Source organism: Herbaspirillum sp. RTI4 (assembly GCF_034313965.1).
Classification (GTDB): Bacteria; Pseudomonadota; Gammaproteobacteria; order Burkholderiales; family Burkholderiaceae_D; genus Herbaspirillum.
Genome location: NZ_JAVIWQ010000002.1, coordinates 2,593,316 through 3,054,688 on the forward strand (window position 1 = coordinate 2,593,316; position 461,373 = coordinate 3,054,688).

A 461,373-nucleotide genomic window follows, 5' to 3' on the forward strand; every position below is an offset into this window, starting at 1 on the left:
CGAGAGGAAATTCCCCTATTAAAAGAAGTAGCGCCGGGCCATCTGAGCGCCTGCCATTTGAATGCGCCATAAGCTATTGCTGCAAGCCGTATTGATTGACCACCTTGTCCTTACCCACCTTGTCCCTATCCACCCCTATCCACCCTTATCCACCACCATCAAGGATGACGAACATGAAGAAAACTCTCCTCTCCAGCCTGCTGGCTACCGCGTTGCTGGTAGCAACTTCTGCCGGAGCGCAAACGCTCACTATCGGCTTTGCCGATCCTTTGTCGTCGCTTGATCCGCAACTCAATAACCATGCCGGCGACCGTTCCGTCGATCTGCATTTCTGGGATTTGCTGGTGGAAAATAATTACAACAAATTGCAGCCGGGTCTGGCGGCAAGCTGGAAAAATATCGATGCCAAGACCTGGGAATTCAAGCTGCGCCCCAACGTCAAGTGGCAGGACGGCAAGCCATTCACCGCCGACGACGTCATCTTTTCCTATCAGCGCGCACGCAATGTGCCGGGCAGTCTGGCGACTTTCGCCGGTTATCTGCGCACGGTCGAGTCGGTCACGGCCAAAGACCCGCTGACACTGATCATCAAGACCAATATCGCTAATCCCGACCTGCCGCTGAATCTGGCGTCGGTGCATATCGTCAGCAAGCATGTGGGCGAAAAATCAGCGACTGAAAATTACAACAGCGGCGTCGCCGTCGTCGGCACGGGTCCTTATAAATTCGTTTCCTACACGCCGGGCGACCGCGTGGTGATGGAGCGTAACAATGATTACTGGGGCGGCAAGCAGATCTGGGAAAAGATCAATTACCGCTATATCAATAACGCTGCAGCCCGTACCGCTGCCTTGCTGTCGGGCGATGTTGATGTGATCGACAAGGTGTCGGTATCCGATCTGGCGCGACTGAAAAAATCGCCGAACGTCAAGGTGTTCCCGTACAACGGCTTGCGCGTGCTGTTGCTGCAACCGACTTTCCATGAAGGTCCTAGCCCGTTTATTACCGACAACAATGGCAAGCAGCTCGACAAAAACCCCTTGCTGGACGTGCGTGTGCGCAAGGCCTTGTCGCTGGCAATCAACCGCAAGGCGCTGGTCGATCGCATCATGCAGGGCGCGGCGACCGAAGCCAATCAGTGGATGCCCGCCGATACTTTCGGCTATAACCCGGACATTAAAAACATCCCCAACGATGTGGCCCAGGCCAAGAAGCTGCTGACTGAAGCCGGCTTCCCGCAGGGCTTCAAATTGACGATCCATGTGCCGAACGACCGTTATCCGCAAGCACCGGAAACCATGCAGGCTGTGGCGCAATTCTGGACCCGCATCGGTGTCAAGACCCAGGTGGAAGTGCTGCCTTGGGCCTCCTATTCGGCGCGCGCCAACAAGAATGAGTTTGCTGTCAGCGTGGTGGCGTGGGGCAACGGCACCGGCGAAGCCAGTTATGCGCTGGTCAACGTCCTGACAACGGTGGATGCCAAGAAGGGCTTGGGCGCGTCCAACTGGAATCACTACAGCAACCCCGCCGTGGATAAGGCGCTGACCGATTCCACCGCTGAATTTGATGCAGCCAAGCGCGAGGCGATTCTGCGCGATGCGGCCAAAGTCGTTTCCGACGATGTCGGCGTGATTCCGCTGTATCACTATCAAAATATCTGGGCGGCGAAAAAAGGTCTGAAGGTAACCCCGGCCAGCAGCGACCGCACCACCGCGATGATGGTGACGCAGGACAAGAAATAATCGCCATGCCCGCCTTGAAAAAAGGGAGTCGCCATGTCCGTGCTTGAGGTCAGCGTCACGCCGGTCGATGCGCTGATCGACGTGCCGCGCCGCATTCTTGTTACCGGTGCTGTGCCGGGTGAACGGGTAGAGCTTGCCAGCGAGACCCTGCGTGGCGGCCATGTGTGGCGGAGCAGGGCGTGTTTTGTGGCCGATGCCGCCGGTTGCGTCGATCTGTCACAGGCAGCGGCGGTCGATGGCGACTACACCGGTGTTTCTGCGATGGGCTTGATCTGGTCGCAACGACCGCTGCGGGAAGGTTCGCGTGACTTGTTTCATGCGGATGTGGCGGAGCCGCTGCTGACGTCCTTATCCGCTAATGCCGTTACCAATACCGTTGTCGATACCGTTGTCGTAACTGGCAGCGGCAAGGCGCAAACCCGCATGGTGCAGCGTCTGTGCGCCGGGGGTGTCACGCGCAGAGAAGTGCGCGAGCAGGGGCTGGTCGGCACATTATTTTTGCCGCAGGGCAGGGGGCCGTTTCCGGCGGTGATGGTGCTCAATGGTTCCGGCGGCGGCATCAACGAGCCGCGTGCGGCGCTGTATGCGTCGCATGGCTACGCGGCTTTTGCGCTGGGGTATTTCAAGGCGCCGGGCTTGTCGGATTACATTTCCAACACGCCGCTTGAATATTTCCGTACCGGGCTGGATTGGCTGCGGGAGAAGGTCAAACCGCTGGGCGGGTTTGTTGCGCTGAGCGGACAGTCGCGCGGCGGCGAACTGGTCCTGCTGCTGGGAGCGACCTTTCCTGAGCGGGTGTCGGCGGTGCTGGCCTATGTGCCGAGCGCGCTGGTGCATAGCGGACAAAATGCAGCAGACCCGGCAATTGGTCGCAACGGGCCGACCTGGCTGCTCAATGGCCAGCCGCTGACGCATCAGTGGGAAAACAATCGTTACGCCAGCTGGGCGCCCTTCGATGAGGGTGCGCCGCCGCATCGCCATACGCTGGCCATGCTTACTGCGCTCAGTGACGTGGAAGCGGTAGCGCGGGCGCGTATTCCGGTTGAAAAAATTCAGGCACCGGTGTTGCTGTTGTCGGCCACGGACGATGGCTCGTGGCCCTCCAGCGTGTATTCAAAAATGGTCAGAGACCGGCTGGAGGAGGGCGCGCATCCGTATCCGGTCGAGTGGCATGACTATCAGGATGCGGGGCATTCGATTTTATTTCCCTTTGTGCCAACGACCCAGACTACCTACGTCCATCCGGTATCGAAACGCATCAGCACCAGTGGCGGTGAGCCGGCAGCCAATGCGGGCGCAGATCACGACTCCTGGCAACATGCGCTGGATTTTCTGAGGCATGCAGTAGAAGCACTGCAGTAGAAGTGCCGCCGTTGAAGCACTCAGTTAAAGCACTCAGTTAAAGAACGGCAGTAAAAGCACGGCAGTAGAAGTGCAGCAGTTAAAGAAGACCTCTCAAGAAAAAATAAGGAAACCCTATGACGACGCAAGTGGATTACCGCATCGGCAACGATGTCATCGACCAGCTGACCGGCCTGCAAGCCGACAGCAGTCTTCATGCTTTGCGCCATCTGCGCGAAAAAGTCGTGGTGGCGACGCAGGGCAGTTACGACACCCTATTCGATCCGGCGCTGGAAGACATCGCGCTGGATGAGCGTTTGCTGGTGGCCTTGTACGCCTGCCGTCTGAGCGGTGCGCATGTTCTTGCGGCGCATTACCGCAGTCGCCTGGAAGCAATTCCGGCTGGTGCAGAACAAGCTGACCCAGCACAACTGGCGGTCGCAGCAACGGGCGAGCCGGAACAACTGCCGCAGGGTCGTCTGCGTGCCATGCTGCTATTTACCCGCGCGCTGACGCAGCGTCCGGTCGAGGGCGATAAAGCGGCATTGCTGACCTTGCCCGCTGCCGGCATCAGCACCCCGGCCGTGGTGGCACTGTCACAACTGATCGCCTTCATTTCGTATCAGGTCCGGGTTCTTGCCGGTCTGCATGCGATGCAATTGGCAAATAATTAGTCTGGAGAAAATAAGATGAGCAATATCATTAAGTCGCATGGTTTTACCAATGAGGTATTGGACTGGCAAGCCTGGCTGGATGTGATTGATCTGGATAAGGCCAGCCCGGATCAGATCAAGGTGCTGGAGGAAAGTCATCCCAAGGCCAAGGTGTCGGACTATTACCTGTTTCTGGGGCATCAGCCGGACATTCTGCGTCAGCGTTCGGCGGCGTTCAACGCCATCATGTATGCGACGGGCGGCATGCCGCGTGCCGAGCGTGAACTGGGTGCATTGGTGGTTTCGCGGATTAACGGCTGCGTGTATTGCGCGTCGGTGCATGCCCAGCGCTTCGAGCAGCTGGCCAAGCGTAACGATACGGTGCAGCAGGTGTTTGATGATCCCTACACCGCTGGCACCGATGCCAGGGAACAGGCTATCGCCAGGTTTTCAGCCGAGCTGACCGATGCGCCTAGCGAGGTCGGCGCGGCCAGTATTGTGGCCTTGAAAGAGGTGGGGCTCAATGAGCAGGAAATCCTCGACCTGATTCATTCGGTGGCAATTTTTGCCTGGGCCAATCGCTTGATGTTGAATCTGGGGGAGCCGGTTTTTTGACGCCCTGGATTTCCAGAACTACGGTCGCGATTGGCATCCGGATTGCTCTTTGATTTCAGTCCCTGTTTGCAGTCCCTATCAATAAAAAAATCGATGCAGGAGTCGATGCAGAAATCCTTACCGTTCCACAAGCTTCCTGGGGGTTTGGTCTACTTTCCATAAAAAATCAAAAATAGTGCGGGTGAAGATGGCGGCTGGCCCGATATGCACGCTCTCCCAGGTATCGGTAGTTTGGTGATAGGTGGGAATTCCCTGTGCCTGACCAAATACCCGATTTTTAATCCCTAGCTTGCCAAAGGGGCCGGTGTCGTAGGAAAAAGTGGTTTTATTGTCGGGCGGATATTCATGTGAATACCCGTCATCGGCATCATTGCTTTCGCTGTCAAAATCGTCAAACCACGTTTTGGCGTAGTGGTTTAATTGGGTTTGCGTAAAGGTGCTCCACTTGTCATAACCGAGGCCGATCATATCGATGGAGATCATCAGCACGATGTTCTTATTCGGGAAACCCGGCAGAGGATGGTCGGCGTGGTACATGGATCCCATTTCACGCTGTTCTTCTGCGCCATACGCCACAAACATCAGGGTTCGCTTATTGGGTTTTTTGGCCACCTTCTGCCGTTCAAATGCGCGCGCCAGTTCCATGACTGCGGCAAGTCCTGACAAGTCGTCGTTGGCCCCCGGATAGGGAATTCCGTTTGGCGTACTGCCAAGATGGTCACGATGGGCACTGATGACGATGACTTCTTTCGACAAGATACGGTCGTTGCCAGGGATGATGCCAATGACGTTGCTGGTCGCCATGCGTTCACCATGGAGAGGATTCTCGGGGTTGTCGTCACTTTTGCCATCCGGCTCCAGGATGGTCGTGCTGAAACGCTGCAAATAACCCTCAGCCTGGGCGGGCAGCAAGCCTATGTTTTTAAATTCGTTGACGATGAACGCCAGCGACAGGCTATCGCCCGGTGTGCCCGGCAAGCGGCCTGCATATTTGGGACTAGCCAGCTCTTTCACAAAATTGCTCATTCTTTGGCTATTGATGTTCGCCTTTGGGGCGGCGTCGCGTGATGCAGATAGAAAACCGGTTTTTGTGATGTTCGCGGGACTTGCGTTAATTACATTAATTGCGCCGCAGGCGTCCAGACTCAAAGCAAAATTAGTGACCAAGGCAGCGGCCAGCACAGTTAATGCGCCGTGCGGTAAAGAATATTTCATGGGAATTCCTCGGGTATAACCTGCGTTTCATTTCGCGACAGGCGAGCTTGCTGGTGGACCGTCTACAGATCAGTCCTGTGCAAAACACGGTGTGAATGTAATGCGCCGTGGGAATATGCCGTGCGCTACCGGCCTGAATTTGCAGATATCGATTCAATATGGTGACCCACCGTGCCGAACCAAATTTGATCCCGGGTGGGGCGCTGCGTTTCTGAGTAGCAGCTACATTCGAGTTTACCAGACGAAGAGCGAAGAGATTCGTGGATTGTGTTGGTCTTCAGTCGGCTACGGTGATAAGCCGGTGGAAAGACCACGATTACGCCCCTGGAACTTACTCAACAGACGGTTATGAACGCTGGCGCATGCGCATTGGCCACGGCCATGATCGAGATCCCGATTTAAAGTGCAATACGACATTTCTATTTTGGGGAAAGCAGACATTATCATTTGGGGCCAACAATAAAACTACCTATAATTTGTATTATGTAAAGTCACTCTTTAAATAAAAGTAATTTTCCACGATAAACGTCCATTTGTGCAAATGGAACTTGCGGTCTCTACAATAATTTGTTCCTGCACTCTTTTGCGCATTACTAAAGTAACCCCGCCTGAAAATGGTTATCAGCGCAAAGTAGGAACCGAGCGGGAAAGATGTTCAACAACAAACTCAATTGGCGTAGCGCAGTTCAGTGCGCTACGCCCATCCGTTATTTCGCTTTGCCCATCGATTCCAGCATACGCACCGTCAGGTACAGTCGCGGCACAAGGCTGTCGAGATCGGCCCACTCATCCGACGAATGGATACGATCGCCGACGATACCCATGCCGTCGAGCACAACCGGTTTTCCTGTCTTCGGGTTGTAGGCAAAGCCGGCGTCGGTACCGTAGCGCATGGACACCGGCGTGATCGACTTGCCCAGTTCTTTGTAGATGCTATCAGCGGTGACGGCCAGCTGATCGCTGCCGGCGTTCTTACTGAACGGCGGACGGCGGTTTTCCACTTTGACGCTGACTTCAGTTTCGGGGATCAATTTCTTTAAGACGATTTTGTCGGCATCGACCTGAACGCGCTGCAACTCGCTCACGTCGGACATCCGCATGTCGGCCGTAGCGCTGGCTTTTTCAGGAATGATATTGACGCGGTCGCCGGCTTGGATCACGGTCCAATTGACCGTCGTGCCTTTGGCCGTATTGCCCAAGTCCTTGAGCTGGATGATCTGATTGGATAATTCAACCGCCGCATTGCGGCCTGCCTCCGGTGCCGAGCCAGCGTGGGATGCCCTGCCCTTGACGTCCAGATGCACGTAAGCGATGCCGTTGGTAGCGACGGTCACCACATCGGCTTCAGGCGGTTCAAACACCAGCACGTAGTCTTGCTCGGACGACAGTTTGGTAATCATGTCGCGAGAACCGAGCGAGCTTTTTTCTTCATCCGGGTTAAACAACACAGTCAAGGTTTTGTAATTACGGAAGCCGCGTTCACGCGCGATATCCAGCGCATACACAATCAGCAAGGCGCCACCCTTGGCATCGGCCACGCCCGGACCGAAAGCCTTATTGCCGACGATTTTGAAGGGCCGCTTGGACGCTTCGCCAATGCCAAACACGGTGTCGTAGTGGATCATCAGCATGATGTTCTTGGTGCCTGTGCCTTGCAGCTTGCCGATGACCATCTTGCCGGCAGCCGGTGGCGCGGCGACGATCTGAACACTGGCACCCACGGCCTTCAGGCGTTCGGCCAGAATCGATTCAACTTGCATCAGTCCCTTGGCATCGTCGGTGCCGGAGTCGATATTGACCAGGGTGCTCAGGTCTTTGACGAAAGCATCCTTGCGTGTTTGCGCCGCCTCTAGCAAGGTGCGATCAGCCGGGATGGTCTGGGCAAAGGAAACAGTGGACGTGGTGCAGCCCAGCGCGACAAACAGCAATAGCAGGTGATTCTTCATCATCGGTCTCTTAAAATTATAGGTTTAAAGGGAAATAATTCGGGGAGTAATTCGGAGGGTAATTCGATGTGACGGCACCATACCACCATAAAAGTAGATTCAAACGGAAAATGCATCACTGATCCGCATGTTGTTGCGGACGACGCCCTTGCTTTTCGTTGGTTGATGGCTTGTCAGATGAATGATTCAGTGAGCAAACGGCGTATTTTTCCTCGTTTTGCTCCAAACTGGTGAAGCATGTGCAGTGCGTGATCTCACTATTATTTCGCACACTGGCGCTCACTGAGGATACTGCGTCCCCGAGGGAAAACTGCGGGCGCGCCGGGCTGGATGCACGTATTGCCGCGCAACAGCATCCTCGCCCTGCATCCAGCGTGATTGCCAATGCAGCAGAAAGGCGGCGGCTAGTGACGGGTTATTCCAGTTGACGATGACGTTTTCGCTATTCGAGTGAGCGGCTGCCGTACTGTAATTAAAACTGCCATTCTGCACATGACGCTCATCGGAAATAATGTATTTATCGTGGTGAATCGCGTAGGTGGAAATGGTACGGATGGGGATCTCCGCCTCCACCATCATATTGATCGCCGCGATATTGGACGGGCCTCTGTTGCCCCTGTCGTCGACGACGAGGCGCACATCCACGCCGCGCTTTTTTGCGTCGAGTAAAGCTTTGACGACGGGCTGGGAGGTAAACGAATAAGCCGCCAGCCGAATGCTGCGCTCCGATGAGGCAATCACCCGCAGCACCAGAGCCTCGCTCCCCGCCTCGGGTGAAAACGCACTCTCCGTGCGCGCCGTTTCAGTGTCATTGTCTTGATATGAGTGATGCGGAACGCTGACGGAAAGCGGATCGAACAGGAGTGCTTCATTGCCCTTGGCCAATGCGCCGGATGCGGCAAAGACCATCGTGAGGGTGGCAAACAGGGATTTTATGGATAAGATTTTCATGGGACCGGATTATAAAGCCCGCGCCCCCTTCCCGATTGCATGTTGCGATGAACTGCGAGTCTGAAGAATGTTCAACCCAAGCAAACTCAAGCCACCCTCTCCTTGCCTGCATCGAATTCTGCATCCTTGCTCATTCAGACCTCCCCGGCCACCACGCCCAGCCTCGCGCAGAACGCCGCAATTCGATTAAAGACAGTGGTGCAATTTCAATTTTTAAAAATGCAGCCGGTGGCACTTGCAAGGCATGAATGATTGCCGCGCGGATCACTGCGGCGTGAGTAACGGCAACGACTTCATCCCCAGACTCCAGCCCATCCATCCACGTTCCTACGCGTTTCACTACGGCACTGAACGATTCACCACCATGCGGTGCCACATGCGGATTTTGACTCCATTCGGCCAGCGCATCCGGCTCATCGACGGCGATATCCGCCAAGCGTCTACCCAGCCAGCGCCCATAATCCATGTCCGCCAGTTGCGGCTCAATACGCGCCGTCAAAACCAGTAGCCGGGCAGTTTCTTGCGCGCAACTTGCCGGGCTGCTCAGCATCAAGGGCGCGCCCAATACCGGCATACGCGCACTCCACGCGGCGGCATCTTCGATACCTCTCTCGTCAAGCCGGTCATTCGCGGGAAATTTTCCGCTCCGCATCGCGGGCGTCGCCGCATGACTAATCAATAACAGCCGTGTTTGCATGTTGTCCTTTCAATGGATGAAGCAGTCAGCGCCGGTTGACGATAGGGTTCCTGAAACAGCATAAAAACGGCATGCGTATAATGGCCCGGTCCGAAGTGTGGAAGCCGGTGCAAATCCGGCGCGGTCGCGCCACTGTAATCGATTCGTTCTCGAACCGAAAGTCAGACCTGCACTTCGCCCTTCCCAGCGTGTCGCTCAACATTGATTGCACGCGCTGACTTTCCAACCATCATTGGGGCGCGCAACCCCGGGAGATCTGCATCGTGACTGCAACTGTTTTCAATCCGGCCGCCGAGCCGGTCGCTATTCCTGCAAGCGAATTACTTCCCTGGGTTATTTTCGGCAGCTTGTTGCTGCTCCTCGCACTGTATTTCGTCGGCGCCGAACAAGGCGCGACCTCGCTCATCTCCGGCATGTATGTGCATGAATTCATGCACGACGGCCGCCATCTCCTCGGCTTTCCTTGCCACTGACCGGGAGATCGACATGACAGGAAAACTTCTGCTGCGCGGGATGCTCGCGGGCATCGTGGCGGGCCTGCTCGCTTTCGGTTTTGCCAAAACCTTCGGCGAGCCGCAGGTCGATCAGGCAATTTCTTTCGAGGAAAAAATCAACGCAGACAAAGCCGCCGCACATGAGCATGCCCATGCGGTCGGTGAGGTGCATGAGCATGAGCATGAACACGGACTGGTAAGCCGCTCGACGCAAGCCGGTATCGGTTTGCTGACGGGCGTCGTCGTTTATGGAGCGGCTGTCGGTGGCTTGTTTGCGCTGGTGTTTGCCTATGCCTACGGCCGTATCGGAAAACTTGGGGCGCGGCCACTGGCGGCATGGCTGGCTCTGGCCGCCTTCGTAGCGCTTACCCTGGTGCCTTATTTGAAGTATCCGGCCAATCCCCCCTCGATTGGCGACCCGGATACGATCAGGTATCGCACCGGCCTGTACTTTCTGATGATCGCCATTTCGATTGCCGTCACGGCCTTTGCCTTCACAGTGCGACGCTATGCGGCCGCAAGAACTGGTGCATGGAACGGAACGATTATTGCCGGCGGCGTATTCATTGCCGTCATCGCCGCCGTGCAACTCTCGCTGCCGGAACTGAATGAAGTACCAGAGGCATTTCCTGCGGTGCTGCTATGGAAATTCCGTATCGCCGCCATCGGCATGCAAGTAATCCTGTGGACCGCTATCGGCGTGCTTTTTGGCTGGCTCGCTGAACGGCTTGAACGTACGCAAACCATCAAACGTCTGATTGGCAAACCAGCTTATTGAGCGGCTGAGCGACGATAAGAGAAAAAACGGCAAAGAGTCACGCACTGTCGTGGCTCTTTGCCAACATGCCTTACTGATCAATCGCTGAATTCGAGCGCATGCGTTTGCGCAATTCGAACTTCTGAATTTTGCCGGTCGAGGTTTTGGGCAAAGGCCCGAAGTAAATCGCTTTAGGCGTCTTGAACCCCGGCAGGATATTCCGACAAAACGCGATCAGCTCTGCTTCCGAGATAGTCGCGCCCTCCTTCAACTCCACGAAGGCGCATGGCGTTTCTCCCCATTTTTCATCGGGCTGGGCAACCACGGCGACCGCCAGCACATCGTGATGCCGGTACAGCGCATCTTCGACTTCCACGCTGGAAATGTTTTCGCCGCCAGAAATAATGATGTCCTTGCTACGATCCTTGATCTTGATATAGCCGTCCGCACTCATCACGCCCAGATCGCCGGTATGGAACCAGCCCCCGGCAAACGCTTCTTGCGTGGCTTTCGGGTTTTTCAAATAGCCCTTCATGCAGATGTTGCCGCGAAACATGATCTCGCCGATTTCCTCGCCGTCGGGACTGACCGCTGTCATCGTCTCGGGATTAAGCACTGCAATCGCACTCTGCAAGTGATAACGCACGCCCTGCTGCGATTTTTTAGTGGCGCGCGCCTCTTCCGATAAGCCGCCCCACCCTTCTTGCTCCGCGCAAATCGCCGCCGGTCCGTACACTTCAGTCAAACCGTAGGAATGGATCAGGTCAAAGCCCATTGCTTCTATCTTGGACAATACGGCCGGCGGCGGCGGCGCACCGGCAATCATGCCGCGCACCTTCACCGGCAAATCCTGACGCCAGCTTGCCGGCGCATTCGCCAGCGCCGCATGCACAATCGGCGCGGCGCAATAATGGCTGACATGGTGTTCCCGCATCAGATCAAACACCAGTTTGGGCTCGAATTTACGCAGACAGACATTCACTCCGGCGCGCGCCGCAATGGTCCAGGGAAAACACCAGCCGTTGCAATGGAACATCGGCAAGGTCCACAAATAGACCGCATGCTTGGGCAAATCCCATTCCAGAATATTCGATACCGCATTCAATGCCGCACCGCGATGGTGATACACCACACCTTTCGGATCGCCGGTGGTGCCGGAGGTGTAATTGAGCGCGATAGCTTCCCACTCATCGGCAGGCGCCTGCCACTGAAAGTCAGGATCGCCGCCGGCCAGCAGGCTTTCGTAATCGGTCTGTCCGAAGGGCGCGGCGTTGTCCGGGCCAAGCAGATCGTTGACGGCAACGATATACAAGCCGGGAATCTGTTGCGCCAGTTGCTTGGCCAGTTCGGCAAATTCAGTGTCGACCAGCAACACGCGGGCCTCGCCATGACGCAGCATGAAGGCGAGCGAATGCAGATCGAGCCGGATATTGAGGGCATTGAGTACCGCTCCCGACATAGGCACCCCAAAGTGCGCCTCCACCATCGCGGGCGTATTGGGCAACATGACGGCGACCGTATCGCCCTTTTGCACACCAAGTTGACGCAAGGCACTGGCCAGTCTGCGTGCGCGCAGATACGTCTCGCGCCAGTTCTGCCGCAAACTGCCATGCACGATGGCCAGACGCTCGCCATACACTTCCGCGCTGCGGGCAAGGTAATCGATGGGGCTGAGTGAGGCAAAATTGGCGGTGTTTTTGCCGAGGCCGGATTCGTAATCAACTGTCATGGTGCGGGGGTCTCCTGATGAACGCTGTATCCTCTGTTTAAAACAGGGCTTTTGTCGAGCGTATCACTGATACCTGCAGCGGGATGTCATTCCGGCGACAAGTGGGCAATCAGTCTCAATGTAAGTCCGTCAATCAATTCATTCCTCGTCTCTTCAATTGAGCAGGCAATACCGTAGAAAGCCATTTTGACTGACCACTTTTCCACATTTCAACGTTACGTCCAGCGTCAAAAACACCTTCTCCCCGATAGACAAAAAAACCTCCTGGCAGGCCTGACTTCCTCCTTCGCCCTGGTTCCTGAGTGCATCGCTTTCGCGCTGGTCGCGCATGTTCACCCGCTGATGGGACTGTACGGCGCGATGATTATCTGCACCGTTACCGCCTTGTTTGGCGGACGTCCCGGCATGATTTCCGGCGCGGCGGGGTCGATGGCCGTCGTCATCGTGGCGCTGGTGGTGCAGCATGGGGTGCAATATCTGCTCGCCACCGTCATCCTCAGCGGTCTGTTGATGTTGCTATTCGGCGCATTAAAGCTGGGCAAACTGATTCGCATGGTGCCGCACCCGGTGATGCTCGGTTTTGTTAATGGGCTGGCGATCATCATTGCCATGGCGCAGCTGGAACAATTCAAACAAGCCACGCCTCAGGGGGTGCAATGGCTGCAAGGGATGCCGCTACTGATCATGTGCCTGCTTGTCGCCGTGACCATGCTGATTGTCTATTTTTTGCCGCGACTGACCAAGGCCGTGCCGCCGGCGCTGTTAGCGATTGTCGGCGTGGCTCTGGCCAGCCAGCTGCTGCAATTGCCGACGCGCACCTTGGGCGATATGGCGCATATTTCCGGCAATCTGCCCTCGTTTCATCTTCCACTGGTTCCCTTCAGTCTGGAAACGCTGCGGATTGTGCTGCCGTATGCGGTACTGATGGCGCTGGTCGGCTTGCTGGAAACGCTGTTGACCTTCAATTTAACCGATGAACTCACCGAAACCAGAGGCCAGCCTAATCGGGAGTGTCTGGCGCTAGGTGCGGCCAATGTGATGTCTGGATTTTTTGGCGGCATGGGCGGTTGCGCCATGATTGGCCAAACCATGATTAACCTGAGTTCCGGCGGCAGGTCGCGCCTCTCGGGCATCACCAGCGGGGTCATGATTTTGTTATTCGTCTTGTTTCTATCGCCGCTGATCGAGCGCATCCCGCTGGCGGCATTGGTCGGGGTGATGCTGGTGGTGGCGCTGGAAACTTTTTCCTGGTCGTCTCTCAAGGTACTGGGCAAAGTGCCGCGGCACGACGCCATGGTGATCGTTGCCGTCACTATCATCACCGTACTGACCGATCTGGCCATCGCCGTACTCTGCGGTATCGTGATTGCCGCACTCAATTTCGCCTGGCAGCATGCCCACGACATTCGTACCGACTCGGATACCAGCCAGGAAGGTGAAATCACCTACACGCCGCATGGCACCTTGTTTTTTGCCTCCACGTCCCACTTTCAGGCGCTGTTCCATCCTCAAAATGATCCGTCCCGCGTGATACTCGATTGCCGCTATCTGCATTTCGCCGACCATTCCGCTATCGCCGCATTGGAAGGTTTGCATAAGCGTTACAAAAAAATCGGGACGCTCATGCAGGTCACGCATTTGTCGGAACGCAATCGATTGCTGTTGCAGCGTGCCGGGCTTGAAATAGCGTATCCAAGGTAAAAATAACTGACGATCCCCTTTTCAAGGCTTACGACTGAAAACGGGCTTGTCGATGCTATCCTCAAGCACCAAAAAACTTTCGCCCCCCATCAAACATGCGCTACTGGCGTCTGGCCCCCCTACCACCGGCAGGACAACTGGATCTTTCCCGAGTGACAGGACTGGTCGCGGCGATCGGAAATGCGGATTCCGGTTCACTGGCCACGGCAATATTGCAAATTTTGGGCGACGAGATATCGGTTTCTCAATGCACCATCTTCGCCTATGAGTTTGGTAATCGCCCCAGAACGGTGTCGGTTGCGGACTATCGCGGGGGGCGATTTTTACGCGATGTGGCCGATACGTACACCCGGCTGTTCTATGCGCTGGACGGAAATCAGCAGATACTTTCGGCGGCCAATCTCCGTCAGCCCGAATCCGCCATCCTGCTGCATCAGCAAACAGAAACCGATATTGAGCACGAAGGCTATCGCGCCGCCTGCTACCAGCAACCGAACGTGTCGGACCGCCTGGCACTGCTGGTGCAACCGGCAGAAAACATCTGGCTGTCCATCAACCTCTACCGGCATCGCGATCAGGGAAATTTTCTGCGCGGAGAAATCGCCTTCATTGAAGCACTTGCCCCTTTGATTACGCAGGCGGCAAAGCATCACTATGCGCTCTGCGGCCAATATCAAATGGGCATTCCGCAAATGATGCTGGCGCGCGTTCGTACGCTCTGCCCGCAACTTTCCAAACGTGAATTGGATGTCCTCCGTGGCGTGCTGGAAGGTCAGTCGGCACTGGAGATTGCGGAGACAATGGGCATCCAGCCGTCCAGCGTCGTGACGTATCAGAAACGGGCTTACCACCGACTCGGCATTTCCAGTCAGCGCCAGTTGTTTTCCCTCTGCCTGTCTTGCGGCAAAACCTGAAGCCTGTCCCCCAATTGGGGACAGCGCACTGTTTCTAACTCCCTATACTCTTTCTTTCGCTCCACATCTCTCCGCGCGCGCCATGCTGATCAATGCTGATCAATGCCGCCCCGAGAGTGCGCCGCGTTGCAAGCTGATCCGACATAGCCGCTGTTTTCTTCGGCCATCGGTTGAATATAAGGAAATGAAGATGCATCAACCCACGACGCAAGCCCGCCCTTCCCTCTATTACCGCTACCAGATTTTCCAGCCCTGGCTACCCTCGGCACATCCGGCGCAGGATCGCAAAAAAGTGGTCATCGTCGGTTCCGGTCCTGCGGGCATGGTGGCGGCACTGGAACTGGCCCGACTGGGTGTGCCCAGCGTCATTCTGAGTTCTGAACAGCAAGTATCCCAAGGCAGCCGCGCCATCGTTTTCACCCGTCGCTCAATGGAAATCCTGCAACAGGTGGGTGTAGCCGAGCGCATGACGGAAAACGGGCTTCCCTGGCGTTTTGGCAATTCCTACTACCGTGGCCAGCGGGTGTTTCGCATGGAAGCCCCGCACGATCCGGACGACCGCTTCTTTCCAATGCTCAACATCCAGCAGCAATTTATGGAGCAATACCTGTTGGAGACCTGTCAGGCCAGCCCTCTGATCGACTTCCGCTGGGGCAACAAAGTGACGCAGGTGGCGCAGGATTCCGAACTGGCGCGTGTGAGTGTCGATACCCCCGAAGGGCCGTACACGCTGGAAACCGATTGGCTGATCGCGGCCGACGGCGGTCGCTCCGAAATCCGCGCCGCCATGAATCTGAAGATGGAAGGTTCCTCTTACGAGGGCTTCTTCGTCATCGCCGATATCCGCATCGATCTGCCGCTGCCGACGGAACGTCTGGCTTACTTCGACCCCGATTGGAACCCCGGCAACACGATCCTGATGCACCGCGAACCGCATGGCATCTGGCGGGTAGACTACCAATTGCCACCTGGCGAAACGCCAGAAGAGGCGCTCAGACCCGAGTCGCTCAAACAGCGCATCGATGCTCAACTGGCCATGATCGGTCACGCCGGCGTGCCCTGGGAGATGGATTGGAACTCGGTCTATTCCGCCCGGAACCTGACGCTGCCGGATTACGTGCAAGGTCGCGTCCTCTTTACCGGCGATGCCGCTCACCTGCTACCGATTTTCGGCGTGCGCGGCGCAAACACAGCGTTTCAGGATGCGCAGTCGCTGGCCTGGCATCTGGCGTTTGTGGTCAAAGGACTGGCGAGCAAAAAGTTGCTGGCCAACCACAGCAGAGAGCGCGTCGGCGCAGCGCGTGAAATTATCGCTGAAGCGGGTAAAAGTACGCGATTCATGGCACCGCCCAGCCCGGGCTTTCGTCTGCTGCGCGATGCGGTGTTATCGCTGTCGCTGACAGAAGCCTTCGTGCGGCCGCTCTACCACTGGCGCACCTCGCGTCCACACGAGTATGCGGATTCGGCGCTCAATAGTCTGGGCGACGACAACGCCTTGTTCCAATCCGGCCCCGCCCACGGCGCGCCGCCACAAAATATTTGTCTGGGGTCCAACGACTTCTTGCTCGATCACTTGGGAGGGGGTTTTGATTTGCTGTATTTCACGCAAGCTGCGACGATTCCTGAATCCCTGCAACAGGTCGTGACGGCCATACGCGCTCGCGGTGTGCCGCTAAAGATCATCGCCATCGGCAACACCGAGCGCGTGGCCGGTGCCGATCTCACGCTGGCAGATGCCGATGGACATTTCCGCCAACGCTATGGTGTATCAACCAGCGGGGCCGCTTATCTGCTGCGTCCCGATCAGCACGTCTGCGCGCGCTGGCTGACGCTGGACGCCAATCGCCTGCAAGCCGCCCTGAACATCGCCCTGCCCCAGTCATAGGAGAACTTGATGAATGCCACCAACAACGCCACTAACAATGCGACCAACAACGCGACCAACAAGGCCCTGAGCATCCCCGATCTGGAAACGGTGTATGACGCACTGGCCACCGCCATTGATCAGGCCGGTCCCGACAAAGCCCAGCTATTTCTGGTGAAACTGGCTTTGCTCAACGCCAACGTCCTGGCTAATCCTGCGATTTTTGAGGCGCATATCAAAGCGGCCATGCGGGATCTGCATTGATTTTTTTGCGTGTATCAATGACGGCTACTTGCTCAATTTATGTCTCCAGGGGGGCCTTGCCAACGCGCTTTTTCGAGAAAACCTCTCACAAACCAAACATCAACAGGCCCTAGAACTCCATGCGCGGTGTAGCTTACAGCCCCTTGTTGAACACGGCCCAGACGTGAACCTTAGAGCCGCCACACAAACGGCAGGGGAAATACCCTTCTGAACGGCAGAATCACGGACACCGACGGCATACAGCCGCTACAGATAACGTACTGATGAGCGGCTGCGCAACGGAACAATCGGTACGCGGTTACTATAGGGCAAGTTACCAAAATAAATTTGATCAATCGGTCTGAAATTTCAGACTGGACCTCATAGTTAGTTGTGAACAACCGAAGGAGCAAGCCATGTCAAACGAAGCAAAATGCCCAATGTCAGGTGGCGCTGAAAGACACGCAATGGCAGCGGGACCGTCGAATGCCGACTGGTGGCCCAATCAACTGAAACTCAGCATCTTGCACCTGCACTCCTCTAAGTCCGACCCTATGGGCGAGGCGTTTAACTACGCCGAGGAGTTCAAGAGCCTCGACCTGGAGGCCGTAAAGAAAGACCTCTTAGCGTTAATGACTAACTCACAGGACTGGTGGCCGGCAGATTTTGGCCACTACGGGCCTTTATTCATCCGCATGGCGTGGCATAGCGCTGGCACGTATCGTATCGGCGACGGTCGCGGCGGTGCGGGAAGCGGTAATCAGCGCTTTGCCCCCCTCAACAGCTGGCCGGACAATGTGAACCTCGACAAGGCGCGTCGCTTGATTTGGCCGATCAAGCAAAAATACGGACGCAAACTATCATGGGCTGACCTGATCATTCTTACTGGTAACGTCGCTCTGGAATCCATGGGATTCAAGACCTTCGGCTTTGCCGGCGGGCGTCAGGACATCTGGGAGCCGGAAGCAGACATCTACTGGGGCGCTGAAAAAACGTGGCTGGCAGATGAGCGCTACTCGGGCGACCGCGATCTTGAAAATCCGCTTGCGGCGGTACAGATGGGCCTGATTTACGTCAATCCAGAAGGCCCTAACGGCACACCAGATCCGCTCGCATCAGCGCGGGATATCCGCGAGACTTTCGCGCGCATGGCAATGAACGACGAAGAAACGGTGGCACTTATCGCCGGCGGTCATACCTTCGGCAAAACCCATGGTGCAGGTGATGCCGCACTGGTGGGGCCGGCTCCTGAGGCAGCTGGCATCGAGGAACAAGGTCTAGGCTGGAAGAACAGCTTTGGCACAGGCAAAGGTGGGGACACGATCGGCAGCGGACTGGAAGTCACCTGGACCCGTTCACCAGCGAAGTGGAGTAACGACTATTTCTCGCACCTGTTCGATTACGAATGGGAGCTGACCAAGAGCCCGGCGGGTGCGCACCAGTGGAAGCCTAAGGGCAACGCGGGTGCCGGTACCGTGCCGGACGCCCACGACGCGTCGAAGCATCACGCACCATCCATGCTGACCTCCGACATTGCGTTACGGGTCGATCCTGCCTACGAAAAAATTTCCCGGCGCTTTCACCAAAATCCGGATCAGTTCGCAGAGGTGTTTGCGCGGGCGTGGTTCAAGCTGACGCACCGCGATATAGGCCCTCGCACCCGCTATCTCGGCCCGGACATTCCGGCAGAAGAACTCATCTGGCAAGACCCCATCCCTGCATTCAATCATGCATTGATTGATGCGCAAGACATTGCCTTGCTCAAGGGCAAAATTATTGCTTCAGGTCTGTCTGTCTCGGAATTGGTTTCGACCGCGTGGGCATCGGCGTCCACGTTCCGCGACTCCGACAAACGAGGGGGTGCAAACGGCGCCCGTATCCGTCTGGCGCCGCAGAAAGATTGGGAGGTCAACCAGCCTGTCCAACTGGCGACGGTCCTGAAAAAGCTGGAAGCGATCCAGAAGGACTTCAATGGCACACAGTCTGGAGGCAAGAAGATTTCACTGGCCGATCTGATCGTTCTAGGTGGCTGCGCAGCCATCGAGGCAGCCGCAAAGAAGGCTGGCCAAGATATAAGCGTCCCCTTTACCGCAGGGCGCATGGATGCATCGCAGGAGCAGACCGACGTAGACTCATTCGCCGTGTTGGAGCCGATTGCAGACGGGTTTCGCAATTACGTCCGTAAGGGCCTCGAAGGGTCGGCCGCTGAGTTACTGGTGGACAAAGCGCAGCTAATGACGCTGACCGCTCCCGAAATGACAGTGCTGATCGGTGGCCTGCGCGCTCTGAATGCGAATTTCGATCATTCCGCACACGGCGTGTTCACAAAGCAGCCAGGGACGCTGACCAATGACTTCTTCGTGAATCTGCTCGACATGAGTACGAAGTGGGAGAAATCTGCCACCGATGAAGGCGTGCTGGAAGGACATGATCGTAGCAAGGGCGAGCTCAAGTGGACGGGCAAGGTCGTTGACCTCCTCTTTGGTTCAAACTCCCAGCTTCGCGCCCTCTCAGAAGTCTACGCGTGCAGCGACTCGCAGCAGGTGTTCGTACGTGACTTTGTGGCGGCATGGAACAAGGTGATGAATCTGGATCGTTTCGACCTTGCGTGATCTGAGAATAGAGGCCTCTACCAATCCTCTATTTTGCAGCCCTAGCTGGATGTCTGTTGATTTTTGATTTTTGATTTTTGCTTTGATTTTCGAAGTCCGTTTCCCCCAGAACTGTGTTGGCACGGTGTAGAGCGTAGCCGGTGGTAGTTTCACCGGCTGCGTCATACGTTGCAGCCAACGCATTTTCTGGGGGAATTTTTTTTAGGGCAGACGACAAGCGTCGTCTGAAGCGCGACCACAATCCCACATGAACGGCTAACAGGTCTTGCTTTTTGCGACCAGATACGCATGACGTATCTGCTCAACCAGCCTTTCGAAAAGTGAAATTGATGCGTTGGCTTCCCAGCAAGGGATGCGGCTGATCCTTGAGCGGCAGGATGCCGTGGAAACGCAGCCGGTCTTCTCCGCCCCATACGACGACATCGCCATGTTGTAGCGGTATGCGCTGGCTTTTGTCAGCACGCGCATGTCCGCCGAAGAGGAAAACGGCGGGCATCCCCAAGGAGACAGAGACAATCGGTGCCGAAAAATCCTGTTCATCTTTGTCCTGATGCAAGGACATTTTGGCTCCAGGGACATAGCGATTGAGCAGGCAGGCATCGGGTTCAAAGTGGTCGAAGCCGGCGGCAGTTGCCGCCTCCTTTGCCAGCGAACGGAAGGAAGGCGGCATGTCCGGCCAGGGCAAGCCGCTAGCGGGGTCGGTTTCGGTGTAGCGATAACCGCGCCGGTCGGTGGTCCAGCCCAGACGACCGCAGTTGGTCAGCGCAACGGACATCGTGAAACCGCCGGGCGTGACCATGTGGCGACAAGGTGCCTGCTGTTCCACGGCCTCGATGGCCGGCAGTAATTGCGTCACATAGGGCAAGGCAAAACCGCGCAGCACGTAAGCGCCCGGGCCTATGCTGATCCGTTCATCGACAATTTCACTGGCAAACAAATCAAAACTCATCAATCTCTCACATAAAAAAAGCCGGCAACCATCAGGTTACCGGCTATTCATGCTGCCATGTTGGGACAGGGCTGCGCGAGCCAGGACTAGATCAACTGCGTTGTTATCTGCGCAATCAACTGTTGCGGTGCCAGCGCAATATCGAGGCGGAAACCGCGTTCGTCGTTTTCCAGCGGTTCCAGATCACGAAACTGGCTATCGAGCAGCGAGACTTTCATGAAATGCCCGGCCCGGCTGATCATGCGCGAAGCGATTAACTCGCGCGTGCCTTCCAGGTGGATGAAGACCAGCGCAGGATCGCCCTCGCGTAATAAATCCCGATAGCGCCGCTTCAGTGACGAACAGGACAGCACCAGACCGGTCCCGTTTTGCTGTGCGTTTTTGATTCTGGACTGGAGGCAAAGCAACCAGTCTTTGCGGTCGTCGTCGTTAAGCGGCGTACCGGCGGCCATCTTGGCGATATTGGCGGCCGGATGGTCGCTATCGCCCTCGATATAGGTAAGGCCTAGTGCCGCACCAAGCCGTTGCCCGATTTCGCTTTTGCCGCAGCCGCTGACTCCCATGACGATCCAACGGGTGGTCGAAGCGACTGTCCTGACTATCTGTTCATTCATTGTTGTCTCACATTCTTCATGCTATGTTAGCGCTAACATTGCCTCGCATTTTAATGTCGATCCAGTATTTGTAAAGCAATTTCAATGTCGCGGCGCAACAAAAAAGAAGGCAATTCTGGCACTTGCCTCTACGCTGTGAACTGCACTTGGTAAAAACCAGGAGCAATATCCACCCTGCCCAGGGAAAAGAACCTATAGTCATCCACTTTGCCGTTCTGCTACTACAAAGATTGATTATGCCGATTCGAAAATCTGCCCCGACGCAATCCAAAAGACCGACGCTGGCCGATATTGCCGCCCGTGTCGGGGTAAGCAGCATCACGGTCTCCCGGGCCATCAGTTCACCGCAGCTAGTGTCTGAAGAACTACGCTCGCGCATCGACATCGCCATCGCTGAACTTGGCTACATACCGAACCGGGCCGCGCGGGCGCTGGCACGCGCGCATTCGGACAGCGTGGCGGTCTTGATACCGTCGCTGTCGAATACCGTTTTCACCGATGTACTGGCCGGCGTACACGATGTGCTGCACGCCAACGGATACCGCACGCTGATTGGCAATACCCGCTATTCGCCGGAGGAGGAAGAAAATATCTTCCGCGCCTATCTGGAACATTCGCCGGACGGCGTGTTGCTGGCGAGTTGCGATCAAACGCCGATGGTGCAGCAATTGCTGCAACACACCCGCATCCCGGTCGTGCATATGATGGATTTGTCTGACCCGCAGTCGTGTTGCGTGGGATTGAATCAGTTCGATGCCGGCTACGCCATGGCAAGGCATTTATTGCAGCGCGGGTACCGTCGCATAGGCGCGCTCGGGGCGCAGCTGGACCCGCGCGTACTACAGCGACTCGATGGATATCGCACGGCATTGCAGGAAGCAGGACTGGCTTTTCCGAAAGGAGAAATTCTGGAAGCGATACCCTCCTCCATCGGGCTGGGAGTGGGCATGCTGGGAAGAATAGTGGAACAGGCACCAGAGTGCGATGCCTTGTTTTGCTGCAATGACGATCTTGCCCTAGGCGTGCTGTTCGAAGCGCAGCGGCGTCAGATTCGCGTTCCTGAGCAGCTGGCTGTAGCGGGGTTCAATGATCTGGCTGCGTCGGCGTGGAGCAGCCCTTCCCTCACCACGATCGCTACGCCTCGTTACGATATCGGCCATGCCGCAGCGACCATGTTGCTGCAAAAAATGCGCGGCGAGACACCGCCAGAATCCCACATCGACCTCGGATTCTCTCTCATGGCGCGGGAAAGTACCTGATGCGAATGGGAGGTTTTGATATCTCGAAACCTCGACGCATCGTTCCCCTGGCAACCTACCGGATCTTGCCCTTCTGCTCCGGCATCAGGATGAGCGAACAAGTCAGCCCACTCGCCAGCGCGCCGCAAAACCAGAAAAAGAAAAACCCCAATGTGTATACCGCATTGACTGTGGACGCATCGTTCGACATCGCCAGCTGGCGCGGATCGACCAGCGAAAAGAAACACCCTTCCGCAAAAATCGCCACGAGAAAAGAGGGCCACAAAATACGCATTAACAGTTTCAGCATGGCTTTCTCCTGATGGATATCCATATCAAGAAGGCAAATCTGCTTTAATGGCGACCGAGGTCACATGCGGCCACTTCCATATGCCCAACAAACGCCAGTCGCGCCGCTCATTTTCGATTTGCACGCGCCAGCGTGTCATTTCAAGCATAGGCAAGGCCGCAGTAAAGTTGCCATGCGCATCGGGAGTGATCGTGAATTGCAAATCCTTTTCCGGCTGCGAGGCATGCGCCAGATGGATCAGGATATTGCCGAGAACCGGGGCGCCAAAACTCAGAAATTTGCCATTCAATCGACCATCCGCAGCATCGTAATGCAGCTCAGCGGTCAAACTCAAGGCCGTCGCAGCGCGATCACGCGCCAGATCCTGATTGATCGCTTTGCCTTCCATGTAATAGTTATCCACCACCATCGCATCCTGACGTGAAAATGCCAGGTAAATGGTGAACGCACACGCAATCACTACCGCCAGCGGCCCGCCGATCAGCAACCATGGCCAGCGTTGCGCATACCAAGGTGGCGGTGCGGATTTTCTTTCGTTCAAGGTGCTTGTCACATTCATGAGGTCTCCCTTTTTATTTATGGCATTTTTGAGGCTAAAAATACGGCGCTTTCCGTGACATGCAAGCGAGGATCATCATCGGCTTGCAACACAAACGATATCTTGTTTGAACCTGCCTTGCCCTGCCCTCTTTTAACCTGCACCCGCACTGGTACTGCCCGTGAACTGGCACCGTCCAGCATCACCTCATCCGGCGTAGCCAGAACGATGGAATCAATGCCGGAAACCGAAATCCGATAACGATGTGGCGCTTCGGAAGTATTCATGATCTGCAAGCGGTAGACGTTCTCTATCATGCCGCCTTCGACTTCACGCCCGAAAGCACCGCGGTCGCGGATGACGTCCAGTTTGACTTGGGTGCGGAAAAACAGGCTACTAAAAAAGACAGAAATAATAATCAGCAGTAAACCAGAATAAATCAACACCCGTGGCCGCATGACATGGCGTCGGATTTGCGCAATCGACCAGCCTTCGGTCATGGCATGCTCACTGGAATAGCGAATCAATCCGCGTGGCGCACCGGTCTTGTCCATCACGCTGTTGCAAGCGTCGATGCAGGCGGCACAGCCTATGCACTCATATTGCAAGCCGTTGCGGATATCGATACCGACAGGACACACCTGAACGCACATCGAACAATCGATGCAGTCTCCCGGAGGGGGACTCGCTGCGGCGGTTGCAACGGCAGCGTTTACCGTTGCAGCCTTGGCAGGCGCATCGGTAACGCGACGCGCAGAACTGCGGGGTTCGCCACGTGCCGTATCGTAAGTAATGACCAGTGTGTCTTTATCCAGCATCGCACTTTGGAAGCGGGCGTAAGGACACATGTATTTGCAGACCTGTTCACGCAGCCAGCCAGCATTGCCATAAGTAGCAAATGAATAGAAAACAACCCAAAACCACTCCCACGGCCCAAGAGACAAGCCTGCCGCTTCCTGAAGCAGTGAACGTATCGGCGTGAAATAGCCGACGAAGGAAATCCCGGTCCATAAAGCAACCGTTCCCCATGCCGTATGTTTCGCGGTTTTTTTAGCGATTTTCTGTATCGACCACGGCTGACGGGCCAGCCGCATCCGGGCGCTGCGCGTGCCTTCGATGCGGCGCTCTATCCACAGGAACAACTCGGTATACACCGTTTGCGGACAAGCGAATCCGCACCAGACCCGCCCGGCAATCGCCGTCACCAGAAACAGGGCATAGGCGCAAATAATGAGCAGCACAGCCAGATAGATGAAATCCTGCGGCCACAACACAATGCCGAAAATATAGAATTTCCGCGCAGCCAGATCGAACAAAACTGCCTGGCGGCCATTCCACTGCAACCAGGGCAAACCGTAAAACACCAGCTGCGTCAGCCAGACACACAACCAGCGCAGGCTAGCGTAACGGCCGCTCGCTTCGCGCGGATAAATTTCTTCGCGCGAAGCGTACATCTTGATAACAGCAACATCGTCAGGAGCGGTCTTCATGAATGGCCGCATCCTGAACAGTTAAAAACACTCATTTTTGTGCCTCGGATCCCGGTTCGTTCGACAGGCTCCACACATAAGCTGCCAGCACATGCACTTTGGGTTCGCCGAGGAAATCCCTGAAGGCAGGCATCTTGTTGTTACGGCCGTTGCGAATCGATTCCATGATGATTTCCATAGGATTGTCCGCGCTGCCATGCAACCAGATATGGTCGGTCAGATTCGGTGCGCCCAAGGCCTGATTGCCGCGTCCATCGGCACCGTGGCAAGCGGCACAAGCGCCGAATTTGGCTTTGCCCAACACCGTCTTGACCGGATCACCCTCCACACCGGACAAACTGGCCACGTAAGTCGCCACGTTCTTGATGTCTTTATCGGAACCCAATGCTGCAGCCATCGATGGCATCACGCCGTTACGGCCCTCCAGGATGGAAGTCTTGATCGTTTCCGGTTCACCGCCATAGAGCCAGTCGTGGTCGGTCAGATTCGGGAAACCCTTGCTGCCACGCGCATCGGAACCGTGGCATTGCGCGCAGTAAGTCAAAAACATGCGCTCGCCCATCAGATGCGCCTGCGGATCGGCCGCGACGGTTTTCAAATCCTGCTTCAGATATTTGGCGAACAAGGGACCGTATTCGGCATCCGCTTTTTTCAATTCTTCCTGATAAGCGGTACTCGATTTCCAGCCCAGTTTGCCGGCATACGTTCCCAGTCCAGGATAGAGCGTGAGATAGATCAGCGCAAAAACGATAGTGATATAGAACAGCCACATCCACCAGCCGGGCATCGGTGTATTGAGTTCGGTGAGGTCCTCATCCCATACATGGCCGGTAGTTTTAACCGGAACGCCATCGGCATCCAGCTTGACCTTGTGCTTCGATTGCGACCACAGCAATGCGCCGCAACCGAAAATACTCACCAGCGTCAGGACGGTAATAAAGATATTCCAGAAACCGCTCGTAAAATCAGACATGGTGCTGCTCCTTCTTGAGCTCAGGACCGTCACCGTCGTCATCATCGAACGGCAGATGCGCGGCTTCATTAAAATCGTTATCGCGCCGCTTGCTGAACGCCCACCACAAAATGCCCACAAAAGTGACCAGGCTGATGACCGTCATCGTGCTGCTTGCATGCGTCATAATATTGTCGAGTGCCATGTCAGTTCCTCGTCTTGATCAGCGTGCCCAGCCCTTGCAGATAGGCAATCAATGCATCCTGCTCGGTCTTGTCCTGCAGTTCGGCCGGTGCCACACGGATTTCTTCATCCGTATAAGGAACACCCACACGACGCAGTGCTTTCATTTTCGGAATCACTTCCGCTGGCACCAGTTTATTGACCGACAACCATGGATAACCCGGCATGTTCGATTCAGGAACCATGTCGCGTGGATTATTCAAATGGATCTTGTGCCACTCATCGCTATAACGATCGCCAACACGCGCCAGATCGGGACCGGTACGCTTCGATCCCCACTGAAACGGATGATCGTAGACAAACTCACCGGCCACCGAGTAATGACCATAGCGTTCAGTTTCTGCACGGAACGGCCGGATCATTTGCGAATGGCAGTTGTAACAACCTTCGCGAATGTAAATATCGCGGCCGACCAGCCGTAAGGGCGAATACGGTTTGAGACCCGCAATCGGCTCGGTTGTCGAGCGTTGAAAGAACAGCGGCACGATTTCCACCAGACCGCCAACACTGACCACCAGCAACACAAGGGCAATCAGCAACCAGGGATTTTTTTCAATCCACTCATGGGAAAATTTCATTGTTCGTTCCTGTGGTTTAGGCGTTGGCAGACAACAGCGCGGGGATCGGGGCATCGACTGCCTTGCTGCCGCTCATCGTCTTAAAGGTATTGAAAGCCATCATCAGCATGCCGGACAAATACAACAGCCCGCCGCCGAAACGGATCACGTAATACGGATAAGTCGCTTTGACGCCTTCGACGAAGGTATAGGTCAGCGTGCCGTCGGCATTGACTGCGCGCCACATCAGACCCTGCATCACACCGGCAATCCACATCGAGGCGATATACAGAACGACGCCGATGGTAGCGACCCAGAAATGCAGGTCAATCAGCCGCACGCTCCACATTTCCTTTTTGCCGGACATGCGTGGAATCAGGTAATAGATCGAACCCATCGTGATGAAGCCTACCCAACCGAGAGCGCCGGAATGGACGTGGGCAATGCCCCAGTCGGTGTAATGCGACAGCGAATTGACGGTCTTGATCGACATCATCGGACCTTCAAACGTCGCCATACCGTAGAACGACAGCGAAACGATCAGGAATTTCAGAATAGGATCGGAGCGCAGTTTGTGCCAGGCACCCGACAAGGTCATGATCCCGTTGATCATCCCGCCCCATGACGGTGCCAGCAAGATCAGCGAAAACACCATGCCGATTGATTGCGTCCAGTCAGGCAGGGCCGTGTAGTGAAGGTGATGCGGGCCGGCCCACATATAAGTAAAAATCAGCGCCCAGAAATGGACGATGGATAAACGGTAGGAATACACCGGCCGTTCGGCTTGCTTAGGAATGAAGTAGTACACCATACCGAGGTAGCCGGCGGTCAGGATGAAGCCCACCGCATTGTGGCCGTACCACCACTGGATCATTGCATCCTGCACGCCTGAATAAGCGGAATAGGATTTCCACAACGAAGCCGGGCTGCTGGCGCCATTGACGACGTGCAACAAGGTGACCGCAATGATGTAGGCCCCGAAGAACCAGTTGGCGACATAAATGTGCTTCACGCGGCGCTTGACCAGCGTGCCGAAAAACACCACGGCATAGCTGACCCAGACAACGGCAATCAACAGCGAGATCGGCCATTCAAGTTCCGCATATTCCTTGCCGCGTGTAATCCCCAGCGGCAGAGTAATGGCGGCAGAGACCAGCACCAGTTGCCAGCCCCAGAAAGTGAACTCAGCCAGTTTGTCGCAAAACAAGCGTACCTGGCAGGTGCGCTGCACCACGTAATACGACGTGGCGAACAAGCCGCAAATACCGAAGGCGAAAATCACCGCATTGGTATGCAGCGGACGCAGACGCCCGTAAGTCAGCCACGGTATGTCGAAATTGAGCGCCGGCCAGGCCAGTTGCGCGGCGATGATCACGCCGACCAGCATCCCCACTACCCCCCACACTACAGTAGCGATCGTGAACTGCTTGACGATCCTGTAGTTGTAGTTCAGTTCTGTGTTCACAAATATTCTCCAGAATAATAACGACGACAGCTAAGAACCCGTTAACGATAAATTGGCATTCGCCACACCATTGTTAACAAGCCTCAATCACAATGACGCCCCGAGAGTAAAAGTTCGGCGCGTCTGCGTCCTTGATACATATCAAATTGACGACTTTCTTTTCAAACTTCGGGAACTTCTTTCTCAAAATCCTTCTTATCGGCTGTCACCGGCCTGTCATCGTCATGTAACAGACGCAAAGAAGGTCCCACCATGTCGTCGAACTGACCGCTGTCGGACATGGCAAAAAATACGCGGATGGCGATAAAAACGATGATGATGCTGAGCGGCACCAGAAGATAAAGAGATTCCATGATTAGCGCCCTTGCTCAAAAAGAGAATGCGCAGAAAGAGCGGCTGGCGCACTTGCCTCGTCTGGCGAAATGTCATCCCATTGATGCATCTTGGGAATGCGCCGTAAACGCAGCGCATTGAGTACCACGACCGCTGAACTGAGCGACATGCCTATCCCGGACAGCCACGGATTGAGCAAGCCAAAGGCCGCAGCAGGAATCGCAATCAGGTTGTACAGCGTTGCCCACGCCAGATTCTGGCGGATCACCCCGACGGTCTGCGTAGCCGTTTCTGCAACCTCACACAAAGTGGATAGCTTCCCGGACAAGAGTACGCAATCGGCATTCATCTGCGCCAATGCCGCCCCGCTCCCCATGGCAAACGACACGTCGGCCGCACGCAAAACAGCGGCATCATTGATGCCATCGCCGACCATCGCCACCACTGCACCGCTCGCTTGCAATGCCTGCACGTAGTTCAGTTTGTCTTGCGGCAGATGATCGCCCAGCGCGTGAGCGATACCTAAGCTGTCGCCTATTTTTTGCGCCACCATCTGCGCGTCGCCGCTCAATAAAATGACCGTTTTCCCCAAAGACCGGAAGTACCGGACCACCGCAGCGGCATCGGTCCGCACGCCGTCGGCCAGATCGAAACGCGCCAGCCAGTTCCCGTCACCACCCAGATAAATCGAGCTCATCTCGGCGGCAGCCGGATCACTGGTCGTTACATCAGCGACACCGGCAATCTCTGCGACGTAAGCCGCCCGACCCAACCGGTAGCGCACTCCCTCCAGAACGCCCTCGACGCCCTGACCGGCCACATGCTCCGGCGCGCTCACCAAACAATCCTGCACAGAAAGTTCGGTTTCACGAGCTGCCTGTGAAATGGCCGCAGCCAAAGGATGTGCGCTGGATGCCTCAAGCGCCGCAGCAATCTGCAAACAACGGCGGAACGCTGATGCCCCCAGAATCTGGGTATGGAGCAAGACAGGTTTGCCGGCCGTCAGCGTACCGGTCTTGTCGAAGACGATATGGGTAGCGCGATCCAGCGTTTCCAGCACATGCGATTGCACAATCAAAGCGCCCTGCCGCACCAGCCTGTCGGTCGCAGCGGCCAAGGCTGCCGGAGTGGCCAGCGATAAGGCGCAAGGGCAAGACACCACCATCACCGCAATCGCAATCGGCCAGGCACGCGCCGGATCAATGGCGTGCCAGACCAGAAATACCAGCACGGCAAACAGCAGCAAGACCGTCACAAACCACGCAGCGGCGCGATCGGCCCACATTGCCAGACGGGGCTTGCCCTGCCCTGAACGCTCAATCAGTTTGACCAGCACCGACAAAGTGCTCTTGTCCGCCGGACGACTTACCCGCACCGTGACCGGCTGGCTCACGTTGATCGCGCCACCCGGCAAATCAGCGCCGATAGATTTTTGTTGCGCCCGACTTTCGCCGGTCAGCAGCGAAGCATCAATGCTGGTCGCCCCTTCCAGCACCACGCCATCGGTCGCGATAGCGTCGCCGGGCCGGATCAGAATCACATCACCTTCACGCAACTGGCCGGCGGCAACTAACACCGTGTCGCGGCGATTTGGATAATCCGGCATCAGCAAGGCCGAAGCGGGCAAGGCCCGCTGCAAATCATCCAGCGCGGAAGCGGCTTTGCGGCGCGCCACCAGTTCCAGATAGCGACTGCACAGCAACAGAAATATGAACATCGTGATGGAATCGAAATACACGTCGCCGGCACCACGCAAGGTGGCATCAACGCTACCGAGGAAGGCCGCCGAAATACCCAGCGCCACTGGCACATCCATGCCGGGCATTCGATTTTTCAGCGCCACCCACGCGCCTTTGAAGAAAGGCTGGGCCGAATACAGCACCGCCGGCAAGGTCAGCAACAAGCCCGCCCAGCGCATTAAATCTTCCATGCTGCGATCCATGGTGCCGTCCGTTGCCAGATACACCGGCAAGGCATACATCATGACCTGCATCATTAACAGCCCGGCAATGAACAGGCGGCGGAACAAGGTCTTGCGCGATTGTTCCAGTCGCGCGCCATGCGTGACCGGATCGAAAGTAAAGGCGACATAGCCGATTTCTCGCAGCGCTTTCAGAATCACGCCCGACTGACACGTCGGCCGCGTCCAGCGCATCTGTAGCCGCTCAGTAGCCACATTCATATCGACCGACAGCACGCCCGGCAAACGCGCCAGTCGACGTTCAATCAGCCAGACGCAAGCGCCGCAGCGGATACCTTCAATGGAAAAAATGGCTTCATCGATACTCTCGCCAACTCCGGCTTCGGTCTGAGCTATGGCGTCGTCAAACAGCAATTCGGGCGGCACCAGCATCGCATCGCCAGCGGTCGCACCAAAACCGGTGCGGGTATCGTAATAATCGGCCAGCCCGTTATCGACAATGCTTTGCGCCACCGCCTGACAGCCGGGGCAGCACATGGGTTGTCGCTTGCCAGCAATCACTACCGTCCAGCGCATACCGGCGTCGGTATCGGTGCCAACAGCAGCATTGGCAGGAACCGGCAAACCGCAATGGAAACAGGCGCTCGTCATGGCGTTGTCTGCACGGACATGGGAGTAATGCACACCGCATCCATCCAGCTTCCGGGCAAGCCGTGCGAGGCACGCAACAATCCCAGCACACCAAAAATCACGATCACCAGTCCGCTAATGACGCGCACAGCACGCCGCTGCATCCAGCTTTTCAGGCGGGTACCGAGCATGCCCATGGTGATTAATGTCGGCAAGGTACCCAGACCAAATGCCACCATCACCGCCGCACCCGATACGGCAGTACCGCTCAACATGGCTGTTAGCAGCATGCTATAGACCATGCCGCACGGCAGCCATCCCCACAACACGCCGAGCGCCATGGATTTGGGAATGCTGTTGATCGGTAATAAGAAGCGGGTAAACGGTTGAATGTAACGCCACAACATGCCGCCGACGCGTTCGAGCTGGTTCAGTCCCTGCCAGATTCCGGTCAGATAGAGTCCAAGGGCGACCAGCAGTAAATTGACAAACCAGTAGGCCTCGACCTGAAACACGGCAATCCCCGTCAGGGTGCGTGCGCCCTGCAGAACCCCGCCGGCAATCGCCCCGGCCGTTGCGTAGCTGGCGATCCGTCCGGCATTGTAGGCAAGCACAGTCGGCAGATTTCCTCGGCTTGGGCGGGAGGAGTTCGTCGCATTATTAACCACCTTGATTGGTATGGTGCGCCGTGATGTGGCGCTGAAAGAAAATGCGCTGACAATGCCGCCGCACATGCCAACGCAATGCACGCTGCCGAGCAAGCCAATCATGAAAACCGGTAGCAGGCTCACTACATTCATGGCATACCGCCTCAGATGGTTTTGGAGTAACGCTGCTGCCCGGGTCCGATATTGAGATAGCGGTCAAACACCATACAAATATTGCGAATTAACAGGCGGCCTCGGGGAGTCACGGACAACCATTCGCCGTCAATAGTGAGCAGACCGTCGGCCACCAGCTCTTGCAAGCGCACCAGCTCCGTCGAAAAATAGGTGGCAAAACTAATCGGATACGCCATTTCTATGGACGTCATCGATAATTCAAAGTCACACATCAGCCGCTGGATAATCAGACGCCGGATCAGATCATCCATCTGCAAGCGGATACCACGCACGATAGGCAATTCGTTTTTATCGATCGCCTCGTAGTAGGCATCCAATGTCTTCGCGTTCTGACTGTAGGTAGCGCCGACGGCGCTGATGGCCGATACGCCGAACGACACCAGATCCGATTCTGCATGCGTCGAATAGCCCTGGAAGTTGCGATGCAATCGTCCCTGCTTTTGCGCGACGGCGAGGTCGTCGCCAGGCAGCGCGAAATGATCCATGCCGATATAGACATAACCCGCCTCGGTCAGACGGGCAATGCACAGCGCCATCATGTCGAGTTTGGTTACCGGCGCGGGCAAATCTTCATCGGCAATGCGCCGCTGCGGCTTGAACAGGTGCGGCAGATGCGCATAGTTGTAGACGGCAATCCGGTCTGGCGCGGCACGAATCACTTTCTCCAGCGTTTGCGCAATACTCGCCATGGTTTGCTTGGGCAAACCGTAGATCAGATCAATGCTGACCGAACGGTAACCGGCGTCACGCGCGGCGGCAATAATTTCCAGCGTCTGACTTTCCGGCTGCCTGCGATTGACGGCTTCCTGTACTTCCGGATCAAAATCCTGCACACCCAGACTGATGCGATTGAAACCCTGTTCGCGCAATCGCTGCACCCGTTCACGCGAAACCGTGCGCGGATCAACCTCAATCGAAAATTCGCCGATAGCATCGGGCGCAAACTGGAACCAGCGCCGCAGATGTTGCATCAACTCGTCCATTTGCACATCCGACAAATACGTCGGCGTGCCACCACCGAAATGCAATTGACCGATCTGGTTCATGCCGGCGAACAAGCGGCCTTGCATTTCTATTTCGCGTTTGAGGTAATCGAGGTAAACCACCGCCTTGTGGCGGTTTTTGGTCACAATTTTATTGCAGGCGCAGTAGTAGCAAACCGTGTCGCAAAAGGGAATGTGCAGGTAAAGCGACAAGGGATTGCGCGCGCCGCGCGCTTGTAAGCCGGCGACTGTCTGCAAATGGTCGCGATAGGAAAATGCTTCCGTGAAGCGATCAGCCGTCGGATAAGACGTGTAACGGGGGCCGGACTGACTGAGTTTGCGAATCATGTCCGCATCGAAGCGCACCAATGGCGCTAAGGGGAGCATCGCTGCCGGCAACTCGGAAACTACCATGTTCATTCTTTCTCAGGTGCCGGTCTGTGCCAGCGGTGGTGCAAGCAAAGATGTCGTGGTTTGCCGACCGTCAAAATCCAGCCAGCAGAGGCGGTCAAAGTCATACAGCTTGCAACGGCGTGCGGTATCGAAGTACCAGCGCCACGAAAATTTCTGAATCACGATGCGCCCCGGCAGCATGGTTTCGAGCAGCTTTTGCGCTTTCTTCAGCCGGTACAAAGGCACACTCATATCAACGTGATGCGCGGTGTGTTCCATGATGTGGTGCAAGGCTGTGCCCATGCCGTAATCGAATTTCAGATGCACGGTGGTTGAAACGAAGGGCTGCGACGCTGCCCATGCCGTCTTGTCCTGATACCAGGCAACATCGTCATGCGTGTGATGGACGTAGACCACAAAACCGATCATGGCTTTCCAGAAAAGCAAAGGCACGACAAAGCCCGTAACCAATATCAGCCATACCGACTGTCCGCTTTCGGCGGCAGCCCACACTAAACCGGCAACCCAGAGGACGGCGGCGGCGCTGACCAGTAATCCATCAAGTAAAAATTCGGCGCGACGCGTCGGCATTTGTTTTTTTGAAGGAAAGTACATCCGCTTCCACCACATTTCCAGCGTGTAATACAGACCGGGGGCCCAGCCGCTGCGATACAGGCGCTCCAGCCTTTGCCTCCATTTAGGCAGCGCCTGAAATTCCTGCAAGGAATGCGGCTGCCAGACGAAATCGAAATCTTTGACATTGGTGTAGCCGTGATGCACCACATTGTGTCCTATCGACCACAAGCTGTATGGCGTCAACGACGGCAGAAAAACCAGTCGGCCCAGCCAGGCGTTGAGCTTTCTGTGGACGGTAAAACTCTGGTGACAGGCATCATGTCCCAAAATAAAAAGCCGTCCGATTATGAAACCGGTAAGCATGCCCAGCAGCACTTTTCCTAACCAGTTAGATACCCACACCGTCGCTGCCAACGCAATCGAAAACAGGCAGAGATCAAGTACTACCAAGGACAAGGCAATCGGCGTGCTGCGCTCACTGATAGGTTGCGTCCAGGAACGGATTATTTTTCGATGCGGAATTGGTGCACCGGGCGGGACCGGTTGGAATTGAATAGTCGGCATTACGTAACAACCTCAGCAAAATAGGCGGCAACAAAGAAGAAGCAGAAAAAAATAAGCGAAGGGATAGGGATTTTAAAAAAGAAACCCCTTGGTCATAACGCTATGTAACCAAGAGGCTGGGATGCCGGAGCAGCATTCGATGCGGGACGCAGTTCCTGTTCAGGACGAACGACCAGTGCGTTTTAGAATCCGGATGCCCTGCTTCCTATACGAAGCAGGGCAATCAAAATGTCCGACGGTCTATTCTTTCTACTTAAGCAGAAGAACGTATCGAAAAATTCTGCCGGATGCCGACCACAGCCCTGCTTCAGCGGATGTGGCCTTTAGAACCGGTAGCCGACGCCAGCGCCGATCAGCCATGGATCGATCTGCACGCTGCTGACCTTGGCACCCGATGCGGCATAAACATCGCTGCCCATTTGGACTTTCTTCACGTCCACATTCAGCGACCAGTGACGATCCAGTTTGATATCCAGACCGGCTTGCAAAGCAGCGCCGATGCTGTTGCTCTGTAGCGTCATGCCACTTGCCAGGCTCACATTCGAAATGCGGGTGTAATTAAGACCGACACCAACATAGGGACTAAATGTTTCCTGCGGCATAAAATGGTATTGCATCAGCAAAGTAGGAGGCAATTGCTTGAACGTACCGATGCTGCCACCGTCCAGATAAACAGTATGCGTTTGTGGATAGGTCAATACCAATTCAGCAGCCCAGTTTGGCGTGAAGAAATAGCTGATATCGCCTTCAGGAATGGTCTTGGAGCTGATCGAAATCCGGTTTGGCGCGCCAACACCGCCCACCGCATCAGAACCGTTTGCAGGATTGATCTGCACTGCGCGCAAACGAACCAGCCACGGGCTCTCGGCATCGTCGGCAAAAGCAAGTTGAGGGGCAATTGCAGCCACAATCAATGCGACTAATGCGATATTCTTTTTCATTTTATTTATCAAACGGAGTGGGGACGGACGAAGCTTACTTGCGACGCATAGAAATCCTTTTGATGTGGATCAAAAAAAATTCAGCTTCCATGAGTACATCATTGCAGCATCGCATTGATGCTTCAGGTTCACACATCCCGCCAACGGCGGCATCGGCCATCTCGATGCCGCACATATCCTTATGAAAAAGCGTAAGCGTCCATCGCCAGAACGCCGTATTCATGGCTGGCGTGCAAGCGTTCCGATCGCACTAATCCACCTGCCGCACCCATCGCCACAAACAGCGGCAGCAGGTGCTCGTCAGTAGGATGATTGCGTTCGGCCGAAGGCGCCTGGGCGCGGTAATCGAGCAGCATGTCGAGTTGATTGTGATCGATCCGCGCTTTGATCCACTGATCAAATTCACTGACCCAGCCAGGGACTTCTGCGTCAATGCCTTCGCGCCGCAACTCATACAAATTGTGCGTCAGTGAACCAGAGCCAATAATCAATACGCCCTCTTCTCTCAATTTACTCACGGCCTGTCCTAGCTTCAGATGCTCGGCCGGCGAAGCGCCGCGCAGAATGGAAATTTGCACTGTCGGTATATCTGCATTCGGATACATCAGACTCAAAGGCACCCACGCACCATGATCAAGACCGCGTAAGGCACTGCGTTTCACGCTAAATCCCGCCTGTTCCAGCAAGTTCACTGCGCGGGCGGCGATATCGGGTGCGCCGGGTGCCGGATATTGAATCGCGAACAGCGCATCGGGAAAACCGCCAAAGTCATGAATGGTTTCCGGTTGCTCAGCAAAACTCACCGCAGGAGTGCCTATCGTTTCCCAGTGGGCAGAAAACACGACGATGGCGGTGGGCCGAGGCAATTGACCACCCAGCGCCAAAAGAAAGCGCCGCGCCGGACTGTCGCTGAGCGCCAGCATGGGAGAACCATGCGAAATGAACAGACTGGGTAACAAGGTGGTCATGGAAAATTTTCCTGAAAGTGAATTTGATATTGAATTGAATCGTAAATGGTGTGCTGATGCGAATTTACATCGTGCGATATCCAGACTCAGCCAATATTGTAGAGGGAGTAGCCGTCCTTTGTTTTATCCCCACTTTTCCCTGAGAGCCGTAAGTGGGAAATACGCAATTCAAAGGATTCGATAGATACATATTTTCACTCCATAAATATTCCACTTCCGAAATCAAGATGACATATATCCCATGTAAAATTACAATTAAATGATTTGGCCTTATTGGTCGTCATACCTGTTTTAAAGGCCGAGTCATTTGTCTAGGGTCTGTTGACGTTTCCCGAAAAAGGAATAAAGAGATAAATAAACCACAAAAATAGCCACTATTTCCTTTTTAAAAAACATATCCCGGGAGAAATCAACATGCTCTTTTCTACTTTACGCACCCGGCTTATCGCCATTTGCACGTCGATTGTCGTCCTCGCGATGCTGGCGGTTGTCGGCACAAATTTCATCACGACCAAGTCGCACGTCATGGAATCGCTCGACAATCAGACGAAAGAGCTTTCTCACAATCATGCGGCCATGATTGCGGAGTGGGTAAAAGCAAATAAAGCGGTTGTCTCATCAATCCGCCTGGCGGTGGATTCTCCGGAGCCATTGGCGGCCGTCAAGCAGGCCGAACAGGCCGGCAGATTTGATCTGACGTACATCGGCTATGCCGACAAGCACACCGTGTTTTCGCAGGAAAGAACCCGCGCTGCGAATTACGATCCGACAGCGCGCCCCTGGTATATCAAGGCGGCCCAGACCAACGGCCCTATCGTCACGGCACCGTATACCAGCGCCAGTACCGGCAAGCTGCTGGTGACGTTTGCCGAAGCCATCGGTGCGCCCGGCAGCGTCACAGCAGTGGTTGGTGCCGACGTGCTGCTCGATACGGTGGTGAAAAACGTCGTTGCGATCAAACCGACACCCAACAGTTTTTCCTTCCTGGTCGACAATACCGGCAAAATCATTGCGCATCCCGATGAAAAACTGCGGATGAAACCTCTGACCGATCTGGACCCGGCCTTGTCGGGAGCAAAACTCACCGATATCGAAAACACAGGAAACGATGAGCCGATTCGTTTAAACGGCCGCGATACTTTTTTGAATGTCACCAAGGTCGAAGGAACCGACTGGTTACTGGTAATCGCCCTCGACAAGAACGATGCCACCATCCCTCTGACGGCTTTACTGAAATCATCGGCAGTCACGGCCTTTCTTGTGATGTGCCTGGCCACTATTGCACTTGGCCTGTTGATTTCGACAGCGCTGAAAAGACTGCAACTGGTGCGTGACGCACTGGCGGAAATTGCCACCGGCGACGGTGACCTGACGCGTCGTCTGGATGCGGAAGGCACGGATGAGCTGGCCCAGATTGCCGTGGCGTTTAACCGATTCGTCGACAAGATCGCGACGGTGCTGCGAGAAATCCGTAGCGCCAGTGAATCCGTCAAAGGCGCGACCGGCGAAATCGCCGACGGCAACGCCGATCTTTCGGCACGCACGGAAGCGCAGGCCGGGTCACTGGAAGAAACCGCATCAGCGATGGAAGAACTGACGGAGCACGTCAAAAAGAATGCCGACAACGCCCGTCTGGCGCATCAACTATCGGGTTCCACATCGGAAGTTGCGACCAAGGGCGGCGTGATGGTGACGCAAGTGATTGAAACCATGAGTTCGATCAATGAGGCTTCGAAAAAAATTGTAGACATCATTGGCGTTATCGACGGCATCGCATTCCAAACCAATATTCTGGCCTTGAATGCCGCCGTAGAAGCTGCGCGTGCGGGCGAACAGGGGCGCGGCTTTGCCGTCGTCGCCAGCGAAGTGCGCAGTCTGGCGCAGCGTTCAGCAACGGCGGCCAAAGAAATTAAAATCCTGATCGACACCTCAGTATCGCGAGTGGACGAGGGCGGAACCTTGGTTCAACAGGCCGGCGAGACGATGACGCAGGTCGTGGAAAGCGTCAAACGGGTTAATCATGTGGTATCGGAAATTACGACTGCCAGCGCAGAACAAAGTCAAAGTATCGAGCAAATCAATCAGGCCATCGGACAAATGGACGATGTCACGCAGCAAAATTCCGCACTGGTGGAACAAGCTGCTGCTGCCGCTGAATCCTTACAGGAACAAGCCACGATGCTGGCGCACGCCGTCAGTACATTCAGGCTGGACGCGGCCGCACCGCATGGTGGCAGTGCAAGACTGGTCGAATCAGGCCATTGAAGAGATGGACGGCGTAACGCAACGCAATGCTGCGCTGGTAGAAGAGGCCGCCGCCGCCGCACAAAGCATGCAAGAAGAAGCGCGAAAATTATCGAATGCCGTAAGCATTTTTAAATTGGATGACGTGTATGCATCCGCTTTACTGCAGCCAAAACCTCTGGCAACCCCTGCAAAATTCACCACAAAAACGATCGTGCCGGGACAAAGAAAAGCGATCTCGTCTGCGGTCGAGAGAAAAGTGATCAACAAAGCAAATGAATGGGAAGAATTTTAACGCCAGCGACAAGCGCCCATCCGGGGCATAGCCATGAGCGAGGGGAAATATCGATGTTAATGTCATATCGGCCGCCCCCACTCACCTCATCGACTACCTTCATCCGTTCACGACACGGATGGCTGCCCCCAACTATCCTCGTACACCATGTCGGCCAAAGAAGCGCGTGCCGCCCATTTTTGTTCTTGCAGCATGGGCGCGGCATAAAACGCATCGACCGGTCCCAGGCATAAAACAGCAATCGGTTTCGCCCCTGTGGGCAGCGCCAGAAAATCTGCCAGCGCAGCCGGATCGAACAGCGATACCCAGCCCATGCCCAATCCTTCGCAACGCGCTGCCAGCCAGAGATTCTGAATAGCGCAGGCAGCCGAGGCGAGATCCATTTCGGGCAGCGTGCGTCGACCAAAAATATGTTGTTCACGACCCGGCGGAAGCGCCACCACCAGTACTTCTGCCGCATCCAGCACACCCTGTACTTTGAGCCGCATGAATTCATCTTCCCGCTCACCCATTGCGCGGGCCGTCAGAATGCGCTCCTGCTCGACCATACGGTGCAGCCCGATACGTCGTTCCCGGCTTTGCATGCGAATGAAGCGCCAGGGCTGCATGAGGCCTACGCTGGGCGCATGGTGCGCGGCTTGCAGCAAGCGTTGCATCACCTCTTGCGCCACCACGCCACCGCTGAAGTGGCGCATATCCCGTCGCTCATCAATGGCGCGATAAACAGCCGCTCTTTCTTCCGCAGAAAATGCCAGAGGTTCTGTCGCGGGATTGTTAGTGTCCATGCTTAGTATTCATGCTTGGTATTCATGCTTGGTATTCATGCTTAGTGTCCACAAACTGTCAGGTCTTGCTTACGTACCGCATGACGATGTGAGGTATCCCTGCATCCATGAACTGTGCGCCTTCCGCAACGAAGCCGTAGGCGGCATAGAACGCTTGCGCATGCCACTGCGCATTCAACGCAATAACCGCATCGCCGCGTTGCAAAGCGGCCTGCAACAAGGCTTTCAATACCAGCGCACCAATTCCAGACCCGCGTGCTTCTTTCATAACGGCCATGCGGCCAATATGACCGTCCGGCAGCAAACGCCCGGTCGCCAGCGCAACGCCGGCGGCATTGCGTGCGACGGCATGCAGACAGACCGCATCGAGCGCGTCGTTTTCCAATTCCACCGGCACATTCTGTTCCAGCACAAATACGGTGTGTCGAATCGCGCTGGCTTCCTGTTGCAAAGTATCCCAGCCGCCAAGGACCAGAAAGATGTCGCCCTTAGTCGGTGTTTCGCTGAAAATGCTCATGCCCAAATCTCCGTCGATGCACCTAGCAGCTTGCGGGTAATTTCCGAACTGCGCAGGTATTTGAAAGTGCCGCTCGATTTGGCAACCAGCTGATCGCCATTCCATAAGCCGGCGTCGCAAAAGCACATGGTGACGGAGCGATGCACAATCTGCGCTCTGGCCACCAGTCGATCACCCGGATGACCGCCCGGCTGGAGGAAACTGGTACTCATGTCCACGGTGGCGCAGGACTGTTCTTTCGATACCGCCGAACGCGCCGCTACGCCCATCGCCACATCCATCATGGTCACCGACAGTCCACCCTGCGCGACTTGCCAGCTATTCATATGATGCGGCAGCAACAGCAAGCCTAATTCAGCCTTGCCGTCACCGATCAGATCCACCTCGACCCCCAGCCAGCTAAGAAAAGGATTGCCCAGCGGAAAAGCGTCGGTAAAGGGAATGGCCATGGAGCCTCTTTCGGTGGCACTGTCCCGCTGCGTTGGCGGGACGGTCGGTTACGGTGGGATTACGGTGGGATTGCAGTGGGTTGTGGAGCTTGCAGCCGGGATCAGTCTTCGCAATCAAAGCACTTCGTAGTCAAAGCACTGACGCGCTTCGCGTACGGCGACGGCAAACGGCTTCATCGCGGCATGCTGCGGATGCGACGAATAAGCCGCAAGTGCCTCACGCGACACAAATTCCGAATAAAGCATGACATCGTAAGTGGCTTCCAGCCCCGGCTGCGCCAGCGCAGTTTCAAATTTCAACATGCCGGGAACGATGGCCGCGCAAGCATCCAGTTGTTCTTTGAACAAACGCATGTTGGTAGCCTTGTCAGCGCCTTCCGCATGCTCTTTCAGCTTCCACATCACAATATGCTTGAGCACCCTGAACTCCCGATCAACTGAACGCGCCATGATAAGCGAAAGCCGTACAGAACGTCGGCAATACCCCTTTCCGAGGGTTTGTTTTTCGTAAGCTTCTGTAAGTTTCAAGCAAGCGCTATGTAAGTTTCAGGCTGCACACTGGCAACGTGCCTAAAAAGGTGCGGATTGATGCAGAGCAAGCGCTGAGATCTACTACATAAAGAACCACTGATTAAGTTTAACGAGCGGCGCAAGCCCAAAACGAAGCGCTTAATCAGGGATTCCATAAATATAATTAAGGAGACAAGCATGGCGACAACTTCGGTTACCGCGGCAGATCGCGGCATTACGGCAGAAGAACGCAAAGTTATTTTTGCATCTTCTCTGGGAACCGTTTTCGAATGGTATGACTTTTATCTGTACGGCTCGCTGGCGGCAATTATCGCCAAGCAGTTTTTCTCCGGCACTGATCCCAATACCGGCTTCATTTTTGCCCTGCTCGCTTTTGCAGCAGGCTTTATCGTGCGACCGTTCGGCGCACTGGTGTTTGGTCGCCTCGGCGACATGATCGGCCGCAAATATACTTTCCTGGTAACGATCCTGATCATGGGGGCCTCGACCTTCATCGTCGGCATCTTGCCGAACTACAACTCCATCGGCATCACCGCTCCGATCATTCTGATCGTACTGCGCATCCTGCAAGGGCTGGCACTGGGCGGCGAATACGGCGGCGCAGCGACCTACGTGGCAGAACATGCACCGGCCAACAAGCGCGGCGCGTTCACTTCATGGATTCAGACGACCGCCACACTGGGCCTGTTTCTGTCGCTGCTGGTGATTCTTGGTGTGCGTACCGCGATTGGCGAAGAACAATTTGCCGACTGGGGCTGGCGCGTGCCGTTTCTGGTGTCGATCATTTTGCTCGGCGTGTCGGTATGGATTCGCTTGTCGATGAGCGAATCGCCTGCCTTCGTGAAAATGAAGTCGGAAGGCCGCACTTCCAAGGCACCGCTGACTGAAGCCTTCGGCCAATGGAAAAACCTGAAAATCGTGATCCTGGCGCTGGTCGGTCTGACTGCCGGTCAAGCAGTGGTTTGGTACACCGGTCAGTTTTATGCGCTGTTCTTCCTGACGCAATCGCTGAAGGTGGACGGCGCGACTGCCAATATCCTGATCGCCGTGGCATTGCTGGTGGCTTCACCGTTCTTCCTGGTGTTCGGTTCGCTGTCCGACAAAATCGGACGCAAGCCCATCATCATGATCGGTTGCCTGCTGGCGGCCGTGACGTATTTTCCGATTTTCTCAGGCCTGGCGCACTACGCTAATCCTGCGCTGGAAGCGGCATTGAAGAACGCTCCAGTCGTCGTTACCGCAGATCCTGCCACTTGCCAGTTCCAGTTCAACCCTACCGGCACGAAGAAATTCACTTCCTCGTGCGATATCGCCAAAGCCAAGCTGTCGGCGGCATCGGTGAACTATCAAAATGTCGTGGGTGCTCCCGGCTCCGTCGCCACCATCAAGATCGGTGAAAAAACACTGGTTTCGTACGACTCCGGAGTCCTGTCAAAAGAAGATGCTGCCGCCAAGGACAAGTCCTTCTCCAAGGAATTGGCAGATGACATCAAGGGTGCGGGCTACCCTACCAAAGCCGATCCGGCACAGATCAACAAGCCTATGGTCTTGCTGCTGCTGTTCATTCTGGTGCTGTATGTAACGATGGTGTACGGTCCGATCGCCGCCGCACTGGTGGAAATGTTCCCTACCCGGATCCGCTACACCTCCATGTCGCTGCCCTACCATATCGGTAACGGCTGGTTCGGTGGTTTGCTGCCAACGACCGCATTCGCACTGGTCGCGTACAAGGGCGACATTTACTACGGTCTGTGGTACCCGATCGTCATTGCCCTGGTCACCTTCGTCATTGGTACTTTGTTCGTCAAGGAAACCAAGGACGCCAATATTTACGCGGATGACTGAAACTGAAATTGCAAAACTAAAATTGTGTAACTGAAATTACGAAACTGAAATTGCATTAGACGGGAGGTAAGGCCGACGGCGCAAACGCAGCATAGCGGTTCGCCGCCGTAAAAAAGAGAAAGCAATCCGCGTTACTCCTGCGCACTGACCGGTCAAGCATTCCTTGACCGGTTTTTTTATGGGCGCATGTCATTGCGACATTGCACTGCCACCTTTTATTTCCATAGGGAAATCTTGCTTTATGACTCACCATCCACAGTACAATTTCGGTACAATTCGGCTCTGATTGCAGTCGCGCCCCCTGATTTTTGCCCGCCCGCCGCTTTCCACTAAAAATTACCAATAACGATCTCTCGTCAGTAAGACGAACTGAATTCCACGAATCACGCGCTGCTTAGTTCATTTAACTGCGCACTTACCTTCGACGACATGAAAACTCCCCTCAGAATCGGCACGCCGCTCTCCTCCACCGCTACCAAAGTCATGTTGCTGGGTGCGGGCGAACTGGGTAAGGAAGTCATCATTTCGCTGCAACGACTGGGTGTGGAAGTCATCGCCGTCGACCGCTACCCCAACGCCCCCGGTCAACAAGTGGCGCACCGCTCGCATGTCATCGACATGACCGACGGCGACGCGCTGGCCGCCCTGATCGAACTGGAACGCCCTGATCTGGTCGTGCCGGAAATCGAAGCCATCGCCACCGATATGCTGGTAGCGCTGGAGCAAGCCGGCAAAGTACGCGTCATCCCCACCGCGCGCGCCACCTCGCTGACCATGAACCGCGAAGGCATCCGCCGTCTGGCCGGAGAAACCCTGTCGCTGGCCACCTCCCCTTACCGCTTTGCCGATTCGCTGGAACAACTGATTACCGCCACACGCGAAATCGGTTTTCCCTGCGTCATCAAACCGGTCATGTCATCGTCCGGCAAAGGGCAAACCAAACTCGACGACGCCGGACAAATTGAAGCCGCCTGGCAGCACGCTCTCACCGGCGGCCGGGTCGATAGCACCCGCGTCATCGTCGAAGGCTTCATCGATTTCGACTACGAAATCACTTTGCTGACGGTGCGCGCGCTCAACGACAAAAATGAAGTCGCCACCTATTTCTGCGAACCGATCGGCCATATCCAGGTGCAAGGCGACTATGTCGAATCCTGGCAACCGCATCCCATGCATCCCGCCGCGCTGGATAAAGCACGCGACATCGCCCGCAAAATCACCGAGAACCTCGGTGGTCTCGGCCTGTTTGGGGTGGAGCTGTTCGTCAAAGGCGACATGGTGTGGTTCTCGGAAGTCAGCCCGCGTCCGCACGATACCGGGATGGTCACCATGGCCACACAGGTACAAAGTGAATTTGAACTGCACGCCAAAGCCATCCTCGGTCTGCCGGTCAATGTCGCGCTCAAAACACCGGGCGCATCGGCCGTCATTTACGGCCAGCACGACGCGGTCGGCATTGCCTTTGAAGGCGTCGCCGAAGCGCTGCGCGTGCCCGGTACCGACATCCGTCTGTTCGGCAAACCGGAGTCGTTCAAGCGCCGTCGCATGGGCGTGGTTGTGGCCAGCGGTGAAGATATCGAAACCGCACGCATCCGCGCCAAACAAGCTGTCGCCAAGATCAAGCCCATCACCGGCAATTGATTTGTACGGAGGCATCGGAGTCCTTCCGATGCCTCTCAGCAAGCCCTGGGAACGCTCGGTATAATGCAGCTTCCTCTCCTTCTTTCGTCTCCCCTCATGAACATGAAATTCGACGTTGCCATCATCGGCAGCGGATTGGCCGGTCTTTCCGTCGCGCTGCATCTTGCCAACACGCACAGCGTCGTCGTGATTTCAAAAGGGGAACTGCTCGATGGCGCGAGCAACTGGGCGCAAGGCGGCATCGCTGCGGTACTGGACTCGGGCGACAGCTACGACCAACACATCGCCGATACGCTAATCGCAGGCGGCGGTCTGTGCGATGAAGCCGCCACGCGCTACATCGTCGAACATGGCAAAGAAGCGATCCAGTGGCTCATCGATCAGGGCGTCCCCTTCACCCGCGACGACAGCGCGGAAATGGGCTACCACCTCACGCGGGAAGGCGGGCATAGCCAGCGCCGCATCATCCACGCAGCCGACGCCACCGGACACGCGGTACAGGTCACGCTGGAACAACTGGTTCGCACTCACCCCAACATCACCCTGCTCGAACATCACTGCGCCATCGACGTCATCAATGCCGCCAAACTCGATACCGACAGCGCGCCGCGCTGCGTCGGCGTCTACGTGCAGAGCGTCAAGGACGACAAAGTACTCGCCATCTCCGCCGGCCACACCGTGCTGGCCACCGGCGGTGCCGGCAAAGTGTATTTGTACACCTCCAATCCCGACTCCTCCACCGGCGACGGCATCGCCATGGCCTGGCGCGCCGGATGCCGGGTGTCCAACATGGAATTCATCCAGTTCCACCCGACCTGCCTGTACCACCCGTTCGCCAAATCTTTTCTGATCAGCGAAGCCTTGCGCGGCGAAGGAGCGCAACTCAAATTGCCGGCTGGTGCCGGTACCGCTGCCGGACAGCGTTTCATGCCGCAGCATGATGTGCGCGAAGAACTCGCCCCGCGCGACATCGTCGCCCGCAGCATCGACTTTGAAATGAAAAAGCGCGGCCTCGACCATGTCGACCTCGACATCAGCCACCTGCCAGCCGCTTTCATCCACGAACATTTCCCGACGATTCAGGCGCGTTGCCTCGAATTTGGCATCGACATCACCAAGCAAGCAATCCCGGTCGTGCCTGCCGCTCACTACACCTGCGGCGGCGTCCTCACCGACCTGCATGGCCGCACTGACCTGCCCGGCCTGTACGCCGTTGGCGAAACCGCCTGCACCGGCCTGCACGGCGCCAACCGGCTGGCCAGCAACTCCTTGCTGGAATGCCTGGTACTGGGCCGCGCTGCCGCGCTCGATATCGAACAACACCCTGCGCCGCCCACACCCGCCTTGCCCGCATGGGACGAAAGTCGCGTCACCGACGCCGACGAAGAAGTCGTGATTTCCCATAACTGGGACGAACTGCGACGCTTCATGTGGAATTACGTCAGCATCGTGCGCACCGACAAACGGCTGGAACGCGCCCAGCACCGCATCCGCCTGCTGAAAGAAGAAATCGACGAATACTATGCCCACTTCCGCATCACCCGCGACTTACTGGAATTGCGTAATCTGGTGGAAGTGGCCTCACTGATCGTCAACAGCGCGCTCTCCCGCAAGGAAAGCCGCGGGCTGCATTACAGCCGCGACTATCCTGAAACGCTGGAAAAGGCCGTGCCGACGGTGTTGACGCCGGATTGAGATAGGACGTTATCCGTCTGTGCGTCGCCGAACTGGTCTGCACCCTGTTCTGCATTCGATGCACAGACTTGTTGATGCTGATTTCGAACGAAAACTCAGCCTGTTTTTGACCTTCAGTCTTACTGTGAAACTGCCAGCATTGCCCGCAGTTGCTCCCGCGTCGGCAAGCCATCGCAGTCCCCGGGAAACTGCACCACCCGCGCGCCGATAACATTGCCGCGCGCAACTGCCTCCGGCAAACGCAATCCCTCCAGCAAGCCGCTAATCACGCCGACAGCAAAACCATCGCCTGCGCCGACTGTGTCCACCACTTTCTTTACAGGAATACCCGGTACGATGCCGCGCCCATCCTGATCGGCGAAATAAGCGCCCTCCGCGCCGAGTTTGATGACTACCTGTTTCGCCCCGCCCTCAAGATAAAAATCGGCAATGGCTTCCATGCTGTCGAGTCCAGTCAATAGCTGCCCTTCGGACAAGCCCGGCATAACCAGATCGGCGCTGGCTGCCAGCCGGTTCATGGTTGCAGCCATGACTTGCGGCGAAGGCCACAGACGCGGCCGCAGATTGGGGTCGAACGATACGCTACGTCCGGCCAGACGCGCCTGCGCCGCCATCTCGAACACCAGCTCGCACAAACTGGCCGATACGCCGGGACTGATACCGGTCAGGTGCAAATGGCGGGAAGCGGTGCAGTAGGCCTGTGGATAATCGGCCAGATTCAAATGACTGGCGGCCGAACCACGGCGAAAGTATTCGATGGCGGGATCTTTGCCGTCGGTTTCCAGCGTTTTCAGCATGAAACCGGTCGGGTGTTGCTGATCGGTCTGCACATGGCGGCGGTCGATGCCTTCGGCGTCAAGGAAGGCCAGCAGATGCTGTCCGAAGCTGTCGTTACCGACCCGACTGACATAGCCCACGCTCAAGCCTAAACGGCGCAGACCGACGGCAACATTGAGCTCGGCACCGGCGGTGGCGCGATGGAAATGCGTCGCTTGCGCCAGCCCGCCGGCTTGTCCGGCGATAAACAAGGCCATGGCCTCGCCCACAGTCACGACATCGAGCAAGGGGAGCGGACTCACATTACCGCCCCGACCTGCCACGGCAGAAATTCATTGTCGCCCAATCCGTGTTCTTCACTCTTGCTGTACTGGCCGGACGCGGTCGCCAGAATCAATTCGAACAACTGCCGCCCGGCATCGGCAATGCTGAGTTCGCCGTCCACGATGCCACCGCAGTCGAAATCCATATCCATGCGCATGTGCCGGAATAAGGCCGAATTGGTCGCCAGCTTGAGCGACGGCGTGGGCTTGCAGCCATAAGTGGAACCACGACCGGTGGTAAAGCAAATCACATTGGCCCCACCCGCGACCTGACCGGTGGCGGACACCGGATCGTAACCGGGCGTATCCATGAATACGAGGCCATGCGTACTGACCGGGCAGGCATATTCGACCACGTCCATCAAACCGGTACTGCCCGCCTTGGCAACCGCGCCCAGCGATTTTTCCAGAATGGTGGTGATGCCGCCGGCCTTATTGCCCGGCGAGGGATTGTTGTTCATGTCGCCGCCATTGATGCGGGTGTAGTGTTCCCACCAGCTCAAGCGCTGCATCAGTTTGTCGGCCACGGCTGGCGTAGCGGCGCGTGCGGTCAACAGATGTTCTGCGCCATAAATCTCGGGCGTTTCGGACAGGATGGCAGTGCCGCCGTGACGCACCACCAGGTCCACTGCCGCGCCCAGAGCCGGATTGGCGCTGATGCCGGAGTAGCCGTCCGAGCCGCCGCATTGCAGACCCACCACCAGATGGCTGGCGCTCACGGTGCTGCGCACAGCGCGATTGGCAAGCGGCAGCATGTCACGCAGGATGGCAACGCCGGCATCAATGGTTTCGCGCGTGCCGCCTTCGCCCTGAATCGTCAGTGACGCAAACAAGCCCGGCTCGCGCATGCCCAGCATTTCTACCAGCGGTGCAATCTGATTGACTTCGCAACCAAGTCCGACCAGCAAGACGCCGGCGAAATTAGGATGATCGGCGTAGCCGCGCAAGGTCCGTTGCAACAGCGCTATGCCCTCGCCGCCGCCCGACATGCCGCAACCGGTACCGTGCGTGATGGCGACGATGCCATCGACGTGCGGGAATTCGCTCAACACTTGCTCGTTAATCAGTTTGGCAATATGGCGGCACACGGTGGCCGAACAATTGACGCTGGAAATGACCCCCAGATAATTGCGCGTGCCGACCCGGCCATCCGCCCGCACGATGCCTTGAAACGTGGCACCGGGCTGCGTCAGCGTTACCGGTTGATAGGCACTGCCCACGCCGTGTGTAGCCGCCGACGGTACCATTCCCAGGTTGTGTACGTGGACATGCTCACCGGGCAGAATACCTTGCGTCGCCACCCCGATGATCTGGCCGTACTTGAGTACCGGCTTACCGATCTCCACCGCCTCCATCGCCAGCTTGTGGCCAGCGGGAATGGCGTCGCGCAGTACCAGCGGCTTGGCATTGATGGTCACGGTCTGTCCGGCGCTCAGCGCGATACGGGCAACGGCCACGTTATCGGACTCGCTCAGACGGATCAGCAGTTTGTTTTCAGTTGGCATGGTCAACATCCTTGGTAGGGAATTTCTAATGGAGTGGCGAGCGATTTAGCCTTGCTTATTGCTGCGCCAGCGCTGCCTGCAAGCGCGGCTGCAACAGTGCGGGCCGGACTTTTTCAGCCATCGCCACCACCGGGCCTAAACGACGCTGCTTTTTCTGCACATGATTTTGCGCAATATCAGCCAGTCGATGGGCCAGATAGGGATTGAGAAAGCGTTCGCGCAAATCGACCAGATAGGCCAGCGCTTGATCGCGCTCGCCCAGCGCCTCGAACACGGGCAGTATTTCCTCGTTCCACAGCGCTTCCAGATCGGCGCGCAATACGACATCTTGCATGGCCTGCGCCACCGTTTCGTCGGCGGCGCGCTGATCCTGTTGCCAGCGTTCGGCCAGATAGGTGTGTCCGGCGTTGAGCAGGAAAAGTTTGAGTCGTTCGTGCCGTTCCAGATCATCAGTCAGCACAATGGCAGCGTGACGGCAAGGCAACACCAGACCTTCCTGCTGTTCGATGGCCCACAGCGCGTAAGGCTCGGCAACGGCGCCCACCGGATACAAGGCTTCGGAAACAATGCGGTCGACCAGTGAATTGGCCCACACGCAATGCGTGCGCAGCCAGACGATGAAAGCCGCAGGCAAGGCCCATTCGCTGGCCAGGGTGCAGACCAGATCGCGCAAGGTGTCGCCGTTGCGTTCTATCAGTTCACAAGGAAAAATCGACAGCGGCACAGCGGCCTGGCGCTGCCAGCGGTGTTCCAGCAACACTAATAGTTTGGCGGGAAAGCTGCGCGGAACATCATGCGCATGGCCGATCAGACCGGCATGGTCTTGCGCATCGAGCTGATAGCCGCGATCCGCGGTGTTCGAGACGATCACCCTCACCTCCCCCGCCATTGCCTCCAACAGACGCGGCCAGTGAGTCACCGCCTGAACGGCTTCGCGCACGGCGTTGCAGGTGACGGTGGTGTCAATCTGCTGACCGCGCAACAAACCCCGGATGCGTACCGGATAACCGGTATCGGCGGCCAGCGCCGCTACCCGTTGCACGTTGGCCGGATTGTCGCTGGACTGCACCACCATGATTCCACCCAGTGCAGCACCGGCAGCATTATCAGCACCGTTGGCTAGCGCCTCGGAAACGAACAGATCAACGTGGGCCTGCAGAAAACGACTGGTGCCGAACTGGAGAATCGGCTGAATCGGCTGAATAGGCTGGCTCATGATGGACTTAGCACTCGATGATGGCCTTGACCACGCCTTGTGCGGGATCAAGCAGTTTTTGGAAATCGGCCGGCACATCGGCCAGATTCAAGCGATGCGTATTGAGCGCGGCGTCGGGAATCTGTCCGGCGCGCATGGCCTTGAGCACGGTCTCGAAATCTTCGACGGTGGCGTTACGGCTGCCCAGCAAGGTGGTTTCGCGCTTATGGAATTCAGGATCGGAAAAGCTGATCGTCGCACCCACCACCGAAATCAGGACATAAGTGCCGCCATGCGCGACGAATTTGAAGCCGCGCTCCATTGCCTTGGGATTGCCGGTCGCATCGAACACGACGTCGAAATAGTCGTTGTCGGTCAGTGCCGCCAGCTCCTGCTCATCGGCATCACCGATTTGCACGGCAGCATTCATGGCCAGATGCTGGATGCAAAAATCCAGCCGGTCGCGACGGGTGTCGAGCGCGGTGACAATACCGCCGCGCAGCTTGGAAAAAATCATGGCAGCCATGCCGATAGGGCCTGCGCCGACCACCAACACCCGCTGCCCGGTCTGCACGTTAGCGCGACGAACCGCGTGCGCGCCGATGGCGAGAAACTCCACCATCGCGGCCTGATCCAGCGTCACGCCTTCCGCTTTATGGACGAAGGCTTGCGGCACGCTGAGATACTCAGTAAATGCGCCGTCGCGATGTACGCCCAGCACCTGAATATGGGAACAGCAATTCGTCTTGCCCTTGCGGCAGGCCACGCAGACACCGCAGGTCAGATAAGGCATGACGTAGACCGTGTCGCCAGCGCTCAGAGGCGATCCCTCGGGTGCCTGTTCAACAATGCCGGACAGCTCATGACCCATGACGCGCGGGTAGCTGAGATAAGGCTGATTACCGGTAAAAATGTGCAGATCGGTGCCACACACGCCGACGCGCTTGACGCGCAACAGCACTTCGCCCTCGCCGCGTGGCGGTATCGGACGTTGCTCGGCACGCAAAATGCCCGGCGTTTCGCAAATGACTGTCAACATGCATGACTCCTTGAATTCGTTAGTAGGTTTTTAGAAACGGCTGATGAAGCACTTACGCCATCCTGCGTATGGGATTCGTTGCGTGTGATGCGTGCCACACTTCATCAGCGTTGGTTCCTCACATCAGCCGTGGAAACGCTTGAAAATTTTGACCAGATTGCCGTTCTCGTTGTTCTTGGCGACCCAGGCGTTGATCCACTCCTGCAGCTTGGTTTCGCCCTTACGCATGCCGACTCCCAGCGGGAAGCTTTGCATCACGAATTTGATTTCTATGCCGAGTGCGGGGGCTTTTCCGATCACCGTGTTAACGATAGAAGGCGAAGTGGCGAAAATATCGACCTGGCCGCTGGCAATTGCCGTGACCAGGGTGGCGTCATCATCGAAGCGGACAATTTGCGCGCCTTTGGCACCGTCGGTAGCGAGCCGGTCGTTGGTGGTGCCGCGTGCAGTGGCAACGCGTTTTCCGGCCAGATCAGCAAAGCTCTTGATGGCAATGGGCTTAGGTCCGGCGACCACGGCCTGAATCTGCGCATACGGCGCGGAAAAATTAATAACCTTTTCACGTTCCGGCGTGACCGACAGGGAAGAAATCACGATGTCGGCTTTGCCGGTTTGCAGAAACGGAATGCGATTGGCGCCCGTGGTTTGTACAATTTCCAGTTCCACGCCCAGATCCTTGGCCAGCAAACGGGCAGTCTCGACATCAGAACCGGTTGGCTTCATTGCGCCATCGGTGGTACCGAACGGCGGTGAGCCGAGGTCGATAGCGACGCGGATTTTCTTGGCGGCACGGACGTCATCGAGCTGGTCGGCGTGGGCGACGGTCGCCGCGCCGGCGAACGACATCAGGACAACTGCCGACAGAAGGCGGCGTGCAAATGGGGAACGCTTGATCATCATTTCATCTCCTTGGTTTTATGGATGGCACTGCTTTGATGGCAATGCTTTAGCTGCAACGCCTTAGCTGCAATGCTTTCACTGCCCTACTGAAAAACATACCTCACCGCTCACTGCGCGGCCTTGCTGAAATTAAAGTCCGCTGCCGACAAAATTGCGCAGCTCGGCGGTTTGCGGCGCATCGAGCATCGAGCCCGGGCCTTGCTCCCATACCTTGCCGCCATGCATGAAAATCACTTCGTCAGCGACCTTGCGGGCAAATGCCATTTCATGCGTGACGAGGATCATGGTCATGCCATCGGCGGCCAGTTTTTCCATCACGCGCAGCACTTCGCCGGTTAATTCCGGATCGAGCGCGGAAGTCACTTCATCAAACAGCATGACCTTCGGCGCCATCGCCAGCGAACGGGCAATCGCCACGCGTTGCTGCTGGCCACCGGACAACTGCGACGGATAAGCATCGGCTTTGTCGGCCAGACCGACCTGCGTCAAGACCTTGTGGGCGCGTTCGCGCAGTTCGGCACGTTTGCCCTTGAGTACCAGGCGTGGCGCGAGCATGATGTTTTGCTCGACGGTCATGTGCGGAAACAGGTTATAGCTTTGAAAAACGATGCCGACGTCGCGGCGTAGTTGGTGCAAGTCCAGTTGTGGCGAGGTGACTTCATGTCCGCAAACTTCGATGCGGCCGCTGTCGACCGATTCCAGCCGGTCGATGCAGCGCAAGGCTGTGCTTTTGCCGGAACCGCTGCGGCCGATGATGGCGACTACCGAGCCTTTTTTAACGTCGAAGGACACGCCATCCAGTACACGGACCGGGCCGAAGCTCTTCGAGATGGACTCGACCTTAACGATTTGCGACATTGAATTTCCTTTCGAGGCGGCGGCTCCAGACCGACAGCGGGTAGCACAGGGCAAAATACAAAACAGCGGTCAGCATGAAAATCAGGAACGGCTGGAAGGTAGCGTTGTTAATCACCTGCCCGGCGCGCGCCAGCTCAATGAATCCTATGGCTGAAGCCAGCGAGGTGTTCTTGACGATCTGCACCATGAAGCCCACGGTGGATGGGGTGGCGATCTTGAGCGCTTGCGGCAGGATCACATGGATCAGCCGCTGTCCCCAGTTAAGCGCCAGACATTCGGCGGCTTCGGCTTGAGTGCGCGGTACCGATTCGATGCAGCCGCGCCAGATTTCGCCCAGATAGGCCGATGAGTAAATGCTCAGACCGATAGCGGCGGCAGTCAGCGGTTCGATGTTGAGGCCCAGCGTCGGCAAGCCGAAGTAGGTCAGCGACAGCAATACCAGTAGCGGCGTGCCTTGCACCAGTTTGATATAGAGCATGGTCAGGTTGCGCGTGAAAGCGGGTCCGTAGACGCGCAGTATCGCGACGATGAAACCGAGCACGCCGCCGCCGACGAAGGCGATCAGCGACAGTCCCACGGTCCAGCAGAAACCCTGAAGCAGGAATTGCAATTGCGGTACGGTCAGTAAAGTCATGGCGGCCCCTTCAGATCGGCTGGCCGAGACGGCGGCGGCGCGGGAAGGCGAGGTAACTGGCGCACCAGAACATCAGCCGCATGATGAGCGACAGCACCAGATAGGCTGCGGCGACGATCAGATAAGTTTCGACCGAGCGGAAAGTATCCGACTGAATGCGGTTGGCAACGGCGGTCAGTTCTTCCGCTGAAATCTGCGAAGTGATCGACGAGGCCAGCATCAGCAAAACGTATTGGCTGGTCAGCGCCGGGTAGACCCGCTCGATAGCCGGCGGCAGCACTACATGCAGCATCACTTGCCAGCGCGACAGACCCAGACATTCGGCGGCTTCCAGTTGCCCGCCATGAATGGATTGAATACCGGCGCGCACAATTTCCGAGGTATAGGCACCGACGTTGATAATCAGTGCGGCCGTGGCAGCGGTAAAGGCGTCCACCTTGATGCCGACTGTGGCGAGTCCGAAATAGACGATGAACACTTGCACCAGCAAGGGGGTATTGCGGATGCTCTCGACATAAATCCCGCAGAATCGGGACAGCCAGACTGAACGGCCGGAACGCCCCAGTGCGCAAAATACGCCGAGCAAAAAGCCGAACACGGTCGCCGCTACCGACAAACCCAGCGTGGTCGCCGCACCCGCCAGAAAATCCGGCCAGTACGCCAGAGGCGCGCTGAAATCGAAGTCATACCGCATAGTTGGTCTCCCGGTTGGTCAAAACAGCCGGGTAAGGCCGCTTTGCCGTTTATTTTAATTGGCCTGACCAAGAATACCTTAAAATTGCGTATTAACACTATTTATTCAGCAAAAATTCTTTTATTTAGCCTAAACTAAGGGCTTCGGCCTGACCAATTTCGATTACTCTGGTCAGGCCAATACTGCTGTAATGTACCGAATTGAAGGAAAAACCTCATGCTGGATCAAATCAAACCGGTGGATACCCGCCGCCTGTATCAACAAATCGCCGATCGGATACGCGCACTTATCCTGGAGGGCAATTTCCCCGCCGGTGCGCGTTTGCCGCCGGAACGCGACCTGGCGCAGCAATTGGGAGTATCGCGACCATCTGTGCGGGAAGCGCTGATTGCTCTGGAGCTGCAAGGCAGCGTAGAAGTCCGAATGGGCGCGGGGGTGTATGTGTGCAATCCCACCGAACGCACGCCACAAACGACGGCGGCGATGGGCGAGAGTCCGATTGAGTTGATGCAGGCGCGCTCGGCGCTGGAAGGAACGGTGGTAATGCTGGCTTGCGCGCGCATTACCCCGGAGGGGCTGCTGTCGCTGCGTCGGGTGCTGGAGGAAATGCGTTCGGCGATTACACAAAATCGCCCCACCCTTCCCTACGACAGAGAATTCCACTTGCTGATCGCTGCGAGTACCGGCAATTCGGTGCTGGAGCGGCTGGTGCGCGAGCTATTCGATGAGCGCCACAGTCCGATTTCGTCGCAATTACGGGAGCGCACAGAAACCAGTCAGACATGGGACGCTGCGCTGGAGGAACATGAGGCGATTCTGGTGGCGCTGGAAAGCCGGGATGTGCTCAACGCACAAACAGCCTTGCGCTCGCATCTCAATGGATCGCTGAATCGCTGGGTGGAAAGCAATCGGCAGGAGTGGTCTTGAAAAAGACCTTGCCGTAGCTCGCAATGCGCCGAACATGGCGCATTACAGTATCAGGTCACCGGTGCCGGATTGAACAGGGTCAGTGCATTGTGCAGCTTCCAATGCTCGGCCCAGGTTTTTTTGCCGCTGGCGACGTCGAGCAGCATCTGGAACATTTCCCAGCCGACATCGCTGATACTGGCTTCGCCGGTGGCGATGCGCCCGGCGTTGATATCCATCAAATCATGCCAGCGACGCGCCAGATCGGAGCGCGTGGCGACTTTCAGGACCGGTACCGCGGCCAGTCCGTACGGCGTGCCGCGACCTGTCGTGAATACGTGCAGATTCATGCCAGCCGCCAGTTGCAGCGTGCCGCAGATAAAATCGCTGGCGGGCGTGGCTGCGTAAATCAGGCCCTTGCGCTTGAGTTTTTCTCCCGGTGCCAGCACACCGGAAATCACGCCGTTGCCGGACTTGACGATGGAACCCATCGCCTTTTCAGTGATGTTCGATAAGCCACCTTTTTTGTTGCCGGGAGTGGTATTGGCGCTGCGGTCGACGCCGCCTTTGCTCAGGTAAGCGTCATACCAGGCCATTTCACGAATCATTTCCTTGGCGACTTCGGCGTTCAGGGCGCGCGAAGTGAGCTGGTCAATACCGTCGCGGACTTCAGTCGTTTCAGAAAACATGACGGTAGCGCCGGCCCGGATCAGCAGCTCAGTCGCAAAACCGACCGCCGGATTGGCCGTCACTCCCGAGAAGGCATCGCTGCCGCCGCACTGCACGCCGACCACCAGTTCCGATGCCGGGCAAGTTTCGCGCTGGCGCAGATTGAGGGCGGCCAGTCGGATTTTTGCCATGTCCATGATCGAGGTGATCATCGATTCAAAGCCGACATGCTGTTCGTCCTGCAAGACAACGATGTAAGGCCCGTTCTGAATCGGGATACTGCCGGCCGGTAGCAGGCGCGCCGGTTGCAGTTTTTCGCAACCGAGGCTGACCAGCATGGCTTGCCCGCCGAAATTCGGATTGAGACTGATGTTGCGCAGCGTGCGAATGGGGATGATGGCATCCGGCGCGTCGATCGCGACGCCACATCCATAGGTGTGTTCCAGTCCGATGACGTCATCGACATTCGGATAATCGGCCAGCAGTTCCGCTTTGATGCGCTTGACGGCATGTTCGACCACGCCGGAGACGCACTGCACCGTGGTCGTAATGGCCAGAATATTGCGTGTGCCGACGGAGCCATCCGCATTTTTGAATCCCTGGAAGGTATAGCCTTCCAGCGGCTCTACCGGCGCGAAGTGGCGATTGGCAATCGGCAAGTTGACCAGTTCCCGCGCGGGCGCCATGCGCACCAGCGATTCTTCGACCCAGCTGCCCTGCGCAATATCGCGTACGGCATAGCCGATGGTGACGTCGTAGCGGGTAATGGCGGCACCTTCGGCTAAATCGACCAGGGCAATTTTGTGTCCCTGGGGGATACGGTCGAGCAGGACGAATTCCCCAGGGAATTCGGTTCCGGCAGGCAATCCGCCATCGTTGACGACAATGGCGACATTGTCGTTGGCATGCATGCGGATATACAGGGGCGCTGTACCTGCGGCTTGCGCGACAGTCGAAACCGGCGTTGTTCCCTTGCTCGATGTTTCCATTGTATTTTCCATTGTATTTTCTATTTTTCGCTTACTTTAGCTTTCGCTTACTTTAGCGGCTCGATCTTCATCGACATTCATAAACATTCATAGACAAGGGCCCCATGGTTTTATCTGACTGCGCTCTTATTTGTTTTATTATTGTGAGCAATACAGTACAAAAAAGCTGTGGCGGATATCATATGAACGCATTTCACCTAACCTCATATGTCATCGTACAACATGCTCCGAGTATAATCAGAATATGAAAACTCTGCAATCCATCTCTCATTGCGCTACTTATCCCACCACTCATGTCTGAAAATCACACCTCAACCGCCTCCACGCCCTCTGCCCCGCGCAAGAAACACCGCAATCTGGCTCAGGGCGTCGTCGCGGATATTTCAGAGCAAATCCAGAATGAGATCCTGAAGCCGGGAGACAAATTGCCGACCGAATCCGAAATCATGCGGATTCAGGGCGTCAGCCGCACCGTGGTGCGCGAAGCCATTTCCCACATGCAGGCCGCCAAACTGGTGGAAACCCGGCATGGCATCGGTACCTTTGTGCTGGAACCACCACCAGCGCAAGCCTTTGGCATCGATCCCGATACGGTCATCACCATGCGCGATGTGCTGGCGATTCTGGAGTTGCGCATCAGTCTGGAAACCGAAGCCGCTTATCTGGCCGCAAGCCGACGCAACGAACAGCAACTGCAAGAACTGCGCGCGGCTCTCGATGCATTACTGAACCATACCCCCGAGGACGGAGATGCCATCTCGCCCGATGTCCATTTTCATCTGCTCATCGCGCAGACGTCCGGCAATCGTTATTTCTACGACATCCTGCACCAGCTCGGCACCAACATTATTCCGCGCTCGCGCATTAACGCCGCCAAGATGACGCATGACGATCCTGCGGCCTATCTGGAGCGCGTCAATCACGAGCATGAAGATATTTTCAACGCCATCCTGCGCGAAGATCCTGAAGCAGCACGCGCCGCGATGCGTACCCACCTGAGCAATAGCCGCGAGCGTTTGCGACGGATTCAGGAATCGAACGAAATCAAGTCTTCGTCAGACAACACGCGCCAGTAAGGTCAATCCGGCTGCGCCAGGCTTGCACATTCACAAGTCATGTTGTACGATGACCGGTGATGTCGTCAGCGCTGCGTGTTGGCCGTACTAACCAGGTGAATATCCCATTCCTTCGATAGTGCGCCCCTCTCCGGTCGACTGACATCACGCCCAGGCATCCGGCGCCTCTGACCGGAAGCCGCCCCCATTTTCGATGCGCCACAAGCTCTCCTCCCGTTGCAAGACGGCAGGTCTTGCTGCTGCTTCAATCAACCTTCTGGAGAACCTATTGACCACGCCAACTCACGCCACTATCACCGGTGCCATGCTGATCGGAAAAACTGCCCACTTTGGTACTGAACGCCAGTTGCACGCCATCGACCCTTCCAGCGGCTTGCCTATCGAACCGCCATTCGGCACCGGCACCACAGCCGATACCGATACCGCCTGCACATTGGCCCAGCAAGCATTCGACAGCTATCGTGAAACGACGCTGGAACAGCGCGCCCAGTTTTTGGAGCAGATCGCCACTAACATCCTGGAAATCGGCCACGCCCTGATCGAGCGCGCCATGCAGGAATCCGGTTTGCCGCAAGCTCGCCTCGAAGGCGAACGCGGCCGCACCGTCGGTCAGCTGCGTCTGTTTGCCAAAGTCGTGCGCGACGGCCGTTTTCTCGACGCCACGCTGGATTCGGCACTGCCGGAACGCGCACCGCCACGGCCTGATCTGCGCTTGCGCAAAATCGGTCTGGGCCCGGTCGCCGTTTTCGGCGCCAGCAATTTTCCTCTGGCGTTTTCAGTCGCCGGCGGCGATACCGCTTCCGCACTGGCCTCAGGTTGCCCGGTAGTGGTCAAGGCGCACAGCGCCCATCCCGGCACCTCGGAACTGGTCGGTAAAGCCATTCAGGCGGCGGTTGCCACTTGCGGCCTGCATGAAGGCGTGTTTTCCTTGTTGTTCGGCGACGGCAACATCGTTGGTCAAACGCTGGTCAGCCATCCCTCCATCAAGGCAGTCGGATTCACTGGTTCGCGTCAAGGCGGCGTAGCACTGATGCGCGCAGCGGCGCAACGCAAGGAACCCATCCCGGTCTATGCCGAAATGAGCAGCATCAACCCGATGTTCCTGCTGCCGGATGCAATGGCCAACGGCGCACGCAAAATCGGCGCGGCCTTCATCGATTCCCTGACCATGGGCGCAGGACAGTTCTGTACCAACCCGGGTCTGGTGATTGCAATGGAAGGTGGCGATCTGACAGCATTCAGCGAAGCGGCCGGCGAAGCGCTGCAAGCCAAAGTGGCGGCAACCATGCTGACTCCGGGCATCCATGCTGCTTACACCAAGGGCGTAGAGCAACTGGCGGCCACTGCCGGTGTGCGTCTGCTGGCACGCGGCCAGGTCGCCACCGGCCCCTGCGGCGGTCAGGCAACTTTATTCATTACGGACGCGGCCACATTCCTGGCCACGCCTTCGTTGGAAGATGAAGTGTTCGGTGCTTGCTCGCTGATCGTCAGTTGCAACAACATCGCGCAATTCCGGCAAGTGGCGGAACATGTGGCGGGTCAGTTGACTGCCACCTTGTTCCTGACCGCTGCCGACCATGCCGCCGCCAAGCAGTTGCTGCCGGCGCTGGAACGCAAAGTGGGCCGCATTCTGGTTAACGGTTTCCCGACGGGCGTCGAAGTGTCCCACGCAATGGTGCATGGCGGCCCGTTCCCGGCAACATCGGACAGCCGCAGCACATCGGTCGGCGCTGCCGCGATTGATCGTTTCCTGCGTCCGGTCAGCTATCAGGATATTCCGGCAGATTTGTTGCCGGCATCGCTGCAGGATGGCAATCCGCTGGGATTGTGGCGCGTCATTAATGGCGATCTGGTTCAGGCTTGATCGTCGTGTTTGATCCCCGGGACTTGGCGTCCCGGATTTTGACCGCGCAATAGAAAAACGGGAGCCGATCATACGGTTCCCGTTTTTTTTTATGACGCTTGAGATTGTGGCGTCCGAATACTGCAACGCCATCCGCTCAGTGAGGTAATAGGCTGTGCGGCGTGTGGATATCTTTCATGGCAACGCGACGAGGCTGTGCCAAGTCGCCGTCGAGCTTGAAGACCTGCACCAGTTCGATCAGGGTATTGGCCTGATCCTGAAGCAATTTCGCTGTTCCGGCTGATTTCTCGACCAATACCGCATTGCGTTGCGTGACACTGTCCATCTCGATCACTGCGGAATTGACCTGCTCGATGCCCGAGGTTTGCTCACGCGAAGCGGCGGCGATTTCCAACACGGTGTCTGTCACCTTCTTGATGCCCGCCACGATGTCGTCCATCGTGTCCCCTGCCTTGTGTACCAACTGGGTACCGGTGGAAACCTTATCAACGGAATCGTCTATCAGCGATTTGATTTCCTTGGCCGCCGTTGCCGATCGCTGCGCCAGACTGCGTACTTCCGACGCCACCACCGCAAAACCACGACCTTGCTCACCGGCACGCGCTGCTTCGACAGCGGCGTTCAGCGCCAGAATATTCGTCTGAAAGGCAATGCTGTCGATGACCCCGATGATGTCGACGATTTTTTTCGAAGAGGCGCTGATTGCCTCCATCGTCAGCACCACATCTGAAACGACCGTGCCGCCCTGGGAGGCCACGGTCGAGGCCGCTGCCGCAAATTCGCTGGCGTTTTGCGCATGCTGCGCGTTATTTTTTACCGTGCTGGTCAGCTCTTCCATTGATGCGGCGGTCTGCTCAAGCGCACTGGCTTGCGATTCGGTGCGCGAAGACAGGTCGATGTTGCTGGTCGCGATTTCCGTCGCTGCCACATGGATTTCCTGCGCGCCTTTGCGCACTTGCGATACGGTGTCAATCAGGCCCTGTTGCATGCGCTGCATGGCGCTGTACAGACGGCCTATCTCGTTATTTCCAGTCTGGGCGATATGAGTGCTCAGATCGCCCAGGGCGACCTGATCCAGCAGCAATACGGCATGGCTCAAGGGGGTCAGGACAATTCTTTTCAGGCCGAAATGCGTCAGCAGAATCAGACCCAGCGCGAGCAGCAGGCCCACTGACACCAGTTCCTTGACCAGCGTGTATTCAAATTCCTTGCGATTGGTCTGTTCGCTTGTCAGCGCATTCACGTGCGCCTGGAATTTTTCCATGTTGGCAGAGTACAGGCTGCCGGTGGCGGTAACCGGACCATCGTTAAGGACGCTGAATGCGGCCGTATCGTCCGCACGCAGGGCTTCAATGGCTTTTGCGAGAGCCAGCGACATGGCTTGTCCCGATGTCACTACATTTTGCTTGAGGGTATTGTCCAGTCCTTCAAACGCTGGCTCATCAGCGAATGCCTGCAGTCCGGCGTTGTAACGGTCAAGAAAAGGCAGGCTGCGCTTGACTGAAAAATCCTTGGCGGCGATATCGTTTTTTTCTTTTAGCGATGCGTAGGCAGACAACAACACAACCCGGGTGCGCATCGCATTTTTGTAACTCTCGGTGATCTGAGAGGATTGCGCGCTTATCTGTCGCAGTAACAATGCTGAATCATTTGCCCTTCCCAGGGCCAGCACGCCGGCGGCTGCGCCGAATACCAGCATGATGGCGAAAGAAATAAGTACGGCGATCAAACTGGTTCTGATGGTGACGTTTTTCATTTTTGTCTTTTGTATTTATTAATTCCTATCATTATATATTGATGAAATACAACATTCCCTATTTCAACGTCGCGGTCATTCAGAACGGGGACGGCAAGGACTCCTTCGTCAATCAGTTCGCTTTGCGCTTGCGTCTACCGACAGCATCGGGTTGGATGTATTACCAGGTGCCGGTGCCCAGCGGGACAACGCTACATCGCACAACAGGCAGATCGTTGGGATTTATGCGGCGCTGTCCGGTAAGGTCGACAGAGGCTTGTATCGCTATCGTCATCTGATGAAAACCGTTTTCACACGACTCAAACACTATCCGGCCTTGGTCACCAGATTTGATCTACTGAAAAAAATGACCAGAGCGTCGTCGCCATTGCACGTGGCTTTCTATGGCGTCTCGGTGAAACGTCAACACGCCCTGCTCCCTTGCAAATTTTCAATTCATGTTGTACGATGACTGACTTCAAGTGAGCGAAATGCATGTGACGCCCACTTTTATTCACCCTTTCTATCGGCCAGGCACACCATGAACGCTCAAGAACTCAAAAAAACCCTCTCCTCCGGCTTACTCTCCTTTCCTGTCACCGACTTCGATGCCGAAGGTAATTTCCGCCCAAGCACCTACGCTGATCGCCTCGAATGGCTGGCACCGTACGGCGCGACGGCCTTGTTCGTCGCTGGTGGCACGGGTGAGTTTTTCTCGCTGACTCCGGCCGATTACAGCAACGTCGTTAAAGTGGCTGTCGATACCTGCCGCGGCAAAGTGCCTATCCTGGCCGGTGCCGGTGGCCCTACCCGTGTGGCGATCGCTTACGCGCAGGAAGCCGAACGTCTGGGTGTTCAGGGTATCTTGCTGATGCCGCATTACCTCACGGAAGCCAGCCAGGACGGACTGGTCGCCCATGTGGAAGAAGTCTGCAAATCGATCAAAATCGGCGTGGTGATTTATAACCGCAACGTCTGCAAACTCAATGCTGAATCCTTGCTGAAGCTGGCAGATCGCTGCCCTAACCTGATCGGCTTCAAAGATGGCGTGGGCGATATCGAATCGATGGTTACCATCCGTCGTCGTCTTGGCGATCGTTTTTCTTATCTGGGTGGCTTGCCAACTGCTGAAATTTTCGCCGCTCCATACAAGGCGATGGGCGTGCCGGTCTATTCGTCGGCGGTGTTCAACTTCATCCCGAAAACAGCAATCGAGTTCTACGAAGCCATCAAGAATGATGATTTTGCGACTTCCGAACGCCTGATCGACACCTTCTTCCTGCCTTACCTGGAAATCCGCAACAAGAAGGCTGGCTATGCCGTCAGCATCGTCAAGGCAGGGGCAACGATCATTGGGCATGATGCAGGTCCGGTCCGCGCACCGTTGGTCGACCTGAATGAAGAAGAGCGTGAACAACTGAAGGCGTTGATTGTGGCGCAAGGTCCTCAGTAACCAGGGCAATTGCGGCTTATTCTGTAATCTGACTAAGCTGATAATGCATCCCCTGCCAAGCAGATTCTCACAAGATATCCGCTTGGTAGGGTTAAACAGCGCGCGGGAGCGAACGCAGGTGGAACGTCACAGAGCGTTTTAAATCGTCTGCGATTGGGCTACGGCACACGCTCACCTCCAACTTCGTCGAGAAAAAAGCATATTCCGGATTTGATAAATAGTTCCAGAAATTAAGGCAATACCAATCAACCGTCTGAAATTTAAGCGTTTTGTGAAAGGTTATTCACCCCGTATTTTTTATCTTCTGGATACCCCATCCACAGGAGATCACTATGCCGAAACCCGTTACACCCCGCCTCTCCCCACACGTTCTTTTTTCTCTCCCCTCACTACCAAGCACGTCCAGTTCCACTTCGACCTCCTCTCCCATAACAAGTCATCTCTCAGCAGCGACTACCAGCCATGCGTTTTGTTCAACCGGCAGACAAGCGGCTCCCCTGCAACAAAACTCAATACGAATGGAAGTTGAAACATTTTTGCACCGTGGCGGCAAGCTCACGGTATTGGATGTCTCGACGGCGCCGAATAGGGTCCGGGTACCGCTCGATCATCCGGTAAGCGATATTCTCAACGCGCAAAACCAGGAGGTCTTTCGCAACACCGATGGCAGTTACGATTTAGCAGGATATGAGCGGTATGTGATTTTTTATAAGGCTTATCGGGAATTCTGCATCGGGCAACTCTCCCCGCAAAATTCGCCCTCCGCTCCCAACATGCTGACTGGCTGGAAATGGCCGAAGGTCGACCCGCAAACTGGCAAACCCGCGCTTAACACTCCTATCCTTACCCATCAAAATCCTTCCGATACCTTATGGGATATCAAGCAATCGGGCGTCAGACAAACATTTCTCTTTGCCGACGGCACGCTGGACGCCGAACGCTTTACCGATTGCGTAGATTTATTCGAGCAGTTTTCAGAGGATTATTTTTCGCTCTACCGAGGAAGCAGGACGATGAAAGCGACAACGTCTGCATTGACTGCAAACGTGCCGCCCGTATTGTCTCGCTGCCTACAACGATGCTGGAGCGCAATGAACTGCTTTGAAGATTGCCTTGGCGACCATCGGGCTAAACCACTCCCCATGACCGAGGCAAAATCAGAACAAAAAGGAAATCAGGCAACACTGCCGATGTCCATCGCCACTACAAGGTCAGCCAACCCACTTGCGGGCATTGCGGAACATGCGCATCCATGGCGAGTCCTCACCCCATGAATCCGGGTGCCATGACTGCGTGACGCTGCGAAATCCCCGCTCGGCATGCGGCATGAGTACCGTGAAACGACCATCCGGCGTGGTCACCGCCGTAATACCCTGTGGTGAACCGTTAGGATTATTCGGATACGCCTCCGTAGGCTGTCCGGCGTTGTCGACGAAACGCATGGCAACCAGCGCCTCATCGATGGCACCGGTTTGCGAGAAGTCGGCATAGCCTTCTCCATGCGCCACGACGATAGGGCTTTGCGTGCCGGCCATGTCCTGGAAGAAAATCGAAGGCGAGTCGAGTACTTCGACCATCGTGAATCGCGCCTCAAACTGCTCGGATTTATTGCGTGTGAATTTCGGCCAGGCCTGCGCCCCCGGAATGATCGATTTCAGATTACTCATCATCTGGCAGCCGTTGCAAATGCCGAGTGAAAAGGTATCGCCGCGCTGGAAGAAACGCGCAAACTGATCGGCCATGCCGGCGTGGAACAGAATCGTTTTAGCCCAGCCCTCTCCTGCTCCCAGTACGTCGCCGTAAGAAAATCCCCCCACCGCAATTACCCCGGCAAAATCATCGAGCCGCGCACGACCAGCGATCAGATCGCTCATGTGCACATCGACGGCCTCGAAACCGGATTTGTGCATGGCATAGGCCGTTTCAATATGCGAGTTGACGCCCTGCTCGCGCAGAATCGCTACCCGGGGACGGGCGCCGGTCGCAATGAACGGTGCGGCAATATCCTGTTGCGGATCGAAACTCAGACGGGCGCTCAAGCCGGTATCGGCAGTATCGAGCAGGCGATCGTACTCGGCATCGGCACAGGCTGGATTGTCGCGCAGACGGGCGATGCGCCAGCTGGTTTCGCTCCATACGCGATGCAATTTGCTGTGCGGCTGGCTATAAATGGTTTTAGCGTCACGCGTGAATTCAATCAGGCCGCGGGCGTCTGGCTTGCCGATAATGTGGCTGCAGGCACCCAGACCGTGACTGCGCAAGACGTTCATCGCTTCCGATTTTTCCGCTGCGCGCACCTGGATCACGGCACCCAGTTCCTCGCTGAACAAAGCCCGCAAGGTCATTTCGTTGCGCCGTTCCGAAACTTGTCCGGACCAGTTCTTGGCGTCGCCCCAATCGGCGGCGTGCTCGCTTTCCATCGTCAGAATATCCAGATTGACGACTAAACCGGTATGTCCGGCAAACGCCATTTCAGCCAGCGTCGCGTACAAGCCGCCATCGGAGCGGTCGTGATACGCCAGCAGCTTGCCTTCGCCATTCAATTGCTGAATTGCCGCGAAAAACGCTTTCAGATCATCCGCGCTATCCACATCGGGCGTGGCATCGCCCAGTTGTTGCAGAACCTGCGCCAGAATCGATGCGCCCAAACGGTTTTTACCCCGGCCAAGATCGATCAGGATCAGGGAAGTCTCACCCAAGTCCGTGCGCAGTTGCGGTGTCAGGACGCGCCGCACATCGTGTACCGGCGCAAAGGCCGAGACAATCAGCGAGACCGGCGACGTTACCGATTTGGCTTCTCCTGCGTCGTCCCATGTCGTGCGCATCGACAGCGAATCCTTGCCGACCGGGATACTGATTCCCAGCGCCGGGCACAATTCCATGCCGACGGCACGCACGGTATCAAACAGCGCCGCATCCTGCCCCGGCTGACCACAAGCGGCCATCCAGTTGGCTGACAGTTTGATGTCCGAGATATCGGCAATCGGCGCAGCAGCAATATTGGTGATCGATTCACCCACCGCCATGCGACCCGACGCAGCGGCATTGATCACAGCCAGCGGGGTACGCTCGCCCATCGCCATTGCTTCCCCGAGATAACCCTCGAAACTCATGGTCGTGACCGCGCAATCGGCCACCGGCACTTGCCACGGGCCGACCATCTGATCGCGCACGGTCATCGCGCCCACGCTACGGTCGCCAATGGTAATCAGGAAAGATTTGTCCGCCACGGTCGGCTGACGCAATACGCGCTCTGCCGCGTCTGCCAGATCGACGCCAGTCAGGTCCAGTACAGGGAATGTTTGTGGCAAACGGGTCGTGTCGCGATGCATTTTCGGCGGTTTGCCGAGCAGTACTTCCATCGGCATATCGACCGGGACGTTATCGTGCGCCGGATCGATTACTTGCAATTGACGTTCGGCGGTTGCCTTACCGACGACGGCAAACAGGCAGCGCTCGCGCTCGCACAAATAACGGAACAAGGGCAATTCATCCGGAGAAATAGCCAGAACATAGCGCTCTTGCGATTCGTTGCTCCAGATTTCCTTCGGTGCCATACCGCTTTCTTCCAGTGGAATTGTCCGCAGATCGAAGATCGCGCCGCGTCCGGCATCGTTGGTGATTTCGGGGAAGGCATTGGACAAACCGCCGGCACCCACGTCATGGATCGACAAAATGGGATTAGCCTCGCCCATTTGCCAGCAGGCGTTGATGACTTCCTGCGCGCGCCGCTCCATTTCGGGATTGCCGCGCTGCACAGAGTCGAAATCGAGATCGGCCGTATTGGCGCCCGTCGCCATCGACGACGCTGCACTGCCGCCCATGCCGATGCGCATGCCGGGGCCGCCCAATTGGATAAGCAGGCTACCGACCGGCAAACCCAGCTTGCTGGTATGTCCGGCAGCGATGCTGCCAATACCGCCGGCAATCATGATCGGCTTGTGGTAGCCGAATACTTGACCGCCGACATTTTGTTCGTAACTGCGGAAGTAACCCGCCAGATTCGGACGACCGAATTCGTTATTGAATGCAGCGCCGCCAAGCGGGCCGTCGATCATGATCTGCAAGGCCGAAGCGATACGGTCCGGTTTGCCATACGTAGAAGTGTCTGCGGCTGCGTCCGCTGTCGCGCGCGCCGTGGGTGGAACGGTCACGTCCACCGTGTTTTCCCATGAACGGCGTGCGTCAGGCAAGTCCAGAGCGGAGACCGTGAAACCCGACAAGCCTGCTTTCGGCTTAGCGCCGCGCCCGGTTGCGCCTTCGTCGCGGATTTCACCACCGGCACCGGTGGAGGCACCGGGAAACGGTGAAATGGCCGTCGGATGGTTATGCGTTTCCACCTTCATCAGGATATGGGTCAGCTCGTCCGAGGCCTGATACACATTGTCCTGTTGCTGCCCACGCGGGTAAAAGCGCGATACGGTCGCGCCTTCGATCACCGAGGAATTGTCGCTATAAGCAACGATGGTGCCCTTGGGATGCAACTGATGCGTGTTCCTGATCATGCCGAACAGGGAACGCTCCTGCGCTTGACCATCGACGGTCCAGTCGGCATTGAAGATTTTATGGCGGCAATGCTCGCTATTCGCCTGAGCGAACATCATCAGCTCTACATCTGTTGGATTGCGGCCGGCGCGGCCGAAGGCTTCAAACAAGTAATCGATTTCATCGTCCGACAGGGCCAGTCCAAGCTCGGCATTCGCCAATTCCAACGCCGCTTTGCCGCCACCCAGCATGTCGATGCTGGCCAGGGGCTGCGCGTCGAGTTCTCGGAACAAGCCAACAGCATTTTCTGGCTGCTCCAGCACTGACTCGGTCATGCGGTCGTGCAACAGAGCGATGACGGCCTGCACGCTGTCTGCCGTCAGTTTTTTTGCGCCACCCAACAGACCGGACTTGAGTTGCACGCGATAGACAATGCCGCGTTCGATGCGATGCACTGAGGCCATGCCGCAATTACGCGCGATATCGGTCGCCTTGCTGGCCCAGGGCGAAATCGTCCCGAAACGCGGGATGACGACGAATTGCCTCCCCTCTTCGCTGCCGACGAAGGGTTCGCCGTAGGTCAGCAAGCCGTCAAGCCGGGTACGGTCTTCGGTCGAGAGCGCTGCACTGCTATCGACAAAATGCACATAGCGGCCGGTAACGCCGGCAATGGCGGCGTCGATGGCTTGCAGTTGGGATAGCAGACGTTGGGTACGGAAGGCGGAAAGGGCATTGGAGCCCGGCAGAATCAGCATGGAGGAGATCACTCAAGGCGGTGCGGGAGGCTGTCGGATTAAGGTGATCGGATCGTAGCGATACGGTCTGATCCGACAAGTTCCCGAGGTAGGGTTAAATCGGAAACCGCGATTATACCGTGCCATCCCCGCCCCGGTACGGCGGCTTTCACCTGCCTCGTTTCCTGGCTCCGACAGGCGCCAGGGGCATTTTTGCCGAGGGAGGACTGCGGTTTGTTTGAAGAGCGCATAAAACGGGCCCAATTTGAATCAAAGGCAGCATGATTTAACCCGCACATAGCCCGTTTGCTCAGACATGGCGCGGGCCTCTGCAGCCCGCAATATGCGGCTCACTCAGGTTTCGATGTATCATGCTGCCCGCGACGGACAAACCCCCCGACCTTGCGCTGTAATGGCGCCCCACTACAAAATCGGTAACATCCGGCCGCTCATCGATAATATAAACAGTGACGCAAATTTCAATCAATCCTCTTTCTTCCATAGATAACGCAGCTGCGCAGTCGCCCATACCAATGGCTGTTCGTCCCTCTGCGGACGGCGTCGGCAGACGTATCGCCATCATTGGCGGCGGCCTTGGCGGCGTATGCAGCGCTTATTTTCTGGCGAGGGACGGGCACGAGGTAACTGTCATCGAGCGGCGCAATAATGTGGCTGAAGAAGCGACTCTCGGCAATTCCGGCCTGATTGCGCCCGGTGCGTCCATTCCTCTGGCAACGCCGGACATGGCGCGTCAAACCTTTTACAGTCGTTTCCGCGCAGAAGCACCGCTGCTCATGCCAAGAGGTATTGATCCCGCACTCTGGCGCTGGCTGCGTCAATGGCGGCTTGAATGCCAGCTCGAACACCATTTGAATAATAAAGAGCGCAGCACGCGCCTGGCGGCCTATGGCCAGAAAATGATTCATCAGTTGCAGCAGCGTTATGCGCTGGAACATGAAAATAATGCAGGCGTAGTGCGGATGTTCAGAACTACCCGCGAGCTGGAACTGGCTTTGGCGCAGCAGGAAGTACTGATGCGCCACGATATCCCGCACAGCCCTCTCAGCGCAGCGCAAATGGAATGGTTTGACCCTGCTCTGGCGGGTGGCATGCTGTTCGCCGGTGATGAATCCGGCAATTGCGTCTTGTTTGCCAAGCAGCTCAAAACAGCCGCTCAAGCATTAGGGGTGCAATTTCACTTTGGGAAATCGGTCAGCGCGCTGCGCACTGAATCGAATGGTGTGCGCCTTGAAATCGCTGGGAGCAATACAGCATTCAGTGCTGATGCCGTCGTCTTAAGTGCCGGCATGGAAAGCGCGACTCTGCTCAAGCCCTTGGGCATCCATCTGCCGCTCTATCCGGTGCAAAGCTATAGCGGATTGGTCAATATCAAAAATCCTGAATTTGCGCCCAAACACGCATTGATAGACGATCACTACCGGGTCTCCATTGCCGCCATAGGTAATCGCATCCGCATTGCCGGTGTGGCGGGGTTCGTCTCCCACAGCAGCGAAATCCATAAAAAAGCATTACGTACTATGCTCAAGGTTGCGCAGGACTATTTTCCAGATGCGGCCAACTACAACACGGCCCAATTCTGGAGCAACAGCTTTGCGTCTACACCTCATGGTCTTCCTCTGCTGGGCCCGACTGCGCTGACAGGTGTTTACCTCAATCTCGGGCATGGTGCCAACGGCTGGGCCAGTACGCTCGGCGGCGCCCGGCTGGTAGCCGACTGCATCTCGCGAAAAGACTTTGATATCAACGCCGAAGACTTGATGGCGGCGAGGTTGTCGCTCAACCCCAGATAACGCGACCTGCATCTGTTTTACTAAGCCACCCAATCAACGCATTGGCGGCCTTGCGTGGCGTGGCAGCACACTTTCCAAAGAAACGCTTCTTGCAAACGCCTATTGCAAACGCCTCTTGAAAATTAAGGCTCAACGAACCTCAGTGAAACCGCGAGGCCCGGAGCCATTTTCTGCTTGAATTATTTGTTTGCACCGGTCAAATGCACACTGATTCTGTCGTAATTTCCCTCTTCATCCACACTCGTAATGTCATACCGCCCGGTCTCTGCGAACTTGAGCATATAGCTCGCATCGGGAGCCGTATGGGCCATGAAACGCCCATTCACGATCCAGCTGATGTTGCTTTCCGCCCCACGCGTGCTCAGATTGACGGTAGGCATAGGCGCCCCTGCTGCCCGCCTTAGCCATTCGCCATCATCCAGCCCGATGATATGAATCGATACAACGTTTTTATAAAGCGAGGAGCAACGCGGCGACCAGCCTGGGGGCGTACTGCGCTCACGCAAGGCAGGAGAAATCCAAGGTAACAACGAGGACGGCCAGCGTGCCGTTTCAAATGCCGTGTAGGCTGAGGTAGTGCAATCCGGCATGACCCGTTTGCGACTCATGTTATCCACGTAATAGCTCATGCTGGCGGCAGCACCCTTGCCGGCATCCGGGAAGGTGGGCGGAGCCGCGCCATTGAGCAGCCAGGCATTCAGACGAATCGGACAAAGCGCGGCGCGCCTTTTATCCTCAATGTCGGCAATACTAATCCCCATCGGCCAGCATATGCTCTGCTGACTGACCGTCGCCGGAACCGGACGAGGCTTGGGCGTTCGCTGGTCTGGATTTGCCTCGAAAATGGACAGCAATAAGGGCGCGGCCACGTTGGCACCAAAAAATCCGGGATTAGGTGTCCCGTCAGGGCGACCAACCCATACGCCAACAGTGAAGCGATCATTCACACCGACCGCCCACGCATCGCGGAATCCAAAACTGGTACCGGTTTTGTAAGCCACCCCATGCGTATTGGCACGCAGTTCCACCGCACGCGCCACCTGACCGCCGCTCTCAAGAATATCTCGGATGATATAAGCGGCACCGTCGCTCATCATCCTGCGCTCCTGCAATGGTGCATCGGGCAACAAGCGCGGCTTGCCGCTCATGCCATTTCTTGCCAGTGAAGTGTAAGCTCCCACCAGATTTTCCAATGTGGTCGCAGCGCCTCCGAGAATGACAGAGAGATTCGGTGTCGCGCCGCGTGGAAAATCCAGTTTCAATCCGCCCTGCCGTAATTGCGCCACAAACCGATCCACGCCGAGTTGATTCAACACTTCCACCGCCGGCACATTCAATGAACGAATCAGCGCCTCGGACAAACCCACCGGGCCATTGAAATTTTCCAGGAAATTACGCGGCCGATAACCGCCAAAGGATTGGGGGGTATCCGACAGCAATGATTCCGAATGCACCAATCCCTGATCCAGCGCGAAAGCGTATAAAAAAGGTTTGAGCGTAGACCCGGGTGAGCGCGAGGCCTGTGCCATATCCAGATAAGCAAAGCGGCGCTCGTCGCCAAAGTCCGCGGAACCAGCGTAAGCCAGCACCTCCAGGGTATGGTTATCCACGACCAGAGCAGCAGCTGAAACACGCGCCGGAAATCCCCGCACCCGCTCCTGCAAGAGCAACTCCACAGTTTGCTGTATGTCCGCATCGATCGTGCCATCAATCCGCCGCGCCCCCGGCTTCATTCGCTTGACGCGCTCCGCATACAAGGGTGCCAGTAAAGGCTCGCGGACAGTCCTGGCGATCACAGGTTCGAGCATCGCATCGTCCACCTGCGCATCAGGCAAAATACCTCGCAATCTATTGAGCACTTTGTCTCGGGCCGACTGCGCGCGCGCCGGATAGCGGTCGGGACGCAACCTTGACGGTGATTGCGGCAATACCGTCAATAAGGCCGTATCCGCCAGCGTCAATTTCAGCGCTGACTTCCCTAAATAAGCGCGACTGCCCGCTTCCACGCCCTCCAGGACACCTCCCATGGGAACGTAGTTGACATACAAGGTCAGGATTTCGCGCTTCGAATAATGCAGCTCCAGCTGTAAAGCTCTTAGTATCTGTCGCAGCTTTCCGGAGGGGGTGTGCCGGGTATTGTCGATAATGCGCGCCACCTGCATCGTCAGCGTGGAACCACCTGAAATGACGCGCCCATTCCGCAACCATTGCCATACGGCACGCAACAATGAGAACGGATTAATTCCAGGGTGATAAAAAAATGCTCTGTCTTCAAAATACACCAGCGTATCAATGTACTGAGGTGCCAGATCCTGTAGCGTTACCGGATAACGCCACACATGCTCCTGATCCGGAAAAGCCCGCAACGGGGTACCGTCGCGCGCAACGACGAGTGTCGAAAAAGGCGCACCGCGGCCAGGTATCGGCAGAGGAAAAATACGGTCCAGAACGCCTATCAACAGCACGAATGCCGTCAACACCATCAAACCGTATTTGATCCGTCGGCTGCGCACCAGACAGCTTAAAAAACGTGCGCATCCTGGAGGGAGTATGAAAAGGCGAGCCATCTTTCCCATTTCCGATCAAGGCATTAGAAATTCAAGCACCATCCTTGGAGATGAGCGGCCTCGCCTTATCAGCGACGGAAGGCAATATTTCGATCACTGAAGCCTCCCCGCCGACACCGCGAAGCTGAGGTGCATACATATCTTCTGCATACACAGGCGGCAGAACGAAGCGGCCGGGCGTCACGACGCGAGCGCGATAAAACAGCGTAATCGCATTATTCCACCAGGTTCCAAGGCGTACTGCGGCAACGAACCGGTTGTCGCGGAACTCCGTATGGAGAATGCGCGAGTCGCTCATTGCTTCATGGGGACTCATACCGTCAATCGACAGCGTAGTGCCAAGCTCACCCTGGATCAGCTTAGTATTTTCAATTTCCAGTCCGGCCGGTATGCGATCAACCAACATCGTATTAGTCGCGTCGTAGGCACTCGATGCCGTCAGCCTGACCCATACCGTGTCCCCCACCTTCAGTTGTCTGTCCCCAAGCGGCGTGCCATCACTTCCAAAATAACGACGCGTCAGTTTGATGTCCCCTCCCGCAGGCGGATTTTTCTTTGGATAGCCGCTATTGCGGACCTGGACATAGAGTCGGCTCGGAGAAGTATTGTTAATTTGTATGCCGCCGTTGAGTTCGGCATACGTGATTCCTGGGTAAAGATGACCGTTTCCCTTCAGTTCACGTATCTTGCCGCCGGCATCAAGCTGCGCACTCCAGGAACTGGCCGGTGTTGCCTCCATTCCCCGCGCCGCCAGAAATAAAGCCAGCTGATCTTGCGTGGACAAGCCGCGCCCCTCTTTCATCAGTGCTGCGATACGACCCACCAGCCGACTGGCATTAGGTGCATCTGGCTTATGCTTCAATAACAGCGCATACGATAAGGCTGCATCACGCAGATCGCTGCCGTAATCGTGACTCCAGGCGCTATTGTTACGCGGCTTGTCGATGCCTTCCGCGATGGCTGTTTTAGAGCGCGCGGTATCGCCCATCAATTGCAATGCGATGCCAAGCTCGATCAGGGACAAGCCGCTAGTGGCGTTGGCACGTACCTCATACAACTGCCGCAGCGAGGCCAGAGGTGCCTGACGGTCCTGCGCCAAGACATACGCGCCATGCGTGAGCCCGGAAAAACTGTTGTTGCGACCTGCCCATATCTTTTCCCAGCGCTGACCAGCGTCATTGACTGGCTGCTTGATATGAAGCGAAGCGATACCGACCGGGAGTTGCTTGCTCAGAAATTCACTTGCCTTGCGATACATGGCGTCAGGAACTTCAAACCCATTGCTGCGCGCATCCTGCAAGAATCGGGTTGTGTAAGCCGAAAGCCAGTATTCATAAGCGGAAGCGTCGCCCCACAAGCTGAACCCGCCATTGGGCGCTTGTCGCGTAGCCAGACGTGCTATGGATTTTTCGATGATGGCAAGTCGTTGTTCTCGGCTAAAGGGTTTCAAGCCGTAACGACGGGCAGTTTGCTCATCAATAAACACATGCGGATAACTGGTGCTGATCGTTTGTTCCGTGCAGCCATAAGGATAGACAAGTAAATCGCTGATGGCGCTTCGTATATCCAAAGGCGTGCGGTCAGTGATCATTATTTCCGCTGATTCGGACCCGGGATACCATTCGGACGACTCCGCCGCAGTCTTAAGTTGCACGCTGGCACCTGGGTCAACGATGTGCAATGCCGTGATATTTTGTGGAGCAGTCGGCGCCTCTACCTGCAATTTGAACTGGCGATCCACACTCAGATTCTGCCCTGCCACCTGGACTCGTATTGTGTTTAATTGCGGCGCACCGCTTGCAGTCAGACGAAAGCGCAGCGTAGTTTTCCCCTGATTTGCGAGCGACAATTCCCGCTCCGCCTCCTGCAATTGCAAGCCACGCTCACCGCTGAGCCTGATTTTCAATTGCTGATTCGAGCCTGACATATTGTGCAGATCCAGGGCCAGCGTCGCGCTATCGCCAAGGTTGACGAATCGAGGCGTCGCCAATTCCACAATTAAAGGAGCGGCGACGGTCATTTCACGTTCCGCAGAGCCGAACCGGTCGGCACTGGAAACGACTGCCATCAATCGCAGCTTGCCATTAAAGTCGGGCAAAGGGAGTGCGATATCCGCTTCGCCATTGGCGTTCAATGCAACCGGTCCAGAAAAAAGATCAAGCAGTTTGACTTTTTGCGGCAAGCCCTTGGTTGGGACCATGGTGCTGGCATCACCACCAAATTTCAGCGTCCCTTTTTTTCCTGCCATTTTTTCAATCAGCCGACCGTAAATATCATGCAGATCGGCGCCATAGCGCAATTGACCGAAAAAATAGGCATAGGGATCGGGCGAGATGAAATTAGTGATGTTCAAAATACCCGTATCCACCGCAGAAACTGTCACCATCGCATTTTTGCCGCGGGCCGCCGGAACTTTTACTTTTATCTTGACGGTCGTTTCCGGGCGTACTTTTTCAGGGGCATCGATTTGCACGTCGAATTTTCGGTCGCTACGATCGAGCGGCAAATGAATCAGTCCCAGCGCCCGAGCCGGAGTAACGCGGTCATCGCCGGTACGCAGCACCATCACATTCACATACATATCTTGCCGACGCCAGGACGGATCAAGTTTCAGGTTGATGGTTTCTTCTTCATCGCCAATGCTGAGACGTTTCATCATCAACATCTTGTCGCCCTCTATCGACACAATGGCTTGCCCCTTGTGCGGTGAGTGGATACTCAAACGCACGGTGTCGCCATCCCGATACATGGGTTTATCGAGTTTCAATGTCACCAGATCGGGGCGATTGCCCTGTTGTTCACTTTGCTGCGCATTCCAGCCGGCGTAGAAATGGTAGCTTGCCAAGGCTGGACTGGCAGGGTCAGTGATCTCAACACGGTAGCGGCCGTATTTGACGGGCAGCTTCAGCTGAGATTTTCCGTTAGCCTCGGTATCGAATGTGAAGGTATGGATCAACTCATTGCCATCCGTATAGCCTGAGTGCCAGCCATGCTGATCGTCGAAACGCCAGTAATAATCCCTATCCTCGCGGTAAAGTCGCACCTGCAAGCCTTTGCCCGGCACAGGGTTTCCCAGGCGATTCACGCGAACAACTTCAAACTCCGTGAGCGAATCTGCATTGGCGTAAGTGCCATTGAATTTAGGCCGTACACCGATGAGTGTGTCGCCGGGCCATACGGTGCGCTCTATGCTGCGGATAACCGGACGTCCGCCAGTCTCAAGCAAACTCAGCGTGGCATATATCCTGATCGGCGAATGCGCTGTAAGCGCGGCATCGGTGTCAATATTTATCCTGGCATGTCCTTTACCGTCCAGAAATTGCTCTTCGATTTGTTCACGTTTTTTCAGTTTCTCGTCTTGTTCATTGCCAAAAACGAAGCCGGGAAATTTTTTATCAAATGGATTTAAATTACGGGCGTACTCAATCACACCCAGAAGCTTATTGCCTGATGCCGGAGCGCCATACAAATAATTCCCCTGCACTTCGACGTTAAAATTTTGTTTTACGTTGAGTAGGGCTTGCGGGCTGCTGAGATCCAGTTTCATCCTTTCCGGCATGAATTCTTCGACGGCGAAAGAATAAACACTGCTGGCTTGCTTTTCAGCGGGATCATGGCGTACTTCAAGCTGCCAGGTTCCTGTTGGCGCGTCTGGGGGTAACTCAAGGCGTTGGCGATAATAGCCGAGGTAAGCTGGATCCGGCTTCCAGTTGGAAAGAAATTGTTTATTGCCATCCGGCCGCCGAAGAATCGCCTGTATTGGCTGAGAAGCAATGGCCTTGCCATCCGCGTCGCGCGCCAGCACCGACATATCGAATGCCTCACCGGGTCGATATAAATTCCGACCGCTATAAGCAAATAATCGCGTTGCTTTATACGCATTCCCGCCAATGCTGTACTCTGACAAATCAAGTGCAGGCTCCTTCAATGCCAGCATAGAAAGATGCTCACCTTTTCTGGCCAAAACGATTTTAGCTTCAGTCGGGATAGTGGAAAAATTAGCGCGACCATCCCCATCCGTTTCACCGTGCGCAAGAACCTTTCCTTGCCGATCGACCCAGGAAATTTGTACGCCTGAAATCGCCTTGCCATTTGAAAGAGAGCTCACCAGTGCGTCGGCACTAGCGGGAAACATGCGCAATGAAAGACCGATATCGGATACATAAAAATACGTGGTCTGATATTCAGAACCGAATCTGCCTGGCTGGCTCATGATCGCGATGTAAATTCCCGGCTCTTTCAATTCCTTGACGTCTTCCACCGGCAGAAAAGTAACGCTTTGCTTATTAGTTTTTTGCTCAGTCAAAAATCGTCCCTGATAGACGCTGTCGGAAAGCTTGTGCAATGAATCGAGTTCCCATCGGCTCAGTAATCCTCGCAATGTGCGACTACGTAGCTCAGGTTCGGAGTCATCATCGCCGCGCTCTTGATCGCCGTCTTCATTGTCTGAATCAGCCGACTGTGCAGACTGTGCTGTCTTGCGGCGCTCTGCTATGACCATATCCAGAAAACGCGGTAACTGATCCGGCCGCACGCGCATGAACTGAACATCGACTTCCGGTACGTTAACCGTGACGACAGGCAAGCCGCCATTTTGTTTGGCCGGCAAAACCATGCCATTGCTGGCGAAATAATAAGCCGGTGAAATTTCCGCCGTTAAAATTGAGAATCGACTCTCACTCGCAAGTTTTTTCATGGATGCAGACGTCAGTGCATCACTCACTTGGACGACATAACGGGTCTGCGGTTTGATGTGCGGAAAATACAAGAGACGTGGATTGTCCCCCACCACCCAGGCACCATTGACGGCCTGACCTCCGGCAATAGAAATTGGCTCTGAGTCCTTACCCATGCCGACCTTTTCCAGTTTCTTTTCATCACCGTTCGCGCCCGCCATTTTCTCTGGCATCTGAAAAACCTGAATCAGTTTTTGATAATCGCGTTTGGGGTCTAGCGGCTGAGAAAACGTCAGGACTAAAGCGGGAGAGCCATCCAAATTTCTGTCGGCGGCATCGATCACTTCAAAGGGCGCATTAGTGTCTGTGGCACGAGAAAGATCATCTGTCTTTTTGGTACACGCAGACAAGAAAAAAAAGAGGAATGCACTGAGTATGGCTGCAACAAAGCTTGATCTGAAGATAGCACGCATACGCGACTTTCGGATAAAGGTGGAATGGGCAAATACCAAAAGAAAAAAGTGCATTGAAGTTATGAGAATTCAATGCGCTGTTGTTCAAGATTCCCACTTGCGGGAATCCTTGTAAAGCAAATAAACAGAAAGGAAAAAAAATGGTACGGCAATTCATTACAGAACTATTTGATCGCGTATTTGAATTGACCAATCTTGTTTGCCGTCACTTTTATTTTGGCAACACTGCGCTCTTCTGCCATCCCTGAAAGAATCGATCCGGCCATCTCTGGCAGGAGGCTGCCATTCAAAATGTGATCCACATTGCGTGCGCCCGAATCAACTTCAATGCAGCGTGACAACACCGCATCGACCAGCGTCTTGTCATAACTGAATTCCGTTCCGTGATTTTCGACAATACGTTTTTTAATACGCGCAAGTTTCAAATGGATAATGTCAGTCAGCACCGCATCTGAAATCGGGTAATAGGGAACCACTTTCATACGACCGAGAAATGCGGGCTTGAATACTTTCATCAGATGAGGTCGTATCGCAGCCTCAAGCACATCGATTGCAGGCAAATCCTTATCGGTCTTATTCAGACAGTTTTGCATGATCAGACCCGACGCTACGTTACTGGTGAGAATGATGAGGGTATTTCGGAAATCAATTTCTCGACCTTCCGCGTCATCAAGAACCCCCTTATCGAATACCTGAAAAAATAACTCCAGCACATCGGGATGCGCTTTTTCTACTTCATCCAACAGCACTACGCTGTAGGGTTGACGCCGTACCGCTTCGGTCAGCACGCCGCCTTCGCCATAACCCACATAGCCTGGTGGAGAACCTTTGAGTCCCGATACGCTGTGCGCCTCCTGATATTCACTCATATTGATGGTGATCAGTTTGCGTTCGCCGCCATACAGCGCATCTGCCAGCGCGAGTGCGGTCTCGGTTTTGCCAACGCCCGATGGACCGGCAAAAAGGAAAACCCCTTGCGGCTTGTTCGGATCATCCAGATTGGCACGTGCTGTGCGTATGCGTTGCGATATGGCTTCAATCGCATGGGGCTGACCAAGAACACGTTCCCCGATCAAGGCGTTAAGATTCATCACCGTCTTGATATCATCTCTCACCATTTTCCCCAACGGGATCCCGGTCCAGGCGGCAACGATGGCAGCCACCACTGCACCATCGACCTGAACCGGCACTAAAGGTGATTCCCCTTGCAAGGTCCTGAGTTCCTCCAGATATTTGCGCAGTGTTTTAGCAAGTTTGCTATCGGTGGACGACCGCTTGCCAGTTGAAATATCTGTAGCGGCACGCTGTTCCAGATCAGTACGGGCGCTCTGTATTTTTACGTTAAGTGCCTGTTCTTGTTCCCAGCGGAGACGATATTGAGCAAGCTCCAAAGCTAAATCAGTGAGCAAGCTCTGCAATTCCGACAGGCGCGCTCCATGTTGATTTCCAACACATTCCTCACGCTCCAACGAATGTAATTCGGCCTTCAATCGCGCTTCTTTTTTGATCAAATCGTCGATCAAAGCAGGCGTCGCGCTCTGCCCTAGCGCGACCCTTGCGCAGGCAGTATCAAGAATGCTGATGGCTTTATCTGGTAGCTGACGACCGCTGATATAACGATGAGATAACCGTACCGCCTCGGTAATCGCATCGTCGAAAATACGAACATGAAAATGCTTTTCCATCAGAGAAGCCATACCGCGCAACATAGCGCATGCCAACTCTTCGCTGGGCTCTTCCACTTTAACGACCTGAAATCGACGTGCTAGCGCAGCATCTTTTTCAAAATATTTTTTGTATTCACTCCATGTCGTCGCGGCAATCGTACGAAGTTCGCCCCGTGCGAGCGCCGGCTTGAGTAAATTCGCCGCATCGTTTTGACCCGCCTGCCCTCCGGCACCGATCATGGTGTGCGCCTCATCGATAAAAAGGATAATGGGTGTCGGATTTTTTCTTACTTCATCGATGATACTTTTAAGACGATTCTCGAATTCGCCCTTGACGCTGGCACCAGCCTGCAGCAATCCCATGTCCAGTGAATAGAGTTCAACTCCCTGCAATACCTCAGGCACATCCTTCTCAATAATACGTAACGCCAGACCTTCTGCCACCGCCGTTTTCCCAACGCCCGGCTCGCCGGTCAGTATCGGATTGTTTTGACGGCGGCGCATCAGGATATCCATAACCTGCCGGATTTCATTATCACGTCCGATGACCGGATCGATTTTTCCATCTCTGGCGCGCTGTGTCAGATGGGTGCTAAATTTATCCAGCGCGACTGTCTTCGACAAACCCGCTTGCGAACTGGCATCGTGGCAATTGCGCTCAGCCGTTCCATCAGACTCAATCGCATTTTGTTGTGAAAAACTATTTTCTTGCGAATCAATACACCATCGTTCGGCGTCGTGTTTAATCACGTTCTGATCGAATTTTTTAAATTGACTTGATGCTCGATAAGCCAGTTGCGCAAGATCTGGTTTTGACAACAAAGCCAACAACAAATGGCTGCTGCGAATCGGCGCAGAGGCGTGCTCCAGCGAAGCAATTAACCACGCATGCTCAAACAGCGTCGGAAGATGTGGAGAAAATACCGGGGTACGGGTATTGCCGGTTTTAAAGCGCGCAATTTCACTCCGAAGATCGTTTTCCAGTACCGAAATAGGGATGCCGCAATGTTGGGAAATCAGCGCGAAATCACATTGCGGCTGTTCAAGCAAAGCGAGAAATAGATGTTCTAAGTCGACTTCATAGTGTCCGCTTGCTACACAGATATTGGCGGCTCGCTCTGCAGCGACACGAATAGTGTCGTTCAGTTTATTAATCAATGTTTTGAGATTGTTGTACATGGAAATATTTATTGCTTGGGCTTGATCGAAATCCCGCTTACCGCTTTCCAGGGGCAGATCCGGTAGTGGAGATTTTTCATATGGAGATGACTATGCGACATCAAATCTGCAAAAAAGTAGATCGCAAATAGGTTATTTAAAACGGAGTGCTTTCAGTAGCAAGGAACGCATCCAATACGAGGAGTGATTTAAGGACCGTAGTAATTTATGCCATCAAGCACAGGGCCATTCTTAACCAGGTGTATGAAATTACTCACCACAACGCATTAGATATTTATTCCACTTCTTCATTTTTCCGACAACGGTCTTCATGCCCATCAAAATGGTGCTCGATTCTGGCAATGACTTTTGCATTTCCCGTGGCATCGACATGCACCTCAAGCAAATTATCCTGATCAGGCAGGACCACACCAGCAATCGGAATAGTGACTTTGTATAAAGGTTTTTTTAAATTATTGGCATCGTCGATGTTCATATTCCATTTGACGCTCACCGGTTGATCCGGTGCCAGACGACTACAACAGACGATGCCGCTTGAACCGTAAGGCAGAGTTCCTCCTCCTGCATAATGGTCATTCAAATAAACCTGGCTAACTGGCAGATCAGAATCATTGCAAACGAAGGTACTGACCAATACTTTTTCTTCCGATGGGGACGGCTTACAAGCACAGAGACACACTGTCATTAGCAAAATAAATACTCGGAAATACTTTTGGCTCTTCATCATCGTTGCTCATCCTGCAATAAACCCTGCAATATCCGGGAGAGACAGAAGAACTCCATAAGCGCCACCTTAAATGGCATGGATTTCATAACGGACATCCGTCCGGTCCGCTTGCGCAGGAGTACTTACGAGAAAAGTGTCCCAACCAAGCCGCCCTCCCTCTCCTTCAGAAGAGAGATGAATTCCCTGGACTTCCTTCGCACTAAGAATCAGTCGGATTTCATATTCCAGAATGCAGGCACTAAACATGGTGATGATCTTTTTTAGACTCCGCGCGGCCGATCCCCCTGGTAAAAAACTGATGAATTGTTTGCGCATAAGTGGGCCTATATGCATGCGTAAACGTAAATTCCGTTGCCACACTCTGGCACCAACCATCGCCACATGACCAAGTGTCGCGTTAGTAATGCCCAGTGATGTTTGCTGATCGTCAGGGACCATGTACCAATGACCGACAAATTGCTCAACTTCAATAGTGGCGTCGAAATATTCGCGAAGCACCTGCTGCAAATACGCTGCCGAAGGTGGGCGATGTCTTATCGCCGTAGAAAAATACGCGATCGATTCCTCGGATAAATCACCATCCTCTTCGCGAAACCGCTCTCTTAATGCATTCGAACCCATCCCCGACAACGACAACAACAACGCTAAAAAGCTGTCCTTGCCATCAACCCGATATTGAAACTCCAGACGATATTTTCGCCATGCCTTAAAAAAAAGAGTCACTCCCCTAGATGAAAATACATCCAGAAATGCACGCGGTCCGGCATCTTTTTCCAACAATTGATGCCGAGAAATTCGCTCTGTGTAATGCGCCGGCAATGTTCCATTGCTGCCCAAAAACCCGATGAATGGCGTTGTCAGTGAAATACTTTCAAGGTTTCTTTTTTGTATTAAAAGAGAAACAGATTCGGCAGAGTTAGCCGGCAATTCCGGGCTTATTGCTATCGATTCAATTTCACTGGCAGGAAAGCTAAGAGAAATAGAATTTTGAAATTTAATGCAATCAGCAATGGCTTCGTCATTGACCACACCATTTCGTCTGAGCCATAGTTCAAGCAACATGACTGCCTGAAAAAACTGAAAGCGGTGCGGTGCTTCCAGAAACCGCTGGATTACACTAGATGCGAATCGCCGCTGCGTGGTAAACATCGCACTATTTCCTCCCCTGTCCTTTTTGAGAAAATAACTAACTGGGTAAAGCTATTCGCATGGGCATATAGCCCAAAAAAACGATCGAGAATGTGTGTGAACACATGGATGCCACTTCCGATAAATCCTTCTTCATCCAGAGTGAGCCGAATTTCAATACCCCTTACCAGTGAAGCAAATGGATTTCCTCGCAGCCATGCGCTCGTCGACTTATGGTCGATACTGACCAATCCAGCCACCTGCCGATGAGAGGTTGCAGAACGTGGCAGGTCATAGAGAGAAAGGACTTCTTTGAGCGCATCCAATCCGCCTCTTGCCAGGGATAAATGATTGAGAGATAAATGTGAAATCAGACGCCAATGTGCTCCCCGTCCGCGCGTGAATCGGTACGGTTCGCTAGGTTTTCTTAAAAATCGGATGACGCCAAATTTTTCTTCGCCAGAAAGTGATAAATCCCCTCCCTCTAATCCATACGCCAAATAACTGGGCAAATCCCGATTAGTGCTGGTGACCTCAATACTGAGCGTACATTCACCGATTTCAGCAGGATTAAAGTCAATATCGACAATCGATATTTCAGTTTCATAACCAGGGCTTTTTTTTGCAACGGTGTCATCACGCCGCATCGCCCAATAATGACCATTACTCGCCGGAGTTTCACCATGTCGCAACGAGTAATAAGGTCGGAACTGACGAAACGATTCGCCCTCTGGGTTTTTCAGAACTTGCGTAACCGAATCGATTGAATACACCTCGAAGGCTGGAGCATTATTACCGTCTACGATGACCGAATAATTTGCAGTGGCATGCGTCAAAAGGACCGGACTTGCCACTTTCGGAAACAAATTGATCACGGGCGAACATCCGAGCAGAAAATTGTTAGCAGATAAGGTGCTGAGCATGCGAGCGACATTGGAATCAGACCGCAAGCCGGTCAGAGTGAGGTGAAGGGTGAACTTTTTTTCATCGACAGGAAGCACCCTACAAATGGCCTCTAAATCAATATCAAAAAAATTAAATTTTTCGGGATAAGAAAAATATTCAGTCAAAAGCCGATAGGCGGGATGCGACCTTGCAGGAAAATCAATCAAGGATTCATTTTCATTAAATCCGACCGCTTCTATTGGCAACGCAGGCAGCCCAACCCAACGCCGACTATCGGCCGCCTCAACATAAGCGCATACGGTATTCATGAATAACGCATCCCTGAGCCCAGCACAAAATGAAGGTTCACCGTCAATGAAAATGCGAACCTTCTTCACCCCCAGCTGAGACAATGCAACGGATACGTTGGCCGTTTCTAAGCTAATACTGATTCCAGAGCTCGTATCCGGAGGAAGAACAACCGTATCGGGCGGCATGGGAATCGCATCGAACCTCGCATGCGAAACTAATAGCGGCGTGACCGCAACGTCAAACGAAGTCCTGAATTTGCAAGCAACTCCATCGACGACGTGGGATTTCAACTGAGTCCCGCGTGGAATGATCGTTGTCTGTGTCACTTTCGATAAATCGTCACTTCCTGGTATTCGGACAATCGAACAAGATGGAAATGGGCGAAGATAGTGCGGATACAAAACCTCGAATAATGCCTCGGTAAACTCAGGATAATCGTCATCAAGTCGTTTTGAAGTGCGGGCATTAATCAAGGCAAACGACTGAATCATCCTCTCGATATGGGGATCTTCTGATACCTCGCCGGCCATGAGTAATCGGCCTGCAATTTTGGGATACCGCTCAGCGAACTTACGAGAATATCGCCTTAGGAAGCCGAGCTCTCGTTCATAGTATGGGAGTAGTTCGTCCAATTTATGCTTCCGTGCGTGAGTTGCGGCGCATTCTGCCGATGGAATACTGCAATGATGAGGGTTGTAGCACTGCGTCAAAACTCACCAGCTCTTGCGCCGGATGAACGACCAACCTCGCTGATATGACAAAATTAAGACGATTAATAGATCCATCTCGCAACTCCAGAGAAGCATTAACATTCTGTAAACGCGGCTCGTGACGGGCAATCCCTTTTTCCAAAGATTCACAAATAAGTCGGCGATCCCTCACGCTGGCCAAGCTTAGACCTGCAAAATCACTCAAGCCGTAAGTCAATATGGATTGGCAACACTCGTCAAATTTCCCTAATAGATCCGCTTCAATTACCGTGCGGGTATTGAGCATGGCTTCAAGATCACGAGCAACCGCATCCTTTAGCAAATCCATGGAAAATATGGAAATGGTTTCTGAGGCATTCGATACAGAATGTTGGCTCATCAAACGATCGAACAACCCTGGAGTAAAGCCTTTCATCAACAACCAATTCAATAAAAGTGGAAAAATATTAAAGCTCTCGACAAGACAAGCCACAACGATTTACTGCTGTGGCTTGTCCTATTCAAAGCGAATTAAATAATTTGGTTCTTCGGACATTTCTGTGGGTAAGGGGTACGCTATGGCGCAGGTTTAGCCAGGGAGTAGCGCAATGGAAGGCAAGGAGCTGTACCAGAATTTGTTGGGTTTGAATGAACCGTGGACGGTGGAGCGAGTTGATCTGGACATGGCGAAGCTGCATGTTGACGTGCACGTCGCGCACCCTGCCGGTACCCGGTTTGCGTGTCCTGACTGCGCGGCGTCGTGCACGGTCTATGACCATTTGGCGGAGCGTGTTTGGCGGCATCTGGACAGTTGCCAATTTCTGACGTACTTGCATGCCCGGCCACCGCGGATTTCGTGTCCCGAACACGGTGTGCGCCAAGTTGGGTTGCCGTGGGCGGAGCAAGGCAGTCGGTTCACGCATCTGTTTGAAGTGTTGGCCATCGAGTTGCTGCAGGCCGCCAACGTCAAACGCGCAGCGCAGATCCTGCGCATTAGCTGGGATCAAGCGTGGCACCTGATGGAACGCGCGGTATTGCGCGGGCGTGCGGCCAAAGGCGCCGCCGTGCCAAGACAGATTGGTATCGACGAGAAGGCGATTGCGAAAGGCCATCAGTACATGACGCTGGTGTGCGACCGGCAAGCAGCGACGGTGGAGTATGTCGGGGAAGGTCGTACCCAGGAAAGCCTGGCGGCGTACTTTGCCGCCTATAGCAGGGAGCAACTTGCTGGGATCGAGGCGATCAGCCTGGACATGTGGCCGGCGTACATCAGCGGCTGCAAAGCGCACGTTCCGCAGGCGCAGGAGAAGATGGTATTTGATCGCTTCCACATCATGCAGCATGTCGGCAACGGTGTCGATCGCGTGCGCAAGGAGGAACACAAAACACTGCTGCAACAGGGCGACGAAACACTCAAGCGCAGCAAGTACCTGTGGCTCTACAGCGCCGAGAACATGCCTGCAGCTGCACGCGCCAGATTTGATCAGATCAAGCACGGCAACTTGAAAACGGCCCGCGCCTGGGCGCTGAAGGAATCGTTGCGGGGGATGTGGGCTTACCAAAGCCTCGGCTGGGCCAAACGGTTCTGGAAGCGCTGGTATTTCTGGGCCACGCACAGCCGCCTGCCGCCCATGATTGAAAAGGCCAAACTGGTTGCCCGGCACTTGCCCAACATCTTGACCTATTTTAATCATCGCATTACCAATGCCGTCGCAGAAGGATTGAATTCGAAGATTGCAACTGTACAAAAACGCGCCTGTGGCTTCCGAAATCGTGACAACTTCAAGATCGCCATTTACTTCCATTGTGGTGGCCTTGATCTTTATCCGGCATCAGTGACCCACAGGAAAGTCTGTTGAACCAATAATTTTATTAGACGCCAGATCCCAGCCGCCTGAGGTGTTTCCACCGGAACCACCTCCCACTTTTTGCTGCGTGTATTTCCACTTGACCCTGGAATATTTCAGGCTGACACTTTCATTCAAAATATCGCCCTCGGCTACGTAGGGCGTGACATTAGATATCAGGATATTTTCCAATTCAATTTCAAAATATTTGATCCGTGAACCATTGCCATCAGCCCTCAGAAATTCAAATTTAGCTTTTGGAATTGTTTTCCCGGAGGAGCAATTTTGCAGTAAGAGCGGTGTTGCCAGATCAGCTTGTTTTAGCAGGACGATATCCCTGTGCTCACAACGCTCGGCTGTGTGGCCGCCACCGGTCGAAGAGGACGTTGATTTTGGTTGCAGCACCTCCCACTGAACTGACTTGCACTCAATCCAATCTTTATGAATGTCATCAGTGGACTCCCCTTTAATTCCTTCAATTTGCAGATAAACATCAATTGCCATACAGGTTCCTTTCAGGACGGGCGGTTAAGATTTGCTTGCTTTGGGTAACTCGGCAACCAAACGTAGGGAAACGGATAACTCATCAAGTTGGAAGTGCGGGCGAAGAAATGACACAGCGCGATATACGCCTGGTCGCCCCGGGACTTCCGAAACCTGAACAGAAGCTTCGCGCAAAGGGAATTGCGCTTTGGCCTCCTGGCTGGCGTTGTCATCTAACAGAACATATTGGGTCAGCCAGCGATTAAGGAAATCTTCAACATTAGAAGCCGCAGCAAAGCTACCGATTTTGTCGCGCATCATCGATTTCATGTAATGCGCAATACGCGAGACAGCAAAAATATACTGAAGCTGCGCGGACAAAACCGCGTTTGCATTTGCTGAATCAGTATTGTATTTTTTAGCTTTTTGGGTTGACTGAGCGCCAAAAAATGCTGCGTAGTCGGTATTCTTACAATGCACCAGAGAGATGAAGCCTAGATCACTCAATTCTTTTTCTCTGCGATCTGTAATGGCGATTTCAGTAGGGCATTTAAGCGCTACCTCTCCTTCATCGGTCTTGAAAGTGTGGGTAGGTAAATTTTCAACCAGACCACCGCCCTCCACACCTCGGATCGCGGCACACCAGCCATAATCTTCAAAAGCAGCGGTCAGTTTTGTACCGAAAGAATAGGCGGCGTTGCACCATAAATATTTGGAATGATCTGTGCCGTCGACATCCTCAACGAAGTTGAATCCTTCGACGGTCATACCATCATTAGGGTGAAACGGAAGCCTCCCCAGAAATCGTGGCAGGGTCAATCCCACATAACGGGAATCCTCGGATTCGCGGAATGACTTCCACTTTGCATATTCGACAGTTTCAAAGATTTTGGCTAAATCACGCGGTTTTCCCAATTCATCGAAACGTTCCAATCCAAAAAGTTCAGGGGATGCCGCACTAATGAAAGGAGCATGCGCCGCCGCGGCTATATGCGACATCTGATCGATGAAATACATGTCTTCCGGCTGGCGGGTAATGTCAAAATCACCGAGCAATGATCCAAATGGAGATCCGCCAAAAGTACCAAACTCTTCTTCGTACACTTTTTTGAAAATCGCACTCTGATCAAAATCTAAGGCCGATTGAAAATCTTTAACGAGTTCTTTTTTGGATACATTCAATACCTTTATTTTTATATTCCCACTTGTGGTGGAATTAAAAACCAGGTAGTGCAAACCAGTCCAGCTACTTTCAATTTTTTGAAATTCTGGGGCATGCAAAATGGCGCTGACCTGATCTGAGAGCAAGCGATCAAGTTCTGCAATACGAGCATCAATTGTCGCGGCAAGATTCTCGGAAACAACCACCGTCCCTTGCATCACCTGATTCACTAATTCCGAAATAAGGTCTTTTGCGCGACTATGTTCCGCGCTGGATTTGGCAATTTTGCTATGCTCAACAATCTGATCGAGCAAACCGGTTTCCATTGTCGACTGCTGCATGGTTTCCGAAATGTTCTGGGCCAATGACATGTCAGACTCCTTGATTGTTGGTTTGCTGTTTAAGAATTGCCAGCTGCTCAGTATTTTTGAGTACCTCACTCAAAAGATCTTCCAACTTTTCATTTCCCGCCAGTTTGTTACGTAAATCCGCTAGCTTGGTACGTGCCTCAAGCAATTTCTTTAGTGGTTCAACCTGCTGCACAATTGCTTCAGGACGAAAATCCTCAAACGATTTGAACTTGAGCTCCACCCCAAACTCACCGCCCTCCTCTGTCAAATGATTCTCGACACGAAAGACGGCTTTGGGTTCGATACCCTTCAGCACTTCATCAAAATTGTCATTGTCGACATTGATAAATTTTCTTTCCTTGAGCTTGCCTTGTGATACTTCCGACTTCCCGCCAAAGTCACCCAGCACGCCCATAACAAAAGGCAATTCCTTTTTTTCTATGGCATCGCCGATTTCTACGTCATATGTCATTTGCACTCTCGGCGGCCTGACTTTTTGAAGACGTTTTTGCGTACTTTCTCTTTTCGACATGAAAACTCCAGACATTGCTGCCAAATAGTTAAGTTCTGCGAACAGAACACATTCCTGAATAAATATTTGCTACAAAAACATCGATCGCTATCGAATTTTTTATTGCAAAGAACCGAACGGAGTTCCGTCCGAACTCGAATCCCCCGGAGACCCAGGCTTCCCCGGGGTGATTATTTTGCGAGGGCGCATAAGCTTTGGCCTTGGTGGCGGCTGCGGGATCAATACAGACTCCCCCAGACTTTCACGTAAAGTTTTAGCAAGACCCTGCGCTTCCACACGAATAGATCCATTCAGATCATTCTGACTGCGCAGATCATTGAGTGCCTTTGTAGACAGCCGTAGCCCACTTACCGCAACGATGCTGTTTGCAAGCTTATCTTTGGGATCTCGCTGCAAGCCCTCAAGCGCATAAGCGATCGCATCAACATAGTTATCCGAATCGAATTTCATTTGAGCCAAACGTATCCACGGTGCTTTTTCAGCAGGAAAGGCGACGGTCCCTGCTTTTAATACGCGCGCTGCCTTGTCAATTTGCCCAGATTTTTTCGCAGCATCAGCCTCTGCAATCACCCCCTCAATTTTTCCCGATGCAGGCATATTCCCAGCACAAGAATTAAGCAGAAGCATAATTGCCATGCCTGATAGAAACTTCATTTTCAATGAAACTATTAACCCCCAACTTCCCGTTTTTTTAAGGCGCATATATATCACTATCCAAACGTTAAAATTATAAACTTTTACTCAAGTTTCAATAACAACCAAGATAAATAATAAAAGTATTAAAGAATTTTTGTTAAATATCCAATTGCTTAAAGATCAAGATATGCGTGATATTATGCCGCCCAATTTCATATAAAAAACATCCGCAAATAATTTTAATATTTATATTTAGTATTAATACGCATATCAAATTTAATGCAAACTCAGATACCATTTAGATGCTTAAAAGTCTTTAGTATTAATACCTTAATTTTTATTTAAATTTTATAATGCAATTCCCACTTCATATTATTTTTTTATGTATGCTGATCATTAGTCTGAACGGCTGTACTTTTTCTGCATTAGGTTCTGCTGCCGGATCTGTTCTGCAGATGGCGGGTATAGCAAAGTCAGATATTCCCGACGCACAAAAGTCTCCGCGCACTATCCATATAAAACTGCAAGCGAGGAAAAATCTGAACTCTGACAGTAACGGGACTCCGTTTGCGCTGGTAGTGCGCATCTATAAACTCAGACAAGAAGGGCCATTTCTTCAAGCCGCTTACGAGATATTCACGATGCACTCAAAAGAAAAAGATGCACTGGGCGCCGATTTGATAGAAGTAAAAGAAGTCACTCTGGTCCCAGGACAGGATTATGAAATACAGGAAAAAGTTTCGAGGGATGCCAACTTCATTGGAGTCGTTGCTCTGTACCGCGCACCAGTACCAGAGCAATGGAAGTTATCCGTGCCAATCGATATCGCTGAAAAAAAGGGGATTTATATCAATGCACATGCATGTGCATTAAGTGTTGATGGGGGTGTAATTCCAGCAGCCAAAAAGATCGGCCGGCAAAATATCGGCCGGGCCTGTCAATAAAGAAAGCGCGTCTGATTTCTGACGCATACTATTCACTCAAAAATGGCACTATGAACACATCAAAAATTTTATGGGGCGAAGGTTTGTTTCTGCGGCCCCAGCATTTTCAACAACAAGATCAGTACCACGAAAAACGCCTGCACGAAATGAGCGTGGCTCTACATCCCTACGTGTGGGGTGTTCTATCCATGGAAATCGACGAAGAGGCGCTAAAAAACAGTTCACTACGCTTTCTCCGCCTGTCAGTCATTTTCCAGGACGGTGAAATTTACATGGCGCCAGAGCAAGACGCTCTGCCTGCTGCGATAGATCTGAGCAATCTACCGCACGATCATCCGACTATTACTTATCACATCGCCCTGCCCTATCTGAAAGATACGGGAGACAATGCTTCGCAGACCGCCGAATACAGTCATGCACACCGCTATACGCAAAGCAATACAGGTACTTGCGACCTGTTCACCAAAGCAGCCGAGGCGGAACTGAGTTTTCTCAAAAAATCGGTGCGACTGGTATCCGGACTGGATCCACGCGCCTCCCTGACACATTTCCCGATAACACGACTACAGCGTTGTGCTGGCAATGGATATGAAGTGGATCCGACCTTCATCGCCCCAAGCCTGTCCATTAAAAGCGCCCCCGGTATTCGCCGCCGCTTGCATCAATTAATGGATGCGCTCCACGCCAAAGTCAGCGCCTTGTACGGACACCATCGTGAACCGAGTAAAAACGTCATCGAATTTCGTTCCGGCGACACATCATCATTCTGGTTTTTGCACACGGCCAGTTCTGCCTACGCCTCGCTCGCGCATTATTACCATCACCAGGACTTCCATCCAGAGCGCCTGTTTCAGCAACTTCTTTCACTGGCAGGGGCACTGATGACGTTTTCTAAAACACATACACTGACCGATTTACCCATGTACCAACATGACGACCCCGGACCTTGTTATTCCAAGCTGGATCAAATCATTCGAGACTTGCTCGACACCGTCATTTCTTCACGTTATTTTTCAATCGCGCTTTCCCAGACTAAGCCCTGCTATTTGCATGGGGTATTGGATTCCGGAAAAATCAACGAAAAAACGGCGTTTTATTTGGCAATCGGCGCCGATATTCCTGCTCTTGAACTGGTAGAGACGGTGCCGACCATCGTGAAATTAGGATCACCGGAAGATGTCGACAAATTCGTGCTGTCGTCTATGCCTGGCGTCAAAATTTCACATATGCCCCAAGTGCCATCGGTCTTGCCCGTACGCCCTGAAACCTACTATTTTTCATTAGAGAGCAAGGGGCCTATTTACGACCGCATGCTGCAAGCGCAGTCGATCTCGATCTACGTCCCCAGCAATTTCAAAGACCCCCGGATTGAACTTTTCGCAGTTACATCATGAACCACACTACACCCTCTCTTTTAAACGACATGTCCGACCGGCATCACCCCAATAAGGTGTCAAAGCAAACCAACTCTTTGCTTGATCTTATGTACGACGGTTTTTATGCGGCTTTTTTACTTAAAAACGAATGCGCGCCTCAGGACCTTGAAAATCTGACTTCGCAAATCCGAAATTTTCTGATTGATTTTGAAAAAAGCGCAAAAAAAACGAATATTCACCCTGAAGATATTGATGCGTCCCAATATGCCTATTGTGCAACGGTTGATGAAATCATTCTCCATTCATCCTTTGAAATCCGCGATGTCTGGGCGCGTCGCCCGCTACAACTGCTTTTGTTTGGCGATCAACTGGCAGGCGAACATTTTTTTTCTCGCCTCGAAGATTTGCGCGCAAAAGGCAGCGCGCATCTGCCTGCGCTAGAAATATTTCATCTCTGTCTGCTCATTGGATTCCGAGGGAAGTATTTGATAGAAGGTACCGAGAAATTGAATTACCTGACAGCACGTCTGGGAGATGAAATAGCGCGCATGAAAGGAAAGAGTGTCGGCTTTGCACCGCACTGGGAACGACCTGATCAGGTGAGCAACAAACTGCGTAACGATCTTCCGCTATGGGTACTGTGTTCAGTATTCTCATTGCTTGGACTAAGTGCGTATTTCGCCTTAAATATGATGCTATCCAAAGCGACGATGACGAGTATCAGCGGATATGGCGACGTGGTTAAGCTGGCGCCGCGACCAGCAAACCTGAATATCACTCTCCCGTAATTTACAGTTACCGGGCTATCAAGGTTGCGATACGCATCGCGATCATTGATATGCCCACTCCACTGAGGCGTCGCAACTCGCGAAAAACATCAACCCGGATTGAAGCAAGGGACGATATGTCTATCTTTCACTCAATCCGGCTTGCCTTCGGCTCGCCACATTATTGCTATCACAGCCAACAGAGGGATATTTTTAATCAGCGAGGCCATAGAATCCAGTCCCCATTGTTGTAACAATAAATTCATCAATAGCGCACCACCAACGATCAGTATTATTTGGACGGGCCAGATCCAACTACGGTAATAAAACAAAAGTGCCAACCCGGTAGCAGCTTGGGCAATAACGGCAACCAGCACGATTTCGCCAAACCAAGATGTGCTGAGATTTGACGGATAAGCCCCGCTGACCCAAGTAGAAATAGCATTAAGAAGCCAGAAGAGTGCGAAGGCAGCTCGAAGAATAGGACTACCCCAGGAAAAAACAATACCCGTACGCTGTTCTCGATGCGCAAAGCTCGCAGGAGCTTGTAACGGACGTCCCAATAACGCAGTAACAGGCCCGGCATCCGCAGTATTGCTCCCATCTGCGCTTTGTATCAGCATCTGAAGAGAGTCTGGAGTCAATGCGCTACTCGGAATAATCGCAGCAACACGAGCAACAATTTTTGCAATAGGAGTGGGCAACGGAAGTACGATTGCAGGAGGTGCTTGTAGGCCATGACGCAATGCCGCAAGATAATTTCCCATGCTCAGAGCGACCGGACCAACGACGGCCATTTCACGCGGTACTGATTGCTTCATGAATACCAACTTCACCAACGCAGCAACCAGATCGTCCACATGAATAGGTTGAACCATGGCGTCATTAGCCATGGGCATCATCAGAAATGGCAACGTGGAGAAAGCGAGAAATAATTGACTTCCTGGACCATCCTCGCCGTACACAAGTGAAGGCCGAACGATCGTTGCGCTTAATGGCCGCTGGAGTAAGTCGTGTTCCGCCGCACCTTTGCTGCGCCAATATTCGGTCGATGCATCAACACCACTTCCCAATGCCGAAACCTGAATCACACGCTGAATGCCGCGGCTTTCACAGGCCGCGAAAAGTGCCACCGGCGCTGCGCGATGCAGCAGGTCAAAATCGCCACTGCGGGCTTCCCGGATAATACCAACGCAATTAACAACAGCATCGACATCATCAAGGAGTGGCAACCAGGCTTGCTCAGTCGTCATTTTGGAAAAATCGATTTGGTGATGATTTTTTCTATCGGCTACGGCGCGGCGACTGGCACCGACAACGGAACACCCCGCATTCTCCAGCGCAGTCACAAGATGGCTGCCGATCAGACCTGTAGCGCCGAGAACCAGAACATTCATAATACTTCCTTATCAATTACATAAAATTCAGAGGATTAATGTGACTATTCGTTCGCTTGGCAAACGGCATCCGACTCCCAACGTCCTGAACAAATACGCCAGCGACACAACTCAGCCTCCATCGGGCTCAGTTGTTTGCATCTCTGCAACAATTGCGCTGGCGACTCTCCCTGCTTTCTAACGGTCACATCATCCGATCCCTGCGAGGATTTAAGTTTACTGGGTTCAGATGATTTATTAACAGGTCCTTGTTTGCTTATCGGCACATCCTTTGGTTTCCCCAAGTCAAAGATGCTATCACTGTTTGAGACTAATGCCGCAAGGATGTTGACATCGCTATCCGCCGCCGGTCCCGTCGGAAATTTTTCAGTGCGGGGTTTCGATGTAGCAGCCTCTTTTTTTGATATTTCGGTTTTCTTTGGACTTGGTTGCGGCACATTTTTTGGGGAATTACCATCCGGCTGTTTTTTAGTACCGGACACAGACTTCTTTTTAATATCGTCTGGCATCGATGACGTATGTTTCGGTAGTCGTATGACTTTTTCCTTCTCTGACAAAGATGCTTTTAATGCGCTCTCAGGCGTCAAGGCAGACGTTTCTTGCTCAGTCACAATATCATTTTGAATAATGGCCGCTTGCCCGATGTCCGATAAATGACGATGATTGTCCGATTCAGCCACAGTGTCCGATAGAGGCGCGGATAAACCTCCGGTAAGCGAAGAAGCTGCAATGGCAGGTATTTCCGGCACAGATTCGGACCGCACCTCAGCATGTTCAGGATCTCCTCCTGACGCAAGCAACATAAGCACACCGACCACCAATACCAAAGCAACGACTCCGGAGATACGCCAGAGCGCGCGGCGCTTCAGCGATGATTTTTTACTGCGTACTGCATTCCCATCTAACGCACTCAGGATACGAGGACTATCTTTGCCACCGTGCGTTGATTGAATCAACAAATTTGGTTTAACAGAAGCAGCATGAGATTTTTCAGATGATTTCAAAACAGATTTCTCCATATTACCAAGCCATAAAATGACAGAAAAACTTATAAATTAAAGATTTAAGATTAAAGAAAATTAATAAGTACTAATTTTTAAAATGCCGAATATAAATGACACCTTATATTCTATTTTTATAATGATGATGCAATTTTTAAAAATAAACAAAAATAAATTTCACTTTGATACTCGTCTCATTCGCAATAATTTAAAAGTACTAGAAAATAGACGTAATTTATATTTAAAAATAAATTGATGAATCTTAATTCTTTCAATGACAGTCAGAATAATCTGTATTAATAAATTCATTGACTCTCTATAAGTGCTTTTAGTCATTTTTAGAAGACGAAACCTCACATGAAAATAAACTCGTGTTTTTACTCGTTATCAGCCTGTATTTTTTATTGGTGTGCGGCATCGTGTGGCTGCTGCTATTTCCTGTTGCGCGAGAAATTATTTGCGCAGTCCTCCGCAATAAATGGGAAAGACTTTGGAAGCTGGCAAGTAGCTGGATGGCGCGCAGAGTTACGTCGACAAACACGTTACCGAAAAGACTGCTTGCAACGTCTGCGAAAACATCCCGCTATCTGCAACAACATCGCCTGATATTTTTAATAGTGGCAGCAGTGATTATTTTCCCGCCACTGGCAGCATGGCTTTTCAGTGGGAAAAATATGGTTGTCAGCTATGAAGAGAGCCGGCTAGACGTCAACACACAAATAGCGGACTTATTGAAGGGCGAACAATTAGTTCCACCTCCGCCATTACCACCCGATATTTTCAGCACGCAGGAGGTAACGCAACTGCGACCGATGCTGGCTACGGCAAGCAGGAACTGGCAAGCGTTGGATGCCGATTTTACGCAGCGTTTGCTGCTGACATTCAAGATCATGCGAGAAAAACACGACTATGAAATGGTCATTATTGAGGGCTACCGCAGTCCTGAACGGCAGAATTCACTCGCCAAAATGGGAACAAATGTTACGAATGCAAAAGCCTTCCAGAGCTATCACCAGTACGGCCTGGCTGCCGATTCTGCCTTCATGCGTAATGGGAAATTACTTATTTCCGAAAAAGATCCATGGGCAATGCGGGGCTATCAACTCTACGGAGAAGTAGCCGAATCAGTCGGACTGCATTGGGGCGGACGCTGGAAGATGATGGATTTCGGTCATGTCGAATTGCGGAAGCCCGGAGTGATTGGAAAATAAAAAAACAAGCCCGAGCATCAATACATACGGCAATCTTTTTCTGATTACATTCATCACTGTCAGGGCGATCTTCAATAATCGTCCTACAGTCAAACAAACGACTTACTTATCTCTATGCAAGCATTCTGGAAATTATTGACTCATTCGCGCACATTGACTGCCATAGGTTGTGTTGCATTAGCAGCGATCTTATATCTTGGAGCGAGTAGCCTGGGTATTGGCATTATCGGAATAGTCATCATCCTATGCGCATGCATTGCTACAGGCGGGCTCGCATGGTGGTACGAGCGCTATCGCACCCGGCGCGATTCGGCAAATTTAAACGGCATGCTGGAAACTCAGGCCGAAACGGGCGCAGACAAACCGGATGTGAACGAGACCGATGCACTCCGCACACGCATGTTGAGCGCCATTTCGAGAATCAAAAATTCACGATTGGGAGAAAAATCAGGGGCAACGGCCTTGTATGAACTGCCCTGGTACATGGTTATCGGCAATCCGGCCGCCGGGAAAAGTAGCGCCATATCCAATTCCGGCCTGCATTTTCCATTGCAGGATAAAAATAGTCATATCGTCCAGGGTGTCGGCGGCACCAGAAATTGCGACTGGTTTTTTACCACGAATGGCATCCTCCTCGATACGGCAGGCCGTTACTCAGTGTCTGAAAAGGATCGCTCTGAATGGTTTAACTTTCTCGGACTATTAAAAAAATACCGTAGCCGCGCTCCTATCAACGGCATCATTATTGCGGTCAGCATTGCGGAACTGATCAGCAGTCGCCCCGAAGTTGGCGAGGAGTTAGCCAAGAATCTGCGTGAACGGGTTCACGAACTGACAGAACGACTGGAGGTCTATGCGCCGGTGTACATCATGTTCACCAAGACGGACCTGGTCAGTGGCTTTACCGAATTTTTCCAGGAAATGGAATTGACGGAACAAGACCGGGTCTGGGGCGCAACTGTCCCGTACAGCACTAAAAATACGCCTCAAGATGTTCTGGCACATTTTGATATGCATTTCGACCGCCTCTATGAAGGACTAAAAGAAATCAGTCTGGCCAACATGAGTTTTTATAATGGCGACCGCATGCCGCCAGCCATTTTCACCTTCCCGCTAGAATTTGCCGCCATCAAACCCGTGTTGCATACCTTCATGGCAACCCTGTTTGAAGACAATCGCTACCAATTCAAACCCGTCTTCCGTGGATTCTATTTCACCAGCGCAAAAAAAGAAGGCACGAGTTCGAGTACATCATCGGAACGCGTCGCGCATCGCTTCAATCTGAATGTGCAATTATTTAAATTACCGAAATTAGAATCCGAAGAAGACCCTGTGGAAAATACAACACCACACGGATTATTTCTGCGCAACCTGTTTGAAAAAGTCATCTTTCCCGATAAAGATTTGGTCAGGCAATATGCAAGTCGTCACAAGATGCGTTTGCGCTATGCCTTTTTTTTCGGTGCCGCTATTCTGCTAGGCCTGAGTCTCGCGGGCTGGAGTTGGTCCTACATCGGCAATCGTCAGCTGGCCGACAACGTGCAGGCCGATCTGGACAAGGCCATCAAATTGCAGGAAAAAAGACTCGACTTGCAATCGCGATTGGAGGCGATGGAAATTCTTCAGGATCGTATTGAGCAATTACAAAAATTCAATCGAAAGCACCCTCTTTCTCTTGGATTCGGTTTGTATCAGGGAGAACTTCTGTCGCAAAAATTGCGCGAAGAGTACTTCTCAGGAATTCGGGAAATCGTTTTAAAACCAGTCGCTTTCAATATTGAAACCTTCCTGACTGAAATGAACACGCATGCTGATGCCCTGCAACCGATGTCCCAACCAATGAAACAGGCGAACGGCTCCGCAACAGACTTTACGCAGGCCTCGGCAGCGAAAATTGATAGCGTAAGCAGAGTCACTACAGTCAATACGCCATCACCAACTCAAAGCCAGCAACCCTATACAGATGCGTCTCCGAGCAACGTCGAAGATGCCTATAACGCCCTGAAAACATATCTGATGCTGGCCGACAAAACGCGCGCTGAGTCTGGCCATCTGAACGATCAGATCACGCGCTTCTGGCGTGCATGGCTGGAAAGTAACAGAGGCAACATGCCGCGCGAGCAGATGATTCGTAGCGCAGAACGACTGATGACATTTTATCTTTCCCAAATTAACGATCCATCGTGGCCAACTATCGACAACCAACTGACTCTGGTTGACCAGTCACGCGACAATTTGAGGCGGGTAGTTCGTGGAATGGCGGCGCGTGACCGTGTCTATGCCGATATCAAGGCGCGCGCCTCGACACGGTTTCCCTCTGTCACGGTAAGCCGCCTGCTCGATGATCAGGACAAGGAATTAGTGCTGGGAAGTTATGCTATTTCCGGAGCATTCACGCGAGAGGCCTGGGAAAAATATGTCCAGGACGCGTTCAGAGACGCCGCCAATAAAGAATTACAAAGTGCCGACTGGGTTTTAAAAACCGCTACCAACGATGACCTGACGCTTGAAGGAAGTCCAGAGCAAATTCAAAAGGCACTGGTCATGCAATATAAGACCGACTATGCAAGAGAATGGCAAAAATTTGTCCAGGGCGTCAGCATCCCTGATCTTGTCAGTTTCGACAATGCAGTTAAAGCCATGAACCGTTTCGGTGATCCGTCAAGTTCACCGATTAACAAACTGGTCACGCAGGTCCATCAGGAAACTTCCTGGGATAACCCGACAAGTGGTGGTTCGGTTCTGCAACAGGCTTCAAGCGGTTGGGGTGACTGGTTCTCGCAAACGATATTACGAAGATCGCCCGCGCCTGTCGTCGTCAACACCACAAACACGACCACGACCGGATCGTCTCCCATGGGTCCCGTGGGAAAAGAATTTTCTGGCGTCGCCCGCATGCTCATGACTAAAGACAATAACGCATCATTGATGCGCGGCTACATGGACACCTTGTCCAAGCTGCGTACGCGCTTCAACCAGATAAAAAATCAGGGCGACACAGGCCCCGGTGCCAACCAGCTGATGCAACAAACATTAAATGGCAACGGATCAGAACTGGCCGATGCACTCAAATATGTTGATGAACAAATGCTGACAGGAATGAGCGATTCTCAAAAACAGGCCATACGTCCAGTCTTGGTGCGCCCATTGATACAAGCTTTTGCGGTCACTGTCGTCCCCACTGAAGCTGAAATAAACCGCACATGGCTGGCGCAGGTCTATGCCCCGTTCAAGGAAAAACTGGCAGATAAATATCCATTTTCAAGCAGCTCAAAAATAGAGGCGACCAGTTCAGAAATAGGTCAAATATTTGGCCCGGAAGGTAGCATCGCCAAATTCGTGAATGCATCGATGGGCCCGCTGGTGATTCGTCGTGGCGACGCATTAGCAGCAAAAACATGGGCAGATATGGGCATTCATTTATCACCCGCCATCGTAAGCAATTTTTCACGCTGGGTTGGCCCGCTGGGCGCCAATGGTGCGGGAGCCGCCGGCAATAGCGGCAGCGCACCCGCCGAAGCACAAACCATGTTTCAGATTCTGGCATTGCCAGCGTCGGGAACGCTGGAGTACACCATCGAAATCGACGGCCAGCAATTGCGCTATCGCAATACGCAGTCACAATGGACCAATTTTATCTGGCCGAACCCACAGGGCACGCCAGGGGCGCGTATCACCGCGGTCACGTTCGATGGGCGCACGATTGAAATCGCCAATCAACCGGGACGATTTGGTCTCGAACGCCTGATCAACAGCGCTACCCGGACCAAAAAAGACGGCACTTTTGAACTGAGCTGGAGCAACGAAAAAATCACGGTCCCCATTAATTTGAAAATTATCAGCAGTCCACAGGTCAGTGCCAAATCAGCCGATGGAAGCGTGCAGCAAAATCAAGGATTCCGCGGCATGGTTTTACCCGAAACTATCGTGGGTGCCATGCCAGAAGTCTCGCCGGCAAGAATCAATACGGGAGTACAAGCGCAATGAATTCAGGAGAAAAATTGGCTCATATAGCGTATTTTGGAAAAATTCCCAGTCGTGGCGACTTCATCAAGGCAACCGATAACCTGCCGCTGGTGACGATTCTGGATGAATGGCTGGCGCATGCCATGGAATTGCTGGCCACAGAGCCCCGCTGGAAAATTGCCTACGATGCGGCCATGCCTATGCATTTCGCCTTTGTCGGACCGCATAGCAAACGCGCTATTGCAGGACATCTGGTTGCCAGCCGGGATCAGGCTAAACGGCGTTTTCCCTTCCTGGCAGTTTGCACGGCCGAAGTCGAAGATCCGCTCGACTTCATCAACCAGAACCCTATGGCTTTTTCACGCCTATGGAGCTGGCTGGAAAGTCAGGTCGCGACAGTGCTTGCCGCTCAGGATCCTGCTGAATCATTGCGCCAATTAACTGTCACGGATATCCCCTTACAGTTGGGACCTGGCGCTTACCAGGCGGTGTATTCCGATTTCACCGAAATCCAGACCATGGGGTCATTGCAGCAACTACTGACCCATGCAGGATTCCCAGGGTCCTTGCGTCAGATGATATTGGCATTAGGAATACTGCTGCAACCCTTGCTGAATAATGCCGACCAGCGCCTTCAAAAAAATCTGGTGATCCCCCTGCCCGACGATCCGCTCTATAAAACCCTGACCGCCTCTTTTTTGCTGCACCTGATTACACCCTTCATCTTGCACGATCACTTTGAACTGGCGATCATCCTCACCCGGCTCGATGGCAAGTCGGTCATGATCATCGGCTTTAACGGCGCCTCGCCACGCACCCTGCAATCCATCATGGATAGCCAGATTGCCTCCGATAACCACATTTCCTTCGACGAGGCCAGTTGGGTAGAAGAGCCGGTCAGCCAGAATTCCCGCCTCCAAAAATTATCCAGCTATCTGGCGCAATCCGCCCTATCGTTAAAATCAGCTCATGATTCGTATCGTGATGCATTTATTGGAGCCTGATGCATGCGTCCCTACTCCCCCATTCTCTCCCCTATTTTCTCTCTCCTTCTGGCCGCCACGATCATGCCGCTGCTGAGCGTGGCGCAAAATATCGCCCCACCGGTCGCCATGCCCAAACCCGGACAGGTCCTCATCAGCGGCACCGTTCCCGATGAAGCCAGCAAGCAAAATGCGTTAAGCAAACTACAGGAAATTTATGGCGTCGACCGGGTAGTCGACCAGATTTCCATCGGCCCGGTAGCACTACCGGCCAACTGGAATACTTACGTGCAGAAACTCATCAATCCCAGTTTGAAATTAGTCAGCAGGGGACAGCTGGCCATCGATGGCAGCAACGTCAGTATCAAGGGCGAAGTCGACAACGAAATGCAGCGTCAACAAATTGCCAGCGAGATGGCAGGTAATCTGAATCCGACTTACACCATCAAAAACGGATTACGGGTGTCCGCGTCAGAACAAAACATCCTCGATCAAACCCTGGCTAATCGGACCATCGAATTTGAAAGCGGACAAACCACCATTACTGCGTCAGGAAAACGCATCCTGGATGAAATGTCCGCCGCTCTGTTGAAACTGCGGGGCAAAAAACTGGAAGTTATCGGCCATACGGACAATCTTGGACTGCGCGCCAGCAACCTTTCCCTCAGCAAAGCCAGAGCCGATGCAGTCAAAGAATATTTAGCCCAGAAAGGTGCCAATCCGGATGACATCAGCACCTCCGGTCAGGGTCCCGATCGGCCGGTCGTTCCCAACGATACCGTGGACGGACGTTCCCGCAACCGGCGCATCGAATTCAGAGTTGCACGTTGAGACCACTGAACGCGTCCAACGGTCATTACCCGCTGAGATTGATCCGGGCATTCGCTTAATCGGCAGCTCACTCGCTGGCTTAAGCGGGTTTAGTCGACCTTCATCCATGACGCTTTTTAAAATCACATGGCACCCCATCCCGGCTGTTGCCCATTTACACACGGAGAGCATCTATGCTGTCAATCGCCCATTTACTCAAACCCATCAGTCCGTCGCAAGCCTGCGGCACCGATCTGTCTTTTTCCAGTGACTTTGACGCCATCGTAGAAGCACGTCGCTTCGACGATGCCTCTCTTGATCAAGGCGAATGGGTCACCCAGATCAAAGAAGCAGACTGGCATTTTGTCGTCGACAACTGCGCCCGCTTGCTGGCTGACAAGACCAAAGATTTAAGGCTGGCAGTCTGGTGGACGGAAGCCAACGCCAAAATCCGTAATTTACGAGGATTGGGAGAAGGCTATCTTTTGCTGGCAGGGTTGAGCGAACAGTATTGGAATGATCTGCATCCTGTTCCCGATCCGGACGACCAGGAATTACGCGTGGGTAATTTGAGCTGGCTGCTGTCGCGCTCTGCTGGTCTGGTACGCGAGATGCCGATCACTGAAGGTCGCCATACCGGGTTTTCATCTATGCAGTTTGACGCCGCCAAACGTGCTGGCGACGAAAAAAAACTAGCGGAGATGGAGTCCGCCCGACGCAAGTCCTCCGCCGCGTTCTATGAATCCTTGCTCGCGGATGCGCATTATTGCCGCCAGGGTCTGCAACGAATGGAGCAAGCGATAGACGAAAAAACCGGTCAGGACGGACCGGGTTTTTCGGGCATCAGAGAGGCTCTGGAAGAGGTGATTTTCAACATTGGCCGTTTCGCACAAGAAGCCGGGATTGCCACCAATACCAAGAGGCCGGGTTCAGACCCCTCCGCGCCCGAGGCAGGCAAACCAGCTCCCGGCGCTCCTCAAGACGCGACACTGCATTCTGCCCGTACCGATGGAACAATCCTTAGCCGGAAGCAGGCATTGATGCAGTTGCGTCTGGTCGCCGACTTTTTCCGCCGGACTGAGCCGCATAGCCCCGTTGCCTATCTGGTGGAGAAAGCGGCGGACTGGGGCGACCTTCCTCTGCACAACTGGCTGCGTACAGTCATTAAGGATGGCGCAGCACTGGAACATGTAGAAGAATTGCTGGGCCTGAAAAAGACCAACTTGCCCGGTAATTAAACCTTGATGCAATTTCATGCCAACGCCTTTTTGGACACGCGATAAATGCATCTTCGGATAAGAACGAATAAGCCCGAATAAGCCTGAATAAGCACTGCAAACGTCGTCGGGTCACAGCGAGAAGCGCAGCTCTGAAATTGTACTGCGCGGCAGATTAATCATCGATTTTCTGGGGCCTGTCGCTGCATTTGGAGTACCCTCGGGCTTCTGAATCGAATCTGCTCTGGGGGATGCGCCACACGCATTCTCATTTTTCACAGGATGTGACATGCCGTTGCACTCTCTTTATTCTCTCTCGGAAATACGCGCCATCGAGCAGACTGCCGGTGCTGACCTGCCGCTTGATGCATTGATGCAGCGAGCGGGCCAGGCATGCGCCGAAACAGCGATGACTCTATGCGCCGAACTTCCATCCGACGCGCAACAAGCACAACGCATACTGATTCTGGCGGGACCGGGTAATAACGGCGGTGATGCGCTGGAAACAGCCTATCGTTTAAAAAAATCCAGTCTGGCGATCACCGTATTGCTACTAGGCGACCCGCTGAAATTACCTGCCGCCGCGCAAGCAGCATGGCAACGCGCCAGCGACGCTTCGGTAGAAATCGTGCAATGGACTGATCTCGATACGCAATTGCCGTTTATCCCCTCACTGGTCATTGACGGCCTGTTTGGCATAGGACTGAGCCGACCGCTGGAAGGCGCGGCGCGGGCACTGATAGTGCTAATCGATCAACTGCACTGTCCTGTCCTGGCAATCGATGTACCAAGCGGTCTTGATGCCGATACCGGCAGCGTAGTGGGTGGCAAGGCTGGCTGCGCCTTACGCGCTACGCGTACTCTCACCATGCTGGGAGACAAGCCGGGCTTGCATACCGGGGACGGTCCGGACTACTGCGGACATATTGAAGTGGCCGCGCTCGGACTGGACATGCAGCAATTCCCCGCTGCGCAAGCCTATTTGACTAGCAAAGAAATTATCTTCGACCACTGGCCGGCGCGCCGACGCAATTCGCACAAAGGCAGCTATGGCGACCTCATCGTTGTCGGTGGCGCTGATGGCATGAGTGGGGCTCCGCTGCTGGCCGCCCGCAGCGCTTTGTATGCGGGAGCCGGACGGGTATTTGCCGCATTTGCCGGTGCTGTGCCGGCATTCGACCCGGGGCATCCCGAATTGATGTGCCGCGACGCCCACACCCTGGATTTTTCCACAGCCACGCTGGTGATTGGCACAGGTCTCGGCACTAGCCGACATGCCGCCGATCTGCTCGTGCGCGCCCTGCATGCGCCAGGAGCGCTGGTAATTGATGCCGACGCACTCAACCTGATCTCCGGCGAACCCGGTTTGCAACACATTCTGTCAAACCGACGTAGCGCGACCATCCTCACTCCGCACCCGCTGGAAGCAGCCCGACTGCTCGGCTGGACTGCGGCAGAAATACAGAGCAAGCGACTGCATGCAGCGCGTTTGCTGACGCAACGCTTCAATGCCGTGGTGATTTTGAAAGGAGCCGGTACGGTAATCGCCGCTGGCAAAGAAGCGCTGGCCATCAATTCCACTGGCAACCCGGGATTGGCGACAGCCGGAACCGGCGACGTGCTAGCCGGCTTGTGCGGCGCCTTACTGGCACAGCATATGGAAGCACATGCCGCCGCTGTGGCAGCAGTCTGGCTGCACGGCGCGGCGGCCGATGCACTCGTTGCTCAAGGGATAGGCCCGGTGGGCCTGACTGCCAGCGAATTACCGGTAGCCATCCGACGCCTGCTCAATGAACGGTGAGCGCTAATCGGAACGATGGTGAAGAGTCTCTGATCTTGCGATTGCGCGGCAGAATCTCAGGAATGCACTTCTTGCCCTGACCTTGCGCGCCGACATTGGCCTTGATGAAGGCTTGTTGCATACGGTAGTCGGTATCTCTTCAGCGCCACAAAAACTTGCGCAACGGGCTGCTGGTCAGGTGCCTTGTCGTAGGCGGTGCAAGTGTGGAACGCTTAAACAAGACAGCGCAGGACAACAACGCGATCTTTTGCGCAAGTCCTGAGCAATCAAACCAGCCGACCTGCACCGATCGTGATGGTATGCGCGCAACGTGCCGCGGTGGACGTATCGTGGGTGACCAGTACCAACGTAGAGCCATGCTCCCAGTTCAGGTCGAACATGAGTCGGATCACCGCTTCACCGGTCGCCGCATCGAGGCTGCCAGTCGGTTCATCCGCCAGCAGCAAGGGCGCTTCCGTGACAAAAGCCCGCGCCAGCGCCACCCGCTGCTGTTCCCCGCCAGACAAATATTTAGGGTAATGCTTCAGGCGGTCAGATAGTCCTACCCGCGCCAGCATGTCCTGCGCCTTTTGCTTGGCTGCGCCATCTCCATTCAACTCCAGCGGCAGCATCACATTTTCCAGCGCGGTCAGATGTCCAAGCAATTGAAACGATTGGAATACGAAACCCAGTTGTCGCTTGCGCAGCACTGCCCGCGCATCTTCATTGAGTTTGAAAATATCAACGCCGTCAATCTTGACGCTGCCGCTGGTAGGCGTATCCAGACCGGCCAGCAAACCCAGCAAGGTGGATTTTCCAGAGCCGGAAGCACCGACGATCGCCAAAGTAGTGCCGCGCTCCACGCTAAAACTGACGCCCTGTAAAATGGTCAGTTCAGAAGCGCCGGCATCGTTCACTTTTTTTACCAGATTCACCACTTCGATGGCCGGAACGCTTGCTTCAGATAATGCAGAAAATTCAGAGGATTCAGACATGCGTAATAGTCAACTAAGTAGGTTGGAGAAGGTAGCAAACAGAATGCCGACATGGCGGCGCGCAGCGACGGGTCTGGTACTGGGATGTTTACTGGGCATGAGCGCAGTAGCGGCCCATTCTGCACCAAAAACCGTGCTTGTGCTTGGCGACAGCCTTTCCGCCGAATATGGTCTGGCCCGGGGTACCGGCTGGGTCAATCTGTTGCAGCAGCGCTTGAAGGCGCAAAAAAATGACGCCGTCGTCGTCAATGCCAGCATCAGCGGCGACACCACCAGCGGCGGCAAGTCCAGACTACCGGCATTGCTGGCAGCGCAGCGTCCGGCTATTGTGATCATTGAGCTTGGTGCGAACGATGCCCTGCGTGGCTTGCAGCTGAGCGACACGAAAACCAATCTGCTCGCACTGGTCGGCATGGCGCAGAAAGCCCATGCCAGAGTACTTTTGGTGGGTATGCAGATCCCGCCTAATTACGGCCCCGCTTACACCCGTCAATTTACTGCGGTGTTTCCAGCGGTAGCCAGTCAGACTAAATCCGCGCTGGCACCGTTTTTATTAGAAGGCATTGCCGACAAACCGGAGCTGTTTCAGGCAGATCGCCTCCACCCGCTGGCACAAGCGCATCCGGCCATGCTCAACAATGTATGGCCGTCCTTGCTACCACTGCTTAACGCGTCTCGACTTCACCAGTCTTGAGCGCGGTCTTCAACAGTTTTACTTTGGCCTTTTCCTTCAGCACCTGGATATAGGCCAGCATTTCCTGCTGCGCCAGGACGTTGGAAACCTCTTGCTGCTCGGCCTGACGGCGTGCAGCGTCAGGCGCAGTGGCCTGTTCGACTTTGCTGATGCGATAAAGTTTGTAGCTGCCGCTCGCGCCGCTGACACCCACATAGGCAGGCAACTTACTGACGTCAGCCTTCATCACGGCTAACAGGGATGGTTCATCCCAACCCTCTGCCTTCACGCGTGACACATTCTTGACGGCGCCGAAACCGCTGGCGTCATCTTGCTTTTTCAGTGCCGCCAGCTTGTCTTCTCCGGCCTTGACCGCCAGCGCAACTTCCTGCTCCCGCAAGACTTTTTCCTGTACCTGCGCACGGACTTCATCGAGACTACGGCGGGCGACTGGCTTATAGCTGACGATGCGTCCGGCAATCAGGGTATTGGCAGCGACTTCGATGGCTTCGGTGTTGTGCTTGCTCTTGATCGCATCATCCGTGAACAAAGCCGTCAGAAACTTGGAATTGTTATAAGGAGCCGCACCGGCAGAGGGATTAGGCAGGCGCGTGAGCTTGTCGGCAGTATGCAAAGTCAGCTTCAGCTTATCGGCGGCAGGTTGCAGACTGTCGCCCTGTTCGTAGACGGTATTGGTGAAAATTTCTGCCAGTTCCGTATATTTTTTCGACGCCAGTTGTTGCTTGATCGTCGCGGCAATTTCGCTTTTCACTTCTGCCAGCGGCTTGACTGACTCCGGTTTGATACCCGTCAGTTCAATGATGTGATAACCGAATTCGGAAGCAACCGGATCACTGATTTGCCCTTCTTTAAGCACACTGACGGCATCGTCGAAAGCCTTGACCATCATGCCCTTGCCAAAATAACCCAGATCGCCGCCCTGCACTGCCGAACCGGGATCTTGCGAGTTGGCTTTGGCCAGTGCCGCGAAGTCAGACGGCTTCTTGCGCAATTGCGCGACCAGCGAATCGGCCTTTGCCTTGGCGGCAGACTTGTCCGCAGCCGAAGCACCACTCTTGACCGTAATCAGGATATGGCTGGCGCGACGCTGTTCCGGGGTCGAATACTGCTTGGCATTTTGATCGTAGTAAGACTGCACATCGGCATCCGAGACCGACACTTGCGCTGCCACGGCGGCACTGTCGAGCACCAGATACTGAATGCTGGCTTGTTCCGGCAAATCGAACTGCTTGCCATTTTTTTCGTAGTAAGCCTTCAGCAAATCGTCATTGATCGTGACTTGGGAGCGAAAATCCGCCGCCTGTAAAGTCAACTCCTGAACGCTGCGTTCCTGCTCATTCAGATCAGACAAGCGCGCTGCCACGGTCTTCGGCGCAAATGTGCTGGCCTGAATCGCCGTATTGAGTTGTTGCAAACTCATGTCTTGCCGCAGGCGCGACTCATACATGGCCGGGGTCATACCCTGAGCGCCCAGCAACATCTTGTATTGCTCATTGTCGAAACTGCCGTCCGGCTTGACCAGCCCCGGAATGCCCAGGATGTTTTGCTGCAAGGTCTGGTCCGACACTGCCAGCCTGGCGCGTACCGCTTCGGCGGACAAGGCGCGTTGTCCGATCAGATTATCCAGCACGGCCCGTTTGGCTTCCGGCGTATCGAACATCTTGGCGTCGAACTGCTCACCGAACATATGCCGCAGACGATCAAGCTGCTGACGCTGCGCCGAATTCCATTCTTCCTGGGTAATAGTCTGTCCATCGACCTTCGCTACGGCATTGGCATCATCCGACATGCGGCTATAACCGCTCAGACCGACGAAAGCAAAAGAGGGAACAATCAACAGCAGCAACAAAAATTGCATCAGGCGCTGGTGGGAACGGATAAATTCAAACATGGTCAGCCAATCAAAACGGGTTGCGACGATAACAGTGTGAAAATCTGGGGCGAATCTGGGTATCAATCTGAATATGAATCTGCGCGCAAACTGCCAACAAAAAAGGCGAACATCCGTTCGCCTTTCAGATAAGTCGGCGCTTTGCCGCTCCGGCAAGCACCTCAGGTACTACCCGAGATCCTGGCCACGACATCCGCTCGCCATTATACACAGCCATGCAGGATGGCCGGGGCATAGCGACGCTCTATGGCGATTTGAGCCAACTTGAATTTTGAGACAAGGAATACGGAGCCGGCAACTCGCCCGGAATCACTCGCACCTAATCACTTGCACCTAATCACTCGTACTGAATCACTCATAGCGGCGCGCATCGTCAATGACCTTGCCATCATTGGGCAAACTGCCTCGCGCCACCAGCAAGACCTCGCCACGCAACTTGGTCAGATCGCGGATGCTATTCTCGATCGCCGACTTTATTTCAGTCACTTGCGTCTCCTGCGACGACAGCACATCGCTTTCGCAGTGCAATGTCATACGGTCATCGGCCAGCTCGCCGGACACCACCAGCCGCGCCTTGCCCACTTGCGGATGACGCCGCAGCACTTCCGCGATTTGCGCCGGGTGGACGAACATGCCACGCACTTTGGTCGTCTGATCAGCGCGACCCATCCAGCCCTTGATGCGCGTATTGGTACGACCGCAAGGCGACACCCCTTCCAGCACGGCCGACAAATCACCGGTCGCAAAACGAATCAGTGGATAGTCGGGATTAAACGAAGTCACCAGCACTTCGCCGACCTCGCCCGGCGCTACCGGCTGCCCGGTTCCGGGGCGCACGATTTCCAGAATCACTTGCTCATCCAGCACCATGCCCGGATTAACGCGCCCCTCAAACAGGGTTTCATAGGCAATATTACCTACATCCGCAGAGGCATACAGTTGCAGCACCTGCGCCACGCCATGTTCCTGCAACCAGAGCCGCAAGGACGGCGGCAATGCTTCACCGCTGACCAGCGCCCTTTGCAAGCTGCTGATATCCGCCCCGAGCTGAGCGGCTTTTTCGATAATCAATTTGAGGAAGGACGGCGTGCCGACATAGGCATCCGGTCGCAGTGCCGCGATAGCCTGCACCTGCAACTCAGTCTGCCCGACACCCGCCGGAATCACGGCGCAACCGAGTTTGGCGGCAGCGCCTTCGACCATGAACGCAGCCGGCGTGAAATGGTAGGAAAAGCAATTGAGGACAATATCTCCGGCTCCCAGCCCCAGCGCCGTCATCGGCGCAGAAAAACGCCACCAGTCCTCACCCCAGCCCTCGGGATCGAAAATCGGCCCGGGTGAAACGTAGAGACGACGCAACTGCCGGTGCGGCGTTGCATTCAACCCGCCGAACGGCGCTTGCTGCTGCTGCAACTGATGCAATTCCGACTTGCGGGTCACCGGCAATTGCGCCAGCGCCGCGCGGCTGTGGATATCGGCGGCAGGCACGCCTTGCAGTATCCGGCTCCAGCCGGGCGCAGTTTGCGCTGCGGCAATCAGAGCAGGCAATTGCGCCATCAGCGCCTGTTCGCGTTGCTGCGGATCGCGTGTTTGTTGCGGATTGAAAATGTCGGCCATGGCGGATTCGCGATGAAGGGGTAAAAAAACGGGAAAAACAGCAGAACTCAGGCCAGCCAGCGTTTTCTGCGTCGGTAAAATTTCATGTCGCGGAAATTCTTGCGCCCAGCGGACGACACGCCCAGATAAAACTCTTTGACGTCTTCATTACTGGCCAGATCGGCCGCCGCCCCTTCCATCACTACGCGGCCGTTTTCCAGGATGTAACCGAAATCGGCATAACGCAGCGCCACCATGGTGTTTTGCTCCGCCAGCAGGAACGAGACCTGCTCCTTGCTATTCAAGTCCTTAACGATTTCAAAGATTTCTTCAACGATCTGCGGTGCCAGACCCATCGACGGCTCGTCCAGCAAAATCATGGAGGGCTTGGCCATCATGGCGCGTCCGATGGCGGTCATCTGCTGCTCGCCGCCGGAGGTATAGCCGGCCTGCGACTTGCGCCGGATTTTGAGACGCGGGAAGTAGTCGTAAATCTTTTCCAGATCCTGACGAATCTGCGCCGCGCTCACCTGCCGCGTATAAGCGCCGGTCAGCAAATTTTCTTCGATGGTGAGATGGCCGAAACAATGGCGGCCTTCCATCACCTGAATCACGCCGCGTTTGACCAGATCGTTCGGCGTCAGCCGGTCAACCCGTTCGCCCAGATATTCGATGCTGCCTTTGGTAACGTCGCCCCGTTCCGCGCTCAGCAAATTTGAAATCGCTTTCAGGGTCGTGCTTTTTCCTGCGCCGTTCGCGCCCAGCAAGGCGACGATTTTCCCTGCCGGCACTTGCAGCGATACGCCCTTCAACACCAGAATGACATGGTCGTAAATGACTTCAATGTTATTGATGCTCAATGCATTGCTCATGGTAATTCCCGGTTCGCCCATCAACACTACCGGCGACGGCACTGCGCCCTCGCCGGCCACCACATTTACTCTCGCTTACTTCAGGCAGGCAGGCGTCATGCCCTTTTCTTTCGCATATTTCGCGGCGGATGCCTTGAACAGCGGATGGATCAGGTTCTTGTTGCCTTCAATCCAGTCGGACACCAGCACCCATTTAGTACCGTCCCATTGCTGAATTTTGACCTTGCCTGAGCCTTCATGGTTTTCACAGGAGGTCTTGATTTCCGGCAGCAAACCAGTCGCGCCGACTTGTTGCAGGCGGGCATTGGTAATGTTCAGATTTTCCAGACCCCAACGCACCTGTTCGCCGCTCATGACCTTGCCTTTGCCATACTTGGCTTGCGCAGTGCGGATCGCCTCGACCGTCGCCAGCGCCGCAGAAACGCCACGGTTATACAGACTGGAACCGACCTTGGCCTTGTCCTGCATATTGCCTTTGCCCGTGGTGTAGAGCACTTTCAGGATGTCGGTGATGACCGGCACGGAAGTCCCGGAAACACTCCAGGTCGCGCTCATGTAACCCTTGGCGGCATCGCCGGCCGGAACCGTGTCCTCTTCCGAACCCGCCCACCAGGAACCGATGATCTTGTCGCGTGCATAGCCGACTTTTTGCGCTGCCTTCAAGGCAGTCTGATTCATCACGCCCCAACCCCAGAAGATCACGTAATCGGGATTTTCCTGGCGAATGCGTAACCACTGCGCACCCTGCTCGTTGCCGGGATGGGCCACCGGAATTTCCACCACCTTGAATTTACCAAGTGCGGCTTCCGCTTCAATCGCCACAATCGGCTCCTTGCCATAGGCAGAATCGTGATACAGGTAAGCGATTTTCTTGCCGGCCAGCGAACCGCCGTTTTTATTCGCCAGGAATTTCACGATGGCGGAAATTTGCATCTGGTAGGTCGTCACCAGCGGGAACGCATAAGGAAAGACCGAGCCATCCACCGCATCGGTACGGCCATAGCCCATCATCAACAGCGGCACCTTGTCTTCGACCGATTTGTCGATCAGCGCGTAAGAAATCCCGGTGGCCATGGTGTTGATCGCCGTACCGTGGGTAATATTGTTTTTACCTTTCAAGCGTTCATAGCACTCCACGCCCTTGGCATTGTTGTATTCGGTCTCGCACTCTTCCCAGGACAGCTTGACGCCATTGACGCCGCCTTCCTTGATGTTGAGGTAATTCAGATAATCGACATAGCCGCCGTAATACGACTGACCGTTAGTACCGTAAGGCCCGACCCGATAACTGGGAATGGCAATGAATTGCTCGCTGGTCTGCGCCGCCGCAGGCAATGCGGAAACCAGTAATACCGCCGCGGTGGCGGCAGCGAGCATCAGTTGTTGTGTTGTTTTCATTTTTTGTCTCCATCCTTCACTAACATTAAGTGGATTACTGCAAAGTGCCGATTACTCATTACCTGTTACAAACTCAGTGCGGGAAAGGCCACAGCCGCAGCTTTTCCTTGGTGATCTGCCACAAGCGCGCCAAACCATGTGGTTCCACGATCAGGAAGAAAATGATCAGCCCGCCGAAAATCATCAATTGAATATGCGATACCGAGGCGTTGGTGAACGGCAGATGCAGCAGCGCAGCCAGCGGCGGCAAAACCTGATCCAGAAAAATTGGCAACAGCAAAATAAAGGCCGAGCCAAGGAAGGAGCCGAGAATGCTGCCGACGCCGCCGATGATGACCATGAACAGAATACGGAACGACAAATCCAGCGAAAAACCATCCGGCTCGACCGAACCCAGATAGCAAAACGCATACAGCGCACCGGCCACACCGCAATAAAACGAGCTGACCGCAAATGCCAGCAGTTTGGTTTTCATCAGAGGAATGCCGATCACCTCGGCGGCCACGTCCATGTCGCGCACCGCCATCCAAGCCCGGCCGGTGGACGAGCGCGCCATGTTCTTGGCCAGCCATGCCATCACGCACACGATTCCCAGCACGAATACATATTTTTTGACTGGCGAATTAATCGCGATACCGAAGAAATCCATTTTCGGTGTGCTGATGACGCCCGACGAACTATCGTTGGAAAACCAGGCAAATTTGGTCAATACCCACACCACGAAGAACTGCGCCGCCAGCGTCGCCACCGCCAGATAAAAGCCCTTGATCCGCAGCGATGGCAAACCGAACAACACACCGACTGCCGCCGCACAACAACCCGCCAGAATGAAACTCAGCACCAGAGGTATCCCTTCGATGCGCAACTGGAAGTTGTACGCCGCATACGCGCCTACAGCCATGAACGCTGCCGAGCCCAGCGACAACTGACCCGCATATCCAGTGAGGACATTCAAACCCATCGCCGCCAGCGCAAACACCAGGAAGGGAATCAGAATCGCAGAGAACCAGTATTCGCTGCCGGTCAGCGGCACCACGATGAAGGCCACTGCCAGCAATAAGGCCATGCCGATACGATCTTGCCGGATCGGGAAAATCTGGCTGTCGGCCCCATACGATGTCTTGAACTGCCCTGCTTCGCGATACAGCATGTGTGTCTCCGTGAATGAATTCTCTGCGTCCGGTTGACCCGGATCGTTGTGCTTACGCTGGGGTGAGGCTGGGTTGAGACTGGGTTGAGGCTGGGGTGGCGTTGACGAACGCTGCCTCAGACCCGATCAATGTGTCGCTCGCCGAACAAGCCCTCTGGCCGCACCAGCAAAAACAGCAGCGCGAACACATAAGGAAACCAGCCCTCAATACCGCCGAAGTTGCCGCCGAACAGGTCTTGCAGCACCGGCGGAATATAAATCTCGGCCAGTTTTTCCGACGCGCCAATAATCAGACCACCGACAATCGCACCGGGAATCGAGGTAAAGCCCCCCAGTATCAATACCGGCAAAGCCTTCAGCGCCGTCATGGTCAGAGCAAACTGCACCCCGTTGCGCGAGCCCCACAACAATCCCGCTACCAGCGCGACAAATCCGGCGACACCCCACACCACGGCCCAGATATGTTGCAAGGGAATGCCGAGCGACAAAGCCGCCTGATGATCGTCGGCCACGGCGCGCAAAGCGCGTCCGACCTTGGTTTTCTGGAAGAACAAGGCCAGCAGCAACACCAGCGCCGCCACCATGCCGGAGGCGAACAAATCGAATTTGGAGATGCCGATACCAATGCCGTCCATGATGGCGGCAATCGGCTCATCCACGATGCCCAGATTGATAGCGCGCACTTCGCCGCCAAACAGCAGAGGCCCCAAGCCTTCCAGGAAAAATGAGAGTCCGATAGTCGCCATGAACAAGGTAATGGCCGGCTGATTGACCAGCTTGCGCAAAACGAAGCGTTCGGTCGCCAATCCCAGTATCAGCATAATCACAAATGCGCCGATGATGGCGGCCCACATTGGCAGACCCTGATCCATCAGTCCGACCACTGCCAGCGCAGCGAAATACACCATCGCGCCCTGTGCGAAATTGAATACGCCGGATGCCTTGTAAATCAGGACGAAACCCAGCGCCACCAGCGAATACATCAGCCCGGACAACAAACCGCTGATCGCCACTTCAAAAAAGAATTGCATACTGGTCTCCGTGACGCTTTGAGAAAATGTAGCGGCGCGTACGTGGCCCCGCTATCGAACAAATTAACTTCGGAATTTTTTAATGGGAAGTACCGAGATAAGCCTTGATCACTTCCGGGTTTTGCATCACTTCCTCGGGCGTGCCATCGCCAATCTTTTTGCCGTAATCCAGCACCACGACCCGATCCGAAATATCCATCACCACGCCCATGTCATGCTCGATCAGGACGATGGTGGTGCCGAACTGCTGATTGACGTCCAGCACGAAGCGGCACATGTCCTGTTTTTCTTCCACATTCATGCCGGCCATGGGCTCGTCCAGCAGCAGCACCGAAGGTTCGGCCGCCAGCGCCCGCGCCAGCTCCACCCGTTTTTGTAAACCGTAAGGCAAGCGGCCGACCGGAGTTTTACGGATGTGTTGGATTTCCAGAAAGTCGATCACTTCCTCGACTTTGCGCCGATGTTCGAATTCTTCGTTGCGCGCCCGGCCCCACCAGAGGGCATTGGCCAGCACACCGCTGCGCATCTTGGTATTGCGCCCGGTCATGATGTTGTCGAGTACGGTCATGCCTTTGAACAAGGCGATATTTTGAAAGGTACGCGCAATGCCCTGTCGCGCAATCTGGCTTGGCCGCATGCCGCGCCGTTCCTGCCCGTGAAACAGGATGCGGCCTTGTTGCGGATGATAAATGCCGTTGATGACATTGATCATTGAGCTTTTCCCCGCGCCATTAGGCCCGATGATGGCGCGGATTTCATGCTCCCGCACATCGAAAGAAATATCGGTCAAAGCGTTGACGCCGCCAAACGAAAGGGAAATATTTTGCATGTCCAGGATGACTTCGCCGGTGCTGCGTCGGGCGTCTGGCGCGGCGACGTCCGGCTCGGCAGGGGCGACGGCTTCGCCGGCGGGAGGCAGCAGCTCCTCGTTCACATGTCGTTTCATAGTGGCATTCATATTGGCACTCATGCAGCGTTGGACAAATTGGCAAAAGTGCGTGCTTCGGAAATCCGCAGGGTGGCCGAAATCATGCCTTGCCGGCCATCTTCAAATTTCACTTGAGTCTCGATGTATTGCTCTGTTTTGTCGCTATGCAGAGCGTCGATGAGGACGGCGTATTTTTCAGCGATGAAACCACGGCGCACCTTGCGGGTGCGGGTCAGTTCATCGTCGTCGGGATCGAGTTCCTTGTGCAGAATCAGAAAACGGTGGATTTGCGAATCGGCCAGCAAGGGGTCGCGCGCCAGATCGGCATTGACCTTTTCCATACACTCGCAGACCAGCGCATACACGCTCTGATGCGCCGCCAGATCGGTGTAACCGCTATACGCCAGACCGCGCCGCTCGGCCCAGTTGCCAACGGCATCCAGATCGATATTGATGAAGGCGGTGCAGCGTTCCCGGTTATTGCCGAAAGCCACTGCCTCCTTGATGAAGGGGAAAAATTTCAATTTGTTTTCGATGTACTTGGGCGCAAACATCGCGCCACCAGCCATCTTGCCGACATCCTTGGCGCGGTCGATGATTTTGAGATGCCCTTCGCTATCGAAGAAGCCAGCGTCGCCGGTGTGGAAATAACCCTCCTGATCGATTGCTTCGGCGGTGGCATCGGGCCGTTTGAAATAGCCCTGCATCAGACCGGGAGAACGCACCAGCACTTCGCCGCTGGCGTCGATGCGCACTTCGACGCCCTGCATAGGACGGCCAACGCTGTCGAGTTTGACGTCGCCGGAAGGCTGCATGCAGACTGTGACGCAGGTTTCTGTCATGCCGTAGAGCTGCTTGAGATTGATGCCGAGTGAACGGTAGAAGTCGAACAGATCGGGGCCGATCGCTTCGCCGCCGGTGTAAGCCACGCGCAGACGCGACATGCCCAGTACATTTTTCAGCGGCCCGTAAATCAATAACTCACCGATCGCATACAGGATGCGGTCAGTAAAGGGGACGCCCGGTTTGCGGTCAAGAATGGCAATGCCGCTGCGTCGCGCAATCCGCATGCAGGTGTGAAACAGATGACGCTTGATCCAGCCGGCGTCTTCGATGCGGATCATCACTTGCGTCAGAATATTTTCGTAGATGCGCGGCGGCGCGAAATAATAAGTCGGGCCGATTTCGCGCAGATCGCTGGTGACGGTATTGGGCGACTCCGGGCAGTTCAGGCAAAACCCGGCGATGTGCGCTTGGGTAAAGGAGTACAAAAAATCGCCGACCCAGGCCAGTGGCAAGTAGCACAGCACATCGTCGCGTTCATTCAAGTGATCGAAAGCGACCAGTGTTTTCCCGGTGGCAATCATGGCCGCGTGGGTATGGCAAACGCCCTTGGGCTTGCCGGTAGTGCCGGAGGTGTAGAGAATGACGGCAATTTCGTCAGGATGACCGGCGGCAATTTCCCGCTCGAAAAAGCCCGGATGATCGTGGTCGTAGACGCGGCCCAGCTCCTGGATGGCGGCAAACGACTGCAATGCGGGCTGGTCGTAATTGCGCATGCCGCGTTCGTCGTCGTAAATGATGTGCGCGATGCGCGGCAGATTTTCGCGGATTTCAAATACCTTGTCGACCTGCTCCTGATCTTCGGCAATCACGAACTCGACTTCGGCATCGGCCAGCACATAGGCCATATCCGCTGCCGGAGCGTCCTGATACAAAGGCACCGGCGTGCCACCCAGACATTGCGCGGCCGACATGGCCCAATACAGTCGCGGGCAATTGTTGCCGATGATGGCCAGATGCATGCCGCGCTGAAATCCCAGCGCCGCCAGACCGCAGGCAAACGCACGGACTTCCGCCACCACTTGTTCCCAGCTGGTGGTTTGCCAGATGCCCAGATTTTTTTCGCGAAACGCCGGCCGCTGCGGCCGCGTTTGTCCATGCAACAGAAGCAGACGTGGCAATGTCTCCGCTTCTGGACGTCGTGTTGTCTCCACCATCGTCCCCACCTTTTATTTTATGGACCCAGTCTGGGCCGACTTACTTACGTTCCACTTACGCTTCTGCGTCGTGGCCGTCTGCTTTTATGGGATGATAGTAGTCGGTGGCGCTCCCTCGGGTTGTCATTTGACGGACAATTGCCCGACCTTTCGATATTGCGACGCATCATATGACCTTAGCTACCGACTTCACTTCCTCCCCCGCCCCTGATATTGCGCAGATGCTGGCCAAAACCTTATGGGCTCCTGCACTTGACGCCGCGCAACTTGCCCGCGTGCAAGGTGAGGTCGTCACGCGCCTGATTCCTTCCGGGCATTTTGTCTGTCGCAAAGGCGATGCGGTGACGCACTGGATAGGCGTGCATGAAGGCCTGCTGAAAATGAGCAGCGTGTCGCCGGAAGGAAAGCCGGTGTCTTTCGCTGGTATGGCGACCGGCGGTTGGTTGGGAGAAGGTTCGCTGCTCAAGGATGAGCCGCGCAAATACGATGTGGTGGCGCTGCGCGACAGTCAGTTGCTGTTCATGCCGAAGGCGACTTATTTGTGGCTGCTGGAAACCAGTATCGGCTTCAACCGCTTCATGGTGACGCAGCTCAACGAACGCCTGGGCATGTTCATTTCATTAGTCGAATACGACCGCATGCTGGAACCGGACGCCCGCGTGGCGCGTTGCCTGGCAGCACTGTTCAATCCGCATCTCAATCCCGGTATAGGACTGGAATTGCAGGTGTCGCAGGAAGAAATCGGCAATCTGTCCGGCGCTTCACGCCAGCGGGCCAATCAGGCGTTGCAGGTACTGGAACGCGCCGGTTTGCTGCGCGTCGATTACGGCAGCATCACGATTCTGGATCTGGAAGGATTGCGCCAGTTTCACTCATAAATTAGTCTTGAGCGGCGGCACAGGTTCTTCTTCGGGGATAGGCTCCGGCACCAGCTCCGGCGGCTCCTCCAGCGGCACGGGGGCATCGGGCAAGACAGGCGGCGCAGGCGGCATCAGCGGCGACTGCGGCGAGTCCTGAGGGGTGTGGAATAGATCGTTCATGACGTGGCTTTCATGGCGACAAACGATTGCCGGCGCTACAGCGACAACCCCCGGTTCCAGCACGCTGCACCGGGACCGGAAAGAATCGCTCAGACCGGATTCTGATGCGGAATCGGCAATTCCTGCTGGGCGGGTTCCAGCGGCGGGGTTTCGATGGGAGGCATTTCTTCGGGACGGTGCATACGACAACTCCTCAGTGAAAATCCTTACTCATCGATTTGCCGATACCGGACAACACGTCGATATCGGCAAGGGTTTAATGCGGAGACTGATCCTGCAAGCGCGTGATGGCATAGCCTTTTTGCTGAATCTGGATAATCAGATCGGCAGGGCTCAAGGTATATTTAGGCCGTTTGGCATCGGTGATATCGACCTTCTTTTCAACCGGTACCCAATCCGTGCTCGTCACTTCCTGCGGCAATGGTTTTTCTTCCGGCACGGCCAGGTAAGAATATAAGTTGCCACTTTCTGCACGCTTGTAAATATCCACTCTCATCATTTTTCCCCCTAAAAGGATTAACCAACAAATCGCCCTCATTACTGGCTGTCGCTACCCAGTGTACAGAGCAAAGGGCCGCAATAGCAAAAAGCCTATTGTCTGCCCACAACAATGTACGACATTGGCAGTAAGTACATAAGGGGCTATCGACTACAAGTCATGTAGGAATGCGGGAAGTCCCCTCTCAGTCCTGCCGCTTGAGCGTGGTCGTTACGATGTGTTGCGCCTGCTCAAAAATTTTGTCGAGATGCGCCTGATCGCGGAAACTTTCAGCGTAAATCTTATAAATATTTTCCGTGCCGGAAGGCCGGGCAGCGAACCAGCCGTTGGCCGTTTCTATTTTCAAACCGCCGAACGGCACCTGATTGGCCGGTGCGGTCGTCAGAATGCGTTCTATCTTTTCGCCTGCCAGCTCGGTCGAATCCACATCTTGCGGCGACAATTTCGACAGAATTTTCTTTTGCGCCGGCGTCGCTGGCGCATCCACCCGACCATTAAAAGGCGTGCCGAGTTGCTGCGTCAGTTCCAGATAGGTCTCGCCCGGATCGCGACCGGTGCGCGCCGTCATTTCTGCCGACAGCAACGCCGCCGTGATGCCGTCCTTATCGGTACTCCATGCCTGTCCGTCCTTACGCAGGAAACACGCGCCAGCACTTTCTTCGCCGCCGAATCCCAGGCTGCCATCGTGCAGACCATCGACAAACCATTTAAACCCGACCGGCGTTTCCACCAGCGGCCGGCCCAGCCGGGCGGCAACACGATCAATCAGCTGGCTGCTGACCAGTGTCTTGCCGATACCGGCATCGGAGCGCCAGTCAGGCCGATGACGAAACAGATAGTCGATCGCCACCGCCAGATAATTATTCGACGGCAGCAAGCCGCTGCTCTTGGCCACAATGCCATGACGATCATGGTCGGCGTCGCACGCAAAAGACACATCAAAACGCGACTTCATTCCGATCAGGCCCGACATGGCGTAAGGCGAAGACGGGTCCATGCGGATTTGCCCGTCCCAATCCTGCGGCACAAAGCGGAAAGTGGCATCCACCACCCGATTGACCACATCCAGATGCAGACGGTACTGATCCGCGATGCGCTCCCAATACGCCACGCCAGCGCCGCCGAGCGGATCCACGCCCAGCACAATGCCGGAAGAACGAATCACTTCCATGTCGATCACCGCTTCCAGATCATCGACATAGCGCCCCAGAAAATCGTAATGATGCGTCGTCGCGGCGCGCAGCGCGCCATCAAAGCTGATGCGGCGCACACCCGCCAGACGCTTTTCCAGATACTCATTGGCGCGCTGCTCTATCCAGCGCGTGACCACCGTATCGGCCGGGCCACCATTGGGCGAGTTGTATTTGTAACCGCCGTTGTCCGGCGGATTGTGCGAAGGGGTAATCACCACCCCGTCGGCCGCGCCGCTGGCACCCGGCGCGCGGCCACGGTTATGGCACAGGATGGCGTGCGACACCGCCGGTGTCGGCGTGTATTGCTTGCCCGCCGGAATCATGGTCGTCACCCCATTGGCCGCCAGCACTTCCATCGTGCTGGCAAATGCCGGCGTCGACAGCGCGTGCGTATCAATCCCCACAAACAAAGGCCCGTCGATATGCTGCTGCACGCGGTAATCGCAAAGCGCTTGCGTCATGGCCAGCACATGCCACTCATTGAAGCTGCGCTGCAGCGCCATGCCACGATGGCCGGACGTACCGAAAGCCACCTGTTGCGTAGGCTGATCCGGCTCTGGCTGCAAAGTGAAGTAAGCCGTGATCAGTTCAGAAATATCTACCAGCGCCGAAGGGTCTGCCAGTTTGCCTGCGTGTTCATGAATGCTGCTCATACCATGACGTCCATTTCAGAAAGAATAGGATAAAAAAAGGTATTATCCCTGAAGCCTGGAATAATCCTGCTGTGCAACCAAATTCAGAAACAATCCCCGCTTATCGGGAGAAAACTCCCGCTCATGAAAACCTTCCACTGCGACACTTGCGGCCAGCATGTCTTTTTTGAAAATGTAGTCTGCGAAAACTGCGGCAGCATGCTGGGCTACCAGCCCGATCTGATGCTGGTCAATGCCTACGAAGCCGCAATCGAAGCGGGAATCTGGCGCGGCATCAATCCTGCCAACGCCGGAAAAAAGTACAAGCAATGCAAAAACTACACCGAAATGCAGGTCTGCAACTGGATGCTGGACGCCGACTCACCCCATGAGCTGTGCGCCTCCTGCCAGCTCACGCAAATCATTCCGGAGCTCACCAATTCCAACAACCGGGTCTATTGGGAGCGACTGGAATCGGCCAAACGCCGCCTGCTCTACACGCTGGCCGAACTCAATCTGTTTCCGCCTTCCAAGGCCGACGACCCCGTGCGCGGCCTCGCTTTCGAATTCCTCGACAGCGTCCCCGGCGGCGAACCGGTACTGACCGGCCATGCCGACGGCCTCATTACGCTCAATATCGCCGAAGCCAATCCGGTCGTCCGCGAGCGCACCCGAGAGCAAATGCATGAACCCTACCGCACGCTGCTCGGCCACTTCCGGCATGAAAGCGGCCACTATTATTTCGACCGACTGATTGCCGGCACCCATTGGGAAGCCGGATTTCGCACCTTGTTCGGCGACGAACGGCTCGATTATCAGCAAGCGCTGGAAGCGCATTACGCCAACGGCCCGGCCGTCGACTGGAATCAGAACTTCATCAGCAGTTATGCCGGCTCCCATCCGTGGGAAGACTGGGCCGAGTCCTGGGCGCATTACCTGCACATGATCGATACGCTGGAAACCTCGCAAGCCTGCGGTTTATCCGCCACGCCGCAAAAAAATACCGAACCCCGGCTCGACCTCGCCGCCGCTGTCAACGCACCGCTGGTAGCCGATGTTGCTTTCGACAATCTGATAAAAAACTGGCTGGCGCTGACCTATGTCCTCAACAGCCTCAGCCGCAGCGTCGGCGTGGCCGACTCCTACCCCTTCATGCTGTCGCCGAAAGTGATTGAAAAACTGCGTTTCATCGACAGCATGCTGCAGGCGCAACGTCCGTAAGGATTGCTGAGATTCACGCAAGATCGAATCGCAGTAAATTGACCGGCAGCGTGGCAAAGACCTCGCTCAGAGGCAATCGATCCCCTCCCGCCATCGGTAATCCACTCTGAGTCAGTACGCTACGCCAGCTCCCTGCCCCGTGCAGTGCGGCTGGCAAGAGCAAAGCGCTGTTGCCCCACTGCGTCGGCGGAATCAGCGGCATGACGTCGTCGGCCGACATGGGTCCCTCCAGCACCAACCCAGCCGAAAAACGCGAAACCACCACCAGCGCCGCCGCCTCGCCCTGCCGTCGAATGAAGCCCAGCGCATGCCGCGCCATCGGCCCCACCACGGTCAGCGGCAGGTATTCTCCCTGCGCAAACAAGGACGGCATCTGCTGCCGATAAAGCAAGGCCGCCGCAATTAATTGCTGCTTGCAGAAACCCTCGCGCCAGCCGCGTAAAGTCATCACTTGCCCCTGTCGCTCCTGCAAGCTGCGCTGCCGCGCCGCAAAATCGACTGGCCGCCGGTTGTCGGGATCGACCAGACTGACATCCCACCACTCCGTACCCTGATATAAATCCGGTACACCCGGCGAACACAGTCGCAACAAGGTCTGAGACAAACTATTGAGCGCGCCCGCAGATGCAATTTCCTCCACGAAGGCACTCAGTCCGGCCAGAAATACATTCTCCGGATGCACTTCTAAAATCGCTTCCAGAAAATGTTGACAGGCCGCTTCATACGCCAGATCGGGCTGCATCCAGGACGATTGCTGCTTGGCTTCGCGCAAGGCTTTCTGCTGCCATTGCGCCACCCGCTCGCATAGTGCAGCAACCCCGGCGTGATCGCTGGCGTCCAGACCGATGGGCCATGCGCCGATCAAGGTCTGATACAGCATCATTTCATCGGTAGCGGAAATCCCGTCCACATCGCCAAAGGGACGCGTATGCACCGCATTCAACAGCCGCCAGCACTGCCATTGCGCATGCCAGCTCTCGGGAATCTGACTCAATACCGCCAGCCGCATGCGGGCATCTTCGCCGCGCTTGTGGTCATGCGTCGCGGTAGTCAGCATGGTCTGCGGCAGCCGCATCTGACGTTGGCTGGCCTGCGCATGGAAAGCCTCGACCGACAGCGCCAGTTGCGCCGGATCGGAGCCGACTTCATTGCGCGACAGCAAACGCCCATACCGATAAAACACCGTGTCTTCGGAAGACTTCGCTGCCAGCGGCGGTGTCAGTTGCTGAAAACGTGTCATCGCCCGCCAGCGCAAATCGGCGCTATGCTTGTCCTCGATATCGCTCGGTGCCGCCCCCCCAGCCATTGCTCCAGCAAGGCCAGCACCGGCTGATCCACCGGCAAAATGCGCGCAGCCGCCCGCTTGACTGCCGCGTCCATCACGCACTGATCGACCGCATCGCGGCCATGGACGTCCGCATAAGTGCGGTATAGCGGAAACGCCACCAGCAACTCGGTCAAGGTGCGATGAATCGCCATGAGCGAGGTATCCGCCGTCGCACCATCGGCCAGCGCCACAGCGTGCAGCGCCCGCACCAGTGCATTGAATTCACTGGCGAAATTGCTGCTCAGAAAACGACGTCGCACGTCCTCCACTCCAGTGGAACAAGACATCCCGCCACCGGTTTCCTGCCAGATCGCATTGAGTTCTGCCTCACCGGCGGCATCGTGCAGCAAAGCGCTGACCTGATCCATGAATTCGTAACCGGTCGTACCGTCAAGCTGCCAGCCGGGTCGCAACTCCTCCTCCGGCCCCAGAATTTTTTCCGCAATCAGATAAGGTGCGCGCAGCTCTGTGTGCGATTCTTTTGCACCTGCCGGTTGCGGCATCCGGGCGACAAGTTCCGCACGCAATTTCAGGCAATAGGCAGCAGGATCGGCCAGCCCGTCGATATGATCGATGCGCACGCCATCAATCCAGCCCGCCGCCACCAGCCGGAACAGAACCGCATGCATCGCCTCGAAAGCACCCTCCTCCTCGATACGCACGCCTGCCAGTTCGCTGACTTCGAAAAAACGTCGCCAGTTGATCTCATCCCCGGCATTGATCCAATGAGAAAGACAGTAATGTTGACGCGCCAGCAAATCCCGCAGCGCAGATGCTCCGTCAAGCAGCGCAGGAGAAAACGCGCTCAGGGCAGTTTCTATGGCGGCGAGTCCCGCTGGATTAGCGCTCAGCTCGCGCAATAAGGCGAAGGCACTGTCGGCCAGTACTTGCCGCTCTTCAATGCCGATACCCTCCACAATATCGAGCGACGCCAGCAAGGCCGGAGACAAGATCGACGACCCGGCCTGTTCGAGAACGTCGGCATAGTTATCGGGCGCGAGCGGAAAGCGTTGCTCGCCATAATCGAAAAAAAACTGTCCCAACCCGGCATCGAACACCAGCCGTATTTCTCCCGACTGCAAGACGTCCTCGTCACTGCGTCCCAGAAACGGCAGCAGCACCTTGCCGCGCAAGATGGTGTCGGGCGAATGCCAGTCGATATCGAACCAGCGCGCATAACGACTGGACGCGCCCCAGCGCAATACATCCTGCCACCACGGATTATGTCGTCCCACGCCCAGATGATTCGGCACGATATCGACAATCAGGCCCATGCCTCTGGCGTGCAGCCGCTCCACCAGTCGCTGCAAACCCGGCTCCCCGCCCAGCTCGGGATTGATGCAGCTCGGATCGACAATGTTGTAACCGTGCCGCGACCCCGGTTGCGCGCTCAGTATCGGCGACACATAAAAATGGCTGATACCCAGCGCGGCGAAATAATCGACCTGCGCGGCGGCATGGTCGAACGTGAATTCCTTATGCAATTGCAATCGTGCCGTCGCACGCAGCGTACTCATGCCGGGCTCTCTTTCCTGTAGTCCGACCCTGCATTCTGGGCGGAGGAAACACCGGAATGCCCCGACAGACTTTGCCGGACGCGCTGCACTGCCTTCAAGCGCGCCGCGCAAACGGAGCCTTGCAGCAAGCTCTCGACCTCGGGCAAGCGACGCCGCCAGTTGGGATGAACGCCCACGGTGCCGGGAAGATTCGGCTGCTCAGTCAAGCCGAGCAAATCTTCCAACGGCAACATCGCCAGCGGAGAAGCGCTACGCGCAACGAACACCAGCGCGGCATCTACCACGGCCGCGCTGTCTGCCGACGACAAAGGCGCATCGCCCGCTGCACAACCGGCCTGTACAAACGCCCTCCACAAACTGGCGCGTTCGGCGTCACGAACCTGACTGGCCTGCTCCAGACTCACACCCGGCTCCAGCAAATCCAGTGTGGCGCGCCACGCCAGATCCACCCCGCTCCACCAGCCGGCAACGGTGGGCAAATCGTGCGTAGTAGTGACGGCGATTGCCTGCGTCGACCATTGTTGCGGCGGCAAAAATACCTGCTGCGGTTTAGTCTGAAATTGGTGCTGAAAATTATGCTGAAGTTGATGCTGAAGTTGATGCTGAAACCACAGCACGCGCATACCGTACAAACCATCCTCGGCCAACTGATCGCCGAAACCGGCCGGCACCGTTCCCAGATCTTCACCAATCACAATCGCTTTATGCCGCCACGATTCCAGTGCAATCAGGCGCAGCAAATCACGCGCCGGATAGCGCTGATAAGCCCCGGCCGTGGCATCGCCGCCTTCCGGCACCAGCCACATCCGCGCCAGACCCAGCACATGATCGATACGCACCCCGCCGGCGTGGGCAAAACACACCCGCAGCATATCCAGATACGCCCGAAAGCCGGTTTGCTGCATGGCCCGCGCCGACTGCACGCCCAAGCCCCAGTTCTGGCCGCGGGTATTGAGCAGATCGGGCGGCGCGCCGACCGACAGGCCCTGAAGAATTTCCTCCTGATGCGCCCATGCCTGACTGCCGCCGTTATCCGCACCGATGGCCAGATCGGTAATGATGCCGACGCCCATGCCCACCGCCAGCGCATCTTGCTGCGCCTGCGACAAACCGCAGGCCGCTTGCCATTGCAAAAATTGGTGGAAGCGAATTTCATCCGCATGCGCCAGCCCGAAGGCCAGTGTCTCGGGCGAATCCGGCTGTCGATACACCTGCGGCCATACCCGCCAGTCACAAGGCAGATCAAGGTCTTCGGCGCGCAAATGCAGACTCAGCGCCTCGTACAAGGCGTGCGAGCGCAATGCCGCGCCACCGCGACGGCTGAATTCATCGAAGGCATCGAGTGCTTGCGCCGGTGCTTGCCGGCAGAATTTCTCATACAGACGACGCAGCAAAGCCAGCTTGTGCGGCGTTGCCCTGGCCCAGTCCAGCAAAGGTTCTTGTTCCAGTGCCGCGTGCAATGCGCACGCCTCCTCACCGGCTTCGGATAACACCTGCGCCAAGGCCGGCGCGCCCATCGCCGCAGCGGGATCGACATGCAAGGCATTGAGGAACAATCGACTCGACGGTCCATACGGACTGTAGCGGGAAGGATCGGCGGCGAACATCGCATGCACCGGCGAAATTGCCAGCGCCGTCGCGCCGTAGCCCGCGGCTTGCTTTACCAGCTTATCCAGCCCACCGAAGTGACCAATCCCGCCGTCGCCATGACTGCGCACTCCGTAGATCTGCGCCGACACGCCCCAATGGAAATCCCCCTGCGCCCCGGCCCGGATCGCATCCGCCACGCCGAAACAACGGCGCGGCGCGACCGCCAGCGTGAGTTCAAACAAATCCGTCTGCAAACGGTGATAACCGCATTCGTTGATGGCCGGCAGGTTAGCGACTTGTCCGGTGTCGTCCGCAAAACAACCATGCAGCAGCTGGCCCGAGGCCAGTTCCAGGCGGTAGTGCAGTCCGGCCAGTTGCGGTTTCGCGCCAAAACTGACCATCTCGCCCACGGTGGCGGTCATCAGTGGCGGCAAGGGACTGGCCGCCTCTTCTGCCGCCAGACGCCGCAAACTATCCTGACATTGCGCCTCGCTGCCGCAGGCCAGGCCCATCAGCGAAAGAATGGTGCGCAAGGATTCATCCGCAACTTGCTGCGGCTGATCGAAAGCGTCGATCCAGTCGCTATACAAACCGGCAGCCTGCGCCAGTCGCTGTAAATAGGGTTGTGGATTACGGCTCATTCCCTTCTCCCTTCGGCATCGGCTGCTTCCAGCAAAACCAGTATCGAATACGCCGGCAGATTGCCTTCGGCCAGCGCATCCAGTGTGCCGCCGCTGTCGAACAAGATCTCGGCTCCACGCAAACCAAGCAGATCGTCCAGCACTTGCGGCTGTGCTGCCGCCCCCAGATTGAGGGTGATGTTCAATACCGTACCGTCACCCAATCGCCAGCGAGCGTTGACTGCCGCGACTGCCAGCGCCTTGGCCGATAAGGACTTCGCATGCACCAGATGCGGCACGATGCGTGCCTTGCGGATTTCCAGCAAGCGCTGCGTCCAGCTGTGCCAGAGCGCATTTTCAGACGCATCGCTCGGTGTCCGATGGGGAATGGACGCCACGAAACTGGCCAGATTATTCACATCCGGCATGCGGTCGTTGACCGCCGTTGCGGCTAAATGCGGAAAGCGGGAAAACTCGCGGCGGCGACCCTCGCGCACCGCCTGCGCCAGCGCCTCATTGGCATGGTCGGTGAAATAGAAAAATGGCTGACGCGCTCCGAATTCCTCGCCCATGAACAACAGCGGAATCTGCGGCGACAGCAACAGCAAGGCTTGCGCCGCCCGTAATGCGGCCGGATGCGCCAGCGTTGTCAGTCGTTCGCCGCAAGGACGATTACCGATCTGGTCGTGGTTTTGCAAAAACAAGACGAAGGAGGTCGGCGGCAATTGCGCACTCGGTTCGCCGCGCGCCACGCCACCGCGATAGGCAGAGGGTTCGCCCTGATAGATAAATCCATCCCGCAAACAGCGCGCCAGTTTTTCAGCGGCATCCTCGGCAAAATCGCTGTAATAGCCGTCTTGCTCGCCGGTCAGCAGCACATGCAGCACATGATGGCCGTCATCGTTCCACTGCGCGTCGAAAGCGGTTTCATGCAACTTGCTGCGGTCGAGCAAATGCGCGGCATTGCCTTCATGTTCCAGCACCAGATGCAGATGCCGCGAGGCAGGAACCGACTCGTGCAGTCGGCGGCTCAAGCGCGGCAACCAGTCCTGCTCCCGGATCGCCTGCGCAGCGTCCAGTCGCAAACCGTCGAAACGATAATCGTGGACCCAGTGCAAGGCGGCCTGCATGAAAAAATTGCTGACTTCCGGTCGACTGAAATCGATGGTGTCGCCCCATTCGGTCGGCGCTTCCTGACTGAAAAAGGGCTTGGCATACAAAGAGAGATAGTTACCATCCGGCCCGAAATGGTTGAACACCACATCAAGGAAAACCATCATGCCCAGTCCATGCGCGGTGTCGATCAGGGCTTTCAATTCATCCGGCGTGCCGTAACTGGCGTGCGGCGCAAACGGCAACACGCCGTCGTAACCCCAGTTGCGCGAGCCGGGAAAATCCGCCACCGGCATCAGTTCCACCGCCGTAATGCCCAGCGCGGCCAGTTCCGGCAAGCGTTGACGCACACAGTCATAGCCGCCCATCGCGCCCACATGCAATTCATAAATGACCGTCTCATGCCAGGGAAGCCCCTGCCATTCAGGATGTTGCCAGACGTAGGCGCTGTCATCGACCACCACACTAGGGCCATGCACGTCATCGCGCTGCGCGCGCGAAGCAGGATCGGGCACCGTGACTTTCGTGCCATCGGTCAGGCTCAGAACGTAGCGATAGGCCGTCCCTGCACGGCAGACAGCTTCGACGGCAAACCAGCCGTCGGCATCGGGATCTTCCGGCATGGCGATATGCGCGCCGCCTTCGATATCGACCCAGGCAGCGCGTGCCAGCGGGGCCCAGAGGCGGAAATAGGTGCGATCGGGTGACAATAATTGCGCACCGAACGGTAAAGAATAAGAGAAATGCTGATTCATAATCTCCTCCTTGGGAGAGAGTGAGCCGTCGCCGCAAAAAATTAAATGCGGCTAGGGGGAAATGCATGTACGCCGAGAAAGTCTCTGAACAAGCGTAAAAGTCGACACTAAGGCCGACTGGAAAAGGGGCATAAACAATGCCGTTGCGATGGAGTGCGGCAAACCTCGCCGCCGGGTGAGTGCGCCGCGTAATCGCTTAATCAAGTGTCCCAGGTATTGTCTAATCATCATCGCGCCTCAAGGGTCGGTTGGCGAACACCATCACGCCGTGCGCCGGTACGGTGATGGAGGTCGTGGTGTCCGGCAGATGTCGCGCACTTTTTGCGGGGACACCGTTACCCAGACTGCTATCAAGCAATAAATGATGCGGCCGCGGCGGCATAGGAAAACTGAACTCAATCGGCGCGCTATCGGCATTGACGAACATCAGCACCAGATCGGTATTTCCCTGCCCCTGTCCCACTCCCGGGCCGGCGCGTTGTACCGCGATAGCACGCGCCTCCGGGTTGTCCCAATCGTCGTCCGACACCGGATCGCCTTTTTCATCGAACCACGCCACGTCGGGTATGCCCGGCGCTACCTCGTTCGTGCCATGCAAAAATCCGCCCGATTGCAGGACAGCGAATTCGCGCCGGATGGCCGTCAAGCGCGACACATAGGCAATCAGTTCTTTGCCGCGCGGTGTTTTGGCCTCGTTCCAGTCCACCCAGGACAGGGCGTTGTCCTGGCAATACGCATTGTTATTGCCGCCCTGCGTGCGGTGAAACTCATCGCCGGCCAACAGCATGGGCGTGCCTTGCGCCAGAAACACGCTGGCCAGCATGGCGCGCTGCACCTGATCGCGCACCGCCTGAATCAGAGGGTCGTCGGTCTCCCCCTCCACACCCCAGTTGGCGCTGCAATTATTGTCGGTACCGTCGCGGTTTTCCTCGCCGTTCGCTTCGTTATGTTTGCCCGCATAACTGACCAGATCGCGCAAGCTGAAGCCATCGTGCGAGGCGAGGTAATTGATCGAGGCCCAGGGCTTGCGGTGGCGATGATCGAACAGGTCGGACGAACCCAGCAGGCGACCGGCGAATTCGCTGCGCTGCCCGGCATCGCCGGCCCAGAAGCGCCGCATGCCGTCGCGGAATTTATCGTTCCATTCGGCAAAACCGGGCGGATGCTGGCCCAGCTGATAGCCGTCGGCACCCAGATCCCACGGCTCGGCGATGAGTTTCAGCTGCGACAGCACGGGGTCTTGCAAAACCGCCTTGAAGAAACCGGCATTCACATCAAAGCTCTGATGATCGCGTCCCAGCGCGGTGCTGAGATCGAAGCGAAAGCCATCGACATGAAAGGATTGCGCCCAGTAACGCAGCGAATCGAGTACCAGCTGCAACACGCGCGGATGACCCAGATTGAGGGTGTTGCCGCAGCCGGTGCTGTCGTCGTAATAACGCGCATCGTCGGGGGACAGATGGTAGTAACTGGCATTATCCAGGCCGCGAAACGACAGTGTCGGCCCCAGTTCATTGCCGCAACAGGTGTGGTTATAGACCACGTCCAGAATCACTTCGATGCCGGCGCTATGCAGACGTCGAATCGCCATGCGCATCTCATTGGGATCGCCCGCAGCCAGATACAGCGGTTCCGCCGCGAAAAATCCCAGGGTGCTATAGCCCCAGTAATTGCGTAGTTGGCGCTTGAGCAAAAAGGCATCCTGCGCGAAAGAATGCACCGGCATCAGCTCCAGCGTTGTCACGCCCAGCTTTTGCAAATGCTCGATGAAGCGCGGATTGGCGAGTGCGGCGAAAGTGCCGCGTTCAGGCGCAGCGATATCCTCACGCTGCTTGGAAATGCCACGCACATGCGCTTCATAAATCACGGTATTGGCCCAAGGCACCTGCGGCAGGGTATCGCTGCCCCACTTGAAATTGTCCTCAGTCACAACGGCCTTGACCATTGCCCAGGCGCTGTCGCGGCGATCGAAACTCAGGTCGGCGCGGGCAGAACGAAACCGATAGCTATACACCGCCTCCGCCGACCGGAGGGTACCGATCAGGCGCTTGGCGTAGGGGTCCAGCAGCAGTTTGTTGGAATTGAAACGATGCCCCTGCGACGGCTCATGCGGGCCATAGGCGCGATAGCCGTAGACCATGCCGGGAACGGCATCCGGCAGATAGCCGTGCCAGATTTCATCGGTGCATTCGGGCAGCGCATAGCGATGCAATTCGTGACGACCGCTGGCATCGAAAATGCACAGCTCGATTTTTTCTGCATGCGCTGAAAAAACGGAAAAGTTCACCCCCAAGCCATCCGAGCTTGCGCCCAGCGGCGCGGCCGATCCTGCTGATAAATGCGGCGGAAAGTTCATTGATGTCATACGGCGTTCCCTTTTCTAAAAACGGCGTGCGCTTGCCATTGCAAAACGATGGTCGACAGCGGCGGCAACAGCAGTTGCAGCGACGTCGGATAGCCATGTGAGGCGGTGCGTTCCAGCGCGACCGCGCCCTGATTACCCTGATTGCTGCCGCCGTAAATAGCCGCATCGGTATTGAGCAATTCGCGCCAGAAACCCGATTTGCCATTAATTTCCGGCACACCAATGCGGTATCCGGCACGCAGCACCGGGGTCATATTGACCACCACCAGCACCGGCGGCGCGGCGTCAATCCCACCCTCGCCATAGCGCAACCAGGCAAAGACGCTGTTGTGCTGATCGTCGCCCACCACCCAGCAAAAGCCCTCCGCCAGATCATCACTCTGATGCAGCGCCGGAACGGCAGCGTAGAGATGGTTCAGATCGCGCACCAGCGACTGCACGCCGCGATGACGCGGATCGTCCAGCAGTTCCCATTGCGGCGAAGCATCGTGGTCGAACTCCTTGTGCTGCGCCAGTTCACAACCCATGAACAGCAGTTTCTTGCCCGGATGCGTCCACATAAAACCCAGATAGGCGCGCAGATTGGCCAGTTTTTCGCTTTCATCGCCGGGCATTTTGCTGAGCAGCGAACCCTTGCCATGCACCACTTCATCGTGCGAAATCGGCAGCACAAACCGTTCCGAAAAGGCGTAGGCCAGCCCGAACGTGAAATCCTGATGGTGGTACTGCCTAAACAGGGGGTCGTATCCCATATAGCGCAGGCTATCGTGCATCCAGCCCATATTCCATTTATACGAAAACCCTAGTCCGCCCTGCTCTACCGCTGCACTGACGCCGGGCCAGGCGGTCGATTCTTCGGCGATCATCAGCACACCGGGACAGCGTTCCGCCACGGTCTGATTTAACTCGCGCAAAAAACTCACGGCTTCCAGATTTTCCCGACCGCCATACTTGTTAGACACCCATTCGCCCGATTTGCGGCTGTAATCGCGGTACAACATCGAGGCCACCGCATCAACCCGCAAGCCGTCGATATGGAAATGCTCCAGCCATTCCAAGGCGCTGGCGATCAGAAAACCGCGCACTTCATTGCGCCCGAGGTTGTAGATCAGCGTATTCCAGTCGGGATGAAAACCCTCGCGCGGATCGGCGTGTTCGTACAGCGCCGTACCATCGAACAGCGCCAGACCATGCTGATCGGCGGGAAAATGCGCCGGCACCCAATCGAGGATCAGCCCCAGTCCTGCGGCATGACACGCATCGACGAAACGGGCGAAATCCTCAGGCGAGCCGAAACGGGCGCTGGGCGCAAATTGCGACAGCGGCTGATAGCCCCAGGAACCGCCGAAGGGATGCTCCATCACGGGCATCAGTTCCAGATGGGTAAAGCCCAGTTCCCTGGCATAGGGAATCAGGCGCTCGCCCAGTTCATTCCAGTCCAGCGAACGATGACCTTGCTCCGCCATACGCATCCAGGAAGCGGGATGCACTTCGTAAATCGATAAAGGCGCATTGCGTGCCTGACGCTGCGGGCGTGCTGCCAGCCAGTCGTGGTCGGTCCAGTCGAAGGCGAGGTTGTCGGCCACGATCGAGGCTGTGGCCGGTGGTATTTCGGTAGCGCGCGCTACAGGGTCGGCTTTACGCGGCAGCAAGCTGCCGTCCGGCCCGAGCATTTCATATTTATACGCTGCGCCGGGGCCGATGCGCGGCAGGAAAATTTCCCATACACCGGCATTCGGTCGCAAGCGCATGCCATGCCGTCGCCCGTCCCAGGAGTTGAAATCGCCGACGACCGAGACGCGCCGCGCATTCGGCGCCCAGACGGCAAAACGGGTCCCCGCCACGCCATCAATGACCAGCGATTGCGCACCCAGACAACGGCCCATTTCTCTATGCTTGCCCTGCGCCAGCAAATGCAGATCGAAGTCGCTCAGCAGCAAACCGAAGGCATAGGCGTCTTCCGTCACTTGCGTGGTGAGCTTGCCCTGCGCATCGAGCCATTCCACGTGCAGCAGATAGCGTGCGCCACCGCTGGCTTTATCCGGCAGGCTAAGCGTGCCGGTAAATAAACCATCGGACGCGCCGCTGCTGTCCTCTTGCGATTTCAGGGTCGCCAGACGATGCGCGGGCTTTTTTGCAGAATGCACATGCACTGCCGCTGCGCCAGGCTGAAAGCTGCAGATGCGAACGTCATGCTCGCCATCTTTCTGCCGTATCGGGTGCGCGCCCAGCAAGGCGAAGGGATCGCCAAGATGGCCTTGCAGCAAGGCGTCGGTCAGCGCGGCCTCCACCGAAGCGAGCGATACGGTGCCAGGAGTTTTGATTGGCATGGATTATCCTTCCGCCGGTTCAAGGCCATCGAGCAAGCGTTCGACTATGCGTTTCATGCCACTCAGCGGCACCGGCAACCACGCAGGACGATGGGCGGCGTCATAGCAAATCTCATAGGCGGCTTTTTCCAGGATGAATAAATCCAGCAAGGCTTTCCGCTGCGCCATAAGAACATCGGAAACGGTGCTGAAATCCGTTTCCAGATATTTATAGTAGGCATCCAAAAAAGCCAACTGGCATAAGGGCGTGAACGACGCCAGCACGTTTTTCTTATGCGTCTGAGCGGCTTCGCTCAAGTCGGCCGGGCCTATGCTATTGGCAAACGCGGCGGCGTATTCGAACGAGCGCAACATGCCCGCCACATCGCGCAGAGGACTATTTTTTCCACGGCGCTGCTCCAGCGTGTGCGAGGGTTCGCCCTCGAAATCGATGAAATACACATCGCCGGAAGAAACCAGCACCTGACCCAGATGCAAGTCACCGTGCAAGCGGATGCGCAGGGAGCCGATTCCGGCAGTCGCCAGTTGCCCGATATGCCCTAATAACTCGGTGCGGCGCGCTGCCAGAGCTTGCGCAACACGGGCAGTTTCGCTGTCGGCCCAGTCCTGTGTGCTGTGCAGAATATCCAGCGCCGCATTGACTTGCGCACAGGCCTTGTCGGTCCAGTCGGCTGCATCGTCGATGGTCGCAATTTCAGGAGAAAACGCCGGATCATAAGTAGGACGTGATAACAGCGTGTGCAATTCACTGAGCCGTCGCCCCAGCAAGGCGGCACCATGCTCCAGCTCACCGAGGACACCGTCGCCATCGGCGTAATTCGCCAGCGTTGCATCGACCATGCCGGCATTTTCTTGCAGGATGGCGCGCTCCAGCGTATCGAGCGTCCATTGCCAGCCGTCGCTCTGGTTGTGAATGAATTGTTGCAACACCACCAGCGTGGTGGGCGTGCCATCGGCGGCGATGCGTTTGACTTCGCCCAGCGTGGCCGGGGTATTGGCATAGCCGTGTTCGGTCAGATACCGCCCCATTTCGATTTCAGGATGGATGCCGGTATGGAGGCGGCGAATCAGTTTGAGCATGATCTCGTCGCCAATGACGAGCGAACTGTTCGACTGTTCCAGGGAAATGCGCCGCATCGCCAGTTCCTGCGGCACTGTCATGACAGCAAAGGCATCGCTGGGAACAAAGTGCAGCACGCCGTCCTCGGTTGGCAGTTTGGTGCGGGCCATGGTCAGTTCCACCATGGTCATGGCAAACGAATCGAGCGTAAACGCATCGGTCAGCAAACCGATGTGACTGTTGCGACGAATCCGTGCCAGCGCCAGTTGCTGCGGCAAGGCGGTGACGGTGTCTTCTTCCTTGATAAAGCCCAGCGGCAGCAGATAACGCGCTGCCCCCTCCGCGCCCGAGGTTTCGATTTCGGTGAGCAGAATCGGCAATGCGCCGGGGAGTAATTTGGACAGCGGCAACACGGTGGCCAGCGCAATGTGCGCGTGCGCCGGTTTTTGCTGCTTGCCGGAAAACCAGCGCCGCTTGGGCAAATAGCTGGGCAGCACTTCCTGCTCCAGAATCGTGCGCGACGCGGCCTTGAGCATGTCGTCCACGCCTTGCCGGATCACCAGTGTGAACAGTTCCGGCAGCGGTTCCGGTGTCGGCGAGAACCAGGTCGGCATATGGGCTTCGATGGCCAGCGCAAACCAGAAAAATCCGTAGGGCGGCAAAGTCAGCAGGTAACTGCCCTGCCCGATTGGCGGGAAGGCAGTGCCACCCAGCATTTCGACCGGGATGCGGCCGGCGAAGGCCGACAAATCGAGTTCTACCGCCTGCGCACTCTGCGACACATTGGCCACGCACAGAATGGTTTCGACTGCGCCGGTGTGCGGATCGGTGAATTCGCGCAGGTAGGCCAGTATTTTGCGGTTGCTCGGGAACAGCAGTTTCAGTGTTCCGCGACCGAATGCCCGATGCTGCTTGCGCACGCTCAGCATGCGCCGCATCCAGTTCAGCAGGGAGTGACGGTCGCTGTTCTGCGACTCCACATTGATGACCTGAAAACCGTATTGCGCATCCATGATGGGAGGCAATACCAGCGAGGCCGGATCGGCGCGCGAAAATCCGCCGTTGCGATCAGGGGTCCATTGCATAGGGGTGCGCACTCCGTCGCGGTCGCCCAGATGGATGTTGTCGCCCATGCCGATTTCATCGCCGTAATAAATGACCGGCGTGCCGGGCATCGACAGCAGGAAGCTGTTGAGCAACTGAATGCGACGGCCGTCGCGCTCCAGCAGCGGTGCCAGACGCCGCCGTATGCCGAGATTGATACGGGCGCGACGGTCGGAGGCGTAGAAATTCCACAGATAGTCGCGTTCGGTTTCCGTCACCATTTCCAGCGTCAGTTCGTCGTGATTGCGCAGGAAGATGGCCCACTGGCAATCGGCGGGGATATCCGGCGTCTGGCGCAGGATATCGGTGATGGGAAAACGATCCTGTCGCGCCAGCGCCATATACATGCGCGGCATCAGCGGAAAGTGGAAAGCCATGTGGCATTCGTCGCTCTCGCCGAAATATTGCTGCACGTCTTCCGGCCACATATTGGCTTCGGCCAGCAGCATGCGATCAGGGTATTTCCAGTCGAGATGGGCGCGGATTTTCCTGAGAATGTCATGCGTTTCCGGCAGGTTCTCATTCGAAGTGCCTTCGCGCTCGATCAGGTAAGGCACGGCATCCAGACGCAGGCCGTCAATCCCCAGATCGAGCCAGAACGACATCACGCCCAGCACCGATTTGAGCACTTGCGGATTGTCGAAATTGAGGTCCGGCTGATGCGAATAAAAGCGATGCCAGAAATAGGCATTGGCCACCGGGTCCCAGGTCCAGTTCGATTTTTCGGTATCGAGAAAAATGATGCGGGTGCCGTCATAGCCCTTGTCATCGTCAGCCCAGACGTAGAAATCGCGGGCGGCCGAACCCGGCTTGGCCTTGCGCGCGCGCTGGAACCAGGGATGCTGGTCGGAGGTATGGTTGATGACCAGTTCGGTGATGATGCGCAAGCCGCGCGCATGCGCTTCGGCAATGAAACGACGGGCGTCGGCCATGCTGCCGTAATCGGGATCGACGCCTTTGTAATCGGCAATGTCATAGCCGTCGTCGCGCCGGGGCGAGGGATAAAACGGTAGCAGCCAGATGGTATTGACGCCCAGCCCGGAGATGTAATCGAGTTTATCGATCAGGCCCGCAAAGTCCCCGATGCCGTCGTGATTGGCGTCGGAATAGGATTTGATGTGGATCTGATAAATCACCGCGTCCTTGTACCAGAGCGGATCGTCGGTAAAGGCGATCTGCTTGGGTAACTTTTTGGCGCTCGGTTTTGCGCTGGATTTTGCGTTGGCTTTTGCGCTGGATTTTATGCGCGCCTGGGTGTCAGCCTGAGCGTGCGATGGCGCACTCTCCTCGTGCTTATCCTCAAGGGCTAGTGGCATGCCGGGGGTATCGATGCGTGTATTCATGGCCTCAGACTCCATTCGGTGTGATACGCCAGATCGCGTACGGTAATTCGTGCGGATGCAAAGTCCAGTTCTGAACCTTGCCGTGCCATTCAAAATGCTGTCCCTGCACCAGATCCTCGACCAGCAGCTTGCCGTGGTCGGGCAGACCGAATTCCCACAGCGGCAGCTCCAGGGCCGTGGTCTGGCTGGCATGTGGATCGAGGCTAATGGCGACCAGAATCACGTTATCGCCGAAACCGCCTCCCCCATCAGCGGCCGGTGTGCTCTTGGCAAAAAACAGCACCTTGCTGTTCGAGGCCTGATAAAAACGCAGCCCCAAATGCGTTTGCAAGGCCGGGTTTTCGATGCGCAAACGATTGAGCAGCGTAATTTCAGCAATGATGTTGCCGGGGGCCTGCCAGTCCCGGGCGCGAAGCTGGTATTTCTCGGAATCGAGATACTCTTCTTTGCCCTCCACGGCGGCGGCTTCGCACAGCTCGAAACCGCTATACATGCCCCACAAACCGGACAGCATGGTGGCCAGCGCGGCGCGAATCAGAAAGCCGGGACGACCCGCGCTTTGCAGGAAGCGCGGGTTGATATCCGGCGTATTCACAAAAAAATGCGGCCGGAAAAATTCACGCGCTTGCGGGCCGGTCAGTTCGCTCAGGTAATCGGTGAATTCCGCCTTGTCGTGACGCCAGGTGAAATAGGTGTAAGACTGCGAAAAGCCGATCTTGGCCAGGCGATACATCATCTTGGGCCGGGTAAAGGCTTCCGACAGAAAGATGACATCGGGATGCGCGGCGCGCACGCTGGCAATCATCCATTCCCAGAAAGGCAGCGGCTTGGTGTGCGGATTGTCCACACGGAAAACGCGCACCCCTTCGTCGACCCAAAACAAGATCACATCGCGCAGCGCCAGCCATAGACCGGGGATGGCATCGGCGGCATAAAAATCGACATTGACGATGTCTTCGTATTTTTTGGGCGGATTTTCGGCGTAGCGGATGGTGCCATCGGGAAGCCAGTTGAACCAGTCCGGGTGCGTTTGCAACCAGGGATGATCGGGCGAGCACTGGATCGCAAAATCGAGTGCGATTTCCAGTCCGTGCTGCGCAGCCGCTACTCGCAGGCGGCGGAAATCCTCCAGCGTGCCGAGTTCGGCGTGGATGGCATCGTGACCGCCGCTGGGATCACCGATGGCATAGGGACTGCCGGGATCGCCTGCGGCGGCGGTCAGTTGGTTGTTCGGGCCTTTGCGGTTGGTCGCGCCTATAGGATGAATGGGCGGGAAATACAGGGTATCGAAACCCATTGCCTGAATCGCCGGCAGACGCGCAATGACATCGTCGAAATTGCCGTGACGCACCGGATCGCCGCTTTGCGAGCGCGGAAACAGTTCGTACCAGCTGGAAAAGCGCGCCGCCAGCCGTTCGGCGTCGATGCTTTGTTCCTCGCTGCGTACCAGGAAGGGACGCAATTCGGGACGCAATTCGGCAGACAGTTCGGCATCGGCATCACTTTCGCTCTCGTCCTGCCAGACTTCGATGCAGAAGTAATAGCGACCCAGCCGCTTCAGCGGCAGACATGCCGCCCAGCGGTCATTGAGGTCTTTGGGTAGGGGCTGCATCGGCACCTGCTGCCAGTTTTTTTCATCGGCGGCGCGCCACAGCAAGGCAGCGGCCAGACGTCCGTGGCCATCCATCAGCAGGTCGGCTTGCACTTCCACGTTTTCACCCAGCACGCGCTTGACGGCAAAATTTCCGCCCTCGACAGTAGGCGTGATGTCTTCGATGGCAATGCGTGCGCCCCGCATGCCGCGCTCGACCTGTCGCCGTGGCCGCTTGGGGGCGGTGACGATAGGTGGCAAATGATGCAGCTTCAAGAAAGAGACGCTGGCGGCGGGCAACTCCATGCTCGGGATGGCAGGCATGGCGGCGGCATCGTCGCTCTCCGGGCGCAAGACTCTGCCCGCCAGACGCTCCTGCAAGTAGGGAGAGGTCAGCGTGAGCGGCTGCGTCAGCCAGGTATTGATGGCGATCAGCCATTCGTCGCCTTCGCTGTCGGCGCTCGGGGGATTGGTGCGCAAGAGCAAGGCGATGCCAGCAGCCTGATCCGTCAAAGGGCGCAGTTTTGCTGCACCCGCAGTCGGGCCATGCAAAGCCTGTAGCTGATTGGCAGAAACAATATCGTCGCGCAAATCAATATCGGCATGCAGACAGGCCGCTTCAAATTGCGCCGGGGTTTGCAAGGCGTCCGGCAGACCAGAGATGGCCAGCGGCTGCGTCAGGCCGTATTCGTATCCCATGGGAACGAGAATGCCGCTGCCGGTGGCGGCGGCCAACAGCAGCGCGCGCTGCGCGGCGTTTTTCCTCAGGACCGGGTCGTCGAGATTGTATTGACGCGATAAGCGCCGTCCGAACGGGTCTTCAGGAAAAACTACCGGCGCAGCCAAAGCGGCAATGTGCTGGCGCTCGCGGAAATACCAGCTGGCGTGAAAATCCCACCACGCAGCGGAAGAAAACATGGCGTCAAAGCCGCAGTCGGACAGGCTGTCGATTTGCAGCAGCGGCATGTCCGGCGTCCATGCCAGAAAAGTGCAGCATGGCTGCTGCTTGCGCAGTGCGACGGTCAGATGCGCCCATTGCAAGGGCAAGACCGCATCGTCCATGACGCAGCAAAATCCGGCGACACCGGCATCGAGCGCCGGGGTCAGCCGTTCCACCATGTCCTCCGGAAAACGCACGCCCGGGGTGGTCGGCTCCCAGCGCGGCAGTAGTTTGCCGTTACGCGCCTGGACCTGATGCGGCTCGGCTTGCATTCCTTCGATCACATCCGAGGGCACTGGATAAAACCCGTCGGGATAGCGATTGGCAATGGGATTGCCGGCATCCGACTTGTCGATACGCAATTCCAGCAGTACCCGCACATGATGGCTGGCGCATGCGATTGTGATCGCCTGCAATTGCGCCAGCGATAGCATCCCGCCGCCAGCGCGTGCGGAAAAATTACCGTCGCTTGCGGGCGCGGCGGCAATCAGCAAGTGGTCGAAACCGAGTTCGGCGCAGTGCGCCGCCAATGCAGGCCAGGCGGATGGGTCGATCAGTGCAGGGTCCGCGCAATAGATGCGCGGACTGTATGGGGTGTTCATCATGAATTACCTCTTGGAAGCGGTGTGTGCCGGGGACAAGGAGCGCCAGAGCCAGTGCAAAAACAAAATCACAACGTAAAACCGCAGCGCGAAATTACGTCGTGAAAAGATGTCGGGGCAGCGATGGAGGGCGCTCGCTGCAGCCGCCTGCTGGCGGCAACAGAAAATCAGGCGAAGTGGTAGTCGGGCAGCGAATCAAACTGCTGCCGGTGATGATCGGAAGCTTGCTTGGCGCGGTCGAACAGACGCTTGCTGCCTGTACCGGAAATCGCCGCATAGGCTTCGATGTAATTAGCGGTCGGGCCGTCCCAGCCGAAATCGGCGCGCATGATGTTGTCTTGTATGCGCTGCCAGTTGCTGGCGTTGGATTGGATTTCCAAGGCGCGATCCACTGCGGCCAGCATTTCCTGCGCCGTTTCGCCGTCGAACAGCACGCCGGTTGCCTCTTGCGGCGGGTCGCCGCTTTTGCCTGCGTCAATGATGCTGTCAATCAGGCCGCCGACCCGTGAAGCAATCGGCATGGCTCCGTAACGCATGGCGTACAGCGGCGTCAGGCCAAACGGCTCGAAGCGACTGGGATGCAGCAACATATCGCTGCCGGCATGCAGGGCGTGCGCGCGACGTTCGTCGTAGCCGATATGCACGCCGATACGGCCGCGAAAATGGTCTGCCAGTTCGAGAAAACCTTGTTCGTATTCATGCTCTCCCTTGCCGAGCACCACGATTTGCAAACGACTGTGGCGTTCCAGCATGGCGGGTACGGCATCGAGGACGACATCGACCATTTTCTGGTGCGACATGCGACTGCCTATACCCATGATGGGAGCGAAGGGATCGGTAGGGATGAGGCCGAACAGGGTTTGCAGGTCACGCTTGCAGATGCCCTTGCCTTTCATGCAGTCAACGCTAAAGTGGCGCGCAATCAGTTGATCGTCGGCCGGGTCCCACACTTCGGTATCAATCCCGTTGACGATGGCGCTGAGGTCTTTCTTGCGCAAATTCAATGCGTCCTCCATGCCGAAGCCGAATTCCGGCGTCAGGATTTCTCTGGCATACGATTCGCTGACGGTGGTGACGCGGTCAGCATAAGTGATCCCGGCTTTCAGAAAACTGAGCTTGCCCCAGTATTCCATGCCGTCGGCACCGAGCATGCTTTCAGGTATGCCCAGCTTCGGTGCCAGATTGATGTCGAAATTGCCCTGGAAGGCGATATTGTGGATGGTGAGCATGGTGCCGATGTGCTCCAGGCCGTGCAGTTTAAGCAAGGCGGGAATGAGGCCGGTATGCCAGTCGTTGGCATGCACCACATGCGGCGGCTCGACGGAAGTCTTGCCAGCGCAGACTGCCAGCGCGGCATGGGCCAGATCGGCAAAGCACAGGGCGTTATCGGTAAATTCATTGCCACTGTCATCCACATAGGGATTGGCCGTACGCGCTCTGAAGCGAGCGGTATCGACCAGAACGACGGGCACGCCCATGCCCGGCATGACGCCGCACAGCAGACGGCCGGGACCGCCGGGAAATTCCATATCGAGCGAGGCAGGCTGGAGGTTCCAGGCGTGTTCGAGTGCGGTGGCATAGCCGGGCATCATGACGGTTGCCTCGACACCGGCGGCGCGCAGCGCCAGCGCCAGCGCGGTAATGACATCGGCTAATCCGCCGGTTTTGATCAGCGGTACGGCTTCAGAAGTAACGATCAGGACACGTGGTTGCATGTTTGGCCTTCCATAACTTGTCTACCCCTCACTGGAATAGAGGCGCATGGCTTACAAGTTATAGAAATAATACGAGACCGACCATCGGACACTGGCTTGCATCCGCGTAGGACAATGCTTACCCCAGGGAAATAAAGCGATTTAGCGTAATTTTAGGCGGCGTTAGCAACCAATAAATACCTATTAAAGCGCCGCCCCCTAAGAAAGCCTACGAAGGATGTTGAATTGACCGCATTGTGAGAGCCTGTTGAAAACGCCAACAAACCCCTTTGGACAAGTAGCCTCGATTACGCCATCAGCGCTCTACGTGCGAGATAACCAGAGCGCGACTCCCCTGACGCAGCGGCCGCTGCGTCAATCTTGCGCAGGACGCGCGCCGGAAGCGTGATGTTCACGCGCTCAGCCTTATCCGACAAGGTAGACAAATCAACCGATACCGCAGCCCAAATCCAGCCTGAAAACTCAGACTTGGACTGAAGCGCACTGATTGACGAGGCTGCGGGAATAAGGCCACCGTCATCAATGACGGTTTCCAGCCATAGCTCAATGGCTTCTTTGGCGTTGTCGATCGCTTCATCTAAGGTGTCGCCCGCGGAAAAGCAACCGGGAAGATCGGGGACAATGACGCCATAGGCAGTGTTGCCTTTTTCGTTTCCTGGCTCAATAACAATAGGGTATTTCATGATTGACCTCTCATTTAAGGCCTGCTTGTTTCAGAAGTTTCTGAACTAGCCCTATGCCTAAGTCTTTCTTTGGATGCGGAACGGTAATATGGCCGCTGCGATCCGGATGCGTGTAAATGTGATGCGACCCCTTTACGCCACGGCGCACCCAGCCGTTTTGTTCCAGTCGCTTAATGAGGTAGGCGCTGTTCATGTGCGCATTATACACACTAGAAATAAGTGCTCAAGCGGCTTTCGTATCGATTGCTCGGCAAGCCTGCCCGCCGGTTTATGCTGCGTCTTGCGCCATCAAACGCGAAAGGCCCGACATGGCGGGATAAGGGGCGGTAATGAAATAAGTCGGAATCCGCGCCAGAAAGTCACCTGCGCGGCCGTGGGTCTCGAAGCGCTGGCGAAACGAGGACTGCACAAAGTAGTCCTGCATATGCGTCAGCACCCCGCCACCGATATAAATTCCGCCGCGCGCGCCGATGGTCAGCGCCAGATTGGCGGCGGCATTGCCGAGCATGCCGCAGAACAAATCGACCGCTTCCGCACTGAGAGGATCACGCGTGATATCGGTCGCCGTGCCGCGTCGCACCAGATCGGCCGTGGTCGGCACATCATCGTCAGACAGTGCCGCGCCTGGCTTGGCTCTCAATGCCTGATAGATGGTTTGAATGCCCGGGCCGGACAGCAGGCGTTCCTGCGACACATGCTCAAAGCGCCCCCAACAGTATTCCAGTACGGCGGCTTCCTCCGCATTGCAAGGGGAAAAACTCACATGCCCTCCTTCGCTATGCAAAGGACGCCAGCCGTCGCCGCACGGCACGAGTCCGCCCACGCCAAGGCCGGTGCCGGCTCCCAACACGCCGATGACCGCCGCTTCCTCGGGCGCTTGGCCGGTGCCGATCTGCCGGAACTCATCCGGTGCCAAGCCCGGCAAAGCCATTGCCAGCGCTGTAAAGTCGTTGAAAAAATGCAAGACATCGAAATCCAATTCCCGCCGTAAATCCTCAATGGAGAATGCCCAAGGGCGATTCGGCATGCTCAGCCAGTCGCCCTGCACCGCCGTCGCAATCGCTATTCCCCCATGCCGTACGTTGCCGGTCTGCCCGGTTTGCGCCAGATAGGCGGCGATGACTGCGCCCAGATCGGGGTAATCGTCGCAACGGAAAACAGCGATTTCAGTGCGACGGAATACTGCCGTTTCAATGCAAAACCGGGCAAAGGTGCCGCCGATGTCTCCCAACAGGCAGGGCCAGCGATCACCGTGGATGCGCTGCGGCCGGGTATCGGATGGCGAAGAGGAAGTCATGCTCATGGCGTTTGTCTCGTGTGATTTGCCTCACTTGATCAGGCAACGATGAGTAGGATGACGCCGGAAATCAGCGTCGCAAAAAAGGGAAAGTTACAGGGGAAGTGACAACAGGGGAATAGGGATGAGGCATCGCTCGCAGCGGAAATCTGCCTTGTCGCATACGCGATACGGGTCACTACCATACCCCCTTCGTTGTAAGTCCGCTTGCATCTACTTAAAGGACTGATGTTTTAGGGACTTTTAAGACGTGTTGACGTTTAGTTTGCGTTCACTCGATCGGTTCAAGGTCCGTCACTGTCAGCTTGCCGTTGTCGATGATGGCCCGAAATTTCACCTTGTCGCCGGGTTTTACCTTGTCCAGCAAGGACTTGTCTTTGGCGGTGAACACCATGGTCATGCCGGGCATGTCCAGGTTCTTGATGTCGCCATGTCTGAGCGTGATTTTTCCGGCGTCTTTATCGATCTTCTTGACCTCACCGTCGGTCATGTCGGCAGTGTTGCCGGCGATCTGCGCGGAGGGCTTGGCCTCGGGGGTCGCAGGCTGCGCAACGGCATTCAGCGGGAGGGTCGTCGCAATAAGCAAACCGGCTGTCAGAAAAATAGTAGGAATAGTTTTCATGTTGTGTCGATGGTTGATTGTGTCGATGGTTGATTGTGTCGATGGTTGATTGTGTCGATGGTTGAAATTGAAGAGAGTCGCCTCGCAGACCACCTCATTGGTAGCGATGGCTGCGAATGAAGTCAGAGTCAGAATCAGAGTCAGTGGTGTGTGGCTTCGTCCATTTTCTTGGATTCATGAACTGGCATCTTTTTGACCATGACCTTCACCGCGCCTTTCATTCCGGCGTCGTAGTGTCCCGGCTGCAAGCACGCGAAATCAACCTGCCCGGACCGGGTGAATTGCCACACCACTTCACCGCTCTGGCCGGGTGCCAGCGTGATCATGTTCGGGGAGGCGTGTTCCATCTCGGGGAATTTCATCATCATTTCGTAGTGTTCCTTCAGAGCGGCTTTAGTCCCCAACACTAATTCGTGTTTTACCTTGCCTGAATTTTTGACGACGAAGCGGATGGTTTCGCCCTGACTGGCTTGCACATTCGCCGGTGTGAAGCGCATGGTGTCGTTCATGTCGATATTGACTGTGCGAGTCGCTTTGGCTGCGTCGCCGGCGATGCCGATGGTCGACGTGGCATGGTCGTGATCGCCATGGCCTTCACCGGCGATTGCCAGAGGGCCCGTTGCTAACAGGGCGCACAGTGCGAATGTATGGAGGGTGCTGTTTTTCATCATTTTCCTTTCTAGGGGTGAATTAAATTTATATCGGTTCAGTCATTGGTTCAGTGGTCAGCATGGCCGACCGGTTTGCGCACCTTTACTTCGACGGGTGGGGAATCGGGTTGCGCGCGCGGCATGGTCTGCCCGCCTTTGGACTGGAAACGGGCCGGCTTGGCCAGCGCCCCGTTGTACTCAAAGGCCACCGTTCCCTGCGGATGCTTGAACCAGCCGGGGTCTTTGTAATCGCCCGGCTTCTGGTTTTTGCGCACTTTCAAGACGCTGAACATGCCGCCCATCTCCACGCCGCCAAAAGGCCCCTGGCCGGTCATCATGCGCGCCGTGTTGTCGGGAATGGGCATTTCCATCTCGCCCATGTCGGCCATGCCGCGCTCGCCCATCACCATGTAGTCCGGTACGAGCTGGGTGATTTGCTTGGCAATGCCGCGATGATCGACTCCGATCATGGTCGGCACTTCATGCCCCATCGCGTTCATGGTGTGGTGGCTCTTGTGGCAATGGATGGCCCAATCGCCCTCTTCATCGGCAAGGAACTCGATTTGCCGCATTTGCCCTACGCCGATATCGGCGGTGACTTCGGGCCAGCGGCTTCCTGTGGGAGTCGGCCCGCCGTCGGTGCCGGTTACGGTGAATTCGTGGCCGTGCAGGTGGATAGGATGGTTGGTCATGGTCAGGTTGCCGACGCGAATGCGTACCTTGTCGTTTTGTCGCACGTTGAGCGTGTCGATGCCGGGGAAGATGCGGCTGTTCCAGCTCCACAGGTTGAAATCGAGCATCGTCATGATTTTGGGCGTGTAGCTGCCCGGATCAATATCGTAGGCGTTGAGCAGGAAGCAGAAGTCCCGGTCCACCTCCTCGATCAGCGGATGCCTGGTCTTGGGATGCGTCACCCAAAATCCCATCATGCCCATTGCCATTTGCGTCATTTCATCGGCATGGGGGTGGTACATGAAGGTGCCGGGTCGACGGGCGACGAACTCGTAGACGTAAGTTTTTCCCGGTTGGATGGACTTCTGCGTGAGGCCGCTGACGCCGTCCATGCCATTCGGCAGACGTTGCCCATGCCAATGCACGCTGGTGTGCTCGGGCAAGCGATTGGTGACGAATACGCGCACGCGGTCGCCTTCGACCACCTCGATCGTCGGCCCCGGGCTTTGGCCGTTATAGCCCCATAAGTGCGCTTTAAAGCCGGGGGCCATTTCACGTTCCACAGGTTCGGCTACCAGATGGAATTCCTTGACGCCGTTATTCATGCGCCAGGGCAGCGTCCAGCCGTTGAGCGTCACGACCGGGTTGTAGGGGCGGCCGGTACGCGGCAATAGCGGCGGCATGGTGTTCGGAGACGCCTGACTGACCGGCTCCGGCAAAGCCGCCATCGCGACCTTGCTGACGGTGGCAGCGGCCACGGCGGCGGTCAGGGTACCCGCGCCGCGTAAAAAATGTCGTCTTGATTGCATGATTTTTTCCTTTAGTCGGTATTTTTAGTTGCTATTTTTAGTCGGCATTGCTGGCGGCCATGCTGCGGGTCGGTGGGTTGAGCTTGGGTTTGCCAATCAAGGCCATTTCCAGATCAGCCTCGGCTATCCAGAAGTCGCGCAGCGCTTCGATGGTGCTGTTGACACTGGCGACCTGTGCGCGGGCGTCGGCCAGCAAATCAAAGACGCCTATCAGCATGCCGTTGTAGCGAAGCTGGTTCTCTTCGCTGATGCGGTTTTTGATCGGCATAATTTCATCGCGGTAGTGGCGGGCAATGTCGTAGCTGGAGCGATAGCCCTGATAGGCTTCGCGCACTTCGGAACGAGCATTGATGGCCGTCTGTGCGGCGATGTTGAGCGACTGCATGTAAAGCGCTTCGGCCTTGGCGACCTTGGCCGTACCCCAATCGAACAGTGGCAGCTCGAAGGACACCTCATAACCCTTCTTGTAGCCGGCATCTGCCTTGCCTTCCAACATCCTTGTCGGCCCAAATTCCAGGACGTTGATGAAGCGCGTGGTCTTGGTCAGCCCCAGATTGTTAGCCAGCGCTTCGGTCTGCAAGCGGATTGCCTGTACGTCCAGCCGTTGCGTCATTGCCATTTGTTCCACATTGGGCAATTCATTGGGCGCTTGGGGCAAGTCGGGAAGACGCTCAGGCAGCGTAAACTGAGCTTGTTGCCCCCACAAACCAAGCAGACGGGTCAACTGCTCCCTGCTGGCGACGGATGCTTGCTCGGCACGCGCTGAGCCGAGTGCGGCATCGGCATAAAAACCTTGTTCGCGCGCCTGTTGCAGCTTGTTGAAATTGCCCACCTGCGCCATGCGGCGCGCCAACTCGGCGCTGGCTTCGGCCGCCCGGCGTACCTGGAGTGCGTAGCGTACCGATTGCTCTGCGGCCAGCGCGGTGTAGTAGGTCTTGCGCGTCTCGGAGGCCAGACGCAGCATTTCCAGACTGACCATGCGCTGCGTTTGCTCGAAGCGCCGCCGCTCTATGGCGCTGACTTGCGGCATCGTCACCAGCGAGAACAGGTTGAAGGTAATGGCCTGCTCGATCGAATATTCCCGTCCGTCCGGGCCTGACTGGCTGCCTCGCAACATGGCAAAACGGGGATTGGGCAAGCGCCCGGCTTGCACCAGATCGGATTCGCTGATGGCCAAATCGGCAAAAGCCGCTTGCAGGCCCCGGTTGTTCAATAGCGCCAGTTGCACAGCGGCATCGACGCTCAGCGGCTTGCTCAGTAATTCAGCGACACGCTGGGCAATGGTGTCCTGATCTGCATCTGACCTGGACCACATCACTTCTTTTTTTAGCCGCTCGCGGGCGGTAGTCGCAACGCTGTTGAAACCGCCGTCCTGACTGAAGGAGGCGCAGCCTGCCAGAAGGACGACGGCCAGACCGGAAATGGCGAGGCTCCTGGTGGACCTCAGAGTGCTATGCACGGCGCTCATTGTTGACCTCCTTGGTGTACCGCGTGGTCTTTCACCTGTGGCGTAGTAGGCGAAACCGCAGATTCGGTCGCCGCGTCAGGCTGGCCAGCTTCCCTGGCGTACACCCGCCAGCCGCCAATTTTTCCGGTCAGATCGTTGCTGTTTTTCCATGCCGCAACCGGCTCATCCCTCAGCGGCCGATAGCCAGTAAAGGCAGAGCGATAGGGAACTGCTTCAACGGAAAGCTCGGCGCTAAAGGGATCGGGCCGTAAGGGTTTTTTAATCTCAGTTGGGGTCTGCGCAAGGGCAAAGCTCGATGCCAGCGTCAGAGCGACCGGCACGACGCAGCGTGTCCAGCCATGGGGAATGAAAAATTGCATGAATACCTCGCGTGATCATGGTGAGTCCCCCGCACGTAATGCGAGCGGGAACGGCATGGCAACAACACGCAGCAACAAACGCGCAAAGCGCCCGGCTACATGTCGTCAGGCGAGGAAAATGCGGGGTGGTCGATCGAGGCGACCGCGATTAGCAGAGGGTTCTGCCACAGTCAGGGCGGGGAAATCCAGGGGCACGACAAGAGCGGCAATCACGATGGCCGGATTGGTGATGATGGCGGCACCTGGGCAGCAGGGTGTGCAGGTGCTGCACTTGTCCTGGAAGGTCTTGGATTTTTCTGGCGACGTATTGGCGTGATAGTCGGCGTGATAGTCGGTGCGATAGTCGGTGCGATAGTCGGCATGGTCTGTTGATACCTGCGCAACATCAGGCACTGACTTCATCATAAGCGCGTGACCCGGATGCCCCTGCTCGCACACAGCCATGTTCGCTTGCGCCATGCCTTGAAAGGACAGCGCAACGAACAGAAAGCAGGCCAGCAAAAAGCGCCAGGTTGGATGGGTCAACATTATTTCAGGCATAAATTGAATAAATTTGATATGCCATTTTCCACTGCATCCAAACCTTTCGTCAAGTTATTCGGGTGCAGAACAGCCGACATTTTTAATCATTTCTCCTGCTCCATTGCCTGTTAAACAATACCTGTGCGGCGGGGCAAGGCAGTAAGCCCGCCATCTGCGACGTCAAGCACCTTGCCGGCATACTTCCTGGAGGAAACACATGCGCAAATGCATTGCCCCCTGCCCACCAAGTCGGCTAGCATAGCGGCTTCGCGCCGCGATGCCGTTGCGTCCCACCCTACCCACCGCCCGCCCATGTCCCCAGACGATTACTGCCAGCAAAAAGCCGCCCGCAGCGGTTCCAGCTTTTATTACAGCTTCCTGTTCCTGCCCAAAGAGCGACGACGCGCCATTACCGCCTTGTATGCCTTCTGCCGCGAGGTGGACGACACGGTCGATGATATTGCCGATTCGTCCATTGCCCGCACCAAGCTGCATTGGTGGCGGCAGGAAATCGCCGCCATGCTGGCCGGTCAGCCTACGCATCCGGTGACGCGCGCGCTGCAACCGCATCTGACGATCTACGATTTGAAGGGCGAGCATTTGCAAGCCATCATCGACGGCATGGAAATGGATCTGGATCAGACTCGCTATCTGGATTACGCTGGCCTGCAAAAGTATTGCTGGCATGTCGCCAGCGCGGTCGGCATCTTGTCGGCCAGCATCTTCGGCGTGACGCAGCCGGCGACACTGGCCTATGCCGAAAAACTGGGGCTGGCGTTTCAGCTCACCAACATCATTCGCGATGTGGGCGAAGACAGCCGCAAGGGACGGATTTACCTGCCGGTCAATGAAATGCAGCAATTCAATGTCACCGCAGCCGATATCCTCAACGCCCGCCATAGCGAGAATTTCGAAAAGCTGATGCGTTTTCAGGCCGAACGCGCCGAGCGCACTTACGACGAAGCCATGGCGCTGCTGCCGAAGGCCGACCACCGCGCCCAGCGGCCCGGTCTGATGATGGCGGCGATTTACCGCACGCTGCTGGCGGAAATCGTCAGCGACGGCTTCCATGTCCTTACCCAACGTATTTCCCTCACCCCTATCCGCAAGCTGTGGCTGGCCTGGAAAACCTATGTGCGCGGTTAAGTGAAACCCACCTCGCGCCGCCACGTCGCCGTCCTCGGCGGTGGCTGGGCCGGATGCGCAGCGGCGGTAGAACTGACGGCAAACGGGCAGACGGTCAGCCTGTTTGAGGCAGCGCGTATCCCCGGCGGTCGCGCCCGCCGCGTCGATCTCGATGGCAACGCACTCGACAACGGCCAGCACATCCTGTTGGGCGCTTACGATGCCAGCCTGCGTCTGATGCGACAGGTCGGCATCGACCTTGATCAAGCCCTGTTGCGACTGCCCCTGCAAATGCGTTATCCACCCGCCGACGGCATCGGCATGACGCTGGTCGCACCACGTCTGCCTGCGCCCTGGCATCTGGCGGTCGGCGTTTGGCGCGCAGCAGGTCTGCGTCGCGCCGACAAACTCGCTCTGGCGCGTTTTTCCACTACGGCACGCTGGATGGACTGGCGGCTCAATGTCGATTGCAGCGTCAGCGAATTGCTCAATCGCTATGACCAGACAGCGACGCTGATCCGGCTGCTGTGGCGGCCTTTGTGTCTGGCGGCGCTCAATACCTCTCCCGAGCAAGCATCGGCACAGGTGTTCCTGCAAGTCTTGCGCGATAGTCTGGGCGGGCGACGCGCCGCTTCCGATATGCTGCTGCCGCGAGTCGATCTCAGCGCCCTGTTTCCCGAGCAAGCCATGCGCTGGATCGCGGCACAGGGCGGCGAAGTCGAGTATGGCGCAGCGGCCGTCAACCTGCGTGCGGAGGGGAAACAATGGCGCATAGGATTTCGCAACGATGCGCGCCCGGCAGTCGTGGTGGATGCCGTCGTCATCGCCACGCCGCCGGAACCGGCAGCGCTGCTGCTGGAAACGGCAGCAGAGGGTATTGCTGATCCAAACGTCCAGACCGCGCTGAACGCCATGCGCGGATTCGACTATCGCGCCATCACCACCTGCTACCTGCAATATGACGCAGACCTGCGCCTGCCCCACCCCTTCTATGCCCTGACGGATAACGTCGGGCAACAGGCACCGGGGCAATTCGTGTTCGATCGCGGTCAGCTGCATGCGGCACAGGCAGGCTTGCTCGCCGTCGTCATCAGCGATGCCGATACCAGTGCGCTTGCCGACCATGCGCTGCTGGCTGCCCATCTCGGACAGCAACTGGCGCAGGCTTTCGGCCAGCCGTGTCTGGCGCAACCGCGATGGAGCCGCGTCATTACTGAAAAGCGCGCCACGTTTGCCTGCACTCCCGGCCTGCAACGTCCCGGCCTTGCCACCGGCTTATCCAGCGTGGTGCTGGCCGGAGACTATGTCGCCAGTACCTATCCGGCCACGATAGAAACCGCTGTGCGCAGTGGCGTGGCGGCGGCGCAGGCATTGCTGGATAAGGCTCAATAAACAGCGGGGATGGCGAGTGAGGAGTCAATCCTGATTCGCTTGAAAAAACTTCACGCATTGCCGGAAACGATTCATCCACGCACTGGCACTTTTCACCTACACTTCAGCATCAAAAATTACATCCTCTACGGAGAAGTCCATGCCTGTCATCACCTGTATCGAAGATTTCCGCCTCCTGGCAAAAAAACGCGTTCCTAAAGCGTTTTACGACTACGCCGACAGCGGCTCCTACACCGAAGGCACTTATCGCGCCAATACCGACGATCTGGCCGCCATCAAGTTGCGCCAGCGGGTTGCCATCAATGTTGACGAGCGCTCCACCAAAACCACCATGATCGGGGAAGAAGTCACCATGCCGGTCGCCATCGCGCCGACCGGACTGACCGGCATGCAATGGGCCAACGGCGAAATGCTGGGGGCCATGGCCGCAGAGCAATTCGGCATTCCCTTCACTCTTTCGACGATGAGCATCTGCTCAATCGAAGATGTCGCCAGCGTCACGACCAAGCCGTTCTGGTTTCAGTTGTATGTGATGCGCGACCGTGGTTTCGTCAAATCGCTGATCGAACGGGCGAAAGCGGCCAAGTGCTCGGCGCTGGTGCTGACGCTGGACTTGCAGATTCTCGGCCAGCGGCATAAGGATCTGAAAAATGGCATGTCGGTACCGCCCAAGCTGACGCTGGCTACGGTGCTCGATCTGGCCACCAAGCCGGGCTGGGCGCTGCGGGCGTTGAGCGGCCGCAAAACCTTCGGCAATCTGGCCGGCCATGTGGCGGGTGGCGGTAGCGGCATTCAGACGCTAAGCCAATGGACTGCCAGCCAGTTCGATCCCACCCTGAACTGGGACGATATCGCCTGGATCAAGGAGCAATGGGGCGGCAAGCTGATTCTGAAAGGGATTCTCGATGTGGAAGACGCCAAAATCGCCGCCACTACCGGTGCCGATGCGCTGATCGTCAGCAACCACGGCGGTCGCCAGCTCGATGGTGCCATGTCGTCGATTGAGGCGCTGCCGGCGATTGTGGAAGCGGTCGGCGATCAGATCGAAGTCTGGTTCGACGGCGGTATCCGCAGCGGTCAGGATGTGCTGAAAGCGGTGGCGCTGGGGGCCAAAGGCACGATGATAGGCCGGGCGTTTCTGTACTCGTTGGGCGCGATGGGTCAGGAAGGCGTTACCCGCATGCTGCAAATCATGCAAAAGGAACTGGATGTCAGCATGGCGTTGACTGGCACCAAGGACATCAAAAATGTCGGGCCTGGCATTTTGATTGGCCGGTAATTGCGTGTTTGCTTCAACGCGATTTTGACGGATGGTGAGCCGAGATATATTGCCGGCTCACCACCGTCACAACGTGGAAAACGTCCGTCCGGCTTGCCGCCGGGTCCTTCGATACGGAGCTAACGCTCCTACTCAGGACGAACGGTGAATGCTTGTTTCAGCCGGATAGCGCCGTATTTCAATAAAAATCCGTTTCGGGTTATTTTTCCCGAACACACCACCCGCTCGTTCTGTCTCTCAGGACGAACGGTGAATGCTTGTTTCAGCCGGATAGCACCGTATTTCAATAAAAATCCGTTTCGGGTTATTTTGCCCGAACACACCACCCGCTCGTTCTGTCTGTCAGTTCATTTCACCTGAACACCTACTCCCCGTTCCACCTGTCAGCTTGTTCCCCCCAATACACCCCTCCTCCGTTTCGCCTGCCAGCTTGCTCCGCTGGAAGACACCCCCCCGTTCGTCCTGAGTAGGGATAAAGTCCAATATCGAAGGATATGGCGGCAAGCCGGTCGGATTCCAACATTCGCCATGACCAACTTTGCGTTAGTCCTATTATTTAAATTTTCTTTTTAAAATTTATTTATTTATATTATTTAATACGGATAACCATACTTGAACGATATCAATTAATTAATTATTTTTGTATTATTCAAATATAAAAATAATTAAAATATTATTTAATTGCATATTTAACGTCTTAATTAAATATAAATTCAATAAATAGAATTTATATGAGCATTAATAAAAAATAAAAATCAGCAACAAAGAAACTCCTCAGGCAGTCCCCTTTATATTCCCCATCTCACCCGAATTACCTTACTGACAAGCTCGACGGACATTTCATGCCTACCTTTTCCATTGCCTCCAGGCCGCACAGAAATCATCAACCCGCAAGAATACCCACCGTCACGCCCACCTCCGATGAGCACTTCGCCCGCCGGTTCCAAGGCAACTCAAGCGCCGGCTCTGTACGAAATTCCCCTGTCTTCGTCAGGCATCCGCCGTCGCGCGCACAGCGCCAGTCCGCGACAGTATTGCCTTGGGATAGCTTGTCACCGCTTCGGCAAGAAAAAATTCCGCACTCCGCGATGCCGCCGCTGAAAGAAAGCGAGCTGTCCCCGGCGCTTCAGGATCAGCTCAATCAGTTCACCGCGTCCTTTTTGAGCCCCTTGGCAAGTTATCTGAGCTCGCCACATCAGAAACAAAAAGAACTCTACTTTGCGTCAATGCTGGAAAAAGTCTGGTTCGCCCATTTCCCACAAATGTCGCAGGAGTTTATAGACGAACTCTGCAAGGCCTACCTCCAGCAGGCGGACAAGCATCACTGCGCCATACCATCCCACCCTGACAATGATGATCACCTTCAAATGTGGCGTGCGCTGTTCCAATTGATCTCGCAAAAAATTGCCAGAGAAACATGGCTGATGGTGAAACTGCTCAATAACCCGCAGCTCGTGCGCCACCCGCAATTGAGCCGTCACTTTTCACCTCCTTTGAAATACGTGCCGGACTCGCAGCGAGCCGCGCCCTTGAAAATGCAGCACACAGCCGAACTCGTGATGGCTGAAATGGACCGCCTAGCGCAAAACAGGGATCAGCTCGCAGCAGGCACGAGTAAAAATACCCATGGCGATTTGCGCGATTATCTTTTAGAGGAGGTCTGTCTAGACTTGCGCGAAGGGGTGTATTGCCTGGAAAAACTCACGCTCGACAAGGTCAAAACTCCGCAGGATTTCAGTCATTATCTTTTGCAGAGTACTTCCCCCGCATTGCACGACTGGCCCGGTACGCTGAAGCCATCTCAACCAAGCGACGCGACACCGTTGAAGCTGAATCGGCCACGCAATTGGGGATTATTTTTCCTTTACGCCGGGGGCGAACTTCCACGGGTCAATTGCAAGAGCGAGACGGCAGCCCCTATCAATGAACCGATATCTGCGATCCGCTCAGGATCGCCGACCTCATCAATGCAGAGTGCCCTGGATTACCTGCGCTCAGGTGCTGCCGCCATGTGGTCGGCCCTACCGGACTTGCCGGTGTTCCCGCCGTTGGCAGGAGCAACTGAAACGAATCCGCAATCAGCTATTGAGCATCCTGTTGAGCATCCTGTTGAGCATTCCCGTCTCAGACGAAGCCCGCCTTCAGGGGCGCTATGTGAAATGCCGCTCGCCAAAATCGAGAAAAAAAATCAGCCCGTCGATGGTTTGGCCAGATTCGATACGATTACTGAGAGCGCCTCCAAAGCCGCGCAATTCAATCACCTCCCCGGTTTAAAATCGCTCACTCACGCTGACGCACAGACAGCCTTGAAATTAGCTTTCGGCCCCCTGCTGAAAAAAAATGAGTACGTAAAATCATTCATCACCTTGCCAGATGACACCCTGGAATTTCGCATAGGAAGCAAGGGCGGAAGATATAAAAGATCACGCAAACTTGCCGTGGGACTGGATGGAAAAACACAGCTGATCGAGAACCTGCATCAAGACGCACCCAAATGGCTTGGTCGAGTCCAGGGAATCAATCGCGGTGGCAATTACCTCATGGGCGTCTATGGCGTCATCACCGGGGCAATAAAAACGCCGCAGGATTTCGGCGATTATCTCGGGCTCGCAGCGGACTCGGCGCAGGTGCTCGAAGACTCCCTCAGAATCGTCAAACACGTCGGCACCTGGATGGGAAAACATTTACCGTCAGCCAAACTGACCAGTTTTCTCGCTCCGGCCTCGGGCTTGATTAAATCCACCGCTGCGGCGATCGGCAAGGCCAGCGTGCTGCTGGCGCCGGTGTCCATCGCCTATTCAGCGAAGCAGATTTACGATTTATCGCAACGCCTGAATACGGAAACGCTGACCGAGGCAGAACGTGCAACGACGATTACCCAGCTTACCCTGGCCTCGACCAATTTGGCATTGAACACTGCCGCTATCGCGACAAGTGTGGCCGGTTATCTGGCAGCAACCAATGTGATAGGGTTTGTGATTTTAGGTGCGGCCGCCTTGGGATTGGGGGTCGAATACCTGGTGAAGTCAATTATGGAGTCGTCCGCAGAAGGAGTGGAAACGGCTGAAAAACTGGTTGCACAGTTAGATGAGTATAAAAAATCGCCATTAACTTTGATTCATGCAGCGGGAAATACCTCCTATTACGTCACCTCCAATCGGGTTCCGATTGAAAGAATTACGCCTGATGAGCAGGCCATCGTTACCAGGCTAGATAAAAGTGGCATCCGCGCTACTCATATAAAAGGGAAAACCTCCAGAAGGTTATGTACGCAGCGCAAATCGCCCAAGGAATTACGGGAAATCATTCCCTTTTTTGAAATAGCGCGTGTTGATCGAGAAATAAAATCGAATCTGACCAACGCCAACGCGCATGTATTTTTTGTCAATCTCCTTGCAGAGATTGACACGGAGTGGACGGACACCTCCACCCCGTTCTTTCAATGGCGTCAGGACGCGCCGCTGCTGACTCTGGATCGTCAATATTCCCATCCCTATTTTGAAAACAGATATGGAAATCACCACATATCCAACGCGTATATCGACTATCAGAACCGGACACAAACGCTCGATTACACCGACCACATCACCTATGTGATTCCGCCAATCCGGGAGGAAATGGCAGGGAAAATTTCTCTGCAAATCAATCTCGACACGTCGCCGGCACACGTATCGACGCTGGTTCTGACGCCCGACGTTCCCCTGCAGATCAACAGCCTTCACAGCGGCAATCTGCAAATTTACTTAAACGATCATGTGGCGCAAGAGAATGTCACCACGAGCAACTATGCAGGTGAATTTTTATTCATTGAACTGCAAGAAAATACCTTCACGGCCATCCGAAAGAAATTTTCTGAATCAGTCACGAAAGAACCGCGCTATGTAATCCGGGCTGATTCAGTCTCAAAAGATGTTGAAGTGGCTTTTCTTCACAATGATCTTTTGCATAGCCTGAAATGGAGTCAGGAAAAAAAGGAATGGACCAAGCAAACGATCGTATGGACGAGGAACGATGCGCCTTCTTCCATGCGGGAAGTGCCAGGCTATACCACGCTGAAGAAAGTGGATTTTCCTTTACCCGCAGGCGATTTATTAACAAAAACGGACGATCACAGCCTGTGGATCTATACCGAAACTGGCTTGTTGCCCCTCAGCGAAAAAAAGCTTTCCTCTTATCACCTGCTACAAAAGCGGAGTCAGGATATCGTCAAGCTGGAACAGGCACTGCATGCATTGCTTGAAAAAAATACAGAAATGGTCCTGTTTGATCCGAGTAAAGAAGATGGCCCGCTCATCGACTTGACTCCCAACGGCTTGATCAGTCAGGTCCTGGCCTATCCAATGAGCGACCCTTACAGTCAAATGCTTGCCACCCATGCGGCGCAAGGAAAATTCTTTTTACGATTAGTCCTCCCCGCGCTCATCGACATCGATCCGCTGAAGAACAAAGAAGGCTTGCGCGTCACTTTCAACGAGACCGATATTCGTCAATGGATGGAACCCCTTGTCAAAATAAAACAAGAACTGCTTCAGTTTGTGACGCAAGCAGAAATCGTTGACGAGAATCTGCACTCCCGGCTCACAGAGGATGGAAAAAAGGAGCTGTTTAAAATTACCCGACCAGAGGGCCTAAACAAAATAAGCAAGCAAGAAGTCGACGCTATCGTCGAGGATATTGCGCATGTCAGCGAAGTGGTGGAGATTCCCTGGCGCGATCATCTGGGCGATCATTACTCCTTCTATCTCTCCACAACGAAAGAATTGATACATGCGCCATTCGATCATGGCGCGCCCTTGAAATATCTGCACGCCTACCAGGGCCAACATTATTTCACCCGTGAAGGACACCCTGAAACCTTGCTGCGTCTGTCGGCCATCACCGCCGATATGGAGTCCGCTGAAATCGACAATATGGTGCATGGTGATTTATCAAAAATGCTGGCATCGGCAAATGGAAAATTCACGGTAGACGCGACCCAAGGCCCGGTCTGGCATGACGATCAGGACAATGAAATGCGCCCGCTTCCCGCCATGTCGTCGCCGCCGTTGCAGGGGAATTTCTGGCAGCTGCGCAAGGAACATGGCACCGAATTCTGGGAGGCGACGCAAGGCCGTCAAGCCAGCGCGGATGAAATTCCTCTGCTGACTGCCTGTCTGGGGAAAATGGATTTAGAGCAAGCCCGCGCGCAAATATCATCAGCACGCACCGGCTCCACACTGCTCAAGCCATTTGAAAAAACAGAACAATCGGCTGCCCCCTTATCGTGGCATTCCCCTTTCCATGAGGCGCTTGGCGAAGTCAACGATAAACAACGCATCATCAAAACGTATGCCCCGGATGCAAACGATGTGCCGCTTCTGGACCACACACTCGATGCGATCATTGATGTTTATGATCAACTGTCGAGAAATCCTCAGGTAAAAATCGGCAATACCCTTATCCGTCTGGAAAATAAGGTCGCGACGAAAGTGGGCATGGAGTTCGACCACTACGACGAAATGCTTCAGGCCATTCATCGGTATTCATCGGCAACGCCGCATGAAAAATTGGCATTCCTGAGCAATTTACCTAGGGCGGCAGTTCTCAAATTTTCCAGCAAAGAATCAGGCAAACCCGTTTTTTGGCTCCCCACTGAAAAATCTGCCGCCCAGTCCACAAAAATCATACAGACGTCTGCCGCCTTCGCGTACCTGGGCATGCAAGAGGGACACTTTCTTTTTTACGATCAAAAAAATAGCGGCGTCATCAAGTCTTATCAAACCTCCTCTCTGTCCTCTTTCAAAGTGGAAGCTCTGACCGGGAATGCAGGACAACACCAGATGGAGTCGGATTCAATTAGCTGGATCAATCTCTCTCCGCAAAATCTGGCGCAATTAGGCATGGCCGATGCAGTAGCGCTCGGCGATGGATTGAGCACGCCGGCCGGCATGGGCGTCAGACGCGTGGCAGACTCCGCGACAAGTCAGCCTACGACCTTACTGGAATTGACCTCCATCATCGATGAGGAAGCCTATGCTTACTATCTCGATGAAGTCAGTGGTCGGCTCAGCGAACTACGCGCCCCTTATGACGATGGCACGCTGACCTGCCTCGGTAAAACCGCAGCGGGTGAGTACAGGCTTTTACATCCGGCAAGTCAGGACATTGTGCGATTGACTGAGCAAGGACCCAAAATTGAGCGGTCCGGCTTTGACTGCGCTCCGGCAGGCAGCAATCCGTCGTTTGTGGCGCGGGACAGCGGCAACTACTTGACGGTAATGGATTCCACCCGCGTCCAAGGCCAATGGGAAAATGTCGTCGTCCCGGCTGAATTTAGCGGCACGCTTTCGCTGGAATTCTCACCCAATGGAAGCGGCGAATTACACATTGAAAACCTGCCGGCATGGACCGCACTTCCCGTCGAGAAAAATGCGCAGGGCCTGCGGCTGCGCAAGCAGAGCGGCGGAGAAATCCATCTCCATTGGAAAGAAGGCTGCACCCTCTTGTTGAATCAGGAAGAATTTTCCGATCTGACCACGTTGAGTCATTGGCTGTCTGCGTCAAGCAACAAGGTGTTGTCGAATATTCAACGCCCTATCAAGCTGTACGGCAACTATCATTCAGGAACAACACGCCATATTCCCTGGCTTGGCGGTCACCCCAGAGGCGGGAATCTGGCAATGGGATTTGTCGTCAGGAAGCAATTTTTTTGGGATGAAACCGCCGGTCACCTGCTCCTTAACTCAGAACGAGGATTGGGAACCGAAGAAGCAGCGATCAATGCCGACCGGGCAACGATAGCGCAGCTGGAGCCCCTCCGTTACGAAAGACGAATATTGGGGACCTTGTCTGCGTTGTGGAGTGCTATCGACCCAGGCTCCTCCCGCAACTGGCTTACTTTTGATCTGAGCCGACCCGGCAATACGGTGGAAATATGCAGAATGGATGAGGTAGATGCCTACCGGGTTTTGTTAGGAAACAATGCCACATTGACGATCCCTTCGACCTTCCTCGACATTCGCAACGACAGAGAGGTCGCCAGCACCGACATCATCGTAGACTTGCACGCTTTGCGGCAGGGGGAAACGGCCAGCATCGAATTGCGACCTGAACAATGGGCGCTGTCGCTACCCCATCCGATTGAGGATGAATCAGGCCGCACGATCATTGCCTGCAAAGAATATGGTCAATACAAGAGCAGTGATTGGAATGCCGCGGAGGGAGTACGTACCGATCACGATGCGCGTCTTATTTTGACACCGCCCGCCAACCAGGCCTTGTCTATCAAGCTGGAAAAACAGGGGCTTGCCTCCTTCCTCAAGATTCAAGTCTTGCCCAAAGAGATGCTGCCATCGGGCCTGCGGTTCAAACGCACGCTGCCCAACCAGAGTCCGGCATGTATTAATCTGCCCTCACCACAACTTGAGCGAAACAGGCCGCCCGATGCACCCGATGCAGGCGTGGCGATTACGCCAGAGGTGGTCACGCACTACACGCCTTTGGTGCAAACCATCCTCGATAATCCAGCGCTGGCCAATTTCAAAGTGATTGAGAACTTAAAAAAAATACCGAAACAAAATGTCCGGGCAGAAGCATTTCTGCGGACCATGTCCAATACGCCCGCGATGAGCAATGAACAGAACCTGATCAATATTGTGAAAAAACATCATCATGATATTTATCGTGGCGTTTTGGGCCAACAACTCAGTGGCAAACAAAACAAACTTTTTGATATTGAAGTTCTCTCTGCCCTAGATGAAATCAATAAAAAAGATATTCAGCCCATCAAAAATATTTTACAAAGGCAAAGGAAAGTCAATTTCGACAAAGTACTTTCTACGCTGAACGACATCAAAAATCCTGACAATACAAAAGCGGTGGAAACGGGCCAAATCAAGACCCGCAATTCCATGGTGGGAGGGAATTACCTGACCGCCGCACTGACCCGCCCGGACGGAAAGCAGAAAAAATATGTCTCGGTTTCCGGCGATCAGAAAGTGGATGTAATGATTGGAGAGGTTCATTATCTGGGCAAAGAAATCATGCCCAATGCACAAAATGCCAAAATATTTACCTTAACGACCAGCGATGGCAATCCCAGGAACGGCGATACGGAAGCAAAGTTGATGGTGCAGATTGAAAAGGAAATGAAAAATAGCGGGCCGAATGATCAGTTCGAGCTGGACATCTTTTCGACCAAAGACTCTTGTCCTTCCTGCACCTTGGCAATGACCTCTTTCAACCAACTCTATCCCAATCTGAAAATCAACCTATGGTTCAAGCGGCGATAGTGGATATCAGACGCAACAAATGACAGGAAAGCTGTTTCCCCCCGTATGATGCCAATCAAAGAAGCAAAGCAGACAAATGATGAATCGTATTAATGACATGAAGACAAAGACACCCTCACCTCACTTCGCACCGCCCCTTGACGCCAGCAAAGCTGAACGCTGGCTAGGCGAAATTGGGCTTGCGCAAAAAGACGTCGTCCATAGGCTGACATTGGAAGTCAGAAAAGCCGTCGATATCCTGCAAAAGAAAAACCCGGATGAAGAACAAGCAAAGACCATCCTGCTTGGAGCTTGCTACGATCTTTTTTATGGCTATCAATTCGATTTTCTTCCTCGCATCCGCTTCCATAATGATGAAGGAAAAATTGCGATTGAATTCGACCCTTTCGAGTGGACCATTCATATTCCGGCATTGCTTTACCAATCGCCAGAGCAGTTTTGTAGTGGCTTTTGCGCCGCATTGCGACAAGCGGAGCATTTGATTTTCCTGGTCTGTCTGGAAAAGGAAAGCGGCCTTGTCACGCTGGCAGAAATGGAACACCGTTTTGCTACGCGCGCCTTGCAGGTCAATATATGCCGCAGCGGTTGGGATGCCTGCTTGCCCCTTCCCGCTTCGGGTCGTGCAGAAATCCTCCCGATACTGCGAGAGTTGCTGGAAAAATACGGCGATTTCAACCACGTTCAGAACGACGGCGAAGGGGAGGGATATCGCATCATGTCCACGATTCCTGAGGTACTACGCAGAGATATCGCCATCACGGCACGCAAAGCGCTTTCAGCGCAATAAAGCCTGCCCAGCGATGGTGTGCATAGCCTCAGGGCCTGTTGATATTACCTTGTTGGAATATCAACAGGCCCTATAGGAATAGGGCTAATCGGAATAGGTGTGGTCAGAAATTCAGGATTTACGCAAAAGCCCGCTGGCGTTGTTATATCGCCAGCGGGCTTTTGCGTAAATCCTGACTAAAACAGAAATCTGCTGAAAGACGGATTATTTCTGAAATGCCTGCTGATGTTTCAATAGAATCGCAGCGATCCCTTTGAACTCGAATTTTTCTGCAAAATCGGCCGCCGTCATACCCAGCGCATTTTTCAGGCTGGCGTCAGCGCCTTCCTTCAGTAGCAATTCCACCGTTTTATCTTTGCCATTACGCGTCGCCATCATCAGCGGTGTAGTGCCGTTCGGCGATTCGGCATCGATGTAGGCGGAAGCATCCAGCAGCAGATCGACGATCTCCATATTGCCGCTGGCGGCAGCGTAATGTAGCGGGGTCCAGCCCGGCCGGTTAACTTCCACATCCTTGGCCAGCAGCGCCTTGACTGCCACCACATTCCCCTTGTAAGAGGCAATCATCAGCGCATCGTCCCCGTTGGCGGCCTGCGCATTGATGTCGATACCGGGCGTATCGAGCAGCAAGTTGAATACCTTCATCGAATCTTCGCGCAATGCGACGATCATCGCCGTTTCGTTGCGGTCCGCTTCCACCATGTTGGGGCTCAGGCCGCGCTGCATCAGTTCTTTGATCGTCGCAGGATCATCCAGACGGACCGCTTTGAAATAATCGTCGTAGGAACCTGCAGTAGCACTGCCCGGCAGGAGCAGAGACAACAGGATAGTGATCAGCGGTAAGACGGTGCGCAGAAGAGGGGTCGGCATAAGAGGGGTCGGCATAAAAGAAGTCGGCATAAGGGCGATCAGGCAGGTAATGCAGCAGGAGCAGGCGGCAAGCCGAACAAACGGAAAAAATTCTCGCTGGTGTGGCGGGCGACCACTTCGACCGGGATACCGCGCAAATCGGCAATACATTGCGCGACATGCATGACCAGCCCTGGTTCATTGGTCTTGCCCCGATGCGGCACCGGAGCCAGATAAGGCGAATCGGTTTCGATCAGCATGCGTTCGAGCGGAATATGGCGCGCCACATCCTGTAGCGCCTTGGCACTCTTGAAGGTGACGATGCCGGACAAAGAAATGTAGAAACCTTGCGCGATCGAAGCCTCAGCGACTTCCAGTGACTCGGTAAAACAATGCATGACGCCGCCGACGCCACCCGCTTCCGGCCCGGCACCCTCTTCCTTCATGATGCGCAGCGTGTCGTCAGCGGCTGAACGGGTATGGATGATGAGCGGTTTGCCGCAGGCCCGCGAGGCGCGGATGTGGGTGCGAAAACGCTCGCGCTGCCATTCCAGATCGCCTTGCAGACGGAAATAATCGAGCCCGGTTTCGCCGATGGCAATGACTTTAGGATGCGCCGCCAACGCGAGAAGTTGCGCCACGTCCGGTTCCGGTGTGTCTTCGTAATCGGGATGCACGCCGACCGAGGCGTAAATGTGCGGATAGCTTTCTGCTAACGCCAGTACCTCCGGGAAGGTCGGCAGATCGACGGAGACGCAAAGTGCGTGGCTGACCTGATTTTCGCTCATGCGGGAAAGTATCTCCGGCAGGCGGGCAAGCAGGTCAGGGAAATTGATGTGGCAGTGGGAGTCGATATACATAGGGGCGTATTGTACTGGTTGCTGATTTCCTGAGTTTGCGGCTTGCTTAAGCGTGATCCAGATCAAGATCGAGTCGCTTGCCCATGATAACCAGATCGCGTTCCACGCCATCCAGTGTGGCGACATTGGGCAAGTTGCCCCAGCGAATAAATCCGAAACGCTCGAACAGGCTCAGGCTGGCCACATTGTGACCAAAAATAAAGCCGAGCAGAGAATGCACCTTCAACACCGGGGCATGCGCAATGGCGGCTTGCATCAGATAACGGCCCAGCCCCTGACCACGCGCGTTCTGATGCAAATAAATCGACAGCTCGGCCGTACCGGCATAGGCAGGACGACCGTAGAAATCGGAAAACGAGAGCCAGCCGAGCAGCCCGCCGTCCGCATCGTCCACGACCCATAAGGGGCGGTGCGCGGGTGAATGAGCATCGAACCACGCTTCACGGGAGGCCACGCTGACGGGTTCCGTGTCGGCAGTAACTTCGCGGGAGGCGACGGTGCTGTTGTAGATCGCCACAATCGCCGGCAAGTCGCTGCGGGTGGCGAGACGATGACGGCCAGTGACGGCAAGCGAAGAAATAATCATCTCGACATTATTCCTGCTCAAACACAGCGACGTAATCGAGCAGCATGTCTTCGACAAATAATTTTGCCGAAAGCGGATGTGAGGCTATGGCGCTACGGTCATTGATGGCTTTGAGCGAGCGGGTCAGCGCCAGAGTATCGGCACGGTTGGCCAGTGCCTGCAATTGCTTGCGGTAACGCGGGTAATAACGCAGGATGCCGGTCGCTTTCAGCGACAGCAAATCGTAGCTCCAGCGCTGCATCCAGCCGACCAGTTCCGGCGCAGGGGTCTTGTGCAGCCGTTCCGCCGTTTTCAGCGCGCCGTCAATGCCGGGATGTGCGAGGTGCCGTAGCAGCTCCTCCATCACTTCATTACCGCCGGTTTGCGCCGCTGCGAGTGCCAGCAAAGGTGCGCCGCCCTGCTCTGCCAGCCATGCGTCGGCATCCTTGACGCCTTGCGTCTTGAGCCAGGCCAGCGCCTGCGCCGTATCGGGTGCATGCAAAGCAAATTTACGGCAGCGCGACAGTACCGTCGGCAGCAGCCGGTCTATCCGGTGCGTGACCAGCAAAAATACCGTAGCCGGAGGCGGTTCTTCCAGTGTTTTGAGCAAGGCGTTGGAAGCGGCGACATTGAGTGCTTCGGCCGGATATAACAGGACCACGCGCATGCCGGCGCGGTGAGTAGAGATGTTCATGAAATCGGCCAGCGCCCGAATCTGGTCGATCTTGATTTCCTTGGAAGGCACCTTGCTGACCTTGGCACCTTTTTTTTCTTCGCCACCCTCGGCATCGTCGGCGGCCATTTCACCGTCCAGAAATTCCGGGCGCACACGGCGGTAATCGGGATGGTTATGCTGGGCGAACCAGCCGCAGGAGCCGCATTGCCCGCAAGCATGACCGTCTGCGCGTGGCGCTTCGCACAACAAGGACTGGGCGAAGGCTTCCGCAAAATCGACTTTGCCGCTGCCTTCTGCGCCGTGAAACAGGATCGCGTGCGGCAAACGGGCGCGCATTTGCTGTAATTGCTGCCAGCTTTCCTGTTGCCAGGGAAGCAGTAAATCCGGGGATGATTCAGTCATTGCTGTTCCATGTTCATGTAGTTGCCTGATGGCGTCGACGCTTGATTGGGCTCAATAACAGCGGCTCAGATGCAGCGGCTCAATTACAGCACTGCAATCAGCGTTTGCAGATGGGCGCGCGTGGCATCCATCGATTGCGTGGCGTCGACGATGCGGAAACGCGCCGGAAATTGCGCGGCACGACGTAAATATTCGTCGCGGGTGGCAGAGAAAAACGCGGCATGTTCCTGTTCAAATTTGTCCGGTGTCCGTTCGGCATCGAGACGCGCCCGGGCGACCTCCAGCGGGACATCGAACAGCAGCGTCAAATCCGGTTGCCGATGCGGGTGAACCCAGCGCTCCAGCATTTCCAGTTTGTCCCGCGACAATTGCCGACCGCCGCCCTGATAGGCGAAGCTGGCATCGGTAAAACGGTCGGAGATCACCCAGTCGCCGCGGGCCAGCGCCGGTTCGATCACTTGTGCCAGATGTTCGCGTCGTGCGGCAAACATCAACAGCGCTTCCGTTTCCAGATGCATGGTTTGATGCAGCAGCAGGTCGCGCAAACTTTCTCCCAGCGCGGTACCGCCCGGTTCGCGGGTGGTCACTACCGTCAGGCCACGGGCGCGCAACAATTCGGCGACGAAGGGAATGTGGGTGGATTTTCCGGCACCGTCTATACCTTCAAAAGTGATGAATTTTGCCATTTGGATATGCTCGTTGCTTTCGGTTGTTGTTCTTTGTGCAAGCAGGCTCAAAGGGTCAGGGTCAGGGTCAGGTTCAGGTTCAGGGCCATAACGGACACATGGGTCATCGCTGATAGCGGTTGACTGCCTGGTTATGCTCATTCAGGTTGTCGGAAAAATGGCTGGTGCCGTCGCCGCGCGCTACGAAATACAGGGCGTCGGTTTTATCGGGATTAACGGCGGCGGCCAGCGAGGCGGCACCCGGCAAGGCGATCGGCGTCGGTGGCAGGCCGCGTCGGGTATAGGTGTTGTACAGGGTATCGTTTTGCAAATCGGATTTGTAGATCGTGCCGTGATAGCGATCGCCCATGCCATAAATCACCGTCGGGTCGGTTTGCAAGGGCATGTTCATTTTCAGTCGATTGGTGAAAACGCCGGCGACCAGTCCGCGCTCGGATCGGCGTCCGGTTTCTTTTTCCACGATGGAAGCCATGGTCAGGACTTCGTAAGGGGAACGGTAAGGCAGCGAGGTGTCGCGCCGGGTCCATGCTTCGGCGAGGCGTTTATTCATTAGCGCGAAAGCCTGACGATAGACCTGGAAGTCACTGGCACCCTTGGCAAACAGATAAGTGTCGGGGAAAAACAAACCTTCCGGAATAGGCGCAGTGCCGTCAGGAGCAAGTTTGGTCATCAGTTCGGCGTCCGACAGCGCGGCGCTATCGTGCTTGAGTCCCGGATGCGCGGCGATTGCCTGGCGCATTTGGCGGAACGTCCAGCCTTCGATGACGGTCAGCGCCTGCTGGGTAAATTCGCCGCGCACCAGTTGCCGCAACAGGCGCAATGGTGTGACGCCGGGTTTGAGCGTATAGCTGCCGGCCTTGATTTTTGCTGCCTCTCCGCTGGCGCGCAGAATTACCGTCAGCAGCAGCGGATTGATTGGCACACCGGCGTCGGCGATCTGCAGGGCTGCGCCGTAGACACCACTCCCGCCAATGATCGTAAATTCGATGGGGGCCTCGCCCTGCGCCAGAATCGGCTGCTGCACCCAGAACCATGCGCCCGCTGACAGCAAGAGCGCAATCGAGAATAAAAACAAGAGGAATTTTTTCATCAGAGGATAAATACGGCGTGTGCCTACGCTTTTTTGTGACGTCACTATAATGACAACTTAATGACCGATCATTTCATCGATGCCAGAACAACAGAATCGCAAAGGCACGCTGTCATGCAATGAAATGAACTACTGGGCTCCATGATAATCGCTGACGAGAAAGTCTCCTAATTTATGCTCGATTCATCTGTTTCCCCCTCCGGCTGGCTGGCTTTTCTGGCACAGCATGGAGCACATTTCGACAGCGCAACACCGGGACCGGCTTTGCTCGGTTTCGGTGACGATTCCTTAGTGCCACCGTCCGACCTGCTTGCGCCGCTGACTGATCTGGGTTTGCTCGCTTTCAGCGGCGACGATGCTGCCTCTTTTTTGCACAATCAGTTGACCAACGATGTCGAGCATCTGGGAACCAATGAAGCCCGCCTGGCCGGTTACTGCACGCCCAAGGGTCGCTTGCTGGCCAGTTTTCTGATCTGGAACAGCGCAGGGACGATTTATCTGCAATTGCCGCGAGTCATGCTGGCGGCAATTCACAAGCGCTTGCAGATGTTCGTAATGCGTTCCAAGGTCAAGATTGAGGATGTCAGCGACAGCATCGTCGCGCTCGGCGTGAGCGGTACGCGCGCGGCGCAGGTGTTGCAGCCGTGGTTCAGCGACTTGCCTGCCAGTCCTTACGACAAAATCGATAGCGATTCCGGTAGCCTGATCCGTTTGGCGGATGCAGATGGCGTGCCGCGCTATCAGTGGATCGTGACGCAAGAGCTTGCCATGACAGCGTGGCCGGCATTGACGGTGGAGTTGGCGGCTGCCGGTACGTCGGCATGGTTGTTAGGCGATATTCGTGCCGGCATCCCGCGCATCACCCCGGCAACGCAAGAGCAATTCGTTCCACAGATGATTAATTTCGAGTTGATCGGCGGCGTGAATTTTAAGAAAGGCTGCTATCCGGGACAAGAAATCGTGGCGCGCAGCCAGTATCTGGGGAAACTGAAACGTCGTGCTGCACTGGCAACGGTCGCTGCGCCGAACGTCGTCGCCGGGACGGAAATTTTCTCCAGCGCCGATACAGATCAACCTTGCGGCATGGTAATTAATGCAGCATTAAGTACAGCGGACATTTCAAGTTGCCTCGTTGAAATCAAACTGGCTGCCTGCGACGCCGGTACTGTGCATCTGGGGTCGGCTACCGGTCCGGTGCTGAACTTTGAACCGCTTCCTTACGCATTAACCGAACCGGCATGACCGGCGCCTACTTCCGCATGAGCCCGCGTCGGCTCAGGCCAAGCTGAGCGCGCCATGGATTTGTATATCTATTATCGTGTCGGGTTAGCGCAAACGCAGTTGATACTGGAGCATGTCAGCGCCATGCAAGCGGAGTTGCATCTGCAATCGGGCGTCATGGGGTCGCTGAAAAGGCGTCCGCTTGAACGCGATGGCTGCCAGACCTGGATGGAAATTTATCCGAATATGCCAGACAATTTCGAGTCGCTGCTGGAAGAGGCTGCTATTCGGCATCAGCTTCCGTCGCTGCTCTCCGGTGAACGTCATGCCGAACATTTTATGGACATTTCGCCATGTGTCTAATCGTTCTGGCCTGGAAAGTCATTCCTGGCATGCCCCTGGTTGTAGCCAGCAATCGCGATGAATTTTATGCTCGCCCAAGCAGTGCTGCAGGCTGGTGGGAAGATCAGCCCGATATTTACGCCGGTCGCGACCTGCAAGACGGCGGCACCTGGATGGGCGTGACACGCGAGGGCCGTTTTGCCGCGCTGACGAATTTTCGTGGTGAATCCGAGCACCGTACGGATGCGCCCAGCCGCGGTGCGTTGGTTGCCGCCTATCTGTCCGGCACGGCGACACCCCAAGATTATTTGCAAGAAATCGCTGCCGAAGCAGATCGTTATAACGGATTCAACTTGCTGTTGGGCGATCGCTCCAGCTTGTTCTGGTATTCCAATCGCGGCGAGGGTGATGCGCGTAATGGCCGCCCATTGGAAACCGGCGTCTATGGCCTATCCAATGCCCTGCTTGATACTCCCTGGCCCAAAGTCACGCGAGCCAAAGCTCAATTCGCCAGTCTGCTGTGTCAGGGCGCCCCTCCGGAAACTTACTTTGAGATGCTGGGCGACACTACCCGCGCCAGCGATTGCCGTTTGCCCGATACCGGCATAGGAATAGATCGTGAGCGCATGCTGTCTTCTGTCTTTATCCTGTCGTCCGATTACGGCACGCGCGCCTCGACTTTGCTCTGCGTCCCTGCGGTCGGACTGCCGTCGCTCATCGAACAGACAATAGACCCGCTTGCGCCGGAGTATCAGATACTCCCGACAACGGATCGGCATACGACGACGACCTGCAAGATGAAGGTGGATTACCGTTGAGCGCTGAAGTTTGCTTCTAAGGAGCGCTAAGGCCGCTGTTTTCGCTGGCAATGATGAGTGATTTGATAAGCGATGCTCATGCATTCGGGAATCGGCACTGAATCAATCAATGAAATGCCCATTAAAGAAATGACGCCATTACGCGCTCAGTTCTCTAGTGGGCATTTTTTATGCTGGTGAAGCGATTGAGGCTCGCCTGCACCATGCAGGCCGCCAAGGCGCATGCATGCGCCTTCCTTCGATTCTCGCCGTGAAAAACACCCCAGAGGTTGGATCGGTGTCCAATTTTTTGGATGCAGTTCAGTTCGCATTTGTCGTTGCAGATCGCGAACCCGACAGAAAATTGCGGGGCATCTACAAGGTCAAACGCAAGTTGCAATCGGTAACAAGATACGACATTGAAATCAAATCTAGCAATTCCGTCAGGTGCCACGAGATATCTCAACCAAAAAACCACGCCCACAAAACACCGATACAGCGTCGATCTCATTCCCCGAGATGAGCTTACTCATTTCCTATTAGCTGCTTCCGAATATTCTTCAATAGAGCCGCATCAACTGTTCGCAGGCGAAGGATTGGAAAATCCAGAGCAATCTTTCGATCCCCATAAGTCCCGCGAACAACGCATCGATCCGCATCGTGCTCGTCCTTGTCATAACTAACAAAGGTAAAGCCCTCAAATTCTTTGCAAATCACGGCAATGGCTTGATCAATGTTCAGCATAGTTCTCATTTCAGACTACTTGATGTTTAGTTGTTGCCTAAGTGATCGAGAGGTTATTGCTGCATCATAGACCATTCCGGAAATTGGCGGCTTTTCCTTGAAAGTGAGAATCGTCAAAACGGGAGTTGGAAAAGCTACATAGAAGGTTTGCCCACCGTATGTTTGAGCAGTTCCAGTGGCTCCAAATTTGTTTCCGGTGACGTTCATCGTGGTCGTCGTGGGCGTTGTGTAATTCATTCCATGACTTTGATCGGCAGAATCAACGATCACGAAATGCTTGAACCCTTGTTCGAGGGTCAAATCTGCCGCCCTCAAAAGTGCTAGGTCTGCCGCTTGGGACTTGCTTGTGTATCCATTAGCCTCAACTGTGATTTTGAAACTGTTCTCGCTAAGTTGAATGTCCTTATATCCACCACCGCCAAAATAGCTGTATGGCTGATACGAAGTTGAACACCCTGAGACGAATGCAACGAGAGCCAGAGCAAACAGTTTTTTCATTTTCATTCCCTTAAAAATACGATCAATCCCACTAACTACTTACTCCAATTGCAAATGATCTTTTGATCGCCTGCAACGACAATTCGCTTGACCTCATCGAGCGTAGGACTCGGAGACTTTAATCCCAAATTCTGGCGGTTCGGCATCGGGTCTTCAAAGTCTTTGTCGTTGATCCGCTGCTCTATGATTTTCACAAAGACAGTCAACGCATCATGATCGACAAGATGTTGCTTGAATTCAGTTGATGGGACATCGAGTTGAATCAAGATTGCCGAGTAATGCCCCGCATCCAAAACGGCCGCGATTTCACACGATTGAGCAACACCAATCAAGTAATCCGATGCGGTGGGAACTGGCGTTTTTTTCTCTACACCAGCACCAAAGATTTTTTTTAAAATTGTCTTCATATTCGCTTCTCAGAACTCAATGAGATTCAGGAGCTTCATCTGGCTAGGCAGCACATCGACTGCGATCTCATCGGTTGAACGCTTCTGCATTGGCATACCCGGAACATACACGGTTGAATTCACATTATTCAACTCGTGTCCCATAAATTGGCATCGAGTTTCAAGGTCAACCTTGTCTCTGAAAAACTGACCGTTGAGCGTCTTGCGTAGACCATGAATGGTGAAACCACGGTCGTTCATGCCGATTGAAGCCAGATGCGTGTTGAGCAATTTACGAACCGGATCAGACGCACCTTTGCCGTCCTCCCGCAGACCAAAACCGAACGACTGGTTTTTGCTGAGATATGCTTTCAAACGGTCCCAGAGCACTTGGGGAATTGGGACATTCCTCCTTCCTGCGGGGGTCTTGTCTTTTTGGACATTGATATATGGATGCCCATCTACCGTGGTTCTGAAATCTGCAACCGTGAGACTCGCCAAAGCCGTGATGCGAATGCCAGTGAGCAACGCAGCCACGGCAATCAGGTAGAAATTGGTTTCGCTTTGATTCAACGCTTTGAATTCTGGCCCACCCATGACTTGCTTGACTTCGTCGAGTTCATAGAACTTGTGCCCACCAGCATATTTTTGCTGGCGTGATTGCAAATTTCGTTCCGCTGCGGGGTTATCACCAGACAGATAATTGTGTTTCTTCCCGAAGTTGAACATGGACCGTATGGTCCCGATCTTCTTGTCAATCGTCGGCTCTATATTGCCTTTGTCGGCAAGATACTCAATGAACTCCGTAATCATGTCCTCATCAACTTCCCAAAGCAACGGAGTGTCGGCCCACTGCTCGAAATCGGTGAGTGTGCTTTCGTAATCTTTGAACGTCGATCTCTTGGTCGAGCCTTTGAGCTTTTTGTATTTCTCAAAAAGCTCCATGTAGGTCGTAGGTGGCTTATCCTTTTTGTCCCCGGTGGCCGTTCCCTTACGAATCGCCATGGCCGTTTTTTCAGTCGATGGGGGTGCTGGTCGAGACTTGGGGAAGCCTCCATCAATCATGCCAATGCGGTCAATGACCTCCATTGCTCGTCGATGATCTGCCTCATCGTTGGCCTCAATTTCGATATCCCCGACTTTGATTTTGTATTTGCGTAAATCCGCATCAAAGTCGAAATCTGACAGGTCAGGTCGGTCTCCCTTGGTAGCCATCTGTGCAGCCCTCAATAAATTGATGGCTCTCAGTGTAGCCACCTTGGGATTGGCGGTTTTGAGGGAGCGTTTGAACTGTCGGCCTGCAATGCGTGTGTGCAGGACATAGGTTCGGCCAAGGAAGTAGACAGGCAAGGTGAGCGGCATGGTTGCTACCAAAACTGCTACCAACCCGAAAAGCACGGATTGCGTGCCAAATGAAAAAACCGATGTAAATCAAAGACTTACATCGGTTTCCCATATGATGGCGGAGTGGACGGGACTCGAACCCGCGACCCCCGGCGTGACAGGCCGGTATTCTAACCAGCTGAACTACCACTCCTGGTTTATTTATTACTTGACTGGCTTCTTGGTGGGTGCTGAGAGGCTCGAACTCCCGACCTACGCCTTGTAAGGGCGCCGCTCTACCAACTGAGCTAAGCACCCGCACCTAATTAGCCCGACATCCACACCATGTCACTGATGTGGAAAGAGCGTTAGTTTAGCGCATCTTTCAAAGCTTTGCCAGGCTTAAATTTAGGAACCTTCGCGGCCTTGATTTTAATCGCCTCACCAGTGCGAGGATTTCGGCCAGTACGCGCTGCGCGCTTCCCCACAGAAAATGTACCAAAACCGACTAATGTAACGGTGCCGTTTTTTTTCAACGTGGTTTTCACTGCGGCGATGATGGAATCCAAGGCGCGGGTTGATGCGGCTTTGGAAATATCCGCAGATTTGGCAATGTGATCGATCAATTCGGTCTTGTTCACTTACGCTCCTTTTATTTATTCGAATAAGAGTGTAGCAAGCGCATGGCATGACGCCATGCCCGCTACTGCAACTGATAATGCAGATGAACTGCATCGCACATTAAACAAGCCCCCTATCGCACTGTCAAGCGCTTTACCCGGCAAGGTCTTACCTTCCTATCGGAAAGCACACAACAAACTGCGACATCAGTCGTAAACGAAAAAAAGCGTTCCGAAGAACGCTTTTTCTTTGCGGGAATTCCCTTCACGTCAATATAGCTATCAACTTAGTAAGGACCCCATAGCTGTCACTGAGTTAATGCTTGACGACGAGTGGGTCGCCACCTTCCAGTTTTTTTACAACGGCATTATCCAACACGATTTCATCTTCAGTCAGAGGCACTGGCTGCCGCTCTAAAGCGACTTCAAGTACTTTATCGATCCAGCGAACCGGAATGATTTCAAGCTTGTTTTTAACGTTATCAGGTATCTCAGCCAGATCTTTGACATTCTGCTCAGGGATCATGACCGTCTTGATTCCACCACGATGCGCCGCCAGCAATTTCTCTTTCAAACCACCAATCGCCAGAACTTCCCCACGCAAAGTAATTTCACCCGTCATTGCCACATCGGCACGCACCGGGATACCGGTAAATACCGATACCATTGCCAAAGTCATCCCAACGCCAGCGGATGGTCCATCTTTAGGTGTTGCACCTTCAGGAACGTGAATGTGGATATCGCTCTTTTCAAAAGCCTCATTCTTGATGCCCCATTTGGCAGCACGACTGCGCATGACAGTACGCGCGGCTTCGATAGACTCTTTCATCACATCACCTAAGGTGCCGGTTCGGATGGTATTGCCTTTACCCGGCATCTTGACGGCTTCGATGGTCAACAGCTCACCACCGACTTCAGTCCATGCAAGGCCGACAACCTGTCCAACCTGATTTTCTTTTTCAGCTACGCCAAAATCGAAACGTCGCACACCAAGGAATTTGTCAATATTGCGAGAAGTGATAGCAACTTTTTTCTCCTGCTTCTTCAGCAAGAGCATTTTGACAACTTTGCGGCAAATTTTGGAGATTTCACGCTCGAGTGAACGTACGCCTGCTTCGCGTGTGTAATAACGGATGATGTCCCGGATTGCGCTCTCAGCAATGCTGATTTCGTCCGCTTTCAGACCATTATTCTTGATCTGCTTCTGCATCAGGTAACGCTGTGCGATACCTGTTTTTTCATCTTCCGTATAACCGGACAAGCGAATGACTTCCATCCGATCCAGCAATGCAGGCGGGATGTTGAACGAATTTGACGTCGCAACAAACATCACATCGGACAAATCGAAATCGACTTCGATGTAATGGTCCGAAAACGTATGGTTCTGCTCAGGGTCCAGTACTTCCAGCAAAGCAGATGCAGGATCACCCCTGAAATCCGTTCCCAGTTTGTCAATTTCATCGAGCAGGAACAAGGGATTACGCACGCCGGCCTTGGACAGGCTTTGCAAAATCTTGCCCGGCATCGAGCCAATATAAGTCCGGCGATGACCACGAATTTCTGCCTCATCGCGCACACCACCTAAAGCCATGCGGACAAACTTGCGGTTAGTTGCTTTTGCAATCGACTGACCGAGAGAGGTCTTACCGACACCGGGAGGACCGACAAAACACAGAATCGGCGCTTTCAGTTTTTCCACGCGCTGTTGAACGGCAAGGTATTCCAGAATGCGTTCTTTTACCTTATCGAGTCCGTAATGGTCGCCGTCGAGTACTTTTTCAGCATTCGCCAGTTCATTATTGACCTTCGATTTTTTCTTCCATGGCAGTCCGACCAAGGTGTCGATGTAGTTCCGCACCACGGTAGCTTCAGCTGACATCGGCGACATCAGCTTGAGCTTTTTCAATTCGCTTTGTGCTTTTTCGAGCGCTTCCTTCGGCATTTTTGCCGCCAGAATTTTCTTTTCCAGCTCTTCCAGATCGGCGCCGTCTTCGCCTTCTCCCAGCTCTTTCTGGATCGCCTTCACTTGCTCGTTCAAATAGTATTCGCGTTGCGATTTTTCCATCTGCCGCTTAACACGGCCGCGGATACGCTTTTCCACCTGCAGAATATCAAGCTCACCTTCAAGCTGACCGAGCAAATGCTCATGCCGCTTGGCGACATTGAAAATTTCAAGAATGACTTGTTTCTGCTCCAGCTTGAGCGGCAAATGCGCGGCGATCGTATCGGCCAGACGGCCGGCATCATCAATCCCCGATAAAGAGGTCAGAATCTCAGGTGGGATTTTTTTATTCAGTTTGACGTACTGGTCAAATTGCTGAACGATGGTGCGACGCATTGCCTCCACCTCGGCACCAGTGCCCTGCTCCGATTCTATTGGGGTCAGGTCAGCGACAAAATGGGTATCGAGTTCGACAATATGATGAATCCGTGCGCGTTGCGCCCCTTCAACCAGAACCTTGACGGTACCGTCGGGCAATTTCAACATTTGCAGAATATTAGCGACGCAACCGATTTCGTAAATATCATCGGGAGAAGGCTCATCCTTGGCGGCGGCTTTCTGCGCTGCCAGCATGATGCTTTTGCCTTGCTCCATCGCGGCTTCCAGCGCCTTGATCGATTTTGGTCGTCCCACGAACAGGGGAATGACCATGTGAGGAAACACTACAACATCCCGCAACGGCAGCAGTGGCAGTTGGGTTTGTTCAGTAAGAGTAGAAGTTATCATGGCGTGCCCTATCAAAAATACTTGTTAATGATGTTGGCGCGAACAAGCAAAATACAAGCCCAAACTTCAATATAACCCGGCCTCCCCGGTTTGCAAAAACGACAGCATGTAAAACTTAGTCAACTTATCTGCTCCAAATTTTTCCACGGAAGCTGCCAAGACCTGAAGTCAGGCTATCGGGCGGACCTGAAAATGCAGCGCGCAAACGCTACATCTGCGTCAGGCTGCTCCGCCCGATACCTTTGGCTGCTCGTGGTAGATCAGCAGCGGCTTGGCACCGTTAGTGATGGTATTTTCATCAATCACGACCTTGGCAACATTTTGCTCGCTGGGCAATTCGTACATGACATCAAGCAAAGCATGCTCAAGAATGGAACGCAATCCGCGAGCACCCGTTTTACGTGCCAATGCCTTTTTGGCAATTGCTTGCAGGGCGGCAGGACGAATTTCCAGTTCCGCGCCCTCCATTTGCAATAGTTTGGAATATTGCTTGATCAAGGCATTTTTAGGTTCCAGCAAAATCTGAATCAGCGCTTCTTCATTTAACTCGTTGAGCGCAGCGATCACCGGCAAACGACCGACCAGCTCAGGAATCAAGCCAAATTTGACCAAGTCATCCGGTTCTGCATTGAGCAATACCTCACTGGCAGTCTTGACGGACTGGCTTTTGACATTGGCCGAAAATCCAATTCCGCTTTTCTCTGAACGCTCGGAAATAATTTTAGTGAGGCCATCAAACGCGCCACCACAAATGAACATGATGTTGGTGGTATCAATCTGAACGAAATCCTGGTTAGGATGCTTGCGTCCGCCCTGTGGTGGCACAGAGGCCATCGTTCCCTCGATCAGCTTGAGCAGCGCCTGTTGCACGCCTTCACCGGAGACATCACGCGTAATTGACGGATTGTCTGACTTACGAGAAATCTTATCGATTTCATCGATATAAACAATACCGCGTTGGGCTTTTTCAACTTCGTAATTACAATTTTGCAATAACTTCTGGATGATGTTTTCAACATCTTCGCCCACATAACCAGCTTCGGTCAGTGTGGTGGCATCGGCGATCACGAACGGCACGTTCAACATGCGCGCAAGAGTTTGCGCCAGCAGTGTCTTGCCGGAACCAGTCGGGCCAACCAGCAGAATATTGCTTTTTGCCAGCTCAACATCATCTTTCTTGCCGAGATGCTTGAGGCGCTTGTAGTGGTTGTACACCGCCACAGCCAAAATGCGCTTGGCGTTGGACTGCCCGATCACGTACTGATCCAGCAAGCCGCTAATTTCCTGAGGCGTCGGCAATTCCGACTTGGTGCCGGCAACTGCTTCGATGCTCGTCGCTTCATCACGAATGATGTCATTGCACAAGTCGATACATTCGTCGCAAACGAACACCGATGGGCCTGCAATCAGCTTTTTAACTTCGTGTTGGCTCTTGCCGCAGAACGAGCAATAAAGCAGCTTTTCACCAGTGGTAGATTTTTTATCAGACATAGGGACAACTATCAGTAGGGTTCAGGTTCGATCATACCTGCGAATCACGAATTCGTCTCGGCACGCAAAGGCTTGGCAGCAGTATGACATCACAGCCTCATGTCGCGGTCAGAATATTCTCCCCACGACACTTGCAATGCTGACAATACCGACGATTTTACCGAAAAAATAAAATGCCCGAAGTACCTACCTTCGGGCATGACAGCCTCGCATATTTTATGCAGGGATGCAGACTTTAGTGAATCAAACGTTCACGGCACCATTTCAGCCGCGATGCGTAAGCACCTTATCGATTAAGCCATATTCGACCGATTGATCGGCAGACATGAAATTATCGCGATCAGTATCTTTACCGATTTGTTCCAAAGTCTTGCCAGTTTGCTCGGCCAAAATAGTATTGAGCCGTTCACGCAGATACAAAATTTCCCGCGCCTGAATTTCAATATCGGAGGCTTGACCTTGAGCGCCACCCAGTGGCTGATGAATCATGATCCGCGAATTAGGCAAGGAAAAGCGTTTTCCTTTGGCACCTGCCGCCAGGAGGAATGCCCCCATGGAAGCAGCCAGACCGGTACACAAGGTCGACACATCTGGCTTGATAAATTGCATCGTATCGAAAATCGCCATACCAGCCGATACCGAACCGCCTGGGGAATTAATGTAGAGCGAAATATCCTTGTCTGGATTTTCGCTTTCCAGAAACAGCAATTGCGCAACAATCACATTGGCAGTGGCGTCGTTGACCGGTCCCACCAGGAAAATAACGCGTTCTTTAAGCAAACGCGAATAAATATCGTAAGCGCGTTCGCCGCGGCCGCTTTGCTCGATGACCATCGGCACCATACCGAGCATTTGCGTATCCAGTGCGGATTGGCCTTGCGGCAAACCGTATTGTGCTGTGAAACCTGTCATGTGCTTTCCCTCAATGTCGTCAGAATGATCCGCGAGAAAAGCGCGAATTGGCGAACGAGCTAATTAAGCTTGCGCCCGGTTGTTACCCATCAACTCATCAAACGCGATGGCTTTCTCGGTAACTTTCGATTTACTCAACACATACTTGACGACGTTTTCCTCTAAAACAAGAGCTTCAACTTCAGCCAGACGGCTGCGGTCGCTAAAATAGTACTTCAGCACTTGCTGTGGGTCATCGTAGCTTTGAGCGAAATCTTCGATCTGCGCCTTAACCTGGTCTGCAGTCGCTTCCAGTTTATTCACCTTAACAACTTCACCCAGAATCAAACCCAGACGAACGCGACGCTCGGCTTGGGCCGTAAACAATTCCTTAGGCAATTGCATATTCTTGGCGTCCATACCGCGCTGCGCCATGTCTTGGCGAGCCATTTCAGCCAGCCGCTCGACATCTTGCTCAACCAGCGCCTTAGGCACATCCAGCTCACAGGCCTTGATCAGCGCATCCATCACGCTGTCTTTGGTCTTGGCCTTGGTGCGCGAGCTCACTTCGCGTTCCAGATTGCGCTTGATATCTTCGCGCATTTTGGCCAGATCGCCGTCTTCCACACCCAGCGAACGAGCAAATTCAGCATCAACTTCAGGCAGATGCGCCCATTCGATGCGCTTCATGGTGATCGTGAAATCGGCAGTCTTGCCGGCGACGTCTTTGCCGTGATAATCGGCAGGAAACGCCAATGGGAATGTCTTGGCTTCGGACACTTTCAGTCCGGTAGCGGCTGCTTCAAACTCTGGCAGCATGCGACCTTCGCCCAGCACAAACTGATAGTCATCCGCTTTGCCGCCCTGAAATTCAACGCCGTCAATGATGCCGACGAAGTCAACCGTGACGCGATCGCCGCTCTTGGCAGCCGGATCACCACCGTCGCCGTGCGCACCCTGCTCGCCCTTGACGTGGTAATGCACACGTTGCTTGCGCAGGATATCGACGGTCTTGTCAATTTCCGCGTCAGAAACCGCGGCAACAGCTTGCTCCACTTCAGCAGCAGCCAAATCGCCGATGGCGACTTCCGGATAAATTTCAAAAGTGGCTTCGAAGGAAACGAAACCTTCTGGCGCGCCTTCGCTGGTCTTTGGCTCGATCTTTGGATAACCGGCTACGCGCAGGGTATTTTCGCTGGTCGCGTCGCTGAAAGCCTGACCAACCTTGTCGTTAAGTACTTCGCTTTCGATCTGATAACCATATTGCGCGGCAACCATCTTCATCGGCACTTTGCCCGGACGGAAGCCAGGTGCCTTGGCGGTGCGCGCGCGCACTTTCAGGCGTTTGTCCACTTCAGCCTGTACATCGGCCAGAGGAAAGGTCAGTGTGAGACGGCGCTCAAGTTTGCTCAAGGTTTCGACAGCTGTTGCCATGTGAATCGTCCAGAAATAATAGGGGAATTTGGTGGTGCGACAATGACTGGAGCGGCTCTAAGACCCGCGTCCCCCAACCCTGCCCTGTCGCGCTAAGTCCGCTATTTTATACGTAAAAAGACCTGCTTGCGCCAAAACTGTAACAGGCAGCCCTGCAGGAGCGCTTTATGCGGCATGTCAGCCCTTGGCCAGCAATGAAAAACGTGCCACCGATACCCCATTCACCTCGATGATTTCATGGAATACCGAGTGAGGCCTGATCCAGACTGAACCGTCGGCCGCTCTATAGACCACCATCGGCGACAGATTTTCCTCTAGCAAGGCATCGTACAAAAATTCGTAAATTCCGCCCTTGTAATGACGATAGAGAGTCATGGGTATGTCGTCCTGAAAAATGGCAATGGATTAATGTGGGTAATGCGACTGGCGGTGTGGCCCTGTTCCGACGAAAAATCGAAAATGCCACAGCACTTGATGTACAGAAGGGGACTTGCAGATAGAGACGGAGAGGGAATCGTCGGCTAATTTTGTTCAGCAGTGAATAGAATTCCACGCCGTGACAGTAGGAAACCGCTTGCCTGTGAAAATGATCTTGGTGCAGGTAGTCAGACTCGAACTGACACGACCAAAGTCGCAACGACCTAAACGTTGTGCGTCTACCAATTTCGCCATACCTGCAGTCAAGCCGGCTATTTTAACCATTCCACCGAATGTTGGGTAGTAAAATCTCTAGAGAAAAGGGAGGGGAATTGTCCGCCCGCTTTTACCGCACCAGCGTTCGTAGTTCCAAGCGCCATGTCGCACAAAGCGGAAGCCCGATAAAATCAAGCGCGGTTTGCGCCCAACTCACTTAAAGACGATTAGAGACGATTAGATACGATTAGAGACGAGTCCCAAGCCCAAGGCCGTACACTCCGATTCACCGATGCATGCCATGCAGATTCCACTCACTCCGTCTGCTAACGTACATTCCCTTACCGCACTTTCCCCCACTTTGCCGCCCATGCCCGTCGATCACTACGAAAATTTCCCCGTTGCCTCCGTCCTGCTCCCCGCGCATCTGCGTCCCGCCGTCAAAGCCATCTACGCCTTCGCCCGCACCGCCGACGACATTGCCGACGAGGGTGATGCCACCCCGGAACAGCGGCTGGCCTCTCTGCAAGCCTATGACATCGAACTGGATCGCATCGCCGTCGGTGCCGCAAGCAGCCAGCCACTGTTTCAGGCGCTGGCCGACACCATCCAGCAATATCGACTGCCGCTGGCACCGCTACGCGCCCTGCTCTCGGCATTCAGCCAGGATGTCAGCGTCACGCGCTATGCCAGCTATACCGACTTGCTCGACTACTGCGCCCGCTCGGCCAACCCGGTTGGTGTGCTGATGCTGCACCTGTATGGCGCAGCAACGGAACAAAACCTGCGTGAGTCAGACGCCATTTGCTCCGCCCTGCAACTGATTAATTTCGTGCAAGACGTCGCCATCGACTGGCGCAAAGAACGGATTTATTTACCGGGAGAAGACCTGCTGCGCTTCGGCCTGACACCAGACGATATCGCCCGAGGCCATACCGACGAGCGCTGGCGTGGATTCATGCAATTTCAGATCGACCGCTGCCGGACGCTGATGCTCTCCGGCGCACCGCTGGCATTGCGCCTGCCGGGACGCATAGGCTGGGAATTACGGCTGGTCGTGCAAGGCGGCTTGCGGATACTGGAACGCATCACCGCCGTTGACGGCGACATTTTCAACCAGCGCCCGCAACTGAGATTACCGGACTGGCTCATCATCTTCTGGCGCGCCACTCGCATGCGCCACTGAAGCCGACAGCCCGTACTTGCCAGTCAAAATGGACGAAAACCAGACCGACAAGTAGCAGAACGCCTATCTGATCAGCTTAGCAATTTAGCCGCCAGAGCAGCGCCAGCGCGGCTATTCGAAGGACGCCCCAGATGACTGGAAATAAAACGCCCCGCCTCCACCACGGCGTTCAGATCGACCCCGGTTTCAATCCCCAGTCCCTGCATCAGATACAGCACATCTTCCGTCGCCACATTGCCGGTCGCGCCCTTGGCGTAAGGACAGCCGCCCAGACCTGCTACCGACGAATGGTAAATCGTGATCCCCACTTCCAGGCTGGCATAAATATTGGCCAGCGCCTGACCGTAGGTATCGTGAAAATGAGCCGATAAACGCTCAATCGGAAACTCGCGGATCGCGCTTTCCATCACCGGGCGCACCCGGTTGGCCGTCGCCACACCGATCGTGTCGGCGATATCGATCTCATCGCAGCCAAGATCACGCAAACGACGCACCACGTCGGCCACTGCCTCAGTAGACACCTCGCCCTGATAAGGACAGCCAAACGCGCAGCTAAGCGCGCCGCGCAGCAACTTGCCATGACGCTTGGCCGCCTCCGCCACCGGACGAAAACGCTCAATCGATTCGGCAATCGAGCAATTGATATTTTTCTGTGAAAACGCCTCGGAAGCCGCGCCGAAGATCACTATCTCGTCCACGTTGGCCGCCAGCGCTGCTTCCAGCCCCTGCATATTCGGCGCCAGTGCCGAATAAATCGTGCCCGGCCGTCGCCGTATCCCGGCCATCACTTCGACCGAAGAAGCCATCTGCGGCACCCACTTCGGTGACACAAACGAAGCCGCTTCCACATTGACGAAACCGGCATCGCTCAGGAGATCGATCAACGCGATTTTGACCTCGGCGGAAATCGCCGTTTTTTCATTTTGCAAGCCGTCGCGGGGACCGACTTCAACGATTTTTACCTTGCTGGGAAGCGCCATAAAAAACTCCGGTAAGACAAACAAAATATAAAAAACCGCTGACTGTCTGCGGCAATAAAAAAGATTTACCTCTAGGCCCTACCCTATTCCTGATCCCACATCGCGTGCAGCAGATCACCTAAAGAAGCGGAGCAGCGTCGGCCAGACCGACACTGCCCCGTGGTCAAGCCTGTCCGGGGGCCTCAATGCTGCAACGGGCATCGATACCCGAAGCGCGTGGGCGCAGGCCGAGTTTATCCAGCAAGACACGGTCGTCATCCACCTCAGGATTACCGGTAGTCAACAACTTATCACCGTAAAAGATCGAATTGGCGCCGGCCAGAAAGCACAGGGCCTGCACCGCTTCGCCCATTTCGCGCCGTCCGGCCGACATGCGCACGCGCGCCTTCGGCATGGTGATGCGGGCAACGGCGACGGTACGCACGAATTCCAGCGGATCGAGCGCATCGATTCCGTGCAGAGGAGTGCCTTCCACTTGCACCAGATGATTGACCGGCACCGATTCAGGATAAGGATCCAGATTCGCCAATTGCGCAATCAGTCCGGCGCGCTGCAAACGCGACTCGCCCATGCCGACGATGCCGCCACAGCAGACCTTGATGCCGGCGTCGCGCACGCTGGAAAGGGTATCGAGCCGATGCTGATAATCGCGGGTAGAAATGATGTCGCCGTAAATTTCCGGCGCGGTATCGAGGTTGTGATTGTAGTAATCGAGGCCCGCCAGTTTCAGTCGATCTGCCTGACCTTCGCCCAGCATGCCCAGCGTAGCGCAGGTTTCCAGCCCCATCGCCTTCACCTCGCGCACCATTTCTTCCACTTTTTCCAGATCACGGTCCTTCGGCTCGCGCCATGCCGCGCCCATGCAAAAACGGGTCGCGCCATGCGCCTTGGCCTGCGCCGCTGCGGCCAGCACTTCTTCCAACGGCAGCATTTTCTGCGCGGTAACGCCGGTATCGTAGCGCGCCGCCTGCGGGCAATAGCCACAGTCTTCCGGGCAACCGCCGGTCTTGATTGACAGCAGCGTCGCCAGCTCGACTTCGCCAGCGTCAAAATTTTCGCGATGCACCTGCTGGGCGCGGAACAGCAAATCGTTGAACGGCAAATCGAACAAGGCCGCAATGGCCTCCAGCGGCCAAACGGCATCCGGCATGGTCAAAGGCTGGACAGCCGCTTGTGGTTGAAAGTGCATGGTTTGAGTCGTCATGGAGCAGTCCTTCTGTTCAAAATAGGGGAGAAAACACACCGGCGGGCCAGGCCGCCAGCGATGAAAAATCAATATGTGCAGCGGCCGCAGCCGCCGTCGGCACCGACAATCGGGGAACGCAACCGAGCAGCGGAGCCGGCAATCGTGTCGCCAGCGTGTGCAAGGTACCGTCCATGTGAGCCAGATCGGCATCAATCACATTCGCCACCCAGCCCGCCAGCGGCAAACCGCGTGCGGCAATCGCTTGCGCGGTCAGCACAGCATGATTGATGCAGCCCAGCCGCAAGCCGACTACCAGAATCACCGGCAGCGCCAGCGCTTGCGCCAGATCAGCGGTATCGACCTCGTCGTTGAGCGGCACGGCAAAACCGCCCACGCCCTCCACCACCACCACATCGGCCATCGCGCTCACCTGCGCATGGCAGTGCAGTATATGCGCAATGTCGATGTACTTTCCTTCGGCAGCAGCGGCAAGATGCGGTGCCGTGGCCTCGCGCATGAGATAAGGATTCATCCACGCAGACGGCACCGACACACTGGATGCTGCACATAATCGGCCAACGTCGTCGTTATGCCAGGCATCGTCACGCCATTGCGCGCCGGAAGCTACCGGCTTCATGCCGGCAGCGCGCACACCGTTGGCGGCAAGCGCATGCAGGAGCGCGGTGGCAATCAGGGTTTTGCCGATATCGGTATCGGTGCCGGCAATGAACCAGGAGGCAGAGGGACGCGGCGGCATCAGTCCTGCTCCATGACCTGAGAAAACACGGCGTGGGTGCGGGCGGCCAGCAAATCGACTTCGGCGTCATCCAAAATATAGGGCGGCATCAAATACACCGTACGGCCGATGGGACGCAGCAATAACTCCTGCTTCAGCGCCTCGGCGAAAAAGCGGCGGGAAAACCCGGCTGCCGCGGCCGAATCCGCCTCCAGCACCGCATCGAAGGCCCAGATCATGCCGCACTGCCGGAAATGGCGCACCCGGGCATCGTCCTTGAGCGGCTGCAACGCGGCCGTCAAACGCGCTGCCAGACGGCGATTAGCGGTCAGCGTCTGATCTTGCTCGAAAATCGCCAGCGTCGCCAGCGCCGCCCGACATGCCAGCGGATTACCGGTATAGGAATGCGAATGCAAAAATCCACGCCGCACGTCGGCGTCATAAAACTGCTGATAAATCTCGCTGCGCGTCATCACCAGCGATAAAGGCAGGTAGCCACCGCTGATGCCTTTGGACAGACACAGAAAATCGGGCCAGATGGCGGCCTGCTCGCAGGCAAAGAAAGTCCCGGTGCGGCCGCAACCGACAGCAATTTCATCGGCGATCAAATGCACCTGATAGCGGTCGCACAAGACGCGCACTCTTTGCAGATAGACCGGATCGTGCATCGCCATACCGGTAGCGCATTGCACCAGCGGCTCGACGATCAGGGCGGCGATTTTTCCTTCGCGCTGCTGAAACAGCAATTCCAGCGCATCGGCAGCGCGGTGTGCCACATCGGCCGCAGATTCGCCCGCCCCGGCCAGCCGCGCATCGGGCGACGGAACCACATGCACGGCGCGTAGCAACGGGCCATAGGCGTCGCGGAACAAGGCCACATCGGTCACTGCCAGCGCACCGATGGTTTCGCCGTGATAGGCCCCTTGCAGGCAAACGAATTCCTGTTTTTCCGACTGCCCCGCATTGCGCCAGGCGTGAAAACTCATCTTCAAGGCAATTTCTACTGCCGACGCGCCATCGGAGGCATAAAAACAATGCCCCAGCACATTGCCGGTCAGCGCCGACAACTGCTCCGACAAAGCCACCACCGGCTCATGCGTAAAACCGGCGAGCATGGCGTGTTCCAGCCGGTCGAGCTGATCTTTCAGCGCGGCGTTGATACGCGGATTGGCATGTCCGAACAGATTGACCCACCAGGAACTGATGGCGTCGAGATAGCGCTTGCCGTCGGTATCGTGCAACCACGCGCCGCGCCCATGACTGACGGCGATCAGTGGTGTCGTTTCATGGTGTTGCATCTGGGTACAGGGGTGCCAGACGCTGTGCAGACTGCGGCTGACCAGATCGGCGGGCGGAAGTGGCGTCATACGGATTCCTTGGCAAAATCACTGGCAGCCAACGCATGCAGCGCCGCCAGCAATTTCGCGACATGGTCGCTGGTGTGTAATGCCGACAAGGTAATGCGCAAGCGCGCCGTTCCCTTTGGCACAGTGGGCGGGCGAATCGCCGGCACCCAGATGCCGCGCACCTTGAGCGCCTCCATCAAGGCCACGGCAGTATGGTTGTCACCAACGATCAAGGCGTGTATCGCGGTTTCCGACGGCAGCAATTGCCACGGCAAGCCCTGCAGGCCAGCCGTCAGTTGCAGGCGTAGTTCCTGAATCCGGCGGCGTCGCCAGCTATCCCGGGCAATTACCCGCAGACTGGCGGATAAGGCGCAGGCCAGCGGCGGCGGCGTACCGGTTGTAAAAACGTAGGTGCGCGCCCGCTGCAATAACCACTCGATCACATCGGCCTGACCCGCCACGAAAGCGCCATGCACCCCCGCCGCCTTGCCCAAGGTGCCCATGTAAATGATCCGTTCCGAGACCAAGCCGCAATGCGACAGACTGCCGCGCCCCTGTTCGCCCAGTACGCCAAAGCCGTGGGCGTCGTCGATCAGCAGCCAGGCATCGTACTTTTCACACAGCGCCAGCAAGGCCGCCAGGGGGGCGATATCGCCATCCATGCTGAAAACGGCGTCGGTAGCGACCAACTTGCGTGTATGTGTGCTGCTGGCCAGCAGCCGTTCCAGCGCCGCGACGTCGCCGTGCGGATAACGTTTGATCTCGGCCCGCGACAGCCGGGCGCCATCGATCAGGCAGGCGTGGTTGAGCCGGTCGGAAAATACCGCATCGCCCACGCCGACGAGCGCCGGAATCACACCCAGATTAGCCATGTAGCCGCTGGAAAAATGCAGCGCGCGTGGCAGTTGCACGAAAGCGGCAAGTTCGTTTTCCAGCGCCTCATGCGCGCTGGAATGCCCGCTGACCAGCGCCGATGCGCCCGCGCCGATGCCGAATTGCGCCATGCCCTGCTGCGCGGCGGCGACCAGTTCCGGGTGGTTGGCCAGACCCAGATAATCGTTGCTGCAAAAGGCCAGATAGCGCTGGCCGTCGATGTCGAGATAGGCGTTCTGCGGGCTGCTCACGATACGCCGGGTGCGCAGCAAGCCTTGTTCCTTCAGTTGCGCCAGTGACGCATGAAAATCAGGCATGGGTGGATATCTCCGATGGGGGGCTTGCCAGCGCAAATTGCAGCGACAGCGTTTCCAGTCCGCGATAAACCGGATTGTGGTGCCAGACCGGCGGGGCCGTATCGCGCAATTGCAATAGCGGCAATCGCTGCATCAAGCCCTCGAAAGCTATTTGCGCTTCCAGATAGGTGAGCGTGGCACCGATGCAAACATGCGGCCCGTAGCCGAAGGACAAGTGATTACCTTCATTACGTGCGATATCGAGTCGGTCTGGGTCGGTGAATTTGTGGGGGTCACGATTGGCCGCGCCGATCAGGGGCAGCACCAGATCGCCTTTTTTCATGTGGAAACCGTGTAAATCGATATCGGTTTTGAGGCGGCGTCCGGTGTATTGCACCGGGCTGTCATAGCGCAGCAATTCCCGGAGCGCCGAGGACATCAAGGCCGGTTGCGCTTGTAGCTGTTGCCATTGGGTCGGGTGCTGTAGGAAGGCCAGCAGGCCGTTGCCCAGCAGATTGCGCGTGGTTTCGTGACCGGCGAACAAGAAGGTGCAGCATTGCGCCAGCAATTCCTTGGTGGTGATAATTTCTCCGTTGCGCTCGGCTTGGATCAGCAGACTAAGCAGATCGTCGCCCGGATCCTGCCGCCGTTGCGCAATCAGCGGAATGAAGAAGGCCTCCATCGCCACCAGCGCAGTCTGCGCCCGCCAAGCCAGTTCCAGCGTCGGCGTCGGGCTACCGATGAAGGCGGCAATCTCATCCGACCAGCCGACAAAATCGGCCTGTTCGCTTTGGTGGCAGCGATCGATTCCCAGCATGGCGGCAATCACCAGTGCTGGTAGCGGGCGGGCGAATTGCGCCATCAGTTCGCAGCCAGCTTGCTCCGGTTTTGCGTTGCTATTGGCGTTGGTGGTGGCGTTAGTGGTGGACTGATTCGTGATTTTATCGAGCAGGGTATCGACGATTTGCCTAATGCGCGGCGCCCATGTCTGCAAGCGGCCCGGCTTGAAACCCACCTGCATCGCTTGCCGCACCCGCGTGTGCTGCGGGCCGTCCATGAACAGCAGGGAGCGCGCGAAAATCCGTTTGAATTCGCGCAACTCGGCGCGTAGCTCTGCGCGGGAGCGGCCGATGCCGCTCTTGTTTGCGTCACTGCTATTAATCCAGCCCCCCGCCCGCTGCACCGAAAACCGGGGATCGCGTAGCGCCAGGGCCACATCGTCGTAAGCAGTCAACAGCCATGCGCCGCCGCAAAATTGCGTACTCCATTGCACCGGACCGCTCTGGCGCAAGCGGGCATATCCGGGGTAAGGGTCACGGTGTAGATCGCGTTCGGTCGTCAACGGCATCCGGTTCCAATCAGGGTGAAGATTTTGGCAAAGGCATCGGGGGTAGACATCAGGGGGTAGACGTTGAGCGCACGTCCTCCACGCCATACCGGCCAATGACAGCCGGCAGCGAGGGGCGAATTTTACAGAAATATTTGAGCGCAGCCGGAAATGCCGGCACTGGCTGCTTACATTCGGAAAATTCCGAAGCGGGTATCGGCAATCGGGGCGTTAAGCGCGGCGCTCAAGCCCAGCCCCAATACTTTGCGCGTATCGGCCGGATCAATCACGCCATCGTCCCACAGGCGCGCCGAAGCGTAGTAGGGATGACCCTGATGTTCGTATTGCTCGCGGATCGGTGACTTGAATGCGGCCTCTTCCTCTGCCGTCCACTGCCCGCCCCGAGTTTCGATGCCGTCGCGTTTGACGGTGGCCAGTACGCTGGCGGCTTGTTCCCCGCCCATGACGGAAATACGGGCGTTCGGCCACATCCATAAAAAGCGCGGCGCAAACGCTCTGCCGCACATGCCGTAGTTGCCGGCACCAAAACTGCCGCCGATGATCATCGTCAGTTTCGGTACGGCAGCGGTGGAGACGGCCGTGACCATCTTGGCACCATTGCGGGCGATGCCTTCGTTTTCATATTTGCGTCCGACCATGAAGCCCATGATGTTTTGCAGGAAAATCAGCGGGATTTTGCGCTGGCAGCATAGTTCGATGAAATGCGCGCCCTTGAGCGCGGCTTCAGAAAACAAAATGCCGTTGTTGGCGATAATCCCTACCGGCATGCCATGCAGATGGGCGAAACCGCAAATCAGCGTGGTGCCATAGCGGGCTTTGAATTCGTCGAAGCAACTGCCGTCAACGATGCGGGCGATGACCTGACGCACATCGAAGGGTTTGCGCGTATCGGCTGGAACGATGCCGTACAGTTCCTGCGCCGGATACAGCGGCTCCTGCGATTCGCGCAAGGCCAGCGTGGACGGTTTGCGGCGATTGAGATTGCCGACGATGTCGCGCACGATGGAAAGCGCGTGCTGGTCGTTTTGCGCCAGATGGTCGGCCACGCCGGACAACCGGGTATGCACATCGCCGCCGCCGAGATCTTCGGCGCTGACCACTTCGCCGGTAGCCGCCTTCACCAGCGGCGGCCCGGCCAGGAAAATCGTACCCTGATCCTTGACGATAATCGATTCGTCGCTCATGGCCGGCACATAGGCCCCGCCGGCGGTGCAGGAACCCATGACGGCAGCGATTTGCGGAATGCCTTGCGCGGACAAATTGGCCTGATTGAAGAAAATTCGCCCGAAATGGTCCCGATCCGGGAATACCTCGTCCTGATTCGGCAAATTCGCGCCGCCGCTATCGACCAGATAAATGCAGGGCAGCGCATTGGCGGCGGCGATTTCCTGCGCCCGCAGATGTTTTTTGACCGTCATCGGATAGTAAGTGCCGCCCTTGACCGTAGCGTCGTTGCAGACAATCACGCATTCCTGCCCGGAAATACGGCCGATGCCGGTGAGAATACCGGCCGACGGCGCGGAATCGCTGCCGTCCTTGTCGGGATACATGGCATAGGCCGCCAGTTGCGAAAATTCCAGAAAGGGCGTGCCCGGATCGAGCAGCATATTGACCCGGTCACGCGGCAGCAGCTTGCCGCGCGCCAGATGCTTGCTGCGCGCCGCCTCACCGCCGCCTTGCTCGATTACCGCAATTTTTTGCTTCAGATCGTCGACGATGGCTTGCATCGCGGCGCTATTGGCTTGGAATTCCTCGCTACGCGTGTTGAGTGTGCTTTCGATGTGCGGCATGTTCTTACCCTTCTCTTTATCAGATGAATCGCAGGCAGGTCTCCGGCTTGTTGTGGCAACAATTCAGAAGTAGTGGGAGCGATTCTACTTTACGTTAACGTAAAGTAAGGGGGAAGGCGGAACTATTTTTTTGACAGCCTCCGGCTTGGCGCGGATATACCCGATACGCATGGTATCGTTTGCGTCGCGAAGCTTCGGCCGACGGCCGCAGGACTTTCCACCTCACCGCGACAATAATCAATATCAATGAAGGGCAGAATCGTGGATCAAATTAGTGAAATTGAAAAACTGCAGGTGCAAGTCAGTTTGTTGAAAACGCTGGTGACGGCGCTTTGCCGGCTGCAAGACCCGAAAAAAGCAGATATGGAATTGCAGTTATTTGAATTAATGACCGAAAACGTGCGGATCGCGCTGGCCAATACGCCCGAAAGCGATGCCTTCCTTTCGCATTTCGATGCAGAGCGCACTTCCTTGCTTGAAATTATTAAGTTGCGCTGAAAAAAGCCCCCCATCCTCCCAGGCAATCGCGGAGCGCACCGGTGGTGCGGCTCCGCAACTCGTCACGCTCCTCCGACTTATTTCTTACTTTGGAAATATTTCAAACGCCTCACCGACCTTCATGGCGATCAGTTCATAGAGCGAGTGCTCAGGATTAGGGCCTGCATGCGAATAGTCCGGTTGCCGATCCTTAATTATGCCGTCAGGAGCGGGTACGAACTGCATCCATTCTTCGTAGCCGGGGTGCTCTTTCAGATTGCGGTTCAACTCGTTTAAAAATTCTTCTTTACTGACTTGGGTTTTTGACATGGTGAGCTCCTGGAAACATGGCTTCCATCGTAACATGCGCGCCTGTCCCTACAGGGCTAAAACGCGTCCTGCGCCCCTTCGCCATCGAACTATCCGCATTTATTCCCTTTTGTTGTGTTGTGGCGCATGCGCGTCGGTCTGCAATACGGCAGAAGCTGCGTCGCAATCAGCAGCCCTCCCCGGTTTTCGTTTGCAGCCCCTTTTTTCTTCCCTTTTTAAATACTTAAAATGCTCGTTTGACACACTGATATATTAGTGTTTTAATGTGAAAAATAGTGCAGCAGGCCGACTGAATCGATCCAATTTCCTCAGAAAACCGGCTGACACAGAACAACAAATGATGTTGCCCCTTAATTCTGGAGACAAGATGAAAATGCTGACTTACGTACGGAATAAAAAAATTCTCCTTTGCAAGAGCGCACTGTGAGTGCGGCAGATAACATCAGGTCAGCGATCGGCTCTGCAGCCAAAAAAACCAATACCCGATGGGGCATCCTGGCCGTATTGTTTTGCATCACGGTCATCAACTACGCTGACCGCGCCACGATTTCCATCGCCGGTGCCGCCATTTCCAAGGATCTCGGCCTGACGCCCATCACCATGGGCTACATTTTTTCCGCCTTCGGCTGGGCTTATGTGCTGGCGCAATTACCCGGCGGCGGCCTGCTCGATAAATTCGGATCGAAGAAGGTCTATGCCTTCAGTATTTTTCTCTGGTCTCTGTTCACCTTATTACAAGGAGCCGTCGGATTCTTCACTGGCGGGGCCGCCATCGCGCTCTTATTTTTCCTGCGATTTGCCGTCGGCGCAGCCGAAGCGCCATCGTTTCCGGCCAACAGCCGCATCGTCGCCACCTGGTTTCCGGCACATGAGCGCGGCACCGCTTCGGCCATTTTCAACTCGGCCCAATACGCCGCCACGGTTCTGTTTGCTCCCCTGATGGGTTGGCTGGTGCATTCCTATGGCTGGCACTCGGTGTTCTTTCTGATGGGGATCATGGGTCTGCTATTCGTCGTGATCTGGAACAAGCTGGTGTACAGCCCGATCGACCACCCCCGCATCAACCGCGCCGAACTGGACTATCTCGAAGCAGGCGGCGCTCTCACCCGCATAGACGAAACGAGTCAGACGAAAAAGAAGGAGCCGATGCTGGGCTACATCAAGCAACTAATGAGCAACCGCATGATGGTCGGCATCTATATCGCGCAATACTGCATCAATGCACTGACGTATTTTTTCATTACCTGGTTTCCGGTGTACCTGGTGCAGGCACGCGGCATGTCGATACTGAAAGCCGGCATGGTGGCCTCGATTCCCGCCATCTGCGGATTCACCGGCGGCATTCTGGGCGGCATCCTGTCCGACTGGCTGCTGCGTCGCTATTCGCTCACCATCGCGCGCAAAGTGCCTATCGTGCTGGGGATGCTGTTGTCGATGAGCATCGTCATCTGCAACTACACCGATTCGCAAACGCTGGTGGTCTTGTTCATGGCACTGTCCTTTTTCGGCAAGGGGCTGGGCGCGCTCGGCTGGGCGGTCAATTCCGATACCGCACCCAAGCAAATCGCCGGACTGAGCGGCGGCGTGCTCAATATGTGCGGCAACCTGTCTAGCATCTCCACCCCTATCGCCATCGGCTACATCGTCAGCGGCACCGGCTCGTTCAATGGCGCGCTGGTCTACGTCGGACTGCATGCGCTGGTGGCGGTCATTTGCTATGTGTTTGTGGTCGGCGAAATCAAGCGTGTCGAGCTGAAGTAGACAAATCACCCACTGCACGAACAGACGGCTGCCCACTGAATTTCAGGGGTAGCCGTTGTGCTATCTGCCCGGGCCAAAGGCGCGCTGTTTGCTGATGAAAAGTAAGAGCATCGTTTTCGGCGATTGACTCGGCCTCGAAAATTATCTATATTTCACCTCAGCTTAAGGATGCAGCAGGAGAGATCGCCCACGCGGGCGGCGCCGAAGGGGAATCGCCCCGAAAACTCTCAGGCAAAAGGACTACTGCATTGACAAGCTCTCTGGAGAGAAGGCACCGGACAACACCGGCCGCCTCGCCGAAGGAGGTGAAACGACTGACCTGATCCGAAACGATCCCTGGCCAATCCGCTCGCCACACTATCTCAGGCAAAAGAACAGAGGGGGCGCCACCGGCCGTGATGGTCAGGCGCACCCGCGTTCCGAAAGCCCCCGCTTTCGCCCGCCCGTTTCCTGATCTGATAACGGCTTTTTTCAGCCCCACATTCAGCCCCAGGAAACCGCATGAACCAGCTCAAATTTACCGCCTCCCACGAATGGCTGCGTCAGGAAACAGACGGCAGCATCACCATCGGCATCACTGATTTTGCGCAAAGCGAACTGGGCGGCATCGTCTTCGTCCAGTTGCCCGCTGTCGGCGACACCCTGGCGCAAGGCGCAGAAGCGGCCGTCATCGAATCGGTGAAAGTCGCCGGCGAAATCAACATGCCGCTGGCCGGCACCGTACTCACCGTCAACGCCGCACTGGAAGCCGATCCCTCCATCGTCAACGACTCGCCGCAGGACGCCGGCTGGTTTTTCACCTTCAAACCGGACAACCCCGCCGCGCTCGATGCCCTGCTGGACGACGCGGCGTACCAACAATTAATCAGCAACCATTCTTGAGCCGGAGCCGCCCATGTCCACCCGCCCCGCTTTCGACACCCTGACCCAATCCGCCCAGTTCCAACGCCGTCACATCGGCCCCGACGCAGCACAGCAGCAAGCCATGCTGGCCGCGCTTGGCGTCGACACACTCGCTACCCTGATCGATCAGGTGGTACCGGACAGCATCCGCCAGCGCGCCCCACTGAATCTGCCGGCCAGCTGCACCGAATCAGAAGCACTGGAAACACTGGGCCGCATCGCCCGCCGCAATCAGGTCTGCAAGTCTTACATCGGCATGGGCTATTACGACACCTTCACCCCGCCCGTCATCCTGCGCAACGTCCTGGAAAACCCCGCCTGGTACACCGCCTACACGCCCTACCAGCCAGAAATTTCGCAAGGCCGGCTGGAAGCCTTGCTCAATTTTCAAACCATGGTCTGCGATCTGACCGGCATGCACATCGCCAACGCCTCCATGCTCGATGAAGCCAGCGCTGCCGCCGAAGCCATGAGCTTTTGCCACCGCCTGTCCAAGAGCAAAAGCGAAGTCTTTTTCGTCGCCAGCGATTGCCATCCGCAAACCATCGAAGTCGTCCGCACCCGCGCCGCACCGCTGGGCATTGAAGTCGTCACCGGCGACCCGCGCAGCGATCTGGCCGCGCTGTCCGTCTTCGGCGTACTGCTGCAATATCCCGGCACCTATGGCGATATCGTCGATTACCGCAGCGTCATAGCCGCCGCCCATGCCAGCGGCGCACTGGTCGTCGTCGCCGCCGATTTGCTGGCGCTGACATTGCTGACGCCGCCCGGCGAATTCGGCGCTGATGTCGCCATCGGCACCACCCAGCGCTTCGGTGTACAGATGGGTTTCGGCGGCCCGCACGCCGCCTACTTCGCCACCCGACTGGAAAACCAGCGCACGCTGCCCGGACGGCTGGTCGGCGTCTCAATCGACAGCCACGGTCAGCCCGCGCTGCGTCTGGCCATGCAAACCCGCGAGCAGCATATCCGCCGCGAAAAAGCCACCAGCAACATCTGCACCGCCCAAGTTCTGCTGGCCGTCATGGCCGGCTTGTATGCCACCTATCACGGCGCAGAGGGCCTGAGCATCATCGCCCGCCGCGTCCACCGTCTGACCGCCACTTTCGCCGCTGGACTCAGCGAATTCGGCTACGCCATCAGCACGCCCCATTTTTTCGACACCGTGACCATCGATAGCGGCGCGCGCACGACCGAACTGCACGCCTTGACACACATCGCCGGCATCAACCTGCGCATCATCGATGACGGCCGAATCGGTGTCTCGTTCGATGAAACCACCCGCGTCGAAGACGTCGAAGCCTTGTGGAATGTATTCGCCTTCGGCAAACCGGCACTGTCCTTCAGCGCCCTGGAATCGCGTACTGCCGACGCTCTGCCCGATGCGCTGCTGCGCAAGAGCGATTTCCTGACGCATCCGGTTTTCAGCCAATACCGTTCGGAAACCGAAATGCTGCGCTACCTGCGTCGCTTGGCCGACAAAGATCTGGCGCTGGATCGCACCATGATCCCGCTGGGCAGCTGCACCATGAAACTCAACGCCACCACCGAAATGATCCCGGTGACCTGGAAAGAATTCGGCGGACTGCATCCCTTCGCCCCAGCCAGCCAGACCGAAGGCTATCGCGAACTGACCGACGAACTCGAACAGATGCTGTGCGAAATCACCGGCTACGACGCCGTCTCGCTGCAACCGAACGCCGGTTCGCAAGGCGAATACGCCGGTCTGCTGGCCATCCGCGCCTACCATGCCAGCCGCAACGACCATGCACGCAGCATCTGCCTGATTCCCTCCTCCGCGCACGGCACTAATCCGGCCAGCGCGCACATGGCTGGCATGCAAGTGGTGGTGGTGGCCTGCGACAAAGACGGCAACATTGATGTTGCCGATCTGACCGCCAAGGCCGAACTGCACAGTGCCGCACTGGCCGCAATCATGATCACCTACCCCTCCACCCACGGCGTATTCGAGTCCCGGGTCGGCGAAATCTGCGATATCGTCCATGCGCACGGCGGGCAGGTCTACATCGACGGTGCCAACATGAATGCGCTAGTCGGACTGGCGCAGCCGGGCGTATTCGGCGGCGATGTCTCGCATCTGAATCTGCATAAAACCTTTTGTATCCCACACGGCGGCGGCGGCCCCGGCGTCGGTCCTATCGGCGTCAAAGCGCATCTGGCAGCGTTTCTGCCCGGCAACCGCACCGGCAAACTGGACGGCATCGGTGCCGTATGCGCCGCGCCTTACGGCAGCGCCAGCATCCTGCCCATCACCTGGACTTACCTCCGCCTGATGGGGCCAGACGGCGTGCGGCGCGCGACCGAAATGGCCATCCTCAACGCCAATTACATCGCCGCCCGCCTGTCGCCGCACTATCCGATTCTGTATAGCGGCCCCAAGGGACGCGTTGCGCACGAATGCATCATCGACTTGCGCCCGCTCAAGGAAAGCTCCGGCATCAGCGTCGACGATGTGGCCAAGCGCCTGATTGACTTCGGCTTCCACGCTCCCACCATGAGTTTCCCGGTGGCTGGCACGCTGATGATTGAACCGACCGAATCGGAATCCAAAGTCGAACTCGACCGCTTCATCGACGCCATGATTGCCATCCGCAAGGAAATCAGCGACGTCGAACAAGGCCGCAGCCACGCCACCGACAATCCGCTGCGGCACGCCCCGCACACGGCGGCGGCGCTGGTCGGCGAATGGACGCATGGCTACAGTCGCGAGCAAGCGGTCTATCCACGCGGATTGGCGCACGACCATCTGTCCAAATACTGGCCGCCGGTAGGCCGTATCGACAACGTTTACGGCGACCGCAACCTGGTCTGCTCCTGCCCGCCGCTCTCCGACTACGAAGATGGCAAGCAATAAGCTGATTTAAGGATCAAGCCCTCATGGCCATCAGCGTATTCGACCTCTTCAAAATCGGCATCGGCCCTTCCAGTTCACACACGGTCGGGCCGATGCGTGCCGCCGCGCTTTTCGTCAACGGGCTGGCGACACATCAATTGCTGGAACAGGTTGCCGCCATCAAGTCCGAACTGTTCGGCTCGCTCGGCGCGACCGGGCGCGGTCACGGTACGGATAGCGCGGTTTTGCTGGGACTGGAAGGCGAACAGCCGGACAGCATCGCCATCGACACCGTTACCCCACGGGTAGCCGCCATCCGTGCCGACGGTCTGCTGCACCTGCTTGGCCGCCACCCCATCGTCTTTCGTGAAAAGGAGCATCTGCTGTTTTACCGCCGCGAAACCCTGGCCTTCCATTCCAACGGCATGCGCTTTACCGCCACCGGAAACGACGGTGCAGTGCTGGCCTGCAAAACCTATTACTCGGTCGGCGGCGGCTTTGTGGTCGATGAACAGGCAGTCGGCAAACAGCGCATCGCAGCGGAAACCAGCGTCTTGCCTCACCCCTTCCATTCGGGCGATGAGTTGCTCGCCCTGTGCCACGAACGGGGCTGTTCGATCAGCCAACTGATGCTGGACAACGAACAAGTCTGGCGCGACGAAGCCACCATCCGGCGCGAGTTGCTGCACATCTGGGAAGTCATGCAGCAATGTGTGCAGCGCGGCGCGCAACAGGAAGGCATCTTGCCCGGCGGTTTGCACGTCAAACGCCGCGCCGCCGCCTTGTATCGCAAACTCTGCGCGCTGCCCTCGGACAGCCTGGCCGATCCATTGGCGACGCTGGACTGGATCGGTTTTTACGCCCTCGCCGTCAACGAAGAAAACGCCAGCGGCGGCCGGGTCGTTACCGCGCCGACCAACGGTGCCGCCGGCATCATTCCTGCCGTGCTGCATTACTACCTGCGCTTCATCCCGGGTGCCAACGAGGACGGCGTAGTGCGTTTCCTCCTGACCGCCGCCGCCATCGGTCTGTTGTACAAGGAAAACGCCTCGATCTCCGGCGCTGAAGTCGGCTGTCAGGGCGAAGTCGGCGTTGCCTGCTCGATGGCGGCGGCCGGGCTGGCCGAAGTCCTCGGCGGCAGCGTGGCGCAAGTGGAAAACGCTGCCGAAATCGGCATGGAACACAATCTCGGCCTGACCTGCGACCCCATCGGCGGGTTAGTGCAGGTGCCGTGCATAGAACGTAATGCCATGGGCGCGGTCAAGGCAGTTAACGCCGCCCGCATGGCGCTCAATGGCGATGGCCATCATCATGTTTCCCTCGACAAAGTCATTCGCACCATGCGCCAGACCGGCGCTGACATGAAGACCAAATACAAGGAAACTTCTCGCGGCGGACTCGCCGTCAACATCATCGAATGTTAATCAAGGACTACACCACCATGACAACTACCCCGACACCCGCACAAACGCTGCGTCGCACGCCGCTTTACCGCCTGCATCTGGAACTGGGCGGCAAGATGGTCCCTTTCGCCGGCTATGAAATGCCGGTGTACTACCCGTTAGGGATTTTGAAAGAACACATTCACACAAGGGCAAAGGCCGGTCTGTTCGATGTATCTCACATGGGGCAGGTCAGACTCAGCGGCGCGGATGCCTCCGCCGCGCTGGAAACACTGGCACCGATCGACATCATCGACCTGCCCACCGGCATGCAACGCTACGCGCTGTTCACCGCCGAAGACGGCGGCATCCTTGACGATCTGATGGTGGCCCGTCTGGCGCACGATGAATTGTTCGTGGTCGTCAACGCCGCCTGCAAAGAACAAGACATCGCCCACATGAAGCTCAATCTTGCCAGCCGCTGTCAGGTGCAGGAGCTGACAGACCATGCCCTGCTGGCGCTGCAAGGCCCCGCCGCCGCCGCCGTGCTGGCGCGCCTGCATCCTGGCGTCGCTGATCTCAAATTCATGCAGATTAGTCGTTTCGATCTGGACGGCGTGCGTTGCGTCATCAGCCGCTCCGGCTATACCGGCGAAGACGGCTATGAAATTTCGGTTCCCTCGGCCGATGCGGAAGCGCTGGCACGTCGCCTGCTCACGGAACCGGAAGTCGAAGCCATCGGCCTGGGCGCACGCGATTCTCTGCGACTGGAAGCCGGGCTGTGTCTGTACAGCCATGACATCGATACCGACACCACGCCGATTGAAGGCAGCCTGCTATGGGCCATCTCCCGAGTGCGTCGTCCGGGCGGCGCGCGCGCCGGCGGCTATCCGGGGGACGCCATCATCGCCCGCCAGATCGCCGAGGGCGTCGAGCGCAAGCGCATCGGCTTTATCGTCAAGGAAAAAATGCCGGTCCGGGAAGGCAGCGCGATTACCGATCTCGAAGGCAACGTCATCGGCAAAGTCACCAGCGGCACCTTTGGCCCCTCCTACGGCGGCCCGCTCGGCCTTGGCTATGTCACCACGGCGCACGCCGTACCCGGTACCGCCTTGTTTGCACTGGTACGCGGCAAGCGGGTCGCCATCGAAATCAGTCTGCCGCCGTTTGTGCCGCAACACTATCACCGGGGTTAAGCGCATGAATGCACCGCTTCCGAACAAAGCCGTGGCCGGCGTCAAACTCAGCGCCGCCGAAAAAGTCGCGCGCATCCCGGTCAAAATCACCCCGACTGCACGTCAGGACATGCTGCGCAAACCGTCCTGGATACGCGCTGCCTTTCCCGGCAACCCGGAGGTGCTGGCGCTGAAAAAAACGCTGCGTGAGCATCAGCTCGTGACGGTATGCGAAGAAGCGCGCTGTCCCAACATCGGCGAATGTTTTAGCCACGGCACCGCCACGTTCATGATCATGGGCGAGCTCTGCACCCGCCGCTGCCCGTTTTGCGACGTCGGCCACGGCCGCCCGCTTCCTCTGGATGCGGGAGAACCGCAACGACTGGCCGATACCATCGCTGCCATGCAATTGAAATACGTGGTGATTACCTCGGTCGACCGCGATGACTTGCGCGACGGCGGCGCAGGGCATTTCGCCGCCTGCATCGAGGCGGCAAGGCAAAGCAGCCCGGGGATTCGCGTCGAAATATTAGTGCCGGATTTTCGCGGTCGCCTGTCGCTGGCGCTGACGACCCTCGGCACTGCGCCGCCGGATGTGTTCAACCACAACATGGAAACGGTGCCGCGCCTCTACCTGGAAGCCAGACCGGGTGCCGATTATCAGAATTCGCTGACGCTGCTGGCCGATTTCAAACGCGCCTGGCCGCAAGTGCCGACCAAATCGGGCCTGATGCTGGGGCTCGGTGAAACGGATGAGGAAATCGTGGAAGTCATGCGCGACTTGCGCGCGCATCAGGTGGACATGCTCACGCTCGGTCAGTATTTGCAACCCAGCCTGCACCACCTGCCGGTGAAGCGCTATGTCACGCCGGACGCGTTCGCCAGTCTGCGCGATACCGCCCTTGGACTCGGCTTCAGTCAGGTCGCCTCAGGGCCGATGGTGCGTTCCAGCTACCATGCCGATTTGCAGGCGCAGGGAGTCTGAACAATCGTGCAGGAAGTGTGGAGGACGATGCAAGATCAAACTGACAGATGACCAAGATCGGTACGCCGCGCTAAGATTGCATCGTGTAAGGACTTGGTCAGAGGGACGCTGAAAAGAGGGACGCTGAAAGAGGCCCGCTGAGACCAGGCCCGCTGTCAGGAAAATGAGGGAATCAGGGCAAGACCAGCTTCACCACGGTCAGCAAAATCCCGATGAACAAAGCCACGCCAATCAAGCCAGCCACGACAACGTAGACGGGATTGAAAGACGTGGCGTCCTTTTCAAAATCCGCCCGACGGCGCAAGCCAACGAACGACCAGAAAATAGCGCCCAGCGTTGCAAAAAATGATTTATTTTTAGGCTTCGATTGTGTTGGTTCAGTCATGGTCAGGCCTTTCCCATAGAAGTAAAACAGTCCATCAGTATAACCATACCGGCATGGCGAGAACCGGCTTACGCCAATCGGCTTGCACCGTGCTTAACAGCACGTTCAAAAAGCAAAAAGCCCAACCGGTTAAAGTTGAGCTAAGCGCATGATTACATTGGTGCTGATGAGGCGAATCGAACACCCGACCTACTGATTACGAATCAGTTGCTCTACCAACTGAGCTACATCAGCGTGGGTTTGATTATACCCCAGCATCTTCACCAGGGCGGCGCGCTTGGCCGGCTCCTGCTCGGCGTCAATGGCCGAGGCAACGCCCCATTAATGCCCCAACACTCCCGGCGCTCGCCCTGAAAAAGCAGCAGCCAAATATCGTCCGGTATCAGTCGATTAGCGGTATGCCGTGGCCATAAACCCAGGGTCGCGCCTGACGGTCACGTTCCTGAAACTGCCTGATATCCGCCACCAGACGCAGAGTCTGATCGACTTCATCGAGCCCGGTCAGCAAGGCTTCGCGCTGGGTATCGGGCAGGGTAAATGCCAATCTACTACAAATAAGCAGCCGACAGCCCGCCTGCGCGAGTCTGTCGGCTTACCTTAATGACTTCGCTTAATAGCTTGGCAATTACTTAGCGACCAACGAGCAGCTGCCCTTGTTCATCGGTTGGTAAGCCAATTCACCGGGGATGGTTTTCAGGATTTTCATCAAATCCCATTCCGACTTGGATTCAGACGGTTTTTTAGCCTCAGCCAAATACATGTCATGCACCATACGGCCGTCTTCGCGAATCTTGCCCTTCTTGGCAAAGAAATCATTGATTTCCGTCGCCTTCATTTTTTGCATGACGACTTCTGCGTTATCCGTACCGGCCGCCTGAATCGACTTCAGGTAGTGCATCGTGGCCGAATACATACCTGCCTGAATCATGGTGGGCATCGACTTGTGCAGGGCATAGAAACGCTTCGACCAAGCACGAGTTTCCTCATTCATATCCCAGTAAAAGCCGGTCGTAAACAATAGACCCTGCGCGACATTGAGGCCCATGCCTTTCAGATCGGTATCAAACACCAGGAGCGTTGCCAGTTTCTGGCCGGACTTGGTCAAACCAAATTCAGCCGCACCGCGAACCGCATTTTGCGTATCTTTACCGGCATTCGCCAAACCGATCACTTTGGCCTTCGATGCTTGCGCTTGCAGCAAGAACGAGGAGAAATCATTAGCGCCGAGTGGATGTTTAATGGTGCCAAGCACTTTTCCACCCATGTCCTGTATCACCCGCGTCGTGTCTTTTTCCAGCGAATTACCGAAGGCATAATCGGCCGTCAGGAAAAACCAGGTGTCGCCGCCCGACTCCATGATGGCGCGACCAGTGCCGGTAGCCAGTGCATAAGTGTCATACACATAATGGACGCCATAGGCCGAGCATTCATTGTTGGTCAGCGCGGTGCTTGCCGATCCGGCAAAGATCATCACTTTCTTTTTGCTCGCGCCCAGTTTTTGCAGAGCAATCGCCGCAGCCGAATCGGTCGATTCAATAATCATGTCGACCTTGTCGCGGTCAATCCATTCCGAGGCGCGCGTCACCGCGATATCGACCTTGTTCTGATAGTCGGTCGACACCATTTCAATTTTCTTGCCGGCCACCTTGCCGCCGAAATCATCGATCGCCATCTTGACCGCAGTGACCGCACCAGGGCCGCCGTTAGCGGAATAGACGCCGGTCTTATCAACAATCACGCCAATCTTGACGATATCGTCCGTAAATAAGACGGGGGCTGGAACCGGAGCTTGGGCCTGGACATTGCCAGAAATTAAGCTGGTAAGTAATGCGCCAGATAAAGCACCAGAAAGGGCGAACTTGGATAAATGCATTGCGTCTCCTGTTTTTTATAGGTAAGCGATCTGAAGCAAGCAGCATCCGGAATGGACCGGTTTAGGTGCGACAAACTTCATCGACTAGCTGCTCCCTGAGCGGAGTACAGCAAACTGCGTGCCATCCGGCACGGGAAGGCGATCGCGCCCTTGTTGCGGAGAATTGGCGGAGAATTCGAGGAGCAAATCCGCCGGGAAGTGTCGTCGCTCTACGCGTTTATTGAAGACATGTGTCTGCGCAAACTACATTTATTGTTCGCGCAGACGAGTTGGACAGGGATTAATCGTCCGTCGCCGCAGGATTCATCTGGGCCAGTTTCTTGTACAGATAAGATCGGGAAATATGGAGACTCTCGGCAACTTTTTTCTTGTTACCGTTGAACGTCTGCATCGCCGTTTGAATGATTTCCGCCTCTACCTTGTCCTTCGCATGCTGCATGCTGCTCGCCTGCGGCGCTTTCTCTCCCGGCTCAACCAGAAGCGCGTAGCCAGACATGCCGGCCGCCTCGTCTTGAATGCTCTCCAGATCCCTGGGGCCAATCACATCGGTTTCGCAAAACACCGCCGCCCGCTCCACCGCATGCTGCAGTTGACGGACATTGCCCGGCCAGGGCCTGCTTTGCAGCAGCAGCACCGCCTCCGGGTCCAGCACTTTGGGCTTGCTTCCATGCCGTTGCGCGAAATGCGCCAGAAAAACTTCGGCCAGCTCGGGAATATCTTCCAGCCGGTCGCGCAGCGGCGGCAAACGCAAAGTAATCGTGCTGATGCGGTAGAACACATCCAGCCGGAAACTGCCGTTGGCGATCATGCTCTTGAAATCGCGATTGCTCGCCGAAATCAAACGGAAATCGGAGCGCTTGGCGCGGTCGCCGCCGACGCGCTCAAAGCTGCCATCCTGCAACACCCGCAGTAGCTTGACCTGAATGTCGGGCGGCATATCGCCGATCTCATCGAGGAACAGCGTGCCACGATCGGCCGCTTCAAATTTGCCCTGTCGCCCCTTGCGGTCGGCACCAGTGAACGCACCGGCCTCATAGCCGAACAGCTCACTCTCGACCAGATTGGCAGGCATGGCCGCCGCATTGACCAACACCAGCGGATTGCCGCTGCGTGGGCTCAACAAGTGAATCGCATGGGCCACCAGTTCCTTGCCGGTGCCGCTTTCGCCAACCAACAAGACCGGCACATCAAGCGGCGCCACCTTCACGATATCAGCCTTGAGCTTTTTCACCGCGGCACTGGAACCAATGATCTGATCCAGTCCATAACTGCGATTGCGTATGCCGGACAGTTCGCGCTCATAAAAGCTGACCTGCTTGCGCAGACGGCCGATCTCGTCGCTCATTTCGTGGATCGCATCCGGCCCCTTGAACATCACCTGGCCGATAGCGCCGACACGGCGTGCCTGACGGTCAAAAATAGGTGTGCGCCGAACCACGCGGCTAGTGCCATGCATTTCCTGTAACTGCCCGATTTCCGGCTTGCCGCTGATAGCCACTTCATGCAGATGCGTATTCTCAATCACCTCGGTCACATGCTTGCCGATGGCTTCCAGATGCTTGATGTTGAAGAATTTTTCATGGACCGGGCTCAGATAGCGAACCAGGCCCTTGCTGTCGACCACCGTCATGGCCTCGAACGGATTAGTGATCAGGTGACGCATGATGTCCGTCGCAAAATCGACGCTGCCAAAAAATTCCAGCAGTGCCGTATCCGGCTCGTTATCGAAGATCAAAAAACAGCCGACGCCCGGCGTGTCCGCATAAAAACAGGTCAGCGCGCGTGCCGCGCCCTCCAGCATGAACAGACGTGGAATCGGCATGCTGATGCGTTTGGTCCATTTGGCCGCCAGCGGCTGCGATACCAGAATGCTATGCGCCAGACCGGAGTTCACCATCACCGTATTGTTGTCATCAATGACCAGTATGCCCATGGTGTCACGCTTCATCGTGCCCTCTTTTCTTTATTAGGACTTGCGCAAAAGCCCGCTGGCGTTGTTGCATCGGCTTGCCGTGCTACTCGCACTGCCAGCGGCAATGCGCCTATCCAGCGGGCTTTTGCGCAAGTCCTGTTTATGTACGGCTGTATTCGGAGAAAAAAACACTGTCCTTGATAAGTACACTTGATTCAGAAACTGTCGGCCATGAATGCACAAAAGCAGCATAAAGGCAGCACAACGGCCCCGAATGTACCAGCTTATGGGGCAATGCGTACTTGGCACAGGATTTGCGATAGAAGGCATATTGTCCGAGACCAAGTTATGACTCCATTCGATTTTCTTCCTGCCCCCGATTCCAACGACGGCCTGCACATGCTGGCCGGGATTACCGTCATTGACCTCACTACTTCGGTCGCCGGTCCGTATGCCACGCAACTACTGGCAGACATGGGTGCCACCGTCATCAAGGTCGAGAAACAATTGGCCGGCGACGACGCCCGTGCATGGGGCCCCCCCTTCCTGCATGAAGAATCGCTCTGGTTCCTCAGCGTCAATCGCAACAAGCAAAGCGTCACACTCGACATCAGCTGCGAACGCGGCAGCGCAGTGCTGGACCAGTTGATTGCCAGCGCCGATGTACTGGTCGTCAATCTGGGCGGCCGCACACAGGAAAAGCTGGGCGTCGATTACGCCCGCCTTGCAGCCCTTCATCCGGCGCTGATTCATGTATCGCTGACCGGCTTCGGTCTGCTCGGCGCGCGCGGCGACCTGCCCTGCTACGACCTGATTGCCGAAGGCTATTCCGGCGTCATGGACCTGACCGGCGAACCAGACAACGCGCCACAGAAAGTCGGCACCCCCGCCGCCGACCTGCTTGCCGGACAAGACGCCGCCATGGCCGTGATGGCCGCGCTGCTTGAGCGCCATCGCACCGGGCGCGGCAAACAAATCGATATCTCGATGGTGCGCAGCATGACGCGCTTCATGGCACCACGCATCGTGCCTTATCTCGGCGCTGGCGAAGCCATCACCCGCTCGGGCGGGCGCGACTCAGTCATCGCCATCTATCAGGTATTCCAGACCGCCGACCTGCCGCTGACCTTGGGACTGGGCAACAACGCCATCTGGCAGCGGTTCTGGAAAGCGGTGGGTGAGCCGGACTTTGGCAATGACCCACGCTTTTCCAGCAATCAGCAGCGACGTGAGTATCGGCCTGAAATTGTGGCCAGAATTAGCGCCCTCCTGGCGCAGAAAAACCGCAAGCAATGGCTGGAGATTCTGAGCGCGCAGCGCATACCGGCAGGCCCCATCAACCGGGTCGATGAAGTCGTGCAAGACCCTGAGCTAATAAAAGAAGGACTTTTTTATTCCGCGCAGACCGCCAAAGGCAAGGTGCCGCAGGTGGGCCTCGGCATAGGATTCGACGGCAAGACCCAAGTCCACCGCAGCCCGCCGCCGGTGCTGGGCGAACATACACGCACCGTATTACAGGACCGTCTTGGCATGTCTGCTGACGAAATAACAGCATTGCTTAATGATGGCATCATCTGATAGCCGTATCAGGGCTTACGCAAAAGGCCACTGGCTAGCCGCATTGCCGCAGACAGTGCAAGCGCACGGCAAGGCGATGCAGCAAGGCCAGCTGTTTTTTGCGCAAATCCTGCCTATTTGATTCAAGGAGAAACACATGGAATTCAAAGAAATAATTTACGAAGAAGACGGCCCTATCGGCACCATCACCATGAACCGGCCCGAAGACGGCAATATGTTTACGCCGCTGATGTGCCATGAAATTCGCGACTGCATCAATGCAATCCGGCGCGAAACCCGCACCCGCGTCATCGTCCTGACCGGTGCCGGCGACAAGTTCTTCTGCCTCGGCGGCCGCAAAGAAGGCATGGAAGATACCCAGCTCTATGCCGGTGTCCTGCCAGTGCTGGATATGTATGAAAGCATAGACCGCCTGCAAAAGCCCGTCATTGCCTCCGTCAATGGTTTCGCCGTCGGCGGCGGCAATGTGCTGCAAGTCATTTGCGACATCACTATCGCCAAAGAGAGTGCCACTTTCCGCCAGGTCGGTCCGATAGTGGGCAGCTTTGATGCTGGCTATGGCACCTGGTACCTGGAAGATCTGGTCGGTAAAAAGCGTGCCAAGGAAATCTGGTTCTGCAATCCAAAAATGACGGCGCAGGAAGCCATGTCGATCGGTCTGATCAATAAGGTCGTGCCGGATGCGGACCTCAAAGAAGAAACCCGCAAGCTGGCACTGCAAATCGCCGACCGTGGCGCATTCGCGCTGGCCTCGATCAAAGCGGCATTCAGTGCGCGTCATGGCGGCGTGGGCGGACTATCGCGCATGACGCATGACTTGTTGCTGCCCGGCTATCTCGGCACCGACGAGCATGCGGAACTGGCCGAGTCCTTTGCCCAGCGTCGCAGTCCTGACACGTCTAAATTCGGCAAATAAGCAGAAAATAAGCAGCAAGCAAGCAGTAAATAAGCAACAAGTAACCGGCAAGCAACCACGACTGACACCGACACCATGCAGAACATTCTTACCCTGCACAGCCCGCAACTGGCACGCGATCATTATCTTTCCGGCGTATGGCAGAATGAAACGCTGTACTCGCTGGCGCGTTCTCACGCGCAGGAGCGCCCCACCGCCTGCGCCCTGCGCGATGTGCATACCCGGCTGACCTGGCGCGAACTGGTCGACTGGGCCAACAGCGTCTCGCAAGTACTACATGACGCCGGACTGCGCAGCGGCGATAGGGTGGCCACCTGGCTGCCTAGCTGCGTCGAAGCACTGGTCGTGTTTCTGGCCTGCTCCCGCAACGGCTATATCTGCACGCCTTCGCTGCACCAGAATCACACCACCGAAGAAATCATGGTGTTGCTGCGCCGGGTGCAGTGCAAGGCGCTGTTTGCCATGCCCGGCTATGGCGCGGATGCCGAGCGTCACTCGATCTTCGACGTCGCCGGAACTCTGCCGTCGATGAAGAAATTGTTTGCCTTGTCACCGGCCGATACCGACACCGATGCACTGCCAGCGCCCGTCGGCAGCAGCCCGTTTCCCGACCGCACTGCGCCCGTCGTCCTGTCCCCGCCCGATCTCAACCCGGACAAAATCACTTACCTCGCCTTCACCTCCGGCACCACTGGCATGCCCAAAGGGGTGATGCATAGCGACAATACTTTGCTCGCCAATGGACGCGCCATTGCCGGCGACTGGCGTCATGGCAGCGATACGGTTATTTTGTCGCTCAGCCCGATGAGCCATCACATCGGCACCGTGGCCTTCGAACAGATGCTGGTCATCGGCTGCGAACTGGTGCTGCATCACGCTGCCGCCGGCAAGTCCGCGCTGGACTGGATACGGGAAACCAATGCCACCTATGTCATGGGGGTGCCGACCCATGCCATCGACCTGCTCGCCGCACTGCGCCAGCGCGGTATGTCCTCCCTGGGTCAAGTCAAAACCTTTTACATGGCCGGTACGCTGATCCCGCGTGAAATTGCCGAGCAGTTCCTCAAGCTGGGTATGACGCCGCAAAACATTTACGGCATGACGGAAAACGGCTCCCATCAATATCCGCTGCCGACCGATAGCATCGATACCATCGTCTCCACCTGTGGGCGCGCATGCCGCGGCTACGAAGTGCGTCTGTTCAAACAGGAAAACCCGGACGTCGAAGTCGAGCCCGGCGAAATCGGCGAGATCGGTGGACGTGGCGGTCTGCTGATGCTGGGCTACTTCGACAATCAGGCTGCGACAGAAAACTCCTTCAATGCCAATGGCTGGTTCATGAGCGGCGATCTCGGCCAGTTCGATAGCATGGGCGCGCTGCGCATCGTCGGCCGCAAGAAAGACCTGATCATCCGCGGCGGCCACAACATCTATCCCGCCAAAATCGAAGATCTGGCGCTGCGCCACCCCGGCGTGCTGAAAGTCGCTGCCTACCCGATCGCACATGAGCGCCTGGGCGAACAGGTCTGCATGGCCATCATTGCCCGCCCCGGCGTGCAGGTCGAGGCCCACGACATCGTGCAACACCTGCGCGATGCCGGACTATCGAAATACGATATGCCGGAATACTTCCTCTGCATGGACGAGTTTCCGATGACCGCCAGCGGCAAAATCCTCAAGCGCGATCTGGTCGAACTGACCCGCACCGGCAAGATCATTCCGACGCCGATTAACAAAGTCAATGCAAAAAAAACTGAGAAAACAGGTGCGGAAACAACTGCTCTGGCAAAGGAAGAGAAAACCGTATGAGCATCCATCTGCTGTACCAAAATCAAGTCGCCGTACTGCAAATAGACCGGCCTCAGGCCCTCAATGCGCTGAGCTTTGACTTGCTGGACAAGATCGGCGCGGCAATCACCACAGTCAGCAAATCGGATGCGCGCGCGCTGGTGATTGTCGGTAACGGCGACAAAGCCTTCTGCGCCGGGGCCGACATCAAGGAACTGCAAGATCGCAGTCTGCTGGAACAAAAGCGCGGCGCCGAACTCGGGCAAGCCGTCATGGCAAAACTGGACCGACTGCCGATTCCCTCAATCGCCGTCATTCACGGCTACGCCTTCGGCGGCGGTCTGGAACTGGCACTGGCCTGCACCTTTCGCGTGGCGACACCCAAGGCCAAGATGGGACTGCCGGAAATCAAACTCGGTCTGATCCCCGGCTACGGCGGCACGCAGCGCCTGCCACGATTGATTGGCGAAGCGCGCGCATTGGAAATCATTCTCTCCGGCCGCACCGTGGACGCGGTGGAAGCGGAACGGATCGGTCTGGTCAATCGTCTCGTCGACGGCACCGATGCCATCGCCATCGGCTGCGACTATGCCCAGCAATTCCTCGGCTACAGCCTCTGCGCCTCGCTGTTTGCCCGCGAAGCTGTGCAACGTGCGCTGGCAGTGCCGCTGGCCGATGGTCTGCGCATCGAGTCCGACCTTTCCACACTGGCTTACCAGACAGCCGACGCGCGCGAAGGCATGCAAGCTTTCGTCGACAAGCGCCCTCCTCTTTTCAAGGATCAATAACGATGAAACAGTCCTGCATAATCGTCACCGGCGCCAGCCGCGGCATCGGTGCCGCCATCGCTGAAATGCTGGCACAGGCCGGCTTCATGGTCGGCTGCCTGTCCCGCTCGGGCGATCTGCCGCAGCGGCCGAACGCCAGTCCGGAAGTGCGACAACGCTGGCTTGCCGCCGCCTGCGACGTCACCGACGCCGACGCCGTGCGCGCCGCCATGCAAGACATCAGCGCCCGCTGCGGCGTGCCGGTCAGCGGACTGGTCAACAACGCCGGCATCCATCTCGAAGGCAAATCGGAATCTTTCCCTCTCGACCAGTTCGAGCAAGTGATGCGCACCAACGCGACCTCCGTGCTGATCGGCAGCCAGAGCGTATTTCCGCTACTGCGCGAACATGGCGGTCTGATCGTCAATATCGGTTCGTTTTTCGACAAGATGGGCGTCAAGCGCAATCTGGCGTATTGCGCTTCCAAGGCGGCGGTCGGCGCCATCACCCGCTGTCTGGCGGTGGAATGGGCCTCGGTCGGCATCCGGGTCATCGATGTCGCGCCGGGCTATATCGCCACCGACCTCAACCGCGACTCGCTCTCCAGCGGCCCCTTGCGCGCGTTCCTGGAAAAACGGATTCCGCGCGGCGAACCCGGCACCGCCGAAGAAGTCGGCGCGCTGGTGGCGCAACTGTTTTCCATGCCTTGCCATTTCCTCTCGGGCGAAACAATTTATATCGATGGCGCGCAAGGTATTGCGCACTGATGAAAGGACGACCATGAAGCTGCTGGAACGATTAGATGAGCGCCTGCCCCTGACACAAGAAGAACGCATGCTGCTCGACAGCGTGCGCGTACTGGCGCGGGAACAAATTGCACCGCATGCAAAGCAAGCGGATGAAACCGCTGAATTCCCGTGGGAGAACGTGAACGCGATCAACCAGCTCGGTCTCAACGCCATGTTCATCCCCGAAGAATACGGCGGTGCGGCCTTGTCCTTTACTTGTTATCTGGCCTGCGTCAGAGAAATTTCCAAAGCCTGCGCCTCCACCGGCATCATTTGGGCCACTAACTATCACGCGATCAAGCCCGTCATCGAATACGGTAACGAAGAACAAAAGGCACGCCTGCTGCCCCGAATCGCTGAAGGCGGACTGGCCGCGCTGGCCATCACCGAACCGTCGGCCGGATCGGATGCCACCGGCATGAAAACCACGTTTCGTCCCGATGGCGATCACATCGTCATCAACGGCGGCAAGACCTTCATCACCAATGGCGACGTCGCTGACCTCTATCTGCTGTTTGGCAAATGGAGCGAAATCGACCATCCGAAAGCCGCCATCTCCACGCTGGTACTGGAAAAAGGCACGCCGGGTCTGAAGCTCATTGGTATCGAAAACAAAATGGGTACCCGCGCCTCCAGCACTGCCACACTGGCCTTCGACAACTGCCGCGTGCCACGCGCCAACCTGCTGCAAGAACCGGGTGATGGACTCAAGATTTTGTTCGGTTCGCTCAATCGTTCGCGCCCTAGCGTAGCGGCACATGCACTAGGTATCGCCCGCGCCGCATTCGAGGATGCGGTCGCCTACATCAATGAGCGCAAACAGTCGGGCAAAAAGATTCTTGAATTTCAGGGCGTGCAATTCCTGCTGGCCGATCTGGCAGCGGAACTGACCATGTGCGAGTCCTATCTGTGGCAGGTCGCCGCCATGGTGGAAGCCGGCGAAACCGATTTCGGCACCGAAGCGTCGATCCTGAAGTTGCGCGCCACCGATGCGGCCATGCAGATCAGCACCGAGGCGGTACAACTGTTCGGCGGCTATGGCTACTGCAAGGATTACCGGGTCGAGCGTCTGATGCGCGACGCCAAGATTACGCAGATATGGGAAGGCACTAACCAGATTCACCGACAGCTCATCGGTCGCAGCTTTCTTACCAAATAGGAATCCAATATGACCACCATCAAGACCGTCGGCGTCGCCGGCAGCGGCACCATGGGTACCGGCATTGCCATCGTCGCCGCGCGCGCAGGTTTTCGCACGCTGGTGTACGACACCCGACAATCGGCGCTGGACAAGGCCAAAGAACAAACACGGGCCTTTCTGGAAAAGTCGGTGCAGCGCAAAAAGCTGGAACAGGCACAGCTCGAGCAGATCATGGCGAACTGGTCCGGTACGACTGATCTGGCCGAGATGGCGGCGTGCGATATCGTGATCGAAGCGGTGTTCGAGGATCTGGCAGTCAAGCATGAACTGTTCAGCAAACTCAATGCGGTATGTCCGCCGCATACCTTGTTTGCATCGAACACCTCCACTATTTCGATTACCGAAATTGCCGGTGGTTGTGGCCGCGCCGATCGCTTTGTCGGCATCCATTTCTGCCTGCCGGCGCAAATGATGAAACTGGTGGAAATGTCGCCCGGCATCAACACCAGCGAGGACAGCTTTCAGCGCGCCTGGGAATTCTCCATCGCGCTCGGACAAAAGCCGGTCAAGACGCAAGACACGCCCGGCTTCATCCTCAACTACTTTCTGATTCCCTTCAATAACGATGCTATCCGTCTGGTCGAACAAGGCGTTGCAGAAGCGGCTGATATCGACAAGGCCATCAAGACGGCGCTGGGTTATCCGATGGGGCCGCTGGAACTGCTCGATCTGGTCGGACTGGATACGCAGCGCCTGCTGTGCGACGCCATGCACGGACTGACCAATGAACCGCGCGCGGCCTGCCCGCCACTGGTAAGACGCATGATCGCCGCCGGCCACCTCGGCAAAAAAACCGGCAAGGGCTTCCATGCCTATGCCGACGCAAAGATGTTTGGAGCCTGACATGAATCCTTCCTACCGCATCATCCAGAACGGTGACAGCGCTTCGTTTCCGGGCGAGCACCTCTTTCTCAGTCAAGCTGAAACCGACACCCGGTCAGCCGCCGTGGTCTATCTCGGCACCGGCAGCGGCGCTGCATTCAGGGCAGCGCCGGATGTTCCTGACGCTCCGAATGTCCCTTTTATCGCCATCGAACTCGGTAATGAATGTCTGGGCGTACACGCTGGCGAGCCGCAAAATGGGGTCCTGACGAACGTACTCGGCTTCGCCCGCTTCCGTCTCGGCGACGCCGAACCCAGCGCGCTGATCGAGCTGGTGCGGCAGTCATCCACTTCTGAAGCGGCGCTTGCCGCCGCCAAAGCGGCATTCGAAGCTGCCGGCTTGACCGTCGCCGTGTGCAATGATTTTCCGGGACGCATCGTCAACCGACTGGTGCGCCCTTACTACAATGCCGCGCTGCGCCGGCTGGACGAAAAACTAGCCACCGCCGCCGATATGGACATGACACTGCGTCTCGGTCTCGGTTATCCCGAAGGCCCGATCGCCCTGTTGCAACGTACCGGCCTGGCCGACCATTACGAAGTCAGCCATGCGCTGTATCAGGCACTCGGGCAGGAACCGTATGCACCGGCACGCGCCGCGCAAGTGGCCCATGCGCGGCAACAGAAAAAAGAAGCCTGATGCAAGCGCTCAAGGGAATCAAGGTCCTCGATTTCAGCACGCTGCTGCCCGGCCCGATGGCGACGCTGCTACTGGCCGAAGCCGGTGCCGAAGTCTTGAAAATCGAACGGCCCGGTAGCGGCGACGAGATGCGCGGCTACACGCCCAAATTCGGCAGCGACAGCGTGAATTTTTCGCTCCTCAATCGCGGCAAGAAATCGATTGCCATCGACCTGAAATCGGAAGAAGAACGCGCGCGTCTGGACCTGCTGCTGCGCGATGCCGACGTGCTGGTCGAGCAGTTCCGTCCCGGCGTCATGCATCGATTGGGGCTGGACTATGAAACTCTCGCGCGCATCAATCCGCGTCTGATCTACTGTTCCATCACCGGTTACGGTCAGACCGGCCCGCTGGCGCAAGTGGCCGCGCACGATCTGAATTATCTGGCCGAGACCGGCATGCTGGGACTGAGTCGCGGCGCGGACGGTGCGCCGGTGCTGCCGCCGGCATTAATTGCCGATATTGGCGGTGGCGCTTATCCGGCGGTGATGAATATTTTGCTGGCATTGCAAAACCGTACCCACACGGGTCAGGGCTGCCATCTCGATATCTCTATGGCCGACAATTTGTTTCCCTTCATGTACTGGGGTCTGGGCAATGGCTGGAGCGAAGGACAGTGGCCCTCGCCCGGCGCGGAACTGGTCACCGGCAGCACGCCGCGCTACCAGATTTATCGCACCAGCGACGGCCGCTATCTTGCTGCGGCACCGCTGGAAGACAAGTTCTGGCACACCTTCCTCGAACTGATAAACATCCGACAGGACGCTTTATCGAAGGACGATGCGGAAGCAATCCGTCAGGTTGCCGCCGTCATTGCGCAACAACCGGCCCGCTACTGGCTGGAAAAATTCAAGGATCGCGACGTCTGCACGGTACTGGTAGCGGATTTGAAAGAGGCAGTTCAACATCCGCACTTTATCGAACGCGGTCTGTTCCAGGAAATATTGAAGGATGGCGAGGGACGCAGCATACCGGCGCTGCCGGTGCCTATTTGCGCGCTATTCCGTCAATCCGTCCCTGCGGCCTCACCGGTGCTGGGGGAATCCAACAAGCTACTTGTAGAGGGGCAAAAATCATGAAGGCGGTACTGATACGTGAATTTGGCGAACCTGCCAGCCTGCGGGTGGAAGAAGTACCCGATCCCATTTGCGGAGACGGTGAGATTCTGATCGAAGTCAAAGCCATCGGCGTGAATTTTCCTGACCTGTTGGTGATACAAGGCAAATACCAGGTTCTGCCGCCACGGCCTTTCAGTCCGGGCAAGGATGTGGCAGGTATCGTGCGCGCTGTCGGTGTCAATGTCAGCACGATCAAAGCAGGCGACCGCGTGATGGCGCAGCTTGAGTTCGGCGCTTATGCCAGTCTGGCGCTGGCGGCGCAGCAGTCCTGCCATGTACTGCCGGAGAGCATGTCGTTTACCGATGCGGCGGCGATGGGTCTGGCTTATCAGACGGCCTACTTCGCGCTGCTTGACCGCGGCGGATTCACATCCGGTGAAGCGGTTCTGGTCAACGGCGCGGCGGGTGGCATTGGTCTGGCGGCGGTGCAAATCGCCCGAAGTCTGGGTGCGACGGTCTTCGCCGGTGTCAACGACCCTGCACATGCGGAACTGGCGCGGCAATATGGCGCGCAGCATATCGTTGATCTTGACGCGTCCAATTTGCGCGACAGCCTGCGCGATCAGGTCTATGCGCTCAACAACGGCAAAGGCGTCGACATCGTGCTTGACCCGCTGGGCGGCGATGTGTTCGATGCCTCACTGCGCGCGCTGACCTGGTGCGGGCGTGCCGTGGTCATCGGTTTTGCCGCTGGCCGCATCCCTGAGATCAAGGCAAACTATCTGCTACTCAAGAATATTGCCGTGAGTGGTTTGCAATGGAGCGATTACCGGGAACGCAGGCCGGAACGCGTCGAGCAGGTGCAGCAGGAATTATTCCGGCTCTATTCGATGGGCGCGCTCAAACCGCATGTGGCACAGGCACTGCCGCTGGCGCAGTTCGCGGATGCGCTCGCGGTGCTGCAAAAAGGCAAATCGGTGGGGAAGCAAGTGCTGATCATTGACTGACGCCCAGTCAACCCACAGTTGACATCGTGCGGCGTTCGGCGTCACACCATCACAAACGCGTCCGCATCCATTGCACTTGCACTTGCACTCTGCCCCAAAAACACGGCGACCCATTTCTACGCGGAAGGGTAAAGTATCGTCCTATTCAAATACGCCATGAATATTTCACAACAGGACGAACCCCATGCCAATAGAAATCCCCAAGGAAGCCCGCAAAGAGGCGATCACCTCCATCGAGCGCTACTTCCGTGAACACATGGAAGAGCCGATCAGCGGACTCACTGCTGACGCGCTGCTCAGTTTTTTCATAGAGGAAATCGGCGCGACGATCTATAACAAGGCCGTCGTCGACGTGCAGCAAAAACTCCAGCTCAGAGTCATGGAAGTCGACCTTGAGGTGCATGAAGAGGAGTTCAAGTACTGGCGCAAATTTGATCGCCAGCGCAAGAGCAAATGAGAAGACGGCATTTAAAACCCGTCATGCCGCCACTACTGCGTAAAATAGGCCACTTCAACGCAAAGAGAGTGACAACATGAAGAAATCAGGTATGGCAAAGCAAAGCGCCATGAAACTTGCCGGCAAAATGCAACCAACAGGCTCCAGCGGCCAATTCGGCCAGGTTGCTGCTGTTCCTATGGACCGCCGCGATCAACGCAAAGCCGATCAGGCTCTGGGATTAGTCCCGTTCGCAGTCAAGCTCAACAGCGATCTGGTAGCGCGACTGCAAGCCCTGGCGCAAGAACGCGCAACCGGGATGAATGAAATCGTGGCCGAATTGCTGCTCAAGGCACTGGGCGATCTGCCTCAGTAAACTCAGTAAAGAGTAAGAAGAAAATGTACAGAAAGGGGCCACAAGGCCTCGTTTCTGTCACTGATTTTTCAGACCAGCGTCCCGAACAAAGCGCCGACGCCCGCCGTCACCGCCATCGCAAGCGCACTCCAGAACGTCACGCGTATCGCACCCGGCAACATTTTTGCGCTGCCCATTCTTGCCGCCAGCGCGCCGAGCATCGCCAAAAAGACTAATGCCGCAACGCTCACCAGCCAGAGCAAATGTGCTTCAGGTGAAATAACGACAACCGCCAGTGGCAAAATCGCGCCGCAAGAAAAACTGCCTGCCGAAACTACCGCGGCCTGAAGCGGGCGCGCCATGTTGAGATGATTGATTCCCAACTCATCCCGTGCATGCGCTGCCAGCGCGTCATGCTCCATCAGCTTTACCGCCACCTCTCCGGCCAGTTCAAAATCGAGACCGCGACGCATGTAGATAGCAGTCAGTTCACGCTGCTCGCCGTGATAATCCTGATCCAGTTCAGCCTGTTCTTCGGCCAGCGCCGCTTGTTCGATATCGACTTGAGAATGCACCGACACATATTCACCGGTCGCCATCGACATCGCCCCCGCAACCAGCCCGGCAACGCCGGTCAGCAAAATACTCGCATGCGTTGCATGTGCCGAGGCCACACCCAACACCAGACAAGAAGTCGATACGATGCCATCGTTCGCTCCCAGTACCGAAGCGCGCAGCCAGTTTATTTTTTCAATGCTATGTTTCTCGTGATGCCGCTTGGCCATTTTGCACCGATGAAAGAAGATGAAAATGCGGTGACGACCCGGTCAATTCAAAGGCCGCCTAAAAATACCGCCCTATATTAGGGAAATAAGCGAAAATCTGCCAGCAGAGGTACTGCTAATCATACGCATTTGAAGCAGAGGCAAGATCGAAGGAATAGTTGAAGGAATAATTAAATGAACGCTCAGCAAGGCACTACACAGGATTTCGTCATTATCGGCGGCGGCATTGTCGGCATTGCCACCGCGACACAAATTCTCGCTCGCCATCCAGGTGCAGCGGTCACGCTCATCGAAAAGGAAGACCGCTTCGCCGCGCATCAAACCGGCCGCAACAGCGGCGTCATCCATGCCGGCGTGTATTACGCACCGGGCAGCATGAAAGCACAATTTTGCCGCGAAGGCGTGCAGGCAACGCTGGATTACTGCCGCGATCACAATTTGCCGGTGGAGCAATGCGGAAAAATGCTGGTCGCCACAACCCCGCTGCAACTGCCGCGTATGAAAGCCTTATATCAACGCGCCAAAGAAAACGGCCTGGAAATCGAGCGCATCGACGCCACCGAACTCAGAAGGCGCGAACCGAATATTGTCGGCTTGGCCGGGCTCTTCGTCCCCTCCACTGGCATCGTCGACTACGGCGCAATGGCACGTTCCATGGCTGATTCGATGGTGGCTGCCGGCGGCACAACGCGACTGGGTACCACGGTAGTCGATATCCGCGAAGAAACAAATGGCGTCACAGTCGTGACCGATCAGGGAGAAATTCGCACGCGTTATGTGATTGCCTGCGGCGGTCTGATGGCAGACCGGCTGGCGAGTATGTGCGGCATCGGCGACGATTTCAGAATCATCCCGTTTCGCGGCGAATATTATCGATTAGCCCCTAGCCGCGATCAGGTGGTCAACCATTTGATTTACCCGATTCCCGATCCTGCCTTACCGTTTCTCGGTGTCCATCTGACACGCATGATTGGCGGCTACGTCACCGTCGGCCCCAACGCCGTCCTGAGCATGGGACGAGAATCTTACGGCCCGGGCAAGCCCAATGCCCGCGATCTGGCCGACATGCTGCGCTTTCCCGGATTCTGGCGCGTGATGCAAAAACACGCCCGCTCGGGATTGGGTGAATACTGGAATTCGATCAGTAAAAAACGCTATCTGGCCCTGTGCCAGCGCTATTGTCCCGACCTGAAAGTAGAAGACTTGCAAGCACATCCACCGGGCATTCGGGCGCAAGCGGTATTGCGCGACGGCACGCTGGTGCATGACTTCCTGATCCATCGCACAGCGCGCACGCTGCACGTCTGCAATGCCCCCTCGCCTGCGGCCACTTCCAGCATTCCTATCGGACGCTATCTGGCCAAACATGCAGAGGAAATTTTTTCGCTGTCCAACTGAAACAGTGACAGTGATCGCATCAAGGCCCCTCCCGCCTTGATGCAATCGCTAAGACTTAAATCACCCGACCGCCATCCACCGGCACTTCCATCCCCGTCAGGAAATGCGAAGCATCGGTCGCCAGGAACACCGCCACATTCGCGACATCGGTAGATTCGCACATGCGACCCAAAGGAATGGTCGCAATAAAACGCGCCCGGTTTTCCGGGGTATCCGGCACGCCCATGAAGGACTCCAGCAAACCAGTCGCACCCATCACAGGGCAAATGACATTGACGCGGATATTATCCGGCGCAAGTTCCACCGCCATCGACTTCGACAACAGATTGACCGCACCCTTAGAGCTGTTGTACCAGGTCAGCCCCGGACGCGGACGAATGCCGGCCACAGAACCGATATTGATAATCACACCCCCCTTGCCGGGTTCAGTTTTATTGCGTTCGCGCATCAGCGGCACCACGGCAAAGGTCATGTGATAAATGGACTTCACATTGATCGCATACATGCGGTCAAAGGTGGCTTCATCCACATTCAGCATAGGCTGATTTTTGTGAGTAGTACCGGCATTATTGATGACGATATCGGGAATGCCGAAAGTATCGATGCAATGCTTGACGGTAGCATTGACATGCGCTGCGCTGGTCACGTCGCAGGCAATCGCCGTAGCGTTACTGCCCAGTTCTGCGGCCACTGCACGGGCACCGTCGATGTTGATATCGGCGATCACGACCTTCGCACCTTCTCTGACATACGCGCGTGCCATTTCCGCACCGAAACCGCTGGCCGCACCGGTGATGATGGCGACTTTATTGAGTAATTGGGTCATGACATATCCTTAGTGACAAATAAAATAAGTGCAATGAAATAAGTGCAATGAAATAAGTGCAATGAAATAATTGCGCCTGAAAAATTCAGCAAACCAGCGCAGTCGCGCCAGCCGGATTTTTCAGGCAAATGAATTACTTGAAATAGTGAACGATGGTTTTCGTGGTGCTCATTTCTTCCATCGCCAGCAAACCTTTTTCACGGCCGTGTCCGCTCTTCTTGACGCCGCCGAACGGCAATTCGACCCCACCACCCGCGCCATAGCAATTGATGAAGACCTGACCACTCAGCACGCGTTGCGCCACCCGCGCCTGACGACCGCCGTTTTCAGTCCAGACGCCGGCAGCCAGACCGTATTCAGTTGCATTGGCCAAGGCGATCGCATCCTCTTCATCCTTGAAGGAAATCGCCGACAGCACCGGCCCGAACACTTCACTGCACGCCAGACGATGATCGCGCGGCACCCGGCCGAACAAAGTCGGTTTGACAAAAAATCCTTGTCCCGACACGCCGCTGGCCAGACTGCCTTCCGCCAGCAAAGGCACACCAGAAGCCACCGCATCGGCGATGAAATTATTCACACGGTCAAATTGTTTTTTATTCACGATAGGGCCGCAGTCCAGATCCATCTCCGGCGTACCGACCTTGATTGCACGGAATGCCTCGGCCACGCGGCCGACAAACTGATCGTAGATACTTTCCTGCACCAGCAAGCGGCTGCCGGCAGAGCAAGTCTGTCCGGCATTCTGCACGATGGCGCGCACGATGACCGGCAGCGCTTTCTCGACATCCACATCGTCAAACACAATTTGCGGCGACTTGCCGCCCAGTTCCAGAACACAAGGAACATGGTTGCGGGCGGTCGATTCCTGCACCATCGTGCCGACTTCCGGCGAACCGACAAACGAGGCGAAATCAATACCGGGATGTGCCGTCAACGCCGCACCGGCTTCATGTCCGTAACCGGTAACGATATTCAACACGCCCGGCGGAAAGCCCGCTTCCATCGCCAGCTCACCGATCTTGATACCGCTCAGGCAGGCGTCTTCCGAAGGCTTCATCACGGTGGCATTGCCCATCGCCAGCGCCGGCGCCAAGGAGCGACCGAACATTTGCGCCGGATAATTCCACGGAATAATGTGCGCGGTCACGCCACGCGGCACGCGCACCAGCGTCACGTTATAGCCATCCAGATAAGGAATCGCCTCGCCATGCACCTTGTCAGCAGCAGTGCCGTAAAACTCGAAATAACGCGCCACGACCTTGATATCGTTACGGGCGACCGTAATCGGCTTACCCGTATCACGCGCTTCCAGTTGCGCGATTTCTTCCGCATTGTCGAGAATCAACTGCCCTAGTTTTTGCAACAGACGACCGCGCTCGGTGGCCGTCATGCGCCCCCACGGACCATCCAGTGCGCGTCGTGCTGCAGCCACCGCCAAAACAATATCGGCCTGACCACCGCGTGCAATACGCGTGAAGGCTTCCCCGGTACAGGGGTTGAGTACCTCAATAGTCCGTTCGTCTTGCGCGGCCTGCCAGCGGCCATCAATCAACATTGTTTTCATGAGATTCTTTATGAAGAAAGGTGAATCAGAAAGGTGGCTCAGAAGGTGAACCAATCAGAGCGATGCCGGTACCAGCTCACCGCGTTCCAGCGTCAAAGTGGCATCGGGCAAATCACGCAACAGACTGCGATTCGATTCCGTCACCACCACGCACAATCCTGCGTCGATTTCGCGCAAGCGGCGTAGCGATTCGCCGTATTGCAAGGCCAGTACCGGCGCGAGTCCCTGAAAAGGCTCGTCCAGCAGCACCAAACGCGTACCGGCCATCAGCGCCCTGCCGAGTGCGGCAATTTTTCCTTGTCCGCCCGATAAGGCCGCGCCCGAACGCGGCAGCATTTCCTTCAACTGAGGAACCACCACCAGCGCTTTTTCCAGACGACGATCGATTTCCGCTTTGGACAGGCCGAGCACTTCACACGGCAATCGCAAATTTTCTTCGACACTAAAGGTAGGGAACATCACGCGGTCTTCCGGGGCATAACCAATGCCGAGCGCCACCCGACCATGTGCCGGTATGTCAGCCAGATCGCGGCCATCGAATTCCATCGTTCCTTGTTCCGGTTCGATCAGGCCCATCACCGTGCGCAGCAAGGTCGTTTTACCCGCTCCATTACGACCAACAATGGCCAGCAAGCCACCGGCAGAAAACTCGGTGTCGATATTTCTCAATACCGTGATACCGGCGATCCTGACGCTGATCTGTTTAATTTTCAGCATCTCATTCTCCGATCACATGACGACGAATCTCGGGATTGCCGAGGACGTCTTCCGGCTTACCATCCGCCGCGACCTTGCCGGCAATCCAGGCCGCTACCCGCGTGGCATAGCGGCTCACGATATCCACATCGTGTTCGACAAAAATCGAGGTGATTTTTTGCTCGTCCAATACGCGCATGATGATGGCCATCAAACCGTGTTTTTCTTCCGTGGAAACACCGCTGGTCGGCTCATCCATGATCAGCAGTTTGGGTTGCAAAGCCAGTGCCATGGCGATATCGAGCAGCTTGCGCTGCCCTTCCGGCAACAGCGAACACAAGTCATCAGCACGGTCACGCAGGCTGACCATTTCAAGAATGTGCTCAAGTTCCGCTTCCGGCAAAATCCGGCTGAGAGGGGTCCAAATATTGAGACTTCCGCTGCGACCTGCTGCTGCCAGACGGATGCAATCGCGCACCGTATGTTCCAGGAATAACTGCGGCAATTGAAATGAGCGACCGAGGCCACGCCGCACAATCACGCGTGGTGCCAGCCGGGTAATGTCGCGTCCATCGAAATGCACTGAACCACCGCTAGGGCGGATAAATCCGGTACAGATATTGATGAAGGTGGTTTTCCCTGCGCCGTTCTGCCCGATCACTGCCAGCCGTTCTCCGGCATGCAATTCAAAATTGATGTGATCCGCCACCACCACGCCGCCAAAGGCCAGTTGCAAATCCTTGGTCTGTAACAAGGGCGCGCTCATGGCGACTCCTTTTCCGTTTTTGCGCCAATACGCCGCGTCAACAATCCAGCGAGGCCGGTAGGAAAGAAAAACACCAGACCAATCAGCACCAGACCCAGCACCAGTTGCCATGCCCCAGTGAACAAAGCCACCGAATACAGTTTGACGAATTCAAATACCATCGCGCCCAGAAAAGCACCGATAGGGTGACTGACACCGCCAAGAATAGAGATGAATACCAACTCGCCGGAACGAACCCAATATCCCATTTCCGGAGTGACCAGACCCTGCATCAGAGCAAAGATGGTGCCCGACAAGCCGCACAGTCCAGCCGAAAAAACATAGCCTATCCATAATGCTCGATTGGCTGAAAGGCCGACATATTCGAGTCGTGTTTCATTGGTCTTGACGGCAATCAACGCCTGTCCTGCAATCGACTTGAGGTAACGCTGCACCATTAAAGTCAGTCCCAGAGCCAGCATCACGGTCACCACCAACAGTACCGTTTCAAAACCATCGCGCTCCAGTTGCATGCCGAAGAAAGTGGAACGCGCCAGACGAATGCCATCGGTGCCACCGGTGAGGCTATAAAATTTCCCAAGAACCGAAAACAGCACCATCGATAAAGCCAGATTCAACATGCCGAAAAAGATGGCACGGTAACGCACCACAAACAAACCGATCAGCATCCCCATCAGCGCTCCGAACACGGCACCAAGAACAATCAGCAAGGCACAATCAAGCTGCGGCCAGGCGCGTGCAATGAAGGTGACGGCATACCCTGCACCGCAGGAAAACATGGCATGTCCAAAGGACAATTGCCCTGCCTGAATCAGAATCGACACTCCCAGCGCGGCAATACCGAAACTCACTGCAATCACAATCGGCGTTTTCAACCACGGCCAGACGACCGGTGCCAGCAAAGCCAACAAGACAAGCGTGAGGCCGGCGATTTTTATTTGCTTCATTACACCCTCCTCGCCTGAGCAACGGAAAACAAACCCTGCGGCCGGAACAGCAAGACCAGCACCATGATCAGATACGGCACCAGCACTTCCACTTCGGGAAACAGATACACCGCAAACGAACGGGTCAGGCCAATCAACAAAGCAGTAATCAACGTCCCCTCGATTTGCCCCAGACCCGCAGTCGCGACCACAGCAAACGACAGAACGATCATGTCCGCACCGATGCCCGGCACCAGCGAGGTCGTCGGTGATGCCAACGCCCCGCCCAATGCGCCGAGCATGGAGCCGATAATAAAAGTCAGCAGACAAATGCGTTTGGCATCAATCCCCATCGCCATCGCCACTTCACGATGATGCGCGACCGCCACTGTCTGCCGACCAATGCTGCTGTATTTGAGAAAGTAGCGCAGACCAACGAACACGACGATGGCCACACCTGGCAACACCATCAACTGATAGCGCGTGTAAGTAATGCCCATCACATCGATCACACCGAGATAATTGACGATGTCCGAGACGAAGTACGGCTGCGTACCCCAGATCATGCGTTGCACATCTTCAAAAATCATGAACGCGGCGAACGTCACCAGCAGTTGCAGTACCTGTTCCTTGTGATAAATCCGGCGCAGCAACACAATTTCCATTACTGCGCCCATGACCCCACCCACCACGACAGCAGACAGCAACAACCACACGAACGACCACACCGGAGAGAAATTGGCAGCGATTGCCCACATGCCTAAGGTCGCCGCGAAATAACCGCCGAAGGCGTACATGCTGCCGTGCGCCATGTTGAGGATGCGCATGACGCCAAATACCAGCGTCATGCCCAGCGCTACCAGAAACAGTAGCGCCGCATAAGAAACCCCATCCAGCACCGCCAGTAAAAATAATTCGCGCGTCATGGTGGTGGCTTAATTAGCGATCGGTGGAAAGGTCTTGATCCGTGAATCTTTCAACAGCGCAGGCTTGATGGTCTTTACCCAATCCATCGATTTTTCACCGACAGGCGCAATCAGCATTTCGGCAGGAAAAATTTCAATTTTGTCGAGGACGGGGAAAGGATAGGCTGCGGTCTTTTTGGTCACGCCGAGCAATTGATCTTCCAGACCCTGGCCGTCGGCGCGGATTTTCACTTCACGCGTCAAACCACGGAAATTCAGGCCATGCATGGCGTCAGCCACTTGCTCGGTCGTTGGCCATTGGCCTTTGTTGGCCTTGATCGCCTTGTCGTAACCGGACACCATGCCATCGAGCGCCTGAATCATGTGATAGACGGAATAGATAGGATAAGAACCGGTCTTGGCCTTGAATTTCTGCACGAAATTTTTCAGCTTGGGATCGTCCTTCAATTCAGGATGCAGGAAGTAATGATCGCCGCGAGCGCCGACAATCACGCCATCTGGCAAGGTGGTGCCAAGACGTTCCAGCGAACTTTCGGCCAGTGGCAGCACGAATAAGGAGTTCTTGATCAAACCGCGTTGCGCCGATTGACGGACAAAAGTATCCAGATCGCCGCCCCATGAAGTGGACAGAATCACATCGGGACGCAGCGCTTGCAGACGGCTAATTTCAGTCGAAAAATCGGATGCGCCGAATTTCGGGAACAGCTCAGCGACCACCTTCACATCGGGCTTGAGGACTTTGAGTGTTTGCGAAAACAACTCCCACGAATCGCGGCCCCAGGCGTAATCCTGATTGACGACGGCAATGGTTTTAAAGTCTGGCTTCTGGCGCAGCAGATACAACACGCTGGCAACCATTTCCGTTGTGGCGTTGGCTTGCGTGCGCACCACATAACGAAAGCGGCGGTCCTCCAGTACTTTTTCAGTACCGCAATCCCACATGATGTTCAATACTTTCAAGTCTTCCGCTACTGGAGCGACAATGTTGCAGTTACCGCTGGAAATCGAACCCAGCATCACACGCACACCCTGCTCCTGCACCACACGACGGTATTCCGACAGCATCTTGTCGCCGCCCACGCCTTCATCGATAAAAGTGGGCATCACTTTCACACCATTGATGCCGCCGGCGGCATTGAGCGCTTCCAGGTAAATTTCGGCCGCTTGCTTGGCCGGCACGCCAAATACCGAAGCCGGGCCAGAAGTGAAGGTAGTGATACCGATTTTCAGTTCCGCCGGTTTGGCGGTTTGTGCCTGTGCCGATGACTGAACAAAGGCAAGTGCGGATGCAGCGGCCAGGACCAAGCCTGTGATCTTTGATGTAAACATGTCTCCTCCGGTATAAAAACTTGCTTGGCAAAATAAGCATTTCATGCGCCACAGCCTTAACTGTTGCGGCATTACTGTGCTTTTTTGTTTGTTTTTTGCTTGTTTTATTTGTTGCCTGTCTTTACACCCAACGCAATCACAACATCTGGCCTTGCAGTAGCGACGAGCATAAAGGACGTCGTATTCTGTACCGGCGTTATGGGTGGAGCAATTTGTATTTATGAAAGAGGGCCTTCGCTTATCCTGAAGTCAAGCTCGTCAAAGCGACGAAACCCACTACGCCTGTATCCAGACCAATAGGTGGAAGTTGAATCAGTGAGCATCGTTGCACAAGCATTTCTCACGTATCTGTATCTTTTTAAGCGATCGGATAAGCCCATACTCAAAATCCGATTGAAGAACCGCTTCGACCAAGTTACGGCATTGCGCCTCCCCTCCTGTGCTTGCACCGGAGATTCCTGGCCAGGGGTTCCTGACAGCGAGTTCCTGGATACATGGCCATTTACAAAGTACAAACAGACATTGCCGCGATAATTTTCATCCTATTGATTAATGAATCCGACTCAATCTGCATCCCGCACTTGCCCACGCACTTGCCACCAACGCGCCATCACCACGTCAACGGGCCACCCGCCACAAGGCAGTGCGCTGACCAACAGCGATCCGCATTACCGCGAACACCCGCACGAAATTCTGGATGAAATAAGAAGCGCAGGACCGGCCTTCAAAGATGAACTCTTTCAACGTTGGATCGTGACGAACCACGATACGGCGCAGCGACTATTCAAAAATACCGCTGCGTGCGGAAAAAACTGGGAAATGGCCTCCGAAGGAACCTGGGGGAAAACGGTCTCTGCCAGGAAAGGAAAATTCGGCATGGTGGATGCCGATGGCGAGGAACACCAGCGCTTGCGCAACACGGCAGCAAATGCCTTTTCAGCCACGTTCACTGCATCCTTGCAGCCGGAACTTGAACGCATTGCGGATGAGCTGATCGACCGCATTCTCGGCCTTCCTCAATTTGATTTCATCGACAGCATTGCCGCGCCGTATCCCAACCGGGTCATGGCGGCAGTACTTGGCATTACGAAGGAAGATGAAGAAAAATTCAAACGCTGGTGCGAGGAATGGGCGCTGATTTGCGACCCTGGAATCAGTCCTGAACAGCACCATATTGCCATCGTGGCGAGTGGCTCGCTCCATGCCTATTTTTCTGAAATCGCCAGTGCCAGAAGCAAGGAACCGAAGGATGATTTCATTTCTCGCCTGGTTCACAACGGTAATAAAAATAGCCACAGCGATGACCGTCTGAGCAGTGCGGAAATTGCCGTAATCTGCATGCAGCTCATTATTGCGGGCAACATCACGCTGACCGATGTCATGGGAAACGGATTAGTCGCGCTACTGCATCATCCCGAACAAATGGACAAATTGCGCTACCGGCATGATCTGATGGATAAAGCGATAGAAGAAATACTGCGCTTCGATCCACCGGCCTCGGAAATTCACCGGTTTTGTCGGGAAGATATCCAACTGGAAGAATTGACGATTCGCAAAGGACAGACGATCACCAGCAATATCGCTGGCTGCAATCACGATCCGGCAACCTATGTTTTGCCTCATCAGTTCGACATCGAACGCACAGGCGCATCGCATGTCAGTTTCGGCGGCGGCCCCCACCGCTGCCTCGGAGCACGTCTCGCCAGGATGGAGATAAAAGTGGTATTCCAAAAATTACTGGAGGCCTTCCCTCTACTAAAACTGACGCAAGATGCGCTGGAACGCAAGCCTGCACCGACGTTCAATGGTTATAAAAAAATCATGATCACCACGCGCTGGTTGTTGCCGGAATAATCTCATCATGCGCGGATTAAGCGACAGTACTATGCAATCTCATCATGCCAAGGCTGGGCAAGCTGTTGTACTTGATCCGAGATGACGGATAAAAATGACAGGGATCAGGCCGCAATCCGCTGCAACTGTCGGTTTCCACCATGCTCCAGCTTGAAGACGCTCACCACCTGCGACAAATTCGCCGCCTGTTCCTGCAACGAATGTGCTGCAGCAGCGGCTTGTTCGACCAGCGCTGCATTTTGCTGTGTGACCTCATCCATCAGGGTAATGGCGCGATTGACTTCTTCAATCCCCACGCTTTGCTCCTGACTGGCCGAGGAAATAGCCGCCACGATGTCAGTCATGCGTTGCACACTCGCGACCACCTCCGTCATCGCTTCACCGGCTTGTCCGACCAGCATGTTGCCGGCATCGACATTTCCGACTGAGTCGTTAATCAGCGTTTTAATTTCTCTTGCCGCTGCCGCACTGCGTTGCGCCAGACTGCGCACTTCACTTGCCACGACTGCAAAACCCCGCCCCTGCTCTCCGGCCCGGGCAGCTTCCACTGCCGCGTTGAGCGCGAGAATATTCGTCTGGAATGCAATCCCGTCAATCACACTGATGATATCGACGATTTTCTTGGAAGAGGCGCTGATCGAATTCATCGTGCCGATCACTTGCGACACCACGGCACCACCTTTCACTGCGATAGCCGAAGCTGATACGGCCAGATGGCTGGCCTGCATTGCGTTGTCCGCATTCTGTTTGACCGTCGCGGTAATTTCTTCCATCGCAGAAGCCGTTTCTTCCAGCGAACCGGCTTGCGCTTCGGTGCGGTTGGACAGATCCATGTTGCCTGTGGCAATTTCGGCGGATGCCGTGGCAATGGCATCGGCACCGGTTCGCACAGTAGAAATAGTGAGGGTCAGCTTATGCTGCATGCTCATCAACGCGCCGACCATTTCCCCGATTTCATCATCGGACCGAGCAACGGTAGATTGCGTCAAATCACCGGCGGCAATCCTCGAAAAATGATCGGTCACATCGGCTACCGGCCGCGCAATGGCGCGATGCAGTGAGCGCCACGTCAGCAAGGCAATCAATACACTCCCCGCAATCAACAATGAGGTAACGAGGATGAACGTCGTCAGCGCCTTTTCCGATTTATCGAAATTAGCCTTGCCCAAATCACGCTGATAATTGTTGAGTGCCGTGTTGGCGGCATTCATCTCGCCCAACAACACCGGTATTCTTGCGCCGGACGGTATTTTTTCTGTAACACCTAGACCCTGCGATAAAGCGGCGATAGTGGGTAGTAAACCTTCCTTTTCAAGCCGCGCCCTGCGTTTTCCGGTGAGTTCGGCCAGTTCGAGTTCTTTCACATCATTTTTGGAAATATCCATGAACTTCTGCCACCAGACATCGGAGGATTTGATCATCTCGGCGGCACTGACAGATAATTTTTTGACGTTTTCCGGTGCGGGATCGGCAAGCGCCTGCTCCACCTCAAATCCGGCGCGCACCATCAGGATACTGGCCTTGGCAAGGGCAATCGCGGAACCGAGCTGATTGTTATACGTTTCACTTTGCGCCCGATTTGCCTGTCGCATGCCAATCAGTCCCATCCCGCCGATCAGACAACCGATCAGACTCAGCAACCCTAACGCACTCGCCAAACGCAGCTTGATCGAACTCTTTGATTGCATGTCATCCCCCTGATTAATCTGCCGGCTCTGAATGAACCGGCAGTGATGCGTATGCATTTTTATGCATTTATTTTTGACGTTCCCTGTCCATCATTCCAATGAAATAATTTTTCTATGGCGATGACGATAGCGGGCGTGACCAATGCGATGTACATATTGTCGATGCCGTATGGGTTATCCAGCAGATACCAAATGGTGGTAGTCACTGCGGCACCAAGCAAACCCAGAGTTGCGCCACGATTGCCGCCAAAAAACGGTAAATAGAAGCCGATCATTGCCACAATGGAAATCGACAAACGCAAAGCGCGTGTGAAGAACGATAAGTGCAATAGACCTGGCGCGAAGAATACAAAAAACAAAGGGATAAAGCCGATAAATACAGACAGGATGCGAGTGGTGCGAAATTCCTGATCTGGAGTCGGCTTGAAATATGGCGCATAGAAATCACGCACTACCAGCGATGAAATGGCCAGCGCGACCGTGCTGACGCCGACGAAAATCGAGGCTACCAGCGACACCGTGACAAACCCCGCCACGAATACATTCATGCTCTGTAAAAACACCGGCAAGGCGTACAGGCTTTTCATTTCCGGATACAGGTATTTTGCCGCGACACCGATTAAGCCTAATGCAATGCTGATCGGAATCGCCAGGCCTGCGGCAATATATGTGGAGCGCTGCGCGGACTTCGCATCCTTGGTCGAAGAAATGGCTTGAATAATGTATTGCGTGGAAAAAATCGCGCCAATATTGCCGATGAAATAGGCCACGATCGTGGATGTGCCGATCTTGCCATCCCAGGTGAAATAGGAAGGTGGCAAGGCCTGCACCATCGGCGTAATGCCTTTCGTCATGTATAACGCAAAACCGAGCAATATAAAAACGCCAATGTATTTGATTGTGCTGTGCAGAACCGATACGTAGGCCACACTTTTTAGCCCGCCGAAGGCAAAGTAAAAAGTACTGACGATGGCAATGACGAAGGCGGCCAGCGGCAGATCGACTTTCAACACGGTGGCAATGGCTGCCGCTCCGCTGACGTAATTACCGACATTCACCAGCAGCAGCGCATAAATCATGATCAGCGACACCACGAGCTGAGTCGATTTTCCGTAACGCTTGGAAATCGCACCGGAGATGGTGTATTCGCCCGAGTTGTACAGTTTTTTTGCGAGAAAAAATCCGAATAGAGGAAAGCCGACAGCGGCGCTTAGCACCGACCACGATGCCGCCATACCCGATTCGAAAGCCCCTTGCGATGCGCCGATAGTTGACTTAGCACCGATGAATTCAGACATCAGCAAAATACCCACTACGACGGCGGGCATAGCGCGGCCACCGACCATGAATTCACTGGAAGTTTTGCTACGTGATTTGAAGGTTAACCAGGAAGTAAATGCGATGTAGATAATTACCATCGCGATGATGATGACGGTATCCCAATAGCCGAAATGTTGCATGCTTGTCTCCTTGTGTATTGCTTTTGTATGGACGAACGTTGCCCCTTGCAATGGAGCAAGATGCAATTAAACGTAGGTCCTCTTTTATTTACAGGTGCGGAATCTTTGCCCCGCTTACCGTTGATGCATCAGCCAATCGATGCGCGAAGCGCCTTTATTCGGCCAGGGCTTTCATTTCCGCATACAGATCTGCTTTGCCTTCAAATCCGATCCCGGGCAGCTCAGGCATGATGATGTGACCATCTTGTACTTTGACGCCATCGGGGAAACCGCCATACGGCTGGAACAGATCCGGATAACTTTCATTACCGCCGAGTCCCAGACCCGCCGCAATATTGAGCGACATCTGGTGACCGCCATGCGGAATACAGCGGCTGGGCGACCAGCCGTAGGTTTTGAGTACTTCCAGCGTCCGTTCGTATTCCACCAGTCCGTAGGACAATGCGCAGTCGAATTGCAACCAGTCGCGATCAGCACGCATGCCGCCGTGACGAATCAGGTTACGGGCATCCTGATGACTGAACAGATTTTCGCCGGTTGCCATTGCACCGGGATAGTAGTCAGCGAGGGTTGCTTGCAAACGGTAGTCCAGCGGATCGCCCGCTTCTTCGTACCAAAATAAGGGATAGTTGCGCAGCATCTTGGCGTAAGCGATTGCCGTGTCGAGATCGAAGCGGCCGTTGGCATCGACCGCCAGTTGCGCCTGCGTGCCGATTTCTTCCAGCACAGCTTCGATGCGACGACGGTCTTCGTCGATATCCGCGCCACCGATTTTCATTTTGACGACGTTATAGCCGCGATCCAGATAAGAACGCATTTCCTTGCGCAAGGCCGCCATGTCTTTACCGGGATAGTAATAGCCGCCCGCCGCGTACACAAAGACACGGGGATTAGCTTCCCGCTGATGACGCTCGGCCAGCAGACGGAACAAGGGCTTGCCGGCAATTTTTGCGACCGCATCCCATACCGCCATGTCGATCGTGCCGACCGCGACTGAGCGTTCGCCATGGCCGCCCGGCTTTTCATTGCTCATCAAAGCGCCCCATACACGGTGCGGATCGAGGTTATCGCCCTGATCATTCATCAAACTTTGGGGATCAGCTTCCAGCACGCGCTGCGCAAAACGATCGCGGATCAGTCCGCCCTGGCCGTAACGACCGTTGGAGTTGAAACCATAACCGACCACGCGTTTTCCATCGCGCACAACATCGGTGACCACCGCTACCAGACTGGTGGTCATCTTGGAAAAATCGATGTAAGCATTACGAATAGGGGAAGAAATCGGTTTGGTTACTTCGCGAATATCGAGGATTCGAATAGACATTACATTTCCTTTTATCTTGTCTGAGGTGTCCCGGCATCTTCATACCGTTAAATTGCATGGAGGGTAGCAGCGTTTACAAAGAACCGCCGCCGCACATCACAATTTGCTGGCCGGTGATAGCACCCGCCTCTTCCGATAATAAATAAGCCACCAGTCCTGCTACTTCAGCCGGTTGAATGAAGCGGCCAATAGGCGGTTTTTTTGGTGGTGTGCCGACGCGGCCGGGATCCAGCAGCATCGGCGTTTCTGTTGCACCCGGCGCAACGACATTCACTGTGATGCCTTCCGGCGCCAGTTCCGCCGCCCAGGAGCGCGCCATACCAACCAATGCCGCCTTGGTTGCCGCATACTGGCTGCGTCCTGCCGCACCATTTGCGGTACGGCTGCCGATCAGTACGATGCGACCGCCGCGCGATAATTTTTCTCGTGCGGCATTGGCCAATACTTCTGCGGCCTGAACATGCAAGGTCCACATGGCCGCACCAGCTTGCAGATCAAGCACACCCAGACTGGCAGTGCGCATGAATCCGGCGGCATGTACCAGCGCATTGATGGCAGACATGCCCGCTATCGTCGTTTGCACTGCATTGAAATCGATCAGGTCGGTTTCAATCGCAGTAAATTGCGGGTGGTTCAGCGTGCCGGGAGACTTGTCGAGTCCCGTCACTTTCCATCCCGCACTCAACAGACGCTGTGCAATCGCTGCGCCGATACCGGAACTGGTCCCTGTGACGACGGCATGTAGGGCTGCATTTTTCATGATCTCAGGCTCAGGCAGCGTTTTGTTTGAGCATGCCGGCATGTTGCAAAGCGGCGCGAATCAACGTCAGTTCTTCTTCGCTTGGCGCATGGGTAGGTGGACGTACTGTGCCGTCGCTGATAATGCCGGCCAGTGCCATCGCTGCTTTCATGCGGCCGTGTGCTTCACCGGTTGGTTCGCCGGCACCGTAGACGGCATCCTTTAATGGCGTGATTAATGCCTGCACACGCATGGCTTCATGCAAATCACCTGCGCGAACGGCCTTGAGCAAATCGTTGATCAGACCTGGCACCAGCGAAGCGAAGCCCACCAGTGCGCCATCGATGCCTTGCACCATCGAGGACAATAAATATTCGTCATGGCATGTCAGCAAGGCCTTGGTCGGATCGGCGGCACGAATTTCCTTGATATCGCGCGCATATTTATTCATTTCGCGTTCACCCATTTTGAACGCTTTGACGTAAGGCAGGCGCGCCAGATCGGCCAGTAATTGCGACGAGTAGGAACCGCGTGTCCATGCTGGATAGATGTGTACGATCAGCGGTAATTTGCTGGCTTCAGCAATCGCGTGAAAATAATCGAGACAGTGCTCTGGCTTGAAGCCGAAACGCAACCAGTGGTGCGGCGGCATGACGTCGAGTCCGGCGGCACCGGCTTCTTTGGCCCAGCCTGCTTGCTCAACAGCTTCATTGATGCCTTCGCACACAATGGAGGAAATGACGGGACAGATATCTTTCACTGCATCGGCAGTGATGCGGGTTACTTCGGCCCGTTCGCGTGCGGTCAGTGAAAACACTTCACCAGTATGACCATTAGTCATCAACGCTTTGACGCCTTCCTGCTTGCCCAGCCATTGCGCGAAGCGGCGCAAATCTGGTTCATTGATGCTGAAATCTTTGTTGAACGGTACGGCAATGGCGGGAATGATGCCGTGGTAATCGATAGCTTGCATGTCTGTCTCCAATTTCATTTTTGATTAAAATTTGCTGCTGAAAAATACTGAAATCAAACACACTTGTCGATGACCGGACGGTGCGCTGGTTCAGCGTTGAAAACGGTGGGGGATAAATCCACCGGTGGTTTGCAATGCACGCGACAAATCGCGCGCGGCTTTCAAAACAGGTTCTATCGTGGAGGCTTCAAATGCCTCCAGACTGGAATGGAAAGCCGGGGCCGCAACACTCAGCGCGGCCAGTGGCACGCCATCCACATCGAATACCGGCGCTGCGACCACATATAAGCCTGAGACCGTTTCCTGATCCGATACCGCGTAGCCAAGCTCGCGGATTTTCTTGAGTCGGGCCAGAATTGCATCGACATCGGTGAGCGTGGTCTCGGTCAACTTGAGCAAGGGTTGCGCTTTTAAAATATGCATCTGCGTTTCCAATGGCAACCACGCAAGAATGGCCTGCCCGACGGCGCTGGAATACGCTGGTACACGGCTGCCAATGCGGATGTCTACACCCAGTCGAGTCAGCCCTGCCTGCACGCGTTCTGCATACAGCACATCGGAACCATCCAGCACGCCCACCGATGCGGCTTCGTTGATTTCTCCCACCAGACTACGCAGGATGGGTCGTGCGCGAGTGCGTAAATCCTGCCGCGAAATGGCATTGAATCCCAGATCAAGCACTTTCAATGAGAGGCGGAATTGCCGGCTATCTTCGACTCGCTCGACGTAACCGATATTGACCAGCGTATTCAAAAAACGAAATGCGGTGGCATTGTCCATGCCGGTTTTTCTGGCGACCTCGGCCATGGTCAGTTTGGATTCCTGCGCGGTAAAGGCCTCGAGGATCCGAAACCCTTTCGCCAACGACTGCACGGTATTTTTGGCATCGTTTTGGCCATCCACTTTGATGCTGGCGTTGTTAGCGACTTTATTAGTGGCTTTATTAGTCGCCTTGTTAGTGGCTTTGTTAGTGACTTTGTTAGTGACTTTCTCTGCGCCTTCGCTATCGTCCTTTTCTGCGCTGTTCTCTGAGTTGTTCTCTGCGTTGTTCTCGAATGACTTGTTTTGGCCGCTACTCATCTCAATTCCCTCATTAGTTCGGATTGCGAATTATAGTTTGAAAATAAATTAAGCGAAAAAAACATCTCGATCCGCCACGCTTTTTTAAAATTAATTGATGTTTATTTAATTCGGAATGCGAACTTAAATTCGCAATATAATTATTGTAAGCTGGGTATTTCTTGTAATCAAGCGCAAATTACTAACTATTTATGGCGCGGCGCAATATATTAAAAATAATTAATTCAGAATGGTAGCGAACTATCGCATCCGAAAAAGCGCCTCAAAAAAACCGCTGCACAAAAAAACGCAACGGTTTTTCAAACTTCAGCAAGTAGTCAGCAAATGCTCAGCAAGTCAACTTATCCCAGTCGCAACGATGGGTTGATGTCGAGTTCCGGGCGCAAGCGTGGAGCAGGCAATCCATCGGCAGCGAGCTGAAACACGCTCACAAGACGCAGCAAATTGTTCGCCTGACTCTGCATTGTGCTGGCAGCAGCCGCGGCCTGTTCGACCAGCGCCGCATTCTGTTGCGTCGCCTGATCCATATGCGTAATGGCCTGATTGACATGCTCAATACCCGCAATCTGCTCATTGGTTGCGGCACTGATCTGGTTCATGATGCCGGTCACTCGCTTGACACTGACCACCACCTCATCAATCGTCGAACCGGCTTCCTGCACCAACCTCACGCCATTATCGACCTTCTCGACTGAGTCACCGATCAATCCCTTGATTTCTTTGGCCGCACTAGCAGACCGTTGCGCCAGACTGCGCACCTCGGAAGCCACCACCGCAAAACCGCGACCTTGCTCACCGGCGCGCGCCGCTTCCACTGCCGCGTTCAATGCCAGGATATTCGTCTGGAAAGCAATCCCGTCAATCACGCCGATGATGTCCACAATCTTGCGCGAAGAGGCATTGATCGAGCCCATCGTTTCCACTACTTGCGAAACCACGCTTCCGCCCTTGATCGCGACGACCGATGCCGATTCCGCCAGTTGATTACCCTGACGCGCGTTATCGGCATTTTGCTTGACGGTCGAAATCAACTCTTCCATCGACGATGCCGTTTGTTCCAGCGCACTGGCCTGTTGCTCGGTGCGGGTAGATAAATCCAGATTACCGACTGCGATCTGGTTCGATGCCGATGCAATCGTATCGGTACCGGAACGCACATTGCCCACGATATTGCGCAAGCTGTCAGTCATTTCTTTAAGTGACTGGAGCAATTGACCGGCTTCATCAGCCGACGCAGCCTGGATTTCGACGGTCAGATCTCCCGCAGTCACACGACGAGAAATCGCCACCGCTTGTCCCAATGGCCGAGTAATACCGACAGTCAGATACCACGCGAAAAAGACACCAAGGGCCAGCGACAACACTTCCAGCGCAATCAGAAACTGTGAACTTTCTTCAGCAATATGATTGATATGCGCGGTCAGATCATCGATGGTTTTACGTTGCATCTTAAGCAGCTCTTCTACCTGAAGCTGATAAGCCACTGCGGCAGGTGCGTATTTATTTTCCAGCATGCTGGCAACTAAGGCCAGGTCAGGGGTGGCGCTGGCTTTTTCTTTGTAAATCTCATCGCGCGTCGACAAATACACTTTGCGTTGGTCGAGGATTTTTGCAAACAGTTGTTTTTCTTCCTCCGCAGTAATCAACGCAACGATCTGATTTTGTAAGCTGCTGGAAACCCGAGTCGACTCATTCGTTTCTGCCTGAAAAAATGCCGATAACGTAGGGTCGGTACTTTTGGCAACGGCCGTTGTCCTGCGCACACCGGCGTAAATGAAACGATACCAATCACCGATCAATCGTTCTTTCGCCAGTGGCGCATCCATCATCGTTTGCATCTCTTGCGAGAGATTATTTAAATATTTCACACCGATGCCAGCGATGACGACCGACAGAATCAAAATAAGGGCAAATCCCAGCGCCAGACGTTTACCAATTTTCATGTTACCAATCCAATTCATCTTATCCTCGTTAAAACCATTAAAAATAAAGCAATCTGGCAGCCGGGTGGGCATCCATTTGTCCGCTAAAAATCAATAACACTACAGGGCGAAGCAAGACCAGAAAGAAACTTAACTAAGTAAAAAAAATAGCCCTGAATTGCACCGCATAGCAGCGCAATCAGAGCTTCCTTACGGTCTTACTACATCAAATCATGCAAGGCGGGGCGCAGGATTGAGATCAATGGAAGGGCGAGCCTTTACTGCATTCACATCGGCCGCGCCGGTCAGCGTAAAAACACTCACCAGCTCCAGCAAATGGGCCGCCTGTTCCTGCATGGTTCCTGCCGCTCCGGCAGCTTCTTCAACCAGTGCCGCATTTTGCTGCGTGGCCTGATCAATTTGCGTGATCGACTGATTAGCCTGTTCAATGCCAATAGTTTGCTCTTGGCTTGCCACACTAATTTCACCCATGATCGAAGTGACGCGTTTGACGCTGGCCACCACGGCGTCCATTGTAGAACCGGCTTCCTGCACCAACCGGGTGCCGTTATCCACTTTCGTAACGGAGTCGCCGATCAATGCCTTGATTTCTTTCGCCGCGCTCGCGGAACGCTGTGCCAGGTTGCGTACTTCCGATGCCACCACAGCAAAGCCACGCCCCTGCTCTCCTGCCCGTGCCGCCTCCACCGCTGCATTCAAGGCCAGGATATTCGTCTGAAACGCAATGCCGTCAATGACACCGATAATGTCCACAATCTTGCGCGACGACTCATTGATAGAGCCCATGGTCTGCACGACTTTCGACACCACATCGCCGCCCTTGATCGCCACTGCTGACGCGGAATCGGCCAGTTCATTTCCCAGTTTCGCATTGTCGGCATTCTGCTTAACCGTCGCGATCAATTGCTCCATCGCAGATGCGGTTTGCGCCAGCGCATTAGCCTGCTGTTCGGTGCGCATGGACAGATCCAGATTTCCCTCTGCGATTTCGCGCGATGCCGTTGCAATGGTGTCGGTACCTGAACGGACTTCGCTGACGATCTTGTGCAGGCTGGCGTTCATCTGACCCAGCGACTGCATCAACTGTCCGCTCTCATCGCGATTGACCGAGGTAATCGTCGCGCCCAGATCGCCTTCTGCGACACGCCGTGAAACCACCACCGCCGCCATCAGAGGCTTTGAAATGATGCGTGCCACAAACATCGCCATTCCCATTGCCAGGGCAATCGCTACAACCAGTAATACTATGACGCCTGATTTCGACGACTCGTAAGTTTGGCCGGCTGCATGCTCCGCCTGATCGGCAAACTCGCTGTTAATCTTAACTATCTGCTCGATGTGTTCGTTGATCAGGCGAAACAATTTGTTCGATTCATTTTTAAAAACGACGCGCGCCTCTTCCTTGTTCCCACTTCTCGACAAACCCAGAATTTTTTTATTCTCCGAAAAATAGGCGTCAAAATTCTTACTCAACATCTCAAAATCGTTTTTTTCATCCGCCGAAGAAATCAGAGGGATGAAGCTTTGTTTCTGCTTATTAAAAATTTCAATACGCGTTTGCATCGCTTTTTCTGCGCTGACAATATCGGCTTCTTCAGTCGAGATAATGTGTTGCAATTCTGAAATACGGAAACGCGACAAAGAACTTTGCATCTGCAAGATGAGGCGAATGCTGGGGAGAGAATCTTTGACAATGACAGTCGATGATTGACTGACCTTGGCCAGTTGCACAATCGCATAAACACCAAGTACAGAAGTCAGTGCAATGACAAGAATGAACGAGAGAAAAAGCTTGTAACTGATCTTCAAATTGTAAAACCATTGCATAATCTGCCCCTAAATAAATCATGTAACTACACTGATGATTACAGATTAATTGACTACTTTTTAATTTGAATTTGATAGTACACAAACTGGTCGATATAGCACCAGAGAAATCGTTGCAGAAACATAAATAGTTGCCTCACCGCAGTGATATAGACATCTCGACAGAAATGAAAAGTCAAACAATGAACATCCACGCAAGCGGGCTATGATGACCACTGTTCCTCACAAAGACACGCTCATGCAATCAATCAGTTTTATCGGCGCAGGCCGGGTTGGCGCCACGTTAGCCACCGCATTTCATCGTAGCGGCTTGCCCGTCAGCATGATTGCCAGCCGCAATCTTGCCTCCGCGCAAAAAGCAGCCACTGGATTGGTCGGTTGCTCAGCGGTAACGCTGCAACAAGCAGCGGCAGCGGATCTTGTTTTTATAACCGTCCCCGATGATGACATTGGCGCAGTCGCTTCCAGCCTGATCTGGCGCAAAGGACAATACGTCGTGCATTGCAGCGGCGCTACCGAAATCGCCGTGCTTGAAACAGCCGCACGCGCCGGCGCCATCACGGGCGGATTTCATCCCTTGCAGATTTTTTCCGATCCACAGAACACACTTGGTTTGCTTGCCGGCAGTACCGCCGGTATCGAAGGCGCACCGGAACTTGAATCTATTTTGCGGGAACTGGCTGTCCGTCTGGGCATGATCCCCATGCTCCTGCCACCGGGATCACGGGCGCTCTATCACTGCGGCAGCGTATTGACCGGCACCTTTCTGCTATCGCTATTGAATGAAGCGGTACGTGCCTGGACCGCATTCGGCATTGATGAACAGCAAGCCCTGCGCGGACTGCTACCGGTCGCGCGCGGCACGCTGGAAACCGCCGCTATTAAAGGACCGGTCGGCGCACTTTCAGGGCCCATTTCACGCGGCGATAGCAAGGTCGTGGCCCGGCATCTGCGAGCGCTCGAACAACTCAGCGCAGAACAGGCCGATCTTTATCGGCAACTAGCGGGGCGGCAATTGGAAATGGCGCGCATCAATGGAAAATTGCAGGAAATACAATTAACCGCGCTGAAGGCAGTAATCGAAGGCAACTAAGTCTGAAAATAACGACATTGCCGGTAAACATATCGACTGATTCCTTGAAAAATCACGTTCATCAATAGCCGGGAAACGTAATGCCCCGTATGCTTTAGTCAGAATTAAACGCAATTAATGACAACGGAAAATCCGTACTGACGCATCAAAAAAATAGCCTTCATTCCAGTACCGTAGCGAAACCGCCGGGAGGAAAAATGCCTGTTCTTCAAAAAGTAGAATCTGCTTTTCTCAAACTATTGCGCATGGTCTTTTTACTGGTAGCAACTGTGGCAATGGGGTCATCCATTGCCTTAGCCGGGAAATTTTTTATAACGTATTTTGAGAAAAATGAAGTCGCACAAAAACTCCCCGTTGCTCTCAATTTAAATGGTTATAAAACGTCCTCCGATGATCTCCAAAAAATCGAGGCAACGCTTCCTAATGGGGAAGAAGACAAGCTCGCGGAAACTTTTTATTATGTGCTCGATAAAAACAGCAAAGAACTCAATCCCGCGTTAACGCCAAACAAAGAAGCCATCCTCCAATACGTCAAAGAAATTGAAAACGATCCTGAACTGGGGAGAAATTTTCTCAATCAACTGGTCCCGCTACTCGATTCCGCCTTCAAGAACCCTGACATAGCCCTGCGTGCAAAAACGGATTTCCTCAGCGAAGTGAAATCCTTGATGTTTCATTTCGAAACTTCCTATAAACGCCAGGTTCAGCAGAATCAGATAATGGAAAATCAAGTAATGAAAAACAGGGCCGATAAACAAGCAGCAGCAAGCTCCGCCATGTACGCCGCCATCATTCTGTTTGGCGCATTCTTCGGGCTGTTTTCACTCGCCATACTTTTAAAGATGGAACGCAGCTTGCGAACAATCGCTGCCGCAACCGTCCGGGCTTCTGCTGAACAATAAATGCATCGGTGCAGAATATTTTGCACATGCCCGATAAAAACCGTACAACAGTTCAAGCGTCGCACGGTCATCGTATTGCAGTGAAATAAACTGGTTCAGCCTCAAGCCAGCGCATTCTCAATCGCCAGTCGCAAATCGGCGCGCGAGAATGGTTTTGCCAACGTCGACTTCACTCCCAGCAACGAGGCTGAGTCCAGATTGAATTCCGGTGAAATCGCCCGTCGGCCACCAGACATGGCAATGAGCGGGATATGGCTGCCTTGTTCATTAAGCTGCATGATGAACTCAACGCCGTCAATGGTCGGCATCAGAATGTCGGTAATAATCAGATCCGGCTGCAAGGTAGTGAGCTTCTGCAAGGCATCAAAACCATCGTTTGCCATCGTTACTTTATGCTTGTCACCTTCCAGCATTTTTACCATCATCTCGCGGAACTGGATGTCGTCTTCTACGATAAGAATATGTGCCATGCTATTTCTCCATATCAATTAAAGTGACTTGGGCTGCGGCTGTTGCGCAGGATTGGCAAGAGGTAAAAGAATATGAAAGCTGCTTCCATTACCCTCTTCGCTATGAATTTGAATTTCGCCCATCAGGTCAGAAACAATTCCATACACAACGGACAGACCCAGCCCGCTCCCTTTTCCCGGTTCCTTGGTGGTGTAAAAAGGGTCAAGCACCCGCCGCTGCACATCTTGCGACATGCCGCAGCCATCATCACTCACGGTAAGAGAGAAACAATCCACCGATTCGTCTTGCCATCGACGCTTCCTCTGCGTTTTTTTGATTTCAATATCGAGCCGGCCTCTGTCATCCATTGCATCAAATGCATTCACACAGAGATTGATAATAATTTGCTCAATCTGGAGCGGGTCGGCCATGACGTGCGCCACAGATAAATCGGTAACGAAAAAAATACGGACGTTACACGGCGTCCTCACTTTCAACATCTCCAGAGCATTTTTTACCAATCCCACCGCATCCACCAAGCTCGGCTCAATGGGCGCTTGCCGGGCAAAGGCCAGCATGCGCTTAATCAAACCATTAGCACGCGCACTGGCACCAATGATTTGTTGCAAATAACCCGCCTCGGTAGAGGCTACCTCTACCTCATCCAGCAATAATTCGGCGTAGCCATTGATAATGCCCAGAAGTGTATTGAAATCATGTGCAATGCCGGCGGCCATGGTACCGATAGCTTCCAACCTTCCCACATGCATCTGACGGGCCATCACGGACTCCTGCTGCTCCCGGTTTTGGCGAAAGGCCAGGCTATATGCCATCGACGCTTCCAGCAGGGGCTTCATCAAATGTGCAGCAACCTCGCCCAGCGTTAAATGCGGATGTTCGGCCGCTAATCGCTGCAAGGCGAGATGATGCATTTCAGCAATGTCCTCTGGTGGAACGCCTTGTCGCAAGAACAAGCGGCCAAACTCCGCCGAATCATCCAGGGTCTCCTCGAGCTGGTCGGAAAATATGGCACTTTCAAGTAATTTGAAATATTGTAATTTCCGGGTTTCCATACATCCTTTTTATACGACGGTGTGTCGGTAAATAAAAATACTGGCATCGTCACGCTCTATGGCCCAGCGTGCCAAAATCCGCTCAGCAAGTCGTTGCGGACTTGGGTCGGCATCATCAAAGCAGGCGCTAAGCTTGGTCCATTCATCCAGTCCATCCGAATACATCAACACCATGTCGCCCGGCGTCAACACAATTTCCTGTACCTGTGGCGCTTGCAAACAAGCACCCACAATTCCACGTTCCGTACTGAGCCGGTTTTGTCGCAGTCCGGAACAGACGATCGTTCTGATATTGCCCATGGAAACCAGTGTCATCACATTCGTCACGGCATCGACCACGGCAATGGCAAGCACCGCTCCCCTTGTCTTACGCAATGCCTCATTGCAGGCCATGAACAATTCAGCACAACTACGGTGCAAGTGACGGGAGATACATTCCATCGCGCAACTTGCCGCATGATGCGCAGCGACACCGTGACCGATGCCGTCGGCCAGCGCAAAGACAGTCCGTTGAGGCTGTATCCACCAGCCGCCCATATCGCCGCACACCACTTCCCCTGCCAAAGCCCGCGTCGAATAACCTATGTTCATAGCCACTTGCATGCGCGCACACTCGTTCCCTGCCCGACCTGACTGTTAATCGTCAACTCATCCATCAAGCGTGCAATGCCAGACAAGCCGCAGCCAAGACTGCCGATACTACTGAATCCCTCCTGCATTGCCTGCTCGACATCCACAATCCCGCAACCACAATCCGTTGCGATTAACTCAATACCGCGTCGTTTCAGGGGGAAATGAATTTCCAGCAAACCGCCACCACCATGAACCAGCGTATTCGTTACCAGTTCCGATGCGGCAGTGGCTATCCGATAACTTCCCCCGTCACCAAAACCGACTTCCACCGCTTGCATGCGCACTGTGCGTACAGCAGAGGCGATATCCGCGTGTTCCAGAATGAAGAGAGAAATAGTCGATTTCACAGGGATTCCTTCCGCAGCGAAAAACTGATGGTGATACGCGTCAGCCCGGGTTTCGATTCGATCATAAAGCTATCGGCCAGACGTCGCGTACCGGGAAGTCCGGCTCCCAGACTGCCGCCGGTGCTAAAGCCATCGCGCATGGCTGAATCAATATCGGCAATACCCGGTCCGTTATCCTGAACAATCACCGTCACGCAATGGAAAATAGCGTCAGAGGCATCGATAATTTCACAGCTACCGCTACCGGCATACTCGACCACATTACGCGCCAGCTCGGACACAGCCGTCGCCAGGCGGGTTTGATCTGCCATGCCAAAACCCAGTGCGGCAGCTAATGCCCTCGCCTTCCGTCTGCCGGTGACAATATCGTTGGTCGTACGTATATCAATCGTGGCATAGGATTTAGCGTAGGAAATCATCGTTTCCTTTTGTGAGGCTGAAGTCGCCCCGAGAAGCAATACGCGTCTGCAAGGTTCGCAGTCCCTGTTCCAGATTAAAGGTACAGTCCGCACCCAGCAATCCACGCCCCATTTCCACTAAAGTCAGTGCCACGAACGGTTGAATCCCACACACGATCACTTCCGCGCCCAGTAGCCGTGCCATGCTTGCCGTGTCATTAATGACACGCGCCATAAAGGAATCCACCACGTCCAGCGCAGAAATATCGACCACCACTCCTAATGCCTCAATTTCCGCAATCGTGCTTAACAGATTCGATTGAAATTCGAGGGCATCATCGTCGCTCAGATCTTGCTGGATCGCGACGAGCAAAATGCGTCCCAGTCGGGGAATGGCTATCCTCATGATGGAGTCGCTCCGATGGCTACAATGCGTCGGCTAATCAGCGCCAAGGCCTCCGCCACACCCGAACGCAGCGTGGCGCGCGTAATGACTTGCGGCAAGGTGATGCCGAGTTTGGTCAGCGTCAGTGCGCCTTCCGGGTTCAGTCCCGTCATCACCACACGCGTACCCAGCAATTGGGCTGCATCCACGGTGCGCATCAAATGGCGGGCAACCGCAATGTCGAACACCGGTACACCGGTCACATCAATGACGGTCACGCTGGCTTCATAGCGGGTAATTGCTTCCAGCAGATTTTCGGTAAATTTCCGCGCACGCGCCGTATCAATCACACCGACCAGGGGTAGCAACAGTACCTGGTCCCACAGTCGGATCACCGGTGTAGACAGTTCCACCAGCGAGGCGCTCTGTTGCAAAATAATACGTTCCCGCGTTTCAACGAATGCAGAAAAAGTCACCAGTGTCAGGCGTCCGATCACATCCTCCACCGCCGCCAGATTGGTTTCCATCTCAGCGGGGGACTCCATCAGTTCACGCACCAGCGTCAGGGTCAACACGCTTTTAAGGCACATCACATATTGCGCTGTTTCGGTCGGCGTAAATCCAGCGATAGCGCGACTGGCGCTGAACTCACTCATGATGCGAACCAAGGGATGCGTCTCACCAAAATCCCACAAGCCAAAGCCAGGATAGGAAGAAAAAATCTTGGCAATTTCTTCCAGCAGTTGCGAAGTATGACTTCGCATTTCAACCACATCGAAGGTATTAGGCAGCAGTGTCGACCAGCTCGCCATGATTTCGGCGACCCATTTCTCATGGATCTGTGAACGCTGAGTAGACAACAAGTGGTCAAGAGCAGGGAGATGGTGATTTTTCATAGGTTGATATTTTCCAGATGATCCAAATAATAATTTCTTTCACCAACTACCTTCATCAGTAGTCTGGCCGGTACTTCTTGCTGCGATTTATCTAAAAAAACCTCTGATTACACAACTGCACGGCACCATCACTTTGATGAACTCTGCATGCACCATGATGCAATCAGCTTTTCTCTAAAAGAATTCAATTTTCATTTCGGTCGTATCTTCATCGCTATGACGTGCCGAATGTTTGTGCTTTTGTTCTTCGGTCACGTAGTCATCCAATATCCCTTTCATCCTTTGCGACAACTGCACTCCCTCATCCACGCTGGGATTGTTCATCGCGAAGGCTTCCTGAAAAAAATTATTGCGCTGACCGATCGCTCCCCGGATGCGATCTATGCACTGACGCACCACATCCTGATATTGAATCTGCCCGAGAGCATCAGCAATGTCGCGGCTCAAATCGTGATTCTGTTTGCTTACAACGGCAAAACGGGTCTTGTAGTACTGCCCCATATCTTCAAAATTGTCTTGCAGTTTCTGGATGGAAATGGCGGCATCGGAAACCTGACCTATGTGCTGCGACGATTTTTCTATGCTCAAGGCCATGCTGTCTTCCACCACATGGCGCGCACGCGACAAGCCGGCGTTAATCTGTTTTGCCACCTCATTGGAGTTCGATGCCAGCACCCGCATTTCCACCGCAACAGCCCGAAAAGCCGCGCCAGAAGCCCCTGCGCGACTGGCTTCAATAGCCGCATTGATCGCCAGCAAGTGGGATTGCATGCTCATCGAACGTACCGCATCGACCAGACTGTAGAGTTCCTTGATTTCTTTTCTCACCAGTTGCACATTAAGTAAATCGCGCTCCATTTTTTCAGGCAACTGCTCAATGAAGGTGCCGAGATCCAAGAGATGAGTCACGCTTTGATGAATCTCTTTACCAATATCGCTTCCATGCACGCTCGAATTGTCCAGATAGTTGACCACCACATTCGCCGTATCGTAAAGTTTGCGAATATTTTTGATGATGGCCAACGCAGAATCTTCGGTGTCGCCAATCACTTCGCCAAGCTTGTTATCAATTTCCTGATCAAGCAAAAGATGGTCATCCAGAATGGCCGAAGACGGAGCGAAGACCGGCCCCAAAGAAGGTTTTTTCTGCACAGTCAGACCGCGCCGAAAAAATGCGTCGAATACAAACCCGCTCAAGACAAGCATGGCCAAAGCCAGCAAGGCGTCTCCGGGTCGCCCTATCCATTGATCCAGCGTCTGAAAATAATACGATGGCAAAAAACGAGACAGAATCATCGCCAGCAAGGCCCCGGAAACAACGAACTTGCCCCATCCGATCAGGGCGCTTTTATCACGCCAGCTCTGTAAAAGAAGCCCTGCCGATGGCGGCCAGGCGGCAGATGAAAAGTTCATGTTCATGCTCCTGGCAAGACCTGCTTGATGATTTTTCCCAAATCTGATGTGCTCACCGGCTTGACCAGCCAGCCGGTAGCACCTAACTTTTTGGCCTCATCCCTTTTCCCTTGCTGACTTTCCGTCGTCAGCGCCAGAATCGGGATGAAGCGAAAGCCACTCAATGCACGCGCCTTACCGATGAATTCGATACCGCCCATGTTCGGCATGTTGATGTCGGTAATAATCAAATCTGGCTTGGCGCCGCCCTGCAAGGTGCTCATGGCAATCACACCGTCGCTGGCGGAAATGACATTGAATCCCGATATTTCCAGACTGTTTCTCAAACTCATCAGCATGGTGGCCGAGTCGTCAACGATCATGATGGTCTTGGTCATTTCATTTCCTTAATTTTTTGCGCCGAAGGCGGATTCCAACCAGATCTTCAACGTGTCATCCCGTGGCCATGCGGTTACCTGAATGTGCGCCGCCATCAGTACTTGCAGATTGGCGGCATGCACATGAATGCAGGCAGAAAAATCAGCCTTGGCTTGTGGATTTTCCTGCAACCACTGCAGTAAATTTTCAGCATCATCGACGCTGATGGCATCTTCAAAAAAGACGCTATCGGTTTCGTAACGGATCGTCATCAGAGCAACTCCTTGGGGTTCAACACCATGAGCACCGAGCCGTCACCCAGCAAAGCGGAACCGGCATAACCTTGCATGCAGCCCAGAATGCCACCCATCGGTTTGAGAATAATGTCCACCACTCCACGAAAATCATCGACTACGATGCCGACGTGTTCGCCTTGCAGGCGAATCACCAGGGTGGCAAGTTCATCATCATCGTTAGGACGCTGGGGCTGGTCTGTTGCCAGTAAAGTATTGAGTGAACGCAGCGGCACGATACGTCCGCGCAGCACCGCCGTTTGTTGTGTCTTGATAGTGTGAATAGACGTACTGGGTATGCGTACCGTTTCGACCACCATCTCCATCGGTATGCCGAATATTTGCTTGCCGGACTCAACAATCATCACATTGCTCACGGCAATCGATAGCGGCAATGAGAGGCGCAGGCGCGTTCCCTTGCCGAGATCGCTTTCCAGACTCACGCTGCCATTGACCTGTTCAACTGCCATGCGCACCACGTCCATTCCTACGCCGCGTCCTGAAAGATCAGAGACCACATCGACGGTGGAAAATCCCGCAGCAAACACCAGGTTGATGGCTTCCTGATCGCTGATGCGTTCCAGTGTCGCCTCATCGATCAGGCCCTTCTCATAGGCCTTGCGCTTAATGATCGCCGGATCGATGCCTTTGCCGTCGTCGCTGATATCAATGATGACCCGGCCAGCTTCTTGCGAAGCGCGAATCAGCAGTCGCCCTTCCGCAGGTTTGCCGGCAGCGATCCGCACCTGCGGCAACTCAAGTCCGTGATCCAGACTGTTACGCACGATATGAATCAGGGGATCGGCCAGGGCCTCGATAATATTTTTATCCGCTTCAGTATCTTCGCCCTCCAGCACCAGGCTGACTTCCTTGCCCAGCTTGCGCGACAAATCGCGTACCAGACGGGGAAAGCGCTGAAAGACAAACGACACTGGCATCATCCGTACCTGCATGATGGCGTCTTGCATTTCTTCGGCAATCCGGTTGATCACCGCGTATTGGCTCTTGATTTCACGCGCCAGATCGCGCACGCCAAACACTTCTTCTGCGCGGCTGGCCAAATAAGGCAAACCGTTTTTCGCGACGACCATTTCGCCGATCAGATTCATCAGGCGGTCTATTTTTTCCTGATCGACCTTCAGCGTTTTGACACTGCTGGAACTGTCTTCGCTACGCCGGCCGAATTTGGCTTCGCCCTCGGTGCCCGATGTGGATGGCCCGGGTGAAACTGCTGAAACTGCTGAGACCGATGAGACTGAGGACGCTGGCGGCGTTGCCTGACTCGTCGGCAACGGCGACAATGTGGCATCAACACTTATGGCAGGAACTACTGGCGTGAGCCAATTGCGCAAGGGTGTGCTGCACGATTGCAGCAAGGCTTGCTCCAGTGCCTCGTTGAGTCCCGGCAACATGGCTTCCCTGCCAGTACTGCGATAGCAAGCCGTCAATGTGGCGACAACCGCCTTGAGCCGGCCCGGTAACCAGGCAACCGCATCCGACATCGTGAGTACGACAAGCTGGGCGGCAATAACGGTATCTACGATGGCATTGTCGTTCTCTGCAATCGTCGGCTTGACTGTTGCCAGTGCGGCAAATGCGCGGAAAGAACTGATGACAGCACGCAGCGCATGATGATTGTCAGGTTCGCATTCAATAATCAGCAGCAACCAGCGCAATGCGGAACTGCACCACAGCGCATCGGGTGAATACGCGAGCAAGATGCGGGCTTCGCGCTCCAGATTCGCGACATCGCCTTGATCCAGACAGCTGATAGCACCACTGACGAATTCATCTTCGCCGGATTCATGCGGCTGCTCGCCGGAAGGATGTACAAACAAATGCGGTAATAAATCAACGATCTCAATCTGCTCAGGAACATAGCGAAAATGCTCCTCGATGGCGGCGCGTCCGGCCGTACTGATGATTTCAAACTGTAGCGTGCAGCAGTAGGCATCGAGCGCAGCGAGCGGCACCTCTGGCTGCAGGCTTGTCACGCGCAACCAGGAGATGCCCGGGAGTTGGCGCGCTTGATAAAACGGATCTTCTCCCTTGAAAAAACATTCCGCTTCCGGCGTGTAGCTCACTTTGCATAAGTGCGTTCCGGCAATCGCTTGTCGATACCACGCCATACGTAACGCTTCGGGTACGTTGGCCAGGGGCATGGTGTCCCCGTTAATGTCTTGCATCGGTGCGCGTTGCAGAACCGGAATGTTGCTCTCCACTTGCTCGCTTCCGGTGGGCGGAGAAATCAGCTTGCGCAGCGCTTGTGCCAGATTGGCGGATGCGCTGGCATGAGCAGAACTGCTCTCGCCACTGGCTTCGATTTCGTCAACCAGCATATTGACGAAATCCAACGCATCGAGCAGACAATCCGCAAGCTGCTGGCTAAACTCCAGATCTCCATCCCGCACCACGGCCATGACATCTTCAGCCGCATGCAGAACGCGTGACATTTCGGGGAAATCGAACAGTCCGCAATTGCCTTTGAGGGTATGCACCAAACGAAACAACTCTGCCATTAAAGCGACATCCGCAGGGGCGCTTTCCAGTTGCAACAGTTTTTCGCTGATGCCTTCCAGAAAATCGTGCGCTTCCGACAAGAATTGTTGAAGGATCGCTGTCATATCCCAACCTCACCAAGCAATAAGCGCACATGCCTGAGCAGAACCTCCGGCTTGGCGGGTTTGATGATGTACAGATTGGCACCCGCTTCCCATGCCTTGTTCTGATCGCTGGTCTTGGCTTCGGTCGACACCATCACTGCCGGTGCCTGCGGCAGCATCGGATGACTTCGCAGTTCGCGCACGAAGGCATAGCCATCGAGCTTGGGCATGTTTACATCGACCAGATAGAGGTCGTAGGGATTGACTAGCGCTTTTTCCAGGGCCTCAATGCCATTGATCGCTTCATCAACAAAGTAACCGCCCTCTTCGAGGATGGTGCGGTGAAACAGGCGAACTGTGGCGGCGTCATCGACGATTAAAATACGTTTCATTTTCCATCCCCAGGTTTTTGATAGACGATCGCCTCTGAAAATTTACGAATCTTGTAGAGCGAAGAAATGCGGCTCATGGATTCGGAATGTCCCAGACAGATGAAGCCTTCCGGCCGTAGTGCATCGTAGAAAGTTTCCGCTGCCTGTTTACGGGAAACATCGTCAAAATAAATCAACAGGTTGCGGCAGAAAATCACATCGAAATTGCGATAAGGACGTACGTCCTTCGGATCCATCAGATTGACGTGCGTGAATTCGACCGCGCTGCGCATGTCTGCACTGAGCTGGAATTGATCGTCAACCTGCCGGAAATATTTCAGAAAATAGGCTTTGGGAAGATGTTTTATCGAACGCGCTGAATACATGCCTCTTCGCGCCTGCTCAAGAATGCCGGTATCAATATCGGAAGAAATGATTTCCACATCCCAGTCGTTAATGCCGGCCCAGCGCTCGGTCAGGGAAATGGCAATGGAATAGGCCTCCTCACCTGACGACGAGGGAATGACCCAGATCCGTATCGGTGAACGGTCTTTTTTCCCTGCGACAATTTCCGGCAAAATAGCATTGACCAGACAGTCGAATTGATAAGATTCGCGGAAAAAATAGGTTTCATTCACCGTCATCAGGTTGACCAGGGCCTGCAATTCCACGCCGGAGGTCTGAAAACGGAGAAAAGTGAAGTAGCTGCGGAAACTGTCATTGCCAGTCGCGTTTATCCGCTCGACCAGCCGCTTGTCTACAAAGTAACGCTTCGACGTTTCGAACTGAATTCCGGTTTTACGATAGAAAAATTCCTGGAATTTTTTGAAGTCATCGTCACTAATCAAAATGGTCGCCATAGTCTGCTCAGGCCTCCCCAATTCGCTTGAGCGCCAGGTTGGCAGCAAACTGAATGTAAGCTTCGTCTGCAAAGCGCAACCTGAGCCGCAACACCGCATCCTTTGATGCGACAGTACCCAGCTCACTCAACAGATCGAGCGCCGTACCGCAGACATTGACCACAGAGTCGCGCTCGATGACCTCAATCAGCCACTGTTCCACATCGGGGTGTCGCAATGACTCCAGAACATTGATGGCCATGATGCGTACATCGGAATCGTCATCCATCAGCAAGCCACTCATGATGGGGGCGACTTCGTCGGTCAGCACCTTCATGGCTTCGATGGCTTCGTTGCGCATTTCCGTATCTTCACTGCGCAACCAGCTCACCAGTCCGGCGACAGCAATGTCATTGCCCAGTCGGGTCAGGCTGGTCAGGATCACTTGTCGTACCGATTTATCGGTTTCGCAATACAACTGCGCCACCAGCGCCGCAGTTGCCTCTGGCGCGCACGACAAATCGCGTGCGGCCCAACGACGAACGGCCGGATCGCTATCCTGCAATTGCGTCATGAGCGACGTAACATCCCGGTCTTGTTCGCGTTGTTCCCGGTTCTCGCTGGATGCGACAGCGACAGTAGGTTGTCTTATGAAAGCCATGTTTTCTCCTTGTTCAGCCAGGAAGCCAGGAATTGATCTGGGTTCCGATTTTTTCAGCATGCAGGGTCATCGATGCACCGCCGCGCTTAATCAGTTCGGCAGGCATGCCGAACACCACTGCCGAATCTTCAGATTCAGCAATCGTACGACCGCCCCGTTTCTTTATTTCTGCAAACGCTGCGGCACCGTCTGACCCCATACCAGTAAGCATGACACCCAGCAACTGCGTCGCTGGCACATGCTCCAAAGCCGAGCGACCCAATAACTCAACCGATGGGTGCCACAAAAAATCGGTGTTTTCAGGTTTCGGAATCACACTCAATTTCCCATTGCGCCGGACAACCAGGACATCGGCACCACCCTTGCCGATATAAATCGTGCCCGCTTCCAGTGTCATTGGCTTGTTGGCCTCCACCACCTGTAGCGCGCACAAATCATTCATGCGGTTGGCGAACGATTGGGTGAAGCTGCCCGGCATGTGCTGCGCTACCACGACGGGCCATGGAAAATCGGCGGGCAGTGTCGGCAAAATCATTTCCAGCGTGCTGGGTCCTCCGGTGGAAACACCGATCACGACAAGACCTTCTCCGATATTCGCGCGCCGTGCGGAAAAGGAGCTTTCAGGAAGGGCCCGGTCCATCACTGGCGCGGCAATTTTTTTGACCCCTTTTTGTTTCAGTCGCGCCCGACTGGCGGCGCGGACTTTATCGACGACCTGTTCGGCAATATCGGTAATCGATAATGAAATCGTGCCGCCGGGTTTGACGACGTAATCGACCGCCCCCAGATTCAGGGCTTCAAAGGTAGCCAGAGCGCCTTTCTCTGTCAGTGACGAAATCATGACGACCGGTAAAGGACGTTGCTGCATGATGACCGACAAAGCAGTTAACCCATCCATGGCGGGCATGTTGATGTCGAGTGTCATGACATCCGGTTCGAACTCCAGATTTTCCTGAACCGCTTCCAGCCCGTTGCGTGCGCTACGCACTTCAAAGTCCGGTTCGGCCTCAAACAACATCGTCAGTTGACGACGCATCAGGGCAGAGTCATCCACAATGAGAAGTTTGATCATGTTGGTCGAGACCTGAAGTTACGCTGCGGCCAATTGAATCAGCGCCTCCAGTTCTGGCTGTTCAATCAGATGAGACGGATCGAGCAACTGCACCATCCGTTTTTGTTTTTCCAGATTGGCCATACGCGCCAGCAATTGCGAAGTCGTGCTGGAGAGACGTGGTGCGGCTTCAATGGTGGCTTTGTGAATTTTCAAGACTTCCAACACCGAATCGACGATGAAGCCGGTGCGCACGCCTTCAATCAGAAAAACCATGATGCGTTGCTGATCGGTGCGCGGCAAAGGTTCCAGGCCAAGGCGACGACGCAGATCCATGACGGGTAACACGGCACCGCGCAAGTTGATGACGCCTTCGACTTCCGGCGGTGCTTTTGGCACCCGGGTCAAGGATTCCGACACGCGCACAATTTCCTGCACACTGTCGATTGGAACGCCAAACTCTTCCTTGCCCAGCATGAAAATGACGACCTGTTCTTCGTCCTCTACGGCGACGTCGCCCAGCGTTTCATTTTCATCAATGTTTTGTTCATCGCTCATGGTGTCTACCGTAGTAAGGGCTTCTTTGATAGCGGCGTGCCGAAACATGCTGCCTACCGACAAGATGGAAACCAAGCGCTTGCCACCGTCGAGACGACAGATTTGCGTTATTTCCGACAAGTTGCCTTCGCGGGCGAGCATGCCTGGCATCAGATCGACTTCAGACAGCGGCACACTGAGTACCTCATTGACGCTGTCCATCACTACACCGACGGAATCCGCCCCCAGTGCCACGACGACGATGCGGCTGCTTTCATCGACTTCGCGGTTCGGTAAGCCGAACATGCGACGCAGCGATACCAGCGGCAGTAGCCGGTTGCGTAAGGTCATGATTCCCAGAACATGCGATTCGGAATGGGGGACCTTCACAATCAGTTCCGGCACTTGCACGATTTCCTGCACATCCGTAATCGCGATGGCATATTCCTGATTGGCCACTTCGAAGTTCACCAAATGCAGTTCGTCGCTGATTGTTTCTTCCACCGTGGCGTCGGTTTCGGATTGCTCGTGACTATCGTTTATTTGCTTGTCGGAACGGGAACCGGCATCACTGAATTCCCGCACAATCAACCTGGCGAAATCAAGCACCATAATCATCGGATAGCCGCTGATGTCCTTGAGTACGCCGGAGACCAGGTCAGTGTTGATATTGGCGCTGATGGATTCAGTGCCTTCGATATGCCGAGGATCAACGCCGACCACACTCACGACGCGGTCCACAACAAAGCCCAGTGATTGCGCACCTTGGTCGATCACGACGGCGCGCGTGGCATCGTCGTACGCACGCTCGGGGAACCCGAAGATGCGGCTCAGGCTGATGATAGGCAGCAATTTCCCGCGCAGATTGGCCAGCCCCTCCAGCGTAGGCGGCGACAAGGGAACGCGGACGATGTCAGGAACACGGATGATTTCCTGAACCGGAGCCATATCCACAGCAAATACCTCATCGCCAACGATGAAGGTGACAAACTGATGGATATCACTGAAACTCTCTGCCGGAGCGGAATCTGTCTCTTCCAAACTCACGCTCATGCGGCTGTTTTCGTCCTGCGCATTTTCCAGCTGTTCATCACTCATGGCAGTCTCCTGGTGTCACAGATGGGAACATCAAGCGCTTTGCAATTCATCGGCCAGAGAGGCGATTTCCTCAACGGCTGCAGAGAGTTGTTCCGCACCTTTGGACTGTTGCTGCGCCACAGTCGCAGCTTCGTTTGCCAGCTTGTCAGCCAGTTGCGCGGCAGCCGAGATTTGATCGACGCCGGTTTTGACTTGCGTAATGGCAGAGGCGATTTCATTGGCAGCGCCCAGAATTTCACGGGTGCCGGTATCGACCGCGGCAATATCGGTTTCGATGGCGACCAGACTGGACGTAATGGTTTTGGCTTTTTCTGCTGCGCCTGACGCGGTGGCCATTATTTCATCCAGGTCGCGGCCAACGATGCCGATCTGATCTTGCACGGCGCTGACCAGGTCTTTGATGCGGTCGGCATTTTCTGCGGAATCTTCGGCCAGATTGCGAATGTCGGTAGCGACCACGACAAAGCCCTTGCCGAATTCGCCGGCGCGCGCGGCTTCAATGGAGCCGTTGACGGCCAGCATGTTGGTTTGTATTGATACGGTGGTGATGGCGTCGACAATTTTGTCGATCCGGCGCGATACCAGCTCCAGTGCCTTGATTTGCTTGAGGCTGACGCGCGAGGCATCCACGGAAGAAGAAATGCCTTCGATCAGGCCGTCAATGCTGGTTTTATTGACATCCAGCAGGGCTTTAATCGCAATCACTTTTTCACCGCTGGCCTTGCCGCGCATCTGAGCAACTTCAACGCCCTTTTCAATTTGAGAAATAGCCGCTGCCACTTCTTCGGTTCCTGCCGACTGCACTTGTGCGCCCTTGAGTATCTGATCGATAGCGGACATGATCTGCGCGCCGGAACGGCTGATTTCCTGAACCGCGGAGGACAACTGTTCTGCTGCTGAAGCCACTTCTTCGGCGCTCTTTGCCACGTCGGTGGAATTTTTTAAATCTTCTGCCAGTTCGGCCAGACTTTGCGCGGATTGTTCGCACTCGGCCAGTGCCTGACTTTGTTGAGCGACCGTCTTGGCGGACTCTTCGGCGGCAGCGGATTGTTCTTCTGCTGCGGCGGCAATGTCTTCCGATCCCTTCAGCGATTGTTTCGCGGCATTCGTTGATTGCAATGCACCAGTAGCGATTTCACGAACGCCGCCGACGATTTCTATCGCGTCAATACGAATCTGTTCCAGTTGCGTGGTGATGCGCTTGCCGTTTTCCACTTCGCTTAACACGCGTTCGACCGACGAACCCATACCTTCTGCGATGCCTTTGACTTCCAGTTGAATTTGCCCCACCAGTTCCTGAATCTGTTTGGCACTTTTTTCTGATGTTTCTGCCAGTGTGCGTACTTCGTCCGCGACAACAGCAAATCCCTTGCCATGACGGCCTGCGCGCGCAGCTTCAATCGCGGCATTCAGCGCCAGCAGATTGGTTTGGTCGGCAATGCGTGCGACTGCTTTGACGATATCGCCAATGTCGGCGGCTTGTTTTTCCAGCTCGGTCACCATGGTGACGGAAGCGCCCTGACGTTCTGCCGCGACGCTGATGTTGGCAATGAGCGTGGTGACTTCGGTGTTGATCTGGGAAACCAGAATCATGACGGCTTCTGCTTTGGTCTGACTGATATCTGCGTTCTGCAACTGGCGGGCGATCGCGCCTTCGACTTGCTTGAGCGCTGCCAGCGATTCCTGAGCGGCACCAGAAGCTTCTTCCGCGCCCGACGCAATTTGACCCGATGAACGATTCAGAACTTCTGCTGCGGAAGATGCCTCATTGATTCCCGAGGAAAGTTCGCTGGTCGCTGCGGCAATGCGCTCAGCCGCCTGCTGTTGCTTGGCCATGGTGCGCGCCTTGCGACGCTGGGCTTCTGCATCACGGATGGAACCGGCGGCATTGGCGTTGGATTTGACGTTTTCCGAACTGGAAGCCGCGTTTGAATGGGAAAACTTTTTTACAAGGGCCATGATGGACTCCAGTTGTTGTGCTTTATCGATCAAATCCGCCAGATTTATTTGCCTGACGGGATACGCCTGCCAAAAACACCGCCGCAGTCTAATTTCCTGTAATTCGGCAAAAATCAATGGTGCGAGCGAACAATAACAGCAAAAACAGCAAATAAGTAATTTAATTGTTTAAATTAAATATTTAAATTAAATATTGTTATTTGCCATAATTGATGGTCGGATAAAGTTTTCGCGACCACCTGACTCCCGGATTTACGTTTGGGATCATGGCGGGACTGTCTTTCCCGCTAAAAATCGACACTGGCGCGAATATGGGAATGATTCGCGAGCGCCCCATCCTCGAGATTTAAGGTCACATCAAAATTGAAAAGCGAATGCGGAATGAAAATCGCGAAATTACAAACCAAACTACAAAACGACCAATGACGAAGCGGATTAGAAGGAGATTGACTTGACGGAGGTGATAGATTGGACTTGATCATGCGGACCAGCTGCAGCAGATAATTGAACTGCACTGAGATTGCAAAACTTGTAAATGGTCAGCAATCTACGCATGAAGGGCCATAGAACCGCTCGGTCCGATTTCTTTTTCCCGTGAATTCGCTTGCTGGCCATCCCTTTTGAGGGTTTGAGGGTTTGAGAGTTTGAGGGTTTGAGGGTTTGAGGGTTTGAGGGTTTGAGGGTTTGAGGGTTTGAGGGTTTGAGGGGTTGAGGGGTTGAGGGGTTGAGGGGTTGAGGGGTTAAAACCAGCTCCGCCGCACTCGCATGGCCTTAATCGATATAAATATGTTTAATCTTCAACATATCGCTTCCATTCCTGGCGGAAGCAGACTATAATTTTGTCTTTCGCGGCTGTAGCTCAGCTGGATAGAGTACTTGGCTACGAACCAAGGGGTCGTGGGTTCGATTCCTGCCAGCCGCACCAGACGTTAAGGGGTCCATCGCAAGATGGGCCCCTTTGTCTTTTGGTAATGCGAAAAAATTGACTGACACAAGTTTTACTGCCGCCTTAACCGGGGCATGGGTATTTCAAATGATTGATTAACGGGTTTGCGTTCTGTACGCCAGCCCGTTTTTTTACGCCTGCATTTTGCACGCATCCCGGCTGGCAGCTATTTGCTCATGACACTCATCACACTCACGATGCGCCATAAACAAAACAGGGCGACATGCGCCGATATGCGCTTGTCGCCCTGTCTCTTAACGTAGCCATTACCAGCAACGGCTTGCCGTCATCATCGTGCATGGCTTTGCCGCCATACGCGATGAGAAATTACTTACCTGCTCTGCGCTTTGCGGCTTTTGGGTCCACTGCATCTTTGAAGCCGGCGCCTGCCACGAACTTCGGAACTTTTGCTGCCGGGATCTTGATCTTCGCGCCGGTGCTAGGGTTGAAGCCGGAACGCGCTGCGCGGCCCACTTGCTTGAAAGTGCCAAAACCAACAATACCAACAGTGCCGCCCTTCTTAACCGTCGCCACAATCGTCTCCGTAACGGTCGCAATAATTCTGGCCGCTTCAGCCTTCGACAAGTCGTGTTTTTCTGAGATTACTTCGGCGAGTTCTAAACGATTCATTGAATACCTTCAAAGATGAGATAAATACTTCGGAAATGGTTTGATGCACAGCATGCGATGCCGACACAGATTTTGGCGCATCTGGTCGTTTGAGGCAAGCAGAGAGCCTGTTTCATCCACCCTAAAATGTGAATTTTTTAGTGCATCTGAGAAATATCTGATTAATCTATTGCTTAATACCGTATCAAAGCGGTAGTGATCTGCCCCTCCAGCTCGAATACCGCATCATCTCTGATCTTGAATTTACGGCGCTCACCACGCTTTATTCGACATTTCATCAAAGAAATCCACACTGAAAAATTCATTTCATGGCAACCACTGCGCCACTCCGTGATGCCCTGAACAGGTGCCGCTGTGATGCTTACTAAAGCTGTAACTGCCATCCCGACATTGCGCGCTCGCACCAACCGGCACCTTGCCGTCAGTACTATTAGAAGGAGAGTGAACACTCTGCCCGCTTTTATTGATGTAATGGCCATGAGAAGAAAGTTGCCCTTCGTCAGGTTCACTACTACCTACTGCATGAGAAAGGACCGGGAAACACAACAACAGGAAGAGGAATCCAGCGAGGAGATTTTTCATTATTCACTTTTATTATTGATGTACCGAAAATAGCCCGCAATCCAGTCCCCTTGCGAAGTTTCTACCCTATCCACCGTTTACCGCTAAAGCCAAACACCCACCGGCCAGCACAAGCACCCTGCCCTACTTCGCCAACTTCGCAGCGTGAATAAAGCGATACACCAGCACCCACGCACCCGCATATGCGGCAGCAATTGCTCCGAATGCCAGCGGCAATCGCCCGTTCCATTCCGGCTGCATGTGCAGAATCGTCCCCATCAACGCCACCCCAACCAACGCGCCGATCTGCCGATTGGCATTGAGTGCCGCTGCCGCACTATTGGCGTGAGCACGTCCGGCAACTTGCATCACCGTAGTCGTCATGGCCGGAATCGCCGTACCGACGGCCAGATTCATGAGCACTGCACCGACTACCAGCATCCAGTAAGGCGTATCGGTCTTTACGAATGACAAACCAAGCGCCATCACGACAGCCACGGATAAACCAGCCAACATCGGCACCCGCATACCTAGTCGCGCCGACACACGCCCCGAATACAAATTACCAAAAGTAAACGCCGCCATCATTGGCAGCAACTGCAAACCGGCGGTCAAGGCATCGGCTCCGCGCGCCTGCGTGAGATACAGACTAAGCAGGAACAATTGGCCGAACACCGCAAAGTTAATCAGAAAGCCGGTGCCGTTCGCCGCGGCAAAACTGGAAGTCGCAAATAAATCGCGCGGTAACAAAGGATGGGAACCGCTGCGTTCACGATGCAGCAATGAGGCCAGCGACACGACCGTCAATGCCACCGATGCCAGAACCGGCACCGACAACCACCCCAGCACCGGCCCTTCGATCAACACAAAACTCAAGCCAGACAACATCAGCATGCCCATGCCATGACTCAACAGCGACAAGGGCCTCGGCCGCGGCGGCGGTGCCACGATCAGCAAACGGACCAGCACAATACCCAACACGCCCAGCGGCACATTAATCCAAAACACGCTACGCCAGCCGAAGGCATGCACCAGTATTCCGCCCACCAGCGGTCCAATTGCCGACGAAGCTCCGACCAGCGCCGACCAGATACCCAACATGCGCGCCCGAACACGGGCATCTTCGTAAGTATGTGTCAGCAGGCTGAGCGAACTCGGCATGAATAAAGCAGCGCCAGCACCCTGTAGCAAACGCGCCGCAATCAAAAAATTACCGCCGGGCGCCAAGCCACAAAGAATCGATCCGATCAGGAAAACAGCCAGTCCTGCCTGATAAGCGGTCCTGGCACCGAACTGATCGGCCAATGCTCCGCCGGCGAGCAACAAAGCCGCAAAGGTCAGGGTATAGCCGTCCACCACCCAGACCAAGCCGCTCAGCGGAACTGATAAATCGAGGGCAATATCGGACAGCGCCACATTGACAGCGGTGACGTCAATCATGGCCATCACAAAGCCGATGGCCAGCGTCAGAATAATCAGGCTGTCACTGCGAGGTGCGGATGGGAGGGAGGAATGCGGTGAAGCGGAGGGCATGGGGATATTTTCTTGTGATGAATCAGGCGACATTATGGAGGTATTCAAGGCCAGATGAATTTGGAACGGTAAAAGTACCGCTGCGCTGTCGTCATGCCTTCCTGCCCTCCATACCAAGTGATCAGGCCTTGCATTCGAGGTCGCACTATTAGGTCGCACTATTAATAGAGACGAAAAAAAACCGAACGCAGCAACGCGTCCGGCCTTGATCCATTAGCGAGGTATTTATTTCTTGATGAACGAGCACTTCGAATCGGCCAGTTTGGTAAACGCTTCTTCACCCGGAATCGTCGCTACCGTCTTGAGGTAATCCCACGGCTTCTTCGACTCTGCCGGCGTCTTCACCTGCATCAGGTACATATCGTGGATGTAGCGACCATCCTGACGGATATAACCCTTGGCGTAGAAATCGTCGAGTTTCATTTTCTTCAGCTCGGCCATAACTTTATCGGCATCATCGCTGCCGATGGTTTTCACTGCTTTGAGGTAATTGAAAGTGGCTGAATAATCGGCGGCCTGATGCGTGCTCGGCATTTTCTTCATTTTTAGAAAGAAACGGTTGGCGAATTTACGCGAGGCTTCATTTTTATCCCAGTACCAGCTGTCGGTCATCAACAGCCCCTGCGACACCGTCAGCCCAAGTCCGTGAATATCGTTGATCGTCATCAGCAAACCGGCCAGCTTCATGGTTTTAGTAATCCCAAAATCATGTGCCGCCTTGATCGAATTGATCGTATCCGAACCGGCGTTCGCCAGACCCAGTACTTGCGCCTTAGAAGCCTGCGCTTGCAGCAAATAAGACGACATATCGTTGGCACTGGCCGGATGCTTGACCGATCCCAGCACCGTACCGCCGCTGGCTTTCACGACTTCGGCGGTGTCCTGAAACAAGGAAGCGCCGAACGCATAATCGGCCACGATGAAATACCAGCTCTTGCCGCCCTGCGCCACAATCGCTGAGCCGGTTCCCTTGGCCAGCGCCACGGTGTCGTATTCATAGTGGATGGTATAGGGTGTGCAGTCTTCATTGGTGAAGCGAGCGCTGGCACCGGCCACATTGATGTAAACCCGTTTCTTGTCGAGCGCGACCTTGTTCATGGCCAGCCCGGCAGCGGAATTGACACCACCGATGAGCATCTTCAGATTTTGCAGGTCTATCCATTCGCGGGCTCTGGTGGCGGCGGTATCGGCCTTGTTTTGATGGTCGGCCGACAAGACTTCAATTTTTTTGCCAAGAACGCTGCCGCCGAAATCTTCCACCGCCATCCTGATCGCTTCGGTACCACCGGGGCCGTCGGTGTCCGCGTACGGTCCTGACATATCGGTGATGAAACCGATGCGGAATGGCTCGCTCGGCGACTGCGCCTGCGCCGGGCCGGACAGCAGACACAAAGTGGCTGCCGCAAGGGCAAAGGAAGTCAGAGTGCTACGCAAGGCAGGATGAAGCGGCTGGTTCATGTGTTATCTCCTTTGGGCGGGCGATCTGGTCGCCCCTTATTATTGAATGGTCCATCTCTTGATTCATACGGGACTGCTTCATACAGGATTGCTTCATGCAGGACTACTTCATGCAGGACTACTTATTGACGATCCGCCAGCAGCTTGACAGCAAAATCGACCCGCACGTCTTTCACCGCCACCATTTCACGCACTACCCAGTCCACATCCTGACCTTTGGCACCGGCGGCAATCGCAATATTGCGCGCATGCAGCGCCATGTGACCGCGCTGGATTCCTTCGGTGGACAATGCGCGCAATGCGCCCAGATTCTGCGCCAGACCGACCGCGACCGCTACTTCCGCCAGGTCCTGCGCGGAGGTGGTTTGCAATATTTTTAACGACAACTGCGCCATTGGATGCGTCTTCGTCGCGCCGCCCACCAGTCCGACCGGCATCGGCATTTCGATGGTCCCGACCAGATCACCATTGGCTGCCAGTTCCCATGTCGTCAGAGAAGTGTAGTGGCCACCTCGGCAGGCATAGGCATGCGCGCCGGCTTCCACTGCACGCCAGTCGTTGCCGGTAGCGACGATAACAGGATCGATGCCATTCATGATGCCCTTGTTATGCGTCGCTGCGCGGTAAGGATCGACGGCGGCAAATGTGTAAGCGTCGAGAATGCCGTTAATGACTTCTTCGCCGCTGTAGTCTTTACTCTTGAGCAATTCCGGCGAGAGCTGCACCCGGGCACGCGCCAGCCGCAAATCGGCCAGATTCGACAGAATACGCAGCCGCACTTTACCGCCGGTGATCGCTTCCACTCGTCCGGCAACAGCTTCGGCCATGGTGTTGACCGTGTTGGCTCCCATCGCATCGCGTACATCCACAATCAGATGCATGACAACCATCGCTCCCCGCGCGGTATCGGGAAAAACATGGACTTCGATATCCTTGCAACCGCCGCCCAGACCGATCAGCACCTTGTCGCGACTATTGGCAATATCGATGATTTCCTGACGGTGCATGAGCAAGGCATGTCGCGCGCCGAAAGGATCGCTCAGCCCCATGATCTGCACCTGCGCCCGCATCAGAGGGCCGGTACTCGATGTTTGAAAACCGCCCGATTCGCGAATCAGTTTTGCCATGAACGAGGCGGCTGCTACCACGGATGGCTCTTCAACCACCATAGGCACCAGTACGTCGCGGCCGTTAATCTGGAAATAACCGGCCACCGCATACGGCAATTCAAATTTGCTGATCACGTTTTCTATCATGCCGTTCGCCGTTTCCAGCGGCAATCCGCCGGCGTCGGCAAGCAAGGCTCTTTCTGCGGCATTGAGCCCGACTTTGGCGACGATTTCGTCGAGGCGTTGCGCGGGATCCATTGCGCGGAAATTGGGTAATCGGGAATCGATGCTCATGTACAGGTCTCCTGAGTGGAACAAGCCGGTCGCCGGAAAATGGTCTGGCCTGATGCGTTGGGAAAGAGTCTAATCGTCGGCGTTTCTCATTGCCATGTCATTAAGCTCCATATTTATTCTTATTTTGTGTCTCATAATGATTTACCCTGAAGCAGGCCATCAGCGCGGCTCGGAATATCGCCATAGCCCTCCCTGGAAACATCGAAAGAAAAATAAACCATGACGCAAACCATTGCCGATGTGCCGCCAGAAAATGCAAACGAACTCGGAAGAGACATCCTCGCCCTGCTGCACCAGAACGCCGACAAGGCGAGCTTTTCGGCTTTGCAGCAGCGGCTGGACGCATTGCCGCCAGACACGAAAAACAAACCGCTCCTGCTGCACAGCATGCAAATGGCAACGACCATTCAGGCCCGCTTCGAGCAATATCAGCAACGGGAGCGCGGACTCAACGCCGTAATCGAGACCGCACAGGATCTGACCGCCATTCGCGATCTCGATCATGTACTCCAGGCGATTGTTCACCGCGCACGCAAACTGATGGGGACTGATGTTGGCTATCTGTCGGTAATCGACCGGGAACAGGGCGACTTTTACGTGCGCGCAACCGACGGGGCATTTTCAGAAAAATTCAAACGGATACGCGTGGGCCGCGATATCGGCATTTGCGGCTATGTGGCGTTGAACAAGACACCTTACAGTTCCTCCGAATACCGGGCCGATCCCCGTTTTGCGCACACGCATCCGATTGATGCGGCCGTCACTGAAGAAGGCATCGTCTCCATTCTGGGCGTGCCGCTGCTGTCCGGTGCGGAAGTCATTGGCGTGCTGTTTGTCGGCGACCGTTATGCGCGCGCTTACGATGCCTGGGAAATGTCCATCCTCTCGACTCTGACCGCCCACGCCGCAGTCGCCATCGACAATGCGCGTCTGTTTCAGGAAACGCAGGTCGCACTGAAGCAGGTCAGCGACGCCAATGCGCTCCTCAAGAAGCAAACCGAGGGCACCTTGATCGCCGCCGAAGCGCATGAACAACTCACCTCGCTCGTGGCCAAGGGCGGTGGTCTGAAGGAGTTGTGCGAGATGGTGGCGAACATGCTCAACGGCGACGTCACCGTGATTGATGAAGGCGAGCAGACGCTGCATGTGGCGGGCAAAGGCCTGTTGACCGATAAGGGCGAAGCACATGCGGTCGGTTCGCCATCGCAGAAACTATTGCATGCGCACCAGGACAGTATTCATGCGGCCATGATGGAAAGCCGCATCATTGGCCGTTCGGTAGCGGCATTGACGACGCCTGAGGAGGTGTGTCGGGTCTCTGCCGTGGTCGGCAATCGCGGCTTGCTGGGCGGTTTGATTATCCGTACGCCGGTCGAACTCAATGAGGTGGAAGTGCGCATTCTGGAGCGCAGCTCGATGGTCACCGGTGTAGTGCTGCTATCGCAAGAACGTCAGGACGATGCGGCCCGGCAAGAAATTCCGGCGCTGTTCCGTGGTTTGCTCAGCCAGCCGCAAGCGAAACTTTCCCGACTGTTGGAGCAGGCCGCACGTCATGGACTGGATTTAACGCAGCCCTTTCATCTGGCTGTGGTGCAGATCAATGCAGAACGAAGCGCTTATTTACTGAGGAAATGGCAAAGTGCCGGCCCGATGCGGCATACCCTGTGCGATGCGATTGACGACACAATGGTATTCATTTCAAGTGTGGCGGTGCAAGAAGAGCTGCGTCAGTTTCTGTACCAGTTTTTTAGTCAGGAAATACGGCACCCTGTAACCGGCGTTCTCTCGCGGCAAGAAACGCAGCTTGCTGCACTGCCTGCAAGCTATCAGTCGATGTTGCGCTGTCTGTCCACTGCATCGGCGCTCGGGCGCAGCGGCGCGATTTTTCTGGAGCAGGAACTGTCGCTGTATGCAGTCCTGTTTGAAAAACGCGGTGAAGCCGATCTCGATGCCTTTTTATCGGCCATGCTCGGCAAGCTGTACCACGCCGATAAACAGCGTCGCACCGAACTTGCCCGCACGCTGCTTACTTATCTGGATAAAGGGCATAACGCCCGCGCCGCAGCCAGTGCCTTGGGAGTCCATATCAATACCTTTCGCCAGCGGCTGGAGGCGATCGATGCACTCATCGGCAACTGGAATGAGGCTGGTCGCGCATTGGAAATCCATGTCGCTTTGCGGCTATGGAAATTACGCGAAGATGAAAATGGGATCAATAGCGTGACCCACAGCGAAACCGGCAGCGAGAAGCCATGACGCCACACGAACATAGCGCAGCCCTCCTCCCTGCAAACGCTGCTCTACCATCGCTTATACTGAGCACATCCTCTTGCGATATGCATGTGCGCAACATCCTCTCTTCTGTCGGACCCATTCCCATGACGCCGCTTTCCTCTGTTTTTACCGACGCCTTGCCGCTCACGCCGGAAGCAGTCGCCGCAGAACAATCGATAGAAGAAGAACGCGCGCGCATTGCTCACGATCTGCACGATGATCTCGGCGGCGATTTCGTGTCCATCAAAATGGCGGTGGCGCAATTGCGCAAGGGCCTGGAGCAAGCAGGAACAGCCTCCGACATGCTGAACGAACGACTGGCGCAAATCGATACCCGGGTCGATGCGGCATTGGCCTCCATGCATCGTCTGATCGATGATTTGCGGCCGGCAATGCTGGATTTCGGCATTGTTGCCGCAATGGAATGGCACGCCTCTGAATTCACGCGTCAATGCGGACTGCCCTGCTCCTTCACCAGCGATATTTCAGGCACCGATTCAGAGGCCGACTCAGAGGCCGACTCAGATGCCGACTCAGATGCCGACTTAGAGGGCGACTCAGACGCCGGTTCAAACATCACCCTCGCGCCGCATCGCGCCATGAGTCTCTTTCGGATTTTCAGCGAAGCGCTGACCAATGCCGCCCGCCACGCCCATGCCAGCCAGGTCAAAGCACACCTGACTCTTGATGGGGCGCAATTGCAGCTCACGATTGAAGACGATGGCACCGGCATTTCGGCGCAGGCGCTGCAAAACCCGCAGTCACGCGGTTTGCGCGGCATGCGGCATCGTGTACTTACGCTTGGTGGCACATTGATGCAACAAGCGCCCACGACAGCGAGTGGAACCCGTCTGTGCGTAAGAATTCCACTCTTATGAGAGCCGAACGTACGAACAATGGGGCAAGTCGCGCTAAAATGAATTGCCAGCGATCATTGAAGCTCCTCTATCGCTATTCCAAGCCGGCGCGACACCTGCACTCATGACAAAAAAAAATATCGCCAGCATCAACATAATCATCGCCGACGACCATGGTGTCGTGCGCGAAGGTTTGCGACAAATCTGCTCGGACAATAAGGATCTGATACTGGTCGGGCAGGCTGACAACGGCCTCGATGCCATCAAACTATGCCGCACTGCAAAGGCCGATGTTCTGATACTCGACATCAGCCTGCCTGACCGCACCGGGATAGAAGTGCTCAAGCAGGTCAAAAAGGAATTCCCTGATTTGCCGGTGCTCATCCTGTCTATCCACAGGGAAGATCAATACGCCATTCGCTCACTCAAGGCTGGTGCAGCGGGATTTTTAAACAAACAGTCCGCGACGGAAGAGTTGGTAACGGCAGTGCGCCAGATTGCGGGCGGGCGCAAATACGTCAGTTCGTCACTGGCGCAGGAACTGGCCAACCAGATCGGGCAGGATCATGAGCAACCCGCGCACGAAATGCTATCGGATCGGGAATACCAGACGCTGATCATGATTGCCTCAGGCAAAACCGTCAGCGACATTGCCGCCGAGCTGGTGCTGTCCGTCAAGACCATCAGCATGTACCGCGCGCGTATTCTCTTGAAAATGAAACTGCGCCATAACGCGGAGTTAACGCATTACGCGATCAGCCACCAGTTGACCGAATGATCCCTAGCCCTTGAACATAGTCCTAGCCGTTATCATTAGTATCCAAAGCAGTTTCAGTTTCCCCACCTGAATCCTCATTATCAAAACACCGCCCGGTTGCTATGTCCAAATTGAAACATCAAAAAAACCCCGCCGATATCGCCCGTGAGGCTTTTCAGCAGCTTGCGGCGCGCCGTGTGGCCCCGACCCCGGATGCCTATCGGAATGTGTATGAAGAAATTGCCGGTGGCAAGGCCAACATCAGTGCCGAAACCGTTTTGGCCGGCTTCGCGACCACCTTGCTGCGCATGCCGGGAGAAGCAGGCCGACTAGGACAACGTCTGGCGCATTCGGCCGATGATAGTGATTTCGTTCTCTACAACACGCAACTCAGCGAATTCGTTAATCAATTCATGCAGCCGGGCAACATCAGCGCTTATGGCAACCTGGCACCCGATAACGAACCGCAATTTGCCAGCGACAATAAAAAAGAAGGCGTGATGCGCGACCTCTTGTCGCGGGTACTCAATTTCAATCTTGCCTCGCTGCTGCAAGATGCGCCTGAACTGGCGCTGGAATCGCGTGCTATCGGCGATCAGTTCAAGGAAGCCTTTTCCGAATCCGCCATGGACGAAGTGGCAACCCGGCTCAAGCGCCTGACTTTTCAAATTGAATTGAAGACCGGCGACATTGCGCAACAGCATGAATTGCTGATGCGTTTGTTTCGCTTGCTGCTGGAAAACATCCACGGTTTGCTGGATAAGGACTCGTGGCTGAGCGGCCAGATCACTGCCGTGCAAAATCTGATTTCAGGACCGATCAGCCAGGAGTCATTGGCAGAAGCGACCAAGACCCTCAAAGAAATTATCTACAAACAGGGCTTGCTCAAAGAGACGATCGAGGATGAAAAAATCACGGTCAAGAACCTGATGCTTACTTTCGTCGACCGCCTCAGCGGCATCGTCTCCAGCACCAGCAATTACCATGACACGATTACGGGCCTGTCCAAGAAGGTCTCGAAGGCCGGTAGCATAGGCGATCTCAATAGCGTACTCAATGACATCATGCTGGCCACCAAATCCGCTCAGGAAGATGCGAAGAAATCACGTGACGACATGATAGATGCGCGCCAGGAGGCACAAAAATCAGAAATCCGTATCCATGATCTGGAAGTCAAATTACAGCAAATGGGCAATCTGGTACGGGAAGATCCATTGACCGGCAGCCTGAACCGCCGTGGACTGGACGATAGTTTCGAACGTGAAATTGCCAACGCCGACCGGCGCAATACGCCTTTGTGCATTGCCCTGCTCGATCTGGACGATTTCAAGCGACTCAACGATACGCATGGTCACAATACCGGTGACGGCGTGTTGATTCACCTGGTACAGGTGGTTAAAGATACCTTGCGCAAACTGGATGTGGTCGCCCGTTTTGGCGGTGAGGAATTTCTGATTTTGCTACCGGAAACTACGCCGGCTGAGGCAATGATGACGGTGACCCGTGTGCAACGTGAATTGACGCGACGGATTTTCATGCACAACTATGAGCAGTTACTCATTACCTTCAGCGCCGGGGTTGCCTTGCGCAAACCGGGTGAACAGCAAATTGAGATGATCAAACGCGCCGATGATGCCTTGTACAAAGCAAAAAAAGCCGGCAAAAACCGGGTCGTCATGGCGGAATAAATCAGGGCCGCGTCTATTGTTTTGGCCGGGTGGCAGCAAGCTTCGATGCTGCTGGCGTTGATGTTGGCGATAACACTGGCGTGGGTGCTATCGGTGGCGTTGCCGAAGCATTGCCGGCCGTCATCTCCAGCACCTGCACAAAAATCTCATCCTGCTTGATCATGCCTAATTCATAACGGGCGCGCTCTTCAACCGCGTCTTTACCCCGTTGCAAATCTTCGACTTCAGTTTGCAGATTAGCATTGCGGGCTTTGAGTTCATCCCTTTTTTTGTGGGTCAGCTCGACTTGTCGGCCCATGTCCGCGACGTGCAGCCAGCCGCCTTTACCCAGCCACAGCGGGTATTGAATCAGCACCAGCAAGATCGACAGACAGAAAAAGATCACGCGCATCGCCGGAGATCCAAAAAAATGTCCGGCGAATAAGCCGGACGGGACGTTTATTTAAGATTATAAAAAGCAGAGCGGCCCGGGTAGCTGGCGATATCACCGAGGTCTTCTTCGATGCGCAGTAGCTGGTTGTACTTGGCCATGCGATCCGAACGCGACAGTGAACCGGTCTTGATCTGCAAGGCGTTGGTACCCACTGCGATATCGGCAATGGTCGAATCTTCGGTTTCACCGGAGCGATGTGAAATCACGGCGGTATACCCGGCACGCTTGGCCATTTCGATGGCGGCGAAAGTTTCGGTCAGAGTACCGATCTGGTTGATCTTGATCAGAATCGAATTGGCGATGCCCTTGTCGATTCCTTCGCGCAGAATCTTGGTGTTGGTGACGAACAGGTCGTCGCCGACCAGTTGCACTTTTTTTCCCAGCGCGTTGGTCAGAATAGCCCAGCCTTCCCAATCGTTTTCGGCCATGCCGTCTTCGATGGAAATGATAGGGTACTTGTCGCACCAGGTGGCTAGCATATTGGTGAAGTCGGTGGACGACAGCGACAGCCCTTCGCCTTGCAACTGATATTTGCCGTCTTTGTAGAACTCGCTGGCGGCGCAATCCAGACCCAGGGCGATCTGCGTGCCTGGCTCGTAACCGGCTTCTTCAATCGCTTGCAAAATCAGCTTGATCGCCGCTTCGTGATTTTCGACTGATGGCGCAAAACCGCCTTCGTCGCCGACAGCGGTGGGCAAACCTTTTTCATGCAGGATTTTCTTGAGCGTATGGAAAACTTCGGTGCCGTAGCGGATCGCTTCGCGGAAGCTGGGCGCGCCGACCGGAATGATCATGAATTCCTGGATGTCCAGGTTATTGTCGGCATGCATGCCACCGTTGATGATGTTCATCATCGGCACGGGCATTTGCATCGCGCCGCTACCACCGAAATAACGGTACAGCGGCAAACCGGCTTCTTCTGCCGCAGCCTTGGCAACGGCCATCGATACGGCCAGCATGGCGTTAGCGCCGAGACGGCCCTTGTTTTCAGTGCCGTCGAGGTCGATCAGCGTTCGATCCAGAAATGCTTGTTCATTGGCATCGAGGCCCATGATTGCTTCCGAAATTTCGGTGTTGATATGTTCGCAGGCTTTCAGGACACCTTTGCCGAAGAAACGGGTTTTGTCACCGTCGCGCAATTCAATCGCTTCGCGCGAACCGGTCGATGCGCCGGAGGGAACCGATGCGCGGCCCAGTACGCCGGATTCCAGCAACACATCACATTCGACAGTAGGATTGCCGCGCGAATCCATGATTTCACGGCCGATAATATCAACGATAGCACTCATGTACATCTCCCTATCCAGGCTAATTTGTTTATTGTGGTGTGGCTTATGGTGGTGTAGCTGTGCGGCCAGACATCGTCGTTGTTCGGATGCAGCGCATCGGGAACCTCAAACGGCGTCAAACCAAACGGTACAAAACTTGCGATCAGTTCGCTCAGGAAAAATCATTTTCCAGAAATTTGTGCTGCTTGACGACACGATCCAGTTCCAGCAAGGTGCGCAGCAATTCCTGCATGCGTGCCAGCGGTACGGCGTTAGGGCCGTCGGATTTTGCTTCTGCGGGATTCGGGTGTGTTTCCATGAAAATACCGGACACGCCCACGGCAATCGCGGCACGCGCCAGCACCGGAACGAACTGACGCTGACCGCCCGAAGTTGTACCCTGCCCGCCCGGCAACTGCACCGAATGCGTGGCGTCAAAGACGACCGGCGCACCGGTCTCGCGCATGATTTCCAGACTGCGCATGTCCGACACCAGATTGTTGTAACCGAAGGAAGTACCGCGTTCGCAGGTCATGAAATTATCTTCGGGCAAGCCCACTTCGCGTGCAGCGGCGCGGGCTTTGTCCATCACATTGATCATGTCGTGCGGGGCGAGGAACTGTCCCTTCTTGATATTGACCGGTTTGCCCGACTGCGCGCAGGCGCGGATGAAATCGGTCTGACGGCACAGGAAAGCCGGCGTCTGTAATACATCCACTACGGCAGAAACCGGTTTGATTTCATCGATTTCATGGATGTCGGTCAGCACCGGCACGTTCAGTTGCCGTTTAACTTCCGCCAAAATCTCGAGACCCTTGTCCATGCCCAGCCCGCGAAATGACGAACCGGAAGAACGATTGGCCTTGTCGAAGGAAGACTTATAGATGAAGGGAATGCCGAGTTCGGTCGTCATTTCCTTGAGCCAGCCGGCGGTATCGATGGCCATCTGGCGCGACTCGATCACGCAAGGTCCTGCAATCAGGAAAAAGGGATGTTCCAAGCCTACATCGAAGCCACATAGTTTCATGCTGTTCCTTCAGCGGTCTGCATTTGTTGATGATGCAGGGCGGCGGTAACAAACGAAATGAACAGCGGATGGCCGTCGCGCGGGGACGATTTGAATTCAGGGTGATACTGCACGCCCACATACCAGGGATGCGGATCGGCACCGGTGCGCGGCAATTCCATGATTTCGCACAGATTTTCGGTCGGCGTACGGGCAGAAACCACCAGCCCGGCTTCTTCGATACGAGGCAAATAGAAATTATTGGCTTCGAAACGGTGACGATGACGCTCGGTCACTTGTTCGCCATAAATTTCAAACGCCAGCGTGCCAGGAAGCACGCTACAAGTTTGCGCGCCCAGACGCATGGTGCCGCCCAGATCGGAATTGGCGTCACGTCGCTCGATCTTGCCGTCGTGATTTTGCCATTCGTCAATCAGCGCCACGACCGGTTGTTCGGTTTCCGCGTCAAACTCGGTTGAATTAGCCAGCGGCAAACCGGCCTTGTTACGGGCAAACTCCAGCAAAGCCACTTGCATACCGAGACAGATGCCAAGGTAAGGGATTTTATGTTCGCGGGCATAACGTGCTGCCGCAATTTTGCCTTCGACGCCGCGCTTGCCGAAACCGCCCGGCACGAGGATGGCGTCAAAGTCGGCAAGACCGTCGGTGCCGACCGATTCAATCACTTCAGAATCAAGATATTCAATATTGACGCGGCAACCAGTATGCATACCAGCGTGACGCAAGGCCTCGGTCAAAGATTTGTATGACTCGGTCAGGTCGACGTATTTGCCGACCATGCCGATAGTCACTTCATGCTTGGGATTTTCCAGCGCATAAATCATCTTGGTCCAGATGGCCAGATCGGCTGGTTGCGGATGCAGGTCGAGCTTCTCGCAAATGATCGCGTCCAGACCCTGATCGTGCAGCATTTGCGGGATTTTATAAATAGTGTCCGCATCCCATACCGAAATAACGGCGTCGGCATGAACGTTCGAGAACAGCGAAATCTTGGCGCGTTCATCGTCAGGAATCGGACGATCGGCGCGACACAGCAGCGCATCCGGCGAAATACCGATTTCACGCAGCTTTTGCACACTGTGTTGCGTCGGCTTGGTCTTGAGCTCACCGGCCGAAGCCAGATAAGGTACCAGCGTCAGATGCACGAAAGCGGCAGAATGGCGACCAGCGCGCAAAGCCAGCTGGCGCGCAGCTTCCAGGAACGGCAGCGATTCGATATCACCCACGGTACCGCCGATTTCCACCAGCGCAACGTCGTAACCTTCCGCGCCGCGATAGATGAAATCCTGGATTTCATTAGTAATGTGAGGAATCACCTGCACCGTCTTACCCAGATACTCACCGCGCCGCTCTTTGCGGATAACGGATTCATAAATCTGGCCGGTAGTGAAATTATTGACCTTCCGCATTCGAGCCGTGATGAAGCGCTCGTAATGCCCGAGATCGAGATCGGTTTCGGCTCCGTCATCCGTGACGAAAACTTCGCCATGCTGAAACGGACTCATCGTGCCGGGATCGACATTAATGTACGGATCGAGCTTGATGAGGGTGACTTTAAGACCGCGGGATTCGAGAATCGCGGCGAGAGAGGCGGCTGCGATCCCTTTACCAAGGGAAGACACAACGCCGCCGGTGACAAATACAAACTTGGTCATTGCGATGGGTGCTCAACAGCACGTGCGGGAAATTGAAATTATACCCCAAACCAGACGCATCTCGGGAGCAATTACATCAATTAACGGCAAGCATGGATTAACTGGCCGGCGCGCAAGACGCCGACCATATTGCCATGACTACTTGGCAGGAACCAATTGCGCGCGGATTTCACCACCTGGATTGGCGGCGCTATGCACGTTGATATACAGATTACCGGCCAGGTAGCTGGCATATTGCGCGTCGGTCAGCTTGGCGCCAGGAGCAACTGCCCAGCCGTCGGCGGCTGTTTTGACCAGCGGCACAATAACAGGACCATTTTTGCCCGCAGCTGCCTCATGGATATGCGCCATGGTGCCGTTCAGACCCACTGTTGTAATGGAGCCGCTCACGGATTTATCAGCAGCAACCGTAATATTGGAGGTACCGCTGGCCATCGTAGTTTTAGCCGGCACTTCCTGGCTGCCACTCAAACTGATACTAGCGGGCGCACTCATGCCCATCGATGTGCAACCGGCGATCATCAATGACGACGCCAAAATGCTGGTGAGAATTGCCGGACGTATGATTTTCTGCAAAATTTTCATGTCTTCCTCTCTGGTGGTGTAATTGACGGTATAGCGAAACATCTGATGCGGTATCGTGAGCAAGGCACACTCAAGACAAAAGAACTGCAGCATTCACGTAGTACTTACGCATTAATTCTACTTACGCATTACTTCCATTACTTTATTACTTCATTACGCAGCACATTAAAGTAATCAGATAATCCTAACCAACATGCAACAGTCTGAGTGTATACAGATTGTAGGCAGGCCGTGACGACCCCGGCAAAATCCGCATCCACCGAATTTCAGGAGGGCAACAATGCACCAATCATTGCCATCGTCGCCTGTGCCGCTTCGACCGGCGACTCCATCGGAAACAAATGACCACCCGGAATTTGCACAAAATGTTTTCCCGCCAGCCGACGGGTAGCGGCCAACCCCGCCAAGCGACACTCAACCGAATCAATCCCACCGACAAAACCCAGCGGCACCGGAAACGGTCGCCGCGCAATGCGTCCCAAATGATGCGGCACGGTTTGATAAATCTGCGTTTCGGTTTCACGGCGAAACCGCAGCTGCACCTCCCCTTGGGAAGGCCCCATCCCATGCTCAACGTAATCACGTAAAACTTGCTGCGGCCAGGAAGAGAACACCTTCTTACCAGCGTAATGCTGATAGGCCGCCTCGCGGTCGGGCCAACTGGTGCGCCGTCGCGCCGACACCCGGGACGGTGAAGAAGACCGTTCCATTTTCAGCAATTTCATCATCCGCAGCGCCGCCGCACGCCAACCGGCCACAACAGGAGAATCGAGCAGCACCACGCAGCGCACCAGATCGGGCCGGACATTGGCCGCCATCAGACTCAGCAAACCACCCATCGAATGCCCGACCAGAATCACCGGCACACCCCGATAGCTGGTCGTCAGCGTAGCAATCAATTCCCGCGTCAGCGCCCGCCAGCCATCATCGACCGGATAGCGCGGATCGTGCGCATGCATAGCCAGGCTGCGCACATCGTACTGCGTGCGCAGTTGCTCGAAAAACAAGCCATAAGTACCCGCCGGATAACTATTGGCATGGGAAAAATGCAGGATGGGCTTATTCATTGTGTCGGATTCAATCGGGAGAAATGCGGAACGTGGGCTAATGGCGCACCCTTGATGCATAGAAGTACCCGGATGATACGGCATCCCGGCAATTTTCGCCCTGCATGCGTAACATCCAGAAACCGAAGCCAGGCAATGCTATTCATTGAGCGAAGATGAACGACTACACGCAGTAAAAGGAAAAAGCCGAATACCAAAAGCGCGCGCCACCAGCGTGCATTGGACCGCTCAGCGCGGCATTTGCATCACGCGCTAATAAATCAGCCCATAAAAAAACGCCGGCAGCAAGTAATGCCACCGGCGTCAAATACTACGCAAGTTCAAAAGTCAGACGAAACTACATCAGGTATCACACACGCTACAGTTAAACCCCTTGCAATTGTGAAGCACACTGCTACGCGCCGAACCGGCATGTGCGCCCGGCCCACCAGCACCCATTCCTGCCAGTTGCTCCGCGCCATTACGAGGAGTCCAGCGCTGCGTCGATTTCAAGGCATGTCCCCCGGTCAACATCGGTTTTGCAGGTGTTGGCTGCTGGCAGTAAGTGCAGGCAATATCGCCGTCCAGAGCTTTAATCGACAGCAGCTTTTCAAAAATGCCATCGCAATGGCTGCATCGGATATCGTAAATCGGCATAGCGGCTCCTATCTGCCCCAATAAGACTTATCGTTCAACATGCCCTTGGGCGTGATGTCCTGATCGAAAATCGACGTCGGTATGGAAACCGTACACGCGCAGTTCGGAATATCCACAATCCCGCCGATACGCCCTTCTACCGGCGCAGCCGTCAGCAGCATGTAGGCCTGACTTCCCGTGTAACCGAAATGCGTCAGGTAATCGATCGCCTTCAAACAGGCCTGACGATAAGCCACGGTCGCATCCAGGTAATAGTTAACGCCGTTTTCAACGCTGATACCCTCAAAGGTCAGCCATTGCTCGTAATGCGGCTTGACGATACTCGGCATGAAAATCGGCGACGTAATATTGTATTTCGCCATGCCGCCCTTGATCAGATCGAAACCGACATGGCTGACGCCATCCATTTCAATCGCGCCACAGAAGCCAATTTCACCGTCACCCTGCGAGAAATGCAAATCGCCCATCGAGAAACCGGCGCCCTTCACATACACCGGGAAGAAAATACGAGTACCGGCCGACAAATCCTTGATATCCGTATTGCCGCCATGCTCACGCGGCGGCACAGTGCGCGCCGCTTCTTTCGCCATCGCATCGAATTTAGGGCCGGACAAACCACGCAACACCGCCGTCAGCGGATCGGGCGGCTGCGCTAAACCTTTGGCAGCCAGCGGCGCTTCGCGACGATTCCATTCCGCCAGCAAATCGTGTGAAGGCAAACAACCCATCAGTCCCGGATGCGTCAGACCGGCAATACGCACGCCCGGAATATGGCGCGAAGTCGCATACAAACCCTTCAGGTCCCAGATGGCCTTATCCGCTTTGGGGAACATGTCGGCCAGAAAACCACCGCCGTTTTCCTTGGCGAACACACCAGAAAAACCCACCGGCGTAATCGGTTTAATGTCGAGCAAATCGATCACCAGCAAATCGCCCGGCTCCGCACCCTCCACATAGAAAGGCCCGGTAAGCGGATGCGCGCGGGTCAGATCCACATTCTGCACATCGGACACATCATCCGTATCCTTGATCTGCGCATCGAGAAAATCCAGCGATTCGATCAGGATGGACTCACCCGGTTTAACCGAGGACAAAAAAGGAATATCAGGATGCCAGCGATTGTGTCCCAGCTCAGCTTGCTGTGCCAACGGTACGCCCGGTTTGATTTTGAAATGTTGCATTCGTAACTCCTGGTCGGTGTCGAAAAAGTGAAACGGAAAAGTGCAGAGAAAAAAACAATGCGCAGCAGAGATCCCCTTCATCAGCGCAAGTGATCGGCTAAAGTCATGGACTCAAATCATTAGATCAAGTCATACACTCAAGCCATCGCATCAGGTCGCCGGCCCATGAGGAATACCGGGAATAGGGCACTCCGCCGTACCGGCCGTCGTCCGCGTCAGTGCTTCCACCTGACGTCGCGCCGCCTGTGGATCGTTGACCCAGGTTTTATAAAAATCGAAAGGACAATCGGCCACACCTTCGGGCGCTTCGCCGGAATTGATTTTTCCGGTGTAACCGCGATGCAGCAGCTTGTATAAATGGTTTTGCGATTGCCAGTTGCGGCGCGCATCCCGGATCGCAGTGACCGACAGCTCCGCATACTGAATGCCCATTTCTTCGGTACCGCATTCGCCCAGCGTACGACCATCGAAACCGACAATCGCCGAATGGCCGAAATAGGAATACACGCCATCGAAACCGGCGGCATTGGCCACCGCGACATAAATATTGTTCATCCAGGCCATGGCCTTGGACACCATCACCTGCTGCTCCTTGGCCGGATACATATAACCCTGACAGCGCACCACCAACTCCGCGCCCTTCATGGCGCAATCGCGCCAGATTTCAGGATAATTGCCGTCGTCACAAATGATGAGGCTGATCATCAAGCCCTTCGGTCCCTCGGACACATAGGTCTGCTCGCCCGGATACCAGCCTTCAATCGGCGTCCACGGCATGATCTTGCGGTACTTCTGCACGATCTCGCCCAGATTGTTCATCAGAATCAGCGTGTTGTAGGGCACCTTGGCCGGATGCTCTTCGTGCCGCTCGCCGGTCAATGAAAAAACGCCCCACACATTCGCCTTGCGGCAAGCCTCGGCGAAAATCGCCGTTTCCTCGCCGGGAATCGTGGCGGCGGTCGCCATCATTTCATCATGGTCGTACATGATTCCCTGGCTCGAATACTCAGGAAAAATCACCAGATCCATACCCGGCAAACCCTGCTTCATCCCCACCACCATCGCCGCAATATTGCGGACGTTGTCCAGCACCTGTTCGCGAGTATGCAAACGCGGCATCTTGTAATTGACGACGGCCACACCGACCGCATCTTTGCTGCTGGAAATATCACCATGTCTCATGTAGTGCTCCCTGTGATTGCACCGGTCTGGTCGTCGATAAGCAACAAAAAAACCAAACCGAAAAACTCAGCTGAAACCTCAACTGGAAATTAAGCAGATAAATTAAACAGACAGATACTTGCTGATCGTTGCAGCATCGACCTGATCCCGGGTGTTTTCATAAACGAAGCGTCCCTTGTCGATGACCAGAAAGCGGTCGGCAATTTCCATCGTAAAACTCAGCACCTGCTCGGAAACTATGATGGTCAGCTCGCGGATCTTGCGAATCTCCTTGAGGCTGCGGGCGATATCTTTAATGATGGATGGCTGGATGCCCTCAGTCGGCTCGTCCAGAAGAAGCACTTTGGGATTGGTCGCCAAAGCGCGGGCAATCGCCAGTTGTTGTTGCTGTCCGCCGGAAAGATTGCCACCCTTGCGCGTGCGCATGTCGTAAAGCACAGGAAAAAGCAGATAAAGTTCTTCCGGCACTTTGCCCATCGCGGACGCCGGCAAACCGGTTTGAATATTTTCCAGCACCGTCATCCCAGGAAAAATCATCCGACCCTGCGGCACATAGGCCACGCCGCTGGCAACACGCTGATGACTTTCCATTTTGGTCAGCTCGACACCATCGATCTGGATGCTGCCATCACGCGACGGCAAAATCCCCATCAGGGTTTTGAACAAGGTGGTTTTCCCCATGCCATTGCGTCCCATGACGGCGACGATTTCCTGTTTGCCGGCATTGAGGTTGATATCGTGAATGACCTGGCTCTGGCCGTAACCTGAAGCAAGATGCGCAACCTTGAACATGAGAACTCCCAAAAAAATATAAAGATCGGATAACGTCTGACTGCATCTCTGACTGAATCTCCGACTCAATCTCTGACTGCGTTTTTCAGTCTTAATGACCGAGATAAACCTCAATCACCTTCGGATCGGACTGCACCGCTTCCATGCTGCCGGCGGCCAGAATTTTCCCTTGATGCAGCACCGTTACCTTGTGCGCAATGCTCTTGACGAAATCCATGTCGTGTTCAATCACCAGCACCGAACGGCCCTGACTGATCCGTCCCAACAACTCCGCCGTTTTTTCACGCTCCGACACACTCATGCCGGCGACTGGCTCATCGAGCATCAGCAGCTCAGGCTCCTGCATCAGCAACATGCCGATTTCCAGCCACTGCTTCTGCCCATGCGACAACAGATCGGCCTGCATATGAAGATGCTCTTGAAGAAAAATATCCGCCGCCACCGCCTCCACCCGCGCCACCACATCAGCGCTGCGCTTGAAAACCAATGCGCCGAATACTTTGCGACCGCGTGGAAAAGATAACTCCAGGTTTTCGAATACGCTCAGATTTTCGTAAATCGAAGGCGTCTGAAATTTACGACCGACACCGGCTTGCACAATTTCATGCTCACGCATTTTGGTCAGTTCCAGGTTCTTGAACTGGATGCTGCCTGAGGTCGCCGCCGTCTTGCCGCAGATCAAATCCAGCACCGTGGTTTTACCCGCACCGTTAGGGCCAATCACCACATGCACTTCATTGCGCTGTACATACAGGTTGAGTTGATCGACTGCCTTGAAACCATCGAAAGAAACGGTCAGGCCTTCAATTGCCAGCACCGGATGATCGGTGGATTCGAATCCGATAGGCTTGCTCATTTCGTCACCTCCAGGCTGACACCATCAAGGGGAATACCGGATGCCGCTTTTTCTTCCGTCTCTTGCACTGCCTTGCGCGATTTACCCAGTGGCAGAAACGCCAGCCACTTCTTGCCATAACTGTCATACAAACCCGCCAGACCGTTAGGGAAATACATCACTACGACGATGAACAAACCACCCATCAGGAACAGCCACAGTTCAGGGAAAGTTTCAGAGAAAAAGGTCTTGCCAAAGTTGACCAGCAAAGTGCCGTACACCGCACCCAGCAGCGACATGCGACCACCAACAGCGGCGTAAATCACCATTTCGATGGAAGGCACGATCCCCACAAAAGAAGGCGACATGAAACCGACCTGCAAAGTGAACATCGCCCCGCCGATGGCAGAGAACAGTGCCGCCACGCAATAGACGAAAATCTTGAAACTGGCCACGTCATAACCAGAAAAACGCACCCGTTCTTCCTTGTCGCGCATCGCCATCAGCAAACGTCCCAGCTTGGAAGTGAGGATGTAACGACCGAACAGAATGCAGACCAGCAGCAATCCGGCATTGATGAAATAAAGAATCAGCTTGGCGTTATCGGTACGGATGTCCCAACCCAACATGGTCTTGAGATCGGTAATGCCATTGATGCCGCCGGTGAGACCTTGCTGGCCAACAATCAGAATCGACAAGATGGCCGCAATTGCCTGCGTCACGATGGAAAAATACACATCGCCGACACGTCGCTTGAACATGGCGATACCGATAATCAAAGCCAGCAACACCGGCACTGCTATCAACGCCAGAATGGTGAAGCCGAGGCTATGGAAGGGCTGCCAGAGCAGCGGCAATTCGGTGATCTGATTCCAGTCCATGAAATCAGGAATACCCGGCGTCGATTGAATTTTGGTACTGATAGGATCGGACGCTTCCAGCTTGAGGAACATGGCCATGCAATAGCCGCCCAGTCCAAAAAACACGCCCTGTCCAAGACTGAGAATGCCGCCGTAACCCCAGCACAGCACCAGTCCGACTGCCACGAAGGCATACGTCAGATACTTGCCCACCAGATTCAGGCGAAAGCTATCGAATAGCAGCGGAAACACCACCAGCAGCAGCACCGCGAGGATCAGCGTGCCGATGGCACCGGACCGCCCGCCCAGCAATTTTTGATAGAGAGAATTCATGTTGAGCCTTTGTGCCTTGGTGCAAATAGAGAGGGGCTGGTCGTTGTGCGGAAGAAGGCAGTGAGCTTACTTACGCAAACGTGCTGAAAACAAACCTTGCGGGCGCAGCATCAGAATCAAAATCACCGCCGACAACGTCAGCACTTTCGCCATGGAACCGGTCAGGAAAAACTCGGCGGTCGATTGCGTCTGTGCAATGGCAAAGGCCGAAGTTATCGTGCCGATCAGACTTTGCGCACCGCCGAATACCACCACCAGGAAGGTATCCACGATGTACAGCGAACCGCTGGTAGGGCCGGTCGAACCGATAGTGGTGAAGGCCGCACCGGCGATGCCGGCCACGCCACAGCCCAGCGCAAACGTGCTGCGATCGACCTTGCGGGTATTGATGCCGACTGCGCCGCTCATGATGCGGTTCTGCACCGTGGCACGCACCTGCAAGCCATAACGCGAACGGAACAGCAGCAGAAAAATACCGCCGGTCAGCAAGATCGTCAGACCCATGATGAACACGCCATTGATAGGGATGTCGATATTTTCAGTTGGCTTGAAGGAGCCCATCAACCATTCCGGCAAGGTGGCGCTGACTTCTTTCGCACCAAACACCGAACGGAAGGTTTGCTGCATGATCAGGCTCAGGCCCCAGGTTGCCAGTAGCGTATCGAGTGGGCGTTTGTAGAGACGGCTGATCATCAGCCATTCCGTCAGATAACCGACGCCATACGCCGCCAGGAAAGACAGCACGATGGCGGCGAAAAAATAATAGGGTTGCAGCGAGGGAGCGTAATGCGTAGTGAGTTGCGACAAAAAATACGTGATGTAAGCGCCGATAGTGAGGAACTCACCATGCGCCATATTGATGACACCCATCTGGCCGAAGATAATCGCCAGACCCAGCGCCATCAGTAACAACACGCAAAAAACGGAAAGTCCGTTAAAACCCTGCATGGCAAAAATAGCGCCGAATTCGGATAGCGAGACCATGAAGACTCCTGACGGAACAAACGGTACACATGAATATCCGGGCGGCGACTGCACCGCCCGGAACGAGGATTGCAAAGTGGATTTACCCTTCAATCACCTGACGGCGATTTATTGGTAGCCCTTAGGGAAAGGATTCGGCTCAATCAGCTCCGACTCATAGACCACCTTGAACTGACCATCTTTTTGCGCCTGACCAATCCGTGTTTTGCTCCACAGATGATGATTGGCATGGACTTTGACGTAGCCTTCAGGCGCATTCTTCAACTCAATGCCTGGCGAAGCCGCCACCACTTTATCGACATCGAAGCTACCCGCTTTTTCGACTGCCGCTTTCCACAACCACGGTCCCAGATAAGCGGCTTGAGTCACATCGCCGATCACTGAACTAGGGCCAAATTTAGCCTTGAATTCCGCCACAAATTTCTTGTTGTTGGCATTATCCAGACTTTGGAAATACTTCATCGACGAATAGAAACCTTCGACGTTTTCACCGCCGATGCCCAGCATTTCATCTTCTGTTACCGAAATGCTCAACAGGTTCTGGGTCTTGGCGGTAACGCCAGCGGCCTTCAACTGCTTGAAAAACGCCACGGTGCTGCCACCGACCACATCGACAAAAATCACATCTGGTTTTTTCAGCTTGATCTTGTTGATCAACGAACCGAACTGCGTATTACCCAATGGGTAATATTCTTCGCCGACCACGGAACCCTTGATCACGTTTTCAATATGCTTGCGTGCGATTTTGTTGGAAGTGCGTGGCCAGATGTAATCCGAACCCACCAGGAAATAAGTCTTGGCTTTCTTTTCCTTGGCAATCCAGTTCAGACCTGCCAACACCTGTTGTGTGGCTTCCTGACCGGTATAAAAGACGTTCTTCGATTGCTCCAGACCTTCATAGAAAGTCGGGTAGTAGAGCAAACCATTTTCTTTTTCAAACACCGGCAACACGGCTTTGCGCGAAGCCGAAGTCCAGCAACCGAAGACTGCCGCAGCGTGATCGTTTTGCAGCAACTTCTTGGCTTTTTCAGCGAAGGTCGGCCAGTCGCTGGCACCATCTTCCTGGATGATTTTGATCTTGCGGCCGAGAATCCCGCCGGAAGCGTTGATCTGGTCGATGGCCATCCGCTCCGCCTGAATCGAACCGGTTTCGCTAATCGCCATCGTGCCGGTCGCCGAATGCAACTGCCCGACCATGACTTCCGTATCGGTCACGGCTAACTTGGTGGTGTTGACCTTGGAGGTCGGAAACTGTTGTGCGAAAACGGACATTGGCAATGCAATGGCCGCACTGGCGGCGAGACACATCAGAACCTTGCGGCGGTGAAGTGACGCGATATTCGAAATTGAACGTTGCGACATGCAGTGCTCCTTCAGGATGGTGGTGAAACAAATGTTGACGCCATCGGGACGACTCAAAACCGACGTCCGACTACCGTGTTTTCAGAGGGGGTTCAGTACGGGATGAAGAGTAGATTTTTGACTGCTGTGCGGCAATACGTTGTTTAACGTAGCGCTTGGGACATATTTGGGTCGTGCCGGGGTCGTATTTGCGTCGTGCATGCGTTCTCGTGCGTAGTACTTGCAAACGGCACATTTCGGGAAGGACGCTGAAAATGCACCAGAACGGGAAACCAGGCAGGACTTGCCCCTTGGAAATGCGCACCAAAAAAGAGCGCCCACTCAATTGACAAGAGAAGTTTCTGTCATGCACCAACAAAAGACAGGGATTGCTCGAAAGAAACGTGAAGAAACTTGAACGACACCCTGAAGCAGACTGGTAGTCCGTTTTGGCATACGTCATTTGACGTATGCCAGGACTTTTATAGTTGGCACAATTAAGCCAACCCGCCCCGCTTGCAATTGAACCAACGGAGTTTCATGTCATCGTAATGACGGGAAACATCAATCCCTTTTTCATTACCGATTAACTTTACTTCAGGGAAGTGTTTCGTCTATGGCAAAAGTAAAAAAGATACCGTATTACCAAATGGGGGCGTCAGGTATTCCTTTCACAAGTCCGAAGTGGAAATGTCACATGGGCTCAGAAGGATGCGTCCCCATCAACACCCTTCAAACAGTCTCGTATGACCGGCTTGCTCCGGGTGAAAAACCACCACCGCAGCCTAACCCCCCCAAACTCACTCCGGAACGACTCAAAACACAGCAAGCAGAAGAAGCAAACCAGAGAGCCCTTGCTGCCCAAGCAAAGAAGAAGCCACGCAAGGAGTCCATAAAGACACCGCCACAACCACAGCCCAAAGAACTTGATGCGGAAGACCATGCAAAAATTCCGGCATTTGATCTTCAGGACATTCCAGCCGCGATGGAGGCAATGGGATGGCCTGTTTCTGCCAAGCTCGCCAGAAAATGGTTCGCTGGCTCAAAAAACATCTGGGATGATGATTTGAACTCTGTTCAGCCGATAGATGATTCAACTATCACCTTGGATTGGGCATTGAATTTTGGCTGCGTGAAAGATAAATATAAGGAATTATTTTCAACATCTATTTACAATGATAAATCTATTAGTATTTTAAAAAATAAACTCAAACCAATATTTAATAAAAATTTTAATAATTCCATCGATTTAAATTTTAGCACAACAGCCTACGTAAATAATTTAAGAGAATTCCATCGTGATTGGCATTTTCAATATTCCGCCATATCAGACTCAGATACAACGAATGGAATAATGACTTTTACTGACTTAACAGGATCTTTGGCGAATTTCAATATTTATATTGCTATTGGCCGCGTTGAAGTTAATGGCGACAAATATTATATATACGACAATTCAAAAAATACAAAGTCGTATTGTCGTGATGTAAAAGTTAAAATCACCCACGTTTATGTTTATATAAAAGATAACTATTCATTTAATGATAATGACCCTAAAAAAAGTCAATATCTTGGACATTGGAACAAGAAGGGAATTATTGTCACTAAGGGTGGAATAATAAGCCAGCTTATTGATGGCAAGGGAATGGGTAAATTAAAAATTTATTCCAACATGGGCGATTCTAATTTTATAGAAACAGATTTTAATCCAAATTACCTTATGGATAATCCCCTTGACAAACCTGTGGACAAGAGAACAGGCATGATCAGAAAGCTGATTAAAAAGGATGTTTATTTCCCTGTATTTAATAAAAACTACAACGATTGGAGGATCAAACATAACAAAGGAATGGATTTCATGGTGTACTCAATTCCTAAATATATGAAATTGAAAAAACCAATTGAATTCAATATGGAGACTTTATGCAAGCCAGCAGGAACCATGTAAGTACTACAAAGAAAATATTTTATTTTTTTACAGTAATTTTTTTAATTTTAATATTGCTCATCATCATTCCCAATGAAATTAGCGTTTATTTAATTATTTTTGCATTGAAATTTAATTTTGAAATATTTTATATATCCATGACATTTATAATTTTTTATATTGCCTATTGGATATACAAATCAAAAAATATAAAAATAATATGGCATAAATTGCGAATTATTTTTTTGATTCCATTGATAGGATACTCATTCATATTTATTTTTTCTTACTTAATCCCAACGGATTATGAAAAATGTGATGAGTTCACGTATAAATTAAACGGGGGAATCCATCAGTTCAATGGTAAAAAATACAATATCAAGCTCTGTGGAACACCTACCTTCAACAGCTCAAATGAAATCAGGATGCAAATTCTGGATGAGAAAGCGAAGGTTCTGGCCCAGCGCTACTTCATACTCCGTTTTAATGATGCAAGCCCACGAGAACTTATATACACGGATGAAGGGATTCTTTACCACGACCACGTCAGCGATGAGCCCTTAAGCATGGTCTCAATGCCACCCACGCCTTGGGACTGGATAAAAGCAAAACTCCCGCTTTTCAATTAATCCCCCGCAAGAAACAATCTTAAGAAAGCCCCAAGGGAGTTCAGGCTTGATCTGCACACAAAACCTAACACTCTCTATGGGGAGCCCATCTCACCGGCACGTATATTGCTTAATAGCATATGCAAATAAAGCAAATACCGTCACGCCCCGTAAAAAACTAAGCGCATGACAATCGCCACACTCATCCAGAGAGACGCCCCCGACCGTGACAGCCCCCGCTCCGCAACGCATCATCAAGATCCGGCGCGATTACAACACCTGGGTCGCTAACGAAACGCTGGAAGACTACGCCTTGCGTTTCACGCCGCGTTCTTTCCGCAAGTGGTCGGAATTTCGTTTGGCCAACACGGCATTGGGCGCCGTGTCCTTTCTGGCGCTGGAAGCCATCAGCAGCAGCATCACCGTCAACTATGGTTTTACCAATGCGTTCTGGGCCATCCTCTGCGTGACCATGCTGTTTTTCCTGACTGGCCTGCCGATCAGCTATTACGCCGCCAAATACGGCGTCGACATGGACCTCCTCACACGCGGCGCAGGCTTTGGCTACATTGGCTCGACCATTACCTCGATGATCTATGCCTCGTTCACCTTCATCTTTTTTGCGATCGAAGCGTCGATCATGGCGCAGGCGCTGGAAATGTATTTCGGCATGCCGCTGGCTTGGGGTTACGTGGTTTGCTCACTCGTCATCATCCCGCTGGTGACGTACGGCATCACGCTGATCAACCGTCTGCAAATGTGGACGCAACCCTTGTGGCTCGTCCTGCTTGTGCTGCCCTTTATTGCGGTACTCCACAAGGAACCGCACATTCTGGAGCGCCTGACGGCCTTCGCCGGCAGTAGCAATAATGGAGGAAAATTCGATCTGATCCTGTTCGGATCGGCTGCTTCGGTGGCGTTTTCGCTGATCGCGCAAATTGGCGAGCAAGTCGATTTTCTGCGCTTCCTTCCAGAAAAAACGAAAACCAATCGTCTGCGCTGGTGGAGCGCCCTGCTGCTGGCCGGACCCGGCTGGTCGCTGATCGGTGCGGCGAAAATGCTGGGCGGCGCTCTGCTGGCAGTGCTTGCCATCGAACATTTTGTCCCTATGGATAAGGCGATCGAGCCGACGCAAATGTATCTGATCGGTTATGGCTACGTCTTTGCCAATCCAGCATGGGCGCTGGCAGCGGTGGCGGCGTTTGTGGTCATTTCGCAAATCAAAATCAATGTCACGAACGCCTATGCCGGCTCGCTGGCATGGTCGAATTTTTTTGCGCGACTCACCCACAGCCATCCCGGCCGGGTCGTATGGCTGGTGTTCAATGTGGTGATCGCCATATTGCTCATGGAATTGGGCGTGTTCAAGGCACTGGAGCATGTGCTGGCTCTTTATTCACTGGTGGCGATTTCATGGATAGGCGCGGTCGTGGCCGATCTGGTGATCAACAAGCCGCTGGGATTGAGCCCGCCGCATATCGAATTCAAACGTGCGCATCTGTACGATATCAATCCGGTCGGGGTCGGTGCCATGCTGCTGGCGTCGGTGCTGTCGGCCATCGCCATGACGGGCATCGCCGGCCCGTTGGCGAAAGCCATGTCGCCTTTCATCGCACTCGGCAGCGCCATGCTAACCGCACCGGCAATTGCCTGGTTTACCCAAGGCCGGTATTACATTGCGCGACATGACACGCTGGCTGCGCAAGAACAAACGCTGGTGGAATGCGTCATTTGCGAAAAACAATTCGAAACGCCCGACATGGCGCATTGCCCCGCCTATCAGGGGGCGATCTGCTCGCTGTGCTGTTCGCTCGACGCCCGCTGCAACGACCGCTGCAAGACCGATTCACGCATGTCAGACCAGATTTCCCATGCCGTCAGCGCCATCCTTCCACCGCGGTTTAGCGGCATGTTCAATACCCGTGTCGGGCATTATCTGGTGGTGTTTAGCCTGCTATCCGCCAGCCTCGCGCTGATTTTGTGGATGCTGTATTTTCAGCAAATCGATGCACTGGGTGCCGGCACGCCGGGTTCGCTTTCGACAATATTCATTAAATTGTTTTCCGTATTGATGGTGCTGGCGGGTGTTGGCGCATGGTGGCTGATTCTGACCAAGGAAAGCCGCAAGGTGGCACTGGAAGAGTCCGAGCGGCAAACCAATCTGCTGTTGCAGGAAATCGAAGCGCACAAACAAACCGATGCCGAACTGCAACACGCCAAGGAAGCGGCCGAAGCCGCCAATCTGGCCAAGAGCCGCTTCGTCACTGGCATGAGTCACGAACTGCGCACGCCACTCAACAGCATCCTCGGTTATGCGCAAATCCTGCAACTCGATCCCACCATCCCCGCCGGACGACGCGACGCGGTCGGCATCATCCGCAGCAGCGGCGAACACTTGCTCAGTCTGATCGACGGCCTGCTCGACATTGCCCGTATTGAAGCCGGAAAAATGCGGCTGGCCCGCGATGAAATTCCGCTCCATGAATTTCTCGATCAGATCGTGGACATGATTGCGCCGCAGGCGGAGAAAAAAGGCCTGCGCTTTGTCTTTGAGAAAACCGACAACCTGGCTGAGGTTGTGCATGGCGATCAAAAACGCTTGCGCCAGATTCTCATCAACCTGCTGGGCAATGCCGTCAAATTTACCGATCAGGGCAGCATCATTCTCCGCGTGCATCATGCGCGTGAAATGGCTTATTTCGACATCGTCGACACCGGCATAGGCATCGCAGAAGAAGACATGAGCCGCATCTTTCTGCCGTTCGAACGCAGCAATGCCGCTAATTTACGGGAAGAGATCGGTACCGGGCTAGGGCTGGCCATCACCAGCATGCTCACGCATATCATGGGAGGGGAAATGACGGTCAACAGCGTCCTTGGCGCGGGCAGCACCTTTCATCTGAAAATGTATTTGCCGCAGGTGCATGCGCCGCGCACACGCGTGAAGCTGGAAGACCAGATGTCCGGCTATCTCGGACGTCGTCGTCGCGTATTAATTATTGACGATCAGGCTTCGCAGCGTGCGGTGTTGAGCGCCATCCTGTCGCCGCTCGGTTTTCTCATTGCGCAGGCCGACAGCGGTGCCGCTGGACTTGCCGCTATTTTCGTTGAGCCGCCCGATCTGGTATTGCTCGACATCTCCATGCCGGGCATGGATGGCTGGGCGGTTTGCCACGCCATTCGCGCTGGCGGCCACACAACGCTGCCCGTCATCATGGTTTCGGCCAGCTCTGCCGACCAACCGACGGAATATTCGGAAGCCATGCTGCATACCGATTTCGTCGTCAAACCGGTATCGTTCAATGAATTGCTGTACAAAATCCGTTTGCACCTGAATCTCGATTGGGTCGCCGGTGCGCCCCCTGTTGATCCGGCGACGTATGTAGCGAAGCTGCTGCCGCCCACCATGTTACTGGTGCCGTCCAGCAGCACGATGCGCGATCTGCTGGAGCTAGGTGAGATCGGCTACATCAAAGGGATTCTGCAAAAGCTGGACGATATCGAACAAGAAAATCCGGCACACCTGCCTTTTACCGGAGAACTGCGCCGTCTGGTCAAGCGCTTCCGGCTCAACGATTACAGTCAACGTATCAAGGAGATGATGCACCATGATGCCGACCAGATTTGACCGCCATGTGATACTGATCGTCGACGACATGCCGGATAATCTGGCGCTGTTGTCCGACGCCCTCGACGAAAGCGGACACATTGTCCTCGTCGCTACCGACGGCATGCAGGCCATGGAGCGTTTGCAACGCATCACGCCTGACCTGATCCTGCTCGACGCCATCATGCCGGGCATGGATGGTTTTGAAACCTGCCGCCGCATCAAACTGCTCAAGCATCTGGATCACGTACCGGTGGTGTTCATGACCGGACTGACCGAAACCGAACATGTGGTTAAAGGTTTTCAGGTGGGCGGCATCGACTATGTGACCAAGCCTATTCGTCCGCAAGAAATCGTGGCCCGCATCGGCGCGCATATCCGCACTGCGCGCATGATGTCGCAAGCGCGTGGCGTGATCGACGCAGCGGCCAACGCCGTGATTGTGCTCAATGCCAATGGCATGCCCTTGTGGCAATCCGCCAAGGCCGCGCATTGGCTGGAAAAATATTTCCAGGTCAGCAGCGATCAGGCTTGCATCACCAAATTGCCGCCACGGATGCAGGCATGGGTCAATGAAAGTCTCGCTACCGCGCATCCCGGCGAACATGCGCCTGCGCCGCTGATTGTCGTCATGGAAGACAGCGAGCTCAGTATTCGCCTGGAAAAAAATGCGCGCACCGCCGAGCTGACCTTGCTGCTGGATGAAAAGCCCCACGCACAAAGCGACCATAGCGCCCATAGCGCCCATAGCGCCGCGAAAAAAATCACCGGAACGGATGCCGATCCACTTCGGCAATATGAACTGACGCCGCGCGAAAACGACGTCATGATCTGGCTGGCGAAAGGAAAAACCAATCGCGATATCGCCGACATCCTGGGCATGAGCCCGCGCACAGTTAACAAGCATTTGGAACATATCTTCATCAAGCTGGGCGTGGAGACCCGTTCGGCGGCGGTCGGCATGGCGATCCATCAGGTGCCACTCCCCTCCTGAAATACGGCAGTGAGCAAGCACTTTTCTGCTCGAATCGGATTGAATTCAATTCAATTTAATTTAATTCAATCCGATCCGATCCGATTCGATTCGATTCGATTGATGCAGAAACAAAAGCAGACGCAATTTCAGCGACCGTACCAATACCGCGCATGTGAGCGTCGGTATTCCGCTACATCCAGACCCGGCCCGAACTCAAGCGTAATCGCACCGGATTCATCGCTGCGCAAACGCCGGATGCCCATGCGCCCGTAACGATCGAACACCGCTGGTTTGGGATGGTGAAAACGATTCAAGTAACCGAGCTGGAACAGTGCTATTTCCGGTGCGACCGCTTCCAGAAAAGCGACAGTCGATGAGGTGCCGCTGCCGTGATGCGGCACCAGCAATACATCGGCGCGCACATCGACGCCGGTGGCCAGCAGTTCGGCTTCCTGCGGCGCTTCGATATCGCCGGGCAGCAAAATCGATTGTTTGCCCAGCGTCACCTTCAATACACAACTACGCGCATTCGGTCGCAGTTGCACCTGCTGGTAGCTATCGGAAGTCGGATGCAACATGGAAAATTCCACGCCCTCCCATTGCCAGTGCTGACCCGCCTCGCAACGTTGATGGCGCGGACTGGCGCGCACAATATCGCTTTGCGTCGGCAGCGACGAATACACACGTTCCACCGCGACGGAACGCAACAAGGACAAGGCACCGCCGGAATGATCGTTATCGCTGTGAGAAACCACCACGGCATCGAGCCGCGTAATTCCCCGCGCCTGAAGGTAGGGCAGAATGACTCGGCTGCCGCCATCGGACTCCGGCGAATAATAAGGCCCGGTGTCATACAGCAAGCGATGCGCTGGCGTTTCTACCAGCAGCGCCATGCCTTGCCCGACATCGAAGGCCGTTATCCACATGCTGCCCGGAGCCGGTGTCGCCGGGCGATTCAGCAACAGGGGCAAACAGGCGAATGCGCCCAACCAGCGCAAAGGCCAGCCGCGCGGAGCCATCAGCAGCAAAGTCCCGAATAAGGCCGCCACAAAAATCCATAGCGGCGGCACCGGCGCTTGCCAGACTGCGAACGGCAAGGCACTCAGTTGATGCAGCAAAGCCGCCAGCCAGTCAATCACGGCATGCGCAGGCAACAGCACCCATCCAATCAATGGCGCGGGCAAGATACTGCCGATCAGCGCTAGTGGCGCCACCAGCAAACTAATCACCGGAATCGCCACAGCATTTGCCACCGGACTGAGCAGCGAATACTGCCCGAACAGCAAGACAGTCAGGGGCAGCAAACCCAGCGTCACCGCATACTGGGTACGCGCCGCGCTACATACGCTGAGGCGGAGAGCGTCAAGCCGAGTGCGCCAGTACGATGGCGGAACTGGTTGTTCTGCATCCGCTTCCCTGCTCTGCGCGATCTGAAGACGTCCGCTCCCTGCATATAAAATTATCGCCACCGCAAAAAACGATAACCAGAAGCCGGGCCACAACACGGCCCAGGGATCGAGCAGCAGGACCAGACCCAGTGCAGCGCATAGTCCTGTCGGCATACTCACCAGTCGCGCAGACCAACATGCCGCTCCCAGAGCCAGCAACATATATAAAGTCCGCTGTGCAGGCACACCGAAACCGGCCAGCAGGACGTAGACCCACGCCATCGCTACTGTCGCCAGAATGGCCGCCTTTTGCGCGGGTAGTCGCAAAGGCAGTTGCCGGCGAGTAAAAAACGAGCGCCGCCACAAAGCACCGACCAGTCCGCCGAACAAACCGGCAACCATGGTCACATGCAAACCGGAAATCGAAATCAGATGGCCAACGCCGGTGCGATTAAATACCGTCCAGTCCTCCTGTGCGATGGCACGCTGATCGCCGATCACCAGCGCCACGATCACCCCGGCATAAGGACGGCCGGCCAGCGTTTTCAGAATGCGTGTGCGCAACCAGCCGCGCAGACGCTGTACCAGATTCCCCGGCGTGATCAGAAAGGGATCAAGCTGATGATTGCCATCGGCACTAATCGTACTAAGCGTACTAGCGGTATTAACCGCACTCACCGCGCCGCGCACATAACCGGTCGCGCGTATGCCCTGCTCCAGCAGCCATGCTTCATAGTCGAATCCGTAGGGATTGGCGTTACCGTGCGGCCGTTTCAGACGCACGGTCAAACGCCAGCGAGAACCGGGCGACACCTCAGGCACAGCGCCGCCGCCGGGAGTGCGGTACCACGCCAACGCCAGCGTGGACGGCAGGGGCGGACGCACGCCACCCTGCACCACGATCTCCTCAACCGCCAATACGAAACGCACGCCTTGCGCAAAACGATCCGGTAAATTAGCGACGCTGCCGATGACAGTCACATCGCGCCCCTCCCATGCGACAGGCAATTCATCGGCCAGCCGCAGTTGCGCCATCAACGCTGCCCACAAAAATCCGATGCTGAAACCGATGCACAGACACAGCATTGCCTTGCATAGCCAGCGCGGAACACCATGCACGGCTTCCGCTTGTTTTTTTGAAAGACTATGCAGTCCGGTTCCACACAGGAGGATGCCAAGCAATATCAATAAGGACAAAGCGACGCCGGGCAAGCTGGCTTGTTGCTGCAAACCAGCGATACCTGCAGCGAAACCGAAGATGGTGCTACGCACAGAGGATTAAACGCAGATTGCCCGGCATGGCATGGCCGGGAGGGGATTGGGGGAAAGGAGGTGTTTAGTCACGGGGGGGAGTATCTGATGGATGCGGCATCATTCGTGCCTGTCTTCAAGGAAGTTGAGCCAAAATCCTGTCGGATAATGTGGGTGGCAGATTGATATATTCCTCTCCCGCCTCGCCATAAAACCACATTTTTTTCCCGACCCATGAAATATCAATCGATCCCGAAGTTTGAAAATTTCTCTCTGCTAATAATTTTTTACTTTGTGAATCATAAATGCGTAACCTCATGACCCAATGTGGTGACTTACATATTTCCGCTGTATAAATTCCACCATCCTGTGTCGATTTCTCAAGAGAGCAAGCAGTAGCAATAGAACGTATATAAGCATCATGAATGTAATTTAATAAAATAAAAATTAAACCTGCTAACAATATCCTGATTACAGGTTTCTTGAAAAAATTAATATCTATTTTTTTCTTATTATTTTTTAAATTATCAAAATTACAAAATGCGATGATCAACTCAACATATAAATATGATGAATAAGTAAAAATCAAAAAATAAAAGAAGATTGAAGCCATTAAGCCAGAATATGCATCACCCATAAATCACCATAAATCTAAACAATCAACAAAATAAATTAAAATTAATATTCAATAACCCATTTAAATAACAATTAATTTAAATATACTTATCTATTTATTTTTTTATATAAAACAATAACTACTTTAAACCTATTTTAAATGGATTAAATATTACAATAATTAGATATATTAATATTCATCTAAATTTATTTCAGTTACATCAGCATCAAACCAAAAAACATCAGAATAAATAATAAAATCGCCTCCGGAATGATGCTTATCCTGCCACTGATGGAAATTAAAATTAAATACAGGAACAGCTCCTGAAAATTTTTTATATATTGTTAAATAATCTTTTTTTATAAGTAGAGCAACGTACTCTGCTACATCCAACAACGTTAAGCATTGAGAGCGTTTCCAAACACCTAACGATTCATATTCTCCATTAAAATCATAAGTATCCCGAATATAAAGACCCATTTTTTTAATCGTAAATATATTCCCTTTTATTGGCCCCCATGATGCAGAACCGACCACGGCGATCTTAAAAGTGAAAGATCCAATTGCGCCTAAAAAATCATCCACATGTGTCCGTGGATCTTTGTGTTTATAACGATTTATCTGACATACAGAATCTAGTTCTCGCGCACCCATGCCCATATGCCCCAACTTCATCGGCAATAACTTCCCTGGTTTCCATCCCTGCTTCGTTAATCGCTTACGTAATAAATCAACGCCATTAGGGGTTTTCCAATTTGGCGTTTTGATGAATTCGAATGCCAGTTTTTTTACTCTTTCAAACCCCAAAACCCATTCCATCTTGAGAATCTGGTCATCGTATTGCTCCGGCTTCAGCGTCATTGAATCCAGATCGATCCTGGCACCACGAGCATCCCTCGCCTTAGCTTCACGCATATCCTGCGACATTCTGAACAAGGGATTAGCAAACCAGCGTCGCATCAACTTCGGCGCGACGGTCCAGCCCATGTTGTCCATGGCACCGGGAATTTCATCGAGATGGAAGACGTCGACATCGACGCGCTTTCCCTCGGTGTGCGAGGCGGGGCTAGTGACTGAACGAGCGAGAGGCATTATCGAATCCCCATTGTTTTTTGTACGGCGTAGAGCAGTTCCACTTCCAGCGGACTTTGCGAAAACGCCTTGCCGGTCGCGCCATCCTCATAGGCTTCGTCGTGATGCTCGCCGAACGAAGTTTTCATGCCGTACATAAAACCGCTGGTCGGCTGTCCGGTCTGCTTATCGTACAAAACAAAGTACTCGTCAAAGCGACGTGAGGCGTCCGAAGCGGCGGTGTGTGTTTGCTGAACGGGAACGGCAGGTCGGAGAAAGGCTTGCGATTCGGCGTCGTCGTCGAAGGTGGTGGTCAGGTGCAGCGTGGCTTTGAGGACCGGCGGCGGGGAGCATTTGCAATGGACAATGTCGTCTTCCAGCGCCACTTCGCCCATGAACTGCAATCGCCTGGGGCCGCCGGCTTTGGCAATGGTGCCGGTGCTTTTGCACGCGTCGCACCGCACCGGCCCGCCGATCAGCGCGGCGATATACCCTTCGTCACCGACCGTAAAGGTGGAATTGGCGTTGTCCAAAATGGCACCGCCCGAGCTGGGTGGATCGCCGACCACCACAATTTTCCGCAACATGCTGTCGTCTCTACAAAATGTAAAGACGGCATTTTTACTGAATTGTTTTGAGAAGAACAGGCGAAAGAAAGGACTGGCGATTTCTCTTGCCTATCCTCGGACAAGTAACGCCGAAAGCGCAAAAAAATACGGATGAAACCGGAATCGAACAGTGTCGCTGCTGTCCTTGTCATCGCCGTTTGAGCACTTTGCCGACTTTGACTGATTGGACTAATGGGGCAAATCGGGCCAATGAGTATTTTGACTGGCCAAAAAAAGTCGCTAGACACCGCATCACCAGCGTGGGATTACAAACCATTCATCGTCCAGCCGCAGTTGCGCCATCAACGCTGCCCACAAAAAACCGATGCTGAAACCGATGCACAGACACAGCATTGCCTTGCATAGCCAGCGCGGAACACCATGCACGGCTTCCGCTTGTTTTTTTGAAAGACTATGCAGTCCGGTTCCACACAGGAGGATGCCAAGCAATATCAATAGGGGGAAAGTAGTATTTAGTCACGGGGGGGGAAGTATCTGATGGATGCGGCATCATTCGCGCCTGTCTTCAAGGAAGTTGAGCCAAAATCCTGTCGGATAATGTGGGTGGCAGATTGATATATTCCTCACTCGCCCCTCTTCCTCGAAACCATATTTCTTTTTCCGTCCAGGAAATATCAATTGAATATATATTTCTAAAATTTCGCTCCGCCAATAATTTTTTACTTTTCGAATCATAAATGCGTAATCTAATTACCGAGTACGGAGAACGACAAACTTCTGCTGTATAGATTCCATCATCTTTTGTCGACTTATCAATAGAGCAATCCGAAGCAATTGCTCTTACGTAAACATCATGGATATAATTAATTGAAATAAAAATAAAACCAAATATAAAACCCCTTAACATCGGCCTCTTAAAAAAAATAATTTTTATTTTTTTATTGTGGATCTTTAAAACTAAAAATTTAACCAATAGAGTTAAAAATTCAAAAAATAAATAATGAATATATACAAACACTGCCATAAAAAAGAAAATTGAAGCCATGAAATCTGAAAATACACCTCCCATAAATCACCCTTAAAATACAATACATTTATAAAAATTAAATATTATATTTAAATAAAAAACTACTTATAAGGAGACACATATAAAATCCAGTTAATTAAATACACAATAATCAAAAAATATATCTGCATTAATAAATATAGAGAAGTTAATGAAATAAACGCAATTAAAATTAATGACATTAATTTATATTTTTTATTTATAATCCATTTTAATACAATTAACCAAGAGTCTCTTGTTGCATATATAAAAGGTGCAAAGACTATTGACACAACAATAATTTCAAAAATCTCTAATATTAAAAATTCTATTGCAACCATAATTTCTCTTTATTTTAATAATTAGTAATTATCTAAGGAAAATTCAGTCACATCAGAATCAAACCAAAAAACGTCAGAATAAATAATGAAGTCACCCCCCGATTTATGCTTATTCTGCCAATCACGAAAATTTTGATTGCTTGCTGCAACATATCCTGGGTATGAATTACTTAACTCCAACCAATCCCTACCTTTAAGCAATAGATAGTATGCAGCTGCTTTTAAAGGCGGCAGACAGCCGGATCGCTTCCATACACCTAAAGGCTCATATTCATTAATAAAATCATAAGTGTCCCGGATATAAATCCCCACTTTTTTTACCGTGAACACATTCCCTTTTATTGGCCCCCAGGATGCGGCACCCACAACGGCGATCTTAAAAATGAATGACCCAACAGCACCTAAAAATTCATCTACTTGTAGCTGCGAAGCTGTATATGCGTGGAAATTCATCTGGCATACAGAATCAAGCTCTCGCGCTCCCATGTTCGTATGACCCAATTTCACAGGGAGTAATTTCCCCGGTTTCCACCCTACTTTAGCTAAACGTTTGAGTAATATCCTGACTCCTTTATGGGTTTTCCAATTTGCTGTTTTCATACGTTCGAACGCTAGTTTTTTTATTTCCTCAAACCTAAAAATCCATTCCATCTTGAGAATCTGGTCATCATATTGCTCCGGCTTCAGCGTCATTGAATCCAGATCGATCCTGGCACCGCGAGCATCCCTCGCCTTAGCTTCACGCATATCCTCCGACATTCTGAACAAGGGATTAGCAAACCAGCGTCGCATCAACTTCGGCGCGATGGTCCAGCCCATGTTGTCCATGGCACCGGGAATTTCATCAAGATGGAAGACGTCGACATCGACGCGCTTTCCCTCGGTGTGCGAGGCGGGGCTAGTGACTGAACGAGCGAGAGGCATTATCGAATCCCCATTATTTTTTGTACGGCGTAGAGCAGTTCCACCTCCAGCGGACTTTGCGAAAACGCCTTGCCGGTCGCACCGTCTTCATAGGCTTCGTCGTGATGCTCGCCGAACGAAGTTTTCATGCCGTACATAAAACCGCTGGTCGGCTGTCCGGTCTGCTTATCGTACAAAACAAAGTGCTCGTCAAAGCGACGTGAGGCGTCCGAAGCGGCGGTGTGTGTTTGCTGAACGGGAACGGCAGGTCGGAGGAAGGCTTGCGATTCGGCGTCGTCGTCGAAGGTGGTGGTCAGGTGCAGCGTGGCTTTGAGAAGGGGTGGCGGGGAGCATTTGCACTGCACAATGTCGTCTTCCAGCGCCACTTCGCCCATGAACTGCAATCGCCTGGGGCCGCCGGCTTTGGCAATGGTGCCGGTGCTTTTGCACGCGTCGCACCGTACCGGCCCGCCGATCAGCGCGGCGATATACCCCTCTTCGCCGACCGTAAAGGTGGAATTGGCGTTGTCCAAAATGGCCCCGCCCGAGCTGAGCGGATCGCCGACCACCACAATTTTCCGCAACATGTTGTCATCTTTACAAAATGTAAAGACGGCATTTTTACTGAATTGTTTTAAGAAGAACAGACGAAAGAAGGGACTGGCGATTTCTCTTGTCTATCCTCGGACAAGTAACGCCGAAAGCGCAAAAAAATACGGATGAAACCGGAATCGAACAGTGTCGCTGCTGTCCTTGTCATCGCCGTTTGACCACTTTGCCGACTTTGACTGATTGGACTAATGGGGCAAATCGGGCCAATGAGTATTTTGACTGGCCAAAAAAAGTCGCTAGACACCGCATCACCAGCGTGGGATTACAAACCATTCATCGGCCAGCCGCAGTTGCGCCATCAACGCTGCCCACAAAAAACCGATGCTGAAACCGATGCACAGACACAGCATTGCCTTGCATAGCCAGCGCGGAACACCATGCACGGCTTCCGCTTGTTTTTTTGAAAGACTATGCAGTCCGGTTCCACACAGGAGGATGCCAAGCAATATCAATAGGGAGAAAGTAGTATTTAGTCACGGGAGGGAGGGTGCCTGACGAATATGATATTCATGCTTACCTTCAAGGAAGTTGAGCCAAAATCCTGTCGGATAATGTGGGTGGCAGATTGATATACTCCTCCCCCTCAGCACCATAAAACCACATTTTTTTTCCAATCCATGAAATATTAATTGACCATGAAGCTTCAAAATTCCGCTCCGCTAGTAATTTTTTACTTTTTGATTCATAAATGCGTAATCTAATTATTGAGTACCGAGAACGACAAACTTCTGCGATATAAAGTCCTCCATCTTGAGTCGATTTATTTAAAGAACAATCAGTGGCAGTTGAACGGATATAAACGCCATAAATATAATTAACAAAAACAAGAAAAAAACCTAATAACAGCATCCTATAAAAAGGTTTTTTAAAAAAATTAATTCTAATTTTTTTATTATTTATTTTTTTAATATCAAATTCACAAAAAAGAATTATAAATTCAAATAATAGAGCTACAAAATAAATACCAAATAATATATAAAATAATAAATTATCTAATGTCCCATAATATCCATAAATCATAATTAACTATATACTTATATAAATAAAGAATCAGATACTAAACATTAATTATCAATCTAAATTAATTTCTTTTATATCTGCATCTAACCATAAAACATCAGAGTAAATAATAAAATCGCCTCCTGAATAATGTTTATCCTGCCATCGACGAAAATCTTCGTTACTTACCGAGACAAAACCCAAAAACTTTTTTATTATTGATAGCCAATCCATCCTTGCCGCTGCTACATAAAAAGCGGCTACGTCTGCAAGCGACAAGCATCTAGCGCGACTCCAAACACCTAATGATTCATATTTCCCATTAAAATCATACGTATCTCTGATGTAAAGCCCCACTTTTTTAATCGTGAATACATTGCCTTTTATCGGCCCCCAAGAGGCGGCTCCTACTACGGCGACCTTAAAGGTAAAAGAACCAATCGCGCCTAAAAATTCATCCATATTCGTCCGTGGATCTATATATGAATGAAAATTCATCTGGCATACAGAATCAAGCTCTCGCGCACCCATGCCCGCATGTCCCAACTTCACCGGCAATAATTTCCCCGGTTTCCATCCCTGTTTCGTTAATCGCTTACGTAATAAATCAACGCCATTAGGGGTTTTCCAATTTGGCGTTTTGATGAATTCGAATGCCAGTTTTTTTACTCTTTCAAACCCCAAAACCCATTCCATCTTGAGAATCTGGTCATCATATTGCTCCGGCTTCAGCGTCATTGAATCCAGTTCGATTTCGGCACCGTTAACATCTCTTGCATTATTTTTCCGCATATCCTGCGACATTCTGAACAAGGGATTAGCAAACCAGCGTCGCATCAACTTCGGCGCGATGGTCCAGCCCATGTTGTCCATGGCACCGGGAATTTCATCGAGATGGAAGACGTCAACATCGACGCGCTTTCCCTCGGTGTGCGAAGCGGGGCTGGTCATTGAACGAGCGAGAGGCATTATCGAATCCCCATTGTTTTTTGTACGGCGTAGAGCAGTTCCACCTCCAGCGGACTTTGCGAAAACGCCTTGCCGGTCGCACCGTCTTCATAGGCTTCGTCGTGATGCTCGCCGAACGAAGTTTTCATGCCGTACATAAAACCGCTGGTCGGCTGTCCGGTCTGCTTATCGTACAAAACAAAGTACTCGTCAAAGCGACGTGAGGCGTCCGAAGCGGCGGTGTGTGTTTGCTGAACGGGAACGGCAGGTCGGAGAAAGGCTTGCGATTCGGCGTCGTCGTCGAAGGTGGTGGTCAGGTGCAGCGTGGCTTTGAGGACCGGCGGCGGGGAGCATTTGCAATGGACAATGTCGTCTTCCAGCGCCACTTCGCCCATGAACTGCAATCGCCTGGGGCCGCCGGCTTTGGCAATGGTGCCGGTGCTTTTGCACGCGTCGCACCGTACCGGCCCGCCGATCAACGCGGCGATATACCCTTCGTCGCCGACCGTAAAGGTGGAATTGCCGTTGTCCAAAATGGCCCCGCCCGAGCTGAGCGGATCGCCGACCACCACAATTTTCCGCAACATGTTGTCATCTTTACAAAATGTAAAGACGGCATTTTTACTGAATTGTTTTAAGAAGAACAGACGAAAGAAGGGACTGGCGATTTCTCTTGTCTATCCTCGGACAAGTAACGCCGAAAGCGCAAAAAAATACAGATAAAACCGGAATCGAACAGTGTCGCTGCTGTCCTTGTCATCGCCGTTTGACCACTTTGTCGACTTTGACTGATTGGACTGACGAGTATTACCTGCCCGGAAACAAAGCCGCCAGACGCGGCATTACCTGCATGGCATTGGCGGCAGTGGCATGTGCTACCTGTTCGCTGGAAAGTCCGCGCAATTGCGCCAGCACTTCTCCGATGCGCGGAATTTGTTCGGGAGAATTACGCGCCGGATGCAGCCAGGCGGGCGAGAGATCAGGAGCGTCGGTTTCCAGCACGATGGATTCCAGCGGTAAACCAGCGGCGAGTCGACGTATCTGCAAGGCTCGTGGGAAAGTCATCGCGCCGCCGAAGCCGAGTTTGAAACCGAGTCCGATAAAAGTCTCGGCCTGTTGCTCGCTGCCGTTGAACGCATGGGCAATGCCGCCCGGCACCGCAATGCGTCGCAAATGTTTGAGGATGATGTCTTGCGAACGGCGCACATGCAACAGCACCGGCAGGTCAAAGTCACGCGCCAGCTTGAGTTGCTCGGCGTAAAAATATTCCTGCCGTTCGCGCAACAGACCTTGCCTGAGTTCCGGGACGAAAAAATCCAGCCCAATTTCACCGATGGCCACGAAACGAGGATCGACCAACGCGCTTTCTACCGCGCGACGCAGAACCAGCAGCGCGTCGTTATCGGCTTGCGACACGTAAAGCGGATGAATGCCCAGCGCATAGACCGTATTGCTTTGACTGGCTGCCAGCGCGGCAACCTGCGAAAAATTGCTGGTCGCTATCGCCGGAATGACAATCGCCTGAACGCCGCATTGCGCGGCGCGTTGCGCAATGGCGGCTTGCTCCGTGCCGAATTCGCCCGCGTCGAGATGGCAGTGGGTATCAATCCACATGGCGCGGAATCAGGCCTCTTGCAGCGAACGTCCCAGCTTGCGCAGGAAATCTTCGCAGCGCGTCAGTTGTTCGATAGGAACGAATTCGTTGGCCCTATGGGCATGGTCGATGGAGCCGGGACCGCAGACGATGGTCGGAACACCGGCTTCCTGGAACAGGCCGGCTTCCGTTGCGTAAGCCACCTTGCGTCGTTCGCGGTCGCCGGTCAGGGCGCGCACCAGTGCCACGATGGCTTCCTGTTCGGCGGTTTCCAGACTCGGGCTGAGCGCGATATTGGAAATCTCTATACGAGCTTCGGCGAATTCGGCGCGCATGGCAGGCAACAGCCGGTCATGCACATAGGCCTCGATCTGCGACTGCATGGCCTGCGGCGACATGCCGGGAAGATTGCGGAATTCGTACGTAAATTCGCACAGGTCGGGAATGGTGTTGAGCGCAATACCGCCGTTGATCTGGTTCGATGTCATGGTCGAAAACGGGACATCGAACAATTCGTCATAAGGGCCGTTGGCGCGATAGGCGTCGGCCATGTCACGAATGGTGCAGATCAAGCGGGCGGCATGTTCGACCGCATTGCAGCCGCGCGGCGTCAGCGAGGAGTGCGCCGCCTTGCCATGCACGCGACAGGTGTAGGCATTGATACCCTTGTGCGCCACCACGACTTGCATCGAAGTCGGCTCACCAACGAGGCAACCGTCGGCGCGAATGCCGCGCCGCTTTAACTCAGCTAGCATCCCTTGCACGCCGACACAGCCAATTTCTTCGTCGTAGGAGAGGGCCAGATGGATAGGCTTGACACGCGGCATGGCCAAAAATTCTGACGTCAAGGACAAGGCGGTAGCGATAAAGCCTTTCATGTCGCAGCTGCCGCGGCCATACAGCAAACCGTTTTTTTCAGTCAGGGCAAAGGGGTCGGTATCCCATTTCTGCCCATCCACCGGCACCACATCGGTGTGACCGGACAGAACGATGCCGCCCTGCGTCATGCCGGCGTTAGGGCCGCTGGTGGCGGGTAAGGTGGCGAATAAATTGGCTTTGCTGCGTTCTTCATTATGCGAAAACCACGCGGTCACGCCCTGTTGCTGCAAGTCATCGCGCACGCAGGTGATCAAATCCAGGTTGGAGTTGCGGCTAGTGGTGTCAAACGCTACGAGCGTTTCCAGCCATTGTCGGGTATCCATGGGAGCCTCTATCTGTAAATCGGTAATATCTTTTATAGCATTTTTGCGGCCTGATCGTATGAAGCCGGCTTAAAACACGGGCTTCGCTCAAACAACTTCAAGCAGCATCAAGCAGCATCAGGCAGCGATCTGTCAGTCGACAAAAGGCTGCAAACCCGTTTCCGTCAGACGCAGCATGCGCTTGCAGCGCGTCGCCAGCGTGGCGTCGTGCGTCACGATGACGAAAGCGGTACCGAGCGTGCGCGACAGTTCCAGCATGGTCTCGAAGGTTTTGTCGGCCGTGGCGCGGTCCAGATTGCCGGTCGGTTCGTCAGCCAAGACGCAAGCCGGTTTCGTCACCAGCGCCCGCGCCAGCGCCACGCGCTGACGTTCGCCGCCGGACAATTCGCCCGGCGTATGCGTGACCCGATTCTCCAGCCCGACCTGCGCCAGAATTTCACGCGCCTGCCGCTGTGCTTCGCTGCGATTGACGCGGCGGATCAGCAAGGGCATGGCCACATTGTCGAGCGCCGAAAATTCCGGCAGCAGATGATGAAATTGATAGACGAAGCCGAGCGAGGTGTTGCGTAAATTGCCGCGTGCCGTTTCGCCGAGGCTGGCGAAATCGCTTCCCAGCAAGCTGACCTGACCGGCGGTAGGCGTATCCAGCCCGCCGAGCAAATGCAACAGGGTCGATTTGCCGGAACCGGACGCGCCGACAATGGCGACCTGCTCTCCGCGCAGGGCGTCGAAATCGACACCGTTCAACACCTTCACCGCATAGTTTCCCTGCGTGAATGTTTTTCCCAGTCCGCGACAGGACAGGACTACCTGATCGTGATCACTCATAGCGCAAGGCCTCCGCAGGTTTGACGCGGGCCGCAGCCCAGCTTGGATACAGCGTCGCCAGGAACGCCAGCACAACCGATACGCCGCCGATTTTCATGACGTCGTTCCAGTCCAGATCGGACGGCAATTCAGAAATCACGTAAATGCTCTTCGGTAAAAACTGAACATGCAACAAATGCTCAATACCAGGCACGATCACGTCGATATTGAGCGCAATCAGCACTCCCAGCGTAACGCCGATAGCCGTGCCGATCAGGCCGACCAGCGCGCCCTGAATCATGAAAATTTTCATGATCGAACCCGGCGAAGCGCCCAGCGTGCGCAGGATGGCAATATCGGGTTGTTTATCGGTGACGGTCATCACCAGCGTCGAGACCAGATTGAAAGCAGCGACGGCAATAATCAGCGTGAGAATGATGAACATCATGCGTTTTTCTGTCTTGACCGCTGCGAACCAGTTGGCGTTTTGCTGCGACCAGTCGCGGGTATAGACATTACCCGGCAGCGTGCTCGCCAACTGATCGGCCACCTGCGGCGCTTCCAGCATGTCGCGAATGCGCAGCCGCAATCCGGTTGGCGCATCCGTGCGGAACATTTTTTCCGCATCGTTGAGCTGGATAAAGGCCAGCGAAGAATCGAATTCATAATGCCCGGCTTCAAAAATCCCGACCACGGTAAATTGCTTGAGCCGTGGCAATACCCCCGCCGGTGTGACTTGCCCTTGCGGCGCAATCAGCGTCACCTTGTCGCCGATACCGGCACGCAAACCCCGCGCCAGTTCGCCGCCCAGCACGATATTGAATTCGCCTTCTTTCAGGTCGGCAAATTTTCCCTGCCGCACCTGCCCGGCCACGTCCGACACCTTCGGCTCCTGTTCCGGCAGCACGCCACGCACCATCACGCCGCGCACGGTTTCATCGCGCGTCATCATGGCTTGCGCCGCGACATAGGGCGCTGCGCCAATCACCTCAGGGTTCTTGAAGGCATCCTTGGCCAGCGCCTGCCAGTCATACATGGTGCCGGAATTATCGAATACCTCGATGTGAGACAGCACCGACAACATGCGGTCGCGCACTTCTTTCTGGAAGCCATTCATCACCGACAACACCACGATCAGCGCCGCCACGCCCAGCGCAATGCCCGCCATGGAAATGAGGGAAATGAAGGAAATGAAACTATTGCGGCCACTGCGTTTGCCAGCGCGCGTATAGCGAATGCCGACCAGCCACTCGAAGGGCAAATTATTTATCAGACTCAATATGATTCTCTTGGTTGAGGGGCGCGCAACCCAGGACTGCCCGGAAACTGCCAGGATAAAAAGTGCAGTCAGGTTGAATGCAGAAGGCAAAATGCCAGCCTCGCAGTGTGCCATACATTCGGTACTGGACGACTGCCTGCACCCGTCACACCACCATTTGGCGTTGCCGATCCGCAAGCCGGCGAGCCGCTCTGAGCAAGCAAACCAACCCGCTTCACGCGATTCACCTACAATCGCGTCCATGAAACATCTCGACATCCTCCTGCCCTTCGCTCTTCCTCCCGCTGCGGCGGCCAAAGCTCTGCTGCGCGAGTGTCAAGCGCCTGCGCTTGCCATCTTGCTGGGAAAAAGCTCCCCCGCCTCACCCGAGCGCAGCATCGATCCCTTCGCCCGCGCGCTGGCTCATGAAGCCTGGCTGCAACGTCGCTTCGATCTGCGTGATGCTGATTGGACTGAATCCAGCCCGGCTATCGCCTGCCTTCTGATGCAGGCCTGCGGCCTCGCTGCGCAGCCAGGTACCTGGTTCGTGTTGCAACCGGCGCATATCCATATCGCCCGCGACCATCTGGTGCTGACCGAACTGCGTCAGCTGGAACTCGGCGAGGTCCAATCGCGCCAGTTATTCGAATCTGCCGCGCTGCTGTGCGAAGAAGACGGCAAGACCTTGCTGTATGGCGACTCACGCACCTGGTTTCTGCGCGCCGACGACTGGCAAGGATTACGCACCGCCACGCCGGAAGCCGCCAGCGGCCGCAATGTCGATATCTGGATGCCCAAAGGCCCTGGCGAAAAAGCCTGGCGCAAATTGCAAAACGAAATGCAAATGCAATGGTTTGCCCATCCCCTCAACGACGAGCGTGAAGCCGCTGGTCTGCCCAGCGTGAATTCGCTTTGGCTGTGGGGCGGCGCGCAAGCGACAGCGGCCGTAACTGCCACGCCCTACCCGCGCACGTTTGGCCTCAGCTACTGGATGGCGGCACTGGCCCGCATCGAAGATCGTTGCGCCGCGCCGCCGCCCGCTGAAGTCATCCATGCGCCGGAAGAGCGCGCCCTGCTCCTGCTCGACGGCCTGCTCGAACCGGGTCTTACCGACGAGTGGGGCGTCTGGCTGGAGCGCATGGAATTGCTGGAGCGCGAATGGTTCGTTCCGCTGCTGGCGGCACTGCGCAACGGTAGCTTGCAATCGCTCACGCTGATTTTGACCGGGCAGGAAAAATTGCGCGAAGTCAGTGTTAGTCGCGCTGCGCTCAAAAAATTCTGGCGCAGTCCTTCGCTGACGCAATTAGTGACCGTACCGACGACGCCAACATGATTCGTATCACCACCCGCACCTATTCCCATCACGATGCCGAACGCCTGCGCCTCTCCGGCGTTCATCCGGTGCTGGCGCGCATCTTTGCGGCACGCGGCCTGACCGCTCCCGACGAACTTGAGCGCGATATCAAATCCATGCTGCCGCCGTCGGGACTGCTGCATATCGACGCCGCCGCCGTCTATCTGGCCGATGCCATCGCGCAGAACAAAAAAATGGTGATCGTGGCTGATTACGATTGCGACGGCGCGACTGCCTGCGCGGTCGGACTGCGCGGCTTGCGCATGCTGGGCGCGCAGGTCGATTACATCGTGCCTAACCGTTTCGAATACGGCTACGGCCTGACGCCGGAAATCGTCGCCCTGACCGCCCGCGAGAAATCGCCCGACATCATCATCACCGTAGACAACGGCATTGCCAGCATCGATGGCGTGGCCGAGGCCAAACGACGCGGCATCGAAGTGGTCGTTACCGATCACCATTTGCCGGGCGATGCCCTGCCCGACGCGCGCGTGATCGTCAATCCTAACCAGCCGCATTGCGGTTTTCCGAGCAAGCATCTGGCCGGCGTCGGCGTGATGTTTTATGTGCTGCTGGCCTTGCGTACCGAAATGCGCCGACGCGGTCTGTTCGATGCCGACAGTCAGCCGAAACTGCAAGTGCTGCTCGATCTGGTAGCGCTGGGGACGGTGGCCGATGTGGTGAAACTGGATGCCAACAACCGCATCCTGGTCGCGCAAGGTCTCAAACGCATGCGCGCCGGTCAGATGCATGCGGGTGTGGCGGCGCTGTTTCGTGCCGCCGGACGTGAAGCCCGGCGCGCCTCGCCGTTCGATCTCGGCTTTGCGCTCGGGCCGCGGCTGAATGCGGCCGGTCGGCTGTCTGACATGGCGCTGGGCATCGAATGTCTGATTACCGACGACGAAGGCCGCGCCTGGGCGATTGCTCAGGAACTGGACGGCATTAATCGCGAGCGGCGCGAAATCGAAGCCGGCATGCAGGATGAGGCGCTGCTGCTGCTGGAGCACATCGACCCCCGCGATAATCGCACCATCAGCATCTTCGATCCGGGCTGGCATCAGGGCGTGATCGGCATCGTCGCGTCCCGCCTGAAAGACAAGTTTTACCGGCCAACGATTACCTTTGCTCCGGCGGACAACGGCATGATCAAGGGTTCCGGCCGCTCGATACCCGGCTTCCATCTGCGCGATGCGCTGGATCTGGTGTCCAAGCAGGCCCCTGCGCTAATCGATAAATTCGGCGGTCACGCGATGGCGGCCGGTCTGACGCTGCGTGCCGAGGCGCTGGATGCCTTCAGCGCTGCGTTCGAGCGCGTTGGTCAGCAATGGCTGACACAAAACCAGCTGGAGCGTGTAGTGGAAACCGACGGCGTGCTGGAAGATGCCTTTTACACACTGCCTTTCATTGCCCTGCTGGAAGACGAAGTATGGGGACAGGGCTTCGCCGCGCCGGTGTTTTGCGATCGCTTCCGCGTCATCAGCCAGCGTGTGTTGAAAGAAAAACATCTGAAGCTGCAACTGGAACGCGCCGGGCAACGCTTTGACGCGATCTGGTTCGGTCACACCGATGCACTGCCGGACTTCGCCAAGGTCGCTTTCCGGCTCGACGCCAACGAATACAACGGCGTCGCCCGCGTACAGTTGATGGTGGAACATGCCGAACCGGACTGAAAACCCGGTCGACGTCCGGTGAGAGGCCCGGTATCTTGTATAATCCGCCCTTTGATCGACACTATAAAAGCCATGGAAGCAGAACGCCTTAACGCACTTGACGCCCTCCTCGCCGACCTTTCGGTCCGCGCAATCGAACTTCGGAGGTATCTTTGACTTCGATCTGAAGTCAGAGAAGCTCGACCAGGTCAACGCCGAACTTGAAGATCCCAAAGTCTGGGACGATCAGAAGCGGGCGCAGGATCTGGGTAAAGAAAAGAAATCGCTGGAAACCATCGTGCTGTCGCTGATTCGGATCGATACCGATCTGGCCGATACGCGCGACCTGTTCGCCATGGCCCGCGAAGAAAAAGACGAAGAAACCCTGGAAGCGGTGGAAAGCGACGCGCATGTGCTGGCCAAACTGGTCGAGGGCATGGAATTCCGTCGCATGTTCAACAATCCGATGGACCCCAATAATTGCTTTATCGATATTCAGGCCGGCGCGGGCGGTACCGAAGCGCAGGACTGGGCCTCGATGTTGCTGCGCCAGTATCTGCGCTATTGCGAACGCAAGGGCTTCAAGGTTGAGATCATGGAGCAGTCGGACGGTGAAGTCGCCGGCATCAAGACGGCCACGTTGAAAGTCGAAGGCGAATACGCCTACGGCTTCCTGCGCACAGAAACCGGCGTGCATCGTCTCGTGCGCAAGTCGCCGTTCGATTCCGCGAATGGCCGCCATACTTCGTTTTCCAGTCTGTTCGTGTATCCCGAAGTGGACGATTCCATCGACATCGATGTCAACCCGGCCGATGTGCGGGTCGATACCTACCGCGCTTCCGGTGCCGGTGGACAGCACATCAATAAAACCGATTCGGCAGTGCGGCTGACGCATGGCCCTACCGGCATCGTGGTGCAATGTCAGAACGACCGCAGCCAGCATCGCAACCGCGCCGAAGCCTGGGACATGCTCAAAGCCAAGTTGTATGAGCTGGAATTACGCAACCGCATGAGCGAACAGCAAAAACTGGAAGATTCCAAGACCGATGTGGGCTGGGGTCATCAGATTCGCTCCTACGTGCTGGATCAGTCGCGCATCAAGGATTTGCGTACCAGTTTCGAAACCGGCAATACCAAGGGCGTGCTGGATGGCGATCTCGACGAGTTCATCGCCGCCTCGCTAAAACAGGGCGTTTAATGTGCTGAAACTCAGGTCGATCTGATCTGAGTTTCTTCTGCATCACGACACCACCCTCCCGCATCAGCTCTATCGGCCACATTCATCAAGAACCCATCACACGCAAGCGAAATCACCATGACGTCACCAGATCAAGCCACTCCGCCCGTCGCGCTGGACGAGAACACCATCATTGCGGAACGCCGCGCCAAACTGACCGCGCTGCGCGCCAAGGGCATCGCCTTCCCTAACGATTTCCGTCCGACACATAAAGCCGCCGAACTACACGCCGCTTACGATGCGCTCGACAATCTCGCGCTGGAAGCCGCGCCGGTCACGGTGGCCATTGCCGGTCGCATGATGCTCAAGCGCGTCATGGGCAAGGCGTCGTTCGCCACGCTGCAAGACGCTTCCGGCCCGCGCGCCGATGGCCGTATCCAGCTCTATATCGCCAACGACATCACCGGCGTGGAAGCGCACGATGCGTTCAAGCATTACGATCTGGGCGATATCCTCGGTGCCGAAGGCGTGCTGTTCAAAACCAAGACCGGTGAACTGTCGGTCAAGGTCAGTGCGCTGCGTCTGATTACCAAATCGCTGCGTCCGCTGCCGGATAAATTCCACGGCCTGTCGGATCAGGAAACCCGTTATCGCCAGCGTTATGTCGATCTGATCGTGAGCGAAGAAACGCGCCGCACCTTCAAGGCGCGCACGGCTGCGATATCGTCGATCCGTCGCTTCATGGAAAAAAATGATTTCATGGAAGTCGAAACGCCGATGCTGCACACCATCCCCGGTGGCGCGACAGCCAAGCCCTTCACGACGCATCACAATGCGCTGGACATGCAAATGTTCCTGCGTATCGCGCCGGAATTGTATTTGAAGCGGCTGGTCGTCGGTGGCTTCGAACGCGTGTTTGAAGTCAACCGCAATTTCCGCAACGAAGGTGTTTCGCCGCGCCACAATCCTGAATTCACGATGATGGAATTCTATGCGGCCTATGTCGATTACCAATGGCTGATGAGTTTCACCGAACAGGTGATCCGCCAGGCTGCCATCGATGCGCACGGTACGGCAACGTTGACGTATCAAGGTCGTGAGCTGGATCTGAGCAAGCCCTTCGAACGCCTGACTATCCTCGGTGCCATTCAACTACACGCGCCGCATTACGAACTGGCGCAGTTGCAGGACGCCACTTTCCTGCGGGCTGAGCTGAAAAAATTCGGCGTCAAGAGCGATCAGGCACCGCTGGCCAATGCCGGACTGGGCGCGCTGCAACTGGCGCTGTTTGAAGAAACGGCTGAAGCCAAGTTGTGGAACCCGACTTACATCATCGATTACCCGATTGAAGTGTCGCCGCTGGCGCGTGCTTCCGATACCGTTCCCGGTATTACTGAACGTTTCGAACTGTTCATTACCGGCCGTGAAATCGCGAATGGTTTTTCTGAGCTGAACGATGCGGAAGATCAGGCTGCGCGCTTTCATGCGCAAGTGGCAGCAAAAGATGCGGGCGACGAAGAGGCCATGTTCTACGACGCCGATTACATTCGTGCGCTGGAATACGGCATGCCGCCCGCCGGCGGTTGCGGCATCGGTATCGATCGCTTGATCATGCTGATTACTGATTCGGCGAATATCCGCGATGTGATTCTGTTTCCGCATTTGCGGCGCGAAGATTAAAAACGCGTGGGTCTGATTGGGCTTCCGATTGGGCTTCCGCAACGTCCTGAAGCGCTGTAAGCCAATCACTGACAATCCCCTGCAATCCCGGGCCAGCGCCCGGGATTGTGCGTTTACCGTAACACCTGCTCACATCTGACACAGATTACGCATGGTATGCCTGCGACTTATCCCTAATAATTGGCACCAGTTAAGGCGCTTCTGATTAATCTGCTGCGCGGCGCAATCTCGGAAACGAGGCGTTCACCCAGCCCCATGTTTGCGCTTTGTACTTGGAGCATGCGTCGTTCAATCTGGCTCATCAGAAGCCCTAAAAATACGTAATGAAAAAAATGATAAGGGAGTAATAACCATGGCCGACCAAAACGATTTTTCCAGTTCTGCCGACAATAAGGCGCACACCGCTGCCGCACAGGCACCCGTTCTTTCCAGCGCGAAACGCATTCACCCCTTGCTAGCCGGCGCTGCCGTTGCCATCATCCTGGTCAGTCTGACCGGCGTGGCAGCAATCACTGGCCTGATTCCCAACTCTCACAGCACCGCCGGGCCAGAAAAACCGCTGGCAGACAACCGTGCAACAGGCACGCCGGCAGCACCCGGCGCACCGCTCTACTCTTCAGCCGGATACGACGCGCCAGCTGCTCCGCCTGTCGCGCCAATGTGCAACAGTTGCGGCCAGGTTGAATCGGTCAATGCTGTGCAACATCAGGTGCCAACCAGCGGCGTTGGCGTCGGTGTCGGCGCAGTGGTCGGCGGTGTGCTCGGCAATCAGGTTGGCAACGGCGTGGGTCGTACGCTGGCGACGGTGGCAGGTGCAGTCGGCGGCGGCTACGCCGGTAACGAAGTCGAACGGCGCACCCACACCACCACTGTTTACGACGTTAGTGTGCGGATGGAAAACGGCCGCTTGCGCACCTTCCCCGAATCCGCCGGCAACTGGCATATAGGCGATCCGGTCCGTGTCGTGGATGGTAGATTGCGTTCGCGCGGTTAACGCGCGGTTAACGATTAAGCAAAAAGTTAAGCAAGAGGTTAAGCAAGACCCGGCCCTGAGCCGGGATCATCGGGCCCGCAGCGGCGAGTGATGTTGAATGGTAGTATCGCGCTGTCATTGTATCGTGGAGGAAGGTATGGACGATAACAATGCATACAAAAATTCAACTATAAAATCACTAGAGGTAAACCCATGAAAATTATCCCGACACTGGCTCTGGCCGGTGCATTGTGCGTGAGCTTGCAAGCAGTGGCGCAGGATCGCATGCCGCTGCCAGCGATGAGTGAACTCAATGAAGTTCAGCGTCAGGCAGCACAAGACATCATCAACGGGCCGCGCAAAGCCTTGTACGGCCCCTTCATCCCCTTGCTGCGTAGCCCGGAGTTGTTGGATCGCTCTTCCAAAATGGGCGAGTACTTGCGTTATAAAAGCGCTATCGGCAACAAGCTGTCGGAACTGGTGATCCTAATTGTGGCGCGTCATTGGACGCAACAGGTCGAATGGTATTTGCACCAGCCTATCGCGCTGAAAGTGGGCATCAAGCAAGAAGTGATTGACGCCATTGCCGATGGCCGTACGCCGACGGGACTGAGCGAAGACGAACAAATCGTTTATGATTTTTCGACTGAGATCAACACCAACAAGGGTGTCTCTGACGTGACTTACCAAAAAGCAAAAACGCGTTTCGGCGATACCGGCGTAATCGACATGCTGGGAGTCAATGGCTATTACACTTTTCTGGCGATCGTCATGAATGGCACGCGTACCGCCAATCCCGATACCAAAGTGACGCCGCTGAAAGCCTTCGGACAATAAAGAAGTCGCCAGCGCGTTTAGCAATAAAAAAGAGCGGTGCGTTTTTTACGCATCGCTCTTTTTCGTCATGACTGGTCTGCCCTACTGGAATCGAACCAGTAACCTATGCCTTAGAAGGGCATTGCTCTATCCAGTTGAGCTAAGGGCAGTGAGATCAATAATTTCGACAACACGAAATCATTTTGCAAAACCAAATACGCAAAAGAAATTCGCAAAAAAAAACGGGCTGTCAAAAAGACAGCCCGTTTAATGTATGGTCGGAGTACAAGGATTCGAACCTTGGACCCCCTGGTCCCAAACCAGGTGCGCTACCGGGCTGCGCTACACTCCGAGAAGCAAGATAATATCCGCACAGCCCCTTTCCGTCAATAGATTCTTGTATTCTTTTTGTCATTTTCCATTTGCACGCCTCCGTTCAAACGCGTATCGCGTGATATCAACAACATCGTGCGACATCCATCGGCACCGACCCATGCATCTGAAGGGCTACTCCGTCGATAGGCTATAATTCGCCCTTCTCAAAACTTCCGCAAACGGTGCTGGTAACGAAGAGGATGAAGCCGCCTCTGCCGTCGCATCAGCCAGGACGCCGCCAGCTTCCCGACCGCAGCCGCGCCGGTAATCGCCTCCATTTTCAAGCAACAACATAAGCCATGTCAGAACCCATTTCAGTCATTCCCGCTCCAGCAGCACCCGATGCCGATGTCATCCGTAAAGTCCCGGTCGAACTGATCGCACGCGAAGTAGAACGACGTCGCACTTTCGGCATCATTTCTCACCCCGATGCGGGTAAAACTACGTTGACGGAAAAACTTTTATTGTTCTCCGGCGCGATTCAACTCGCCGGTACGGTCAAGGCGCGCAAGAGCGGCCGCCATGCCACTTCCGACTGGATGGAAATCGAAAAACAGCGCGGCATTTCCGTCGCCAGTTCCGTGATGCAATTCGATTATCGCGGCCACATCGTCAATTTGCTCGATACCCCCGGCCATCAGGATTTCTCTGAAGATACTTATCGCGTGTTGACCGCAGTGGACTCCGCGCTGATGGTGATCGACGCGGCTAAAGGTGTCGAAGAACAAACCCTCAAGCTGCTCAATGTTTGCCGCATGCGCAACACGCCTATCATTACCTTCGTCAACAAGATGGACCGCGAAACGCGCGACCCGCTTGAGTTGCTCGACGAACTGGAATCGGTACTCAAGATCAAGTGTGCGCCGGTGACCTGGCCGATTGGCATGGGCAAGCGCTTCCGCGGCGTCTACCATTTGCTGCGTGATGAAATCATGTTGTTTACCGCCGGCGAAGAACGCGCTAACCGCGATGTACAAGTCATCAAGGGCATAGACAATCCATTACTAGCGGAAATGTTTCCGATGGAAATCGAACAACTGAAAATGGAAGTGGAACTGGTGCATGGCGCCTCCCATCCGTTTTCGCTGGACGATTTCTTGGCGGGTGTGCAAACGCCGGTATTTTTCGGTTCCGCCATCAACAATTTCGGCGTGCGCGAAATTCTCGACGCCCTGCTCGACTGGGCGCCTGCGCCACGCGGCCGCGATGCAACGGTACGGGAAGTGATGCCGAAGGAAGCGCCGTTCTCCGGTTTCGTTTTCAAGATTCAGGCCAACATGGACCCGGCCCATCGCGACCGCATTGCCTTCTTACGGGTTTGCTCAGGCCGCTTCGAGCGTGGCATGAAGCTGCGCCATCTGCGCCTGAACCGCGATGTCAAAGTCTCTTCGGTGGTGACCTTCATGGCCTCAAGCCGCGAGCAGGTGGAAGAAGCGTTTGCCGGCGACATCATCGGTTTGCCGAATCACGGCAACATGCAAATCGGCGACAGTTTTTCCGAAGGTGAACTGTTGCAGTTCACCGGTATTCCCTATTTCGCTCCGGATTTTTTCCGCGTCGCGCGCATTCGCAATCCATTGAAAATCAAGCAATTGCACAAGGGCTTGCAACAGTTGGGAGAAGAAGGCGCGGTACAGGTTTTCAAGCCCACCAATAATGGCGACCTGGTGCTGGGCGCAGTCGGTGTGTTGCAGTTTGAAGTGGTTGCCAGTCGGCTGTTAAATGAATACGGCGTTGATGCCGTATTCGAAGGCACTACGATCAGCAGCGCGCGCTGGATCACTTGCGAAGATAAAAAAATGCTGTCCGATTTTGAAAACTCTTCTGCCGGCCACAATCTGGCGCACGATGCTGCCGGCAATCTGGCTTACCTCGCCTCATCGGGCGTCAACCTGCGTCTGACGCAGGAACGTTGGCCGAATGTCGTCTTTCACTCCACACGGGAACATGCGGCCAGACTGGAATAAGCGTCTGACCGCTAGTGTCCACTAGTGTTCGCTATCGAATGCGGATAGCGAACTCAACACCCACGCCATTCCACCACTCTTGCTCTTTTTGCAGCCAGTAAGAAGCGGTCGAATGGGCGATACCCCAGTCGCGACTGTATTCAACGTCGATACGACTCTTCATCTTCAGACTCAACTGCCCTGCATCCAGGGTGATGTGCGCATGCAGAAACATCACCGCCAGTCGCAAAGCCAGCACCGCTTTGGCGAAATCGGTATCGGCCAGACTTTCGCCGATCTTGCGCAGATTGCCCTTCTGACCCAGGATCATCGTACTCATCACCCGCTGTTCACGCGTGGTAAACCCGGGCAGGTCGGCATGCGATATCAGGTAAGCCGAATGCTTGTGATAGGCGCTCTGCGAAACCGCCATGCCAGTTTCATGCAGCAGCGCGCTCCAGTTCAGATACGGCGCATAAGTGGCACTGGCCGGTTTCAACAACTGAAAAAGCGTCGCGGCCATATCGGCTACTTTTGCTGCGCGCGTCGCGTCGACTTGGAGGCGACTCAGAAAATCGCTCACCGACTGATCGCGCCGATCGCGTTGCGTGGCGCGCAGTTGCAAGTCCCACATCACGCCCATTCTCAGACCGGCTTCCACCGGCTGGACCAGCTCGATTTTCAGCTCTTGCATCAGACCGATCAGCACTGCCAGTCCACCCATGATGACCGCAGCCCGGTCACTCTTGAGACCGTTGAATTCAACTCTGCTGACATGCCCGAACTCAATCAGGCGTTGTTTCAGCGCTTCCACGCTGCGCAACGTAATGCGACCATCGCCGAGACCGTTTTTGGCGATCGCATCGGCAATTGCACGCACCGTTCCGGAGGAGCCATAAGCATGCTTCCAGTGCTGCGCACCGAAAATCTCGACAGCATCTTCCACATTCGATCGCGCCGACAGCACTGCGCGCTCAAACGAGTCGGCGTCTATACGGCCGTCCGGGAAAAATGCCATGCTCTGATTGACCGTACCGATACCGAACGATTCGACCCGCTTGATTTCCGCCCCGCGTCCGAGAATGACTTCGGTGGAACCGCCGCCAATGTCAATCACCAGCCGGTCGCTGTCCGGCAACACCAGCGAATTGGCGACACCGATATAAATCAGTCGACCTTCTTCTTCGCCGGAAATAATTTCTATCGGATAGCCGATGGCGGCTTCCGCCAGTGGCAGGAATTTTTGCGCATTTTTGGCGATACGCAAGGTATTGGTGGCGACGACGCGCACCGAGGTCAGCGGATACTCGCTCATCACCACACGGAAACGAGCAAGGGAGGCAATGGCCGACTGCATCGCCACTTCAGTCAGATTGGAATTTTTATCGAGCCCGGCGCCAAGGCGTATCGGGTCCCGTACACTTTTCACGACACGGATCACGCCGCCTTCCAACTTGCCGATATGAAAACGGAAACTGTTAGAACCTAAATCTACCGCTGCAAACATTCCTTGCCTTTCCGTGTGACTCATATAGGCTTCGGCTGCGCCCATCGTTTTTTGATAATGCGGTACATTACCACGCTCGGCTCGGCAGTTTAATTGATCAATATAATTTATATCGATTAACAAGCAGATCGCCTAGCGTACCCCTCCAATGTTGCAGTTCGATGACATTGGCAAACCTATTTTTGGCGGAACGCACATGGCAGGCACTCTTTATCTCGTTCCGAATACCCTGGGTCCTATGGACAATGCCGGCGACAACCCGCTGGCGTCGATTATTCCGGCAGACGTCCAGCTACTCACTTCGCAACTGACTTACTTCATTGCGGAAAACGCGAAAACCGCGCGCGCCTTCCTGAAGCTGCTCAGCGCGACGTCGCCGCTGGCCAACGCCATTCAGGATATCCGTATTGCGGAACTGGACGTCAATACCAAGAGCAATGCCTTGCCTGCGCTGTTGGCACCGCTGCTGGCGGGCCAGGATGCCGGTCTGATTTCCGAGGCAGGCGTGCCGGCAGTGGCCGATCCGGGAGCCAATCTGGTGCGACTGGCGCATGAGCATGGCGTGCGGGTACGGCCGCTGGTCGGGCCTTCCTCGCTGTTATTAGCGGTCATGAGCAGCGGCCTCAACGGCCAGAGTTTTGCTTTCAATGGCTATCTGCCAACCGATGCCGCGATGCGCAGCAAAAAAATCAAGTCGCTGGAAGACCGTTCCCGCGCTGAGCGGCAAACGCAATTATTCATTGAGACACCCTACCGCAATGCCGCCATGCTGGAAGCACTCGCCACGCAGTGTCGCGCAACCACGCTGTTGTGCGTGGCGACGGATCTGACTTTGCCGACGGAAAATATCAGGACGCAAACAGCAGCCAACTGGAAAGCCGCGTTAGCGGCCGGCAAGACGCCGGACTTCCATAAAAAACCAACCGTGTTTTTACTGCTGGCGGAATAAATTGCGGATGGCGGCGCATCGTTGCGCCGCCATCGCATCAATGAATCAATGAATCAATGAATCAATGAATCAATGAATCAATCAATGCAGCTTGATCGGATTGCTGTCGAGCATCGTTTTGACGATGCCGGTGCCGATAGAGACGCCAAACTTCTTCAATACCCGCTCCGGCAAACCTTCAGTTTGCGTGTAATCGACCAGATCTTCTTCTTTCAGCACATCCCTGGCAACACTGTCGACAGTGCCGAAACCATCGGCTAAGCCGAGATCAATCGCCTTGGCACCGGACCAGAACAGGCCAGAGAAAATTTCCGGCGTTTCCTTCAGGCGTTGTCCGCGACCCTTGCGTACGACGTCGATGAATTGCTGGTGAATTTCATTGAGCATTTGTTGCGCCATTTCGCGCTGCTTAGGATTGGACGGGCTATACGGATCAAGGAAACCCTTGTTTTCACCGGCGGTCAGCAAGCGGCGTTCGACACCGACTTTTTCCATCAGCCCGCTGAAACCGAATCCATCCATCAGCACACCGATCGAACCGACGATACTGGCCTTGTTGACGAAAATCTTGTCCGCTGCTGCGGCAATGTAATACCCGCCGGAAGCGCACATTTCATCGACCACCACATACAACGGCTTGTCAGGATAGAGCTTGCGCAGGCGCACGATTTCATCGTTGATCATGCCGGCCTGCACCGGGCTGCCGCCAGGACTGTTGATTTTGAGAATGACGCCGACAGAATCGGTGGACTCAAATGCCTTGTCCAGCGAGGGAATCACTGCGCTGGCGGATCCATGCCCTTCGGAGGCAATTTCACCGTTGATTTCAATCAGGGCCGTGTGCTTGCCTACCGGTTCGGCATCCGACTGACTGTAATTGAACGCAGTCCATATACCGAAAACGAGGACGGCCAGTCCGGCGATTCTGAAGAAAATGCTCCAGCGACGGCGCGCGCGCTGTTCCTTGACGGCGAACAAGGCGAGCTGTTCGAGCACATCGCGCTCCCAGCCACCTTTTTTTTCCTTTTCCACCGCAGGCGCTACCGTTGCGGCCACCTCGGGAGTTGCGCCCGCTGCGGAGGGCGGCGTCGTATTTTCAGTTTCGTTGATATCGCTCATATAGTCACTCAGGCGTTACACGAGGCTTATGCCATCGCGGGTCTTATGAAATCATCCGGCGTCCAGAATATCTGGCCGTCGCTTTCAAACGTAGGTATCGGCTGCAAACGACCGCCCCGGCAAGGTCCGCCGGCGCATTTTCCGGTCGCCGGTTCATACACCGCGCCGTGGGTCGCACACATCAGGTATAAACCGCTGGACTCGAAAAATTCGCCTTTTTCCCAATCCATTTCAATCGGCACATGCGCGCAACGATTAAGGTAGCCGTGAACGACTCCGTCGTAGCGAATGACGAATCCCACCGCGTCCGCACCCTGCACGCTGACCGGAAATCGCTGGCCCTTGCCGCCCTCCTCGACCGCCACGGAGAGGCAGACAGGAATGCTGGGGGCGTCTGATACCGGCGAGCCTTCTTCAGGCATGTTGATCGAGCCAGGTGTGCAAGGATTTGATGGAGGCTGCACTATAAAGAGGCTTGAGCGCCGCCAGTTCCTCCACCGGATGGGCTCCAAACTCTACTGCCACGCCCGCAGCACCGGCGTTGATCGCCATTTGCAGATCATGCGTGGTGTCGCCAATCATCAGTGTGCGCTGCATGTCCTGTCCGAGTTCGCGGGTCAGTTCGTGCAACATGGCGGGATTCGGCTTGGAAAAAGTCTCATCGGCGCAGCGGGTGGCGTCGAACGACGATAGCAGCCCCGAGGTATGCAGAGCCCGGTTCAGCCCGACTCTGTTTTTGCCGGTGGCTACGGCCAAAAAATAGCCCTGCTGCCGCAGGTCCGTCAGCATCTCGCCAACGCCGTCGAACAAGGTCAGGTCCATATCCTGCGCCAGATAGTGATGGCGATAGCGTTCGACAATGCGAGGATAAAATTTCGGATCGACATTCGGTATCGCCACTTGCATGGCATCGTGCAAGCCCAGTCCGATGACATAAGAGGCGGCAGTTTTGTCGGGCACGGGCAAACCGAGGTCCCTCGCTGCCGCCTGAATGCAGCGCACGATGGTGGAAGTGCTGTCCATCAGCGTGCCGTCCCAGTCAAAGACAATTAAATCAAATTGCTTTCGCGCCATGTTTTTCTATCAAAAATCAGCCAGCCCCGATTATCAGGCCTAAAGCCGAATCATGCTGCTCAGACCGATAATTATTCGAGAAAAGAACCGAAAAAATCAGTCGAGTTTGACTCGGCCCGTTCCAGCGCAAAGCGAAGTGACTACTTCGGCGACGCTGCCGCAACCTGAACCGGACCCAAACCCTTCAGAAAACGTTCGCATTCGGCAGGCAGCTTGGAACGCAAGGTCGTTGATTTGCCGGTTTCAGGGTGGGTGAAAGTGATTTGATGGGCATGCAAGAACATGCGTTTGAGTGCGACACGCTCGCCATCGGCCTTCTGCAAGGCGCGATTCAGAACAAAATCGCCATATTTATCGTCACCGACAATGGCGAAACCGCTGTGGGACAAATGCACCCGAATCTGATGGGTGCGACCGGTTTTCAGCTCCGCTTCCAGCAAGGCGTAGTCGGTATATTTGCGCAGCAGCGAAAAAATCGTATGCGAAGCCATGCCGTCGGCCTGCACCCGCACGCGCCGCTCACCGTCGCCCATCGTATATTTGTGCAGGGCCAGCTTGACGTGCTGCCGGGCATTTTGCCAGTCGCCATGGACCAGCGTGAGGTAACGCTTGTCCGTCAAGCCATCGCGCATCTGCGCATGGAGGTCGGTCAGCGCCGAGCGCTTCTTGGCCAGCAGCAGGATGCCCGAGGTGTCCCGGTCGAGCCTATGCACCAGCTCCAGAAATTTGGCATCGGGGCGCGAGGCCCGCAATTGTTCGATCACGCCATAGCTGACGCCCGAACCGCCATGCACAGCTACGCCGGCAGGTTTGTCGATCACCAGCAGATGACTGTCTTCCAGCAAAATCGTGAATTCTGCACCGGGCGCAGACGGCGGCGCTTTTTCTGCCATGCGGATGGGTGGAATGCGGATGATGTCACCATCCTGCAGGCGGTACATCTGGTCGATGCGCCCCTTGTTGACGCGCACTTCGCCTGAGCGAAGTACCCGGTAAATATGGCTTTTTGGCACCCCTTTACAGATACGTAAAAGGAAGTTATCGATACGCTGACCACTATCCTCTTCGGAAATCGTCAGCAACTGGACTTGCGGCGCAGGCTGAGCCGCCGGCGCTACAACCGGGGGGGGCGTGCCGGTTTCAGTCTTCCCTCTAGAATATCTCGCTAAGTCCTTCATTTTGAATATATAATTGATTTCGACAATGCTTAACGCGTTTGTCATTGTGAGAATAAAAAAGACATTCTACACAGGGGCTTAACCATCCGCCTCGCAATTTGCAAATTGATGGACGAAAGCGTTAAAAACAGTCGCAATAGCCACAAGTTTTAAGTAGTTGTGTTTTATTGAAGGTTTTCAACGTATTTTCGAAAAAAATGTGTATGCAGTATTCATGTGCGAATCAGGGGACACCGTTGCCGTTACCGGCGTGTCGTCACTGACACGGTTTTCACCGGCGTAGTTGTCCAGATACCGCATGAGAATATTGGATAGGATGAGTGGGATAGAAGGAATAAGAATCTGGCAGGTTTTACCAGGTGTCGGCAAACATGCCCGCGACCCGAAGTTTGGCTAACACGCACCGTCCGGCGCACATCCCCTGAGGGATGTCTCCTCGGATAACGCAGCGAAACAGCCACTCCCGACGCAGCCAGTTTGCCAGCCTGTAACCTGCCGGTTGAGATACAGTGCATGCCGGTTCACCGGCCGATCCATTTGCCTCGATGCCAGACTTGACTCAAATCGAGAGATCAAATCAAGAGAGACAACACTTTGCGAGCCACCACTGTGACCGCTTCATGCGGAACGTGGATGCATCCAGAATGCTGTCCGGCATCTTGCTGAATGTATGCCTGTCTGTATCCTCGCCTGTAGCATGAGCGCGCACACCAATCGCGCCCTCTGCGATCAGGCCAATTCCTCCCGCCAGTCCTTCCTCGCGTACATCCCTGTACTAATGCCGCAGCCATCAAAGCTGCTGCACCAAAGATGACCCAAGGGTCACGGAGTGAAGCCATGAAACGCATGCTGTTCAATGCTACGCAACAAGAAGAATTGCGCGTAGCCATCGTCGACGGTCAGAAACTGATCGACATCGACATCGAAGCCACCGGACGCGAACAACGCAAGTCCAACATCTACAAAGGCGTCATTACCCGCATCGAGCCCTCGCTCGAAGCCTGCTTCGTCAATTACGGCGAAGAACGTCACGGCTTTCTGCCGTTCAAGGAAATCGCCCGCTCTTACTTCAAGGAAGGTGTTGACGTCCGCACCGCCTCGATCAAAGAAGCGCTGCGCGAAGGCCAGGAAATCATTGTTCAGGTAGAAAAAGAAGAACGCGGCAATAAAGGCGCTGCGCTGACCTCTTTCATCTCGCTGGCCGGTCGCTACCTGGTGCTCATGCCCAACAACCCACGCGGCGGCGGAGTATCACGTCGCGTCGAAGGCGAAGACCGTCAGGAACTGCGCGAAACGATGGACAAGCTGGACCTGCCTACCGGCATGTCAGTCATCGTGCGCACCGCCGGCATCGGCCGCAACGTCGACGAATTGCAATGGGACTTGAACTACCTGATGCAATTGTGGCGCGCCATCGAAGGCGCCGGTCAGACCGGTTCCGGCGCTTTCCTGATCTATCAGGAGTCCTCACTGGTCATCCGCGCCATCCGCGATTACTTCCAGCAGGATATCGGCGAAATCCTGATCGACACCGACGACATCCACGATCAGGCCCACCAGTTCATGGCGCACGTCATGCCGGACATGGTCCATCGGGTCAAGCGCTACCGTGACGATGTGCCACTGTTTTCGCGCTTCCAGATCGAACACCAGATCGAAACCGCCTATTCGCGCACCGTCCCGCTGCCATCCGGCGGCGCGATCGTCATCGACCATACCGAAGCGCTGGTATCGGTAGACGTCAACTCCGCCCGTGCCACACGCGGCAGCGATATCGAAACCACCGCCTATCACACCAATCTGGAAGCCGCCGAAGAAGTGGCGCGCCAGTTGCGTCTGCGCGATCTGGGCGGCCTGATCGTCATCGATTTCATCGACATGGAAAACGCGAAGAACCAGCGCGAAGTCGAATCGCGTCTGAAAGACGCGCTGCACCACGACCGCGCCCGCGTCCAGATGGGCAAGATCTCGCGCTTCGGCCTGATGGAACTGTCGCGTCAGCGCCTGCGTCCGTCACTGTCCGAAGGTAGTCACGTCACCTGCCCGCGCTGTAACGGCACCGGCCACATCCGCGATACCGAATCCTCCGCACTGCAAGTCCTGCGCATCATCCAGGAAGAAGCAATGAAGGAAAATTCGGCCGCCATCCACGTCCAGGCACCTGTCGACGTCGCCGCTTTCCTGCTCAACGAAAAGCGCGGCGAAATCCTGAAGATCGAAACCCGTCACCGGGTCACGATCATCATGATTCCCAACAAGCATCTGGAAACCCCGCACTACAAGCTGGAACGCCTCAAGCACGACGATCCGCGACTCGACGATGCCCAGGCCAGCTACGCCATGGCGGAAGAAGCAGACACCGACATCGGTTACAACAAGGGTCAGAAAGAAGAAGCCAAACCACGTCAGCAAGCCGTCGTCAAGGGCATCACCCCTGACCAGCCAGCCCCGGTTTTCGAACGCAAAGCGAGTGCCGGTACTGCACCTACCCTCGCGCCAGAAGCTGGCCTGCTCGGCAAAATCTGGAGTTTCTTCACCAAGAAATCGACTACGGCAGTCGCCACCACACCCGCTGCCACCACACCACCGTCCGGCAAGCGCGACGCCGGTGACCGTGATCGTAACGGCCGAGGCAACCGCAACAACCGCAGCCGCAACGGCGGCGGTCGCGGCGGCAATCGCGAACGTGAAGAAAACGACGCCGTCGCCACCACTGAAACAGGCAAGACCGCGCAGATTCAGGAAACGTCCGACGGTCGTCCTCCACGCACCCCACGTCCGCCACGCGAACCGCGTGAAGGCAAGGAAGCCCGCGAGCCACGTGAGCCACGGGAAATCCGTGAACCGCGTGAGCCAAGAGAGCCACGCGAACCCGCAGGTGAAGGCCGCCGTGAACAGCGTGAGCCGCGTGAACCACGCGCGCCCCGTCAGCCACGTCAGGAACGCAAGGAAGTCGCACCCGAAGGCCTCGACAACCTGCCGATGGAAGCCACACTGGCTGCCGCCGGAATCGCTGCAGCAGTCCCATCCATGGACTCCGCCGCTCGTGATTTGCCGCCGCCTGACATGGACGATGCCGCAACCGCCGGTCATCCTCAGGACGGCACTGCAGAAGGCGGGGAAGAACCACGCCGCCGCCGCCGTCGTGGCGGTCGCAACCGCAACCGTCGTGACCGCGAAGGTGGCATTGAAGGTGAAAACGCTGAAGACGGTACCGAGTCTAGCGACCGCTCCGAAGTGTTTGAAGCCGTCGCCGACAACGCGGTAGCCCAACAGCAAGCGGAACGGAAACTGGCAGACAACGTCGCTCACGATACGGATACCCCGTCTCATGAGCCGCAACAAGCCAGCCTGTTGCCAACCTGGGCCGAAATCGCCGTCGCTACTGCACCGGCAGGCGTCACGCCCCCGGCCGCTGTAACGCCGTCATCGGAAACAGCGCCACAAAACGCGCCCGTAGTTGCAACGCCAACGCAGGAACCCGTTGCCGCCGCTGCAGTTGCCCCGGCACCTGAAACTGCACCAGTGCAAGTGGCTGTCGTGGCAGAAACCCCGGTCGAGGCACCAGTCGTCGCGGCTCCGGTCTTTACCGCCACACCAATCTACGCAGCACCGGTAGCCGAAGCGCCTCAGGCATCGCCAATTACGGCGCAACCTGTTGCCGCAGTGGTGGTGGCTGAGGTTGTCGAAACGCCAGCAGCTCCGATTGTTACCGCACCTGTTGCGGTGATTGTTGAAGCGCCGGCAGCGCCGGTTGCTCCTGTTGTTGCGATACCCGTTGCCGCCCCTGTTGCCGCAGTTATTACAGCAGTGGTTGCCCCGGCAACCAGCGCCGCCGATCTGGACAGCACGCTCAGTTCAGCCGGCCTGACCCTGGCCCGTACCGATCCGGCCAAGTTGCTTGCAGCGCAGGAAGCTGCCGCCAGCGCCCCGGTTGAGGCACGCGTGCCACGCGAACGCAAGCCCCAGGCAGCAGTCGCCTCGGAACCGCTGGTGCAAGTAGAAACACAGCGCTAAGCAGCCCCCAAGGCAGCGTCGACGCTCACCGCGCCGGCGCTGCCTGACTTCATTGCCGATGAATGAAGCAAAAGCACGTCAAAAAATGCCGCCAGGATTGATCCGGGCGGCATTTTTTATGGACGCAACGCATCACCTCATTCCAGCCATGACAAAGCACAAGAAGCAGGCACATGCTATCGTTCTCCCTTCTGCAATACGTATTTACTAAAAGCATCAGGCAGCCATGAGTCATCGCATCATTTCCATCATCGATCAGCGCGTAGCGACCTCCCCCTCGCTGCTTCCGCACGTCATGGAAACCCCGACCGGCACCCTGAACGACACTCTGGCACGACCTTTGCGCGACTTGCGCATTTCCGTGACCGACCGCTGCAATTTCCGCTGTGTGTATTGCATGCCGAAAAGTACCTTCGACAAAAATTACACCTATCTCCCGCACTCGGATCTGCTGACCTTCGAGGAAATCACCCGGCTGGCGACGCATTTCGTTGCCCATGGCGTAGAAAAAATCCGGCTGACCGGCGGCGAACCGCTGCTGCGTAAAAATCTGGAACGGCTGATCGAACAACTGGCCCGCCTGCGCACACCGGACGGCCGCGATCTCGACCTGACGCTCACCACCAATGGCGCGCTGCTGGCGCAAAAAGCCCGTTCGCTCAAGGATGCCGGCCTCAAGCGCGTCACGGTTTCGCTGGACGCGCTGGACGACGCCAGTTTCAAGCGCATGAACGATGTCGATTTCCCGGTCTCCCAAGTGTTGGAGGGGATTGATGCGGCCCAGGCAGTCGGCCTCGGCCCGGTCAAAATCAATATGGTGGTCAAAAAAGGCGTCAATGAGCAGGAAATCCTGCCGATGGCACGCTACTTCCGCGACACCCCGCACATCCTGCGTTTCATCGAATACATGGACGTCGGCGCTTCCAACGGCTGGCGCATGGACGACGTCATCCCCTCCGCTGAAGTAGTGCGTCGCATCGCGCTGGACATGCCACTGGAAGCCCTCGACGCCAACTATCCCGGCGAAACCGCCCGACGCTGGCGCTATCGACAAGATGGCGACGGCGGCAGCGGCGAAATCGGCGTCATTTCCAGCGTCACCGGCGCTTTTTGCGGCGACTGCACCCGCGCCCGCCTGTCCACCGAAGGCAAGCTCTATACCTGCCTGTTCGCCAGCAGCGGCCATGAATTGCGCGCCCTGCTGCGTAATGGCAACAGCGATGCCGAAATTGCCGGCGTCATCGGCCAGGTGTGGCGCGCACGCGGCGACCGTTATTCGCAACTGCGCAGCCAGCATCTGGCCAATCCGACGGATGCCCCCGCCAAGGTCGAGATGTCTTACATCGGCGGCTGAATGAGCGCCACTGCCTCCCTTGCCACGAACCAGACCTCCGCCACGATTCACATCAGCGGCCTGATCCTGTCCGGCGGACGCGGCACGCGCATGGGCGAAGTCGATAAAGGTTTGCAAGCCTTCAACGGCGAACCGATGGTGGCGCAAATTATCCGGCGCTTTGCACCGCAGGTCGCCCATCTGGCAATCAACGCCAACCAAAACCTGACGCAATACCAAGCCTTCGGGCTAGACGTCCTGCCCGACCACATGCCCGATTTCGCCGGTCCGCTGGCAGGCCTGCAAACCGGACTGATGCAATGCCGCACGCCCTTGCTGGCAACCGCGCCCTGCGATTCGCCGTTTCTGCCCCATGATCTGGTGTCACGTCTGTATCGGGCGCTGACGCAGGCCGACGCAGAACTGGCGCTGGCCGTCACTGACGACGCTAGCCGCCGCCAACGTCACCCGGTCTTTTGCCTGCTTCAGACAGATTTACTGCCACGGCTGACGCAATTTCTCGACCACGGCGGGCGACGCATGAACGACTGGTTCGCCACGCTCGCCACGGTGGAAGTCCCCTTCCCCGACGCCACCGCTTTCAGCAACATCAACACCCGGCAAGAACTTGCCGCCCTGGAATCACTGTCCGCCACTGCGCCCCCGCCATGAAATCAAACTCCCTCTCCGGCATCGTCAGTTGCCTGTCCGCCTACGATCCCGATGCGCTGACCGTCGCACATGCGCAGCAAATCATTCACGACTACATCGAACCAATCACCAGCAGCGAAAGAGTCGCCATTCGCAGCGCGCTCGACCGTGTACTGGCGCAGGATGTCATTTCCACCATTGACGTGCCGGCGCATGACAATTCAGCGATGGATGGCTACGCCCTGCGCGGAGCCGATCTGGCCGACGTTGCGACGTTGCAACTGCGGCTGGTCGGCAGCGTGCATGCCGGACATCGTTTCGACGGGCAAGTCGGCAGCGGCGAATGCGTACGCATCATGACCGGTGCCGTAATGCCCGACGGCTGCGACACGGTGATCCCGCAAGAACTGGTCGATGCCGCCGATGCGCTCACCGTCAGCTTGTCCACCTCCCGCGTGCGGTCCGGAGATAACCGCCGGCGGCGCGGCGAAGATCTGCAGCGCGGGCAAGCCGCCTTATCCAAAGGAAAAGTCGTCCGTCCCGCCGACCTGGGCCTGCTGGCCTCGCTGGGACTGGCGGAAGTGGTAGTGCAACGTCGCTTGCGTGTCGCCTTTTTCTCCACCGGCGACGAACTGCGCTCGGTCGGTGAGGCCCTCGCCCCCGGTGCCGTCTATGACTCCAACCGCTATACCTTGTATGGCATGCTGACGCGCCTCGGCTGCGAAGTGATCGACATGGGCGTAGTCGGTGACGATCCGGCCGCACTCGAAACCGCCCTGCGCGACGCCGCTGCCAATGCCGATGCGGTCATCACTTCGGGCGGGGTGTCGGTGGGCGAAGCCGATTACACCAAGCAAACCATGGCGGCGCTGGGCGAGATGCTGTTCTGGAAAATCGGCATGCGTCCAGGGCGGCCCATGGCCTTCGGCCGCGTCGGCATGGAAGGCAGGCAGGCCTACCTGTTCGGCTTACCGGGCAACCCGGTCGCCGTGATGGTGAGTTTCTATTTCATCGTGCGCGATGCCCTGCTGCGCTTGTCGGGAGCCAACTACGCTCCGCTGCCAAGGCTGCGGGTGCGCTCACAGTCGGCGATCCGCAAAAAACCCGGACGCACCGAATACCAACGCGGCATTGTGTCGCGTCAGGAGGATGGAGAATGGACAGTGCGCCTGACCGGTGCGCAGGGCTCCGGTATTTTGCGTTCAATGTCGGACGCCAATTGCATCATCGTGCTGGAACACGACCAAGGCGAAGTGCGCCTCAACGATCAGGTAGAAGTGGTGCTGTTTGACGGGATGGTGTGAGGCCGCTTAATTACGCTTAAGCGTAATTAAGCATGCTCAAGCCCAACTAAGCGCGTTTAACCAGCCGCAAAATAAACAGCAGGATTACGGCACCGAGCGTTGCCGTCAGTATCGATGCGCCAATACCGCCACCGATGCCTATGCCCAGCAGCCCCGCCACCCAACCGCCAATAAAGGCCCCGACAATACCGACCAGAATATCGGCAATCAAACCGAAGCCGCCGCCTTTGACGAGGACGCCAGCCAGCCAGCCGGCGATAGCGCCAATAATTAACCAAGCAATGATTCCGTGTGACATAAGTGGCCTGCTTTCTTCAATGTGGGACGAGAAGGAACCGCCTTGTGGCGGATTTTTATCATGTGCAGACAAGTCAGCGATCCATAAACACATTCACGCTGACAGTAAATAGACACCTCAAATCATAGCCTCATACTGACGGCCAGCACAGCAGACATTTACCCTTTCCCTTGTAGGACAAGGAAATATCCCCAAAACACCCGCACCTTACTCTGGTTCGACGTCTTTTTCATCGGCCAGATCGTAGGCCGTATCGTTACCCAGCAATTCCTGCGCGCTCTCGACCGGCAAAGCTTCCACCGAAGTCAGTTTGCGCGACATCACGCGCGTGCGGGTTTCGGCCTGTTCGATATTTTTGGCCGCACGTTCCAGCGCCGTTTTAGTGGCGGTCAGTACCGCGCCGAATTTGCCAAACTCGGTCTTGACCGCGCCCAGCACTTGCCACACTTCCGAAGACCGCTTTTCCAGCGCCAGTGTGCGAAATCCCATTTGCAAACTATTGAGCAACGCCGACAAAGTCGAAGGCCCGGCCACGCTGATGCGATGCGTGCGCTGCAAATCATCGGACAGGCCAGGACGACGCATGACTTCGGCGTATAAGCCCTCGGTCGGCAAAAACAAAATAGCGAAATCGGTAGTCAGCGGCGGCGACAGATATTTCTCGGCAATTTTTTTGGCTTCGCCGCGAACGACCCGTTCCAGCTCACGGCCCGCCAGCGCAACGCCCTCCGCATCGGCACGATCGGCAGCTTCGGCCAGTCGTTCATATTGTTCCTTCGGGAATTTGGCGTCGATCGGCATCCAGACCGGCGCGCCGCCGGCCGCTGCGCCGGGCAGCTTGATCGCATACTCGACCCGCTCACCGCTATGCGGTACCGTTTCCACATTTTTCCCGTACTGCTCGGGCGTGAGTAATTGTTCCAGCAGCATAGACAGCTGTACTTCACCCCAGGTGCCGCGGGTTTTGACGTTAGTCAGCACACGCTTCAAATCGCCCACGCCAATGGCCAGTTGCTGCATTTCCCCCAGACCCTGGTGGACTTTCTCCAAACGGTCGGACACCAGCTTGAACGATTCGCCCAGCCGCTGTTCCAGCGTCGCATGCAGTTTTTCATCGACCGTCTTGCGCATTTCTTCCAGCCGCACGCCATTGTCTTGCTGCAAATCCTTGATTCTGGTTTCCAGCATGGTGCGGGTTTCTGCCATGCGTTGCGCGTTCGATTCGGTCAGGGCCGTCAGGGATTGATTGAGCGTATCGCCGAAACGCTGCAAGGAGGCAGCCTGTTCCTGGCGGCTGGTCTGCGCTTGCAGGCCGAGATCCTGACGCATGCTTTCCAACTGCTGGCGATTGGTTTCATTGAGCTTGACCAGTTGCTGCGCAAACGCGTCGATCTGGCTGTTCTGCAAAGTGGCCATGCTGCCGATTTGCGTTGCCAGCGTCTGCTGCAATTGAAGGAAAGAAGAGCCGAGTTCCTGGCGGGTATTTTGCGCCGCGCCCTGCATTTCAGTGCGCATGGCGCGCTCGCCGCGTTCGGCCAGCGCCTGTTGTTGCTGCTGTAATTGGCTGGATAATTGCGCCAATTGCAGTGCCAGTTCGGCGCTGGCGTTGCCGCGTCCGGCACGCCATAAGGCCAGTAATTGCAGGGCAAGGACAGCGACCAACAAAATCAGCAAGACGATATCAGGCAGGGTCATGGGGTTCTTCAAGAAAATAAGGGGACATGCAAAAAAGTGCGCCTGAAGCAGGTAAGGCAATCAGTCCGGTTTGTTGCGCATCCAGTCGGCGGTCTGGTAGAACGAGGCCATCAGGCGCAGGCGCAGTGCTTCCTCCACGCCGACCTCTTCCATCGCCCACGCCATGCAGCGCAGCCACTGGTCGCGTTCGACGGTGCCGATCGCTACGTGAAGGTGACGCGCCCTCAAGCGCGGGTGGCCAAAGCGTTCGATGTAAAGGTCGGGGCCGCCGCTCCAGCCGGATAAAAACCAGAAGGTCTTGTCGCGGGTGTCTTCCAGCGTTGCCGGATGCAGGCCGCGCAGGATGGCGAATTCCGGCTCCAGGTCCATCAGGTCGTAGAAACGGTCGGTCAGTTCGCGCAGCTTTTCGCCGCCGCCCAACATCTCGTAGACGCTGGGCTGATTGGGATTGTCGATTTGCATGCGCCCATGATAACTGAGTGGACCCTAATCGAACTGCCGCTGCACCTGGTAAGTTAAACCTCGCGCAGCGTCTGCAAGGGTGGCCGGTTGAGTACCTGACGCAGTCCGAACCAACCACCTGCCAAGGCGCACACGGCACCGATCACTGCCCCGCTGAGCCACACCAGCGGACTAAAGTGCCACTCGAAATCGAACACATAGCGCGCCAGCGCCCAGCCAATCGCTGCGGCACCACTCGCCGCGAAGATGCCGGCCAGCGTACCGATGACCAGGAATTCGATGCGCTGCGCCTGCGCCAGTTGTTTGCGGGTAGCGCCCAGAGCGCGCAGCAAGCCGGCTTCGGCGATCCGTTCGCTCTGTGAAGCAATCAGCGCGGCATACAGCACCAACACGCCCGAGGCCAGCGTGAACAGGAACAGGAATTCGACCGCTGCCACAACCTGATCCACCACATCCTGAATTTGCTTGAGGATAGTGCCGATATCGACCACGGTCAGATTCGGGAAATCGCGCGTCAGTCCCTCGGCCAATGCCGCCTGTGCGGGGGGCAGATGAAACGAGGTAATCCAGGTCTGCGGCATATCGGCCATGGCGCGGGGATTGATGATCACGAAAAAATTCACGCGCAGCGAACCCCAGTCGAGCTTGCGCAAACTGGTCACGGTGGCGCTGACGGTCTGACCGCCGATATCGAATTGCAAGCGGTCGCCGAGTTTCATGTTCAGCGTCTTGGCCAGTCCTTGCTCGACCGATGCTTCCGGTTTGCTATCGTCGTACCAGCGTCCGGCGACGATGGCATTGCCAGCAGGCAATGCGGTCATCGTCGACAGATTGAATTCCCGCTCGACCAGTTGCTGCGCCCTTGCCTCAGGGTAGCTGGCGGCGTTAACCGCGACACCATTGATGGCGAGCAAACGACCGCGCATCATCGGCGACAGTTGCGCCGGAATGTGCGCCGCCTTCAGGCGCGCTTCCATTGATGCTTTTTGTTCCGTCTGGATATTGATGACGAAGCGATTGGGCGCGTCGGCAGGAGTGGACTGACGCCAGGCGCCAATCAGATCGCCACGGATCACGGTCAATAGCAGCAAGGCCATCAGCCCCAGGGACAGCGCAACGATCTGCATGATGCTCGCGCCCGGCCTGCGCTGTAAGGCAGTCAGGGCAAAACGCCAGCCAGCGTTCGGCACGAATCTGCGCACGCTCTTCAAGGCTTTCAACGCCAGCCAGCCCAACAGAGAAAATGCGCCGCATGCGCCCAGAAATCCGGCAGCCGTCAGCAAACCCAACTTGACATCGCCCGCCTGCCACAGCAGCAAACCGACGAATACGGCCGTACCCAATGCATACGTCAGCAGTGTCAAGGCCTGAGGCGCATGCGCCTCACGTCGCAGCACGCGATTGTGCGGCACACCGCGCAATTGCAGCAAGGGTGGCAAAGCGAAACCGATCAGCAGCAGCATACCCACCGCCAGTCCCTGCACTGCCGGCAACCAGCCAGCAGCAGGCAAAGCTGTAGGCAGGAACTTGCCCAGCCATGCCAGCAAGGCAAAATGCGCGCCGAAACCGACGGCCACGCCAACGGCACTACCCGCCAGCCCGACCAGCAAAAATTCGCTCACAAAGAGCCGGCTCGCCTGATTTTGCGTCATGCCCAGACAGCGCAGCATGGCGCAGGCATCGATATGGCGCAGCATGAAGCGGCGCGCTGCCATCGCCACGGCCACTGCCGCCAGCAAGGCGGACAGCAGGCCGACCAGTGCCAGAAATTGCTCGGCCCTATCCAGCGTGGCGCGCATTTCCGGACGACCGTTTTCCAGATTTTCAATACGCACGCCGCGCACCTTCTCTTGCGCGATGCGGGTTTCCAGCCATTGTTGATAGTCGGCAAGTGCCGTCGTCGAGCCGGACAACAGCAGCCGATACGTCAGACGCGACCCGACTTGCACCAGTTGGGTTGACCCCAAATCACTCAGCGGCAGCAACACGCGTGGCGCGAAATTGATGAAGCCGTTGCCGCGATCCGGTTCCAGCGTCAGGATGCGAGTGATGCGGAAGGGGCGCTCGCCCAGCGTGAGCGTATCGCCCACGACGAGATGCAGAGGTGTCAGTAGCGCCGGATCGATCCAGACGGTACCGGGGGCGGGAATGCCGGTCGTGCTTTGTTCCGCCCCGCCCGGCTGGTCGCTGGTTTTAAGCGTGCCGCGTAAAGGATAAGTGGGCGACACGGCCTTGAGTGACGCCAACAACGAACGGCTGGCGTCGCCGCTGCCGGCGGTTGCCATACTGGGAAATACGACCGTATCAGCCAGATGTAATCCGAGCTGGGTGGCGTGCGTGCGCCAGGCGGCAGCAATCGGCTGGTCGGCGGCGACCAGCAAGTCAGCTCCCAGCAGTTGATGGGCGTCACGGGTCAGGCCGGCCCGCATGCGGTCAACAAAAAAACCTACCGAGGACAAGGCCGCGACAGCAACCACCAGCGCCATCAGCAAAAACCGTAGTTCACCGGCGCGCCAGTCGCGCGCGGTCATGCGCAAAGAAAGAAGAAACATGCAGGCCTTTAACAACACCATTAGGGCCGCAAAATGCCGGCAAAGATCAATCGAAGCAGGAAGAGTAACGCAAACCGCAAACAGATGCTCGTGCGAGGTTGCCGCCCAGCAAAAAGCGCGAGCTGCCAGTCGGCAATTCGCGCTTTTGCATGAGTCCTGAGGGCATATCCAGGAGGGATAAAATCTGAGTAATTTCAGGGCAAGGTATTCACCGTATTTGAGTCCGCTGAACTGCCTTGCCCCAAATTTTTATTGCTTGCTACTGAGCATCAACAACTTCTTAGTTTTTAATGCCCAGTGCTGCCGACTCTTTGTCGATCGACTCGATCAAGGCCTTGCCAACCCGGGCTTCCATCGCTTTGCGCACCGGCATGAGGGCACGACGCCATTCCAGTTTTTCTTGTTCCGTCAGGTAATAGACATTGGTTTTACCGGTGGCCTTGATGGCGGCCAGGGCGTCATCGTTTTCCTTTTGCGCAATCACGTTGGCGTAACGGGTGGCTTCTTTCATTGCGCCTTCCAGTTGGGTACGGATATCGGCAGGTAAGGAATCCCAGAATTTTTTGTTAACGATGACAGCGTAGCCAATGTAACCGTGGTCGGATACGGTGAGATTGGACTGCACTTCATTCATTTTCTGGGTATAGATATTGGATGAGGTGTTTTCGCTGCCATCGACCACGCCGGTTTGCAATGCCTGATAGACGTCGGAAAACGCCAGCACTTGCGGATTGGCACCCAGCGCACGGAATTGCTCATCCAACACTTTGGAGGACTGGATGCGCATCTTCAACCCCTTGAAGTCGGCCACTTTATGCATAGGGCGATTGGCGGTCATTACCTTGAAACCGTTATCCCAGAACGCCAGACCAATAATGCCTTTAGGTTCCAGTTTTTTGAGCAGACCCTGACCAATCGGACCTTCGGTCACGCGCGACAGCACGGCGCGGTTAGGGAAAATATAGGGCAGGTCGAATACTTCAAATTCTTTCGCGCCCAGCGGACCGAATTTAGCCATGGAGGGTGCCAGCATCTGCACTGCGCCCAATTGCAGCGCTTCGACTTCTTCTTTGTCCTTGTACAAAGTGCTGTTTGGATACACTTCCACTTTTACACGGCCATGCGTGGCTTTTTCTGCCAGTTCCTTGAAGCGATCTGCGGCCTTGCCCTTGGGCGTGTTGGAGGTGACGACGTGACTAAATTTAATCACGATAGGAGCTTGTTGCGCCATCAACGGTGCGGCATGCAGCGCCAGTACCAAGGGCAGCGCCAGGGCGGTAGCGAGTAATCTTGTTTTCATACAGTCTCCAGATAAATTGTGATTTTTGTGTTTTTGTTCCGCTCGTTGAATGTACGCCTGTTTTTGCTTTATGCCGACCACCTCTCGGTGCCTGCATATTCAGCAAAAACACGGCCAGCGATATGAGCTAATTTTTCGCCAGTCTGGGGCAGCGCTCCATCAGTGACAATTTGCATTTTTGGAACAGGGGCTAAGGCTATGTATAAGTCCGGCATGACGAAGAGCTATTCCGGCCGGGACGCTACCGCTCTATTTCGGCAGCAGCCGCTGCCCAGAATAGATCACCGGACGGCTACTTCACTCAACTACTTAAGCCATGAAAATTAACCGGCAGCAAATCAATAAACTCTGACCGGGTTTAAAACGGCCATTTAAATTCTTGTTTTTTTTACAAGAGTAAAGTGTGGAACCCAAGCTTATTTATTTGTACAAAGACATCAATTGATGCTTATTTTAAAAAGGAAACGAAATGCCTTATCTGGTTGTTGGGCTGGAATTTGCAGTGGTGCTGATGGTTGTTATTGCAATTTATATGATCAGAAAAAAATAGATTACAGATTGCATTATCTCTACAGCCAAAAGATCAATTTATCTGACCAGAAAATAGCTAATGCTAAAATTCATCCTACAAACTGGTTTGTTTTAGCTTAGCTTTCAATCCCTTTCACAAGACCTCAATACCCCTTGCAATATCGGAAAAACAGTCATTTCAAGCAAGCCATGATCGCTCATGTATAATGCGGACCTTACACAGGAAGCTTGGCAGAGCGGTTGAATGCACCAGTCTTGAAAACTGGCGAGGATGCGAGTCCTTCGTGAGTTCGAATCTCACAGCTTCCGCCACGAATTTTGTTCGTACGCGGATAACTAAACGAATACAGTCCAACGAACATCCAGGTAACAAGAGCTACAGACACAGCAAAACTTTGCCTCCTATCAGTTGTTGTTGCACGATAAAAAATCTCATTGCATTAACAGGCACGAAAAGACAGACGTTTTTAAACGGCGCGCTATTCCCTGCTGGTCGCAAGGTTATTAATAAAAAAATTATTTTGATGAGTCGTGAATGCGGATTGGGAAATATTTCAACGCTGACAGATAGAAATAAACCAGCAGGTTTTTATTGTTGTTGCATTTCAACTTAATAAAAATGCCTTGGGTACTTTCATTTGCGCCTACCACTTTTGCGAATTTGTAACTTCTATATAAAATAGAAATAATAATTCGATTGGTATTGAATAAATCACTGTTTAATTCGTAAAAACAGTTGAAATAAAAAAGTCAATCATGTATTGTGAATTTGCTTAATTTTTTAACTAAGGGAAAAAATGGCCAACCAAGAATTAAATAAACTGCTTACACAACAAGCAGAAATAGCATCCAAAATCGAAGAGCTGAAGAACAAGGAGCGGGAGCCTATTCTCGCCGACATCAAGAGCAAAATTGCTTACTACGGTTTTTCAGCTAAAGAAGTCGGTTTCACTGGTAAAGCGACCAAGACCGGTGTCGTTAAGTCTGTTGAACCTCTTTATATCAATGAAGAAGGAAAAACCTGGAGCGGCCGCGGCAAGCCACCACTCTGGATTGCTGGTCCTGATGGCAAGGCCAGTGAAAAACTGAAGAAAAAATTCACCATCAACAAGTGATCTGAAACAGATCTGCGTCGATGTCATGCCGTTCAGACAACATCTGAGCGGCATTTTTGTTTCTGATAGTCTGCTCAATAAGCGGCCGGACATAAGCATCACGAAATCAGAGCCCCTATCAAAGTCCAATTAAGTCTCACTAAGGCTAATTAAGCCTTACAGAAAACTAGACTTCATTGGTTTTTGATAGGCGCTCCCAGCACCAGCGACCATCGCAGTTTATTGCCCACCATCAATCTTCCCCTCACCGAGAACTCCGCATGCAAACCGAAAGCTTCATCCCAGGCAAAGATGCCTCCCTAGAATCGACCATTGCCACCATGCAAAAAAAGCTGGCGGCACGCGGCTTTGAACTGGTTGAATCCTCCTTGCTGCACGAAGTCGACGGTATCTGGTCGACCCACATGAAGGACAAAGAATGTCCGATGCTGTTTTCCAACGGCAAAGGCGCGACCGAGTTAGCCGCGCGCGCCAGTGCCTACGGTGAATTTTTCGAGCGTCTCGGCACCCACTATTTCTGGACCCATTTCCATCTGGGCGCTACCCGCGCCAACGCCGCCTTCGTCCATTACCCGCAAGAACGCTGGTTCGCCCCCACCGAGGACGGCTCCTGGCCGGCAGAACTGCTCAATCCCGAATTGCAGGAGTTCTACAACCCGGACGGCGCAATCGACGGCGAAGTCTTGGTCGACCTCAATTCCGGCAATGTCGCACGCGGCATTTGCGCCCTGCCCTACACCCGCCTGCGTGATGAAGCCCTGACCTACATCCCGGTCAATATCATCGGCAACCTGTACGTCAGCAACGGCATGGCCGCCGGCAATACGATGATGGAAGCGCGCAGTCAGGCCCTTTCCGAGATTTTTGAACGGCAGATCAAATACCGCATCATCAGCGAAGGACTTTGCCTGCCCGAAGTCCCCGATGAAGTCATCGCCCGTTTCCCCAGCATCCATGCCGGCATTTCCGGCTTGCGCAAAGCCGGCTTCGGCATCCTGGTCAAAGACGCTTCGCTGGGCGGGCTGTACCCGGTCATGAACGTCACACTGGTACACCCCAAGGATCAAGGCGTTTTCTCCAGCTACGGCGCGCATCCTCGTTTCGAAATCGCCCTCGAACGCGCCATGACAGAACTGCTGCAAGGCCGCGCACTCGATTCACTGGAAGGCTTCCCGGAACCCGGCTTCGACATGAGCGAAATCAATGCCGTCGCCAATTTGGAAATCCACTTTGTCGATTCCAGCGGCGTCATCAGCTGGAATTTCATGGGCGATACACCCGACTTTCCCTTTGCCGACTGGAATTTCAGCACCACCACCGAAGAAGATTACCGCTGGCTGGTCGACTGCATCCACCGTGAAGGCAAGGATATTTACGTCTCCGACTTCAGCGAACAAGGAGCCTATAGCTGCCGCATACTGGTACCGGGCATGTCGGAAATCTATCCGGTCGAAGACCTGGAATGGGAAAACAACAGCATCGGCAATCTGATCCGCCCGGCACTGGTGCGCCTGTCCGACCTGAGCGAACCGGAAGCGGCCGAACTATTGTCCGATCTGCAAACCATGAACCTCAACGATGAGCGTCCGCTGTGGGAAATCCTCGGTCTGGCGATTCCGGTCGGCACGCCCTGGAAGCAATTGCGCATCGGCGAACTGAAAACCCTGCTGGCACTCGCCATCGGCGATGAAGACGCCATCCGCGAAGGCTGCGACTGGATCCATCACTTCAAGGATCTGGCTCCGGCACGTCGTCTGGTGTACCGCTGCATAGAAAGCATTTTGCAAATCGACAACGTGGACAACTACCGCCGCTCGCTCGACATGCTGTACGGTGCCGATACGGTGCGTCAGGCCGAGGCCTTGATCAATCGCCAGGAACGCTTCTTTGGACTGGATACACTGGGCGAAGACATGCAAGGTAGCGCCATGCATCAAACCCTGCTGGCCGCCTACGACAAACTGTTTGCTGCTGACCGCTGACCGTTACTCTTCGGGTAATCCAGTGATATCGCAGCAATTCAGATGATCGATGACGGAATGGGGGATAGTTGGCTGCTGGTAATTGCCCTGTACGGTATTGCCAGCATGCTGACCTTCATCGCCTATGCCATCGACAAAGCCGCTGCCAGAGCCGGGCGAAGGCGTATTTCCGAAACTACTCTCCTGTTAATGGGACTCGCCTGCGGCTGGCCGGGCGCACTGCTGGCACGACGATGGCTGCGACACAAATCCTCCAAAGCCGCATTTCAACTACCACTCTGGTCAACGGTACTGATCAATATTGCCGCGCTGGCGTGGCTGAGCCGGCATCTGATTCTCAGTCAGCAAGCCCGCTTTTAATATCGCCGCCGCTATCGTAAATCCCCACCTGAGGCATGTATCATGAACTCCACCCTAGAAACACTTGGAGTTCTTGATGCTGCTCACGTTTGCCATTCTCTTGATTTTCCAGTGCCTCGGTGAAGGACTGTCGTTCGCCTTGCACCTGCCCATCCCGGGTGCCGTCGTCGGCATGTTGCTTCTGTTCATTGCCTTGCTGATTGTGCCGGGCTTGCTGGAACGCATTGAGGCAACCGGCAGCGAACTGTTGCGCCACTTGTCGCTCCTGTTCGTCCCGGCGGGCGTCGGCATTGTGGTATCGGCCGCCACCGTGCGCGGCCACTGGCTGGCAGTGATTGTCGCCACAGTCGTGAGTACGATTCTTTCGCTGGCCGTCACGGCAATCGTGGTGCGACTGTGCATGAAGTCGAAAAAAAGCACACAGAAAAAAGAGCACGACCATGCATGACATCCCGGAACTCGGGTCCATCTGGATCTATCTTTCCGGCTCGCCTTTGCTGGGACTGACACTCACCTTGTGCGCTTATGTCATCGCCTTCGCGATTTACGCCCGCTTCCGTTTTTCACCACTCGCTAATCCTGTCGCGATTGCGATTGCACTGATTGTGATCGTCTTGAAAAGTACCGGCATGTCTTACCGCGATTATTTTTCAGGGGCGCAATTTGTTCACTTTCTACTCGGCCCGGCCACCGTCGCGCTGGCGATTCCTCTGGCGCGCCAGCTGCCCCGGCTGCGTCGTTCTTTCGTACCGCTGATCTGTGGACTTTTTGCAGGATCGGTCACGGCCATCGTCTCGGCCGTCGCGGCCATCGTGCTAATGGGCGGGACCTGGCAACTGGCGATCTCCATCGGGCCGAAGTCCGCCACCACACCGATTGCTATGGGCGTGTCAGAAAAACTGGGCGGATTGCCGGCGCTGACCGCTGTGCTGGTCATTGGTACCGGCATTTTCGGGGCCATCGTCGCGCGGTTTTTGTTTAATTGGATGCGCATCGAATCGCATGAAGTGCGTGGCTTTGCGCTGGGCGTTACTTCACATGGCATCGGCACTGCACGGGCATTTCAGGTCAGCGCCGAAATGGGTGCCTTCGCCGGATTGGGCATGGGCTTGAATGGCATACTGACGGCCTTTCTCGCCCCCTGGCTGATACCGATTGTCGCGGGGTCTTTTTCCGCATGGGTCAAATAGCCGGCTCATGACTATTTCGCCATTAACGGTGCGGAACCATGGCCTAGCACCAGCTGACTGATAAAACGCAAGAAAGCAATGAAAGCCATTCTCTGCTTTCATTGCCTCCTGACTACTTACTCATTCACTGGCTGACCATCCATAAGCTCATGGACGCCAGCGAGGATTATTTTTTGACGGAGCAGCTGCTCAATCCAAACGGGAAATAGGCAGGGCAAAATCGAAAAACGCCGGTAGCCACCAGAATTAGGCCAAGCCAGCCCCACACACCGATTGCACCGGACAGAGTCGCCGCAATCAATGCCAGTCCAACAATGATACGGATGGCGCGGTCTATCGTTCCTACGTTTGCTTTCATGTTATTCCCCTTTAAATAAAAATAAGATCCCTGTGATTTACTCACTTCTTAAGCGACGATTTCGTCATTTCTATATCACTTACAAACGAACTCTGAAGCACCTGCCCATCCATGCTGCCCTGCTTTGCCTTGCTGAAAAAAACAAAGCAGGGAAACAATATATTGATAAACATTATATTCTTTAATATACTGATGTCAACTTAATCGCATCTAATCGACATGAACTTACCCCACCCCGCCATTGAGCTTGAATTACTGCGCGCTGCCGCGACACAAGCCGTCAGCGTATTGAAACTGCTCGCCAATGAAGACCGTCTTTTGCTGCTATGCCAGCTATCGCAAGGCGAACTCTGTGTCAGTGAACTGGAAGAACAGCTAGGCATCCACCAACCGACCCTCTCGCAGCAACTCGGCGTTTTACGCAGCGAAGGAGTCGTCAGCACTCGTCGGCAGGGGAAAAATATTTATTACTCGGTGGCCGAGCCGGCCATGCTGGAAATCCTAGCCCTGCTGTACCGCCTTTATTGCCCGAAAGAAAACACCTGATGTCCATCACCTGGAATACCTTCACCCCCTGGTCGTCCTTACTTGGCGGCGCAATGATAGGTTTGGCTGTCGCCATGCTCGTGCTATTCAATGGCCGTATCGCGGGCATCAGCGGCATTTTGGGCGGTCTGCTACGACCCAAGTCGAATGACATCGCCTGGCGCGCCGTGTTTATTCTCGGACTGTTGGGCGCGCCGCTGGCGTATGCGATATTCGCCACGCTGCCAGTCATCCGCATCGAAGCTGGAAACGGTACGCTGATCGCGGCGGGATTACTGGTGGGTGTCGGTACCCGTTATGGTTCCGGCTGCACCAGCGGCCACGGCGTTTGCGGATTGTCGCGACTGTCATGGCGCTCTGCGGTTGCCACCGCCGCTTTCATGAGCGCCGGCTGGATCACCGTCTTTATCGTGCGTCACCTACTCCCTGTTTAAGGAATTGCCATGACAATGCTCACTTCACTGCTGGCAGGGCTGATGTTCGGTGCGGGACTGATCGTCTCCGGTATGGCCAATCCAGCCAAGGTACTGGGCTTTCTCGATCTCGCAGGAAGCTGGGACCCCTCGCTGATACTGGTCATGGGAGGCGCAATCGGCGTCGCCTTTTTTGCCTTTCGCTTCGCAAAACGCCGTCCCCTCTCTTGGTTGGGCGCGCCAATGAAACTGCCAACTGCGCGGCACATCGACCGTCGACTGGTGCTGGGCAGTATCGTGTTCGGCATCGGCTGGGGAATTGCCGGCTTTTGTCCCGGCCCGGCGCTGGTCGCGCTCGGCATGGGGGAAACCAAAGCACTGCTGTTTGTGCTGGCGATGATTACCGGTATGCTTTTATGAGCTGCTGAATGCGGCGCTATTGACGCATCGTCTGATCGTCAATCGGCCTCAGCCAGACCACGCTCTGAAAGCTGGCCGGACATGACAATTTTTCTCCAAAAAAAACGCCAACCTCAGTGGTTTGCGTTTCATCAGCGATATACCTGGTGGCCGATGACAGAATCGAACCACCATTTCAAGAGCGATGCCGTTCATAAAAACGACGACTACCTTTCAACAAAACCTATATTTTGCTGACGATTCTGTTGCATACCTGCTCATGCATATCGCGCAGGTCAGCGGGCGCTTGGGAAAAATTCATTTTCTGATCCATTCTGACGCGTGCATCATGCAGCGACGCGGACGTAGGTTTCTCCCAATTGCTGCCGAGTATGCCTTTCATGATCACGGTAGCGTGCTGTTCCGTCTGCTCGTCACTCAAGGATTTTCCCAGTATCTGCGCACCTCGCTTCAGTGTTTCGCCATGAATGGTGACGAAGCATCCGAGCATCGCATCGCGCGCCTCAAGAGGGCTGATTGATTCGTCCGACTTGGCTTTTTCCAGCATCTTCTTGATGTACATGGCAATTTCCTTAAAACGGTTTTAGTGAAAAATGAATGCTTCGTGGAAATCCAACTTCTGCAAGCAGAAAGCTGATCTCAGTGGCAGCGACATTTGGTAAGGTCGAGGGTCAGTACATTGACCGCGCCAGCGACATCACTAAACTGCATTGCCCTGCCACAAGCCGAATATTGCACGTTAAACCTAGCCGATTAATCTCTGATCGTCTTGATATACACACCGATCGTCTCGCACGACAACTGAATAAGAAAAAGCCATACAAAAACACCCGCCCTGAAAAATAAGAGCGGGTGTTGATGAAGACCTGATGAGAAACGAAAATACTTGGCCCTTATAAAGCCAGCGCGTAACAAGAACATACATATCGTGAGGCAAATGAGCACCTCACCGAATCAGTCCATTTGATGCCCTTGGTACGCGCTGAATATTTAGTGTGGTGCAATCAGACCGGTGCCGCCAGATCTATCGTACGAACCAGCTTTTTATTCACGAACTCTTGAATACCCATGTTCCCCAATTCACGTCCGTAACCGGAATTTTTAATCCCGCCAAACGGCAACTCGGCATCGGTCCAGTCGAGGCTATTGATGAACATCATGCCGGTATTGACCTGGCTCGCCACGCGCTTGCCGCGGGCAATGTCTTTGGTAAACACGGAGCCTCCCAAACCGAAGTCCGAGTCATTGGCCAGCGCAATGGCCGCTGCCTCGTCCTTGACGCGATAGAACGACACCACAGGTCCAAAGAATTCATCACGGAAAGCCGGATTATCCGGTGCAATATCGGTCAGCATAGTGATTTCCATGAATGCGCCAGGACGATCCATCCGCTTGCCGCCCATGAGCAAGGTCGCACCATGCGCCACCGCCTCATCGACTTGCTTGACCAATTGAACGGCCGCAGCTTCAGTTGACAAAGGGCCTTGCGTCGTTTTTTCATCCATAGGATCGCCGGCCTTGAGCGCCGACAATGCTGCGGTGAATTTTTCCAGGAACTGATCCGCAATCGAATCGACGACGATAAAGCGCTTGGCTGCGCAACAGGTTTGTCCGCCGTTATACATACGGCCCCATACCGCCCAGGGAATAGTCTTTTCGATATCCGCATCTTCCAGCACGATGAAGGCATCACTACCGCCCAGCTCCATCGAACTCTTCTTGAGATTCAGGCCGGCTCTGGCGGCGATACTTCTTCCGGCAGAAACACTCCCGGTCAAGGCCACGCCCTTGATACGCGGATCGTCGATGACCTTCTCGGCCTGCTCATGCGAAATGATCAGGTTGGTGTAAGCGCCAACCGGCGCACCCGCGTCGATCAGTAACTTTTCAAAAGCAATCGCGCATTGGGGAACGCAACCGGCGTGCTTGACGACCAATACGTTACCGGCCATCAGTTGCGGACCGACCACGCGGGCCAGCTGGTAGTAAGGAAAATTCCACGGCTCGACACAGAAAAGCACGCCGATAGGGCTGCTTTCCATATGGGCTTCACCCTTTTTTGGATTGAGTTTCGTGTCCGAGAGAAATTGCTCGGCGTTCTTGGCGTAGTAATCCAGGATATCCGCACTGAATTTGACTTCGCCACGCGCCTCATTGATGCGCTTTCCCATTTCCAGCGTGGCCAGTTTGGCGAAGCTATCAACGTCCGCACGCAACAACACGGCGGCTTTTTGAATGATCGCAGCACGCGCCGCATAACTCATTGTTTTCCATGACTGGAAACAGGTCTCAGCAAGGGCCAAGGAAGCATCAAGTTGCTTGTCGCTGACTGTATCAAACGACTTCAGTGTCTTACCATCATTGGGGTTAATGCTTTGGTAACTCATAATAAAAATCCTTATCTGAATCTGGCAAAAAATAATAGGCGCATACCAAGGTGCTGCAGCACGGATCGCAATAAATCGCGCGCAGATTGCTTGTTTTTACTATACGCCTTAAACGTTTTTTTCACTGTGCACTGCCGCATTTATGGAAAAACAAGCGGCAAAACAGTCCTGATCCAAGGATATTTTTAAGATGAAAATGCGGGTACGAGAAATTGCATAAAGGCAAGATATGCAGTGTTGGAGCGGCGTTCATGCACACCGGCACGTTTGAATTTTGAGGAGGATCATGAGCATGACTATCCCTTGCAGGATAGTCATGCGGCACTCAGTCGACAACGCCCTCGATCACGACCTGGGCCTCGCCGCCGCGCTGCAAGTAAAGACTGCCGACGATCATCACCAGCATCAACAAGGCCACCGGATACATGCCATACGACAGAAAAAATCCGGCCAGCTGCGTACCAACGCCGGACAAAAACAGCGCCAGAAACATCAGAAAGCCCGAGGCCAGACTGGTCATCGAATGCGGCACGGACAAAGCGCGAGTCATGGTCGCCGGTCCGCGCAGACCCAGACCGGCGCAGAAGATGGCCCAGAATCCGATCATCAGCGTTGCGGATCGCACATCGGCCAATCCCAACACCAGCAAACCCGTCACCGCCAGCAATTGCGCATAACCGCCGGCCTGCATCATCTTGTGTACGCCAAAACGCTGCACGCCCGCGCTGCCACGCGAGGCCGCGAGGATAAACGACGAGACACCGAACACCTGCATCAGCGCGAACATACCGGGACCATGCCCCAGCCAGACTTCCACCAGATGCGGGGCGCTGGCGACAAACGTAACTAATGCGCCAAACGTCAGGCCGTAAATCAGCGCATCCCGAACAAAAGCCCGGTTACGCAGCAACAGCCGGTAATTGACCGGTTCGCCCGGTTCGTGCAGCGCTTGCTTGGCGGGTACCAGCCAGATAACAAAAGGCAGCAACATCAAGGCCAGCAATGCGACGACCCAGAAGGTGGCGCGCCAGCTGGCCACCAGCAAAATCGCCGCACCGGCAACGGGTGCGATGGCGGGAATGACTGATTCAGCAATCCCCACCCAGGAAATGGCACGTACCGCCTCCGCATCGGTGAACCGGCGACGCAGCAGCACCGGCACAACCACCGTGGCAGCGCCCGCACCTATGCCCTGCACCGCCCTGAAAAAGATCAGCCAGTACACGCTGCCCGCCAGCGCGCAAGCGATACCCGCAGCGATTTGCAGCGCAATCCCGGCGACCAGCGTATTGCGCATGCCCAAACGGTCGGCAATCCAGCCCCAGGCCAACTGGGAGAGTGCAAAAACAATAATGTAGACCGATACCGTTGCCTGTACCGTCGGCACATCCGTTGCCAGGGTTTGCGCCAAATGCGGCAAGGCGGGCAGATATAAATCGGTGGAAAGCATGCCAACACCGGTCAATGCAGCCAGTGGAATGATTTTTAACAGCAGAAGGGACTCCGTTCGGTGGGGTTTGCCTTGTATTGGCAGAAGACGAGAAGGCAAGGCGCCTGCAGAACGTATCGGCAAGCACCGGGGGCGGAGTATACCGCGTTCAGCGCGGCCGTATAAATTGCGCGCCGGGAGTCATCCGATCGCTTTACTGCCTGTGCTTACAGTACAGACCTCACTCAACAGGCGAGCAGACCGGTACAATTCATCCTTTATTATTTGTACTGGTCGCGCATCGTGCTCTCTCGTCTCGCAGTGTTGCCCCAATATTTTTTCCCCAAACAAGCACTCACGGTGTTTGCCGGCTGGGTTGCCAACGCCAGAGCAGGCAGCATTACGACCGCCATCATTCGTCGCTTCGTTCGCAAATACGGCGTCAACATGGAGGAAGCGGCAGAACCCGATATCCGCTGCTATCCCAGCTTCAACGCCTTTTTCACCCGCGCCCTGCGCAGCGATGCACGGCCGCTGGCTGCAAGTGATTTCATCTGCCCGGTCGATGGCGCGCTCAGTCAATTCGGTGCGATTAAGCAAGACCAGATATTCCAGGCCAAAGGCCACGCCTACTCCACCACGGCGCTGGTCGGCGGCGACCGCGAACTGGCGCAGCATTTTGACGGCGGCGATTTCGCCACAATCTATCTGAGTCCGCGCGATTACCACCGCATCCACATGCCCTGCGCCGGACGACTGACACGCATGATCTACGTGCCGGGCGAGCTATTCTCGGTCAACCCGACCACGGCGCGCGGCGTGCCGGGCCTGTTTGCGCGCAATGAGCGCGTAGTCTGCGTGTTCGAAGGTGAACACGGGCCTTTCGTGCAGGTGCTGGTCGGCGCGACGCTGGTCGGCAGCATGCAGACCGTGTGGCACGGCGTGGTCAACCCACCGCGTACGCGCGCTGTGCGCGAGTGGCACTATGCGCCGCCAGAACAGCCTTCGTTTCAAAAAGGCGATGAAATGGGTCGCTTCCTGTTGGGATCGACCGTGGTATTACTGTTTCCTAAAGACACTCTGCGTTTTAACCCTGAGTGGGCTCCCGATGGTGCCGTTCAGCTGGGCCAGATGTTAGGTCAGCAAACCGCACCATGATCCGACCAGCCTGCCGCTGGTTGGGCTACCTTCAGGCTCTGGTACTCCTGCTGTCGCTGTGCGCATGTGCTGTACTTCCCCCGGAGGCCGAAACTGTCGCCAGGACGGAATTTTCCACCGCCTTTGAAAGCGGCAGCATCGGCCAGATCGACCCCCTCGATCGCAGCGGCATGAACTGGCGCTTGCACTTGCGTGACGACAACGACGACCCTACGCTACCCGACAGCTTCCGCAACTGGTGGTACGTTGGCATCAACGGTTTGGCAACCGGCCGGCCGCTCACACTGCAAATTGAAGGCTTCGGCGCGTACTATCCTGCGCTGGCGGTCTATTCCTACGATCAAAAAAACTGGCACCATTTCAGCGACGATGAAGCCGTCTGGCAGCCGTGCGAAGAGTATTCTCCGGGCCAATGCCGTCTCCTGATCCGCAAAACCTTTGCCTCAGAACACGTCTGGATCGCCCGCTTTTATCCCTATACCACCAGCGACCTGAACACCTTCCTGGAATCGCAGGCGGCGAGTCCTTACATGCAAGTGGAAACGCTGGGCCTATCGCCACGCCATGCCGCACCGATCCGGCTGCTGACTATCAGCGCGCCGGGAACGGAAGCGAAAAAAATCGTCTGGGTTAACGCCCGCACGCATCCCGGCGAAACCGGGCCGTCCTTTCTGCTGGAGGGATTGATACGGCAGTTGCTGGCGGAAGACGCCACCGGTCGCGCCTTGCGCGCACGTTACGAATTCAAGATTGTGCCTATGCACAACGTCGATGGCGTCATCGACGGCAATTACCGGACCAATGCCGACAGCGTGAATCTGGAAGAAAGCTGGATCAGCGATCCGCTGGCATCGTCGATCGCCCTCGATGCCGACGCCCCGCCAGAAAATCGCTTGCTGGTCGATAGGGTGCTTGCACCCTTGCTCATGAGCGGTGCCGATATTGTGCTGGCACTCAATCTGCACGCATCGAATGCACCCGTCGATCAACAAGCCTTTTTATTCCCGCATTTCGGTGATGACCCGATGCGCTTTTCTCCTGCGCAACGCAGTCTGTGGCGCAAGCAATGGGCGCTGATCGATGCACTCAGCGCCCACTACCGCGGACGCATTGATACCTCATCACAGAACGGCGGCACCGGGTTTCTGGAACGCGCTTATCCAGAAACCTGGTGGTGGGAGCAAAGACAAGACGCGGTCACCGCGATCACGCTGGAAACCACGACCGGCACGGCTGGTTTCACGCACTGGGTAGAAGCCGACGATTTGCGCGAACTTGGCAAGGCGCTCGCCAAGGCCATTGAAGAACTGAGCTTTTAGGGCTGTTACCGTTTCAGATGGAAAACAAAGCCCCCCGCGCAGTGGAACTGTTCGGGGGGCTTTGTACGTCTGGGAGGGATTCTAAGTTCTTATACAGGACTTGCGCAAAAGGCCGCTGGCTAGGCGCATTGCCGCAGGCAGTGCCAGTTAGCACAGAGCAAGACAAGACGAGGCAACAACGCCAGCGGCCTTTTGCGTAAGTCCTCCTATATTTGGAACAGGTCTTATAGCCAGGTCAATCGAATCGCCAGAACATGGCGCTCATCGTGAAACAAGGAAGCTGCTGCGCGCTCCTCTCTCATTAACGCGGACGCAACATCGTCACCGCGAAAACAATCCGCACCGACGGCAGCGCAAATTGCCACTTCATTTCTATCGCTGCATAGCGTCGGGAAGGGAGGAATCGCATGTAAAGACCCCTGATTCGGTGACGGCGCAGTGCAATCTCGGAGGTTCATTAACAAAATATAGTTTTTTACTATTGGTATTTTTTATTCAGAACACAGGAAAACTCTCTCTATGGCAAAGGTAAAAAAAGTCCCTTACTACGCAATGGCGCGGTCTTTATTCAGAGGAAAAATATGGAAGGAATTCAGCGGCTCAGCGGGCGCGGTGCCTATCAATACCCCGCAGCAGATTTCCTATGAACGACGCGCGCCGGGCACGCCACCGCCGCCGAAATTACCCAAACCACCCAAACCGACGAAAGAACAACTGAAAGCAAAGAAAGCGGAAGAAGCCGCTCAAAAGGCGCTTGCTCAACGTCAGAAAAAACAGCCCGCACCCAAGCCGAAACAAGCAGAACCTGTAAAACCCGCAAAACCGCAAATTCTTGACGCAGAAGAACGGGAAAAGCTGCCGGAATTTGACCTTCAGGACATTCCCGGAGCCATGAGAAAAATTGGATGGCCGATAGCGGCGAAGTTGGCTGAGAAATGGTTTGCTGGGGCGGCGCATGTTTATAACGAGAAAAAAAATTCCCTACAACCATTGGACGACACTACTGTCACGCTGAATTGGGTATTGAAATACAAAAATATTAAAAATGAATTTGATGATTTAATTAATAAACAATTATATACATCCAATTCGACTAAAGAAATTTCAGATCATATTTACAAAAAAATAAAAAATGAATTCATTGATGAAAAATCAATGATATTTTCTTTTAATACAGCCAAATTTATTGGTGATGTAAGACAATTCCATATTGATTGGCACTTCCAGCGTCAAGAAATCACAAGTTACAACGCAATAGATTGGTTATTACTTACAGACCTCACAGCATCACTAGGACGTTTCAATCTTTACGCCGCTATCGGCAATGTAGAAGTTAGCTCTGAAAAATATTTCAAATATAACGACAAAGATAAAACAAAAATATATTGTATTGACCCGACTGCAATATTAACGCATGTTTATATATATCTAAAAGACAGTTATTCTTTTAACGACAAGAAAGATAGTAATAGTCAATACCTTGGCCATTGGAATAAAAAAGATATGCTTATTTTTTATCCAGCTCAAATAAGCAGCTTGGTGAAAATAGGAAATATAAAAATTGGGGATTCAGAAATTACTATGGATACAATTAATGATGAATATTTGCTAAATAAAAAAGAGGCTAACAAACCTTTAAACAAAAGGACTGGAACATTCCGCACATTCATAAAAAAAGATATTTATTACCCTATTTTTAATGAGAACTATAGAGCATGGAGAGAAAAACATAACAGAGGTGGTGATTTTATAATTTACAGCAAACCACAACTTTTCAAACTAAAGAGACCAATTAAAATCAAATTGGAAACCATATGCCGACCAGCAGAGCCTATGTAGCAAAATCATTTAAATTAGCAACGACTATTAGCGCATTAATCATTATTTTGGCAATGGCATTATCAATTTTTATTTACTTAATGCCAAATAAGTTTCAACTTGGACTCCTAATAACAATTTATCAATTTTCAAATGAGATACTATTTATCGCATTTATTTTTATATTTTTATTTATTATATTCAAATCATATAGATTTATAAAAACAACAGACTCACCATCTGAGGAGCTCATGAAAATGAGTCCTGCAATTATTATTTGGCTTTGTATTATTTTTTATGGAAGTATTTTTTTTATCAACGACACTGACTGTAAAAACTACAAATATAACGAAACATTAAATGGCGGGCGAAAGGAATTTAAAGGAAAAAAATACCTCATTAATATTTGCGGAAGTGGCGTAAGCGACAACGATTTATTTGGGAGCAGCATGGATCGCGTACAAATGACCGTCCTAAACGAGCAAGAAGAGGTTCTCGCCAAAAGAAATTACAAGATTTTTTGGGACGGGGGACCAGGACTTGATCCTATAGAGATAAGCCAAGACAGCATCCGCTACCGAGACGATTCAGACCCTGACGGAGAGCCGAGAACCCTCACCATGCCGCCATCGAAACTCGATTGGATTGCCGCCAGATTCCCGATCTTTAATTTGCTGATATACCCTTGAAATAGCGTCTTCCACAGAAGCCTCGCAATCAGCGGTCTTTAAAATAAGCGGCCTTTGAAATACGCAGATGTCCCCGCCAACTTGGCCAAGGTCTGTTGACATTTCATTTACGAGTGCGAACGCGCAGCGGGAGGTGAATGCTTAGCCGCAGCAACGCGTAGGAGCGGGACTACGGCAAGGAGCTGCAACAGCGGCAAGCGAGGCCTGCTGCCGTTTCATACGTGTCATCAGGGAAGCGCGTCCTGCTCGCGGAGTAACTGTTCGATTTCAAGCGCCGGTACCGGCTTGGAAAACAGGTAACCCTGCATTTCATCGCAACCGGCCGCCTTGAGGTAGGCCAGTTGCTGCCGGTTTTCCACTCCCTCAGCAATCACTTTCAATTTCAATTGCTTGGCAATACCGATGATCGCGCCGCCGATGGCGCAGTCGTTGCTGTCATCAGGAATACCGGTGGTGAAAGAACGGTCGATTTTCAGGGTATGGATAGGGAAACGCTTGAGATAGGACAGGCTGGAATAGCCGGTGCCGAAATCGTCGAGCGAAATGGTCACGCCCAGTCGGCAAATTTTTTCCATGATGGCGATGACGTGATCGGTACGTTGCATCAGCGTGCTTTCAGTCAGCTCCAGCTCCAGCCAGTCACCTTGCAGACCGTGACGCTGCAAAGCGGCACGCAGATTGTCCGGCAACGCGCGGGTAAACTCGCGGGCGGTCACATTGATAGCGATACGCAAAGGCGGCAGGCCGGCTTTTTTCCAATCGTCCGCCTGCTGGCAGGCTGCTTCCAGCACCCATTCGCCCAACTGTGCGATGAGTCCGGTCTGCTCTGCGATGTGAATGAAATCGAAGGGTTGCAGCAAGCCACGCTCAGGGTGCTGCCAGCGCACCAGCGCTTCAACGCCGGTGATGCGGTCGGTAGACAGGCTCACCTTGGGCTGATAATGGAGCAGCAACTCATTATGTTCGATGGCGCGCAGCAAACCGGTTTCGGTGCGCAGCGACTCCAGCGCATTGCGGTTCATCTCTTCGTTGTAGTAAGCGTAACCGCCGTTGTTGTCGTTTTGCTTGGCGCGGTACATGGCAATATCCGCCAGTCGCAGCAAGGTGGCGGTGTCGGTTGCGTCGCGCGGGTACATGCTGATACCCAGACTGGCACTGACGCGCAACTCATGCCCATTAATGAAATAAGGCTCACTGAACAAGGCAAGGATTTTCTGCGCGATGAACCCGGCGTGATAGTCCTCATCGATGCCGAACAGTGCGATTGCAAATTCATCGGCACCAAGACGCGCCACCACATCTTCGTCACGCACTACCTTGCGCAAGCGGCTCGCCACTTCGACCAGCATCATGTCGCCGGCCACATGGCCGAGCGTATCGTTAATCGGTTTGAAGCGATTGAGGTCGATAAACATGATGCAGCCGTAATGCTCGTTTTGCGCTACTTCCTGCAAGGCGGTATCGACGGTGCGCATGAACAAGGTGCGATTCGGCAAGCCGGTCAGCGCATCGTAATAGGCTAACTGATGGATCAGGTTTTCGGTGTTCTTGCGCTCGGTAATGTCGTTCAGATACCCGATCAGACCGGCAGGATGTCCGTTCTGATCGCGCATGACGGACAGCGAGAGGCTGGCCCAGAATGCCTCGCCTGATTTTTTGCGACGGCGCACTTCCATCTCGCGCCCGCCCTGCTCCAGAAAACTATCGCGCAACCATTCATCTTCCTCGTTTTCATCTTCATACAGAAAGAGAACATTGCGACCGATCGCTTCGCTGGCCTGGTAGCCGAACAATTGCTCCGCGCCCTGATTCCAGCTGATGATGAAACCCGCCTGATCCATGGTGATCACCGACTCGTGCATCTGGTTCAGGATCTGGGTCTGCTGTTCCAGCTTGGCTTCGGTTCGGTTGATGTCGCGGGTGCGATTGCGTTCTTCCTGGCGAGCCTGTAAAAAACGACCGGTAAGCATGGCGAAGGAACTCAGTCGCTCACGCTCGGCTTCATCAAAAATTTCGGGTAAACCCGGCAAGAGGTAGTGACCGAAATTGGTGCCATTACACTCAATATCGGCGATCAGATCCCAACCGTCTTGCGATAACGATGGCAGATAATATCCGGTACGACGTTGCATGAACTGATTGAGAATATCGGTCAATGCGTCTTGCAATGACGCGCCATCCAGCCGCCCGATGGCCTCCATCAGGCTCGCACAGCAAGCAATATCGTTAACATCGACGATAGCCATGGCGGTCATGCGTCGTGACTCACTTGCGCTGCCCAGCGGTACGCACGCATCAAACAATGGCAATAGCTTTCGGCATCCAGACCGCTGCGCTCCAGGTCTTCATGGCGCAAAGGCGCGCCGCCGTATTCTGAGCGTTCTACGATATCGAGCAACTGACCAAGTCGGCCGCTGCGCTCAAGCAAGGCCTCCACCACGTCAGGCGGCATGGTGAGGGGCTGGAGAATTTCGGCCAGGCTCATGTCCAGAAGAATATTAAGCAAGGAAAACATGCCGACGATAAATGCGCGGTCTTGCTCGTCGCGGTCATATCCCAGCTCCTTGCACATGGCTTCCATCAGCCCGGCGCGCGCAGCTGCACGCGGCAGCAAAGGATTGGCGGCAATATCGTTGGGATTGCGCGCATAGAGCAACAACTGCAACCAGCGTTGCAACTGACGACGTCCCAGAAGATTGATTGCCTGATTGAAACTGGTGACATGCGAGGAATAACCAAAGGCCGCAGAACTCACCAGTTTGAATAATTGATAAGACAAAGCCGGATCCTGGCGCAGCAGCAATTCGATCTCGTGCGCATCGGCATCACGCGATACCAGCTCCAGCATTTTCAGCAGGCGCGCATGTGAAATTGCATCGCGCTGCGAGGCCGTATTCGACGGGTGCAGGGCATAGTCGCCGGAAAACCAGCGGAACCCTGCCGAGCTGCACACATCCAGCCGCAACTGATCCGGCACCTGCTCGACGATATGCGCACCGCGCAATTTTTGCAGCCAGCTCACGGCATCGGAAGAAGTTCCTGACTGGCAATGCAGCACCATGGCGCTCACATGCTTATTTAATTCGGCACCATGAGGCGGCAGGCCATCGACAATCAGACCCAGGCCCTGCTTGTGCAGACGGTCAAATGAAGCGGATTTTTCAGCGTCTATGCAATGGGCAACCGGCACCCGGGCAATCACTTGCTTCGGCCCCAGATGCACGCCGAAATCAGCATCGAACTGATCGGGGTCCTGTACCGGCAAAATGCAAGACAAATGGCCCAGCGCATCGGCCAGACCGAATTCATTGAAAAGACGTGTAAAGAATTCACTACCGCCTTGAGCCGGTGGTGAAACATGCAGCATCAACGCAGTCCAGTTGTAATGGATATCTGCGACAGGCTGAAAAAAAACGAGTGGAAATGCGTCCGTACTATCTTTAACAGCCATATTTTTTTCTGTCAGTGTCATGTCTTGTGGCACTGATACAGCGATCTTATTTGAGTGAACTTTGCTGAGAAATCTCGATAAATATCGCATCGGAAAATAAATTTTTTCTAATATAACTCATAAATTGACTCATTACTCGCCCTTCCGATCAAGTAAGAAACATTTCTTGAAGATCGTTTAAAAACCGACTGCCGAGAACGGTAGGACGTATCACTTGATGATCGCGAAATAGCAGCCCTCTGTTTTCGACAAGGTTCAGGATTTCTTGAATTGCATTGAGTGGCATGCCGGTGCGTTCGGCAAATAAATTCGGCGCAAAGCCATCGGTGAGTCGTAATGCGTTGAGCATAAATTCGAAACCCAATTCGCTGCGCGTGATCTCCGCCTCCTCCTGAACCGGCCTGCCGGCCTGCACTTGATCCAGATATGTTTGCGGATGTTTGTAGCGCATCTGGCGCACGATGCGATGCGGAAACGAGAGTTTGGAATGCGCGCCCGCGCCGATGCCGAGGTAATCGCCGAATTGCCAGTAGTTCATATTGTGACGCGACTGCCGACCCGCTTTGGCATAGGCCGACACTTCGTAGTGGCCGTAACCTGCCGCCGCAGTGGCTTCCGCGATCATGTCCTGCATTTCCGCACTGGCGTCGTCGTCCGGCACCTGCGGCGGATATTTGGCAAACAAGGTATTCGGTTCCAGCGTCAGATGGTAAAGCGACAGATGCGGCGGTGCATACGCCATGGCGCGCTCCAAATCCTCGCGCGCCTGCGCCAGCGATTGTCCCGGCAAGGCGTACATCAGATCGAGATTGAAATTATCGAAATGCGTTTGGGCAATTTCCACCGCCCGCTGCGCCTGATCGCCATCATGAATCCGGCCCAAGGCTTGCAAATGCGTCGAATTAAAACTCTGAATGCCAATCGACAGACGATTAATCCCGCTGGCGCGATACGCCTTGAATTTCTCCGCTTCAAAAGTCCCGGGATTGGCTTCCAGCGTAATTTCCGCTTCGGTGTCGAGCGGCAACAAAGTGCGCACATCCGACAGCAAGCGATCCAGTCCCGCCGCCGATAACAAACTCGGTGTACCGCCGCCGATGAAAATGGTATTGATCTTGCGGCCCCAGATTAAAGGCAGCGCCATTTCCAGATCGCTACGCAGCGCCGCCAGATAAAGTTCTTCCGGGAACCCATCCTTGACTTCATGCGAATTGAAATCGCAATACGGACATTTTTTAACGCACCACGGAAAATGCACATATAGCGACAAGGGCGGCAAACTGCTCAGACTCAGGCTGCCCGGTTTGAGGAACGCCAGCGCCGCCTGCGCCGGGCCGTCTTCGCGATCGTGTGCGGCAAACGTGGTGCGGGAGGGGGCAATCGTGGAAACCGGCTTGATCGGAATAATCATCGCAATTTTCCGATCAGCTCGCGCAAGGCCTGACCGCGATGCGAGACGGCATTTTTTTCAAGCGGCGACAATTGCGCCACCGTCTTGCCGTACTCCTTCACCCAAAACAAGGGATCGTATCCAAAGCCGCCCTCACCTCGCGGTTCGGCAATGATCTCACCGCGCCAGCTTCCATCGGCAATCACCGGCTGCGGATCGTCGGCATGCCGCACAAACACCAGCACACAGTAGTAATAAGCAGACTTGTCTTCGTGCGCCGCCAGATCGATCAAGAGCTTGCGATTATTCGCTGCATCCGATTTCGGCTCACCGGCGTAACGCGCCGACAGTACGCCGGGCGCGCCACCCAGCGCATTCACGCAGATGCCGGAATCATCGGCCAGCGCTGCCAGTCCCGTCAAACGCGCCGCATGACGCGCCTTGGTCAGCGCGTTTTCGATGAAAGTGGCGTACGGTTCCTCGGCTTCTGGCAGATCGAATTCCGCTTGCGGGCGTACATCGAGTCCCAAAGGCGCGAGCAGTTCAGCAAATTCCGCGAGCTTGCCGCGGTTATTCGACGCCAGCACAATTTTACGGGTCAGCATGGTCGGATGAGAAATCGTCATGATTGAATGCTCAGAACGGCAAACCCAGCGTTTGCTTTTGCAAACGGATCAGATCGGCAATACCACCCTGCGCCAGATCGAGCAAACTATCGAGCGTGGCGCGTTCAAAGGCCACGCCTTCAGCAGTGCCCTGCACTTCGATGAAATGACCGGCCTCGTTCATCACGACGTTCATGTCGGTATCGCAACCGGAGTCTTCCGGATAGTCCAGATCCAGTACCGGCACGCCTTTGTAAACACCGACCGACACCGCCGCCACAAAATGTTTGACTGGCAGCACTTCGATGGCACCACGCGATTGCAGCAAGGAAAAAGCGTCATACGCCGCCACCATGGCACCGGTGATCGCCGCTGTGCGCGTACCGCCGTCGGCCTGAATCACATCGCAATCGAGCTGCAAGGTGCGTTCGCCGAAACCTTCGAGATCGAAAGCAGCGCGCAAAGCGCGACCGATCAGTCGCTGAATTTCCTGAGTGCGGCCAGATTGCTTGCCCTTGGCCGCTTCGCGATCCATACGGGTATGTGTGGAGCGCGGCAACATGCCGTACTCGGCGGTCAGCCAGCCGCGTCCCTGCCCTTTCAAAAATCCGGGGACGCGATCTTCAATGCTGGCGGTGCAAATCAGCTTGGTATCACCGAATTCAACCAGCACCGAACCTTCGGCATGCCGGGTGTAGTGACGCTGCAAACGGACTTCGCGAAGTGCTGCGGCGGGACGGCCGCTGGGACGATGGCTCACTGACATGGGGAATTCTTTCTGCAAGGAAGTGGCGCCGGACGCAAGTTGGCGCGGCGTAGGACAAGAGAATTATCGACGATATGCTGAAACAAGGTGCAGCAAGGTATCGCAAGGCGCGACATGGTGACACAAAACACGCGGGAAAGAACGAATGCGGCAGGTTCGCTCAGGAAAAACGCCCGGTGTCTGCTGTTTTGAAATGAATAGCGGATGCAAGGGCAGAGGCCGATCGGCTTGCCGCCGGCCATTAACTACGCACAATCCCTTTAAACGCCGGAAACTGCGTGGCGATGCCATGGCGATCACCTGCTCGCCACATCCGTAAAAATGTCATGCCCTCTGCGCCGGCATCATCCAGCGCAAAATTCACAGCCGCGTTGAATTGTTCGAGGTCTGGCTTGCTGACCGCAGCGCCCACATCAAAAAATTGCGCCAGCGGCGGCAGTTTTTTATTCACCAAAGGCAGATTGCCGATTTCAGTACCATCCGGCAACACCGCTTGTTGCGCCGAAAGCCAGTTTCCAGTGTCTTTATGCATGTCTGATTTCCAAATAATAGTTGAGGTAAAAAAACACTCACACCATGCTACCTCTTTTAGCACGCGGATTGGCTTTGCATTTCCAATGGGACAAACTGAGGGTGATCCGGCATGCAATGGCAAATGGCCTGTAAGCTATGACCATTCATTCATCAGGAGAATCATCATGTCCGACACCCACTTCTATCACCCCGAAGAAGGCCATGGATTGGCGCACGACCCCTTCAAGGCCATCGTCGCGCCGCGCCTGATCGGCTGGATCTCGACCCGCGATGCGAAAGGCCAAGCCAATCTGGCGCCCTATAGTTTTTTCGGTGCCTTTGCCTCGTCGCCATACATCATCGGATTCTCAAGCGAAGGCTACAAGGACAGCATCCGCAATATCGAAGAGACGGGTGAATTCGTCTGGAATTTGTCTAGCCGTTCATTGGCCGAAAAAATGAATGCCACTTCTGCCCCCGTGGCGCAGGGCGTAGATGAATTCGCACTGGCCGGATTAACCGCTGCGCCGGGCAAAAACGTCAATGTGCCGCATGTCGCGGAATCGCCGGCAGCGCTGGAATGCAAACTGATTCAGATCGTCCGGCTGAAAACCATCGATGGCAAAGAAATGAATAACTGGCTGGCGCTGGGCCAGGTGGTCGGCGTCCACATACGACGCGAATTTTTGAAAGACGGCCTGTTCGATACCTTTGCCGCGCAACCGATCATGCGCGCCGGCTATCGCGCAGACTATGCCGCCATCGGGGAAAAATTTGAAATGGTTCGGCCGGTGTAATACCTGGTTCAGTGCGTATTTTTAGTCGGCATCAAAAATCGTTTAAAGAACGCGCGCTTAAAGAACGCCTGATGCGCAGAAAAAACTCTTTTATGACTTACGCAAAAGGCCGCTCTTTAATGTTGCCCGACAAAACCCGGCAGCGCTTCGGCCAACCAATCGCGTCGCGCACCGGGCCGCAGACACGGTAGCGGCTCAGGTTCTGACAGCATGCCGCTCAGCCTATCTGGCTGGATGGCAATGCCGGATGCCCATTGGGAAACCTGAACCGGGAAAGCGCTGTTGAAATTGACGTTCATGATGGTGTGGAATCCCTTGCTGCGGTTTGTTCGGCCGCCACCTGCTGACGCGGCACACGATGAAACAAGCGATCGAAATACACCAGACTGTCACCGCCATCGGCATCCAAATCTATTTTTTCGATGGCGACGATCATGACGGTATGACTGCCGACTTCTTCGGTGCTGATAATGCGTCCCTGCAAATTGGCCAGCGCGTGGCCAAGTAGGGGCAATTGCAAAATCCCTTCGCGCCAGTTTCCTGCTGCAAAACGCTGCTCCATCGGCACGCCTGTCATGCCGGCAAAATCACGGGCGTGGGATTCCTGATCGGCGCTCAGCACATTGATACACAACACGCCATTGGCTTTGAACACGGCATTCATGGCGCTGGAGCGATTCAGGCACACCAGCACTGAGGGCGGCGTATCGCTGACTGAACAGACTGCCGTGGCAGTCATGCCGCAACGTCCGGTCTCGCCATTGCTGGTGATGATGTTGACCGCCGCACCCATGCGCGCCATGGCGTTACGGAAATCGGTTCGTGTGTTATCGGAATTGTTAGCGGTATTTTCCATGCGGGTCTCCTGCTTTTTGTAAGTCACACCCTCCGTTTTCAGAGAGCGCTCAGTCCGATCAGTTTTCAGCCGCTGGTGATATGTTCGCCCGGCGTGCCGCCGTATCCTTCGATACGGCGCTTGCGCTCCTACTCAGGACGAACGGGAGGCGGGTCAACGACTGCAGGTAAAAATATCGTACTCCGTTCGTCCTGAGTAGTCCGCAGGACGTATCGAAGGATACGGCGGCACGCCGGGCCGACAGCAATTACTGACGAACCTGATCCAGTACGTTGATATCGTCGTTGTTATGCAGATGCGGCGCAATCCATCCGTTCTGATCGTAATCGGCCAGACATTGATCTACCAGCGCCGTCATCTTGGCCATCGAACCCGAACCCTGTGCGTGACGCAGACACTGCATACGGATTTCTTCCTGACTGCCGGCATAGTTGATTTCATACAACTCGTGACGGCCGCCGAATTCGGTACCGATGGCATCCCACAACAATTTCAGAATCTTGATCCGTTCCACATGATCCATGCCGCCTGATCCGCGTACATAGCGGGCCAGATACGCATCGATGACCGGATTTTTCAAATCACGCGCACCGGAAGGCAGGTAAATCAAGCCGCTGGCGACGATCTCTTCGATGATTTTCTTGATGGTGGTGTAAGCCTGCGGTGCCAGCACGCGATAAGCCTGCTGTGCTTCGGTATCCGGCATCCAGCTACCGTTTTTCCACGACGCGGAATTGCCGATCATCGCTTCCGTCAGCGACCAGAAGGTATTGCGCCAGGCAATCACTTCACCGACCGAGGCTTGCACGCCGCGAAATTCCATGGTACCGGTACATTTCAAGGCCTTCACCAGCAAGCCGCTGATGAAATCCAGCTTCACCGCCAGACGGGTACAGGCCTGCATCGGGAACAAACGACCGAAACCGCCTTGCGGGAACCAGTTGCGGCAGCGATCGAGGTCGCGGTAAATCAGCACGTTTTCCCAAGGGATAAAGGCATTGTCGAGAATCAGAATCGCATCGTTTTCATCGAAACGGCTGGACAGCGGATAGTCGTACGGAGCGCCGGTGAGGCCCGCGTTCAATTCATACGAAGGGCGGCAGATCAGTTTCATGCCGGGGGTATCCATGCCGGCGATGAACATCAGCGCCAGATCGGTGTTGTCGCCCAGCAAACCGGCGGAACCTTGTCCGATGAAGTTGTAATGCGTCAGCGCCGAGCAGGTTGCTACCACTTTAGCGCCGCTGACATAAATGCCGGCGTCAGTTTCGCGGTCGACGGTCATGAAGACATCACGCACTTCGTCTACTGGTTTATCGCGATCGATAGGGGGATTGACGATGGCGTGATTCAAATACAGACCCGCTTCCTGAATCCGCTTGTACCAGCTACGGGCGTTGGCTTCGAATTTGCCGTAGAACTCGGGCACGATGCCGAGTGCGCTACCGAACGCGGCTTTGTAGTCGGGCGTGCGGCCCATCCAGCCGTAGCTCATGCGCGACCATGCGGCAATCGCATCGCGCTGTTCGCGCAATTCACCAGCGTTGCGCGCATAGCGGAAAAATTTGTGGGTATAGCCGCCATTGCCGGTATCGGTTTCCCAGCACAGTTCATCTTTGGTGGCGGGATCGTGCAGCGCGTCGTAGAGCTTGGCAATCGATGCCGCCGAATTGCGGAAGGCGGGATGCGTGGTGACGTCCTTGACGCGGTCGCCGTAAATATAAATTTCACGGTTGTCGCGCAGCGAGGCCAGATACTCGGCGCCGGTAAACGGGCGAGTCTTGTCGGCGCGGATGTCTTCGGGATACGGTTGCGGCAGGTCGCGGGATGTCATGCGTGTCTCCATCTTTATAGTTGTTCGATGGAGTGATGATGCCTTTGATCAAGAGGGAACCCAATGCACCTACGCTGGAATCGTTGGTACTTTTCATGCCTTCACAGGGCCTAGGCCCTGGTACGCATCTCGTCGCGCCACTCCCCAGGTGCAAAAGCGACATGCATACGGAAGAAACGGCTGAAATAGGAAACGTCCTTGAAGCCCAGTTCGTAAGCCAGCTCCGAGATGGACACCGCTGAAAACAGCAATCGGCGTTTGGCTTCCTGCAACAAACGATCATGCACCAGCCGCTTGGAAGGAATATCGGCCACGCGGCGGCAGATGTCGTTCAGGCGCGATTCGGTCAGACTGAGCGCCACGGCGTATTGCAGCAAGGTCCAGTGTTGTCGGAAGTTGGTTTCGATCAATTGATTGAAATGCTGAAAAATCTGCACATCCACCTGCCGCAAAGACTTGCCGGTGGCAGAAGATAAAGATGAAGGCAGACGCGCCATGGATACCAATCCGAGCCGCGTCAGCGCTACCAGATTCAATTGCCGCCCCACCGCATCGGACGCGAATTCGGTATTAATCAGCGCAAAGTAATTCAGCAATCGCGCCGATTCTTCCGCGCTGACCGATTCTCCATCGCCCAAGGCAACGCATTTCGGCACATTCAGGCATTGCTCCAGAACACCGCTGGGATCGCTGTTGAACAGCCGCCAGATCAATGGCTGTTTGACCGACAGCACATAACCTTCGGCATCGTCGCTGAGGATGAAAGCGTGCGTAACGGAAGGTGGCGTCAGAAAAAAAAGCGGTGCCTTGCCCTGATAGAAGCGGTCATCCAGGTGCAAACGCACTTCGCCGCGCGTGAGCAGATGAATCTGGAATACCCGGTCATGCCGGTGAGCGATCATGTTGCGCCCGAAAAAATCCGCTAGCGTACTCAGTCGTTCGCAATGCACTTCTTCATCCTCATACCGAAGATCGAAGGTGCGCCCGAAATCGATATTGGGAATCGGACTACTGAGCGGGTGCGATTTCACGATGTCCCTGCGCCTACTCAGTGGCTGCGGTTCGCGTGGCGCGTGCTTTTTTGCCAGGCGCACCGACGGGAGCCGCCGACTTTCCGGCAGATAATTTTTTGATGGAAGTTTTTTTGCCGCTCAGTTCCAGATCGACCAGATCAATAGGGTTGTCCTGCTTGCTCAAAAACCCATCGAGGGCCTGATACAGACTGGCAACCGTCTCGGCACCGATACCGGCTTCCAGATTGGCATACTGCTGTTCGATCAGCGGCGAGATGTCCTTGATCAGTGCATGACTCTTGCTCAACAGCGTCACCAGAATCCGCCGCTGATCGGTATCGACGCGGGTGCGCTCCACCAGCTGCATATCTTCCATGCGCACCAGAACGCCGGCCAGACTGGGACTGAGGATCTGGCAGGTTTCGCAGATCTGCCATTGCTCCATCGGCGCATCGTTATCGCTGATGGCGCGGATGACGCGCCACTGCTGTTCGGTCAGGCCGTAATGATTGAGGATGCGGCGAAAATTGCCCATCACGCATTCACGCGCCTGCAACAGCAATAGGGCAAGGTTCCTGTGTTTGGACATTTTTTCCATGGGGTTCTGCCTTCGTCCGACGGTTCTATTCAAGACACCGCTATGCGCCCTCAGCGCAGATGACAAACCCTTGCCACCTGCAAAATAAAACTGAAATCTGATTGACACCCTAACATATTAGTAATTATATTGTAGAACATATTAGCTAATAGCTTAGAAAAACGATTACAGAGCCTCTGAAGAAATTTGATGTGTCGCGCTGATATTGCGTCGAGCAACAGATTCATCAGAGGCTCATGAATAAACAGAGACCGCCGGGAAACATCCGGCAACCGAATGCAACATTGCCGCCGAAGACCCGCCGCAAAACCGTTCTTCCTGACAATCTTCAGTGGATTTCTCTCTTTGTTATTCCCGCACTGAAGCTTCCTCATCGAACCACTTGACGCTCCTCATTGGAAAGTGAACATGCCTAACCCGATTTTTCCTGCCGCAATCAAGGGCGTCGTCTACGGCGTCGTCCTCAATGACCATCATTCTCTGCAAGGCATCGGCAGCGCCCTCAATGAAGCACCCTACAAAGCCGCTCCCAAAGCCCCGGTGTTGTATATCAAGACCGCCAATACGCTCACCGGCAACGGTGCCAGCGTGGCACTGCCGCCCGGTGCAGAGAAGCTGGAAATCGGCGCAACTATCGGTATCGTCATCGGCACACCGGCTGCGCGCCTCAATGCGGCCGATGCGCCAGCGGTCATCGCCGGTTACGCCATCGTCGCCGATCTGAGCCTGCCGCACAGCAGCTATTACCGCCCGGCCATACGCGAAAAATGTTTCGACAAGGCCTGCGTCATCGGCAATCAGATCATCACCGCAGAACAACTCCCTGCCCTGTCGGAACTGGAAATCCTCACCCTGATCAACGGCGTCGAAACCGACCGCCGCGCCCTGCGCGATCTGGTGCGCGACGTACCCACACTGCTGCAGGATGTCAGCGAATTCATGACCCTGCGTAGCGGCGACATGCTATTGGTCGGCGTGCGCTGGCAAGCACCGGTGGCCGGTGCAGGCGATCAGGTCCAAATCCGCATTACCGGCATGGGTGAGCTGAATTTCAACATCGCCGCAGCGATTCCCGCCATCAGGGCAGCAAGCAGCAAAGCGCGCACACCACAGGCCAACGCCGCCAAACGCGGTCGCATCTTTTACAACGGCGCAGTGCATGAAGTCCGTCCCGCCGCCGATGGCCGCATCCAACTCGCCGACGGCAGAACGCTGGCCGAAACCGAAGCGCACTGGCTGCCGCCGATAGAACCGGGCGCCATCTTCGCGCTCGGTCTGAATTACGCCGACCATGCCAAAGAACTCTCCTTCAGCGCACCGACACAACCGCTCGTGTTTCTCAAAGGCCCGAACGCACTGGTCGGCCATCACAGCCACACCCGCCGTCCTGCCGACGCCACCTACATGCACTATGAATGCGAACTGGCCGTCGTCATCGGCAAGCACGCCAAAAACGTCCACCGTGACGACGCCTACGATTACGTGGCCGGCTACACCGTTGCCAACGACTATGCGATCCGCGATTATCTGGAAAATTATTACCGGCCCAATCTGCGCGTCAAAAACCGCGACGCCTGCACTCCCATCGGCCCATGGCTGGTCGATGCCGCCGCCGTACCGAACCCGATGAATCTGCGCCTGAGCACCTCCGTCAACGACAAAGTGACACAGAGCGGCAATACCGCCGACATGGTGTTCGACATTCCGGCGCTGATCGAATATCTATCGTCCTTCATGACGCTGTCGCCGGGCGACATCATCCTCACCGGCACACCGGAAGGTCTGGCCGATGTAATGCCGGGCGACTGCATCGTCACCGAAATCGAAGGCATAGGACGACTGGTCAACACCATCGTCAGCGACGATACCTATTTCAATACGCCACTTTGAGCAAGCCTCTTTGAGCACGCCTTTTTGAACACGTCTTTTTAATAAGCGACCGACACCATGATCAAACATCTCATCAACGGCAAACAAGTCGAAAGCGCCCGCACTTTCGAAACGCGCAATCCATCGAACAATGAAGTCATTGCCGAAGTCGCCCGTGGCGGCGAAGCCGAAGTTGCCGCCGCCGTGCAGGCGGCCAAAGATGCCTTCCCGGCATGGGCCGGCAAGCCAGCGGCTGAACGCGCCAAACTGATGCGCAAGCTGGGCGAACTGATTACGCAAAACGTCCCCGAGCTGGCCGACATGGAAACCCGCGATACCGGGCAAGTCATCGGCCAGACCAAGAAAGCGCTGATTCCACGCGCAGCCGACAACTTCCACTTCTTCGCTGAAATCGCCACCCACATGGACGGCGAAGCGTATCAATCGGACACCGATCATCTGAACTACACCATGTGGAAACCGGTCGGCGTCTGCGCCCTGATTTCGCCCTGGAACGTACCGTTCATGACCGCCACCTGGAAAACCGCACCCTGCCTCGCACTCGGCAATACCGCCGTGATGAAGATGTCGGAACTGTCGCCGCTGACCGCCGACCGTCTCGGACAACTGGTGCTGGAAGCCGGCATTCCGGCCGGGGTTTTCAACGTCGTGCATGGCACCGGGCAAGAAGCCGGCGAACCGCTGATCAGCCATCCCGATGTGCGCGCCATTTCCTTCACCGGCAGCACGCTCACCGGTAACCGCATCGTCAAACAAGCCGGACTGAAAAAATACTCGATGGAGCTGGGCGGCAAATCGCCGTTCATCATCTTCGATGACGCCGACTATGAACGCGCGCTCGACGCGGCCATCTTCATGATCTTTTCGAATAACGGAGAACGCTGCACCGCCGGTTCGCGCATCCTGGTTCAGCGCGGCATCTACGACAAATTCGTCGTCGATTTCGCCGCCCGCGCTTCGCGCCTGCAAGTCGGCGATCCGCTCGATCCGAATACCATCATCGGCCCGATGATCAGCCCCGAACATCAGCAAAAAGTGGCACGCTATATCGCTATCGGCAAAGAAGAAGGCGCCCGCGTGGTATTCGGCGGCGGCACGCTCGATTTGCCAGCGCATCTGAAAAACGGCAACTGGATTCAGCCCACCGTGTTTGCCGACGTCGACAACCGCATGCGGATTGCACAGGAAGAAATTTTTGGCCCGGTACCCTGCCTGATTCCCTTCAGCGATGAAGCCGAGGCTCTGCGCATCGCCAACGACAGCATCTACGGCTTGTCCTCCTACGTCTGGACTGAAAACACCGGACGCGCCCTGCGCATGGGTCGTGGCGTAGAAGCCGGCATGGTGTTCATCAACAGCCAGAACGTGCGCGACCTGCGCCAGCCTTTCGGTGGCGTCAAGGGTTCCGGCACCGGACGCGAAGGCAATCATTACAGTTTTGAAGTGTTCTGCGAAGCCAAGAACGTCTGCCTGTCGTATGGCAGCCATCCGATTCCACGCTGGGGCGTCTGAAGCCCGGAAAGCAGGTAACGGGCATTTTTTCCACCGACACATTGCGCGTACCACATTACGCACCATCAAGAAGGAGCCTCTGAACATGGGCAAACTGGCACTCGCGGCAAAAATCACCCACGTCCCCTCGATGTATCTGTCTGAATTCGACGGCCCCAACAAGGGCTGTCGACAGGCCGCCATCGATGGTCATCTGGAAATCGGCCGCCGTTGCCGTGAGCTGGGCGTCGATACCATCGTCGTGTTCGACGTGCATTGGCTGGTCAATTCGGAATACCACATCAATTGCGGCCCGCATTTCAAAGGCGTCTACACCAGCAATGAATTGCCGCACTTCATCAAGAATCTGCCCTACGAATATCCGGGCAATCCGGCGCTGGGCCATCTGATCGCCGATGTTGCCAACGACATGGGCGTGCAGTCACGCGCTCATAGCGATACCACGCTGGAACTGGAATACGGCACGCTGGTGCCGATGCGCTACATGAATGCCGACCAGCACTTCAAGGTCGTCAGCGTTGCCGGCTGGTGCGTCTGGCACGATCTGGCCGACAGCGCCCGCTTCGGCCTGGCAGTGCGCAAAGCCATCGAAGAACGCTACGACGGCACTGTCGCCGTACTGGCCAGCGGCTCGCTGTCGCATCACTTTGCCGACAACGGTACTGCGCCGGATTTCATGCACAAGGTCTACAACCCCTTCCTGGAACAGATGGACCGCAGCGTGGTGGAATTGTGGAAGCAAGGCGACTGGAAAACCTTCCTCGACATGCTGCCCCTGTACAACGAAAAATGCTGGGGCGAAGGCGGCATGCACGATACCGCCATGCTGCTCGGTCTGCTCGGCGGTCGCGATTACGATCAGGGCGTGGAAGTCGTCACACCCTATTTCGGCAGTTCCGGCACCGGGCAAATCAATGCCATCTTCCCGGTCACGCCCTTAAAAACCTAAGGATCATCATGCCCCACCTGACTCTGGAATACTCCGCCAACCTCCGCGACAACGGCCACCTGCGCGAGCTGTGCGGAAAACTGGCGCAATGCCTGATTGCGCAGCAGGCCGACGGCAAAGCGGTCTATCCGATCGGCGGCGTGCGCGTGCGTGCGCTGGCGGCGGAGGATTACTGCATTGCCGATGGCAACCCCGATGCGGCGTTCGTCCATGCCACCCTGAAGATAGGCGCAGGACGCAGCGAAGCGGTTAAAAAAATCACGGGCGACGCCCTGTTCGAGGTCATCAAAATCCACTTTGCCGAGGTGTTTTTACAAACCGGACTGGCCCTGTCGATGGAAATCAATGAATTCAGCGAAGCCGGTAGCTGGAAGCACAACAACCTGCACGCCCGTTTTCGCTGAACACGGCATCGCAAAACGACACCACAACACGGCATCGCTGAACTTTAACGCGCGCCATCCAACCAGCCACCGACTGAAAGAACGACCATGCTGCCTCTGAGCACCCTCCAGGAACTGGCCCGCCAATTGAATGCAGCGGAAAAAAATCGCACCCAGCTGCGCCATTTTTCTCAGGCTTATCCCGAGATGACTATCGAGGACGGCTACGCCATCCAGCGCGAATGGGTCAAGCTGAAACTGAGCGAAGGCCGTACCATCAAGGGCCGTAAAATCGGCCTGACTTCGCGCGCCATGCAGCAATCCTCGCAGATCGACGAACCCGACTATGCCCCGCTGCTGGACGATATGTTCTTCAGTCAGGGCGGCGACATCCCCTTCGCCCGCTTTATTGCGCCCCGCGTGGAAGTCGAGCTGGCCTTCATACTCGGCAAGCCGCTCAGGGGGCCGAACGTCACCATGTTCGACGTCCTCGCCGCCACCGATTATGTGACGCCGGCGATTGAAATCATCGACGCCCGCATCGAACAGTTCGACCGCGATACCAAAGCGCCGCGCAAAGTGTTCGATACCATTTCCGATTTCGCCGCCAATGCCGGCATCGTCATGGGCGGCTTGCCGGTCAAACCGGATGCCGTCGATTTACGCTGGGTCGGCGCGATGCTCTATCGCAACGGCGTGATCGAAGAAACCGGGCTGGCTGCGGGCGTGCTGAATCATCCCGCCATCGGCGTGGCGTGGCTGGCCAATAAAATTTCCCCTTATGATGAGCAACTTAATGCCGGCGATGTGGTGCTGTCCGGCTCCTTCACCCGCCCGGTGGCGGCAGTGGTCGGCGACACCTTTCAGGCCGACTACGGCCCGCTCGGTCAGATCGCGTTTCGCTTCGTTTAAAGAAAAGGAAATTTGCAATGGATATGCCACGCAATACATTCAAGAAAAATTTACAGCAAGCGCAATTTCAGGCCGGCCTGTTCCTGGGCTTGGGCAGCCCGCTCAGCGCCGAAATTCTGGCCAGCTGCGGCTACGATTTCTTGCTGATCGACGCCGAACATGCGCCCAACGATGTGCGCTCGGTGCAGGCGCAATTGCAAGCCATGGCCGCCTATCCGGTGCAATGTCTGGTGCGTCCACCGAATCACGATGCCTCGCTGATCAAGCAATTGCTGGCCGCCGGTGTGCAAACGCTGCTGGTGCCGATGGTGGATACCGCAGAACAAGCCGCCGCCCTCGTCAGCGCCATGCGCTATCCGCCCAAAGGCATACGCGGCGTCGGCACCGCGCTGGAACGCAGCGCCCGCTGGAACGCCGTCCCAACTTATTTTGCGGAAGTCGAAGACAACACCTGCCTGATCGTGCAAATCGAATCGCGCATCGGACTCGATAATCTGGAAGAAATTGCCAAAGTCGATGGCGTGGACGGCATCTTCATCGGCCCGGCCGATCTGGCGGCATCGCTGGGCTATCTGGGACAACCCGGCCATCCGGAAGTAAAAGCCGCGATCGAACAAGCCATTGACCGCATCGTCGCCAGCGGCAAAGCGGCCGGCGTATTTTCTACCGCGCCGGAACTAGCCAAAGCCTATCGCGCCCGGGGCGCTTGTTTTCTGGCGTTGGGCGCGGATACCAGCGTGCTGCGCAGCGCGGCGATTAGTTTGTTGAATACCGCCAAGCCAGCGGCGGGAGCGACTGGGGCGGCTTATTGAAGTGGAGTGCTGCATTTTTCAAATAAAAAAATGTTTTTCACGGGATAGTTACGCATGAGCGATCTCTATAGCCTTTATAAGTTTTACCGAATTACCCCACATTTTCTGAAATCGCTTGTGAATAATACGCTGTGGTGTGCAGCCACGGAAACCCTCAATGACCCATTTGATTGTCAAATTCATTTACTCAAATTACTCACTGATGCTCAAGCACTAGCGGTGAGTCCGATAAAGGAAAAATTGAGTCATGCGTTAGGTAAAGATAAAAAACCAATCATAGAAAAAATAACGCAAAAATTAAAATCTGTTGGTGTGTGTGCATTTTCAATACAGGGAGACCACCCACTGATGTGGTCGCATTATGCTGACGGCCACAAAGGGGTCTGTTTGCGCTATGAATTCCCAAGTTTTTTTTTTGAAATGAAAAAAAATATACTTCTTGGTTGTGACAACGTCACATACAGCAAAAATCGCCTAACTGAACAGTTTGAAAAAGGATTTATTTTTAACGACCTTTCAAAATTTACGACGGTTTATTTGACATCAAAAGATAAACCTTGGGAATACGAAAATGAATTCAGAATACTCAGCCATTCACCCGGCCCACTTAAACTGCCAATGGGCTATTTGACACAGGTTTGTTTTGGCTTACGAACTCCAGAAGAGGATATCGAGCTTGTGAAAAAGTTGGCAACGCAGTTTGCGGGAATCCACAAATTTCATCAGATGAAGCACGGCCCTGACGACTTTGGCCTTCAGATACGTCAAATCTAACGACCATCTTGAAAGCATTTTCCACTCGATTTTTGAATTCCCGATCCCCCAGCACATGAAGTAAAACAAAAAATCATCGCCGATTCTTCGCGCTACCCATGCTACTTTCTCCGCATCATCAACAACGCCACCACAATCGCCACAGCTGCAATCACGGCAGAAATAACACCAAGTGACTCCAGCCCGAAATGGCGAATGCCTAAGCCGCCAAAGACGGCTCCCAAACCGGTACCGGCATTGGCGGCAGAAATGTTCATGGAAGCCGCCAGCGCCTTCGATTGGGTGGCGGCTTGCATGACTCTCACCTGACAGATGGGAAACAGGGCCGTATAAGCGACGCCCCAGGCGATCAACGCCACCACCAGCCATGCGTGGTTGGAGGCTGCCGGTACGGCGACCAGCATCCCGGCGGCCAGTAGCAGCAGGAACAAGACCGTCGAGCCCAGCGGGCTGCGATCCACAACCCGGCCACCGATATAGTTACCGACCATCCCGGCGGCACCGAATCCCATCAGCCACCAGCCCACTTGATTGGCGGGTATGCCGGCAATCCGTTCCAGCGTGTCCGCCAGATACGTATAGGCGGTAAACATGGCGGTGAACGTCAGTACCGAGAGCGCCACTTGCGCCAGAAACCGCGGCTGCTTGAGCAATTGCGACTGCTGCTCGCCCGCTTCGCGTTGCGGGACAGGCAATTGGGGCATGTATTTCTGAATCAGCCCGGCCAGCAACAGTGACAGGACGGCCAGTATCCAGAACGTCCCGCGCCAGCCTATGGCATCCGAGGCGAGCGTGCCGATGGGAATACCAAACACCAAAGCCGCGGAAATCCCCAGATAGACCTGGGAAACGGCCCGACCGCCCTGCCCGGGTGCCGCTAATTGGCCGGCGGTTTCGCTGGCAGTGCCCCAGAAAACGGGCAGCATCAGTGCCGGAATGAAACGGGCCAGCGCCAGTACCCAAATCGAGGGGGACAGCGCTGCCAGGACGTTCGATCCAAAAAATACCAGAAGGATGAAGGTGAATAATTTTTTGCGTTCGATATGCGCCAGTTTGGCGGTCAGAAACGGCCCGAACAGCATCACGGTGAAGGCGAACAGGGTCACCAGCTGTCCTGCGGCCGAAATGGAGATGTTGAGGTCTTTGGCCAGCGCTGGCAGCAGGCCCAGAATCATGTATTCGGTGGTGACAATGACGAAGGCGGCGACGGCCATGATGCCGATGGGGAGGCCTGAGTGCGATCGGGTTTGCGCTGATGTGGCGTCCGCTATTCGAGTTGATGTTTGCATGCGTTTTGCCGGTGAATTGATAAGGCACGAGCTTAATGCAGAAATTAATTCTCATTGGCGGTATAAAATAACAACTATAGCGAATTATTTTCATCAATAGGAATTCCCCCCATGTATTCATCTGAGCGATTGAAGGGCATCGATGTGTTTGTCTGCGTTGCCGATTTGGGCAGTTTTACTGCGGCGGCAGAGCACATGAACCTGACGAGTTCAGCGATCAGCAAGGGCATCGCACGTCTGGAAAGCCGCTTGCAAACGCGCTTGTTTCAGCGGACTACGCGCCGCCTCTCGCTCACAGACGCAGGGACGACGTTTTATCGCACCTGCACCGCCGTGCTGGCCGATCTGGAAGAAGCGGAATCGTCCATGAATGCCGAAAATGCCGAACCGCGCGGCAGAGTTCGTATCGACCTGCCGGCATCGTATGGCCGTTTGCACGCGCTGCCGGTGATTCTCCGGTTTGTCGAGGATCATGCTTTGCTCATGCCGCACATTTCGTTTTCTGACCGCTTTATCGATCCTGTGGCGGAAGGCATTGATATTGTGGTGCGCATCGGCGGCTCGGATGCCTGGCCGCGCACCTTGGGGCATCGTCATCTGGGGAACGAGCGTCTGATTTTTTGTGCCTCCCCTGCCTACCTTAAAAAACATGGTGAGCCGCTCAGCGAGGACGACCTGGAGCAGCATAGTTGCGTGGTCTATGGCCGGGGGGATGGTATGGTCAATCCCTGGCATTTTTCCGGGGCGGCGCAGGGAGATACCGAGCGCCGGGTTTTTCCGGGACGGATTGCCGTGGGCGACGGCGAGGGTCAGGTCATCGCGATTACGGCGGGACATGGCATCGCGCAATTGCCCATGTGGCTGGTCAAGCGCGGACTGGAGGACGGTTCATTGGTGGAAGTTCTGCCGCATCTGGCAACGGAGGGACTGCCGATGAATCTGGTGTGGCTCAACAGCCGTCAGGCGTTGCCCAAAGTCCGTATTTTGCTGGAGGAGCTGGGGCGGTGCTTGACGCCGTCAGGGAGTCGGGCAATGACTGATTCAGTGTCTTGAGTGGGGGCAAGCTGAGGATAAGCAGCGCCGCCGCCGCAAGTACGGCGGACATCTCTCCCTTAAGCTTGCGCCGCCTGCCGCGCCTTGCCGATACCGAGGTAAGTTTCAATCACTTTCGGATCGTTCGCCAGATCGCTGGCTTTGCCTTCCAGCACCAGACTACCGGTTTCGATGACGTAGCCGTAATCCGATACTTGCAAAGCAGCGCGGGCATTTTGCTCGATCAGTAAGGTAGCGACGCCGGTTTCGCGCAAGCCGGAAATGATGTTGAAAATTTCCTTGACGATCAGCGGTGCAAGACCAAGGCTGGGTTCGTCCAGCATCAGCAGACGCGGCTTGCCCATCAGCGCCCGTCCGATTGCCAGCATTTGCCGCTCGCCACCCGACATCGTGCCGGCCAGTTGTTCGCGCCGGTCTTTGAGACGGGGAAAGAGGCGGTAGACGTTGTCCAGCTCGCCCAGATAATCTTTGTCGCGTTCGCGATAGCGGCGAAAACTGCCTAGCTGCAAATTGTCTTGCACCGACATGTCGGCAAACAATTCGCGCGTTTCCGGCACCAGCGCGATGCCGGCCTGCACGCGCTCTTCCACATCCAGTGCATTCACCGCTTGCCCCTCAAAGCGGATCTCGCCGCTGCTGGGCAACATGCCGATGATGGAGTTAAGCAGAGTTGATTTGCCCGCGCCGTTGGGGCCGATCACGCTGACGATGCTGCCAGTGGCAACCCGGATGGAAATAGCGCTGATGGCTTCGACTTTGCCATAGCAGACGCGCAGCTTGTCTACGGTGAGGACGGGTGTACTCGTTGGCGTGCTTGTAAGTGTGCTCATGGGTGTGTTCATCCTAGTCAATCCCCCCTAAATAGGCTTCGAGAACAACCGGGTCGTTTTGCACTTGTTCAGGCGTGCCTTCGGAAATCTTGGTGCCGAATTCCATGACCACCAGATGATCCGTCAGTCCCATCACGAAATCCATGTCGTGCTCCACCAGCAGGATGCTCATGCCTTCGCTGCGCAATTGCCGCAGCAGATCGGCCAGCGCGAGTTTTTCTTTGTAGCGCAAACCGGCGGCCGGTTCGTCGAGCAGCAGCAGCACAGGATCGCTGCACAGCGCCCGCGCGATTTCCAGAATCCGTTGCTGACCCAGCGCCAGCGATCCGGCTTCGACGTGCAGGTAATCACCCAGACCGACGCGCCGCAGGTGGAATTCCGCTTCCTGCAACAAGGCGCGTTCCTGCTTGCGGTCGAGCTTGAACATCGCGGCAGCGACATTCTTCAGGTGATTGCGTCCGGTACGCAAATGCGCGCCGATAGCGACGTTTTCGAGTACCGACATGGTCGGCAGCAATTGCACATGCTGGAAAGTCCGTCCCAGTCCGCGCGCCACGATTTGCCGCGCCCCCAGCCGATCGATAGAAGCGCCGTTGAACATGATCTGACCGGCGGTGATGTCGAGCACGCCGCTGATCAGGTTGAACATGGTCGATTTGCCGGCACCGTTAGGGCCGATGAGGCCGATGATATCGCCCGCTTTCAACTGGAAGCTGACGTCGTTGACAGCAACCAGTCCGCCGAAAGTTTTTCTGGCCTTGACCACGTCCAGAATGAGTTCACCGGCTTGCGGTTTTTGTCGGGCAGACAGCGGTTCCACATCGCCGGTAATGACTTGCTGCTGGCTCGCTGGCTTCAATCGCTGCGGTAGAAAGCGCTGGACTGACTGTGCCAGAAAGGGCCAGATGCCTTCCTGCGCGAATTGCAAAATCAGAATCAGGATCAGGCCATAGACGATGATTTCAATATTGCCGTTAGCGCCCAGCAAACTCGGCAGCCATACCTGCAATTTGTCTTGCAACAGCGTCATGATGACCGCGCCGAGAACGCCGCCCCAGACATAGCCTGCGCCGCCGATGACGGCCATCATCAGATACTGAATCCCCATGTTGATGCCGAAGGGCGTCGGATTAACTGCGCGCTGAAAATGCGCGTACAGCCATCCGGAAAGCGCCGCAAACAAGGCGGCCAGCACGAACACGGTGATTTTGTAGTGGGCAGTATTGACGCCCATTGCCTCGGCCATCGAGGTGCCGCCTTTGAGCGCACGCAGTGCGCGTCCGGCACGGGAGTCGAGCAGATTGGAGGACACCCAGACCGCGCTCAGTACAAAGAACAAGATGAGATAATAAATCGAGCGGCCGCTGTCGAGCACGATGCCGAAAAAGGAGATCGGTTCAATGCCGGAAAGGCCGTCATATTTGCCCAGCCATTCCATGTTGCCGAACAGGTAGTACAGCGACAAACCCCAGGCCAGCGTGGCCAGCGGCAGATAGTGGCCGGACATGCGCATCGTGATTAAACCGATGGCGTAGGCGCAGACGCCGGTAATCAGCAGTCCGGCCAGCAAACCTATCCAGGACGATAAGCCGAAGTGCGAACTCAGATAACCGGTGGCATACGCACCCAGACCGACGAACGCGGCCTGGCCGAAGGAAGTCAGGCCGCCGATACCGGTCAGCAGCACCAGCCCGATGCAGACGATGCTGTACAGACCGATGTAATTGGCTTGCGTGACCCAGAAATTGGGAACAGGAAGCAGCGGCAGCAGTGCCGCCGCGAGTACCAAGAGAAGAATGCCGGGGCGTTTCAACATTATTCATCCCCCCCTTGATGCGGGCTGTTCATGGAGCGCCAGAGCAGGATGGGAATGATGATGGTGAACACGATGACTTCCTTATATTCGCTAGCCCAGAATGAGGAAAACGATTCCAGCAGGCCGACCACTAAAGCGCCGACTGCCGCCAGCGGATAACTGAGCAGACCGCCCAGAATCGCGCCGACGAAACCCTTGAGTCCGATCAGAAAGCCGGAGTCGTAATAGATGGCGGTGGTGGGAACAATCAGGATGCCGGACAAGGAGCCGATAAACGCAGCGAACAGCAGCGACAGTTTGCCGGCCATGGTGGTAGAGATGCCCATCAGTCGCGCGCCGACGCGGTTCATTGCGGTGGCTTTCAAGGCCTTGCCGTAGAGGGTGTAGCTGAAGAACAGCGCCAGCGTCAGAATCAGCAACAGCGAAACGGAGAGGATGACGATGCTCTGCCCGCTGATCTGCATCGGGCCGACAGCGAACGAAACATCCAGATACGGCGTCACGCGTGATCCTTCTGGCCCGAAGAAGAGCAAGCCCATGCCGGTCATCATGAAATGCACACCGACCGAGATAATCAGCAGGATCAGTACTTTGGCATTGGCCAGCCGCTGATAAGCCAGCCGATAAATCATCGGTCCCATCGGCGTGACGACGGCAATGGCGAGCGCGGCTTGCACCAGCAGCGGCCAATGACGCGGGGCGGCCCAGCACACCAGCGCGACAATTGCCAGCGGCAATAGCAATTTCTGCAGCAGCATTGTGGGAATGCTACGCGTGCCTCCCAGTCGCAGCGCGGCGGCCAGATCGAGCGCGGTCGTCAACACGGCCATCGCGGCCAGCAACCAGACCGTGCCGGGTATCGTGCCGGCTTGCAACGCGACCAGCGTCAGCGCGCCGAACGAGACGAATTCGCCTTGCGGCAAAAAAATAATGCGCGTGACGGAAAAAACCAGCACCAGCGCCAGCGATACCAGCGCATAAATCGCGCCGCTGGTAATGCCGTCTTGCGTCAGGATCGTGAAAATAGAAAAGTCCATCGCCCTTAGCCCTCAGATCTGGAGTCGTGCGCCGGGGCGCTGATACGGGATGGAGGGATGCGGCCGCACAAGGGCAGCCGTGAACAGGCGTGGCAAATCATAGGTCTCCTCGGGCAAGGTGGCATCGACGCGGCACCTTGCAATGTCATTTATTTTGATTGTGGCGAACCGGCCTACCCATGTGAGTGATTAGGCCGGTGCGACTTGCCTGTCACTTGCACTTGCTGAGGGAACATCTACTTAAGCTACTGCGCGACGCTTACTCAGAAACCCCTTAGCAAAAGGCGCATATATTTATTAATATGTTAAGTATTAATGTAACATGTTCAATAGTGCTGTCAAGTACAATCTAGACGGCTTTTTTGCAATCCAGCAGGATTGCCGATTGCGATAATTTGCGCAATGTTTAATTGCAGATCGCGGCATTATTCACACTCACTATCTCCGCCCCAGCCATGAGCAATAAATTCCAACACCGAAACCTGCCGATGCTGCTATTGCAGTCGCGTGAATCGGTCATGCGTTATTTTCGCAAGAGTCTGAAACTGCAGGGCCTGACCGAGCAACAATGGCGCGTCATTCGCGTGCTCAATGAATTCGGCGAACTGGAAACCGGCAAAATTGCGGAAGAAACCTGCATCATCGCACCCAGCCTGAGCGGCGTGCTGGAACGGATGGAACGGGACGATCTGATCGTGCGCCACCGGCTTTCCAGCGACCAGCGCAAGGTCTTCGTCGATCTGACTCCGCGCAGCCGGGAACTGGTCAGCAATATCAGCCGCTCGATTGATGTCCAGTACGAAGAGCTGGAACGCGAACTCGGGCAAGAACGTCTGCTGTCGATTTACTCCCTGCTCGACCAGTTGATTGCCCTGCCCGATCCTGCCGAAACCAAAGTCGTGCGGACCAGAATGGCGGTAAAACCAGCGCAAAAAACAATCGCAGACAAAGCCCGGCCCAAAAAATAAAGCGCCAGCGGGTTTTATCCGGTTGACGCTTTTAGTAAGGCCGGTACCGTTTATTGCGCCGAAGCAGCAAAAACCCGCAGACGATGGCCATCCGGGTCCAGTGCCACGAAGGTATCGCCGAAATCCAGCAAGCATATTCCAGAGAATATCCAATAGACGAATGTTGACCCGCATTAGACGACTGGTCTAATTCCATGTATAGTGTCTGCATGGCAACTGAATACAAAGACATCCGGCAGCACATTCTCGACACCGGCAAAACCATCATCATCGGCAAAGGCTTTGCCGCGGTTGGGCTGAACGAAATCCTGTCCACCGCCGGCGTACCCAAAGGCTCCTTCTACCATTACTTCAAATCGAAGGAATTATTTGGCGAAGCGCTGCTGGAAAGCTACATGGCCGACTATCTGGCCGGATTAGCCCTGCGCCTGAATCAAGCCGATGCTACAGCGGCCCAGCGACTGATGGCGTACTGGGACAACTGGATCAGCAGCGAAGACAACGACTACGCCGCCTGCCAATGCCTGGTGGTCAAGCTCAGCGGCGAAGTCTCCGACATGTCCGAACCGATGCGCGCGGCCCTGCTGCGCGGCACCGATCTGATCGTCGAACGGCTGGCCGATGCCATCCGTGACGGGATTGCCGACGGCTCGCTGCAAAACCCGCTCGATGCCACGCTGGACGCCACCCCTACCGCACTCACCCTCTATCAAATGTGGCTGGGCGCCGCACTGCTCACCAAACTCCGACGCGAACCCAGCGCGCTGGAAAACGCCCGGCTCGCCACTCTGCGCTTGCTCAATTTGCACAACTGGCCCGCTCTGCAAGCCAACGACATTCTCTCAAAGGAAATCTGATGACCTCCCAAAGCACCAGCAGCAATCGACGTATCGTCCTCGCACAACGTCCCCACGGCACTCCTACTAGCGCTGACTTCGACCTGCAAACACAGCCATTGCCAGAACCGAAGGCCGGACAACTGCGCTTGCGCACGCTCTACCTTTCGCTCGATCCCTACATGCGTTCACGCATGAACGATGCCAAATCCTACGCACCAGCGGTCGAAATTGGCAGCGTCATGGTCGGCGCCACCGTCTCACTGGTGGAAGCCTCTCAGCATCCCGATTTCCCGACGGGCACAATGGTGCTGGGCGGCAGCGGCTGGCAGGATTACGCACTCTCCGACGGAGCCGATCTGAAAAAGCTGCCCGCTGACATGGCGCAACCGTCCACCGCCCTCGGCGTCCTGGGCATGACCGGTTTCACGGCCTACACCGGCCTGCTCGGAATCGGCCAGCCCCAAGCCGGCGAAACGGTAGTCGTCGCTGCTGCCAGCGGCGCAGTCGGTTCCATCGTCGGGCAGATCGCCAAAATCAAGGGCTGCCGCGTCGTCGGTATCGCCGGTGGCGCAGAAAAGTGCCGCTATGTGGTCGAGGAATTGGGCTTTGACGCCTGCATCGACCACCGTGCCGCCGATTTCCCGCAGCAACTGGCCGCTGCCTGCGACAAGGGTATCGACGTGTATTTTGAAAACGTGGGGGGCGCTGTGTTCGACGCCGTACTGCCGCTGCTCAATGTCAACGCCCGCGTGCCGGTCTGCGGCATGATCGCCGATTACAACCAGACCAGCCTGCCACCCGGCCCGGATCGCCTCGGTTTGCTGACCCGCAACATCCTCACCAAGCGCATCAGGATGCAGGGTTTCATTGTGATGGATCACTACGACCAATATGAGACCTTCAGTACTGAAATGAGCGCCTGGCTCAAAGCCGGCAAGGTCAAGTTCCGCGAAGACGTCGTGGAAGGACTGGAAAACGCCCCGCAAGCCTTCATCGGCCTGCTCGAAGGAAAAAACTTCGGCAAGCTCGTCATTCGCGTTGCTGCCTAAGCAGCTTTACAGGACTTCCGCAACAGGCATTTTGCGGAAGTCCCGCTTAATAAATATTCACAACACCAAAGGAATCCACATGAACGTATTAATGGTATTAACCTCGCACGACAAACTCGGTAACACCGACCATAAAACCGGCTTCTGGCTGGAAGAATTCGCTGCCCCTTACTACGTCCTGAAAGACGCCGGCGCGAAGATCACCCTCGCTTCGCCCCTGGGTGGCCAGCCACCGCTGGACCCAAAAAGCGACGAGCCGGAATCGCAAACCGACGCCACACGCCGCTTCAAGGAAGATGCCGCAGCGCAGTCCATCCTGGCGCACACGCGCCCACTGGCAGAGATGTCGGTAGCTGATTTCGACGGCGTATTCTTTCCGGGCGGTCACGGCCCCCTGTGGGATCTGGCCGAAAGCAAAACCTCCATCGCGCTGATCGAAGCGATGCAGGCCGCCGGCAAGCCCGTCGCGACTGTATGCCATGCGCCCGGCGTATTGCGTCACGTCAAAGCACCAGACGGCACACCGCTGGTCAAGGGCAAGCATGTGACCGGGTTCACCAACACCGAAGAAGAAGCGGTCGGCCTGACCAAGATCGTCCCGTTTCTGGTGGAAGACATGCTCAAGGAAAACGGCGGCGTCTACTCCAAGGGACCCGACTGGCAATCCTATGTGCTGACAGATGGCATTCTGATCACCGGACAAAATCCGGCCTCGTCGGAAGAAGCGGCCAAGGCATTGCTGAAATTGCTGGCCTGATATCCCTTATCCGGAATAAGCCAGCGAAACGATCGCTGGCAACAAAATGAGAACGGCGTCAGATCACCATCTGACGCCGTTTTTTATTCAGCCTTGCTAAAAAATATTAGAAATAATTCTGTCTTTATTCAATAATTCAACGATAATTGAAACATCATTCAATTATCGCCTTCCCCAATGCAAACCAAAGCCAGCCTCAGCGCCCTCGCCGCCCTCGCCCAAGAATCCCGACTGGCGGTATTCCGCCTGCTGGTGCAACTCGGCCCGGAAGGTCTGGCGGCCAGCAAGATTGCCGAGCAATTGTCCGTATCGCCCTCGGCGCTGTCCTTCCATCTGAAAGAGCTGACACATGCGGAACTGGTTCATTCCAGACATGAAGGCCGCTTCATCATCTATTCCGCGAATTTCGACACCATCAACGGTCTGGTCGGTTTTCTCACGGAAAATTGCTGCGGAGGAAATACCTGCTCCCCTGTCCGCACCTGTCACACTGGGGAAACCCTCCCCGCATAAACTCTCATGCCCCTCGTTATTACAGATCAACCCACCAGGGTGACGTGGCTAACCACTTCCGGCCCGAAAAAATAAGAAAATCCTCTATTGTGATAACCGCCTTCAGCATTTTCGTACTCACCCTCGCCCTCGTCATCTGGCAGCCACGCGGTCTGGGAATAGGCTGGAGCGCCTCGCTAGGCGCGCTCGCCGCACTCGCGCTAGGCGTAATTCACCTCGCCGACATTCCCATCGTCTGGCACATCGTCTGGAACGCCACGGCCACCTTTATCGCCATCATCATCACCAGCCTCCTGCTCGACAAAGCCGGCTTTTTCGAATGGGCCGCGCTGCACGTCGCGCGCTGGGGAGGCGGTAGCGGCCGCAAGCTGTTCGTCCTGCTGGTCTTGCTCGGCGCGGCCGTATCGGGTCTGTTTGCCAACGACGGCGCAGCGCTGATCCTCACGCCGATTGTCATTGCCATGCTATTGGCGCTGAAATTCACACCCAAAGCAACGCTGGCCTTCGTCATGGCCGCCGGATTTATTGCCGATACCGCCAGCCTGCCGCTGGTGGTCTCCAACCTGGTCAATATCGTCTCGGCCGATTATTTCAAGATCAGTTTTCCGCGCTATGCCTCCGTCATGGTCCCGGTGAATGTCGTCTCCATCGCCATGACACTGCTGGTACTGATCTGGTACTACCGGCGCGACATTCCCGCCACTTACTCGGTGGCCGACGCCAAACAACCGGTGGAAGCCATCCGCGACCGCGCCACCTTCATCGCCGGCTGGTGGGTGCTGAGCTTGCTGCTGGTCGGCTTTTTCTGGCTCGACGACAAAGGCGTACCGATCAGCCTCGTCGCCTCCGTCGGCGCGCTCATCTTGCTGATCGTCGCCGCCAGAGGCCATGTCATCTCCACCCGCGAAGTCCTCAAACATGCGCCGTGGCAAGTGGTCTTCTTTTCTTTAGGGATGTATCTGGTGGTCTACGGCTTGAGCAATGCCGGCCTGACGGCTTACCTGACCGGCTTGCTCAATCACTTTGCCGACTATGGCGTATGGGGTGCCGCACTTGGCACCGGCGTCCTTACCGCGCTGCTGTCGTCGGTCATGAACAACATGCCAACGGTACTGGTCGGCGCGCTCTCCATTGACGCCACCACCGCGCAAGGCGTAGTGCGCGAAGCAATGATTTACGCCAACGTCATCGGCAGCGACCTCGGCCCGAAAATCACGCCCATCGGCAGTCTGGCCACCCTGCTCTGGCTGCACGTCCTGGCCGGCAAAAACATCACGATTTCCTGGGGATACTACTTCCGTGTCGGCGCAGTGCTGACGCTGCCGATATTGCTGGTGACACTGGCCGCACTGGCCGTCCGGCTGAGTTTTTAAACGCGCCTGCCGCCATACTGCATTTTCATCACTGACTATCAAGGAGCCCTGCCATGACCACAAAGATTTATCACAACCCACAATGCGGTACCTCCCGCAATACCCTCGCCCTGATCCGCAATTCGGGCGAAGAACCCGAAGTCATTGAATATGTAAAACACCCTCCCGAGCGCGCCACGTTACAGAAAATGATTACCGATGCAGGCCTGAGCGTACGGCAAGCAATCCGCGAAAAAGGCACGCCCTATGCCGAACTGCGCCTGGAAAACCCGGCGCTGAGCGATGATGACTTGCTCGACGCCATGCTGCTGCACCCTATCCTGATCAACCGTCCCTTCGTCGTCACCGCCAAAGGCACGCGGCTCTGTCGCCCGTCCGAACTGGTGCTGGCCATTCTGGAAAACCCGCAACAAGCCGCCTTTTCCAAGGAAGATGGCGAAGCCGTGATCGGTGCGGACGGCAAACGTGTCTGAGCATTTCCCTGCTTTGCCCAACATTTTGCCGGAGCTGTTTTACGTCCCTACTAGCAGCGATATAGCCGCCGCAGCGACGGCCACCCATGCGCCGCGCTTTCTGCTGCTGTACGGCTCCTTGCGGGAAACCTCCTACAGCCGCTTGCTCACCTTGGAAGCCGCGCGTTTGCTCGAAGCCATGGGAGGGGAGGTCAGAATATTCGACCCGCACGACTTGCCCTTGCCCGACAGCGAACCCGACACCCACCCCAAAGTGCGCGAACTGCGCGAACTGGCGCAATGGGCCGAAGGCATGGTCTGGTGCTCGCCGGAACGACATGGCGCAATGACCGGCATCATGAAAGCGCAAATCGACTGGCTACCACTATCGATAGGCGCGGTACGGCCAACGCAAGGAAAAACCCTGGCACTGATGCAAGTCTCTGGAGGATCGCAATCGTTCAACGCGCTCAACCAGCTCCGCATTTTAGGGCGCTGGATGCGGATGATCACCATCCCCAATCAATCGTCGGTAGCGAAAGCATTTCTGGAATTTGATGATGCCGGACGGATGAAGCCATCGGCTTATTACGACCGCGTAGTGGACGTGATGGAAGAGTTATTCAAATTCACCTTATTGACACGCAATGTGTCTGGCTTTCTGGTGGATAGGTACAGCGAACGCAAGGAAAGCGCGGAACAGCTTTCCTTGCAGGTGAATCAGCGGGTGCTTTAATTGAGGGGGCTGCACATGAAACCCAAGTCCTTGTTTTTTGATTGTTGCGGATTGCACAAAGCCAACAAATCACCATCCGTTCGTCCTGAGCAGGGACAAAGTCCTGTATCGAAGGATTCAACGCAAGCCGGTAGGAGGCTAACAGCAAAGAGGCCCCGTAAACACACGTTTGATTCTCGTACGGAACCGCAAGGACATGACTCAGAATGCTTGACTTAGTCAGATCAAAGATCGGTTATATGCGCTTGAACCCCTTCGTCGTTCCTCTAGCAACATCGATTTTTCTCGCCGCCTGCGCCACCCAAGCCCCCTATTCCCCGCCGCAGCCGCCAGCACCGTCCGGCTGGGAAAATAATCCGCATCCCGGCGGCACCGGCGAGCCAGTTGCCACAGGCCAATGGTGGACTCGCCTCAACGATGCGGCGATCAGCGAACTGGTCAACGCCTCCTTTGCCGACAATCCCACGCTGGCGCAGGCACTGGCACGCGTCGATCAGGCGCGGGCCGCCGCCGGTCTGGCAGCGGCGCAGAAAATGCCTGGCCTGACGGGCAACCTCAACGCCGGGCGTGCGCAAGTTCAAAATACAGCAGGCATCGGCAACTCGACCACGCTACTGGAAAGCTCCGCAGCGGCGGGTCTCAGCCTGAACTGGGAGATCGACTTGTGGGGCCGCATCAGAGAATCCAACACGGCGGCGCAACGTCGGCTGGAAGCCCGCAATGCCGATGCGCAGGGAGCGCGTTTGTCACTGGCGGCGCAGGTTGCCAGCACCGGCATAGTCTTACGGGCCTGCTATTTTTCCTTGCAGGTACGCGATGCCGATATCGCCTCGCGGGAGACAGAATTGCTACTGACTCGCAAGCGCCGCGCCGTCGGCTATATCGCGCCAGCGGCTGAATTTAGCGCGCAAACCAATCTGGCCAATGCCCGCACCGCACGCATCAGCCAGCAAGAACAATGCACCCGCAGCGTGGATGCACTGGTCGCGCTGACCGGCAAACCGGCCTTCGATATTCGTAGCCTGCTGCAACCGGCGGCCAGTAGCGCAACGAGCAATCAAACCAATAATGATCTGAACAAGCTCACCGGCGACATCGTGCCGGATCAATCCGCGCAAATCATGCCGACGCCGCCGACGATGCAAGCCGCCCTGCCCGCCACCGTACTCATTGAACACCCCAGCCTGGTTGCGGCAGAACGATCACTGGCCGCTGCGTGGTCCGACATCGGCGTGGCGAGAGCGCAGCGACTGCCCACCGTCAATCTGAGCAGCGTTCTGACCGGTCAATGGCTGCACGCGGCCGGTACCTCGCTGGCACTGGACACCTGGTCGGTCGGCGCAGCCGCCGTCAATATTCCGCTGTTCGATGGCGGCGCTGGCGCGGCCAATGTCGATGCGGCTACGGCACGCTATCGCGAAGCTGCCGCCAGCTTTCAGGCCACCTTGCGCAGCGTGGTACAGAATGTGGAAGACGCCCTTGCCGCGCAGACTTCCGCCGAGCAGCGCCTGCAATCGTCGCAAGATGCGGTGGACGCAGCGCACCTGAGTTTCCGCGCCAGTCAGGCACAGTGGCGGGCAGGCGCAATCAGCATCTTCGAGCTGGAGCAAGTCAGGCGTCAGCGCCAGACTGCCGAAGAAAATTTGATTACCGCCCAACGCGATCAGGTGCAAGCCTGGATCAGCCTGATGCAAGCCACTGGTCAGATCGACCATCCGGCCTGAGTTTCAGGCCGCGTACCCAACCGATTACGCACCCCGCACCTCTCTTCAGGATCTGCCCATGAAACACCACGACATATCGACCATGCACAATAAATTCCTCTCAAAACGCACATTCGTGATCGCAGGGAGCGTGCTGCTCATCGTCGTCGTTGCTGGCATCACCATGCTATCGCGGCAGCGGCAAGCCGGTGCGACTACTGCAGCACAAGCTCGCACCGTCCCGGCGCTGACCGTCAGCATCGTCAAACCGGTCGTGGCAATGTGGGATGAAACGCTGACTGCCTCCGGTGCCATTGCCCCGTGGCAGGAAGCGATTATCGGTAGTCAGATCGGCGGCTATCAGCTAGCGCAAGTGCTCGTGAATGTAGGCGACCGCGTCAAAAAAGGACAAACGCTGGCCCGCCTCAATCCTGATCTGCTGCTGGCCGAAGAAGCGCAATTGCGCGCCGCTTACGAGCAAGCCGACGCCAACGCCAAACGCGCGACCTCCTTGCAAGGCAGCGGCGGCATCAGCGATCAGGATGTGCTGCAAGCAACGACCCAATCCAAAACCGCGCTGGCGCAACTGGCGTTCAAGAAATTGCAATTGAGTTATACCAATGTGGTCGCGCCGGAAGATGGCGTGATCAGTGCGCGTACGGCGACGCTGGGTGCGGTAACGGCGACCGGACAAGAACTGTTCAGGATGATCGTCAGGGAGCGCCTCGAATGGCGCGGCGAAGCCACCGCAGAGCAACTCGCACGCATCGTTCGCGGCCAGCGCATTGCACTGACGCTGCCCGGCGGCGGCCTTGCCAAAGCCATCGTGCGCCAGACCGCGCCCTCGCTGGATACCGCTTCGCGCATGGGCCTGATCTATGCCGACATCAGCGACAACGGTACTGCCCGCGCCGGTATGTACGCCAATGGCGCGATTGCCCTGCCCCCGATCAAGGCGCTTGTGGTGCCGGCGCAAAGCGTGGTGATCCGCGATGGACATAGTTATGCGCTGGTGCTGCGCACTGACGGTTCCGATAAAGTCGATCGCCGCATCATCACCACCGGTCGTCTGCAAGGCAACCATATCGAAATTACTGAAGGTGTCACCACTAACGACAATGTGGTCGTCGCCGGTGCAGGCTTTCTCAACGATGGCGATACCGTCCGAGTTGCGGTGCCAGCGCCCCCGGCTAAATCTGTCGCTGCATCCGTTGCTGCATCCGTCGCCACACCAGTTGCTACTGCAGGCAAGGACCTCAAATGAATTTCGCCACCTGGTCCATCCGCAATCCGATTCCCTCGATCCTGTTGTTCGTATTGCTGAGCATCGCCGGGGTCATGGGTTTCCATCAATTGCCGATTCAGAATTTACCCGATATCGAACTACCCACGGTCAATATCACCCTGACCCAGCCCGGCGCAGCGCCTGCGCAACTGGAAACCGAAGTGGCGCGCAAGGTCGAAGACGCTCTGTCAACACTGACCGGACTCAAACATCTGCGCACCTCGATCACCGACGGACAGGTGCAGATCACCGTTGAGTTCGTCCTGGAAAAAAATATTTCCGACGCCTTGATCGATGCCAAAAATGCGGTCGATAGCGTGCGGTCTCAATTACCGACTGATTTGCAGCAGCCCACCGTCAAGGCCGTCACTGTCGGCGGCGAAGCGGTGCTGGTGTATGCCATTGCCGCGCCGGGCATGAACGAAGAAGCGCTGTCCTGGTACGTCGATGACACGGTCAGTAAAGCCGTTCTCTCGGTCCCCGGTGTAGGACGCATGGATCGCGTCGGTGGACTGACGCGTCAGGTGCGGGTGGCGGTCGATCCGGTGCGCATGGCGGCACAGGGCGTGACCAGCGTCGATATTTCACAAGCCTTGCGCAACATGCAGCAGGAATCGTCCGGCGGGCGCGGCCAGTTCGGCCAGGGCGAGCAAGCGGCGCGGGTGATTGCGACCGTGCATCAGGCGTCGGAACTGGCGGCGTTTCCCATTGCGATGAGCAACGGTCGCAAGCTGCGGCTGGATCAGGTTGCCACCATTACCGATGGCAATGCCGAGCGCACGCAGATTGCTTTGCTTGACGGTAAACCGGTCGTAGGTTTCAAGGTGTTTCGCGCCAAGGGCAAGGACGAAACCGTGATTGCCAGCAAGGTCGGCGCCGTTTTGGAGAAACTGCAAGCAGGCAAACCTGAACTCACATTCACCAAAATTTCCGGCACGGTCGGCTATACCCAGGAGCAGTTCGATGGTTCCATGGACATGCTGTACGAAGGCGCGATCCTTGCCGTGCTGGTGGTGTGGTGGTTCCTGCGCGACTGGCGCGCCACGCTGGTGGCGGCATCGGCTTTGCCGTTGTCGATACTGCCGGCGTTTGCCGTCATGTCCTGGTTCGGGTTTTCGCTCAACACGCTGACATTGCTGGCGCTGGCGGTAATTGTGGGCATTCTGGTCGATGATGCGATTGTTGAAATCGAAAACATCGAGCGACACGCGCACATGGGCAAACCGATCTTGCAGGCTGCCGGTGATGCCGTGACGGAAATTGCGCTGGCGGTCATGGCAACCACCATGACGCTGGTGGTGGTGTTTCTGCCGACGGCCATGATGAGCGGCGTTCCCGGCCTGTTTTTCAAACAGTTCGGCTGGACGGCCGTGATCGCGGTGCTGGCGTCGCTCTTGGTGGCCCGAATTCTCACGCCGATGATGGCCGCCTATCTGCTCAAATCGAAGCCGGGCGCGACCGAGCAACAGGACAGCCGCCTCATGCGCGGCTATCTGCGCGCCGTGCGCTGGTGTCTGACGCATCGCAAAACCACAATGGCGGCGGCCACTTTATTTTTCATTGGCTCAGTGGCACTGGTGCCGTTTATTTCCAGCGGCCTGATTCCCCCTGCCGACCGCGGTTACACCACAATCAACATCGAACTACCTCCGGGAAGTTCGCTGCAAGATACGCTGGGCGTTTCCGAAATTGCCCGCGCGGCGCTGTCCGATATCCACGGCATCGATGCGGCATTTACTACCGTAGGCGTATCGCAAGTGGTCGGCGGCGGGCTGCTACAGGCCGGTGAAGTGCGTAACGGCACATTGACGCTGACGCTGTCGGATCGCAAACAGCGGCCACTACAGGGGCAGATCGAAAAGGCGCTGCGCCGCGCGCTGCTGACCGTTCCCGGCGCACGCTTTACGATAGGCAGCGGCGGCCCCGGCGAGAAGATGCAACTGATTCTGGCCAGCGATAATCAAGCGGCGCTCAAAGCCTCGGCGCAAGCGCTGGAACGTGAATTGCGCGGTGTCGGAAAATTGGCCAATATCAGTTCCACTGCCAGTCTGGAACGTCCAGAAATTATTGTGCGGCCGGATCTGCTGCGCGCCAGCGAATTGGGTGTATCCAGCGCGGCCATCGGTCAGGTGGTGCGTGTGGCAACGGCGGGCGATTTCTCTTCCAATCTGGCCAAACTCAATCTCGATAATCGTCAGGTGGACATCAACGTCAGCATTCCTGACGCCGAACGCCAGAACCTGAGCACCTTCGCTAATCTGCGGGTACCGGCGCGCAACGGACTGGTGCCGCTGTCGTCGGTGGCGGCGCTATCGGTGGAAAGCGGCCCCTCCAAAATCGAACGCTATGATCGCCGGCGCTATGTGACGGTCAGCGCCGATCTCGGCGGCATGCCGCTGGGCGAGGCGCTGGCGGCGGCGCAAGCCTTGCCGGCCGTCAAGAAAATGCCGTCGAGCGTGCAATTGATTCAGACCGGCGACGCGGAAATCGCCGCCGAACTGGGTGCGGGTTTTGTGATGGCGATTCTGATCGGCATCGTGTGCGTGTTCTGCGTGCTGGTGCTGCTGTTCCGCGATTTTCTGCAACCGATTACGATTCTGTCGGCGATTCCTTTATCGCTGGGCGGCGCTTTCGTGGCGTTGTTGCTGGCGCATAGCGAACTCGATATTCCCTCCATGATCGGGCTGGTGATGTTGATGGGGATCGTGACCAAAAATTCGATCCTGCTGGTGGAATACACCATCGTCGGCAAACGCGACCGCGGCATGTCGCTTTACGATGCGCTGATCGACGCCTGCCATAAACGGGTGCGGCCGATCGTGATGACGACCGTGGCCATGATTGCCGGTATGTTGCCGATTGCGCTGGGACTGGGCGCGGATGCCAGTTTCCGGCAGCCAATGGCAGTGGCGGTTATCGGCGGTTTGTTGACCTCGACGGCGCTGAGTTTGCTGGTGGTGCCGGTGGTTTTCACGTATGTTGAGCAATTCGAGCACTGGCTGAAGGGGCGACTGCCGCATAAACCGGCAGATCATGCCTCAGCACAGGACAACGAGCCGATTACGGTATCCTGAAGCAAACTGAACTCACTCATTAAAAAAATGAAAAAAACACTCTCGCTTAGCCTGATTGCCCTCAGCCTCCAGGCGCATGGTGCGGAAATCGATTCACGCACTGAACAGCGGCTTAAGGCCGTGGTGGCCGGAGAGCACCGCTCACAGGAAAATCGCGATCGGGATCGTTATCGCCACCCGGCTGAAACGCTGGGATTTTTCGGTATTGCCGACACGCAAACCGTTGTCGAAATTTATCCGGGCTCGGGTTGGTATACAGAAATACTGGCGCCCTTGCTCAAGCCACACGGCAAACTTTACGAAGCCAGCTACTCGGATAGCGATGCCAACAGCACGCCGTATCAAATCAAGGCAACCGTCGCCCTGAAAAAGAAGCTCGCAGACAATCTGGCCGTATATGGCCCGGTAACCGTCACAACGCTTCAGCCGCCATCGGCAACGACTATCGCGCCACCGGGTTCGGCCGATCTGGTGCTGACTTTTCGCAACGTACATAACTGGGCCAAAGACGGCACTGCCGAGACGGTGTTTGCCTCCTTTTTCACTGCGCTGAAACCAGGCGGCGTATTAGGCGTGGTCGAGCACCGCGCCAATCCCGACAGCACGCTGGCACAGTCGATCAAGAGCGGTTACATGACCGAAGCCAAAGTCATTTCTCTGGCGGAACAAGCCGGTTTCAAAATGGCGGCGAGAAGCGAGATCAATGGCAATCCCTGGGATATGAAGAACTACGCTGAAGGCGTCTGGGCCTTGCCACCGACACTGAACACGACGCCGGACAATCGCGCCCGCTATCTGGCCATCGGGGAAAGTGATCGCATGACGCTGAAGTTTGTGAAGCCGGGGCGCTGAGAATTACTCTGAGACAAGATATGGCCCGGTTTAACTGGACAGTCAATTGCTATCCTCTGAGATTGTGCCGGGCAAAAATTTAATCAGAGCTTGCGCAGTTCAATGCGCCGTTCTGGCCGCCCGTTGTTTGAACAGCAAGATACATAGCAGCATAAAAACGAATAAAGCCGCTGATGCCGAATAACGACTCAGCGCCAGCCCGCCGGCGCTGAACGGTTTGTCCAGAAAATCGCCTACTACGGCACCGAGCGGGCGCGTCAGAATGAATGCCGCCCAAAACAGTAGCGTGCGCGAGAGCGTCGTCCAGTAGTAAGCCACTACGACCAATGCCAATAGTGCGCCAAACACCATTGCCGCTCCGGTGTAACCGAATCCGGCGGTATCGGCCGTCCAGTCACCCACTGCGGTTCCCAGTGTCTGGGAAAACATAATCGTCACCCAGTAAAACATTTCTGCCTTGGGCGAACTGACCGAGCCTACCGAAACGGAACCCAAGCTTCGATGCCATATAAAAAGCGAAATAACTAGCAGAGCAAGAAGCAAGGACGAGCCGCCAGCATAGCCAATGCCAAGGGAGCGGTCCGCAAAATCGGCAAGCGTGGTGCCGACGGTGGTAGTGGCAATGATGGTTGTCCAGTAAAGAAGCGGATGAAATTGCTTTGCCTTGATCTGCGCGATGACTGCCACAATAAACAGGACTGCAAAAATCAGGGTGCTCATCAGATAACCCAGATTCATCGACATCGACACGGCATCGCCGCCTGTTTCGCCCAGCGTGGTCGCCGCGATTTTAATGATCCAGAATAAAAAAGTGACTTCCGGAACCTTGCTCAGCGCTGTTTCTGTTGAAGTATTCATCGTGGTTCTCGCTATGTTGTTATGACTGGCCCTGGAGGGAGTCCGAGGCGTTCAGCAGTTTGGCCATTGCTTGGCCAGCTTGATTGGCGCACATGCGTAACGGCAGGAAAAACACAATGGCCCACGATACGCGAATGAACGCACGAATGATGCCTCGTTTGAAACCGGCATTGACTGCCTTTCCTGCAGGGCTGGCTGTTCTTGTTCCAAGTCTGACCGGCCAAACTTAGGGCAGTCATAGGGCGATCACTTGTGCAGTATTTCGATTGTTCCGATTGTTCCGATTGGGATAATCAAGGAAAATGTAGTAGTGCGATATTTTCAAACATGCGTAAATAGCAGAAATCAACAACAACACAAAATTGAAGGCTATATGGCTATTTTTGAAATGACACAAGACAATCTCACTGCGCTCAGTGAAACAAGTTTTGATATTGAAGGCATTTACGAGCGCAAAGACCTTCAACGCCACTTGAAGAACAACATCGCGGTATTGGCCCCAGATTTGATGGTTATCTCTGAAGAGTATGGTGACTGGATTGACAGCCTCAGAAGGATCGATTTGCTCTGTCTGGATAGAGTAGGCAACCTGGTAGTAGTAGAAATCAAGCGAACCAATGATGGTGGACATATGGAGCTTCAAGCCATCCGTTATGCTGCCATGCTGTCAACCATGACCTTTAAACAGCTTGTAGATGCCCATATTGCTTATCTGATTAAGGAACTCAGACCTACAGAAACCGCAGAAGCCGAAATCTGCGCATTTCTCCACTTAGAAGAGTCAGATGAGGACACGTTTGGCAATGAGGTTCGTATTATCCTAGCCTCCCCGAGTTTCTCCAAAGAAATTACTATGGCGGTCTTGTGGCTCAATGACCATGATTTAGACATCCGTTGCATTAAATTGAAGCCATATCGGCTTGAGGACAAGATCCTATTAGATGTTCAGCAAATCATTCCATTGCCTGAAGCTGCTGACTTCCAGACTCAGATCCGTGCAAAGGAATCAGCCGAAAGGGTTCAAAAGGTGGAAAGGTACGATATCCGTTACCATTTCTGGGAGGGGCTGCTAACCTATGCCAAGTCCAAGACTCAGCTTCATGCCACCCGCAGACCAGGTAAGTATCACTGGATTGGCGGATCAACCGGTAAAGCCGGTATCTCTCTAAATTATGTAATTCGTCGTGATGATGCTCAGGTGGAGCTATACATCGATAGCCCCGATGAAGAAATCAATAGTAGCAGGTTCAAATACTTGGAAAACAATGCGGATGCAATCAGTACCGAATTCGGTGAAGGGCTCATCTGGGAAGATTTACCAGGTAGGAGAGCGCGCAGAGTCAAGTTTGAGCTTCAGGGTGGTTGGAAGGCCGATAGGAGCGAATGGAAAAACATGCAACACAACATGGTTGACGCAATGGTGAGGCTTGAAAATTCATTCCGACCGTTTATCAACTCAGTGAACATGTAGTAGTTCCGACTTGATCAGGCAGTAAAGCATCGTCAAATGGATGCGGTTTGTAGTGGTCAAGTAATCCCGGACACTGCGTTAAGTTTTTCTTCGGCCACTGCCGGCGCGAGTCCGTCATTGAACTAATGTGCCCGTATCCAGTTATATCGTTGCATCAAATAATGACTGATGTCCCGGTACGCTTGTTGTGCCGTCGGGCAAGCCAGTTGAACGAGTAAACACCAGAGCCTGACGTAGTACCTTAAAACGTGTCGGCATTGAGAACTTCCGCTGGCACGATCTCCGGCATACCTGGGCAAGCTGGCTGGTACAGAACGGTACGCCTTTGTATGACGTTCAGGAAATGGGAGGCTGGAAGTCTTCAGAAATGGTGCTGCGGTATGCGTACTTGGCCACAGCCCAAATGGCGAAGCACGCGGCTATTGTAGGAAATCTACTTAGCGGCATAAAGACGGCACAATGTGATTCGTAAGCCCAAAAAGAAAAAAGCCCCAATCTTTCGATTGAGGCTTTATATTCTGTGGCTCCCCGACCTGGACTCGAACCAGGGACCTGCGGATTAACAGTCAAACCAAGCGAGGATTACATTACAGCTAATCACCTGATTTAACAAGAGATTCCGTCACTCACACTCTTTCCACATCACGTGAAATGACCACCCCTTTCCGGCAAATTTCCGGCAGTATTGGTGCGATAACTAGGAGCGTTTCGATATGGAATTGCTTATTCGCACCGACATTGCGGGGGTTCGCGCATCAAATTTGCCGACTCAACGACTTACAGAATGATCCATTAATTGAACGTCCGCTCTTGGCGACAGCAGTCAATCAGCTTTCGACCCGAAGCGGACGTTCGACGTTGTTGAGTTGCGCGCAAACAAATCAGCCGATGCTTTGAGGGCCAAATGGGTTTTGACGCGCGCAAATCATACTTTCGTCATCTTTGTCTGTTTTCTTTTTCTTTTTGAATCTCGCCAAACTTCGACTCTGTAGTGCAGTGGAGGCGGAAAGTCCGGGGTAAGGCGCCTCGGTGCCTTCGGTAGCCTACTGTCCATCGTTTCCATCTGCGGCATCTCGACCAATTCACCAAATGGCAGATGCACTTGTTGATGATGGCGCGGACAAGTACGAAAAGCGTTTGCTAAAACGTCAAAGAGGCCAGGAACTTCGGCGGCTTCATCACCTAATATTGCATTTGCTAGAATCGATGCCTCTTCAGGTGTCAGCTCTCCCTTCTGCACCCGAACGAAGAGCCTTTGAAGCGAGGTTGGCACGCCGCCCTTTTTTCTAACGGTTGTTTTATCGTCTGGACAAGAGAATGTGCTTTGAGCATGCTCGGCTAAGAATTTCCCTGTGTCGCTCACCTGTTTACTGATAGCGTCAATCCCCGACATCAAACCACCGTAGGCAGATATGCCAACGAGGAAGACCCCAGCAGTCGACTTGATCTTGCCCCAGCCATTAATTGATCCTTCTTCAATTTGAAGGAATAAAGAGTAATCGGGTAAAGCCAAATGCTGATCGACGTATGTCTCCCACTCGTCAAACAACTCGCTTGATAGAGATTTAAGCCTTGGAGCGTTGACGCTTTGAATAGCCAGGTTAAAGTCGGTAGAGCCGAGATCTAGCATGAGCTTCTATCTTTCTATGTGGCGCGTATGTGAGTGTCCGCCGCCGATGGTGGACATTTTAATTGCAGTCATCGCCCCGGTTCGGCGGGCCGGCGACTTTGAACCGAACGCTTGGCAGCCAGCTCGGTAACATTGGCGCACAAATTCAAAATGCGCTCGACAAATAATGCGTTCACTTTGAGAATTCATTAAGTTGAGAGAAGTAACGCTCGGCACCGCTCAGCTTTTTTCGTCAAAGTAGGCAAAAACGACTCAATCGGTGTGTTTAACGGAATGTCGTACATCTCCCGTGACAGCCAAGGGATTCCTTGATCCCAAAGTACCCCCCCACTGCCAAGCATAAAGACGAAGCATTTCCGGCCATTCGCTGTGGACGCCCCGCTTAACAAGGTCACGGATACTTACACCGCCGCCATAAAACAAAACGCCATCTGATTTCAGACGACGATACGTTGGCCAATCTCCGTCATAACCAAGTTGAAGCTCAATACCGTCTAGCTGTCGCAAGTTAAGTCCATCGCCTGGTTTTCCCTCCACAATATCTTGCTGAGAAAAATCTTCACTCTCATTCGCAATTTTTCCGTTGTTCTCCACGACTACGATATGCGCAGCGCGCTTCAGGAGTTTTGCGACGCGATATTCCAACTCTTGTATTTGATTTGCTTGCGGAGCTCGTGTTTTATTCTCAATTGGGTAAAGTGAATATCGATACGACTGACCGTCTGGAAGATCCAGTTTTTCGTCTAATTGAGCGAAAGTTAACCCTGTTATATCGCGCGACTCTTCAATCAGCATCGCAGCGAAACGCGTTAAGGCTGGTCGCAGCCTACGCCCTTTATTTTCACCCACATTCATTTTTATTATCCCGCCAATCAAAAACTGGCCGTTTTCAAAATCGTTGGATGATTTTAGGCTGTAGCTATGTTAACTGCAAATTATTGGTGATTTCAAATGGCAAAAATAGAAGCCGATTTTCGGCAAGCATTCGCGAGAATGGCACCGCAAGCCATAGTCACACGCGCTGAATTGGCCATCCTTCTTAGCACTACAGAAGGAGCTATTTCTCAAATGGCGTATCGCGGCGAACTTCCTAAGACTGCGTTTCCCGGAAAGCGGCGATCGTGCTGGTTCGTTTCGGACATTCGGCGTTGGTTAGATGAACTCGCCGTTACGCGATCGTCTGGTGGCGAACATATGCAAGTAAATAAAACAACCAAAGTGGGCCGGCCGCGCCTTTCTTCCGAAGTTGGCATATGAAGCCGTATATGAACTCAAACCGATTAACAATTACTGGAATTTCTGATGTCAAAACTGTGACGGATCAACCAATTCATAGTCAGCGCGAATTATTCCAAGCAGATACAACGTGGTTTCACGTGCTGCGTTCAATGATTGAGACTGGCGACATAGCTCGCATGGGGGCTTATGCGGTCACGGTCTATTTGGTCATCAAATCACATGCAAATTTCAAGACTGGCCGATCTTTTCCTGCGATCGAGACTGTAGTGAGAGAGTCTGGAATAAGCCGAAGCCAGGTGATACGAGAATTAAGAACTTTAGAAAAGTTCGGGTACATCACCAAGACGCGCAGGGGGCGACACAATGAATACAAATTACGAGAAAAAGTAAGTATTCAAGACGGTGACGGCCGACCGACAGCAGTAGCAACTTGGGACTACCTTCCGTCTACCGTGCAGGCGGCTGCTGCTGATCTAAAAAATGTTTTGGTATCTGGTGATTTTTCGGGATCTAGAATTGTCCGTATAGACAGGCTACAGGTCAATGTGACGCATGCAAGCGGAAATGCCGTCGTATTCAATGCTCAAGACGTGGAATGTCTCCCCAAGGAAATGCGCGATGTTTTAATGTCTCTCCACGCCAAACTTCAGCAGGAAAAAACTGAGCAAGTTGTACACAGCTCTGTGTAATACGTGTCTGAGAGGCACCTAAGTTATTCACATAGGTTCCTGATGAACACCAATTCGCGGTTAATAGGTTTCAGACAGAACCCCTAACGATATAGATTTTATATTTAAAGAGAAGAGAAATTCGTACAATGGGCGTGTGGATAATAATTCTTACTTAGAAATATGCACTGCAAGCGAGCCCATCGCTACGGCATCTGAACCTAGCGAATTAAGATGCAAGCAATACCTGAAAATCTTGGCGCAACCGATTTTTTAAGGAAAATATGAGTTTCAATGCAAATGAACGATTTGGATTTACGGAAAATGACTTCCTGGCAGCCATTAAATCTCACGGCAATAGCGGAATATTGCGTTCAGGCACGTATATTCCGACACGCCAGGAAGTGGAGACGCTTTCGGTGGACGAGCTGGACGAATATTTAAATGGATGGATGTGGGAAAGTCCTAACGAGCTGATTCCTCGCCGTGAGCAAATCGCTGACGTGCAAAAAATAATTGAATCGCGTTCGGACGCTGAGATTTTTTCTCATTTGATTGCCGAGTGCCGGAGCTACGTAGAGGACGATTAACGCAAAATAAAAAAACTTAATTTTCGCGGGCGCGAAAATACGAAGGCGGCATGCAATATCAGCATTTATTTTTTCTAGGCGCAAATTCGATATACCAATTGTCGTCGATTTTTGCATGTTGATATCGACTCAATTGCTCCTTATTTTTTTCACTAGATGTAGTTTCTACGACGCACTTTCGCCCGCCGCTCCCCAACATTGCTCTCGTAAGGTATTTTGCAGTTTCCTTTCTGACTTTCGCGTTCATGACGTTTCCTTCAAAAATTTCTTGATGTCGCGCACGGATATATTTTTTTGACAATAACCAGTGATTTTAGTTGTACACCCATTGATAGTCTTCAAAGCCGAAGAGTTCATATCTGCATCCACTATCAGCTTAATTTGCCGACCATCGCTTTCAAGCGTCCACGTGTGACCATCGCCATCGGGGGTATATTCCCAATCAAATTTCTCATTGATCATTGCTAAATCGTTGGCGATCTCAATAACTGAACCGTAGCGCTCATTCGGATCTGGTTCCAGACACTTAGTGACAACGGTTCGCAGCCTTTGAGGAATATGCTCTTTGAACGCACTTCGATCAGGGAAACGACCATTTCGAACATCAAACCTGAATTCGTCACGTTTAAAGTTCGCTTGATCACCGTACTTTTCGAACTGCTGATAAAACATCTTATCGCCGTTACACATTCGATAAATCGTCAGACCCAGTTGATAGACATCAAATGAACGTGTGTGTTCATATTTACCGAACGATTCCGGCGGCAGATTTTTCGCGTAGAAACGATCTTGTTCAGCAATGCCCGCTTGTGACAATTTCCGAGCCAAACCAAAATCAGAAACCAGGGCTTCTCCGCGCTCCGACAAAAGGACGTTGTCAGGTTTAATGTCGAAATGAACAAGACCTTTCGAATGAATATTGTGCAAACCACTAATGATCTGGCAGCCAAAAACCACAATCTCACGCACAGTCAGAAACCTCCTATCGATTAGCTGCTTCAATGATCCACGTCGATAATAAGGCATCGCGATATATATACAGTCTTTATCGAGACAGGCGTAGTGAATCTGAACTACGTTCGAATGGCTACTCAAATACAAATGACGTGACTCATCAAAATACGTGTCGACTGACTCCAGCGTCGACTTTGCAATCTGCTTAATAACTATCTCGGCATTGAGCTGAGGGTCATATGCTACGTGGGTACGAGAGTTCTTTCCATCAGCGCCAATCTCTGCTCGCAATTCGAATTCTAGCTCCGCTCTGTTATAGGGTATTTTATGCACGGCTCGCTCCGACCGCACAGAACAAGGCTTCTCGCTGATTGACTGTTGTCAGCATATTCCAACCATCTATCTCCCAAGCTTTCATGCCTTCGGCGTAGAACTTGAAATCTGCTCGAGGTATTCCAAGTCGGGCTGAAATAGAAGATATCTGACCTACAAAATAGTTCTGAATATTACTGCTCGCAAACGCCTCTTGAAGCACACCTTCAATCTGAATTCGCTCAATTTTCAGCGTTTGCGAGTTTGATTCGGTAATTCTGATGCCAGCTCGCGAAATTTCGTATTCACGCAAAATATCGAGAACATTGTTTCGAATATACTTCAGCGCGTCAGGCATTGAAAAAGCTAATGGTATTTTGATGTCTTCAACATTCAAAATTGAATTGTCGTCGGACTCATAGACTACAAATGTGAGCACACTGGGCGTAGCACGAAGACCTATGGTTCTCATTTTCCCTCTACCTATTTGATTTTTTAGGCGACAGTCCTACAATTACATCGCTCGTTTATGGTGAGAATGTAGCAGAAACTATAGATATAAGATGCATCACCAAAAAATAAACACTGTATTTATAAACAGCATAAATGAATGGCAAAATTTAACTAGGCCATAAATGCCACACCCGCGCTAGTTTCAATTACGATTATTATCAAATGAGCAATTTGCAAGTATGGATATCTCATTGGCGAAAACAACCTAAAGTGTCTTATCCAATAGGGCCATTCCTCTTCCATTCAGCGCCCAAATCGAAAATAGCAATTTCATGTACTTATTTTGTATTGAAAATGTACGCTTTGTGTACGCTTCTAGTATTGAAAATGTACGTGTGTGCACCTAAAAAGTATCAGACACGAAATAAAAATCACGTGAGGTAGATAAGAGGGCAGGATAGGCTTTGTGGCGGCATTTCGGTACGTTTTTGTCCAAAACGCCCCTTCTTTCATCTCTCTCCCCCTCTAAATCAAATCGATAAGCAAACCTCAAAAGTAGGGATGAATATATATAGAGAATACATGCGGGTCCAAATCGAGGTCGCTGCCAGCCGTCGAGTCAATAGTATCGATGTCCAGATGACGGCTCGGATTTACGTCTAGGAGCGAATCAAATACGCGCTCGGAAAGCTGTACGGGTATTCGCAATCACCCCAATTTCTCCAAAAGACTTTCAGGCTTAAGGTGCGTGTACCTTTTTAGCATTTGCATGCTTTTATGCCCAGTAATGCTCGCAACTTCCATCGGGTGCAACCCTTTCTCAAAAAAGCGAGATGCCGCTTCGTGTCGCAAATCATGCCAGCGCAGATCCTTAATTTCTATTTTGGAAAGGATGACCTTACCCCGCCGAGTGCACCAATCGTAAATTAGCAATCTGGCTGTTTTCAGTGTGATGCAATTGCCGGAATTGGTCCGGCGCCATTTGCCCGAGGGCGCTATGTGGACGAACCGAGTTGTAATCGGTTCGCCATATTTCGATGCGCTCGCGGGCCTCTTGCAAGCTACGAAACGCATGCTGATTTAAACATTCTTCACGTAATCGACCATTGAAGCTCTCGATATAGGCATTTTCGACGGGCTTGCCAGGTCGGATGAATTGTAGCTTCACGCCGCACTGGTGTGGCCAGGCATCCAGCGCTTTGCTAATAAACTCCGGGCCATTGTCTACCTGAATGACATTAGGGCAACGTCCATTTTGACGCAACTGCTCCAGCACACGTGCCACCCGAGCGCCTGTTAGTGAGTGATCAACTTCGATTTTTACGCATTCCCGATTCCATACGTCAATGACCGTCAGCATGCGCATTCTCCGGCCGTTGCTCAGGGCATCAGCGACGAAGTCCATGGCCCAACGCTGATCTGGCCCTTGTGGCATCGGCAGCACAACGCGCAAGTGACTTGGTCGCTTCTTACGACGCCTGCCTCGCAACGACAAGTCTTCTTCACGATAGAGACGCTCGGTACGCTTATGGTTGATGACCAAGCCTTCCCGACGCAACATGACGTGCAAACGCGGAGATCCAAATCGCGGGCGCTCCTGTGCCAGTTCGCGCATCCTCTGGCGAACAGGAGCGTCCTGCTCTACAGGTGCTGACCTTCGATAGGTACGCCGATTCAATCCAATTAAGTTGCATGCCCGCCGCTCAGAGAAGTCGTATTGCGCGATGACTTGCTGCACGATTTCTTTGCGCTGCGCGGGCAGCGCTACTTTTTTTGCAGGACGTCTTTCAATACGAGGATATCCAGCGCTTGCTCTGCAACTAGGCGTTTGAGCTTCTGATTCTCTTCTTCCAAAGCCTTTAAACGCCGGGCCTCCGAGACTTCCATGCCACCAAACTTGCTACGCCAGTTGTAAAACGTGACGTCTGATATGCCGTGCTTACGGCATAAATCTGCCACATTCATTCCGGCGTCGGCTTCCTTCAAGACGCCAATTATCTGTTCTTCCGTAAATCTCGATTTCTTCATGACTAGCTCTCCATCAGCACAGTCACTAACTTTACATTGGGATACTTTTACGGGGGAAGGTCAACTGGACCTACAATCACGAACGTCCGAATATGGCGCTCGGTGGCATCACCCCAAAGCAGAAATTAGCCCTCGCGGCTTAGCCTCTACTTTTACTTTGGGCGGATTCAAGCGGTCACTGCAACACCTGATTTTCATCATAAATTAAAATCGATGAGGTGTGCGATGCCAAGTATTTACGGAGCAATGACCGATGATCGCAAAGCCATCATCTGGCGAATGTGGCAACAAGGATATCCGATGAGCGAAATAGCCAGGGACATTGAGAAGCCAGCGGCAACCATATACTCCTACCTGCTCTATCACGGTGGCATCACGCCACGAAAGAGGCAGCGTCGAGCGACTTGCCTTACTCTTGAAGAGCGCGAAGACATTTCTAGGGCACTAGCCAAAGAGTGCAGTATTCGCAGTATTGCCAGAGAACTTAATCGTTCACCATCGACAATTTCCAGGGAAATATCCCGGAACGGTGGCGTCGTTAAATATCGTGCCAGTATTGCTGAACAAGCTTTTCTTAAACGAGCGAAGCGACCAAAATCATTCTTACTGGCAGAACGTCCGGCCCTAAGATGTCTTGTAGAGGAAAGGCTCGCCTCAAACTGGTCTCCAGAGCAAATCGCTGGATGGCTAAAGACCAGGCAGACCGACACGAGCAAGGAGATGTATGTGTCCCATGAAACGATATACAAGTCTTTGTTTATTCAGACACGGGCCTTATTTCGGGAAGAGCTGAAAAAACATTTAAGAACGAAACGGATGTTTCGCCATGCCAAAAATCATAAGGCCGGTAGTAGAGGGCAAATTTTGGATACTATCTCGATCAGAGATCGTCCCGTTGAAATCGAAGACCGAGCAATCCCTGGGCACTGGGAGGGCGATCTGATTATCGGTGCCAATAACAGCGCCATAGCCACCGTAGTTGAGCGTCAGTCTAGATTTACCGTCTTGTGTAAGTGTGAAGGCCGCACAGCACCAAGTGTGGTGCACTCACTGACGGAGCAGATGAAAAAACTTCCCTATCAGATCTGCAAAAGTTTAACTTGGGATCGCGGACAAGAGCTTTCAGCACATAAACAATTTACTATCGCAACAGATATGGAAGTTTATTTTTGCGATCCTCGTAGTCCATGGCAACGGGGCACTAATGAAAATACCAATGGTCTGTTGAGGCAATATTTCCCAAAAGGAAGCGGACTGGCCAAATATTCCCAACACGAATTAGATGACATAGCAGCAGAGCTCAATGCCCGACCACGAAAAACTCTCGGGTTTAGAACGCCGGCGGAAATTTTTAATAACGCGTTGCAGTGACCGCTTGAATCCGCCTGCTTAAAAATGGGGGGATTACCTTACCAGCTTCGGCCCGTTTCAAAATCTACAAAATTGTTAATAATTATTATCTAAATTAACCTAATTTCACAGCGATAATTGACAATTTGGCTTATCATATTGACATACATTTTGTTTCTTTATAGATATTCATTTTTATTTATTGTCCTGCAATATTCCCAAATAAAGGAACACTCACTTCATGAATCAGAGAGCAGCGACGCTACGTCAATCCACTTTAGAAACGCTAAATAGTTCCGAACTTCACGACCATCAGCGTACTGCAGCCAAAAAAACTTTTGATGCTTTTGATGCAAAGACGCGCGCTGTAGTTCTGGCGGCTGAGATGCAAGCGGGAAAATCTGGAATTTCTCTAGCGCTAAGCTGCGAGCAACGTTTGAGTCTGCCTGATGAAGATATATGCGATCGACACAAGTTGCGTGACACACTTTACTTGCTCACGATGGTGGACACCGCACTTTTAGATCAGGCAAAAAGCGACTTGGGTGCAGCAAAAAATATGGTGGTCAGCAACTTTAATCGCTTTGAAGCCGATCTTGAAAATGAATTTAAAAACAACCCACCAAAACTCATTATTATTGATGAGTGCCACTACGGATCAAATATTACCGCCATTCGCTATAACAAAATCTTCGACTATTTGGAAGATCACAATAGTTGCAAAATTATCTTTATATCAGCCACGCCTTTCGGTGCGTTATATGCCGCCGAGGAAGCTTACGAACAAACCATTGAAGCTGAAGAAGAGGCACTGGCAGATGGCGATCAGGCCCGTGCTAAGGAAGCTAGAACCAAAGCAGATGAGCTAATCAATAGCTCCATTATTCGACGCTCTTTTGGCACTAAATTAGTATTCCATCGCACGAGTGATGAATATTTTGGTGTTCGTGAAATGCTTAAAGCAGGAAAAGTGAAGTCACTCCCGCACAAAAGCCGCAGCTTTTTAGTCGAATCCAGTGAGCGGCAAGAGTTCATTCAACATTTTAATAATGCAGAAGGTCCTGGTTGGTCTTTAGTACGCGTACCCGCTGGTACCGCCATGGCCGCTAAGGATTTTTTTCGGAACGAAGGTGTATCGGAAGATAATATCTTTATTATTGGCCGCTCGCTTCAAGGCGTTCCGGAAGATGAGCAAACAACCATCGAGCGCTTCAAAAAAGAGTACGGTGATGCCGCAATGTTCGGTGAAAAATTTATTGCTATAACCGTAGCAGGTTGTCGTGCCGGCATAAATTTTGGCAGAATGAAAGATAGCCTTATTTCCACATGGGACAGCACGGTGGCCAGCGTCGCCGCTGTAGTTCAAGCAAACATTGGCCGTGCCTGTGGATATCATCAAAATAAAGAGCCTATTCACTTCACCAATATTGATGCGGCTGCAGCCTATGGCGCATCACTTGATCACCTAGAGAAAACCACCAACGAACATGCCGCATCTGATTTTGTAGGACTCAGAGAGTTCTTTGAAGAGCTGTGCTCAGAATACCGTGTACAAGGTTTAGATGTAGGGTTGGCAGTAAATAGTAAAAAACGTAAACCTATCGGCGATGTTGAAACATACGAGGCAGAAAGTTTTGTTGCAATTCCCGCACAATTAGCAGTAGGCATACCTGATTATCAACAATATACCGCTGATACTAAATTTTTAGATGCCATATCAATTATTCGGGAGGAATTTCTTCAAGATTATGGGCCTAAAGCCAAAGGCCATCGTTCAATGCGCGGCAAAAAAAAGAACTGGATTAAAGCCCAATGGGTTAATGGAGATACCTACGACAACAAAGAAAAAGCTCTCAAAATGGGGACAATGAAAGAGCGAACGATACTTTTCACCAACGCGCTAAAAAATAAAAAGCCTCTTGAATATAATCAAGTGGTAATGCCTGGTAGTGGTGAATTGTCTGCCAACAAAGAAGTGACCGCCACCATATTCAGTGTATATAACTTATCTCGTCGTGATGTGCCTAAAAAAGTCATGACAGCAACAGACATGCAGCAAATCTGCAAGTTAATGGACGTTCCGTATGACAACACCTTAGTTATCCTCTACAAGCGCGGTTCGATAGACGAGGCGGCAACGCTGCGAAAAATAGCCGCTAACGAAGGTCCAGATTTAGAAACCACTATCAATGATCAAAGTCAGTTTAGTGGAGTTCCTGATCTTATTTACTGAACTTTTGCTACGTCATTCATGACTTAGGGAGCCAACACGGTGCCCCGCATCTATTGGATAATACAATGTCCGCAACTGCTGAAAAGCACCGTAGCTATATTCAAACTATTTTCGAGTCAACCTTTGAGCATCAACAGATAGCCGCCCGAAAAGCGCTGTCTGCACTGAATAACAATGCCAGAGCAGTCGTTGTTGCGGCCGAAATGCAGTCAGGAAAATCTGGTGTCGCATTGGCTCTGGCCTGCTTAAGACGTCTATCACTTTCAGATCTAGCCATTAGTGACCGCAAGCAGCTTAAAGATACGCTGTATCTCGTTACCATGGCCGATACAGCGCTGCTTTCACAAGCCAAACAAGATCTGTTACTAGCACCCAATGTCGTGGTCAGTAACTTCAATCACTTTCAGCGAACCCTGGCGATAGACTTTAAACATCACGCACCCAAACTTATTATTATTGATGAGTGTCACTATGGTTCTTCTTCCGATGGCGTGCGCTACGGTAAAGTGTTCGATTATTTAGAGCTAGACAACACCAGCGGGCAAGTCGTATTTATTTCAGCAACCCCCTTCAGTGCCTTATATGCGGCAGGCAGCGACTCTATCTTGCGACACAGTTTTCATACGCACCTGGTCTTTCACAAGGCAAGTACTGAATACCATGGCATTCGTCAAATGCACAGCGCGCACCAAGTAGTAAAATTGGATCGATCACAACGAAATTTCTGCGACGATTCTTTAATGCGCCGCAACTTTATAGAGCAATTTCAAAACCACACAGGCGCAGGTTGGGCACTCATACGTGTGCCAGGGAGTTCAGCGCAAGAAGCAAAAAAAATTCTGCTGCAAAAAGGAATCAAGGAGGATCAAATTTTCATTCTCGGTCAAAGTCTGAGTGATACGGACGAAGCCGACCTAACAAATCTGGAAGATTTCAAAAAAGAATTTGAAACGGCAAAACTTTTTGATGAAAAAATAATTGCCATTACCGTTGCAGGATTTCGCGCCGGGATTAATTTCGGACAGGAAATGAAAGAGCTATTAATCGCGACGTGGGATAGTACCATTGCCAATATCGCCGCCGTTGTCCAGGCTAATATTGGACGCGCTTGCGGTTACCACCACAACATTCATGCCAAACATTACACCAATCTTGATGCGATCAGCGCCTACAGCGAACTGTTAAACCACTTAGAGTCCAGCGACAATAGCGATAACTTTGATGGCCTCCAACAGCTATTTGAACGAATTTGCCAGCAATATGATATTGCGGGTTTTGATCGCGGCACCGAAGTGCGACCCGAGCCAGCAACCGTGATTAGCAGAAAAATCGATGACAGCCTGACTTATCAAACCGCCCAATATTGCGTGGTGTCTGCCAAGCTTGAAGAAGCGAATCCAAATTTCAGTGAGATAACACAAGATACAGATTTTCTTGAAGCTATTGCGCTCATTCGTCAAGAATACTTAAAAGACGGTGCACCCTATGTAAAAGCCAAACGAGCACTCAGAGGCGAGCATCAAAATTGGATTAAAGCCCAATGGGTCAATGGAGTTAGTTATGATAATTTTAATCTCAGTAATCATGCTGCAAAACCTCGAACACTCGATTTCATTACACGTTTGAAAAACGGCGACGCCATAGCATTCAATGAAATTGTGAACCCCGGTGGTGGCGAAGCAACGAAAGACAAACGCATCGCTGCGAGTATCTTTAGCATTTACAACACCTCGAGCCAACTTGAACAATTTAAGCGAAAAATGAGCCTTGAGGATGTGCACGAGATGTGTGATGCACTAAATACCGAGCGAGATAACACGGTAATCGTGTTATTTAAACGTGGTGAGTTTGACCAAACAACTACGGACAAAAAAGCGGAAACCCTAGAACAGAGCCGAATCAAACACCGTTCAGTGTTCAATTCGTAACCGCGTAAATTCAAACAAGAGAAATATTCACGCTCAATCTTGAACGTGAATATTAATCACAGGCGTCAAACATTCCTGCAGTGTCAAGCCACCATGGTTATAGCAATCACCTGCGATAAATCCACTAATTCCTGGTGCCATTGCAACGCGGACTTTGTCATTCCAATACCAGGGCTGGCTTAGGCGCTCGGTCGCCACATTGCTTTTTAAAATCGCACAACGTGAAAACCGTTTAGTCGTCGCATCTTTTGGCAAATCTGCTTTGGGTAATTTATCAGGCACCCACAACCAACCATGGTCAGTTACCAGACGAATATGCCGCCACCCTGCCGCAAGAAGCCCATCAATGCGCGCTTCAATTTCAGCCAGAATCTTATTAATATGGCTTGGTAAAGCTAGCTGTGCATGATGGCCTGCCTCATCAAGATCACCAGTTTGTACCCATGCCTTACCGCTTGCATCACCGATTTCTCCGCGTTCCAAATACTGCCAATCGCGTTCCTTCAATAATTTCTCCAAAAAATGACTAGAGAAGGCCTGTTCGGTTTGTATCTGCATCGGTATAAAGTCTTCAGTTCCCATTGAGCCAGAAAGCAAATCGTGGACTGGTGTAACAGCCGCTTTAGCGGTTGCAGTTAATGATGGCAAAGCAGCCCAGTTTGTTTCTAGCGTGGCTGTTATTTGCTTCTTGCCCTGCAAACGGCGCAACAGTTTTTGACCGACATCAAAGCGCAAACCATCTATAAAAAAGATGATTTGACTACTCACTTGGTAAACTGAACGCGCCTCATTGATTTGATTTTGAGCCCCTCCCGGATAACCAGACTCTTGCACTAAACGTTGGAAATTCTCAGCCACTTGCGACAACCATGGCGTATAAATCACGGCCAAAATATCTGCGACTAACTTGCGCTGCGCATCATCGCAGGCCTTCGCCATGGCTTCAATCGCTGCACCATCAGTTTGCCAGTGTTGCTTCTGATAAGCTTGCGCCATTGCCTCCACGTCGGGGCCAGAAAATACTGAACGAGTCAATATCTCTACCTCACACAGTGCCACTAGCATTTCTAAATAAGGCGATAAACCAAGTTCAGACCATAGCCATTCACGACGATTTTGATGTTGTTTAACCAGACTTTTCAGCTTATCGCGTAGCGCAACCTCAGGTAAATCAGACAGGGCGGCCAAGTCTTTAGCAAGCTCCTGCTCATCGCCCAAATTAACGCTCAAGTAGCGACTCGGCTCTAACGCTAAGCCCTGTGGCTGTATTTCTTTTGGTTCTTCGGACATTTCTGTGGGTAAGGGGTACGCTATGGCGCAGGTTTAGCCAGGGAGTAGCGCAATGGAAGGCAAGGAGCTGTACCAGAATTTGTTGGGTTTGAATGAACCGTGGACGGTGGAGCGAGTTGATCTGGACATGGCGAAGCTGCATGTTGACGTGCACGTCGCGCACCCTGCCGGTACCCGGTTTGCGTGTCCTGACTGCGCGGCGTCGTGCACGGTCTATGACCATTTGGCGGAGCGTGTTTGGCGGCATCTGGACAGTTGCCAATTTCTGACGTACTTGCATGCCCGGCCACCGCGGATTTCGTGTCCCGAACACGGTGTGCGCCAAGTTGGGTTGCCGTGGGCGGAGCAAGGCAGTCGGTTCACGCATCTGTTTGAAGTGTTGGCCATCGAGTTGCTGCAGGCCGCCAACGTCAAACGCGCAGCGCAGATCCTGCGCATTAGCTGGGATCAAGCGTGGCACCTGATGGAACGCGCGGTATTGCGCGGGCGTGCGGCCAAAGGCGCCGCCGTGCCAAGACAGATTGGTATCGACGAGAAGGCGATTGCGAAAGGCCATCAGTACATGACGCTGGTGTGCGACCGGCAAGCAGCGACGGTGGAGTATGTCGGGGAAGGTCGTACCCAGGAAAGCCTGGCGGCGTACTTTGCCGCCTATAGCAGGGAGCAACTTGCTGGGATCGAGGCGATCAGCCTGGACATGTGGCCGGCGTACATCAGCGGCTGCAAAGCGCACGTTCCGCAGGCGCAGGAGAAGATGGTATTTGATCGCTTCCACATCATGCAGCATGTCGGCAACGGTGTCGATCGCGTGCGCAAGGAGGAACACAAAACACTGCTGCAACAGGGCGACGAAACACTCAAGCGCAGCAAGTACCTGTGGCTCTACAGCGCCGAGAACATGCCTGCAGCTGCACGCGCCAGATTTGATCAGATCAAGCACGGCAACTTGAAAACGGCCCGCGCCTGGGCGCTGAAGGAATCGTTGCGGGGGATGTGGGCTTACCAAAGCCTCGGCTGGGCCAAACGGTTCTGGAAGCGCTGGTATTTCTGGGCCACGCACAGCCGCCTGCCGCCCATGATTGAAAAGGCCAAACTGGTTGCCCGGCACTTGCCCAACATCTTGACCTATTTTAATCATCGCATTACCAATGCCGTCGCAGAAGGATTGAATTCGAAGATTGCAACTGTACAAAAACGCGCCTGTGGCTTCCGAAATCGTGACAACTTCAAGATCGCCATTTACTTCCATTGTGGTGGCCTTGATCTTTATCCGGCATCAGTGACCCACAGGAAAGTCTGTTGAACCTTTCTTTTAATAATTCAATGAATAAGGGTAAGCGATGGGCCATCTGTTCAAAGCGCTCCCATACTTGCGGCCAGTTGCCCAAACCTTCACACAAGGCCTGACCACAGACTGCACGGTCTTTTACGCTCGGTATGACGCCATACTGATCCTGACAATGCTGGGAAAATATCTCGATACGGGTTTTATCCCACGAGTCAATCATTGATGGATCATTCAAGCATTGCAGCAGATCGCGAATTGGATCATCAGCCACCAATTTATTAAAATCGGTAGCCAGTAAACGGTGTCCTCGCAATTTATCAGTGCGTTCTTCAAGTAAAAATGGCAGTACCGCTAATAACGCCGCTTGGGTTTTGTAATCTTTACCAAGATCTAATTCCAAGCCTATGGTTTTATTGCTTAAAAACCCCGATACGGTCCAATCGCGGTTGTTGTTGGGGGTCGCCCACCAAAAGCCGCGATACTGTAATTCCGCTAAGGGTTTTAAATTATCGGAGCACAATTCAATCGCCCGTAGCTCTTTGCGGGCGATTCCCGGCAAATAAATAATCGGCGTTAAGTCTTTAGGTAAGTCTGCTACCTTGCGCGCGATGGCGCATTTAATCCACACCGCTGGGCCAATCCGTTCCGCCGGATTATAGTCGCCGAACTCTATCAGTTCAGGTAAGTGCTGTTTGATCATCCCCATGGCGGATTGCCACTCGCGGTCTTTATCGGTCCAGAGAATGGCGGCTGGCGGGGCTTGCAGCATCGGATTGTATTGAGCACAAGAACGCACTTGCGCTACCAAAACATCTAAAGGCGTATTGAAATGAGCTTGCGTAACCATTTGCGCTTATCGCTCCCAGTCCAAGGCGTAGATACGCTTAAATACACTTAGTATGTCTAGCAGTGTAATGCCGGATAAACCCAGGTTTTTCAGATCAATGGGCTGGTCTTGAATAGCCATCATAAATTCCTTCATATGCTGCTTAATCTCCTCAGACACTTCGACGGTTTGCTCAGGCGACAGCAATTGCGCAATTTTCAACACGTCATTTTTGTGTTTATTGATGTTCTTAGTATCTACTAATAAACCCCGCTCTTTGCGCTCAGACAAATCGCAAAAGGCCCGCATTTTGAACGGGATAATATATTCCACCGATAAAATCGGCACGCCATCCAGGATGATCTTGCCATTTTGAATGCAGCGATAATAAGCCTCATCCAACAAAATGGCCGAGAGGCTCACTACATCATCATCTACAGGAATGGGCGTTAAAGTAGCCGCCCCGTCAAGAAATACAGCCTCCGGCCGGCACGAGAACAGTTCCAGCATGTATGGATAAGTTGCATCAGCAGGTTTGCTAAACCGATAGAATTGTTTTTCACCGGTACTTTTTTCTTGATGCTCATAACCACCGGCTTTGACAAAATCCCAAAATTTCTCGGCAAATTCGGCATCCAAAGCCTCAGTCGACAAAACAATATCTAAATCTTTAGTGGCTCTAAAATCCAACTCGGCCTCTGCCATATTCAAATAGCAAGCTACCCCACCAATCAAGGTATAGCGGTCTTCAAAGCCGGCAAAAAAATCGCGAAAAATCGTTAAACCCTGAATCATTTCAATCTTTCAGTGTGCTCATTCCAAACTTGAAGCAACAACTCTTCCAAGGCCATTTGCACCCGTTCATCATTTACTTCGCGCAAGCTCAAATAAAGAGATAAAGGATCAACGGAGTTATTGCACATTGCATGCGAATAAATTGTGCCAGGATCATAACGCCACAATTGTATTTGAACAGATTCTTCATCTGGTCTCGCCAGCTCGACGATACCGATTAGTTTCTTAAGACTTGTCCATGACGCGCCAGCCACTGCAAAACAAGACTGTTTTGGACTGATTAACATACCTTGTTTGGTCAACGCCCACTCCCCAGCTGCGAACTGAAACACATTCTGCTGACCTTGATAGTCATTGATGCTGATCGAAATTTCCTGTTTAATCGGGCTACTGAGATAAGGCAAAGCCATTTTCCATAACTGTTGTCCGTTGGCTTCGAAGTCCAACTGTACCTGACGGCCTTGAGAAATCATCTGGGCCAAGCCGAATTCTGCCAGCTCTTTATAAGCTCTAGAGACAGTCATTTTGCTCAGGCCTAGCCGCTCTGCCCAACCTTTGCCGGGTAAATCACTTTGCCAATGGTCTAAACACTTGAGTAACACCAATTGCTGGGCACAAGCACCTAAGCTGGTTTTTAGCGTTAGGCGCGCTGGCGCAAAATTCTCTCGTAAATCTAAGGCGGCAAAGGGCAAGTACAACTGCTTACCTGGCACCACAAAGGCAATGTCCTGATCGATCAAACGCTTACGGTTGTAAGAGCTAGTGTCACTGACGCCATAGATCACCGGGCCAGAAAAGCGCTCGGCCACCGTGGCAATGGCTTTCTTTAACTTTTGTGCGGTTTCCTGTTGTTGCCCCTCGCCGTCCCACATCAACAGGCAGCTACGCCCATCCAAAGACAGTCGGCGATAGGCCCAATTCGCTTGCAGATAGAGCGGTAAAGCTTTTGCTTCTGTCCACTCCGCTAGCAAAGTACAAGGCCTAAATACCTCAGTGATATAGTCAGTCACATGCGCTAGGCTCAGGACGGCGATGGGGTGATTGATCATAAATGTGCTTGAAAGCGCAAGGATAAAATTGTATAGAAATAATCGTAACATGAAAAATGCACGGTAACAGTATCATTGTTACCGTGCACAATCAATGTTACAGTTATTTAACTATCAAATCTAAATAAGCTTGTTTCGTGGTTTGCGATGTTTCTTGTCCCTGCTGACCCGGTATCTGCTCTATGCTCGCCTGATTCAGCATTTTGGCCACATGTTTTTCTCTGGCAACTTGTTTCTCTGTGCGGGTTAAGTGATGGTCGTTAATGCGTGAACCCAGGCTTTCACCATATTGCTCACCTAGCTTGTACCAAGGCGCGCTTGCTACATCGGTGCCACGATCTTTTTTCCAATCGACATTCGGTTTGCCGCGCAAAATGCCTGCACCTTTTTTTGCCATGTCTTTGGCGGACATAAATGGGCGTATGTTGAGTCGCACGCCATCGTTGAGATCTGGGTTCCAGCCAATCGCTTGTTCGTTCAAGGGCTTCCAGCGTACAAAAATATCATAGCCGCTGTTGCCATCGGTGGCGGCTTCACCGTGTTTGATGGCTTCTAATTCAACTTTTAAGCTCAGCGCAGCGACTAAGCGTATGTCAGCGCCGTCTGCGCCACTTTTTACGCCTTGTTCTTGCGTGCGTATCCAGTCGCCGAGATAGGTATAAATCAAGCGATCAAGATTGTCGGCGGTGAGTTTGTGGTAATTGATCAGTGCGCTAAAGCCATCTTTCAAGCCATCCCACACTTGCCAGACAAACGGACGATGCCCAAACATTTTGCAGTGCTGATCAAAAAACATATCGCGCAACCAGACTTCTAAGCTGCTAGCACCGACGCCTTTCAGTAGTTCGTTTTGCACATGAATGTTCCAGGCCTCACCATAAGCACCTTGCAACATTGCTTCTAAACAGTCTGCGGCGGGTTTTTCACCACGTACAGCAGGAATGCAGGTAATGCCGTCATCATCGACTAAGCTCGCTAAAGCTGCACAGGCATTCACCCACTGACGCTGCTCGTCAGCTAACTCCATGGCTGGATCTAACTCCGCTGGCCACTGATAACCCAATAGACGCACCAAAGCGACTTGCATAACAGATTCATCTTTACGGATTTCACCTATGTCGGTGACTTTATCTTGCTCGTGCCAGATGACTGAGCCACAAGGATGGCCGTGGAAAATCCATTGGGTTGGGTCGTTTGAATAGGGCTTGGGGAGGCCGTTGGGATATTGATCTTGGGCCTCGATAAGCCACTTTTTTTTCTCAAAATTTATTTTGCCTAAAGTAGCATTTGTTACCTTTAAAGCTTGATCTACTGTCCTTACATTTATAGAGAACTCATCGGAAGAGCAATATGCCCATAAGGCCAATAAATCCTCTTGGGTCTTCGGCTTTAATAAGCCGACATTTTGATCATATGGTTGACCAACATATAAACTAACCGGCAAATTCCCCATTAAACTAACCAATATTCCTTTTTGCCCCCAATACTGGGATCCCGCTTTCCAAATTGCGCTTGTATATCCCTCTATATTTTTTTTGTCCTCCATCATCTGAAAGAGGGATCCAGCACCACCCTCCCATAAAACTCTATATTCACAACCCCCAGTCGCTCTTGTGTTTTCTACTGTGCTTTGGCACTTCTCCCAACCATTGTTGAAACCATAAATTTCCCAATGCAGTTGCATAAATCTTGGCCTATCAAAGGTTTGCAGACCTGTTGCGGTGTCTGCAAATGCACCTACCAAGTTTTCCCCAACATTAGGATCTAATGAGATTCGAGAATCTGGATTCTCTAACTGTTTAGATTGAACTACTGTTTTAATTTTAGTAACCACCAATCTTGTAGCTTTTTCTCCTGCATTCCTTTGCTCCGAAACATCCATTCCATGCAAATAATGGTCAGCAGCTAGTGTCGTCCCGCCATGCAAAGACAAACTTTGCTCAAACTTTTGACCACAACTAATGCTGATCAAAATCGCCTTCACAACTTCGCCACTAATGGTTTCAAATGCGCCGGCTCCCAAACGAGCCAATAAATTCCAAGTTTCCTGCCTCAATAATTTCTTACGAAATTTCTGATAGCTCGTCAGAAACAACCAATTTTGTGGTACAACGATACTCGCAGTACCCCCTCGATGGCAGAGCTCTAGGCAGCGATCTAAAAACACCGTTGCCAAATCATTTTTGGCTTCCGGATAATGGACTTCGCAAAAATTTTTCAAGACTTCATCTTGCTTACCGCGCGCCAGATAAGGCACATTAGTGATCACCCAACTGTACTCAGTTGCCAGCAAGGTCGCTGCCTTTGCCAAGCCTTGCGCCACGATGCCTGCTTCGTGTTGTTCTTCGTTATGACCTTCGGCATTTATGGTCAAGGCTTGATTCAATGCACCGGATAATTCATCCCATTGGACGATCTTGGCGGCATTCGATTTACGTGGATTGATCAAGCTGCCTAACACCGGTGCATCAACAAATGTTTGATGCACCCAGTCGAGGGCAATCGCTAGATTTTTTTTGCCACCGGCATCTTCCAGTTGTATGCCTAAGGCTTTCCATTCTGCTTTTGCGGCTTTGACCGATAAACCTGAACACGCTAGATGAAGCTCAGGCAAAGCGCGATAGCCACCGGCATGGGGGAAACGCCAAGCCTCCAGCGCCAGGGCGAAAGCGGCGAGTTCCACGCAGCGCTGGTCTAGTTCTAATCCGTGAATATTTTGGCACAGCACCGCATCAACGGCGTCTTTGGCATTCAAACCTTCTAATGCCATGCGCATAGGCACTAGCATTAAGAAGGCGGCGACTAAGAAGTGACCAGAGCCACAACAAGGATCTAGGGTTTTGAGTTCGCTTAAGTGTTGCGGCCAAAGCTCAAACTTTCCTGCGGCGGCCTGCCAGGCTGGCTCGCCTTCGGCTTTATGCTCAACAAAACGCAAATACGTCAAAGGTACACCAGGAATCGCTGCGCGTTCACGTAAGTCTTGTTCCGTCTTGGCGGTGGCGATATCGTTTGCACTTAAGCGGCGATTGGCCCACCAGGCGCCGAGTGCGTTATCGAGTAAAAAGCTCACCATATACGGCTCGGTGAACAATTGGGTGACAGGGCTTAGCTCTTTAGCGCCAATTTTAACGCCGGAATCATTGACTTCTTTTTTACGCTTAGTTTGCCAAAACTGATAGACCCAACCGAGCGCATCTTGCGCCTGAAAGGTTTGCGGGTCTATGGCGGCAATTTTATTTTCTAAATCACGAATGTGGTTGATCGCCAGCTCTAATTGAAACACCGGCGAGTCTTGGCGAAATACCTGCGGCAGCATCTTAGACGCCAAGTGGCTTGCATAAGCCCAACCGCTACTAAAGCCTTCACCCTCAGCGAGTTCTGCACATTCATCTAACGTGACAGAAGTATGCGCATCAAACATTAACAGTTGATTTTGCTCCAAAAAACGCGCAAACAACATGCGGTGCCAATGCTCGTAAGCAGCTTCCGCAATCAAGAGCGCGATATCTTGTTCACCATTGTCGTGTTTAAGATCCCCCAACTGACGCGCATGGGCACGCAGTTTTACCCTGAGCTGTTTTTCGGAGTCATCTAAATACGTTGGCACTTGCGGTTCCGCGACGCCTAAGCGCTCAATCGCTTCCCGCACCGCTTGTTCGGCCACCTCCCGCGCTTTGATGACGGTGCTTTCTAGCGCACTACGCAGGAGCTTATCTAATGCTTGGCGCATGCTAACTCTCTTTTAATATATTTACATAAGCGTGAAAATTCACACGGCTTCATTACATCAATTTTTAACTAACTAATAGACACCGGGCCGTTTACCAGTTGCATGCGGATACTCGCCTCGACCTCTTTTAGCCAGCCATGTAAATCCGCTTCCGTTTCTATCAATCGACGTGGGCTTTGCACATGTAGTACTTTCGGTTTAAGTAGCGCTATGGCAGAGTTACGCGCGGCATCAAAGCGCGACATCAGTGAGGCGCGTTTGTCGTTCCATTGGCTTAGGCTACATGTTTCTAGGCTGAGTAGTACGGCATCGTTATCGGCTAAAAGCAGAACGGGTAACTGATCAATATTGTGCGTCACCAGCAGCAGCTGTTGCTCACTGGTGTCGAGTTTTTTCCATTGCTCATCATTTTCCAGTTGCTCCAAGCAGCGGTTGTACTCGACTTCAAACTCACCATGATGGAAAACAATAGCATCGCGTATGCCACCAAATGCCTGTTTGATGAGCGGCTCTATCGGGTTGGGGATGCCCAATAAGCTACGGTTATCAATAATGGCTTTACGTTCCACTTCTATCGCTTGCGTGAAATTAAGTCCCTTGCAATGATGCAGTACATTACGCAAATCGTTCCATAGCAGCTCACGTGTTCGCATCAACTCTATCGTAGCTCTCCAGTTTTCTACGTCGGAGATGATTTGCCTTCTGACATCCAAGGCGGCACGCAATAACTCGTTGCCGCTGCTAGACATCAATTGATCGAGTAAGTCAGTCTTGGGGCTAGCCGGCAGCGGAGCATTGCCGCCAGTCTTGAAGGCTAGATCTCTCGCCAGTTTCAGCGCAGACAGGATGCTCGATTGTTCTTCACCGGCATTACAGGGGATACCAAGTGCGTTAATCAGGCTGCGAACCTGGATTAATTCTATTTTGGTCAATTGAATTTTCTCAGGGCGCAGATTCACTTTGCCGAGCGCTGTACGATCTAAAGTTTTTGCCGAAACAGGCTGCCCTGTACTATCAATACCGGTCAACACGCCAGCAGCAAGCATGGCAAATAGTGCACCTGCAATAGCATCATCCGACCAACCGTAGGGTGCGGCAGAAAATTGTTCGCTGACTTCTTTGCCTAGCTTACCAACACCAATATAGCGCAGCAAAGTTTGGCAGACCGGATGCTTAGCAGTCTCTTCTTTAAAACCCAGTGCTTCCAGTGCGTTCTCTCCACCTTCACGTTTTGCTTTGGTGTAGACAGCTGCCCAGTTGGCGTCATCGGCGAGCATGAAGTCTTTATAGAGTCTCTCCACCGCAATATTGCCTGCATTGCGGATTTGATCAATGAGCGCATCACCGTCGACATCTGCGCCACCAGCAAGCTTTACTTGAATATTGGCGTAGATTTCTTTGAGTAATGCATTAAGCTTGCGCTCTGCGGTTTGCCTACTATTGTCCATCGCCTTTTTAGCATCACTACCTGCCTCAGTGCTGGCGTTGCCACGCAGCTCTAAGGTGATCTCGGCAGCTTTTAATTCGATGATGGCATCAGCCACGTCGGACTGATGGCTATTGGGAACATAGATAAAAATAGTCGCTTGGTCTGAGCGCGCAGCGCGAGCGGAATCGAGAAATGCTTTTTCAGAAGCATTGTGCACCCAGGCGTAAAGCTTTTCTGCATTGTCTATGGCGAGCTCTCCCTCAAAGCAGCAATTAATAGAACGACTGACGTTGCTTATACCCTGAAGCAGACGTGCATCACTCACCGCTTTACGAACGTGCTGTTGTATCAGTTGCTGCTTATAACCTTCAATGCGTTGCGGATTGCCGCGGTAATCATTTTTTTGCTTATTAAACTCGTCGTACCACTGAGAACTTTCGGCTGTTTGCAGGCGATATTCCAAACCACGATGGGTTAGCATACTCATTAACAGACCGTCTGTTTGTAAGGCAGCCAGCCAGCCCGGAAGCTCACTACGCACCCGGTGTTTATCATTTTGCAGGTCTTCGATTAGTAGATCAGCCAGATAACCCTCTGTAGGCGCGATACCGTGATCCACATCGGTCGGCAATTTACCGATCAGAAGAATCAAGGCTAAAACCCGCGCTTGCTGTTGGCTGTCTGCATCCCCTGCTTTCTTACGCGCTATGGTCTCGTAGATATCCTTAGAGATCACATTGGTCTGTAATAAATTAGTGGCGATTTGATCGTAGATAAAATCTGCCGGCAAAACATTTCCTAGCGTTTTTTCTGCGCTGACTTTACAGGCTTCATGAACGATACGTAGTTGATTACGGAGCTGCGAACCAGTACCCGTGACATCGAGCGCATGTAACACTTTTTCCCAGAAGCGACGACGCACGGGTAATAGCGGGTAATCCGCAACCACAAATTGCTCGTCGTCTTTATGATGTTCGATGGTGGAGCCATGCAGGTGGCGGGAAATTTCACCAAGATTGCTATCAATCACCGATTGAATCTGCGATCTGGCACTTTCTTTCTTTTGCAAAATCACTTTACGAATAACCGCATCGACATCGGTATCTTCCAATTGCACTGGCGTTTGGAAGCGACCCATCAAGCGTTGCAGGTTCGTCATACCGGCCAAGGCACTTTGACCCGTACCTATAAAAAGCATTTTAGATTTTAGTTTACTGGCTTTACAGCAGGTTTCCACCGCCTCTTGAATTTCCATCGCGCGGTCGAGATCGTTACCTATGTATTGCTGAACCTCATCTAGCACGACTAGGGTCAGTGGAATTTTGCCATCGGTAGTTGTCAACAAAGAGAGCGCGTCTACCGCGGCGTCAACCATTTCGTCATTGCTAATATCATCAACTATCGCGTATTGACTGCGCAGCATCTCGCGCACTTCTTTTGTATCACTGCCAAGCGCTGGAATGGCCTGCAAAATCGCCTGATGCAATACTGGAGAAACATGTAAATTGCGCACTTCTTTAGCCCAGGTTTCCTCGATGTTTGCCCCGTGCATCTTGTCGAAAACAGCCTGTTTTACTTTTTCCAATACCCCTTGCTCGCTTAACCACAAACAAAATTTAGCCAGGTGATATTGCTCGGGTAAACCCACGGATTTAAAAATAACGGACAGCAGCGAAAGACGAACTTTTTTGCCCGCCGAGGCACCCAAAGTACCCGCAGCGGAATGCAAGCCCCCGCGAGTAATCGCCTGCTGAGAAAGCTGTTCAAGCAAATTTTGTGTGCTCTCAGGTAAGTCGGCGAGACTTCGCCCACTTTGGCCATTGGCCAGCGTCTGATTGATCCACAGGCTACTCAGCATTTTGGCTAAGTGCGATTTACCGGAACCGAAAAAACCTGAGATCCACACACCTTTTTGCTCATTGCCAGTAAGTAGGCTATCTAAAAAATTACGGAGAATTAAGTCTATGCCTTGTTGGTATTTGCCATCGCAAACGAAGGTTTTTAATTCGTACTCAAGGGTATTCAGCGCCTCTATTGTTTTTTCATCGGTGACTTTGGCCACGCCATTATTAGCGAGAAAACTGTCGATGGGATCGTTTTGAAAAATGTCGCGGTTGAGCATATTGAATCCCAAAATTAAGCTTTAATTGATGTTGCGAGGTAGCCCCATCCATTTTTTGCATCCAGCAGCCGATAGGTATTACCTTCTTGCTCGCCAGGAAACAATACCACCAGGCGACCAGTAATTTTTGCAGCCAATGATTTAACCAAATCAGAAACCGAGGTAATGCCAAACAAGCTGCCACAACCCAATAAGGCTATGGCGCTATTCTCGGTTTGTGAGGAAGAAATTTTTTTCACAAAGCTTTCTACTAACTCTTGTGCGAAGTATTCGTAGTTGCCGACCAAATATTCAGGATCTTCAAAATAGGCTTCCGCATAATCATGTCCAGCCAGCCAAGTGGCAAAGCTATCGGTAATATCTAGCAATATCCACGGGTGACCGTGTCGAGTGGTGACCAATTCAAATTCACCTACACGAGCACGCAGCTTTAATTCGTCTTCGGGCTTATAGATGGCAAAAATCGAACGTTCTTCACTAGAGGCCATTCGCGACCATGGCAAGCTGATATAGCTTTCATAGTTTTTCAATAGACTACTGAGGCGATCAGCCATTAAGTTGTTCCTTCTCTCTATCGGTTAACCACCCAGGAAAGGTGACCTCAATCACGTCTCCTGACTGCTTGTAGCGCAAATAACCTCGCGCTGAGGCCGCAGCGGCCATGGGATAAAGCTCGCCTGCATCGGTATTTAATAATTTACACCAGTCACTATGAAAGGCGCGCTGACCTTCAAAGCCTTGTAACTTCGCAATAAACAAGGCAAAGGCTATATTGGCGACATGTATATTTGGCTGAATCCTGAATTTCCGGGCATGTCCCTCCAGAAAACCAGCCTGCGTCCAACTCCCGTTAATGTTTTGTGCAAAAGATTGTTTTGACGCTGGGCTATAGCCCCCGGGATTGTGTGCCTCAAGTAGACCTTCTATCATTTGTCGATTAATGACATCACCAGGCTTAGTCTCTATTAATAATGGTAACGATATGCGTAATAACGGATCTCGACAGAGAGCCAGTTGCAAGGCCAGCATTGCGCGCGCATCGGGCGCTTGCAGCCAGAGCTTACGAAATATTCTGAAGAGGCAAATGCGGTCGTTGAGGCCGTACAAATCGACCAGATGCCTGTAAGTTAAACGCCGTGAATTCGAAGTTGGCTTGTGCAGGATATTAAATACTTCAATATCTGCCTTAATACGATCAAGCTCAACACCTGCAGGGTGAGCCTCTAACAACATTGCTAGCTCGACGATCATCATGCTCCGCGCAGAATGAGCACCGCTTCTTCCTATTTTAAAACCGAAGGATTCGCTATTTATAAGAATCAAGAAGACACCTGCTTTTAGCCACTAATTTGTTCTTAATCTATTAATCAAATTTAAAAAAATTACCACTCAAACACTGGCGATAATGGCATTTATCACATTCCACTCTCATCACCCATGGCGAGACAATATTTGCTTAATAAATTTCGTTATCAGTAACACATGCATTTTACATGGTAATTATCCAGCAAAAAATGACGTTTAAAGGTAACACCAGGTCAATCGTCAGCCGCTCTCCGAGGCATCACACCCATAACAGGAAGTCCATGCATAGCAAAGGACGAGCAAATACACGATCAAAATTTTATGATGCCATCATGCCGGATACATCTAGGGCGCGAGTCTCCCAAATTTTTTTGTGCCTAGTATTCGGAAGACACAACTCATTGCCTGAAACGATGACGCCGGTCACAGTTTTTGGAGCCTCTGCAGTGAATGTTTTCGTCTTGCTCTGTTTCGTCTTAGGCCCGTGCCGCCTCACTACTTGACGAACTTCAGACAGACGCCGTTTGGTTACGCCAGCGAAAGCGTGGCCCTTAGTGAATACGACGACGGAATTGAGGCCGGCCTGCTCAAGTGCCGCGCAGAACATGAGCGTCAGATCAAGGCATGTCCCAATGCGCGCATCCAGAACCTGAGCCGGGCTGGGGACCTTTTGCCCCTTGTACTCGAAACTAGCGGGGGGAAGCGCATAGTCCAGTCCAAGTCCAGCCACTGCGGTCCAGAGCGCAGATGTGAGCTCCGAGGCGCGCTTGGCGCCGCCGGTGTAGCCGTCGATGGCGGCGCTCTTGCCGGCTTTGCGCAGTACCTCTGCCGTTTGCTTTAGCAACCGGTCAACCGCTAGTTCGTTTGGCTGGACAAACGCCGCGAATAGGTCAGGTAAATGAGAAAGCCCTCCCCACTGATTGCGCGGCAGGAGTTCGACTTTTCGCTCAACTGTCGCGAGCACAATTTCTTCGGATGTTCCTGCTTTCTCTGCAAAGGTGAAGACGACGGTAGCGGTTTCCGCCTCTGTGAGCCTGCCAAAAAGCGCTCCGTCGAGCTGTACGTCACAATCCTTGATGTCATAGCGCGCCTTTGCGGCGCAGGTATCTATTGACGGACTTGAGGAACGGGGAAATGGACTCCAGGCGTACCTGGATATTCGAAATGTCGCGGTCACTGTCATTGATGATAAAGAGCTCCCGCAGTAGGGAGTTCTAAAAATCGGCCAAGTTCAGCTTGGCTGCATTTGAAACACGAATCGAATGCTCGATAACTTCCGCTTCTTTGGCTGCTGATTGTTCTTCTGGTTGGCCCACATTCTCTCCCCGTGACATTTACGCCGACTTGTCCTCGGCCTTCGCCACCGATTAATTGGGTGCTGGCCAACCGTAGCGGCAACTGACCATATCACATTTTACGCTGGTAAATAGTCACCAAATACCAAGCCTACGAACGGACAATTCGCGGCATTGAAAGTATTTCGCTCGTTCACATTCGTCGCCAACCGCGCCAAGCACCACTTAAAGCCGCTATTCACCCAAAACCGTCAGCCCGGCGTCGCGAGAATTGCGCTCAGCATCGACGCCGTCCAGAATCGACGAAGCGCTACGCCTTGGATTCAGCGGTTATCCGACCAGGCACACTTTATCCAGCGCCCAAAGGCATACTAAATTGATCGCGAATCTACTGCATATTTACCGCTTATTTACCGCAAATCAACTGCATATTCGCCGCAAATTTATCGCAAATAAACTGCGGATTTATCGCAAATTCATCGAAAGGAAAATTCCACGGCAAAGGACAGGATGCTGGATGTATATCGCTCAGCTCAAAACATCCAGGATTCCGGCCGCTAGGTCGCTGCGCGCCCTTCGCAGCCGACTCAGGGCGCCGCCCCGAGACCCACCTTGAATTACTTAGAAGAAACTTTGGCCCGAATGAGTCGAGTGCATTGACTCGTATGTGGGAGCCTTTCATTGCCTCAGCATTGAAAATCGGGCTTCTGGGAGGATTTTTATGCCAGGTAGGTCAAAGGGGTGCTGGCGGTCCCAGAGAATGCCACCAGTGGACGCCTTGAGCCGTCCAGCGCGGCTTACGGTGCTGCGCTGTCTGTGGTTTATTTTTTTGTAGACGAGAACGCCCAGTTACCCCAGTTACAGGCGAACGCATGTTTAAGACCAAACGAAAAATATCGCGGCCGTGTGACTTTGTAATTCGTTAAATCATCCACATGCCACTGGCTGATTATATTCGGGTCTCGGGGCGAAGCCCTGAGTCGGCTGCGAAGGGCGCGTAGCGACCAAACGGCCAAAACCCCGGATTGAGCCGACAGGCACATATCCAGCATCCTGTCCTTCGGCGTGAGGTTCATCGCGCGGTAAATTTGCGGTGAATTTGCGGTGAATTTGCAATGAGTTTCCGATGGGCAAGCCATTGTGTGCTCACACCGCTAGCCAGTGGGCATCCTGCTCAACAAAGGCCGATTCGGGGCCGTGTACAAGGTCTCAACTGACTTGATGAGGCACGTCAGTGATCAGGTGGCCGGATGCGATTCGCAACGATCATCTGTGCTTGCTATGTACGCCAAAGCAGGGCAATGGAAAGAACAAACCGGGGCAATAAAATTTGTTTGCATAACCGCATAATACACGGAATCCGTGTATTATATGAATTGCGAAACATATTTTATTATCTAAGAGGAAATTTTGAGTAAGAGAAGCCCGACGCCAGCAGAAATTAGATCTGTACGCCAGGCATCCGGGCTTTCCCAGACCGCCGCCGCCAAACTGATCTACTCAACAATGCGAACGTGGCAAGACTGGGAGGCTGGAAAATCGCACATGCACCCCGGCCTGTGGGAGCTGTTTCTCCAAAAAAAACCGGAAAGTTGTAGCGATCGAATGGGAGGGGAGCTGAAGTAACGACGAGCAGGAAGCAGGCATGGACGGGGCTGTCACCCCGTCCATGCCATGACCACAACAACAATTCCGTCTAGGAGTCATCATGGTTAATCAAGATTCTAACATTGCACCAGGATTCACACTTTATTTCAGTGAACACAATCAACGCCTTTTGCTGCCAATCGCCATCGTTGCCGAGCTTGTGTTCACGGCTGAGCTTGCGACCAAGAAGGCGGCAGCAGAAAAGGCGGCTGGTGCAGCCGCAGACGTTACAAAAACAACATTCGTCGAATCGAAACCGAAGCCGCTGCACGATAACATTTTAAGTTTGCGTCAAATCGACTTTGATCTTTCCAGCATTCGCACAGACACCAAATACGACTTGTCGGACGCGATGACGCTCGCGACTCGTTTGCTCGCACAATCGACAGCTGCGCCGGACCGTGCCTCAGCGACGATGTCCAACGACTTGCTTGTTGCTATTTCCATGAGTATTGCTTACGAGCATGGCGACGGCAACCTGGTCGATGTTCTTAATTTTCTTCGCGATCCATTATGGGATTGCGCTGCACAAATATTCCAAGATTTTTCCCGACCTCAACCCGCGTTCCGGCAAGCAGATGCAGCTCGCTGGATGAGTGTTTTTCGTCGAAAAATCAGGAAGCTGACGACGGGTGATAAAGATAAGCTGGTGGTCGACTGTTACAAGCATTGGACAAGCGCTGGCGAGCCCACTGTCAAAGGTAGAAAGAGCACAAAGTCCCTAGCCCGAACACAAGTGTTTGACCAGGAGGAACTCGCAAAAGCAACGGTAAAGGTCAAAGAACTGAAAGAAGACCGGCGCGATGCCGGCGCACGCATTTTTCAGAATGCTCATGCGAATAGCGGCACCCGGACATTGCCCGACGCCAAAGCGGCCCATGCGCGGTTGGAGGCGGCTAAGTCTCGCTTTGAAAATCTCATTGTGCCGATTGAGCGGCTGCAAATTGATTTAATCCTTGCCGGCGCTATGAAACCAAGCGATTTTCGTGTGACGCCGCTGCTCTTGCTGGGCGATCCCGGCATTGGAAAAACTTTTCTAGCAACGCAGCTTGCGGCCGCGCTTGGTGTATCAACGGAGAAAATTAGTGCCGGCGGCGCGCAGGGCGGTTTTCAACTAACCGGATCGCATAGTTCGTGGACTGGTTCGCGTCCGGGTATGCTTTTTTCGTTGCTCGCCGACGGTGATTCGGCTGCGCCGGTCGTGGTCATCGATGAGGTTGATAAAATCCATGACACTCAATATCCGGTCTTACCGGTACTGCTCGACTTGCTCGATACCGGCAGCAGCAAACAATTCAAAGATGAGTTTTTTGAACTGCAATTCGATGCCAGTCGAATCATCTTTGTCCTAACTGCAAACAGCATCGAGAACGTTCCTCCTGCCCTGTTGTCGCGTGTTGAGGTATTCAACGTGCCGGCGCCTGAGCCGGTGCAACGGCTGCGCATCATTCAAGAAACGACTGAAATTTTACGCAGCAAAACAAAGCGGAAGATCACTCTGGACGAAAGGACCGGGGGCTTGTTGTCAGAACGCGTAGATATTGATCTCCGGCGAGTCACCAGGCTGGTCCATGAGGCATTTACTCGGGCAATGCAGGCTGGTGATATGGTGGCGCATATTGCAGTGCCGCAGCAAGATGGGGGACGTAGCATCGGTTTTTATTAACGAGTCACGTCTTAGTAGTCGCCTTTTAGCCACTCGCACTCATCTCCTGCGCGAACTGCTGTGCGTGAAGGAAATAACCGGACACCAATGGCCGTAGGCGATGATAGAATTTCTGCTTAAGGTAAACCAGCTGGCCGAGCCTGCGCGACAAACTGATGTCAAATTCAGCGTCGCCGACGTCGCCGCCTTACGGATATTTTACTATGCCATAGGGAGCGAAGACGAGCAGCTCAATCCGGAGGCCGCGAGCCCAAGCGGCAAGCGCGTATGCCCGGGGCTGTTCCGGCGGCGTTTTCTTAATGTACTGGAAACTGCTCATCGGGCTGTCCATTTGCGCTTCCTTAGCGAGTAGGCGGCGCTGGCAGAAATGGCATCTTTTGCGCGCTTGATGGCCACCGCTGCTGCATTGCGAGTGAGTGGTGGTCTATTCAAAACCTCCATTTGTCGGACCAGACGCGGGGGTGCTAGCTTACCTGTCGCGCCATGCATAGTACCCGCTAGATCGCATCCATCGCTGCCCGGTTTGCTACCCGTGGCCGATGGCACCCAATGGATGCGGCTTCGGTGGTGTTCAACAACGGCTCCATCCGTCGCCACAGCGCATCCGTCAATTGCCAGCCGTCATCTCGCCTCTCCACATCCATGATCGCCACTCCGGTCCAAAGCAATGTGTTCTTTAGACGGCTGCGCGCGCTTATGATTCTGCTGGTCGCCTAACGCAATAGGTTGTTAGTCTTGGCCCCGGCCAAAATATGTTCTGTCATAGCTTCTTGGCAAATACCCAAGTGTCTTCGGGCCATTTCGCTGAAATAGGTTCGGACCGTCGTGGCTTGAAGTTTGAATCCACACTTATCATTGAGCAATTTTGTGATCTGTTCCCAAGAGCACCCTTTTTTTCTAAGCACGAATAAATGTGGGATTAATATTTCGAAAGCTTTTTTTTGTGTCAAACCTTTTTGTTCATGTTTTTTGTGGATAACATTAAATATATCTCTAGAATTAGATGTATTTGAATTTGATACTGGTATTTCTGACTGGTGTTTTTTCGTTTTGGTGGTCATTTAATGATTTCACTTTCAAGTTAATGTAAAGTACTGGTTTCGATAATTTGCGTTATTGTTATTGCTGCTGCTCCAATTAGATTTTTTTCTTTTCTGCAGCCTCTCGAATTTAGTTTTAGTGTTGCTGGTTGAAATAGTCCGATCGTATTCTCGAGCTATGCATCTGGTTTGTTTTTATTTGGTATGCGAACCAATTTTTGATTTGTCGAAGCGATTCTCTGGCGATCTTTTTGTCCGTTTTTGGAGACTCTTGCATTCGCTGCTGGGAATTTATCTTCTGGACTTTGCTCTTGCGACGCTCTTCAATTCTGATTCCCCCTGCTGGCACAAATGCCCCGATCTTTTGCCGCTCAACGAGTCCTCTAAACCAACATAGCGGGCTGGTCTTAATCGAGGTGGTTTCGATTGCATCAGAAAGTTCGTCAAGTAGCGCTTGAGCATTCGACTGGTCCAACGTAAGAACTAGGCCGCCTATCGTTTGCCGCTCGGCAGCCGATAGCTGTGGGGGGAAGTGTGTGGTGGTCAAGTAATTTCGGACACAACGATAGGTTCACGTCCTGCCATTTTCTGTTCGTAGACAGAGGGCGGCAAATTACCCAGTACTGAATTGATGCGCTTGCAGTTATAGAAGCCGACGATGTAGTCGATGATGTCGGCTTTGGCCTCAGCGTGGTTTGCATATTGGCGCTGCCAGACGCGCTCCATCTTGAGGTTCAGGAAGAAGCGTTCGGCGACGGCATTGTCCCAGCAGTTTCCTTTGCGACTCATGCTACAAACGAAGCCGTTGCGCGTTAGCAGATCTTGGTAAAGCTCGCTGGCATACTGACTGCCCTGGTCCGAATGAACGATCAATCCGGGTGCCGGCCGGCGCTGTTCAATGGCCATGCTCAGCGCATCACAGACCAGCTTGGCAGGCATACTCGGCGCCATGGCCCAGCCCACTACTTTGCGCGCGTACAGGTCCAGCACGGTGGCGAGATAAAGCCAACCGGCGCCGGTGCGGATGTAGGTAATGTCACTGACGTACGCCAAGTTCGGGGCGCTTGGCTTGAACTGCCGGTTCAACACATTATCGGCCACTGGCAAGCCGTGCTTGCTGTTTGTCGTATGGATGAATTTACGCTTCCAAACGGGTTTTAAGGCAGCCTGGCGCATCAAACTGCGCACCTTGTACGCCCGATGTGGATGCCTTCGCTGGCCATGGCCGTGAGCAGTCGGCGGCGGCCATAGCTTTGAAGGCTTGCCATAAACGCTGCCCGCAGATGAATGCTCGCTTTGCACAAAACCGGTTTAGCAGAACGACGCTGCGCTTCGTAAAAGCCGGATCGACTGACCGCCAAGACGCGGCAACTTTGCTGGACTGGGGTTGCCTTCTGTTGCAGCTGTTCAATGAGTTTATAGGTCATTTCATTTCGCGGGCAAAGAAGGCCGATGCTTTTTTTAAGATCGTGACATCCTGCCGAAGTTGTTGGTTCTCCAGCTCCAGTTGGCGGATCCTTTGCTGCTCGGCGGTCAGCGGTTTGCCTATGCCAGGTTGCCCGCTCTGTTCGGCACTATACTGCCGCAGCCAGCGCCGGATCGCGGTCTGGCCGATGTCCATGCTTTCGCTGACGTTCTGGACGCTCTGGCTCTGTTCATTGATCATCCGAACCACTTCCAGTTTCAGACTCGGATCGAAGATTCTTCGTTTTCTTGTAGACATACTTAACTCCTCAGATGGTGTATTTTGCACCTATCGAGGTGTCCGGGTAGATTAGACCACTACAGTGTAGTGGTTGTTGTTCGGACTCCTGTGATGGTTTTAGGGGTGACGTAGTTTTGTCATCCACGACGGTGACCCTTGACGTCACCCCCGTCCCCGACAAATTGTCGCCCTCGACTTTTCCTGCTTCGTCGACGGATGACAATTTGTCGGGGCTTACCTTAGCGGCTATGCATAATCGGTATCCATTTGATGTTTGTCTTCCTGCAGACGTGTATCGTGGGCTTACTGAAATAAGGCCAGCGGCCTCAAATTTCTGTATGCTGCGCTGAACGGTGCGGCCCGAAACGGAGCATTTCCCCGCGACAAATGGAATACCTGGCCAGCACTCATCGTAGTCATTTGCAGAGTCCGCTAGGGCCATCATTTCGGAGTGGGTGCCAACTTTTGTGCTCATGCCCAATTCATCGCGCGAATACTCATGTTTTCCCTCCTGCAGAAAGTCGCGGTCGCCCCAGCTTCACCGCATTACTGGTGTCCCCAGGCAAGATGTTCGAGCGCTTATCGCTAGAAATCGAGTCCAGCCGTAGCCTGATGTCCGCAACGAACCAACAAGCTCGTCGTTTCGCCGGGAATGCCGTCATGGGAAGTTCTCCCCGGTACGCCATCTGTGAGACAGCTCCCTCCGTAGTCTTCAGCAGAGAAGCGAGCTCTGATCGTGAGATGATGGCCTGGGGGGCCATTCTTCCAAATGCCTGCCGAAAGTCAGTGTCAATTTTTGCCATTCGAGATCACCCGTTGATTGCAGTTATGATTGCCGTAGACTATTTTCTTATGGACCGTTATGGGAGGGCCAGATTTTGAAATCACAGAGGAGAAAAGGTGAATTTAGGACAAAATAGAGGGAAGCGATTGAAACCGGCATTGGCCCGTTTTGCTTCGATGCTGATTGAAGAGGCTAAAGATATTACTGGTCTTACCTACCCGCAGCTTGATGAAGCGCTTGGGATAGAAATTGGGCAAGCAATAAGGTATTCTCAATTTTCCAAAGGTAAAGAGAACCCTCGTGCGCCGCATGCCGCAGGCATACAAGGGTTGGAAAACCGCGTTGCGCGATTGCTGAGAAGAACGGCGCACGTAGTCGTCGTTGAGAACAATGCCAAGATAGGTCCTGGTGGATTCGAGCAGCCCGATTTTATTGAAGGAGCTCCCGGCGACGGTTTGAACTTGCGAGCCGGCGACTCTGAGGACTTCCAACTTGGGTACGATGGAGGATGGCCAACGTACCGGAGTCTAAAAGCCGATCCCACTACTATTTTTTGTCGCTACCCGCCGATATACGAACTTGTAACTCAAGAGCTGCACGACGACTGGCATGAAATGCTGCAAATTTACTCATGGCAGTGGGGAGTCCTGTGGGATCGAGGTTTGCCCTGGCTTTCGCGAGAAGCGATGGAAGTGGCGGCCAACACTTCCATTGACGCAGCCGTTGAAGAAATGACTGCTCAGGCAATGCAGAAGCGTGTTTATTTTGAAAAATCAAATGGCACTGAGGAGGGTAGGATACTGATCAAGCACATAGCAGCGGCGTATTTTCCTTCACGGCAGGAGCCGGAGCTAGAGGACGCGTGGTGTTCTGAGTCTACCGGAAATTTGCCGGAATCGCCGAGTGATGTTCGGTGAACGTCAGTTGCCTTCGGTTATGGAATCCCTTGTAAAATCAAGTGATTAGCAGTAGTCTGAAGGTAGCTTGGTTTGACTCGTAAATGCATTGACGCCCCCTGAGCATGCCGTGTTTTTCTCTACGATGAGCAGGATTCGCCACTTGCTCGCAATTCCTGATTCGACTGAGATTTACCATGCCTCGTTCTCAGAGTTCATCCGCGCGAAAACGTCGGAACTGGAGCGAACCGTCCATGAGAAGATCGGGTGGTACTGCTCGCAAAACATGGGAACGAAATACTGCACCTCGAACGTAATTTTTCACCTGCTTCGTTCCGCAGAAAGCATGAAGTCTAAGGCTGTCGGACTTTGTTCTCAGGAATGGATCGACACTTGCGTCGAAATAGGCGTAAATCCGGATACTCCAATACTTGACCTGAAGAGCTGTCTCTCGGCAGCCATCGCCCTTTCCGACGCGTCGAACGTTTTCAGGTTGCTCCTGCTTCAGCAGCGTGTGGAATTCCGTTACAAAACGCTTTTTGCGAAGAGCGCCTTTCTCGTCGCGGAGGCGATGACCGCACTCAAAAGGCCGCTAGATGCTACTAGGCACGCGATCAGGTTCAACAGGCCAATCATATCTCTCGAAGAAAGCTCGCATCTCTCCTACCTCCTCATTGAAGGCGAGCATCAAGACGAAGTATTTGATCTGCTGGGAGCGTTGAGCTAAGCGCTGCACGAGTACCGATTCGCGAACACCGAAGGGTTCACGCTGGACGAGTTCGTTACGCAAACGCGCCTTGAGCTCTTGATGCCAATTCACGCAAACTGTAAGCATCCACCCAATACATCTTTCGTAGCGACATGAACGTGCTTATGCTGTCGGATTTTTCGGTGGATGAAGACGATGGAAGGCAAGCAAGTAGTACCAGTAACGCCGCGCACTGCGCGACGCAGTTTCACAACAGATTTCAAGCGCGAGCTCGTGCGACAAGCGATGCTGCCGGACGTCTCTCGCGCAGCGTTGGCATTGGCCAACGGCATTAACGCCCATCAATTGGCACGCTGGTGTCGCGAGCATCAACGCGCCGATCACCTTACCTTCGTACCCGTCGTCAGCGCCGTGCCCACTGCCTCAGCCTATGCTCTTGCCCAGAGCGCGCCAGTCTCGCCGACAGAGATCGAGTGGCGGCATGGCGATACCTGAATCCTCATTCGGGGTAAAGTCGATGCCGAAATCTTGCGCACGGTCCTCTCGCAAACCTTGGCATCATCACGCACGACATGATCGGCCTACCTCCCGGCATACAAGTGTGGCTCGTCGCGGGCGTGACCGACATGCGCCGTGGCTTTGATGGTTTGGCCGCCGTTGTCCAAACGAAACTTGCCCATCATCCTTACGGCGGCCAAGTGTTCGTCTTCCGCGGCCGGCGCGGCGACCGAATCAAGGTGCTCTGGTGGGATGGCCAGGGGCTGTGTTTGCTCTGCAAACGCCTTGAACACGGCTATTTCATCTGGCCCCAGGCCGATTCTGGCAGCGTGCATTTGAGCGCGGCACAGTTGTCGATGCTACTCGAAGGCATTGATTGGCGGCGTCCGCAGCGTACTGCGACACCCCGTGCGGCGTAGACACGGCAGTTGTATACCTGCGCCGAAGTGCGTAAACTGTCGCCATGGTCGAATCCCCCACCAATCCGCTTCCCACTAGCGTCGAATCACTCCAGCGTATGGTTGCGGACCTCGCTGCCCAGGTCCGCAAACTCCAGTCGAATCTGAGCGCACGCGAACTGCTCATTGAGCATTTGCAGATCCAGATTGCGGCGCTTCACCGCCAAATGTACGGTCGCAAGTCCGAGAAGCTGGCGACGCAAATCGGTCAACTCGAGCTCAAACTCGAGGAACTGCTGCTCGATCACGGTGAAGATCCACCTGCGGCCAAGCCTGCCGAGCAGGAACGTACAATCCGCACACGCAAGCCGCTGCCGACAACGCTTCCACGCGACACTGTCGCGCATTTACCGTCGGGCGAGGGTTGCCCGGACTGCGGCGGCGCGCTCAAATCAATTGGCGAGGATGTCGCCGAGCAACTTGAGTATGTGCCCCAGAGTTGGCGCGTGATTCGGCACGTACGTCCCCAATATAGTTGTGCATGCTGTCAGTTGCTCGTGCAGGCGAGGGCACCATCAAGACCGATTGCCCGAGGACTGGCTGGCCCAAGTTTGCTGGCACACGTCATGATCAGCAAGTATGCAGATCATCTGCCGCTGTATCGTCAATCACAAATCTATGCACGTGACGGTCTCGACCTGGATCGCTCGACGCTCAGCGAATGGGTGGGCGGCGTCACACGCCTGCTGCGCCCATTGGTGGAGGCGCTTCGCCGCTATGTCATGGCCGGGCCAAGCGTGCACGCTGATGACACGCCGGTGCCGATGTTGGCACCGGGCAAAGGCAAGACCGTCACCGGCCGTCTGTGGGCGTATGTCCGTGACGAACGCCCAGCGGGCTCGGTGAATGCTGCCGCGTTATGGATGGCGTTCACGTCGGATCGACGCGGCGAACATCCGCAGCAACACCTCAGCCAATTCAAGGGCATCATCCACGCCGACGGATTTGCGCGATACGATGCGTTGTATGGCGCGGTGCGGCGGCAAGCTGCCTGCTGGGCACATGCCAGACGCAAGTTCTATGAACTGACGAAATCGCATCCATCACCGGCGGCGGGCGAGGCCGTGCGTCGCATTGCGGCACTGTATGCCATTGAGGATCAAATCAGGGGCGAGCCCCCCGGATAAACGCTGGCAAGTAAGAACCGAGCACAGCAAACCACTGCTCGATAGCATGCGAGCGTGGCTCGACACACTGATCCCAGCGTTATCGAGTAAATCGGCGCTCGCCGGTGCGATCTACTATGCGCTTAATCGGTGGGACGCATTGAACACGTTCGTCCAGGATGGTCGTGCTGAGATCGATAACAATGCGGCCGAGCGCGCGTTGCGTGCCGTGGTATTGGGACGCAAAAACTTCTTATTTGCCGGTTCCGAGTCTGGCGGCGAACGCGCGGCCGCCCTGTACAGCCTGATCGGCACGGCCAAACTCAACGGCATTGAACCCGAGGCGTACCTGCGCGAAGTGCTCACGCGCATTGCGGATCACCCGGTGAATCGGATCGACGATCTGCTACCCTGGAACATCGCCTCCAGCACACGCCGCGAAGCTTAAAAAGCTTATCGAAGTGCCCATTTAATTTTAAATGGGCACTTGTGTCATGCCGCGGATCAATATCTCGCCATCGGAAATACGCCTCTCGCTAGATGCCGTCGCTCGACGCTTACGGTTCAACGGTCATGACGTGCACACGTATACGAAGGAGGTGCTGGAACGCTTACCCTCACTGTCGGCCAGTCGTATCCGTGAACTGTTGCCGCATTGCTGGGTGCCGGCAACTTAAGCCTGACTCACTCATTGCGCCAATATCTCGGCGTCAAGATGACTTGGCCGGGGGCTTACAGCCATTCCGACGCTATCGTCAAAGAACGTAACGCCGCACAGCTTTCGACACGCAGCCGCTGTCCATCTGATAGCTGCCGGCGCGGATGTCACTGTGATCCGAAGCTGGCTAGGACATGTCAGCCTCAATACCACCAATCACTACGCCCAAGCCAATCTGGACACCAAGCGAGCGGCCCTAGAGCTGCTCGATCATTCTTCAAAACAGCTAAAAAACCTCCGCGGTGGAAGCGTGACGAACGCTTGCTCGCCTGGCTCGATTCGCTCTGATCGATGCCATAAATAATGTGAAGGAGAATCGCTGCCAACGCCGGTCAGGCAAGGCCAAGATTGGGGTTCCTTCACGTTATTCGTTCCTGCTGATAACCTGCGTTATCGCCAGCTGGCGATAACGCAGGAGCGCCACCGAAGAAGGCACGATTGTGCGCTTCCAGCACCATCTCCGGCTTAGCGACGTAAGCGTCCAGCCGTCCCATGTAGAGTAAATACTTTGTTTAAGAAAAATGGGATATAGCCTACGCCAATCTTTGCTAATCCGTAATCAGTGAATTTAATAACCGGAGGCTATCCCAGCTTTGCCAGTAAACTTTCCGGTTTTAGATGCGTATATCGTTTGAGCATCTGCATACTTTTATGCCCGGTAATGCTAGCTACTTCCATAGGATGTAACCCTCGTTCGAAAAGTAGCGAAGTGGCTTCGTGGCGCAGATCGTGCCATCGTAGATTTTCAATCCCCAATTTGAGTAACATTTTTTTCCATATACAGACCACAGCATTTGATGTGGTATTTAGAATTAATCCAGTTGGTCGGTTCGCAAGATGCCCAAATTCATCTCTTGGATGAATTGACTCGAGTATGGTGATTGTTCGGCTAGACATGGGCAGTACTGCAGGAACGCCTTTGTTTTCCGGTCCTCGTGCATCCGATGGCATCCTGATCATGCGCGCAGGTAAATCAATCCATTCCCAGCGAAGTTTGAATAGTGTGCCTTGGCGCAAACTAGTTTCAATTGCGAGTCCAAAAGCAGGTAACGCAAAACAATTACTATGCGCGCTTAAACATGAATGAATCAGTTCGTACTCACCGGGCAGTAAGCGGCGATCGCGGGCTCTACTACCCCCAGGCTTGCGAATGTTGTCCAGAGGGTTAATGAGGCCCTCCATTCCCCATTCTTTACGGGCAATCTCGTAAAGGTGGCTGATGATCTGAAGTTCTAGCCGGATGGTGTTCTCTGCGCGTCCATCATTGCGCCGTTCATCGCGATAGCGGGCAAAATCCGCACCACGAAGATTGGCCAGCGTGCGATAAGCAAGATCGTTTTTCAACCAGCGATCGATGCGACGGTTTTCTTGATAGGGGTGTCGCTTCGTGGGGACTATTTCTCGTTTATACCGTTCGAGTGCTGCCGACAATAACGTACTCTCAGCTTCGGTTCTATCGACAAAGAGTCCAGAATCCATTTCGGATTCAATGAGGCGCGCCCATTTTTGCGCTTCCCCCCGCGAGTCGAACGTACGGTAAATTGGTTTGTACCCTTTGCGCCTAACTTCCGCACGCCAAAATGCGCCACGTTGATTTATATATGCCATGCCAGATTCTCCAAAAGTTGATTAAACGCTTGGTCTGGATTTTTTCATTCCGGCAGAATTCCGGCAAAGGCCAGTTTTTGAAGCTTTTCAGATATCTATAGACGAAAAAAAAGCACTACGATTTCTCGTAAGTGCTTGATTCTCTACTACATGAATTCTGGCTCCCCGACCTGGACTCGAACCAGGGACCTGCGGATTAACAGTCCGTCGCTCTACCAACTGAGCTATCAGGGAACAGGGAAAAGATTATGACCGATTTTCCACTGCTTGTCAAAAGCTTCTTGCACTTATTTGCTATGAAACTCGTGCGGTGAAGCCCTTAACAACAAGTGCGTGATATTACAGCAATTCTTAATTTATAGCACCTGAGAAATTGCATCGACCACAGCGTCGATGTTGCGCGTGTTCAGTGCCGCGACGCAAATACGTCCGGTATCGATCGCATAAATCGAAAAGTCGGTACGAAGACGATCAACTTGCGGTTTCGTCAACCCGGAATACGAAAACATCCCGCGCTGATGATTGATGAAATCGAATTCCTGACCCGGCGCCTTGGCCTTGAGCTTGGTCACCAGCAGTTCACGCATCGCACGAATCCGTACGCGCATTTCGGCGAGCTCACCTTCCCACAGCGCGCGCAACTCAGGTGATGCCAGCACTGTCGCAACCACCTGACCACCATGATTAGGCGGATTGGAGTAGTTGGTACGCACAACACGCTTGAGCTGCGACAGCACACGAGACACTTCTTCCTGACTAGCCGCAACAATGCTCAGTGCGCCGACACGCTCGCCATACAGCGAGAACGACTTGGAAAACGAATTCGATACAAACAGCGGACCGCCTGCATCGACAAAACGGCGCACAACAGCACCGTCTTCATCAATACCATCGCCGAAACCTTGATACGCCATATCCAGAAAAGGAATCAGCGCGCGCTTGGTGATGACATCAATCACCTGGGTCCACTCATCATGCGACAAATCAGCGCCGGTTGGATTGTGGCAGCAGGCATGCAACAGCACGACCGAGCCACTCGGCATCGTATTGAGCGCTTCCAGCATGCCGCTGAAATTGACGCCGCGCGTGGCAGCATCGTAATAGGGATAATTGTTAACCGTGAAACCGGCCATTTCAAACAGCGCCCGATGATTTTCCCAGCTCGGATCGCTGATCCAGATCTGGGTCGAGGACGGTGCGAAATGCTTGAGGAAATCCGCGCCCAGTTTCAACGCACCGGTGCCGCCAATGGCCTGCACAGTAATCGCGCGCTTCTCTTCCAGCACCTTGCTGCCAACGCCAAACACCAGTTCCTGCACAGTCTTGTCGTACAAAGCCAGACCATCGATAGGCAGATAAGTACGCGGCGCCAGCTTGGCAATCAGCTCAGCTTCGGCACGACGCACGCACTCCAGCAAAGGCACCTTGCCATTGTCATCGGAATAAACGCCGACGCCGAGGTTGGTTTTGGCTGGATTTTTATCCGCATTGAAGGCATCGGTAATGCCAAGAATCGGATCGCGGGGCGCCATTTCGATGGCGGAGAACAAGGAGGGGCTGATAGAGGCGGTCATCGTGATAACATAAAAAGTTGACTGCAAGCAGGCGCTAAACAGTTTACAACTGCGCAATTTTACCAAAAGTGAAAGACAATGGCTGAACTATCCCCGCTTAGCACCGCTCTGGACGAGAGCAAATTCATCAGCTTCCCTGGCTCCCCCTTCAAATTATTCCAACCTTTCCCCCCTGCCGGCGACCAACCCGCCGCGATTGAAAAGCTGGTCGAAGGGATCAACGACGGTCTTTTTTTCCAGACTCTGCTGGGCGTCACCGGCTCCGGAAAAACCTACACCATGGCCAACGTGATTGCGCGCATGGGACGTCCCGCCATCATTTTTGCCCCTAACAAAACCCTCGCCGCGCAGTTGTACAGCGAGTTCCGGGAATTTTTCCCGGAAAATGCGGTGGAGTATTTCGTCAGCTACTACGATTACTACCAGCCGGAAGCCTACGTCCCGCAGCGCGATCTGTTCATCGAAAAAGATTCCTCGATCAATGAGCATATCGAACAGATGCGTCTGTCCTGCACCAAATCGCTGATGGAACGACGCGACGTGGTGATCGTCGCCACCGTCTCGGCGATCTACGGTATCGGTAATCCCAACGAATACCACCAGATGATCCTGACGCTGCGCGCCAAGGAAAAAGTCAGCCAGCGCGACGTCATTGCCCGCCTGATTCAAATGCAATACACGCGCAACGAAATCGATTTCGGCCGCGGCACGTTCCGCGTGCGCGGCGACACCATCGACGTCTTCCCTGCCGAACACGCCGACCTGGCGCTGCGCATCGAAACCTTCGACGATCAAATCGACACGCTGCAATTATTCGACCCCCTCACCGGTCGCGTGCGGCAAAAAATTCAGCGCTTTACCGTCTATCCCGGTTCACATTACGTCACGCCGCGCGCGACGGTGCTACGCGCCATCGAAACCATCAAGGACGAATTGCGTGAACGCCTCGACTGGTTCCGCAAGGAAAACCGTCTGATCGAAGAACAGCGGCTGGAACAGCGCACCCGTTTCGATCTGGAAATGATGCAGGAAATCGGCTTCACCAAAGGCATTGAAAATTATTCGCGCCATCTGAGCGGTGCCAAAGCCGGCGATCCGCCGCCGACGCTGGTCGATTACCTGCCCAAAGATGCGCTGATGTTCATGGATGAGTCGCATGTGCTGGTAGGCCAGTTGAACGGCATGTACAACGGCGACCGCGCCCGCAAAACCAACCTGGTCGATTACGGTTTCCGGCTGCCCTCCGCGCTGGACAACCGCCCGCTGCGCTTCGACGAATTCGAAGGCAAGATGCGGCAAACCATCTTCGTTTCCGCCACCCCGGCCGACTACGAAAAAGGTCGCGCCGATCAGGTGGTGGAGCAAGTGGTGCGCCCGACCGGACTGGTCGATCCGCTCATCATCGTCCGTCCCGCCTCCACGCAAGTCGACGACCTGATGACGGAAATTCATATCCGCGTCAAAAAGAACGAGCGCGTGCTGGTCACTACGCTGACCAAGCGCATGTCCGAGCAACTGACCGAATTCCTCAGCGACAACGGCATCAAGGTGCGTTATCTGCACAGCGACATCGATACCGTCGAACGCGTCGAAATTCTGCGCGACCTGCGACTCGGCACCTTCGACGTACTGGTCGGCATCAACTTGCTGCGCGAAGGTCTCGATTTGCCGGAAGTGTCGCTGGTCGCGATTCTCGACGCCGACAAAGAAGGCTTCCTGCGTTCCGAACGCAGCCTGATTCAAACCATCGGCCGCGCCGCGCGGAATCTGAACGGCGTCGCCATCCTGTACGGCGACAAAGTCACCGACTCCATGCGCAAAGCCATCGATGAAACCGAACGACGTCGCAACAAGCAGATTGCCTTCAACACCGCCAACGGCATCACACCGAGGGGTATCAAAAAAGAAATCCGCGACCTGATCGACGGCGTCTACAGCCCGCAGGAAGCGCGCATCGAACTCAAGGCCGCGCAAGAACAGGCAGGCTATGGCGTGATGAATGAAAAACAAGCGGCCAAGGAAATGAAGCGCCTCGAAAAACTGATGCACGACTCGGCCAAGAATCTGGATTTCGAAAAAGCCGCTACCACCCGCGACCAGTTGCATGCACTCAAAGCGCAATTTTTCGGCGCACCGGGCCGGGATAATATTTGATGGGAAAGCCGATAGCGACCGGACTGCATCCGGCACTGCGCAGCCAGATCGCTCTGGCCCACCCGTCCTGGCATGAAACCCTCCTCGCCGGACTCAAAGCAGTAGAACAAGCGACACCCGGCTATCTGGACACACTGGCGCAAGACAGCTACCTGCCCACTGAAGGCCGCCTGTTCGCCGCCTTCACGCAGCCGCTGGATGAAGTCCGTTACGTATTAGTTGGCGAAGGTCCCTACCCGCGCGCGACCAGCGCCACCGGCGTCTGTTTCATGGATGGCGCGGTCGGTGTGCTGTGGTCGGAAGGCGGGCTGTCCAAGCCCGTCAATCGCGCCACCTCGCTGCGCAATTTCATGAAAATGCTGCTGGTCGCCGATGGCCAATTGGCAGTCGAACATACCAGCGGTGATGCGCTGGCACCCATCGCAGCGCAAGCGAACATGCCGGCGTCAACGATGGTGCAAACGCTGGCGGAGCTGCAGACCAATCTGATCGATGCGGGATTTTTATTGCTCAATGCCAGCCTGGTGTTCCGGGCGCATGTCGCCCCCGCCAAGGATGCCAAAGCCTGGCAAGCATTCCTGGAAACCGTACTGCAAGCACTGGCGTCCCGTGCCAGCGACTTGCAACGAACCGCACCAACACTGGTGTTATGGGGGAAAATCGCCGCACTGGTGCAAGCCCTGCCCTGCGCTGCGCACTTTCCGCAAGCCGTCGCCGAACATCCTTACAACCTGAGTTTTATTGCGCATAGCGCGATGCAAACCTTGTTCGGCCCCATGCATTTGCTGCGCAGACCGGGCGCATCGAGCGACTGAAGACTGCCGCCGCCGTCTGCCTGCTCGGTCAGTAGCGTTCTAATTCTTACGCAAACCGCTCAGCATCTGTCCGATGTTGAAACGCATCATGGCAAGGTAGCTGGGAGCGTCGCCGCCCGCAGCGGAGAGCGCGTCGGGATACAGCTTGCCGCCAACTTCGGTTCCGGCTTCACGGCTGATTTGCCGCAGCAGCCGGGGATCGCTCATGTTTTCCATGAACACTGCCTTGATTTTTTCCGCTTTCATTTGCCGGATCAACCGGGCCACGTCGCGCGCGCTGGGTTCAGCGTCGGTCGACTTGCCTTGCGGCGCGAGAAAGGCGACATGGTAATGCGCGCCAAAATAGCCAAAGGCATCGTGCGAGGTGATGATCTTGCGCTTGTCGGCAGGGATCTGCGCCAATTGCTGCTGCGCCCAACGATCCAGTTCCGCTAATTGCTGCAAATAAGCATGACCGTTGCGTTCATAGGTCGCAGCGCCAGCCGGGTCGAGCTTGCTCAGTACCGCCATGATATTGCGGGTGTACACCATCACATTCGAGGGATCTTGCCAGGCGTGCGGATCGTAATGCAGCGCGGTGCCGGCATGCGCATCGCCGTCGTCTTTACGCTCACGCGCAGCGATACCGCTCGATGCCACCAGTACCTGCCCGCGATAATGCGCAGCGTCGATCAGGCGGCTCAACCAGCCCTCAAAACCCAGCCCGTTGACCACCACCAGCTTGGCACGCGCTACCGTTTTCACATCGTCCGGCGCGGGTTGGAACACATGCGCATCCTGATCGGGTCCGACCAGCGCAGTCACATTCACACGGTCGCCACCAACCTGACGGACGATATCGCCCAGAATGCTGAAACTGGCTACCACAGCCACTTTGTCCGCCGCCTGCGACAACGTAGCCGCCAGCAGCATGACGCCGAATAAAATTGTTTTAATAGAGCGCATAGGATGCCCTTCGATAAATGAAAAAACGAGCTTTGTCAGGCGCGCAAATGCGGACGGCGCAGCAAACGCGGCAACCAGCCGCGCGGCGCAAACAACAGTGACAAGATATACAGTCCACCGGCGCAGACGATGATGGTCGGGCCGGACGGCATCGAAGCGTAATACGACAGCATCAACCCGAGGTATCCCGCCAGTGCAGCCTGAACGGCGCTGTTGACTAACTGGGCAGGCAAGGTGTCGTGCCACAAGCGCGCCGACACAGCCGGCATCATCATCAGGCCGACTGCCATCAGCGTGCCCAGCGTCTGGAACGAGGCCACCAGATTCGATACCACCAGCATCAGAAACACTTGCTGTAGCAAATCGCCGCGCATGCCGCTGGCCGCCAGAAAGGCGGGATCGAAACTTTCCAGCAGCAGGCCGCGATACATCGCCGCTAAAATCAAGACGCTGACCGTTGATACGCCAGCCACCAGCAGCAATCCCTGGGTATCCACGCCCAGCACATTGCCGAACAGAATATGCAGTAAATCGACTTGCGTGCCATTACGGGAAATCAACATCACGCCCAGCGCCAGCGCCACCAGATAGCAGGCGGCCAGACTGGCGTCCTCTTTCAGTTCGGTATGGCGGCTGATCCAGCCGGCCGCTGCCACGACCAGCACACCGGCGATAAAACCGCCAATGCTCAGTGCCGGCAGCGACAAACCAAAAAAGATGAAACCGATCGCTACGCCCGGCAAGACGGCGTGGCTCAGAGCTTCACCGAACAGGCTCATGCGGCGCAAGGTCAACAGCACGCCCAGAGGCGCACTGCTCAACGCCAGCGCCAGCACGCCCACCAGCGCGCGGCGCATGAAGGCAAATTCATGGAAAGGTGCGATGGCGAATTGGTAGACCGTGTCGATAATCGTCATAGCTGCTTAGTTATTTGCTTAGTTATTTGCTTAGTTGTCTGCTTAGTTACCTGCTTGGGTTCTTGCTGATCTGCTTCGCACAAAGGCGCATGTTCATCGGCCGCTTCGGCCATGGCCTTGGCGCGTTGCAGGTTGGCGTCGGACAAGACTTCTTCCGTCTCGCCCCAGGCGACAACATGGCGCGCCAGCAGCAGGGTTTGGGGAAATTCGCGTCGTACCTGATCGTGGTCGTGCAGCACAGCGATCACGGTGCGCCCTTCGGCATGCCAGCCATGCACCATCGCCAGCAGATCGCCAGTGGTACGGGAGTCGATGGCGCTGAACGGCTCATCGAGCAAAATCAGTTTGGCGTCTTGCAGAAGGATGCGGGCAAACAAGACGCGCTGGAATTGGCCGATCGAGAGATTGGCAATCGGCCGCTGCGCGAAACCGTCGAGGCCGACTGCGGCAATCGCGCCGTAAGCACGCTCGCGCATGGCGCTGCCGATGCTGCCGAAAATCCCTGCCCTCTGCCAGAATCCAAGCAGGACGCAATCTAACACCGAGACAGGGAAGCTGCGTTCGATATCGACTTGCTGCGGCAAATAAGCGATGTCGCGCAGACGCACAGGAACGGCAATATGGCCGCTGTTAATACTGACCTGTCCCAGAATGCTTTTGAGCAGCGTACTTTTGCCCGCGCCGTTAGGCCCGACCACCGCCGTCAGCGAGCCTTGCTCGAAAGCGCCGGAGACGTGGTGCAGTGCCGGATGACGGCGATAAGCCACAGTCAGGTTATCGAGTCGGATAGCGACACTCATGCATCCGCCCCGTACAAAGCCCACAGCACCGCCAGCCAGAGCAGCGCGCACACAGGCAGCACCAGCAATACACGACGCCACCAGGGGTAGGCAAGTATGCTGCCGTTTTCAATAGTAAAAAAACGACGGCAGCGACGCAGGGGTGAAATCATCGGCACAATCAGCGTAGGAAGATGGGGAAATGAAAAAGGCGTGACGGGACTGAAAGGGAGCGCCGAAACAAGTGACATTATAATGCAACCGAGTTGCAAAATTATGAAGGAACAATCAATTTGTAAGTTTATTTGTTGCCAGCAGATTCACAGCAGATTGCCCGATACACTAAGAAGCGGTTAATTGTTAACAAGCCCTGGCAACTTCATCAGAAGTGCATCACCAGCACATTATCAGCGCCAACCCGCTGCCATTTTTTATTTGATCCCCATGAATTTTCGCTCCTTTGCCACTACCCTGCTCTCCCTCACACTATTTAGCGCCCTGCCCGCAGCCGACGCGCACGAAGCGCATGTCCACGGCGTCGGCAAACTCGACATCGTCTTAGATGGCGAAGTGCTCTCCTTGCATCTGGATACCCCACTGGCCAACCTGCTTGGCTTTGAACATCCTCCGACCAGCGATGCCGAACGCGCCAGCGTCAAACGCGCTACCGCCCAACTGCGTGCAGCCGACCACCTGTTTCTTCCCACCGCTGCAGCACAATGCCATCTGCTCAGTGTCTCGCTGGAAGCACCGACTATCACCGCCTATCTCGGCAACGCTACCGTCACGCAGCACGCCGCCACAGCGCCGGTAAGCGAACATGCCGATCTCGAAGGCGATTTTATTTTTACCTGCGCCAAACCAGCGGCGCTGCGCACGCTGGAAGTAAAACTGTTTGAACAATTCAAGGGCTTCCAGCGGATTAACGTGCAACTGGTGACCCCCGCGCATCAGGCTGCAGCCACACTGCAGCCACAATCCTCCGTGGTGGAGTTTTAATGGCACAAGCAATGGCACAAGCTCCCCTTCAGCATAACGGTATCGATATTCCTGCGATTCAGATGCGCGACGTGCATTTCCGCTGGCCGCAACAAAGAGATTCCTCGCTGGAAATCGCCCATTTCAATCTCCCGCGAGGCGGCAGCGTCTTCATTTCAGGCCCTAGCGGCAGCGGCAAAAGCACACTACTGGCGCTGATCGGCGGCATCGTCAAGGCGCAGACCGGCGAGGTGAAGGTACTGGGCACACCTCTTTCCGACCTGTCCGCTGCGGCGCGCGACCAGTTCCGGGTCGATCACATCGGCTTCATCTTCCAGCAATTCAATCTGCTGCCGTATTTGTCGATCCTCGATAACGTCATGCTGCCCTGCCGTTTCTCGCGCTATCGCCATGAACGTGCCTGCACTGAAGGAAAGTCGCTCAAGACAGCGGCAGAAACCCTGCTGCGCGCACTCGATCTGGCGCCAGAGTTATGGAGTCAGCGCGCCTCCCGGCTGTCGATAGGCCAGCAGCAACGTGTCGCTGCCGCACGCGCACTGATTGGCAGTCCTGAAATCCTGATCGCCGACGAACCGACTTCCGCGCTCGACGCCGAGCGCCAACAAGGCTTTCTCGATCTGGTTCAGCGCGAAGCGCGGCAATCGGGCGCCAGCCTGATTTTCGTCAGCCACGATCAGAGGCTGGCACAGCACTTCGATAGCCGCGTCGAACTGGAACGCCTCAATCACGCTGCCCATGGCATGGTGGCCGCATGATACTGCTGCGATTAGCCATACAAAGCGCCTGGAACCGCCGCACTACGCTCTTGCTGATGCTGCTGGCAATTGCGCTGTCGACCACCTTGCTGCTGGGAATAGAGCGGGTAAGACATGAAGTGCGAACCGGATTTGCAGAATCGGTCTCCGCCACCGATCTGGTGGTCGGTGCGCGCACCAGTCCTATCCAGCTGATGCTGTATGCCATCTTCCACCTCGGCGGCGCGACCAATAATATCGACTGGAGCAGCGTCACCAAGCTGGCGCAAAATCCAGCCGTGGCGTGGGTCATCCCGCTATCGCTGGGCGATTCGCACCGCGGTTATCCGGTGCTGGCGACCGATGGCGACTATTTCACGCATTTTCAGTATGGCCCACGGCAAGCCTTGCGATTCGCCACGGGTCGTCCTTTCAATAGCGTGTTTGAAACCGTCCTCGGCGCAGAGGTCGCAGAACGCCTCCATTACAAAATGGGCGACCACATCGTTCTGAGTCACGGCGCCAGCGGCATGCATTTGCTGGAACATGCCGACAAGCCCTTCACCGTGGTCGGTATTCTGGATCGTACCGGTACGCCGGTCGATCGCAGCGTGCATATCGGACTCGATGCAATGGAAGCCATCCATCTCGACTGGCAAGCCGGCGCACCGCTGCCGGGAGTGCATATCGCCCCGGAACTGGTTCGCAAGTTCGATCTGACGCCCAAAACCGTGACGGCCGTACTGGTTGGCTTGAAAAACCGCGCCGCCGTATTTACGGTACAGCGGCAGATCGGCAACGATCGCAGCGAGCCGCTGATGGCCGTCTTGCCCGGCGTGGCGCTGGATGAATTATGGGAAGTCGTCGGCATCGGCGAAAACGCGCTGCTGCTGGTCTCGGCGCTGGTGGTAGTAGTCGGGCTGGCAGGTCTGGCCTCGTCGATTCTGGCGAGTCTGGGTGAGCGACGACGCGAACTGGCGGTCTTGCGTTCGGTCGGTGCCGGGCCGTTCGATATGTTCATGCTGCTGGCACTGGAAGGTCTGGCGGTCATGCTGGCCGGTGTGCTGGCGGGGGTGTTGCTGCTGAGCGGATTGCTGCTGGTGTGCGGTCCGCAATTGGCCTCGCACTATGGCATCACTTTGCATCTGAGCTGGCCTACCGCAAACGAATACCGCTTGTTGGGCGGGATCGTTCTTGCCGGTTTCCTTGCCAGCCTGCTGCCGGGAATACGGGCTTATCGCATGAGCCTGGCCGATGGACTGACACCGCATAGCTGATGAAACTCAAAAATATACTCTGGATCATCGCCATCGTCGGGGCCGGTATTGCGCTGGGCGGCGGCGTGCAATACGCATTGCGCCCGGCAGCGGCCCCCGCCACACCCTACCAGATAGGACAAACCTTGCCTGCGGCACCACTGGTGGCATCGCTGACCGCCCCTGTCGCTTCCACAGTGGAATATCACGACATCAAGTGGGAAGACCTGATCCCTAGTCATTGGGATGCGATGAAGCCGTTCAAGGGCTTGCAGCTGAGCAAGCTGGGGGATGAAGATCCGCGCGCCATGCAGGCACTGGAAGATGCTAAAGAATATTGGGAAAAAGCGCCGGTGGACCCGAAAATGGAGGGGAAACAGGTCAGAATTCCAGGCTTTGTCGTCTCACTGGAACGGGAAGGCGAGGCCTTGAGCGAGTTTTTACTGGTGCCCTACTTCGGTGCCTGCATTCATATTCCGCCGCCGCCCGCCAATCAAATCATCCATGCCCGTAGCAAGCATGCGTTTGCCGGTGTGCGCACCATGGATGCGGTATGGATTACCGGCACGATCAAGATCGACCGCACCGATACGCAGATGGGCGCGGCCGGTTACAGCATGACGGTAGTGAATCTGGAGCCTTATGTGGATGCGCCGGAGAGCACGGCGGCGCACAAGTAAGCCGCACTAAGGACGCGCTAATTCAGCGTGGCGCTTGCGACACGGGGACAAAACAAAAAATGGGGTTGAGGTCGCGATTCACGGCACGGTATGTACCACCTGAGCGACCGACATCTGAAATTTTCCTGCCAAGCAATTCGCGGGCAATTCTAGCTGGAAATGTCGGGCAAGGATGCTTGCACAATCTGCCGTCATGCTGACGATAAATTGTGCGGAGAGGAATTGGTGCCGGTATATTTTCGAACCGCCGGCTCCGGTAATCGTAAAGCAGCGCTAGTGTATAAAGTTGCCGGTTTTCAGGACATAGGACGGCAACTCATAAGCGAGTAGGAGAACGATACCCCCTGCAAATGACGCGCCGATGACAGGTTTTCCATTGCAAACCTTTCCCTTGCCAAGCCTATGACACGGCTTCCGGGCAAGCGCAAAGGGCAAAGGTGTTACAGTTTCAGGCTTTCCCTGCCAAGCACCCGCCGACATGCCTCTTTCCCACCTGTTAATCGGCCTCAGCATCGTCTTCATCTGGGGCACCAATTTTGTCGTCATCAAATGGGGCCTGGCCGATTTTCCTCCGTTTTTGTTCGCCACATTGCGCTTTACCCTGTCCGCCTTGCCGTGGCTATTCTTTATTCGTCGCCCGAAGGTGTCATGGGGCAAACTGGCAACTTTCGGTGTCTTCCACGGTGTCGGCCAGTTCGGGCTGCTGTTTTTGGCAATGCGGCACGACATCACTCCGGGTCTGGCGTCGCTGGTCGTGCAGGCACAAGTCTTTTTCACCATCGGCATGGCCATGCTGCTCAAGGGTGAACGTATCAAGCCGCTACAGGTGCTGGCCTTGTTGCTGGCGGTGGCAGGCATAGGCGTGATTGCTTTGCGCATTGCCGGCGACACTTCCACTACCGTGACCATGCTCGGATTGCTGCTGGTGCTTGGCGCGGCGTTCAGTTGGGCGGTGTGCAATCTGACCGTGCGCAGCGCGGGACGAGTTGATGCGCTGGGCTTCATGGTGTGGAGCAGTGTGTTCGCGATACCGCCGCTGCTGGCACTGAGCCTGTTCATCGAAGGTCCGACACACATTGCCAGCGCATTCACTCAGGCGAGCTTCGGCGGCTGGAGCGCAGTGATCTGGCAAGCGGTTGCCAACTCACTATTCGGCTACGGTGCCTGGAACTGGCTGCTGGCGCGCCATCCCGCTGCCACCGTGACGCCGCTGGCCTTATTGGCCCCCGTATTCGGCATGACCGCCTCCGCCCTGCTGCTGGCCGAACCCTTGCCTCCCTGGAAACTGGCGGCCGCTGCGCTGGTGTTGGGCGCACTACTGATCAACATGCTGGCGTCGCGCCCTTCCCGGGTGACCGCGCTTGATGCGGCACTCGATTGACACGGATTTAAACGGATTCAAACGGATTCAAACGACCCTATGACTATTGCATCCCCCTCGCCTCTACGGCTGGCCTTCGTCGACCTGGAAACTACCGGTGCGACTGCCGCCAGCGATGGCATTACCGAAATCGGTGTGATTGAAGTCGATGCAGAGGGCGTGCGCGAGTGGAGCACGCTGATTAATCCCGACCGGCCGATCTCTGCTTTCATCGAGTCGCTGACCGGCATTTCCGACGACATGGTGGCCGATGCCCCGCGTTTCGAAGAAATTGCCGATGAGCTGCATGCCCGGCTTGAGGGCCGTTTGTTCATTGCGCACAATGCGCGCTTCGATCATGGCTTTCTCAAGTCTGCCTTCGATCTTAGCGGCCACGTATTTGAGCCCGATGTGCTGTGTACGGTGCGTTTGTCCCGCAAGTTGTATCCGGCTTTTGCGCGCCACAATCTCGATTCCATCGCGGAGCGCCATCATTTGCATGTCAGCGATCGCCATCGTGCTCTTGGCGATGCGCGGGTGCTCTGGCTATTTTGGCAAGCGCTCTCGCGCGACCATTCGGCCGCGCAGGTGCAGGCCGCGGTGTCGAAACTGACGCAGCGCGGGGGGCGGCTGGCAACGAATGAGCCGGCGGATACCGATGTGCCTGCCGCTGCCGCAATAGATAAGCAAGCCGCTGCGTCATTGCCGCAACCGCTGCCGAATGCGCCGGTATCGGGGTCGGCAAAGGCGTCGATAAATGCAACTGCCAATGCCTCAATCAACGCCTCAGTCAATGCCTCAGTCAATGCCTCAGTCAATCCGCCAATTAGTGCATCAGCCAGTGCAACGGAAAATGTGTCGGCACACCAGCCCGCCCTGTCCAGCGGAGAGCCCCGCTGCGCCTGGCGCGTTGTGGTGCGCGGCGAACAGATCACTTTGAAAATCGTCATACCGGACGATCTGTTTTGCGCCGAGGATGACACGCTTTTCGGCCGCTTCGACAATCCCGCTACTGCCAAGGAGGCTCTGCGCGAACTCGCTGAAACGCATCGTCTTTGTCCGGCACTTCTGAAATTGAGCCGGACTAAAGCCGGTGCGCCTTGCGCCGCGCACAAAGCCGGCAAGTGCGACGGGGCCTGCTCCGGCGGGGAAGATCGGGCGGCACATGCGGGTCGCGTTCTGACAGCGCTAAGCACCCTGCGATAGTCCGTTTCGACCTGACGAGTACGGGAAATTTCCTGAAGTGATAGCATTCCTTTTTGCCAACGAGGAATGACTATGACGACAAGCAGCCAGTGGATTGAGATTGATGCAGCCGACGGTAAATTTGGTGCCTACCTTGCGTTGCCACACACAGGCAAAGGGCCTGGCATTATTTTGATTCAGGAAATTTTCGGTGTGAATGCGCATATCCGCGCCGTTGCCGATCAATATGCCGCAGATGGCTATGTGGTGCTGGCACCGGATATCTTCTGGCGCGCGCAGCCGCGTGTCGAATTGGGCTACGCAGGTGAAGATTGGGACAAGGCAGTCAAGTTGATGCAGCAGACCGACTTTGACAAAGCCGTAGGCGATATTGCTTTATGCGGTAAAACTTTGCGCGCCTTGCCTCAGCTGGATGGCAAAGTCGCCATCATCGGTTATTGCATGGGCGGCATGCTGGCGTATAACGCAGCGGCTAAGGGACTGGTCGATGCGGCAATCGCCTATTACGGCGGCGGCATCCAGAATCAGTTGGAAAAAGCGGCATCGGTCAAAGTGCCTTTCCAGATGCATTTCGGCGAACTCGATACGCATATCCCGCTGGCGGAAGTGCAGAAAATCGGTGAGAAGTTTACCGATAACGATAATGTGGAAATTCACGTTTATCCGCTCGCCGAACATGGTTTCAATTGTTCGCACCGGGAATCGTATCAGCAACGTGCCGCCGCACTGGCGCACGGGAATTCGCTGGTTTTCTTAGGTGAAAATCTGTAAGTACGAGTAATAAGTAGGGGTAGTAACTGCCGGCGTATGTGTCGGCAGTAAATGCCGGTAGCAAACTCAGCGCCTGCAACGGGCGCTGATTGCATTGAACGCGACCCTATCCGCACCGCTGCCCCTGTTTTACTCGGGTGTCTCGCTTGCCGGTGGTTTCAGCAGGCTCAGGATGGCATGCAGCTCATCACGCATCGCCTCAATTTCAACGACCGACAGCGTGATCTGGCCGCTGGTATCGCCCTCGGCATCCAGGCTCTCATCCATATGCAAATGGGTATCGAGCTTGTTGCGCGCACCGCTGATGGTGAAACCTTGTTCATACAGTAAGTCGCGTATGCGTCGGATCAGCAAGACTTCGTGATGCTGATAATAACGGCGATTGCCGCGTCGCTTCACCGGCTTTAACTGGGTGAATTCCTGTTCCCAGTAACGCAGCACATGCGGCTTGACGCCGCACAGCTCGCTGACCTCGCCTATCGTGAAATAGCGTTTGGCCGGAATCGGAGGCAAGGCAGGCAATGGCGCCATTGCCGGTTTGATGCTGCGCTCATTGCTCATCGTTTAGGCAACCAGTGTCAGCGGTGTGGGGTGGGAGTTGAGTTCGACCATTTCCTTGAGTTTCTGACTGGCATGGAAGGTCACGACGCGCCGTGCGGTAATCGGGATTTCCTCACCAGTCTTGGGATTGCGGCCGGGACGCTGCGGCTTGTCGCGCAACTGAAAATTACCGTAACCGGAGAGTTTGACCGCTTCGCCGCGTTCCAGCGCGTTGCGGATTTCATCGAAGAATGTTTCCACCATGTCCTTGGCTTCACGCTTGTTCAAACCGACTTGTTCGAACAGCAATTCGGCCAGCTCTGCCTTGGTGAGTGTCGGCAAGCTTTTTTCGACCTGCGAGCGCGCCTGCGCTTCTTGCATGGCGCGCTGTAAATCGCCATCCAGCATCGAGAGCAAGTCCGACGAGATTATATTGTTCATTGCGCTACTGTCCCTGGCGTTGATTTGCACGTTTGCATAATGTTAAAGCGCCCGCTATAGAGCGAACGACTGCGGTGCGAATCCTCCGTTATTGACTGTTTCTCAACGTCTATCAATGTCTATCAATAACGGACAGTGCCACCTCAAGTGCGTAAGCGGGCGCCCAATTGCGCGCTGGCGGCAGCGATAAACGCCTGCATCGCCGCATCCACTGTATCGTCTTGAAGGGTGTTTTTAGTATCTTGCAAGGTAAATCGGAAAGCAAGGCTTTTTTCGTTAATTTCCAAGCCGGCGCCGTGATATTCATCAAATAAAACAATGGCTTGCAAGATCTCGCAATGTGTATTGCCGTGCTTTTCCGCCGTAAATACATCCAGCAGTTGCTGCACTTGTATTTGTTGATCGACTACCAGCGCCAGATCGCGGGTTACGGCCGGGAAACGGGAAATATCCGCGTAGGAAGGCAGGTCGCGCTGTTGCAAGGCTTCGGCATCGATTTCAAACACCAGCGGCGCTTGTGGCAGGTCATATTTCTGCTGCCATTGCGGATGCAGTTCGCCGATGTAACCGACATTAACCCCCTCGACGAAGACATGCGCGGAACGCCCCGGATGCAAGGCAGGATGTTCGCCTTTCACGAAGCGCACAGCGCGCGGCGCAAACAGCGCTTCCAGATCGGCTTTCAGGTCGAAGAAGTCGATTGCCCGGCTCTTCTGCCCCCATTGCTCATCGGCTGCTCCGCCAAAAGCCAGTGCCGTCACGCGCTTGGGCTGGTCGTAACCGGCCACAGTGAGCGGGCCGTCGGCCACCGCCGCATTGCGCAGATAGACGCCGCCGATTTCAAAAATACGCACACGCGCTGCCTTGCGGTTGAGGTTGTAGCGCAAGTTGGACACCAGACTGGCGATCAGCGAGGAACGCATCACGCTCATCTGGCTGGCAATCGGATTGAGCAGTTTGATCGGCTTCTGGTTATTGCAGAAATCCGCTTCCCAGGCGTCCTCAACAAAACTGAAGTTGATGACTTCCTGATAGTCCAGCGCGGCCAGCAGGTGGCGGATGTCAAACAGCGAACGGCGGTTTTCCGGTTCGATGCGCATGGTGTTGGGCGCTGTCGGGGGACGCGTCGGGATATTTTCAAAACCGTAGACGCGGGCGATTTCTTCGATCAGGTCTTCTTCGATTTCGATGTCGAAACGGTAGGACGGCGGCGTCACGGAAAACACACCTTCGGCCACGGTGAAGGCAAGGCCCAGACGGGTGAAAATATCGGCGATCTGATCTTGCAGGATATCGACGCCGATCACCTTGTTGGCCCGCGCCACGCGCAGACTGACCGGCGGACGGGCAGGCAGATTAGGCGACTGGTCGTCGACGGCACCAACACGGGTGTCTGGTGTGCCGCAGATTTCAAGAATCAGCGCCGTGATCCGTTCGAGATGTTCGACCGTGGTGGCGAAATCGACGCCGCGCTCGAAGCGGTGAGCCGCATCGGTGGAGAAATTGTAGCGGCGTGCCCGGCCCTGAATCGATTGCGGCCACCAGAAAGCGGCTTCCAGATAAATATTTTGCGTATCGAGGGTGACCGATGTAGCGTCGCCGCCCATGATGCCGGCCAGCGATTCGACCGACTGACTGTCGGCAACCACGCCAATCCATCCATCGACCTCGACGGTATTGCCATTGAGCAGCTTGAGCGATTCGCCCGGCTTGCCCCAACGGATTTCCAGGCCGCCGTGAATCTTGTCCAGATCGAAGACGTGCGAGGGGCGACCCAGTTCCAGCATGACGTAATTGGAGATATCAACCAGCGCCGAAATCGGACGCTGTCCGCTGCGCTCTAGCCGTTGCTTCATCCATTGCGGTGTTTCAGAACGGGCGTTCAGGCCGCGGATGATGCGGCCGGAAAAGCGGCCGCACAAGTCAGGGGCGGCGATATGCACCGGCAGCGTTTCATCCAGCGTGGCCTTGACTGGCGGCGACTGTGGCGCTAGCAGAGGCGTCCCGGTCAGCGCGGAGACTTCGCGCGCGACGCCCAGTATCGACAGGCAGTCGGCTTTGTTAGGCGTGAGCTTGATGGTGAATTTGAGGTCGTTAAGCTGGTAGTAGTCGCGGAAATTCTGTCCTACCGGCGCATCGTCAGCCAACTCCAGCAGGCCGCCTTGGTCGTCCGACAGTTTCAGTTCGCGTCCCGAGCACAACATGCCTTGCGATTCGACGCCACGCAATTGTCCTACCTGAATCACGAACGGTTTGCCGTCAGCGCCCGGCGGCAAGATCGCGCCAGCCATGGCGCACGGCACTTTCATGCCGACCCGTACATTCGGTGCGCCGCACACGATGTTGAGCAAGCCGCCGGTGTTGACGTCTACCTGGCAGACATTGAGTCTGTCGGCGTTCGGGTGCTTGGCGATCTCCATGATCTGACCGACGACGACATGGGAAAATGGCGGTGCGACCGGTTCGACCTGCTCCACTTCCATACCGGACATCGTGAGCAAATGGGCCAGATCGTCCGAAGTGATTTTCGGATCGACCATGGTACGGAGCCAGTTTTCAGAGAATTGCATATGCAGGACTTTCAGCTATCGACGTGAACGATGCGCAGAGGAGGGAGTGTGAACTCAACTTCTCCTGCGCAGCCGGGTGAACGAAAATGGATCGTGTCAATTGAATTGCTTGAGGAAGCGCAAATCGCCTTCGTAAAACAGGCGCAGGTCATCGACTCCGTAGCGCAGCATGGTCAGCCGTTCGAGGCCGGAGCCGAACGCGAAGCCGATGTAGCGTTCCGGATCGAGTCCCATATTGCGTACCACCGAGGGGTGTACCTGACCGGAACCGGAAACTTCCAGCCAGCGTCCTTTGAGCGGACCGCTACCAAAGGCGATATCGATTTCGGCGGATGGTTCGGTGAAGGGGAAATAGGAGGGGCGGAAGCGCACCTGCAAGTCATCCGTTTCGAAAAAGGCTTTGACGAAATTGAGGTAAACCCCTTTGAGGTCAGCAAAACTGATGTCTTCGGCGATCCATAAACCTTCGACCTGATGGAACATCGGCGAGTGGGTGGCGTCGCTGTCGACGCGATAAGTGCGGCCGGGGGCGATCACCTTGATTGGCGGCTTGTTCATGCGCGCATAGCGCACTTGCATCGGGCTGGTATGCGTGCGCAGCAGCAGCGGTTTGCCGTCGGTGTCATTACCTTCGATGTAGAAGGTGTCTTGCATCGAGCGTGCTGGGTGGTTTTCCGGGCTGTTGAGCGCGGTGAAATTGGTCCAGTCGGTTTCGATTTCGGGGCCGTCAGCCACGTCAAAACCAATCGAGCGGAAAATTTCTTCGACCCGCTGCCAGCTGCGCATGACGGGATGGATGCCGCCCATGCCGCGGCCGCGGCCCGGCAGGCTGACATCGATCGCTTCGGCATTGAGCCGCTCTTGCATTTGGGCGTTGCTCAGCGCATCGCGGCGAGCATTCAGCGCAGTTTCGATTTGTCCTTTGGCGGCGTTGATGACGGCGCCCTGGATTTTGCGTTCATCGGGATCTAGCTTACCGAGACCCTTCATTTGTTCCGTAATTTGTCCGGTTTTGCCCAGATAACGCGCTTTGGCGTTTTCCAGCGCGGCCACATCCGATGCAGCGGCAAAGTCAGCTTGCGCTTGTACGACGAGTTGTTCCAGGGGAGTCATGCTGTGTTTCTCGCTCCAAAAAAGACGCAAAGGAGGCTTGAAAGGGAGCTTAAAAGCCGGAAAGAATCTAGGGGTATCTGATCAAGCCAGAGTGCAATCGCTACGCTTTTCAGCGGTCCCGATTTAAAACGAAACGGGGCACAGGTTTTCGCCTCTGCCCCGCCTGATACTGCTCTGCCGCAATACTTATGCGGCAGGTAATGCTGTCTGCCATGTCTGTTCGACATCGCCGACGTCAAGAGCAAGTCTTAACGTGCTGCGATAACGACTTTGACTTGAGCGACAATCGCGGCAAAAGCCGGCTTGTCGGTCACGGCCATATCAGCCAGAACCTTACGGTCCAGTTCGATACAGGCACGCTTCAGACCATTCATGAATACGCTGTATGTCACGCCATGCTCACGGGAAGCGGCGTTAATACGAGCAATCCACAATGCGCGGAACACGCGCTTCTTGTTACGACGGTCACGGTATGCATATTGACCAGCGCGCATGACTGCTTGCTTGGCAATACGATAGACGGTACTGCGACGACCGCGGTAACCCTTGGCTTGGGCTAGGACTTTTTTATGACGGGCACGCGCTGTTACCCCACGTTTTACTCTAGGCATATTAGCTCCTGTGTGAGGTTAAGCGAACGGCAACATTGCACGTACAGACACCATGTTAGTCTCATGGACTCCCACAGTACCGCGCAATTGACGTTTGTTCTTGGTGGTCTTCTTGGTCAGGATGTGGCGTTTGAACGCTTGACCGCGCTTGACGGTTCCACCTGGACGGACGCGAAAACGCTTTTTAGCGCCGCTTTTCGTCTTCATTTTAGGCATGATGCTTCTGTCCTTTGGGGACAGCTCCATTTTTTATGATTGCAGGTGGCAACACTACGTTGCTCTTGGATGCCTGTTCTCACTTATTAGACAACAGGCCCGATAAAACCAGCCTGTTGCTTCTGCGTTGCAGCGCCATACCACCGGCACTACATCACAAAATCTGCCGCGACCTGTGATCTGCGGCGATTCTTGCTATCCGACTATTGTTTGAAGAATAGGGAATTACTTCTTTTTCTTTGGCGACAGCACCATGATCATCTGGCGGCCTTCCATCTTTGGCCACTGCTCGACCTGGCCGTAGGGCTCGAGATCCAGCTTCAGACGTTCCAGCATGCGCATACCGATTTCCTGGTGGGCCATTTCACGACCGCGGAAACGCAAGGTAATCTTGGTTTTATCGCCTTCGTCAAGGAAGCGTGTCAGGTTGCGCAGCTTGATGTCGTAATCGCCGTCATCCGTACCCGGCCGGAATTTAACTTCTTTGACCTGGATGATTTTTTGCTTCAGCTTGGCTTCGTGCGCCTTCTTCTGTTCCTGATACTTGAATTTGCCGTAGTCCATCAAACGGCAGACAGGAGGCTGGGCGGTCGGCGCGATTTCTACCAGATCCACATTTGCCTCTTCCGCTAAACGGAAGGCGTCTGCCAAATTCACGATGCCTAAAGCTTCGTTATTGACCCCGGATAAACGCAATTCAGGAGCGGTAATCTCGCCATTGATGCGATGCGACTTGTCAGTAGCTATTGTAGTTCCTTTGATATGTCCAATGAATAAGCCGTGCTCTGGCGCTACGGGTTTCCCCGGTCAGGCTTTGGTGTGCAGCTCTTCTTTGAGCCGCTCTACCAGTACATCGATCGGCATGACGCCCAGATCAATATTGCCCCGCGCTCGCACGGCCACTGTGTTCGCATCCCGTTCTTTGTCGCCCACCACTAAAATATAGGGGGGCTTCTGTAATGAATGCTGCCGTATTTTATAGGTAATTTTTTCATTACGCAAATCCGATTCAACTCTAAACCCTTGTTTTTTCAGTGTTTGTGTCAGATTCTTGACGTATTCGGCCTGTGCGTCGGAGATATTGAGGATCATTATCTGCGTAGGCGCCAGCCACAGAGGCATGGCACCAGCGTGATTTTCTATCAATATGGCAATGAAGCGCTCAAGCGAGCCGACAATCGCCCGATGCAGCATCACCGGCACCTGACGACCATTGTCCTCAGTCACATATTCGGCACCGAGGCGTTCCGGCATGGAAAAGTCTACCTGCATCGTGCCGCACTGCCAGGAGCGCCCGATCGAATCCTTGAGATGGTATTCAATCTTCGGACCATAGAATGCCCCCTCGCCCGGCAACTCTTCCCACTCGCTGCCGGAGGCACGGATCGCCTCGCGCAGCGCGTTCTCGGCCTTATCCCATACCGCTTCTTCGCCGATACGTTTTTCGGGACGCAGCGCCAGCTTGACCGCCACATTGGTAAATCCGAAATCTTTGTAGACCTCGAGCACGATCTTGTTGAATGCCGCAACCTCATCCTGCACCTGATTTTCGGTACAGAAAATATGACCGTCATCCTGCGTGAAGCCGCGCACCCGCATCATGCCGTGCAAAGCGCCGGAAGGCTCATTGCGGTGGCACTGACCAAATTCGCCGTAGCGCAATGGCAATTCGCGGTAGCTATGCAAGCCCGCGTTGTAAATCTGGATATGCCCGGGGCAGTTCATCGGCTTGAGCGCATAAGCACGATTTTCCGATTCGGTCGTAAACATATTGTCGCGGTAGTTATCCCAGTGACCGGTTTTTTCCCACAGCGAACGATCCAGAATCTGCGGCGCTTTGACTTCCTGATATCCATTGTCCTGATAGACGCGGCGCATGTATTGCTCCACCTGCTGCCAGATGGTCCAGCCCTTCGGATGCCAGAAAATCAGGCCCGGCGCTTCATCCTGAAAATGGAACAAATCCAGCGCCCGTCCGAGTTTGCGGTGATCGCGTTTTTCCGCTTCTTCCAGCATGTGCAGATACGCTTCCTGCTCTTCTTTTTTGGCCCAGGCAGTTCCGTAAATCCGTTGCAACATTTCGTTATTTGAATCGCCGCGCCAGTAAGCGCCTGCCAGCTTCATCAGCTTGAACACCTTCAGCTTGCCCGTCGATGGCACATGCGGCCCGCGGCACAGATCGGTAAACGCACCTTCGGTGTAGAGAGAGACTTCCTGATCCTGAGGAATCGACGCAATGATTTCGGACTTGTAGGCCTCGCCTATCGATGTGAAATACTCAACGGCAGCATCGCGGGCAAGCACCGTGCGCACGACCGGCTCGTCCTTTTTAGCCAGTTCAGCCATCTTTTTTTCAATCGCAATCAAATCATCCGGAGTAAACGGGCGCTTATAGGCAAAGTCGTAAAAGAAGCCGTTTTCGATGACCGGGCCAATCGTCACCTGCGCATCAGGAAACAATTCCTTGACGGCGTAGGCCAGCAAATGCGCGGTGGAATGGCGAATCACATCCAGACCCTCGGGGTCTTTATCCGTGATGATGGCGAGATCGGCATCCTTTTCAATCAGGAAAGACGTGTCGACCACCGTGCCGTCGACCTTGCCCGCCAGCGCGGCTTTGGCCAGGCCGGCACCAATACTGGCAGCGACCTGAGCAACGGTTTGCGGGGCATCGAACTGACGCAGGGAACCATCGGGAAGTCGGATTGAAATCATGTGCACTCCATGGGCGCGTGGCGCCGCTTTTGTTGTTGAACTATTCGAAAACAGGAAATGAAAGACGAAAAAAAACGCGTACCAGCCGCGCTCTTTCAATATGCAGAAAGCTGCCGGCTAAGGTCGCGTGATCGTGCTTGTACTCGTTCGCGGTGTCATAACCGGCGTGCCTTTCTTTCTCTTACAACTCGCATTTACAAAACAATGAGCGCGCTGCGCCCGGGTTGCGCCGCAGTATAACAGAGTAAGGGGGAAGCCGATGAATGCATCAGGTAAGCACTACCGATATGAGAGCAGACTCCCGGCACCCAGTCCTATCTGAAAAGTGGCGCCGCGCAAGGATGAATCTACTCTGATATCGGCAGTGTCGGCACGCTCTCGCATGCACGACAGAACGAATCTGTCTTTCTCAATACCGAAACTCATCATTGGATTGTCGGCCTCAGCAACGCAGGGTTGCTGTTTTTATCTCGCCTGTTCCAGGTTAACCACAACTGCCAACCAAGGAAGGGGAGGAAAGACCGACTGAAGAAATACGGTGGGCAAATGAATCACCCTAGGAAACCAGAATTCTTACCACATCAAGAAATCTGGTAGGCACGATTGGACTCGAACCAACGACCCCTACCATGTCAAGGTAGTGCTCTAACCAGCTGAGCTACGCGCCTAAAGAAGCAAGATTATAGGGGGCTTTCTTGTTTATGGCTAGGCCTTTTCACAATTAATAATAAAAAGACTTCGAAAGACTTCCATTAAGCGCTCATGCTTTAGCAAAATCGCTATGCGCAAGGCGCAATGGGCAATGTTTGATTAGTTAGTGCCGCTTCACTTCCTGCACCCCACTGACTTCAGAAATCACGCCCAATGCCTTCTGCAACTGCTCCGTGGACGCAATTTCCGCCGTAAACGCCATCCGCGCCTGTCCCTTGATCGATTGGGTACTGACACCAACCACGTTGATTTTCTCGCGCAAGAGAATTTCTGAAATATCCCTCAGCAAACCCTGCCGGTCACTGGCAAGAATATAAATATCAACCGGATAAACCGTGTCCTTCCCCGAACTGCCCCAAGTTGTAAGAATGACGCGTTCCGGTGCTTTGGAACTCATCTCCACAAAATTCTTGCAACCGGCACGATGAATCGATACCCCCTTGCCACGCGTGACGAAACCCACAATCACATCAGGAGGCGCCGGTTTGCAGCATCGCGCCAGCTGCGTCATCAAGCCGTCCGTCCCCACGACCAGCACACCCGACTTGGCACCCTGCTCCACGCTGGACGCGCGACTCTTGCGGGTAATCGCCGCACCCTCATCAATATCAACCGGCTTATCCTGCTCATCGCTGCGCAAGGCATGTTCCACCGTGCGCAAACTGAATTCATCCTTACCTACCGACAACAACAAATCTTCCAGCTTGGGAAACCCCAGCTTGCGCGCCAGTTCTTCCAGATTGACCGCCGTCTTGCCCTCGCGCTGCAAAGTTTTTTCAATCAGCGAACGACCGCTTGCCAGCGTCTCCTGCTGATCAATGACATTGAACCAGGCCCGCACTTTGGAACGGGTACGGTTGCTTGCCGTATAGCCAGGACTGAGCCAGTCGCGCGAAGGCCCCGCCACACCCTGCCCGCTCTTGGCGGTAATAATTTCAACCGTCTGTCCGTTTTTCAGTGCCGTATTCAGCGGCACCATCGCCCCGTCCACGCGCGCGCCGCGGCAGCGGTGGCCAACGTCGCTATGCAGGTAGTACGCGAAATCGATCGGTGTCGCACCGCTAGGCAATTCAATCACGCGCGCCTGCGGCGTGAGGACATAGATATGCTCATCGAGTGTGGTCGATTTAAGCTTTTCCACCCAATCCCGATGAATTTCTTCCTGCCCGACTACCGCGCTAGAAACCTCCGTCTTCCAGGCCAGCAACTGTCTCAGCCAGGCGATTTTTTCATCGTATTTTTGCGCGGCGAAATCCGAACCGCCGCTTTCCTTATAACGCCAGTGCGCCGCCACGCCATATTCAGCGAAATGGTGCATCTCGTGCGTGCGGATCTGCACTTCCAGCGCACGACCGTCTTCGGCCAGCACCACCGTATGCAAAGATTGATAACCGTTAGGCTTGGGACGGGAAATGTAATCGTCGAATTCTTCGGGCAAGGGCGCCCAGATATTGTGGACAATGCCGAGCACCGCGTAGCAACTTTTCACATCATCGACAATGACCCGAAAAGCACGCACATCATGCAGCTCAGAAAAGTCCAGCGATTTGCCGCGCATCTTGTTCCAGATGCTGAAAATATGCTTGGGACGGCCCGACACCTCGACCCTGATCTCGGCCGCTGCCAGTTCGGCCCGCAGGCGCTCGATAGCACCACCGACGAAGCTTTCGCGCTCCATCCGTTTTTCTTCAAGCATGCGGGCGATGCGTTTATAGGTGGACGGATCGATGAAGCGGAAGGACAAATCTTCCAGCTCCCATTTGACTTGCCAGATACCAAGCCGGTTAGCCAGCGGCGCATATAAATCCAGCGTCTCGCGGGCGTACTGCGCCAACTGCTCATTGTCCTGCTTGAGTTCCGCGAAATAGCGCAAAGTCGTCACGCGCGACGCCAGACGTACCAGCACCACGCGCATGTCCGTCGCCATCGCCAGCAACATCTTGCGCAAAGTTTCCACTTGCGACGCGGCTTGCTGCACCGAATTCTTGCCGCGCATGACCTCCGGCGACTGCTTGAAAGTCAGACTGTGAAACCGCATCAACTGACGGATGCCGTCCACCAGATCAGCAATTTCCTTGCCGAACCGCAGCTCTATCTGCTGCGCCAGTTCTGACTCGGGCGCAACCAATCCCACCTCAAACAACAAGGCGGCAATCCGCGTTTCGGCATCGGCTTTCAAATCGCCGAGGACTACGGCAACGCCCTGCGAAAATTGAAACGCATCCTGGCCTGAGCCGATCGGCACACCCGAAAACAAGGGCTGCACCAGATCGTAGGCGAGCAGCACACGGTCGCTATCCTCCGGACTCAGACCGGCAACGATGCGAGTAAACGCGTCGCTTTGCGGCGCGGCAATCGAAACCATGGTTACCTACTTCTGCGCGGCGACGACAACAACTTCAACCAGCACCTCAGGACGCGCCAGCTTGGATTCCACGGTAGCGCGAGGCGGCGTATGACCTGGCACAACCCAGCCGTCCCACACCGCGTTCATTCCGGCAAAATCCTTGATGTTCGCCAGAAAAATCTGGCAAGACAAAATGCGATCCTTGCCGCTGCCGGCTTCGATCAGTAAACGCTCAACGTGCGCCAGCACTTCGCGTGTCTGGCCATCGATACCTTGGGAAAGGTCATCAGGTACCTGTCCGGCCAGATACACCACACCTTGATGTATGGCGGCATCGGAGAGGCGGGCGCCTACGTGCAATCGTGTCAGTGTCATGTTGTACCTTTTTAATTGTCTATGAAAAAACTGCGCTTATTCCGCCAGCAAAAATTCGCGCACGGGAGTGATCTGTTCCGTATGTAAAAACGTCGGCGCATGCCCGACATCGGCAAATTCAATCAGCCTGGCCTTCGGCCCGCGCTGCGTCATCGCCGCCGCTGTCTCCGGCGCCAGCAAATCGGAATGTTCGCCACGGATAAGTAAAGTCGGGCAAGTCATCGCATCGTAAGCGGCCCACAACATCTGCTCGCCCATTTGCACGCTCTCCGGCGTCGCCGTCAGGAATGGCTGCGCCAGACCCGGATCGTAATGCCGCATCCACTTGCCATCGGCATCCTGGCGCAAGACATCGGCCGCCAGTTTGTGCCATTCCTCATCGGTATGCGTACCGAAGCTGAGGGAAATGGCGCGAATGTATTGCGCTGCCTCGTCGAAGCTCGAAAATTTTATTTCCTGGCCGATATATTGACCAATGCGCGCCAACGCCTCGGCCTGCAAAGTCGGTCCGATATCGTTGAGCACCAGCCTGCGGATGGGATTGCCCGGCAGCGATGCCAACCCCATGCCGATCAGCCCACCCATCGACGTGCCAAGCCAGTCCACGGTTTCCGCATTCAGACGCGCCAGCAAAGTCACCATGTCGCTGACATATTGCGGAACTACATAATATTGTGGCGCCTTTAACCAGCCGGAGCGCCCGCGACCCACGATATCCGGGCACACGACGCGATAGGTATCGCTCAACTCACGCGCAATCCGGTCGAAATCGTCCGACACGCGTGTCACGCCGTGGACGCAGAGCAAGACATTGGGATTGTGCGCATCGCCCCACTCCTGATAGGCCATCGTGTGCAAACCCGCAGGCGAGATGCATTGAACTGTTTTGTGTACCGGATGCGTCATGGTCGGAAAAGTCCAAAAGTGAAGAGACTCATTCTACTCCTCGTCCCTCCGGGACGGCCCGGGAAGCGGCCGAAGCACGGCGCTGCAATTTAATTCCTGACGCGCCTGCTGCGACAGCGCGCGGCACTGCTATAATGCCCCCCTTACAAATGCAGCAGTTGCAAACGTGTACTACGCCCGAGTGGTGAAATCGGTAGACACAAGGGACTTAAAGCAATTTGAGCCCTCCGGAGGAAACTCCAGAGGTGACGCCCGTCAAATTCGGTGAAACCCCTGGATGCCACAAGCATCCGAGACAACGCCGAGCCAAGCCCCCGTTCCGCAAGGCACGAGGGAAGGTGTAGAGAGCAGACGGCGGGCACCTACGGCAAAGCGGTCATACGCAGCGCTACGGTGAAGGCGTGCTCCAGACCACGAACATTTTTTCTTTTTGAAAAACTGGCGGCGAAAGCCGAAGTGGTAAGAAAATCCCTCGACCTAACAGTCGTGCCGGTTCAAGTCCGGCCTCGGGCACCAATACAAGGAAAATGGGAACGCGTGTTTACGTGTTCTCCTATGTGGAGCAGGATGGTTATTAATGTGGGATACTTAGCTCCCCGCACGAAACCCGCACAGTAATCCCGCACACATGGCCTATATACGAAAATACCGAGATAAGTGGCGCGCAGAAGTGCAGCGCCACGGTTTTCGCGTGACGCACGTCACCGAAACAAAACGCGAGGCGCAAGCCTGGGCGCTCAAGAAAGAAGCTGAACTGGACACGCTGCAAGGCAGCGGGGGTAAAACCCTAGGCGATGCCGTTGAGCATTACAAGAAGACCGTCAGCGTCACGAAGCGCAATCCCGAATGGGAAGCACGGCGCTTCGATTCCATGCTTGCCCACTTCGGCTATGCCACCAGGCTGGCGGATATAGATAGCGCAGTCATGGGGGTATGGCGTGACAAGCGACTGGAAACCGTTTCCGGTTCCACCGTCTTACGCGAAGCGAATCTATTACGCCACCTGTTCAGCCTGGCCGTGGATGAATGGCGCTGGCTGGATCGCAATCCCTTCAAAGGGGTGCGTCTCCCCGCCGAAAACGAAGCCCGATTCCAGCGCTGGCGCTGGCAACAGATCAAGCGTGTTTTGCGTGCTGGCCAGCGATCAGGTGGCAAGATAGGCGAGATGACGCACGCGTTTCACATATCACTGCGTACTGCCATGCGGATGTCGGAAGTGCTGAACGCCCCTGAAGGTTATGATCCCGCACGCCAGGTGGTTGTACTTCCCCGCACGAAGACAGGCGGCCGTGAAGAAGTACCCGTCGGCCGGATCGCTGCGAAGCTACTCGCCTCCACGGTCTTTACTGTTACCCCAAGCGTGGGGAGCGTGTTGTTTTCTAAGCTTTGCCGCCAGCAACTAATTAAAGACCTGACGTTTCACGATGCACGCGCTACCGCGTTGACGCTACTGGCGCGCAAAGTGGACGTGATGGTTCTCGCCCGGATCAGCCGACACAAAGATATTAGCTTGCTGCACCGGGTGTATTACCGAGAATCGTCGGACGAGATCGCCGCGAAGTTATGACTTCGGCGGGGTGCTATTGGCCAGCAAGACATCCTTTTGCTGACTTCCCGCGCTGGAACCGAAATAGAAGCCGATAACCTGTTCGCACTTCGCGGACAAGTATCCGACCAGTGTACCGGCCAGGGCGCTATCGACTTTCGAGTAACCCATTAGCGTACCGGCCACCATTGCGACAAACGCACCGACGATCAGGAACGCCAATGTCGGGACAGTGATTGCCCGGGTGCTGACCTGCATGCCGCGTGCGCTGGCACGATCACTTACTTCTTGCGCGTACATTTGCTGCGCGTGGTTCAAGTGAAGTTGCAGCATCGTTTCCGTGTGCGTCTCCTGGAACTCCTTTGCTTTCTCCACGGCGTCGGCATTCGCGGTCAGCGTCGCCAGTAGGTCTTCAGGCTTATCACTACCGGAACCAATGGCGGCCGCCAAGGCGCTACCGATGGCCGCGCCGCCAGGTATAGGGAGGATTGCGCCTAGGAGCGGCAAGCCAAGTTTAGCGAGTGATTCGCCGAATGCTTTCAGGTCCATGTCAATCCTTGTCAATGTATCGTCAATCTTTTGTCAATCTTGTGTCAATCTTTTACGTCAAACCTTGCGGCTTCCAGGGCACGGCGCTTGACCAGTCCAGGCAACACCCGTCCGCCTCCGCGCACCCACTTGGCAAACTGCGCAAGTGCAAGTGCGATTGGTAGCATTATTCGGCTCCTATCTTTAGATTGTCGGCAATGCGGTTTGACCAGCCCTTGCCAAAGGTGGGCCACGTTTCGAGTGATGTGAAATATCGGATGCGCAAGCTGTTCCAACGCATGATGAATTTAAGCGGGTCAGTTGCGGCAACTGCGGCAATGGTTACAGCGCCTAGCAGCCCATCGGCTTTTACTCCCGCAGCACCTTGCATCCAAATGACCGGGTGACCGCCGTTGTAATTCGCGTCGAAAATCTGGAAGGCAACGCGAGGATCAAATTCATCCAGGCGCAGCGGGTCCCAGTACTGTTTTTTTGCAATTGCCTTGGCAGTTTCAATTGGCAGATCGCGCATGGCACCGGCATACCCAAATGCACGCGCCACTCTCAAAGTCACGCCGTACATAGTTTCGCCGCCCGGGTCCGCTGGATTATTGACGTACCCGCCTTCATTGCCGATCAGCCGACTAAATGCATCATCGAATGAAGTCATTTTGTCGGCACCCATCCATGACTAGCAAGCCATAGGTAAATCATTCCGGCGAAAGCACTTGCCACCAGCCCGGATAACGTCCACTTTCCGAACGTAGCGAACTGCGAATCCAGCCATTCGCGTAGTGCTTCTTTGACAGCCTCTTTTTGTACGTCTTTATCGATATCGGGCATCTTAGATTCCAGTTGGTTTTTCAGGTTTGGTTGGCAGCGCTTGCGTCGGATCGCCGCTGATCAATTTGCGAAGTACCCGAAGCGCAATATCGTATTGAAGCCATGCCGGAGGATAGGCGACTCCGGCCTTCCCGCAACGGGTGTAAATCACATCGTTGGCTTCGAGTTCGGCCTGCACGGTTTGCTGGAATTTCTCCCAAGCGGCAACGGTCTGAGTAACGGCGGCGGCAGTTGCATTCGCCACCCATTCGGCTAATTGTGCTGTTTCTTCATCTGCGGTAAGTTCGATGGTTACGCCATCAACGATTTTTGTAAGCATGATTTTCCTTAGAAGGCGCGTTTCTTACCGTAAAGAGTAAATGTTCCACTGGCTATGTTCCCGGCAGCAAAAAACAATCGGAAGCCACTTAGGGCGGCAGCAGGGATTGAAACTTCTCCAAACCCCAGAGTTCCACCAAAGTTTCCACCAGTATTAAAGTAATTTCCTTGGTGCGTAAGAACTTTATTATTAGTAGTACTTGCAGCGCCTAACAGCTTGAAAGACCCAGTTGTCCCTCCTCCAGTAGCTAAGTTATTAACAATCCCCCCTGGTGTTAGATAGATTAAGGAATCACCGGTAACTCCCCCAGGATTTGAAGCTGTATTGAGAAAAGCATAATTTGCATGTGTATAGACTGCCGTTGACTGCACCACACCGGCAACTGCTGCACGAAAGCTTAAAGTATCTGAAGTAGCTACAGGAATAATACAAGTGTAGAAAAGTTCAAAGCTCTCATACGTCGCATTATCCAGAGTGAAGTCAAGGAATGCCGTACTAGAAGAAACTACTACGCTCCGAATAGGAACATCCCCCACCGGCACGCCACTGTGGTCAGCCCGCAAGATGCTTAGATTGGCTACGCTCAAACCTGAATCAAGCACTTGCGACAAGTCCATTTGCATAGTCACTGTTGTCAACGCACCAAAGACACTGGTGACGATGGAGCCATACACCATGCCAGCTGTCGTCGTGAATTGGAGGCGGCGTCCGACGTGGAATTCTGTTGCTTGATTACCGGTCAGCGAGAAGGAATTTGCACTGATATACGTAGGCGTCAGACCGGACGCCAGCCATTGCGAACCTACCGAAACCGCCGTGGCCGGGTTTAGCAAAACGTAAGCGTTCAGTGTGGCGCTATACACAAGCCCCATCGGGTACCCGGCTGTACCCGTATCTCCCGGTGCGAGTTGCTGACCGCTGCCCTTTAGAATACTTTTCGACGCCTGCACGGTAGCGCCCAACGTCAACACCAGTGCGGCGTTGCTAGTGTTCGCACCGGACGAGATAAGCATGATTTGTTGGCCGTTCGTCAGCGCCGTGGCATTGACGGTGGGTAGCGTGGCCGTAAGAGCGTTGACGGTACCGCCAGTGGTTGCGGTATTGAGCAAGCCGGTTTGCACGTCCGATACCCTTGCCAGGGGAAAACCCCCCGTTGTTGCGCCGTCATTGACGACGAGAGTATTTTTCGTGGTATCCACGAAAACCTCCCCCGCCGCTCCGGTAGCAACTGCGATATTCGCCGACGTATCCCTGCGAAGTTTAAGTGCGCTGGACATGCTTACTCCTAATTAGTGAACCGTTCCGAGATCGATGACGGTGGCCGGCGGCGTGTCGCTAACGAATCCGAGATCGAAGTTATTGAAAGTGACGATGCCCGCCGCGAGTTGCGTGTTCGAGTAGTTGAGCGCGGCGGCCGCTGCGACGGACGCGGTGGCGCTATTGGCCGCCGCCGCTGCGCTACTGGCCGCACTGGACGACGACGCGGCGCTGGCGCCAGTGAAGTCGATATTTGTAATGCTGTTGCCTGCGGCGT

The 461,373-nt window shown here is 54.6% G+C and carries 394 protein-coding genes, 10 tRNA genes, 7 pseudogenes and 2 riboswitches (2 of these 413 only partly in view); of the genes and pseudogenes, 154 read left to right on the forward strand and 257 right to left on the reverse strand.

Going from position 1 to position 461,373, the window contains the following annotated elements:
* The 5 genes from RGU70_RS11575 to RGU70_RS11595 form a co-directional block, all read left to right on the forward strand.
* A protein-coding gene (locus RGU70_RS11575; RefSeq protein ID WP_322209546.1) for an oligopeptide/dipeptide ABC transporter ATP-binding protein crosses the window boundary here: on the forward strand, window positions 1-72 show its 3' portion. The gene continues 933 nt to the left of window position 1, outside the view; the window shows 72 of its 1,005 coding nt (coding positions 934-1,005); its start codon lies beyond the left edge, outside the window; it ends in the stop codon at window positions 70-72.
* Window positions 73-173: 101 nt separating this feature from the next.
* Window positions 174-1,742 (forward strand): ABC transporter substrate-binding protein, encoded by a 1,569-nt coding sequence (locus RGU70_RS11580; protein ID WP_322209547.1) that lies wholly within the window; start codon window positions 174-176, stop codon window positions 1,740-1,742.
* A 33-nt stretch (window positions 1,743-1,775) separates the two neighbouring features.
* Window positions 1,776-3,104, forward strand: a complete 1,329-nt coding sequence (locus RGU70_RS11585) for an acyl-CoA thioesterase/bile acid-CoA:amino acid N-acyltransferase family protein (protein ID WP_322209548.1) — start codon at window positions 1,776-1,778, stop codon at window positions 3,102-3,104.
* 116 nt (window positions 3,105-3,220) lie between these two features.
* Window positions 3,221-3,757: a CMD domain protein gene (locus RGU70_RS11590; RefSeq protein WP_322209549.1), complete on the forward strand. Its 537-nt coding sequence runs from the start codon at window positions 3,221-3,223 to the stop codon at window positions 3,755-3,757.
* A gap of 15 nt (window positions 3,758-3,772) precedes the next feature.
* Window positions 3,773-4,351 carry a peroxidase-related enzyme gene (locus RGU70_RS11595; protein ID WP_322209550.1) on the forward strand — a complete coding sequence of 193 codons (579 nt, stop codon included), beginning with the start codon at window positions 3,773-3,775 and terminating at the stop codon, window positions 4,349-4,351.
* Window positions 4,352-4,468: 117 nt separating this feature from the next.
* Here RGU70_RS11595 and RGU70_RS11600 read toward each other — a convergent pair whose 3' ends face one another.
* The 4 genes from RGU70_RS11600 to RGU70_RS11615 all read right to left on the reverse strand — a co-directional run bounded on the left by RGU70_RS11600 (window position 4,469) and on the right by RGU70_RS11615 (window position 9,160).
* Entirely contained in the window at window positions 4,469-5,533 is a 1,065-nt protein-coding gene (locus tag RGU70_RS11600) for a M28 family metallopeptidase (protein WP_322209551.1), read from the reverse strand.
* A 740-nt stretch (window positions 5,534-6,273) separates the two neighbouring features.
* Complete coding sequence (locus RGU70_RS11605) at window positions 6,274-7,515, reverse strand: glutamate carboxypeptidase (protein ID WP_322209552.1); 1,242 nt, start codon at window positions 7,513-7,515, stop codon at window positions 6,274-6,276.
* Window positions 7,516-7,791: 276 nt separating this feature from the next.
* Window positions 7,792-8,463, reverse strand: a complete 672-nt coding sequence (locus RGU70_RS11610) for a phospholipase D family protein (protein WP_322209553.1) — start codon at window positions 8,461-8,463, stop codon at window positions 7,792-7,794.
* 130 nt (window positions 8,464-8,593) lie between these two features.
* The gene (locus RGU70_RS11615; RefSeq protein WP_322209554.1) at window positions 8,594-9,160 is read right to left on the reverse strand and encodes a histidine phosphatase family protein; all 567 of its coding nucleotides are present in this window, start codon (window positions 9,158-9,160) and stop codon (window positions 8,594-8,596) included.
* A 91-nt stretch (window positions 9,161-9,251) separates the two neighbouring features.
* Window positions 9,252-9,337: riboswitch (adenosylcobalamin (AdoCbl) riboswitch) on the forward strand.
* Between the two features lie 86 nt (window positions 9,338-9,423).
* On the opposite strand from RGU70_RS11615, the gene RGU70_RS11620 reads away from it, so the two are divergent.
* Together RGU70_RS11620 and RGU70_RS11625 are read left to right on the forward strand one after the other, a co-directional pair.
* Window positions 9,424-9,633 (forward strand): CbtB domain-containing protein, encoded by a 210-nt coding sequence (locus RGU70_RS11620; protein ID WP_322209555.1) that lies wholly within the window; start codon window positions 9,424-9,426, stop codon window positions 9,631-9,633.
* A 13-nt stretch (window positions 9,634-9,646) separates the two neighbouring features.
* Window positions 9,647-10,432, forward strand: a complete 786-nt coding sequence (locus tag RGU70_RS11625) for a CbtA family protein (protein ID WP_322209556.1) — start codon at window positions 9,647-9,649, stop codon at window positions 10,430-10,432.
* Window positions 10,433-10,502: 70 nt separating this feature from the next.
* On the opposite strand, the gene RGU70_RS11630 is transcribed toward RGU70_RS11625, so the two are convergent.
* The gene (locus RGU70_RS11630) at window positions 10,503-12,140 is read right to left on the reverse strand and encodes an acyl-CoA synthetase (protein ID WP_322209557.1); all 1,638 of its coding nucleotides are present in this window, start codon (window positions 12,138-12,140) and stop codon (window positions 10,503-10,505) included.
* Window positions 12,141-12,404: 264 nt separating this feature from the next.
* On the opposite strand from RGU70_RS11630, the gene RGU70_RS11635 reads away from it, so the two are divergent.
* The 5 genes from RGU70_RS11635 (at window position 12,405) to katG (ending at window position 19,474) form a co-directional block, all read left to right on the forward strand.
* The gene (locus RGU70_RS11635; RefSeq protein ID WP_322210789.1) at window positions 12,405-13,841 is read left to right on the forward strand and encodes a SulP family inorganic anion transporter; all 1,437 of its coding nucleotides are present in this window, start codon (window positions 12,405-12,407) and stop codon (window positions 13,839-13,841) included.
* A 95-nt stretch (window positions 13,842-13,936) separates the two neighbouring features.
* Entirely contained in the window at window positions 13,937-14,755 is an 819-nt protein-coding gene (locus tag RGU70_RS11640) for a helix-turn-helix transcriptional regulator (RefSeq protein WP_322209558.1), read from the forward strand.
* Window positions 14,756-14,945: 190 nt separating this feature from the next.
* Complete coding sequence (locus tag RGU70_RS11645) at window positions 14,946-16,640, forward strand: FAD-dependent monooxygenase (RefSeq protein ID WP_322209559.1); 1,695 nt, start codon at window positions 14,946-14,948, stop codon at window positions 16,638-16,640.
* Window positions 16,641-16,649: 9 nt separating this feature from the next.
* Window positions 16,650-16,883 (forward strand): DUF2783 domain-containing protein, encoded by a 234-nt coding sequence (locus tag RGU70_RS11650; RefSeq protein ID WP_322209560.1) that lies wholly within the window; start codon window positions 16,650-16,652, stop codon window positions 16,881-16,883.
* Between the two features lie 395 nt (window positions 16,884-17,278).
* Complete coding sequence (gene katG / locus RGU70_RS11655) at window positions 17,279-19,474, forward strand: catalase/peroxidase HPI (RefSeq protein ID WP_322209561.1); 2,196 nt, start codon at window positions 17,279-17,281, stop codon at window positions 19,472-19,474.
* A gap of 301 nt (window positions 19,475-19,775) precedes the next feature.
* On the opposite strand, the gene alkB is transcribed toward katG, so the two are convergent.
* Both alkB and RGU70_RS11665 read right to left on the reverse strand, forming a co-directional pair.
* Entirely contained in the window at window positions 19,776-20,426 is a 651-nt protein-coding gene (gene alkB, locus RGU70_RS11660; protein WP_322209562.1) for a DNA oxidative demethylase AlkB, read from the reverse strand.
* A gap of 83 nt (window positions 20,427-20,509) precedes the next feature.
* Window positions 20,510-21,037 carry a gluconokinase gene (locus RGU70_RS11665; RefSeq protein ID WP_322209563.1) on the reverse strand — a complete coding sequence of 176 codons (528 nt, stop codon included), beginning with the start codon at window positions 21,035-21,037 and terminating at the stop codon, window positions 20,510-20,512.
* A 236-nt stretch (window positions 21,038-21,273) separates the two neighbouring features.
* On the opposite strand from RGU70_RS11665, the gene RGU70_RS11670 reads away from it, so the two are divergent.
* Window positions 21,274-22,296, forward strand: a complete 1,023-nt coding sequence (locus RGU70_RS11670) for a LacI family DNA-binding transcriptional regulator (protein ID WP_322209564.1) — start codon at window positions 21,274-21,276, stop codon at window positions 22,294-22,296.
* A gap of 55 nt (window positions 22,297-22,351) precedes the next feature.
* Here RGU70_RS11670 and RGU70_RS11675 read toward each other — a convergent pair whose 3' ends face one another.
* The 14 genes from RGU70_RS11675 to RGU70_RS11740 form a co-directional block, all read right to left on the reverse strand.
* Entirely contained in the window at window positions 22,352-22,585 is a 234-nt protein-coding gene (locus RGU70_RS11675; protein ID WP_322209565.1) for a hypothetical protein, read from the reverse strand.
* A gap of 25 nt (window positions 22,586-22,610) precedes the next feature.
* On the reverse strand, window positions 22,611-23,144 hold the full coding sequence (locus RGU70_RS11680) for a FixH family protein (RefSeq protein WP_322209566.1): 534 nt from the start codon (window positions 23,142-23,144) through the stop codon (window positions 22,611-22,613).
* 17 nt (window positions 23,145-23,161) lie between these two features.
* Complete coding sequence (gene ccoG / locus RGU70_RS11685) at window positions 23,162-24,613, reverse strand: cytochrome c oxidase accessory protein CcoG (RefSeq protein WP_322209568.1); 1,452 nt, start codon at window positions 24,611-24,613, stop codon at window positions 23,162-23,164.
* A gap of 31 nt (window positions 24,614-24,644) precedes the next feature.
* A complete protein-coding gene (gene ccoP / locus RGU70_RS11690; RefSeq protein WP_322209569.1) occupies window positions 24,645-25,586 on the reverse strand; it encodes a cytochrome-c oxidase, cbb3-type subunit III in 942 nt (313 codons plus the stop codon).
* Window positions 25,579-25,770, reverse strand: a complete 192-nt coding sequence (locus tag RGU70_RS11695) for a cbb3-type cytochrome c oxidase subunit 3 (protein ID WP_322209570.1) — start codon at window positions 25,768-25,770, stop codon at window positions 25,579-25,581. The genes ccoP and RGU70_RS11695 overlap by 8 nt, the downstream gene beginning before the upstream one ends.
* A 1-nt stretch (window position 25,771) precedes the next feature.
* Complete coding sequence (gene ccoO, locus RGU70_RS11700) at window positions 25,772-26,386, reverse strand: cytochrome-c oxidase, cbb3-type subunit II (protein ID WP_322209571.1); 615 nt, start codon at window positions 26,384-26,386, stop codon at window positions 25,772-25,774.
* A gap of 16 nt (window positions 26,387-26,402) precedes the next feature.
* Window positions 26,403-27,830, reverse strand: coding sequence for a cytochrome-c oxidase, cbb3-type subunit I (ccoN, locus tag RGU70_RS11705; RefSeq protein ID WP_322209572.1), 1,428 nt, complete (start codon window positions 27,828-27,830; stop codon window positions 26,403-26,405).
* 161 nt (window positions 27,831-27,991) lie between these two features.
* Complete coding sequence (ccoS, locus tag RGU70_RS11710; protein WP_322209573.1) at window positions 27,992-28,183, reverse strand: cbb3-type cytochrome oxidase assembly protein CcoS; 192 nt, start codon at window positions 28,181-28,183, stop codon at window positions 27,992-27,994.
* Between the two features lie 2 nt (window positions 28,184-28,185).
* Window positions 28,186-30,735: a heavy metal translocating P-type ATPase gene (locus RGU70_RS11715; RefSeq protein ID WP_322209574.1), complete on the reverse strand. Its 2,550-nt coding sequence runs from the start codon at window positions 30,733-30,735 to the stop codon at window positions 28,186-28,188.
* Complete coding sequence (locus RGU70_RS11720) at window positions 30,732-31,514, reverse strand: sulfite exporter TauE/SafE family protein (RefSeq protein ID WP_322209576.1); 783 nt, start codon at window positions 31,512-31,514, stop codon at window positions 30,732-30,734. The genes RGU70_RS11715 and RGU70_RS11720 overlap by 4 nt, the downstream gene beginning before the upstream one ends.
* 11 nt (window positions 31,515-31,525) lie before the next feature.
* On the reverse strand, window positions 31,526-32,959 hold the full coding sequence (hemN, locus tag RGU70_RS11725; protein ID WP_416186513.1) for an oxygen-independent coproporphyrinogen III oxidase: 1,434 nt from the start codon (window positions 32,957-32,959) through the stop codon (window positions 31,526-31,528).
* 6 nt (window positions 32,960-32,965) lie between these two features.
* Window positions 32,966-34,072 carry a fatty acid desaturase gene (locus tag RGU70_RS11730; protein WP_322209578.1) on the reverse strand — a complete coding sequence of 369 codons (1,107 nt, stop codon included), beginning with the start codon at window positions 34,070-34,072 and terminating at the stop codon, window positions 32,966-32,968.
* A gap of 323 nt (window positions 34,073-34,395) precedes the next feature.
* On the reverse strand, window positions 34,396-35,013 hold the full coding sequence (locus RGU70_RS11735; RefSeq protein ID WP_322209579.1) for an OmpW/AlkL family protein: 618 nt from the start codon (window positions 35,011-35,013) through the stop codon (window positions 34,396-34,398).
* A 179-nt stretch (window positions 35,014-35,192) separates the two neighbouring features.
* A complete protein-coding gene (locus RGU70_RS11740; protein WP_322209580.1) occupies window positions 35,193-35,981 on the reverse strand; it encodes a class III extradiol ring-cleavage dioxygenase in 789 nt (262 codons plus the stop codon).
* Window positions 35,982-36,395: 414 nt separating this feature from the next.
* Between RGU70_RS11740 and RGU70_RS11745 the strand changes: the two genes are divergently transcribed.
* Window positions 36,396-38,246, forward strand: coding sequence for a methyl-accepting chemotaxis protein (locus tag RGU70_RS11745; RefSeq protein ID WP_322209581.1), 1,851 nt, complete (start codon window positions 36,396-36,398; stop codon window positions 38,244-38,246).
* The gene (locus RGU70_RS11750; protein WP_322209582.1) at window positions 38,209-38,520 is read left to right on the forward strand and encodes a hypothetical protein; all 312 of its coding nucleotides are present in this window, start codon (window positions 38,209-38,211) and stop codon (window positions 38,518-38,520) included. Before RGU70_RS11745 ends, RGU70_RS11750 begins: the two co-directional genes overlap by 38 nt.
* A 107-nt stretch (window positions 38,521-38,627) precedes the next feature.
* Here RGU70_RS11750 and bluB read toward each other — a convergent pair whose 3' ends face one another.
* From bluB to RGU70_RS11770, 4 genes are all read right to left on the reverse strand, one after another.
* Complete coding sequence (gene bluB, locus RGU70_RS11755) at window positions 38,628-39,305, reverse strand: 5,6-dimethylbenzimidazole synthase (protein WP_322209583.1); 678 nt, start codon at window positions 39,303-39,305, stop codon at window positions 38,628-38,630.
* A gap of 58 nt (window positions 39,306-39,363) precedes the next feature.
* A complete protein-coding gene (locus tag RGU70_RS11760) occupies window positions 39,364-39,822 on the reverse strand; it encodes a GNAT family N-acetyltransferase (protein ID WP_322209584.1) in 459 nt (152 codons plus the stop codon).
* Entirely contained in the window at window positions 39,819-40,271 is a 453-nt protein-coding gene (locus RGU70_RS11765) for a PaaI family thioesterase (protein ID WP_322209586.1), read from the reverse strand. The genes RGU70_RS11760 and RGU70_RS11765 overlap by 4 nt, the downstream gene beginning before the upstream one ends.
* A 114-nt stretch (window positions 40,272-40,385) precedes the next feature.
* A complete protein-coding gene (locus RGU70_RS11770) occupies window positions 40,386-40,691 on the reverse strand; it encodes a Dabb family protein (RefSeq protein WP_322209587.1) in 306 nt (101 codons plus the stop codon).
* 288 nt (window positions 40,692-40,979) lie between these two features.
* Between RGU70_RS11770 and RGU70_RS11775 the strand changes: the two genes are divergently transcribed.
* The 3 genes from RGU70_RS11775 to nadB all read left to right on the forward strand — a co-directional run bounded on the left by RGU70_RS11775 (window position 40,980) and on the right by nadB (window position 45,983).
* Complete coding sequence (locus tag RGU70_RS11775; protein WP_322209588.1) at window positions 40,980-42,647, forward strand: MFS transporter; 1,668 nt, start codon at window positions 40,980-40,982, stop codon at window positions 42,645-42,647.
* A 429-nt stretch (window positions 42,648-43,076) separates the two neighbouring features.
* Window positions 43,077-44,288 carry a formate-dependent phosphoribosylglycinamide formyltransferase gene (purT, locus tag RGU70_RS11780; RefSeq protein ID WP_322209589.1) on the forward strand — a complete coding sequence of 404 codons (1,212 nt, stop codon included), beginning with the start codon at window positions 43,077-43,079 and terminating at the stop codon, window positions 44,286-44,288.
* A gap of 102 nt (window positions 44,289-44,390) precedes the next feature.
* Window positions 44,391-45,983 (forward strand): L-aspartate oxidase, encoded by a 1,593-nt coding sequence (gene nadB / locus RGU70_RS11785; protein WP_322209590.1) that lies wholly within the window; start codon window positions 44,391-44,393, stop codon window positions 45,981-45,983.
* Window positions 45,984-46,102: 119 nt separating this feature from the next.
* Here the strand turns inward: nadB and RGU70_RS11790 are convergent, their stop codons facing one another.
* From RGU70_RS11790 to RGU70_RS11825, 8 genes are all read right to left on the reverse strand, one after another.
* Window positions 46,103-47,062 (reverse strand): sugar kinase, encoded by a 960-nt coding sequence (locus RGU70_RS11790; protein WP_322209591.1) that lies wholly within the window; start codon window positions 47,060-47,062, stop codon window positions 46,103-46,105.
* Window positions 47,059-48,597: a UxaA family hydrolase gene (locus RGU70_RS11795; RefSeq protein ID WP_416186514.1), complete on the reverse strand. Its 1,539-nt coding sequence runs from the start codon at window positions 48,595-48,597 to the stop codon at window positions 47,059-47,061. Before RGU70_RS11795 ends, RGU70_RS11790 begins: the two co-directional genes overlap by 4 nt.
* A 46-nt stretch (window positions 48,598-48,643) precedes the next feature.
* Window positions 48,644-49,804 carry a mannitol dehydrogenase family protein gene (locus RGU70_RS11800; RefSeq protein WP_322209593.1) on the reverse strand — a complete coding sequence of 387 codons (1,161 nt, stop codon included), beginning with the start codon at window positions 49,802-49,804 and terminating at the stop codon, window positions 48,644-48,646.
* 7 nt (window positions 49,805-49,811) lie between these two features.
* Complete coding sequence (locus RGU70_RS11805; RefSeq protein WP_322209594.1) at window positions 49,812-50,822, reverse strand: zinc-binding alcohol dehydrogenase family protein; 1,011 nt, start codon at window positions 50,820-50,822, stop codon at window positions 49,812-49,814.
* Between the two features lie 123 nt (window positions 50,823-50,945).
* Complete coding sequence (locus tag RGU70_RS11810) at window positions 50,946-51,722, reverse strand: transporter substrate-binding domain-containing protein (protein ID WP_322209595.1); 777 nt, start codon at window positions 51,720-51,722, stop codon at window positions 50,946-50,948.
* A 129-nt stretch (window positions 51,723-51,851) separates the two neighbouring features.
* The gene (locus tag RGU70_RS11815; RefSeq protein ID WP_322209596.1) at window positions 51,852-52,580 is read right to left on the reverse strand and encodes an amino acid ABC transporter ATP-binding protein; all 729 of its coding nucleotides are present in this window, start codon (window positions 52,578-52,580) and stop codon (window positions 51,852-51,854) included.
* Window positions 52,564-53,214: an amino acid ABC transporter permease gene (locus RGU70_RS11820; RefSeq protein ID WP_322209597.1), complete on the reverse strand. Its 651-nt coding sequence runs from the start codon at window positions 53,212-53,214 to the stop codon at window positions 52,564-52,566. The genes RGU70_RS11815 and RGU70_RS11820 overlap by 17 nt, the downstream gene beginning before the upstream one ends.
* A 10-nt stretch (window positions 53,215-53,224) precedes the next feature.
* Window positions 53,225-53,908 carry an amino acid ABC transporter permease gene (locus RGU70_RS11825; protein WP_322209598.1) on the reverse strand — a complete coding sequence of 228 codons (684 nt, stop codon included), beginning with the start codon at window positions 53,906-53,908 and terminating at the stop codon, window positions 53,225-53,227.
* A 216-nt stretch (window positions 53,909-54,124) separates the two neighbouring features.
* Here RGU70_RS11825 and RGU70_RS11830 point away from each other — a divergent pair, with 216 nt between their 5' ends.
* On the forward strand, window positions 54,125-54,835 hold the full coding sequence (locus RGU70_RS11830) for a FadR/GntR family transcriptional regulator (RefSeq protein WP_322209599.1): 711 nt from the start codon (window positions 54,125-54,127) through the stop codon (window positions 54,833-54,835).
* 50 nt (window positions 54,836-54,885) lie between these two features.
* On the opposite strand, the gene garD is transcribed toward RGU70_RS11830, so the two are convergent.
* A complete protein-coding gene (garD, locus tag RGU70_RS11835) occupies window positions 54,886-56,394 on the reverse strand; it encodes a galactarate dehydratase (RefSeq protein ID WP_416186565.1) in 1,509 nt (502 codons plus the stop codon).
* A gap of 371 nt (window positions 56,395-56,765) precedes the next feature.
* On the opposite strand from garD, the gene RGU70_RS11840 reads away from it, so the two are divergent.
* Both RGU70_RS11840 and RGU70_RS11845 read left to right on the forward strand, forming a co-directional pair.
* Window positions 56,766-57,548 (forward strand): FadR/GntR family transcriptional regulator, encoded by a 783-nt coding sequence (locus RGU70_RS11840; protein WP_322209601.1) that lies wholly within the window; start codon window positions 56,766-56,768, stop codon window positions 57,546-57,548.
* 304 nt (window positions 57,549-57,852) lie between these two features.
* Window positions 57,853-59,412, forward strand: a complete 1,560-nt coding sequence (locus tag RGU70_RS11845) for an aldehyde dehydrogenase (NADP(+)) (protein ID WP_322210790.1) — start codon at window positions 57,853-57,855, stop codon at window positions 59,410-59,412.
* Between the two features lie 136 nt (window positions 59,413-59,548).
* Here the strand turns inward: RGU70_RS11845 and RGU70_RS11850 are convergent, their stop codons facing one another.
* Complete coding sequence (locus RGU70_RS11850; protein WP_322209602.1) at window positions 59,549-61,168, reverse strand: methyl-accepting chemotaxis protein; 1,620 nt, start codon at window positions 61,166-61,168, stop codon at window positions 59,549-59,551.
* Between the two features lie 235 nt (window positions 61,169-61,403).
* On the opposite strand from RGU70_RS11850, the pseudogene RGU70_RS11855 reads away from it, so the two are divergent.
* The 3 genes and pseudogenes from RGU70_RS11855 to RGU70_RS11865 form a co-directional block, all read left to right on the forward strand.
* Window positions 61,404-61,561 (forward strand): annotated as a pseudogene (locus RGU70_RS11855) (IS5/IS1182 family transposase); the annotation flags it as partial.
* A 127-nt stretch (window positions 61,562-61,688) separates the two neighbouring features.
* The gene (gene kdgD / locus RGU70_RS11860) at window positions 61,689-62,600 is read left to right on the forward strand and encodes a 5-dehydro-4-deoxyglucarate dehydratase (RefSeq protein WP_322209603.1); all 912 of its coding nucleotides are present in this window, start codon (window positions 61,689-61,691) and stop codon (window positions 62,598-62,600) included.
* 518 nt (window positions 62,601-63,118) lie between these two features.
* On the forward strand, window positions 63,119-63,874 hold the full coding sequence (locus RGU70_RS11865; RefSeq protein ID WP_322209604.1) for a hypothetical protein: 756 nt from the start codon (window positions 63,119-63,121) through the stop codon (window positions 63,872-63,874).
* On the opposite strand, the gene purL is transcribed toward RGU70_RS11865, so the two are convergent.
* On the reverse strand, window positions 63,812-67,840 hold the full coding sequence (gene purL / locus RGU70_RS11870) for a phosphoribosylformylglycinamidine synthase (protein WP_322209605.1): 4,029 nt from the start codon (window positions 67,838-67,840) through the stop codon (window positions 63,812-63,814). The genes RGU70_RS11865 and purL overlap by 63 nt on opposite strands.
* 512 nt (window positions 67,841-68,352) lie before the next feature.
* On the opposite strand from purL, the gene RGU70_RS11875 reads away from it, so the two are divergent.
* Window positions 68,353-69,630 (forward strand): FAD-dependent oxidoreductase, encoded by a 1,278-nt coding sequence (locus RGU70_RS11875; protein WP_322209606.1) that lies wholly within the window; start codon window positions 68,353-68,355, stop codon window positions 69,628-69,630.
* A 179-nt stretch (window positions 69,631-69,809) separates the two neighbouring features.
* Here RGU70_RS11875 and pbpC read toward each other — a convergent pair whose 3' ends face one another.
* From pbpC to tssE, 7 genes are all read right to left on the reverse strand, one after another.
* Window positions 69,810-72,197, reverse strand: coding sequence for a penicillin-binding protein 1C (gene pbpC, locus RGU70_RS11880; RefSeq protein WP_322209607.1), 2,388 nt, complete (start codon window positions 72,195-72,197; stop codon window positions 69,810-69,812).
* 31 nt (window positions 72,198-72,228) lie between these two features.
* Window positions 72,229-77,193 (reverse strand): alpha-2-macroglobulin, encoded by a 4,965-nt coding sequence (locus RGU70_RS11885; RefSeq protein WP_322209608.1) that lies wholly within the window; start codon window positions 77,191-77,193, stop codon window positions 72,229-72,231.
* Between the two features lie 317 nt (window positions 77,194-77,510).
* A complete protein-coding gene (tssH, locus tag RGU70_RS11890) occupies window positions 77,511-80,192 on the reverse strand; it encodes a type VI secretion system ATPase TssH (protein ID WP_322209610.1) in 2,682 nt (893 codons plus the stop codon).
* Between the two features lie 274 nt (window positions 80,193-80,466).
* Window positions 80,467-80,919 (reverse strand): hypothetical protein, encoded by a 453-nt coding sequence (locus RGU70_RS11895; RefSeq protein ID WP_322209611.1) that lies wholly within the window; start codon window positions 80,917-80,919, stop codon window positions 80,467-80,469.
* Between the two features lie 66 nt (window positions 80,920-80,985).
* Window positions 80,986-82,068: a type VI secretion system baseplate subunit TssG gene (tssG, locus tag RGU70_RS11900; RefSeq protein WP_322209612.1), complete on the reverse strand. Its 1,083-nt coding sequence runs from the start codon at window positions 82,066-82,068 to the stop codon at window positions 80,986-80,988.
* Window positions 82,032-83,876 carry a type VI secretion system baseplate subunit TssF gene (tssF, locus tag RGU70_RS11905; RefSeq protein WP_322209613.1) on the reverse strand — a complete coding sequence of 615 codons (1,845 nt, stop codon included), beginning with the start codon at window positions 83,874-83,876 and terminating at the stop codon, window positions 82,032-82,034. Before tssF ends, tssG begins: the two co-directional genes overlap by 37 nt.
* Window position 83,877: 1 nt before the next feature.
* Window positions 83,878-84,369, reverse strand: a complete 492-nt coding sequence (gene tssE, locus RGU70_RS11910; protein WP_322209614.1) for a type VI secretion system baseplate subunit TssE — start codon at window positions 84,367-84,369, stop codon at window positions 83,878-83,880.
* Between the two features lie 172 nt (window positions 84,370-84,541).
* On the opposite strand from tssE, the gene RGU70_RS11915 reads away from it, so the two are divergent.
* Window positions 84,542-85,792: an ISL3 family transposase gene (locus RGU70_RS11915; RefSeq protein ID WP_322207916.1), complete on the forward strand. Its 1,251-nt coding sequence runs from the start codon at window positions 84,542-84,544 to the stop codon at window positions 85,790-85,792.
* Here RGU70_RS11915 and RGU70_RS11920 read toward each other — a convergent pair.
* The 4 genes from RGU70_RS11920 to RGU70_RS11935 all read right to left on the reverse strand — a co-directional run bounded on the left by RGU70_RS11920 (window position 85,766) and on the right by RGU70_RS11935 (window position 89,009).
* Window positions 85,766-86,284 (reverse strand): type VI secretion system tube protein Hcp, encoded by a 519-nt coding sequence (locus RGU70_RS11920; protein WP_322209615.1) that lies wholly within the window; start codon window positions 86,282-86,284, stop codon window positions 85,766-85,768. The genes RGU70_RS11915 and RGU70_RS11920 overlap by 27 nt on opposite strands.
* Before the next feature lie 24 nt (window positions 86,285-86,308).
* Complete coding sequence (gene tssC / locus RGU70_RS11925) at window positions 86,309-87,796, reverse strand: type VI secretion system contractile sheath large subunit (RefSeq protein ID WP_322209616.1); 1,488 nt, start codon at window positions 87,794-87,796, stop codon at window positions 86,309-86,311.
* A gap of 1 nt (window position 87,797) precedes the next feature.
* On the reverse strand, window positions 87,798-88,307 hold the full coding sequence (tssB, locus tag RGU70_RS11930; RefSeq protein WP_322209617.1) for a type VI secretion system contractile sheath small subunit: 510 nt from the start codon (window positions 88,305-88,307) through the stop codon (window positions 87,798-87,800).
* Window positions 88,308-88,406: 99 nt separating this feature from the next.
* Window positions 88,407-89,009: a tetratricopeptide repeat protein gene (locus tag RGU70_RS11935; protein ID WP_322209618.1), complete on the reverse strand. Its 603-nt coding sequence runs from the start codon at window positions 89,007-89,009 to the stop codon at window positions 88,407-88,409.
* A 287-nt stretch (window positions 89,010-89,296) separates the two neighbouring features.
* Between RGU70_RS11935 and tssJ the strand changes: the two genes are divergently transcribed.
* The 3 genes from tssJ to icmH are packed head-to-tail and all read left to right on the forward strand — an operon-like array spanning window position 89,297 to window position 92,051.
* Window positions 89,297-89,887 (forward strand): type VI secretion system lipoprotein TssJ, encoded by a 591-nt coding sequence (gene tssJ, locus RGU70_RS11940; RefSeq protein WP_322209619.1) that lies wholly within the window; start codon window positions 89,297-89,299, stop codon window positions 89,885-89,887.
* Window positions 89,888-89,937: 50 nt separating this feature from the next.
* A complete protein-coding gene (gene tssK / locus RGU70_RS11945) occupies window positions 89,938-91,281 on the forward strand; it encodes a type VI secretion system baseplate subunit TssK (RefSeq protein WP_322209620.1) in 1,344 nt (447 codons plus the stop codon).
* A complete protein-coding gene (gene icmH / locus RGU70_RS11950) occupies window positions 91,278-92,051 on the forward strand; it encodes a type IVB secretion system protein IcmH/DotU (RefSeq protein ID WP_322209621.1) in 774 nt (257 codons plus the stop codon). The genes tssK and icmH overlap by 4 nt, the downstream gene beginning before the upstream one ends.
* A gap of 131 nt (window positions 92,052-92,182) precedes the next feature.
* Here the strand turns inward: icmH and RGU70_RS11955 are convergent, their stop codons facing one another.
* Together RGU70_RS11955 and RGU70_RS11960 are read right to left on the reverse strand one after the other, a co-directional pair.
* Window positions 92,183-93,427 (reverse strand): NAD-dependent epimerase/dehydratase family protein, encoded by a 1,245-nt coding sequence (locus tag RGU70_RS11955; protein ID WP_322209622.1) that lies wholly within the window; start codon window positions 93,425-93,427, stop codon window positions 92,183-92,185.
* A 44-nt stretch (window positions 93,428-93,471) separates the two neighbouring features.
* Window positions 93,472-94,446, reverse strand: coding sequence for a hypothetical protein (locus RGU70_RS11960; RefSeq protein WP_322209624.1), 975 nt, complete (start codon window positions 94,444-94,446; stop codon window positions 93,472-93,474).
* 353 nt (window positions 94,447-94,799) lie between these two features.
* On the opposite strand from RGU70_RS11960, the gene RGU70_RS11965 reads away from it, so the two are divergent.
* The 6 genes from RGU70_RS11965 (at window position 94,800) to RGU70_RS11990 (ending at window position 104,416) form a co-directional block, all read left to right on the forward strand.
* Entirely contained in the window at window positions 94,800-95,639 is an 840-nt protein-coding gene (locus RGU70_RS11965; RefSeq protein WP_322209625.1) for a M15 family metallopeptidase, read from the forward strand.
* Window positions 95,640-95,753: 114 nt separating this feature from the next.
* Window positions 95,754-99,626 (forward strand): type VI secretion system membrane subunit TssM, encoded by a 3,873-nt coding sequence (gene tssM / locus RGU70_RS11970; protein ID WP_322209626.1) that lies wholly within the window; start codon window positions 95,754-95,756, stop codon window positions 99,624-99,626.
* A 14-nt stretch (window positions 99,627-99,640) separates the two neighbouring features.
* The gene (tagF, locus tag RGU70_RS11975) at window positions 99,641-100,609 is read left to right on the forward strand and encodes a type VI secretion system-associated protein TagF (RefSeq protein WP_322209627.1); all 969 of its coding nucleotides are present in this window, start codon (window positions 99,641-99,643) and stop codon (window positions 100,607-100,609) included.
* 3 nt (window positions 100,610-100,612) lie between these two features.
* The gene (locus RGU70_RS11980) at window positions 100,613-101,419 is read left to right on the forward strand and encodes an OmpA family protein (RefSeq protein WP_416186515.1); all 807 of its coding nucleotides are present in this window, start codon (window positions 100,613-100,615) and stop codon (window positions 101,417-101,419) included.
* Between the two features lie 173 nt (window positions 101,420-101,592).
* On the forward strand, window positions 101,593-102,636 hold the full coding sequence (gene tssA, locus RGU70_RS11985) for a type VI secretion system protein TssA (protein WP_322209628.1): 1,044 nt from the start codon (window positions 101,593-101,595) through the stop codon (window positions 102,634-102,636).
* 268 nt (window positions 102,637-102,904) lie between these two features.
* Entirely contained in the window at window positions 102,905-104,416 is a 1,512-nt protein-coding gene (locus tag RGU70_RS11990) for an NAD(P)H-hydrate dehydratase (protein WP_322209629.1), read from the forward strand.
* Here the strand turns inward: RGU70_RS11990 and RGU70_RS11995 are convergent.
* Window positions 104,403-104,537: a hypothetical protein gene (locus tag RGU70_RS11995; protein ID WP_322209630.1), complete on the reverse strand. Its 135-nt coding sequence runs from the start codon at window positions 104,535-104,537 to the stop codon at window positions 104,403-104,405. The two genes, RGU70_RS11990 and RGU70_RS11995, sit on opposite strands and share 14 nt — an antisense overlap.
* A 145-nt stretch (window positions 104,538-104,682) precedes the next feature.
* Window positions 104,683-105,390: an ABC transporter ATP-binding protein gene (locus tag RGU70_RS12000; protein ID WP_322209631.1), complete on the reverse strand. Its 708-nt coding sequence runs from the start codon at window positions 105,388-105,390 to the stop codon at window positions 104,683-104,685.
* A 43-nt stretch (window positions 105,391-105,433) separates the two neighbouring features.
* On the opposite strand from RGU70_RS12000, the gene RGU70_RS12005 reads away from it, so the two are divergent.
* On the forward strand, window positions 105,434-106,084 hold the full coding sequence (locus tag RGU70_RS12005) for an arylesterase (protein WP_322209632.1): 651 nt from the start codon (window positions 105,434-105,436) through the stop codon (window positions 106,082-106,084).
* Here the strand turns inward: RGU70_RS12005 and RGU70_RS12010 are convergent.
* The 8 genes from RGU70_RS12010 to RGU70_RS12045 all read right to left on the reverse strand — a co-directional run bounded on the left by RGU70_RS12010 (window position 106,056) and on the right by RGU70_RS12045 (window position 116,950).
* The gene (locus RGU70_RS12010; protein ID WP_322209633.1) at window positions 106,056-107,975 is read right to left on the reverse strand and encodes a SurA N-terminal domain-containing protein; all 1,920 of its coding nucleotides are present in this window, start codon (window positions 107,973-107,975) and stop codon (window positions 106,056-106,058) included. The genes RGU70_RS12005 and RGU70_RS12010 overlap by 29 nt on opposite strands.
* Before the next feature lie 351 nt (window positions 107,976-108,326).
* Window positions 108,327-109,592, reverse strand: coding sequence for a phenylacetate--CoA ligase family protein (locus tag RGU70_RS12015; RefSeq protein WP_322209634.1), 1,266 nt, complete (start codon window positions 109,590-109,592; stop codon window positions 108,327-108,329).
* A 47-nt stretch (window positions 109,593-109,639) separates the two neighbouring features.
* A complete protein-coding gene (locus RGU70_RS12020) occupies window positions 109,640-110,443 on the reverse strand; it encodes an ABC transporter ATP-binding protein (RefSeq protein ID WP_322210792.1) in 804 nt (267 codons plus the stop codon).
* A 75-nt stretch (window positions 110,444-110,518) separates the two neighbouring features.
* A complete protein-coding gene (locus tag RGU70_RS12025) occupies window positions 110,519-111,841 on the reverse strand; it encodes an ABC transporter substrate-binding protein (protein ID WP_322209635.1) in 1,323 nt (440 codons plus the stop codon).
* A gap of 73 nt (window positions 111,842-111,914) precedes the next feature.
* Window positions 111,915-112,991, reverse strand: a complete 1,077-nt coding sequence (locus RGU70_RS12030; RefSeq protein WP_322209636.1) for a branched-chain amino acid ABC transporter permease — start codon at window positions 112,989-112,991, stop codon at window positions 111,915-111,917.
* A gap of 116 nt (window positions 112,992-113,107) precedes the next feature.
* On the reverse strand, window positions 113,108-114,022 hold the full coding sequence (locus tag RGU70_RS12035) for a branched-chain amino acid ABC transporter permease (RefSeq protein WP_322209637.1): 915 nt from the start codon (window positions 114,020-114,022) through the stop codon (window positions 113,108-113,110).
* Between the two features lie 79 nt (window positions 114,023-114,101).
* On the reverse strand, window positions 114,102-114,980 hold the full coding sequence (locus RGU70_RS12040) for an ABC transporter ATP-binding protein (RefSeq protein WP_322209638.1): 879 nt from the start codon (window positions 114,978-114,980) through the stop codon (window positions 114,102-114,104).
* 8 nt (window positions 114,981-114,988) lie between these two features.
* Entirely contained in the window at window positions 114,989-116,950 is a 1,962-nt protein-coding gene (locus tag RGU70_RS12045; RefSeq protein WP_322209639.1) for an AMP-dependent synthetase/ligase, read from the reverse strand.
* Window positions 116,951-117,171: 221 nt separating this feature from the next.
* Here RGU70_RS12045 and RGU70_RS12050 point away from each other — a divergent pair, with 221 nt between their 5' ends.
* On the forward strand, window positions 117,172-117,828 hold the full coding sequence (locus RGU70_RS12050; protein ID WP_322210793.1) for a Crp/Fnr family transcriptional regulator: 657 nt from the start codon (window positions 117,172-117,174) through the stop codon (window positions 117,826-117,828).
* Here RGU70_RS12050 and RGU70_RS12055 read toward each other — a convergent pair.
* From RGU70_RS12055 to pgm, 3 genes are all read right to left on the reverse strand, one after another.
* On the reverse strand, window positions 117,823-117,990 hold the full coding sequence (locus RGU70_RS12055; RefSeq protein ID WP_322209640.1) for a hypothetical protein: 168 nt from the start codon (window positions 117,988-117,990) through the stop codon (window positions 117,823-117,825). The genes RGU70_RS12050 and RGU70_RS12055 overlap by 6 nt on opposite strands.
* A gap of 256 nt (window positions 117,991-118,246) precedes the next feature.
* Window positions 118,247-118,489, reverse strand: coding sequence for a DUF6139 family protein (locus RGU70_RS12060; RefSeq protein ID WP_322209641.1), 243 nt, complete (start codon window positions 118,487-118,489; stop codon window positions 118,247-118,249).
* A gap of 184 nt (window positions 118,490-118,673) precedes the next feature.
* Window positions 118,674-120,335, reverse strand: a complete 1,662-nt coding sequence (gene pgm / locus RGU70_RS12065) for a phosphoglucomutase (alpha-D-glucose-1,6-bisphosphate-dependent) (RefSeq protein WP_322209642.1) — start codon at window positions 120,333-120,335, stop codon at window positions 118,674-118,676.
* Window positions 120,336-120,458: 123 nt separating this feature from the next.
* Here pgm and RGU70_RS12070 point away from each other — a divergent pair, with 123 nt between their 5' ends.
* On the forward strand, window positions 120,459-121,535 hold the full coding sequence (locus RGU70_RS12070) for a putative zinc-binding peptidase (protein ID WP_322209643.1): 1,077 nt from the start codon (window positions 120,459-120,461) through the stop codon (window positions 121,533-121,535).
* A 13-nt stretch (window positions 121,536-121,548) separates the two neighbouring features.
* Here RGU70_RS12070 and RGU70_RS12075 read toward each other — a convergent pair whose 3' ends face one another.
* From RGU70_RS12075 to RGU70_RS12160, 18 genes are all read right to left on the reverse strand, one after another.
* Entirely contained in the window at window positions 121,549-122,775 is a 1,227-nt protein-coding gene (locus tag RGU70_RS12075) for a hypothetical protein (RefSeq protein WP_322209644.1), read from the reverse strand.
* Window positions 122,772-124,379, reverse strand: a complete 1,608-nt coding sequence (gene treY / locus RGU70_RS12080) for a malto-oligosyltrehalose synthase (RefSeq protein ID WP_322209645.1) — start codon at window positions 124,377-124,379, stop codon at window positions 122,772-122,774. The genes RGU70_RS12075 and treY overlap by 4 nt, the downstream gene beginning before the upstream one ends.
* Window positions 124,376-126,610 (reverse strand): 4-alpha-glucanotransferase, encoded by a 2,235-nt coding sequence (gene malQ / locus RGU70_RS12085; RefSeq protein WP_322209646.1) that lies wholly within the window; start codon window positions 126,608-126,610, stop codon window positions 124,376-124,378. Before malQ ends, treY begins: the two co-directional genes overlap by 4 nt.
* Window positions 126,607-128,457 carry a malto-oligosyltrehalose trehalohydrolase gene (gene treZ / locus RGU70_RS12090; RefSeq protein ID WP_322209647.1) on the reverse strand — a complete coding sequence of 617 codons (1,851 nt, stop codon included), beginning with the start codon at window positions 128,455-128,457 and terminating at the stop codon, window positions 126,607-126,609. Before treZ ends, malQ begins: the two co-directional genes overlap by 4 nt.
* Window positions 128,458-128,677: 220 nt before the next feature.
* Window positions 128,678-130,822, reverse strand: a complete 2,145-nt coding sequence (gene glgX / locus RGU70_RS12095) for a glycogen debranching protein GlgX (RefSeq protein ID WP_416186516.1) — start codon at window positions 130,820-130,822, stop codon at window positions 128,678-128,680.
* A complete protein-coding gene (glgB, locus tag RGU70_RS12100; protein ID WP_322209649.1) occupies window positions 130,819-133,152 on the reverse strand; it encodes a 1,4-alpha-glucan branching protein GlgB in 2,334 nt (777 codons plus the stop codon). The genes glgX and glgB overlap by 4 nt, the downstream gene beginning before the upstream one ends.
* 3 nt (window positions 133,153-133,155) lie before the next feature.
* Complete coding sequence (gene treS / locus RGU70_RS12105; RefSeq protein WP_322209650.1) at window positions 133,156-136,659, reverse strand: maltose alpha-D-glucosyltransferase; 3,504 nt, start codon at window positions 136,657-136,659, stop codon at window positions 133,156-133,158.
* 4 nt (window positions 136,660-136,663) lie between these two features.
* The gene (locus RGU70_RS12110) at window positions 136,664-139,795 is read right to left on the reverse strand and encodes an alpha-1,4-glucan--maltose-1-phosphate maltosyltransferase (protein WP_322209651.1); all 3,132 of its coding nucleotides are present in this window, start codon (window positions 139,793-139,795) and stop codon (window positions 136,664-136,666) included.
* Window positions 139,796-139,959: 164 nt separating this feature from the next.
* Window positions 139,960-141,507, reverse strand: coding sequence for a glycogen synthase GlgA (gene glgA, locus RGU70_RS12115; protein ID WP_322209652.1), 1,548 nt, complete (start codon window positions 141,505-141,507; stop codon window positions 139,960-139,962).
* A gap of 287 nt (window positions 141,508-141,794) precedes the next feature.
* On the reverse strand, window positions 141,795-142,190 hold the full coding sequence (locus RGU70_RS12120) for a type II toxin-antitoxin system HicB family antitoxin (protein ID WP_322209653.1): 396 nt from the start codon (window positions 142,188-142,190) through the stop codon (window positions 141,795-141,797).
* Window positions 142,191-142,200: 10 nt separating this feature from the next.
* A complete protein-coding gene (locus tag RGU70_RS12125) occupies window positions 142,201-142,383 on the reverse strand; it encodes a type II toxin-antitoxin system HicA family toxin (protein ID WP_322209654.1) in 183 nt (60 codons plus the stop codon).
* A 75-nt stretch (window positions 142,384-142,458) separates the two neighbouring features.
* The gene (glk, locus tag RGU70_RS12130) at window positions 142,459-143,493 is read right to left on the reverse strand and encodes a glucokinase (RefSeq protein WP_322209655.1); all 1,035 of its coding nucleotides are present in this window, start codon (window positions 143,491-143,493) and stop codon (window positions 142,459-142,461) included.
* A 265-nt stretch (window positions 143,494-143,758) separates the two neighbouring features.
* Window positions 143,759-144,109, reverse strand: coding sequence for a copper-binding protein (locus tag RGU70_RS12135; RefSeq protein WP_322209656.1), 351 nt, complete (start codon window positions 144,107-144,109; stop codon window positions 143,759-143,761).
* Between the two features lie 140 nt (window positions 144,110-144,249).
* Window positions 144,250-144,777: a cupredoxin family protein gene (locus tag RGU70_RS12140; RefSeq protein WP_322210795.1), complete on the reverse strand. Its 528-nt coding sequence runs from the start codon at window positions 144,775-144,777 to the stop codon at window positions 144,250-144,252.
* 50 nt (window positions 144,778-144,827) lie between these two features.
* Window positions 144,828-146,240, reverse strand: a complete 1,413-nt coding sequence (locus tag RGU70_RS12145; protein WP_322209657.1) for a copper oxidase — start codon at window positions 146,238-146,240, stop codon at window positions 144,828-144,830.
* A 37-nt stretch (window positions 146,241-146,277) separates the two neighbouring features.
* Window positions 146,278-147,708 (reverse strand): TolC family protein, encoded by a 1,431-nt coding sequence (locus tag RGU70_RS12150; RefSeq protein WP_322209658.1) that lies wholly within the window; start codon window positions 147,706-147,708, stop codon window positions 146,278-146,280.
* The gene (locus RGU70_RS12155) at window positions 147,705-148,067 is read right to left on the reverse strand and encodes a hypothetical protein (protein WP_322209659.1); all 363 of its coding nucleotides are present in this window, start codon (window positions 148,065-148,067) and stop codon (window positions 147,705-147,707) included. The genes RGU70_RS12150 and RGU70_RS12155 overlap by 4 nt, the downstream gene beginning before the upstream one ends.
* A gap of 105 nt (window positions 148,068-148,172) precedes the next feature.
* Window positions 148,173-148,595 (reverse strand): hypothetical protein, encoded by a 423-nt coding sequence (locus RGU70_RS12160; RefSeq protein ID WP_322209660.1) that lies wholly within the window; start codon window positions 148,593-148,595, stop codon window positions 148,173-148,175.
* Between the two features lie 306 nt (window positions 148,596-148,901).
* Between RGU70_RS12160 and hpnD the strand changes: the two genes are divergently transcribed.
* The 5 genes from hpnD to RGU70_RS12185 all read left to right on the forward strand — a co-directional run bounded on the left by hpnD (window position 148,902) and on the right by RGU70_RS12185 (window position 161,442).
* Window positions 148,902-149,735 carry a presqualene diphosphate synthase HpnD gene (gene hpnD, locus RGU70_RS12165; protein WP_322209661.1) on the forward strand — a complete coding sequence of 278 codons (834 nt, stop codon included), beginning with the start codon at window positions 148,902-148,904 and terminating at the stop codon, window positions 149,733-149,735.
* Window positions 149,736-151,106 (forward strand): hydroxysqualene dehydroxylase HpnE, encoded by a 1,371-nt coding sequence (hpnE, locus tag RGU70_RS12170; protein WP_322209662.1) that lies wholly within the window; start codon window positions 149,736-149,738, stop codon window positions 151,104-151,106.
* Between the two features lie 139 nt (window positions 151,107-151,245).
* Window positions 151,246-152,385, forward strand: a complete 1,140-nt coding sequence (locus RGU70_RS12175) for an alpha-hydroxy acid oxidase (RefSeq protein ID WP_322209663.1) — start codon at window positions 151,246-151,248, stop codon at window positions 152,383-152,385.
* Window positions 152,386-153,227: 842 nt separating this feature from the next.
* Complete coding sequence (locus RGU70_RS12180) at window positions 153,228-160,655, forward strand: deaminase domain-containing protein (RefSeq protein WP_322209664.1); 7,428 nt, start codon at window positions 153,228-153,230, stop codon at window positions 160,653-160,655.
* A 76-nt stretch (window positions 160,656-160,731) separates the two neighbouring features.
* On the forward strand, window positions 160,732-161,442 hold the full coding sequence (locus tag RGU70_RS12185) for a hypothetical protein (RefSeq protein ID WP_322209665.1): 711 nt from the start codon (window positions 160,732-160,734) through the stop codon (window positions 161,440-161,442).
* A 204-nt stretch (window positions 161,443-161,646) separates the two neighbouring features.
* Here the strand turns inward: RGU70_RS12185 and RGU70_RS12190 are convergent, their stop codons facing one another.
* The 6 genes from RGU70_RS12190 to mltG all read right to left on the reverse strand — a co-directional run bounded on the left by RGU70_RS12190 (window position 161,647) and on the right by mltG (window position 166,570).
* Entirely contained in the window at window positions 161,647-162,312 is a 666-nt protein-coding gene (locus RGU70_RS12190) for an ankyrin repeat domain-containing protein (RefSeq protein WP_322209666.1), read from the reverse strand.
* A gap of 38 nt (window positions 162,313-162,350) precedes the next feature.
* Complete coding sequence (locus RGU70_RS12195; protein WP_322209667.1) at window positions 162,351-163,151, reverse strand: TatD family hydrolase; 801 nt, start codon at window positions 163,149-163,151, stop codon at window positions 162,351-162,353.
* Between the two features lie 46 nt (window positions 163,152-163,197).
* Window positions 163,198-163,737 (reverse strand): N-acetyltransferase family protein, encoded by a 540-nt coding sequence (locus RGU70_RS12200; RefSeq protein ID WP_322209668.1) that lies wholly within the window; start codon window positions 163,735-163,737, stop codon window positions 163,198-163,200.
* Window positions 163,738-163,744: 7 nt separating this feature from the next.
* Entirely contained in the window at window positions 163,745-164,794 is a 1,050-nt protein-coding gene (locus tag RGU70_RS12205) for a DNA polymerase III subunit delta' (RefSeq protein WP_322209669.1), read from the reverse strand.
* Window positions 164,795-164,877: 83 nt separating this feature from the next.
* The gene (gene tmk / locus RGU70_RS12210; RefSeq protein WP_322210796.1) at window positions 164,878-165,486 is read right to left on the reverse strand and encodes a dTMP kinase; all 609 of its coding nucleotides are present in this window, start codon (window positions 165,484-165,486) and stop codon (window positions 164,878-164,880) included.
* Between the two features lie 97 nt (window positions 165,487-165,583).
* On the reverse strand, window positions 165,584-166,570 hold the full coding sequence (gene mltG / locus RGU70_RS12215) for an endolytic transglycosylase MltG (RefSeq protein WP_322209670.1): 987 nt from the start codon (window positions 166,568-166,570) through the stop codon (window positions 165,584-165,586).
* A gap of 174 nt (window positions 166,571-166,744) precedes the next feature.
* Here mltG and RGU70_RS12220 point away from each other — a divergent pair, with 174 nt between their 5' ends.
* From RGU70_RS12220 to RGU70_RS12230, 3 genes are read left to right on the forward strand one after another with little or no spacing between them, the layout of a single operon-like run.
* Window positions 166,745-167,812 (forward strand): folate-binding protein YgfZ, encoded by a 1,068-nt coding sequence (locus RGU70_RS12220; protein WP_322209671.1) that lies wholly within the window; start codon window positions 166,745-166,747, stop codon window positions 167,810-167,812.
* Between the two features lie 54 nt (window positions 167,813-167,866).
* On the forward strand, window positions 167,867-168,154 hold the full coding sequence (locus RGU70_RS12225) for a DUF4936 family protein (RefSeq protein WP_322209672.1): 288 nt from the start codon (window positions 167,867-167,869) through the stop codon (window positions 168,152-168,154).
* Entirely contained in the window at window positions 168,145-168,951 is an 807-nt protein-coding gene (locus tag RGU70_RS12230) for an NRDE family protein (RefSeq protein WP_322209673.1), read from the forward strand. Before RGU70_RS12225 ends, RGU70_RS12230 begins: the two co-directional genes overlap by 10 nt.
* Window positions 168,952-169,455: 504 nt before the next feature.
* Here the strand turns inward: RGU70_RS12230 and RGU70_RS12235 are convergent.
* The 13 genes from RGU70_RS12235 to RGU70_RS12295 all read right to left on the reverse strand — a co-directional run bounded on the left by RGU70_RS12235 (window position 169,456) and on the right by RGU70_RS12295 (window position 179,723).
* Entirely contained in the window at window positions 169,456-169,674 is a 219-nt protein-coding gene (locus RGU70_RS12235; RefSeq protein ID WP_322209674.1) for a hypothetical protein, read from the reverse strand.
* 15 nt (window positions 169,675-169,689) lie between these two features.
* Window positions 169,690-170,172 (reverse strand): CC0125/CC1285 family lipoprotein, encoded by a 483-nt coding sequence (locus RGU70_RS12240; protein ID WP_322209675.1) that lies wholly within the window; start codon window positions 170,170-170,172, stop codon window positions 169,690-169,692.
* A gap of 35 nt (window positions 170,173-170,207) precedes the next feature.
* On the reverse strand, window positions 170,208-170,579 hold the full coding sequence (locus RGU70_RS12245; protein ID WP_322209676.1) for a hypothetical protein: 372 nt from the start codon (window positions 170,577-170,579) through the stop codon (window positions 170,208-170,210).
* A gap of 9 nt (window positions 170,580-170,588) precedes the next feature.
* The gene (locus RGU70_RS12250; RefSeq protein ID WP_322209677.1) at window positions 170,589-171,920 is read right to left on the reverse strand and encodes a tyrosine-type recombinase/integrase; all 1,332 of its coding nucleotides are present in this window, start codon (window positions 171,918-171,920) and stop codon (window positions 170,589-170,591) included.
* Window positions 171,921-172,018: 98 nt separating this feature from the next.
* A tRNA-Asp gene (locus RGU70_RS12255) sits at window positions 172,019-172,095 on the reverse strand.
* Window positions 172,096-172,123: 28 nt separating this feature from the next.
* Window positions 172,124-172,199: transfer RNA gene (locus RGU70_RS12260), tRNA-Val, on the reverse strand.
* Between the two features lie 50 nt (window positions 172,200-172,249).
* The gene (locus RGU70_RS12265; protein ID WP_322209678.1) at window positions 172,250-172,522 is read right to left on the reverse strand and encodes an HU family DNA-binding protein; all 273 of its coding nucleotides are present in this window, start codon (window positions 172,520-172,522) and stop codon (window positions 172,250-172,252) included.
* 295 nt (window positions 172,523-172,817) lie between these two features.
* Window positions 172,818-175,229 carry an endopeptidase La gene (gene lon / locus RGU70_RS12270; RefSeq protein WP_322209679.1) on the reverse strand — a complete coding sequence of 804 codons (2,412 nt, stop codon included), beginning with the start codon at window positions 175,227-175,229 and terminating at the stop codon, window positions 172,818-172,820.
* 219 nt (window positions 175,230-175,448) lie between these two features.
* Entirely contained in the window at window positions 175,449-176,720 is a 1,272-nt protein-coding gene (gene clpX, locus RGU70_RS12275) for an ATP-dependent Clp protease ATP-binding subunit ClpX (RefSeq protein ID WP_322209680.1), read from the reverse strand.
* A gap of 264 nt (window positions 176,721-176,984) precedes the next feature.
* A complete protein-coding gene (gene clpP / locus RGU70_RS12280; RefSeq protein WP_322209681.1) occupies window positions 176,985-177,632 on the reverse strand; it encodes an ATP-dependent Clp endopeptidase proteolytic subunit ClpP in 648 nt (215 codons plus the stop codon).
* Window positions 177,633-177,695: 63 nt separating this feature from the next.
* The gene (gene tig / locus RGU70_RS12285) at window positions 177,696-179,045 is read right to left on the reverse strand and encodes a trigger factor (protein ID WP_322209682.1); all 1,350 of its coding nucleotides are present in this window, start codon (window positions 179,043-179,045) and stop codon (window positions 177,696-177,698) included.
* 177 nt (window positions 179,046-179,222) lie between these two features.
* On the reverse strand, window positions 179,223-179,420 hold the full coding sequence (locus RGU70_RS12290) for a DUF1653 domain-containing protein (RefSeq protein ID WP_322209683.1): 198 nt from the start codon (window positions 179,418-179,420) through the stop codon (window positions 179,223-179,225).
* Window positions 179,421-179,638: 218 nt separating this feature from the next.
* Window positions 179,639-179,723, reverse strand: a tRNA-Leu gene (locus RGU70_RS12295).
* Between the two features lie 325 nt (window positions 179,724-180,048).
* Here RGU70_RS12295 and hpnC point away from each other — a divergent pair.
* The gene (hpnC, locus tag RGU70_RS12300; protein ID WP_322210797.1) at window positions 180,049-180,864 is read left to right on the forward strand and encodes a squalene synthase HpnC; all 816 of its coding nucleotides are present in this window, start codon (window positions 180,049-180,051) and stop codon (window positions 180,862-180,864) included.
* Between the two features lie 71 nt (window positions 180,865-180,935).
* On the opposite strand, the gene RGU70_RS12305 is transcribed toward hpnC, so the two are convergent.
* The 7 genes from RGU70_RS12305 to RGU70_RS12335 form a co-directional block, all read right to left on the reverse strand.
* Window positions 180,936-181,844, reverse strand: a complete 909-nt coding sequence (locus RGU70_RS12305; RefSeq protein ID WP_322209684.1) for a hydroxymethylglutaryl-CoA lyase — start codon at window positions 181,842-181,844, stop codon at window positions 180,936-180,938.
* 163 nt (window positions 181,845-182,007) lie between these two features.
* Window positions 182,008-183,033: a biotin synthase BioB gene (gene bioB, locus RGU70_RS12310; protein WP_416186566.1), complete on the reverse strand. Its 1,026-nt coding sequence runs from the start codon at window positions 183,031-183,033 to the stop codon at window positions 182,008-182,010.
* 31 nt (window positions 183,034-183,064) lie between these two features.
* Window positions 183,065-183,787: a dethiobiotin synthase gene (bioD, locus tag RGU70_RS12315; protein WP_322209686.1), complete on the reverse strand. Its 723-nt coding sequence runs from the start codon at window positions 183,785-183,787 to the stop codon at window positions 183,065-183,067.
* Window positions 183,787-185,133, reverse strand: a complete 1,347-nt coding sequence (gene bioA, locus RGU70_RS12320; RefSeq protein ID WP_322209687.1) for an adenosylmethionine--8-amino-7-oxononanoate transaminase — start codon at window positions 185,131-185,133, stop codon at window positions 183,787-183,789. Before bioA ends, bioD begins: the two co-directional genes overlap by 1 nt.
* Window positions 185,130-186,302 carry an 8-amino-7-oxononanoate synthase gene (gene bioF, locus RGU70_RS12325; protein ID WP_322209688.1) on the reverse strand — a complete coding sequence of 391 codons (1,173 nt, stop codon included), beginning with the start codon at window positions 186,300-186,302 and terminating at the stop codon, window positions 185,130-185,132. The genes bioA and bioF overlap by 4 nt, the downstream gene beginning before the upstream one ends.
* On the reverse strand, window positions 186,295-187,629 hold the full coding sequence (locus RGU70_RS12330) for a cytochrome P450 (protein ID WP_322209689.1): 1,335 nt from the start codon (window positions 187,627-187,629) through the stop codon (window positions 186,295-186,297). The genes bioF and RGU70_RS12330 overlap by 8 nt, the downstream gene beginning before the upstream one ends.
* A 167-nt stretch (window positions 187,630-187,796) precedes the next feature.
* Window positions 187,797-189,419 (reverse strand): carboxyl transferase domain-containing protein, encoded by a 1,623-nt coding sequence (locus RGU70_RS12335; RefSeq protein WP_322209690.1) that lies wholly within the window; start codon window positions 189,417-189,419, stop codon window positions 187,797-187,799.
* Window positions 189,420-189,680: 261 nt separating this feature from the next.
* Here RGU70_RS12335 and RGU70_RS12340 point away from each other — a divergent pair, with 261 nt between their 5' ends.
* Window positions 189,681-189,917, forward strand: coding sequence for a hypothetical protein (locus RGU70_RS12340; protein WP_322209692.1), 237 nt, complete (start codon window positions 189,681-189,683; stop codon window positions 189,915-189,917).
* Between the two features lie 84 nt (window positions 189,918-190,001).
* Here the strand turns inward: RGU70_RS12340 and RGU70_RS12345 are convergent, their stop codons facing one another.
* Window positions 190,002-190,226: a hypothetical protein gene (locus RGU70_RS12345; RefSeq protein ID WP_322209693.1), complete on the reverse strand. Its 225-nt coding sequence runs from the start codon at window positions 190,224-190,226 to the stop codon at window positions 190,002-190,004.
* Between the two features lie 423 nt (window positions 190,227-190,649).
* Between RGU70_RS12345 and RGU70_RS12350 the strand changes: the two genes are divergently transcribed.
* From RGU70_RS12350 to lipA, 6 genes are all read left to right on the forward strand, one after another.
* Window positions 190,650-191,987 (forward strand): MFS transporter, encoded by a 1,338-nt coding sequence (locus RGU70_RS12350; RefSeq protein WP_322209694.1) that lies wholly within the window; start codon window positions 190,650-190,652, stop codon window positions 191,985-191,987.
* Between the two features lie 164 nt (window positions 191,988-192,151).
* A riboswitch (glycine riboswitch) is annotated at window positions 192,152-192,240 on the forward strand.
* 248 nt (window positions 192,241-192,488) lie between these two features.
* Entirely contained in the window at window positions 192,489-192,869 is a 381-nt protein-coding gene (gene gcvH, locus RGU70_RS12355; protein ID WP_322209695.1) for a glycine cleavage system protein GcvH, read from the forward strand.
* 13 nt (window positions 192,870-192,882) lie between these two features.
* Entirely contained in the window at window positions 192,883-195,765 is a 2,883-nt protein-coding gene (gcvP, locus tag RGU70_RS12360) for an aminomethyl-transferring glycine dehydrogenase (RefSeq protein WP_322209696.1), read from the forward strand.
* Window positions 195,766-195,788: 23 nt separating this feature from the next.
* Window positions 195,789-197,168, forward strand: a complete 1,380-nt coding sequence (locus RGU70_RS12365) for an L-serine ammonia-lyase (RefSeq protein WP_322209697.1) — start codon at window positions 195,789-195,791, stop codon at window positions 197,166-197,168.
* Window positions 197,169-197,185: 17 nt separating this feature from the next.
* The gene (gcvT, locus tag RGU70_RS12370) at window positions 197,186-198,322 is read left to right on the forward strand and encodes a glycine cleavage system aminomethyltransferase GcvT (RefSeq protein WP_322209698.1); all 1,137 of its coding nucleotides are present in this window, start codon (window positions 197,186-197,188) and stop codon (window positions 198,320-198,322) included.
* A 4-nt stretch (window positions 198,323-198,326) separates the two neighbouring features.
* Window positions 198,327-199,286: a lipoyl synthase gene (gene lipA / locus RGU70_RS12375; RefSeq protein ID WP_322209699.1), complete on the forward strand. Its 960-nt coding sequence runs from the start codon at window positions 198,327-198,329 to the stop codon at window positions 199,284-199,286.
* Between the two features lie 172 nt (window positions 199,287-199,458).
* Here the strand turns inward: lipA and RGU70_RS12380 are convergent, their stop codons facing one another.
* From RGU70_RS12380 to RGU70_RS12400, 5 genes are all read right to left on the reverse strand, one after another.
* Window positions 199,459-199,671: a DUF2970 domain-containing protein gene (locus RGU70_RS12380; protein WP_322209700.1), complete on the reverse strand. Its 213-nt coding sequence runs from the start codon at window positions 199,669-199,671 to the stop codon at window positions 199,459-199,461.
* Window positions 199,672-199,829: 158 nt separating this feature from the next.
* Window positions 199,830-199,905 (reverse strand) — tRNA-Thr (locus tag RGU70_RS12385).
* A gap of 148 nt (window positions 199,906-200,053) precedes the next feature.
* Complete coding sequence (locus tag RGU70_RS12390; RefSeq protein WP_322209701.1) at window positions 200,054-200,215, reverse strand: hypothetical protein; 162 nt, start codon at window positions 200,213-200,215, stop codon at window positions 200,054-200,056.
* Between the two features lie 81 nt (window positions 200,216-200,296).
* Window positions 200,297-201,544: an ABC transporter substrate-binding protein gene (locus RGU70_RS12395; protein WP_322209702.1), complete on the reverse strand. Its 1,248-nt coding sequence runs from the start codon at window positions 201,542-201,544 to the stop codon at window positions 200,297-200,299.
* Window positions 201,545-201,824: 280 nt separating this feature from the next.
* Window positions 201,825-203,492 carry a sigma-54 interaction domain-containing protein gene (locus RGU70_RS12400; protein WP_322209703.1) on the reverse strand — a complete coding sequence of 556 codons (1,668 nt, stop codon included), beginning with the start codon at window positions 203,490-203,492 and terminating at the stop codon, window positions 201,825-201,827.
* Between the two features lie 312 nt (window positions 203,493-203,804).
* On the opposite strand from RGU70_RS12400, the gene RGU70_RS12405 reads away from it, so the two are divergent.
* The 13 genes from RGU70_RS12405 (at window position 203,805) to RGU70_RS12465 (ending at window position 214,932) form a co-directional block, all read left to right on the forward strand.
* Complete coding sequence (locus RGU70_RS12405) at window positions 203,805-205,034, forward strand: CoA transferase (protein ID WP_322209704.1); 1,230 nt, start codon at window positions 203,805-203,807, stop codon at window positions 205,032-205,034.
* A complete protein-coding gene (locus tag RGU70_RS12410; RefSeq protein ID WP_322209705.1) occupies window positions 205,018-205,155 on the forward strand; it encodes a hypothetical protein in 138 nt (45 codons plus the stop codon). Before RGU70_RS12405 ends, RGU70_RS12410 begins: the two co-directional genes overlap by 17 nt.
* Window positions 205,156-205,170: 15 nt before the next feature.
* Window positions 205,171-205,950 carry an enoyl-CoA hydratase-related protein gene (locus RGU70_RS12415; RefSeq protein WP_322209706.1) on the forward strand — a complete coding sequence of 260 codons (780 nt, stop codon included), beginning with the start codon at window positions 205,171-205,173 and terminating at the stop codon, window positions 205,948-205,950.
* Between the two features lie 75 nt (window positions 205,951-206,025).
* Window positions 206,026-207,759 carry a class I adenylate-forming enzyme family protein gene (locus RGU70_RS12420; protein ID WP_322209707.1) on the forward strand — a complete coding sequence of 578 codons (1,734 nt, stop codon included), beginning with the start codon at window positions 206,026-206,028 and terminating at the stop codon, window positions 207,757-207,759.
* Window positions 207,756-208,526, forward strand: coding sequence for an enoyl-CoA hydratase/isomerase family protein (locus RGU70_RS12425; protein ID WP_322209708.1), 771 nt, complete (start codon window positions 207,756-207,758; stop codon window positions 208,524-208,526). Before RGU70_RS12420 ends, RGU70_RS12425 begins: the two co-directional genes overlap by 4 nt.
* A 2-nt stretch (window positions 208,527-208,528) precedes the next feature.
* The gene (locus tag RGU70_RS12430; protein WP_322209709.1) at window positions 208,529-209,272 is read left to right on the forward strand and encodes an SDR family oxidoreductase; all 744 of its coding nucleotides are present in this window, start codon (window positions 208,529-208,531) and stop codon (window positions 209,270-209,272) included.
* A 13-nt stretch (window positions 209,273-209,285) separates the two neighbouring features.
* Entirely contained in the window at window positions 209,286-210,452 is a 1,167-nt protein-coding gene (locus RGU70_RS12435; protein WP_322209710.1) for an acyl-CoA dehydrogenase family protein, read from the forward strand.
* A 9-nt stretch (window positions 210,453-210,461) separates the two neighbouring features.
* Window positions 210,462-211,337: a 3-hydroxyacyl-CoA dehydrogenase family protein gene (locus RGU70_RS12440; RefSeq protein ID WP_322209711.1), complete on the forward strand. Its 876-nt coding sequence runs from the start codon at window positions 210,462-210,464 to the stop codon at window positions 211,335-211,337.
* 1 nt (window position 211,338) lies between these two features.
* Complete coding sequence (locus RGU70_RS12445) at window positions 211,339-212,016, forward strand: 3-hydroxyacyl-CoA dehydrogenase family protein (RefSeq protein ID WP_322209712.1); 678 nt, start codon at window positions 211,339-211,341, stop codon at window positions 212,014-212,016.
* Window positions 212,016-213,134 (forward strand): CaiB/BaiF CoA-transferase family protein, encoded by a 1,119-nt coding sequence (locus RGU70_RS12450; RefSeq protein WP_322209713.1) that lies wholly within the window; start codon window positions 212,016-212,018, stop codon window positions 213,132-213,134. Before RGU70_RS12445 ends, RGU70_RS12450 begins: the two co-directional genes overlap by 1 nt.
* Window positions 213,131-214,120 carry an NADPH:quinone oxidoreductase family protein gene (locus RGU70_RS12455; RefSeq protein WP_322209714.1) on the forward strand — a complete coding sequence of 330 codons (990 nt, stop codon included), beginning with the start codon at window positions 213,131-213,133 and terminating at the stop codon, window positions 214,118-214,120. The genes RGU70_RS12450 and RGU70_RS12455 overlap by 4 nt, the downstream gene beginning before the upstream one ends.
* A 184-nt stretch (window positions 214,121-214,304) precedes the next feature.
* Window positions 214,305-214,577 carry a DUF2164 domain-containing protein gene (locus RGU70_RS12460; RefSeq protein WP_322209715.1) on the forward strand — a complete coding sequence of 91 codons (273 nt, stop codon included), beginning with the start codon at window positions 214,305-214,307 and terminating at the stop codon, window positions 214,575-214,577.
* A gap of 91 nt (window positions 214,578-214,668) precedes the next feature.
* Entirely contained in the window at window positions 214,669-214,932 is a 264-nt protein-coding gene (locus RGU70_RS12465) for a hypothetical protein (protein WP_416186517.1), read from the forward strand.
* Window positions 214,933-215,000: 68 nt separating this feature from the next.
* Here the strand turns inward: RGU70_RS12465 and RGU70_RS12470 are convergent, their stop codons facing one another.
* On the reverse strand, window positions 215,001-215,696 hold the full coding sequence (locus RGU70_RS12470; RefSeq protein WP_322209717.1) for a VIT family protein: 696 nt from the start codon (window positions 215,694-215,696) through the stop codon (window positions 215,001-215,003).
* 174 nt (window positions 215,697-215,870) lie between these two features.
* On the opposite strand from RGU70_RS12470, the gene lhgO reads away from it, so the two are divergent.
* Window positions 215,871-217,094 (forward strand): L-2-hydroxyglutarate oxidase, encoded by a 1,224-nt coding sequence (gene lhgO / locus RGU70_RS12475; RefSeq protein WP_322209718.1) that lies wholly within the window; start codon window positions 215,871-215,873, stop codon window positions 217,092-217,094.
* Window positions 217,095-217,149: 55 nt separating this feature from the next.
* On the opposite strand, the gene RGU70_RS12480 is transcribed toward lhgO, so the two are convergent.
* The 7 genes from RGU70_RS12480 to RGU70_RS12510 form a co-directional block, all read right to left on the reverse strand.
* The gene (locus tag RGU70_RS12480; protein ID WP_322209719.1) at window positions 217,150-217,920 is read right to left on the reverse strand and encodes an SDR family oxidoreductase; all 771 of its coding nucleotides are present in this window, start codon (window positions 217,918-217,920) and stop codon (window positions 217,150-217,152) included.
* Between the two features lie 133 nt (window positions 217,921-218,053).
* A complete protein-coding gene (locus tag RGU70_RS12485) occupies window positions 218,054-219,487 on the reverse strand; it encodes an aldehyde dehydrogenase family protein (protein WP_322209720.1) in 1,434 nt (477 codons plus the stop codon).
* Window positions 219,488-219,541: 54 nt separating this feature from the next.
* On the reverse strand, window positions 219,542-220,204 hold the full coding sequence (locus tag RGU70_RS12490; protein ID WP_322209721.1) for an ABC transporter ATP-binding protein: 663 nt from the start codon (window positions 220,202-220,204) through the stop codon (window positions 219,542-219,544).
* A 1-nt stretch (window position 220,205) separates the two neighbouring features.
* On the reverse strand, window positions 220,206-220,949 hold the full coding sequence (locus tag RGU70_RS12495) for an ABC transporter ATP-binding protein (RefSeq protein ID WP_322209722.1): 744 nt from the start codon (window positions 220,947-220,949) through the stop codon (window positions 220,206-220,208).
* Complete coding sequence (locus tag RGU70_RS12500) at window positions 220,946-221,896, reverse strand: branched-chain amino acid ABC transporter permease (protein ID WP_322209723.1); 951 nt, start codon at window positions 221,894-221,896, stop codon at window positions 220,946-220,948. The genes RGU70_RS12495 and RGU70_RS12500 overlap by 4 nt, the downstream gene beginning before the upstream one ends.
* Window positions 221,896-222,801 (reverse strand): branched-chain amino acid ABC transporter permease, encoded by a 906-nt coding sequence (locus RGU70_RS12505; RefSeq protein ID WP_322209724.1) that lies wholly within the window; start codon window positions 222,799-222,801, stop codon window positions 221,896-221,898. Before RGU70_RS12505 ends, RGU70_RS12500 begins: the two co-directional genes overlap by 1 nt.
* Window positions 222,802-222,810: 9 nt before the next feature.
* Window positions 222,811-224,130 (reverse strand): ABC transporter substrate-binding protein, encoded by a 1,320-nt coding sequence (locus tag RGU70_RS12510; RefSeq protein WP_322209725.1) that lies wholly within the window; start codon window positions 224,128-224,130, stop codon window positions 222,811-222,813.
* Window positions 224,131-224,682: 552 nt separating this feature from the next.
* Here RGU70_RS12510 and RGU70_RS12515 point away from each other — a divergent pair.
* Complete coding sequence (locus RGU70_RS12515) at window positions 224,683-225,984, forward strand: cytochrome P450 (RefSeq protein WP_322209726.1); 1,302 nt, start codon at window positions 224,683-224,685, stop codon at window positions 225,982-225,984.
* Between the two features lie 104 nt (window positions 225,985-226,088).
* On the opposite strand, the gene RGU70_RS12520 is transcribed toward RGU70_RS12515, so the two are convergent.
* From RGU70_RS12520 to RGU70_RS12555, 8 genes are all read right to left on the reverse strand, one after another.
* Window positions 226,089-227,672, reverse strand: a complete 1,584-nt coding sequence (locus RGU70_RS12520) for a methyl-accepting chemotaxis protein (protein ID WP_322209727.1) — start codon at window positions 227,670-227,672, stop codon at window positions 226,089-226,091.
* Between the two features lie 59 nt (window positions 227,673-227,731).
* Window positions 227,732-229,132, reverse strand: a complete 1,401-nt coding sequence (locus tag RGU70_RS12525) for a sodium:solute symporter family protein (RefSeq protein WP_322209728.1) — start codon at window positions 229,130-229,132, stop codon at window positions 227,732-227,734.
* Window positions 229,133-229,286: 154 nt separating this feature from the next.
* Window positions 229,287-230,456, reverse strand: coding sequence for a mandelate racemase/muconate lactonizing enzyme family protein (locus RGU70_RS12530; RefSeq protein WP_322209729.1), 1,170 nt, complete (start codon window positions 230,454-230,456; stop codon window positions 229,287-229,289).
* Window positions 230,457-230,529: 73 nt separating this feature from the next.
* On the reverse strand, window positions 230,530-231,216 hold the full coding sequence (locus RGU70_RS12535) for an SDR family NAD(P)-dependent oxidoreductase (RefSeq protein WP_322209730.1): 687 nt from the start codon (window positions 231,214-231,216) through the stop codon (window positions 230,530-230,532).
* A 10-nt stretch (window positions 231,217-231,226) separates the two neighbouring features.
* Window positions 231,227-232,168, reverse strand: a complete 942-nt coding sequence (locus RGU70_RS12540; protein ID WP_322209731.1) for a dihydrodipicolinate synthase family protein — start codon at window positions 232,166-232,168, stop codon at window positions 231,227-231,229.
* A 90-nt stretch (window positions 232,169-232,258) separates the two neighbouring features.
* Window positions 232,259-233,248, reverse strand: a complete 990-nt coding sequence (locus tag RGU70_RS12545; protein WP_322209732.1) for an IclR family transcriptional regulator — start codon at window positions 233,246-233,248, stop codon at window positions 232,259-232,261.
* A gap of 341 nt (window positions 233,249-233,589) precedes the next feature.
* A complete protein-coding gene (locus tag RGU70_RS12550; protein ID WP_322209733.1) occupies window positions 233,590-235,209 on the reverse strand; it encodes a methyl-accepting chemotaxis protein in 1,620 nt (539 codons plus the stop codon).
* 192 nt (window positions 235,210-235,401) lie between these two features.
* On the reverse strand, window positions 235,402-237,018 hold the full coding sequence (locus RGU70_RS12555) for a methyl-accepting chemotaxis protein (RefSeq protein WP_322209734.1): 1,617 nt from the start codon (window positions 237,016-237,018) through the stop codon (window positions 235,402-235,404).
* A 238-nt stretch (window positions 237,019-237,256) separates the two neighbouring features.
* On the opposite strand from RGU70_RS12555, the gene RGU70_RS12560 reads away from it, so the two are divergent.
* Window positions 237,257-238,111: a Rossmann-like and DUF2520 domain-containing protein gene (locus RGU70_RS12560; RefSeq protein ID WP_322209735.1), complete on the forward strand. Its 855-nt coding sequence runs from the start codon at window positions 237,257-237,259 to the stop codon at window positions 238,109-238,111.
* A 197-nt stretch (window positions 238,112-238,308) separates the two neighbouring features.
* Window positions 238,309-239,013: a hypothetical protein gene (locus RGU70_RS12565; protein ID WP_322209736.1), complete on the forward strand. Its 705-nt coding sequence runs from the start codon at window positions 238,309-238,311 to the stop codon at window positions 239,011-239,013.
* A gap of 101 nt (window positions 239,014-239,114) precedes the next feature.
* Here the strand turns inward: RGU70_RS12565 and RGU70_RS12570 are convergent, their stop codons facing one another.
* The 17 genes from RGU70_RS12570 to RGU70_RS12650 form a co-directional block, all read right to left on the reverse strand.
* Complete coding sequence (locus tag RGU70_RS12570; protein WP_322209737.1) at window positions 239,115-239,483, reverse strand: response regulator; 369 nt, start codon at window positions 239,481-239,483, stop codon at window positions 239,115-239,117.
* 18 nt (window positions 239,484-239,501) lie between these two features.
* Entirely contained in the window at window positions 239,502-240,536 is a 1,035-nt protein-coding gene (locus RGU70_RS12575) for a sensor histidine kinase (RefSeq protein ID WP_322209738.1), read from the reverse strand.
* Between the two features lie 9 nt (window positions 240,537-240,545).
* Window positions 240,546-241,127 (reverse strand): SpoIIE family protein phosphatase, encoded by a 582-nt coding sequence (locus RGU70_RS12580; RefSeq protein WP_322209739.1) that lies wholly within the window; start codon window positions 241,125-241,127, stop codon window positions 240,546-240,548.
* The gene (locus RGU70_RS12585) at window positions 241,124-241,516 is read right to left on the reverse strand and encodes an ATP-binding protein (protein WP_322209740.1); all 393 of its coding nucleotides are present in this window, start codon (window positions 241,514-241,516) and stop codon (window positions 241,124-241,126) included. The genes RGU70_RS12580 and RGU70_RS12585 overlap by 4 nt, the downstream gene beginning before the upstream one ends.
* A complete protein-coding gene (locus RGU70_RS12590) occupies window positions 241,513-241,935 on the reverse strand; it encodes an anti-sigma regulatory factor (protein ID WP_322209741.1) in 423 nt (140 codons plus the stop codon). The genes RGU70_RS12585 and RGU70_RS12590 overlap by 4 nt, the downstream gene beginning before the upstream one ends.
* A complete protein-coding gene (locus tag RGU70_RS12595) occupies window positions 241,919-242,320 on the reverse strand; it encodes an STAS domain-containing protein (protein WP_322209742.1) in 402 nt (133 codons plus the stop codon). Before RGU70_RS12595 ends, RGU70_RS12590 begins: the two co-directional genes overlap by 17 nt.
* Complete coding sequence (locus RGU70_RS12600; RefSeq protein WP_322209743.1) at window positions 242,317-243,195, reverse strand: STAS domain-containing protein; 879 nt, start codon at window positions 243,193-243,195, stop codon at window positions 242,317-242,319. Before RGU70_RS12600 ends, RGU70_RS12595 begins: the two co-directional genes overlap by 4 nt.
* A gap of 174 nt (window positions 243,196-243,369) precedes the next feature.
* On the reverse strand, window positions 243,370-244,608 hold the full coding sequence (locus RGU70_RS12605) for a methyl-accepting chemotaxis protein (RefSeq protein WP_322209744.1): 1,239 nt from the start codon (window positions 244,606-244,608) through the stop codon (window positions 243,370-243,372).
* Window positions 244,609-244,610: 2 nt separating this feature from the next.
* A complete protein-coding gene (locus RGU70_RS12610) occupies window positions 244,611-244,985 on the reverse strand; it encodes a response regulator (protein WP_322209745.1) in 375 nt (124 codons plus the stop codon).
* A 9-nt stretch (window positions 244,986-244,994) separates the two neighbouring features.
* A complete protein-coding gene (locus RGU70_RS12615) occupies window positions 244,995-245,237 on the reverse strand; it encodes a hypothetical protein (RefSeq protein ID WP_322209746.1) in 243 nt (80 codons plus the stop codon).
* Window positions 245,237-247,882 (reverse strand): chemotaxis protein CheA, encoded by a 2,646-nt coding sequence (locus RGU70_RS12620; RefSeq protein WP_322209747.1) that lies wholly within the window; start codon window positions 247,880-247,882, stop codon window positions 245,237-245,239. The genes RGU70_RS12615 and RGU70_RS12620 overlap by 1 nt, the downstream gene beginning before the upstream one ends.
* On the reverse strand, window positions 247,879-248,253 hold the full coding sequence (locus RGU70_RS12625) for a response regulator (RefSeq protein WP_322209748.1): 375 nt from the start codon (window positions 248,251-248,253) through the stop codon (window positions 247,879-247,881). The genes RGU70_RS12620 and RGU70_RS12625 overlap by 4 nt, the downstream gene beginning before the upstream one ends.
* On the reverse strand, window positions 248,250-249,092 hold the full coding sequence (locus tag RGU70_RS12630; protein WP_322209749.1) for a protein-glutamate O-methyltransferase CheR: 843 nt from the start codon (window positions 249,090-249,092) through the stop codon (window positions 248,250-248,252). The genes RGU70_RS12625 and RGU70_RS12630 overlap by 4 nt, the downstream gene beginning before the upstream one ends.
* A gap of 7 nt (window positions 249,093-249,099) precedes the next feature.
* Window positions 249,100-249,732 carry a HEAT repeat domain-containing protein gene (locus RGU70_RS12635; RefSeq protein ID WP_322209750.1) on the reverse strand — a complete coding sequence of 211 codons (633 nt, stop codon included), beginning with the start codon at window positions 249,730-249,732 and terminating at the stop codon, window positions 249,100-249,102.
* Between the two features lie 13 nt (window positions 249,733-249,745).
* Complete coding sequence (cheB, locus tag RGU70_RS12640) at window positions 249,746-250,804, reverse strand: chemotaxis-specific protein-glutamate methyltransferase CheB (RefSeq protein WP_322209751.1); 1,059 nt, start codon at window positions 250,802-250,804, stop codon at window positions 249,746-249,748.
* 18 nt (window positions 250,805-250,822) lie between these two features.
* Window positions 250,823-252,418: a chemotaxis protein CheW gene (locus RGU70_RS12645; protein WP_322209752.1), complete on the reverse strand. Its 1,596-nt coding sequence runs from the start codon at window positions 252,416-252,418 to the stop codon at window positions 250,823-250,825.
* A 30-nt stretch (window positions 252,419-252,448) separates the two neighbouring features.
* The gene (locus tag RGU70_RS12650) at window positions 252,449-254,377 is read right to left on the reverse strand and encodes a methyl-accepting chemotaxis protein (protein WP_322209753.1); all 1,929 of its coding nucleotides are present in this window, start codon (window positions 254,375-254,377) and stop codon (window positions 252,449-252,451) included.
* 848 nt (window positions 254,378-255,225) lie between these two features.
* Between RGU70_RS12650 and RGU70_RS12655 the strand changes: the two genes are divergently transcribed.
* Window positions 255,226-255,302, forward strand: a tRNA-Arg gene (locus RGU70_RS12655).
* Window positions 255,303-255,650: 348 nt separating this feature from the next.
* Here the strand turns inward: RGU70_RS12655 and RGU70_RS12660 are convergent.
* The 5 genes from RGU70_RS12660 to RGU70_RS12680 all read right to left on the reverse strand — a co-directional run bounded on the left by RGU70_RS12660 (window position 255,651) and on the right by RGU70_RS12680 (window position 260,908).
* The gene (locus RGU70_RS12660; RefSeq protein WP_322209754.1) at window positions 255,651-255,953 is read right to left on the reverse strand and encodes an HU family DNA-binding protein; all 303 of its coding nucleotides are present in this window, start codon (window positions 255,951-255,953) and stop codon (window positions 255,651-255,653) included.
* 306 nt (window positions 255,954-256,259) lie between these two features.
* Window positions 256,260-256,535 carry a DUF3761 domain-containing protein gene (locus tag RGU70_RS12665; RefSeq protein ID WP_416186518.1) on the reverse strand — a complete coding sequence of 92 codons (276 nt, stop codon included), beginning with the start codon at window positions 256,533-256,535 and terminating at the stop codon, window positions 256,260-256,262.
* Between the two features lie 123 nt (window positions 256,536-256,658).
* Window positions 256,659-258,047 carry an MFS transporter gene (locus tag RGU70_RS12670; RefSeq protein WP_322209755.1) on the reverse strand — a complete coding sequence of 463 codons (1,389 nt, stop codon included), beginning with the start codon at window positions 258,045-258,047 and terminating at the stop codon, window positions 256,659-256,661.
* Window positions 258,048-258,272: 225 nt separating this feature from the next.
* Window positions 258,273-259,505 carry an ABC transporter substrate-binding protein gene (locus RGU70_RS12675; protein ID WP_322209756.1) on the reverse strand — a complete coding sequence of 411 codons (1,233 nt, stop codon included), beginning with the start codon at window positions 259,503-259,505 and terminating at the stop codon, window positions 258,273-258,275.
* Window positions 259,506-259,627: 122 nt separating this feature from the next.
* Window positions 259,628-260,908 carry a hydroxymethylglutaryl-CoA reductase, degradative gene (locus tag RGU70_RS12680; RefSeq protein ID WP_322209757.1) on the reverse strand — a complete coding sequence of 427 codons (1,281 nt, stop codon included), beginning with the start codon at window positions 260,906-260,908 and terminating at the stop codon, window positions 259,628-259,630.
* Between the two features lie 219 nt (window positions 260,909-261,127).
* Here RGU70_RS12680 and RGU70_RS12685 point away from each other — a divergent pair, with 219 nt between their 5' ends.
* From RGU70_RS12685 to RGU70_RS12700, 4 genes are all read left to right on the forward strand, one after another.
* Complete coding sequence (locus RGU70_RS12685) at window positions 261,128-263,164, forward strand: GAF domain-containing protein (RefSeq protein WP_322209758.1); 2,037 nt, start codon at window positions 261,128-261,130, stop codon at window positions 263,162-263,164.
* Between the two features lie 122 nt (window positions 263,165-263,286).
* The gene (locus RGU70_RS12690; protein WP_322209759.1) at window positions 263,287-264,060 is read left to right on the forward strand and encodes a sensor histidine kinase; all 774 of its coding nucleotides are present in this window, start codon (window positions 263,287-263,289) and stop codon (window positions 264,058-264,060) included.
* Between the two features lie 103 nt (window positions 264,061-264,163).
* Complete coding sequence (locus RGU70_RS12695) at window positions 264,164-264,817, forward strand: response regulator transcription factor (protein ID WP_322209760.1); 654 nt, start codon at window positions 264,164-264,166, stop codon at window positions 264,815-264,817.
* 101 nt (window positions 264,818-264,918) lie between these two features.
* Window positions 264,919-266,484, forward strand: a complete 1,566-nt coding sequence (locus RGU70_RS12700) for a GGDEF domain-containing protein (RefSeq protein WP_322209761.1) — start codon at window positions 264,919-264,921, stop codon at window positions 266,482-266,484.
* A gap of 13 nt (window positions 266,485-266,497) precedes the next feature.
* On the opposite strand, the gene ftsB is transcribed toward RGU70_RS12700, so the two are convergent.
* From ftsB to urtA, 14 genes are all read right to left on the reverse strand, one after another.
* Window positions 266,498-266,875, reverse strand: coding sequence for a cell division protein FtsB (ftsB, locus tag RGU70_RS12705; RefSeq protein WP_322209762.1), 378 nt, complete (start codon window positions 266,873-266,875; stop codon window positions 266,498-266,500).
* A gap of 47 nt (window positions 266,876-266,922) precedes the next feature.
* The gene (gene eno, locus RGU70_RS12710; RefSeq protein ID WP_322209763.1) at window positions 266,923-268,206 is read right to left on the reverse strand and encodes a phosphopyruvate hydratase; all 1,284 of its coding nucleotides are present in this window, start codon (window positions 268,204-268,206) and stop codon (window positions 266,923-266,925) included.
* Window positions 268,207-268,357: 151 nt separating this feature from the next.
* A complete protein-coding gene (gene kdsA, locus RGU70_RS12715) occupies window positions 268,358-269,212 on the reverse strand; it encodes a 3-deoxy-8-phosphooctulonate synthase (protein WP_322209764.1) in 855 nt (284 codons plus the stop codon).
* Window positions 269,209-270,867: a CTP synthase gene (locus RGU70_RS12720; protein WP_322209765.1), complete on the reverse strand. Its 1,659-nt coding sequence runs from the start codon at window positions 270,865-270,867 to the stop codon at window positions 269,209-269,211. Before RGU70_RS12720 ends, kdsA begins: the two co-directional genes overlap by 4 nt.
* A gap of 138 nt (window positions 270,868-271,005) precedes the next feature.
* Window positions 271,006-271,545: a CHRD domain-containing protein gene (locus RGU70_RS12725; RefSeq protein ID WP_322209766.1), complete on the reverse strand. Its 540-nt coding sequence runs from the start codon at window positions 271,543-271,545 to the stop codon at window positions 271,006-271,008.
* 173 nt (window positions 271,546-271,718) lie between these two features.
* Complete coding sequence (locus RGU70_RS12730; protein ID WP_322209767.1) at window positions 271,719-272,519, reverse strand: alpha/beta hydrolase; 801 nt, start codon at window positions 272,517-272,519, stop codon at window positions 271,719-271,721.
* A 342-nt stretch (window positions 272,520-272,861) separates the two neighbouring features.
* Entirely contained in the window at window positions 272,862-273,155 is a 294-nt protein-coding gene (locus RGU70_RS12735; protein ID WP_322209768.1) for an FmdB family zinc ribbon protein, read from the reverse strand.
* A gap of 8 nt (window positions 273,156-273,163) precedes the next feature.
* Entirely contained in the window at window positions 273,164-274,336 is a 1,173-nt protein-coding gene (fmdA, locus tag RGU70_RS12740; RefSeq protein ID WP_322209769.1) for a formamidase, read from the reverse strand.
* A 150-nt stretch (window positions 274,337-274,486) separates the two neighbouring features.
* Window positions 274,487-275,518 carry an aliphatic amidase gene (locus tag RGU70_RS12745; RefSeq protein ID WP_322209770.1) on the reverse strand — a complete coding sequence of 344 codons (1,032 nt, stop codon included), beginning with the start codon at window positions 275,516-275,518 and terminating at the stop codon, window positions 274,487-274,489.
* 102 nt (window positions 275,519-275,620) lie between these two features.
* Complete coding sequence (gene urtE / locus RGU70_RS12750; protein WP_322209771.1) at window positions 275,621-276,310, reverse strand: urea ABC transporter ATP-binding subunit UrtE; 690 nt, start codon at window positions 276,308-276,310, stop codon at window positions 275,621-275,623.
* 91 nt (window positions 276,311-276,401) lie between these two features.
* Entirely contained in the window at window positions 276,402-277,166 is a 765-nt protein-coding gene (gene urtD / locus RGU70_RS12755) for an urea ABC transporter ATP-binding protein UrtD (protein WP_322209773.1), read from the reverse strand.
* Window positions 277,163-278,338 carry an urea ABC transporter permease subunit UrtC gene (gene urtC, locus RGU70_RS12760; RefSeq protein ID WP_322209774.1) on the reverse strand — a complete coding sequence of 392 codons (1,176 nt, stop codon included), beginning with the start codon at window positions 278,336-278,338 and terminating at the stop codon, window positions 277,163-277,165. Before urtC ends, urtD begins: the two co-directional genes overlap by 4 nt.
* Before the next feature lie 66 nt (window positions 278,339-278,404).
* A complete protein-coding gene (gene urtB, locus RGU70_RS12765) occupies window positions 278,405-279,322 on the reverse strand; it encodes an urea ABC transporter permease subunit UrtB (protein ID WP_322209775.1) in 918 nt (305 codons plus the stop codon).
* A gap of 108 nt (window positions 279,323-279,430) precedes the next feature.
* On the reverse strand, window positions 279,431-280,684 hold the full coding sequence (gene urtA / locus RGU70_RS12770) for an urea ABC transporter substrate-binding protein (protein WP_322209776.1): 1,254 nt from the start codon (window positions 280,682-280,684) through the stop codon (window positions 279,431-279,433).
* Between the two features lie 595 nt (window positions 280,685-281,279).
* Between urtA and RGU70_RS12775 the strand changes: the two genes are divergently transcribed.
* The 4 genes from RGU70_RS12775 to RGU70_RS12790 all read left to right on the forward strand — a co-directional run bounded on the left by RGU70_RS12775 (window position 281,280) and on the right by RGU70_RS12790 (window position 287,799).
* Entirely contained in the window at window positions 281,280-282,611 is a 1,332-nt protein-coding gene (locus RGU70_RS12775) for a DUF6402 family protein (RefSeq protein ID WP_322209777.1), read from the forward strand.
* A 224-nt stretch (window positions 282,612-282,835) separates the two neighbouring features.
* A complete protein-coding gene (locus RGU70_RS12780) occupies window positions 282,836-283,219 on the forward strand; it encodes a hypothetical protein (protein WP_322209778.1) in 384 nt (127 codons plus the stop codon).
* Window positions 283,220-283,424: 205 nt separating this feature from the next.
* Window positions 283,425-286,826 carry an ATP-binding protein gene (locus RGU70_RS12785; RefSeq protein WP_322209779.1) on the forward strand — a complete coding sequence of 1,134 codons (3,402 nt, stop codon included), beginning with the start codon at window positions 283,425-283,427 and terminating at the stop codon, window positions 286,824-286,826.
* Complete coding sequence (locus RGU70_RS12790; RefSeq protein WP_322209780.1) at window positions 286,807-287,799, forward strand: response regulator transcription factor; 993 nt, start codon at window positions 286,807-286,809, stop codon at window positions 287,797-287,799. The genes RGU70_RS12785 and RGU70_RS12790 overlap by 20 nt, the downstream gene beginning before the upstream one ends.
* A gap of 128 nt (window positions 287,800-287,927) precedes the next feature.
* Here RGU70_RS12790 and RGU70_RS12795 read toward each other — a convergent pair whose 3' ends face one another.
* The 15 genes from RGU70_RS12795 to RGU70_RS12865 form a co-directional block, all read right to left on the reverse strand.
* A complete protein-coding gene (locus tag RGU70_RS12795; protein ID WP_322209781.1) occupies window positions 287,928-290,441 on the reverse strand; it encodes a DNA internalization-related competence protein ComEC/Rec2 in 2,514 nt (837 codons plus the stop codon).
* A gap of 115 nt (window positions 290,442-290,556) precedes the next feature.
* On the reverse strand, window positions 290,557-291,057 hold the full coding sequence (locus RGU70_RS12800) for a hypothetical protein (protein WP_322209782.1): 501 nt from the start codon (window positions 291,055-291,057) through the stop codon (window positions 290,557-290,559).
* A 168-nt stretch (window positions 291,058-291,225) separates the two neighbouring features.
* Window positions 291,226-292,128: a DUF6402 family protein gene (locus RGU70_RS12805; protein WP_322209783.1), complete on the reverse strand. Its 903-nt coding sequence runs from the start codon at window positions 292,126-292,128 to the stop codon at window positions 291,226-291,228.
* A complete protein-coding gene (locus tag RGU70_RS12810; RefSeq protein WP_322209784.1) occupies window positions 292,128-292,694 on the reverse strand; it encodes a PAAR domain-containing protein in 567 nt (188 codons plus the stop codon). The genes RGU70_RS12805 and RGU70_RS12810 overlap by 1 nt, the downstream gene beginning before the upstream one ends.
* A gap of 547 nt (window positions 292,695-293,241) precedes the next feature.
* Window positions 293,242-293,721: a hypothetical protein gene (locus tag RGU70_RS12815; protein WP_322209785.1), complete on the reverse strand. Its 480-nt coding sequence runs from the start codon at window positions 293,719-293,721 to the stop codon at window positions 293,242-293,244.
* A gap of 362 nt (window positions 293,722-294,083) precedes the next feature.
* Window positions 294,084-294,986 carry a DUF6402 family protein gene (locus RGU70_RS12820; protein WP_322209786.1) on the reverse strand — a complete coding sequence of 301 codons (903 nt, stop codon included), beginning with the start codon at window positions 294,984-294,986 and terminating at the stop codon, window positions 294,084-294,086.
* Window positions 294,986-295,552, reverse strand: coding sequence for a PAAR domain-containing protein (locus tag RGU70_RS12825; RefSeq protein ID WP_322209787.1), 567 nt, complete (start codon window positions 295,550-295,552; stop codon window positions 294,986-294,988). Before RGU70_RS12825 ends, RGU70_RS12820 begins: the two co-directional genes overlap by 1 nt.
* A 273-nt stretch (window positions 295,553-295,825) precedes the next feature.
* A complete protein-coding gene (locus RGU70_RS12830; RefSeq protein WP_322209789.1) occupies window positions 295,826-296,023 on the reverse strand; it encodes a hypothetical protein in 198 nt (65 codons plus the stop codon).
* A 73-nt stretch (window positions 296,024-296,096) separates the two neighbouring features.
* Entirely contained in the window at window positions 296,097-296,597 is a 501-nt protein-coding gene (locus RGU70_RS12835) for a hypothetical protein (protein ID WP_322209790.1), read from the reverse strand.
* Between the two features lie 51 nt (window positions 296,598-296,648).
* Window positions 296,649-297,545, reverse strand: a complete 897-nt coding sequence (locus RGU70_RS12840) for a DUF6402 family protein (RefSeq protein ID WP_322209791.1) — start codon at window positions 297,543-297,545, stop codon at window positions 296,649-296,651.
* Window positions 297,545-298,111, reverse strand: a complete 567-nt coding sequence (locus RGU70_RS12845) for a PAAR domain-containing protein (protein WP_322209792.1) — start codon at window positions 298,109-298,111, stop codon at window positions 297,545-297,547. Before RGU70_RS12845 ends, RGU70_RS12840 begins: the two co-directional genes overlap by 1 nt.
* A gap of 220 nt (window positions 298,112-298,331) precedes the next feature.
* The gene (locus RGU70_RS12850) at window positions 298,332-299,138 is read right to left on the reverse strand and encodes a TatD family hydrolase (protein WP_322209793.1); all 807 of its coding nucleotides are present in this window, start codon (window positions 299,136-299,138) and stop codon (window positions 298,332-298,334) included.
* Window positions 299,139-299,147: 9 nt separating this feature from the next.
* The gene (gene argE / locus RGU70_RS12855) at window positions 299,148-300,320 is read right to left on the reverse strand and encodes an acetylornithine deacetylase (RefSeq protein WP_322209794.1); all 1,173 of its coding nucleotides are present in this window, start codon (window positions 300,318-300,320) and stop codon (window positions 299,148-299,150) included.
* A gap of 132 nt (window positions 300,321-300,452) precedes the next feature.
* Window positions 300,453-301,148, reverse strand: coding sequence for a lipoprotein-releasing ABC transporter ATP-binding protein LolD (gene lolD, locus RGU70_RS12860; protein WP_322209795.1), 696 nt, complete (start codon window positions 301,146-301,148; stop codon window positions 300,453-300,455).
* Window positions 301,141-302,406 carry a lipoprotein-releasing ABC transporter permease subunit gene (locus tag RGU70_RS12865; RefSeq protein WP_322209796.1) on the reverse strand — a complete coding sequence of 422 codons (1,266 nt, stop codon included), beginning with the start codon at window positions 302,404-302,406 and terminating at the stop codon, window positions 301,141-301,143. Before RGU70_RS12865 ends, lolD begins: the two co-directional genes overlap by 8 nt.
* Window positions 302,407-302,647: 241 nt before the next feature.
* On the opposite strand from RGU70_RS12865, the gene RGU70_RS12870 reads away from it, so the two are divergent.
* From RGU70_RS12870 to RGU70_RS12895, 6 genes are all read left to right on the forward strand, one after another.
* Window positions 302,648-303,718, forward strand: a complete 1,071-nt coding sequence (locus RGU70_RS12870; protein WP_322209797.1) for a hypothetical protein — start codon at window positions 302,648-302,650, stop codon at window positions 303,716-303,718.
* The gene (recJ, locus tag RGU70_RS12875; RefSeq protein ID WP_322209798.1) at window positions 303,715-305,409 is read left to right on the forward strand and encodes a single-stranded-DNA-specific exonuclease RecJ; all 1,695 of its coding nucleotides are present in this window, start codon (window positions 303,715-303,717) and stop codon (window positions 305,407-305,409) included. The genes RGU70_RS12870 and recJ overlap by 4 nt, the downstream gene beginning before the upstream one ends.
* 72 nt (window positions 305,410-305,481) lie before the next feature.
* Window positions 305,482-306,586, forward strand: a protein-coding gene (gene prfB, locus RGU70_RS12880; protein ID WP_322209799.1) for a peptide chain release factor 2 whose coding sequence is annotated in 2 segments (ribosomal slippage) — window positions 305,482-305,562 and window positions 305,564-306,586 — 1,104 coding nt in all. Because the reading frame shifts where the segments join, the coding sequence is not laid out codon by codon here.
* A 117-nt stretch (window positions 306,587-306,703) separates the two neighbouring features.
* Window positions 306,704-308,245 carry a lysine--tRNA ligase gene (gene lysS, locus RGU70_RS12885; RefSeq protein ID WP_322209800.1) on the forward strand — a complete coding sequence of 514 codons (1,542 nt, stop codon included), beginning with the start codon at window positions 306,704-306,706 and terminating at the stop codon, window positions 308,243-308,245.
* 352 nt (window positions 308,246-308,597) lie between these two features.
* A complete protein-coding gene (locus tag RGU70_RS12890) occupies window positions 308,598-309,239 on the forward strand; it encodes a glycine zipper 2TM domain-containing protein (protein ID WP_322209801.1) in 642 nt (213 codons plus the stop codon).
* A gap of 192 nt (window positions 309,240-309,431) precedes the next feature.
* Complete coding sequence (locus tag RGU70_RS12895) at window positions 309,432-310,055, forward strand: carboxymuconolactone decarboxylase family protein (RefSeq protein WP_322209802.1); 624 nt, start codon at window positions 309,432-309,434, stop codon at window positions 310,053-310,055.
* A gap of 72 nt (window positions 310,056-310,127) precedes the next feature.
* Here RGU70_RS12895 and RGU70_RS12900 read toward each other — a convergent pair.
* Window positions 310,128-310,204: transfer RNA gene (locus RGU70_RS12900), tRNA-Arg, on the reverse strand.
* 105 nt (window positions 310,205-310,309) lie between these two features.
* Window positions 310,310-310,386, reverse strand: a tRNA-Pro gene (locus RGU70_RS12905).
* A gap of 322 nt (window positions 310,387-310,708) precedes the next feature.
* Between RGU70_RS12905 and RGU70_RS12910 the strand changes: the two genes are divergently transcribed.
* Entirely contained in the window at window positions 310,709-312,376 is a 1,668-nt protein-coding gene (locus RGU70_RS12910; protein ID WP_322209803.1) for a peptide chain release factor 3, read from the forward strand.
* 31 nt (window positions 312,377-312,407) lie between these two features.
* Here RGU70_RS12910 and RGU70_RS12915 read toward each other — a convergent pair whose 3' ends face one another.
* On the reverse strand, window positions 312,408-313,862 hold the full coding sequence (locus RGU70_RS12915; RefSeq protein ID WP_322209804.1) for a Ppx/GppA phosphatase family protein: 1,455 nt from the start codon (window positions 313,860-313,862) through the stop codon (window positions 312,408-312,410).
* Between the two features lie 196 nt (window positions 313,863-314,058).
* Between RGU70_RS12915 and RGU70_RS12920 the strand changes: the two genes are divergently transcribed.
* Window positions 314,059-314,811 carry an SAM-dependent methyltransferase gene (locus RGU70_RS12920; RefSeq protein WP_322209805.1) on the forward strand — a complete coding sequence of 251 codons (753 nt, stop codon included), beginning with the start codon at window positions 314,059-314,061 and terminating at the stop codon, window positions 314,809-314,811.
* Window positions 314,812-314,892: 81 nt separating this feature from the next.
* On the opposite strand, the gene RGU70_RS12925 is transcribed toward RGU70_RS12920, so the two are convergent.
* The 4 genes from RGU70_RS12925 to RGU70_RS12940 all read right to left on the reverse strand — a co-directional run bounded on the left by RGU70_RS12925 (window position 314,893) and on the right by RGU70_RS12940 (window position 318,182).
* The gene (locus RGU70_RS12925) at window positions 314,893-315,930 is read right to left on the reverse strand and encodes a S49 family peptidase (protein ID WP_322209806.1); all 1,038 of its coding nucleotides are present in this window, start codon (window positions 315,928-315,930) and stop codon (window positions 314,893-314,895) included.
* A 26-nt stretch (window positions 315,931-315,956) separates the two neighbouring features.
* Window positions 315,957-316,352 carry a Rieske (2Fe-2S) protein gene (locus RGU70_RS12930; RefSeq protein WP_322209807.1) on the reverse strand — a complete coding sequence of 132 codons (396 nt, stop codon included), beginning with the start codon at window positions 316,350-316,352 and terminating at the stop codon, window positions 315,957-315,959.
* Window positions 316,345-317,004 (reverse strand): HAD-IA family hydrolase, encoded by a 660-nt coding sequence (locus RGU70_RS12935; RefSeq protein WP_322209808.1) that lies wholly within the window; start codon window positions 317,002-317,004, stop codon window positions 316,345-316,347. Before RGU70_RS12935 ends, RGU70_RS12930 begins: the two co-directional genes overlap by 8 nt.
* A 140-nt stretch (window positions 317,005-317,144) precedes the next feature.
* The gene (locus RGU70_RS12940) at window positions 317,145-318,182 is read right to left on the reverse strand and encodes an RluA family pseudouridine synthase (RefSeq protein ID WP_322209809.1); all 1,038 of its coding nucleotides are present in this window, start codon (window positions 318,180-318,182) and stop codon (window positions 317,145-317,147) included.
* A gap of 837 nt (window positions 318,183-319,019) precedes the next feature.
* Here RGU70_RS12940 and RGU70_RS12945 point away from each other — a divergent pair.
* The 4 genes from RGU70_RS12945 to glp all read left to right on the forward strand — a co-directional run bounded on the left by RGU70_RS12945 (window position 319,020) and on the right by glp (window position 325,487).
* Window positions 319,020-322,199: an Rne/Rng family ribonuclease gene (locus RGU70_RS12945; RefSeq protein WP_322209810.1), complete on the forward strand. Its 3,180-nt coding sequence runs from the start codon at window positions 319,020-319,022 to the stop codon at window positions 322,197-322,199.
* A gap of 226 nt (window positions 322,200-322,425) precedes the next feature.
* Window positions 322,426-323,553: a GTP 3',8-cyclase MoaA gene (moaA, locus tag RGU70_RS12950; RefSeq protein ID WP_322209811.1), complete on the forward strand. Its 1,128-nt coding sequence runs from the start codon at window positions 322,426-322,428 to the stop codon at window positions 323,551-323,553.
* Window positions 323,554-324,204 (forward strand): molybdenum cofactor guanylyltransferase MobA, encoded by a 651-nt coding sequence (gene mobA / locus RGU70_RS12955; protein ID WP_322209812.1) that lies wholly within the window; start codon window positions 323,554-323,556, stop codon window positions 324,202-324,204. It begins immediately after the preceding gene.
* Window positions 324,201-325,487 carry a gephyrin-like molybdotransferase Glp gene (gene glp, locus RGU70_RS12960; RefSeq protein WP_322209813.1) on the forward strand — a complete coding sequence of 429 codons (1,287 nt, stop codon included), beginning with the start codon at window positions 324,201-324,203 and terminating at the stop codon, window positions 325,485-325,487. The genes mobA and glp overlap by 4 nt, the downstream gene beginning before the upstream one ends.
* 46 nt (window positions 325,488-325,533) lie before the next feature.
* On the opposite strand, the gene RGU70_RS12965 is transcribed toward glp, so the two are convergent.
* From RGU70_RS12965 to RGU70_RS12985, 5 genes are all read right to left on the reverse strand, one after another.
* On the reverse strand, window positions 325,534-325,785 hold the full coding sequence (locus RGU70_RS12965; protein ID WP_322209814.1) for a GlsB/YeaQ/YmgE family stress response membrane protein: 252 nt from the start codon (window positions 325,783-325,785) through the stop codon (window positions 325,534-325,536).
* Between the two features lie 207 nt (window positions 325,786-325,992).
* A complete protein-coding gene (locus RGU70_RS12970; protein ID WP_322209815.1) occupies window positions 325,993-327,480 on the reverse strand; it encodes a DNA recombination protein RmuC in 1,488 nt (495 codons plus the stop codon).
* Window positions 327,481-327,540: 60 nt separating this feature from the next.
* Window positions 327,541-327,942, reverse strand: a complete 402-nt coding sequence (locus tag RGU70_RS12975; RefSeq protein WP_322209816.1) for a group II truncated hemoglobin — start codon at window positions 327,940-327,942, stop codon at window positions 327,541-327,543.
* Between the two features lie 53 nt (window positions 327,943-327,995).
* On the reverse strand, window positions 327,996-330,494 hold the full coding sequence (locus RGU70_RS12980; RefSeq protein WP_322209817.1) for an ABC transporter permease: 2,499 nt from the start codon (window positions 330,492-330,494) through the stop codon (window positions 327,996-327,998).
* A gap of 280 nt (window positions 330,495-330,774) precedes the next feature.
* Complete coding sequence (locus RGU70_RS12985; protein WP_322209818.1) at window positions 330,775-331,794, reverse strand: TRAP transporter substrate-binding protein; 1,020 nt, start codon at window positions 331,792-331,794, stop codon at window positions 330,775-330,777.
* Window positions 331,795-332,547: 753 nt separating this feature from the next.
* Here RGU70_RS12985 and RGU70_RS12990 point away from each other — a divergent pair.
* From RGU70_RS12990 to RGU70_RS13015, 6 genes are all read left to right on the forward strand, one after another.
* Window positions 332,548-332,637 (forward strand) — tRNA-Ser (locus tag RGU70_RS12990).
* A gap of 485 nt (window positions 332,638-333,122) precedes the next feature.
* On the forward strand, window positions 333,123-333,440 hold the full coding sequence (locus RGU70_RS12995; protein ID WP_322209819.1) for an H-NS histone family protein: 318 nt from the start codon (window positions 333,123-333,125) through the stop codon (window positions 333,438-333,440).
* A gap of 260 nt (window positions 333,441-333,700) precedes the next feature.
* A complete protein-coding gene (ycaO, locus tag RGU70_RS13000; RefSeq protein ID WP_322209820.1) occupies window positions 333,701-335,422 on the forward strand; it encodes a 30S ribosomal protein S12 methylthiotransferase accessory factor YcaO in 1,722 nt (573 codons plus the stop codon).
* A 42-nt stretch (window positions 335,423-335,464) separates the two neighbouring features.
* Window positions 335,465-335,782 (forward strand): DUF1294 domain-containing protein, encoded by a 318-nt coding sequence (locus RGU70_RS13005; RefSeq protein ID WP_322209821.1) that lies wholly within the window; start codon window positions 335,465-335,467, stop codon window positions 335,780-335,782.
* 76 nt (window positions 335,783-335,858) lie between these two features.
* Window positions 335,859-336,230 carry a CidA/LrgA family protein gene (locus RGU70_RS13010; protein WP_322209822.1) on the forward strand — a complete coding sequence of 124 codons (372 nt, stop codon included), beginning with the start codon at window positions 335,859-335,861 and terminating at the stop codon, window positions 336,228-336,230.
* Window positions 336,223-336,972 (forward strand): LrgB family protein, encoded by a 750-nt coding sequence (locus tag RGU70_RS13015; protein WP_322209823.1) that lies wholly within the window; start codon window positions 336,223-336,225, stop codon window positions 336,970-336,972. Before RGU70_RS13010 ends, RGU70_RS13015 begins: the two co-directional genes overlap by 8 nt.
* 166 nt (window positions 336,973-337,138) lie before the next feature.
* Here the strand turns inward: RGU70_RS13015 and RGU70_RS13020 are convergent, their stop codons facing one another.
* On the reverse strand, window positions 337,139-337,330 hold the full coding sequence (locus RGU70_RS13020; protein ID WP_322209824.1) for a DUF2892 domain-containing protein: 192 nt from the start codon (window positions 337,328-337,330) through the stop codon (window positions 337,139-337,141).
* Window positions 337,331-337,549: 219 nt separating this feature from the next.
* Here RGU70_RS13020 and RGU70_RS13025 point away from each other — a divergent pair, with 219 nt between their 5' ends.
* From RGU70_RS13025 to RGU70_RS13035, 3 genes are read left to right on the forward strand one after another with little or no spacing between them, the layout of a single operon-like run.
* Window positions 337,550-337,876, forward strand: a complete 327-nt coding sequence (locus RGU70_RS13025) for a metalloregulator ArsR/SmtB family transcription factor (RefSeq protein ID WP_322209825.1) — start codon at window positions 337,550-337,552, stop codon at window positions 337,874-337,876.
* A complete protein-coding gene (locus tag RGU70_RS13030; RefSeq protein WP_322209826.1) occupies window positions 337,876-338,310 on the forward strand; it encodes a YeeE/YedE family protein in 435 nt (144 codons plus the stop codon). The genes RGU70_RS13025 and RGU70_RS13030 overlap by 1 nt, the downstream gene beginning before the upstream one ends.
* Before the next feature lie 9 nt (window positions 338,311-338,319).
* Entirely contained in the window at window positions 338,320-338,709 is a 390-nt protein-coding gene (locus RGU70_RS13035) for a DUF6691 family protein (protein WP_322209827.1), read from the forward strand.
* Between the two features lie 223 nt (window positions 338,710-338,932).
* Here RGU70_RS13035 and RGU70_RS13040 read toward each other — a convergent pair whose 3' ends face one another.
* The 3 genes from RGU70_RS13040 to RGU70_RS13050 all read right to left on the reverse strand — a co-directional run bounded on the left by RGU70_RS13040 (window position 338,933) and on the right by RGU70_RS13050 (window position 342,669).
* Window positions 338,933-339,271: a hypothetical protein gene (locus tag RGU70_RS13040; RefSeq protein ID WP_322209829.1), complete on the reverse strand. Its 339-nt coding sequence runs from the start codon at window positions 339,269-339,271 to the stop codon at window positions 338,933-338,935.
* A 442-nt stretch (window positions 339,272-339,713) separates the two neighbouring features.
* Window positions 339,714-341,096, reverse strand: coding sequence for an NAD-dependent succinate-semialdehyde dehydrogenase (locus RGU70_RS13045; protein WP_322209830.1), 1,383 nt, complete (start codon window positions 341,094-341,096; stop codon window positions 339,714-339,716).
* A 325-nt stretch (window positions 341,097-341,421) separates the two neighbouring features.
* The gene (locus tag RGU70_RS13050) at window positions 341,422-342,669 is read right to left on the reverse strand and encodes an MFS transporter (RefSeq protein WP_322209831.1); all 1,248 of its coding nucleotides are present in this window, start codon (window positions 342,667-342,669) and stop codon (window positions 341,422-341,424) included.
* A 159-nt stretch (window positions 342,670-342,828) separates the two neighbouring features.
* Here RGU70_RS13050 and asd point away from each other — a divergent pair, with 159 nt between their 5' ends.
* From asd to RGU70_RS13070, 4 genes are all read left to right on the forward strand, one after another.
* Window positions 342,829-343,683 (forward strand): archaetidylserine decarboxylase, encoded by an 855-nt coding sequence (gene asd / locus RGU70_RS13055; RefSeq protein ID WP_322209832.1) that lies wholly within the window; start codon window positions 342,829-342,831, stop codon window positions 343,681-343,683.
* On the forward strand, window positions 343,680-345,002 hold the full coding sequence (locus tag RGU70_RS13060; RefSeq protein ID WP_322209833.1) for a M14-type cytosolic carboxypeptidase: 1,323 nt from the start codon (window positions 343,680-343,682) through the stop codon (window positions 345,000-345,002). Before asd ends, RGU70_RS13060 begins: the two co-directional genes overlap by 4 nt.
* Before the next feature lie 519 nt (window positions 345,003-345,521).
* A complete protein-coding gene (locus tag RGU70_RS13065) occupies window positions 345,522-346,841 on the forward strand; it encodes a DUF6402 family protein (protein ID WP_322209834.1) in 1,320 nt (439 codons plus the stop codon).
* Complete coding sequence (locus RGU70_RS13070) at window positions 346,817-347,509, forward strand: hypothetical protein (protein ID WP_322209835.1); 693 nt, start codon at window positions 346,817-346,819, stop codon at window positions 347,507-347,509. The genes RGU70_RS13065 and RGU70_RS13070 overlap by 25 nt, the downstream gene beginning before the upstream one ends.
* Window positions 347,510-347,736: 227 nt before the next feature.
* On the opposite strand, the gene RGU70_RS13075 is transcribed toward RGU70_RS13070, so the two are convergent.
* The 6 genes from RGU70_RS13075 to RGU70_RS13100 all read right to left on the reverse strand — a co-directional run bounded on the left by RGU70_RS13075 (window position 347,737) and on the right by RGU70_RS13100 (window position 354,316).
* Window positions 347,737-349,764: a putative bifunctional diguanylate cyclase/phosphodiesterase gene (locus tag RGU70_RS13075; protein WP_322209836.1), complete on the reverse strand. Its 2,028-nt coding sequence runs from the start codon at window positions 349,762-349,764 to the stop codon at window positions 347,737-347,739.
* Entirely contained in the window at window positions 349,761-350,960 is a 1,200-nt protein-coding gene (locus RGU70_RS13080; protein WP_322209837.1) for an EAL and HDOD domain-containing protein, read from the reverse strand. Before RGU70_RS13080 ends, RGU70_RS13075 begins: the two co-directional genes overlap by 4 nt.
* Window positions 350,961-351,108: 148 nt before the next feature.
* A complete protein-coding gene (gene hemW, locus RGU70_RS13085) occupies window positions 351,109-352,368 on the reverse strand; it encodes a radical SAM family heme chaperone HemW (RefSeq protein ID WP_416186567.1) in 1,260 nt (419 codons plus the stop codon).
* Window positions 352,368-352,976: an RdgB/HAM1 family non-canonical purine NTP pyrophosphatase gene (rdgB, locus tag RGU70_RS13090; RefSeq protein WP_416186519.1), complete on the reverse strand. Its 609-nt coding sequence runs from the start codon at window positions 352,974-352,976 to the stop codon at window positions 352,368-352,370. Before rdgB ends, hemW begins: the two co-directional genes overlap by 1 nt.
* Window positions 352,977-352,986: 10 nt before the next feature.
* Entirely contained in the window at window positions 352,987-353,721 is a 735-nt protein-coding gene (gene rph / locus RGU70_RS13095; protein WP_322209839.1) for a ribonuclease PH, read from the reverse strand.
* Window positions 353,722-353,962: 241 nt separating this feature from the next.
* On the reverse strand, window positions 353,963-354,316 hold the full coding sequence (locus RGU70_RS13100; RefSeq protein WP_322209840.1) for a hypothetical protein: 354 nt from the start codon (window positions 354,314-354,316) through the stop codon (window positions 353,963-353,965).
* Window positions 354,317-354,419: 103 nt separating this feature from the next.
* On the opposite strand from RGU70_RS13100, the gene RGU70_RS13105 reads away from it, so the two are divergent.
* Window positions 354,420-355,031, forward strand: a complete 612-nt coding sequence (locus RGU70_RS13105) for a flavin reductase family protein (RefSeq protein WP_322209841.1) — start codon at window positions 354,420-354,422, stop codon at window positions 355,029-355,031.
* A 116-nt stretch (window positions 355,032-355,147) separates the two neighbouring features.
* Here the strand turns inward: RGU70_RS13105 and RGU70_RS13110 are convergent, their stop codons facing one another.
* The 5 genes from RGU70_RS13110 to hpaR (RGU70_RS13130) form a co-directional block, all read right to left on the reverse strand.
* Entirely contained in the window at window positions 355,148-355,330 is a 183-nt protein-coding gene (locus RGU70_RS13110; protein ID WP_322209842.1) for a hypothetical protein, read from the reverse strand.
* Complete coding sequence (locus RGU70_RS13115) at window positions 355,327-355,887, reverse strand: flavin reductase (RefSeq protein ID WP_322209843.1); 561 nt, start codon at window positions 355,885-355,887, stop codon at window positions 355,327-355,329. Before RGU70_RS13115 ends, RGU70_RS13110 begins: the two co-directional genes overlap by 4 nt.
* Before the next feature lie 247 nt (window positions 355,888-356,134).
* Window positions 356,135-357,721, reverse strand: coding sequence for a 4-hydroxyphenylacetate 3-monooxygenase, oxygenase component (gene hpaB, locus RGU70_RS13120; protein ID WP_322209844.1), 1,587 nt, complete (start codon window positions 357,719-357,721; stop codon window positions 356,135-356,137).
* Window positions 357,722-357,831: 110 nt separating this feature from the next.
* Entirely contained in the window at window positions 357,832-358,752 is a 921-nt protein-coding gene (gene hpaA, locus RGU70_RS13125) for a 4-hydroxyphenylacetate catabolism regulatory protein HpaA (RefSeq protein ID WP_322209845.1), read from the reverse strand.
* Between the two features lie 13 nt (window positions 358,753-358,765).
* Window positions 358,766-359,332, reverse strand: coding sequence for a homoprotocatechuate degradation operon regulator HpaR (gene hpaR, locus RGU70_RS13130; RefSeq protein ID WP_322209846.1), 567 nt, complete (start codon window positions 359,330-359,332; stop codon window positions 358,766-358,768).
* 408 nt (window positions 359,333-359,740) lie between these two features.
* Here hpaR (RGU70_RS13130) and RGU70_RS13135 point away from each other — a divergent pair.
* From RGU70_RS13135 to RGU70_RS13170, 8 genes and pseudogenes are all read left to right on the forward strand, one after another.
* Window positions 359,741-360,376: pseudogene (locus RGU70_RS13135) on the forward strand (fumarylacetoacetate hydrolase family protein); the annotation flags it as partial.
* Window positions 360,377-360,469: 93 nt separating this feature from the next.
* Entirely contained in the window at window positions 360,470-361,222 is a 753-nt protein-coding gene (locus tag RGU70_RS13140; protein ID WP_322210799.1) for a fumarylacetoacetate hydrolase family protein, read from the forward strand.
* A gap of 57 nt (window positions 361,223-361,279) precedes the next feature.
* Window positions 361,280-362,734 carry a 5-carboxymethyl-2-hydroxymuconate semialdehyde dehydrogenase gene (gene hpaE, locus RGU70_RS13145; RefSeq protein WP_322209847.1) on the forward strand — a complete coding sequence of 485 codons (1,455 nt, stop codon included), beginning with the start codon at window positions 361,280-361,282 and terminating at the stop codon, window positions 362,732-362,734.
* Window positions 362,735-362,819: 85 nt separating this feature from the next.
* The gene (gene hpaD / locus RGU70_RS13150; protein WP_322209848.1) at window positions 362,820-363,683 is read left to right on the forward strand and encodes a 3,4-dihydroxyphenylacetate 2,3-dioxygenase; all 864 of its coding nucleotides are present in this window, start codon (window positions 362,820-362,822) and stop codon (window positions 363,681-363,683) included.
* An 8-nt stretch (window positions 363,684-363,691) separates the two neighbouring features.
* Window positions 363,692-364,087 carry a 5-carboxymethyl-2-hydroxymuconate Delta-isomerase gene (locus RGU70_RS13155; protein WP_322209849.1) on the forward strand — a complete coding sequence of 132 codons (396 nt, stop codon included), beginning with the start codon at window positions 363,692-363,694 and terminating at the stop codon, window positions 364,085-364,087.
* Between the two features lie 87 nt (window positions 364,088-364,174).
* Window positions 364,175-364,978, forward strand: a complete 804-nt coding sequence (hpaH, locus tag RGU70_RS13160; RefSeq protein WP_322209850.1) for a 2-oxo-hept-4-ene-1,7-dioate hydratase — start codon at window positions 364,175-364,177, stop codon at window positions 364,976-364,978.
* Between the two features lie 17 nt (window positions 364,979-364,995).
* Complete coding sequence (locus RGU70_RS13165; protein WP_322209851.1) at window positions 364,996-365,790, forward strand: HpcH/HpaI aldolase/citrate lyase family protein; 795 nt, start codon at window positions 364,996-364,998, stop codon at window positions 365,788-365,790.
* 54 nt (window positions 365,791-365,844) lie between these two features.
* Window positions 365,845-366,564, forward strand: coding sequence for a DUF2971 domain-containing protein (locus RGU70_RS13170; RefSeq protein ID WP_322209853.1), 720 nt, complete (start codon window positions 365,845-365,847; stop codon window positions 366,562-366,564).
* Between the two features lie 101 nt (window positions 366,565-366,665).
* Here RGU70_RS13170 and RGU70_RS13175 read toward each other — a convergent pair whose 3' ends face one another.
* Window positions 366,666-367,853, reverse strand: coding sequence for an MFS transporter (locus tag RGU70_RS13175; protein WP_416186520.1), 1,188 nt, complete (start codon window positions 367,851-367,853; stop codon window positions 366,666-366,668).
* Window positions 367,854-367,964: 111 nt separating this feature from the next.
* On the opposite strand from RGU70_RS13175, the gene RGU70_RS13180 reads away from it, so the two are divergent.
* Entirely contained in the window at window positions 367,965-368,906 is a 942-nt protein-coding gene (locus RGU70_RS13180; RefSeq protein WP_322209855.1) for a LysR family transcriptional regulator, read from the forward strand.
* Window positions 368,907-368,965: 59 nt separating this feature from the next.
* Here RGU70_RS13180 and RGU70_RS13185 read toward each other — a convergent pair whose 3' ends face one another.
* The 3 genes from RGU70_RS13185 to RGU70_RS13195 are packed head-to-tail and all read right to left on the reverse strand — an operon-like array spanning window position 368,966 to window position 372,589.
* Window positions 368,966-369,736, reverse strand: a complete 771-nt coding sequence (locus RGU70_RS13185) for an ABC transporter ATP-binding protein (protein WP_322209856.1) — start codon at window positions 369,734-369,736, stop codon at window positions 368,966-368,968.
* A gap of 13 nt (window positions 369,737-369,749) precedes the next feature.
* Window positions 369,750-371,552: a branched-chain amino acid ABC transporter ATP-binding protein/permease gene (locus tag RGU70_RS13190; protein ID WP_322209857.1), complete on the reverse strand. Its 1,803-nt coding sequence runs from the start codon at window positions 371,550-371,552 to the stop codon at window positions 369,750-369,752.
* A complete protein-coding gene (locus RGU70_RS13195; protein ID WP_322209858.1) occupies window positions 371,552-372,589 on the reverse strand; it encodes a branched-chain amino acid ABC transporter permease in 1,038 nt (345 codons plus the stop codon). The genes RGU70_RS13190 and RGU70_RS13195 overlap by 1 nt, the downstream gene beginning before the upstream one ends.
* Before the next feature lie 455 nt (window positions 372,590-373,044).
* On the opposite strand from RGU70_RS13195, the gene hpaR (RGU70_RS13200) reads away from it, so the two are divergent.
* The 12 genes from hpaR (RGU70_RS13200) to RGU70_RS13255 all read left to right on the forward strand — a co-directional run bounded on the left by hpaR (RGU70_RS13200) (window position 373,045) and on the right by RGU70_RS13255 (window position 386,190).
* On the forward strand, window positions 373,045-373,557 hold the full coding sequence (gene hpaR, locus RGU70_RS13200; protein WP_322209859.1) for a homoprotocatechuate degradation operon regulator HpaR: 513 nt from the start codon (window positions 373,045-373,047) through the stop codon (window positions 373,555-373,557).
* Between the two features lie 209 nt (window positions 373,558-373,766).
* On the forward strand, window positions 373,767-374,414 hold the full coding sequence (locus RGU70_RS13205) for a TetR/AcrR family transcriptional regulator (protein WP_322209861.1): 648 nt from the start codon (window positions 373,767-373,769) through the stop codon (window positions 374,412-374,414).
* Window positions 374,414-375,445: an NADP-dependent oxidoreductase gene (locus tag RGU70_RS13210; RefSeq protein ID WP_322209862.1), complete on the forward strand. Its 1,032-nt coding sequence runs from the start codon at window positions 374,414-374,416 to the stop codon at window positions 375,443-375,445. The genes RGU70_RS13205 and RGU70_RS13210 overlap by 1 nt, the downstream gene beginning before the upstream one ends.
* Window positions 375,446-375,524: 79 nt before the next feature.
* On the forward strand, window positions 375,525-376,202 hold the full coding sequence (locus RGU70_RS13215; protein WP_322209863.1) for a type 1 glutamine amidotransferase domain-containing protein: 678 nt from the start codon (window positions 375,525-375,527) through the stop codon (window positions 376,200-376,202).
* Between the two features lie 177 nt (window positions 376,203-376,379).
* Window positions 376,380-376,715: a helix-turn-helix transcriptional regulator gene (locus RGU70_RS13220; RefSeq protein ID WP_322209864.1), complete on the forward strand. Its 336-nt coding sequence runs from the start codon at window positions 376,380-376,382 to the stop codon at window positions 376,713-376,715.
* Window positions 376,716-376,804: 89 nt separating this feature from the next.
* Window positions 376,805-378,088 carry an arsenic transporter gene (locus tag RGU70_RS13225; protein WP_322209865.1) on the forward strand — a complete coding sequence of 428 codons (1,284 nt, stop codon included), beginning with the start codon at window positions 376,805-376,807 and terminating at the stop codon, window positions 378,086-378,088.
* 53 nt (window positions 378,089-378,141) lie between these two features.
* Window positions 378,142-378,561, forward strand: coding sequence for an arsenate reductase (glutaredoxin) (gene arsC, locus RGU70_RS13230; RefSeq protein ID WP_322209866.1), 420 nt, complete (start codon window positions 378,142-378,144; stop codon window positions 378,559-378,561).
* On the forward strand, window positions 378,539-379,276 hold the full coding sequence (gene arsH / locus RGU70_RS13235) for an arsenical resistance protein ArsH (protein WP_416186521.1): 738 nt from the start codon (window positions 378,539-378,541) through the stop codon (window positions 379,274-379,276). The genes arsC and arsH overlap by 23 nt, the downstream gene beginning before the upstream one ends.
* Window positions 379,277-379,515: 239 nt before the next feature.
* Window positions 379,516-381,000: a TolC family protein gene (locus RGU70_RS13240; RefSeq protein WP_322209868.1), complete on the forward strand. Its 1,485-nt coding sequence runs from the start codon at window positions 379,516-379,518 to the stop codon at window positions 380,998-381,000.
* A gap of 58 nt (window positions 381,001-381,058) precedes the next feature.
* Complete coding sequence (locus RGU70_RS13245) at window positions 381,059-382,243, forward strand: efflux RND transporter periplasmic adaptor subunit (protein ID WP_322209870.1); 1,185 nt, start codon at window positions 381,059-381,061, stop codon at window positions 382,241-382,243.
* Window positions 382,240-385,338 carry an efflux RND transporter permease subunit gene (locus tag RGU70_RS13250; RefSeq protein WP_322209871.1) on the forward strand — a complete coding sequence of 1,033 codons (3,099 nt, stop codon included), beginning with the start codon at window positions 382,240-382,242 and terminating at the stop codon, window positions 385,336-385,338. The genes RGU70_RS13245 and RGU70_RS13250 overlap by 4 nt, the downstream gene beginning before the upstream one ends.
* Before the next feature lie 27 nt (window positions 385,339-385,365).
* Complete coding sequence (locus tag RGU70_RS13255; protein WP_322209872.1) at window positions 385,366-386,190, forward strand: methyltransferase; 825 nt, start codon at window positions 385,366-385,368, stop codon at window positions 386,188-386,190.
* Between the two features lie 99 nt (window positions 386,191-386,289).
* Here the strand turns inward: RGU70_RS13255 and RGU70_RS13260 are convergent, their stop codons facing one another.
* Window positions 386,290-387,048 (reverse strand): hypothetical protein, encoded by a 759-nt coding sequence (locus RGU70_RS13260; protein ID WP_322209873.1) that lies wholly within the window; start codon window positions 387,046-387,048, stop codon window positions 386,290-386,292.
* A 373-nt stretch (window positions 387,049-387,421) separates the two neighbouring features.
* On the opposite strand from RGU70_RS13260, the gene RGU70_RS13265 reads away from it, so the two are divergent.
* Window positions 387,422-388,519, forward strand: coding sequence for a DUF4268 domain-containing protein (locus RGU70_RS13265; protein ID WP_322209874.1), 1,098 nt, complete (start codon window positions 387,422-387,424; stop codon window positions 388,517-388,519).
* Between the two features lie 56 nt (window positions 388,520-388,575).
* Here the strand turns inward: RGU70_RS13265 and RGU70_RS13270 are convergent.
* Window positions 388,576-388,713: pseudogene (locus RGU70_RS13270) on the reverse strand (IS3 family transposase); the annotation flags it as partial.
* A gap of 38 nt (window positions 388,714-388,751) precedes the next feature.
* Here RGU70_RS13270 and RGU70_RS13275 point away from each other — a divergent pair.
* Window positions 388,752-388,991: pseudogene (locus RGU70_RS13275) on the forward strand (tyrosine-type recombinase/integrase); the annotation flags it as partial.
* 453 nt (window positions 388,992-389,444) lie between these two features.
* On the opposite strand, the gene RGU70_RS13280 reads toward RGU70_RS13275, so the two are convergent.
* Window positions 389,445-390,149 (reverse strand): hypothetical protein, encoded by a 705-nt coding sequence (locus RGU70_RS13280; RefSeq protein WP_322209875.1) that lies wholly within the window; start codon window positions 390,147-390,149, stop codon window positions 389,445-389,447.
* 252 nt (window positions 390,150-390,401) lie between these two features.
* Complete coding sequence (locus RGU70_RS13285; protein ID WP_322209876.1) at window positions 390,402-390,944, reverse strand: hypothetical protein; 543 nt, start codon at window positions 390,942-390,944, stop codon at window positions 390,402-390,404.
* 470 nt (window positions 390,945-391,414) lie between these two features.
* On the opposite strand from RGU70_RS13285, the gene RGU70_RS13290 reads away from it, so the two are divergent.
* Together RGU70_RS13290 and RGU70_RS13295 are read left to right on the forward strand one after the other, a co-directional pair.
* A complete protein-coding gene (locus tag RGU70_RS13290) occupies window positions 391,415-392,077 on the forward strand; it encodes a helix-turn-helix domain-containing protein (RefSeq protein ID WP_322209878.1) in 663 nt (220 codons plus the stop codon).
* A gap of 263 nt (window positions 392,078-392,340) precedes the next feature.
* On the forward strand, window positions 392,341-392,646 hold the full coding sequence (locus RGU70_RS13295) for a hypothetical protein (RefSeq protein WP_322209879.1): 306 nt from the start codon (window positions 392,341-392,343) through the stop codon (window positions 392,644-392,646).
* A gap of 243 nt (window positions 392,647-392,889) precedes the next feature.
* Here RGU70_RS13295 and RGU70_RS13300 read toward each other — a convergent pair whose 3' ends face one another.
* From RGU70_RS13300 to RGU70_RS13315, 4 genes and pseudogenes are all read right to left on the reverse strand, one after another.
* On the reverse strand, window positions 392,890-393,933 hold the full coding sequence (locus RGU70_RS13300) for a serine/threonine-protein kinase (RefSeq protein ID WP_322209880.1): 1,044 nt from the start codon (window positions 393,931-393,933) through the stop codon (window positions 392,890-392,892).
* Window positions 393,926-394,384 (reverse strand): hypothetical protein, encoded by a 459-nt coding sequence (locus tag RGU70_RS13305; protein ID WP_322209882.1) that lies wholly within the window; start codon window positions 394,382-394,384, stop codon window positions 393,926-393,928. The genes RGU70_RS13300 and RGU70_RS13305 overlap by 8 nt, the downstream gene beginning before the upstream one ends.
* Window positions 394,385-395,073: 689 nt before the next feature.
* A pseudogene (locus RGU70_RS13310) lies at window positions 395,074-395,250 on the reverse strand (tyrosine-type recombinase/integrase); the annotation flags it as partial.
* A 13-nt stretch (window positions 395,251-395,263) separates the two neighbouring features.
* A protein-coding gene (locus tag RGU70_RS13315) for an IS3 family transposase (protein ID WP_416186522.1) occupies window positions 395,264-396,393 on the reverse strand; the annotation gives its coding sequence in 2 pieces (ribosomal slippage) (window positions 395,264-396,132 and window positions 396,132-396,393; 1,131 coding nt in all).
* A gap of 225 nt (window positions 396,394-396,618) precedes the next feature.
* Between RGU70_RS13315 and RGU70_RS13320 the strand changes: the two genes are divergently transcribed.
* From RGU70_RS13320 to RGU70_RS13330, 3 genes are all read left to right on the forward strand, one after another.
* Window positions 396,619-397,764 (forward strand): IS30 family transposase, encoded by a 1,146-nt coding sequence (locus tag RGU70_RS13320; RefSeq protein ID WP_322209884.1) that lies wholly within the window; start codon window positions 396,619-396,621, stop codon window positions 397,762-397,764.
* 220 nt (window positions 397,765-397,984) lie between these two features.
* Complete coding sequence (locus RGU70_RS13325) at window positions 397,985-399,976, forward strand: DEAD/DEAH box helicase family protein (RefSeq protein WP_322209885.1); 1,992 nt, start codon at window positions 397,985-397,987, stop codon at window positions 399,974-399,976.
* A gap of 65 nt (window positions 399,977-400,041) precedes the next feature.
* Window positions 400,042-401,904, forward strand: a complete 1,863-nt coding sequence (locus tag RGU70_RS13330; RefSeq protein WP_322209887.1) for a DEAD/DEAH box helicase family protein — start codon at window positions 400,042-400,044, stop codon at window positions 401,902-401,904.
* 33 nt (window positions 401,905-401,937) lie between these two features.
* Here the strand turns inward: RGU70_RS13330 and pglZ are convergent, their stop codons facing one another.
* The gene (gene pglZ, locus RGU70_RS13335; RefSeq protein ID WP_322209889.1) at window positions 401,938-403,194 is read right to left on the reverse strand and encodes a BREX-1 system phosphatase PglZ type B; all 1,257 of its coding nucleotides are present in this window, start codon (window positions 403,192-403,194) and stop codon (window positions 401,938-401,940) included.
* 52 nt (window positions 403,195-403,246) lie between these two features.
* Here pglZ and RGU70_RS13340 point away from each other — a divergent pair, with 52 nt between their 5' ends.
* Window positions 403,247-404,497: an ISL3 family transposase gene (locus RGU70_RS13340; RefSeq protein WP_322207916.1), complete on the forward strand. Its 1,251-nt coding sequence runs from the start codon at window positions 403,247-403,249 to the stop codon at window positions 404,495-404,497.
* On the opposite strand, the gene RGU70_RS13345 is transcribed toward RGU70_RS13340, so the two are convergent.
* The 8 genes from RGU70_RS13345 to RGU70_RS13380 form a co-directional block, all read right to left on the reverse strand.
* Window positions 404,421-405,329, reverse strand: coding sequence for a hypothetical protein (locus RGU70_RS13345; RefSeq protein WP_322209890.1), 909 nt, complete (start codon window positions 405,327-405,329; stop codon window positions 404,421-404,423). The genes RGU70_RS13340 and RGU70_RS13345 overlap by 77 nt on opposite strands.
* A 6-nt stretch (window positions 405,330-405,335) precedes the next feature.
* The gene (locus RGU70_RS13350) at window positions 405,336-406,103 is read right to left on the reverse strand and encodes a hypothetical protein (protein ID WP_322209891.1); all 768 of its coding nucleotides are present in this window, start codon (window positions 406,101-406,103) and stop codon (window positions 405,336-405,338) included.
* On the reverse strand, window positions 406,100-407,152 hold the full coding sequence (locus RGU70_RS13355; RefSeq protein WP_322209892.1) for a hypothetical protein: 1,053 nt from the start codon (window positions 407,150-407,152) through the stop codon (window positions 406,100-406,102). The genes RGU70_RS13350 and RGU70_RS13355 overlap by 4 nt, the downstream gene beginning before the upstream one ends.
* A gap of 103 nt (window positions 407,153-407,255) precedes the next feature.
* The gene (locus RGU70_RS13360) at window positions 407,256-410,882 is read right to left on the reverse strand and encodes an Eco57I restriction-modification methylase domain-containing protein (protein ID WP_322209893.1); all 3,627 of its coding nucleotides are present in this window, start codon (window positions 410,880-410,882) and stop codon (window positions 407,256-407,258) included.
* Window positions 410,883-410,950: 68 nt separating this feature from the next.
* Window positions 410,951-414,433: a BREX system P-loop protein BrxC gene (brxC, locus tag RGU70_RS13365; protein ID WP_322209894.1), complete on the reverse strand. Its 3,483-nt coding sequence runs from the start codon at window positions 414,431-414,433 to the stop codon at window positions 410,951-410,953.
* Window positions 414,434-414,447: 14 nt separating this feature from the next.
* Window positions 414,448-414,987, reverse strand: a complete 540-nt coding sequence (locus tag RGU70_RS13370) for a BREX protein BrxB domain-containing protein (protein ID WP_322209895.1) — start codon at window positions 414,985-414,987, stop codon at window positions 414,448-414,450.
* Window positions 414,980-415,687, reverse strand: coding sequence for a hypothetical protein (locus RGU70_RS13375; RefSeq protein WP_322209897.1), 708 nt, complete (start codon window positions 415,685-415,687; stop codon window positions 414,980-414,982). The genes RGU70_RS13370 and RGU70_RS13375 overlap by 8 nt, the downstream gene beginning before the upstream one ends.
* Window positions 415,688-416,057: 370 nt before the next feature.
* Window positions 416,058-416,921, reverse strand: a complete 864-nt coding sequence (locus tag RGU70_RS13380; protein ID WP_322209898.1) for a hypothetical protein — start codon at window positions 416,919-416,921, stop codon at window positions 416,058-416,060.
* A gap of 1,522 nt (window positions 416,922-418,443) precedes the next feature.
* On the opposite strand from RGU70_RS13380, the gene RGU70_RS17680 reads away from it, so the two are divergent.
* Both RGU70_RS17680 and RGU70_RS13385 read left to right on the forward strand, forming a co-directional pair.
* Window positions 418,444-418,659 (forward strand): helix-turn-helix domain-containing protein, encoded by a 216-nt coding sequence (locus RGU70_RS17680; RefSeq protein ID WP_323505478.1) that lies wholly within the window; start codon window positions 418,444-418,446, stop codon window positions 418,657-418,659.
* Window positions 418,660-418,741: 82 nt separating this feature from the next.
* Window positions 418,742-420,346: an AAA family ATPase gene (locus RGU70_RS13385; RefSeq protein WP_322209899.1), complete on the forward strand. Its 1,605-nt coding sequence runs from the start codon at window positions 418,742-418,744 to the stop codon at window positions 420,344-420,346.
* A 713-nt stretch (window positions 420,347-421,059) separates the two neighbouring features.
* Here the strand turns inward: RGU70_RS13385 and RGU70_RS13390 are convergent.
* The 3 genes and pseudogenes from RGU70_RS13390 to RGU70_RS17685 all read right to left on the reverse strand — a co-directional run bounded on the left by RGU70_RS13390 (window position 421,060) and on the right by RGU70_RS17685 (window position 423,566).
* On the reverse strand, window positions 421,060-421,407 hold the full coding sequence (locus RGU70_RS13390) for a hypothetical protein (protein WP_322209900.1): 348 nt from the start codon (window positions 421,405-421,407) through the stop codon (window positions 421,060-421,062).
* Between the two features lie 522 nt (window positions 421,408-421,929).
* Window positions 421,930-423,109: pseudogene (locus RGU70_RS13395) on the reverse strand (IS3 family transposase).
* Between the two features lie 10 nt (window positions 423,110-423,119).
* Window positions 423,120-423,566 (reverse strand): helix-turn-helix domain-containing protein, encoded by a 447-nt coding sequence (locus RGU70_RS17685; RefSeq protein ID WP_416186523.1) that lies wholly within the window; start codon window positions 423,564-423,566, stop codon window positions 423,120-423,122.
* 425 nt (window positions 423,567-423,991) lie between these two features.
* Here RGU70_RS17685 and RGU70_RS13400 point away from each other — a divergent pair, with 425 nt between their 5' ends.
* The 7 genes and pseudogenes from RGU70_RS13400 (at window position 423,992) to RGU70_RS13425 (ending at window position 428,564) form a co-directional block, all read left to right on the forward strand.
* Entirely contained in the window at window positions 423,992-424,792 is an 801-nt protein-coding gene (locus RGU70_RS13400) for a hypothetical protein (protein ID WP_322209901.1), read from the forward strand.
* A 142-nt stretch (window positions 424,793-424,934) separates the two neighbouring features.
* A complete protein-coding gene (locus tag RGU70_RS13405) occupies window positions 424,935-425,498 on the forward strand; it encodes a hypothetical protein (RefSeq protein WP_322209902.1) in 564 nt (187 codons plus the stop codon).
* A 177-nt stretch (window positions 425,499-425,675) separates the two neighbouring features.
* Window positions 425,676-425,975 (forward strand): transposase, encoded by a 300-nt coding sequence (locus RGU70_RS13410; RefSeq protein ID WP_322209903.1) that lies wholly within the window; start codon window positions 425,676-425,678, stop codon window positions 425,973-425,975.
* Window positions 425,976-426,052: 77 nt separating this feature from the next.
* Window positions 426,053-426,397, forward strand: a complete 345-nt coding sequence (gene tnpB, locus RGU70_RS13415; RefSeq protein ID WP_322209904.1) for an IS66 family insertion sequence element accessory protein TnpB — start codon at window positions 426,053-426,055, stop codon at window positions 426,395-426,397.
* 44 nt (window positions 426,398-426,441) lie between these two features.
* A pseudogene (gene tnpC, locus RGU70_RS13420) lies at window positions 426,442-427,990 on the forward strand (IS66 family transposase).
* 46 nt (window positions 427,991-428,036) lie between these two features.
* On the forward strand, window positions 428,037-428,219 hold the full coding sequence (locus tag RGU70_RS17690) for a transposase domain-containing protein (protein ID WP_416186568.1): 183 nt from the start codon (window positions 428,037-428,039) through the stop codon (window positions 428,217-428,219).
* Window positions 428,220-428,348: 129 nt separating this feature from the next.
* Entirely contained in the window at window positions 428,349-428,564 is a 216-nt protein-coding gene (locus RGU70_RS13425) for a hypothetical protein (RefSeq protein WP_322210801.1), read from the forward strand.
* A gap of 55 nt (window positions 428,565-428,619) precedes the next feature.
* On the opposite strand, the gene RGU70_RS13430 is transcribed toward RGU70_RS13425, so the two are convergent.
* The 4 genes from RGU70_RS13430 to RGU70_RS13445 all read right to left on the reverse strand — a co-directional run bounded on the left by RGU70_RS13430 (window position 428,620) and on the right by RGU70_RS13445 (window position 431,442).
* Window positions 428,620-428,754, reverse strand: coding sequence for a hypothetical protein (locus RGU70_RS13430; RefSeq protein ID WP_322209905.1), 135 nt, complete (start codon window positions 428,752-428,754; stop codon window positions 428,620-428,622).
* 88 nt (window positions 428,755-428,842) lie between these two features.
* Window positions 428,843-429,868: a site-specific integrase gene (locus RGU70_RS13435; protein ID WP_322209906.1), complete on the reverse strand. Its 1,026-nt coding sequence runs from the start codon at window positions 429,866-429,868 to the stop codon at window positions 428,843-428,845.
* A gap of 158 nt (window positions 429,869-430,026) precedes the next feature.
* Window positions 430,027-430,102: transfer RNA gene (locus tag RGU70_RS13440), tRNA-Asn, on the reverse strand.
* A 122-nt stretch (window positions 430,103-430,224) separates the two neighbouring features.
* Window positions 430,225-431,442: an amino acid aminotransferase gene (locus RGU70_RS13445; RefSeq protein ID WP_322209907.1), complete on the reverse strand. Its 1,218-nt coding sequence runs from the start codon at window positions 431,440-431,442 to the stop codon at window positions 430,225-430,227.
* Window positions 431,443-431,520: 78 nt separating this feature from the next.
* On the opposite strand from RGU70_RS13445, the gene uvrB reads away from it, so the two are divergent.
* Together uvrB and RGU70_RS13455 are read left to right on the forward strand one after the other, a co-directional pair.
* Window positions 431,521-433,596, forward strand: coding sequence for an excinuclease ABC subunit UvrB (gene uvrB, locus RGU70_RS13450; RefSeq protein ID WP_322209908.1), 2,076 nt, complete (start codon window positions 431,521-431,523; stop codon window positions 433,594-433,596).
* Window positions 433,596-434,411: a uracil-DNA glycosylase gene (locus tag RGU70_RS13455; RefSeq protein ID WP_322209909.1), complete on the forward strand. Its 816-nt coding sequence runs from the start codon at window positions 433,596-433,598 to the stop codon at window positions 434,409-434,411. The genes uvrB and RGU70_RS13455 overlap by 1 nt, the downstream gene beginning before the upstream one ends.
* Window positions 434,412-434,450: 39 nt before the next feature.
* Here the strand turns inward: RGU70_RS13455 and RGU70_RS13460 are convergent, their stop codons facing one another.
* From RGU70_RS13460 to RGU70_RS13475, 4 genes are read right to left on the reverse strand one after another with little or no spacing between them, the layout of a single operon-like run.
* Window positions 434,451-435,356 carry a metal ABC transporter substrate-binding protein gene (locus RGU70_RS13460; RefSeq protein WP_322209910.1) on the reverse strand — a complete coding sequence of 302 codons (906 nt, stop codon included), beginning with the start codon at window positions 435,354-435,356 and terminating at the stop codon, window positions 434,451-434,453.
* A 35-nt stretch (window positions 435,357-435,391) separates the two neighbouring features.
* The gene (locus RGU70_RS13465; protein ID WP_322209911.1) at window positions 435,392-436,273 is read right to left on the reverse strand and encodes a metal ABC transporter permease; all 882 of its coding nucleotides are present in this window, start codon (window positions 436,271-436,273) and stop codon (window positions 435,392-435,394) included.
* The gene (locus RGU70_RS13470) at window positions 436,270-437,073 is read right to left on the reverse strand and encodes an ABC transporter ATP-binding protein (RefSeq protein WP_322209912.1); all 804 of its coding nucleotides are present in this window, start codon (window positions 437,071-437,073) and stop codon (window positions 436,270-436,272) included. The genes RGU70_RS13465 and RGU70_RS13470 overlap by 4 nt, the downstream gene beginning before the upstream one ends.
* Window positions 437,070-437,225: a hypothetical protein gene (locus tag RGU70_RS13475; protein ID WP_322209914.1), complete on the reverse strand. Its 156-nt coding sequence runs from the start codon at window positions 437,223-437,225 to the stop codon at window positions 437,070-437,072. Before RGU70_RS13475 ends, RGU70_RS13470 begins: the two co-directional genes overlap by 4 nt.
* A 271-nt stretch (window positions 437,226-437,496) precedes the next feature.
* Here RGU70_RS13475 and RGU70_RS13480 point away from each other — a divergent pair, with 271 nt between their 5' ends.
* The 7 genes from RGU70_RS13480 to RGU70_RS13510 all read left to right on the forward strand — a co-directional run bounded on the left by RGU70_RS13480 (window position 437,497) and on the right by RGU70_RS13510 (window position 444,058).
* Window positions 437,497-438,051: a DUF2796 domain-containing protein gene (locus RGU70_RS13480; RefSeq protein WP_322209915.1), complete on the forward strand. Its 555-nt coding sequence runs from the start codon at window positions 437,497-437,499 to the stop codon at window positions 438,049-438,051.
* Window positions 438,052-438,062: 11 nt separating this feature from the next.
* A complete protein-coding gene (locus RGU70_RS13485; protein ID WP_322209917.1) occupies window positions 438,063-438,806 on the forward strand; it encodes an ABC transporter ATP-binding protein in 744 nt (247 codons plus the stop codon).
* Window positions 438,803-440,062 (forward strand): ABC transporter permease, encoded by a 1,260-nt coding sequence (locus RGU70_RS13490; protein ID WP_322209918.1) that lies wholly within the window; start codon window positions 438,803-438,805, stop codon window positions 440,060-440,062. The genes RGU70_RS13485 and RGU70_RS13490 overlap by 4 nt, the downstream gene beginning before the upstream one ends.
* Window positions 440,062-440,721 carry a DUF3299 domain-containing protein gene (locus RGU70_RS13495; protein ID WP_322209919.1) on the forward strand — a complete coding sequence of 220 codons (660 nt, stop codon included), beginning with the start codon at window positions 440,062-440,064 and terminating at the stop codon, window positions 440,719-440,721. Before RGU70_RS13490 ends, RGU70_RS13495 begins: the two co-directional genes overlap by 1 nt.
* A 478-nt stretch (window positions 440,722-441,199) precedes the next feature.
* Complete coding sequence (locus RGU70_RS13500; protein WP_322209920.1) at window positions 441,200-442,102, forward strand: EamA family transporter; 903 nt, start codon at window positions 441,200-441,202, stop codon at window positions 442,100-442,102.
* Between the two features lie 39 nt (window positions 442,103-442,141).
* The gene (locus RGU70_RS13505; RefSeq protein ID WP_322209921.1) at window positions 442,142-443,287 is read left to right on the forward strand and encodes an exonuclease domain-containing protein; all 1,146 of its coding nucleotides are present in this window, start codon (window positions 442,142-442,144) and stop codon (window positions 443,285-443,287) included.
* A gap of 72 nt (window positions 443,288-443,359) precedes the next feature.
* The gene (locus RGU70_RS13510) at window positions 443,360-444,058 is read left to right on the forward strand and encodes a dienelactone hydrolase family protein (RefSeq protein ID WP_322209922.1); all 699 of its coding nucleotides are present in this window, start codon (window positions 443,360-443,362) and stop codon (window positions 444,056-444,058) included.
* 129 nt (window positions 444,059-444,187) lie between these two features.
* Here RGU70_RS13510 and RGU70_RS13515 read toward each other — a convergent pair whose 3' ends face one another.
* From RGU70_RS13515 to RGU70_RS13570, 12 genes are all read right to left on the reverse strand, one after another.
* Window positions 444,188-444,619 carry a MerR family transcriptional regulator gene (locus RGU70_RS13515; RefSeq protein WP_322209923.1) on the reverse strand — a complete coding sequence of 144 codons (432 nt, stop codon included), beginning with the start codon at window positions 444,617-444,619 and terminating at the stop codon, window positions 444,188-444,190.
* A 3-nt stretch (window positions 444,620-444,622) separates the two neighbouring features.
* Complete coding sequence (locus RGU70_RS13520) at window positions 444,623-445,039, reverse strand: integration host factor subunit alpha (protein WP_322209924.1); 417 nt, start codon at window positions 445,037-445,039, stop codon at window positions 444,623-444,625.
* Window positions 445,040-445,182: 143 nt separating this feature from the next.
* Window positions 445,183-447,609 carry a phenylalanine--tRNA ligase subunit beta gene (gene pheT, locus RGU70_RS13525; RefSeq protein WP_322209925.1) on the reverse strand — a complete coding sequence of 809 codons (2,427 nt, stop codon included), beginning with the start codon at window positions 447,607-447,609 and terminating at the stop codon, window positions 445,183-445,185.
* 96 nt (window positions 447,610-447,705) lie between these two features.
* Window positions 447,706-448,722: a phenylalanine--tRNA ligase subunit alpha gene (gene pheS / locus RGU70_RS13530; protein WP_322209926.1), complete on the reverse strand. Its 1,017-nt coding sequence runs from the start codon at window positions 448,720-448,722 to the stop codon at window positions 447,706-447,708.
* A 248-nt stretch (window positions 448,723-448,970) separates the two neighbouring features.
* Window positions 448,971-449,333: a 50S ribosomal protein L20 gene (rplT, locus tag RGU70_RS13535; RefSeq protein ID WP_322209927.1), complete on the reverse strand. Its 363-nt coding sequence runs from the start codon at window positions 449,331-449,333 to the stop codon at window positions 448,971-448,973.
* Between the two features lie 18 nt (window positions 449,334-449,351).
* The gene (rpmI, locus tag RGU70_RS13540; protein ID WP_322209928.1) at window positions 449,352-449,549 is read right to left on the reverse strand and encodes a 50S ribosomal protein L35; all 198 of its coding nucleotides are present in this window, start codon (window positions 449,547-449,549) and stop codon (window positions 449,352-449,354) included.
* Between the two features lie 225 nt (window positions 449,550-449,774).
* On the reverse strand, window positions 449,775-450,311 hold the full coding sequence (gene infC, locus RGU70_RS13545; RefSeq protein ID WP_322210802.1) for a translation initiation factor IF-3: 537 nt from the start codon (window positions 450,309-450,311) through the stop codon (window positions 449,775-449,777).
* A gap of 45 nt (window positions 450,312-450,356) precedes the next feature.
* Window positions 450,357-452,264, reverse strand: a complete 1,908-nt coding sequence (gene thrS, locus RGU70_RS13550) for a threonine--tRNA ligase (RefSeq protein ID WP_322209929.1) — start codon at window positions 452,262-452,264, stop codon at window positions 450,357-450,359.
* 591 nt (window positions 452,265-452,855) lie between these two features.
* Window positions 452,856-452,932, reverse strand: a tRNA-Val gene (locus RGU70_RS13555).
* A gap of 146 nt (window positions 452,933-453,078) precedes the next feature.
* Complete coding sequence (locus tag RGU70_RS13560; protein ID WP_322209930.1) at window positions 453,079-455,340, reverse strand: bifunctional (p)ppGpp synthetase/guanosine-3',5'-bis(diphosphate) 3'-pyrophosphohydrolase; 2,262 nt, start codon at window positions 455,338-455,340, stop codon at window positions 453,079-453,081.
* Between the two features lie 6 nt (window positions 455,341-455,346).
* The gene (locus RGU70_RS13565) at window positions 455,347-455,697 is read right to left on the reverse strand and encodes a RidA family protein (RefSeq protein ID WP_322209931.1); all 351 of its coding nucleotides are present in this window, start codon (window positions 455,695-455,697) and stop codon (window positions 455,347-455,349) included.
* A 36-nt stretch (window positions 455,698-455,733) separates the two neighbouring features.
* Window positions 455,734-456,603, reverse strand: coding sequence for an alpha/beta hydrolase (locus RGU70_RS13570; RefSeq protein ID WP_322209932.1), 870 nt, complete (start codon window positions 456,601-456,603; stop codon window positions 455,734-455,736).
* A gap of 628 nt (window positions 456,604-457,231) precedes the next feature.
* On the opposite strand from RGU70_RS13570, the gene RGU70_RS13575 reads away from it, so the two are divergent.
* Window positions 457,232-458,170, forward strand: coding sequence for a hypothetical protein (locus RGU70_RS13575; RefSeq protein WP_322209933.1), 939 nt, complete (start codon window positions 457,232-457,234; stop codon window positions 458,168-458,170).
* On the opposite strand, the gene RGU70_RS13580 is transcribed toward RGU70_RS13575, so the two are convergent.
* The 7 genes in view from RGU70_RS13580 to RGU70_RS13605 are tightly spaced (at most 44 nt apart) and all read right to left on the reverse strand, a layout consistent with a single transcriptional unit that may run on beyond the window.
* Window positions 458,165-458,698 carry a hypothetical protein gene (locus RGU70_RS13580; protein WP_322209934.1) on the reverse strand — a complete coding sequence of 178 codons (534 nt, stop codon included), beginning with the start codon at window positions 458,696-458,698 and terminating at the stop codon, window positions 458,165-458,167. The genes RGU70_RS13575 and RGU70_RS13580 overlap by 6 nt on opposite strands.
* Before the next feature lie 44 nt (window positions 458,699-458,742).
* Entirely contained in the window at window positions 458,743-458,865 is a 123-nt protein-coding gene (locus RGU70_RS17695) for a glycoside hydrolase family protein (protein WP_416186524.1), read from the reverse strand.
* Window positions 458,865-459,347, reverse strand: a complete 483-nt coding sequence (locus RGU70_RS13585) for a glycoside hydrolase family 108 protein (RefSeq protein ID WP_322209935.1) — start codon at window positions 459,345-459,347, stop codon at window positions 458,865-458,867. The genes RGU70_RS17695 and RGU70_RS13585 overlap by 1 nt, the downstream gene beginning before the upstream one ends.
* Window positions 459,344-459,520, reverse strand: a complete 177-nt coding sequence (locus tag RGU70_RS13590) for a hypothetical protein (protein WP_322209936.1) — start codon at window positions 459,518-459,520, stop codon at window positions 459,344-459,346. The genes RGU70_RS13585 and RGU70_RS13590 overlap by 4 nt, the downstream gene beginning before the upstream one ends.
* A 1-nt stretch (window position 459,521) precedes the next feature.
* Window positions 459,522-459,839 (reverse strand): hypothetical protein, encoded by a 318-nt coding sequence (locus RGU70_RS13595; protein WP_322209937.1) that lies wholly within the window; start codon window positions 459,837-459,839, stop codon window positions 459,522-459,524.
* Window positions 459,840-459,847: 8 nt separating this feature from the next.
* Window positions 459,848-461,116 carry a hypothetical protein gene (locus tag RGU70_RS13600; RefSeq protein WP_322209938.1) on the reverse strand — a complete coding sequence of 423 codons (1,269 nt, stop codon included), beginning with the start codon at window positions 461,114-461,116 and terminating at the stop codon, window positions 459,848-459,850.
* A gap of 12 nt (window positions 461,117-461,128) precedes the next feature.
* Window positions 461,129-461,373, reverse strand: partial view of a hypothetical protein gene (locus RGU70_RS13605; protein WP_322209939.1) — the 3' end only. It continues 457 nt past the right edge of the window; 245 of the gene's 702 nt are visible here — the last part of the coding sequence; its start codon lies off the right edge, out of view; it ends in the stop codon at window positions 461,129-461,131.

Bases quoted from the DNA above. Each gene is read 5' to 3' on its own strand.
- RGU70_RS11580 (WP_322209547.1), top strand. From the start codon at position 174: ATGAAGAAAACTCTCCTCTCCAGCCTGCTGGCTACCGCGTTGCTGGTA.
- RGU70_RS11585 (WP_322209548.1), top strand. From the start codon at position 1,776: ATGTCCGTGCTTGAGGTCAGCGTCACGCCGGTCGATGCGCTGATCGAC.
- RGU70_RS11590 (WP_322209549.1), top strand. From the start codon at position 3,221: ATGACGACGCAAGTGGATTACCGCATCGGCAACGATGTCATCGACCAG.
- RGU70_RS11595 (WP_322209550.1), top strand. From the start codon at position 3,773: ATGAGCAATATCATTAAGTCGCATGGTTTTACCAATGAGGTATTGGAC.
- RGU70_RS11605 (WP_322209552.1), bottom strand. From the start codon at position 7,515: ATGATGAAGAATCACCTGCTATTGCTGTTTGTCGCGCTGGGCTGCACC.
- RGU70_RS11610 (WP_322209553.1), bottom strand. From the start codon at position 8,463: ATGAAAATCTTATCCATAAAATCCCTGTTTGCCACCCTCACGATGGTC.
- RGU70_RS11615 (WP_322209554.1), bottom strand. From the start codon at position 9,160: ATGCAAACACGGCTGTTATTGATTAGTCATGCGGCGACGCCCGCGATG.
- RGU70_RS11625 (WP_322209556.1), top strand. From the start codon at position 9,647: ATGACAGGAAAACTTCTGCTGCGCGGGATGCTCGCGGGCATCGTGGCG.
- RGU70_RS11630 (WP_322209557.1), bottom strand. From the start codon at position 12,140: ATGACAGTTGATTACGAATCCGGCCTCGGCAAAAACACCGCCAATTTT.
- RGU70_RS11640 (WP_322209558.1), top strand. From the start codon at position 13,937: ATGCGCTACTGGCGTCTGGCCCCCCTACCACCGGCAGGACAACTGGAT.
- RGU70_RS11645 (WP_322209559.1), top strand. From the start codon at position 14,946: ATGCATCAACCCACGACGCAAGCCCGCCCTTCCCTCTATTACCGCTAC.
- RGU70_RS11650 (WP_322209560.1), top strand. From the start codon at position 16,650: ATGAATGCCACCAACAACGCCACTAACAATGCGACCAACAACGCGACC.
- katG (WP_322209561.1), top strand. From the start codon at position 17,279: ATGTCAAACGAAGCAAAATGCCCAATGTCAGGTGGCGCTGAAAGACAC.
- RGU70_RS11665 (WP_322209563.1), bottom strand. From the start codon at position 21,037: ATGAATGAACAGATAGTCAGGACAGTCGCTTCGACCACCCGTTGGATC.
- RGU70_RS11670 (WP_322209564.1), top strand. From the start codon at position 21,274: ATGCCGATTCGAAAATCTGCCCCGACGCAATCCAAAAGACCGACGCTG.
- RGU70_RS11675 (WP_322209565.1), bottom strand. From the start codon at position 22,585: ATGCTGAAACTGTTAATGCGTATTTTGTGGCCCTCTTTTCTCGTGGCG.
- RGU70_RS11680 (WP_322209566.1), bottom strand. From the start codon at position 23,144: ATGAATGTGACAAGCACCTTGAACGAAAGAAAATCCGCACCGCCACCT.
- ccoG (WP_322209568.1), bottom strand. From the start codon at position 24,613: ATGAAGACCGCTCCTGACGATGTTGCTGTTATCAAGATGTACGCTTCG.
- ccoP (WP_322209569.1), bottom strand. From the start codon at position 25,586: ATGTCTGATTTTACGAGCGGTTTCTGGAATATCTTTATTACCGTCCTG.
- RGU70_RS11695 (WP_322209570.1), bottom strand. From the start codon at position 25,770: ATGGCACTCGACAATATTATGACGCATGCAAGCAGCACGATGACGGTC.
- ccoO (WP_322209571.1), bottom strand. From the start codon at position 26,386: ATGAAATTTTCCCATGAGTGGATTGAAAAAAATCCCTGGTTGCTGATT.
- ccoS (WP_322209573.1), bottom strand. From the start codon at position 28,183: ATGGAATCTCTTTATCTTCTGGTGCCGCTCAGCATCATCATCGTTTTT.
- RGU70_RS11715 (WP_322209574.1), bottom strand. From the start codon at position 30,735: ATGACGAGCGCCTGTTTCCATTGCGGTTTGCCGGTTCCTGCCAATGCT.
- RGU70_RS11720 (WP_322209576.1), bottom strand. From the start codon at position 31,514: ATGAATGTAGTGAGCCTGCTACCGGTTTTCATGATTGGCTTGCTCGGC.
- hemN (WP_416186513.1), bottom strand. From the start codon at position 32,959: ATGAACATGGTAGTTTCCGAGTTGCCGGCAGCGATGCTCCCCTTAGCG.
- RGU70_RS11730 (WP_322209578.1), bottom strand. From the start codon at position 34,072: ATGCCGACTATTCAATTCCAACCGGTCCCGCCCGGTGCACCAATTCCG.
- RGU70_RS11735 (WP_322209579.1), bottom strand. From the start codon at position 35,013: ATGAAAAAGAATATCGCATTAGTCGCATTGATTGTGGCTGCAATTGCC.
- RGU70_RS11740 (WP_322209580.1), bottom strand. From the start codon at position 35,981: ATGACCACCTTGTTACCCAGTCTGTTCATTTCGCATGGTTCTCCCATG.
- RGU70_RS11745 (WP_322209581.1), top strand. From the start codon at position 36,396: ATGCTCTTTTCTACTTTACGCACCCGGCTTATCGCCATTTGCACGTCG.
- RGU70_RS11750 (WP_322209582.1), top strand. From the start codon at position 38,209: ATGGTGGCAGTGCAAGACTGGTCGAATCAGGCCATTGAAGAGATGGAC.
- bluB (WP_322209583.1), bottom strand. From the start codon at position 39,305: ATGGACACTAACAATCCCGCGACAGAACCTCTGGCATTTTCTGCGGAA.
- RGU70_RS11760 (WP_322209584.1), bottom strand. From the start codon at position 39,822: ATGAGCATTTTCAGCGAAACACCGACTAAGGGCGACATCTTTCTGGTC.
- RGU70_RS11765 (WP_322209586.1), bottom strand. From the start codon at position 40,271: ATGGCCATTCCCTTTACCGACGCTTTTCCGCTGGGCAATCCTTTTCTT.
- RGU70_RS11775 (WP_322209588.1), top strand. From the start codon at position 40,980: ATGGCGACAACTTCGGTTACCGCGGCAGATCGCGGCATTACGGCAGAA.
- purT (WP_322209589.1), top strand. From the start codon at position 43,077: ATGAAAACTCCCCTCAGAATCGGCACGCCGCTCTCCTCCACCGCTACC.
- nadB (WP_322209590.1), top strand. From the start codon at position 44,391: ATGAAATTCGACGTTGCCATCATCGGCAGCGGATTGGCCGGTCTTTCC.
- RGU70_RS11795 (WP_416186514.1), bottom strand. From the start codon at position 48,597: ATGTTGACCATGCCAACTGAAAACAAACTGCTGATCCGTCTGAGCGAG.
- RGU70_RS11800 (WP_322209593.1), bottom strand. From the start codon at position 49,804: ATGAGCCAGCCTATTCAGCCGATTCAGCCGATTCTCCAGTTCGGCACC.
- RGU70_RS11805 (WP_322209594.1), bottom strand. From the start codon at position 50,822: ATGTTGACAGTCATTTGCGAAACGCCGGGCATTTTGCGTGCCGAGCAA.
- RGU70_RS11810 (WP_322209595.1), bottom strand. From the start codon at position 51,722: ATGATGATCAAGCGTTCCCCATTTGCACGCCGCCTTCTGTCGGCAGTT.
- RGU70_RS11815 (WP_322209596.1), bottom strand. From the start codon at position 52,580: ATGTCGCAAATCGTTAAGGTCGAGTCCATCTCGAAGAGCTTCGGCCCG.
- RGU70_RS11820 (WP_322209597.1), bottom strand. From the start codon at position 53,214: ATGACTTTACTGACCGTACCGCAATTGCAATTCCTGCTTCAGGGTTTC.
- RGU70_RS11825 (WP_322209598.1), bottom strand. From the start codon at position 53,908: ATGCGGTATGACTTCGATTTCAGCGCGCCTCTGGCGTACTGGCCGGAT.
- RGU70_RS11830 (WP_322209599.1), top strand. From the start codon at position 54,125: ATGCTGGATCAAATCAAACCGGTGGATACCCGCCGCCTGTATCAACAA.
- garD (WP_416186565.1), bottom strand. From the start codon at position 56,394: ATGCATGCCAACGACAATGTCGCCATTGTCGTCAACGATGGCGGATTG.
- RGU70_RS11840 (WP_322209601.1), top strand. From the start codon at position 56,766: ATGTCTGAAAATCACACCTCAACCGCCTCCACGCCCTCTGCCCCGCGC.
- RGU70_RS11845 (WP_322210790.1), top strand. From the start codon at position 57,853: ATGCTGATCGGAAAAACTGCCCACTTTGGTACTGAACGCCAGTTGCAC.
- RGU70_RS11850 (WP_322209602.1), bottom strand. From the start codon at position 61,168: ATGAAAAACGTCACCATCAGAACCAGTTTGATCGCCGTACTTATTTCT.
- kdgD (WP_322209603.1), top strand. From the start codon at position 61,689: ATGAACGCTCAAGAACTCAAAAAAACCCTCTCCTCCGGCTTACTCTCC.
- RGU70_RS11865 (WP_322209604.1), top strand. From the start codon at position 63,119: ATGGAAGTTGAAACATTTTTGCACCGTGGCGGCAAGCTCACGGTATTG.
- purL (WP_322209605.1), bottom strand. From the start codon at position 67,840: ATGCTGATTCTGCCGGGCTCCAATGCCCTTTCCGCCTTCCGTACCCAA.
- RGU70_RS11875 (WP_322209606.1), top strand. From the start codon at position 68,353: ATGGCTGTTCGTCCCTCTGCGGACGGCGTCGGCAGACGTATCGCCATC.
- pbpC (WP_322209607.1), bottom strand. From the start codon at position 72,197: ATGGCTCGCCTTTTCATACTCCCTCCAGGATGCGCACGTTTTTTAAGC.
- tssH (WP_322209610.1), bottom strand. From the start codon at position 80,192: ATGTACAACAATCTCAAAACATTGATTAATAAACTGAACGACACTATT.
- RGU70_RS11895 (WP_322209611.1), bottom strand. From the start codon at position 80,919: ATGATGAAGAGCCAAAAGTATTTCCGAGTATTTATTTTGCTAATGACA.
- tssG (WP_322209612.1), bottom strand. From the start codon at position 82,068: ATGTTTACCACGCAGCGGCGATTCGCATCTAGTGTAATCCAGCGGTTT.
- tssE (WP_322209614.1), bottom strand. From the start codon at position 84,369: ATGAAAGGCTTTACTCCAGGGTTGTTCGATCGTTTGATGAGCCAACAT.
- RGU70_RS11915 (WP_322207916.1), top strand. From the start codon at position 84,542: ATGGAAGGCAAGGAGCTGTACCAGAATTTGTTGGGTTTGAATGAACCG.
- RGU70_RS11920 (WP_322209615.1), bottom strand. From the start codon at position 86,284: ATGGCAATTGATGTTTATCTGCAAATTGAAGGAATTAAAGGGGAGTCC.
- tssC (WP_322209616.1), bottom strand. From the start codon at position 87,796: ATGTCATTGGCCCAGAACATTTCGGAAACCATGCAGCAGTCGACAATG.
- tssB (WP_322209617.1), bottom strand. From the start codon at position 88,307: ATGTCGAAAAGAGAAAGTACGCAAAAACGTCTTCAAAAAGTCAGGCCG.
- RGU70_RS11935 (WP_322209618.1), bottom strand. From the start codon at position 89,009: ATGCGCCTTAAAAAAACGGGAAGTTGGGGGTTAATAGTTTCATTGAAA.
- tssJ (WP_322209619.1), top strand. From the start codon at position 89,297: ATGCAATTCCCACTTCATATTATTTTTTTATGTATGCTGATCATTAGT.
- tssK (WP_322209620.1), top strand. From the start codon at position 89,938: ATGAACACATCAAAAATTTTATGGGGCGAAGGTTTGTTTCTGCGGCCC.
- icmH (WP_322209621.1), top strand. From the start codon at position 91,278: ATGAACCACACTACACCCTCTCTTTTAAACGACATGTCCGACCGGCAT.
- RGU70_RS11955 (WP_322209622.1), bottom strand. From the start codon at position 93,427: ATGAATGTTCTGGTTCTCGGCGCTACAGGTCTGATCGGCAGCCATCTT.
- RGU70_RS11960 (WP_322209624.1), bottom strand. From the start codon at position 94,446: ATGGAGAAATCTGTTTTGAAATCATCTGAAAAATCTCATGCTGCTTCT.
- tssM (WP_322209626.1), top strand. From the start codon at position 95,754: ATGCAAGCATTCTGGAAATTATTGACTCATTCGCGCACATTGACTGCC.
- RGU70_RS11980 (WP_416186515.1), top strand. From the start codon at position 100,613: ATGCGTCCCTACTCCCCCATTCTCTCCCCTATTTTCTCTCTCCTTCTG.
- tssA (WP_322209628.1), top strand. From the start codon at position 101,593: ATGCTGTCAATCGCCCATTTACTCAAACCCATCAGTCCGTCGCAAGCC.
- RGU70_RS11990 (WP_322209629.1), top strand. From the start codon at position 102,905: ATGCCGTTGCACTCTCTTTATTCTCTCTCGGAAATACGCGCCATCGAG.
- RGU70_RS11995 (WP_322209630.1), bottom strand. From the start codon at position 104,537: ATGCAACAAGCCTTCATCAAGGCCAATGTCGGCGCGCAAGGTCAGGGC.
- RGU70_RS12000 (WP_322209631.1), bottom strand. From the start codon at position 105,390: ATGTCTGAATCCTCTGAATTTTCTGCATTATCTGAAGCAAGCGTTCCG.
- RGU70_RS12005 (WP_322209632.1), top strand. From the start codon at position 105,434: ATGCCGACATGGCGGCGCGCAGCGACGGGTCTGGTACTGGGATGTTTA.
- RGU70_RS12010 (WP_322209633.1), bottom strand. From the start codon at position 107,975: ATGTTTGAATTTATCCGTTCCCACCAGCGCCTGATGCAATTTTTGTTG.
- RGU70_RS12015 (WP_322209634.1), bottom strand. From the start codon at position 109,592: ATGGCCGACATTTTCAATCCGCAACAAACACGCGATCCGCAGCAACGC.
- RGU70_RS12020 (WP_322210792.1), bottom strand. From the start codon at position 110,443: ATGAGCAATGCATTGAGCATCAATAACATTGAAGTCATTTACGACCAT.
- RGU70_RS12025 (WP_322209635.1), bottom strand. From the start codon at position 111,841: ATGAAAACAACACAACAACTGATGCTCGCTGCCGCCACCGCGGCGGTA.
- RGU70_RS12030 (WP_322209636.1), bottom strand. From the start codon at position 112,991: ATGCTGTATCGCGAAGCAGGGCAGTTCAAGACATCGTATGGGGCCGAC.
- RGU70_RS12035 (WP_322209637.1), bottom strand. From the start codon at position 114,022: ATGCAATTCTTTTTTGAAGTGGCGATCAGCGGTTTGTTGTCCGGGCTG.
- RGU70_RS12040 (WP_322209638.1), bottom strand. From the start codon at position 114,980: ATGAATGCCACTATGAAACGACATGTGAACGAGGAGCTGCTGCCTCCC.
- RGU70_RS12045 (WP_322209639.1), bottom strand. From the start codon at position 116,950: ATGGTGGAGACAACACGACGTCCAGAAGCGGAGACATTGCCACGTCTG.
- RGU70_RS12050 (WP_322210793.1), top strand. From the start codon at position 117,172: ATGCTGGCCAAAACCTTATGGGCTCCTGCACTTGACGCCGCGCAACTT.
- RGU70_RS12055 (WP_322209640.1), bottom strand. From the start codon at position 117,990: ATGAACGATCTATTCCACACCCCTCAGGACTCGCCGCAGTCGCCGCTG.
- RGU70_RS12060 (WP_322209641.1), bottom strand. From the start codon at position 118,489: ATGATGAGAGTGGATATTTACAAGCGTGCAGAAAGTGGCAACTTATAT.
- pgm (WP_322209642.1), bottom strand. From the start codon at position 120,335: ATGAGCAGCATTCATGAACACGCAGGCAAACTGGCAGACCCTTCGGCG.
- RGU70_RS12070 (WP_322209643.1), top strand. From the start codon at position 120,459: ATGAAAACCTTCCACTGCGACACTTGCGGCCAGCATGTCTTTTTTGAA.
- RGU70_RS12075 (WP_322209644.1), bottom strand. From the start codon at position 122,775: ATGACACGTTTTCAGCAACTGACACCGCCGCTGGCAGCGAAGTCTTCC.
- treY (WP_322209645.1), bottom strand. From the start codon at position 124,379: ATGAGTACGCTGCGTGCGACGGCACGATTGCAATTGCATAAGGAATTC.
- malQ (WP_322209646.1), bottom strand. From the start codon at position 126,610: ATGAGCCGTAATCCACAACCCTATTTACAGCGACTGGCGCAGGCTGCC.
- treZ (WP_322209647.1), bottom strand. From the start codon at position 128,457: ATGAATCAGCATTTCTCTTATTCTTTACCGTTCGGTGCGCAATTATTG.
- glgX (WP_416186516.1), bottom strand. From the start codon at position 130,822: ATGACATCAATGAACTTTCCGCCGCATTTATCAGCAGGATCGGCCGCG.
- glgB (WP_322209649.1), bottom strand. From the start codon at position 133,152: ATGCCAATCAAAACTCCTGGCACCGTATCGCTCGCTTCGGTGGAGGCC.
- treS (WP_322209650.1), bottom strand. From the start codon at position 136,659: ATGAATACACGCATCGATACCCCCGGCATGCCACTAGCCCTTGAGGAT.
- RGU70_RS12110 (WP_322209651.1), bottom strand. From the start codon at position 139,795: ATGATGAACACCCCATACAGTCCGCGCATCTATTGCGCGGACCCTGCA.
- glgA (WP_322209652.1), bottom strand. From the start codon at position 141,507: ATGCAACCACGTGTCCTGATCGTTACTTCTGAAGCCGTACCGCTGATC.
- RGU70_RS12120 (WP_322209653.1), bottom strand. From the start codon at position 142,190: ATGAAATACCCTATTGTTATTGAGCCAGGAAACGAAAAAGGCAACACT.
- RGU70_RS12125 (WP_322209654.1), bottom strand. From the start codon at position 142,383: ATGAACAGCGCCTACCTCATTAAGCGACTGGAACAAAACGGCTGGGTG.
- glk (WP_322209655.1), bottom strand. From the start codon at position 143,493: ATGAGCATGACTTCCTCTTCGCCATCCGATACCCGGCCGCAGCGCATC.
- RGU70_RS12135 (WP_322209656.1), bottom strand. From the start codon at position 144,109: ATGAAAACTATTCCTACTATTTTTCTGACAGCCGGTTTGCTTATTGCG.
- RGU70_RS12140 (WP_322210795.1), bottom strand. From the start codon at position 144,777: ATGAAAAACAGCACCCTCCATACATTCGCACTGTGCGCCCTGTTAGCA.
- RGU70_RS12145 (WP_322209657.1), bottom strand. From the start codon at position 146,240: ATGCAATCAAGACGACATTTTTTACGCGGCGCGGGTACCCTGACCGCC.
- RGU70_RS12150 (WP_322209658.1), bottom strand. From the start codon at position 147,708: ATGAGCGCCGTGCATAGCACTCTGAGGTCCACCAGGAGCCTCGCCATT.
- RGU70_RS12155 (WP_322209659.1), bottom strand. From the start codon at position 148,067: ATGCAATTTTTCATTCCCCATGGCTGGACACGCTGCGTCGTGCCGGTC.
- RGU70_RS12160 (WP_322209660.1), bottom strand. From the start codon at position 148,595: ATGTTGACCCATCCAACCTGGCGCTTTTTGCTGGCCTGCTTTCTGTTC.
- hpnD (WP_322209661.1), top strand. From the start codon at position 148,902: ATGTCCCCAGACGATTACTGCCAGCAAAAAGCCGCCCGCAGCGGTTCC.
- RGU70_RS12175 (WP_322209663.1), top strand. From the start codon at position 151,246: ATGCCTGTCATCACCTGTATCGAAGATTTCCGCCTCCTGGCAAAAAAA.
- RGU70_RS12180 (WP_322209664.1), top strand. From the start codon at position 153,228: ATGCCTACCTTTTCCATTGCCTCCAGGCCGCACAGAAATCATCAACCC.
- RGU70_RS12185 (WP_322209665.1), top strand. From the start codon at position 160,732: ATGATGAATCGTATTAATGACATGAAGACAAAGACACCCTCACCTCAC.
- RGU70_RS12190 (WP_322209666.1), bottom strand. From the start codon at position 162,312: ATGCCGACCCCTCTTCTGCGCACCGTCTTACCGCTGATCACTATCCTG.
- RGU70_RS12195 (WP_322209667.1), bottom strand. From the start codon at position 163,151: ATGTATATCGACTCCCACTGCCACATCAATTTCCCTGACCTGCTTGCC.
- RGU70_RS12200 (WP_322209668.1), bottom strand. From the start codon at position 163,737: ATGATTATTTCTTCGCTTGCCGTCACTGGCCGTCATCGTCTCGCCACC.
- RGU70_RS12205 (WP_322209669.1), bottom strand. From the start codon at position 164,794: ATGACTGAATCATCCCCGGATTTACTGCTTCCCTGGCAACAGGAAAGC.
- mltG (WP_322209670.1), bottom strand. From the start codon at position 166,570: ATGAAAAAATTCCTCTTGTTTTTATTCTCGATTGCGCTCTTGCTGTCA.
- RGU70_RS12220 (WP_322209671.1), top strand. From the start codon at position 166,745: ATGCTCGATTCATCTGTTTCCCCCTCCGGCTGGCTGGCTTTTCTGGCA.
- RGU70_RS12225 (WP_322209672.1), top strand. From the start codon at position 167,867: ATGGATTTGTATATCTATTATCGTGTCGGGTTAGCGCAAACGCAGTTG.
- RGU70_RS12230 (WP_322209673.1), top strand. From the start codon at position 168,145: ATGTGTCTAATCGTTCTGGCCTGGAAAGTCATTCCTGGCATGCCCCTG.
- RGU70_RS12235 (WP_322209674.1), bottom strand. From the start codon at position 169,674: ATGCTGAACATTGATCAAGCCATTGCCGTGATTTGCAAAGAATTTGAG.
- RGU70_RS12240 (WP_322209675.1), bottom strand. From the start codon at position 170,172: ATGAAAAAACTGTTTGCTCTGGCTCTCGTTGCATTCGTCTCAGGGTGT.
- RGU70_RS12245 (WP_322209676.1), bottom strand. From the start codon at position 170,579: ATGAAGACAATTTTAAAAAAAATCTTTGGTGCTGGTGTAGAGAAAAAA.
- RGU70_RS12250 (WP_322209677.1), bottom strand. From the start codon at position 171,920: ATGCCGCTCACCTTGCCTGTCTACTTCCTTGGCCGAACCTATGTCCTG.
- lon (WP_322209679.1), bottom strand. From the start codon at position 175,229: ATGATAACTTCTACTCTTACTGAACAAACCCAACTGCCACTGCTGCCG.
- clpX (WP_322209680.1), bottom strand. From the start codon at position 176,720: ATGTCTGATAAAAAATCTACCACTGGTGAAAAGCTGCTTTATTGCTCG.
- clpP (WP_322209681.1), bottom strand. From the start codon at position 177,632: ATGACAGGTTTCACAGCACAATACGGTTTGCCGCAAGGCCAATCCGCA.
- tig (WP_322209682.1), bottom strand. From the start codon at position 179,045: ATGGCAACAGCTGTCGAAACCTTGAGCAAACTTGAGCGCCGTCTCACA.
- RGU70_RS12290 (WP_322209683.1), bottom strand. From the start codon at position 179,420: ATGACTCTCTATCGTCATTACAAGGGCGGAATTTACGAATTTTTGTAC.
- hpnC (WP_322210797.1), top strand. From the start codon at position 180,049: ATGCCCGTCGATCACTACGAAAATTTCCCCGTTGCCTCCGTCCTGCTC.
- RGU70_RS12305 (WP_322209684.1), bottom strand. From the start codon at position 181,844: ATGGCGCTTCCCAGCAAGGTAAAAATCGTTGAAGTCGGTCCCCGCGAC.
- bioB (WP_416186566.1), bottom strand. From the start codon at position 183,033: ATGCACTTTCAACCACAAGCGGCTGTCCAGCCTTTGACCATGCCGGAT.
- bioD (WP_322209686.1), bottom strand. From the start codon at position 183,787: ATGCCGCCGCGTCCCTCTGCCTCCTGGTTCATTGCCGGCACCGATACC.
- bioA (WP_322209687.1), bottom strand. From the start codon at position 185,133: ATGACGCCACTTCCGCCCGCCGATCTGGTCAGCCGCAGTCTGCACAGC.
- bioF (WP_322209688.1), bottom strand. From the start codon at position 186,302: ATGCCTGATTTTCATGCGTCACTGGCGCAACTGAAGGAACAAGGCTTG.
- RGU70_RS12330 (WP_322209689.1), bottom strand. From the start codon at position 187,629: ATGCCGTTGACGACCGAACGCGATCTACACCGTGACCCTTACCCCGGA.
- RGU70_RS12335 (WP_322209690.1), bottom strand. From the start codon at position 189,419: ATGCCGCACATCGAAAGCACACTCAACACGCGTAGCGAGGAATTCCAA.
- RGU70_RS12345 (WP_322209693.1), bottom strand. From the start codon at position 190,226: ATGTCAAAAACCCAAGTCAGTAAAGAAGAATTTTTAAACGAGTTGAAC.
- gcvH (WP_322209695.1), top strand. From the start codon at position 192,489: ATGAACCAGCTCAAATTTACCGCCTCCCACGAATGGCTGCGTCAGGAA.
- gcvP (WP_322209696.1), top strand. From the start codon at position 192,883: ATGTCCACCCGCCCCGCTTTCGACACCCTGACCCAATCCGCCCAGTTC.
- RGU70_RS12365 (WP_322209697.1), top strand. From the start codon at position 195,789: ATGGCCATCAGCGTATTCGACCTCTTCAAAATCGGCATCGGCCCTTCC.
- gcvT (WP_322209698.1), top strand. From the start codon at position 197,186: ATGACAACTACCCCGACACCCGCACAAACGCTGCGTCGCACGCCGCTT.
- lipA (WP_322209699.1), top strand. From the start codon at position 198,327: ATGAATGCACCGCTTCCGAACAAAGCCGTGGCCGGCGTCAAACTCAGC.
- RGU70_RS12380 (WP_322209700.1), bottom strand. From the start codon at position 199,671: ATGACTGAACCAACACAATCGAAGCCTAAAAATAAATCATTTTTTGCA.
- RGU70_RS12395 (WP_322209702.1), bottom strand. From the start codon at position 201,544: ATGCATTTATCCAAGTTCGCCCTTTCTGGTGCTTTATCTGGCGCATTA.
- RGU70_RS12400 (WP_322209703.1), bottom strand. From the start codon at position 203,492: ATGAAGCGTGACACCATGGGCATACTGGTCATTGATGACAACAATACG.
- RGU70_RS12405 (WP_322209704.1), top strand. From the start codon at position 203,805: ATGACTCCATTCGATTTTCTTCCTGCCCCCGATTCCAACGACGGCCTG.
- RGU70_RS12410 (WP_322209705.1), top strand. From the start codon at position 205,018: ATGATGGCATCATCTGATAGCCGTATCAGGGCTTACGCAAAAGGCCAC.
- RGU70_RS12415 (WP_322209706.1), top strand. From the start codon at position 205,171: ATGGAATTCAAAGAAATAATTTACGAAGAAGACGGCCCTATCGGCACC.
- RGU70_RS12420 (WP_322209707.1), top strand. From the start codon at position 206,026: ATGCAGAACATTCTTACCCTGCACAGCCCGCAACTGGCACGCGATCAT.
- RGU70_RS12425 (WP_322209708.1), top strand. From the start codon at position 207,756: ATGAGCATCCATCTGCTGTACCAAAATCAAGTCGCCGTACTGCAAATA.
- RGU70_RS12430 (WP_322209709.1), top strand. From the start codon at position 208,529: ATGAAACAGTCCTGCATAATCGTCACCGGCGCCAGCCGCGGCATCGGT.
- RGU70_RS12435 (WP_322209710.1), top strand. From the start codon at position 209,286: ATGAAGCTGCTGGAACGATTAGATGAGCGCCTGCCCCTGACACAAGAA.
- RGU70_RS12440 (WP_322209711.1), top strand. From the start codon at position 210,462: ATGACCACCATCAAGACCGTCGGCGTCGCCGGCAGCGGCACCATGGGT.
- RGU70_RS12445 (WP_322209712.1), top strand. From the start codon at position 211,339: ATGAATCCTTCCTACCGCATCATCCAGAACGGTGACAGCGCTTCGTTT.
- RGU70_RS12450 (WP_322209713.1), top strand. From the start codon at position 212,016: ATGCAAGCGCTCAAGGGAATCAAGGTCCTCGATTTCAGCACGCTGCTG.
- RGU70_RS12455 (WP_322209714.1), top strand. From the start codon at position 213,131: ATGAAGGCGGTACTGATACGTGAATTTGGCGAACCTGCCAGCCTGCGG.
- RGU70_RS12460 (WP_322209715.1), top strand. From the start codon at position 214,305: ATGCCAATAGAAATCCCCAAGGAAGCCCGCAAAGAGGCGATCACCTCC.
- RGU70_RS12465 (WP_416186517.1), top strand. From the start codon at position 214,669: ATGGCAAAGCAAAGCGCCATGAAACTTGCCGGCAAAATGCAACCAACA.
- RGU70_RS12470 (WP_322209717.1), bottom strand. From the start codon at position 215,696: ATGGCCAAGCGGCATCACGAGAAACATAGCATTGAAAAAATAAACTGG.
- lhgO (WP_322209718.1), top strand. From the start codon at position 215,871: ATGAACGCTCAGCAAGGCACTACACAGGATTTCGTCATTATCGGCGGC.
- RGU70_RS12480 (WP_322209719.1), bottom strand. From the start codon at position 217,920: ATGACCCAATTACTCAATAAAGTCGCCATCATCACCGGTGCGGCCAGC.
- RGU70_RS12485 (WP_322209720.1), bottom strand. From the start codon at position 219,487: ATGAAAACAATGTTGATTGATGGCCGCTGGCAGGCCGCGCAAGACGAA.
- RGU70_RS12490 (WP_322209721.1), bottom strand. From the start codon at position 220,204: ATGCTGAAAATTAAACAGATCAGCGTCAGGATCGCCGGTATCACGGTA.
- RGU70_RS12495 (WP_322209722.1), bottom strand. From the start codon at position 220,949: ATGAGCGCGCCCTTGTTACAGACCAAGGATTTGCAACTGGCCTTTGGC.
- RGU70_RS12500 (WP_322209723.1), bottom strand. From the start codon at position 221,896: ATGAAGCAAATAAAAATCGCCGGCCTCACGCTTGTCTTGTTGGCTTTG.
- RGU70_RS12505 (WP_322209724.1), bottom strand. From the start codon at position 222,801: ATGACGCGCGAATTATTTTTACTGGCGGTGCTGGATGGGGTTTCTTAT.
- RGU70_RS12510 (WP_322209725.1), bottom strand. From the start codon at position 224,130: ATGTTTACATCAAAGATCACAGGCTTGGTCCTGGCCGCTGCATCCGCA.
- RGU70_RS12515 (WP_322209726.1), top strand. From the start codon at position 224,683: ATGAATCCGACTCAATCTGCATCCCGCACTTGCCCACGCACTTGCCAC.
- RGU70_RS12520 (WP_322209727.1), bottom strand. From the start codon at position 227,672: ATGCAATCAAAGAGTTCGATCAAGCTGCGTTTGGCGAGTGCGTTAGGG.
- RGU70_RS12525 (WP_322209728.1), bottom strand. From the start codon at position 229,132: ATGCAACATTTCGGCTATTGGGATACCGTCATCATCATCGCGATGGTA.
- RGU70_RS12530 (WP_322209729.1), bottom strand. From the start codon at position 230,456: ATGTCTATTCGAATCCTCGATATTCGCGAAGTAACCAAACCGATTTCT.
- RGU70_RS12535 (WP_322209730.1), bottom strand. From the start codon at position 231,216: ATGAAAAATGCAGCCCTACATGCCGTCGTCACAGGGACCAGTTCCGGT.
- RGU70_RS12540 (WP_322209731.1), bottom strand. From the start codon at position 232,168: ATGCAAGCTATCGATTACCACGGCATCATTCCCGCCATTGCCGTACCG.
- RGU70_RS12545 (WP_322209732.1), bottom strand. From the start codon at position 233,248: ATGAGTAGCGGCCAAAACAAGTCATTCGAGAACAACGCAGAGAACAAC.
- RGU70_RS12550 (WP_322209733.1), bottom strand. From the start codon at position 235,209: ATGAATTGGATTGGTAACATGAAAATTGGTAAACGTCTGGCGCTGGGA.
- RGU70_RS12555 (WP_322209734.1), bottom strand. From the start codon at position 237,018: ATGCAATGGTTTTACAATTTGAAGATCAGTTACAAGCTTTTTCTCTCG.
- RGU70_RS12560 (WP_322209735.1), top strand. From the start codon at position 237,257: ATGCAATCAATCAGTTTTATCGGCGCAGGCCGGGTTGGCGCCACGTTA.
- RGU70_RS12565 (WP_322209736.1), top strand. From the start codon at position 238,309: ATGCCTGTTCTTCAAAAAGTAGAATCTGCTTTTCTCAAACTATTGCGC.
- RGU70_RS12570 (WP_322209737.1), bottom strand. From the start codon at position 239,483: ATGGCACATATTCTTATCGTAGAAGACGACATCCAGTTCCGCGAGATG.
- RGU70_RS12575 (WP_322209738.1), bottom strand. From the start codon at position 240,536: ATGGAAACCCGGAAATTACAATATTTCAAATTACTTGAAAGTGCCATA.
- RGU70_RS12580 (WP_322209739.1), bottom strand. From the start codon at position 241,127: ATGAACATAGGTTATTCGACGCGGGCTTTGGCAGGGGAAGTGGTGTGC.
- RGU70_RS12590 (WP_322209741.1), bottom strand. From the start codon at position 241,935: ATGATTTCCTACGCTAAATCCTATGCCACGATTGATATACGTACGACC.
- RGU70_RS12595 (WP_322209742.1), bottom strand. From the start codon at position 242,320: ATGAGGATAGCCATTCCCCGACTGGGACGCATTTTGCTCGTCGCGATC.
- RGU70_RS12600 (WP_322209743.1), bottom strand. From the start codon at position 243,195: ATGAAAAATCACCATCTCCCTGCTCTTGACCACTTGTTGTCTACTCAG.
- RGU70_RS12605 (WP_322209744.1), bottom strand. From the start codon at position 244,608: ATGAACTTTTCATCTGCCGCCTGGCCGCCATCGGCAGGGCTTCTTTTA.
- RGU70_RS12610 (WP_322209745.1), bottom strand. From the start codon at position 244,985: ATGACCAAGACCATCATGATCGTTGACGACTCGGCCACCATGCTGATG.
- RGU70_RS12615 (WP_322209746.1), bottom strand. From the start codon at position 245,237: ATGACGATCCGTTACGAAACCGATAGCGTCTTTTTTGAAGATGCCATC.
- RGU70_RS12620 (WP_322209747.1), bottom strand. From the start codon at position 247,882: ATGACAGCGATCCTTCAACAATTCTTGTCGGAAGCGCACGATTTTCTG.
- RGU70_RS12625 (WP_322209748.1), bottom strand. From the start codon at position 248,253: ATGAAACGTATTTTAATCGTCGATGACGCCGCCACAGTTCGCCTGTTT.
- RGU70_RS12630 (WP_322209749.1), bottom strand. From the start codon at position 249,092: ATGGCGACCATTTTGATTAGTGACGATGACTTCAAAAAATTCCAGGAA.
- RGU70_RS12635 (WP_322209750.1), bottom strand. From the start codon at position 249,732: ATGGCTTTCATAAGACAACCTACTGTCGCTGTCGCATCCAGCGAGAAC.
- cheB (WP_322209751.1), bottom strand. From the start codon at position 250,804: ATGATCAAACTTCTCATTGTGGATGACTCTGCCCTGATGCGTCGTCAA.
- RGU70_RS12645 (WP_322209752.1), bottom strand. From the start codon at position 252,418: ATGAGTGATGAACAGCTGGAAAATGCGCAGGACGAAAACAGCCGCATG.
- RGU70_RS12650 (WP_322209753.1), bottom strand. From the start codon at position 254,377: ATGGCCCTTGTAAAAAAGTTTTCCCATTCAAACGCGGCTTCCAGTTCG.
- RGU70_RS12660 (WP_322209754.1), bottom strand. From the start codon at position 255,953: ATGAATCGTTTAGAACTCGCCGAAGTAATCTCAGAAAAACACGACTTG.
- RGU70_RS12665 (WP_416186518.1), bottom strand. From the start codon at position 256,535: ATGAAAAATCTCCTCGCTGGATTCCTCTTCCTGTTGTTGTGTTTCCCG.
- RGU70_RS12670 (WP_322209755.1), bottom strand. From the start codon at position 258,047: ATGCCCTCCGCTTCACCGCATTCCTCCCTCCCATCCGCACCTCGCAGT.
- RGU70_RS12675 (WP_322209756.1), bottom strand. From the start codon at position 259,505: ATGAACCAGCCGCTTCATCCTGCCTTGCGTAGCACTCTGACTTCCTTT.
- RGU70_RS12680 (WP_322209757.1), bottom strand. From the start codon at position 260,908: ATGAGCATCGATTCCCGATTACCCAATTTCCGCGCAATGGATCCCGCG.
- RGU70_RS12685 (WP_322209758.1), top strand. From the start codon at position 261,128: ATGACGCAAACCATTGCCGATGTGCCGCCAGAAAATGCAAACGAACTC.
- RGU70_RS12690 (WP_322209759.1), top strand. From the start codon at position 263,287: ATGACGCCGCTTTCCTCTGTTTTTACCGACGCCTTGCCGCTCACGCCG.
- RGU70_RS12695 (WP_322209760.1), top strand. From the start codon at position 264,164: ATGACAAAAAAAAATATCGCCAGCATCAACATAATCATCGCCGACGAC.
- RGU70_RS12700 (WP_322209761.1), top strand. From the start codon at position 264,919: ATGTCCAAATTGAAACATCAAAAAAACCCCGCCGATATCGCCCGTGAG.
- ftsB (WP_322209762.1), bottom strand. From the start codon at position 266,875: ATGCGCGTGATCTTTTTCTGTCTGTCGATCTTGCTGGTGCTGATTCAA.
- eno (WP_322209763.1), bottom strand. From the start codon at position 268,206: ATGAGTGCTATCGTTGATATTATCGGCCGTGAAATCATGGATTCGCGC.
- kdsA (WP_322209764.1), bottom strand. From the start codon at position 269,212: ATGAAACTATGTGGCTTCGATGTAGGCTTGGAACATCCCTTTTTCCTG.
- RGU70_RS12720 (WP_322209765.1), bottom strand. From the start codon at position 270,867: ATGACCAAGTTTGTATTTGTCACCGGCGGCGTTGTGTCTTCCCTTGGT.
- RGU70_RS12725 (WP_322209766.1), bottom strand. From the start codon at position 271,545: ATGCTGCAGTTCTTTTGTCTTGAGTGTGCCTTGCTCACGATACCGCAT.
- RGU70_RS12730 (WP_322209767.1), bottom strand. From the start codon at position 272,519: ATGAATAAGCCCATCCTGCATTTTTCCCATGCCAATAGTTATCCGGCG.
- RGU70_RS12735 (WP_322209768.1), bottom strand. From the start codon at position 273,155: ATGCCGATTTACGATATCCGATGCAGCCATTGCGATGGCATTTTTGAA.
- fmdA (WP_322209769.1), bottom strand. From the start codon at position 274,336: ATGCAACATTTCAAAATCAAACCGGGCGTACCGTTGGCACAGCAAGCT.
- RGU70_RS12745 (WP_322209770.1), bottom strand. From the start codon at position 275,518: ATGAGACATGGTGATATTTCCAGCAGCAAAGATGCGGTCGGTGTGGCC.
- urtE (WP_322209771.1), bottom strand. From the start codon at position 276,310: ATGTTCAAGGTTGCGCATCTTGCTTCAGGTTACGGCCAGAGCCAGGTC.
- urtD (WP_322209773.1), bottom strand. From the start codon at position 277,166: ATGAGCAAGCCTATCGGATTCGAATCCACCGATCATCCGGTGCTGGCA.
- urtC (WP_322209774.1), bottom strand. From the start codon at position 278,338: ATGAATTCTCTCTATCAAAAATTGCTGGGCGGGCGGTCCGGTGCCATC.
- urtB (WP_322209775.1), bottom strand. From the start codon at position 279,322: ATGGTCTCGCTATCCGAATTCGGCGCTATTTTTGCCATGCAGGGTTTT.
- urtA (WP_322209776.1), bottom strand. From the start codon at position 280,684: ATGTCGCAACGTTCAATTTCGAATATCGCGTCACTTCACCGCCGCAAG.
- RGU70_RS12775 (WP_322209777.1), top strand. From the start codon at position 281,280: ATGGCAAAAGTAAAAAAGATACCGTATTACCAAATGGGGGCGTCAGGT.
- RGU70_RS12790 (WP_322209780.1), top strand. From the start codon at position 286,807: ATGATGCCGACCAGATTTGACCGCCATGTGATACTGATCGTCGACGAC.
- RGU70_RS12800 (WP_322209782.1), bottom strand. From the start codon at position 291,057: ATGGGTGATGCATATTCTGGCTTAATGGCTTCAATCTTCTTTTATTTT.
- RGU70_RS12805 (WP_322209783.1), bottom strand. From the start codon at position 292,128: ATGCCTCTCGCTCGTTCAGTCACTAGCCCCGCCTCGCACACCGAGGGA.
- RGU70_RS12810 (WP_322209784.1), bottom strand. From the start codon at position 292,694: ATGTTGCGGAAAATTGTGGTGGTCGGCGATCCACCCAGCTCGGGCGGT.
- RGU70_RS12815 (WP_322209785.1), bottom strand. From the start codon at position 293,721: ATGGCTTCAATTTTCTTTTTTATGGCAGTGTTTGTATATATTCATTAT.
- RGU70_RS12820 (WP_322209786.1), bottom strand. From the start codon at position 294,986: ATGCCTCTCGCTCGTTCAGTCACTAGCCCCGCCTCGCACACCGAGGGA.
- RGU70_RS12825 (WP_322209787.1), bottom strand. From the start codon at position 295,552: ATGTTGCGGAAAATTGTGGTGGTCGGCGATCCGCTCAGCTCGGGCGGG.
- RGU70_RS12835 (WP_322209790.1), bottom strand. From the start codon at position 296,597: ATGATTTATGGATATTATGGGACATTAGATAATTTATTATTTTATATA.
- RGU70_RS12840 (WP_322209791.1), bottom strand. From the start codon at position 297,545: ATGCCTCTCGCTCGTTCAATGACCAGCCCCGCTTCGCACACCGAGGGA.
- RGU70_RS12845 (WP_322209792.1), bottom strand. From the start codon at position 298,111: ATGTTGCGGAAAATTGTGGTGGTCGGCGATCCGCTCAGCTCGGGCGGG.
- RGU70_RS12850 (WP_322209793.1), bottom strand. From the start codon at position 299,138: ATGTGGATTGATACCCACTGCCATCTCGACGCGGGCGAATTCGGCACG.
- argE (WP_322209794.1), bottom strand. From the start codon at position 300,320: ATGGATACCCGACAATGGCTGGAAACGCTCGTAGCGTTTGACACCACT.
- lolD (WP_322209795.1), bottom strand. From the start codon at position 301,148: ATGAGTGATCACGATCAGGTAGTCCTGTCCTGTCGCGGACTGGGAAAA.
- RGU70_RS12870 (WP_322209797.1), top strand. From the start codon at position 302,648: ATGAAACATCTCGACATCCTCCTGCCCTTCGCTCTTCCTCCCGCTGCG.
- recJ (WP_322209798.1), top strand. From the start codon at position 303,715: ATGATTCGTATCACCACCCGCACCTATTCCCATCACGATGCCGAACGC.
- lysS (WP_322209800.1), top strand. From the start codon at position 306,704: ATGACGTCACCAGATCAAGCCACTCCGCCCGTCGCGCTGGACGAGAAC.
- RGU70_RS12890 (WP_322209801.1), top strand. From the start codon at position 308,598: ATGGCCGACCAAAACGATTTTTCCAGTTCTGCCGACAATAAGGCGCAC.
- RGU70_RS12895 (WP_322209802.1), top strand. From the start codon at position 309,432: ATGAAAATTATCCCGACACTGGCTCTGGCCGGTGCATTGTGCGTGAGC.
- RGU70_RS12910 (WP_322209803.1), top strand. From the start codon at position 310,709: ATGTCAGAACCCATTTCAGTCATTCCCGCTCCAGCAGCACCCGATGCC.
- RGU70_RS12915 (WP_322209804.1), bottom strand. From the start codon at position 313,862: ATGTTTGCAGCGGTAGATTTAGGTTCTAACAGTTTCCGTTTTCATATC.
- RGU70_RS12920 (WP_322209805.1), top strand. From the start codon at position 314,059: ATGGCAGGCACTCTTTATCTCGTTCCGAATACCCTGGGTCCTATGGAC.
- RGU70_RS12925 (WP_322209806.1), bottom strand. From the start codon at position 315,930: ATGAGCGATATCAACGAAACTGAAAATACGACGCCGCCCTCCGCAGCG.
- RGU70_RS12930 (WP_322209807.1), bottom strand. From the start codon at position 316,352: ATGCCTGAAGAAGGCTCGCCGGTATCAGACGCCCCCAGCATTCCTGTC.
- RGU70_RS12935 (WP_322209808.1), bottom strand. From the start codon at position 317,004: ATGGCGCGAAAGCAATTTGATTTAATTGTCTTTGACTGGGACGGCACG.
- RGU70_RS12940 (WP_322209809.1), bottom strand. From the start codon at position 318,182: ATGAAGGACTTAGCGAGATATTCTAGAGGGAAGACTGAAACCGGCACG.
- RGU70_RS12945 (WP_322209810.1), top strand. From the start codon at position 319,020: ATGAAACGCATGCTGTTCAATGCTACGCAACAAGAAGAATTGCGCGTA.
- moaA (WP_322209811.1), top strand. From the start codon at position 322,426: ATGAGTCATCGCATCATTTCCATCATCGATCAGCGCGTAGCGACCTCC.
- mobA (WP_322209812.1), top strand. From the start codon at position 323,554: ATGAGCGCCACTGCCTCCCTTGCCACGAACCAGACCTCCGCCACGATT.
- glp (WP_322209813.1), top strand. From the start codon at position 324,201: ATGAAATCAAACTCCCTCTCCGGCATCGTCAGTTGCCTGTCCGCCTAC.
- RGU70_RS12965 (WP_322209814.1), bottom strand. From the start codon at position 325,785: ATGTCACACGGAATCATTGCTTGGTTAATTATTGGCGCTATCGCCGGC.
- RGU70_RS12970 (WP_322209815.1), bottom strand. From the start codon at position 327,480: ATGACCCTGCCTGATATCGTCTTGCTGATTTTGTTGGTCGCTGTCCTT.
- RGU70_RS12975 (WP_322209816.1), bottom strand. From the start codon at position 327,942: ATGCAAATCGACAATCCCAATCAGCCCAGCGTCTACGAGATGTTGGGC.
- RGU70_RS12980 (WP_322209817.1), bottom strand. From the start codon at position 330,494: ATGTTTCTTCTTTCTTTGCGCATGACCGCGCGCGACTGGCGCGCCGGT.
- RGU70_RS12985 (WP_322209818.1), bottom strand. From the start codon at position 331,794: ATGAAAACAAGATTACTCGCTACCGCCCTGGCGCTGCCCTTGGTACTG.
- RGU70_RS12995 (WP_322209819.1), top strand. From the start codon at position 333,123: ATGGCCAACCAAGAATTAAATAAACTGCTTACACAACAAGCAGAAATA.
- ycaO (WP_322209820.1), top strand. From the start codon at position 333,701: ATGCAAACCGAAAGCTTCATCCCAGGCAAAGATGCCTCCCTAGAATCG.
- RGU70_RS13005 (WP_322209821.1), top strand. From the start codon at position 335,465: ATGATCGATGACGGAATGGGGGATAGTTGGCTGCTGGTAATTGCCCTG.
- RGU70_RS13010 (WP_322209822.1), top strand. From the start codon at position 335,859: ATGCTGCTCACGTTTGCCATTCTCTTGATTTTCCAGTGCCTCGGTGAA.
- RGU70_RS13015 (WP_322209823.1), top strand. From the start codon at position 336,223: ATGCATGACATCCCGGAACTCGGGTCCATCTGGATCTATCTTTCCGGC.
- RGU70_RS13020 (WP_322209824.1), bottom strand. From the start codon at position 337,330: ATGAAAGCAAACGTAGGAACGATAGACCGCGCCATCCGTATCATTGTT.
- RGU70_RS13025 (WP_322209825.1), top strand. From the start codon at position 337,550: ATGAACTTACCCCACCCCGCCATTGAGCTTGAATTACTGCGCGCTGCC.
- RGU70_RS13030 (WP_322209826.1), top strand. From the start codon at position 337,876: ATGTCCATCACCTGGAATACCTTCACCCCCTGGTCGTCCTTACTTGGC.
- RGU70_RS13035 (WP_322209827.1), top strand. From the start codon at position 338,320: ATGACAATGCTCACTTCACTGCTGGCAGGGCTGATGTTCGGTGCGGGA.
- RGU70_RS13040 (WP_322209829.1), bottom strand. From the start codon at position 339,271: ATGTACATCAAGAAGATGCTGGAAAAAGCCAAGTCGGACGAATCAATC.
- RGU70_RS13045 (WP_322209830.1), bottom strand. From the start codon at position 341,096: ATGAGTTACCAAAGCATTAACCCCAATGATGGTAAGACACTGAAGTCG.
- RGU70_RS13060 (WP_322209833.1), top strand. From the start codon at position 343,680: ATGATCCGACCAGCCTGCCGCTGGTTGGGCTACCTTCAGGCTCTGGTA.
- RGU70_RS13065 (WP_322209834.1), top strand. From the start codon at position 345,522: ATGGCAAAGGTAAAAAAAGTCCCTTACTACGCAATGGCGCGGTCTTTA.
- RGU70_RS13070 (WP_322209835.1), top strand. From the start codon at position 346,817: ATGCCGACCAGCAGAGCCTATGTAGCAAAATCATTTAAATTAGCAACG.
- RGU70_RS13075 (WP_322209836.1), bottom strand. From the start codon at position 349,764: ATGACCGCCATGGCTATCGTCGATGTTAACGATATTGCTTGCTGTGCG.
- RGU70_RS13080 (WP_322209837.1), bottom strand. From the start codon at position 350,960: ATGGCTGTTAAAGATAGTACGGACGCATTTCCACTCGTTTTTTTTCAG.
- rdgB (WP_416186519.1), bottom strand. From the start codon at position 352,976: ATGACGATTTCTCATCCGACCATGCTGACCCGTAAAATTGTGCTGGCG.
- rph (WP_322209839.1), bottom strand. From the start codon at position 353,721: ATGTCAGTGAGCCATCGTCCCAGCGGCCGTCCCGCCGCAGCACTTCGC.
- RGU70_RS13105 (WP_322209841.1), top strand. From the start codon at position 354,420: ATGTCCGACACCCACTTCTATCACCCCGAAGAAGGCCATGGATTGGCG.
- RGU70_RS13110 (WP_322209842.1), bottom strand. From the start codon at position 355,330: ATGAACGTCAATTTCAACAGCGCTTTCCCGGTTCAGGTTTCCCAATGG.
- RGU70_RS13115 (WP_322209843.1), bottom strand. From the start codon at position 355,887: ATGGAAAATACCGCTAACAATTCCGATAACACACGAACCGATTTCCGT.
- hpaB (WP_322209844.1), bottom strand. From the start codon at position 357,721: ATGACATCCCGCGACCTGCCGCAACCGTATCCCGAAGACATCCGCGCC.
- hpaR (WP_322209846.1), bottom strand. From the start codon at position 359,332: ATGGAAAAAATGTCCAAACACAGGAACCTTGCCCTATTGCTGTTGCAG.
- hpaE (WP_322209847.1), top strand. From the start codon at position 361,280: ATGATCAAACATCTCATCAACGGCAAACAAGTCGAAAGCGCCCGCACT.
- hpaD (WP_322209848.1), top strand. From the start codon at position 362,820: ATGGGCAAACTGGCACTCGCGGCAAAAATCACCCACGTCCCCTCGATG.
- RGU70_RS13155 (WP_322209849.1), top strand. From the start codon at position 363,692: ATGCCCCACCTGACTCTGGAATACTCCGCCAACCTCCGCGACAACGGC.
- hpaH (WP_322209850.1), top strand. From the start codon at position 364,175: ATGCTGCCTCTGAGCACCCTCCAGGAACTGGCCCGCCAATTGAATGCA.
- RGU70_RS13165 (WP_322209851.1), top strand. From the start codon at position 364,996: ATGGATATGCCACGCAATACATTCAAGAAAAATTTACAGCAAGCGCAA.
- RGU70_RS13170 (WP_322209853.1), top strand. From the start codon at position 365,845: ATGAGCGATCTCTATAGCCTTTATAAGTTTTACCGAATTACCCCACAT.
- RGU70_RS13175 (WP_416186520.1), bottom strand. From the start codon at position 367,853: ATGCAAACATCAACTCGAATAGCGGACGCCACATCAGCGCAAACCCGA.
- RGU70_RS13180 (WP_322209855.1), top strand. From the start codon at position 367,965: ATGTATTCATCTGAGCGATTGAAGGGCATCGATGTGTTTGTCTGCGTT.
- RGU70_RS13185 (WP_322209856.1), bottom strand. From the start codon at position 369,736: ATGAGCACACTTACAAGCACGCCAACGAGTACACCCGTCCTCACCGTA.
- RGU70_RS13190 (WP_322209857.1), bottom strand. From the start codon at position 371,552: ATGTTGAAACGCCCCGGCATTCTTCTCTTGGTACTCGCGGCGGCACTG.
- RGU70_RS13195 (WP_322209858.1), bottom strand. From the start codon at position 372,589: ATGGACTTTTCTATTTTCACGATCCTGACGCAAGACGGCATTACCAGC.
- hpaR (WP_322209859.1), top strand. From the start codon at position 373,045: ATGAGCAATAAATTCCAACACCGAAACCTGCCGATGCTGCTATTGCAG.
- RGU70_RS13205 (WP_322209861.1), top strand. From the start codon at position 373,767: ATGGCAACTGAATACAAAGACATCCGGCAGCACATTCTCGACACCGGC.
- RGU70_RS13210 (WP_322209862.1), top strand. From the start codon at position 374,414: ATGACCTCCCAAAGCACCAGCAGCAATCGACGTATCGTCCTCGCACAA.
- RGU70_RS13215 (WP_322209863.1), top strand. From the start codon at position 375,525: ATGAACGTATTAATGGTATTAACCTCGCACGACAAACTCGGTAACACC.
- RGU70_RS13220 (WP_322209864.1), top strand. From the start codon at position 376,380: ATGCAAACCAAAGCCAGCCTCAGCGCCCTCGCCGCCCTCGCCCAAGAA.
- arsC (WP_322209866.1), top strand. From the start codon at position 378,142: ATGACCACAAAGATTTATCACAACCCACAATGCGGTACCTCCCGCAAT.
- RGU70_RS13240 (WP_322209868.1), top strand. From the start codon at position 379,516: ATGCGCTTGAACCCCTTCGTCGTTCCTCTAGCAACATCGATTTTTCTC.
- RGU70_RS13245 (WP_322209870.1), top strand. From the start codon at position 381,059: ATGAAACACCACGACATATCGACCATGCACAATAAATTCCTCTCAAAA.
- RGU70_RS13250 (WP_322209871.1), top strand. From the start codon at position 382,240: ATGAATTTCGCCACCTGGTCCATCCGCAATCCGATTCCCTCGATCCTG.
- RGU70_RS13255 (WP_322209872.1), top strand. From the start codon at position 385,366: ATGAAAAAAACACTCTCGCTTAGCCTGATTGCCCTCAGCCTCCAGGCG.
- RGU70_RS13260 (WP_322209873.1), bottom strand. From the start codon at position 387,048: ATGAATACTTCAACAGAAACAGCGCTGAGCAAGGTTCCGGAAGTCACT.
- RGU70_RS13265 (WP_322209874.1), top strand. From the start codon at position 387,422: ATGGCTATTTTTGAAATGACACAAGACAATCTCACTGCGCTCAGTGAA.
- RGU70_RS13280 (WP_322209875.1), bottom strand. From the start codon at position 390,149: ATGCTAGATCTCGGCTCTACCGACTTTAACCTGGCTATTCAAAGCGTC.
- RGU70_RS13285 (WP_322209876.1), bottom strand. From the start codon at position 390,944: ATGCTGATTGAAGAGTCGCGCGATATAACAGGGTTAACTTTCGCTCAA.
- RGU70_RS13290 (WP_322209878.1), top strand. From the start codon at position 391,415: ATGAACTCAAACCGATTAACAATTACTGGAATTTCTGATGTCAAAACT.
- RGU70_RS13295 (WP_322209879.1), top strand. From the start codon at position 392,341: ATGAGTTTCAATGCAAATGAACGATTTGGATTTACGGAAAATGACTTC.
- RGU70_RS13305 (WP_322209882.1), bottom strand. From the start codon at position 394,384: ATGAGAACCATAGGTCTTCGTGCTACGCCCAGTGTGCTCACATTTGTA.
- RGU70_RS13320 (WP_322209884.1), top strand. From the start codon at position 396,619: ATGCCAAGTATTTACGGAGCAATGACCGATGATCGCAAAGCCATCATC.
- RGU70_RS13325 (WP_322209885.1), top strand. From the start codon at position 397,985: ATGAATCAGAGAGCAGCGACGCTACGTCAATCCACTTTAGAAACGCTA.
- RGU70_RS13330 (WP_322209887.1), top strand. From the start codon at position 400,042: ATGTCCGCAACTGCTGAAAAGCACCGTAGCTATATTCAAACTATTTTC.
- pglZ (WP_322209889.1), bottom strand. From the start codon at position 403,194: ATGTCCGAAGAACCAAAAGAAATACAGCCACAGGGCTTAGCGTTAGAG.
- RGU70_RS13340 (WP_322207916.1), top strand. From the start codon at position 403,247: ATGGAAGGCAAGGAGCTGTACCAGAATTTGTTGGGTTTGAATGAACCG.
- RGU70_RS13345 (WP_322209890.1), bottom strand. From the start codon at position 405,329: ATGGTTACGCAAGCTCATTTCAATACGCCTTTAGATGTTTTGGTAGCG.
- RGU70_RS13350 (WP_322209891.1), bottom strand. From the start codon at position 406,103: ATGATTCAGGGTTTAACGATTTTTCGCGATTTTTTTGCCGGCTTTGAA.
- RGU70_RS13355 (WP_322209892.1), bottom strand. From the start codon at position 407,152: ATGATCAATCACCCCATCGCCGTCCTGAGCCTAGCGCATGTGACTGAC.
- RGU70_RS13360 (WP_322209893.1), bottom strand. From the start codon at position 410,882: ATGCGCCAAGCATTAGATAAGCTCCTGCGTAGTGCGCTAGAAAGCACC.
- brxC (WP_322209894.1), bottom strand. From the start codon at position 414,433: ATGCTCAACCGCGACATTTTTCAAAACGATCCCATCGACAGTTTTCTC.
- RGU70_RS13370 (WP_322209895.1), bottom strand. From the start codon at position 414,987: ATGGCTGATCGCCTCAGTAGTCTATTGAAAAACTATGAAAGCTATATC.
- RGU70_RS13375 (WP_322209897.1), bottom strand. From the start codon at position 415,687: ATGATGATCGTCGAGCTAGCAATGTTGTTAGAGGCTCACCCTGCAGGT.
- RGU70_RS13380 (WP_322209898.1), bottom strand. From the start codon at position 416,921: ATGACAGTGACCGCGACATTTCGAATATCCAGGTACGCCTGGAGTCCA.
- RGU70_RS13385 (WP_322209899.1), top strand. From the start codon at position 418,742: ATGGTTAATCAAGATTCTAACATTGCACCAGGATTCACACTTTATTTC.
- RGU70_RS13390 (WP_322209900.1), bottom strand. From the start codon at position 421,407: ATGACCACCAAAACGAAAAAACACCAGTCAGAAATACCAGTATCAAAT.
- RGU70_RS17685 (WP_416186523.1), bottom strand. From the start codon at position 423,566: ATGAGCACAAAAGTTGGCACCCACTCCGAAATGATGGCCCTAGCGGAC.
- RGU70_RS13410 (WP_322209903.1), top strand. From the start codon at position 425,676: ATGGAAGGCAAGCAAGTAGTACCAGTAACGCCGCGCACTGCGCGACGC.
- tnpB (WP_322209904.1), top strand. From the start codon at position 426,053: ATGATCGGCCTACCTCCCGGCATACAAGTGTGGCTCGTCGCGGGCGTG.
- RGU70_RS17690 (WP_416186568.1), top strand. From the start codon at position 428,037: ATGCCGCGGATCAATATCTCGCCATCGGAAATACGCCTCTCGCTAGAT.
- RGU70_RS13430 (WP_322209905.1), bottom strand. From the start codon at position 428,754: ATGGGACGGCTGGACGCTTACGTCGCTAAGCCGGAGATGGTGCTGGAA.
- RGU70_RS13435 (WP_322209906.1), bottom strand. From the start codon at position 429,868: ATGGCATATATAAATCAACGTGGCGCATTTTGGCGTGCGGAAGTTAGG.
- RGU70_RS13445 (WP_322209907.1), bottom strand. From the start codon at position 431,442: ATGACCGCCTCTATCAGCCCCTCCTTGTTCTCCGCCATCGAAATGGCG.
- uvrB (WP_322209908.1), top strand. From the start codon at position 431,521: ATGGCTGAACTATCCCCGCTTAGCACCGCTCTGGACGAGAGCAAATTC.
- RGU70_RS13455 (WP_322209909.1), top strand. From the start codon at position 433,596: ATGGGAAAGCCGATAGCGACCGGACTGCATCCGGCACTGCGCAGCCAG.
- RGU70_RS13460 (WP_322209910.1), bottom strand. From the start codon at position 435,356: ATGCGCTCTATTAAAACAATTTTATTCGGCGTCATGCTGCTGGCGGCT.
- RGU70_RS13465 (WP_322209911.1), bottom strand. From the start codon at position 436,273: ATGACGATTATCGACACGGTCTACCAATTCGCCATCGCACCTTTCCAT.
- RGU70_RS13470 (WP_322209912.1), bottom strand. From the start codon at position 437,073: ATGAGTGTCGCTATCCGACTCGATAACCTGACTGTGGCTTATCGCCGT.
- RGU70_RS13475 (WP_322209914.1), bottom strand. From the start codon at position 437,225: ATGATTTCACCCCTGCGTCGCTGCCGTCGTTTTTTTACTATTGAAAAC.
- RGU70_RS13480 (WP_322209915.1), top strand. From the start codon at position 437,497: ATGAATTTTCGCTCCTTTGCCACTACCCTGCTCTCCCTCACACTATTT.
- RGU70_RS13485 (WP_322209917.1), top strand. From the start codon at position 438,063: ATGGCACAAGCTCCCCTTCAGCATAACGGTATCGATATTCCTGCGATT.
- RGU70_RS13490 (WP_322209918.1), top strand. From the start codon at position 438,803: ATGATACTGCTGCGATTAGCCATACAAAGCGCCTGGAACCGCCGCACT.
- RGU70_RS13495 (WP_322209919.1), top strand. From the start codon at position 440,062: ATGAAACTCAAAAATATACTCTGGATCATCGCCATCGTCGGGGCCGGT.
- RGU70_RS13500 (WP_322209920.1), top strand. From the start codon at position 441,200: ATGCCTCTTTCCCACCTGTTAATCGGCCTCAGCATCGTCTTCATCTGG.
- RGU70_RS13505 (WP_322209921.1), top strand. From the start codon at position 442,142: ATGACTATTGCATCCCCCTCGCCTCTACGGCTGGCCTTCGTCGACCTG.
- RGU70_RS13510 (WP_322209922.1), top strand. From the start codon at position 443,360: ATGACGACAAGCAGCCAGTGGATTGAGATTGATGCAGCCGACGGTAAA.
- RGU70_RS13515 (WP_322209923.1), bottom strand. From the start codon at position 444,619: ATGAGCAATGAGCGCAGCATCAAACCGGCAATGGCGCCATTGCCTGCC.
- RGU70_RS13520 (WP_322209924.1), bottom strand. From the start codon at position 445,039: ATGAACAATATAATCTCGTCGGACTTGCTCTCGATGCTGGATGGCGAT.
- pheT (WP_322209925.1), bottom strand. From the start codon at position 447,609: ATGCAATTCTCTGAAAACTGGCTCCGTACCATGGTCGATCCGAAAATC.
- pheS (WP_322209926.1), bottom strand. From the start codon at position 448,722: ATGACTCCCCTGGAACAACTCGTCGTACAAGCGCAAGCTGACTTTGCC.
- rplT (WP_322209927.1), bottom strand. From the start codon at position 449,333: ATGCCTAGAGTAAAACGTGGGGTAACAGCGCGTGCCCGTCATAAAAAA.
- rpmI (WP_322209928.1), bottom strand. From the start codon at position 449,549: ATGCCTAAAATGAAGACGAAAAGCGGCGCTAAAAAGCGTTTTCGCGTC.
- thrS (WP_322209929.1), bottom strand. From the start codon at position 452,264: ATGATTTCAATCCGACTTCCCGATGGTTCCCTGCGTCAGTTCGATGCC.
- RGU70_RS13560 (WP_322209930.1), bottom strand. From the start codon at position 455,340: ATGGTTTCGATTGCCGCGCCGCAAAGCGACGCGTTTACTCGCATCGTT.
- RGU70_RS13565 (WP_322209931.1), bottom strand. From the start codon at position 455,697: ATGACACTGACACGATTGCACGTAGGCGCCCGCCTCTCCGATGCCGCC.
- RGU70_RS13570 (WP_322209932.1), bottom strand. From the start codon at position 456,603: ATGACGCATCCGGTACACAAAACAGTTCAATGCATCTCGCCTGCGGGT.
- RGU70_RS13575 (WP_322209933.1), top strand. From the start codon at position 457,232: ATGGCCTATATACGAAAATACCGAGATAAGTGGCGCGCAGAAGTGCAG.
- RGU70_RS13580 (WP_322209934.1), bottom strand. From the start codon at position 458,698: ATGGACCTGAAAGCATTCGGCGAATCACTCGCTAAACTTGGCTTGCCG.
- RGU70_RS17695 (WP_416186524.1), bottom strand. From the start codon at position 458,865: ATGCTACCAATCGCACTTGCACTTGCGCAGTTTGCCAAGTGGGTGCGC.
- RGU70_RS13585 (WP_322209935.1), bottom strand. From the start codon at position 459,347: ATGACTTCATTCGATGATGCATTTAGTCGGCTGATCGGCAATGAAGGC.
- RGU70_RS13590 (WP_322209936.1), bottom strand. From the start codon at position 459,520: ATGCCCGATATCGATAAAGACGTACAAAAAGAGGCTGTCAAAGAAGCA.
- RGU70_RS13595 (WP_322209937.1), bottom strand. From the start codon at position 459,839: ATGCTTACAAAAATCGTTGATGGCGTAACCATCGAACTTACCGCAGAT.
- RGU70_RS13600 (WP_322209938.1), bottom strand. From the start codon at position 461,116: ATGTCCAGCGCACTTAAACTTCGCAGGGATACGTCGGCGAATATCGCA.